Consider the following 461,373-nt stretch of genomic DNA (forward strand, 5'->3'; position numbering starts at 1 on the left):
TCCCCCAGAACCACCAGGCGATGGTTCCCTTGAGCTTGAAGCGCCCCATATCCACCACAGCAGCGCCTCTGCCAATGGTCGCAAGGTTGCCCTGATGCTTGTAACGGAACGGCATCGGTGGCGTTGTTCCTTCAATGCGGCTTTTGATTACCTTTGCGACATAGGCACCTTGCTGTTTGGCGGCAGGGGCAATGCCCGGAACCGGTCTGCCGTCTTTTCCTTCGACCCACGCCGTGTCGCCGATAACGAAGATATCGTCATGGCCGGGCACATTGAGATTGGATAGAACCTTCACACGTCCGGCGCGGTCGCTCTCGGCGTTCAGCCAGGTCGCCGCAGGAGAGGCGGCAACGCCCGCCGCCCAAATTGCCGTATGGCAAGGAATGAACTCTTCGCCGACAGTTACGCCGTCGGCGGTAATGTCCTTGACTGGAATTCCAAGTCGGACTTCAACCCCCAGTTTGTGGAGCGCTTTCAATGCATAATCGGAGAGGTTTTCGGGAAAAGCTGCCAGAATGCGCGGGCCTGCTTCTAGTAGCATAACGCGCGTTTGCCGCGTATCTATATTGCGAAATTCCGGCCATATGGTCTGCTTGGCCAGTTCCGCGATAATGCCTGCAAGTTCTACACCAGTTGGCCCGCCACCCACAATGCCAAATGTCAGCAACGCCCGCCGCTTTGCTTCGTCTGTTTCGCGCTCCGCACGCTCGAAAGCCAACAGCAGGCGACGGCGAATGGTGGTTGCATCTTCCAACGCCTTCAGTCCGGGCGCCAGTGCCTCCCATTGGTCGTTGCCGAAATAAGCGTGACGAGCTCCAGTGGCGAGCACAAGCATGTCGTAAGAAATTTCAGCGCCGTTTTCGAGTTTCACCTCGCTTCGTTCGGTATCAACATCTGTAACGGTACCCAGCAGAGTGGTTACTTCTTTGCGGTCGCGAAACAGATGGCGGATTGGCCAGGCAATCTCTGAGGTGGCGAGGATGGTGGTCGCAACCTGATAGAGAAGTGGTTGGAACAGATGGTGGTTGCGCTGATCGATCAGCGTTATTCGCATGTCGACATTTCTGAGGTCGTGGATCAATTGCAAACCACCGAACCCGGCACCGACAACAACGAGATGGGAAACACGCTTTTGGCTCATTATTTCAGCCTGCTTTCTGGGACAATCCACAAATCAGCGGCCCACTCCCAGCCGCACGGTGACCGTTCGACATCAATGTATGCCTGATACCACAATTTCCAGACCGTTTGTCTTGGAGGGACCGGACGTTTCCGAATGAGGCGGCCACAATCAAACCGATGACATAATAAGTAAGTTGCGACGAACTTCGTCGCCATTACCGTTCGTAAACTGATTCTCTATCATCGCATGGGTAGCCTCCCATATTGGTACGGCTGCGGCAAGAATAGCTTTTCCTTCTGGTGTAAGTTGCAATAGACGCTCCCGCTTGTCGCTGGGATTCACGATGATCTCCACCCAACCTTGCCGCTGCAACGGCTTCAAGGCCGCCGTCAAAGTGGTCTGATCCATCGCCAGGAGTTCGGCAACCGGCTTCATCGATGGCGGTGCCGGGCGGTTGAGCGACATCATCAGCGAGAATTGGCCGTTGGTCAGACCGACTGGACGCAGAGCATCGTCAAAGCGGCGGGCGAGGGCGCGTGCGGCGCGCTGAACATGCAAACAAAGGCATGTATCACGCACCAGAAGCGTTGTTTCAAAAGGAACATCATGGCTATTTGACATGGCTTATTAATATTGATATCAATGTAAATCGTCAAGCAACAACATTGAAATCTGTGCTGGGCTGGGAGCAAAAGCCGGAGGAGGGCTTGCACCATGAACAAGGTCGTATCCCGAGAAGCTTGGCTTGAGGCGCGACGCGCGCTTCTGGCACGTGAGAAAGAAGCAACCCATCTGCGTGACAAGGTCAATCTTGAGCGACAGGCTCTACCATGGGTAAAGGTCGACAAGGATTATACATTCGATACGCCTGCGGGTAGGAAAACGCTTTCTGATCTTTTCGATGGTCGCAGCCAGTTGCTCGTCTATCATTTCATGTTTGGACCAGATTGGGAGCAAGGCTGCACGGGTTGTTCGTTCCTCGCCGATAATTTTGATGGCACGGTGACGCATCTCAACAATCACGATGTCACGCTTGTTGCCGTTTCGCGCGGCCCCTTGGCGAAACTGGAAGCTTACAAGAAGCGGATGGGTTGGCACTTCCCATGGGTCTCGTCCGAGAGCAGTGATTTCAATTTCGATTATCACGTCTCTTTCACAAAGGACGAACTCGAAAACGATCGAGTGTTCTACAATTTCGACAAGCTGAGTGCGGAAGAGGCGTTCGATGAGTTGCCAGGTATGAGCGCTTTCTACAAGGACGGAAGCGGTGCTCTCTATCACACCTATTCCAGTTATGCCCGTGGCATCGAAGAATGGATCGGTACTCTGATGATCCTCGATCGTGCCCCCAAGGGGCGGAATGAAAATGGCACGATGCATTTTGTCAAACGGCATGACGAGTATGCAGCACAGGTTACCAAACACAGTTGCTGCGACTGAGCGTTCGATTGCAAGATAAATCCAAGGGAGTACTTTCAATGAAAAACGGTTCTTCTCCGTTCGTCTGGTACGAGCTTATGACAACGGATGCTGACAATGCAGCGGATTTTTATACGAAAGTCGTTGGGTGGTCGGCGAAAGACGCCGGTGTTCCAGGCGTAAAATATACACTGTTTGAAGTGCCCGGATGTATGATTGCAGGCATGATGTCCATAGCCGACATGCCAAAGGACGATTGCGACGGTCAACCCGGTTGGATCGGTTATGTCGGCGTGGCAAGTGCCGACGAATACGCTCTAAAAGTCGAGGCGGAAGGCGGCAAGGTTCTTAGGGCTGCGCAGGATATTCCAGACATCGGGCGGTTTGCGATTGTGTCGGACCCGCAGGGGGGAATCTTTGCACTTTTTGAGCCGAAAGATGACATGCCACCTCCGGCTGGCTTTGGTTCGCGCAAACCGGGACATCCGGGCTGGCACGAACTGTATGCGAAGGATTGCGAGACGGTATTCCCTTTTTACGAGAAAGTCTTCGGCTGGAAGCTCTCACGCAATTTCGACATGGGCCCTATGGGCAACTACAAGGTGTTCAGTGTCGATGGTGCAGATCACGGCGGTATCATGACAGCACCACCCGGTATTCCCGTGGGCTGGGGATTCTACTTTATGGTAGATGGCGTGAAGGATGCTGCCAGCAGGGTCAAGTCTCTCGGCGGCGCGGTTTTGCAAGAGCCAATGGAGGTACCCAATGGCGAATGGGTTGTTCAGTGCAAGGACCCGCAAGGCGTGAATATCTCGCTCGTCGCGCCAAAACCGTAGGATAGATTGTGCGTCCCGATTGACTGCCGCTACATTTGCGATGATTGGATGAAACACCCAAACGTATCGGCTGAAGATTGATTATGCACGACAGAAAGACGCGTCAGTCTCAACCGGCTAGAACGGTTTTTGCCGCAGATGTTGGCGGATCCTTCATGCGACTGGCGCGCTCAACCCATCCGGGACATATCGAGCCTCTTGAGAAACTGCCGACCCCGGCATCCAGTTGGGGCGCGTTTGGCGATGCATTGGCAACCGCATTACGAATGCATGCATCGGGCGAGGCAGGGCCCATTGCACTTTCCATCGCGGGACTGGTTGATCCAGATACAAGCACGGCGTTCTCGGCCAATATCCCTTGCATCACCGGTCACAGGCTTAGCCTCGAACTTGGTGAACGTTTGCAACGACGGGTGATCGCTGCAAATGATGCCGATTGCCTAGCGCTCGCCGAGGCAATCGAAGGGGTTGGAAAGGGGCATGGGATTGTCTTCTGTGCCGTGCTTGGCACAGGTGTAGGAGGCGGGCTTGTTGTCGACGGTCGATTGGTTCGCGGTAAGGCCGGCTTGACCGGCGAATGGGGGCATGGCCCGATCCTCAATACGTGTGTAGAAATAGACGGGCAAACAGTTTCAATTCCTCGCTTCGATTGCGGCTGCGGCCAACGCGGTTGCGTTGATACGATTGGTGGTGCACGCGGTATCGAAAAGTTGCATCAGTTTCTCAATGGTATTGATGCGAGCAGCCATGCGGTTCTGCAGGAATGGTCGGAAGGCAGACCGGAGGCGAGACGGACGGTCACCGCCTATCTTCAGTTGGTTGCCGATCCTCTTGCTGCGGTCATCAATATAACCGGTGCGTCGATCGTGCCAGTGGGCGGCGGCCTTTCTACAGCTTCCAATTTGATCGCGGCACTTGATCAGGCAGTGAGGACTCGAATCTTGCGGAAAACAGACGCACCGCTGATCATTCCAGGTGTGTTCAGCAGTGATGGGGGTTTGGTCGGGGCGGCCATATTGGGGCATAAGACGTGAGCGTTTTACTTGAGGTATGTGTTGATAGCGCAGTCGGACTGCGGTCGGCGATAGAAGGTGGTGCGGATCGTATTGAGCTTTGCTCTGCGCTGGAGTTGGGCGGCCTTAGCCCTTCGCCGGGGTTTATGGAGCTCGCCTCGAAAGCATCTATCCCGGTTTATGCAATGATCAGGCCGCATGCAGGCGGTTTCTGCTTTTCGGCAGAAGATGAAGCCGTAATGCTTTCCGATATACGCAGCGCCAGACGCGCTGGCCTGGCCGGTGTCGTTCTCGGCGCCTCGTTGAGCGACGGCTCTCTTGATGTTGCCATGTTGGAAAGACTTATGGCTGAAGCAAACGGGCTAGGAAAGACGCTTCATCGCGCATTCGATATGGTTCCCGATATGGATATTGCGCTGCAGAACGCAACGGTGCTCGGCTTTGAGCGGATTCTGACATCCGGTCTGTCTCAAACCGCCGAAGAAGGGCTGGATAATCTAGTACGGCTGGCCGGAAAGGCTGGCGAGAGCATTCGCATCATGCCCGGAAGTGGCGTCAACGCGGATAATGTGAGACGTATCGTGGAGGCAACCGGCGTGGCAGAAGTTCATGCTTCATGCAGTGTCCCGGTCGAAGAAAAGGACTCTTGTGTTATCGCCTTCGGTTTTGCCGCAGAGCGATCATTTCGGACATCGGTTCAGCGCGTGAGCGCATTGAAGGCTGCAATTGCATCCCTTTGAAACACACTTGTTCCAAATCTAAGTTATGCGTGAGCGCAAAATTCGCGTATCGGCCGGTGCTTCAAACGGAAATTCCTTATACATTTTAAGGTAACACTAAAACCCTATTGCTACTATCAAAGAGTTTAAGTAGAAGTGACATCGCATCAAGAGTTGGGGAGACGCCCAACGCCAACCTGCCTCTCCGGGCAAGGTGGTACTCTCTTTGAAGAGAGGATGTGGCCAAACCGGCAAGTATACGGATTAAGCCACTCGCGTCCTTCCCAACCTAAAATAGGACCGACGCGACATGCCAATTAAAATTCCTGATGATCTGCCAGCAACCAGTGTTCTCCAGGCTGAGGGTGTAATGGTCATGCGCGAAGCAGATGCCATTCGTCAGGATATTCGGCCCCTGAAGATCGGCCTTCTCAATCTGATGCCCAACAAGGTCACCACCGAGACCCAGATTGCGCGACTCCTCGGGGCCACTCCGCTGCAAGTGGAACTGACCCTTGTTCGCATTACCAACCATGTGGCGCGCCATACGCCAGCCGATCACATGCTGTCCTTCTACCAACCGTGGGAAGATGTGCAGGATCAACGTTTTGATGGTTTTGTTATCACCGGTGCTCCGGTTGAGCGCCTGGAGTTCGAGGAGGTTACCTATTGGGACGAAATGCAGCGCATCTTCAACTGGACGCAGACCAATGTGCATCGGACGCTGAACATATGCTGGGCTGCACAGGCCGCCGTCCATCATTTTCATGGCATGGGCAAATACGAACTGCCGGGTAAGGCGTCCGGCGTTTATAGTCAGCGCAATCTTGCACCGTCATCGCCATATCTGCGCGGATTTTCGGATGATTTCAAAATCCCGGTTTCGCGATGGACTGAGGTACGCAAGAGCGACATTCCGGTTGATAGCGGATTGAAGGTGTTGGTCGATAGTCCAGAGACCGGTCTCTGCCTGTTAGACGACCCGCATCACCGTTCGCTGCATATGTTTAATCATGTTGAGTACGATACCACATCGCTCGCGGATGAATATTTTCGCGATATCCAGGTTCAGCCCGACACGAAGGTTCCAGCGAACTATTTCCCGGAGGACGACGCGACACGACAGCCCGAAAACCGCTGGCGAAGCCACGCGCATCTTCTTTTTGGAAACTGGATCAACGAGATGTATCAGTCGACGCCTTACGACCTGGAAAATATCGGAAAGCGTTAAGAGCGCGAGACAGGGAAGGCGCGACCAGAATTTACCCGATTGATGGCAGGACTTGCAAAGACAAGTTTTCAACGCAAGCCCGCCCTTAGTAGTCCTAGGTGTTACGCCTTACCTGTTATGATCTACTCAAATGGACCTCTTGTCAGCCTTACGAGCGTTTAACTGGCAGCGCGCGCGAGCCATCTGTGCCAGTCGTCCTCGGAGCCGTGGAAAACGTTCAAGTCGATCTTGCCGTCAACGCCCTGTGACAGGCCAGATCCCGAATACTGCCAGAAGGTCCACGGGCGACCCGGATAGACCTTGGACGGATGCTGGGCGACGGCACGCAGCCAGAATGGATAGTTAGTAAAGGCACCTTTCAGATTGTCATCATAGAAATCAGGCGCGGTATAGATGATCGGTCTCTTGCCGTAGTGCTGTTCCAGCCGGTCCATGAAAACCTGCATCTTTTCGCGCACTTGCGCCGGAGAAGGTCGCCGCTTGCAGGAGGAATCGCCGTTCCATTCGACATCGATGACAGGTGGAAGGGCATCGGCTTCCTTGGGAACATTGCGAATGAACCAGTCGGCCTGCTGACTCGCCACGCGACACCAATAGAAAAAGTGGTATGCGCCGCGTTTGATGCCTGCGGCTTTCGCCGCGCGCCAGTTCTTCCGGAACATAGGATCGAGGTGATCGCCTCCGTCAGTTGCTTTGATATAGGCGAAATTTGCACCTTGCGTGCGCAGCTTCACCCAGTCGATATCCCCTTGCCAGCGGGAGACGTCCACGCCGTGCACGGCCAGTTTGCGTGGAGAAGAGCGTCCGAAATTAATCGGCTTTGCATCGCGGAAACGATGACTGTAGACTTTTGAGCGTTCCTGCGGTTTAAGGCGCACCGGTGGATAGGCCGCGACTTCCGGCTTCGGAATCGCGATGCGCTCTTGGGCGTCCTCTTGTGGTTTTGGTTGCGGCGTAATGGGAGCCGACGGCTCGGACTTGAATGGACCCGCATCAGGTATGGGGCCAGCCCAAGCGAGAACTTCTTCCTGCTCGACGGCCGGCATCGGTTGCGGTGTGCTTGCAATTTCGCTCAGAGGAGCCGGCGGAACCGGGCGCGCTACTGAACTCGTCGTCTCAGCCGAAGTCTTCGACTGCAGCATGATGCTGTCGATGCCGGAACTTGATGTGCAGCCTGTCAAAGTGGCGCAGGCAAGGGCGATGACTGATACAACTGAAGAACGCATGAGCACCCGTAACGCAAAACAAATGGGCTGCAACGCTCCTTGCGAGCTAATTGCTAACTAAAGCTTACCGGGAAATGCTGAATCCAAAGTTTACGAAATTACTAATGCGGCTACTCTAATCGGATTGTTTGAGAATTTTTATCAGTGCTGTTGCAGAATTCTCTAATCTGCTTTCTTCAAATCCTGAGAAGCCGAGGATAAGCCCTTGGCGTGGCTTCAGTTTCGTGTAGAGCGCTGATAATGGCTGCACCTCAATACCAGCTTCTGACAGGAGCGTGGCGAGGCGTGTATCGCTTTGTCCGTCTGGCAAAGCCAACAGCAATGATAAGCCCGCGGGAGGAGCCTCTATCCGAAAAAGGTTCGGCTCTCCGGGTGCAAGTGCGGTAATCAGTTTACGGCGCCGCGATGCGTGCAAGCGACGCATGCGTCTGATGTGTTGCGCAAAAGCTCCCGTTTCTATGAAACTGGCCAATGCTGGCTGAGCCAGCGGCGACGGTGCCGGGAACAAACTATGTCGCAGAGCTCTGAATAGAGCGGTCATATGTGATGGTACGATCAGGAAACCTAACCGCAGTAGCGGCGAGAAAACTTTGGAAAAGCTGCCAATATACAGAATCCGGTCTGGATCAAGTGACGTGAGCGCTGGCAGAGGTAGGCCAACATAACGATGCTCGCTGTCGTAATCGTCTTCGATGATTATCGCATCATTTTCTCTTGCCCAGGCAATCAGCTCCAGGCGGCGTCCCAAACTCATGGTTACGCCTGTCGGATGATGCCGTGCAGGTGTAACAAAAACACCGCGCGCATTATCGGCCTTGTTCCTGCCGGCGGAAACATCCAGGCCTGCACCATCAACGGGTACAGGAACGATTTCGAGGCCATTCACGCCGAGTATCTTGTGCGCCGGTGGATATCCCGGTTCTTCCATCCATAGCTTGTCACAAGGTCCGAACACCGCTTCCCGGATAAGACTAAGAGCGTCTGCGCTACCGCCGGTGATGATGATCTGTTCCGGTGACACAATCATACCGCGCCATTCGTGCAAATGGCGGGCCAGAGATGATCGCAGTGGATGAAAGCCGAATACATCGTCGCTGCTTAATAGATCGGGGGAAGGATTACGCCAGATGCGCCCGATCAGCCTGGCCCACTCGTTGTGCGGGAAATGATCGCTATCGAATACGCCAAGCCGAAACGCTTTCGCCTCTTCACGATCTAACCGAGGCTGGACCATCGCGTGAAGGGGCGGTTGGTCAACGGTCAGGCTGGTGTCGGGAAGTTCGGCGGTGACATGGGTTCCTGAACCCTGGCGTCCTTCCAGATAGCCTTCCGCGATCAATTGATCGAATGCCGCGAGAACGGTTGTTCGTGACAGGCCAAGTTCCAGAGACAACGCACGGGTAGACGGCAGCCTTGCGTCGGGCTTCAGGCGTCCAGCTAAAACCGCTTGTCTTATCTGCTCAACCAGTTGGGCGGTGAGCGAGACGTCGCTGGCCCGATCAATTCCGAACTCTGGAAGCGTATTGGAAATTGGCATTATCTTATTCGTGTAAGGTGGTTATTTTATAAATGCCACTATGCAGGCAGCTTGGCCGAAGATAAAGGAGAAAAACTGGCCATGACGATCCCCCCTACCGAACGTAGCCGTGTAAAGCGGTTGCATGAGCGCGGCGCCTATGATGCAGCCACGGTTCACGCAATCATCGACGCCCAACCTCTGGCACACGTGGCCTATATGTTCCACGGAGCGCCCTATGTCACGCCGACGCTTGTCTGGCGGGAGGGTAATTTCATTTACTGGCATGGGTCGTCCGCGAGCCGTATGCTAGAAAGCTGCAACGAGGCGGAAGTCTGCGTAAGCTTTACGTTGCTCGACGGGCTGGTTCTCGCCCGTTCCGCGTTTCATCATTCCTGCAACTATCGCTCAGTCATGGCTTTTGGGACCGCTCGTAAAGTTTCGGACATCGCGGCGAAGGAACATCACCTCCGTAGTTTCGTGAACGGCCTTTTTCCTGGTCGCTGGGAATGTTTGCGTCCGATGACGGCAAAGGAGCTGAAGGCCACCATGCTTCTGGAACTCGAACTGAGCGAAGCCTCGGCGAAGGTCCGTTCCGGTCCACCAAAGGACGACAACGCCGATTATGCGCTGCCAATCTGGGCTGGCGTCATTCCTATGACCATCCAGATGGGTGCGCCGGTAGATGACGGGTGTATTCTGCCGGGCGTTACTGCGCCTGACGCCATCATGCAGTTCGGTTATGTGCCAGCAGCGGCGGAATAGGTCGCGAACGGTTCAGGCGGGTCCGAGAAAGATATGCGTCTCGGACTTCGCTATCCCATCCATGGCACGGATGCCTGTTACGAGCCGGTGGAACTCGTTCATGTTGGGGACTTCGATCTCGGCGATCAGGTCCCAGGTTCCATTTGTAGTGTTCACTGCGGAAAAGCCGGGGTTCTTGCGTAGAGTAGCTATCACGCTTTTGATGTTTCGCCCGGTCAGTTCAATCATCATGATGCCGCGGATCATGTCACTGGAACCATGATCCTTCAAACGGACTGTAAAGCCAGCAATAACACCCGATGCAATCAGGCGTTCCATCCGGCTTTGAATTGTACCCCGCGCCACACCCAGGATACTGGCGAGAGTCGGAATAGATGCACGCGCATTGATACGCAGTTCCGATATTAATCGTTGATCCAGGTCATCCATCACCATACCGCCATCTGACGATTTCACCAGTTTGATTGCGTTTATCGCAGAAAACTGAATATTTCTATACAGAATTGACGTTTTCGTTGACCCTTTGCTCCGTTAGCGTGCTGAAAACAAACAAGCCGGATAAGCAGCAATGCAACTGGCAGGGGAACTTCGGAGGTGGATTGATGGAGTTGTGCTTTCTCCCGCTCCTGGATAACCAGGCGCATCAATCCTGCCTGTTCCGAAACGGTTTTCCCGAGAAATTGGCCGCCGCCCGTTGGGCGTCGAAGATCTGGAAAAGCGCGTCCATCTGGGCGCTCGGAACGGGCATCGCCCGTGATCGCGTTACGATTACTTAGGAGAAAACGAAATGAAAACCCTTCTGTCTTCACTCATTGCGGCTGGTGTCGGTGCGCTCATGCTACTCTCTCCCGCTCATGCGGACGACCTTGAAAAGGTCAAGCAGAGCGGTGAATTACGTATTGGTATGAGTGGCGTTTTCCCGCCATTCAGCTTTGTTGATGGCCAGAACCAGGTTGTTGGCTTTGACGTCGATATTGGCACCGAAATCGCCAAGCGCCTTGAGGTGAAACCAGTTGTCGTTACCACCGCTTTTGACGGAATCATTGCGGGGCTTCGCGCAGGCAAGTTCGATGTTGTCGTCGGCAGCATGAGCATTACGCCGGAACGAGAAAAGGCCGTCGATTTCGCTGGTCCTTACTATCGCGGTGGTCGTGGCATCTTCGTGACGGAAGCATCACCGGTCAAGTCCATGGACGAACTGAAGCAGGGCAAGACCATCGCCGTCACGCTTGGTGAAACCAGTGACAAGTGGGCGCGCGAGCAGGGCGGCTGGACGGTTCGCACCTATAAGGGCATTCCCGAACTGTTGCTTGAGCTCCGTTCTGGCCGCGTAGACGCCATCGCTTCGGATGACATTCCGATCCTGATCGCCATCAAGGAGAGCGGTGAAAAGGTTCGTCAGCTCGATACGCCGGAACTTCAGGGTACGGACAATGTAGGTATTGCTTTGCGCAAGGGTAATCCCGAGCTGAAGGCTGCGATCAACAAGGCTCTCGACGATATGAAAGCCGACGGCACCTACGAGAAAATCTCGACCAAGTGGATTGGCCGCGACATCCGCTAAGCGCATGAAACCCATGCCGGGACGGCTTTTAAATATGCGTCCCGGCAAAATGTCTTTCCGGCTGGTTTTCAGACAGGAAAGGGGAGATTATGAATTTCTCTTTGATGGCGGAGGTCTTTCCATATTTTCTGGAGGCCGCGCTGGTAACCGTAGAAATCTCGGCGCTTGCCATTCTCATCGGTTTGAGCGTCGGCGCGCTTGCCACATCGGCGAAACTGTCACGCTTCTGGCCGCTGCGCTTTATCGGAACTACCTATGTCAGCGTGTTTCGCGGCACACCCTGTCTGTTACAGCTTTTCGTTCTCTATTTCGGCGGACCGCAGATCGGCATCAATCTTGAGCCATTCGCAGCCGGCGCCATCGGGCTGGGGCTTAATATCGGCGCCTATTATGCCGAAGCCATGCGGGGCGCAATTCTGACGGTGGATGCCGGCCAGAACGAAGCTGCCCGTTCCATTGGCTTCAGTAACGGACAATCGATGCGCTTTGTGGTGTTACCACAAGCGGCCAGGCTCATGATCCGGTCGCTCGGTGTCAATACCGTCATGCTGATCAAGGGGTCTGCTCTGGTTTCCGCGATCTCTGTAGTCGAATTGACCTATACGGCGCAGCGTTTCATAGGCTCGACCTATCGTCCGTTTGAAATTTTCGGCATCGCCGCGGCCATCTACATGGTCCTCATTTATACCGTCGCACGCTTCGTCGATTTTCTCGAAGCTCGCTACGCACTCAAATAGGCGGTGGTATCATGCAACTCGATTTCTCAATCGTTCCGCCCTATACTGAGCTCCTGATGACCGGCGTCTGGTGGACGCTCATCATCGCCGTATCCTCGTCCATTGTCAGCTTCTTCGGTGGCATCGCATTTGCCTTGCTCGTTCTCTACGGCAACTGGCTGATACGCTATCCGGTCCGCTTTTTCATCTGGCTGTTCATGGGCACGCCGCTGCTTCTGCAACTGTTTCTGCTCTACTATGGTCTCTCGCAGATCGGCATCAACATTCCGGCCGTATGGACTGGCGTCATTGGCCTTGGCTTGCATTTCGCTGTTTATAATTCGGATATTTTCCGCACCGCCATACTGACTGTCGATCCGGGACAGAATGAAGGCGCCCGCTCGCTAGGCTTCGGCAATGGTCAGACGCTGCGCTACATCATTGTACCACAAGCTGTCCGCAACGCGCTGCCGCAGGTGGGAAACAATCTGATTGCGCTATTGAAAGATACGGCACTCGTGTCGGTGATCGGCATTACCGAGCTGGTGCATGCATCACAGCAAGCGATCAGTGAAACCTATAGCCCGTTTGAATTCTACATCACTGCTGCAGTGATCTTCTACATACTCAATCTCATCCTGGAAGCCGGATTGCACTGGATGGAAAAGAAAGTCGAGGCTTACCGATGAGTCATAGTAAACCCATGGTTGAAGTGCGCGACGTCCACAAGGCTTATGGCGCACTTGAGGTTCTCAAGGGCATCAATCTGTCGGTAGAACGTGGACAGATCATCGCCATTATTGGGCCTTCCGGTTCCGGTAAAAGTACATTGCTACGCTCCATCAACCATCTCGAAACGGTCAACTCAGGCCAGATTTTGTTAGACGGCGTTCAGGTAAATCAGCAGTTGCAAGGGCGTGCATTCGAGCGGCACATCAATGCTGTGCGCCAGCAGATGGGCATGGTTTTCCAGCACTTCAATCTGTTTCCGCATCTCAATGTCATGGAAAATATCACGCTCGGCCCCATCAAACTGAAGGGCAAGAGCAAGCATGAAGCACAGGAGCTGGCCGTTTCGCTTTTGAAAAAGGTGGGCCTTGCCGACAAGTCTGCCATGTACCCGTCACGTCTTTCAGGCGGGCAAAAACAACGTGTAGCCATTGCCCGCGCACTTGCGATGCAGCCGAAAGTCATGTTGTTCGACGAAGCGACTTCCGCGCTCGACCCTGAACTGGTCGAGGAAGTCAATCAGGTGATGAAGCAGCTCGCGCAGGAACATATGACCATGCTCATCGTGACCCATGAAATGCGCTTTGCCGCTGAAGTTTCCGATAAGGTGCTGTTCATGGACAAGGGCATCGTGGTCGAGGAAGGCAAGCCGGATGTGATCTTCAGTAATCCGGAAAACGAAAGAACGAGAGCGTTCCTGAGAAAGCATCTCAACCAGTAAGTCGACGTTTAGATCAGATTGTAGACCCGTCTGTGCCTTCTTCAGGGTACGGAAACGGGCGACTATTGAGCGAGGAAAGATCGTGGTATCCCCAAATGAATGGAACCCGACAGAACGGGTACGAGAACTCTCTTATCGCATGGTGAAATGGCCAAGCGAGACCGGAACGCCGGACGAGGCATCGTTCGGTCCGAAGCTTGCCGAGCTTTTGCGCGAGATTCCCTATTTCCAGAAAAATCCGGACGACATTGCTGTCATTGACAGCCATGGTTCACCGATGACCAAGAATGTCATCGCGGTCGTCCGTGGCGCAGGGCGTAGAACCCTGGCTCTGGCAGGGCATTTCGATGTGGTGGAAACTGCAAACTATCGCGACTTGAAACATCTGGCTTTTGAACCGGATGCTTTACTGGAGGCACTTCTAGCCGATCTTACCAGCCGTCCGCTTGCTCCGAACGAGGAAAAGGCGCTCGCCGACTTCCAGAGTGGGAATTACATTCCCGGACGCGGCATGCTCGACATGAAGAGCGGCGTTGCCGCTGGTATCGCCACACTGGAGCGTTTTTCGCAACAGCCGGATCGCGAGGGCAATCTGATCCTTTTTGCGACTCCCGACGAAGAGCGCGGTTCGCGAGGAATGCGCAGCCTTCGCGATGCCTTGCCTGAACTTGCCGGACGCTGGGGGCTGGATATCGTCGCCGGTATCAATCTGGATGCAACAAGCGACCAAGGCGACGGTGCGGAAGGTCGAGCCATCTATCGGGGTACGATAGGCAAACAGCTTCCCTTCGCCTTTGTGGTCGGACAGCCATCCCATGCGAGCTATCCGTTTGAAGGCGTCAGCGCACATCTTATCGCGTCCGAAATCATGCGGGCGGTGGAAGCCAATGCAGCTCTTTGCGATACGGCGGATGGCGAAATTTCGCCGCCTCCAATCTGCCTTGAAGCGCGGGATTTCCGCGGCGGCTATGAAGTCACAACGCCGGAAAGAACTTGGATCGCCTTCAACTGGCTTACCCATTCCGTTTCGCCAGATTCTTTGTTCCAGCGGTTCAAGGCGGTGGTCGGCGAGGCCCTCGATCGTGCGATCAAGCACTTTAATGTCGAGGCAGACCGTTTTGCAAAGCTGGTTGGCAGTGATGCAGATGCCAATCACAAGGGTCGGATTCTGACTACGGCTGAGTTGCGCGCCGAGGTCCGGCGTATCGGCAGCGATGCCGCACTCAAACGGATAGCCGCACTGGAAGCTGAACTTTCAAGCAGCGACAACCCGCTTCTTATTACACGAGAGCTCGTCAATGCCATGGTTGCAGAGGCACGTATTACAGGACCGACGGTCATTATCGGTTTCGGGAGCCTCGTCTATCCGCATGTTCATATGGGGGCAGAGACCGTTGAAGAGCAGCGTTTTGCCAAAGCCGTGGAAACCGCTCGTGTGGATATCGAACATCAGTTCGATACGACAATCCGGTATCGCGAAATCTTTGCCGGAATTTCAGACATGAGCTTCTTTGGTCACATTCCAGACGCGGCGGACAGCGAAGTCATCGCAGAGAACACGCCCGCCGCTCAGTTTATCGACTGTGCCAATCCACAGGCGCTTTCCTATCCGGTGGTGAATATCGGACCGTGGGGGCGGGAGTATCATCAGCGACTGGAGCGGGTCTATGCGCCCTATGCCTTCACGGTATTGCCACAGTTTCTCTACGGCATTGCCACGCGGTTCCTGAAGCCTTAGTAGCCCGCAAGTAGCGGCTCGATGTCCTTCAGATTGCCTGATTGACTGTGATAGCGATCATATGGAGGACATCGTCAGCGCTGCAGCCGCGGGAAAGGTCGTTTGCGGGTTTGGCGAGGCCCTGTAGTATAGGTCCGATGGCCTGTGCGCCCCCGATACGCTGGGCGATCTTGTAGCCGATATTGGCGGCTTCGAGATTGGGGAACACGAAGACATTGGCGTTGCCCTTCAGCGGAGAGTCCGGTGATTTGGCATGGCTGATCGCCTCCACGAACGCCGTGTCGAACTGCAATTCACCATCGATGCACAGATCGGGCTTCCGTTCACGCACCATCCGGGTTGCCTGAACGACCTTTGACACACGTTCATGGGCGGCGCTACCTCCGGTGGAGAAGGACAGCATGGCAACCGCTGCATCTTTCTCGGTCAGATGGCGGTATGAATCGGCCGACTGGATGGCGATATCGGCAAGCTGCGCGCAATCCGGTTCCACCACGAGACCGCAATCGGCAAAGACGAAAGCGCCTTTCTTTTGATGATGCGACTGGCACAACAGCATCAGGAAGAAGCTCGAGACAAGTGAAGCGCCTTCGGCCTTGCCGATGATCTGCAAGGCATGACGCACCACATCCGCTGTCGTTGCAACGGCACCGGCGACCGTCCCGTCCGCATCGCCCTCCCGCACCATCATGGCGGCAAAGCCGAGAGGTGACTTCACCATCGCTTCGGCCTGTTCTGTTGTCATGCCCTTGGCCTGACGCAGCTGATAGAGCTTCTGCGCGTAGTCCGCGCTTAGGTTAGACGTCTTTGGATCGATGATGGCAATCTTGGAGCCGTCGATCTGTCTGCCGATGATGCTTTCAGACCCCAGCAGTGTGATGCGGGCAATGGCTTCGTGCTCGGCTCGCAATGCCGCATCGATGATGCGCGGCTCTTCGCCTTCCGCCAGCACAATGTGACGTGGCCTTGACCGGGCTTTCTCAAAAATCGTTTCCAACGGCAGCATGGATATATGTTTCTCTGGAATGGCCGGGAGTCGTTCTCCCGGCCTGATCATTGACGGACTGGTTCAGACCGGCATTTGTTGGCGCATGTCGGCTTTGTCGATGCCAGCCACGACGACGGGCTTCTTCATCGCATCACGGCGGAAAGGTTCGCCCAGTTCCTGATTGAGCACGACTTCGATGAAGGTAGTCACCCCCTTGGCCTGTTCGTCGATTGCCGTCTGCAAGGCTTCGGTCAGCGCCTGCTGGCTATCGACAGTCACGCCCTTGAGGCCGCAGCCATCCGCCACCTTGGCGTAGCTCAGGTTCGGATTGAGCTCGGTGCCGACGAAGTTGTTATCGTACCACAGCGTCGTGTTGCGCTTTTCGGCACCCCACTGATAGTTGCGGAAGATGACCATGGTGATCGCAGGCCAACCCTTGCGACCGATGGAGGTCATCTCGTTCATGGAGATGCCGAACGCACCATCCCCGGCGAAGCCGACCACCGGCGTGTCGGGCTGACCGATCTTGGCGCCGACGATGGACGGGAAGCCGTAACCGCAGGGGCCGAACATGCCCGGCGCCAGATATTTGCGTCCGTGTTCGAAGCTTGGATAGGCATTGCCGATGGCACAATTATTGCCGATGTCGGTGGACATGATGGCGTTCTTCGGCATGCCTGCCTGAATGGCGCGCCATGCCTGTCGCGGCGACATGCGGTCCTTCTCGCGCTCTCTTGCTTCTGCGTTCCACTGTGTACCCGGATCGTCATCCTCGTGATCCATCGAGGAAAGCTGTTGCAGCCAGGCGGACTTGCGCTGATGGATGAGCTGCTTGCGCTCGTCGCGCCCGGCATTGCCGGCGTTGGCTCCAAGCTGGTCAAGGATTTGCTGCGCAACCTGTTTGGCGTCGCCGCAAATGCCGACGGAGATTTTCTTGGTGAGACCGATGCGGTCGGGATTGATGTCGATCTGAATGATCTTTGCGTCCTTCGGCCAGTAGTCGATGCCATAGCCGGGGAGCGTCGAGAACGGATTGAGGCGGGTGCCGAGCGCCAGAACCACATCAGCCTTGACGATCAATTCCATCGCGGCCTTGGAACCGTTATAGCCGAGCGGACCTGCGGCCAGCGGATGGCTACCAGGAAAGGCATCATTGTGCTGATAGCCGCAGCAGACCGGCGCATCAAGCCTTTCGGCAAGTGCGATGGCTTCTGGAATCGCGCCCCCGATGACGGCACCGGCCCCGTTGAGGATGACCGGGAATTTTGCTTCTGTCAGAAGCTTCGCGGCCTCGGAAATTGCCTCGCGCCCACCGCTGGGACGTTCCAGCCGCACGATTTGCGGCAGGTCTACATCGATAACCTGGGTCCAGAAATCGCGTGGAACGTTGATCTGTGCCGGTGCACAGCCGCGCCATGCCTTCTCGATCACCCGGTTCAGCACTTCGGGAATGCGGGTCGCATCGCGTACTTCTTCCTGATAGCAGACCATCTCCTCGAACAGCGCCATCTGGCCCACTTCCTGAAAGCCGCCCTGGCCGATGGTCTTGTTGGCCGCCTGCGGCGTAACCAGCAGCATCGGCGTGTGGTTCCAGTAGGCTGTCTTGATCGCGGTGACGAAGCCGGTCACGCCCGGACCGTTCTGGGCAATAGCCATGCCCATCTTGCCCGTCACACGCGTATAACCGTCGCAGATCAGCGCCGCATTCGTCTCATGGGCACAGTCCCAGAACGTAATCCCGGCCTTTGGAAACAAATCCGAAACCGGCATCATTGCTGAACCGATGATCCCGAATGCATGCTCTATGCCATGCATCTGCAAAACCTTAACAAACGCTTCTTCCGTCGTCATCTTCATGGCGCGTACCTTTCCTTGGAATTCAGAGAACTTCATCTTTCAGCGCATACCAGCGATACATTGCGCGCTGGCCTATGCGCCTGAATGGCGTCAGCATGCCGTAGCTCGGCAGTTCAGAGGTGAAGATCGGCAGGTCCAGTTCCTGTCCTTGACCGGCCATCAATTGAGCGACCCGGCGTCCGGCTTGCGCGGAATACATCACGCCGTTGCCGCCATAGCCCATGGCATAATAGATTTCCTGCTTCGGATCAGGACGATAGATACGGGGCATCATGTCATGACTGACATCGACCCATCCCCACCATGAATAATCGATCTTGATGCCTTTGAGGGCCGGGAACTTTCTGTAAAGGCCGGCCAGCAACAGATGATAGTGTTTCGGGTTTGGAGCGTCGGCCCCCGTAATGGCACTGCGGCTGCCAATCTGCATCCGCCCATCGGGCAGAAACCGATAATAGTGGCGAAGCGTGCGCGTGTCGGTCAGAGGAATACCGGTCCTCGGGCCACATGCTTCAAGTTCGTCCGGCGTTAGCGGTCGGGTCACCACAGAGTTCGACAGTATAGGCATTAGCCGATAACGGGTAAGAGGATGCAGGTCTGGAGAAGTGTATCCCGCTGTTGCAAAGCATACCTGTCGCGCCTTGACCGTACCGTTGGGCGTGTTGAGATGGAAAACATTCCCGTTCTTAAAGCAACTGAGAACCGGGCTTGCTGTGTGCACCTTTGCGCCGAGCTTTCGGGCAAGGCGCAGATAGCCGAAAGCGAGCTTTGCCGCGTGAATGCCAACGCCGTCCGGTTCGTACATCGCGCCGCAGGCTTCCTGATCCCGGATGAAATCACGGTGAATCTCGTCGCGGCCGACCATGCGGGTCCGGTAACCGAATACGTCGTTCAGCAGTCGCGATTCTTTCTCCAGCGAAGGAATGACTTTGTTGCGATGGGCGATGTACAGATGACCGCCATCCTGCGGATCACAATCGACTTCCGGTTCGGCAATGAGTGCGCGAAAAAGATCGAACCCTTCGGCAATCTCCTTATGCAACTTACGGGCGACGTCCACACCCCAGCGTTCGATCCATTGCGAACGCTTGAGTCGACCGGCTGAAATCTGTGCTTGACCGCCATTGCGAGTGCTGCATCCCCAGGCGACACCGTTTGCCTCCAGCACCACGGCTTTAACACCGTGATCTCGGGCGAGGTGGATCGCTGCCGAAAGACCAGTATAGCCTGAGCCGACGATAACGACATCGGCATCGACGTCGCCGCGAATAGGACCATCGTCTTCCGGCGCCGGTCCGGCGGTGCCGATCCAGTAGGTAGGGGCATAGTCGCGGCCTTGTCCGGGCGTCTTCGAAACCACCGGGTCATAGGCGGGGTCGAATGGCTGGGCGGCAGAGAAACAGTTGCGAGTGTGAGTATCCATATGTCGGTCCTCCAAATCACCGACGGACATTGTTGCGGCTTACGCCTTCAGCAAAGGCCGGCTCTTGCGGAATGCCTGCTTGCGGACGATCTTGCCGTCGCGCTGTGTGAAAAGATCGCATCCCTCGGCCTCGACGCGCGCGCCGTTGGCATCCGTTCCGCGAAAGGTCCATTCGGACACGGCACGGTCGCCGCTCACGAAGTGTCTGTGTCCATCCCACTTCACATCGGGCATGGCAGCCCAAACACCGGAGAAAGCCTTGGCGATGGCATCCTTGCCTTCGAGACGGGTGCCGTAAACTTCCTCGCCGCCGATGGTGTAGAACACGCAATCATCGGCGAAGAAGGCCATGATCGCGTCGATGTCATGCCGGTTGAAGGCGTCGAAGAGATCGGAAAAATGCTTTTCTGTAAGTTGTCCGGCGGACATGCGAATGCTCCTTGATACGTCTGAAATCTGCCCTGATTTCGGGCAAAGCTTCCCCGTGGCGCGGCAGAATTGCCGCGCGATTGATGTTGCAAATGAGATTTCGGTCGGGTCGGTTAAAGCGGTTGCAGCGCCATCAGATTTTGCCCTTCCATGGGATGAGGACCTTTTCCAGGTAACGGATCAAAAGGTCGAAGGCGAAAGCGAACACACCGATGACGATGATGCCCATGATGACTGTGTCGCTGGCCAGAAACTGTGCCGCGTTGAGCACCATGAAGCCAAGACCGCGATGCGCCGCCACCATTTCCGCCGCGACCAGTGTTGTCCAACCCACGCCGATCCCGATGCGCATGCCGGTGAAGATTTCAGGCATGGCCGCTTTCATGATGACTTGCGTTATCACTTGTGTCCGGGATGCGCCCATCGCATAGGCGGCATGGATTTGTTCCGTAGAGACCGAGCGCACTCCCGCTCTAGCCGCTATTGCCATTGGCGCGAAGATCGCGAGGAAGATGAGGAACACCTTCGGGAATTCGCCGATACCGAGCCAGATAATAATCAGGGGCAGATAGGCAAGCGGCGGTAGCGGTCGGTAAAACTCGATAATCGGGTCCAACACGCCACGAACGAAGCTGCTCATTCCCATCATGATACCGATGGGAATTGCCGTGATACAGGCAATCGCGAAGGCGCCCAATACGCGACCAAGGCTGGCAAGTGTATGTTCGGCAAGAGTGGAGTTTGCCACGCCGTCGGTCATGGCGACCATGAATTTTCCATAGACCGCGAAGGGGGAGGGAAGAAACAGCGGCTTGACCCAGCCCATTCCCGTCACGAGAAACCATAGCCCCAGCAATGTCAGCGCCGTCACAAGGCTGATGAAGCCGCTATTGCCGTCGCCGGGGGCGCCATAGATTTTACCGGGTTTGACTGGTCGTGCTCGAGTTAGGAACTCAAGCATGGACCAGTTCCGGGTTTCCTGATGCACGTTCATCGCCATAGATAATCCCCAGAATTGTCTCACGCATCTTGATGAAGTCGGGACTGGACTTGACGGCACGCGCGTCACCGCATTCCAGAAAGCGCCGGTTGAAATCCAGATCATAGGTGTGGGTGATCCGTCCGGGACGCGGCGACATGACGATCAGCCGCGAACCGAGGAACAACGCCTCTTCGACGCTGTGAGTGATGAAGAAGAACATTTTATTGGTCACTTGCCACACCCGCAGAAGCAATTCCTGAATTGTTTCGCGGGTGAGGGCATCGAGCGCTGCCATGGGCTCATCCATGAGCAGCATCGCCGGATCGCAGGTCAGTGCGCGGGCAATGCCGACACGCTGCTGCATACCACCGGAAAGCTGGTAGATTTTGTGATTGTGGAAATCCTGCAGGCCGACAAGGGCCAGATTCTTGCTGGCGCGCGCACGGCGTTCCGCCTTCGGCACGCCTTGGAGCTTGAGGCCGAACTCGGTGTTGTCGATTACGTTGAGCCAGGGAAGCAATGCGTGTTTCTGGAACACGACACCTCTCTCGGCACCGGGACCGCTCACCTGTCTTCCGCCCAGTGTAATTTCGCCAGATGACGGGATCATGAATCCCGCCATGAGATTGAGAAGTGTGGTCTTTCCGCAGCCGGACGCACCAAGCGCCACCACGAAATCACCGCTGTCGATGCGCAGATTGACGCCCTTCAGCGCAATCACGGCTTCTTCCACATAAAGACCGGGATAGGTCAGACTGACATTCGATACGTTCAAGGTTTCCATGACGTCACCTTTCGGAAACGAAGGAGCGGTTCCGGCATAAGCCAGAAGGCAAAACACTGCAGGAACCGTCTCGATTCAGCGGCTTGCCCAAGGCATTCCACTGGCGGAGGCGCTTGAATTACTTCACGTAATTACTTCGCGGCGGTTTCGGCGAAACTGCCATTTACGTTGCCGCTATAATCATCCAGAGCCTGGTCGAGCTGCTTTTGATCGACGAGGAATTTTGCGCTCTGTGTGATAGACTTGAGCGCCCCGCTGTCCTTGCCACCACCGAGCCATGTCGGGGACGCTTGTTCTTCCACTGTGGGGAAGGACAACAGCGCGAGTGCGCCGGGTATATCAGCGGCATTGCCGCCGATCAGCTTGACCATGCCTTTGACCTGTTCGGAGTCTGCGGTCCATTGGCTGCCATTCGCCTTGTAGTCGGCATAGGCATCTTTCAATACAGTAGTAAAGGCGGTCATGAATTTCGGATTTTCACTGGCGAAGCTCTTGTCCACGACAAGCCCGTCGAAGGTAGGGACGCTTTTCGCGCCGATTTCTTCGGAATTAGCAACTTCCTTGCCTGTCTTTAGGATTTCAGAAAGAGCAGGGGGCCAGACATAGGCCGCATCGATATCGCCGCGTTGCCATGCGGCAACAATCTGCGGCGGTGTCATGTTGAGGATCTCCGCGTCACGCGGATTGATCTTCCAGACATCTTTCATGCCCACGAGCAGATGGAAGTGCGAGGTCGAGACGAATGGCACACCGATCTTTTTGCCCTTGAGGTCTTCCGGCTTTTCTATGCCTGATCCTTCGCGCGCTACCAGTGCTTCCGATTTCCCGATATTATCGAGTATCCAGAAGAGTTGAAGGTCGACACCGCGTGTGGCGGCCGCCGCGATTCCTGTTGAACCGATAACGCCGATCGGCACGTTCCCGGACGCAAGTGCCGTTGAAATATCGCCGCCCGATGCGAACTGGCGCCAATCAATCTTGTATCCGGCCTCTTTGGCCGCTGCATCGAACTTTCCGTTGGCGATCGCCGTCAGAAACGGTCCGACGATCTGCTGATAGCCGACCACAACCGTAGTTTCGGCATAGGCCGCTGACGTGGATAGCGCTGCTACGGCCGAGAATAACACTGCACGCTTTATGCTATTGAAATAGTTCATGGAGTTCCCCTTCCATTTAAGAACCATGCCTGACTTAGTCACGACTGTTGGCGTTTTTCGCCAATCTGCAGTTCCAGCTACAAACGATAGCCGTATCCCTATATTTAGCTTATATCCAGTTGGGATAGTTATTAAGTCCAGTTAATAGTTCAGAAAAAGTGCAGCCACTCCTGCTAGGCGATTGTAGTGTCTCGTCAGCACTATTCCACGGAAGGAAGCAGAATGAAGAAATGCTATTGCGAAGTTTGAGCCGAAACAGAAAAAATAAAGCGATCCTGATGATAATCTTTGACTGAAAAGCGGAGTAGACTTTGGCTTCCGTTTCGCCAACAATATTCTTCATAGACAGCAGCAGATATGCGGGATTACAGTCGCAGATCCGTGAAACCGCAGTATCTGCAATTCTTTCGGGCGCAATGCTTCCTGGCTCTCGTATGCCATCGACCCGCAAGCTGGCCGATTATTTAAAAATCTCGCGCCTTACGGTAACTTTGGCGTACCAGGAGCTTGTATCTCAGGGGTATCTGGAAGCGCGTTCACGCAGTGGCTATCATGTTGCCACTACGCCGCCGATCAGCCATCCTGACAGTGATTTCTTACAGGCGCCGGATACTGCCGTTGACTGGTCTTCCAAGATGCGGCCTGGTTTCAACATTGCCAAGACTATCCGTAAACCGCTTGACTGGCGACGGTATCGCTACCCGTTTCTCTACGGCCAGATGGACCAGACCTTGTTCGATCTTGCCGCATGGCGCGATTGCGCCCGGCGCGCTCTGGCTCGGGAAGATTTCATCCTCATGGCGGGAGATTTTGCTGCCGCTGATGATGTGGAGCTCGTCAACTATATCCGTTCGCGCACACTGCCAAGCAGAGGAATACGAGCAGAACCGGATGAAATCCTGGTTACAGTCGGCGCACAGAACGCGCTTTGGATAATAAGCCATTTGCTTTTGACGCGAAACTCGCATGTCGTATGCGAGAATCCGGGCCATCCTGATATCAGCGCCACACTTCACCTGACAGGAGCGCGGGTGACGGCGCTCGACGTTGATGAAAGCGGCTTACCCCCGGAACTGTTGCCAGATGGGATTGATGCAGTTTTCGTTACGCCAAGTCACCAGTCTCCAACAGCCGCCACCATGCCGCGCGCGCGGCGTGTTGCTCTATTGGAGGCTGCGGCGAAACGCGACTTCGTCATTGTTGAAGATGATTACGAGTTTGAGATGAGCTTCCTACAGCCGCCGACACCGGCGCTGAAATCGCTCGACCAGTATGGTCGCGTTCTCTATGCAGGCAGCTTTTCCAAGTCGCTGTTTCCCGGGCTTCGGCTCGGTTATCTCGTCGCACCGGCACCTGTCATCCGCGAAGCGAGGGCGTTGCGTGCGCTTATGCTGCGTCATCCGCCAGGCCATCTACAGCGTACGGCCGCCTATTTTCTGGCGCTTGGTCACTATGATGCGGTTATTCATCGTATGAGGATTGAGTATCACAAACGTCATATCGTCATGATTGACGCCCTTAATCGTGAAGGAATGAAAATCGCTGGAAAATCTGCATTCGGAGGCACAGCATTCTGGATTGAGGGTCCAGAGGGCATGGATGCCGACAAGCTTGCACGTGACCTGCGCGAGGATGGTGTGTTGATCGAGTCAGGGGCACCGTTCTTCTGGAGCGATGGCCGGCCATGCCGCTATTTCCGCATTGCCTATTCTTCCATTCCGATCAATCGCATTGCGGAAGGTGTTGAGCTTCTGGCCAGAAGAATGCGGCAAGTCTCCGAGCTTCGGAACGATTGAGTTCAGCCCGCGTTCATGTGGATTGCGGTAACGGATTCGTGAAGTTGCCGGAATTTGTCCCAATTCGACAATTATCGCTGGCGACCCTACGGCGTTTTTGCCCGCGATTGTGAGGGTAAGACGCATATCAATTCTGCCTTCCAGAAGGAGACGGATTTATGTCTATTCGTTCAAAGCTTCTTGCCACAGTTGCCGTGCCGGTTCTGTCGGCCTCTATGTTTGCGCAACCCGTACTGGCAGATACGCTGACAGCTCCAATCCTGCTGGCTCAGGAAAATGGAGACCACCAGCCGTCCGATGAACAGTTGCAGCAGCAACAGCGCGAGGCTGAAGAACAGCTAAAGGCAGTGGAGGAAGAAGCACGTCGGGCTGAGGAACAGCAGCGTGCCGCCGAGGAAGAAAATCGCCGACAAGCCGAAGAGCAGAAAAAGGCTGCTCAGGAGGAGGTTCAGCGTCAGGCAGAAGAGGAAAAGCGCGCTGCGGAAATAGAGGCTCAGCGCCAGGCTGAAGAGCAACAGAAAGCCGCCGAACGCGAAGCGCAGAAACAGGCTGAAGAACAAGCTCGGCAGGCTGCCGAGCAGAAAAAGGCGGAGGAAGAGGCGCAGCGTCTCGCCGAAGAACAGAAGAGGGCTGATGAGGAGGCTGCTCGCAAGGCCCCTGAGCCGCAAGGGCAGACCGGGTCGGCCGAGCAACCGGTAAAGGAGACTCCAGCAGCAGAACCAGAAGCTAAACCCGAGCAACCTGCAGTCGAAAAGCCTGCTAAGGAGGCCCCGGCGCAGGAAGCGGAAACGCCAGCGGAGAAACCGACAGAGGCAACCCCGGTAGTACCGTCGCAGAAAGAAAGTGCGGAAGAATCCATTATTGAGCATCCTGAAGAAGCTCAACCGGGGGAACCGGAAGTGACTAAGGTGCCAAGAAATGAAACCCAGCCCGTGCAGCGGGTCGAAGAACCGCAATCACCTGAAAGCGAGCAAAATCCAGCACCGAAGATCGTCGATCAGCGGTCGACCGAAGAAAAGCAAAAGATTGCGAAAGACCCTGCCAAGACGGACGACACGGTTGTATTGCCAGTAGAAAATGGCGCCGCCATTCTCGACAGTGACAAGGATGCCGACAATTCCGGTGGAAACCAGTCGCGTGAAGAGCGTCGCAAGCAGCGCGAACAGCTGCGTTCCGCCGAGGAAAATGCACCAGCTCCCGCAAACGATGCGGCGGCACAGGTCGCTATTCCCGAGGAGGTAAAGGCCGCCTTGCCGCAGAAGATCGAGGCCAACCTGAAGGAAGAGGGCACTCGTATAGAGAAGGCGCCGGTCTTTGCCGTGCCGGAAACCACCAATATCATCAATAACTCGGTGGTGAACAATACAGTCATCAATAATACAACTGTCAATAACGCGACCAACAATGTCACGAACGTCAAAGTCATTGAGGAAGTGGATAATCGCGTCATTCTGGATGTGGGTGACCGCATCTTCGTGCGCGGTGATGATCGTCCAAGATTGCGTCGCGATGCGGAGCAGACTTTTTATGATGAACTACCGCGTGGACGCACCCGCGAAACCATTGTTCGTCCGGGCGGATATCGGATTGTCACAGTGTATGATCGTTACGGTGATATCCTGCAGCGTTCCCGTATCGACCGGGACGGTAATGAATATCTGATGATCTACGCGCCGGAATACGACGACAATCCACGCGCTTCGATTATCGATGTAGGCTATGAACTGCCCCCAATGCGCCTTACTGTTCCGGTGCGGGATTACATCATCGATGTTGCGGACGATCCTGATCGCGATTTCTATGATTTCCTTGCTATGCCCCCGGTCGAACGTGTGGAGCGCGTCTATACGATTGACGAGGTACGTCATTCTGCCCGTCTGCGCGATAAGGTACGCCGTATCGATCTAGATACGATTCATTTCGCGACGGGTAGTGCCGAAGTGTCGATGTCGCAAGCCAAAACGTTGCGTAAGGTTGCAACCGCCATGCAGAAAGTGCTGGCAAAGGACCCAGGCGAAACCTTCTTCATTGAAGGGCATACGGATGCAGTCGGTTCTGATCGTTCAAATCTGGTGCTATCCGACAAGCGCGCTGAATCCGTTGCGAGCCTTTTGACGGAAGTTTATGATATTCCCGCAGAAAATCTGGTCACACAGGGTTATGGCGAACGCTTCCTCAAAATTCGTACGCAAGCCGCAGAACAGGAAAATCGCCGCGTCACGATCCGTCGTGTAACCCCGCTTGTTCGCCCGGTGGCGCAACGTTGAACAAAAAACACCCGGATGCGGTCTTCGTATCCGGGTGTTCTCATTGAAATTAATATGATCAGGCGATCTTCGGTTGGTTTGCCATTACCTGTTCGAGCATCTGCTTGCTCATTGGACGCGGTTTGACGGCCTCAATCTGCACCATAAGTTCGGCAATTTTCTCCGCATCGAAGACACCGCACTCATAAATCTGGATGATTTCGCGCGCCATTTCGTCTTTGTGAGGAGAGGTGATCGGGCAGCGAGCCATAGCTTCGCACGACTTCATATAAGCCGTTTGCAGCACCTCCAACTCAGCGGGTTTGAAACGCCCGAAATAATAATCTCTCGAAAATGGCATTCTTTGCATTCCGCAGATAGCTTCCAGGAAGGTCATTCCATCCAGAAACCTATAAATACTTTTGATCGACTATACTAAAATATGGCCGATTGCGAAACTTTATACCTCATAATTGTTGATTTAATGTAAAATATTCCTCGTGCGACAATCAAGAAGAAATGCGTGACTGTCCTGCACTTGGGTGTGCGGCGTAACAGTGATATCTGCGGAGGCGCTTTCAGTATAAACTTGAGAAGTTTAGTGCCGCATATAGTTTTTAAGGCGATCTCGTTGCAAAAGCTGTTTCACACTTGTTAGAATTTTCTCTAGATGCGTGCGAGTTCCAGCTTGGCGGCTATTTCCGCAATCTTGTATGGGTCCTGTTCGCCCGACTCATATGTTCTTATGATCGCTCGTGCGAGCATCTCTTTGTCTGCGTGTGTTGTCGGACACCGATCCAGCAATGCACAGCAACGATTATAGGCAGCTTGAAGCGCCTGAAGATCGTGTGGTGCATATGTACCCTGATACTTGTTGCCGCGAAATGGCATGGGCACCTCCCCATCTTGCTGATTGAACTCCTAACTCTGGGAGAAAGCAACAGATCGTTTTATGATGGGACTTCTGACGCATCATGATGTTGCTTCTGGCTGTCCAGTTCAGCTTGGCCGTTGAATCGATGGATCATATGAATATCTTCCGGCTCGCGTTCAAAGAGTAGCGGATCAGGCTTCATTGTGACTTTCGCGCCCTGCTTCATATAAAACTCGATGGTCCGTCGGGTCGGCGTGGCGGAAATATAGAGACCTTCCGCTCCGGTTTCCTTCGCAATGGCCATGCTGCGTCTATATAGTTCGGCTGCAAGCCCCAATCCCCGGACGGCTTTCCCAACATGCATGAAGCCGAGCTGGTGCAGTTCGCGATAGGAGGCGACGGGACGCACATCTGTGACTGCGACCGCCACCAGGGCTTCATCGAGATAGGCACCCAGAAACACGCCACCATTATCGTAACAGTCGAACAGTATGGGCGTGTAGATTTGCGCTTCACCTTCCGGCCAGCCTCGCACATCATAGAATTGTGGCTCCAGCAGAAGCTGCTCTCCTTCGAGACGATACATTTCCTCGATGATCTCGCTGCGATCGATTTGCCAGATCTCAGTCAGTTCGTTTCGTTGGAGTGCGCGTATGATGATATTCGTTTGCTTTGGCGTCCGCACCATGACCGCTACCTTCGGAATGCAATTCTCATAACCAACTACTGTGTCGCCAGACTGAGCTCAAGGGAAGTGGATACGATCGACGCACATCCTCACGATCTTGTTGGCAATTTGTTAGACTGAACTTTTCATATTGCAAAAACTTGCGATAATTTTGACCAATATCAGGGCTACCTCTCGCCGTTTGTCTGCGGTACTGCTCAGTACAGGTGCGAGGAGTATTGGGGTGTGTGGGAGGCCAGAAGCCAACTTCAATCGGAAGAATTGGATCGGAACAGCGAATCGAGGGCGGAAAACTGCCTAAATTTTAGCAATTCCGCGCCAACTCGCCGATCTGCCCTTGCGGGAGCGGGGCCCGGGTTCTATCAGCATCAACAAAAAATGCAGTCTGAGGAATGTTTCGGGAGGTTGCTTGCCGGAACGTACACTTGCCCGATGCCGTCTGGTATTGCATCGGTGAAATGAGCGATGGAGCCAAGTTGAAAAACCATCACGATATCTGGGATATCGTCGACGCCAAGAGCGCCGCATATTTCGAACTGAGCGATACGGTTTGGGATAATCCTGAAACGAATTACGAAGAATATATATCGAGCGACGCACATGCTGCTATGCTCGAGGCCGAAGGGTTTCGCGTCGAACGTGGCATTGCTGGCTTGCCAACGGCTGTGATGGGCGAGGCTGGTGACGAAGGACCAGTCATCGCCATCCTTGGTGAATTCGACGCATTGCCGGGGTTAAGCCAGGTATCAGGACTGGCCGAAGAAAAGCCTGTCGTGGCTGGTGGTCACGGGCATGGCTGTGGCCACAACCTGTTGGGTGCGGGGTCGCTTCTCGCTGCTGCAGCGGTGAAGGATTATCTCGCCGCACAGGGCATCAAGGGCCGCGTGCGCTATTACGGCTGCCCGGCGGAAGAAGGTGGTTCTGCTAAGGGGTTTATGGTCCGAGAAGGGCTGTTCAGCGATGTGGACATCGCCTTTTGCTGGCATCCGGCGCCGTTTGCAGGTGTAAACGATCCGGTTTCGCTTGCCTGCAACGAAATCAATTTCCATTTCAGCGGCCGTGCAGCACATGCTTCGTCGGCGCCACATCTGGGGCGCAGTGCGCTGGACGCGGTTGAATTGATGAATGTGGGCGTAAATTATATGCGCGAGCATATGCCGTCGACGGCCCGCATTCATTACGCTGTTACCGATACGGGTGGCTTTGCGCCGAATGTTGTTCAGGCCAAGGCAACGGTTCGCTATCTCGTCCGCGCTCGCAGCCTGCCGGAAATGCAGACGCTTCTGGAACGCGTCAAAAAGATCGCTGAAGGCGCTGCGCTGATGAGTGAAACGACCGTCGTCAGCGAGATCGTGAGCGGCGATGCCGATCTGATCGGTAACACGACGCTCGAGCAGATGATGCAGCTTGAGCTCGAGCGGCTCGGGCCTCCAGACTTTGACGCGCAAGATCGCGAAACTGCAAGCCGCTTTCAGAAAACACTCTCAAAAGAGGATATTTCCGATGCTTTCCGTCGCTTCGGCGTCGAACCGAAGAACGGCTTAGCGCTTTGCGAAGATATCTATACGCCATACAAAGGCGACAACACGCTCGTCGGCTCGACGGATGTTGGCAGCGTGAGCTGGGTTGTTCCTACAGTGCAGATGCGGGGCGCGACCTGTGCGATCGGCACACCGCTCCACTCCTGGCAGATGGTGGCGCAGGGCAAGCTGCCAGCGGCGCATAAGGGCATGGCCCATGCCGCAAAAATCATGGGTAGCACAGCCATCGAGCTGTTCCGTAACCCGGAGCAGATCGAGAAAGCCAAGCAAGATCACGAAAAACGGCTTGACGGCGCCGTATTTGTCAATCCGATTCCAGATAGCGTTCAACCCGCTCTGCCCGAAACCGCAAAATGATGCGGACAGGCAGACAGATTCTGAAAATAAAAATGACATTCAATCCCCCAATTCCAACAGGGACTGACGCATCATGAAGCAGATGGGCTTTCTCGATATTTTGAGCTTCGGGCCGGACGGCTGGGGCTATGTGCTGATGATGGGTGCACTGGTGAGCGTAGCGCTCGCCGTTCTGGGCTTCCTTCTTGGCGCTGCCATTGGCGTTTTCGCTGCTTGGGCTAAGATTTCCGGCGGTCGCACGCTTCGGACTGTTGCCGATGGCTACACCACGATCATTCGCGGTATTCCGGATCTGCTCGTCATCTATCTGTTTTATTTCGGCGGCAGTGCAGCAGTCACAGCACTTGGAAAGTATTTCGGTGCGGAGGGATTCATCGGTTTTCCGGGCTTCCTGGCGGGCGTGCTGGCCATTGCCATCTCCTGTGGCGCACACCACACCGAAGTGTTCCGTGGTGCGTTCCGCGCCGTTTCCAAAGGTGAACTTGAAGCTGCCACTGCGTGCGGTATGGGGCAGATGTTGAAATTCCGCCGCATCATTGCACCGCTGGCGTTGCGACACGCATTGCCGGGCCTGGGCAATGTCTGGCAGGTTTCGCTCAAGGAATCTGCTCTGGTGTCCGTTGCAGGTGTTGTGGAGCTTCTCCGTCAGGCACAGATCGGCGCGGGTTCAACGGGCCTGCCTTTCAACTTCTTCCTCATTGCCGGTGCGCTTTACCTGTTGATTTCGTCGGTTTCCGGCGGACTTCTGCAACTGGCCGAGCGCCACTTCTCGCGCGGCGTCCGGAGGGCAAAATGAATCTTGAATTCTATTCCGATGCATTCTTCCAGATGCTGGGCGGTGTGCCGCTGACATTGAAGCTTGCCGCGTTCTCCATCGTGTTCGGCGCCATACTGGCTCTGCTATTCGCCATGATGCGGCTGTCGGGCGTCAAGGCGCTGGACTGGATCGCGCGCATCTACGTCTTCGTGTTCCGTGGAACACCGCTTCTGGTGCAGATATTCATCATCTACTACGGTCTCAGCCAGTTTCCGGCAATCCGCTATTCGTTCCTATGGCCGGTTCTCCGCGAGCCTTACTGGTGTGCGATCATCGCGCTGACTTTGAACAACGCCGCCTATGCGAGCGAAATTATCCGTGGCGGCTTGCTGTCGGTGCCGCATGGCCAGATCGAAGCCGCGAAAGCCTGCGGCATGTCGTCCTTTACCTGTTTCCGTCGCATCGTCATGCCGCTTGCGATCCGTCAGGCGCTGCCGGGTTACGGCAATGAGATGATATCGATGGTCAAGGCAACTTCGCTGGCCTCGATCATCACGCTCATGGAGGTGACGGGGATCGCGGCAAAGCTGATCGCCGAGAGCTATCGGGCCATAGAAATCTTCGTGATCGCCGGTGCGATCTACCTCGCAATCAACTTCGTTCTGACACGTGCGCTGATGTTCGCAGAATATAAACTTACCCCCTATCTGCGCCAGCCGGTCACCAAGCTTTCCTCCGAAGGACAAACATCGTGAGCAAAATTGTTTCCCCCAATGCACCGGTGGCGCTGAAAGTCGAAAACCTGCGCAAGAGTTTTGGTGCGAATGAAGTGCTGAAAGGCATTTCACTCGAAGCGCGTGAAGGCGAGGTCATTTCGATCCTCGGTTCGTCAGGCTCTGGCAAATCGACATTCCTGCGCTGTATTAATCTTTTGGAAACTCCAACGTCAGGCACTGTGACGGTTTCAGGCGAAACCATCCGCATGGCGAAGAATTCCAAGGGTGAAGCCTACCCGACGGACAAGAAGCAGGTTTCGCGTATTCGTTCGGAACTGGGCATGGTGTTCCAGAGCTTCAATCTGTGGTCGCACAAGACCATTCTGGAGAACATCATCGAAGCGCCAATCTACGTACAGGGACGTCCGCGCGCGGAAAGCGTGGCGGAAGCAGAAGCCTTACTGGCGAAGGTCGGCATTGCTGACAAGCGCGATTTCTATCCTGCCCACCTTTCCGGCGGACAGCAGCAACGCGCCGCTATTGCCCGTGCGTTGGCAATGAAACCAAAGGTCATGCTCTTCGACGAGCCGACTTCTGCACTCGATCCGGAACTGGTCGGTGAAGTGCTTCGCGTCATGCGCGGCCTTGCGGAAGAAGGGCGCACCATGCTGGTCGTGACCCACGAAATGGGCTTCGCGCGCGACGTCTCCAACCGCGTGGTGTTTTTCCATCAGGGGCTGGTGGAAGAAGACGGTGCGCCGGAAGACGTGTTCAGCAACTCGAAGTCGGAACGTTTCCGCAAATTCATCAGCCTCGAGAACGCTGCCTGAGTATAGAAATTCTGTGTTCCGGTGATTGCCGGACAGATACAACCGCAACAGGATAACTGCAATGAAGACTATCGGACTTTTTAAAGCCGTGTTCATTTCCGCGCTTGCTCTGACGAGCATCTCGGCCCATGCCGAGGAAAAGAAGTGGACGAAGATCACCATCGCCACGGAGGGCGCTTTCCGCCCTTACAATTTCACCAAGCCTGATGGCTCGCTGGATGGCTATGAAGTCGACCTCTACAAGGATCTCTGCGCTCGCATGAAGGTCGAGTGCACGATGGTCGCCCAGCCTTTCGACAGCATTATTCCCGCCCTTAACGCCGGCAAGTTCGATGCGATCATGGCCGGTCTTACAGCTACGCCGAAGCGTGAAGAAACCATCAGCTTCTCGGTCTCCTATGGCCTGACGCCGCAGACCTTCGCCACGCTGAAGGACAGCCCCTACGCCAAGCTGCCGCATACCGGCGAAACCCTTTATCTTGCCAAGGATGAAGCGGCTGCGCAGAAGGCGATCGATGAAGTATCGGCTGAAATCAAGGGTCGTACCGTCGGCGTCCAGACCGCTTCGCTTGGTTTGTCGCTGCTCGACAAGTACTTCAAGGACAATATCGACATCCGTGAATACAAGACCACGGAACAGCACGACCTCGATCTGAAGTCTGGCCGTGTCGACCTGGTCGTAGCTTCGCTTGCTTATCTCACGGACGCCGCCAAGAAGCCGGGCAATGAAGACATTGTCATGACTGGTCCTTTCTTCAAGGGTGGCATTCTGGGCCGTGGCGTTGCCGTCGGTCTCCGCAAGGATGATACCGAACTGAAAAAAATGTTCGACGCTGCCATTGAAGCCGCAAAGGCCGACGGCACGATCAAGCGCTTGTCGGAAAAGTGGTTCGGCTTCGACGTAACACCGTAATTTTCGAGTTACATCATATGCAAGACGCCGCCTTCGGGCGGCGTTTTCATTTGCGACGTGCAAACCTTCACATCAAACCGGTGAGCGCCTATAAGATCGCCAGAAATGTGCTGAGAGCCAAAAATTACTGTGAGGGTGTGATGGTAAAGATCGGTTTCGTGACTGTTTCCGACCGCGCAAGTCGCGGGGAATACGAAGACCTGAGTGGTCCTGCGATGGAAGCATGGTTGAAAGCCGCCATCGTTACGCCCTACGAAACAATCCGCCGCGTCATTCCCGATGGCATGGAATCGGTACGCGATACGCTTATTGATCTTTGCGACAATGAGGCCTGCGATCTAATCCTGACCACGGGAGGTACGGGACCGAGCCCGCGCGATGAAACACCGGAAGCCATGCAGGCTGTCCTGCACAAGGAATTACCCGGATTCGGGGAACTGATGCGTCGCGTCAGCCTTGAACAGACCCCGACTGCCATTCTGTCCCGCCAGACGGCTGGCAATCGCGGCAAGAGCTTCATCCTCAATCTTCCCGGCAAGCCAGCTTCAATTGCCATGACTTTGCAGGCAATTTTTCCGGCGGTGCCTTATTGTCTCGACCTCATCGGGGCGGGGCGTATCGACACCGATCCGGCAGTTGTAAAGGCCCATCGGCCCGGCTGAATTGTCGCTGATATTCTATTCGCGGGCGTAGTAGATCGCGGCGCGAAATATTTGTCGTGACGAAATTACGCAACCCAGCTTTGCGCATTTGCATAATTTCCATGCTTGCTTTTCGCTGTTCCCGGACGGAATATTAGGGAAAAGAAGGGGAATTAAGTGAAGCCATTTGATGAGATGCTCAACCATGGCGGGAATGTCCGCCAGCCATACGAATTTCTCAAGCAGTGGCTCGACCAACAGGACCCGCATAAACTTCTACAGAAAAGCGATGATGCCGAAAGTGTGTTCCGCAAGACGGGCATCACCTTTGCTGTCTATGGCGACCAGGAGGCGGGCGAGCGTCTCATACCTTTCGATATCATCCCGCGTATCATTTCAGGGCAGGAATGGCGGCGTCTATCGCAGGGGATCGAACAGCGCGTAATGGCGCTCAATGCCTTTCTCGACGACATTTACCATCGACAGGAAATCGTCAAGGCCGGACGCATCCCGAAAGAGCTGATTTCCAAGAATGAAGCCTTCTTGCCGGAGATGATCGGTTTTCGTCCGCCGGGCAACGTGTACACCCATATTATCGGCGTCGATATCGTACGCACCGCCGAAAACCAGTTCTATGTGCTTGAGGATAACGCCCGCACGCCATCAGGCGTTTCCTATATGTTGGAAAATCGCGAAACGATGATGCAGCTCTTTCCTGAGCTGTTTCAGAACGTCAAGGTTCGGCCGGTAGAGAATTATCCGCAATTGCTGCGCCAATCACTGGCAAGCGTTGCGCCTCCTGGCACGCAAGATGTACCGACCGTCGCAGTGCTGACGCCGGGCATCTATAATTCTGCCTATTTTGAACACGCCTTCCTTGCCGACCAGATGGGTGTCGAATTGGTTGAGGGAAGTGACCTCCGTGTTGTCGACGGACGTGTGGCGATGCGCACCACACAAGGCTATCGCGCTATTGATGTGCTCTACCGGCGTGTTGACGATGCGTTTCTCGATCCGCTGACATTCAGGCCAGATTCGACGCTCGGCGTGGCCGGCATCATGGATGTCTATCGGGCCGGGAATATCACAATTGCCAATGCACCTGGAACAGGCATCGCTGATGACAAGGCGATCTACTCCTATATGCCGGAAATCGTGGAGTTTTATACAGGTCGCAAAGCCATTCTGGAAAACGTGCCGACCTGGCGTTGTTCCGAGACGGAAAGCCTTGCTTATGTGCTTGATAATCTTGCCGATCTTGTCGTCAAGGAAGTGCATGGCTCCGGCGGTTATGGGATGCTGGTTGGACCGGCTTCGACAAAGGCCGAACGCGATGTATTCGCCGAGAAACTGAAGGCAAGGCCGCGCAATTATATCGCGCAACCCACACTGGCGCTTTCGACGACGCCCATCTTTACCAAAAGTGGGCTGGCGCCACGCCACGTCGATCTCCGCCCATTTGTTCTGGTTTCGGATCGCATCCGCATCACGCCTGGCGGGCTCACCCGCGTGGCATTGAAAGAGGGATCGCTTGTCGTGAATTCCAGCCAGGGAGGCGGAACCAAGGATACGTGGGTACTGGACGATTAAAACTGCATCAATTGGATTGACGCGCCGCAACTGACAAAAAGATCAGGACGCGAAAAAGGGGAATGATTTATGCTTCTTGGCCGTACGGCAAACGGACTTTACTGGATGTTCCGCTATATAGAGCGCGCCGAAAACATGGCACGCCTTGTCGATGCGGGGCTTCGCATGGCATTGACGAAAACCTCCGATGCGCCGGAGGAGTGGTACTCAGTCGCGGTTTCCGCAGGCGCGAGCCAGGGCTTTTCCAATAAATACGATGTTTATAACGCCGCCAACGTCGCGGATTTCCTGCTGCGCGATGCAGATAATCCATCGAGCGTGATGACATGTTTTGAAACCACGCGTTCCAACGCCCGCATGGTGCGGACGGCGCTGACACGCGAGGCGTGGGAAAGCGTCAACGAAGCCTGGATGTCGCTGAAAAAGACGCTGTGCAAACCGTTGAAGGAAAGTGACCTCCCGCAGATCCTCGATCAGATCAAGCGCGAAACAGCGCTCATTCGCGGCTCTTTCCATGGCACTATGCTGCGCAACGAAATCTTTGATTTTGCAAGCCTAGGTACTTTTATTGAACGCGCTGACAATACGGCGCGCATTCTGGATGTGAAATATTATGTCCTGCTGCCCGCGATATCCTATGTGGGAACCACGCTGGACAACTATCAATGGGAATCGATCCTGCGATCGGTCTCTGCGCATCGCTCCTACCGCTGGGTCTATGACGGTGACTATCGTCCGGCGCAGGTCGCGGACTATCTGATCCTTAACGGTCGCATGCCGCGCTCCCTTCATTACTGCTATCGCAGCATCGCCGAGCATCTGGATTATCTGTCGAAAGATTACGGCAATCGCGCCACTTGCCACGAGACAGCGGACCAAATCTATGCGAGCCTGCAAAATCAGGACATATCTGTGATCTTCGATATGGGCTTGCATGAATTCCTGACCGAATTCATCACTCGCAACAACCGGCTCGGCAACGAGATCGCCGAAACCTATAATTTCTATTGAGGTCTTTGCTTGCTGCTCAATATCCGGCACGTTTCGCATTATCGCTATGAACATCCGGTTCCCTATGCGGTGCAAAGGTTGCGGCTCCGGCCGCCTACGGTGCCGGGCCAAACGGTCAAGCACTGGGAGTTGAAAATCGAAGGCGGTGAGCCCGAGGTTTCCTATATAGACGGTTTTGGCAATAAGACCGATCTGGTCCAACACGCCCGCAATGTCAGCGAGATCATCGTAACCGCAAGCGGCAGTATCGATGTAGAAGACAGGGTAGGCGTGTTGGGGCCTGTCTATGGTTATGCACCTCTCTGGCTCTTTGAACGCGAGACCCCGCTGACCACACCCGGCGAGCGCATCAAGGCACTGGCGGCTGATCTCGCGACGGGGCAGGAACAGCTTGCCCTGATGCATGATCTCATGAACATCATACACAAAGCGGTCGCCTATGTGCCGGGAACGACAAGCGTTTCAACCGATGCCGAAAGCGCATTGGAAGCCGGGAAGGGCGTTTGTCAGGATCACACGCATATATTCCTGTCCACCGCCCGGCTGATCGGCATTCCTGCCCGATACGTATCCGGATATTTGATGATGGAAGGTATTGAGGAACAAACGGCAAGCCATGCCTGGGTTGAAGCCCATGTCGACGGCCTTGGATGGGTCGGCTTCGATGCCGCAAACAATATATGTCCGAATGACCGTTATGTACGGCTCGCAACCGGGCTCGATTATCGCGATGCAGCGCCGATTTCGGGAGTCCGCCTGGGCGGTACGGTTGAAAGCCTTGCGGTTCACATCAATGTAGGGCAGTGATCATTCTCGATAACGAATTGCCTGCCGGATATTGCCCATGACCTATTGCGTTGGAATGAAAATTGATCGTGGTCTTGTATTCATGTCCGATACGCGGACGAATGCCGGGCTCGACAATATTTCCGTTTTCTCGAAGATGCGAAGCTGGTCCAAGCCCGGCGAGCGCGTGATAGTTCTCCTCTCCGCGGGGAATCTTGCAACGACGCAGGCAGTCGCAAGCCTTCTCGAAGAACGCATGAAGGCTCCGGCTGACCGGCATCCGTCCGTTTTCGATGCACCTTCGATGTTTCAGGTTGCGCGTCTTGTTGGTGATACCGTCAAGGAAGTGATCCAGAATTCTGCCACCGGCGGGCAGAACGCCGATGCTTTCGGCGCTTCATTTATTCTCGGCGGGCAGATCAAGGGCGGACAACCGCGCCTTTTCTATATTTATCCCGAAGGCAACTTTATCGAAAGTTCAGCCGATACGCCTTTCTTCCAGATTGGAGAAAACAAGTATGGCAAGCCGATCCTCGTGCGCGCCTATCAGGAACAGATGAGTTTCGAAGAAGCGGTGAAGCTGCTGCTTGTCTCATTCGACTCAACGTTGAAAGCCAACCTGTCCGTTGGATTACCGCTCGATATGCAGGTTTATGAAGCGGACAGTTTCAAACCAGGTGCCAGTAAACGATTTTTGGCTACAGACCCTTATTATCAGACTGTATCTGAAAGCTGGTCGGAAGCATTGAAGGCCGCGCTGGAACAACTGCCGCCGTTCAGTTTCGGCGAAGAATAATGTCGTACGAAACCGCAGCTTATGAAAAAGCCGGAGAATAAATTCTCCGGCTATATTCGTTCTATATAATCAGATCATTAGAAGAAAACTTTGAAGCGGTCGGCATCGTCCATGAACGCCTTTTCCGGGAAAGGCTGCTCGTTCGAGCCAAACGGCATCTGCGCACGGAGCTTCCACGAAGCCGGAACGTCCCAGGCCTTGGCAACTTCCTGATCAATCAGCGGATTGTAGTGCTGAAGGCTGGCGCCGATGCCCGCATTGGCAAGCGCAGTCCATACCGAATGCTGTGCCATGCCGCCCGACTGTTCAGACCATACCGGGAAGTTGTCAGCATAAAGCGGGAAGTTTTCCTGAAGGCCCTTAACGACGCTCTGATCTTCATAGAACAGAACCGTTCCTGCACCGGCAGCGAAGCTATCAATCTTGGCTTCGGTCTGAGCGAAGGCGTCGGCAGGAACGATCTGGCGAAGCGTTTCCTTCACGATGTTCCAAAGCTTGTCGCTCTCGTCACCGAACAGGATCACAGCACGCGAACTCTGCGAGTTGAAGGAGGAAGGTGTGTGTTTGACCGCCTCACGGATCAACTCTGCGGTGTCCTCTTTCGACAGCGGAAGGGACTTGCCCAGAGCATATTGCGTACGGCGCTTCTTGATGGAATTCAGCAGGGAGTTGTTCATTATTCTGTCCTGTGTTTCAGCGGTCCAACAGGCTGTCCGGCTTGGGATTCTCTAGACAACCTCATGAATGATGTTGAGGGAGATATCGTTATTTTGGCTGTCGAAGCCAGCCCGTGTTCTTGAAACACACTGTCAACGGTACGTTGTTAGCCGGGTTGCACTGTTTACTTTTTACCATCGCGCCCCTACGCCAGTGGCGCTCCGCAGAGCTTACAAGCAGCGCAAACCCCCTGCTTTATGGGGTTTACAAGAGTGGTTGATTGTTGGAATCTAACTAAAATAGTATGATTTTAGATTGTTCGGTTGACGACGCTTATTTCACGCCGTCTTCGTGAAACGTGAAGAGGTCACGATAGTTTGAAGTCGTTTATTATCATTGGAGCCGGTGCAAGCGGCATCATTCTGGCCGCACAATTGCTTCGGCGTTCACCAGATTCGGTCGTGCGAATTCTGGAGCGTTCAGGTCGACTGGGGGCGGGAATTGCCTACGCGACGGAAAACCCGAGCCATCTTCTCAATGTCCGCGCCAGCAATATGAGCGCTTTTCCCGATCAATCGGATCATTTCGTAAATTGGTTACAGTCGAGCGGCGCTGCCGCCCCGGGTCATTTGTGGGAACCGCACAGTTTTGCACCACGCAAGCTCTATCGCATCTATCTTGAGCACCTGATTGCGCCTTACCTTTCCGGCGACGATACCCGTTTGAAGGTGGAAAAAACCGGCGTTATCGACGTGACACTGATAAACGGCAGGCCAACAGTGACGACCGAGAGGGGAGACACCTTCGCCGCCGACGCGGTGATCGTCGCAACGGGCAACGAAGCTGCTATCGGAAAATCTGGCGATCACGTTACGGAATACTGGTCGAGCAACGGCTATTTCGATGTTCCGGCAAATGCTTCAGTCGCTATATTCGGGACAGGCCTGTCAATGATCGACAGTGTCTTGTCGTTGCTCGATAGCGGCCATTGTTCGCAAATCTATGCGATTTCCCGCCGTGGCCTTTTGCCCGCGTCTCATGCGCCTGCACTAAGTTTTCCAATAGAGACCGACGATTTGCCTGTTTCACTGGGCCTTTCCACGCTCATGCAGCGCGTGCGTGCAATGATAATGGAAGCGGAAAGAGCCGGTTCCGGCTGGCGGGGGGTGATGGATGGTCTGCGTCCCCACACACAGCATATCTGGGCGGGGCTACCGACCTCACAGCGTCACAGCTTCCTCCGTCATCTGCGTCCCTGGTGGGATGTGCATCGGCATCGTATGGCACCGGCTGTCGCGGAGCGCATTGAAGCTGCGGTGCACAGTGGGCAACTTAAAGTCGCGGCGGGTCATCTGGTTTCGGTGCGCGACGAGGGTGAGGTTATAGAAATCAGCTATCGACCGCGGCGCAGTGAACAGGTCGAGAAACTGCAAGTATCGACCGTTATAGATTGTCGTGGCGGCAACCCGCGTTTCTCGACAACCCGAAATACGGCACTGATCGCTCTTATGGAGCGCGGCTTGGCCCGACCCGATAAACTCGATATCGGTTTCGACGTCACGCATGATCTTCAGGTTCTCAATGCGCGAGGAGAACCATCCGCTCCGCTTTTCGCTATCGGTCCGGTTACGAAAGGAGCGTTCTGGGAGGTTACCGCCGTACCGGATATTCGAGTTCAGGCTGAGCGGTTATCGGTTGCATTGCTTGATAAATTATAGATTTTTCGGCGAGGAGAATGATATGATGATTCAAATCTATACGATAAGCCATTGAAAGCTATTGCCATAATGTTCTGTGGCCGGTCATAATAAGGACATGGGAATATATGATTCCTGTCTGCGATTTGCCGAAGCGATTCTATCGGGGCCTTGAGCTGCGCCTGCTTCGGATTAACCTCGATCTCGGCTAGGAGGCCTATGGCGCATGATGATGGACGGCAGAATGCTCTTCCTGCTTGTCCTTCTACCATTTCTTGGCAGCGCCATAACCGGATTATTCAGGGGGGCGGATCGTAGCGGTTCGGCCTGGTTTACGGGTGCGATCGCTCTCGTTGCCTTTGTGGTGACCGCGAGCCTCTATCCCATCGTATCGGACGGCAAGGTGCTTCATGGCACTGTGGAATGGCTTCCGGCCTATGGTCTCAATGTCACCTTTCGGATGGATGGCTTTGCCTGGCTCTTTGCCATGCTCATTACAGGCATCGGCCTGCTGGTTGTCATTTATGCCCGTTACTATATGTCGCCCGAAGATCCGGTCCCGAGGTTCTTCTCGTTCCTTTTGTCGTTCATGGGGTCGATGCTCGGCGTGGTTCTGTCGGGCAATCTGATATTGCTCGCCGTGTTCTGGGAGCTGACCAGTATCTTTTCGTTCCTGCTGATCGGTTATTGGTATCACAATGCCAGTGCGCGTGATGGCGCCCGTATGGCGCTGACAGTGACGGGAATTGGCGGATTCTGTTTGCTGGCAGGCGTCCTGATCCTGGGCCACATCGTCGGAAGCTACGATCTCGACAAGGTTCTCGCAGCGGGCAACGTTGTTCGCACACACCCGCTTTACAGTGTGGCGTTGATCCTCATTCTGCTTGGTGCGTTCACGAAGAGCGCGCAGTTCCCATTCCATTTCTGGCTTCCCAATGCCATGGCAGCGCCGACGCCCGTATCGGCCTATCTGCATTCGGCAACCATGGTGAAGGCGGGCGTTTTCCTGCTCGCTCGCCTATGGCCTGTTCTCGCAGGCACGGAAGAGTGGTTCTGGATCGTTGGTTCGGCAGGCCTGATTACGCTTTTGATCGCGAGTTTCTTCGCGGTTTTCCAGCAGGACCTTAAAGGCCTTCTGGCCTATTCGACCATCAGTAACCTTGGTTTGATTACCGTCCTGCTTTCTCTTGGCAGCCCGCTTGCCGCCGTTGCCGCTATCTTCCACATGGTCAACCACGCGATTTTCAAGGCATCGCTTTTCATGGCTGCCGGTATCATCGACCATGAGACAGGCACGCGCGACATGCGCAGATTGAGCGGACTTTTGCGCCCGATGCCTTACACGGCGACGCTTGCTATGGTGGCGAGTGCATCCATGGCGGGTGTGCCACTGCTCAATGGCTTCATTTCCAAGGAAATGTTCTTTGCCGAAGCGGTGGAAACACATATGGCGTCGTGGCTCGACACGATCACGCCCTATGTGGCTACGATTGCTGGCATCTTCACCGTCGCTTATTCCGTGCGCTTCATCTATTCGACGTTCTTTGGTCCTCCGCCCCATGACCTGCCGCATGAGCCTCACGAGCCGCCGCACTGGATGCGCCGTCCCATCGAGCTTCTGGTGCTGCTTTGCCTGTTGATCGGCATAATTCCGGGTCTTTCCATCGGGCCGTTCCTGCATTCGGCTGTTCTGTCGGTATTGGGCAAGGCGACGCCTGAATACAGTCTTTCGGTCTGGCATGGCTTCAACTTACCGCTGATGATGAGTATCGTCGCCATGATCGGAGGCATCCTTCTGCACTGGATGCTGAAGAACTATCTCACCACCAGTGAGGACGGTCCGCCGCTTTTCAGACATTTGCAGGGCCAGCGCATTTTCGAGCGTGTTCTGGTGACCTTGTCATGGAACTGGGCGCGTAAAGCAGAAGCCTTCCTCAGTACGCGCCGTCTGCAGCCACAGCTCCGTATCGTGGTGGCGGTCGCTGTCCTTGCTGCCGCCTGGCCGATTTTCGCGTCCGGCCTGCAGTCCGGTTCGCTCGGCGCTCAACCGGTGGACCCGATCTTTGCCGGTCTCTGGATCCTTGGTGGAGCCTGCGCCATAGGTGCGGCCTATCAGGCAAAATATCACCGGCTGGCAGCGCTGATCCTTCTCGGCGGAGCCGGTCTCATCACCTGCATCACCTTCGTCTGGCTCTCCGCGCCCGATCTTGCCGTAACCCAGTTGCTGGTCGAGATCGTCACCACCGTTTTGCTGCTTCTCGGCCTTCGTTGGCTGCCGAAGCGCTGGGAGGATTCTGATCCGGTCCCGGTGCAAATTGGCGCGCGCATCCGTCGTTATCGCGACCTGTTGCTTGCAATCGGCAGCGGAGCAGGAGTAGCCCTAATTTCCTATGCGGTGATGACGCGAATATCGCCCAGCAGCATCGGCGACTATTTCCTAGAAAACGCCTATTCAGGCGGCGGCGGCAAGAATGTCGTGAACGTCATTCTGGTCGACTTCCGTGCTTTCGATACTTTTGGCGAAATCGCCGTTCTCGGTATTGTAGGACTTACAGTCTTTGCGCTCCTGCGTCGTTTCCGACCGGCGCCCGACACAACCGGATCGACTGCCCAACAGAAGATTCAGGATGCTTATGACGAGGCGGCCCCCGATCGCAAGGCAGGCGAAACGCTTGCCGATTATCTGGCAGTGCCCTCCGTCATCATGCAGTGGCTCTTCCCCGTCATTATTGTACTGGCGGTACATCTCTTCCTGCGCGGTCATGATCTACCGGGTGGCGGTTTTGCCGCCGGTATCACGCTCGCAATTGCATTTTTGCTGCAATATCTGGCCTCAGGCGCGCGCGTGGTTGAAGACCGTTTGCGCATTCTGCCCTTGCGCTGGATAGGGTTGGGTTTGCTGATCTCTGCGGCGACGGGCGCGGGTTCTTGGTTCTTCGGTTATCCGTTCCTCACCACTTTTTTCCAGTATACGGAAATACCGCATATCGGAAAAATGCCGACAGCCAGTGCCCTGCTGTTCGATCTTGGCGTCTTCAGCCTCGTGGTTGGCGCAACCGTCCTTGTTTTGATCGCTCTTGCGCACCAATCCCTCCGTAAACATCGGGTCGAAAAGCTCGCTGCAACGAAGGAGGAGAGCTGATGGAACTCGTTCTTGCTCTGGCAATCGGCGTGTTGATGGCATCCGGTGTGTGGCTCATCCTACGCCCGCGTACATTTCAGGTAGCGATCGGCCTGTCGTTGATTTCCTACGCCGTCAATCTCTTCATCTTCTCGATGGGACGCCTGCGCACGAATGCTGCGCCGGTGCTGGATAGCGGTGTCGACGTTCAGGCTGCACAATATACCGATCCGGTGCCACAAGCGCTCGTTCTGACCGCCATCGTTATCGGTTTCGCAATGACCGCACTTTTCCTTGTCGTGCTGCTCGCCTCGCGCGGGTTGACGCGTACGGACCACGTGGACGGCAAGGAGAACTGATGTTGGACTGGAAAACGCACCTCATCGTTGCTCCGATCGTTCTGCCACTTGTCACCGCAGCCGTCCTGCTGCTGTTCGACGAGCGCAAGCGCAAGCTCAAGATGGCCATCAATTCCATCTCTACCTTGGGCTTGATCGCGATTGCGATTACGCTTGCTGGCATGGCGAGCGACAAGGCGCCCGACGCTCTGGTTTACCTCATCGGCAACTGGCCCGCACCGTTCGGCATCGTGCTGGTTCTGGATCGTCTCGCGGCTCTTATGCTTATACTGGCCAGTTTGCTCGGTATGGCTTCTCTCAGTTTCGCGCTCGCGCATTGGTATAAGGCCAGCCCGCATTTCCATACGATTTTCCAGCTTTTGCTTATGGGGCTGAACGGCGCATTTCTGACTGGCGACCTGTTCAACCTCTTTGTGTTTTTTGAAGTCATGCTGGCTGCATCCTATGGCCTGGCGCTGCATGGCTCAGGTCCGGCGCGCGTAAAGGCCGGCATGCACTATATTGCCGTCAATCTCGTCGCTTCATCGCTGTTCCTGATCGGGGTCAGCCTGATCTATGGCGTGACCGGCACACTGAATATGGCCGATCTTGCGCAGAGAATTCCGCAGGTCGCTCTCGAAGATCGTATGCTACTTGAAGCGGGTGCCGCGGTTCTGGGCGTTGCATTCCTCGTCAAGGCAGGCATGTGGCCGCTCAATTTCTGGCTTGCGCCGACCTATACTGCGGCGGCCGCGCCTGTGGCCGCCGTCTTCGCCATCATGAGCAAGGTGGGAATCTATGTGCTTCTGCGGCTCTCGCCATTGATGTTCGGCATCGGTGCAGGTTCCTCCTATGGCTTCGGTAATGACTGGCTCTATTTCGGCGGAATGGTCACGCTTGCCTTTGGCCTTATCGGGGTCGTCGCGTCGCAGGCAATGGGACGTCTTGCCAGCTATAGTATCCTCGTGTCTTCCGGCACGTTGCTGGCTGCGATTGGCAGCGGCAATACGGCCATGACCGGCGCCGCACTGTTCTATATGGTCAGTTCCACCCTCACTATTGCAGCGTTTTTCCTGCTGATCGAACTAATCGAACGCGGACAGGATGCAGCTGCAAACGTTCTTGCCGTCACCATGGAAGCCTATGGCGACGAAGAGGAGGAAGAAGAAGAAGACGAGGTTGGGGCCGTACTGCCTGCAACCCTCGCGGTCCTCGGAACGTTCTTCGGAATCTGTGCGATATTGCTGATCGGCTTGCCCCCATTCTCCGGTTTCATCGCCAAGTTCCTGATCCTGGCAGCCGTTTTCAACGGTGATGGCCCGACCCCGCAACTCGCAACGCCTGTCAGCGCGTCAAGCTGGGCTTTGATCGCGCTCCTTTTGCTATCCGGTCTTTCAGCATTGATTGCGATGACACGTACCGGTATTCGCACGTTCTGGGCGTCGCTCGAAGGCAATGTGCCGCGTGTTCTGGTGCGGGAAGTGGTGCCGATTGCAGGACTTCTGGCAATCTGTCTGGTGCTGACTATCGCAGCCGGTCCGGCCATGCGCTATATGGATGAAACGGCCCGTTCGCTGCACAATCCAGCATCCTATATCAGCAGTGTCCTCAACGCGCCCCGCGCTGGCGCGCAAGCGGAGGAGGCGCAGTGAAGAGAGTCCTGCCTTACCCGCTTCTGTTCGCCTCGCTGCTCCTGTTCTGGTTGCTTTTGAACGGATTCACACGAGCACAGCTCCTGCTTGGTGCGATCATTGCGCTCGTGGCGTGTCTGGTCATGACAGCCCTGCAACCGCAGAAGAACCATATTCGTTCGATCCCGACGATGTTCGGGCTGTTCGGCACCATGAGCTATGACATCCTGCAATCCAACATCGCAGTGGCAGGTATCATATTGTCACGCAAGCGCAAGCGGCGTCCGGGCTTTGTGGTTATCCAGCTTGATCTGGAAAATCGAACAGCGCTTGCCGTCCTCGCCTGCATAATCACTGCGACGCCGGGCACGGCCTGGGTGGATTACAATGCTGCGCGACGCGAACTCACCATTCACGTGCTTGATCTGGAAGACGCGCAAGCGTGGCGGGACACGATCAAGGGAAGATATGAGCAGCGGCTCATCAAGATATTTGGAGCGGCAGATGCCGTGGAAGAGGAGAAATCCGCATGAGCGCAGTTATCATCTTCTGGTCTCTGCTCGCCGCTCAGCTGATGCTTCTCGGTGCGATGACTTGCGCGGTCTACAGGCTTCTGGTGGGACCGCGCGCGCAGGATCGCATTCTTGCGACTGACGCGCTTTACCTCAATGCGCTGCTTCTCCTGATCACGTTTGGCATACGCACGGGCAGTATCATCTATTTCGAGGCGGCGCTGATTATCGCTCTTCTTGGTTTCGTCGCAACCGTGGCACTGTCGAAATTCCTCATGCGCGGGGAGGTGATCGAATGATAAATGCAGGGGAACTCCCTCTATGGGCAGCTATTGTCATCGCTTTTTTTCTGGTCGCCGGTGCCTTCCTCACGTTGGTTGGATGCATAGGGCTTGTCCGTTTCAAAAGCTTTTATGAGCGCGTTCATGCCCCTACACTTGGCTCATCCTTCGGAGCCGGTGGCATCCTGATCGCGTCGATTATATTTTTCTCCATCTTGCAATCGAAGCCGATTCTGCATGAAGTGCTAATTGCCGTTTTTGTGGTTGTCACAACGCCGGTAACACTCATGCTGCTCAGCCGCGCCGTGATCCATCGCGACAGAACGCAGGACAGCAGGGAGCTGCCTTCATCTTCCGACCCGTGATAGGTCTGTAGGTAGTATGCTTTAGGGTGCGGAGAGGGCGGAAAGCCAGCATTTCCGCCGCACCAAATGGGGAACTTCGCTGTTTCATCATGGAGGCAGCGTCTGTCGCTTCCGGGCTGACCGGAGACCTGTTTTGGAGTTCGCTCCAAGACCGGCTATCCTGAGAACCGGAAACACTATCCGCCATTTGCCGAATCCTTGGGCTGACTGCCAACGACTGCGGAGCGGAAGCAGTGGCTTATCGTTGTTTTGGACATTTGGAGGAGTGTTCCGAAGCTGCGGCCAATTGTCCAATCGGGCCTTTGCCCGAGACAAGTGAATTGAAGGATCAGGCCAATTGAATTATCTGAATTTCAGTAATTTCTGAAAATTCAGAACTTACGGGAGAGAGAGTTTTGGAATTGTCGCCAATCGTTCAGTCGTTCGTGCTCCACTTCGGAGAAATGGGCAGCCGTTGGGGCATCAACCGCACCGTGGGGCAGATATATGCGCTGCTATATATATCGCCTGAGCCTCTTTGCGCTGACCAGATCGTCGATGCGCTCGGTGTATCGCGTTCAAATGTATCCATGGGCATTCGCGAGTTACAGGGCTGGAACCTGGTGCTCTTGAAACACATTCCCGGTGATCGTCGCGATTTCTTCACGACACCCGACGACGTGTGGCAGATTCTGCGTACGCTCGCCGAAGAGCGAAAGAAGCGCGAGATCGATCCGACACTGACCGTTTTGCGTGAAATCCTTATGGAGCAGCCGAAAAGTGACAGTGATCGTTATGCGCAGGAACGCATGACGGACATGTACGGCCTGATCGAAAGGCTGACCAACTGGTATGATGACGTCAAACGGCTCGACACCGACCGTTTGACCAGTCTTCTGGCGCTTGGCGCCAAAGTGACCCGCTTCCTTGAAACCACAGACAGAATTGTGGCGCTTGGGCGTGGGCGAACATCGGCCAAGAAGGAGCCTAGGCGAGAGTGACATCCGTTGTCCCCCAAACGGAAACAATGACGGCACAGAACGGAGAAGCGGCGGGCGAACAAAAAGGTTCGCGCCGCTCGCAGCGTCGTCCTGTTCCATCCTTGCTGAAGCGGGGGGCATATCTTCAGGCGTTGGCCGCACTTTTGTGGCTGCCGCAAGCGGGCATTCTCGCTTATGCCATCGGGCGACTGGCCGATACTGGTTTCGATAATTCCATCTATTATAGCGCTGTAAGCATCTTCGCGCTCGGCTGCTTGCGCAGTATTCTCGACAGTGCAGGTGCGGCAAACGCTTTCGATGCTGCCCGACAGGAACTTTCCCGTTTGCGAGCCGATGCTGTGTCAGCGCTTGCGCGGCGCTCACCGCTCGACATTACACGCCCGTCATCTGGCGAGGCGGCGAGCATTCTGGCCGAACAGGCGGAAATGGTCGTTGCCTATCTCTCGCGCTTCGTGCCCGTCCGCATTCGTGTCATGCTGGTTCCGTTAGCGATACTGATGGTCGTGCTCTGGTACTCTTGGGCCGCAGCGCTTGTCCTGATGGTGGCCGCACCGCTGATACCGATTTTCATGGCGTTGATCGGCTGGCGTGCCAAGGCCGCCAGTGAAAAACAACTCACTGCTCTTGGCGGCATGAATGGCTTTCTTCTCGACCGCCTGCGTGGACTTGCAACCATTAGAACATTCCATGCCGTGGACTCTACGGCGAACCGCTTGCGGGAAAATGCCGAGACCTTGCGCTCGAAGACTATGTCGGTCCTGCGCATAGCATTTCTCTCATCTGCCGTGCTTGAACTGTTTGCTGCCATCGGCGTCGCAATGGTTGCGGTCTATATTGGTTTTCATCTGCTGGGTCAGCTCAACTTCGGAGCGTGGGGCCACAAGCTGACCTTGGCGGAAGGACTGTTTGTCCTGCTTCTGTCTCCCGCTTTCTTTGAACCGTTGCGCGACCTTTCAGCCGTCTGGCACGACCGGGCGGCCGGCGAAGCCTCGATTGATGCGCTTGAAAAGCTCGCGAAACATTCGAGGTCGGTGGTCGGGAAGAGTGGAGGCCAAACAGTAGCTGTCGGCGCACCCGCAGTTACTCTACACAATATCGACTTCAGTTATGGGGCCGAAGCCAAGGTGCTCCACGAATTCAGCCTTGATGTTGCGGCCGGTGAACATGTGGCGTTGTTAGCGCCGAGTGGCTACGGAAAATCGACCATTCTGGCGCTTATTGCCGGACTGATCGCGCTGCAGGGGGGGCGGATAAAAATCGGCGATGTCGAACTCACTGACGAAACAGCAACCGCGCTTCGCGCGAGGATGAGCTGGATCGGCCAGAAGCCGCATATCTTTGCCGGTTCAGCCCGCCACAACATCACGCTGGGTCGAAAAGCCGAAATCGAAACCACGAAAGCCATCATCAACGACATGGCGCTTGGGCATGTTCTGGGCGTCACCGGCAATAGCCTGATAGGCGAAAACGGTGCCGGAATCTCGGGCGGGGAAGCCCTGCGACTTGCGCTTTCCCGGGCGGTAGTCGATCAGGCGGCAGACGTTATTCTGGCCGACGAACCCACGGCTCATCTGGATCAGGAAACGGCCAGATTCATTGCAGACAGCCTTCTCAAACTCGCAAAAGGCAAGACGCTGCTCGTCGCAACCCACGACGAAACCCTTGCAGGCAGAATGGATCGTATCATCCGTCTGGACGGCAGCGTGAGTACAGATCCGGACTGGCAGAGGAGGGCAGCGGAATGAACGGTTTCCGGTCGTTGCAGCCTATCTTGCGGCTTTTCTTCCAGACCAAGGGGGCTGCACTTCTTGCCGGCATCGCGACAGCGACAGCGACGGTCCTTGCCGGCATCGCTCTCCTCGGACTGTCGGGCTGGTTTATAACCGCAACGGCGATTGCGGGCTTGACCATCGCAACCGCGGTTGTGTTCGACGTGTTCGCACCTGCTGCCGGTATTCGTCTGCTGGCTATCCTGCGCACGGGCTCCCGCTATCTCGAGCGGCTTGTCACCCATGATGCAACGCTCGCGATCCTTGCTGCACTACGCGAAAAATTGTTCCGTAGCTGCGCACGTCCGACTGCGGCGAACGCCCTTCTGAAACGCCCTGCGCGTCTTCTGTTCCGCCTGACCGCTGACATTGATGCGCTCGATTCTCTTTATTTGCGTGTGTTGGTACCCGTCGGGGCAGCGCTTGCCACCGCACTTGTGGCCGGTATAGCGCTTGGCTTAATGAGCCTACTTTTCGGGCTGGGTGCAGCGTTTGTTTTGCTGGTCGCCGGCCTTTGTCTTCCGCTTTTTGCGGCTCGCCGGTCCGAAAAATCGATGCGCCGGCGTGCAAAAGGCACGGAGTCACTGCGCGCTCGCACTGTCGATCTGGTTGCCGGGCAGACTGAACTTCTAATGGCTGGACGTCTGGAAGACCAGAAGCTGGCCCTGGCCCGGGCAGATAGCTATGTTGCCGCTGCGGATCGCAAGCTTAATCGGATTGAGATTCTCACCGGCGCCGGTTTCGGCATCGTTCACGCTGGCTTGCTTGCAGGCGGCCTCGTCGTGGTTGGATCGTTGATGCAGTCAGGAACTATCGGTGCACCCGTCGCAGCGCTTGGAATGCTTATCCTGCTCGGCGCGATGGAGCCTTTTTCAGCCTTGCGGCGTGGCGCGATGGAACTCGGGCGCACGATACTCGCTGCAAAGCGGGTTGCTCCTCAGTTGCATGACAATGCCGAACTGGTTACGCCCGAGACGCCAGAGAATGGAGCCGCTGTACACCTGAAAGACGTGTCTGTACGTCACGACAGCGCCGACGGTTATGCTTTGAATAAGCTCGATCTCGATATTGTAGCAGGTGAAAAGGTTGCCATCGTCGGTACAAGCGGCGCAGGCAAGACAACCCTGTTCAATCTCCTTGCCGGAGAAATTCCGGCTGATCGGGGTCGTGTCGCAGTGTTGCCAGCCCGTCTTCTTACGCAGCGCACAGAGCTATTCCAGGATACCCTTCGCGGCAATCTCCTGCTGGCACGCGCCGATGCGAGCGATGCCGAACTGATAGATGCATTGCAAGCCGCAGGTCTTGGCGCGTTTATTGCTGAACTGCCTGCAGGGTTGGACGCAATGCTGGGCGAGGGCGGACTGGGACTTTCGGGCGGTCAGGCACGTCGTTTGGCGCTTGCGCGTCTTTTCCTGACCGATGTTCCGCTCTGGTTGCTGGATGAGCCAACCGAAGGCCTGGATGCTGCGACCGCACAGGATGTTCTGGACCGTCTGGAGATCAAGACGGGTTCACGCACCTTGCTGATCGCCACGCATATCCGTCGTGAGGCGCAAATTTGTGAACGGATCATTGTTTTAAATCAAGGCGCTCTAGTTGAGTCTGTAGGTAAGACTTCGCCGCGTTTTGGCGAAATCCTCAAGACGATGAGGTGAGTCGCGTGGGCATGGAGAATAATTTGAAGTCCGTGTCCATTTCTGGACGTATATTTGAAATTGAAGCGGATTGCCGGTTTTAAGAAGCCGCCGCGTTCAAAAGGGGGCCGCGCTGGCAGCGCTGCTCATAACACCAGGAGGGCCGGATTGCCGGCTTAAAGAGATGGAACTCGATATTGTCTCCCTGTCGCGGTTGCAGTTTGCAATCACGGCACTTTATCACTTCCTCTTCGTACCTCTGACCTTGGGTCTTTCCGTGCTGCTTGCCATCATGGAAACCGTTTACGTAATGACGGGGCGACTCATCTGGCGGCAGATGACGAAATTTTGGGGTACGCTTTTTGGCATCAACTTTGTCATGGGCGTCGCAACGGGGATCGTGATGGAATTCCAGTTCGGTATGAACTGGAGCTATTACAGTCATTATGTCGGTGACATATTCGGCGCACCGCTTGCCATCGAGGGACTGATGGCGTTCTTCCTTGAAGCGACCTTCGTGGGGCTGTTCTTTTTTGGCTGGGACCGCTTGTCCAAAGTTGGGCACCTCATGGCGACCTATGCTGTTGCGGCTGGATCGAACTTCTCGGCATTGTGGATTCTGATCGCCAATGGCTGGATGCAGAATCCGGTCGGATCGGCGTTCAATCCTGAAACCATGCGCATGGAAATTACCGATTTCTTCGCGGTTCTGATGAACCCGGTCGCGCAGGCCAAGTTCGTTCATACGGTTTCGGCCGGTTATGTCACGGCGTCTATTTTTGTTCTTGGTGTTTCAGCCTGGTATCTGCTGAAGGGTCGGTCGGTAGAGCTTGCCAAACGTTCCATGACGATTGCTGCATCCTTTGGTCTGGCCGCCTCGCTGTCCGTCGTCGTTCTAGGTGACGAAAGCGGCTATCTGGCCAATGAACACCAGAAGATGAAGATTGCGGCCATTGAAGCCATGTGGGAAACCGAACCGGCTCCGGCCTCGTTCACCGCCTTCGGCTTTCCAGACCAGGCGGCACGTGAAACTCACTTCGCAGTGCATATCCCTTGGGTCATGGGCCTGATTGGCACGCGGTCTCTCACGACACCCATTGAGGGGATCAATGATCTTGTCCAGAACGCCGAAACCCATATCCGCAACGGTATCCTCGCCTATGACGCCTTGCAGAAAATTCGCGCGGCTGGCGATACGAACGCCGTTCCGCAGGAAGTCAAGGACGTCTTTGCGGATAACAGCCAATGGATGGGCTACGCGCTTCTGCTGAAGCGTTATGTGGACGATCCACGCAATGCCACTGACGCGCAGATCACACAGGCCGCTAACGACACTGTTCCCGGCGTCTTGCCTCTGTTCTGGGCCTTCCGCATCATGGTCGGTATCGGTTTCTTCCTGATCCTTCTGACGGGCACATTCTTCGTGCTGTCGGCGCGTCGAAAACTCGACCGTTATCCGTTTCTGTTGCGGATTGCAGTGTTTGCGATACCGCTGCCATGGATCGCGGCTGAAATGGGCTGGATCGTTGCAGAGTTCGGTCGCCAGCCATGGGTGATCGAAGGCATATTGCCGACCGCAGTCGGAGTCTCCAATCTCGGAGCGTCCACAGTGCTGCTGACCATACTTGGTTTCGTGGCGATTTATACGGTTCTCTTCATCATCGAGATGGGCCTGATGATACGTGCCATCAAGGCTGGACCTGAACCCGACAGCAAGCCGGAAGCAATTCTCGCCCCGGCCAGCATTGCACCTGCGGAGTAAGGATCATGATACTCAGCGAATTGTTGGACTATGAAACCCTGCGCCTTATCTGGTGGGTGCTGCTCGGTGTGTTGCTGATCGGCTTTGCTGCGATGGACGGGTTCGACCTCGGTGTCGACATACTTATGCCTGTCATCGGCAAGACAGATGTCGAACGGCGCATCATCATCAACACGATCGGCCCGGTCTGGGAAGGCAATCAGGTGTGGCTGATCCTCGGGGGCGGAGCGATTTTCGCCGCCTGGCCGCCGCTCTATGCAGTGTCCTTCTCAGGCTTCTATCTGGCGATGTTTATCATCCTGTTCGCGCTCATCCTGCGCCCGGTCGGGTTCAAATATCGCTCCAAGCGGGACAGTGACGTATGGAGGAAAAGCTGGGACTGGGCGCTGTTCATCGGCGGTTTCGTTCCGGCCCTCATTTTCGGCGTTGCAGTCGGTAACGTCTTGCAAGGTGTTCCGTTCCGCCTCGCGGATGATCTTCAGATTTTCTATGAAGGCTCGTTCTTCGGTTTGCTCAATCCGTTTGCGCTGCTTTGCGGTGTGCTTTCGGTGACTATGCTCAGCATGCACGGCGCTTCGTGGCTTGTGTTGAAAACGACCGGCGCTGTCCAGGCGCGTGCGCGGTCCTATGGCAGCATTGCGGCTCTTCTGACTGTGGTGCTCTATGTGTTGGCTGGCGTCGTCAGCTGGTTCTGGGTTTCGGGCTATCGGATCACGAGCGCCATCGTGACTGATGGGCCGTCCAATCCGCTGCGCAAGACTGTCGAACTGGATCACGGTGCATGGTTCACCAACTATGCAAACTATCCGATCCTGCTGATCGCTCCGGCGCTTGGCATTTTGGGAGCGCTTGCGGTCTTCATAGCATTGCGTAGCCGTCGTGAACTGGCCCCGCTGCTGTTCGGAAAACTGTCGATCTTCGGCATCATTTCCTCGGTCGGCGTGTCGATGTTCCCGTTCATACTGCCATCGTCGCTCGATCCGCGTTCAAGCCTGACGGTTTGGGATTCGTCCTCCAGTCATACGACGCTGTTCATCATGCTGGTTGTGACGCTTATCTTCTTGCCGATTATCTTGGCCTACACATCCTGGGTCTACAAGGTTCTGTGGGGCAAGGTCGACAAGGACATGATCGAAGACGAAAGCAATCACGCTTATTAGAGCACTGTGCGATCTGATTGCATCAGATCGGCGCTCTGTAAGTTACATTTTAACGCGCATCTTATCCGAGAACTGGTTCACACTTTTCGGGATGCGCTTGTACCAACCGAGAAGGAAAGCGATATGTGGTATTTTTCCTGGTTGTTGGGGCTTCCGCTTGCTGCGGCTTTCGCTGTGCTCAACGCCATGTGGTATGAGCTGATGGACGACCGGGCGCGCAAGCGCTTGTCAGCAGATCCGACTGCGGATCTGGCTCGTGAAGGCAAAAAACATCATTGATCGATACACAGAAAACGGCCCGGAAACGGGCCGTTTTTTTCAGAGCAATTCTTTCAAGGCTGCGGTATTGTCAGCTCGGCCACAAAATCATAGGCATCACCGCGATAGAGCGACTTTGTAAACTCTACAACCCGGCCAGAAGGCAAATAGGACAGTCGCTCAATGGACAGGCCTGCATCGCCTTCCTTGACGCCCAAAATACGTGCGTCAGGGTCCTTGATATTGCAGGCGGCTATACGCTGCACGGCGCGAACGGGGCGAAATCCGGTGCGGCCCAGCTCAGCATAGAGGGACCCTTTCACCGCATCGGGATCGGGAAGGATTTCGCTTGAAATACTTGCCCGTTCGATCGCCAGTGGCATGTCACTGGCGATGCGCAGTCGACCAAGGCGCGCAACACGGGTTTCCGAGGAAACACCCAGTTTCATCATCTCTTCAGGTGACGGGTAGCAGAGGCCACGTTCCAGCCACCGGGATTGCGTGGTGATGCCCCGACGCGCCATATCCTCGGTGAACGAGGTCAGCATGGATAGCGACTGCTCCACGCGCTCGCTCGGGCGTACGACGAACGTTCCCGAGCCATGACGGCGCACGAGAAGTCCGGCCTTGACAAGGTCGTCCACTGCCTTGCGTACCGTCACACGGCTGATATTGGCATATTCCGCAATATCGCGCTCCGGCGGCAGGGCTTCGCCATCGACCAGTTGTCCGGCGCGGATCGCCGCCTCCAGCGACTGACGTAGCCGCATATAGAGCGGCCCACCGGAGGAAAGCGCGGACCCCTGAAGATTCTTGGACAGGAAAGCGCTAAAATTTCCACTCATTCGCGCGCCTTTCCTTTTTGTGGCCCATATCGTTTCAGAGCAAGCTGCAAGGCGCCGGCCAGAGCATCTGCGGCAGGCTTGACCAAAAGCTTCTGCTGATGTGGCGGCAGCCATTCTACATAAAGCGACGCCATGCCACCGAGCAGACTGATGCGTTCGGCCCCCTGTTTAATCAGTACATCAAGCGTTTCGCTGACATAGGCCGCCGAGCGTTCCAATAGCATCCTTGCTGTTTCGTCGCCCTCGCTTGCGTACTGGAAAATACGCGGAGCATATTTGCCGAAGTCACCGGGCTTCGCAGTCCATGCGAACTCGACCAGATTATCCGGATTGTTGTCGAACTCGTTCAAAAGGTCTGTCGTCAGGCGTGTGCGCGGATGAATGCCGTCATGTACGAGCAGACTTTCCTGCAACAGGCTTTGGCCGAGCCGAGCGCCGCTGCCGAGATCACTCAACGGAAAACCCCATCCACCGATCGAATGGATGCGACCATTTCGGCGCGTGATATAAGCGGTGCCCGTGCCGAGAATAGCGACGATGCCGTCCTGATCGCCGAGCGCGCCCTGTAGGGCGATCACACCATCGAATTCCACATTGGAGTGCGCGAAGGGCAGGCCGCGTTCTATCGGAGTGCCTGCGCCCTGGACATTGCCGCCTGCCAGACCAAGAACCGCATGGCTGGTAGTATAATGCGCCTTGTCTATTCCTGCATCGTCAAAAGCGTTGTCGATCGCCGCGATCACATTGATCAACGCCGTTTGCGGATCGGTGACGATATTGGCAGAGCCGCTGCGCCCTGAACCAAGAATCGCACCATCGCTACCCGCGACCAACGCGCGGCATCCCGTGCCTCCACCATCAACGCCTATGAAGAACTCAGTCATGAAAATACCTCCAACTTGAAGATACCAAAAAAATACCATTAACCAAGCAGATTTGTCGGCCTGTGTGAAATTTGAATAATTCCTTGATAAAATTTAAGAAAAATTGGCTACATCAATTTTTCTGCATCAAAGTTGTAAACTTCTCTGGACAATTGGTACGTTTTTGGCATTAATTTCAGCAGAAGGGGAGCGCAATGCCGCTGAGGGCGAGGGCCACGCGGATTTGGGATGGAGATCACTGGCGGGGTCCGGTACTTTTCCCCAACGCGAGGAGCGATCGTGCTGAAACGGTCTGGCGTACTTTCGCCTCTGTTGCGCATCCGCGCTCTAAAAACGGGAGAAGGTCAAATGGTTCGTAATACGTTGAAACTTATGCTGCTGGGTTCCACGCTTCTGGCGTCAGGGTCGGCTGCGCTCGCCGAAGACGTCACGCTGACGGTCGAAAGCTGGCGTAACGACGATCTGCAAATCTGGCAGGAAAAGATCATTCCGGCTTTTGAAGCCAAGAATCCTGGCATCAAGATCAATTTCGCGCCGAGCGCGCCGACCGAGTACAATGCGGCCCTTAATGCCAAGCTCGACGCTGGTTCGGGTGGCGATCTGATTTCCTGCCGTCCGTTCGATACCTCGCTCGAGCTTTTCAACAAGGGCAAGCTCTCCGATCTTACGGATCTCGAAGGCATGAAGAACTTCTCCGACGTCGCCAAGTCCGCATGGACGACCGACGACGGCTCGAAGACTTTCTGCGTGCCTATGGCTTCAGTTATTCACGGCTTCATCTACAATCAGGAAGCCTTCGACAAGCTCGGTCTCAAAGTGCCGGCCACGGAAGCCGAGTTCTTCGACGTTCTTGAGAAGATCAAGGCTGATGGCAACTACATTCCAATGGCTATGGGCACAAAGGATATGTGGGAAGCCGCAACCATGGGCTACCAGAATATCGGCCCAACCTACTGGAAGGGTGAAGAGGGGCGCAAGGCTCTGATTGCCGGCACCGAAAAGCTTACCGATCCGCAGTGGGTTGAGCCATTCAAGGTTCTCGCCAAGTGGAAAGACTATCTGGGCGACGGTTTTGAAGCGCAGACCTACCCGGACAGCCAGAACCTGTTCACGCTCGGACGTGCCGCTATCTATCCTGCTGGATCGTGGGAAATCGGCCTGTTTAACACGCAGGCTCAGTTCAAGATGGGCGCGTTCCCGCCACCGGTGAAGAATGCTGGCGACACGTGCTATATCTCAGACCACAACGATATCGGCCTCGGCCTCAACGCTGCAAGCAAGCACGCCGAACAGGCAAAAGTGTTCCTGAATTGGGTTGCTTCGCCGGAATTTGCGGAAATCTACGCCAATGCGCTGCCGGGCTTCTTCAGTCTGAACTCAACAGCCGTGAAGATGAGCGATCCGCTGGCGCAGGAATTCGTTTCCTGGCGCGAAAAGTGCAAGCCGACTATTCGCTCGACCTATCAGATTCTATCGCGTGGCACACCGAACCTCGAAAATGAAACCTGGGTTCAGTCGGCCAACGTCATCAATGGCACCGTAACGCCGGAAGACGCTGCGAAGAAGCTGCAGGAAGGTTTGGATAGCTGGTACAAGCCAGCCAAGTAAAAAGCGGTACGATATGGGCGGCGACCGCGGGGGCGCGCCGCCCATATCTTTTCATCTGACGCATCGGCACGAAGTTTTGTTATCGGTGCATTTCGTGTCAGGTTAAAAATGAAGTCAGCGGGCACGGACGGGAGATGTGCTTCTCTGGTTTGTGCGCATTCTCGAAATCGAGAACGCTGACCATTGGTTTACGCATTTCCAATCGTCCAGTTCACGCGTCTGCTGGAAATGCTTTTGAAGAGCGAACGCCTATATGAGCCAATCTGCCGACATGACAGGTATCGTACACAAGCGCCCAAGGCGTTGGCATATACTTGTTTTTCTTCTGCCATGTGTCCTGATCTATACAGCCGTGATGGTGCTGCCGCTGATCGAGACTTTGCGGCAAGCATTCTTCAATGTCGTCGACGGACAGCGCACTTTTGTGGGGTTTGCTAATTTTCAGGTACTTTTCGGTGACCCGAACTGGTCGCGTGATCTCTGGAATGCCTTGAAAAATAACGCCATATTTTTCTGCATTCATATGCTTGTTCAAAACCCGATCGGCATTCTGCTGGCAGCTATGCTGTCCCTGCCGAAACTGCGTTTTGCTGCCTTCTATCGCACGGCGATTTTCCTTCCAACGCTGCTTTCCTTCGTGATCGTCGGCTTTATCTGGAAGTTGATCCTGTCGCCTATCTGGGGTGTCGCTCCATGGATGATGGATATTGTCGGTCTGAAATGGTTGTTCGGTCCTTGGCTTGGCAAGGCAGATAAGGCTCTTGTCACCGTATCGCTGGTTTCGGTCTGGCAGTTCGTTGGCATCCCGATGATGCTGATCTATGCAGCCCTTCTGAACATTCCCGATGAAATTATTGAAGCCGCCGAATGCGACGGCATTACGGGCTGGAGCCAGTTCTTCAAGATCAAGCTGCCGTTAATTCTGCCATCCATCGGTCTGATCTCGGTTATGACATTTGTCGCCAATTTCAATGCGTTCGACCTCGTCTATTCGATGCAGGGCGCGCTTGCCGGGCCGGACAAGTCGACCGATATTCTGGGCACGTTCCTTTATCGTACCTTCTTCGGCTTCCAGCTACAGCTTGGCAATCCGTCCATGGGCGCAACAATTGCCGCCGTGATGTTCCTCATCATTCTGGCCGGTGTATCGCTGTACCTGTTCGGAATCCAGCGCCGCATGCGCCGCTATCAGTTCTGAGGACGAGACCATGTTGAAAGCACGCACATCGCCCATTCGCACCACACTCGTCCATGCGGCCCTGATCTTCTACATGCTGATCGCCGTGTTCCCGGTGGCGCTGACGCTGATCAACTCGTTCAAGGACCGCAACGCGATCTTCCGCACGCCCTTGCAATTTCCGACACCGGAAAGCTTTAGCCTCATCGGTTACGAAACGGTTCTGAAGCAGGGTTCTTTCCTGACCTACTTCCAGAACAGCACCATCGTGACGGTGGTGAGTATTTTCCTCGTGATCCTGTTCGGCGCGATGGCAGCCTTTGCGCTTGCCGAATACCGTTTCAAGGGCAACACCCTGATGGGCCTGTACCTCGCCATCGGCATCATGATCCCGATCCGGCTGGGAACTGTAGCATTGCTTCAGGGTATGGTGGCTGCCGGTCTGGTCAATACGTTGACGGCGCTGATCCTCGTCTATACCGCGCAGGGCCTGCCGCTCGCGATTTTCATCCTGTCCGAGTTCATGCGAACCGTGTCAGATGATTTGAAAAATGCCGGGCGAATAGACGGCATGTCAGAATATGCGATCTTCTTCAAGCTGGTGCTGCCGCTGATCCGGCCCGCCATGGCTACGGTCGCCGTCTTTACCATGATCCCGATCTGGAACGACCTCTGGTTCCCGCTGATCCTTGCGCCAAGTGAAGCCACCAAGACCGTGACGCTCGGTTCGCAGCTTTTCATTGGTCAGTTCGTCACCAACTGGAATGCCGTTCTGTCAGCCCTTTCGCTGGCGATGTTCCCGATCCTTGTTCTTTACGTCATCTTCTCGCGGCAGTTGATCCGCGGCATCACCGCGGGGGCTGTAAAATGAGTTCTTCAATGCAAAATCCTGTCCGTGTTCTTTCCGCCGGTCTCGGTAATATGGGCCGCAGCCATGCGCTAGCCTATCACCGCAATCCCGGCTTCGAGGTTGTCGGCCTCGTCAATCGCACCAAGGTTGTGGTGCCAGATGAACTGGCGGGTTACGAAATCCATCCTTCCTTCCATGAAGCATTGAAGGAGTTGAAGCCCGATCTTGCCTGCGTCGCCACTTATTCTGAAAGCCATGCGGAATATGCTATCGCGGCGCTGGAGCAGGGCGCACATGTGTTCGTAGAAAAGCCGTTGGCAACCACAGTTGAGGATGCGCGCCGGGTCATCGACTGCGCGCGGGCCAACGGGCGCAAGCTCGTCATCGGCTATATTCTGCGTCATCATCCTTCGTGGATGCGGCTTATCTCAGAGGCGCGTCAGCTTGGCGGGCCTTATGTATTCCGCATGAATCTCAATCAGCAGTCCAGCGGCGCAACCTGGGAAACGCACAAGAACCTGATGAACACCACATCGCCCATAGTCGATTGTGGCGTGCATTATGTGGACGTCATGTGCCAGATCACTGACGCCAATCCGGTGGAAGTGCGCGGCATGGGACTGCGTCTCTCCGACGAAATCAAACCAGATATGTATAATTACGGTCATCTTCAGGTGTTGTTCGATGACGGCACAGTCGGGTGGTATGAAGCAGGATGGGGGCCGATGATGTCGGAAACGGCTTTCTTCGTAAAGGATGTCATCTCACCAAATGGGTGTGTCTCGATCGTCATGAACGAGGCCGCGACCAAATCCGACGATGTGGACGCGCATACCAAGACATCGACTATCCGTGTTCACCGGGCCGAGCGTGGGGCAGACGGCAAGTTCCTGAAACCGGATACGGATCTCTCCATGGCCGACGAGCCAGGACATCAGGAATTGTGCGAACGCGAGCAGGCCTACATGCTGAAGGCCATTCGCGACGATATTGATCTCAACCGGCATATGGATGACGCACTGCAATCACTGCGCATCTGCCTCGCGGCAGATGAAAGCGTGCGCTCTGGCCAGCCTGTCAAACTGTAAGCCGTTAGGATTTAGAGCGGTTCCGGTTAAAACGGAATCGCGGAACCGCTCTATCTCTTTGTTCTAACACATTATCTTACGCAAAACCGCTTCGCACTTTTGCTGGAAATGCTCTAAAGGAATTTGTTACGTGGGATCGCTGCTGCTCAAATCGGTACACAAGCGCTACGGTGCACAGGAAGTTCTGAAAGACATCAATCTGGAGGTTCAGGACGGTGAGTTCGTCATTTTCGTTGGACCGTCCGGCTGCGGGAAGTCAACGCTGCTGCGCTCCATCGCGGGACTGGAGGACGTCTCCTCCGGTCAGGTCCTCATCAACGGAGATGACGTAACCGTCACTCCGCCGTCAAAGCGCGGTATCGCCATGGTTTTCCAATCCTATGCGCTGTATCCGCACCTCACGGTCAAGGACAATATGGGGCTTGGTCTCAAACAGGCAGGCACGCCCAAGGCCGAAATTGAAGAGCGGGTTTCCAAGGCTTCAACAATGCTGTCGCTCGAGCCTTATCTTGGTCGCCGTCCGGCTGAAATGTCCGGTGGCCAGCGCCAGCGTGTCGCCATCGGCCGCGCATTGGTGCGCGAACCCGAGCTTTTCCTGTTTGATGAACCGCTGTCGAACCTTGATGCAGCGCTTCGCGTTCAGACACGGCTTGAAATCGCCAAACTGCATCGTGAGCTCAAGGCGACTATGATCTACGTCACGCATGATCAGGTTGAGGCCATGACGCTTGCTGACCGCATCGTTGTTCTCAATGCCGGTCGCATTGAGCAGATCGGCTCGCCGATGGACCTCTATAACAAGCCCGACAATCTCTTCGTCGCCGGTTTTATCGGTTCGCCGCAGATGAATTTTGTTGATGGCGCCCGTATTGGAGACGCTGGAGCGAAGACCGTCGGCATCCGCCCCGAGCACATTTCTGTCAGCCGCGAGAGCGGCAAATGGAAAGGCAAGGTCATCCATGCCGAACATCTCGGCGCCGATACGATCCTTTATGTCGAAACCGAAGCTGCAGGTCTGATTACGGTGCGGCTCTTCGGCGAACACCACCACACTGAAGACGATATGATCCTTATCACACCAGATGAGAGCAAGCTCCATAGGTTCGATACGAATGGCAAAGCGATCCGCTGAACCGGCCATTTCGTAGCTTCCTGTCAAGCCGTACCCTCTTGGGTGCGGCTTTTCTTTTTGAGAATCGCATCGCCTATGGCTCCAACTCATGTTGGCGCACATGGACAAAACGCCTCATGTTAAACTTGTACGAAACAAAGCCGCGCTCGAAGAAGTCAGAACCGTACCATTGGGTACTGACTTATTGGTCAATCGAAAGTAATATTATTGCGGTATATGACGGCAAAACATTCCACTTAAAAGCCTATTTAAATCACGGGAATAAGCATGTTTCGCGCGGTGCATCTCGGGTTGTTTCAATGCTGCAGCGAACCGGTTTGGCAGAAAGGTGCCGGAGTAGTCGAAAAATAATCTTGCTTTATTTTTGAACCCGTACCACCCTGAAAGCGAATGGTGCTGCAGGAGGAAATCGGCGCCATGTCGCTTGGGAGGAACAAGGTCGGCAGGTGTGACCAACAGCGCCGCGCTAGGTTTCCGAAACGCACGGAACCAATCCATTATTCTCCCGTTCGACATTCTGTAATTTCCCGAGGCCCGTTGTGAGGCCAGTTTCGAGGATTACCCGCATGAGCGATGATGTCGTCCTGTCCCTGCATGTTCCCGAGCCTGAGTGGCGGCCCGGTGATGCACCGGATTTCTCCCATGTCAAAATTCCACGCGCGGGAAGCGTTCGAAGACCGGAAATCGATGAAAAGCCCGAAGTGATGCGCGATCTGGCTTTCAGCATCATTCGCGTTCTGAATCGCGAAGGCGAAGCGGTCGGTCCCTGGGCAGGCACCTTGAGCGATGATGAGCTGAAAGATGGACTTCGCCATATGATGATCCTGCGCGCCTACGATGCGCGCATGATGATGGCTCAGCGTCAGGGCAAGACTTCGTTCTATATGCAGCATCTGGGCGAAGAAGCGGTGAGCTGCGCGTTCCGAAAGGCTCTACGCAAGGGCGACATGAATTTCCCGACCTATCGTCAGGCCGGCCTGCTCATTGCAGATGATTATCCTCTCGTCACGATGATGAACCAGATTTTCTCCAACGAGCACGACCCGTTGAAAGGCCGCCAGCTTCCGGTGATGTACTCCTCGAAGGATCACGGCTTCTTCACCATTTCCGGTAATCTCGCGACGCAATATACGCAGGCTGTCGGCTGGGCTATGGCCTCTGCCATCAGCCACGACACGAAGATCGCTGCCGCATGGATCGGCGATGGTTCGACCGCCGAAAGCGATTTCCATGCAGCATTGGTCTTTGCTTCCACCTACAAGGCGCCGGTGGTGATGAATATCGTCAACAACCAGTGGGCCATTTCCACTTTCCAGGGCATTGCACGCGGCGGCTCCGGCACTTTCGCAGCGCGTGGCCACGGTTTCGGCATTCCGGCGTTGCGCGTTGACGGCAACGATTATCTGGCCGTTCATGCAGTTGCCAAATGGGCTGTGGAACGCGCCCGGCGCAATCTCGGCCCGACCATCGTGGAATATGTGACCTATCGTGCCGGCGGACATTCGACATCGGACGATCCGTCCGCCTATCGTCCTAAAGCCGAGAGCGATGCATGGCCGCTTGGCGACCCGATCCTGCGGCTGAAGAACCATCTTATCAAGCGCGGCGTCTGGTCGGATGAGCGTCATAAGCAGGCCGAAGCCGAGGTGATGGATCTCGTTGTTGCTGCACAGCGCGAAGCGGAAGCCATTGGTACGCTGCATGATGGTCGTAAGCCGTCAATGCGCGACATGTTTGAGGATGTCTATGCTGAAACACCACCGCATCTTATCCGCCAGCGTCAGGAAGCGGGGTTCTGATCTATGACGAAAATGACCATGATTGAGGCGATTCAGAACGCTCATGACATCGCCATGGAACGCGACAAAAATGTTGTCGTGTTTGGTGAGGATGTTGGGTATTTCGGCGGCGTTTTCCGCTGCACGGCTGGCTTGCAGAAGAAATACGGCAAGGAACGCTGCTTCGATGCACCAATCAGCGAACTCGGTATTGTTGGCACAGCGATCGGGATGGCCGCTTATGGTCTTCGCCCCTGCATCGAAGTGCAGTTTGCCGATTATGTTTATCCGGCCTATGACCAGATCGTTTCAGAGGCCGCGCGCCTTCGCTATCGTTCGGCGGGCGAGTTTACCTGTCCCATCGTCATCCGTATGCCTTCCGGTGGCGGCATTTATGGCGGCCAGACGCACAGCCAGAGCCCGGAAGCACTTTTTACGCATGTATCAGGACTGAAGACAGTCATGCCATCCACGCCAGCCGATGCCAAGGGGCTGTTGCTGGCTGCCATCGAGGACCCGGACCCTGTCATCATGTTCGAGCCGAAGCGCCTTTATAATGGGCCTTTTGACGGTCATCACGACCGTCCGGTGACATCCTGGAAGAAGCATGATCTGGGCGATGTGCCAGAAGGCTATTATACCGTGCCGCTTGGCAAGGCTGCCATTCGCAGAGAGGGCAGTGATGTGACTGTGCTCGCCTATGGCACCATGGTCCATGTGGCGCTTGCCGCCGCCGAGGAAACCGGCATTGATGCTGAGGTGATAGATCTTCGCACGCTGCTCCCACTCGATACGGATACCATTATGGCGTCAGTCAGGAAGACCGGGCGTTGTGTTGTCGTGCACGAGGCGACGCTGACCTGCGGTTATGGCGCAGAGCTTGCCGCGCTCGTCCAGCGTGACTGCTTCTATCATCTTGAAGCGCCCATCCTCCGCGTGACCGGTTGGGATACACCTTATCCGCATGCGCAGGAATGGGCTTATTTTCCCGGTCCTGATCGGGTGGGTCGCGCGCTTACATCCATCATGGAAGCTTAGGGGAGGGAACTATGGCGCATTTTACAATCAAGCTCCCTGATGTTGGTGAAGGTGTTGCCGAGGCCGAACTTGTCGAATGGCATGTAAAACTTGGCGATGTCGTGCGCGAGGATGATCTTCTTGCGGCTGTCATGACCGACAAGGCAACGGTGGAAATTCCATCGTCACGCGCCGGCAAGGTCATCGCCATCAATGGCGAAGTCGGCGAGAAGATCGCGGTCGGTTCCGAACTTGTCCGTCTGGAGATTGAGGGGGGGACGACAGAAGAACAGCCCGTCGAAAATGTTGAAGAAAATCCTGCTCTTGAAACTCCAGTACTGCTGCAAACGCCTGTCCCTCCAAAAGCTGCCCCCCCGCAGCGTGAGAGTGCAAGCCGCCCTTTTACCGGCGCTGGCCCGGTTCGTCAGGAAGGCGAAAAGCCGCTGGCAACCCCGTCCGTTAGATTGCGGGCCCGCGATGCAGGAGTCGATCTGCGCCGCGTTCGTGGAACGGGACCGGCTGGACGCATCACACATGAAGATCTCGACCTTTTTTTCCAGCAGGAAACAGGTGCGGCATCAACTCTCTCCGCTTACGCAGCCGATAGTTCGGTCAACGAGATCAAGGTCCTCGGCCTTCGGCGCAAGATTGCCGAACGCATGGCCGAGGCGAAGCGCCATATTCCGCATATTACAATCGTTGAGGAAGTCGACGTCAGCCAGATCGAGGAGTTGCGCACCAAGCTCAACCACGAGCAGAAAGAGGGACGTCCACGCCTCACGCTGTTGCCGTTCATCATCCGCGCGATAGTGAAAGCCGTGAAAGAACAGCCCGGTCTCAACGCGCATTTCGATGACGAGGCCGACATCATCCGCCAGTTCGGCGGTGTGCATATCGGCATCGCCACGCAGACGCCCAACGGCCTGATTGTGCCCGTGGTGCGCCATGCGGAAAGTATGAGTGTGTTCGCGGCAGCTTCGGAATTGTCGCGCGTGACCGAAGCAGCGCGCAACGGTACGGCGAAGCGGGAGGAACTGTCAGGTTCCACCATCACCATCACATCGCTTGGGCCGCTCGGTGCTATCGCCACGACACCGATCATAAACCGCCCGGAAGTGGCGATCGTCGGCATCAACAAGATCGCCATACGTCCGATGTGGGATGGTGCGCAGTTCGTAGCGCGCAAGATGATGAACCTGTCATGCAGTTTCGACCATCGGGTGATCGACGGCTGGGATGCGGCGGTCTTCGTGCAGAAGCTGAAAAGCCTGCTGGAGACGCCTGCCATGATTTTTGTAGAAGGCTGATCGAATGAGTGAGATTTCATGCAAACTCCTGATCATTGGTGGCGGTCCAGGCGGCTATGTCTGCGGCATCCGGGCAGGCCAGCTTGGCATCGATACGGTGCTGGTGGAAAAGACGCGGTTGGGCGGCACTTGCCTCAATGTCGGGTGCATTCCGTCAAAGGCGCTAATTCATGCCGCCGATGAGTTCCATCGCCTTTCCGTCTTTTCATCGAAGGGCGCACTCGGTATTTCGGCTCAGAACCCTGCTATTGATTTCGGCAAAACACTCGAATGGAAAGACGGCATTGTGAGCCGCCTCAACGGCGGTGTGGCAGGGCTCCTGAAACGGTCGCGCGTGCGTATGTTCCATGGACCTGCGCGCTTTCTCGACGGAAAAACCGTTTTTGTCGACACCGATACGGGCCGTCAGACCATCCATGCCGAAAATATCGTGATCGCCACGGGTTCGGCCCCGGTCGAAATTCAGGCGCTGCCGTTTGGCGGAAAAGTCATTTCGTCCACCGAAGCGCTGTCGCTGGAAAAAATCCCGGAAAAGTTTGCTATTGTTGGCGGCGGCTATATTGGGCTGGAGATTGGCACAGCCTTTGCCAAGCTGGGCGCAAAGGTCACTGTGGTGGAGGCAACCGACCGCATCCTGCCGCAGTATGATGCGGAACTGACACGTCCGGTTATGGCGCGCCTGAAGACGCTCGGCGTTGAAATCCTGACCAGCACTTCGGCCAAGGGGCTATCGAAGGATGAAGCCGGGCTGGACGTCCTGACTGCCGACGGAACCGCAAAAACAATCGAGGCCGACAAGATACTCGTCACCGTGGGCCGCAAGCCACAGACTGATGGCTGGGGCCTGAGCGAAATCCGTCTCGACATGGACGGACGTTTCATCCGCATCGATGAGCGTTGCCGCACTTCCATGCGTGGTGTCTATGCGATAGGCGATGTGACCGGCGAGCCGATGCTAGCCCATCGTGCCATGGCACAGGGCGAGATGGTGGCGGAAATTATCGCAGGTGGAAATCAGCTATGGGACAAACGCTGCATTCCCGCGGTCTGTTTCACCGATCCGGAGATCGTCACTGTCGGGCAGTCGCCGGACGAAGCGCGTCAAGCTGGTCATCAAATTCAGGTCGGCATCTTTCCGTTTCAAGCCAATGGCCGCGCCATGACGATTGAACGCGAAGACGGCATGATCCGTGTCGTTGCACGCGCGGATAATCACCTCATCCTCGGCATTCAGGCTGTAGGCTTTGGCATATCCGAGCTTTCGTCATCCTTCGCGCAGGCGGTCGAAATGGGCGCAAGGTTGGAAGACATTGCCGCCACCATCCACGCGCATCCGACAATGAGCGAAGGCTTTGCTGAAGCCTGCATGAAGGCGCTTGGCCATGCGTTACACGTTTGATGACTTGCGCTCGTGCCGCCAGACAAAAATGGCGGCACCGGCAACCATTGCAGCGAGCGCAAACCATGTGATTGCATAGGAAAGATGGCTGTTACGGAATTTCACGACCGTCAGCCCGCCAATGGGAAGTGCCCCTGCGTTGGCTGTTGCATCGGCATCGATGAAGTAAGGCGCAACCGCTCCAAGATTATCCTTCTGCGCAAAGGCTGCTACATCGCGCGAATTCCAGTCATTGCGTGCCGGATCGTTCGGGCGCAGGAAAAACCCATCCGGCTCTGGCATACGCAACAGGCCGGTTACAGTCGTTTCACCTGAAATCTGCTTTTCCTGACGTAATGATGGATCGCGCTTGTCACTTGGAACGAAGCCGCGATTGATGAAAGTCAGCGCGCCGTTCGGTGAACGCATCGGTGTCAGAACCCAATAGCCCGCACCGCGTTCGGTCAGCGCATGAACCAGCACTTCCTTGTCGTTTAGATAGGTTCCGGTAAGCGTCACATGACGGTACTCGTCGTCCTTCTGATTGACATTGGCCCAATCGTCAGGGCCGGGCGCTGCAACCGGCTCTGCGTGAACGCGCGCATCAACACGGGCGATGAGATCGAGTTTCCATTGAAGACGCTCGACCTGCCAAAATCCTAACCCCATGAAAAAAATAAAGAATAACACCCCTAGCACCGACATAAAACTAAGGAAAAACCGGGAAGAAGTTTTCCGAACTGTTTGTTCATTTTCGGGGGAGGGCATCATCTCGTCCTTCAATCACGGCAGCCAAAAGTGTCTGATGCAGAAACTGGCCTTCTATAGCAAAAATTTAATGGCAATAAAGGGTTGGACCACAAAAGCACGTGATCGCTAAATTTTAGCCGCAGGTAAGCCTGCGCATGCTGATGGGAAGGGAAGCGCGGAGACGCGAGGGGTGACAGCCGGGCAAATTCCGGTGGCATTTACGAACAGAGAAGCAGAGGATGCCGTGTTTTCTGCCGATCCATTCCTCTGAACTGAATGTCTCGGAAGATAAAATTACAGCGCCTGCCGCATCTCCGCTGAGTGCGTGGCGCCGGAAATTTTTTATTGCATCATCCTTATCAGGCAAGCTTGTGAATCTTGCGTCTGCGATGCGAGTAACCACCCTTCGACAGCCGCAAAACGTTGCAAACCTGTGTCCTGTCCTCCGACGGCTTCGGCATCTGTTCATGAATACGCCGTAAAATCTGTTGTGTAACTGTGCGTTCTTTATCGCTCGCGGCAGGACCGATAATAATGCTCTTCATCGATCATTCTCCCTATATTCTGGGCGCGAGACCGCCTCCGAGGCTATCTCGACCGATTATCAAGAATGTACGAATGAAGGAAGTATTAACCAATTTTTATGTCTTGACAAGCGCATTTGCGCAACAGTTTGCAACCTATTGCAAAGCATGAAGAAAAGCCGAGTCGCATGCACAATCCGGCTTCTTCAGGTTTCTGGTAATCAGTCGCGGTTGCCCGTCAGTATCTCACGCTTGCCAACATGATTGGCAGGGCCGACCAGACCGTCCTGCTCCATGCGCTCCACGAGCGAGGCGGCACGGTTATAGCCGATACCGAGGCGACGCTGGATGTAAGATGTGGAACACTTCTTATCACGCATCACGACCTTGATGGCCTGTTCATAGACGTCGTCGCCATCTTCCGAACCCATTGAAGTTGCGTCGAAAACGGCCGATTCAGGTGTCGCATCTTCTTCTTCCTCGTCTTCCGTGACAGTCGCGAGATAATCCGGGCGTCCCTGTTCCTTCAGGTGATTGACCACCTTTTCAACTTCTTCGTCGGAAACGAACGGGCCATGGACGCGAACAATACGTCCGCCGCCCGCCATGTGCAGCATATCGCCCTGACCGAGAAGCTGCTCCGCTCCCATTTCGCCAAGAATGGTACGGCTATCGATCTTCGAGGTGACCTGGAACGAAATACGGGTTGGGAAGTTCGCCTTGATCGTGCCGGTAATGACATCGACCGAAGGGCGCTGCGTAGCCATGATAAGATGGATACCAGCGGCGCGAGCCATCTGGGCAAGACGCTGCACAGCGCCTTCAATATCCTTGCCCGCGACCATCATCAGATCGGCCATTTCATCAATGATGACCACGATGTAAGGCATTGGCGTCAGGTCAAGCTCTTCCTGAATATAGGTGGGTTCGCCCGTTTCCTTGTCAAAGCCGGACTGTACCGTGCACATCACGGTTTCGCCCTTACCCTTTGCGGAGGCTGCGCGGGCGTTGAAGCCCTCGATGTTGCGCACGCCGAGCCGAGCCATCTTGCGATAGCGTTCTTCCATCTCGCGCACTGCCCATTTCAGGGCCACGACGGCCTTCTTGGGGTCGGTAACAACCGGGGTCAGCAGATGTGGAATACCGTCATAGATGGACAGTTCCAGCATCTTCGGATCGACCATGATCAGGCGGCATTCTTCCGGCTTGAACCGGTAGAGTAGCGAAAGGATCATCGTATTGATGGCAACAGACTTGCCTGATCCGGTAGTGCCCGCGACCAGCAGGTGGGGCATCTTTGCCAGCTCCGCAATGATCGGCTCGCCACCGATGCCTTTGCCGAGACAAAGCGGCAGGCGGTAGTTCGATGCCTCGAAGGTGCGGCTATCGATCATCTCACGCAGATACACCGTTTCACGATTAGCATTCGGCAGTTCGATACCAATGACGTTACGACCCGGTACAACGGCCACGCGAGCAGAAAGCGCCGACATGGAGCGGGCAATGTCGTCAGCCAGGCCGATGACACGCGAGGATTTCACGCCGGGTGCAGGTTCAAACTCGTAGAGCGTAACGACAGGACCGGGGCGGACATGAATGATTTCACCACGTACACCAAAATCTTCCAGAACGCTTTCCAAAAGCCCGGCGCTGCGCTCCAGCATTTCCTGCGTGATGACATTTCCGTCCTGTTCGGGCGGCATCTGCAAGAGATCGCGCGGCGGGAATTCATAAGTGCCGTGAATAACCGGTGCTTCGGCACGGGGGAGGGGCTGCGGTTGGTACAAGGCAATCGAAGGCGCTGTCTTGACCGGAGCAGGCTTTTCATTGGCTGGCTCTGGAGCCACCATTTCCTCGATAACATGCTCTTCCGCTTCTGCAACGGCGAGCACAACATCGTCTTCGGTGGCTTCGCCGACAACCTCGTGCGTAGCCTCATCTGGCGTCGCAACCGGCTGCACCGCGGGTGTTTCGACCTGAACGGCTGGGGCAGCAGGTTGTGGCGCAACCATTACAACCGCTTCGGGGACAGTCGGCACCTCTGCGACTGGCTGAACCTGGGCTACGGTAATGGCTTCCGGCTGCTTGTTCCATTCACGAATGCGGAATTGTGCCAGAATTGATTCAACGGTAGGCAGTGGCTTACGCGGTTCTGCCGGACGGGCAGAGACGGGAACCCCCAAAGGCACAAGCGTCGTATCGATGCCGCAACCCTCCCAGAATGCGAAATCTGAAAGATAGGTGAAAGCCGATGGACTGGCCGGATTCACAGCCTCGACCGAGACTGGAGCAATCTCCTGAACGGCTTCTGCGGGAGCGCTGATGACAGCAACGGGGACCGCAGGCATTGCAGGCGGCACCGGAGCAATTGGCGAACGCACCATACCTTGCGATACAGTTTTCTGGAGTTCAGCTACAGCCATAGGCTGCGCTTCCGCAACCTTCTCTACACTGATTGCAGGCGCAGCTTCGGCTGCATTTACCTGAGCGCGCTCGTTGATCCTTGGGAGTTCCTCGCCGCGACGGCGCAGAAGCTCGACTTCCGGGGTGCGCGTGAAGCGAACATTCTCACCGAGCGAGAAATGGATTTTCCAGGCATCGTCACTGACAGGATTTTGGCTTCCCGTCTGACCGCGAGGCTGCTTCGGGTCCTGAGCGTTCTCTGCGCCATTTCCTGTCGATTGGGGGAAATTTTCTCTCAAATTACGCATGATACCTGAACCATAGATACTGTCGCCTGAATGAACCCAAGTAATAAAAAATGAAGGTTAACAACCCCCTTCCGAAACCACCCCAAAGGCAGAAATTTCTCGCGTGTCATATATCATCCTGGAAGACAGGCCGACAATAATATCACCATCGGTTGTGTTCATAATGCTAATAAAATTAGATAATTAAAGTAATTACTTACATTAATTTATACGCATTGCAGCAATCAGGGGTGGTTTTCTCCGCCTGTTAGTTTTTGTGGTCGGCACCAGATGAGACTCGCATCCGAGACTCAATAGTTAGTCACGGGCCAGAGCCACCACCGGATCGAGTCTGGAGGCATTGCGGGCTGGAATAAAGCCGAACCCGATGCCGATCAAGCTGGAGCAAACAAGCGCAACCACGATGGATGTCGGTGAATAAATAAGCTGGAACATCGAACTGAACTGCGCAAACAAAAGCCCAAATCCAGCAGCGATGAGAACGCCGAGCACCCCGCCAATCATGCAGACCAGAATCGCCTCAATGAGAAACTGCTGTAGAATATCGCTTTGCCGCGCGCCGATGGCCATGCGTACACCGATTTCGTTGATTCTTTCAGAGACTGCGACCAGCATGATGTTCATCACTCCGATGCCGCCGACGAAAAGCGATATACCTGCAATGCTGGATACGAGAAGCGCGAGTGTCGCTGTGGTGGCCTGAATTGTTTTCTGCAAACTGTCGGTATTGAAGATGGAAAAGTCCTTCTCACCATGCCGTTTAGTTAGGAATGCCGTAATCAGCTTTTCAGCTTCCGACGGATCCATCGTATCAGCGACACGAACCACGATCATCTGCAATGAACGCGACCCCGTCATGCGTGTCTTCACTGTCGAATAGGGCAAGTAAGCTTCGAGTGTTTGAGCAGATCCCGGCCCTTGGTCTTCCGCCTTGACGACACCGACAATACGAACCGGTACATCTTTCAGAAGGATGATCTTGCCGATCACGGATCCGACCTCGTGTGGGAAAAGGGTCGTCTTGGCCGTTTCATCGATAACCGTGACCTGCGCCAGATCGTCAACATTGCGCTGATCGAAAAAGCGTCCTTCGAGCAGTTTGCTGTTACGAGTGGCAAAGTATTCCGCGCCGACACCATTCACCGACACACTGACTTCCTTGTCTCCGACGCGAATGGTAGAACTGGTTGTGTCAGACGGCGTGGCCGCGACGACATAGGGCAACTTTGCGATCTCCTCGGCATCACTCAGATTAAGTGTGGTAATCTGGGCTGCTTTGAGATCGCCAAATCCTCTGCCGGGACTGATATAAAGCGTATTTGTGCCAAGATCGCTGATCCGTTCCAGAATCTGCTGTTGCGACCCTTGTCCAAGCGCCACGACACAAACGACTGAAGCTGTGCCGATAATGATCCCCAGCATCGTCAGAAAAGTGCGCAACCGGTGTGCATTCATAGAACGAAGCGCCATAGCGAAAGCCTCGTTGAAGCGATCGCGGATTCCGGCGAGCCAACTTGGCCTGGTGCGCGGCTGTTCAACTGGCACGGAAGTCGCTGGCCGTTCAGTCTCCCTATTTGTCGTATCTGAGATGATTTCGCCATCGCGTATTTCGATGATGCGCTGCGCTCGCGCCGCAACCTGCCGGTCATGCGTGACGATAACAATCGTGCGTCCTTCGCGGTTCAGTTCCTGCAAGATGCCGAGAACTTCCTCGCCACTATGGCTATCGAGCGCACCCGTCGGTTCGTCCGCCAGAATGACTTCCGCATCGTTGATGAGCGCACGGGCGATGGATACACGCTGCTGCTGGCCACCGGAAAGCTGGCTCGGGCGGTGATGGGTGCGTTCCCCCATACCAAGCCGTTGAAGGATCATTTCGGCCCTGTCTCGCCGCTCCGCCTTTTTCTGGCCTGCATAAATCGCTGGAATCTCGACATTGCCGACAGCATCCAGCTCACCCAGCAGATGGTAGCGTTGAAAAATGAACCCGAAATGCTCGCGTCGCAGCTGCGCCAGTTCGTCGGCTTCAAGTTCCGACGTCGCACGACCGGAAATCAGATATTCGCCCTCTGACGGACGATCCAGACAGCCGAGAATATTCATCAGCGTGGATTTGCCCGAACCGGATGCACCGATGATCGCCACCATCTCGCCGCGCTTGATGGTCAGGTTCACATGTTTAAGAACCGTCGTGGATTCATCACCCGACGGATAGTGTCGGGAAACATCCTTGAGCGAGAGCAGCGGCGCATTATTCATTTCAGATACCGGCAGGGGATGGAGGGACGGACTGATTGTCGGTCACAACCCTGTCCCCTTCATTCAGGCCGGAACGGACTTCGCTGTTGATCTTGTCGGTAATGCCCGTTTCGACAGTTCGTTCTTCTATCTCATTGGTGCTTGTGACCACACGAACTGTATATTTTCCCGGCTCCTTGGTATCTTTGAGAGCTGTCACAGGGACGATCAACGCATTTTTTGCCTTAGCAAGCAGAATGTGCACCTCGGCTGTCATATAGGTCCTGAGCAGGCCATCTGGATTGGGAATGTTGAAAATGCCCTTGTAATAGACGGCCGAAGCGGTCGCTGCACTGGAAGAACTCGTGGCCGTCGTCGTGAAGCTCTTGTCGCTGACGATGGAATCCGGTGCGGGTTCTATCTTTTCAAGCTTTGCGTCATAACGCTTCAAATTCTGTCCTGATATGGTGAAATAAAGCGGCATTCCCTCGTGAACCTGTGTGATATCCGCCTCCGAAATGTCGGCCTCAACGGTCATCGTATCGAGCTGTCCAAGAATGGCGATTGTCGGTGCGCTCTGTTGTGCATTGACAGTCTGACCTTCCTGAACCACCGTCGCCAGGATCGTTCCATCAATAGGGGCGGTGATGCGGGTATAAGCGAGATTGGTCTCCGCGATCTGGACGTCAACTTTCGCTGCCGCGATTGCGGCTTCGCTGTTGGCGACCTGCGCTTCTTTCGACTTCACGGTGGCGATTGCCTTGTCATATTCCGCACGCGCCACGGCGTTTTTGCCGATCATCATCTGGTTTCGCGCCAAATCCTGACGGGCAAGTTCCAGATCGGCAAGATTCTGCGCGCGTGTGGCCTCGTTCTGACGAAGTGACGCCTGTGCCTTGTTCAGCTCGTTCTGCTGATTGGTGGAATCGATCAGCGCAACGACTTCTCCAGCCTTGATCTGTTGGCCCGGCTTCACCTTCAAAGAAAGAATACGACCAGTGGCCTGCGCGCCGATAGCAACCAGATTTTTCGGCCGTAACGTGCCCGTGGCAAGAACGGAACTTTCGATGTCACTGCGCCTGATTTCGGTCGTGGCGGGCAGGGGCTCTTCTTTCGTCAGGGAACGGACGACGAAATAACCCACAATCAGCAATGCGATGAGGACAGCCAGCCACAGGCGCCAGCGAAAGCGGCGTTTCGACTTGGGTTTCATAATGGTCTCTTGTCGGTTATCAGCGGAGGAAGCGCCGGCATCCTGACGATGCGCGGACCTGTATAGCCGTCAACGACTTCAGGCTTCGCAACATCAATGATGCCGTTCCAGCCGCCGCCCAGTGCTTTCTGCAGGGCAACATAATTCAAAACGAGGTCCGTGCGGGCCTGACTGAGATTGGTTTCTGCGCTGAGAAGGTCGCGCTGCGCGGTCAGCACATCCACGAAACTCTTGTTGCCCGCTCTGTATTGCTCCAGCGTCAGCTCGTTGATCTTCCGGCTGTTACCGACAATTTTCTGTAGTTGCGCGGTGCGCAGGCGGTTCTGGTTCAGCGATACGCTGGCATTCTCAACTTCGCTGAGCGCTGTCAAAATGGACTTTCTATAGGCGATGAACGATTGGTCGCGGACCGCACGCGCGGCATCCACATCTGCATTCAATTTTCCACCCTGGAAGATCGGGACGGTCAGACTGGGACCAAAAGCCCAACTGATCTTCGACAACTTTCCAAGATCGCCGAAATTGGCGCCGCCCGTATTGATGTTCCCTGTGAGGGAAACACTCGGATAGAGCAGGGCCTGCTTCTGGCCGACGCTGGCATTGGAGCTTGCATAATCACGCTCTGCTGCACGGACATCAGGGCGGCTGAGCAACAGACCAGCAGGCAAACCGGCCGAAACTTTGCGCGGGATCGTGGGAACCGGGCGCAACTTATCCAGAACAGTAGCCAATGCTGACGAAGACCGGCCCGTCAAAACGGACAACTGGTTCAGGTACTGGGCGTATTGAATTCGTAGTCCCGGAACCTGAGATTCAGTCGTGGCGGCTTGGGTCTCGGCGTTCAGAAGATCAACCTGAGAAATCTGCCCGGCCTCAAGCTGATTGCGCGTCAGCACTACGGTCTGCCTCTGGGAAGCTGCATTGCGCTGTGCGATGGCGATATTCGCCTGCGCACCGCGCAAGTTCGCATAATTGGTGGCGATGTCTCCGATCAGCGTAACGAGCGCTGCCCGCAATTGTTCATTTGCGGATTCGACACTGTAATAGGCGGCTTCGACACCGCGCTTGTTGCCGCCAAAAAGATCAAGCTCCCATGTCGTATCAAAGCCCATGCTCGAATGGTTGGACGCCATCAGATTGGGACCGTCTGAGCGCTTGTAGCTTCCCTGGCCATCCAGTTGAGGATAGAGCCCGCCGCCTGCCGAGGTGAAGTTGGCGCGAGCCTGCCGCACTTTGGCCTTCGCAGTCGCAACATCTGGGCTGCCTGCGATTCCATCCGCGATAAGTTGATCCAGAACCGGGTCTTTCAAGCTCTTCCACCAGTCGCCAAGTTGCGGCGCACGCCTGTCAGTATTGCTGTTCCACCCAGCAGGTGTCAGCACGTTCGGCTTCTGGTAGTCGGGACCTACGGTGACGCACGCCGCCAGCAATGGCAGGATACTTCCTAAAACAGTCAGGCGGACAAGCGGTGTCGTCAAAAAATTGGTCCTGAAATTCCGGTGCTGCTATCAAGTCAGTATTTGACCACCCCGAAAACGAGGCATCTTATACCTGCAACGGTTGTACCTGGGCATTCCAAACTCGTGGAGCATACCTTGGGTCGTACCGAGTCGCGGTTCGACAGCATATTGCCATCCATCGAATTCGAGCATCAGCGGATGAGCGAAGTCAATTGTGGCAATGCACAAGAAATATCAAGACTTGATGTGGAGCTTGTCGAGGGTCTGTTGTGGCTGACCCTTTTCGCGTTCAAGCCAGTCGGCAAGCGAATGTCGCTTTACGGCGCGTCCCCGCATGGGCTCAGCCATACACATTGAGTTGAGCACGGCTTCCTCAGTGGCTTCCACCGCTGCGCGAAACAATGTGTCGATACGGCTTTCGTTGAGCATTGCGATCTCGATTAAATCGCGCTCTTCGTCATGATCGAATGTCACAGCCGTTGAAAAGCCAACGGCAATATCGCCGCTGCCATGGCCCCAGAACGCGCCGAGACGCGCCAGCCCAGCGCCACAGCGGCGCGTTACGCGCTTGAGTTGGCGATGTTCCATCGGAACGTCGGTGGCAAGCACCAAAATGACCGATCCCTTTTCCGGCTGTGCTTCGGCCTTCGGTGAGGGTCTGCGTCCATCGGGAAGAACCAGATCACCAGCCCGACCGAAATTCGTCAGCGCCAGAACACCAAGATGACGGGGCTCACCATCAAGTTCGAATTGGCGTGAGGAGGTACCGATGCCACCCTTGAAGCCGAAGCAGCTCATGCCGGTGCCCGCACCGACATTGCCTTCGCCCACATTGGTTCCAGCAATCTTCAAGGCTTCCTGCGCGTCAGCTTCCGTGACCACCAAGGCTTGAATATCGTTGAGCGGACCGTCATTGCACTCCAGAACGACAGGATTGACGGTCGCTGTGGTCCGCCCGATATCGGGATTATTCGCAATCGCTTCGCGGATCAGTGCATTGGCGCAGGTTCCAACGCCAAACGTATTGGTGAGCAGGATCGGCGTTTCCAGCGTACCCAGTTCCTCGACCTGTACAAGGCCGGTACTCTTGCCAAAACCGTTGATGATATCGCAGGCCGCCAGCACCTTGCGGCGATACATGTTGCCGTCATGCGGAATGACTGCTGTCACGCCGGTATTTATGTCGCCGTTGCGTAAGGTGCGGTGCCCCACGCGCACGCCCGGCACATCCGTTATGGCGTTGTTCTCGCCTGGCTGCATGATGCCGCAAATGATGCCGTAGTCGCGTGCCTTGCCTGTCATGATCGCTATTCTGTCAAGAGGGGAACGGTCGTCACAGTTGATCGAACCCGATAGTTTATGGAAAGAACTCTTTCGTTGTAGAGGGCACGCTTTAATGGTGCCTCATGAATATCTTCTCTTACGTGATTGGCAACAGGCCGTCGATACAGTGGTCTGATTCCGACGTTTGCACCCCTCGGATATAAACGCTGAGCAAATGACAAAGTCAAAAAGACCACTATTAATCTACTGAATATAGTGGATTTTTCGAATTTGACGTTTGAAACGAGATTTCTATCGGACGGTTATCAAGCGCAAATTCAATCCACTAAAGTATCGGCTCCGCCCCCGTGCGCGCCATATCCATGTAAATCTCCTGCAAGCGACGGGTGATTGGTCCCGGCTTGCCCTCGGAGATCGCGTGATCCTGAATGCCGATAATCGGCGTCACGAAGCTTGATGCGCTCGTGAGAAATGCTTCCTTGGCGGCTTTGGCCTCATCGACCGTGAACAGGCGCTCCTCGATGCGAAGGTTCTGTTCTTCCGCGATCTTGATGACGGCGCGGCGCGTGCATCCAGGCAGGATGGCATGCGAATTTGGGCGGGTCACCAGCACATTCTCATTGGTGATGATGAACGCCGTCGATGAACCACCCTCGGTGACGAAGCCGTCTTCAACCAGCCAGACTTCGTGGTAACCCTTGCTTTTGGCCTGCTTCTTCGCCAGCACTTGTGCGAGAAGCATGACGGTTTTGATGTCACGACGCGCCCAGCGCGTGTCGGGTGCGACATCCACACGAACACCATTCTGGACCGATGGCGAATTGGCTAGCTTCTTGGCCTGCGTGAACATGACGAAATTCGGTTTGATGTCGTCAGCATAGACGAAATCGCGCTCGGCTTCGCCGCGCGTGACCTGCATATAGACGACGCCTTCACGGAGTTTGTTGCGCTTTATCAGCTCGATCTGTGCCGCGCGGATGGCATCGAGAGAAGCAGGTAATGGCATTCCGAGCTCCTTGACGGATCGCTCCAGACGCGCGAGGTGAAGCTCGTTATCGACAAGACGGCCATCAATCACAGCGCTGACTTCGTAAATCCCGTCACCAAAAAGAAAGCCGCGATCGAACACCGACACCTTCGCTTCGCTTTCAGCGACGAAAGCGCCGTTCAAATAAATTTCTCTGGCCAAAATACGTCCTCGGACATCTAAGTGATTGGTTGCGCGCATCCGGAAATTCCGCTTTTCCCGAACGGATGTGCGTTTAAAACGCTCTGCCGTGACGGTAGGGAAAAACCTTTGGAGCTGCCAATGCTATGTTTTGCAATCACTATGCAGAAATTGCATAAGGAGGAAGGCAGCCAGTGAGTAGGGCAGCAGGGACCGCAGACAAGGTCTCGTTCGTGCCGCTTCAAACAACCCGCTCACTTGGTATGCTGTCTGATTGTCCTTTGCCGGAAAGGCCCCGACCCAATGGAACTCAAATGGCTGGAAGACTTCATCGCGTTGGCAGCAACGTCGAGTTTCTCGCGTGCGGCTGATGCTCGTCATGTGACGCAATCCGCATTTTCCCGCCGCATCAAACAGCTTGAACTCTGGCTCGGTGTCACACTCGTCAATCGCGCGACTTTTCCTGCGGAGCTTACCCGCGAGGGACGAACCTTCCTGCCTGTCGCACAGGATGCGGTCCGCCAGTTCTACAATACACGCAAGGCACTGCAACCGAGCCGCGAGGTTCAAAACCCTGTCCTCACATTTTCAGCGCTGCACACGCTGACGGTCACATTCTTTCCAAACTGGCTGAAACAGATTGATAATGATGTCGGTGGCATTCGTTCTCTGCTCAGCCCGGATCGCGGCGGTTTCGAGGATAATATCGCGACGCTGACAGAAGGAGAGGTTCACTTCCTCCTGACCTATGCCCATAATTCGGTGCCGATCCTGATCGACCGCACCCAGTTTCCCTATATCGTGCTCGGTACGGAACGGCTGATGCCAGTCTCGCGCCCATCGCCGACGGGGCCAATCCTCGACCACGCCATCGCAAGCGGGGAGCCGCTGCCATATTTGAGCTATGGCGACTTTTCTTTCTTTGGTGTTGCCTTGTCGCAGAAATTTGCGGCTGGCACTGCCTTCAAGCGTCGGGTGGTTCACGAAAATACCATGTCGATCGGTCTGAAGGCCATGGCGCTTGCAGGTTGGGGCCTAGCCTGGTTGCCTGAAAGCCTCATCTATGATGAACTGCAACGCGGTGAACTCGTACCGGCTTCGGTCGACCCCTATTGGGATTTCACCGTCGAAGTCCGCATCTATCGTCATGATGCGGCGCTTCCGGCACATGCCGAAAGCTTCTGGGAATACTTGCTGGCAAAAGATCGGACAATATCCGAAAAGGGCGATTGACAGCGGCCTATCGTCGGCGCTGTAAAATGTAGCCTATCTTCAGCCGGTAGCAGGGGACATATCGCGGCATGAAAGTTACCATCGAACAGACGCTTGATCAGGCGGGTACGGGCGCATTTCAGCGTGGTCTTCTGGGTGTGTTCGGTCTTGTCTGGGCTGCCGACGCCATGCAGGTGCTCGCCGTCGGCTTTACCGGCGCTGCCATTGCAAAGACCTTCGGACTGACCATTCCACAGGCGTTGCAGACCGGCACCCTGTTTTTTCTCGGCATGTTGATTGGCGCAGCAGTGTTCGGCAGACTGGCCGATAAATATGGTCGCCGTCGCGTGCTTCTCATCACTGTCGCCTGCGATGCCGTTTTCGGACTACTCTCGGCATTCGCACCGAGTTTCGGCGTTTTGCTCGCCCTGCGCTTCATGACGGGGGTCGCTGTAGGCGGAACATTGCCGGTCGACTATGCGATGATGGCTGAATTTCTTCCCGCCAAAAATCGCGGGCGCTGGCTTGTCATGCTCGAAGGCTTCTGGGCAGTCGGCACCGTTATCATAGCTCTTGCTGCATGGGCCACCAGCCTTGCAGGCGTAGAGGATGCCTGGCGCTATATCTTCATCGTCACCGCTGCACCAGCTCTGATCGGTATCTGGCTACGTCTCTGGGTACCGGAATCTCCGATGCATCTGTTGAAGTCAGGACGCCAGGAAGAAGCGAAATCGGTCATGAACCGCGTGCTTCGCCGCAATGGCAAACCGGAGTTGCCGCCGAAGGCCCGGCTCGAAGCCCCCTTTATGGTGACGGGGGAAAAGCTTCTTTCGCCCAATCTGCGCCAGCGAACGCTGACGACGATGGCAATCTGGTTTCTCGTTTCGGTGTCCTATTACGGCATTTTCACCTGGATACCGGCAAAGCTCGCCGGTGACGGTTTCGGTTTCGTTCGCGGCTATGGTTTCCTCGTTGTCGTTGCGCTCGCACAACTACCGGGTTACGCGCTCGCGGCTTATGGCGTTGAAGCATGGGGACGAAAGAAGACGCTCATCACGTTCCTGTTCATCAGCGCCGCCGCATGCGCGCTGTTTACTGTTGCCAACAGTTCGGCGGTTGTCGGAGCATCCATTCTCATCATGAGTTTTGCTCTGCTTGGTACATGGGGCGCGCTTTACGCTTTCACGCCGGAGCTTTATCCGACAGGCTTGCGCGCAAGCGGGATGGGAGCGGCAGGGGCGATGGCTCGCCTTGGCGGCTTGCTCGCGCCATCCGCGCTGGCGCTCGTCATCAGCCAGAGCTTTTATCTTGCAGTGGCATTATTCGCAGGACTTCTGGCGCTGGCAGGCATCATCGCCTTTTTCATCGATGTGGAAACCCGACAGAAGGCTCTGAGCTAGGAAAAATAAGCCGGGAAGGCTCACATGGTTTCCCGGCTTGATCTGTTATAAAAAAGTGGCCACCACAAAATCGCCGCAAAAACAACAGTCGCTCACCACAATTGAAGGGCGGTTTCTGTCGCTTTTCCATGCCAAAAATCGCGTTTGGAGGCTGTCAGCGCGATTTTCTGAATGTCAGATTAAGGCGAAACGGACCCAGTTTTTCATGCTCGTCTCGCTTTAGGGCGAGTATACCGTGATAGAAGAGACGTGACGGCCCACCCCACACGACAACGTCACCGTGATGCAGAAGGTACTTTTTAATCGGATCGGTTCGCTTCAACCCGCCGAACTGGAAAGTCGCGGGCAGACCGAGCGACACCGAAACAATCGGATTCTTGAAATCCCGCTCGTCCTTATCCTGATGCAATGAAAGTTTCGCGCCCGGTTCATAACGATTGATGAGGCAGGCATCTGGCTCGAAATCAGAATAACCGGCTTCACGGGCAGCCGTTCGGGCAAGCGTGCTAAACACATCCGGCATCGCCGGCCAAGGCAGACCAGTCTCCGGGTCGTCTGCGCTGTAGCGATAGCCGGTACGGTCGGTGACCCATCCAAAATTCCCGCAATTCGTCATCGCAACCGACATGCGATACCCGCCGGGAGTGGTCATATGCCGAAAAGGTGCGACAGCGGAAACATCCGTCACAGCCTTCAGAACAGCATCATCTCCGGGAAGCGCGAAGGCACGCAGAAGAATGGCTCCGGGCGCCATAACTTCACGTGGTTCAATCTGGTCGAAAAGATCTCTCATGCTACCCTTTTAGCATGAGTTTGAAAGGGTGCCTCCCGAAACCTGCTTTCAAAGCTAAGCCAATTCGGGTTTTCAAAGTTTGAGCCGAATCAGCCCGGACAGCGACGTTTTTCCACGCTCTGAAAGCTCATCCCAAGAGGATAAACTTCACTTGATACGCACCTTCAAGAGAGACGTTACAAGACCAGAACCCACTTTTGTATATATATGTATAGACAACTTATAAAAAAGGTGGTCCTATAGTAGGGAGACCACAAAAAATTGCTAAACATTAGGGTCAGAACAAGTAGAAGTTCGGGCGACACTATTGTTTTGCCAAAGGTCCGCAGGGGAACATGATGCAGGTTTTATCGCTTTTCGACCTTAGCGGGCGTAAAGCGCTGGTTACCGGTGCAAGCCGGGGACTGGGACAGGCTATCGCCGAAGCACTTGCCTCGGCTGGTGCCGACGTTGCCATTACAGCGCGCAGGTCCGACGATCTCTCAGAAACGGCGTCCCGTATCGCTGCCCATGGCCGCGCTTCTGTAACTCTTTCGCTTGATGTGCGGGATGTTGCGGCCTGTGGCACCGCCGTCACCCAGGCGACGGAAGCGCTCGGTGGCCTTGATATTCTTGTCAACAATGCTGGTTACGAAGAAATCCGTCCCTCGCTTGATGTGGACGAGGCGCTGTGGGATCGTATCGTAGCGACCAATCTCAAAGGCGCATTCTTCTGTGCGCAAGCCGCTGCCCGCCACATGACGGAGAGCGGGAAAGGCGGGGCGATCATCAATCTGTGCTCGCTCACTTCCTATGTCGGCGTGCCGACCGCCGCGCCCTACGGCTCTTCCAAGTCTGGCCTCGTGGGCATGACCCATGCTCTGGCGACCGAATGGGCACCATCCGGCATCCGCGTCAACGGCATTGCGCCGGGCTATTTCCGCACGGCCATGACCGATGTGTTCTACGAGAATGAAGACTGGCAGAAGGCAATGCTGGGCAAAATTCCGCAGGGGCGTTTTGGTGTGATGGAAGATGTTGCAGGGGCCGTGGTATTTCTGGCAAGCGCCGCATCGTCCTATGTCACGGGGCAGGTTATCCCGATTGACGGCGGCTATCTCGCATCAATCTGATATTCTCAAGAGAAACATCAGCAGATTGCGAAATAGGATTGAAATAACTTCATAAAGCACCTTCCAGTGCTTTGACTGAAATGGGAAACAGCGATGAATACAACCGAAACCGGAACTGGCCGTAAAGTCTCCAACGGACCGGCTGCCGTATCGGTCAACAATGTCAGCATGATCTATAACGGCTTCCATGCCGTGCGTGCGGCATCTTTCGATCTCGCCAAGGGCCGTTTTCTGACCATTCTCGGGCCTTCGGGTTCTGGCAAGACGACGCTTCTCCGTCTCATTGCCGGCTTTCAAAGGCCAAGCATTGGTGAGATATTCATCAACGGCGAAGCTGTCAGCGCCGTGCCGCCGCACAAGCGCTCCATCGGCATGGTTTTCCAAAAACTGGCGCTTTTCCCGCATATGACGGCGGCTGAGAATGTCGCGTTTCCGCTAAAGATGCGCCGTTTCGATGCGCGCTCAATCCCCGAGCGGGTGGAGCGCTATCTCGATCTTGTTCGTCTGAACGGCCTCGGCGGGCGGCGTGTGCACGAGCTTTCCGGTGGCCAGCAGCAGCGTGTTGCTATCGCACGCGCCCTGGTTTTTGAACCAGACCTGCTTCTGCTCGACGAACCTCTGGCCGCACTCGATCGCAAGCTGCGCGAGGAAATGCAGCTTGAATTCCGCCGTATCCAGCGGGAGCTTGGGGTCACGACCATCAACGTCACCCACGATCAGCGCGAAGCGCTCGTCGTGTCTGACGAAATCATCGTCATGGATGGCGGGGAAATCCAGCAGATGGCGCGGCCATCTGAAACTTACCGCAACCCGTCCAATGCCTTTGTGGCGAATTTCATCGGCGTCACCAATTTCATTTCTGGCACGGCATCTTCGCTCGACGGCAATCTTGTGCGGGTCGATGCGGGAACGGCTCTGGTCGGCATGGTGGGCGATGGGGCCGGCGAGGGGCGCGGACCGGTTGCCGCCAACGCAAATGTCTCGTGCGCAATCCGCGCCGAACAGATCCGTATCGGCGGCAGCGCCGCAGCGCATGCAGAACTCGATACCGTGCTTGAAGGCATCGTTACGGATGCGATCTTCGAGGGCGAACGCATTGTCTATGAATTGCGGGTTCCTGCCTTGGGAAACGTGTTGATGCGCGTTTTCGACCACGACCCCATCGGCCACAGCCAGTTTGCAGAAGGCGAAACCGTGCATCTTGGCTGGAACGCCCGCGATCTCATCGTCTTTACCGCATGAACTAACACGTTACGGGGAAACTCCAGAGGAGAACAAAATGAGCAATCTGAAGAAGCCTTTTCTGATACTCGACCGCCGCCGCTTCCTGCAAAGCGCGGGCGCGATGGCCGCTACGGCGGGGACAACCTCGCTCGGCCTGTCGCGCGCATTTGCCGAAGAACCGGCAAAGCCGAAAGAACTGATCGTGCGCGCATGGGGCGGTAGCTGGGTTGATGCGCTTAAAGCTGGCGTGTCTGATCCGTTCACCGCCAAGACCGGTATCTCCATCCGTCACGACCTCACGGAAGACAACGAAATCCAGCCGAAGCTCTGGGCCGCCGTCGCGCAGAAGCGTACCCCGCCGATCCACGTCAACTGGGATACGACCACCAATGCGACGAAGTCGGCATTGCGCGGCGTGACGGAAGACCTGTCTGATCTGCCGAACCTCAAGAACACCACTGATCTTGCCAAGCCTGTGGGTCTCGACGGCTACCCCATCGTCAATACCTATGGTTATGTCTATGTGCTGGCCTATCGCCCGGAAGCATTCCCGGACGGTCCACCAAAATCGTGGAAGGCTATGCTCGACCCGAAGTTCAAGGGCCGCATTGCGCTTTATAACGATGGCATCGGCTTCCACTTCCCGGCACAGGTTGCCGGTGGCGGCAAGCTGGAAGACATTCCGGGCAACATGCAGCCCGCCTGGGATTTTATCACCAAAGTGAAGCAGCAGCAGCCACTCCTAGGCGAAGACCCGGATTTCACCACCTGGTTCCAGAAGGGCGAAATTGATCTGGCCTGCACAATTTCCACCAATGCACGTGAAGCCCAGAAGAACGGTGTCAAGATTGACTGGACCGTCCCGGAAGAGGGCGCAAAGTTCGACACCGATGGCCTTTGGATTCCAAAAGGCCTGCCCGAGAACGAGCTTTACTGGGCCAAGGAGTATATAAACTTCGCCCTCACCAAGGATGCGCAGCAGGTCTGGCTCGACGGTCTTGGTCTGCCGGGTGTCGTGCCGGGCCTGACGCCGCCCGCCGATCTGGTGAACGATCCGGCGTATCCGACCAAGGAAGAGGATTTCAAACACCTCATCCGCATTTCGGCAAAGGTGCAGGTGGAAAACGAGAGCGAATGGTTCTCGAAGTTCAAGGCCATCATGCAGGGCTGATCCGGCTCTACCACCAGAAGGGTCGCCCAAAAGGGCGATCCTTATGCCCGAAATAGCAAAACTCAGGAATTGAAACATGCGAGCGGCACGCACTGCCTATCCGGTTGTCTGGCGCATCATGGACGCGCTGGAAGCAATCGCAGCCTTTCTGTGGCCCGCGCGGTTCAATCGTGCCGTGCCTTATCTGATGCTGCTTCCGGCTCTTGTTCTGGTCGGACTGTTGGTGCTTGGCCTGATCCAGATCGCGGATACCAGCCTGCGAACGCTCGACACCTCGACATTCCTGATGTCAGACTATTACACAATCGCCAATTACAAGCGCGCGCTGACGGAAAGCCTCTTTGTGACCGTGGCTTGGCGCAGCTTGTTCGGTTCGCTTGTCGTGACCGCATTCACGCTCCTTCTGGCGTTTCCCTATGCATATCTCATGGTGCGCACACCGTCGGCTGCGTTGCGCAAATTCCTGCTGATCGCGCTGTTTCTGCCCTTCTTCATCGGTCAAGTCGTGCGCGCCTATGGCTGGCTCATCATTCTCGGCAATCAGGGCATGGTGAATGAGGCGCTCAGCCTCATCGGCATCGCGCCGATGCGGCTGCTTTATAACTATCCAGCCGTCCTGTTCGGTCTCATCCAGTATATGCTGCCATTCGCCGTGCTAATGCTTGCACCGGCGTTGACCGCCATCCCCGAAGAAATGGAAGCAGCCGCAAGTTCGCTTGGTGCAAACTGGTTGCGGACCTTCGCCCACGTTGTCCTGCCTATGGCCCGTCCGGGCTTGATCGGAGCGGGGCTGGTGGTGATGACGCTTTCGCTTACCGACTTTGCCGTACCAGCCATTCTGGGCGGCGGATCGCAGGATTTCATCGCCAATGCGATCTATGACCAGTTCTTCCGCACATCCGATCAAGGGCTCGGCGCGACACTCGCACTGCTTCTGGTTGGCGTCGGCTCCATCCTCGTCGGGATCGTGTTCACGCTGTTCGGGGCAGGCACGCTTGCCATGGGGAAGGCACGCAAATGACCTCGCCACTGTCGAAATCCATTGTCATATGGACATTCGTGATTGCCGTTCTGTTGCTTCTTTCCGCACCGACCATCGTGGTTCTTGGAGCTTCCTTCACCTCAGGCAACATGATCACTTTTCCGCCGGAAGGGTTTTCGCTGAAATGGTATCAGAAGATCGCGGGGACGAGCGACCTTTGGGATGCATTTCTGCGCTCACTTTATGTCTCCGTCATCTGCACCATTGTCGCCATTCCGGTCGGAACGCTCGCTGGCATAGCGCTGGCGAAATATGCAGTGCGGTTTGAAAAGACGATCCAGATTTATCTATTGCTGCCCTTCACCATTCCCCTGATCGGCTCGGGGATCGGTCTCATGCTGATCTTCGGTCAGGCGGGAATTCTGGGCCAACTCTGGCCGGTTGGGATTGCAGCCTGCGTCATAAATCTGCCCTTCATGATCTGGGCTGTGACGGCAAGCGCCGCCAATCTCGACGCAGATCTGGAACTTGCCGCCGCCAATTGCGGAGCGGGGCCAATCTCGACCTTCTTCTTTGTCACGCTACCGGTTGTCGTGCCGGGCGTCATCAGCGGCTCGCTTCTGATGTTTATTCTGGCGCTGAACGAATTTCTGGTGAGCCTGCTTCTTGTCGATGCGCGCATCGTGACACTGCCCGTGCAAATCTACAATTCGATCCGGTCCATCATCACCCCCGACCTTGCGGCTATCTCCGTCGTCTTTATCGCCTGTGCCGCTGCTGCCATCTTCCTGCTCGACCGGCTGGTCGGGCTCGACATCTTCCTCAAATCGAAATGACGGGTTGCGCCACCACCGCAACCAGTAAGGAGCCGATCATGTCCGAAGTTTCTTTTCACGAACTGGCAAAACTGGACGACGCCCAGCGCGCCGAACTTCTCAAGCGCTCGGAAACCGATCTGTCGGGCTTTATCGAGAAGGTGAAGCCGATCATCGAAGCCGTTCGCACCGAAGGCGACGCGGCGCTTGTCCGCTTTGCGCGCGATCTCGACAAGGCTGACGTCGATCCGGCCAATATCAAGGCTACGGAAGCCGAGTTCGATGCCGCTTTCGACAAGGTGGAAAAGGAGGTGATCGAGGCGATCCAGTTCGGTATCGACAATATCCGCCATTTCCATGAGGAGCAGAAGCCGGAGGCCATGTGGCTGAAGGAGATGCGTCCCGGCGCCTTTGCGGGCGATCGTTTCACGCCGATCCGCTCCGTCGCGCTCTATATTCCGCGCGGCAAGGGGGCGTTTCCGTCCGTCACCATGATGACCGCAGTTCCGGCTGTGGTTGCTGGCGTGCCGGAGCTTGCCATTGTCACTCCGCCGACGCCAGATGGCTCTGTCGATGCCGCGACACTTGTCGCTGCCCGCCTTGCCGGTGTGGAAACCGTCTACAAGGTCGGCGGCGCGCAGGCTGTCGCTGCGGTCGCGTACGGCACGGAAACGGTGAAACCGGCCCTTAAGATCGTCGGGCCGGGCAGCCCGTGGGTTGTAGCAGCCAAGCGCCTGCTTGGCGGCGTCATCGATCCGGGTCTGCCTGCTGGTCCTTCTGAAGCTGTCATTTTCGCTGATGATACGGTGAAGGGCGGTCTTGCCGCGCTCGACCTTTTGATTGAGGCGGAACATGGCCCGGACTCGTCAGCCTGGCTTGTCACGCACAGCCGCCGCGTCGCGGAAGAAGCACTGGCCGCATTGCCCGATCATTGGGCGCGCATGACCGAACAGCGTACCGGCTTCTCCAAAACCGTGCTTACAGGCAAATATGGCGGCATCGTCCTCACGTCCTCCGTGGAAGACAGCTACAGGTTCATCAACGACTACGCGCCGGAACATCTGGAGCTTCTTTCAACCGATCCGTTCGCGCATCTCGGCCATATAACTGAAGCTGCCGAAATCCTGATGGGACCGCATACACCGGTCGTCATCGGCAATTTCGGCCTTGGCCCGAACGCCGTGCTGCCAACCAGCCGCTGGGCGCGGACCTATGGCCCGCTTTCGGTAACGGATTTCGTCAAGCGTTCATCCATCGGTTATGTCACGGCCTCGGCCTATCCCGAATTTGCAAAGCACGCCCGCACACTAGCGCGCTATGAAGGCTTCTCCTCGCACGAGAATGCCGTGTCGGAAATCCGCAAGGATTATCTGTAAGGTCTGGAGGCACGGCGATGAGGGCTGTCAGGCTTTATGCGACGAAGGATTTGCGGGTCGAGACAATCGATCCTCCGATGAATCCCGAGCCGGGCTGGGTCCGGCTCAAGGTCTTGGCTGCGGGTATCTGCGGCTCTGATCTGCATAATTTCCTGACCGGCCAGTGGATCAGCCGTTCGCCTTCGGTTGCGGGCCATGAATTTGCAGGCATCGTGACCGAAGCCGGCGCCGACGTGACCGGTTTCAAACCCGGCGATACCGTCATCGCCGACTCCCGCTACTGGTGTGGTGAGTGTCCCGCCTGCAAAGACGGCAGGCATAATGTCTGTGATAGACTTGGTTTCATCGGCGAAGTCTGCGATGGCGGCTTTGCTGAGGAGACCGCCCTTCCGGCTCGGCTCCTTGTCCATTACGATCCGGCCATCAACCCGGCGGTCGCCGCCATGGGCGAGCCACTATCGGTGGCGCTGCACGCCATCCGCAGGCAGCGCATTCCGTCGGGCGAAGCCGTCCTCGTCGTTGGCTGCGGCCCGATTGGCGGGCTCGCAGCGCTTCTTCTCTCCCGCCTGCATGACGGTCCTGTGTTGGTCTGCGACCGCAATGACCAGCGTGCCAATCTTGTTTCAACCGTCACCGGCGCAATCAAGGTCCCTCTCGAAAAGACGGCTATTGAAGCGGCACTCAATGGCCAGCCAATCCGCTATGCTATCGATGCCACTGGCAATATCAGCGTCCTCAAGGCCACGCTTGACGTGCTTTCCGGCGGCGGTTCGCTGGCACTGGTCGGCATATCCCATGGCAAGATCGAGCTTGATCCGAACATTCTGGTTGAGCGGGAAATCAGCCTGATCGGCTGTCACGCCTATCAGAACGAACTGCATGAAATTGCAAAACTTCTGCCGGATCTTGAGGCGCCACTGTTACAGCTTGTCGACCGGGAAATCTCGCTCGATGAGGTTCCGGCCACCTATGCCCGACTGATAGCCGGTGAGGCGAACGGCTTGAAAACGATCATACGGACAGGGATGTGACCCATGGGTGCTGGCGACAAATCTGAACCCCATCATACCGCCGGCATCGAACTGCCCGAAACGGCGGGGCCACTCTATGAGAAAGTGAAGGCGCAGGTGCTGGATAATATCCGCTCCGGTCGCTGGCCGGGCAATCACCGCCTGCCTTCAGAGCATGAACTTGTAGATGCGCTCGGCATCTCCCGAATGACCGTCAACCGGGCCCTGCGGGAGCTGACCGATCAGGGCATACTAAAGCGTATTCAGGGCGTCGGCACTTTTGTTGCCCCTCCAAAGCCGGAAACGACGCTGATTGAAGTCGTAAATATCGCAAATGAAATCAAGGCGCGGGGCGGACTACACAGCGCCGAAGTCGTCAGCCTCGAAGTCATCGAGCCGACTCCCGCTCTGCTGAATGCGTTCGAGCTGCGCAAGAGCATTCCAATCGCCCATTCGCTGATCGTTCATCTCGAAAACGACATCCCGGTGCAGCTTGAGGAGCGGTTCGTCAATACAAGCCTTGTGCAGCACTACGAATTACAGGATTTTCGGGTGATCACAACTTACGACTATCTTCAAAAAAGCACCCCGATGACCGAGGTTGAGCAGGTCATTTCGGCAATTACGCCTGACGCGGAAACTGCCCATTTGCTGCGTCTCGACGAGGGCGCTGCCTGCGTGCTTCTGGATCGCAGGACATGGACCGGCGAAACGGTCGCGACTGTCAACAAGCTGACCTACGCCGGTAACCGCTACCGTCTAGGTAGCCGCTACAAGCCTGAAATATATCGATAATTCAATTCCCTAACTCGCGACCACATTGATCTTGTCCGGTGTTCTTAACCGACCGACTTGACATTTGCTGATTCTCGTAACATCTATTGTTACATGAAAAGAGACAGCAAACTATCAGGCGTCCTTCACGTCCTTCTTCACATGGCGGAACATAAGGGTCCGGTCACATCCGAGGTTCTTGCCAAAGCCATGACCACCAATCCGGTTGTCGTGAGGCGCGTCATGGGCGGGCTGCGCGAGCAGGGCTATGTTCGCTCAGAAAAGGGACATGGTGGCGGTTGGGAAATCGCCTGCGACCTCAACAAGGTTACCCTGCGTGACATTTACGAAGCCATCGGGGAGCCGGCGCTTCTCGCCATGGGCAACCGCACGGAAATGCCAGGCTGTCTGGTGGAGCAGGCAGTCAATGCTTCACTCAGCAAGGCATTTAGCGATGCCGAAAACCTTCTTCTGGAGCGTTTTGGCGAGGTCACGCTTGCCATGTTGAGCGCGGATTTTCATCAGCGCGCACTGGAGCGCGGCGTAACATTCGATCTGGAGAGCAATCATGCATCATGATGCAATTATTATCGGCGGAAGCTTCGCTGGTCTGTCGGCGGCAACCTATCTGGCACGCGGCAGACGGTCTGTCCACGTAATCGACGCGGGAAAGCCGCGCAACCGGTTCGCCGAACAATCGCATGGTTTCTTTGCGCAGGACGGCAGCAATCCGCGCTCTATGCTGGAAACGGCAAAAATGCAGGTCGAAGCCTATCCGACTGTGACATTCACGCAAGGAAAAGCCATTTCGGGCAGGGGCGAAATCGACAATTTCGCGATTGAACTCGATAGCGGAGATGTCGTTGAGGGACGCAGACTGATCCTTGCTTTCGGCATATCAGACGAACTGCCGGACATTCCCGGTCTTGCAGAGCGGTGGGGAAATTCTGTCATTCACTGCCCTTATTGCCACGGCTATGAATTCAGCGATCGCCAGCTTGGTGTTCTCAATCTATCGCCAATGTCGGTGCATCAGGCCATGTTGATCTCCGAATGGGGGCCGGCAACCTTCTTCATCAATGGCGGGCTGGTGCCGGATGCCGATACACTTGCAGAACTGCATCAGCGTGGCGTAAAAATCGAACACAGCCGGGTCAACGCATTGCGCGGCGAGGGGAGCGAGCTTTCGGAGGTCGAGCTTGAAGACGGAAGGCTGGTTCCAGTCAATGCACTTTACATCGGACCACGCAATCGCCTGAACAGCGGGATCGCCGACACGTTCGGCTGCACAATGGACGAACTGCCGCTCGGCAGAACGATAAAGACAGACGGGCTGCAGACGACAACGGTGTCAGGCATTTTTGCGGCAGGCGATATTACACGCGGTGCGCACAGCGTCGCTTGGTCGGTCGCTGATGGGGTTACGGCAGGAACTGCGGCGCATCGATCCCTAGTCTTCTAGAGCATTGTAAATAGTGCGCCGGAAGCCTCTATTTGGTTGTTTTTAAACATGTCTCTCGAAATGGATTTCTGTTTCGAGAGACATGTTCCAACTTTCTTTTTCCATCAAGTTTCCGGACCGGATCCACAAATCCGCTTCATCGCTCTTGCAGAAAGGTCAAACCGCTTCTGCAGTCCGCCCGTGAGGCAGCGGAAATAACTTGTCATATGCGATGTTGAACACGAAAGCATAAACCAAGTAGAAGACGACAATCGCTATATCCATCAGAAATGCGGTGATAAGCGAAATTCCGAGATACCAGGCAATGAACGGGATCAGAAGCACAATCAATCCGGCTTCAAAGAGGATCGCGTGAAGAACCCGGACAGCCATACCCTTGCTGACGCTTCCGGTGAAGCGCAGCATCGCCTTGTCAAAGCCAAGGTTGAACAGAAAGTTCCATATTGTTGCGGTAGTTGCCGAAACAACGCCGATTACGCCCATCTCTGCGGCCGGCTTGTCCAGAATGAAGGCGGAACCGGGTATGAAGATCGCCAGTCCGATGAGTTCAAACATCGTCGCGTGGCGGACACGGTCCATAAAACTGCGCATTTCCTTTAGTCCCTGTTGTTAATGCGCGTGCTTCTATCTTATTCTGGCAATAAGAAAAGTTAGATATTATCTGGATTTTAGATAGATGAGCATCGAACTGGAGCAACTCGAAGCCTTTGTGGCCTCTGCGGATCACGGTTCGTTTTCCGCTGCCGCGCGATACTTGCGTAAGGCGCAGTCTGCCGTAAGTGTGCTGGTTTCCGCATTGGAAGACGATCTCGATGTCAAACTGTTCAGCCGCGCATCCCGCAATCCCGTATTGACGGAGGCCGGTGGGAGGCTGTTGCCGGAAGCACGGTTATTGCTTGCTCGGCGGGAGCATCTGATTTCCGTCGCCAGGAATTTCGGCGATCATGTTGAAAGCCGTCTTGTGGTCGCAATCGACGAGCTTTATCCCGAACCGGCCATCGCAACATTGTTTGCAGCCTTTGCGCAGGAATTTCCGCATGTCGAGCTTGAGCTTACCTTTCCGCCCTCAACCGCGATAAGTGGGCTTGTGCTGGAAGGAAAGGCAGACCTCGGCGTCATGTGGCGTGCCGAGCAGATGCCGGACGAACTTGGCTTCCATACTATTGGCTGGGTGCCTCTGGTTCTCGTCTGCGGGCGGAAGCATCCATTGGCTCATGCTGCTGTCAGTTGGGAAGATTTGAGGTCATTTCGACAGATCATGGCCCGAAAGCACAGCGACACGGCTGAAAGCCGTCGTCTTCGGGTGGGTGCCGAGGTCTGGTGGGTGGAAAGCCATTGGGTCATCCTGCAAATCCTCACACAAGGGATCGGCTGGGCTTTCATTCCTCAACATATCTTGCAGGATTCGCCGCTGACGCCGGAACTCGTCATTCCGAAATTGCAGTTCGACGAAGGTGCGCATCCGGTCGCGCTGGAGCTGATCTGGAACAAGCGGCGGCGACAGGGCCCCGCCGCCCAATGGCTGCAGGAGCGCTTTGCCAAAAGTCGTTTTTGAACTTACGGCATTAAGGTGTGCAAAGGGCAGGAAATGACCCTGCCCGGAGCGATTTATACCTTTGCGGCTTCCACGAAACGCGGATCAAAGGTTTGCGCAAATGAGATATCTGCATTTGCCAGTTCTGGATCGAGGGCCTTGAGCATTTCAAACAGGCTCTTGAAGCCGTCTTCCGCAATCAGGCCCTTTTCGGAATACATAGCCCGGGACTTCTCGAAGCCGGTCTTGTAGAGCTCGCGATCGCCCAGCAGATACTCTTCCGGTACGGCATCCGCCACATCGTCGGCAGAAGCCTTGTGAATCCAATTTAGCGACTTGATGAAAGCATTGACGACCCGCTGCGTGGTAATCGGATTTGCATCAATGAAGCTCTGCTGCACATAAACGGTAGCAGCGGGATTCGTGCCTCCGAAAAGCTGGCGCGTGCCTTCTTCCGTGCGCGTATCCAGAAGCAGCGTGATGTCGCCATCCACTTCCAGCCGCGTGATGACCGGATCGAGATGGACGAGGGCGGCAATTTCACCCTTCTTGACGGCCGCAACCGCGCTCGCGCCACCGCCAACACCGATGATCGAAGCGGCATCTTCGGCAAGACCGTTCTTGATGAGCGCATATTGCAGCAAGAGCGACGTTGACGAACCGGGCGCCGTAACGCCGACATTCCGGCCCTTGAGATCGGCAATCGTCTTGATCTCACCGGCGAGATCCTTGCGCACGCCGATGCAGATGCCCGGAAAGCGGCCAAGCTCACAGACAGCCTTAATGTCCTGTCCTTTGTTCTGCATGCGAATGGTGTGTTCGTATGCGCCGGTAACCACATCGACAGAGCCGCCGATCAAGGCCTGCAAAGATTTTGCACCGCCGCCGAAATCATTAATGGTCGCCTTGATACCTTCTTCCTCGAAGAAGCCCTTGCGCTCGGCAATGGTGAGCGGAAGATAGTAAAAAAGCGGCTTTCCGCCGACACCGAACATAAGCTCCGGCTTTTCCGGCGTCGCGGACGCATCCTGCGCATAAGCAGGCAGACGCGAGGCAATACCTGCAAGCCCGAAGGCGGCGGCGCCCAGTAATATATCTCTACGCGTTGTCCTCATCGTTTCCTCCTTGAATCCTCTTAACCATTGTGTCCGGCAGCTTTCGGACGCCAGACGAGTAGGCGCGCTTCAACGATGGACACGCCCCAATCGATGACCAGCACGAATGCCGTCAACACCAGCATGCCCGCAAAGACGCCGGTGACGTCGAACACGCCTTCCGCCTGATGAATCAGGTAGCCGAGACCAGCCGACGAGCCGAGATATTCACCGACCACCGCACCGACGACGGCAAAGCCGACAGCCGTATGCAGGCTTGAAAACATCCACGACAGCGCCGATGGCAGATATACGTTGCGCAGAAGCTGGCGTTCGTTCATGCCGAGCATACGCGCATTCGCAAGCACGGTCTGGTTAACTTCCTTCACGCCCTGATAGACATTGAAGAAGACGATGAAAAAGACCAGTGATACGCCCAGCGCCACTTTCGACCAGATGCCGAGACCGAGCCACAGCGCGAAGATCGGCGCCAGAACGACGCGCGGCAGGGAATTGGCCGCTTTCACATAGGGGTCGAAGATTGCCGCGAGAAGGGGTTTGCGAGCAAACCAGAACCCGATCAGCACGCCGCCGATTGCACCGATGGCAAATGCCAGCATGGCTTCAAGCAGAGTGATGCCGAGATGATACCAGATGGTGCCTTCGGCAAACCATTTATAAATGCGCAGAGCCACATCACCCGGCGTGGCGAAGAAGAATTTTGCCTTGGCAGGATTGCCCAGAAGATGCGTGGCGGTGAAAAGGTGCCAAACCAGAACGACAGCAACAGCCACACTGAGTTGCGCCAGAAACAGTATAGGCTTTTTCATTTCTTTTCCCCACTCGTCTGCTGATAGCCTTTGAGCACCTCTTCCTTGAGCGCACTCCATATTTCGCGATGGATTTCGTGAAACTTGTCCTCGAGACGAATTTCGGAAATCTCGCGCGGACGGGCGAGGGGAATCTTGTATTCAGCCATGATGCGGGCACGCGGTCCGGCAGACATGATGACGACACGATCCGCCAGTGCGATTGCCTCTTCCAGATCGTGGGTTACGAACATGACGGCCTTCTTATCCTGTGACCAGAGATCAAGCAGGAGATCGCCCATGATGACGCGCGTCTGCGCATCAAGCGGACCAAAAGGTTCATCCATCAGCAGATATTTCGGATTGCGGATCAGCACCTGCGCGAGGCCGACGCGCTTGCGCTGTCCACCCGAAAGCATATGCGGATAGCGGTCGCCGAAGCTCGCAAGACCAACGCGACCGAGCCATTCACGTGCCTGTTCACGCGCCGCGGTCTTTGACGTGCCTGCAATCTCCAGACCGATGGAGACATTGTCCAGCACGGTCTTCCACGGCATCAGGGCATCCTGCTGGAAGAGATAGCCTGCCTTGCGATTAAGACCTTGCAGCCGCTGGCCGCTGATTTCGACAGTGCCGCTGGCGGGCACGAGAAGTCCCGCAACGGCATTGAGCAATGTGGACTTTCCGCAGCCCGTGGGACCGACAATCGCCACGAATTCGTTTTCAGCAACGTCAAGATTGCTTTCGGCGACAGCATCGAAGCGACCGCCATCGGCCAGCTTGAATGAAATCTGTACATCTTTGAGCGCAATTGCTGTCTTGCGTGTTTCTTCCGGTTGAATACGGCTTGGTTCGGCGCTCATCGCTCGTCACATCCGGTGAACTGTCGATGTGCTTTGCCATAACGGCTCATATTTCCGCTCCTTTTCGGGTCGCGCCTCATGAATGGAGAACAGACAGAATGCGTGACCTTATCCGTCTAAAGTGAGACGCAAAAACTTGCGATAGAATCCTTTCGTATAACGTCCCGGCAAGAACATGCAACGAAAAGCGAACCGCGCATTTCAAACTATCGACAAAAATAAGTCTATACGAAATATTATTGCGATCAGCCGCGCCAGGTCAGGAAACGTTTCTCGATCTGCCCGATGATGAAATTGACGATCAGCCCCATCACCGACAGGATTGTCACCCCGGCGAACAGCTTTTCAAGATCGTAGAGGGATCCGGCTTCAAGGATATAGGAGCCGACCCCGAACTGGGCACCGAGCATTTCCGCCGCGACCAGCAGAATGATGGCGATGGAGATCGACACCCGCAGCCCGGACAGGATCGCCGGAAAGGCGCCGGGCAGGACGATCTTGCGCACGATAGACCACCATCCGAGACCGAAACTCTGGCCCATGCGCACGAGCGAACGATCCACATTATCGACTGCGCCATACGTGGCGACGACGGTGGGCGTAAAGGTGCCGAAGGCAATGAGCATGTATTTCGACATTTCGTCGATGCCGAACCAGATGACGAAAAGCGGCAGCAATGCGATCTTGGGAATTGGGAAGAGGGCGGCGACGAGCGGCACAAGACCGGCGCGCACGTAGCTGAACAAGCCGATCATCACCCCGAGACTGACACCGACTGCGATGCCAAGGCTCGCACCAACGATAAGCCGCCGCAACGATGGAAGCAGATGCTGCCACAGAAGACCTGTCTGCCAGAGTTGGACGAAGGTTTCCAGCACGGCGGACGGGCGTGGCAATGTCAGATTGGATATGAAGCCGCTACGGGTTCCGATTTCTGCCAACGCCAGCAGCGCTACGAAAAGGATCAGGGCCATATGACGCACTGGCTGGGGCGCAAAGCCACCACCGCGGAAAGGAACCGGGCGTATATCCTGAGTGGACTGCTTCGTTTCTGCGATCTCAATCATTGATCAACTCCTGATCCGCCGCCTGCGCTTCCGCCCGCATCAGCTCCCAGAGCTGCTTCTGTTTTTCTTCCAGAACGGGGTCGCCAAGGTGACGTTCGGACAGAGGAGTATCGATATCGACAATTTCCCTGATCCGCCCCGGCCTTCGTGACAGCACCACAACCCGATGGCCCAGCCGCACAGCCTCATTTAGATTGTGCGTGACATAAACAGAGGTAAATGACTGGCGCGTCCAGAGCGCAATCAGATCGTCCATCAGCAATTCCCGTGTCTGGCTGTCTAGCGCTGACAAGGGTTCATCCATCAGCATGACGGCAGGACGCACTGACAAGGCACGCGCAATGGCCACGCGCTGGCGCATGCCGCCCGAAAGCTGCTTCGGTAATGCCTGCCTGAAATCCGAGAGCCGGGTACGCTCCAGAACATTGGTAACGATCCTGTCCATTTCGCCCCGGGCAAGACCGTGATCTTCCAGCACCAGCCTGATATTTCCTTCCACGGTGCGCCATGGCAGCAGCGCGAAGTGCTGGAAAACATAGGTGAGGGGATTGAGCGAATCCTTTGGCGGCGAGCCAACTTGCAGCACTTCGCCCGAGGACGGCTTTTCGAGACCGCCAAGAAAACGCAAAAGCGTGGACTTTCCGCAACCTGAAGGACCAATCAGGCAGAGAATCTGTCCTTGCGGGATGGTGAGCGATATATCTTTGAGAACTTCGACCGGACCATAAGAATGGCTGATATTTTTCAGTTGCAGATCCATTTCAACTCCAGTCGGGAAACCCAGTCCTCGGACAAGAACATCCCGGTTTGAAATGCCCGTCTTCGGCTATCGTGCCCGGCGAAGTGCGCCGGACACAGCATATGCTAGTGAATATTCAGATTCAGATCGTCTTGACGTAGGATGTGTCAAACAGCTTTTCTTGTGTGACGGCTTCCTTGACCATCCCTTCGGAACGGAACCAGTCAAGCTGCTCCACGCAACTGTTCAGCGATAGGGCCAATCCCTTGTTTATGCGCATCGCACCATCGATCAGGTTCTGCTTTGCGATCGGGAAGGGGCTATCGCTTTCGACATACTTGTGGACGATTTTTGCAATGTCGTCCCGTGCTGCATCGTCTGCCGTGTTATCAACAAAGGCTGCATTATAGTCGTCAATGGCCTTGGAATACGCTTTTACGAAAGCCTCCGTCATGGCGCGCTCATCGCTTGCATTCCTGGTAGAGGTGAACGCGGTCGTTACCTGATAGTCGGGTGCATAGTCGGAGACGAGACCGATCTGTTTCGCGGCCCCCTCGCGAATGAGCTTCTTGGCGATATTGGGCTGGATCGCCCAGGAATCGATCTGTCCGGTTGACAGAGCGCCGACAACGGCGCCGAGCTTCTGCAACGGACGAAGCTGGATTTCAGAAAGCGGGATATTGTTGGCCTTGGCTATCTTGTGGGCCATGAAATGGAATGACGATCCCGCCGTGGTAATGCCGAAACTGTGTCCCGCCAGCTTGGATGGCTCCGTCAATCCTCCTTCATAGGCCTTATTGGAAGCCAGGATGACGTTGCCGGTGATGCCTTTCTCTTCTGCTAGCGCGCCGCCGATAACCTTGATCGCGCCCTTGTCGGCCAGACTGATCAGACCGCCGCTCATCGCTGTAACGCCGAAATCGGCATCGCCGGATGCTATCGCAACAGCCATGGGCTGCGCGGCCTCAAAGAATTTCAGCTCGATATCGAGACCGGCGTCTTTGAAATAGCCACGCTCATGCGCGATATAGCTCGGCGCGTGGCTTGCCAGGTGGAGCACGGCCAGATTTCGTGTTGCAGCGCGGGCGGGAGAGCCAAAAGCAGCGCTGATGCCCAAAGCACCAATTCCCATCAATGTCTGACGGCGATTCAGGGTGAAATCCATTCTGGCTCCTCCGGTACAGTTGTCAGCCCAGCGCATTAGATTTCCCGCAAAGCCTAGCAAACAAAATTTCATTACGTCTCTGCCACAGAAAAATATGGAAGATTACTTTCGCATAAAGCGACGTGGCGGGATTTTCAATACGATAACGGCTGATCCTTGCCTCCAACGCTGTTGGACTGACACGGGTGTAGCGTTACGACGTTCAGACAACTCTTATTGAAGCCTACATAAATCACATAATATGTATTATGGAACCAAATACTATGAACTCGCCACCTCGCGATGGTTTGGCGCAAAACGCAGTGCACCAAGAAGATCGGCTGCTCGCAACCAGTATACTTTGGCAATGTGCTCTAGCCGCGGTTCAGAACACGAAGTGCGGACCGACACGGTTGTCATGAATGATCATTGCGCCCGGCGCACGGTCTCCGATGGAAGATAGCCGAAACGCTGGCGGTAATCGGCTGAGAATAGGCCCATATGGTTGAAAGCCCAGGTCATGGCGATGCGGGTAATATCGCCCGGCCCCGCATATCCGCGCGCCAGTTCCGCATGCACTTTGTCCAGTCGCATATTCTTGAACACGCCAAGTGGCGTGTTGCCCCGGACGCTGCGGAATGTACGATGCAAGGTGCGGGCGCTGGTGCCCGTCGCGTCGACAAGCTCCTGCAAGGTCAATTGCTTATCGAGGTTGTCGAGCATGAACTTTTCAGCTCGCTGAACATAGCTGGGTACCGCGCTTATCGCTGACCGTGTGCGAGGTTGGGTATCAAGCGCCGCCGCCAGCGACGCTACCAAGCTATCTTCCAGCCGCTCCGACAAACCGCCGTGAAAGAAGGCTTCCTTGTCTTTCTCGATCTCGTTCATGACGAACTGCGCCAGCTGATAGAAGGCATGGCCAACCGGAGTATCGAACGAGACGACCCGCTTTTTATGAGTGAACTGCTCGATGAACTCCTTCCCCCCCAGAATATCGATCTGAGTATCATTCAGGCTGAAGATCAGCATGCGCGTGGACGGATGGAACTCAAGGTCAATCGCCGAATGCGCGTCAACAAGCTGCGCATTCATGCCGGATTGATACAGCAGCCCGTCACCACGCCGGTCGCGCGAGACGAAGATTCCCTGCAACGGAACCTGCAACAAAGTCATGTCATTATGCGCTTCGACTTCGATGCGGGCATGTCCGCCGATGCGGATCGCCGTCAGACCGAACGGACGCATACGCCCGTGCGAAACTTCCGTTCGGTAAGTCCGGCTCGACTTCTGCGAGATGCGGCAGGGCCTGAGGAGACCCGACATGGTGTCCTGAAACGAATCGATGGACGGCGAAAGCCTGTGCATATAGCTCGTGGTCGGCATCATGATATTCCCCATATCTCATTTAGAGAGTATTTTATTTTAAGATTAAAATATCACGTCGTGACGAGAGCGCAAGCGTCACGAAAATTTTGCACGAAAACGAATTTCTGGCGGTTTCCTGTTAGGAATGGCGATTTGGTGATAGACAGCACCCTTCCCGCTTTTATCGTGGATACTAGGCGCCAAAGAGCAGCCGTGAAAAAGGGAACCGCGAATGAAAGCGATTATCGTCGGAGGAGGCATCGGGGGCCTCACGATGGCATTGATGCTGCACGCACGAGGTATTGATTGCCAGATTTTCGAAGCCGCACCGGAAGTTCGTGAGTTGGGCGTAGGTATCAATGTGCTTCCCCATGCTATCCGCGAACTGGCCGAGATTGGTCTTCTGCCTGCACTTGACGCTACCGGTATCCGCACCCGGGAGTTGATTTACGCGACAAGACAGGGCCAGGAAATCTGGCGCGAGCCGCGCGGCGTGGACGCGGGTTACGATGTGCCGCAATTCTCCATCCATCGCGGCTATTTACAGAAGCTGCTTTATGACACCGTAATGGATCGGATTGGACCGGAAGCCATCGTCACAAGTCAGCGCTGCGTGGGTTATTCCCAGAACGAAGGTTCCGCGACGGTTCATTTCGCGGATGATTCAAAGACAGTCTCGGCGACTGCTGACATTATTATTGGTGCTGACGGAATCCATTCCGTCATCCGGCATCAGATGTTCCCGAATGAAGCCGGCCTCAAATGGAATGGTGTCATGATGTGGCGCGGCGCTGTCGAAAGCGACCCGTTTCTTGACGGCCGCACCATGATAGTTGCTGGCGGCTTTACTTACAAGCTGGTGCTTTACCCGATAGCTAAGGGGGCCACTCCCGGCAAAATCCTCAACAACTGGGTTATCACTTATCGGCCAAGTGCCGACGGATCGCCCGCGCCAAAGCGTGAGGACTGGAGCCGTCGCGGCACGCATGAGGAACTCATGCCGCATGTTGAGAAATTCGGCATCAATGTCGTGGATCTTGCCGCACTCGTGCGAGCAACCGATACGTTCTTCGAATACCCCATGTGCGACCGCGACCCTGCCCGTTGGTGGACGGATGGTCGCGTGGCACTCATCGGCGACGCCGCACATCCAATGTATCCCGTGGGCTCGAACGGCGCCAGCCAGGCGATCATCGACGCTCGCACACTTGCAGATCACCTTGCTGCCGCTGAACACGGCCGGGCAGCACTGGCAGCTTATCAGGCTATCCGTTTGCCCGTTACCGCAGAAATCGTCCGGCTTAACCGGCTGGGCGGTCCTGAAGGCGTCATCGACGAAGTCGAACGCCGCGCTCCATCTGGCGTTGCCGATCTGGATGACGTCATTAGCTTTGCCGAACGCGAAGCGATTGTTCGCAGCTATGCCACAAAGGCTGGTTTTTCAACACAGCAAGTCAACCGGGGACTGACACGGGCATTCGCCTGAAACTTGCGTTTGAAATCAAGTGAAAGGGAATTAGAGTGACTGTTCTTCAAGCTGGCGTGACCAAATCCGGTTCCTCCGTGGATGGCGTTGTCTGGCACATTCTCGGTCAGACGTATGTGCCCAAGCATCTATGCGAAAGCTCCATGTCGTGGCATGCAACCTTCCCTCCCGGTACTTTCGTTCCGCCGCATATCCACACCACGCAGGAAGAATTCATCTACGTGCTGGAAGGACGATTCGACCTGCTTCTGGACGGCAGGGAAGCCGTTGCCGAAGCTGGCGATCTCGTTTGCCTGCCGCGCAATATATCGCACGGCATTTTCAACAAGACCGAGCAACCGGTGAAGTGCATTTTCTGGGTTTCGCCAACCGCAAAACTCTGGGATTTGTTCGTTCGCATCGACAATGTCAGTGATCCGGCTGAAATAGTTCGCATTGCACCGGCGCACGAGGTTGAATTTTTGCCGGCTCCAGCAGAATAATGCATCCTCCCGGCAGAGGTATGGGAGTACATCTGTCGGGCGTCAGAGCATTTCCAGCAAAAATGTGACGCGATTTTGTGCGGGATAATGCGAAAGAAGAATAAAACAAAGCAGAAATCTGCAATTGAGGTGGAACAATGAAAATTTCGACGAAAGCGGCCTTCGCGCTGCTCGCCGCGACCATGTTGAACGGGACAGCGCAGGCCGAAGAAGGCAAGATCAAGATCGGTTTGATTTATACGCTCAGCGGGCCAGCGGCCTTGCTGGGTGAGCAATCCCGTGATGGCTTTCTGCTTGCTATGGAGAAGCTTGGCAACAAGCTCGGCGGCCTCGATGCCGAAATTATCATTCAGGACGACGAGCAGAAACCAGATATCGGCGTCAACAAGGTCCAGCAGATGATCCAGCGCGACAAAGTGGATTTTGTCGTGGGACCAATCTTTTCAAACGTCCTCAACGCCATCGTCAAGCCAGCGACCGATTCCGGCGCGTTCCTGATCTCGACCAATGCAGGCACGTCCAACCTAGCCGGCAAGGACTGCAATGCCAATCTGTTCGTCACATCCTATCAGAACGACCAGATGCATGAAGTTTCCGGCAAGTATGCGGACAAACAAAACTACCAACGTGTTGTCCTGATCGCCCCGAACTATCAGGCGGGCAAGGACGCGCTGGCCGGTTTCAAGCATTCCTACAAAAACGAAGTCGCACAGGAAATCTACGTGCCGCTCGGCCAGCTCGACTATTCGGCAGAACTCGCGCAGATCGCAGCCGAACAGCCTGACGCCGTCTATGCATTCCTGCCCGGTGGCATGGGCGTGAACTTCGTTAAGCAATATCGCCAGGCCGGTCTTGAAGGTACGCCGTTCCTCTCCGCTTTCACAGTGGACGAGACCACCCTGCCCGCGCAGCAGGATGCGGCTGTCGGCTTCTTCGCCGGCTCCAACTGGGCGCCGAATCTCGATTCGCCTGCCGCCAAGGAATTCGCCACTGCCTATGAGGCCAAGTTCAAGCGCATCCCGGCAACCTATGCCGTGCAGGCTTATGACGCCGCCATGCTGATCGATGCTGCGGTCAAGCAGGTCAATGGCAATATCGCCGACAAGGAAGCCTTGCGGGCCGCAATGAAAGACGCCGAGTTTACCTCGCCGCGTGGTGACTTCAGCTTTGGCGACAACCACTTTCCGATCCAGAATTTCTATCTGACCAAAGTCGTCAAGCGAGACGACGGACAGTTCGCCACGTCCTACGTTGAAACGGTCTTCAACGATTACAAGGACAATTACGCAGCTGAATGCAAGATGTAATCCGGTCGAAGAAGGGAGCTCCGATGAGCTCAACCTTCTCAATTTCCAAGTCTGAAACAGTTCACGCCAGCCTGTCTGGCGCGAACTGGATTTCTGTACAACGAGTTCCGGACAGCCCCCATGTTCAATCTTTTTCTGCTGCAATCCCTTAACGGTATTCAGTTCGGCATCTTGCTCTTTCTCGTCGCCGCCGGTTTGACACTGATCTTCGGCGTCATGGATCTGATCAATCTGGCGCATGGCGTACTTTACATGGTTGGCGCCTATCTGACAGCGACCTTCACCGCCATGACCGGTAGTTTCTTTTACGGCATATTTATCGCGCTGCCCGTGACGCTCGTCATTGGCATCGTGCTCGAAGTATTGGTCTTTCGCCGATTATACGAACGCAGCCATCTCGATCAGGTTCTGGCGACGTTCGGGTTGATCCTGATCGTGAACGAACTGGTAAAAATCATCTGGGGTGCAGCTCCGCTCAGCGTACCAATGCCGGAAACGCTTTCCGGCTCCATCCAGCTTTTTGGAAATCTGCGCTATCCGGTTTATCGCCTGCTGATTATCGCGGCAGGTCTTCTGACGGCAGTAAGCCTTTATGTCCTCGTCAATCACACGCGCATCGGCATGTTATTGCGCGCCGGGGCGACCAACGGCGATATGGTTTCGGCTCTCGGCATCAATATCCGGCGCCTGTTCATGGTGGTTTTCGGACTTGGCGCAATGCTTGCCGGCTTCGCCGGCGGCATGATCTCCCCTATCCTTTCCGTCGATCCGGGCATGGGCGATTCTATCCTGATCCTCGCTTTCGTCGTCATTGTGATCGGTGGTGTCGGCTCCGTGCGCGGTGCCTTTGTTGCGGCTCTCGCCGTCGGTCTGGTCGATACACTTGGCCGTACATTCGGGCCGATGCTGCTCCGTAACCTGCTTGACCCGGCTGCCGCATCCCAGATGGGCCGTACGCTTGTGCCGATGCTCACCTATATCCTGATGGCAGCCGTGCTTTATTTCCGCCCGACAGGTCTCTTCCCGGCGCAGGGAGGCACGCGATGAGCGAGATTATCAATAACAGTTCCCGCGAGACCGCTCTCGCAGACAAGGTGAAAAGCCAACAGTCACTTTTACTGGGAGTAGGTCCATGGCTAGTCTTTGCCGCCTTTGCAACCGTTCCGCTTCTCGCATCCGTTCTGGATGACAGCTTTCTTCTCGTGATCGTGACCCGCATCATGATCTTCGCGCTAGCAGCACTTTCTCTCAATTTCATTATGGGCTACGGCGCGCTCGTTTCATTCGGCCATGCCGCTTATATCGGAATAGGCGCTTATGCGGTGGGCATCTTGTCGAGTTATGGGATCGATGACCTGATCCTCCAATTGATCGTGGCCATAGTCGTTGCTGCGCTCTTTGCACTCGTTACCGGCTATATCTCGCTGAGAACAAGCGGCGTCTATTTCATCATGATAACGTTGGCCTTCGGCCAAATGGCATTCTTTTTCATGGTTTCCCTGTCGGCCTTTGGCGGCGACGACGGAATGACGCTGTCCACCCGCTCGACACTGTTCGGCAATACTTTGCTTTCAAGCAATCTGATGCTGTTCTATTTCGTGCTGGCGGTTCTGGCCTGCGCGTTTTTCACTTTTCGCACGCTGGTGCAATCACGCTTCGGTCGCGTCCTGCGCGGAACGCGGGACAATCCAGTGCGCATGCGCGCCATCGGCTTCTCGCCTTTCTCGTTTCAGCTTACTGCCTATGTCATTGCCGGTGTGGCGGCAACCATTGCGGGTGTGCTGCTAGCCAATCAGATCCAGTTCGTTTCACCCGCTTTCATGAGCTGGCAGCGCTCAGGCGAGCTGATCATCATGGTGGTGCTGGGTGGCATGGGTACATTGATTGGCCCGGTCCTCGGTGCAACCGCCTTCATCCTGCTGGAAGAAGTGCTCGCTCATTTCTCCGAACACTGGAAACTCGGCCTTGGCCTTTTCCTTGTCCTCGTCGTGCTGTTCAGCCGCGACGGTATTGGCGGGCTGATCCGCAAGCTGCGTGGAGGTTCCGATGTCGGATGAGCTTCTTCAGGTCCGCGACTTGCATAAAAGCTTTGGTGCGCTCAAAGTCACCGACGGTATCAATCTTACCGTCAGACGCGGCGAAATTCACGCGCTGATCGGACCGAACGGTGCTGGAAAGACCACCTTGATACACCAGCTTTCGGGCAATCTCAAAAGCGACCGCGGTTCGGTCATCTTTGATGGTCGTGACATCTCTGATCTGACCATGCCCAGCCGTGTCCATTTGGGGCTTGCGCGGTCGTTTCAGATCACTTCGGTTCTGGAAGGCTTCAGCGTGCTTGAAAATGTCGCTCTGGCCGTCCAGGCGCGATCAGGCTCAAGCTTCCGTTTCTTTCAGGCTGCAAGAAAGGAAGTAGAGATCAACGAGCAAGCCATGGCAGCGCTTGCCCGTGTGCGGCTCGACGACCGCGCCGATCGCCAGGCCGGAGAGCTTTCACATGGCGAAAAGCGCCAGCTTGAGATCGCCATCGCGCTTGCCACGAAGGCGCAGATGCTGCTGCTTGACGAACCACTGGCTGGCACGAGCCACGAGGAGTCCGCTGTGCTGGTCGAGTTGATGCGTACATTGCGCCAGACCCATACGCTGGTTCTGATAGAGCACGACATGGATGCCGTTTTCTCGCTGGCCGATCAGGTGAGCGTCCTCGTCTACGGCCGCGTTATCGCGTCCGGAACACCCGACGCCGTGCGCTCCGATCCGGATGTGCGCGCCGCCTATCTCGGTGAAGAGGAGGCTGCATGATGCTGAAAGTCGAGGGACTACAGAACGCTTATGGCCAGTCTCGTATCCTCTTCGGCATAGACTTTGAAGTCGGTGCAGGTGAAGTCGTCACAATCCTCGGCAGGAACGGCATGGGCAAAACCACGACGATCAAGTCGATCTTCGGCTTACTGCCTCCCAAGGGGGGCAAGGTTTTCGTCAATGGGCATGATGTTACCGGAAAACCGCCCTTTGCGATTGCACGCGAGGGGCTCGGCCTGGTCCCCGAAGGCCGGCAGATATTTCCGACGTTGAGCGTCGAGGAAAACCTTTTGGCCACACGGCGATCGGACGCCCACTCGTCCAAATGGACGCTGGAGAGCATTTATCGGATGTTTCCGCGCCTGAAGGAACGGCGGCGCAACATGGGCAACCAGCTTTCCGGAGGGGAGCAGCAGATGCTGGCAGTCGGTCGCGCATTGATGACCAATCCGAAAATGGTCGTTCTGGACGAAGCGACCGAAGGCTTGTCTCCGCTCATGCGGGAAGAGATCTGGTCCTGTCTGCGCAACATCAAGGACGAAGGCGAAGCGATCCTCGTTATTGACAAGAACGTCGATGCGCTGGCGCGCTTCGCAGACCGTCACGTGGTTATTGAAAAGGGCCGCGTGGTGTGGAGCGGCGATAACGCTGCCCTCCTGAACACCCCGGACGTCAAGGAACGTTACTTGCACGTTTGACCCTTGGACAAACGTAAACTACTGGCATTGACAGGAGACGAGCATGCATCCCAGCGCTCATGTGGACACATTCGTTCTGGATAATCTCCCGGCTGCGGAACTTCTACCGGATATCATCAACCTCGAGACACTTGGCTACCAGGAACAGCTGAATGCCACCCACGAACTGGTGGATGTACATCTTGCAAACGGCAAAGGCGATCGCATTGCATTGCAGGCACCCGGCATACGCTGGACCTATAGCGAACTTGCCGCGATGATCAACAAGATCGCCAATGTGCTGACGGACAAACTCGGCATGAAAGCCGGCAATCGTGTGATGATCCGCTCCGGCAATAATCCGACAAAGATTGCGCTCTATCTGGCGATCATCAAGGCGGGCGGCGTTGTCGTCGCAACTATGCCGCTACTGCGCGCCAGAGAGCTGGTCCAAATTATCGACAAGGCTGAAATCAGCATTGCTTTTTGCGACAATGCCCTCATCAGTGAGATGCAGAGTGCAGTGGCGCAAACTGACTTCATCAAAACACTGGTAACTTGGGAGGACAATGCGGGTGGGGAACTTGGCGCAATGCTGGCCGATGCATCCGCTGACTTCGAGGCGGTTGCCACACGGGCCGACGATCCGTGCCTACTCGGCTTTACGTCCGGCACCACCGGCTTACCGAAAGCGACCATACATTTTCACCGCGATCTCCTGATTGTCTGCGATTGCTATGCACATCACATATTGAATGCGACAGAGGATGATATTTTCATCGGCTCGCCGCCGCTCGCTTTCACGTTCGGTCTTGGCGGGTTGGTCCTCTTTCCCTTCAGGATCGGTGCTTCGACCGTGCTGCCTGCAAAGACAGCACCGCACGATCTGGCGCTGGCTATCGGAGAATATAAACCGACTGTCTGTTTCACGGCGCCTACCGCTTATAGAGCGATGCTTTCAAAGATTGACCAGTACGATCTTTCTTCGCTGCGCAAATGCGTTTCAGCAGGGGAGGCTCTGCCCCTCCCCACTTTCGAAGCGTGGAAGCGTGCAACCGGTCTTTCCCTGGCAGACGGCATCGGCGCAACGGAAATGCTGCACATTTTCATATCCGCACCGGAAGAAGAAATTCGCCCCGGCGCGACGGGCAAGCCTATCCCCGGTTATGAAGCACGCGTCATTGATGACAATGGGCAGGAATGTGCACCTGGCACCCCCGGACGCCTGGCCGTTCGCGGGCCGCTCGGCTGCAAATATCTTGCCGACGCGCGCCAGGCCAAGTATGTCGAGAATGGCTGGAACATCACCGGTGATACCTATGTCATGGATGCGGACGGCTACTTCTGGTATCAGGCGCGCAATGACGACATGATCGTGTCCGCCGGATATAATATTGCCGGACCGGAGGTCGAGGCCAGCCTGCTCGCCCATCCCGCTGTGGCGGAATGCGGTGTGGTGGCAGCGCCCGATGACGAACGGGGCTGCATCGTCAAAGCCTATGTGGTACTGAACGAAGGCTATAACGGCGACGCGAGTTTGCAGGAAAGACTGCAAAGTCACGTCAAAAGCGAACTTGCCCCCTATAAGTACCCACGCCAAATATGCTGGGTTTCCAGCCTGCCCAAAACAGAATCCGGAAAATTGCAGCGATCTGCCCTGCGTGCGCAGGCGGCGACCGAGGCCCGCGCCTGACGTACAGCTTCACTCATGAAATACGCAGGAGACCTTAGTGCTTCACGACTACGATACTGCCTATGACAATATGAAGGCCATCAGCGATTCAGCCACCTATCCACCACGCTGGGCGGAGCGGGCATCCGGCTTTCGCGAGAGAATGCGCGATCAGGGACGCCTGATACCTGACATCGCCTATGCCGACGGCGCACGGAACCATTACGACCTCTTTCTGCCGGAAGGTACGGCAAAAGGCACGCTCGTCTATGTTCATGGCGGCTATTGGAAAGGGTTGAACAAAAGCTTCTGGTCGCATCTGGCCCAAGGCCCGCTTGAGCGCGGATATCGCGTCGCCATGCCGAGCTATACGCTATGTCCAGAAGTTCGTATTTCCGACATCACACTGGAAATCGGCCGCTTCCTCGACCATCTGGCACGGGAAGTGGATGGCGATATCGCCTTGACCGGCCACTCCGCGGGAGGGCATCTTGTCAGCCGCATGTCGTGCGAAAATGCGCCCATCGCTGCGACGACGGCGGAACGAGCAAAGCGTGTTCTTTCAATCAGCGGTCTGCATGATTTACGCCCCCTTCTCAGAACGGCGATGAACGACATTTTCTCTATGGACGAGGCAGAAGCTGTCGCGGAGAGCCCCGCCCTGCACCGCCCGCGTGCAGATATTGCCTTTTATTGCTGCGTCGGTGGCAATGAGCTGATGGAGTTCAGACGACAAAACGCCCTGCTGGAAAACATCTGGCATGGGTTGGGAATAAAAACCAGCTCCTGGGAGATCGATGGCATGCATCATTGCAATGTCATAGACACGCTATGCGATCCTGAAAGCCGCGCTGTCAATTTCCTCTGTCCTTAATAGCCAGAACAGCGAAATGCTGGATCAGATCATCTGCTTAATCTTTCACGCTGTGTGGCGCGAGTTCAGCTTTCGGACGAGGTGTCCCCTCCCTTATCCGATAACCGCAGCGGATGCGATTGCGAGGTCGAATCCGCCTTTTTTTCTGGCATCTTTCCACAACCGCTATTAACACCGATGAGAGCGTCGGGTTGCGCCTGATGCTTAGCGGCATCGGGCGCATGACTGTTGCAACCATGTAAAGCGCATCACGAAAAGTGTGAAACGGTTTTCGGTTAAGATGCGCGTTAAAACAAATGGATAGCGAGGGAATTCATGGAGGAACGCTTCTCAGGTACGGTTCTGGCCTCAGAGCACCAGAAGGAGAACCCCGCGCGTTCGCTGGGCGAGATCGGCTTGAACAGTTTTGCGCCATACCTGATGAACCGCCTGATGGCACGCTATAATGCAAACCTTGCGGAAGCACTTAAAGACCGCCAGATCACGACTGTCAAACTGCGAACGCTCGCCGTGTTGAGTGTTACGCCTTCGGCCACGATCAACGAGCTCGCGGTCTTCACCGTGACCGAACAATCTACGATGAGCCGCACGCTCGATTCACTTGAGGAGCAAGGTTATATTCGTCGCCAGGCGCGCGCCGAAGATATGCGCATCCGTGATATTTCGCTAACTGAAGAAGGCCGTACTATCTTCAACGAAGCATGGCCGGCCATGTATGATCTGCTACTACAATTGTTTGAAGGTATCGATGAAGACGAACACCGCGCCTTTGTCGGCACCTTGCAGAAAATGCTGCGTAATATCCGCAAGAACGAACTTTGACGGTTTGAACGACAACAAGCCGATCCGCTTTTAAGAACGGATCGGCATTCATCAATACATCAATCCGTCGGGCGTGACGGGATCAGCGCAGTTGCTACAGCCGCCAAAGCTGCAACGATGGCAAAGATGTAGAAATTCCATTGCGGCCCGACACTGAGGCTAGCGACCAGCCCACCCAGAAGCGGACCTGACAGCGCACCGATGCGCGAGAAACTCAGCGCCCAGCCTGTTCCAGCCGAGCGGATCGAGGAATCGAGCCGCTGGGCGAGAAAGCCTGTGAGGACCAGCGACGCGGACACGGTACCGAAGCCGGCAATCGCGACAAAAACATAATTCATCAGCAGTGAACCCTTGAAGGCAAGCGCCACGATGCCAAGTGCGCCCAGCGCATAGGAACAGGCGACCGTGCGTCGAACGCCGAAACGATCTGCCCATGTCCCCAATACAATACCGCCGATTGCAGAACTCAGGCTGAAGACCGCTAGAAACAGCAGGCTGTTACCCAGATCATAACCGTTCTTGCGCATGATCTGCGGCAACCATTGTGCGAGGCCATAGACCAGCAGCAGCCCCATGAACAATGCGATCCAGAAACAGGCTGTTTCAAATGCCTTTTTCGGGGAGAAAATTTCACTGAAAACAGTGCGCCAGCCGACCTCGCCCTGCTTGCGGACAATCGTGGCCGGAACGCTAACACCCATGCGCTGTGCCATTTTATGCGCCGCATCATGCTTGCCGCGCTGAACCAGCGATTCAACACTTTCCGGTAAAAGTGCGAGGAAGATCGGAATGAAAAGCAGCGGGATAGCTCCGATCAGGACGATGGTGCGCCAGCCATGATCTTCGAGGAAGCCACGACCACATAGAGCGGCGGCAAGCAATCCCATTGAATAGCCCGAATACATAAGACCGTAATTGAAGCTCTTCTTCTTCACTGGGGAATATTCCACAGTAAGCGCGGCTGCGACCGGAATGATGCCGCCAAGGCCTATCCCTGAGATGAAGCGGCTTAACCCGAATATGAAGGCCGTGGGCGCCATGGCGCTAACGATCATGCACAGCGAAAACAAGGTGATGCAGGCGATGAAGAGCGGCTTGCGTCCATGGAGTTCGCTCAGCGTGCCGACAATAATCCCACCGATCAGCATACCGATAACCGTGTAGCTGCCAATGGCGCCAAGCTCTATCGGCGTTAGTTGCCAGACCGGATCGACCGACAAGGCCGGAAGAATGGCCCCAATGACACCGACATCATAGCCTTCCGCGAAAATCGCGAGCCAACACAGGCTCACAACGAGTAGACTTTTGCCCGCAGATATCTCCCGTCCGGCTACAGCCGGCGCATCTATGCTCTGTGCTTGAGACATAGTCATTTCCCCTTTTTTTGAAACGGCGGCGTGCTTCCTCTTGCACGCCGAATCTTCATATCGAAGATGTGTGTTCAGGCAGCTCTGTGATGCCCCGACGCTCTTTGATCAGAGCGTCGCGATTGTTTTCAGCGCGCCGTCGAGCGCGATGCCTTGCTCATCCAGCAAGGCCGCTTGCCGCAGGCGCCGCAGCCAGGCCGCACCGTCGTCGCGCTCGGTCAGAGCAGGCAGGGCAGACAAGACGCGGTCGAATTTGGAAAGACCACGCGAATGCGTATCGGAATACCCCTTGACCAAGCGGCGGCAGGCGAGAACTTCAACAGCGAGATCGTAGTTGCGCGGCAGGGTGACAAGCGCCTGTTTCAGCCAGGCTTCACGATGTTCCGTCTCGCGCCGATAGCGTAGACTGCCGCGCCGGAAGCGACGCAATCCCGAAACGACATAGAGACCAGTAAACCAGAACAGCGTTCCTGTATTGGCTCTGCGCCCCTTGCTGAAGCGCTTGTCGAGCCAGGTAAAGAGCTTCGGCCGGCTTTCGATCCATGCGCCGATGCCGCTTGGTAATGTACCGCACACCTCTTCCATACGCGGATGCATATACTCGGTCGTATAGGCAATCTGACCTTTCTTAAGGCCGATCTCCTTGCGTATCCGCTCGAAGCGTGAGCCGCGCACCTTGATGTCGGCCACTCTAACCACATCGTCATAAGCCATTGCGATAGCGACATATTTTGCCGCCTGCACAGTAAATGCGTAACTCTGAACCGCCCCGCCATTATCAAGATCGGCGTTGAACAGGGCCGAACAGCGGGTCAGATATTCGTCCGCATAGGCTGGATCCTGAAAATCGGTCAATTTCTTAATGCCTGCAAAAAGCATCGAATGACATTCGCCCGGAAATTCACTGCGAATGCGGGTCAGCAGAGCATCCAGAACAGGATGATCAGCCTGTTCTGGCAAAGGGTCGAGTCGCTTTGCGGGCGTTGCCGCAAGCTTGTCATTTGCGCCGCCAAGCGCACGCTGAAAGGCTGCTTCAAAGGCTCTCAGACTTGCCTCAATGCCCTTGCCGCCAGATTTGATGGTCTCTTCAAAGGCAGCTTTCTCGAAAGGTAAAGCGCCGGAAGCTGCGAGCGCCCCGAACAAAGCCGATGACACCACGCTACCACTTTTCGTTGCCAGCGCTTCCATATCAAAAGCAATGGTCTTGCGCGCAGCAAAGGCTGTCGCATCCTCGACAACGACAGGATTGCCGGTGCCGTCGCCCGGCTTTTCCTTTTCACCCACTGCGAAGGAGCGATGGGTTGAGGTGATGAGCAAGGTCTTGTCCGGCGTCACGAGACCACGCAGCACCGAGCGCCCCGCTTCCATCAATTCGGCCGCAATGACGATGTCCACGTCACCCGGCGTAGGCATCAGCGACAAGATCGGATGGGCACCTTCTCGTGCACGCAGCAGCTCAAGATAATAGATCGTTGCACCGGTTCTCTGCGCGACGCCAGGCACAGAGGTTGTCTGCGCGATCCAGCCATTGGCTTCCGCCAGCGCGACGACCCAGTCAGCCAGAACGCCGCCGCCCTGACCTCCCATGGCAAGTATGGCAATCGATAGCGGCTTGTCCTGCGAAAGAACAGCGGACGGCGATGCAGGTAGTGTGGACATTGTGGACATGGCCTGAACCTCAATCCGCAAAGACGATGCGCGATGCCCGGCGGCGCTTTTGCAGCCAACCGATGACACTGGAGCGCAGATGATGCACAAACTTGTCCCAACTTGTCGGATTATGGATGATATCGGCGCGATAGAAGGACGGGCACAGAACCGCGGCTTCCGAAACCTCGCCGCAATTGCCGCAACCGACACAGGAATTGTCGATGGCCGCGACCGGGTCGTCCTTCAGCGGATCATCAGTGTGTTTCACCGAAAGCGACGGGCAACCCGACAGGCGGATGCAGGCGTGATCGCCGGTGCACACGTCCTCATCGACGCCGAAACGCTGCTTGATCATCCGCATGCCGTCCTTGACGGCCTTGGCGAATTGCGGCTTTACGCGGCGCTGCTTGTTGAGCATGCATTCCGACGACGCCACGATGATCTTTGGGCCTTTTTCTTCCGTCGTCAGCGCTTCCTTCAACGTGTCGCGCATCTTTGCAACATCATAGGTATGGTCGATCTGGCGAACCCAACCCGCACCGATCCCCTTGACTGCATCGACGATGGAATTGTTGGTCTGGCGACTCGGATTGAACGCTCTGGACGACATCAGATCCTGACCGCCCGTCGCCGACGAATAGTAATTATCGACCACGAGGATGACACCATCCTGCTTGTTGAAGACGGCATTGCCGACCGAAGTGGCAAGGCCGTTGTGCCAGAAACCGCCGTCGCCCATTACCGAAATCGAGCGTTTGCCAGCAGGTACATTGAATGCGGAAGCCGAAGCGGGACCAAGACCATACCCCATAGTCGTGCCGCCGAGATTGAATGGTGGCAAGATGGAAAAGAGATGGCAGCCAATATCTGCTGAAACGTGATGCTCGCCCAGCTCCTTTTCCACCAGCTTCATGGCAGCAAAGATCGGTCGTTCCGGGCAACCGGTACAGAAGCCGGCGGGACGCGGTGGCACCACTTCGGCCAGCGCCTTGACCCGCGCATCGGCCAGAACCTGTGATGGATCGGGCAGCGGCGGGCGATTGCCGAGCAACTGCGGCGCATGCGCATCGAGAAACGCCATCAGCCCCTTCAAAAGCACGGGCGTCGTGTACTCACCGCCCAGCGGCAACACATCCTTGCCAGACAGTTTTGTGTGGATATCGCGGCGGCGTAACAGTGTGTGCAGCGCCTGCTCGATATATTCGGGCGCCCCTTCTTCCAGCATCAGCACAGCTTTCTTACCGGCAACGAAAGCTATAACTTCGTCGTCTATCATCGGATAGGCGACATTCATCACATAGAGCGGGACGCGACTTGCGCCGTAGACATCCGCCAGCCCCATTTGCTGCAAGGCCCGCATGGCGCTGTTGTAGAGCCCGCCTTGCAAGATGATGCCAACATCGCCATCTTGTGGGCCGAAATATTCGTTGAGACGATTAGCCTTGATGAACTCCACGGCAGCGGGCCAGCGCTTTTCGAGCTTTTCCTTCTCGTGCAGAAAAGATGCTGGCGGCAGGACGATGCGGTTTACATCGCGTTTCGGGTTTTCCAACGCTTCGGCCAGCGTGTGGGCAGGTCGCTTGTTATCCTTCGCAACAAACTGACCGTGCACATGGCAACTACGAATTCCGACCTGCAACATCACCGGAGTGTTTGAAGCTTCCGACAGCTCAAAACCTTTTTCAACGGCTTCCACGATCGAGGGCAAACTTGGCCTTGGGGTCATAAGCCATATTTGCGATTTCATCGCATAGGCATGGCTTCGCTCCTGCATGATGGAGGAGCCTTCGCCATAATCTTCGCCAATGATAACCAACGCACCGCCGGTCACGCCACCCGAGGCAAGATTAGACAGGGCATCGGAGGCGACATTGGTGCCAGCCGTCGATTTCCAAGTGACCGCGCCGCGTACCGGATACATTACTGAGGCGGAAAGCATGGCAGCCGCTGCGGCTTCCGATGCAGACGATTCAAAATGGACGCCCAGATCTTCCATCACGTCCTTTGCATCCGCGAGAACGTCCATGAGATGGGAGATCGGCGAACCCTGATAGCCGCCGACATACGACACGCCCGACTGCAACAGCGCCTTGGTGATGGCAAGAATACCTTCGCCGCTGAAAGTATCGCCTGCGCCAAGCTTCAGATCCTCGACCTCGCGGGCAAATGAGCGCTCCGCCATGACAATTCCCCTTTTTCCGTTTGCCGGAATATCAATTCATTTGCATTAGCATATTTTCCATTTCTCAAATGTGTCAATAGCGCTTCTCATTGTGACAATAATTATTGCATTTGCATATTTAATCCCGGAAGCATTTTCCCACTTGCATGAATTGGGATCTGGACGGTTGGAATTTTTCTCTTGACGGGTCGAAACTCCCAATTATATTTTAAGCTTAAAATAATTAACCGGCGCCGCTCGGCAGCAAATCGGAAAGGGAACTCAACATGCGTATCGTGTGTATCGGAGGCGGCCCGGCTGGCCTTTATTTCGGCCTTCTGATGAAGAAGCTTCATCCAGAACATGATATTACTGTCGTGGAGCGGAACCGCCCCTATGACACGTTCGGCTGGGGCGTTGTGTTTTCCGACGCGACCATGGAATCCATGAAAGTCTGGGATCCGGAAAGTGCGGCTCAAATTCAGGACGCCTTCAATCATTGGGACGATATCGAGGTGTTGTTCAAAGGTACGCGCCAGCGCACCAGCGGTCATGGCTTTGTCGGCATCGGACGCAAGCGCCTGCTCAACATTCTTCAAGCGCGCTGCGAAGCGCTGGGCGTAAAACTTCAGTTTGAAACCGATGTGGAAAGCGATCTCGATTTCCCCGACGCTGATCTCATCATCGCTTCGGATGGTCTGAACTCGCGCATTCGCAATCGCTATGAGGATGTTTTTGAACCCGATCTGATCGTGCGCCCCAATCGGTATATCTGGCTTGGCACGGAAAAGCTGTTCGACGCTTTTACCTTCGATTTCCGCAAGACCGATCACGGCTGGTTCCAGGCGCATATCTATAAGTTCGACGACAAGACCTCGACCTTTATCATCGAAACCACCGAAGAAGCCTATCTGGCGCACGGACTGAACCAGATGGACCAGTCCGCATCCATAGAATTCTGCGAGAAGCTTTTTGCGGAAACATTGGAAGGTGCGCCGCTGATGACCAATGCGCGCCATATGCGCGGCTCGGCCTGGCTGAACTTCAACCGTCTGATTTGCGGGAAATGGAGTCATTTCAACGGCAATTCCCATGTCGTTCTGATGGGCGACGCGGCCCATACCGCGCATTTCGCCATCGGATCAGGCACCAAACTTGCCATTGATGACGCGATTGAGCTTGCCAATCAGTTCCAGAAACTCGGCCACGGTAAGGAGCGCATACCGGAAGTCCTGCATGCCTATGAGGAGATCCGCCGGGTCGATGTCGCACGCATTCAGAACGCAGCGCGCAACGCCATGGAATGGTTCGAGGTCGTCGGCCAACGTTATGCCGACACACTGGAGCCGGAACAGTTCATGTATTCCATGCTGACGCGCTCGCAACGCATCAGCCACGAAAATCTGCGCCTGCGCGACAAGAACTGGCTGGAAGGCTATGAGCGCTGGTTTGCTCGCAAACAGGGACTGAATGTGACGGACGATGAACGTTGCCTGCCACCGATGTTTACACCCTATACGCTGCGCGGCGTGATGCTAGCGAACCGCATCGTCGTATCACCAATGGCAATGTATTCCGCGACCGATGGTCTGATCGACGATTTCCATATGGTGCATCTGGGTAGCCGCGCTATGGGCGGCGCGGGACTGGTCTTTGCCGAAATGACCTGCGTGTCGCCTGATGCGCGGATTACGCCCGGCTGTCTCGGCATCTGGAACGATGCGCAGGCCGAGGGCTGGAAGCGCGTTGTAGATTTCATTCACGGCAACAGCAATGCGAAGGTTGGCATGCAGATCGGCCATGCCGGGCGTAAAGGTGCGACCAAGCTTGCATGGGAAGGGATCGACCAGCCGCTGGACGATGGTGCATGGCCGCTTCTGTCTGCTTCCGCCCTTCCCTATCTCAAGAACAGCCAGACGCCTAAGGCGATGGACCGCGCCGACATGGACCGGGTGAAAGCGGATTTTGTCGCCGCCACCAAACGCGCCGCAGAAGCGGGCGTCGATTGGCTGGAGCTGCACTGCGCGCATGGCTATCTTCTGTCGAGCTTCCTCTCGCCGCTCACCAACCGGCGCGAGGATGAATATGGCGGCACTTACGAAAACCGCGCGCGCTATCCGCTGGAAGTCTTCTACGCAATCCGCGAAGTCTGGCCGCAGGACAAACCGATCTCGGTTCGTCTTTCCTGTCACGACTGGTTTGAAGGCGGCAACACGCCGGAAGATGCGGCGATCTTTGCCGACATGTTCAAGGCTGCTGGCGCCGATCTGATCGACTGTTCGTCAGGACAGGTCTGGAAGGAAGAAAAGCCGGTTTATGGCCGTCTGTTCCAGACCCCGTTCTCCGATAAGATCCGCAACGAAATCCACATTCCGACGATTGCCGTCGGCGCGATTTCGGAAGCCGATCATGCCAATTCGATCATCGCGGCTGGGCGCGCCGATCTCTGCGCCGTGGCCCGACCGCATCTTGCCGACCCGTCCTGGGCATTGCATGAAGCGGCAAAAATCGGAATCAACTCGATCGCATGGCCGAAGCAATATCGCTCCGCCAAATATCAGTATGAAGCCAATCTCGCCCGCGCCGCAACTACGCCGCAAGGCGCGAAATAGAGCCGGCGAGAGAACGGGGAGATTGCGATGAACGATGCCGCTGTTGTCCTTGCCCTTTCCGGCAAGCATGCGCTGGTCACCGGCGCCGGTAGCGGCATCGGCGCCGCTATCGCCGTTGGCCTTGCGCGCGCCGGGGCGAATGTAACGCTTGCAGGCCGCCGTCGCGAACCGCTGGAAGCAACCGCCGCCCTTTTGGGCTGTCAGCAGTACTTCATTGCCGATGGTTTCGATGTGACCAACCGCGAAGCCATTGCAACCGGGCTGGACAGCGCGCGCGCCGCATTCGGGCCGGTCGGTATTCTCATTAATAATGCCGGGGAAGCGCCGAGCGCACCTTTCGAGAAAACGAGCTTCGATATGTGGAGCCGCGTCCTCGACATTGATCTGACCGGTGTTTTCAATGTGACGCAGGCAACCCTCGAAGATATTAAATCGGGCGGCACAGGCGGACGTATTATCAATATTGCGTCTACGGCGGGGCTGAGCGGCTACGCTTACGTCTCGGCCTACTGCGCCGCAAAGCACGGGGTCGTGGGGCTGACCAGAGCACTGGCGCTGGAATTGGCCCGCAAGGGCGTGACGGTCAATGCCGTTTGCCCCGGTTTTACCGATACGCCGATCATTTCCCGCTCGATTGCGGCCATTGTCGCCAAGACCGGACGGTCGGAGGAAGATGTTCTGGCAGAATTCGTCAAAGCGAACCCGCAGGGACGCCTGATACAGCCGGAAGAAGTGGCTGAAACCGTGCTGTGGCTCACATCGCCCGGCGCGCAATCGATAACTGGACAGGCGATTGCAATCGCCGGTGGGGAGGTAATGGCAGGATGACCGACGGCACGATTTCGATGGCCAGCAATCTGAAGCCCTTCAAGGATTATCAGGCCACGCATTTTCTATGGCAGACAAGCGAAGACGGTCGCGTTGCCACGCTGACCTTGAACCGCCCGGACAGGAAAAATCCGCTGACATTCGAAAGTTACGCCGAGCTGCGCGATCTGTTTCGCGATCTCGTCTACGCCTCCGACGTACGCACCATCGTGCTGACCGGCGCTGGCGGAAACTTCTCATCGGGCGGCGATGTGTTCGAAATCATCGAACCGCTGACCCATATGACTATGCCCGATCTTCTGGCATTCACACGCATGACCGGCGATGTCGTAAAGGCCATGCGCAGATGTCCGCAGCAGATCATTGCGGCCGTTGACGGCATTTGCGCAGGCGCAGGCGCTATTCTGGCCATGGCATCGGATTTGCGCATCGCGACGCCGGAAGCAAAGACAGCTTTCCTCTTTACCCGCGTCGGTCTCGCAGGCGCCGATATGGGCGCATGTGGCATTCTTCCGCGTTTGATCGGTCAGGGCCGCGCATCGGAACTGCTTTATACCGGACGCTTCATGAGCGCTGACGAAGGCGAACGCTGGGGCTTCTTCAACGCGCTGCACCCGCAGGGCGACCTCATCGGCAAGGCCGACGCGCTGGCGCGCAATATTGCCGACGGTCCATGGTTCGCGCATGGCATGACCAAGACCATGCTCAATCAGGAATGGGCAATGGGCATTGAAGAGCTGGTGGAATCGGAAGCGCAGGCGCAGGCGATCTGCATGGCGACGCAGGATTTCCGCCGTGCCTTCGAGGCTTTCGCTGCCAAGCAGAAGCCCGTTTTCGAGGGGAACTGACGATGGATAGTTCCGCAGCACTACCGCTGACGCGGGAGCATCTCGACTGGCCGTTTTTTGACAAAGCCCATGCCGATTGGGCCGCAAAACTGGATGCCTTTGCTAAAAGCCCGGCGCTGGCCGATGTCGATCACAGCAATACCGACAATGCCTGCCGTGTTTTGGTGAAGGCGCTCGGCCAAGCCGGTTTGCTGGAAGCAGCCGTCAGCCTGACGGGCGGCGAAGGGATCGATTCCCGCAAGCTCTGCATTGCCCGTGAGACACTGGCCTATCATGACGGTCTGGCCGATTTCGCTTTTGCCATGCAGGGCCTCGGCACCGGCGCGATCAGCCTCACCGCATCGGACGGACTCAAGCAGGCCGTGCTGCCGAAAGTGGCAAGCGGTGAATGGATTTCGGCCTTTGCCCTGTCGGAAAAACTGGCAGGGTCCGATGTGGCGGCGATGAGCTGCGCCGCCAAAGCTGATGGCGACCATTATGTGCTCGACGGTGAAAAGACCTGGATTTCCAATGGGGGCATCGCCGATGTCTACACCGTCTTTGCCCGCGCCGGCGAAGCGCCCGGCACGCGGGGCATTTCGGCCTTTGTCGTGTTAGCCACCGATCCCGGCTTTTCCATCGCGGAGCGCATCGATGTGATTGCGCCGCATCCGCTGGCGACGATCCGCTTCGACAACTGCCGTATCCCGGCCTCGCGCCGCCTCGGCGCGCCGGGCGAAGGCTTCAAGATCGCCATGCGCACGCTTGATATTTTCCGCGCATCGGTTGCCGCAGCAGCGCTTGGCTTTGCGCGTCGTGCAGCCAGCGAGGCGCTGTCTCATGCACGGTCGCGCCCAATGTTCGGCGGCGCATTGGCCGACTTGCAGCTAACGCAAGCCACACTTGGCGACATGGCGACCGATATCGACGCCGCAGCACTTTTGACCTATCGCGCAGCATGGCGGCGCGACGTTCAGAAACAGAACACCACCAAGGAAGCCGCCATGGCCAAGATGGTTGCGACGGAAAACGCCCAGCAAACCATCGACAAGGCGGTGCAGATGTTTGGCGGTCGCGGTGTGAAAAGCGGCGAAATCGTCGAGCGGCTTTATCGCGAGATACGCGCACTTCGCATCTATGAGGGCGCAACTGAAGTGCAGAAACTCATTATCGCGCGCGAACTGCTGAAGGCGAATTAACGTCTGCCCCCGTACGTATTTTCTGGAGACACAACATGCATAAGACACTGCAGCCGCAAGGCTGGGCCCGCCCCATCGGATATGCCAATGGCGTTGAAGCGCGTGGGCGCACCGTCTATATCGGCGGTCAGATCGGCTGGAACGAACAGCAACAGTTCGAGACCGACGATTTCGTCGAGCAGACCGAGCAGACATTGAAAAACATTGTCGCCATTCTGGCGGAAGCTGGCGGCAGGCCGGAGCATATCGCCTCCATGACCTGGTATTTCACCGACAAGGCTGAATATACCGCCAATCTGAAAGGCATCGGTCGCGCCTATCGTGATGTGATCGGCAAGCACTTCCCTGCCATGGCGGCGGTGCAGGTTGTCGCGCTGGTCGAAGACCGGGCCAAGATCGAAATACAGGCTTTTGCCGTTATACCGGACTGAGACCGCCATGGCCGATAGACGCGTATTCTCCCCCGCTGTGACAGGCACAGTTGTCGATGGCATTCTTGTTGTCACGGTCGATAACCCGCCGGTCAATGCCACCTCCGCCGAGGTGCGCAAAGGTTTTGCCGCAGCCATTCTCCATGCGTCAGAAGACGCGGCGATCCGCGCGACCGTGCTGAGCGGCGCTGGCAAGATATTCATCGGCGGGGCTGATATTCGCGAATTCGGCAAGCCGCCGGTCGAACCGACATTGCCGGATGTCATCACGCTCATCGAAAGCGCGGACAAGCCCGTGGTGGCTGCAATCAACGGTCCTGCTTTGGGCGGCGGACTGGAGGTTGCACTTGCCGCTCACGCGCGGATCGCATCGACCAGCGCATCCTTTGCCCTGCCGGAAGTCAAGCTCGGGATCGTGCCCGGCGCTGGCGGCACGCAGCGCCTGCCGCGATTGATCGGACCGCTGGCAGCGCTCGACATGATCGCCACCGGACGCCAGATCGCCCCGGACGAAGCGCAGCAATTGGGCCTCATTGACCAGATATCGGTCGGCGATCTTGTGGCCGACGCCATCGCGCTCGCCAATGCGCTGATCGGCAAGCCGGTGCGTCGGACCGGCGATCTGTCGGTTACCGCGCCCGATGCTACAGCCTTTGAACAAGCCAAGGCCAAAATCCTGAAAAAGGCACGCGGCGCTACGGCTCCCGGCGAAGCCGCGCGGCTGGTGCAGCTTTCCACAACGGCCTCTATTGCTGAAGGTCTGGACGAAGAACGCGCGACCTTCATCTGCCTGCGCGATAGCGAAGAGGCTGCCGCCTTGCGGCATCTGTTCTTTGCCGAACGCGCCGCTGGAAAAGTGGAAGGCATGGAGGCAAAGCCTCTGACGCTTTCCACTATCGGCATCGCCGGAACCGGCCTGATGGGATCGGGCATCGCCGTCGCCTGCCTTGCTGCTGGCTACAAGGTCATCGGCTATGAAACGACCGCGGAAGCCGCCGCCAAGGGCCATGCGCGGATCAGCGAAATGATCCAGAAGGCTGTCGATACCGGCAGGCTTTCCGCTGAGGCCGCTGACGCGCAACGCGCGAAGCTCTCCGTCAGCGCCGACATGTCCGCACTGGCCGATGCCGATCTCGTCATCGAAGCCGTCTTCGATGATTTCACCGTCAAGGCCTCGCTGTTCCGCGAGCTTGACGCATTGCTGCCTGCGACAACCATTCTGGCGACCAATACGAGCTATCTCAATCCGGATGAGCTGGCCGCCGTCACCAACCGCACCGACCGGGTGCTGGGGCTCCATTTCTTCTCGCCAGCCAATATCATGCGGCTTCTGGAAGTGGTGCGCTGCGTGGAAACGTCCGATGAGACGCTTGCAACCGGCATCGCTTTTGCCCGCAAGATCAGGAAGCTGCCCATCGTCACCGGTGTCTGCGAAGGCTTCATCGGCAACCGGATGTTTTCGGCCTATCGCACGGAAGCCGAGAAAATGCTGGCCGAAGGCGCCTATCCCGAAGATATCGATCGCGCCATGGAAGCCTATGGCTTTCCGATGGGGCTTTTCGCGGTTTACGACATGGCCGGGCTAGAAATTGCCTGGGCGCGGCGCAAGAGAGCGGCGACAAGCCGTGATCCCGAGCTTCCTTATTTCGATGTTGCCGACAAATTATGCGAAGGCGGGCGTTTCGGGCGCAAGGCCGGTCTCGGCTGGTATCGTTATACGGAGGACGGTATTCGGGTCAGCGACCCGGACGTCCATGCACTGATCGACGATTACCGCGCGCGCAACGCTATTGTTCCTCGTTGTTTCACCGACGAAGCGATCATGCAGCGCTTGCTCGCCGCAATGGCCAACGAAGGACAAAGCCTGCTTGAAGGGGGTATAGCGCGCCGTTCCGACGATATCGATCTCGTTCTGGTCAACGGCTACGGCTTCCCGTCGATCAAAGGCGGTCCCATGTTCGCGACACGTCATATTGGAGAAACCAGATGAGCGAAGCTTTCATTTGCGACTATATCCGCACCCCCATCGGACGTTTTGGTGGTGCGTTGTCCGGTGTTCGTACAGACGATCTTGCCGCTATTCCGTTGCAAGCTCTGGTCGAGCGTAATCCGGCTTTGGATTGTGAAGCGATTGACGACGTGATTTTCGGCTGCGCCAATCAGGCTGGTGAAGATAATCGCAATGTCGCGCGCATGGCGGCACTGCTTGCGGGTTTTCCCGTTACTGTCACCGGGACGACGATCAACAGACTTTGTGGTTCCGGGATGGACGCAATTTTGGCCGCCGCACGTGCCATCCGCGCAGGTGAAGCAGAGCTTATGATCGCAGGTGGTGTAGAAAGCATGAGCCGTGCGCCATTTGTTATGCCTAAAGCGGACAGCCCGTTCTCACGCCGGGCAGAAATCCACGATACGACCATTGGCTGGCGCTTCGTCAATCCGGTAATGAAAGCACAATACGGCATCGATTCCATGCCGGAGACCGGGGATCACGTAGCCATTGACTACACGGTCGCGCGCGCCGATCAGGATGAGTTTGCCTTGCGCAGCCAGAAGAAAGCCGCGAGGGCACAAAACAGCGGTCGGCTGGCGCAGGAAATAACGCCCGTTTCCATACCGCAGCGCAAGGACGATCCCGTGGTCGTCAGTGCTGACGAACATCCGCGTGAGACTACCCTTGATGCGTTGGCCAAACTGAAACCAATTAATCGGCTGGAAGGCGCTACCGTTACCGCCGGCAACGCCTCCGGGGTCAATGACGGAGCTGCAGCACTCATCGTCGCTTCGGAACCGGCTGCTCGAAAATTCGGTCTTACACCCATTGCTCGAATTCTCGGGGGGGCAACGGCAGGCGTTCCTCCGCGCATCATGGGCATAGGCCCGGCACCAGCATGTCAGAAACTGATGACACGGCTCGGAATGATGCAGGATCAGTTCGATATAATCGAACTGAATGAAGCCTTTGCCAGCCAGGGACTGGCCACGTTGCGTCTTCTCGGAATTGCCGATGACGACGTTCGCGTCAATCCGAACGGCGGTGCCATCGCTCTCGGGCATCCGCTCGGCATGTCCGGAGCGCGTATCACTGGCACGGCAGCGCTGGAATTGAAACTCGGCGGGGGGCGCTTTGCCCTGGCCACAATGTGCATCGGCGTTGGACAAGGTATCGCCATTGCTATTGAGCGGGTTTAGCGCCCATGGCGGTGATCTGCCGGTTTGAACGGCAGATCATCGGTTCTGTACCTTCCAGATTAAATGATGGCCAAATCTTGGCAGGCATCTCTTTTGAGAAGAAGATTATCTATAACGGATAGGCAATGCTATTCGTTACCGTCGTCAACAAGGTGATTACCTACCGACTTCTTGACGCGCTCTATATCTCTCAGCAGCGATGCGATTGTGTCGCGATCAACATCAGCCATCAGGTCCCGCAACCAGCTTTCATGGACCTGTGCCATTTTTGCGAAAGCCACCTGTCCAGTATCGGTCAATCGCGCAACGGTAACGCGCCTGTCCGCACCGGGTGTCTCACGGCGCACCAGTCCATCCGCTTCCAGTCGTTCAATCAAGCCGGTGATATTACCATTGGTCACCATGGTTCGGCGTGAGAGTTCCCCAAGTCGTAGCCCGCCTGGTTCCCGGTAAAGCTGAGCAAGAATGTCAAACTGTGGTAGCGTGACCCCAAATTCATTGCGTAGACGACGGCGGATTTCCTGTGAAAGCAGTCTAGTTGTTGCCAACATGCGCAGCCAGAGACGCAGTTCCAACTTTTCACCCTCGTCGACTTCAGTGACTATAAATTCGAGATCCATTACTGCTGCCCGGTGCATAGTGTTGCGCTGCAATCAAAGACAATTGCGCCAAGCAGCAGATATTTCAAGTCTAAATCAACCTGAGCTTTCCGCGCTCCGCTAAATATAGCCTCAGTCAGCGCGGCTCACTTATATTGCATCTTTATGCATATATAATTGTGCGACCTTGCGCTCCCCGGCACCGTTAAAGGACGCTTTAAAATTAAGCGTAATCGTCCAAAATTTGGATATATACGCGAGGGCTTGGCAAAAGAGATACTTGCAAGAGCATATTACCTGCCATAGGCTTCGAGCGAACGTCCGAAAGAGATCGGTTCATCAAGGACCGCACAATAATACCGGCGCCGACTCTGGACGAAATGGGGATTTCATGAGCGATACATCTGTTCTTTCAAGCCTTGCGTCCGGACTACTGTCTGGCGCTGTTAAGGTGGTCGACATCACCGCACCGCTCGGCCCGGATACGCCCGTCCTCTACCTTCCCCCGCAATTTGGCAAGAACACCCCTAACGTTAAAGTCCACACTATTAGCCAATACGATCCAGACGGTCCGTTCTGGGCCTGGAACTGGATAGAGCTCGGCGAACATACCGGCACCCATTTCGATGCCCCTTGCCACTGGATCACCGGCAAGGATCACTCCGACAACACCACCGATACCATCCCCCCACAGAACTTCGTTGCTCCCGTAAACGTAATTGATCGTTCCGCACAGGCCGATGCCGACGCCGATTACCTGCTGACAGTAGAAAGCATTAGGGAATGGGAAGCAGAGCATGGCGAGATTGAAGCCGGTTCATGGGTGCTTATGCGCACCGACTGGTACAAGCGCAATGGATCGACAGAAACCTTTCTGAATGCCGACGAAGACGGACCACATTCTCCAGGACCAACGGTCGAAGCAATAGAGTATCTTCTTTCCAAAGGTATTATAGGTTGGGGGCAGGAAACTGTTGGTACGGATGCAGGGTCGGCGGGAACGATGACCCCACCGTTCCCCGCACACAATCTTATGCACAAGGCAAACCGATACGGATTGGCGAGCCTGAGTAACCTTGACCAGTTACCTGCTAAGGGTGCGATCCTGATCGCAGCACCACTGAAATTCGTAAAGGGTACCGGCTCGCCAGTCCGTGCGCTCGCCCTAGTAATCGGGGAATAAAAGGTCCGTAACTAGAACGCATCCCGAAAAGCCAGGCAGTCTTCGGAATGTGTGGTGTGCCAAACGAGCGCTTTGCTTATGCAGCGCGCTCGATTGCCCCTTATTGCTTGAGAATGTGGCCGCGAACGCACGACAATTCATTGAAGCTCGCGGTTCCGGGCCTGCCTCATCACTCTGCAGCGTAAACAATTCACAGAATCCGCGCCGAAAGTCGCAAATGTAGCTTTCCGCGAATCGGACAGCTTTGCCCTCTATATCCAACTGACATTCAAACGTCGCAAATCACGGAAACTGCGGCCTTTTTCCAGCGCGCTCACCGGATGGTCCGCTCATGTAAACAGGATGAAAATCAACCATTCCGTACCAGAAAACAAGCACTGGAATCACTCAAGAAAACGTGAATAAATTAATTAAGTCAAAGTGTTGATAAGTTCTCTTGCAAGTAGCCTGCTTATCCATAAGATGCGGGACATTTCAAAAATTTCAAAGGAGGGGTTCCCAAATGTATCGTAAATTTCTACTGACAGGTGTGTGTCTTCTGGCGCTGGCAGGAGCAGCTTCAGCGGAAGTCGTCCTTAATCGTGGTAACGACACTGATCCGGCGACACTGGACCATCATCGCACCTCGACGGTGGCTGAAGGCAATGTCATGCGCGATTTGTATGACGGCCTGACAATTCAGAATGCAAACGGCGAAGCTGTGCCTGGCGTGGCGAAATCCTGGGATGTCTCTGAAGACGGTACAGTCTACACCTTCCATCTGCGCGATGACGCCAAATGGTCGAACGGCGATCCGGTCACCGCCGGTGACTTCCAGTTCACCTTCCGCCGCCTGATGGACCCGAAGACAGCCGCCGGTTATGCCAGCATGCTGTTCATCATCAAAAACGCCGAAGATATTGCCGGCGGCAAAAAGCCGACTGATCAGCTCGGCGTCGAAGTCGTCGATGACCATACGCTCAAGATCACGTTGAACGCCCCTGCTCCGTATTTCCTTGAGCTTCTGACCCACCAGACTGGTTTTCCGATGCACCAGAAAAGCGTCGAGGAAAATGGCGACAAGTTCACCACACCTGGCAAGATGGTGACGAACGGCGCCTATATGCTTGTAAGCTTCACCCCGAACGACAAGATCGTGATGAAGAAGAATCCGTATTATTACGAAGCGGATCAGGTGAAGATCGATACGGTCAACTGGATACCGTTCGAGGATCGGGCAAGCTGCATGCGCCGTTTTGAGGCGAAAGAAGTGCAGATCTGCTCCGACGTTCCAGCGGAGCAGATGGACTATGTGAAGAAGAACCTTTCCAAGGAATTCCGTATGGCGCCTTATCTCGGCGTCTATTATCTGCCGGTAAAGGGCAAAACGGCAGACAGCAAGCTGAAGGACCCGCGTGTCCGTCAGGCCATTTCCATGGCTATCGACCGTGATTTCATCGCGGATCAAGTCTGGCAGGGCACCATGCTGCCGGGCTATTCGATGGTTCCTCCAGGCATCGCCAATTATGTAAAGGACGCGCCGAAGCTGAACTACTCCGCCGATATGTTGGAGCGCGAAGACAAGGCTAAGGAACTGTTGAAGGAAGCTGGCGTCGAGCCGAACACACTTTCGATCGAACTGCTTTATAACACCTCGGAAAACAACAAGAACACGATGGCCGCCATTGCTGATCAGCTTGGCAATATCGGCATCAAGGCGTCGCTGAACGAAACCGAAGGGGCGACTTACTTTAACTACATGCGCGACGACGGTCCATTTGACATCGCCCGTGCAGGCTGGATCGGTGATTACAACGATCCGCAGAACTTCCTGTTCATCAGCCAGAGCAATGTGAGCTTCAACTACTCCAAGGTGAAGAACGCGGATTACGATGCGCTGATGGCGAAGGCGGAGAAAACCTTGGATCTCAACGAACGCGCCAAAACACTGGCAGAGGCCGAACAACTGAAGCTCGATGAGATGAGCAATATCCCAATCCTCTATTACTCGTCACGCGCGCTCGTTTCGGACAAGATCGACGGTTGGAACGACAACTTGATGGATAGCCACAAGACGCGCTGGCTCTCGTTTAAGCAATAAATTTTCAGCTTGGGCTGCGCTTATCAGCGTGGCCCTTTTTCTTCCGGTAATTCCCGGAAGGCCCTCTTTTGTCGGGGCTAACATTTCTGATAAGCATATAGGAGTTTTCACAATGGTTCGCTGCTTCCTGATGACAGGTATTTGCCTCATGGCGTTGAGCGGCGCTGCATCGGCAGAAACAGTGCTCAACCGGGGTAACGATACTGACCCTGCCACGCTGGACCAGCATCACACGACCACCGTTTCGGAAAACCGTGTCCTGCGCGACCTCTATGAAGGTTTACTCGCGCAGAATGAGAAGGGCGAAGCGGTCCCTGGTGCGGCTGCATCATGGAATATTTCCGAAGATGGCCTAACGTACACGTTCCATATGCGTGAAAATGCCAAATGGTCGAATGGTGATCCGGTCACTGCTGGCGATTTTGAATTTTCCTTCCGCCGCATCATGGACCCGAAGACGGCGGCGGGCTACGCGAGCGTCCTCTATGCCATCAAGAATGCCGAGGAGGTTGCCACCGGCAAGATGCCGGTCGAACAACTGGGTGTCAAAGCGCTTGATGACAAGACGCTTCAGATAACTCTCAAGAACCCTGCCCCTTATTTCCTTGAGCTTCTTACTCATCAGACCGGCTTCCCTGTCAACAAGAAGGCGGTCGAAAAATTCGGAGATAAGTTCACCTTACCCGGCAATATGGTGACCAATGGCGCCTATACGCTTGTCAGCTTTACGCCCAATGACAAGATTTCCATGAAGAAGAACCCGAACTATTGGGATGCGTCCAATGTAAAGATCGATGCGGTGAACTGGATACCGTTCGAGGATCGGGCAAGTTGCATGCGCCGCTTTGAGGCAAAGGAAGTCGACATCTGCTCAGATGTTCCTGCCGAGCAGATGGACTATGTGAAGAAGAACCTGACGAAAGAGTTCCGCCTCGCGCCCTATCTCGGTATCTACTACGTCGACATCAAAGGCGAGCCATCGAGCAAACTGCGCGACCCACGTGTGCGCCGGGCTATATCTATGGCCGTTGATCGTGAGTTTCTGGCCAATGAGGTCTGGCGCGGTGTGATGCTGCCAGCCAGCTCGATGGTGCCGCCAGGCATCGCGAATTACGTGAAGGACGCGCCGAAGCTGGATTTTGCCGATGAGGACGTACTGGATCGCGAAGACAAGGCAAAGGAACTGCTGGAGGAAGCAGGGGTCCAGCCGGGTAGCCTCTCGGTGACCCTGCGTTACAACACCTCTGAAAACCATAAAAACACGATGGCAGCGCTTGCCAATATGCTGGGTAATATCGGCATCAAGGCGACCCTCGATGAAGTCGAAGGGGCTACCTTCTACAACTACCTTCAGGAAAAGGGTATGTTTGACATCACCCGCGACGGCTGGATCGGAGACTACAACGATCCAAATTCGTTCCTGGAGCTTTATACCACCGGCAATTACTTCAATTATGCCGAATGGTCGAACAAGGATTACGACGCGCTTATGGCGAAATCTGCGACGACGACCAACCTCGCTGAACGCGCAACAATCCTCGCGGAAGCAGAGAAGATACTGCTCAGTGACAGCGCCGTCGTGCCGCTGATGTATTATTCGTCGACGGCTCTCGTTGCCGATCGCGTTCAGGGGTACGAAGATAACCTCATGAATTCGCACGGCACGCGCTGGCTATCCATAAAAAACTAAAACAAGAACTGAAACGCCCTCAGGGGTTGCCGGACCGTCACCAAACGGTCTGGCAAGGAAGGGACAAATATTATGCTGGGCTATACGCTCCGAAGATTGGGTAGTGCTATACCCACGATTTTCATCATCATCACGCTGACATTCTTTCTTATCCGGCTCGCGCCCGGTGGACCTTTCGACCTTGAAAGGCCGATTGATCCGCTGATCCTGGAGAACCTCAAGAAAGCCTATAATATGGATGCGCCGCTGTGGCAGCAGTATCTGATTTATCTGGGCAATCTTCTGCACGGCGATCTTGGACCCAGCTTCACGCGACGCGATTTCACCGTGAACGATCTTTTCGCTTCCGGCCTGCCGGTATCGATCATGCTCGGCACGCTCGGACTGACGCTTGCGGCAATTATCGGAACGTTTCTCGGCACATTGGCAGCACTGAAGCAGAATTCGACCATCGACTATTTCGTTGTCGCGCTGGCCACATTTGGGATCACTACGCCGAACTTCGTCGTGGCTCCTCTTCTCAGCCTTTTGTTTGGCGTCATCCTCGGCTGGGTTCCGGCGGGAGGCTGGTCGTCGGCCAACATAACCTACTGGATATTGCCGGTGCTGACACTCGCATTGCCGCAGGTCGGCGTCATTGCACGTCTTGTGCGCGGGGCGACGATTGAGGCATTGCGCGCCAATCACGTGCGCACCGCGCGCGCCTATGGCCTGCCATCGCGGGTCGTCGTTGGCGTACATGCCTTGCGCGCCGCGATGCTTCCTGCCGTTTCCTATCTCGGCCCGACGGCAGCAGCCCTTCTCACAGGTTCGGTGGTGGTCGAGACGATCTTCGGCATTCCCGGCATCGGTCGCTATTTCGTGCAGGGTGCGCTTAGCCGCGATTACACCCTCGTCATGGGAACCGTGGTTGTCATTTCGATCTTCGTCGTGGTGTTCAACCTGATTGTCGATCTTCTTTATGCATGGCTTGATCCGAGGGTTCGCTATGACTGATCTTACTGCACCGACGGAAACCGCCCGGCTGGAAATTCCAAGCCGCTCGCTCTGGCAGGATGCCTGGCTGCGCCTGCGCAAGAACAAGGCAGCCGTGGCAAGCGCCATCGTCCTTCTCCTGATGGCTTTTCTGGGCGTATTCGGCCCCATGTTGAGCCCGCACCCCTACGACAAAATCTATCCGCAGTTTGTGCGCGTGGCCCCGAGCCTTGAAGCCTATCCGCGTGCGGATACGGTCATGCCGGGCCTCGAACGTGAATTGGCCCGCGCGCGGCTGAAGGCTGCTGGCGAACCTGAACTGAATGGCAACAATGTCGTTGTCAACTTCTCCGCACAGCGCCCGACAGATGAGCGTGTGCTGCGTTATTTCCAACGCTCAGACCTGTTCAGCAATCCGAGGATCGACATCGCGTCGGATGGACTGTCAGGCAAGCTGACGCTCGACGTGACCCGCAATTACTTCTTGCTTGGCACCGACAATCTGGGCCGCGATCTGATGACGCGCATTTTCATCGGTGTCCGTATGTCGCTTGCCATCGGCCTGCTTGCCTCGGCAATGGCTTTGGTGTTGGGCGTGTCCTACGGTGCCGTCTCGGGCTATCTGGGCGGCCGCATTGACAATGTGATGATGCGACTGGTCGATATTCTCTATTCGCTGCCCTTCATCTTCTTCGTGATATTGATGCTCGTCTTCTTCGGGCGATCCATTTTCATCATCTTCATTGCTATCGGCGCGACGGAATGGCTGGATATGGCGCGCATCGTGCGCGGACAGACTTTGAGCCTCAAACGTCAGGAATTCGTGCAGGCAGCAGAAGCGCTTGGTGCGACACGAAGCGGCGTAATCACCCGCCATATTATTCCGAATGCGCTTGGCCCTGTCGTTGTTTTTGTGACGCTCCTGGTGCCGAAGGCAATCCTGCTTGAAAGTCTCCTCTCCTTCCTCGGTCTTGGCGTTCAGGATCCCCTCACCTCTCTTGGACTGCTGATTTCCGAAGGTTCCAACAACGTGAGTGGCGCAAGCTGGCAATTGATCTGGCCTGCCGCAACGCTGACCATTATCCTGTTTGCGCTGAACTTCCTTGGCGACGGCCTGCGCGACAGCCTTGACCCGAAGGATCGCTGAGATGACGAGTGAAAACATTCTGAGCGTGCGCGACCTGAAGGTCACTTTCGACACGCATGACGGACCGGTAGAGGCGGTGCGCGGCATCAACCTGGATGTCAAAGCTGGCGAAACTATCGCCATTGTCGGTGAATCCGGTTCCGGCAAGAGCCAAACCACCATGGCGATGATGGGGCTTCTGGCCCAGAACGGCAAGGCGACCGGGCAAGCGCTCTATCGTGGCCAGGATCTGATCGGCATGTCCGAAAAAAAGCTGAACAATATCCGCGGCGCAAAGATCACCATGATCTTTCAGGAGCCGATGACATCGCTCGACCCGCTATACCGCATCGGCGACCAGCTTGCCGAACCGCTTCGTTATCATCGCGGCATGAACAAGAAGCAGGCACGCCCGCGTATTCTTGAACTGCTCAAGCTGGTTGGCATCCCGGAACCGGAACGTCGCATCGACAGCTATCCCTATGAACTGTCGGGCGGGCAGCGCCAGCGTGTCATGATCGCCATGGCGCTCGCCAATGAGCCGGATATCCTGATCGCGGACGAACCGACAACCGCGCTCGATGTCACCATACAGGCTCAGATTCTTGACCTGCTGGCCGACCTCCAGAAGCGGCTTGGTATGGCTGTTGTTTTCATCACGCACGATCTTGGGATTGTGCGGCGCTTCGCCGACCGGGTCTATGTAATGCGATCTGGCGAAGTGGTGGAAGCCAACGAAACCGAAAAACTCTTCACGGCACCTGAGCACCCCTACACGAAGATGCTGCTCGACGCAGAGCCTGAGGGCGAAAAAGCCCCTCCCCTTGACGATGCGCCGGTGCTGGTTCGCGCTGACAATGTGAAGGTCAACTTCCTCATTAACAAGCCATGGCTAGGCGCTGCGAACTATCTTGCGGCCGTAAACAATGTCTCGCTGACACTGAAGGAAGGCCAGACCATCGGCATCGTGGGAGAATCCGGTTCCGGCAAGTCTACGCTCGGCCGTGCCATTCTGCGTCTTCTTCCATCGGAAGGCCGCATTGCCTATCTCGGCAAGGAACTGCCGACGGAACCGCAAGCCATGCGGCCAAAACGCCGGGAATTGCAACTCGTTTTTCAGGATCCGTTCGGCTCGCTAAGCCCGCGCATGACCGTGGGACGCATTATCACCGAGGGGCTTCTGATACACGAACCAAACCTTTCGGCGAAAGAGCGTGATCGCCGTGCACAGGAGGCCTTGCGGGAAGTTGGCATGGACCCGGCCATGCGCAACCGTTATCCGCACGAGTTTTCCGGTGGCCAGCGTCAGCGTATCGCCATTGCACGAACGATGATCCTGAAGCCGCGTGTTATTGTGCTTGATGAGCCGACAAGTGCGTTGGATCGTTCAGTGCAGAAGCAGATCGTTACGCTGTTGCGTGACCTCCAGAAGGATCACGGCCTGTCTTATCTCTTCATCAGCCACGACATGGCTGTCGTGCGTGCGGTCTCGGACTATGTGATCGTGATGAAGAACGGAAAGATCGTCGAACAGGGCGATACCGAACAGGTTTTCGATCATCCACGCGAGGACTATACCAAGGCGCTGATGGCGGCGGCACTCAGCGAAGAACGCTTCGGCACGTGACACCATGACCGGTTAGAAACGGGAGGGCCTGCTTTCAGGCCCTCCCGTGCGAAAAACCTCAGGCGACGCTGTGCAGTTCCGTACAGACCTTGTTACGGCCCAAATGCTTGGCGCGATAAAGCGCGGCATCCGCTCTGCGGAAGACCGTCTGGAAATCATCTTCTCCCAGTGTGCAGAATGCGATACCCGCACTGGTGGTCGTTGAGAACTCCCCCGTCGGGGTCTCGAAGGCAATAGCCGCAAACGTCTTGCGGATCGCGTCGGCCAGAGTGAGAACATCGCTATTATGTCTTTGCCTCAAGACCACGATGAACTCTTCGCCGCCGATACGAGAGATGAGAGCCGCGCCGTTAACATGACTCCGCAAAATGTTCGAGAAGCTGCCCAGCACCTGATCACCGATGATATGGCCATACGTATCATTGATAGATTTGAACGCATCAAGGTCGAAGATTACAATTGAATCGCCAACCTGCAGCTGGTTAGTGTTCAGCAGGTCGTAAAGTGCGCGCCGGTTCAGTAATCCGGTCAGACTGTCGGTACGCGCCTCATTGGCATGACGGCGCGCAATGCGCGACTGAGTGAAATTCAGCGACAGCGCACCTATGCCCGTAATACCTATGATAGCAGTGATGGCATTGATATCTTCGGCCCAATTACTCGGGATCGCAGTCATGACCCATTGTTGCTCATACAGGATGACGAACCCGCATAGAATGAACGAAATCGCTGTCAGAACATAAAGAACCATCATGCCAATGACCGGAACCGGCGCTTCCCGATAGACATGGAGATACTCCTTCGCTGTCAGCAAAAGCAACAGAGCCGACGTCAGGTTGAAGATCGCCGTGCCGATACCAGTCTGACCTGCCATTATAGGCAGAGTGGTTGCGCATACGACGGCAATCGCGAGAATGATCAGAAAGTTTCGATGTATCGGGCGTACAGAAATCTGGCGCGATCCGACGATCAGGAAGATGAAGCCGACGCTCTCCAGGCTGAAAGCGACAATTGAGGCCGTAGCCAGTGGCAAAGGCCCGGCGTAGTAAAGCACTGCCCCCGTGCCGAGAAGAAACATGCCAAGGCAGCCCCAAAACAAAAACCTGTCACGCGAGTTCTGATACCAGACACTCAGAATCGTAAGCCCGACCGCCAGAGAGCAGATGCCAGCTGCAAAAAACAAAGTGTTCTGGTCGTGCCCCAAAGCTGACTTCCCTCGCCGCGTGCCCGCATAAAGCCAATTGTAATTCAGCTTTTTTTAATAAGCGATAAGCAATTTGTTTATGCCGAACAAGGATCTGGCGATGTGACATCTCAACCGCAGAAGTTAGAAAATTTTAGTTCTGGCCACTTGAATGGTCGCCACCGCATACTAAATCGACGCCGTCACACTAACATTTTCGTTCGATCAAATGGAGGTTCTGATGAGCGACCGTTTGTTTGACAGTCCTGTGTTTGTTAAGGACGGCCTCTATCTCATTCGCGAAATTGCCTGCGTTGAAGATGCAATAGATTTTCTTTATGAATGGCCAGAGCATGACCGCGATGTCATATACGAAATGACATGGAAGGCATGCTGTGATGCGCACAATGGTCTCAAGCCTGTGAACGTTGCGCGCCACGCGGTAGCGGGCTTCGCTCTCAAGCGAAACATTCTCGAAGAGCCGCAAATGGCAATTCCATGGACATCGAACACTCAATCTGGCGGCGGTAGAGTTCCTGCATAGGAGCTCCCCTCATGCATTGGTATTTTATAATTGAGGGCACGATCCTTGCAGCTCTTTTAACGGTAACTGCTGCGCTGGTGTGGAAAAACCAGCGCAGGCGCTGAATAATGAAAGCAAGAACCCCGACACAAACGGGTCGGGGGTCTTGCTTTTCTGGACAATGCCCTGGGTAAATTGACCCAATAAAGCATCTCCGATGTTTCAGTTAATTCAGGAGATACTCTATCCTCCGATCTACATCATGCTGCCAGCGAAGCCATATCGATGACAAAACGGTAGCGCACGTCGCTCTTTAGAACGCGCTCATAGGCTTCATTGATTTCCTGGATATTGATCTTCTCGATTTCCGAAACAATGTTGTGCTGACCACAGAAGTCGAGCATTTCCTGCGTTTCCTTGATCGAACCGATCATCGATCCCGCAAGCGACTTGCGACCCGGAATGAGCGAGAATGCATGCACCGGCACCATGTGCTCTGGAGCACCCACGACGACCATCGTGCCATTGATCTTGAGCAGGGCAAGATAGGCGTTCCAGTCGATGGCCACACCCACAGTACAGATGATAAGGTCGAACGAGCCAGCCAGTTTTTCAAATGTGGTTGCGTCGCTGGTAGCATAATATTCGTGAGCGCCCAGCTTGAGACCGTCTTCCTTCTTTGAAAGCGACTGGCTCAGAACCGTCACATGCGCGCCCATAGCATTGGCGAGCTTGACGCCCATATGCCCCAGTCCGCCCATGCCGATGATCGCGATCCGTTTGCCGGGACCGGCATTCCAGTGGCGCAGCGGGGAGTACAACGTGATGCCTGCACAAAGCAACGGGGCAGCGGCATCGAGCGGAAGATTGTCGGGCATGGAAAGGACGTATCCTTCCTTGACGACGATGTGGTCGGAATATCCGCCCTGCGTCCGTGACTTTCCTTCAGCATCGAAGGTGTTGTAGGTCTGGATGAGACCGGGAAGATACTGTTCATTGTCGACATCCCGGCTGGCGCAGCCGACACAGGAATCCACGAAGCAGCCGACGCCGACCTTGTCGCCAACCTTGAATTTGGTAACCGCATCCCCGACAGCGGTGACGACACCTGCGATTTCGTGTCCCGGAACGATGGGATAAACAGCATTTTTCCATTCATTGCGGACGGTGTGGATGTCCGAATGGCAAACGCCACAATACTGGATCGAGATGACTACGTCATCCGCATTGGGCTCGCGCCGTTCGAAAGTGAACGGAACCAACGGCTCATCTGCATCAGTAGCAGCATAACCTCTTGCTATGGCCATGATAGACTCCATTTATTGGATAGGGAAGCATGCAGAATATGCCGGAAGCGAAGGCACAAGCGGTAGACCAATCCTGCAAGCTTCTTGCACAATCCTGCAAATTAGCCTGCTTCACGGTTGCGGATGCCGAGCAGCCTACGCAATAATTACTTTATAACAAAGCATCCAAAGCGGATTACATATGACGTCACCGACAGACACCTATAAGGAGCTGGCCGCTCTGGCTGAGCGTTTCACCGCGCAGGACGGCGAATACCGCACCCCGATCGAAGGTCTGTCCATCAGCAGGCGGACAACCCCGAGCATCCCCTGTCACAGCAGCTATCGACCCTGTCTCGCCATGGTGCTGCAAGGCGCAAAATCGTTGCGCCTTGGTTCCGAGACGATCAATTATACAAAGGGTGAGTATCTGGTGACATCGCTCGACCTCCCTGTCACATGGCGGGTGGTGGAAGCAAGTCAGGAAGCACCGCATCTATGTCTGGCGCTGGCCATCGACAGAGAGAAACTGACGGATATCATCGGGCGTGCGGATGTTCGCAGACATATAACGGCCGATGGGGATCAATGGGGGATCACCGTCAATGCTGCGCCTGCGGGATTGTTGGATGCGGCTCTGCGCCTGCTCCGCCTGCTCGAATCCCCCGAGGATATACCCGTGATGGCCCCCCTCATCGAACAGGAAATCCTTTATCGCCTTCTGACGGGTCCCGGCGGCGAGCGTCTGATCAACATCGCAACCGCCGATAGTCAGGCAAACCGGATCGCGCGGGCCATCGGGTGGCTTCGTCAGAATTTCGCAGCGCCATTGCGGATCGAACAGTTGGCCGAACACGTCAATATGAGCGCGTCGTCATTTCATCATCATTTCAAAGCGATTACGGCAATGACGCCGGTTCAGTACCAAAAGCAGTTGCGCTTGAACGAGGCGCGGAGGCTGATGTTGGTCGAACGGCTGGATGCCGGCACGGCTGGCCATCGCGTCGGCTATCAAAGCCCGTCGCAGTTCAGCCGCGAATATAGCCGCTTTTATGGAAATCCACCGATGCGCGACATCGAAGCGGCCTAGATCGCGCTGAATACTCTGGATGCATTGTCCGAAGCGATATCAACCTGCACTTTTGCTACCCGACGCGACAAGCATGAAGGCAGCGCTCTGAGGTCGGATCGCGTTACAACCGCAGAATACGGTTCACCAGACCGGAACCCGTTGCGGCGTTTTACGTTGAAAGCGATAGCCGGAAGTGACCATTATAGTGTCGTTGCGGTTTGCACACGACGGTAGTGAAGCGAAGGGATGCGAGAAAAATGAAGGCACGCACAGCGACTGTCGGTGATCTTGAAAGCGTTTTTCACGACCTTTCGAGGCGTATGGCAATTGAATATATCGCCGCCGGCAAAGATACCAAAGCCGCTTACGACAATCTGATGATGAACCTTCGTGAGGGCCGCGCACATGCTTTGCTGCAAAACGATAAAGTAGTCGCAATCATTGCATGGCGAGAGGTTGACGGCGCGACGGATACGCTTTTTGCAGCGAAGGAAGAATTCTTCAACAGAAATACGGTGCGCTTTTGCAAGCAGCATATCCGGCAGATTCAAGCTCTGGCAGGCGATCTGCCTGTCCACTCGCGAAGCTGGCTTGACCGTTCCGACATCGTGAAGTGGTTCAGGATCATCGGCTATGAAGAGAAGGGCTCCGATAACGGCGCCCGGCTTTTCGAATTGCCGGCCCGCCGCGACGGCATTACATCCGCTTGAGTTTCAAGGGTGAACGACACGGTCCTTCCCATATTAACATATTTCTGACGATTGGGCGCTATCTGGAAGTTGGTAGCCAACCGGGGGAAATCATGGCTTGGAAATTCATGCTTGCAACCGCCGTTCTCGCTATAACCCGAACGATGCCGAGAGCCTTCATCGCGCCCACGGGACCGGCTGTGATCTCTGATAATGCGATGGAGATGGAGCTCGCTCCCGCACCGATCAATCCCGAATGGGTATTGGAAGGTAATCCGCAGGCGCGTTCAAGCGAACAATCGGCAAGCCCGGACCGAGCCGCCTATACGGCCATCTGGGATTGCACCGCTGGCACCTTCCGCTGGTACTTCGGTTGGGATGAAACCGTTTACATTCTGGAAGGCGAAGTCCACGTCACCGATGCGGACGGCGGCACACGCACCTTGCGGGCTGGCGATGTTGCCTATTTCCGCGGCGGCACATGGGCAACTTGGAAGATTGACAATTATCTGCGAAAGGTCGCCTTCATGCGGCGTACGCTGCCAGCGCCCGCATCGTTCATCTACTGGGCAAGTGATGCGCTAAAGCGGCGACTGCGGCGCCGCAAGATCGGTGCGCTCAACTGATTACCAGTTTGTGATTGGGATGGGCGCCACATCCACGCCCATCAGATTGACGAACGATCCCATTTTTCAGTATAGATCAATGGTGGCTTTCGCCTCGCATGATGGGAATGGGGTTCTCCCGAAACTGCCGGCAATTGGCTGATGACTCCTGCTTGAATAGAAACAGGAAAAGGGTGCGTCTCTAGACCTCTCGAAGAGCGATATTCTATCAAACTTCCAGAAGTCGCCGACCAAATCTCTATCCATTACTGAAATGGACACAGAACAATGCAAGCAACCCTCATGGTGGCGCTCGGTGGAGCGATCGGAAGCGTCGCCCGATACTGGCTGGCCCTGTTGATGCTGCCGATCAGTCGCGAACTTCCCTGGGGCACCATTATCATCAATATTGTCGGCTCTTTTGCAATTTCGTTCTTTGGCGCACTGACGCTGGAACAGGGCCGCATACCTCTGCCCGAAATCTGGCGCCTCGCCTTTATGATCGGCGTGTGCGGCGGCTTTACGACTTTCTCATCGTTCAGCCTGCAGACGATGGATCTTCTGCGCACAGGGCAACCCGGCAAAGCATTGTTCAATATCGGCTTTTCGGTTGTGCTTTGCCTGATTGCTGTCTGGCTCGGACTGCTTGCCGCAGAACGTTTCAACGGCGGGATCGAGCAGGTCGCGCAGAATGTGATCGAAGAAGAAGCATCCTAAGCATCGCTAAATTATAAAGCCCTATTTCCACAAGCGGGTCGTAGATACTCGTATTTTTCTGTGAACCGTACGTTAGGTTTGGTCGATTGCTCCAATGCTCAGAAGCCATCATACGGGACGACCCGATTGGCACGCATGTCTTTTAAATAACGATCTGACATTAGCTTCTATAACTATAGCAACCGATACAATTCAATATAGATAAAAACCCCGAGAACATGAAGTAATTAAATTCATAGAATCGGTATCTGGATAATTAAGTATTTATATGATACTATGTGTATATATTGCATTTAAGGATTATTTGATATGGATTTTGACGCCTTCTCCATCATGCAGTATCTTTCATTGTTTGCATTAGTAATAGTGATAATGTTCATGATATTTATTGGAATTAATACAAATGGAACATTGTGAATTGTTGGAATGAGCAGCTTTTTCGAATCTCCGCTAATTGTCTGCGGTGATTTACGCTCGGCAGTTGCCCCGCTGATGCGTTGCTCCCATATCGGTCAGGAATGCGACGCCGATGAACTTCCATCGCGCTCAAGGAGAGGGAGTTCCGGGAAGATCAGCAAAGTGCAGCCGTCACGGCCTCAGCGATTGATCACGCCTTTTTATCCGTCACCACTGTAAAAATCATCAAGTCCACTATAATGGCGGAGGGGGTGGGATTCGAACCCACGGTACAGTCTCCTGCACGCCGGTTTTCAAGACCGGTGCCTTAAACCGCTCGGCCACCCCTCCAGACGATTGTTTTATTGTCCTCTTCCATATTCTGGAAAAGCGACGAACCGAAACAAGATATCGATTTGCGCCCAATCGCTCAGCGAGTGACTTCTTAGCAGTTTTTCTTGTGGCGTCAACGTGCACTGTTCCATTTGTCAGCATTCTGAACAACAGAGAACGAAACAAACATTCGATCGCGATCAAGAGCGTTTGATCCAGCCTCTCGGAATACAACTTTCAGTATGGTGGCTATGGCCGGTCGCTAGAAGCGCACTAACTTCTCATATGCGGCCTCTATTCCAGATTACCAATTCGGCCAGGCCAACACGGAGGAATCCCCATGCAGCACAAAATCCAGGAAGATATGGAAGTCATCGGCGCTGACGGTGTGCATGTCGGCACAGTCGACCGCATTGAAGACAACCGCATCAAGCTGAAGAAGACCGACAATTCAGGCCTGCACAGCAACCATCATCACTATATCGAACTCGGCTTTGTCGCCGATGTCGAAGGCGACAAGGTAAGGCTCTCTGCCAATGCCGATGTGGCCATAACATTGGAAGAAGAAGCTTCAGGCCGTCCGGTTGAACTCTGAGAGCGGCCCCAAAACCTGCGCGTAACATGGCAGCTCGCGCCCCGTGTTATGCGCGCCTCCTGCCCGCCTTTTTCTCATCGTCTTTCTGCATTGTTGCGGATTAGAACTTTCACCTGATATAAATTCATTGCGAAAATGCCGAAAGAAAGCGACCGGACTTGCCCTTTTCAATATTGCGGCCTAAACTTGAGTATAAAAATCAAAATAATAAGATGGGAAGCTATGAGTCTGGATTCCGTAAAAGCATTTTTTGCGACCAAAGCGCCTGAAATCGAAGTGATCGAACTGCCAACGAGCACCGCCACCGTTGTTCTCGCGGCAGAAGCGCACGGTGTAGAACCGGGACAGATCGCCAAGACACTGTCCTTTTCGGCCAAGGACCAGACGATACTTATTGTGACCCGTGGCGACGCGCGTATCGACAATCGCAAGTTCAAGGATCAGTTCGGAACCAAGCCACGCATGCTGGATGCGGAAACCGTTCTTGCCGAAACCAGTCATCCAGTCGGAGGCGTTTGTCCGTTCGGTCTGCCCAGCGCCCTGCCCGTTTACTGTGATGTATCGCTGAAAAGTTTCGAAGAAGTTGTACCTGCAGCAGGGGCCACGAACAGCGCCGTACGCATCGCTCCGCACAAAATGGCTGAGTTGGTCAGTGCTCAGTGGATAGATGTCTGCCAGTAGGCCGAGATGGACGTTTGTAGCCATCAGGTAGGAAATCGCAGTTAATTGATACCGTTGACAACTTTTCCCCTTTAAAGGTGAGAAAAGACTTCATATATTTTAAGAATGATTCTAAAGTGGGTTAAGATACGAGTGCCCGTTTTAGCGCATAATCCGATTGAGCCTTGAACCTTTCCGGATTGCAAATGCGACAAGACCAGAATTTTGGAGCAATTCCGTAACAGGGATGGGCCGTTTTCGGTTTGGAATTGCGAACTCAAGAATTGGAGTATCGCATCCTCTGGATTGAGGCATGCAAATGCTCCGGGACGTGCTGAAAGGAACAGTGATGCGTCTTACCCGCCAGACGAATTATGCCGTTCGTATGCTCATGTACTGCGCCGCCAATGACGGAAAGCTCAGCCGCATTCCAGAAATTGCGCGCGCCTACGGCGTTTCTGAGCTGTTTTTGTTTAAGATTCTGCAACCGCTCGTCGAGCACGGACTTGTTGAAACTGTACGTGGTCGCAACGGTGGCGTACGCCTCGGACGTGCGGCACAGGACATTTCGCTGTTCGATGTTGTGCGTGTGACCGAAGAAAACTTCGCGATGGCCGAGTGTTTTGAAAATGACGCCACCGAATGCCCGCTGGTCGACAGTTGCGCGCTGAATTCTGCGCTGCGTGAAGCGCTAAATGCCTTCTTCGGCGTGCTGATGAAGTACAGCATTGCAGACCTCGTCAAGGCGCGCCCGAATGTGCGGCATCTGCTTGGTCTCGATGAAATGGAAGAAGAGCGCGTGGCGAGCTGATAGTCCACCGCAATATTTGAACCGAAAAGGTCCGGCGTTAAGCCGGGCCTTTTTTATTCTGCGGCAGAGCGATAAGCAGACTGCGGCAATACGAAAGGGACACCCTTTTCCGGCGGAACCCCTACCCGCAACGTGCATTCATAGACACGTTCGAGCCGTTCGTCAGTCAGTGCTTCGCGCGGTGTGCCGATCACATCGAGCTTGCCCCTGTTCATGACCGCAATACGGTCGGCGAACATGGCAGTCAGGTTGAGATCATGCAGGATAGCGATCACCCCGCCGCCCCACGCCGCAAAGTCCTTCGCAATTTCCATCACCATGATTTGGTGACGGATATCGAGGCTTGAAATCGGCTCGTCCAGAAACAGATAGCGCGCCTTCCCATCCACCACCGGCTTCCAGACCTGACAAAGAACACGAGCAAGTTGGACCCGCTGCTGTTCTCCCCCGGAAAGCTCCTGATAAAGCCGACCGCCGAAACCTGCCAAGTCGACCCTTTGCAGAGCGAGATCAGGCAGGTGTTTCTCTTCATCGCGAGAAATGCCACTATAGCCACCAGTAAGACCGATTTTCACGATCTCACGAACAGTGAAGGGAAACGACAGGGCGCTTGCCTGTGGAAGCACCGCCCGGCGCGCTGCCATCTGCCAAGGCTTGATTTCAGCGAAGGACTGACCATCCAGATAGGCGGTTCCCTTGTAAGCGATGTCGCCGGAAAGGGCGCGTAACAGTGTGGTCTTGCCGGAACCATTCGGGCCGACGATCGCAGTCACCTGGCCCGGGTTCGCGGAAAAGGCGATGTCGCTGATGATGATCTTGCCCGACAGGCTCACACCCAATGCCTTTGTTTCAATCATGATAGCCTCACAGATCAAGCAAGCCGCGCTGGCGCAGCAATATCCAGAGGAAGAACGGCGCGCCGAAAAGCGCGGTGATGATGCCGATCGGTAATTCTGCCGGAGCCACAATCGTGCGGCTTACCGCATCCGCGAGAAGCAGAAGCGTAGCGCCCAAAAGAGCCGATGCTGGAAGGAGATAGCGGTGATCTGGGCCGATACTGAGGCGTAACATGTGCGGCACAACAATGCCGATAAAGCCGATCCCGCCGGCAACCGCCACCGTGGCACCGGTAGCCGCTGCCACGGTAATAATGGCTATGTTTTTGATGCGCTGTACCTGGATGCCAAGATGGCCAGCGGCAGCCTCACCGAGCGCCAGCGCGTTGAGGCCACGGGCAAGCAACGGCGAAACCACCAGAATAATAGCGATTACCGGCCCCGCAGCGCCAATCTTTGCCCAGGTAGAACCAGCAAGTGAACCAAGGCCCCAGAATGTCAGATCCCGCAACTGCCGGTCATCGGCCAGATAGATGAGCGCGCCAGTCGCCGCACCCGCCAAGGCGCCAAGCGCGATACCAGCGAGCAGCATGGTTGCAACGGAGGTGCGCCCGCGACGGGTCGCAACCCGATAGAGCAGCAAAGTGCTGGCGAGCCCACCCGTAAATGCGGCCAGAGGCAGCGCATAAACACCGAGAACCGCAATGACGGGTGCAAGAAAGGTACCCCCCAGCACAATCATTGATACAGCGCCAAGACCGGCGCCGGCAGACACGCCGACAAGCGCCGGATCTGCCAACGGATTGCGAAACAGACCCTGCATCACAGCCCCGGAGACGGCTAGACCTGCCCCAATAAGCATGCCCATGACGATACGCGGGAGACGGATTTCCATGATAATCAAATGATCGCGGCGAAAGGCATCCGCGCCTTCGGTTACACCCGAAGACATCAGAGCACGCAGAACCGACAATACCGACGCATCCGAAGCACCCGCTGTCAGGCTGAACAAAGTCGCAATGCATAAAGCAACTGCGAGCAATATGATGGCAAACCGTGCACGTGCCGCGCGGTCTCCCTTGTCACCATCTAAGGTGATGATTTCATTATCTGAATTGCACGCTGCAAAGCGCTGTTCTCGCGCTAAGCCACCTTGGCTGGTCATTTCAATTATTCCTTGCAATCGGGGTTGCGTGTTCTTCGAACAGGCAAACCCGATCATGTTATTGTGCTGAGGGAGCGCCGTAGAGTTTTGTCGACAGGTCGCGAATGGCAGCGCCTGTCCTCGGTCCAAATCCCAACAGGTAGGTTGCTTCCATTGATACGACATTCTTGTCGCGGCCAGCCGGCGTTGCAGCGATAACAGGATTCTTCAAAAGCGATTCCGGCGTCAATCCGTCCGCACCTGTATCCATTATAAGGATCATGTCCGGCGCGGCCTTTTCGATAGCTTCGTCGGTAAGCTGCTTGTATCCATGATACTCGGTGACAACATTCTGGCCACCGGCAAGCTCGATCATGCCATTGGCCGCAGTGCCTGCCCCCGATGCCATCATACGCCCGCCGGGAGCGGATAGCACGAAAAGCACTCGTTTGCGCGAACCGTGGGCGGCCGCTGCTTTTTCAGCGACGGAGATATCCCGCCAAACGTCAGCGGCGAGCGCCCTGGCCTTGTCTTCCAGACCGAGAGCCTTGCCCACGATCTCAATTTTCTTCGCGACGCTTTCGCCGGTATAGGTTTCCGGCACGACAATCATCGGTACCGATGCTTTTTTCAAAACATCGAGCATATCCTGCGGACCGCTGCCTTCGAGGAGCAGGATGCCGGTCGGGTTAACCGAGAGCACACCTTCCGGTGCAAGCTGGCGCATATAACCGATATCCGGCAGCTTCTTTACCGCGTCAGGATATACACTCGTCTGATCACGCGCGACGAGCATTTCTTCTGCACCAAGGGCGTAGACGATTTCCGTAAGGGAGCCGCCAACGGAAACAATGCGCGACGTATCATCGAAATGATCAACAGTATCAGCGTGAACGGCACCGGCAACCGCCATCGACAATACGATGGCAGCCAGTGCGGCTCCACGCCTGAAGCGTGAGGAAATGATCGACATTGTCCTCACCTTATGCAGCAGACGACTGCGGTAGGCGCGGAAGATTTTCCGCAATCATGCGCCAGTCGGCCAACTCTACTTCACCTTCATGGCGCTCGCCGAAGAACTGAACGATCAGTTCCCCTCTCGCATCGTAGGCTTCCAGCGATGTCACGTGACCGTCTTTTGTGGGCTTGCGCACAACCCAGACATCGGCAATGTGATCGACGCGCAGGTGCATATGGAACGTAGGGTCCAGTACGTTCAGCCACGGGCCCATCATTTTGATCTCGAGGATTGGACCCGTATGGATCTGGATGCAGCCGCGGCTGCCAACAAAGCACATGATCGGCAGCTTCTCCTGCACGGCCTGGTTCATCATGGCTTCGACAGAAGAGGTATCAACACGCCATGCGAAATTATGACCGGCAAGATGCACCGCCTGATGGCGATCCACACCGAAATCTTTCAGCAGACCGACAAACTGATGCACATCGGTGAGAGCGCCCCAACGTTCGCGGAATGCGTCGATATCAAGAAGCGATATGTCGGCCTTCGGCCCCTTTGGCGCAAGAGCGCTGGTCTCAATGAACGGTGACTGGTCTTCCAGCAGCAAATCGCTGACGAGCGCTTCGTAAGCTTCAACGTTGGAAGCCGGACGCAGATGAATCTTGAAGACCGCTTCGCCCGTGGCGTCAAAGAACTGCAGGCTGCGGCGCTTTGCTTCGCCGTCCTGCTTGGAAACCGCAAAACCGTGAACCCAATGCTTGGGAAAAATGCGAAGATCTATTTCCTTGCCCAGTGCCAGCGAGGCATGCGGTCCCCAGATCGTCTTTTCGAAAGGTCCGATCTTCTCATGGACAACACTCTCATTGCGCGTCAGCGCCATGATTTCACCGACGGCCCCAATACGGTTCAACAGCGTTTCGACATCGGCGCGAACACGCCTCGCCGAAATCGGCACCGCTGCATCTTGTCCGCAGTGTGCGGCTACAAAATCGGCTTCTGATATCCCGAGGCTCTGCGCAAAGTCACGTTCACGCATTTTTGGATTATCAGCCCGTGCCTTGAGAATCTGCTCTGGGGAGGGCTTGGAATGAGTCGTCATCTGTTGGTCGCCTACTTGTTTAGGATGAGCTTGCCTTGGCGGGTGATCTTAAGGCGATAGAGCGAGCCGCCATGCTCTATGCCCACTTCTCGGGAGCCGTCGAAGAGTTCGCGGCTGCCATAGGTTTTCAGTTGCGGCTCAAGCGCACCGTCACCAAACCTGGGTTTTATCTGAGCCGTACCAAACCCGCTTGAACCGCCGCTGAGCTGGCTTTCAGGAATACGATTCCCGGTTCTTTCGGAAACGGGTCCGCGCGGCAACCGAACCTGCATGTCGATATGGATTCGCCTGTTCATTTTCTCGCCTCAGCATCGACTTTCCACACGGTGATGACAGCAAATTTGTTTTGTTGACATCAATAGTCATGTTTATTAATCACTGCATTACTGGAATAATCGAGTCAAGTTTAAATCTTGCTTTTCCAGCGCAAGCCCGGAAGAAACTGTCTTCCCAGCCAGCACACGGCCTTCTCTCGAGGAGGAAGTCATAAACAATTGAATTTTTTGGTTTCTTCGTCATCCGCTGGGTCGACGAAGCGTGTCTGGGTCATGAAGGAAAAATTGGAAATGCGGGCGACTGGTGGGGTTCACAAATGGTCTTTTCTGTCAAGCACAGGGCTTGCTGTCATTCTGGCGGCAATGACGTCACAAGCTTTTGCGCAGGAACAGAAAGGCTCTGAAGAGGAAGCTGGCGTAGCGTTGAAGACGATCACCATTCGCCGGGCAGCAGATGCACAAGCGCTGACCGCCGTTGCGGCACCAGTCGGCAAGGTTGACCGCGAAGACATCAATCGCTTTGGCGGCGCGAAGCTTGATGACGTGTTGCGTGGCACGGCTGGTGTATTCACCCTTCAAAATGCTTCCAATCCGGGTGTCGCGGTCAATATTCGTGGTTTCGAAGGCTCTGGCCGCGTCAACATGATGATCGACGGCGTACCGCAGAGCTATCGCAACACCGCGCACGATGCGCAGGGCTATGCCTATATCGATCCGAACCTGTTATCTGAAATCGACGTGGCACGCGGCGCAGTGACAACCGAAGGCGGAACCGGTCTAGCAGGCAGCGTCAATTTCCGTACACTCGGCGTCGATGACGTCATTCTTGATGGTAAAGACAAGGGCGTTCTCGGTCGCGCTTCCTGGGGCAGCAATGGAACCGGTTTCTCTGAAATGCTGGCAGGTGCCGCCCGCGTCAGCTCCATCGGGATTGTTGCGGCAATCAGCCGTCACGATTCCAATGATTACAAAAACGGCGACGGCGTAACCGTGGAGAAGTCTGGCGAGGAACTGACGTCTGGCCTGTTCAAAGCCGAATTCGGTCTTGGTGAAGACCAGAAACTAACCCTTGGCGGTGTGCTCTACAACAACCATTATGGTACATATGCGAATGGTTACCGACCGGGAACATACACCATCTACGATATGTCTCTGCAGAACCGCACCTTCTTCGCACAGTATAATTATAACCCGTCCGACAACGATCTCATTGGTATCGATGTCAACCTCTACCGCAACAGCACCTTGCAGAACTGGGTGGACGGCAATGGCAGCTATGTTGGGCGTCAGATTTCAACCGATACTACGGGCTTGACCGCTTCTAACACATCACGCTTCACCTTTGGCGACGTAGCGGTTGCGTGGAAGAATGGCTTTGAAATTAATCGCGACAATGCGGGGGGGAACATTACCGGGGTCAACCCGACGGACGCCAACTCTAATCGTGGAGCGGTTTTCTCGGAAGCTACCTGGAATTATCAAGCCTTGCAGGTCGTCACCGGTCTTCGCTACGATTATTTCAAGCTTGAGAGCGAAGACAGTTCTATTTCTAACAGCGATGGTGAACTGAGCCCGAAAGTCACCGTAGCCTATAACGTGACTGACTGGCTGCAACCTTACATCACCTATGCGCATTCAATGCGTTCGCCAAGCCTGCAGGAAACATTCCTCGGTGGTGTGGCGCATGCGGGTACTACAGGTTTGCGCGGCAATCCGAATCTACGCCCTGAAAAGCAGCGTGGATGGGAATTCGGCGTCAACATCGCGCGCGACGGCATAATTACCGCGGAAGATGGCCTGCGTATCAAAGCCAACTACTACATGATGCGTGTTGAGGACTATATCACGGCATCGAGCACGAACAGCCAGTTCGTCAATGTCGATGGTACTTCCGATGTGAAAGGCTTCGAACTTGACGCGCGTTATGATGCCGGCTTCGCCTTTGGTGGCATTGCTTATACGCATTCCACCTCAGAACTCCCCGAACAGACGGCAGGGCTCGGTGCAAACCAATATCTGCCGGAAGATGTCGTAACGGTTACGGCCGGTGCGCGCTTCTTCGAACGCAAGCTGGAAAGCGGTCTGCGGGTCCAGCACGTTTCCAGCGGCAGAAGCATAACCGGAAATGATACCGATCCCTATACACTGGTCGACGTCTTTGCGAAGTACAAGTTCACCGATACGGTTGATCTTTCACTTCAGGTGCTCAATATCGCCGATAAGGAATATACCCCTGCCCTCAGCACCTATGGATCTGGTCGCGGACGTACGTTCCTCGTCTCGACACAGTTCCAGTTCTAAATATCTGAGTGGCCTTATCGCCTCTCATTCACGATTGTCACATGTTTGAAGGCCGACCAACCTGACCGCAGCGGCTTTCTAATACCGAGATGTGACACGGCGGGTGCAGCCGCTACCGCTGTACCCGCCGGAAGTTGTATAAAGTAGCCAATCCCAAACCTGATGGAAAAGGATGAGCAATGTTCATAGCCATGAATCGCTTCAAGGTTCGCGTCGGCAGCGAAGCCGACTTTGAAACCGTCTGGAAAAACCGTGACTCCAAATTGTCTGAACTTCCAGGTTTCGAAAGCTTTCACCTTTTGCGCGGTGCGACCAACGATGAGGAAGGCTACACGCTTTATGCTTCGCACACGGTCTGGCGCAATCGCGAAGATTTCGTCGCATGGACCAAGTCTGAACAGTTTCGTGATGCGCATCGCAATGCCGGAGGCAACAAACCGCTCTATCTCGGACCTCCTCAATTCGAAGGCTTCAGCTCCGTTCTTGCTTCCTGACACACAGCAGAAACGTCCATACACAAGGTGCGGCGAAATAGCGCATTCAGCCATGACAACGTCATTCATACGCTGTCATGGCAACTACGGAATACCGATTATCGTTTAAAGATGGGTAGTTAACTCATATTTAGAATGATTCTAACTTATTGATTTTTAGAACATTTCAAAAACATAAAAATTGACAGAACCGAGCTCAACCAGTCATAACCTGACTTAAATTGGCGGGTTTTATGAACGCCGCTAAGTAATGCCTTTAATGTTCGGGCCTTTAACCCTTGCAGTTGGAGGGACCATTGACCGGTTCAGTTCGGCCTCGCGCCAAAGATGAAGTTAATCCGCCAGATTTTCAAGCTGGCAGCACAGTTGAAAAGCACATTGAGCTGGTAAAATCCTTCCATTCTGCGCATTTCGTGTCCGATTTGCGCCTCGCAGACCTGGGAGATACTTTCTCATGCTAGTCTGTAGCTGCAACGTTATTACCGATAAAGACATCGAGGCTGTTGTTATAGAGCTTCTCGATGAGGATTGCTGGCAACTTATCGTTCCCGGTACCGTCTATAATGCCATGTCCAAGCGCGGCCGTTGCTGTGGCTGCTTCCCAAACGTCGTGGAAACGATCATAAGGGTGACTGAAGAGTATCATCTTCGTCACAACCAAATGGACGAAAACGTGGTCCAGTTCATGGATCGTGTACGTTCTTTACGCGACAAATTCGGGAGTTCATGGAATGAAAGGCGAACCAAAGGTCATCGAGCGGCTTAACGAGGCATTGTTTCTCGAGCTTGGCGCTGTGAACCAGTACTGGCTTCACTACCGCCTCCTCAACGACTGGGGTTTCACGCGTCTTGCAAAGAAGGAACGTGAAGAGTCCATCGAAGAAATGCATCATGCCGACAAGCTGATTGACCGCATTATTTTCCTCGAAGGCCACCCGAACCTGCAGACCGTGGCTCCGCTGCGCATCGGCCAGAACGTCAAGGAAGTCTTGGAAGCCGATCTTGCAGGAGAATACGACGCACGCGCTTCCTACAAGAAGTCCCGCGAAATCTGCGACGAGCTGGGCGACTACGTTTCCAAGCAGCTTTTCGATGAGCTTCTGGCGGATGAGGAAGGTCACATCGATTTCCTCGAAACCCAGCTCGACCTTCTCGCCAAGATTGGCGAAGAGCGTTATGGCCAGCTCAATGCGGCCCCAGCCGATCAGGCTGAGTAAGCCAATCACAGTAAACCAAATGAAGCCGGGGCTTGTGCTCCGGCTTTTTTTATCATCTCAACTTTACCGTTGCCCCTTTAACGTGATATTGCGCGCCCAATCTCCGATATTTGCAAGGTTCTCCCAATGAGCGCACCGCGCGTCAGTTTTGTTTCTCTTGGCTGCCCAAAAGCGCTGGTCGATTCCGAACGTATAATCACCAGCCTTCGCTCCGAGGGCTATGAAATTTCCCGCAAGCATGACGGTGCCGATTTGGTCATCGTCAATACTTGCGGTTTTCTCGATTCCGCACGTGATGAATCGCTGGATGCAATTGGCCTTGCTCTTAACGAAAACGGTAAGGTTATCGTGACCGGCTGCCTCGGTGCAGAACCCGATGTCATCCGGCAGCGTCATCCGAACGTGCTGGCGATCACTGGCCCCCAGGCTTATGAAAGCGTCATGAGCGCGGTGCACGAAGCAGTGCCTCCCGCACATGATCCGTTTGTTGACCTGGTGCCACCACAAGGGGTCAAGCTTACACCCCGCCACTACGCCTATCTCAAGATCTCCGAAGGCTGTTCAAACCGCTGCTCCTTCTGCATCATTCCGGCATTGCGCGGCGATCTGGTATCGCGCCCCATCGATCAAGTGCTGCGTGAGGCAGAAAAACTGGTCAATGCAGGCGTAAAGGAAATACTCGTCATCTCGCAGGATACGAGCGCCTACGGTCTCGATAACAAATATCAGGAAGCCATGTGGCAGGACCGCACAGTTCGCACCAAGTTTCTCGACCTCTCTCGTGAACTGGGTGACATGGGCGTGTGGGTGCGTATGCACTACGTATACCCATACCCGCATGTTGATGAAGTCATTCCATTGATGGCGGAAGGCAAGATTCTGCCTTATCTCGACATTCCTTTCCAGCACGCTTCACCGGCGGTTTTGAAGAACATGCGCCGTCCAGCTCATCAGGAAAAGACCTCGCGCCGTATTCAAGCATGGCGTGAAACCTGCCCGGATCTGGCGGTGCGATCCACGTTCATCGTCGGCTATCCTGGTGAAACGGAAGAAGATTTCCAGATGCTTCTCGACTGGCTCGATGAAGCCAAGATTGAGCGTGCCGGCTGCTTCAAATATGAGCCGGTCAAGGGGGCGAAAGCCAACGATCTGGGTCTTGAACAGGTTCCAGACGAAATCAAGGAAGCCCGCTGGCATCGTTTCATGGCCAAACAGCAGCAGATTTCGACCAATCTCCTCAAGAAAAAGGTCGGTAAACGCCTGCCAGTGATCATCGATGAAGCAAACGGCACGATAGGCAAGGGGCGCACGCGTTACGATGCCCCGGAAATCGACGGCAGTGTTCACATCCAGTCGCGTCGCCCCCTTCGTGTCGGCGACATCGTGACCGTGAAGATCGAGGCGAGCGATGCTTATGATCTGCACGGCATCGCGGTCTGATGACAGCCGAAGCTGACATATCGATCAGAGAAGCCGCCTTGGCTGACGTAGCGGCGATCGTCGCCATGCTCGCGGATGATGCACTCGGCGCGCAACGCGAGGACACAAGCTTCCCCTTGCGGGAATCCTATCAAAGCGCCTTTGCAGCAATCGATGCTGATCCCAATCAGCTTCTGGCTGTCGTTGAAGATGGTGACGAGATCATCGGCTGCATGCAAATTAGCTTCATACCCGGCCTGTCGCGGATGGGGATGTGGCGCGGACAGATCGAAAGCGTGCGGATAGCAAGCCACATTCGTGGCAGCGGAATAGGTCGCCAGATGATCGTGTGGGCAATCGAGCAATGCCGTGAACGCGGTTGTGGTCTCGTACAACTGACGACGGATAAGTCGCGTTCCGACGCACTGCGTTTCTATCAGTCGCTGGGTTTCACGGATAGTCACGAGGGACTTAAGCTATCGCTTTAATTGGCGATTTCAATATATTGTAACAAAAAGGGCGCCTTGAGCGCCCTTTTCTGTTTCAGTTTCAGTATGGAGAAACTTACTGCGGCAGCTTGTCGTCCACGCCAGCGACGTAGAAATTGAGGCCCAGCAGGGTCTTGTCGTCAGCCTGTTCGCCGTCCTTGAGCCAGACGGAGCCGTCCTGTTTCTTGATCGGGCCGGTGAAAGGCTTCAGTTCGCCCGACTTGATCTTGGCTTCAGTTTCTTCGGCCAACTTCTTCACGTCATCCGGCATATTGGTATAAGGCGCCATCTTCACGAGGCCTTCCTTCATACCCCACCAGATGTTCTGGCTTTTCCACGTGCCATCGAGAGCGGCCTTGGCGCGATCGATATAATACGGACCCCATTCGTCCACGACAGCGGTAAGCTGTGTGTCTGGCGCGAACTTGATCATGTCTGAAGCCTGACCGAAAGCCTTGATGCCACGATCATGTGCCACCTGAATGGCCGCAGTTGAATCGGTATGCTGGGTGATGATGTCTACGCCCTGATCAATCAGAGCCTTGGCTGCATCGGCTTCCTTGCCTGGATCGAACCAGGAATTGACCCAGATCACCTTAACCTTGAAGTCAGGATTGATCGACTGTGCGCCGAGCATGAATGCGTTGATACCCTGCACAACTTCCGGGACCGGCACGGATGCGATGTAACCGGCGACGCCCTTGGTCGACATCTTGGCAGCGATCACGCCCTGCACATAACGGCCTTCATAGAAGCGCGCATTGTAGGCGGACATGTTGTCAGCGGTTTTGTAGCCGGTCGCATGTTCAAACTTCACGTCCGGGAATTTCTTGGCAACCTTGAGAGTCGGGTCCATATAGCCGAACGAAGTTGTGAAGATCAGCTTGCTGCCAGCGCGTGCCAAACGTTCAATGGAGCGTTCGGCATCGGCGCCTTCTGGCACGCTTTCCAGAAAAGTAGTTTCGACCTTGTCACCAAGCGCCTCAACCAGTTCCTTGCGGGCCTGATCGTGCTGGTAAGTCCAGCCAAAATCGCCCGGAGGTCCGATATAGATGAAACCGATTTTGAGTTTTTCTTCGGCGTGCGCCGCACCGCCAAGCATAAAGCTGGCTGCAGTGGCAATCGCCATAAGCGTCTTTTTCATGTTCCCTACACTCCTTGTTTTACCACTATCCAAAATGAAACCCCCTGGGATGGCTTTCATTTAACCCTCAGCCGTTCTTCACCGGTCCGGCACAAACGGCTTGCCGAGCGACGCCGGCGTATTCATCATCGTAAGGCGTTTGTTGCGTGAGATGATCACCAGCACCACGATCGTCGCAAGATAAGGCAACGCGGACAGAAACTGCGATGGCAGGCCAAAACCAAGCGCCTGCGCATGGAGCTGACCAATGGTCACCGCGCCAAAGAGATAAGCGCCGATCAGCACCCGCCATGGCCGCCATGAGGCAAAAACCACAAGAGCAAGTGCAATCCAGCCGCGTCCCGCCGTCATATTCTCCACCCATTGCGGCACGTAAACCAGCGACAATTGCGCTCCGGCAAGACCTGCGCAAGCGCCGCCGAACAACACTGCAAGATAGCGGGTGCGCACCACATGCACGCCGAGCGCATGGGCCGAGCCATGGCTGTCGCCGATGGCACGCAAAGTCAGACCGGCGCGTGTGCCGAACAGAAACCAGGCCACGCCGACAACCAGCAGAATGGACAGATAGAATATCGGGTCCTGACCGAACAGGAAACGCCCGACAAACGGCAGATCCGTGAGATAGGGAATATAGATGGCTTCAAGCCGGACGCCGGGAAGCCCGACAAAGCTTTCGCCAAGCAAAGCCGATGCTCCGACGCCAAGAATCGTCAGCGCCAGCCCGGTGGCCACCTGGTTGGTAACAAGTATCAGTGTCAGAAAGCCGAAAACAGCAGAGAAAATCGCACCGACCAGAACGGCGGCAAACAAACCCAGCCAGGCCGAACCGGTCATCTGTGCAATGGCAAAGCCGGATACGGCTCCCATCAGCATCATGCCTTCGACACCGAGATTGAGCACGCCGGAGCGTTCCACGACAAGCTCGCCAATGGCTGCAATCAGGAGCGGCGTCGCCGCTGTTGCAATCGTGAGAAGAATAGCCTGCGTCAAATCCATCGGATCAGACCTTTCCCGCTTGGCGACCGGATGCGAAGCGAATGCGATAAAGGATAAGTGTATCGCAAGCGAGAACGAAGAACAGGATCATGCCTTGAAACACGCGCGCAGATTTTTCGGAAATGCCGATAGAAACCTGTGCGGCTTCACCGCCAAGATATGAAAGCGCCAGCACCAGACCGGCGGCTATCGCTCCAAGCGGATTGAGCCGCCCCAGAAACGCGACGATGATCGCCGTAAAACCGTAGCCCGGAGATATGACCGGACGAAGCTGGCCGATGGCACCGGAGGTCTCGGCGACGCCTGCGAGACCGGCAAGAGCACCGGAAACCGCAAAGACGAAGAACACCATCTTGCCTGCACTGAAACCCGCAAAACGCCCTGCCCTCGGACTTTGGCCGATCACTTTGACCTCGAAGCCCTTCAATGTTTGCTTGAGCAGGAACCAGACGACAACCGCCGCAACAAGCGCAAAAATAAAACCCCAATGCGCACGGCCGGATGCGCTCCAGATTTCAGGCAGAATAGCACTATCATTGAATTGACGGGTCTCCGGGAAGTTATAGCCTTCGGGGTTGCGCCACGGCCCGCGCACCAGCCAGTCGAGGAATAGCTGCGCAACGTAGACAAGCATGAGGCTGGTCAGGATTTCGTTCGTATTGAAACGTACTTTCAGCAAAGCCGGAATGGACGCATATAATGCGCCGCCAGCCATTCCCATCAGCATCATCAAGGGTAGCACCACCCATGACTGCAGATCGGGGAACATGACGGGCAGAATCGATCCCGTTATGGCACCGGCGATGAACTGTCCCTCGGCACCGATATTCCAGTTGTTGGACAGAAAACAGACGCACAGGCCGACCGCGATCAGGATCAGCGGCGCGGCTTTCACGAGCAATTCATGCCATGACCAGATGTCAAACAAAGGCTCGACAAAGAAGACGTACAGTGCATGCAATGGGTCCTTGCCCATCAGCGCGAAAGCTAATCCGCCGAAAATCAGCGTCAGCGACAGTGCGAGCAACGGCGACAAAGCACTGAAAAGTCTCGACGGCTGCGGGCGTTTGACGAGTTCGATCCGCATCATAAAGCCCCCGTCTCGCCAGATATACCACCCATCAGAAGCCCGATCTTTTCCAGTGTTACATCGGCAATTGGCATTGGCTCGGAAAGCAGGCCATGGTTCATCACGGCAATGCGGTCACTGATTTCAAGAAGTTCATCAAGGTCCTGACTGATAACGAGAACCGCGGAACCGGAACGCGCTAGATCGACAAGTGCCTGCCGGATGTGGGCTGCGGCACCAGCGTCGACGCCCCATGTTGGCTGGTTCACAACCATAACCAACGGTGAGCGGTCGAGCTCGCGCCCGATGATGAATTTCTGCAGGTTGCCTCCAGAAAGCGCAGATGCAGGCGGATTTTCAGCGCTCTTGCGCACGTCCATCCGTTCAATGATGCGTTTTGCGGCCAACTGAAGCGCACTCTCTGCTATCAGCTTGATCTTGCCGCCGCGCAGGAACATTTTCGCGTCGGTCTTGTATCGCGACAAAAACAGATTGTCGGTCAGCGTCATATTCGGAACAGCACCGTGACCGAGCCGCTCCTCGGGCACGAAGGCTGCCCCCATCATGCGCCTTTCAGTAATACCGGCCTTGCCTGCATCCTTTCCGCGAATACGCACATCCGATGGATTTGATTGCAGTACTTCACCGGAGACAGCTTCAAAAAATTCGCCCTGACCATTGCCAGCAACCCCGGCGATGCCAATCACTTCGCCAGCCATCACCGAAAGGGAAATATCCTTCAACGCCGTCGAAAATGGTCCGCGCGGCGGTTGAGAGAGTGACCTGATTTCAAAAAGCGCATCATTACCGACATCGATAGCCGCAATGGGGTTGCGCGCCACGACGTTGATGTCGTTACCGACCATCATGCGGGCAAGCGATGCGGCAGTTTCCTTACGCGGATCGCAATGCGCGACAACTTTGCCATGCCGCAGCACGGTTGCGCGATCACAGAGGCGCTTCACTTCCTCAAGACGATGACTGATGTAAAGGATCGACTTGCCTTCGGCTTTCAGGCGCTCCAGCGTTTCAAACAGCTTGTCAGCTTCCTGTGGCGTCAGAACCGACGTTGGCTCATCCAAGATAATAAGGTCGGGTTCCTGAAGCAGGCAGCGCACAATTTCAATACGCTGGCGTTCACCCACGGACAGATCACCAACATGGGCTTGCGGATCAACCGGAAGGCCATATGTCTTGCCAACTTCATGCGCACGCTTTGCAACATCTGAAAGCGCCAGCGAACGATCGAGCGACAAAGCGATATTCTCAGCGGCGGTCAGCGAGTCGAACAGCGAAAAATGCTGAAAAACCATGCCAATGCCGAGTTTTCTTGCCACAGCGGGTTCGTCTATTGCGACCGGCTGTCCTTTCCAGACAATGTCGCCTTCAAGAGGTTGCAGCGCACCGAACAGCATTTTCACAAAAGTGGATTTTCCAGCGCCGTTTTCACCCAAAAGCGCGTGAATTTCGCCGTGCCCGATGGTGAGATCGACACCATCGCAGGCCCGCAACTGGCCAAATACTTTCGTGAGCCGTCGGACATCCAGAAGAGGCCGGTCGGTTAAAGGCGCTATCATTGTTCCCCAATTGTATTTTTTTGCGACCTTATCCAGCAAGTCTGCTCTTGAAAAGCCTAAAAGCAAGCAGCAACGCACATATGCACATTGCTGCTATCGTCGACCTCATCACGGAAGCAGAATCGTGGTTCCAGTCGTCTTGCGAGCCTCCAGGTCCTCATGCGCTTTGCTCGCATCCTTGAGCGCATAGGTCTGATTGATCTCGATCTTGACCGCTCCACTTCCGACCACATCGAAAAGCTCTGCGGCCGTCTTTTCAAGGTCCACTCGCTTGGCAATATAATTGAACAGCGTGGGACGCGTGGCGAAGAGCGAGCCTTTTTGTGCCAGAATGCCGAGATCAAACGGAGGAATGACACCAGATGATTGACCAAAGCATGCAAACATGCCGAGCGGCTTCAGCACGTCCAACGATCCCATATAGGTATCGCGCCCAACGGAATCATAGACGACATCGACCCCCACTCCGTCGGTCAGTTCCTTCACCCTTTCAGCAAAGTCCTCAGTGCGGTAGTTGATGACATGGTCGTAGCCATGCTTTTTAGCCAGCGCGATCTTTTCTTCCGATCCCGCCGTACCGATAACGGTAGCGCCGAGATGTTTCGCCCATTGTCCAGCAATCAGCCCAACACCACCGGCAGCAGCATGAAACAGGATCGTCTGCCCCGGCTCAACCTTGAATGTACGCCGCAGAAGATATTGGGCCGTCATGCCCTTCAGCATCATGGAGGCGGCGGTTTTCAGATCGATATTATCCGGCACTTTCACCAGCCGGTCGGCTGGCAGAACGCGCTCGTCTGAATAGGACCCCGGCGTGGCCACATAGGCGACACGGTCACCGACACGGACATCCTCAACGCCTGGACCAACCGAAACAACCGTACCCGCGCCTTCGTTGCCGGGCGTGAAGGGCATCTGGGCCGCCTTGTAAAGTCCTGTGCGAAAATAGACGTCTATGAAATTGAGGCCAACGGCTTCGTGACGAACTTTCGCCTCGCCCGGGCCGGGTTCGCCTATCTCGATCCGTTCATACTTCATCACTTCCGGCCCACCAGTCTGATGGACGCGAATGGCATTGATCATCATGCATCTCCACTCTTCTTTGCAGCTGCAGCTTTCTCAGCCGCGATGACGGTGGCAGTTCGTCCCAATCCCGGGAAGAACTGCATGACAGCTCCGATGAAGTAGATGTAGAGGCCCGTCACGGATATGCCGACGCGTACCCATAACGGCGCGTCCAGAGTATAGTAAAGCGCTATCGCACCAAACGCACACCAGAGCAGGAAAACCGTCAGATTGAGCGGTCGCAAGCGCACAACGCGCACTGGATGCAGGAAGTTGATCGGGAGGAACGAAAGGATTGCCGACACGACAACAGTTGCGAAGGCAACCCACTCCCCCGGTTTGACGATGAACAGCGTAAAGACAACCATGTTCCAGACGACAGGGAAGCCCTTGAAGAAGTTCTCCTTCGTCTTCATGCCGGTATCGGCATAATAAATGGCACTCGAAACCACGATGATTGCACCGGAGGTGAATGACAGATACGTCCCCATAAAACCGCTTTGATAAAGCGCAAAGGCCGGTATCAGAACATAAGTGACATAGTCGATGATGTTGTCGAGAAGTTCGCCAGACCAGTTTGGCAGAATATATTTGACCTCAAGCTTGCGCGCGATGGGACCGTCAATGCCATCGACGAATAGCGCCAGTCCCAACCACCACCACATTGCCGTATAACGCCCGTCACTGGCCGCCACGATCGAAAGAAAGGCCAGAAACGAACCCGATGCAGTCAGAAGATGAACCGAAAACGCTTTGGCTTGCGGCGCGGTGACTTTCTTGGCTTTGAGTTTTCCGGTCAGTTTGGTTTTCACGCCGTCCGCCATTTCAATTTGTCGCCGCACATATCCCGCGCAGGATAACCCCCAAGGCAGCGAGTACATTTCATCAAACGGGGAACGCATACACCAAACAAACTAACGTCCCCAACCCTCAAGATCGTTGAATAGCTTCTCCCCTAGGAAAAGCCATGAACCTCGAGCAGCTTTCCCTGAAAGAACACAAAAGAGCAAGTAAGCTGCGAGGTAAATCCGCCATAATCCCACGGAAGAATGGTCTTTTGGCTGCACTTCGGTTTAAGTTGGGCCAAACACATCCGGCTGGAATCATCAGAGGATGCGACAAACCTAGCGAACGGTCACGAGGTCCGCATACCGGACCAAGGATGAAACACGATGAACGATCTTGTTGTGAACAAGCCTCTCACCGACATTGTCATTAGCGGCAGTGGTCCTGCCGGCATGATGGCTGCGCTTGCACTGGGCGCGAAAGGCTATCGCACTGTATTACTCGGACCGGAGACCGACAAGGGTGATAGCAGAACAACGGCGCTCATGATGCCTGCCATAAGATTACTGGAGGGACTGGGCGTTTGGTCGGATATCGAACCGGAAGCTGCAGCTCTTGCTTCCATGCGCATTATCGACGCGACACGACGGCTCGTGAGAAGTCCTGTCGTGACGTTCCGGGCCGGTGAAATTGACGAGATTGCATTCGGCTACAACATCCCAAACGCCGTCCTGAACAAGAAACTGGCGGAGGCCGTAGCACGCAATCCGAATATTCAGCGCATCAATGCATCCGTCATCGAATATCGTCACAATGGCGACCATGTGACCATCACACTTTCAGGCGGCGACACATTGCATACACGGCTGGTCGTGGCAGCGGATGGGCGCAATTCCATGGCACGTGAATCAGCAGGCATCCGCACACGCCGCTGGAGCTACCCGCAGACGGCAGTTGTGCTTTCCTTCTCGCATAGCGTCGATCATGAAAACATTTCGACGGAATTCCACACCGAAGAAGGCCCGTTCACTCAAGTGCCATTGAAAGGCAAACGCTCGAGCCTGGTATGGGTGGTCAATCCCGGTCGCGCCGAAGCGCTTCTCGCGCTTGACGAAATCACGCTGGCTCAGCGCATCGAGGAAATGATGCAATCGATGCTTGGCAAGATCAAACTCGAAATCAAGCCGCAGGCCTGGCCTCTTTCCGGCCTGGTGCCTCATGTTTTCGCCGCCAAACGCACCATCCTGATCGGTGAAGCCGCGCATGTATTTCCTCCGATTGGCGCACAAGGCCTCAATCTCGGTTCGCGCGATGTCGAAACGCTAGTCAAGGCCATCGAAAGCGATCCTGTCGATCCGGGGTCGGATCGGGTTATTCGCGCCTATGACCGCGCACGGCGCCCAGACATTCTCGCCCGTACCGGCTCGGTCGACGCGCTCAATCGTTCGCTTCTGTCCGGCATGCTTCCGGCGCAAATTGTGCGTGGAGTCGGGTTGGAAATGCTTCGCTCTTTTGCGCCACTGCGCGCATTCTTCATGCGTGAGGGCCTTCGACCTGGCAGCGGCTTCTCGCATTTGCTTCCGAAGCTGCCAAGCCTTCCACACCGGAGCGACGGAAAACATTCCAGCTAGTATAGCGCTCAGATTATCCGAAACATCAAACTGACAGAATTGCCGGTTCCCGCCGACTTTAATTTGTCATGCGGTGAACTACATAGTGTTGCATGGGTATGACACAGATAAAGCACGCGAAATTTCAAATCGGCCAGGTCGTCAAGCATCGGTTATTCCCCTTCCGCGGAATCATTTTCGACGTGGATCCTGAATTTGCGAATACGGAAGAATGGTACGAGTCCATTCCAGAGGAAGCACGCCCGCATCGCGACCAACCTTTCTATCATCTGCTGGCTGAAAATGCGGATTCCGAATATGTGGCTTATGTATCGGAGCAGAACCTTGTGCCGGATTTAAGCGGCGAGCCACTGCGCCACCCTCAGATCGCAGAAATGTTCGATCGGCTGGACAACGGTGCCTATCGCGTAAAATCGCAGCATTCGAACTAAGTTGAAGCTTTCTTTTAAAGTCATAACTCAAAATAAAAGGGACGCTCAAAGCGTCCCTTTTTCATAACACACAGGATAGACAACCTTCTTAGTTGGCTGCACCCTTTGCCTTATCCTGTTCAGCCTTCATCTTGGCTTCAAAGTCTTTTTGCTTCTTCTGGACAGCGTCCTGAAGTTCCTTCTGGCGCTCTTCCAGTTCCGACTGTTTGAGAGCCGGACCAGTCAGTGCGTTCGAGAATCCGGTGAGTGCAACCGGAATCGGGTTCGGCTTGTTCTGATAGTTGACCGAGGTCAGGGTCAGCTTGCCGCCCTTCTTAAGCGCATTGATGAGCTCGTCGGTCAATGGAGCTTCGGCGATACAACGATCAGGGAAGCAGATGCCATATTCAAGCTTAACCGGCTTGTTGTTGTCGATCTGGAGGCCGACACCTGCAGGAATCAGACGTCCGATAGGAACGGTAACCTGAAAGATCTTGCGGTTGATCTTGCCTTTGATCTCGATGAGGTTGACGGCGGTCAGGAGCTGGCCGGAATCCGCAGTGACGATGTTCTGCGTGTTGCAGATGTCATTGTCTTCCTGCTTGGAACAAACCTTGAACCAGCCCTGTGGCGGCTGCTGCGCCGATGCAGGCATCGTCGCGGAGGCAAGCAGGGCGAACGCGCCAGCAATGGCAGATGCGGCAGCGATTGTCTTCGTGCTGGACATGATCAACAGGTTCCTTTCAACGCTCTGATCTATAGTTCCCGTTCTGTATATAAAGTCAGCGATAGACCGTCACTGGTTTGAAAATGCGGCAACAGCGTGACCTTGGGGATTTTAGCCCCGTGCGGACCCTCGCGGACCCTAATCCGGAGCCGTGTTACAACGACTAGGGGTATGAATCCAGATGAGTTTCGACATTCCACGCCCGTAATCCGCGGAAATCTTTATTTTAGTCCTTACTGTCGCGCGACGGACACGCCCTAATTCCGCACTTAATGTACGATCATGCTAGTTTTCGGTTCCGAATCGACGCTTCCGGCGGCGACCATCAAACTTATTTACAATGGACGATTGAAGTTGAACGGATTGATTGCCTTTCTCCGCAACGTGGTTCTTGCGAGCCTTACCGGAGCTGTCGTCGGCGCGCTGCCGGCGCAGGCGATAGCCGAAGCACAGCCAGACTATGCGCTCTCCATGCATGGAGATGTGGCGTTGCCGGCTGACTTCACCCATTTCCCCTATGCTAATGCTGAAGCTCCGAAAGGCGGCGCACTCACAATGGGCGTTGTCGGCACTTTCGACAGTCTCAACCCATTTGTGCTGAAAAGCATGCGCACGACAGCACGCGGCCTCTTCGGGGATGTAGACCTCGGCAATCTGGTCTATGAAACGCTCATGCAGCGCTCGCGGGACGAACCATTTACACTATATGGCTTGCTTGCTGAAAAGGTTGCTGTCGATCCAGACCGCAAATGGGTGGAATTCACACTGAACCCGAAAGCAAAGTGGTCAGACGGTCAGCCGGTGACGGTGGACGACGTTCTCTTCACTTACGACATTCTGACGGAGAAGGGGCGCCCTCCCTACAACAACCGGATGAGTCGGATTGAAAAGATCGAAAAGACAGGGGAGCGCTCCGTTCGCTTCATTTTCAACGACAAATCGGACCGTGAATTCCCGATGCTGATCGCCTCATCGATGCCCGTGCTGCCGAAGCACGCGATTGATCGCGAAACCTTCGGTAATTCGTCCCTCAAACCGCCTGTCGGCAGCGGCCCCTATCTTGTTTCCGGCGTGCAGCCCGGCCAGCGTATCATCTACAAGCGTAACCCTGACTATTGGGGCAAAAATCTGCCATCGCAGCGCGGTCTGAACAACTTCGACACGTTGTCGATTGAATATTATCGAAACGAGACGTCCCTGTTTGAATCTTTCAAAAAGGGGCTGCTGGATATCTTCGTCGAAGCCAATCCCACTCGATGGGAAAAGCTTTATGATTTCCCGGCTGTGAAGCAGGGCCGCGTCATCAAGGACAGCTTTGAAAAAGGCACACCTGCCAACATGTTTGGCTTCGTGTTCAACACCCGCCGTCCAATTTTCGCCGACCGCCGCGTTCGGCAGGCTCTTGGGCTGTTGTTCGACTTCGAATGGGCGAATCGCAATCTGTTCGCCGATCAATACCGCCGCACACAGAGTTTCTGGGAAGGATCGGAGCTCTCTTCGGTTGGCAGGCCCGCTGACGAACGCGAAAGGCAGTTGCTGAAACCGTTCCCCGAAGCAGTTCGGGACGATGTCTTGAATGGTACATGGCACCCGCCCGTAACAGACGGCAGCGGTCATGATCGTACACCGGCAAAGAAAGCCTATAATCTCCTCACTGAAGCCGGTTTCCGGTTTGAAAACGGCCTCGCCGTCGATCCTTCAGGCACGCCGCTCAAATTCGAGATCATGACTCGCTCGCCCGATGAGGAAAAAGTCGCGCTGGCCTATAAGCGCAATCTCGCGCGATTGGGCATCGCAGTCGAAATACGCACTGTGGATGATGCTCAGTATCAGCAACGCCTGCAAACGTTTGATTATGACATGATTCTCGGAGCGTTGACTGGGTCGCTTTCGCCGGGCAACGAACAATGGATGCGCTGGGGAGCAGCTTCACGAGACGTTCAGGGAAGTTTCAATTATCCTGGCGTTGCCGATCCGGCTGTCGATGCGATGATTGAAGCACTGCTGGCAGCAAGAAGCCGTGCAGATTTCGTAAGCGCGGTTCGTGCGCTCGATCGTGTGCTCATTTCCGGGGATTTTTACATTCCGCTTTACCACCTGCCCTATCAATGGGTGGCGCGCTGGGATCGTATCGAACATCCGCAAAAGACTGCGCTCTATGGCTATCAACTGCCGACATGGTGGCGCGCAAAGCCATGACCTAGCTTAGCTTGTTTCAGTCTGATTGAACCGGATGGCAATAAGCTCTAACCATTTATATCAACGCGCACCTTACCCAAAAGCCGTTTCACACTTTTCGGGATGCGCTTTAACGTTGATGTAATTCGCCCTACATGCACCCAATATATGATGAATATTAAACCAGAGGCCAAGCCTCTGGTTCCCGGACGGAGACACTGCCATGGCCCCCAGCAAAATAACTATTGATGTCGTGTCCGATGTCGTCTGCCCATGGTGCTTTCTAGGGCGCAAGCGCCTCGAAGCAGCTCTTGCAATGGTGCCTGACGTGGAGGCGGAAGTGCGCTGGCGTCCCTTCCAGCTGGACCCCACCATGCCTCCACAAGGCAAGGATCGCCAAGCCTATATGCGAGAGAAATTCGGCGCAGGCGGGAAGATCGATGACATTCACAAGCAGCTAACCCAACTTGGCGAGGAAAATGGCATTATCTTTGATTTCGACGCCATCGCCCGTGCGCCAAATACTCTCGACCCGCATCGCGTCATTCATTGGGCCGCACAGGCTGCGCCTGATACACAAGACCGGATCGTCGGCATGTTGTTCTCACTCTATTTCGAGCAGGGGCAGGATATAGGTGATCACGAAGTGCTGGTCGATGCGGCGGCAAGTGTCGGCATGGATGCCGCGGTTGTGGCCCGGCTACTCCAAAGCGATGCCGACAAGGCGACAGTTCGAGAGGAAATCGACACAGCCAGCCGTATCGGTGTGCGCGGTGTGCCTTGCTTCATCATCGACCAGAAATATGCTGTCATGGGCGCGCAGAGCGCTGATGTACTAGCAGATGCCATCCGGCAGACGGCAGAAGGTTTTGAGCCGGGCATTACCGAAGATCGGTAATTAACCCGCCGCTATCTTCGCCAGCTGTGTCATGATGACCGCGGAACCATTGAGACGCTTTTCCGGCGTCGGCCAGTCGCGTATGAAGACGATGCTTTGATCCGGCCTGATCTTGGCCATGGAACCCTGCTCGCCAATCATTTTCACCAGTCCAACCGGATTTGCAAACGTCGCGTTGCGGAACTGGATAACCACACCCTTCGGACCGGCATCGAGCTTCTCGACATTCGCGCGGCGACAGAGCGCCTTTATGTAAACGATCTTGAGCAGATGTTGCACTTCGTCGGGCATAGGGCCGAAACGATCGATGAGTTCCGCCCCGAATGCATCGATATCTTCCGGCTCCTCCAGGTCAGCGAGACGGCGATAAAGGCCAAGACGCAATTGCAGATCGGGTACATAGCCTTCTGGAATCATCACAGCCGTACCGATCGCAATCTGCGGCGACCACTGGCTGTCTTCTACTTCACCAGTTCCCTTGAGCGTGGCCACGGCTTCCTCCAGCATCTGCTGGTAAAGCTCAAAACCGACTTCCTTAATATGGCCCGACTGTTCTTCGCCAAGCAAATTGCCTGCGCCGCGAATATCCATATCGTGGCTTGCAAGCTGGAAGCCTGCGCCCAATGTGTCAAGCGACTGCAGAACCTTGAGACGACGCTCCGCCATCTGCGTCAGCATCTTACCAGCCGGAAGTGTGAACAGCGCAAAGGCCCGTTGCTTGGAACGACCGACACGCCCGCGTAACTGGTAAAGCTGCGCTAGGCCAAACATATCGGCGCGGTGCACAATCATGGTGTTGGCCGTCGGAATATCGAGACCGGATTCCACGATGGTCGTGGACAGGAGTACATCATACTGGCCATCATAGAAGGCGTTCATAATGTCATCGAGTACACCCGGCGCCATCTGGCCATGAGCCACAGCCACTTTCAATTCAGGTACATGGGTTTTGAGGAACTCTTCGATTTCGCCAAGGTCAGAGATGCGTGGGCAAACATAGAAACTCTGGCCGCCGCGATAGCGTTCGCGCAAAAGCGTCTCGCGAATGACGAGCGGATCGAACGGAGAAACGAAGGTTCGCACCGCCATCCGGTCGACGGGAGGCGTGGTGATGAGCGACAGTTCCCGAACACCGGTAAGCGCAAGCTGCAACGTGCGCGGGATCGGCGTGGCAGACAATGTCAGCACATGCACGTCCGACTTCAGCTCTTTCAGCCGTTCCTTGTGCTTAACGCCGAAATGCTGCTCCTCATCAATGATGAGCAGACCAAGATTCTTGAACTTGATCGAGTTGCCGAGCAGCGCATGTGTGCCGACGACAATATCGACGGTCCCTTCCTCCAGTCCCTTCTTGGTCGCCGCAAGATCCTTCGTGCCGACGAGCCGCGAGGCATGGGCAACATTGATCGGCAAGCCATGGAAGCGCTTCGAGAAGGTCTTGAAATGCTGGCGCGATAGAAGCGTGGTTGGTACGACGACCGCCACCTGAACACCGCTCATCGCCGCGATGAAGGCAGCACGCAACGCCACTTCCGTTTTGCCGAATCCGACGTCACCGCAGATAAGGCGATCCATTGGCTTGCCGGCAGCTAGATCGTCCGCCACAGACTCGATCGCGGTAAGCTGATCGTCTGTTTCATCATAGGGGAAGCGAGCGGCAAACTCTGCATAGAGACCGTCCGGCGGCGTCATCACCGGCGCGCCGCGCATCTGGCGTTCGGCGGCGATCTGGATCAAATGGCCGGCAATCTCAAGCAGGCGTTTCTTGAGCTTGGCCTTGCGCATCTGCCATGCGCCGCCGCCAAGCTTGTCGAGAACCGCGTCCGAGCCTTCCGAACCATAACGCGACAGAAGTTCAATATTTTCAACCGGCAGGAACAGCCGGTCATCGCCCGCATAATGAATCTCCAGACAGTCGTGCGGAGCGCCTGCGGCAGTAATGGTCTTGAGACCGATGAAGCGACCGATACCGTGATCGACGTGGACAACGATGTCGCCAGCAGTCAGCGAGGCAACTTCGGAGATGAAATCCTGATCACGCTTGCGGCGCTTGGAACGGCGGATAAGACGATCGCCCAGAATATCCTGCTCGGCAACAATAACGAGATCGCCCGCGTCAAATCCACTCTCGACAGCAAGCACCGCCGCCGTGACTTTGTCACGCGACAGTGCCTTGACGGTAGAAAGCCGGTCAACCTGTTCGATTTTTTCCAGCCCGTGCTCGTCAAGAACCTGCAAAAGACGGTCGAGAGATCCTTCAGTCCATGCGGCGACAAGCACTTTCTTGCCAGATGCACGCAGTTCAGCAATATGTTTCACCACCGCTTCAAACAGGTTCACATCGGTGGCGGCGCGCTCCTCGGCAAAGCTGCGACCCTTGTGCACATCGGCATGGACAATCGCCCGCCCCGCTACATCCGGCGCGCCGAATGGCGTCAGGTCGATACGCAAGCCCCCGGCTTGGGCGTGCTTCTCGACTTCCGATGGAGTGAGATAAAGGGTTTCCGGCTTGACTGGCTTGTAAGGCACGGCATCACTGCCCGGCTCCTTGCCTTCCGCCTGTCTCAGGCGCGCCTCGTAATGATCGACAACCATGGTGTGGCGCTCAGTCAGCGCCTCATGAACCAGATGGTCGAACACTACAGGCATATTGCCCACATGATCAAATACAGTATCGAGCCTGTCGTAGAATAACGGCAACCAGTGTTCCATACCCGCAAAACGGCGGCCTTCGCTGATTGCCTGATAGAGAGCATCATCGCGCTGCGGTGCGCCGAACATCGCGACATAATTCTTGCGGAAACGGCTGATCATGTCCGGCGAGAGCGTGATTTCGCTCATTGGCTGAAGCACGAATTCCTTACGGGTGCCCGTTGTACGCTGCGAAGCCGGATCGAAAGCGCGGATCGATTCCAGTGTATCACCAAAGAAATCAAGCCGCAGCGGTTCCTCCGCTCCCGGCGCATAAAGATCGAGGATACCGCCACGAACCGCAAATTCACCAATGTCACGAACTGTGGAAACGCGCTCAAAGCCGTTACGCTCCAACCGGGATGCCAGATCGTTCATATCCAGTTGGTTGCCGGGACGTGCCGAAATCACCTGTTCGGCGATTGCCGCTTGCGGCGGCAGCTTTTGCAGAACGGCGTTGGCTGTCGTCAGAATGATCGCCGGATGCGGCCTCTTTCTAAGCTCAGACAGCGCATTGAGTGCCGCCAGCCGACGTGCAGACGCGTCAGCACCAGGCGACACGCGGTCATAAGGCAGGCAATCCCATGCAGGCAGATGCAGAACCGGCATATCCGGCGCGACGAAATTCAAAACCTGTTCCAGATCGGTAATGCGCTGCCCGTCGCGCACGATATACATAAGCGGCCCGCGTTCGCCGATCTCTTCCGCCAGACGAATAAGGCAGAACGCCTCGTAACCGTCAGCAACGCCGTCGATCACGATATTGCGATTTGCCGCGAGTACGCTGGAGGATTTGAGACCTAGTTTGTTGAAAACGGGCATGGGAACTTGAACTCAGAATTCTATGCGGTCGCGGAAAGCGACGATATCGCGGAACAGAGGCGTGTCATAGTCTGCCGGGATTGGGCTTTCACCCGTTACCCATTTGAGAAGATCACGGTCAAGCACTTCAAGAATATGCTCGAACTCATCAAGCTGCGGATCTGTGAAGCCGACGATATATTCATCCGCATATTGCCCAAGGATCAAATCCATCTCGCGCATACCGCGATGCCACGCGCGAAACAGAAGCTTGCGGCGCCGTACATCCAGATTTTCCGTCGCCAATGTGCTGCCAGTCATCCTCGGTAAGCTCCAATCATCCAAATTGCTGCTGCTATATAGCATCTGCGCCACAAACAGGAACCCGTTTATCCAACAGGAACAAAAAGAGCACAGAAAGATTGGGCATCGCCCTTGCACCGTGAGACGAAGCAGTTAATGCTCGCACTATGCGACCATCCATGCTCGATCCATTTTTTGCTTCCGTTCGTTCGCTTTCCGGCATTGGCCCGAAAGTTGCCGCACTGCTTGGAAAACTGCTGGGTACCGACATACCGGGCGCAGAACCCAAAGTAGGGCAACTTCTATTTCTAGCGCCGCACAGCGTGATCGACAGACGCAATCGACCCGGCATCGCGCTTGCGCAAGAAGGCGCAATCGTTACGCTGGAAGTCACCGTCGATCAACATCAGCCAGCACCACCTGGACGCGGTAATGTTCCACATCGCGTCTTCGCCCATGACGACACTGGCGAAATCGCTCTGACCTTTTTCCATGCCCAATTGCCATGGCTGCACAAAATGCTGCCCGAAGGCGAAACCGTCATTGTGTCTGGCAAAGTAGAATGGTTCAACGGCCGAGCGTCCATGGTCCACCCCGACTATATTGCGAGCCTGGAAGATGCGGCCAATCTGCCAATGGTCGAACCTGTCTACCCGCTGACTGAGGGCCTATCACCCAAGACACTGGCGCGCGCTGTCAAGGAAGCTTTGACCCGAGTGCCCCCGCTCCCGGAATGGATCGATCCGGCTTTGCTGGCACGCGAACGCTTTATTAGCTTCCAGCAATCGCTCAATACGCTTCATCTGCCTGAAGCCCCTTCGGACATCGCGCTTGAAAGCATATCAAGGCGTAGACTTGCTTATGACGAATTTCTGGCCGGTCAACTGGCGCTTGCGCTTGTCCGCGCGAAGACGCGCAGGCTTTCCGGTCGCCCTCTGGAGGGCACGGGACGTATCGTCACCGAGATTATACGGCACCTGCCCTATCGTTTAACCAAAGGTCAGGATGAGGCCGTTCGTGAAATTATAGCAGACCTGAAATCGCCAGAACGCATGTTGAGGCTTTTGCAGGGCGATGTCGGCTCCGGCAAGACTGTTGTTGGATTGCTTTCAATGGCGCATGCCGCAGAATCCGGGGGGCAGTCAGCACTCATGGCGCCGACGGAAGTTCTCGCCCGCCAGCATTTTGCGACCATCGCACCGCTTGCGGAGAAGGCAGGGTTGAAAGCAGCACTTCTGACCGGTCGTGAAAAGGGCCGCGATCGGAATGCTGTTCTTGAAGGATTGAAAAGCGGCGAAATCAACATCGTCATTGGCACGCACGCGCTTTTTCAGGAAAAGGTCGAATATCACGACCTCGTTCTGGTGATCATTGATGAGCAGCATCGTTTCGGCGTGCATCAGCGCCTGATGCTGACGGCCAAGGGTTCCGCACCTGATATGCTGGTCATGACGGCGACACCAATTCCGCGCACCCTAGTCCTCACTGCCTTTGGCGACATGGACGTGTCGAAACTGACCGAAAAACCTGCCGGACGCCAGTCCATTACTACAGCCATAATTCCGATGGAACGCATTGGCGAACTTGTCGAACGCATCCGAAAGGCAGTGGGAGAAGGACAGAAAATCTATTGGATTTGTCCACTCGTGGAGGAATCCGAAATCGTTGAACTGACTTCGGCAGAAGAACGTTTCGAAAGCCTCAAGCCTGTCTTCGGTGAGCGCATCGGCCTTATCCACGGCCGCATGAACGGGATGGAAAAAGACGAGGCCATGCGAGCATTCAAACAGGGGGAAACGCGAGTTTTGGTCGCGACTACCGTGATCGAAGTCGGCGTGGATGTCCCCGATGCCACGATCATCGTCATCGAGCATGCCGAACGGTTCGGTCTGTCCCAATTGCACCAGCTACGTGGTCGTGTGGGGCGCGGCGACAAACCATCGACCTGCCTGCTGCTTTACAAGGGCCCGCTGGGCGAAATTGCACAAGCCCGGTTGAAGGTCATGCGCGAGACGGAAGATGGTTTCCGTATTGCCGAAGAAGATCTGAAACTGCGTGGCGAAGGCGAACTGCTTGGTACGCGACAATCGGGAACGCCGGGTTTCCGTCTGGCTTCCATCGACGCCCACGGCGATCTCCTCGAAATCGCTCGTAAGGATGCGCGCTATATTCTGGCCAGCGATCCCGATCTTGAATCCGAACGCGGACAGGCGTTACGCATACTGCTCTATCTATTCGGACGTGACGAAGCCATCAGGCTTCTGAGAGCAGGATAGTAAAATGGCGACAATCTGCCGCCATTTCCATTAACTTATTAAGATATTTCTATAATGACCTGAATTTACTCAACAGTCACCGACTTAGCCAGGTTGCGGGGCTGATCAACATCCGTGCCCATGAGGATTGCGGTGTGATAAGCCAGCATCTGGATCGGTAGCGCGTAGACAAGCGGCGTGATGAACTCCGGCACGTCCGGCAGAACGATGGTTGCCATCGTGTCGATGCTGGCAGCCTCGGCACCCTTTTTGTCGGTAATGAGAATGATGCGCCCGCCGCGCGCTGCGACCTCCTGCATGTTGGAAACGGTCTTCTCATAGAGACGATCAGACGGCGCAATGACGATTACCGGCATGGTTTCATCGATCAGCGCAATCGGACCGTGCTTCAGCTCTCCAGCCGCATAACCTTCGGCATGGATATAGGAAATCTCCTTGAGCTTCAGCGCACCTTCCATGGCCAGCGGGAAAGAAGTTCCGCGACCGAGATAAAGCACATGGTTGACCTTGGCGAGCTCATGGCAGACTGCCGCGATCTGGTCTTCGAGTTTCAGCACCTGATTGATGAAACGCGGCGCCTCGGAAAGCTGGCGCACCAGTTCCTGTTCGCGCGCATCGTCAATCGTACCACGTGCCTTGGCGGCTGCAATGACCAGCGATGCCATAGCCGAAAGCTGGCAGGTGAAAGCCTTCGTAGAGGCAACGCCGATTTCGGGACCGGCGAGTGTCGGGAAAACAGCATCGGATTCGCGCGCAATGGTCGAGCCCGTTACATTGACGACAGCGGCGATCTTCAATCCTTGCGATTTGCAGTAGCGCAGCGAAGCCAGCGTATCAGCCGTTTCGCCCGACTGCGACACAAACATCGCCAGCGAATTCTTCGAGAGTGGCATTTCGCGATAACGGAATTCAGAAGCGATATCGCTGTCGACCGGCAGTCGCGCAATCTGCTCGAACCAGTATTTCCCGACGGATGCCGCATAATAGGCCGTACCGCAGGCAGAAATCGTCAGACGATCAATCTTGCTGAAATCGAGGCCAATGGCTTCCTGACGCACTTTGCCAGTGGTGAAATCGAGATAATTGGCAAGCGTGTGGGAAATCACTTCCGGCTGCTCAAACATCTCCTTTTGCATAAAGTGACGATGATTGCCCTTGGAAACGAGCATATTGGCCGTCTGCGTCTTCTGGATCGGACGCTCAACTTCGCTGTTGTTTTCGTCGTAAACAGTCACACCCTTGCGCGTCAGAACTGCCCAATCGCCATCTTCAAGATAGACGATAGTATCGGTGAACGGCGATAGTGCGATGGCGTCGGAACCAAGGAACATTTCACCTTCGCCATAACCAACGGCGAGCGGCGGCCCCTGACGAGCCCCGATCAAGAGCTCTTCGTCCCCTTCAAAAAGGAAGGCAAGCGCGAAGGCACCATGCAGCATCGGCAGGCTATCGCGCACGGCTTCAACCGGCGACTTGCCCTTTGCCAATTCACGGGTCACCAGATGGGCAACAGCTTCGGTATCGGTTTCCGTCTGGAACTTGTAGCCTTCCGCCTCAAGCATGCTGCGAAGCTCGGCGAAATTCTCGATGATGCCGTTATGAACGACCGCGAGACGGTCGGTAATGTGCGGATGCGCGTTGCGTTCCACAGGCTTACCGTGCGTGGCCCACCGGGTATGCCCGATACCGATGACCCCAGGAAGCGGCTCTCCGGCCAGGCGCTTTTCCAGATTGACCAGCTTGCCTTCGGCACGACGACGGTTGAGCTTGCCGTCCTGCAGTGTGGCAATACCGGCAGAATCGTAGCCGCGATACTCAAGCCGCTTCAGTGCATCCACAAGAAGCGGAGCGACTTCGGTATTTCCGATAATGCCGATAATTCCACACATAGGCTGCTCCAAAAACGACGTACAGGCGTGTTGCTTTGCGGTTTAAAGATTCTAACGTAGATCGGCAACCCAGGGGATCGCCGTTCGCTTGAACAATTGGGCGATTCACTTGGTAGAGGTTTTAGCCGCTTTGATGGCAGCATATTTCTCTCGCAGGATTTTCCCTCGCCCTTCTTTCGTTTCCTGTCGAGCGCGACCAAAGGCCAGCGCATCGGTAGGAACATCCTCGGTAATCGTGCTGCCCGATGCAACATAGGCGTTGTCACCAATTTCCACTGGCGCAACCAGAGAGCTGTTCGAGCCTATGAATGCATTTTCGCCGATTACCGTCCTATATTTGTTATAGCCATCGTAATTGCAGGTTATCGTGCCAGCACCGATGTTGCTGGAAGCGCCGACTGTCGCATCGCCAATATAGGTCAGGTGATTGATCTTAGCGCCTTTGTGCACTGTAGCATTCTTCACTTCGCAGAAATTGCCGACTTTGGTTTTCTCCCCGAGACTTGCGCCGGGACGCAAGCGCGCAAAGGGTCCAATCTCCGCCTTCGGGCCGATATCGGCACCTTCCAGATGTGAGAAGGAATGGATCAAGGCTCCTGTCGAAACACGAACACGAGGACCGAAGAACACGTTCGGTTCAACGATAACATCCGCCTCAATCAGCGTGTCGTGCGAAAAGAATACGGTTTCCGGAGCGATAAGCGTCACGCCTGCAAGCATCATCTCGCGGCGCTTGCGCTGCTGCCAGATACTTTCTGCTTCAGCCAGCTCCGCACGGTTGTTAATGCCGATGACATTATCGACCGGCACTTCGATTGCCGTAACGTTCATACCCTTGCCATGCGCGATGGCGACAATATCTGTGAGGTAGTATTCACCTTTGGCATTGTTGTTGCCTACCTCATCCAGAAGCACCAAAGCGTGTTGGCCGCGAACAGCCATCAGCCCACCATTGCAAAAACCAATCAGTTTTTGCGCCTCGGTCGCTTCTTTCTCCTCAACAATGGCGACAAGTTTGCCGCCTTCCTCGATCAAACGACCATAGCCCTGCGGGCTCTCCGGGCGAAAGCCGATAACAACAACATCCGCACCGTCGGACAGTCGTTCGCGGGCTTTTTGCAGAGACTGTGCCTCGATCAAAGGCGTGTCGCCGAAAACGATGAGCAGATCGTCATAGCCGCGTTCGATTGCTTCGCGCGCAGCGAGAACCGCATGCGCCGTCCCCAGACGTTCTCTCTGCTCGAAGGCCCAAACCGGACCTGCATTCTTTTCCACTGCAGCACGCACTTCATCGGCGCCGCGCCCGACAACCAGAGCAACATCGCTTTTGCCTGTGCCCTGTACTGCCTTGACCACGTGAGATACCAGCGGCAAGCCTGCCACCTGATGCAGTACTTTGGGCAGATTGGATTTCATGCGTGTGCCTTCGCCAGCGGCAAGTACGATGGAAAGGCAGGTACGGTCTGTCATTGTGTCGTCCAGAAAATAGAGATGATCTTCGCTCATAACACCAAAGCGTCTATGAAAACTTACAAGTTACCGGTCAACTTTTACCCCAAGCGCCCCAACGCCGGAAAATTTTCAAGCAGCCAGAACGAGAAGGATTGCATGCCGCCGGTCAGGAACAAAACCCCCGCTGCGACCAGAAGCGCGCCCATCGCCTTTTCGACCTTGCCGAGATGCACCCGGAAACGCGAAAGAAACCGCATGAATGCGCCAGAAAAAAGCGCCGCAATCAAAAACGGAATGCCAAGGCCAAGTGAATAGGTCGCCAACAATAGCGCACCTTCACCAACTGTGCTGCTTCCACCAGCCAGTGTCAGAATCGGTCCAAGCACCGGCCCTATACACGGCGTCCAGCCGAAGGCGAATGCCAGCCCCATAACATAGGCCCCGAGCGGGGATGCAGGAGCGTTGCGTGCTTGAAACCGCGCTTCGCGTGAAAGAAACGACAGGCGCAGGACGCCGAGGAAGTTCAGCCCCATCAATATGATAACGACACCTGCAACGATTGCGATCTCCTGCTGCCAAGCACGCAAAAACGCGCCTATGGAAGACGCTCCGGCACCCAGTGCCACAAAAACCGATGTGAAACCAAGAACAAAACAAACTGCCGCAAATGCTAGAGAACGCCGCGCGGAAGGCGTTACGCCGACGGTTACCCCCTTCTCTGCGCGGAAATCTTCAACACTGACACCCGCCATATAACACAGATAGGGCGGCACCAGCGGGAGGACGCAGGGAGACAGAAACGACAACGCACCGGCTCCAGCTGCCGTCATGTATGAAATATCGAGCACCAAAACCTCTTTCGATCTATCAAATCACTTGCAGTCTGGCCCGACCGCAGGCTTATATAGACCAAATTCTGATTTACTTTGAATATTTTCAATGCGGCATCTCGCTCAAACACAAGTTCGCCCAAAATCGAGATCATTGCGCGAATTACAGTAGATTGCTCCAACCGGACAGCGTTCTTATGAGTCCTATTGATGATGAATTGCCTTCAACACCATCTGCAACGTCGACAAGACATTCGGGTTGGTTCAAGCGCTACCAACATTTTCTGTTTCCGATAGCAGGCATCGCGATTGCGCTTCTGGCGATCTATGTGCTGGAAAACCTGCTCCAGCATACGTCTCGCGCGGATACGCTTGCAGCCTTCCACAACATTTCATGGAAGACTCTTGCCCTGGCTATGCTCTTCACGGCGCTGAGCTATGCAGCCGTCGCTCTCTATGATGTCGTGGCGGTGGATACGATAGCGCCAAATCAGATACCGCGCCGCATTGCCGCCGTGGCAGGCGCAGCCGGCTACGCAATCTCCAATGCGCTTGGTTTTTCCCTCCTTACCGGGGGTGCTCTGCGTTATCGCATCTACGCTGCTGAAGGCGTGAGCCTCGCCGACATAGGAAAGATCGTCGGAACATCCTGGTTCGCGATCTGGTTCGCGCTGATTATCATGGTCGGTACGGCACTTCTCATCGACCCGCAGGACGTTCCGTGGCTATCAGCCATCGATTCCCGTATAGATATTGTCGCTGGCATCGCCATTCTGGGTGGTATCGGCTGGCTGATCTACTGGCTGTCGCATGCACAGCGCAGCTTCACGATGGGTTCTTTCAGCCTGCGCCTACCGAACTCCAAAGGCGCGCTGACCCAGATATTTGCAGGGCTTGTGGATGTCGGTGCGGCAGCCGCTACGCTTTATGTCCTTATGCCTGCCGACGCCGTGCCAAGCTTTGCGGTTTTCTCGCTGGTTTATGTGATTGCCATCGTGCTGGGCATTGCCAGCCATGCTCCAGGCGGTCTTGGAGCTTTTGAGGCGACGATCATTGCCGGCTTTGAGCTTGGCGGCAAACCAGATGCCATTGCCGGCCTACTCGCGTATCGGCTTGTTTATACGATCATGCCGCTTGTTGTGGCGACAGCAGGCATTCTCATATGGGAGATCATGCGCCGCCGCCGCATGCTCGGCAAACAAGCGCGCTTCGCCAAACGTCTGGTAGAACCGCTTATCCCGAGCCTTTCTGCCAGCATCATCTTTCTTGGCGGCATCATTCTTCTAATTTCCGGTGCGACGCCGGACCTTCGTTACCGCGTAAAACTGCTGTCTGGCATCGTCCCCGAATCCCTCATGGAAATGTCCCATCTTGCCGCAAGCTTCGTTGGCGTCGCGCTGCTCATCGTGGCACGCGGCCTATCGAAGCGGCTGGCACGGGCTTGGGTGGCCGCACAGATCCTTCTCCTCAGCGGTGCTGCGTTTTCTCTGGCCAAGGGCCTCGACTGGGAAGAAGCGACCATTCTCTGCATCTTCGCCTTTACGCTCTGGGGGTTTCGGGATTCGTTCTATCGGCGACCGATTTTGGGACCGTTCTATTTGAGCTGGAACTGGATCGCGACCGTTGCTACCACCGTCCTTGTTTCCACGTGGCTCGGCTTCTTCGTCTACCGCCATGTGGAATATTCCAACGACCTCTGGTGGAATTTTGCATGGAACGGCAACGCTCCCCGCTTTCTGCGAGCGACCGTCCTTGTTTTTGCAGTGATTGCCGCGGCCGGCCTCTACTCACTCATCAACAGAGCTGGACACCGCAAGCGGAAGGCGGATTATTCCATACCCGATGCTGTTCCCGATCTAGTTGCTCAATGGCCGCACACCGACGCCGCTCTGGCGCTGCTGGGGGACAAGCAATTCCTTCTCGCCCCCGACAACAGCGCCTTCATCATGTATGCACAATCCGGTGGCAGCCTGATTGCGCTTGGGGAACCGATTGGCAACGAATTGACGGGCAAGGAACTTGCATGGTCATTTCATGCACTGGCTGACAAGCTTGCCTTGCGAACCGTATTCTATGGTGTCGGCCCACAAAGCCTGCCCCTGTTTCTGGACATGGGACTGGTCGCCTTGAAGCTTGGGGAAGTCGCTCGCGTTGACCTCACCAACTTCTCGCTCGACGGGCCACGTCGCCAGCCATTCCGCTACGCCGACCGCAAGATCGAAAAGGATGGCCTGACGTTTGAAATCATTCCGGCAGCCAATGTTCCTCCACTCATTCCTCGTTTACGCGAGATTTCTGACGCCTGGCTCGATTTCAAATCGGGCAGCGAAAAAGGATTCTCGCTCGGTTACTTCGATGACGAATATATGAAGCGTTTCGATGTGGCTGTTCTGAAAAGTAACGGTGAAATCGTAGCTTTCGCCAATATGTGGCGTGGTGCAGATAAGCACGAAATCACCGTTGATCTCATGCGCTATATGCCCAACGTCCATAAACTCCTTATGGACGCGCTGTTTGCAAAGTTGCTGATGGCCAGCAAGGAGGAAGGTTACAAGTGGTTCAATCTTGGTGCCGCCCCCCTTTCCGGCCTGAGCGGCAGCAGGCTGGCATCCCGTTGGAACCGTTTCGGTTCTTTCATCTACAAGCGTGGAGCCGACCTCTATCACTTTGACGGCCTTAAAGCCTTTAAGGAGAAATTCGACCCAGTCTGGACCCCTCATTACATGGTTTGCCCGGGCGGCCTCGAAACCCCCCGGGCTCTTCTTGATGCCACAACCCTTATCAATGGCAGCCCGCTGGAGTTTATCCGCAAATGACAAAAAGACGCATTCTCTTTACTGTTCTCGGGCTAATGCTAGTAGCTGCGGCGGGCATTTATGGCGCTATGCACACGGGTAAGATTGCAAGGCTCTGGACGAAAATCACCAATTCGGACGAGCCAGTTATCCATGCAAGCGCCGAAAGACTGTCCAATATTCCGGTCTATATGCCAAAGAGCGATCCAGTCGGCCTTGCGATCCTCCTAAGCGACGACGGTGGTATCGGTGATCGCGAAAAGGAATTCATGGATGCCATGCTTTCCCGAAACATGATTGTTCTGCCTGTCGAGCTTGGCCCATGGCGCGCCGCGCTCGATAAGGAGGACGGCGAGTGCAATTATCTCGACTCCGATTTCGAAGCCATTGCCAAGGAAGCCCTACGCGGGCTTGATCTGGGCGTCTATTTTCATCCCGTTGTAACAGGTATCGGACAGGGGGGTACCATCGCCTACGCCGCCGCCTCGGATTCACCGGATGCGACAATTGCTGGTGCTGTGTCGCTCGATCCTGTTCCCGCCAAGACCCGTTTACCCTCGTGCACGGAAGCAGCCGAGGCAATTAAAGCTCCCGATGGAGGCTTTACCTATGATTTCAATGCCGCAATCCCAGCCCCCACTCTTGTGATCGGCCCTGCCGGATCCCCGACCAACAATCCGGTTATTGCCCGTCAGGAAAATTTCGCCGTACTTCAATCAGCGCCCGAGTTTCCGGCACGTCTGAAAATGGCTGTCGACAATGTCGTCGCCATGGCGGATCAAGATGCCAAAAATGAAGCTTTGCCAATCGTAGACCTTCCAGCAAAGGGCGGGAAAGCGGAAATGATTGCGGTTTTCTATTCGGGCGATGGCGGCTGGCGCGACCTCGACAAATCTATCGGCGAATGGCTGCAGGCTCATGGCGTTCACGTCATTGGCGTGGATTCACTGCGCTATTTCTGGTCGGAGCGAACGCCGGAAGAAATAGCCAATGACACGACAGCTATCATCAAGAAGGCTGATCCGACCAACAAGCTGCCAGTTGTAGTCCTGGGCTATTCATTCGGTGCCGATACGTTCCCATTTTCGTGGAAATATCTCGCCCCTGCCATACAGGACCGGACAAAAATGATCGGACTTCTCGGTGTCGAGACGACGACGACATTTCAGGTATCTATTGAGGGTTGGCTTGGTATGGATGGCGACAAGGATGTTGTACCGGCCATCTCGACCATCCCGCTTGACCGGGTCGTTTGTGTTTACGGCGAAGAAGAAGACGATACCGCTTGTACTGCTGGCGAGTTGAAGGGCATGGAAGTCATGAAACTGACCGGCGGTCATCACTTTGATGAAAACTATGAGCCGATTGCCGCCAGCCTGCTTGAAAAGATGCGCGCCCGCGCGGGATTGCCACCACGGCCAGACAGTTGATAGCGAATCGTTCCCATAACCAGGAGGGCGCGAACGCACTTATGAGACCGCGCAAATAAGACCTTGCCCCGGGTTCAACGGGGCAAATCAATTAACCGCCCAAATGTCCGTCCGCCTCGGGAGGTCCGTCTCGGAAGTCGATCGAAACGCCAGCTCTGCGTGGATCGATTGCCTCCTAGGTGCGCCTCGAATCGATGTGCAGATGATTATAGCAATCTCCATCTCCTCGATCGGAACGCGAGACCATAATTCGCCGGAATTACTCGGTCTGCGGAGACTTTATTGAGGCGATCACAATAGGCGAAAACCTGTAAAAATGTCACGTTGTAAAATGGTAGATAAAATATTGATACTAACCGATTAATTTTGGTGAGCGCGCAGGGATTCGAACCCTGGACCTACTGATTAAAAGTCAGTTGCTCTACCGGCTGAGCTACGCGCTCCCAAGAGGAGCAAATCGCCCCCGGAAGTGCCGCGGAACATAAGGGTGGCTTACGGATTGGTCAACACCATAAAATGAGGTTTCTCCAACATAAATTCAAAAAAATCACTGGTACGGGGCACTCCCCGCCGCGTTGCGTTGCGGAACCAGTGTTTTTCAAGCTCTGAAGGCTGCTGAATATCCTTGATAGGACGGTGATTCCGAAACCCGGTAGCATGGACAATACTATCCAGCATTTGTTTCTCCATACCGGGATATTGCCGCCCGATCGTGCTACAGCTAGTTTCATTAGGATAACCGAACAGCACGGTGTTTCATGTCTCTGGCGACCAAGGCATTTTCTCATTTCCGACGTTCCTTATCCGGCGTAGGTATCGCACTCGGCACACTGTTCTTTGCAGCCGCGCTTACGCCAAGCCTAATTCCACGCACCTATGTCATGCAGGGAGTTCTTGGAGGCGTCGCTTTCGGAACAGGTTATGGCATTGGCGTATTGTGGCGCTGGCTGTGGCACTATCTTGAATTACCGGAACCCCGAAACCGGCTGCGTAACCGGGTCAATCTGATTGTTGGGGTCATCTGTCTGGCGGTCGCCATCGCAGCACTTTATTTTGCGGCTGGCTGGCAGAACTCGGTTCGTGCAGTCATGGATATGGAACCAGTGGCAAGCGCCTATCCAGCGAGCGTTTCCGCATTGGCTGTACTGACATTTCTGATTCTGCTGGTTCTGGCTCGCCTTCTCATTCGGCTGGGGAAACTGGTCTCCGCCAAGGTGCAGCTTGTCATGCCTCGCCGATTAGCCAATGTCCTGGGCGTCACGATCACCGTCATCCTTGTCTGGACAATCGCCAACGGCCTGCTCATCCAGTCCACCTTCAAGGTTCTGGATCGTTCATTTCACGAGTTTGACGCCCTGATCGAACCGGATCGCCCACAACCGACCGCGCCGAACAAGACTGGCAGTGCCGATTCGCTTTTGCATTGGGACGAACTTGGGCGAGCTGGACGTGAGTTCGTTTCCTCTGGACCTGATGCCGCCGATATTGCTGCCTTGACAGGTGAAAAAGCCATAGATCCGATACGGGTTTACGCAGGTCTGCAAGTAGCCGATACGCCTGAACAACGAGCCCAACTGGCACTTGAGGAACTGAAACGTCAACATGGTTTTGATCGTTCTGTCCTAGTCATCATAACTCCAACTGGCACGGGATGGGTAGATCCGGCAGCCATGGACGGACTGGAGTTTCTGCACAATGGCGATGTAGCCAGCGTCGCCATGCAATATTCTTATCTTTCCAGTCCATTGTCGTTGTTGTTTCAACCGGAGTACGGAGCTGAAGCGTCGCGAGCCCTTTTCATATCCATCTATAACCACTGGAAAGAACTGCCACGCGAGCATCGTCCTCGCCTTTATCTTTATGGATTGAGCCTCGGCGCCATGAACTCGGAAGTCTCCTCCGAGCTTTTTGAAATGCTCGACGATCCAATCAACGGCGCGTTGTGGAGCGGACCGCCCTTCCCGAGCCGGGACTGGAAAGCCATGACCAGACGAAGGAACCCGGGAACGCCTGAATGGCTGCCAGTATTTCGTGATGGTTCCTTTGCGCGCTTTATGAATCAGAACGGCGAAGCGCCAGGAAACGGAACACGCTGGGGGCCAATGCGAGTGGTTTATCTGCAATATGCCAGCGATCCGGTGACTTTCTTCGACAGCTTGTCATTCTATCGCCAGCCAGCCTGGATGCAGGCACCGCGCGGACCGGACGTTTCACCTGAGCTGCAATGGTATCCGGTTGTCACCATGCTGCAATTGGCACTCGACATGGCTTTTGGCACGACCACGCCGATAGGACATGGACATGTCTATGCTCCGGAACATTATGTCGATGCGTGGTTGGAAGTCACAGACGTGACCGGCTGGGACCCAGATGAGCTTCGTAAGCTCAAACGCTACTTGCGTCAGAAAATGGATGGAGACGACGTTGACGGTTACGAACAACGCGGTGGATAAGATGCGTTTCAAATCAGATAGTTGGAGTCATATTGCTCTTCGCGCCAGCTATCGGTGATCGAGTGCTTTCTGCGGCATTTGGGAAATGTTCAGATTGAGCACTGGAAGCGATCCGTTCGGCATTATTTGTTCTTGGCAACAAGCCGTCCCGTCTTTCCACGACCATATCGCTTTTTGATTCAGGCTCTAGGTCCAAAAAGACAAAGCCGCCCATAAAGGACGGCTTCATTGAGCTTTGACAAGTCTCCACTATCAATATGGCGAATAACACTGCTGACGTGGACCATTATACGGCTGAAATGTATTATCAGACGCCCGATAGGACCTATAACGATTATAACACCACCGGACATGCGCGTTGCTGTAACCGTAAGCAGGTGCGCGGTAGACTGGCGGCGGAGGCGGCGCGGCAATCGCACCGCCAATCATTGCTCCAGCGCCGAACGCGGCGAGCGGATACCACCAACCGTCATTATGGCGACGATAGCCATGGCGATGATAGCGGTGACCGCGATAGCCATTCCAATAGCCCGGTCCCGGGCGGTGAGGACGGCCATGCCAGCCCGGGTGATATCCAGGTCGGTGACCGCCCCAGTGCCCATGCCTCGGTCCGCGACGCCAGCGATCGTCACGGACCTGTTGAACGTTTTCATTGCTTGCCGCAGGCGCAGTGGGCATGACAGGTGCAGCCGAGACCGGCATCATGGCGCCGATCAGAAAGCTTGCACCGACAAGGCCAACCATCATTTTTTTGAAGGTGTTCATCCTGTGCTTCTCCATTTCAATGATGCCATCATTGCTTTCCGTTTATGAATGCCCGCTGAATACTACCGCAAAATTGCGTACGCACCTTATTTTCACCTTGCAGGCGCAACTGTTCCCGCTGCTGTTCAACGTAAGGCGCGATAATTCATCCTGGTTATTCCGTTATTTATGTTAGAAAATTAAGCGACAATCAGATAACTTGTCTGAAGCAGGGGGGCTTGTAAGCGTTCTCAGTCAGTGGGGGGTTGCATTGGCAACAAGAGTAAAGCCGTCCGTAAAAATGTTGGGAGCATGTTTCTCCCAGGAGGCGAATCCTTTCACGGCGGCAGTTGAACTGACGCCCTTGCCAATGCTGATCACAAATCCCCGTCTGCCGGACAATCCTATCATTTATGCAAACAAGGCTTTCCAGAATCTGACTGGCTACGAGGCTGATGAAATCATCGGGAAGAATTGCCGATTCCTTCAGGGACCTGACACAGATCCGAAGCATATCGAAGCTATCCACGCGGGACTGGAAGCGGAGCAGTCAGTCGACATCGATATTCTGAACTATAAGAAGTCAGGGGAAGCATTCTGGAACCGGCTTCATATTTCCCCGGTCAAAACCGACGCAGGTGAGCTTCATCACTTCGTTTCATCCCAGCTTGACGTGACGCTGGAACTTGGCAAACTCGTTGAACTTGAAAAAGAGCGCGAGACGCTCTCAATCGAAAAGCAACGCAGCAGTGATCAGTTGCAGTATATCGTTGAAGTTGCGAATGTGGGCTTCTGGACGCGAGATTATCATACCGGTCAAATCAACTGTTCGGCGGAGTATCGGCGCATTTTCGGACTGACACCGGATGAGCCAGTCAACTACGACAAGATAATCGATATGGTGGTGCTTGAAGATCGGATGACGCTGCTCCAGCGATCACAAGAGTCGTTTACAACCGGAAAATCTTTCCGGGTGGAATACCGCATCGCCAACAGGCTGGGTCAGGTACGCTGGGTTGAAACCCGCGCCAAAGCCCTGATGGGCAAATCGCCTACGCTTTTGGGCATTGTTATCGATGTCACCGAACGCAAGAAAGCCGAAGCGGACAAGGCACTCGTGACCCGCGAAATTTCACATCGCTTCAAGAACTCAATGGCGATGGTGCAATCAATTGCGAACCAGACGCTGCGCAATGCCACTGATCCACAAACGGCGGGCGAGCTGTTCAGCGAGCGGCTGCGTGCCCTGAGTCAGGCCCATGACATGCTGCTCAGGGAAAACTGGACGGGTACAACGATCAGCCAGATTTGCGAAACCGCCCTCGCCCCTTTCAACAGCACATTCGGCCATCGAATCCGAACCGGGGGTCCGGAACTCGTTGTGAGCGACCGTATAACGGTTTCTCTTTCGCTTGGCTTGTACGAACTCGCCACCAATGCCGTGAAATACGGCGCGCTTTCCAATGAGGATGGTACGATCCAATTTAGCTGGGATGTCGTTGAGCGGCCGGGCGAGCGGAAGTTTCATATGCGCTGGGTCGAAAGCGGAGGCCCGACAGTAGAACGCCCCAGCCGCCGTGGCTTCGGCCAGCGGCTGCTCTATTCCGTTCTTACAGGCGAACTAAAGGCCAAATGCGATATCAACTTCGCGCCAAGCGGATTGGTGATCGACGTGTTGGCCCCTATGACGCCGGACGTATTTCCGCAATTGGATAGTCTTTCCGATACACAAACTGAACCGGCTTAAAAAAGAGCAGCGGAACCGCTGCTCTTCTCCTTTTTAGTTGTGCGGGCCTCGACGACGCGGCTCAATGTAGATTCGGTCGTGATAACGGTCCCGATCCCGACGCCAGCGGCGATCACGGTCGCGTTCGCGATAGTAGCGTGGTGGATGGCGGTCCCACCCGTGACGATCATCCCGCCAGCGGCGATCAGTAACGCAACGACCGCTCGGCGTACGGACCATACCGCGACGGCAGCGATAATCGACCCGAATGCCAGAGCCTACACCGTCAACAGAAACAGACGGTACGATTGGAGCAAAGGAGGTGCCCGCCTCAGCAGAAGCGGTCACTGCGAAAAGGGCGAGCACCGCACTCAGTAACGTCAATCTCATTCGGGGTTCCTTTCCAGAGTTGACCAGCATGGGACTCTTGCCCCGTGGATAGGTAGGCTAATCAGCCATTTGGTAAAATCACTTAATCTTACGACGCTCTATCAATCTCGACCGTGCGTTACAAAGATGCCGCAGGAGCAATCCCTATGAATAAATACCAATTTTTTGGAGAGAATTTTTAAGGAAGTCGAGATAACAGAAGCCTGTTGAATTTGCACATAGTCCCTTCTAAGCAAGGGCAAACCGCAGAATATTCAATCCGCGAAGCCAATCCGGCATTAGTCCAGCACGACCGGGCGGAGCTTTGCGGCTATCGAAAGGGCAGGAACATGGGTTATTCGATCTCCGAACTCGACGCTGCATGGGGGTCGAAAACCGGACTGGGAACAACCCAGACAGAATGGGTCGAACTCGTCAGCAGCTTGCCTGAAGAACATTCTATCATTCTTCGTGATTTGATTGCCCGTCACCGCGAGCAGTTTGTCGGTGTGTTTTACGACCGCCTTATGAGCAATCGCGATGCGGCAGTTTTCCTGTCCCAGAAAATGGTGCAGGAACGCCTGCATAATTCGCTGAGCGACTGGTTGCAGAAGATGTTCCAGAAGACAGCCCGCGATGTTGACATTTTCATTCGCGAACAGCGCAAGGTGGGCGAAGTTCACGCCCGTATTGATGTGCCGATCCATGTCGTCATGCAGGGGGCACGCCTGCTCAAAAACGAAATCGTTCGTCAACTGGAGCTTGAGGTTGCTTCACGCGAGGTTCTGGCGCGCCTGATCGTGCATGTCAGCAATGCCATCGACATCGCGATTGAAATCATGAGCCAGGCTTTTGTAAAGGACGCCCGTGAAAGCGCCCAGACCGACGAAGCCTATCGGGCTTTTACATTAAGTCACGATTTTCCACTGGAACGCGAATCGCAACGCGCTGCGCTTATGGAATGGAGCCAGTCGATCCTCTTCAACCTCTATGGCAATCCCGACAGTCTGCTTCACACGCTCGCAAGCTCGGACTTCGGGTTGTGGTTGCAGCACAAAGCCGATCTTATGTTTTCCAATTCTGGCACGTTGGAGCACATCCGTCGGAATGTAGAACATATCGACCATGTGCTCCTTCCGGCAATCAATAGCGCTCGCAAAGATAACCCAACTGAACTCGCAGCCTCTTTGTCACTGTTCCAGACCAAGATAGGTGAAGTGAAGTTTTTGCTGTCCGAACTCTTTCAGGCGGCGGCGGCCATGGAAACGGGTCGTGATCCGCTGACACGCGCGCTCAATCGTCGTTTCATGCCGTCAATCTTGACCCGTGAAGTGCGCATGGCCTCCCAGAAGGCAATGGATTTAAGCGTATTGATGATCGACATTGATCACTTCAAGAACATCAACGACACATATGGGCACAGCAGCGGCGATGCCGTTCTGCAGCAGGTCGCGGAAGCAATCCTTTCGCTTTGCCGCCCGAGTGACTTCGTGTTCCGCTATGGTGGCGAGGAATTTCTGGTCGCCCTCGTAGAGGCAGACGAAAATAAGGCTTTTGCAATTGGCGAAGAACTGCGCAAGCAGATTGCATATCAGCCTTTGAACCTTCCCAATGGCGCACGTCGGTCTGTGACTTTGTCCATCGGTGTGGCTGCATTCAATGGTCATCCGGACTATAGCCATCTCGTCAATGCCGCAGACCGTGCCCTCTATCGGGCCAAGCAGGCAGGACGTAATCGCTGTGAAAAGGAAGTGCCGCTCGCGATTCATTGATCGGAGAGGCATTTTGACATCTGGCGGTTACGCTGCAAAACCGCCATATGCTGCCATCATGACTAATAATTCAGCTTTCCCCGTTATCGAGACAGCTTCTCAAAAACCGCGTGAGCGCAACGCGCTGGAGGCCCATTTCCTACCCGTCACCGCAGATGCCGCTCCTGTCGATTGGGTCGTTGCAGACGGTCTAACAGATTATGAAGCCGCGCTTGCTTACATGGAAGCCCGCGTCCAGGCGATCCGGGAAGGCACCGCCAATGAACTCGTGTGGCTGGTAGAGCATCCCCCGCTTTACACGGCGGGGACAAGCGCCAATGCAGACGATCTCCTGACCCCGGACAGCCTACCTGTCTTCAATACCGGACGCGGCGGAGAATATACCTATCACGGGCCAGGTCAGCGCGTCGCCTATGTGATGCTCGACCTGAAACGCCGCCGCGAGGATGTACGCGCCTTTGTGACGGCGCTCGAACAATGGATCATCGAGAGCCTCGCCGAGTTCAACATCAAAGGCGAACGGCGCGAGGACCGTGTCGGCGTGTGGGTTAGCCGACCTGAAAAGCCACGCCTTGCCAATGGTAGCATGTGTGAAGACAAGATTGCGGCTATCGGCATCCGTCTGCGGCGTTGGGTAAGCTTTCACGGCATAGCCATCAATGTGGAACCCGATCTCAGCCATTATTCCGGCATCGTTCCTTGCGGAATCTCCGAACATGGCGTCACAAGCCTAGTGGACCTAGGATTGCCTGTAACAATGGGCGATATGGACGTCGCTTTGGGAAAAGCGTTTGAGAGGGTCTTCGGCCCGCGTCAGCTCAGATAGCTCTGCCTTAAGTCATCGCGTCCGCTTTTACCCGGCGCTCGCGCATGAAAACATAGAAGCCTGATCCGACGATGATTGCGATACCGAGCCATTTCGATGGGGTCGGGAAATCACCGAATATGATGAGGCCCACCAGAACCGCATTGACGATTTCAAGATACTGGAACGGTGCCAACATTGATGCCGGTGCAAGCTTGAAAGCCTGTACCACCATAAGATGGCTTACGGTACCGATCGTTCCAAGAAACAGCAGAAGTAGCCAGGGCTGAATGCCTTGCGGCAGCCCGAAACTCAGGTCGTCAAGTTCCGCCGCAGTTCCAAATATCATAGCAATCCCGGCGAGCATCCACCCGCCGACACCTGCATAGAACTGCATTACCAGCGGGCTTTCTTTCGCACCATATTTGCGATTCAGGATCAAGTAGATCGCGAAAGTTACGGCTGTCGCCAGCGGTAGAAGCGAGACAGCTCCGAAAATCTCAAAACTCGGCTGAATTACGATCATCGTGCCCACGAGACCGATCCCAACAGCACTGAACCTCCTCCAGCCCACTTTTTCCTTTAGGAACACAGCTGAAAATAGTGTCAGAATAAGCGGCTCGGCAAAGAAGACAGCCATGGCATCTGCCAACGGCATATATTTGATCGCCGTGAAGAAACAGAGACCTCCGAACCCCATCAATGCCCCGCGGATGAGATTTCCGGCCAAATACTGGGTTCGCAGCGCAGCAAAACCACCAACTACGAGGAGGATAAAGAACATCAGCCAGCACTGAATGAAAAAGCGCATGAATGTGACAGTAGCCGGTGGCATATTGTCCACCATGGCAAGCCATTTGCCGATGGCATCCATCAACGGCAGCAAAAGCACCGAGAGTACCATGATCGCCATGCCCTTTACGTGCGCTTCCATGCCGCCTGTCGCGCTGCTCTGCATTTCAAACTCTCGGTATCTGCAATGTTCCCGCTATGGCTCTATGCGAACTACTGCAGCGTTTCCATCCAATTTGATCGGAATCGTCCCGCTTGTTTGACTTTCGACCGCTTTCTGGTGCAAGTTAGTTCCGTTCTGAACAAAACCCTTTGAAAAAGTCGTGCGAAAACGGAACGTAAGGCGAACTTTAGTCGCCTTTCGTGAGCGCGCATGGCATCATTCGAGTGATTCGCGAACAGTATTTTCCGGCCGATGACGATTAATCTCGACACAGGCCTCCTGAAATTAAGACAGAGAGCTTTTCGGAACAGATGGACGATAGCAACGATCTCTTCTCGAGAGTGGTCAACAATGCCCGAGAACGGGAACAGGGACGACAAGGTGAGAAACCGGGGTCGCCACAGCCCGTTGCACAGCCAGTGGCAGCGCCGTCGCTCTCTGTTCCAAAACCGGCAACGATCAAGGTTCCGCCTGTTTCATCGGCAGGTGACGACTATAACGCTTCATCTATCCGTGTTCTGGAAGGTCTGGAGCCGGTTCGCCTGCGTCCCGGCATGTATATTGGCGGCACGGACGAAAAGGCGCTGCACCACCTCTTCGCCGAGGTCATCGACAACTCGATGGACGAAGCGGTCGCAGGGCACGCCAATTTCATCGAAGTGAGCTTCGATGCCGACGGATTTGTAACGGTCTCGGACAATGGGCGCGGCATTCCTGTGGATGAGCATCCCCAGGTGCCCGGAAAGTCCACGCTCGAAGTCATAATGACCAAACTGCATGCGGGCGGCAAGTTCGACGGCAAGGCTTATGAAACTTCTGGTGGCTTGCATGGCGTCGGCGTTTCGGTGGTGAATGCCCTTTCCGATGTGTTGGAAGTGGAAGTCGCACGCAATCGCCGTCTTTATCGCCAGCGCTTCTCGCGCGGTATTCCACAAGGCGGACTGGAAGAGCTCGGTGAAGTGCACAATCGTCGCGGCACCCGCGTTCGCTTCCATCCAGACCCTGATATTTTCGGTAAGACGGCACAGTTTGATCCGCATCGTCTCTACCGCATGGCACGGTCCAAAGCCTATCTGTTCGGCGGCGTTGAAATTCGCTGGAACTGCGATCCTGCCCTCCTCGACCCCAAGAAAGAAACACCTGAAAAGGCCGTATTCCACTTCCCTGGTGGTTTGAAGGACTATCTAGAGGCATCGCTTGGCAAGGAACATCAGGTCACACGTGAGGTTTTCGCAGGAAAGACAGAAAAGCAAGGTGGCCACGGGGCCGTCGAATGGGCCGTTTCGTGGTTTGGTGGGGACGGGTTTGTCCACTCCTACTGCAACACCATCCCGACCGGTGACGGTGGTACGCATGAAGCGGGTTTGCGTATTGCTCTGACGCGCGGACTGAAAGCCTATGCGGAACTGACCAACAACAAGCGCGCTTCGATCATAACCACTGATGACGTGATGGTATCGGCTGCAGGAATGCTATCGGTGTTCATCCGTGAGCCGGAATTTGTAGGCCAAACCAAGGACAAACTTGCCACTGTCGAAGCGCAGCGCATCGTTGAGAATGCTATCCGTGATCCATTCGATCACTGGCTTACCGCATCTCCACAGGAAGCGTCCCGCCTTCTGGACTGGGTTATCGACCGTGCAGACGAGCGCTTGCGTCGCCGTCAGGAAAAGGAAACCGTCCGCAAAAGCGCAACACGCAAGCTGCGCCTGCCTGGCAAGCTTGCTGATTGCACGCAGAACGCAGCAGCCGGGGCGGAACTGTTCATCGTCGAAGGTGACTCGGCAGGTGGTTCAGCCAAACAGGCACGAAACCGTGCCAATCAGGCCATCTTGCCATTGCGCGGCAAGATTTTGAACGTTGCCAGCGCCGGACGCGAAAAACTGACGGCAAACCAGCAGATTGCCGATTTGGTTCAGGCGCTGGGCTGCGGTACGCGCAAGAACTATCGGGAAGACGATTTGCGCTACGACCGCGTTATTGTCATGACCGATGCGGACGTCGACGGTGCGCATATTGCGTCGTTGCTCATCACATTCTTCTATCAGGAAATGCCGGATTTAATTCGTAACGGTCATCTTTATCTGGCAGTGCCACCACTTTTCCGCTTGAGCCAGGGCGGAAAAGTCGCCTATGCGCGTGACGAAGCCCATAAGGACGAGCTTCTGCGCACCGTATTCACTGGGCGTGGTAAAGTGGAGATCGGTCGTTTCAAAGGCCTTGGCGAGATGCGCGCCGAACAGCTCAAGGAGACTACCATGGACCCGAAGAAGCGCACGCTTCTGCGTGTTCAGGTGGACGAAGAGTATGTCGATGAAACCCGCAACACCGTCGATGAACTGATGGGCACCAAGCCGGAAGCACGTTTCCGGTTTATCCAGGACCGTGCAGCTTTTGTCGAAGAGCTGGATATTTAGACCGTCTCTGATGAAACACGAAATCCTTTCAAAAATACAGAGTACATGAACGGCAATTTGCAAGCGCGATGCCGTTCATGTACATTATTAATGAAGCCAATCAAGCTATTGGCAAAACAAAGCTTCAGGCTTTCACATCGATCCCGAGCTTGGCTTCAATCTCGTCAATCGATTCCTTGACAAAGAACGTCTGATCGGTGCTCAACGTCACAATGCGTGTGCCCGTTCCATAGGTGTTATAGGAAAGAACGTGATTGAAATTCACGGCAAGCTTTTCGCCGTTCACTTCTGTTAGCATGATCCACATCGCTTGCCCTCCTCATGATTTCATATCTCTAAGGAAGGATAGGCGCGATGGACTATTCGGCAACGGTCGCGCTAAGATGAACCGTCAAAGCTCGGTGCGCATACGGACTTTCTCGACGGTTCTTCCAAAACTCTCCGACCATTCGTATCCCTGCCAGTCGATCTGGAAACCAGCTTTTATATAAAGGTTGATCGCAGGAAGATTATCCGCATGTGTGCCGATCAGCGCTTCAACAAAACCATCGAGCAGTATCTGGGCCATCACTGCACCAAGGAGTTGCCCGCCAATTCCCTGCCCGTGAAAGAGTGGATCGATCCATAAATCGGAAATGTAATTGGTTCGGGGGACTCGGGCGCTCCAGCCAGCCACAGCTCCCGCCTTTTCGGCAACCAGGACGCCGTCTGCATTCCCTTGGAGATCGCGCTGAAACTTGGCTTCCAGCGCCTTTTGTCTAGCGGCATTTAGTTCAATATCGCGCGCAGCTATCCGCCATGCTCTAACCGCTAATGCGGCCATATAAACAAATTCGCCGGGGAGAACCCGGCGAATAAGAAGATCGGCTTTTACCACCACTTTGCCGGAGTAAACCTTCCGGCGGCCTGTTCGATAGCGTGGGCTGCCTGAAACAGTGTCTCTTCCTCGAACGGGCGTCCGATCAACTGAAGGCCAAGCGGCAAGCCTCTGTCATTAATGCCAGCAGGCACGGCAATGCCCGGCAAGCCCGCCATGTTGACCGTTACCGTGAAGATGTCATTGAGGTACATCTTGACCGGATCATTGGCGAGCTCCTCATCGGCGAGACCAAAAGCAGCCGATGGCGTTGCTGGCGTCAGGATCGCGTGTACGCCCAAGGCGAATGCGTCTTCAAAATCCTTCTTGATCAGCGTACGCACCTTCTGTGCACGCAGATAATAGGCGTCGTAATAGCCTGCCGACAGAACATAGGTGCCGATCATGATGCGGCGCTTGACTTCCTTGCCGAAACCAGCCGCGCGGGTCTGCTCGTACATATCGGCAATGTCCTTGCCAGGTACACGCAGACCGTAACGCACGCCATCATAACGGGCGAGATTTGAAGAAGCTTCTGCCGGCGCCACAATATAATAAGCGGGCAGCGCATACTTCGTGTGTGGCAGCGAAATATCGACAATCTCAGCGCCGGCATCCTTCAGATATTGGATACCCTTCTGCCAAAGCCCCTCAATTTCGTCCGGCATACCATCAACGCGATATTCCTTCGGAATGCCTATTTTCATGCCTTTGAGCGACCTGCCGATAGCAGCCTCGTAATCCGGGACAGGCAGATCGACCGATGTCGTATCCTTGAGATCAAGCGAAGCCATTGATTTCAACAGGATTGCGGCGTCACGCACGTCGCGGGCAATCGGCCCAGCCTGATCAAGTGATGAAGCGAATGCAACCGTTCCCCAGCGCGATACACGACCGTAGGTCGGCTTAATGCCAACAGTGCCAGTGAACGCCGCTGGCTGACGGATCGAGCCGCCAGTATCAGTTGCAGTGGCACCGGCGCAAAGCTGCGCGGCAACAGCGGCGGCCGAACCGCCCGACGAACCGCCAGGCACCAAATCAGCGTTGGAGCCATTAGCACGCCATGGATTTTTGACCGAACCGTAATATGAGGTTTCGTTGGATGACCCCATCGCAAACTCATCCATGTTGAGCTTGCCGAGCATAACCGCCCCATCAGCCCACAAATTGGCCGTGACGGTCGATTCATATTCTGGCTTGAAACCATCCAAAATATGGGAGCAGGCCTGCGTATGTACGCCCTTGGTCGCAAAAAGATCCTTCACGCCAAGCGGAATGCCTTCCAGTGCGCCTGCTTCACCCTTGGCGATACGCTCATCCGAAACCTTGGCCATCGAACGCGCTTGATCGTGAGTCACTTTCACATAAGCGTTGATGGTTTCATTCGCGGAGTCGATAGCGGAAAGATAGGCGTCGGTGAGTTCAGTCGCGGTGATGGCTTTGGCCCTCAGCTTGTCGCGCGCCTCGGCAATGGTCAGTGCGGTCAGTTCGCTCATCGTCAAATCCTGTCAATGCGTCTCAACGAGACGCTTTTCAAAAAAGGCGCTGTATTCGGATTCCGGGTAGTCCAGAACCACACCGCAGCGCGTAAAACCTGAATTCTCATAAAGCCGCCATGCAGCTTCAAAACCAGGCCCCGTGCCGGTTTCGAGTACAAGACGGGAGATGCCCTTGGTCCTTGCCTCATCAACAATCGCATCCACCAGAACAGAACCAACGCGCTTTCCGCGTACTTCCGGAAGAGTGAACATGCGCTTCACTTCGCCGACGCCATCATCGTGCAGCTTCAAGGCACCGCAGCCGACGGCCTCGCCATCTTCATCGCGCGCCACGAAAACCACCATGTCTGGCCCAGCCATCTGCTCCACTGTCATTTTGAACTGGAACTCCGGTGGCGACAACGGCAGAAGATGCGCATTCAGGTCTTCGACCAATGCACGCACATCGTCCTGCAAGGGGGTCTCAATCGAAACCCGAACGGCCATGATCTACTCCACGACCTTGGGTACGACAAAGAAATTGTCTTCGGTAACGGGCGCGTTGGCGACCACTGCGGCAGCAATACCGCCGTCCGTTACCTCATCCTGGCGCATGCGCATTTTCATCGGCGTAACGGAAGTCATAGGCTCAATACCATCAACATTGACTTCATTCAGTTGCTCGACAAAGCCCAGAATAGCATTGAGTTCGCCAGTCATGCGTTCGGCATCGTCATCACTTACGGCAATTCGCGCCAGATGCGCGACGCGCTTGACGGTAGAAATATCGACGGACATCCTGTTCTCCGCAAATGCTAGATTGGGCGGCGAACCGCCACCCTAAAGAGTTTTCCTACCGGCTATAACGGCGCGATTGTTGAAGCGCAACATTTCTTGCGCTCAAGAGCCCTCTAGAAATTGTGAACCGTCCCTGCCGGGGCCACCAGGACTTTGGTTTCCCGGTGATCGGCCATTCCAGCCACGAACTTGTCCGCCGTCTGGTCGATGATCGGAAACGAAGCGTAATGGCATGGCAGCACAGTTTTGAAGTTGAAATAGCGTTGGCAGGCAAGAGCGGCGACCGCGCCTCCCATCGTGAAGCGATCGCCGATGGGAACGATGCCAATCTCAGGTCGATGAAGCTCATTGATAAGCCCCATGTCAGAGAAGATATCCGTGTCACCCATGTGATAGAGCGTTGGTGCATCCTCGAAATGGAATATCAGGCCATTCGGATTGCCAAGTGCCTGCGAAACACCGTTCTCCGTCAGCATTGCCGAGGAGTGGAGTGCATTGACGAAGGTAACAGTGAACCCATCATGCGCCAACGTGCCACCCGTATTGCCGGGATCGAGCTTTTCCACGCCCTGACTACCAAGCCAGCTCGCGAGATCGGCATTGGCAACGACTGTCGCGCCATGCTCCTTGGCGATCGCCACTGTATCACCAACATGGACGCCATGACCGTGGGTGAGCGCAATATGGGTTACGCCCTTGGTCGCTTGCTTGAAATCGACGCCTTTAGCACCGGGATTTCCGTTCAGAAACGGATCGATGAGAATAACGGCCTTTGCCGTTTCAACGCGGAAAGCGGCATGGCCAAGCCAGGTAAGTTTCATCAAGTCTCTCCTCAATCTCTGTTTCTGTCTCGATTTCCGGTTTGCGAACAGATATGACGCCGATAAAGTCGAAGGCAATATGAAACCACTTCAAAATCCGATGAGGACCAATGGCTGTCGTTGAAATCGAGGAAATTCCGGCGCTGCTCCAGCCCGGGCAGACGATTGCCGGACTGGACCTGGGAACCAAGACCATCGGCCTCGCGGTGTCGGATCTTGGTCTTTCCTTTGCGCATCCGCGCCCTGTTATCAAAAGGGCGAAATTTTCCCTCGACGCACAGGTGCTTCTGAAGGCGCTTGATGGGGACAAAGTCGGCGTTATAGTTATCGGTTTACCTATGAACATGGACGGAACATCTGGTCCCCGCGTTCAGGCTACGCGGGCATTTGTTCGCACCATGCAGCCTTTGACTGACCTGCCCTTCGTTTTCTGGGATGAGCGCCTGTCCACTGTCGCTGCTGAACGGGCGTTGATCGGCATGGATGTCTCACGCGGCAAACGGGCAGAACGTATCGATTCGGCTGCGGCATCCTTCATTCTTCAAGGTGCGCTCGACCGCCTGCGTAGCATCAGGCAGTCGGCACCCGACGACTACGACGCCGGATAAAGCTGATCGAGAATCCGCTCGGCATTATGGCGAGCATCCAGCATGCCATAGGTCGAACGCCACTGGCCCCCAAGACGAGTCTCGATGAACGCATCAGCCACGTCGTCCGCCCCGAGCTGGCGCAATTCTGCCGCTGCTGCCGCATAGGCTAACTGCTCTGTCAGGAGGCGTGCAACGCCCGGATCGGTTTCGGTGAGTTGCAATGCAGCACGCAGCACATCGAGTGTACCCTGTCCGCGCGGACCAAGTTGCCCGCCGATCCACTCCAGCACCTCATCGAAAAGCCCCGGAGCGCGTGAAAGCACGCGCGCCACATCCAGCGCCATAACATTGCCTGATCCTTCCCAGATCGCATTGACCGGCGCTTCGCGGTAGGCACGCGCAAGATTGCCGTCTTCGATGTAACCGTTGCCGCCAAGACACTCCATTGCTTCATAGAGTAATGCAGGTGCGATCTTGCAAACCCAGTACTTCACCACCGGCGTCATGCAGCGGGCAAAAGCAGCCTCGGCACGATCGCTTGCAGCCATATCGAAAGCACGTGCCAGCCGCATGGAAAGCGCAGTCGCACCTGCAACATCGAGCGCCATGTCGGCAAGAACGCGCTGCATCAATGGCTGCTCGACAAGAGCCTTGCCGAATACCTGACGATGACGGCTGTGATGCACGGCTTCGGCTAGGCCTGAACGCATTAGTCCGGCCGATGCTACAGCGCAATCGAGCCGTGTCAGAGTGACCATATCCATGATCGTTTTGACGCCCTCACCAGGGTTTCCGATCAGATGGCCAATCGCACCGTCGAATTCAACTTCCGACGACGCATTAGACTTGTTGCCGAGCTTGTCTTTGAGGCGTTGGAAAAAGAACCCGTTCCCGCTCCCCTGCGAAGTGAGACGCGGCAGCAGAATGCAGGAAAGACCGTCTTCGGCCTGCGCAAGCGTCAGAAAAGCATCTGACATCGGAGCGGACATAAACCACTTGTGACCGGTAATAGTATAGGTTCCATCGTCATTTCGTGTCGCGCGCGTCGTATTGGCGCGCACATCAGTTCCACCCTGTTTTTCGGTCATGCCCATGCCAAGTGTGATGCCCTGCTTGGCAAAAGCCGGTTTCTGCGAAAAATCGTACTTCCGCGTAAGGATGATCGGCGACCATTCCTTATAGACTTCTGGCGACGCCATAATCGCGGCTAGCGAAGCGCTTGTCATGGTGAGCGGGCAGAGATGCCCCGCCTCAAGCTGCGCAGTCAGAAAAAAGCGCGATGCACGTGCCTGATGACGACGGCCGCTTTCGAGTGGGGTACCTTCCCAGATGGAGCAATGCAGGCCCGCAGCAATGGAACGGCGCATGAGCGCATGATAGGCTGGATGATATTCGACAAGGTCGATACGGTTGCCCTGCCGGTCATGCGTACGTAGTTTCGGCAGTTCGGTATTGGCGAGACGCGCAAGGTCGTGTGCTTCAGCCGACAATACAAAACGGCCCGTATGTTCCAGATCGGCATGCAGCTCCTTCGGAAAATGCGCCGCAATCTGCATAAGAAGCGGATCGCTCAAATAGGCATTGTTGCCCGTCATGGGCGGTGTCTGGTTGGTAACATCGTGCGTTTTCAAAAGCTCATTCCGTATTGTGCGATTCAACTTAATTTATGTTTCTTGCACTTCATTTGCTAAGATTTTGCCATCCTGAACTCGATTTGTCGTCAGGACTGCATCGGTTTTTCTTGGTGAATCGCCCGAAGCCATTATAAGGACGGTTGCGAGACCTGCCTCAAGGTCCTATACGGATGACTTGCCATGACAAATCAAACGGTCCCTCCGCTTTTCCCTCACCGCCACCTGCTGGGCATCAAGGGGCTTTCGCCCCTGGACATTCTTTGCCTTCTTGATCTCGCCGATCAGGAAATCGCTGTTTCAAGACAGCCGGAGAAGAAAAAGTCCGTGCTACGTGGTCGCACGCAAATAAATCTTTTCTTCGAAGCATCGACGCGAACCCAATCGTCGTTCGAGCTGGCCGGAAAACGGCTTGGCGCCGACGTCATGAATATGTCGGTCGGTAACTCATCGGTCAAGAAAGGCGAAACGCTCATCGATACGGCGATGACGCTGAATGCCATGCAACCGGATATATTGGTCATCCGTCATGCTTCGGCAGGCGCCGCTGCCCTCCTCGCACAGAAAGTCGGCTGTTCGGTGGTCAATGCCGGTGACGGTGCGCACGAACATCCCACCCAGGCACTTCTCGATGCGCTAACCATCCGCCGCGCCAAAGGTCAGATCGAGAACCTGATCGTGGCCATTTGTGGCGATGTACTGCATTCCCGTGTGGCACGCTCCAACATTCTTCTTCTCAACGCGCTCGGCGCGCGGGTACGTGTCGTCGCGCCGTCAACACTACTGCCTTCCGGCATAGCCGACATGAGCGTCGAAGTCTTCAATTCAATGGAAGAGGGCTTGAAAGATGCTGATGTCGTCATGATGCTGCGCCTTCAGCGAGAACGTATGGCTGGGTCTTTCGTGCCGTCGGTACGCGAATATTTCCGCTTCTACGGCCTCGACAAGCAGAAGCTGAGAGTCGCCAAGCCAGACGCTCTCGTTATGCATCCGGGGCCAATGAATCGCGGCGTCGAGATCGCATCCGACGTAGCCGACGGGCCGCAGAGCGTGATCCAGCAACAGGTGGAAATGGGAGTTGCAGTGCGCATGGCCGTGATGGAAGCCCTACTCGATCCGCGCCGTAACCCTAGCAACGGAGAAGCAGCATGAGCGCGATCCTGTTTGAAAACGCGCGCATCATTGATCCGTCTCGCGGCCTTGATGAGATTGGCAGTGTGCTGATCAGCGATGATAAGATTGTTGCCGCCGGAGCGGATGTTCGCAATCAGGGCGCACCGGAAGGGGCGCAAACCATCGATCTGGATGGCAAAGCAGTGTTGCCCGGTCTCGTGGATGCACGCGTCTTTGTCGGTGAACCTGGTGCTGAGCATAGAGAAACCATTGCTTCGGCAAGCCGCGCGGCGGCCGCTGGCGGTGTAACTTCCATCATTATGATGCCCGACACTGATCCGGTCATCGACGATGTAGCTCTGGTCGAGTTCGTCAAACGCACGGCGCGTGACACCGCTGTCGTCAATGTGCACCCAGCAGCGGCCATCACCAAAGGCCTACATGGCGAGGAAATGACCGAAATCGGACTTCTGCGGGATGCTGGTGCAGTCGCCTTTACGGAAGGAAGACAGACAATCGCCAATACGCAGCTCATGCGGCGCGCGTTGACCTATGCCCGCGATTTCGATGCAGTCATCGCCTGCGAAACACGCGATCCCTATCTTGGTGCAACCGGAGTAATGAACGAAGGCCTGTTTGCAAGCTGGCTTGGTCTTTCAGGCAGTCCGCGTGAAGCCGAGGTGATCCCGCTGGAACGAGATCTTCGTCTCGCGGCGCTGACGAAAAGCAATTATCACGCCGCACAGCTTTCCTGCGAAATGTCGGCGGAAGCAGTACGCCGCTCCAAGGACCTCGGCGCCAAGGTGACGGCGGGTGTATCGATCAATCATTTGTCACTCAATGAAAACGACATTGGAGAATTCCGCACCTTCTTCCGTCTGTCTCCGCCGTTGCGTAGCGAGCAGGACCGCCTTGCTATGGTTGAAGCCCTAAAAAACGGCACTATTGATATCGTCGTTTCCGCTCACGACCCGCAGGATGTTGACACCAAGCGCCTACCCTTCTCGGACGCTGAAGCCGGTGCCATCGGTCTTGAAACATTGCTGGGTGCCGCACTTCGTCTCTATCATAATGACAGCATTCCGCTATTGCGGCTGGTTGAAGTACTTTCGACAGCTCCGGCACGTATTTTCGGCCTTGATGCCGGTACGCTTAAACCAGGTGCCAAGGCAGATATCGCAATTGTCGATCTGGACGAGCCCTGGATCGTGCGTGAAGAAAATCTGCACTCACTTTCCAAAAACAGTTGCTTCGAAAGTGCGCGTCTTCAGGGTCGCGTCGTCAACACCTTAGTAGCTGGCAAGACAGTTTACTCAGCTTGAAAAACACCGCATAACCCGGAACAATCATACAAAGGTTCCGGACAGGCGGAATCGAGAAACAAGGGGACATTCATGGCCGAAACCGGGTTCCTTAGCTTGGCGCTCATAGGAGCGCTCGTCTTCGGCTATTTTCTTGGCTCTATTCCGTTTGGTTTGATACTAACCCGGTGCGCTGGGCTGGGCGATGTTCGCTCCATCGGTTCGGGCAACATCGGCGCAACGAATGTGCTGCGCACCGGTAACAAGAAGCTTGCTGCGGCAACGCTGATTTTTGACATGCTCAAAGGCACTGTCGCCGTTCTTGTCGCTTCACGCTATGGGACGGATGCTGCCATTGGCGCTGGCTTCGGTGCTTTCATTGGCCACCTCTTTCCGGTATGGATCGGCTTCAAGGGCGGCAAGGGCGTCGCTACCTATCTTGGCGTTCTCATCGGTCTTGCGTGGCCCGGTGCGCTGGTCTTCGCTGCCGTCTGGATCGTAACGGCACTCCTGACTCGCTATTCTTCCCTCGCAGCACTCATCGCCAGCATCGTTGTTCCCATCGCGCTTTATTCGAGGGGCTATGCCGCAATTGCAATCCTCTTTGTGATCATGACGGTCATCGTTATCGTTAAACACAAGGCCAATATTTCGCGCCTCTTGAACGGAACCGAAAGCAAGATTGGAGCCAAGAGATGAAGGAAAGCGCGAATTCGAAAACTGGAATTCGCCTCTCTGATCGCCAACGGCTCAATTGGCTGCGCCTCATCCGTACTGACAATATCGGTCCTGTCACGTTTCGCGACCTGATTCTGTTTTGCGGCTCCGCCTCAAGCGCGATAGAAATGCTGCCTGATCTCAACATCAGGGGCGGTAGTAGCCGCCCGATCCGCATCTCGTCCATGGACGATGCCGAACGCGAACTTGAAGCCATTGAGCGTGCCGGTGCCCACCTGGTTGGTATGGGCGAGCCGGATTATCCTCAGCAGCTTAAAAACTGCGAAGCCCCACCTCCTTTGGTTATAATTAAGGGAAACACAGCTGTTTTCAGTAAGCCGCCCGTTGCCATTGTGGGTTCGCGCAATGCTTCGGTGATTGGTGCGCGTTTTACGGAGCGCTTGGCACAGGACCTGGGCGAATCTGGATTTGCAGTTGTCTCTGGGCTTGCCCGCGGCATTGATGCCGCAGCGCACCGTGCAAGCCTGAAAACAGGCACCGTAGCAGTACTCGCAGGCGGACTTGACCGCCCCTATCCATCGGAAAATCTCCCTCTTTATCGCGACATACCGGAACAGGGCGGCGCACTTATAAGCGAAATGCCGATGGGCGCAGAGCCACGCTCGCGTGATTTTCCGCGCCGCAATCGGATCATTGCAGGCTTGTCGCTGGGGCTGATCGTCGTCGAGGCAGCCGAGCGTTCCGGCTCGCTTATCAGTGCGCGCATGGCCGGGGACATGGGACGCAACGTATTCGCCGTTCCAGGCTCACCGCTTGACCCTCGTGCGCGCGGCACGAACCTCCTTCTGAAACAAGGTGCGACACTGGTTACCGAAGCAAACGACGTAATCGAAGCACTCCGGCCTCTAGTTGGTTCAAGCGCCTATCAGGTGGATATCCCAACGCAACCCGATCTTCTAACTCCAGCTTTGGAGGAACCGGAATCGTTGCAGCCAATCGCCACGGAAAAGCAAAGGGACATTATCATCAATGCGCTCGGTCCTGTGCCGACGGACATCGACACGCTGGTTCGTCACACAGGTATGGATACCGGAGCCATCCATCTCATTTTGCTGGAACTGGACCTGGCCGGACGGCTACATCGATATCCAGGTAATCAGGTCGCTCTGGCCCCCCAAGAATAGTCATACTAAGTGTTGGGTACATTCTGAAGGGCTTCTCGGGCCTCGACATGTGCCATCTCAATCATATACGCCAGCAACACACAATCCGTACTTCTCGCCATCAGATTAAGCTGCTCGAGCATCTGCTCAATATATGTTATTGTCTCCAAGCGAGTCGCTTGTTTCAAACTCTCACCGTCCTCCATCTCTGGAAAACTTCCCGTATCGTCCATAACTATCTCCTCGTGAGATAAACTGATTTCTCTGTATCTTATGCTACTATTGGTTTCATACAACTTAACAGCAATCCTGGGTTGTATTTCGTTATTTTTGTCGTCCTGCTCTTGACCAAACGCTGCCTGCTGTTCATGTGATGGCAACGAATTACTCGCGGAGAGGAGATATTTTTCTCCATGGGGCGCGAACCTGGGCTGCTTTAAATGAACGTCGTCGTTGTCGAATCGCCTGCCAAGGCTAAAACCATCAATAAGTATCTGGGCTCGAACTATAAGGTTCTGGCCTCATTTGGTCATGTGCGAGACCTGCCAGCCAAAGATGGCTCGGTTCGCCCTGATGAAGACTTTGCGATGTCGTGGGAGGTGGATAGCAACTCCTCCAAACGTCTTGCCGATATTGTCAAAGCGCTAAAAGACAGCGATGGCATCATTCTCGCAACTGACCCGGATCGCGAGGGTGAAGCCATTTCATGGCATGTACTTGAAGTGCTCAATCAGAAAAAGGCGCTCAAGGGAAAGACGGTCAAGCGTGTGGCTTTCAATGCCATAACCAAGAAGGCTGTTCTGGATGCCATTGCCAATCCGCGTGACATCGATGAACCATTGGTCGATGCTTATCTGGCGCGTCGTGCGTTGGACTATCTCGTCGGCTTCACGCTCTCTCCTGTTCTATGGCGCAAACTGCCAGGTGCCCGTTCTGCTGGTCGCGTTCAATCTGTGGCGCTTCGTCTCGTGGCGGATCGCGAGGCCGAGATCGAACGGTTCATCCGTGAAGAATACTGGAACATTGCCGCGCTGTTGAAGACACCACGCAGTGACAGTTTCACCGCTCGCCTCACTGCGATTGACGGCAAGAAGCTCGGCAAGCTCGACATCAAGAACAGCGAACAGGCAACCGCTATTCGCACCATGCTGGAAGGCGCAAGCTTCAAGGCGCTTTCGGTCGAAGCAAAGCCGACCAAGCGCAATCCGGGACCGCCTTTCACCACATCAACCTTGCAGCAGGCTGCATCCGGCCAACTTGGTTTCTCTGCCTCGCGCACCATGCAGGTAGCGCAGCGGCTTTATGAGGGTGTCGATATTGGTGGCGAGACTGCAGGTCTGATCACCTATATGCGTACTGATGGCGTGCAGATGGCTCCAGAAGCGATCAATGCAGCCCGCGACGCTATCGGCAAAAGCTTTGGCGCAAAATATGTGCCGGAAAAGCCGCGTTATTATTCCAGCAAAGCCAAGAACGCACAGGAAGCGCACGAAGCCATCCGCCCGACCGATTTCTCGCGTCACCCGAAGGACGTGCGCCGCTACCTCGATGACGATCAGGCGCGTCTCTACGAGCTGATCTGGAAGCGCGCCATTGCAAGCCAGATGCAAGCTGCGGATATCGAACGCACCACCGTTGACATTGAAGCGATCAACGGCTCGCGCTCCGCTTTGCTGCGTGCCAATGGTTCGGTCACGAAATTCGATGGCTTCCTCGCCGCCTATATGGATCATCGCGAAGAAGAAGACGACGATGAGGATAGTGCAAAACTGCCGGAAATTCGTTCTGGTGAGGCCTTAGCGCGCGAGAAGATCGATGCGACCCAGCATTCGACTGAACCACCACCTCGCTATTCGGAAGCTTCGCTTATCAAGAAGATGGAAGAACTCGGCATAGGCCGTCCTTCGACCTATGCCGCGACGCTGGCCACCTTGCGCGATCGCGAGTACATCACGATAGACAAGCGCAAGCTCATTCCTGAACCCAAGGGTCGTCTGGTTACAGCCTTTCTCGAAAACTTCTTCGAGCGTTATGTGGAATATGATTTCACCGCAGATCTTGAGGAAAAGCTTGATCTTATTTCAGACGGCAAGCTTTCCTGGAAAGATGTTCTGCGCGATTTTTGGCGCGACTTCTCCGGTAATGTCGACGACATAAAGGAACTCCGCGTCACCAATGTTCTCGACGCACTGAACGAAGAACTCGCTCCACTGGTTTTCCCGGCACGTGAAGACGGCAGTGATCCGCGTTCGTGCCCGACTTGCGGCATAGGAACGCTTTCGTTAAAGCTTGGAAAATACGGCGCATTCGTCGGCTGTTCCAACTATCCAGAATGCAAGTATACGCGCCAGCTCGGCGGTGATGGCAAAGGTGATTCCGCTGCGGCAGACGAACCAAAGTCTTTCGGAAAAGACCCATTCACCGGTGAAGAAATCACCGCACGAACCGGTCGTTTCGGTCCCTATGTTCAACGCGGCGAAGGCAAGGAAGCAAAGCGCGCCAGCCTCCCGAAAGGTTGGACCATCGATACGCTCGACCACGAGAAGGCCGTCGCGCTTTTGTCTCTGCCGCGTGACATCGGTCAGCATCCAGAAACGGGTAAGATGATCTCCGCCGGCATCGGTCGCTATGGGCCCTATGTCAGCCATGACGGGACATTCGCCAATCTGGAGAATGCCGAAGAAGTCTTTTCCGTTGGCCTTAATCGCGCCGTGTCCGTTCTGGCCGACAAACAGTCGAAGGGCGGCGGTCGTGGCCGCTCCACACCGGCTGCTTTGGCGACGCTTGGCGACCATCCCGAAGGCGGTTCAATCACTGTTCGCGACGGTCGCTATGGGCCTTATGTCAACTGGGGCAAGGTCAACGCCACTTTGCCGAAGGGCAAGGACCCGGCAAGCATCACCCTGGAAGAAGCACTGCAGCTGATTACAGAAAAGGCTGGTTCTTCCAAGAGCAAGAAAGCCCCTGCCCGCAAGGCTCCGGCCAGCACGGAAAAGAAAGCTGCTGCAAAGAAGCCTGCGGCAAAAAAGGCACCAGCAAAGGCCAAGTCGACAGCCAAGCCGAAAGCCAAATCCAAGGCCGGGGCGGTAGAGGAGTAGCAATTGGCACGCCGTTTTTCCAAATCCGATTCCGGTCGATCCGCACGGACCGAACGGCGTGCAGCCAAAGCAAAATCTGCCGACGGAAGGAGCGATTCCAAAGCGTTCCTGCCGACCCGCGAAGAAGTTCTCAAATATATTGAGGAGAACCCCGATCGGGCAGGCAAGCGCGAGTTGGCGAAGGCATTTAACATCAAGGGGGATGCGCGGGTCTACTTGAAAGACCTCCTGCGCGAACTCTCGGACGAAGGTCTGGTTGAAAAACGTGCTCGCAGATTGTCTCGTCCCGGCGCATTGCCTGCTGTTAGCGTGCTTGATATCACCGGGCGCGACGAGGATGGCGGTTTGTTGGCACGTCCGTCGGAATGGGATGAAGCTGGTCACGGCAAGCCACCCCTCGTCCTGATCCGCCGCACCAGGCTGAACAAGGCCTCCGAAGGCGGTCCCGCAGTCGGGGTGGGTGACCGCGTTCTCGCTAAAATATTCCGCAACGATGATCATGACGGACCGGATTATACCGCCCGCGTGATGAAGCGTCTCGAGCACCGCACAGATGCCGTTCTGGGCGTTGTACGCAAGCTCGCCAATGGTGAATGGCGTCTCGACCCGGTAAACCGAAAGCAGCCGGAAGTGCAGCTCGACCCGACACAACTCAATAACGCCGAAGCCGGTGATCTTGTTGAGGTCGATTTGATCTCCTCACGCCGTCAAGGATTGCCGCGCGGCAAAGTTCGACAAGTCGTCGGATCTATCGACAGCGAGAAAGCCCTGTCGATGATTGCCATTCACGAGCATGAGATTCCGCATGTTTTCCCGGCAGAAGCGTTGAGCGAGGCAGAAGCAGCCCAACCTGCGACGATGGAAAGACGCGAAGACTGGCGTGGCATCCCCCTTCTGACCATTGATCCTGCAGATGCCAAGGATCACGACGATGCCGTCTACGCCGAGCCGGACAAGGATCCCGAGAATCCGGGCGGCCAGATTGTCGTTGTCGCTATTGCGGACGTCGCGGCCTACGTCCGGCCAGATTCTGCGCTGGATCGGGAAGCGCAAAAACGCGGCAACTCTGTCTATTTCCCGGACAGGGTCGTGCCGATGCTTCCCGAACGGATTTCAAACAATCTCTGTTCACTCCGCGAACTGGAAGATCGCCCCGCACTTGCCGTCCGCATGGTTTTTAGTTCTGATGGGCGTAAGAAGTCGCACAAATTCCATCGCATCATGATGAAATCGGCCGCTAAACTCAGCTATTTGCAAGCGCAAGCTGCCATAGACGGCGCGCCGGACGATAAGACTGCCCCGATTCTCGATGACATATTGAAACCGCTATGGAACGCCTATGCCGTGCTGAAGCGGGGGCGCGACGCCCGCGAACCGCTGGAACTGGACCTGCCGGAAAAGAAGATACTCCTCACGCCCGAAGGGACGGTGGATAAGGTCGTCGTTCCGGAACGTCTCGATGCACACAAGCTCATTGAAGAGTTTATGATACAAGCGAACGTTGCTGCCGCTGAAACATTGGAAGCGCGCCGCCAACCGTTGATTTTCCGCATTCACGATGCACCCGCGCTCGCCAAGCAGGAAACCCTGCGTGAATTCCTGCGCACGCTTGATCTGAACCTTGCCAAGGGTGCGGAACTGCGCCCCGCTCAATTCAACCGGATTCTTGAGGCCGTTGAAGGCTCTGATCATCAAGAACTGGTCAATCAAGTCGTGCTGCGCACGCAGAGTCAGGCGGAATATAGTCCTGACAATATTGGGCATTTCGGTCTGCATTTGCACCGCTATGCACATTTCACCTCACCGATCCGCCGTTACGCCGACCTCATCGTTCATCGCGCCCTGATCAAGACACTGGACCTTGGCAGTGATGGCCTGACAACGGATGAGGAAGCGCAGCTCGAAGAAATCTCCGCACTCATCTCCTCTACAGAACGTCGCGCCATGCTGGCTGAGCGTGAAACCGTTGATCGTCTCATTGCACATTTTCTCGCTGCGCATCTTGGAGATGAGTATGAGGGTCGAGTTACGGGCGTCACGCGGGCAGGTCTTTTCGTGAACCTTGCGACATATGGCGCGGATGGACTGGTACCCATTTCAACTTTGGGTCATGAATACTATTTATATGACGAAGCGAACCATGCGATTGCCGGTGAACGGAGCGGCAAAGGCTTCCGGCTTGGCGATACAGTGACGGTTCGGCTCGTGGAAGCGCTACCCGTTGCGGGCGCGCTTCGTTTTGAGATGGTTTCGGAACCGCATCCTCTGCCGATGGCGACCCGCTCGCATCATAAGGCAAGCCGGATGATGCGTGGGCGAAGGGGTAAACCCGCGGGTATTCCGCGTCAGAAGAGAAGAGGTCGCTGATGAGTACGCTAGAGGCCAATTCCGGGCGAGATGTGCAGGTTTTCGGCGGAGAAAGCGCCAAGACTACCCACCCGAAGCGCCCGTTGGGTGAAGCGATGTGGCGCGGTTTTCGCGGACGTTGCCCGCATTGCGGTGAAGGAAAGCTTTTTCGGTCGTTTGTGAAGCCAGTGGCGCAGTGCTCCATATGTGGTGAAGACTACACGGAACAACGTGCCGACGACCTCCCTGCATATCTCACCATTCTAATCGTAGGACATGTGGTGGTAGGCGCTTTCATGGGTGTAGAAGCAACCACCAACTTGCCACTCTGGGCTCATATGGCCATCTGGGCCCCACTGACTGTGATCATGTCGCTGCTTCTGCTTCAACCTTTGAAAGGCGCGACCATCGGCCTGCAATGGGCACTCTACATGCATGGCTTCGGAAGCAAGGGCGACGGTGAGTACGGCGACGTGACCTGAAGGTCATCATGACCGCCATGGTTCGCCCCCCATCTTCTTCAGCCAGAACAGCGAAAGCTTTGCGGCCATATGATGCCGCATCGCTTTTGCTGGTTGACAGGTCAGGCAGCAAGCCTCGAATTCTCATGGGCAGACGCCACGCCAGCCTTGTGTTCATGCCGGGAAAATTTGTTTTTCCCGGTGGTCGGGCGGATCCAATAGACGGTGCTATCGCGGCAACTGCGGAACTGAACGAAAATGATGTTGCAAAACTACTCGCCGGAATGGGGTCTCGTGCATCGTTGCGCCGCGCCCGCGCACTCGGCCTGTGTGCAGTTCGTGAAACTTTTGAAGAGACCGGTCTACGAATCGGGCAAACCACCTCGGGGCCCATCGCTTTGCCCATGCATCGCGATTGGTCAGCCTTCCTCGATAACGGCATGATGCCTGCCTTGGATAGCTTGCGTTATTTTGCCCGCGCAGTAACACCGCCGGACAATGTTCGCCGTTTCGATACTCGGTTTTTTATCGTATTTCGCGATCAGGTACCGGAGCTAGACGGGCAGTCACTCGTTCCCAGTGGGGAACTGGAAGATCTGGACTGGGTTTCCATCGATCAAATCGATAAACTCGACGTTGCCCATATAACTCAGGCGATCCTGAAAGAAGCTCGCGTGCTTCTGTCGAATACCAAACCTGAACTGCCTCCCACGTTACCAGTGGTGCAATATAGCAAGCGGCATGGCCGCTTCGTTCGCGAAGTGATCTGAAACCAATGAATGAAGAGATCCAACCCGCCGATCTTGCCCCGCAAGAACCATGCGGCAGGCCGGTGGAAGGCCAGATGCACTGGCGCTCGCTTGCTGCAGCGATAGCCACGATCAGCGCGGTTGGCGCAGCAATCGGCTTAGGTATTCCACTCCTAAGCGTTCTTCTGGAAAGTCGTGGTCATTCCGCGAGTCTTATCGGTGCAAATACGGCGGTCGCAGGCCTGGCATCCATAGTTGCCGCTCCGCTGGCCGCGCCCATCGCTGCAAGACTTGGTGTGGTCAAGGCGATATTCCTTATGCTCATTATCGGAAGCGGAGCCTTTCTTGGCTTCCACTTCTTTCAACCGCTGTGGGCTTGGTTTGCGCTACGCATTGTCCTGCATTTTGCACTGACGGTGCTTTTCGTTCTGTCCGAATACTGGATCAATGCCTCAGCGCCGCCTGAAAGGCGCGGGCTGGTGCTCGGAATCTATTCCACCTCGCTTTCATTGGGCTTCGCACTCGGACCGTGGCTGTTCTCCAAGATCGGCAGCACTGGGGGACTGCCATTCTATGTCGGCTTCATCATTATTATGATCGCCCTCATCCCGGTTGCATTCGCATGGCGCGACAGCCCGGACTTCGAGGAAGGCGAACACGTCCCCTTCCTGCCCTTTATCTTTGCCGTTCCAACCGCGACCATGGCTGTCTTTGTGTTTGGCGCGGTGGAAACTGGTGGCTTCGCCCTCTTTCCAGTCTTCGGAGCACGTATCGGTTATCCAGAAGCCGACGCAGCGCTTCTGCTTACGATGATAGGTCTCGGCAATGTACTCATGCAGATTCCATTAGGCCTCGTCAGCGATCGCGTTTCGGACCGCCGCAAACTTCTGCTCTTCTGTGCAGCAACCGGCCTGATCGGTATGATCGCCCTGCCGTATCTCATGCAGCACTGGTATCTCATGGCGACTATTCTGTTTCTCTGGGGCGGTGTTGTCGCCGGGCTGTATACGATCGGTCTCGCGCATCTCGGCTCTGAACTGACGGGGCGCGAGCTGGCATCCGCCAATGCCGCGTTTGTATTCTGTTATGCCATTGGCATGCTTGCAGGACCGCAGGCCGTAGGCGTCGGCATGGACATGCTGGGACCAAAGGGATTCCCGATGACTCTTGGCGTGTTTTTTGCCGCATATGCACTCTTTGCAGCGGGAAGGCTGCTTTTGAGGAAGAAGCGGGCTTGACTTTTCGCCGCCAATACGTAGTGTCGCGCCAAATTTCCGCTGCCGGATGAGATTACCGGAATCGCTGGAGGTTTCCATCCATTGAGCATGATCCCGAAGATTGGGAACCGGTTTTCGGCAAGATCATGCTCCGGCAAAGATACAGAGCAGGTAATTCGATATGGCCAAGGCTACGACGATCAAGATCAAGCTTTTGTCGACCGCTGACACCGGCTTCTTCTACGTAACGAAGAAGAACAGCCGCACGATGACGGAAAAGATGACAAAGACCAAGTACGACCCGATTGCGCGCAAGCACGTCGAGTTCAAGGAAACGAAGATCAAGTAATTTGTTTCCCGTCGTCATTGACAAGACGATTGAATAAAAAGCCGTCTCCTAGGAGATGGCTTTTTTATTTCTAACTTGCGCCCAATCTTCAGGCTGCTGACGAGACAATACAATTACGGCCACCTTTCTTCGCCTGATAGAGTGCCGCATCCGTCCTGGAGAAAAGCGCGTCGGCACTGTCCCCTAACAGCCTCAGGCTCGCAATCCCAATGCTGATGGTCATACTGATCTTGTAGTTGCCGTTGGCGACCGCGAATGGCGTATCTGATACCGCAATCCGTATTCGCTCAGCAACAGCCCTCGCAGCTTCTACATCGCTGTCTGGAAGCACGACAACAAATTCCTCTCCGCCATAGCGGCACATGAGGTCCATCCCGCGGATATTCTTGCGCAGGCGCGTTGCAAACTCACGAAGAACATCGTCACCGGCATCATGCCCGTATTGATCATTGATCCGTTTGAAGTGGTCAAAGTCCAGCATTATGACAGACAAGGGCCTCTCGCGCGCCACGGCGCGGGTCAGCAAGACAGGCATATGCGTATCGAGATAGCGGCGATTGTGCAGCCCCGTGAGACTATCTGTCACCGCCATGGTGATCGTGCGGTTCAGGCTCTGTCGCAAGAGATCATTATAGCACTTCCGTTTGATCTGGGTTCGCAGGCGCGCAAACAGCTCCAGTTTCTCAAGCGGGCGCATCAAATAATCATTTACACCAAGCTCCAGTGCGCGCACCACGAGCGCACCCTCATCTTCCCTCACAACCAGGATGATCGGCACCAGCCTTGTGCGGTCTATGATCCGCAACTGCGAGCAAAGACGAAGCGGATCATAGTAAGTAAAATTCGCTGAAACGACGATGCTGTCATAATCCGTATCTATTGCCCGGATTAAAGCGGTGTTGGCATCACTGGCGACATCGACACGATAGGTCTCACCAAGAATGACACGAAGTCGCGCCGCTGCGAGCTCATCTTCGTCTACAATCAGAATGCGAGCCACTTCGTCCTTGTCTGCATAATTCCCGCCCATTTTGCTTGCCAGCAGCGTTTCCACCTCTGCATCAGCAACTGTGCCCGTCCGCTGGAAAAGCTCGTCAGAGACCAATTTCAGCCGCGCCAGGCTTTTCACGCGCGACAGCAACTGAAGATCATTGACCGGTTTCGATAGGAAGTCGTCAGCCCCCGCTTCAAGGCCGCGAATCTTGTCCTCAGCGCTATCAAGCGACGTCACCATCACGACAGGAATATGCGATGTGCGCGGGTCATCCTTCAAGCGGCGGCATACTTCAAACCCGTCCATCTCCGGCATCAGTATGTCGAGCAGCACAACGTCAATCTGTCCGCCAAGACAAAGCTCAATGGCTTCAGGACCACTATAAGCCGTCACAACCTCATAATATTCAGAGAGGAGCCTTGCCTCGAGGAGCTTTACATTGGAATCCACATCGTCAACGACGAGAATTCGTGCAGTCATGATGCCCCTCGCCCTAGTTTCCGCTACGCGTCGCCCAAATAGGATTTAATTGTTTCGATAAAGCGAGGCACCGATATCGGCTTGGAGATATAGGCTTCACACCCACCTTGCCGAATGCGTTCCTCGTCCCCCTTCATGGCAAATGCCGTTACAGCAATAACCGGAATGTGCCGTAACTCGTCGTCATCCTTGAGCCATTTCGTGACTTCCAATCCCGACACTTCAGGAAGCTGTATATCCATGAGAATCAAATCAGGCCGATGTTCGCGCGCAAGGTCGAGTGCCTCGAGCCCACTTCTCGTCCGAATAGTCTCATATCCACTCGCTTCGATAAGATCACGAAACAACTTCATATTGAGTTCGTTGTCTTCGACGATCATTACGCTTTTCGGCATCGAAAATTCCTTGGTCTTATTCCCTGCAACAACCCGACATATACTCGACTCTTTATCCGCCAGAAAAACCCCACTTCTTAAACTTCGGCTAGTTTAACCTCATTTCATTGATGAAAGGCAAATAATTGCGTTGTTCCTCAGTTAAGCGACCGTTACACATTCAGCAAAGCAACAGAAGAAGCGGAGAAACCATATGAAAGCGCTGATGAGCCAAGCGGATGCGGAAGCTATCGCTATCGATGCGTTGGCATGGCTGGCGCAAGACAAGGACCTCCTGCCCCGCTTCCTCGCTTTGACGGGCATCGAAGCCGGGGCGATCCGACAAGCAGCACGTGAGCCGGGCTTCCTTGCCGGTGTATTACAGTTTTTCCTGGGCCATGAACCGACATTGCTGCGCTACTGCGAGGAAGCTGGTCGTGATCCAGCAACAATTGACAAAGCCCTGTCATGTTTGCCTGGCGGGCTGAACCAGCACCTCTAGCGAAGACCTCAATGGGCCATTTAAAAGCCCGGCAGAGCCGGGCGTTAGAGTCGTCATTCAACCGCAGGATTTGCAGCAGGAACCTCGGCTTCGTGCGAAACCGACAACACGTTCAACTCGTGCTGCTTGCCGTCGCGTGCTGTCCAGGAAATCGACTGGCCGGGTGCGAGCCCGATCAGCGCAGTGCCGATCGGCGTCAGAATTGAAATCTTGCCCTGCGCGATATCTGCTTCGCCCGGATATACCAGCGTCACCCGGCGCTCCTGACCGTCATTAGAGCGAAACTCCACGGTAGAGCCCATGTGGATTACGTTCTGAGGCAAGCGTTTTGCAGGAACGACTTTCGCGCGGTCGAGTTCAATCATCAACTCCTCGGCGATCTCCTCGAGACGTTCCGAAACGTTGCTGGCCAGGCCCATCAGACGCTCATAGTCTATTTCGCTGACAACGATATTGGGCTTCTTGCGATTCTTTCCGCTCATGGCGAGTGCTCACTGCTGTTGAAACATAATTAGTCTCCGTGCGTTCTGCACGAAGCTGTTCACATTGATTTTTGGTGAAAGCGCTTACTTATTTGAAATCCGCTTTCAGACAAGCGGCATACCGTCCCCCGGAGTTCCCCTGCGCTAGGCAGAACTCGAGGGTAGCAATCCCGTGATCGGATAAACCCGATGAAATATGGATGCAAAGCGGTTGTTCATATTACTAAACTTGGTGATATTCTAGGCAATGTCAAGGGCAAGACCTAACAGGGTCATATATCCCCATGGCGCTTCGACCTTTCGATGCTATAAATGGATGTTCCTTTTATGTTCATCAATTGGTTCGTCCCTATGGCTGCCACGACTGCCCCCAACACCCCGGAAAAAGGTGTCTGCCGCGATTGCCTTGCGCCGCAGAGGTCGGAAACAAGCAGGCGCTGCCATGCATGTGGAAGCCCTCGCCTTCTCCGCCATAAGGAGCTTTATAAGCTCTCACTGGCGCATATTGATTGTGATGCATTTTACGCCTCAGTCGAAAAGCGGGATAATCCAGAGCTACGCGACAAACCACTCATCATCGGTGGCGGAAAGCGCGGCGTGGTTTCGACAGCCTGCTACCTTGCCCGAATTCATGGCGTACGCTCTGCCATGCCTATGTTCAAGGCACTGGAAGCATGTCCCGATGCCGTTGTCGTCAAACCTAACATGGAAAAATATGTTGGCGTTGGGCGTGAGGTGCGGCAGATGATGCGTGACCTGACCCCACAAGTAGAGCCTCTTTCCATTGACGAAGCTTTTCTGGACTTGAGCGGCACAGAGCGCCTGCATAAGGCGCCACCCGCAATCGTTCTCGCAAGCTTCGCCAAACGCGTAGAGGATGAAATAGGCATCTCTGCGTCGATCGGACTGTCCTATTGCAAATTCCTAGCCAAGGTTGCGTCCGATATCGAAAAGCCACGCGGTTTTTCCGTTATTGGGGAGGCAGAAGCCTTGAGTTTTCTGCGGGACCGATCCGTCCGCACGATCTGGGGGGTAGGCAAGGCTTTTGCGGCCAAACTGGAAAGCGACGGCATCAGATCGATTGGCCAACTTCAAACGATGGAGGAAGGGGAACTCATGAAGGCCTACGGCACCATGGGTCAGCGCCTTTATCGTCTCTCCCGAGGGCAAGACAGCAGGAAGGTCGAGCCAGATCACGACATGAAAAGTGTATCAGCGGAAACAACCTTCAATAACGACCTGTCGGACGCTGACGATCTCGTGCCTGTCCTTCGCGCACTCGCCGAGAAGGTCTCGCGACGGCTCAAATCGGGCGAGATAGCCGGACGCACCATCGTTTTGAAACTGAAGACCCACGATTTCAAGTTACGCACTCGTAATCGTCAGCTTTCCAATCCGACCCAGCTTGCAGACAGAATCTTCCGCCACGGATTACAGCTTCTCGAAAAAGAACTGGACGGAACGCGATTTCGCTTGCTGGGAATCGGGGTTAGCGAACTGTCCTCGAGTGATCGTGCTGATCCGCCAGATCTCGTAGACACCCATGCCACCAAACGCGCAGTAGCCGAGAATGCTGTCGACAAACTGCGAAACAAATTTGGGTTAAGTGCTGTCGAAACCGGTTACACTTTCACCAAAGGCAATCTCGCACGCCCGCAAATGCCACCAGATCAAGATGACCAGTACTGAATTTACAAAGCGCGAAGAAACCTTTGTAGAAATTTTCTACATTTGCTTCTAACCGCTTGACGAGACCCGTATGTATGAATATTGGAACGGCCAAGGGTTGCCAAAATTGATTTGGCATCTGCCCTACGGAAGGCCTCGTGGCGGAGTGGTTACGCAGAGGACTGCAAATCCTTGCACCCCGGTTCGATTCCGGGCGAGGCCTCCACTAGAAAATAAATAGCATCCTGAATTAAAGTACGTTGTTTTTAAGGTGCGCAATCAGTGCCCCCGGCGTTCGGCGATACCTATTGGGGGAGTGTCAATCCGCTTCCGCTTTCACCCTCCCTTTGTCTAGGATCGCGAGGAAACTCTCACAAAAGGGGGAGTGCGTTGCACGAAGAAACTTGGGCCGGAGAAAATCTGTCTCATGGAGACACACGAAATGCCGTTTCACATACAACTCATGTGCAATCGCATGAGAATCTAAGATACTAGCAAAAATGAAGATGAATTCATCGCGAAACTAATTTCGCCAAAAGACAACTACTTACAAGAAGTAGCTGGCTCCCCGGGCCGGATTCGAACCAGCGACCAACCGGTTAACAGCCGGTTGCTCTACCGCTGAGCTACCGGGGAACAGGTGCTCGTTGCGTCAGCGAGGTGGCGTATAGCAAAAGGATTTCACGTTTGCAAAGGGCTAAATCCATTTTTTTTCATCTTTTTGCATTATGCCTTCGAAACCCTATATTCTCTGGGACGTTTTACTCCTGTCAATTATAACTTATCAGCCTAAGAGATACCCTGTGAGCGACGAATACGCCGAAATGCCCGCAAAAAAAGCCATTGTGATTCTTGGCCGGCGGATCCCGATCCCTCAATCGGTCGCGATGCGGCGTGTACTTGGAGGAACACTCGTTGTCGGCGGCTCATTGGGCTTCCTTCCGATTCTCGGCTTCTGGATGCTCCCACTCGGCCTGATCGTCCTTTCCCACGATTCTCATCGTGTCCGTCGCTGGCGCCGCAAAAGCGAAATACACATCTGGCGCAGATGGGTGAGGCGGAAACCCTCCGCCCCATCGAACTGATCAATTTCCGGCCGGATGCCCATCTCAAATCAACTCCAACAAAAGCCGTTGCGTCGAAGCAGACCGAACGCCAAGAAATTGTTACTTTGAAAGCACGATAACTCTATTTACGGAGTTCTCCCGGGGTTAGATTTCTATGCTTTCGCAATGCTGTCGTTAGATGGCTCTGACTGGAAAAATTCAAACTACGCGCAATCTCGCTTATTGGCTTGGATGTTTTTCTGAGAAGCCGTTCGGCCTCATCAAGCCTTAGTTCCATCAGATACTGATGCGGCGTTTGCCCGAAGCTATTTCGAAAACATGTCGAAAAGTGCCCTGCTGAGATCCCCACCAGCGCGGCCATATCTGGAACGGAAAGCGCTTTATGGAAGTTGCGCTCGAGATAATCTTCTATCTGTTGGCAGGCTGATTTGCTGAGCCCGGCTTTATTGTGGTTGGCAATGTGATCGCTCAAAGCACCGCGCGCCAGTGTGCGGGTCAGAACCAAACTGAGAGCGGCTAGGTAAGGTCTGTCCAGCCCGCCACGCAGGCAGATTTCATCCCATATGAGATGTGATAGTGAAATACACTCTTTGCATGAAAATCTAGCGACGTTTCCAGTGTCATTGATTTCACAGAAGCGGGGATTCAGACAAAACGATTCCAGAAGAAGCTGCTCCTCGGGCTGTATAATTATGATTTCAATCGATTCCGGCCAATCGATTGATAAGTCCACGGAAGCGGGAATAATGAAAACAGTTCCAGCCGGACAACTGGATTGCTCGGACATGTGTACGGAAGAATACCATCTTAAGTTGCGAATCTGCTCACGCAGAACAAGGATAGTCGTGTCTGCTCCGTAATAAATAGCTTGCCCAACTTGTGTAACGGCACACGTCAATGTGCTGTTGCTTGAAATCGCTCGCACTTGCCGGGCAGTCCTTCCATCGGTCGCTGCGCTTGAAATAATCGAATTTGAATCAACCACTAAGCCCACCTTCGCCTTTATTGTTCACTACGGCAATTGAGATTAAGAACACGTAATTCACCGATGGAACGCACCCACCCGCCCTGTTGTGCACCCATAGCGATTGCACGCTTTCAAGAACTTGGATCTCCATCTGAATGCAATCTATACGTGTATAATAACTTTGCAATCGGAATCTCGTGAACGCTGACGACTTTAATGCAAATGACTTGCAATAGCGCTTGCGTATAATTTACCGATGGGTTATGCAATTGCAACTGATTGGCAACAAGGATTTAAACATGCTGCGCCGCACTTTACGAACAACTGCGCTCAGCTTCTTGAGCGGAGCTCTTCTCTGGATCAATCCAAGCGCCGCGCTTGCAGAAAAATTCAAGGCAGTGACGACATTTACCGTTATCGCTGATATTGCGCAGAATATTGCTGGCGATGTTGCAACGGTTGAGTCAATCACCAAACCAGGCGCCGAGATCCACAACTATCAGCCTACTCCCGGCGATCTGATCAAAGCGCAAGATGCGAAGCTAATCCTCTGGAACGGCCTTGGGCTGGAACTGTGGTTCGAAAAATTCTTCTCGCGTCTCAAAGGCGTACCGAGTGCAATTGTCTCTAACGGTGTCGAACCAATCGACATTAGCGAAGGGCCGTATAGCGGCAAGCCGAACCCGCACGCATGGATGTCGCCAAATGCGGCTCTAATCTATGTTGATAATATACGCGATGCTTTCGTTAAAAACGACCCCGTAAACGCTGATGTTTATAAAGCCAATGCCGAGGCTTATAAGGCAAAAATTGGGGCCACCATCGATCCCATCCGAGCTGAAATGATGGCGATTCCCGAGGGGAAGCGCTGGCTTGTTTCCAGTGAAGGCGCATTTTCCTATCTTGCACGGGATTTTGGCCTGAAGGAGCTTTATCTCTGGCCAATCAATGCCGACCAGCAGGGTACTCCTCAGCAGGTGCGAAAAGTGATTGATGCAGTACGCGAAAACAACATTACGGCAGTCTTCTCTGAAAGCACTGTCTCCCCTGCTCCGGCCGAACAGGTCGCGCGCGAAACCGGCGCGAAATATGCCGGTGTTCTCTATGTCGATTCACTTTCAGAACCGGACGGCCCCGTACCGACCTATATCGACCTTTTGAAGGTCACTTCAGGTACGATCGCGGAAGGACTCAAACAATGAATGCCCCGATAGATCTTCATGCAGATATCTCCGCCGCGCTGAACAACAGCGCGGCGGATGGTATCAACGTGAGGGAGGCAACCGTAACATACCGCAACGGTCATACGGCTCTGCACGATGCAAGTTTCGTAATCCCAACCGGAACGATTACAGCGCTTGTCGGCATCAACGGGTCCGGCAAGTCCACCCTATTCAAAGCGATCATGGGGTTCGTGAAACTCGCCAAGGGTGAAATATCCATTCTCGGTATGCCAGTTGGAGTCGCGCTCAAAAAGAACCTCGTGGCTTATGTCCCGCAAAGCGAGGACGTTGACTGGAACTTTCCGGTTCTCGTCGAAGATGTGGTCATGATGGGCCGATATGGACATATGGGCATGATGCGTATACCGCGACGCTCCGATAAAGAAGCCGTAGAGAAAGCGCTGGCTCGCGTGAATATGCTTGACTTTCGCCAGCGGCAAATCGGTGAACTTTCGGGTGGACAAAAGAAGCGGGTGTTTCTTGCGCGGGCACTCGCGCAAGACGGACGTGTTATCCTTCTGGATGAGCCTTTTACCGGTGTAGATGTGAAGACCGAGGAAGCGATCATCACGCTGCTTCGCAGTTTGCGCAATGAGGGTCGCGTGATGTTGGTTTCGACCCACAATCTCGGCAGCGTCCCTGATTTCTGCGACCGAACGGTTTTGTTGAAACGCACGGTTCTCGACTACGGACGGACTGCTGAAGTGTTCACGCAGGCGAATCTCGAAAAGACCTTTGGCGGCGTTTTGCGCCATCTCGTATTAGGTGAGACCGATCATCCAGGGCGGGCTGCGGTCAGCGTCATCACTGACGATGAACGCCCTTTCATTGTTTATGAGAACCAGGATCCCACAACTAGCAATCGGAGCAAGGAACAATGACCCTGCTTCTTGAGCCATTCAGTTACAGCTACATGCTGAATGCGATGTGGGTTTCGGCATTGGTGGGCGGAGTCTGCGCCTTTCTTTCGGCATATCTCATGCTGAAAGGCTGGTCGCTCATCGGCGACGCCCTTTCACATTCCATCGTTCCAGGCGTAGCAGGCGCCTATATGCTCGGGCTACCCTTCTCCATCGGCGCGTTTTTTTCGGGTGGTCTCGCGGCAGCGGCGATGCTTTTTCTCAACCAGCGTACAAAACTAAAGGAAGATGCAATCATCGGCCTGATCTTCTCATCATTCTTCGGGCTTGGTCTCTTCATGATCTCGCTGAAGCCGACAGCGGTAAACATTCAAACGATAGTTCTCGGTAATATTCTCGCCATCACACCAGAAGACACACTGCAGCTGGCAATCATCGGCTTTGTGTCCCTGTCGCTACTTTTCTTGAAGTGGAAAGACCTGATGGTGGTGTTTTTCGATGAAAGCCATGCGCGTTCGATCGGTCTCAAGCCCAATGCGCTGAAGATCATGTTCTTCACCTTGCTATCGGCATCGACGGTCGCCGCCATGCAAACGGTAGGTGCCTTTCTCGTCATCTGCATGGTGGTGACGCCCGGCGCAACGGCATATCTGATGACGGATCGCTTCTCGCGGCTGCTCTGGATCGCCGTGGCCATTGGATCCTTTACGAGTTTCACAGGAGCCTATGTAAGCTATTTTCTGGACGGTGCGACGGGAGGCATCATCGTTGTCCTCCAGACACTGGTTTTCCTCAGCGTATTCTTGTTTGCTCCAAAACACGGATTACTGGCCGCGCGTCGCAAAGCGGCACTAGCGCTTAAGGAGATTCAGTAATGCCGATCCTTGAAATGCTGACATCCCCGTTTCAGTTCGAGTTCATGCGCTATGCACTGGTCATTTCTGTGCTCATTGCGATCCCGACGGCGTTGCTCTCATGTTTTCTGGTCCTCAAAGGCTGGTCATTGATGGGTGACGCGATAAGCCACGCCGTTCTCCCGGGGGTCGTTGTCGCCTACATCATCGGAATACCTTTCGGTATCGGAGCATTTGTAGCAGGTATGACCTGTGCTCTGGCTACCGGTTACCTCACAGAAAACAGCCGTATCAAGCAGGATACGGTGATGGGCATCGTGTTCTCCGGCATGTTCGGCCTTGGTCTCGTTCTGTATGTTTCGATCCGCTCGACAGTACATCTCGATCATATCCTGTTCGGCGACATGCTTGGAATAACGTTGTCCGACCTGATCGAAACGGCCGTGATCGCTGCACTGACCGCCGGCGTTATTGTCATCAAGTGGCGCGATTTCCTGCTGCACGCTTTCGATCCGGCGCAAGCCAGAGTCGTCGGTCTACCGGTCCGCCTCCTGCACTATGGTTTGCTTTGCCTCCTTTCGCTGACGATTGTAGGTGTTTTGAAAGCAGTAGGGATCATTCTTGCCATCGCCATGTTGATTGCGCCTGGGGCAATTGCGTTTTTGCTCACCCGCAAATTCAGCGCCATGATGCTGATCGCCGTGACAATAGCGGTCACCGCATCTTTCTTCGGCGTCTACCTGTCTTTTTTCATCGACAGTGCGCCTGCTCCAACAATCGTTCTGCTGATGACCGTGATGTTCCTCGCGGCGTTCATCTACTCCTCCCAGCGAAACGTCAAATTCGAAGAGCGCGCAGAAAAAGTTTGATTGGAATCTGCTAACAAGCTGGATCTGTACACTCTCCGTCAAACCCGCTTGCGTGCGACGTGGACAGCTTTGCAAAGCTGTCCACGTCTTCGCCTTCGTGTCATACAACTGTTATGAAATCTCGCTAAACAGCCTTCAAGCGATGTTCCAAATTGGAAATCGAAGCTGTTTTTCCGCACAAATACACTTTTGTAGCTTGTCGAGGTTGCTTAAAGATGCTTCAATCCGCTTTGCACGGCTGTGCAGATAATAGAAAGCCAGTAGGCGATCCTGGGGAGGAGGCGCTTATGCCAGCGTTTTTGGAGGTAGCGGATGCGCGCGTTCGCTATGGCAATAATGAAGTTCTCAAAGGTGTAAACTTATCTGTCAAGAAGGGCGAGTTCGTTGCGCTTCTGGGCTCTTCCGGTTGCGGCAAGACAACATTGTTACGCGCGATTGCGGGCTTCAATCTGCCATCCAACGGTGCAATCCGCGTTGATGGTATAGATGTCACCAAGCTCCCTCCGGACAAACGCGGCATGGCGCTTGTCTTTCAGTCCTACGCGCTCTGGCCGCATATGACTGTCGCGCAGAATATGGGTTATGGCTTGCGTATTCGTGGCGCCTCGAAAGAGATCATTAAGCGGAAAATCGAAGAAGTTGCGCGCCTGCTTGGACTGGACACTTTACTGGAGCGCAAACCCGCCGCCCTTTCCGGCGGACAGCGTCAGCGTGTCGCCCTGGGGCGGGCTCTCGCCATTCAGCCTGATATTCTGCTTCTTGACGAGCCACTCTCCAATCTGGATGCGCGCATCAGACTATCGGTTCGCCATGAGATCAGCGCTTTGCAGCGCCGCCTCGGCATCACGGCAGTTCACGTGACGCACGACCGGGAAGAAGCCATGGTTATGGCAGACCGCATAGTGATCCTCAACAATGGTGAAATCGCCCAAGCCGGAGCTCCGGAAGAGGTTTACAACCACCCGGCATCGGACTTCGTAGCGGCATTTATGGGCGCAGAAAATCTGATCGAAGTGCAAATTCAGATGAAGGCTGACCGCATCGAGATTGCCGCAGGAGCCAATAACAAAGCGAGCAGAATTTCGGCAGGACGCCGAAATCTGTCCGATGGCCTGGCATCGGCACGTTTCCGCAGCGAAGCCGCACGTCTCACCAAGTCAGGAGCCGTTGGGAATTCCACCTCTCCCGAATTAACGCTCCACGGTACGGTCGAGCAGACCAGTTATCCCGGCGGCCTTTGGAGGCACATGATCCGCGTCGGGGAGAGACACATCATGGTCGATGCTCCGGAAAGCCATCAGCCCGGAACCAATGTAGAAATCCGCATACCCGAGCATGCCCTATTTTTATTCGACAAATAGTCAGGCACCGGCGGCCTTCGCGCCAAAACTTTATAGTACGTTGCTAAGCTGAGGAAGACGAGAAAGTGGAATATGGCATACCGTCAAATATACTGATGCACAGCTGTGCATAACAAGCTCGATCTTTGTCGTACACAAACGCAGGAAAGCCCATTCAAATTCTTTATCTCCGGGCAATCTCGTCCGTTGGCGCCACAGTTCCCGATAAACACCACTGATGCTTCGCATCTGCCTTCAACCATAAGACCGGAAACTCCGGTTTCAGACAGGAGTCCTTTTCATGAGAACTATCCTGAACGCGGCAATGGCGATCGGCCTTACCGTTGTACCAGCTGCTGCCGATGAATTGACCGTGATTACGGCAGGCGATCAGAACATGGTCGACTATATCAATCAGTATCTCGGACCGTTGTTTGAGAAAGAGAACCCAGGAACAACTGTTCGTGTTGTCGGAACAGGTCCCGGCGATGCCGGTTCGCAAAAGATTCTCGAGCGTTTCGAGGCCCAATCCAAGGCTGGCGTAGAGAAATGGGACACCGACGTCGCAGTGGTCCACGAGAAATTTGTCGGACCAATGGTAACGGCAAGGTTTCTTGAGAACTATCGTGGTAAAATTGATAGCGGCAAGCTAGTGACACGCGACAATGCGAAAATGGCCCTCGGCACTAATGTCGATGGTTACGTCATGCCGATGTTCAACAGCCAAACCGCACTTGCGTACAACCCTGCTCTCGTTGCCAATCCGCCGAAAAGCTATGATGAGCTTGTCGCATGGGCTAAAGAAAACCCAAAGCAGTTCGGCTATAACGGCATCAAGGGCGGAGCATCGGGTGTAAGCTTCGTCATGGGCTGGATTTACGCTTATGGCGGCGACGCGAACAAGCTGATGAAAGGTCCATTCGAAGAGAGCGAAGCAAAGAACTGGGATAAGGCATTTGCCTCGCTCAAGGATTTCACTAAGAACGCCACCCTCACCCCGGGCAATGCAGGCACACTCGACATGTTGAGCCGCGGTGAAATCGCGATGGGACCGGTCTGGGTAGACATGTTCTACTCTTGGAAAGCGAACGGACAACTCCCGCCGGAAATGAAACTTGTTCTGCCGGCTCCCGGTATGCCTGGTCAGCCGATGCATTATGTGATCCCGGAAAAGAGCGCGCACAAGGGAATTGCCGAGAAGTTTGTTGCACTGGCGACGAGCCCGAAAGTACAGGCCGAAGGTATTGTGAAGCGCTTCAACTGGTATCCGGGCATTGATGCCGACCATGTCAAGGCAGAGCTTGACGGCGACACCTGGAACAAGCTCTTCACCGATATTTCGCCGGACGACCTTGCGAAATATGGCAAACCCTTCCCGATCGCACCTTATAACAGCGCGATTCTGGAAGCTTATGAGCGTCAGGTCGGCAACTAAGTTCGACGAACTTATGGCTATCGGAGCGCTTTGGCAGATTTGTTTCATTTTGAGCGCATCGAACGCACGGCATCACAAGCGCGCATCCCGAAGGGTATAAATCGGCTTTCGGGATGTGCATCTACACAGGCTACTGGAGCGCCGAGCTTATCCGATCCGATCAAACCGCGCAGCGTGTCCGACACGCATCCCACCTTAATGAGGTTTCGAATGTCGCATCGACTGACGGGTATTCTTCTTGTCGCGCCTGCGCTGGCAATCGTACTATTGCTGTTTATTGTACCACTTTTCGGAGCTATTATCGGAGCGTTCTCCGTCTCAGGTGAATGGGGAACCGGCAACTTCACCAAAGCATTCGAACTTTATTCCAGCGACATCATCTTCACTTTTATCATCGTCGCGCTGTCGTCGTTGCTGATCGCTTTATTGTCTATAACCATCGGCGGCTATCTGACACTTGGTTCCAACCCGCGCGCTGTTACTGTGCTGCGCTGGCTTTATCGATGGCCACTTTTCATCCCCTTCATCGTCGTCGGCCAGATACTTCGCACCTTTCTTGCCAAGAACGGACTGATGAACAGCCTGTTCATTGAAAGCGGTATGCTCACGCCCCTTCAGGCCATGAGCTTCCTTGACTGGCGTGGAATTGTCATTGCATTCGTCTGGAAACAGACACCGTTTGTCACGCTTCTATTGGCAGGTGCCATGGCATCCATTGATCGTAGCACTATCGAATCCGCTCGCAATCTTGGCGCCGGACGGCTGCGCATTCTCATTGAGATCGTTCTCCCTCAAGTGCGCCAGACATTGCTCGTTGGTCTGATACTGAGCTTCGTCACCATGATGTCCGTTTTGTCCGTGCCTTTGATGATAAACGCCCAATCACCGACAATGATTACGGCAAACATAGCATTCCGTATCAACGCTTACGGGGATTACGGCGTTGCAAATGCGCTGGGTACGATCTCCCTTCTCATGACGAGCTTCGTCGCCTGGGTTTACCTTCGCCAGACCATGAAGGAACAAGGCCAATGAACAACACTATCGATTGGCGCTGGATACCCCGCGGCATACTGCTTGGCCTGCTCGCTTTCGCGATTTTCGGACCACTCGCCAACCTATTTCTTTGGGCTGTAGCCGAGCGTTGGTATTTCCCACACACATTGCCGCTTCAGTATGGATTTTCATTCTGGGCTAATGTCTTTTCGCCTCGCGGCAATGCACTCTCATCACTGGGCACAAGCGTCCTTATTGCGGGACTTACAGTAACAGCTTCACTGGGCCTGGCTATTCCCGCCGGTTATGCTCTCGCACGGTTGAAACTGCCGTTTCGCGGGTTCATCCTGCTGACGCTGCTGATCCCGCAGGCTTTTCCAAACCTACCCATATACGTAAACATCGCGCAGATGTTCTACTCCTTCGGCCTGAATGGCACGATCACCGGTGTCGTTTTGGTACATGTGACCCACGGTCTGGTCTATGCAGTATGGATTGCCACAGCAGCGTTTTCAGCAATTGATCGCGAGCTTGAAGAGGCGGCCCGTTCAATGGGTGCCTCCGCTCTTAAAACATTCTTCGACATCACCTTGCCAATAGCCGCACCCGGTCTGCTTGCAAGCGCGATCTTCGTCTTTCTTGAATCGCTTGATGAGTTCACTGGAACTTACTTCGTTGGCGCTCCTGATATTTCCACTCTTCCCCTCCTGCTTTATACCGCGGGCTCCGGCGGCAATTATCAAATCGCGTCGATTAGCGCATTGATATTGTTGGTACCATCAATTGCCTTCATGTTCGTTGTAGAACGCTTCCTCAGGGCCGATGTCCTTTCAAAAGTAGGGCGATAAAATGTCTGATAAAGAAACGCAGCGCGAACCGGACAACATGGATAGCCAGCCACGGTTCATCAGCGCTCATGAAGTTGCGCTTGAGGCAGGTGTGTCACGCTCCGCGGTATCACGTACCTTTACGCCGGGTGCCAGCGTCTCACCGACGACACGCGAAAAAGTGCTGAAAGCCGCCGAAAAACTGGGTTATCAAGTCAACGACCTTGCACGTGGCCTCCTTGCCAACCGCAGTCGCATCGTCGGAATGATTGCCGCAGACCCGGAGAGCCCGTTTCGCTCCCGTCAGATCGCAGCGCTTTCCCGTCGGCTTACAGCACGTGGCAGTGTGCCGGTGTTGATCCCGACCGGTCAACACGGAGAAAATCTATCGGCGGCACACGAAACGCTGCTGCGTTATCGTGCTGAAGCGACGGTGGTACTTTCCGGTATGCCCTCTTCGTCATTTGTTGAACTGGCACAGCGAAATGGCCAGACCCTCATTCTCGTCGGGCGGGCCGAAGAGGGGGCAGATCATATTCACATCAACAATCGACTTGCGGCAGAAACAGCCGTCGAAATTTTTGCAGCGCGGGGCATGAGAAAGCTTGGCCTTATCACATCGAATGTCGGCAGCCTCAATCTGGTTGAACGTGAGGAGGCCTTCATTGCCAAAGGCAAGAGCCTTGGATTGAGCGTCAGTGTACAGCGCGGGGACCTGACCGATTATGAAGGCGGCTACAGCGCTGCGTCCTTACTACTCGGGGAGCGAGAGCGCGTCCAAGGCGTGTTCTGCGTGAACGATCTTATGGCTTTCGGTCTGATAGATTGTGCACGCGACGTCTTCAATCTCTCCATTCCCGACGATGTTTCGGTTATCGGCTTCGACAACGTCACGGAAGCGCGCTGGGGCGCCTATCGGCTAACAACATTCGATCAGAATGCGGAACGCCTTTCTGCCAAAATCATCCGCCTGCTTGATGAGAGACAGGCTGTGCCAAATGCACCGCCCCAGACAATTGTCCTCGAACTACCGCTCATTCTAAGGAGCAGCGTCAGGCCACTTAAAAATGAACGCGTCTCTCGGGAGACGCCAAATCAATGACATTCCACTCCATCTGGTTGCGACCCGCACGCGATGACCTCAAATTTCTTGAAGCTATCGTTGCAGAACTGGCAGTTCAATTTGCTTCACCCCTCTTTGAACCACACGCAACACTTGTACCCGATATGAATCGCTCGGCAGACGAACTGCTGCCACTGGCACTCAGCCTTGCAATCGGTCGGAAACCTTTGGATGTTCTTGTTGAGGATGTGACTGGAACAGCGGCCTATTTCCGCTCTTTCTACGCCGTTCTGCAGAAAACTCCTGCACTGTTGGCGCTGAAGCGGGATTCACTCGGTATATCCGGAGAGAAAGACATCTCGACTTTCCTTCCGCATGTTTCGCTTGCCTACGGCGTTGCCGATAAGGCCTCGCGTGAAACAGAGATGGCTCGCGTGGCAAAGTCGATTACAGGTCGCAATCTGCGATTTGATCGAATGGTAATCGTCAGCTCATCAAGCGAGACACCGATCGATCAATGGATCGTCAAACATGAAATCTATCTCGCTGGATAGGGAAAGCCCGCAGATCAGCGGGCCTCTATCATGCACGTCACTGACGAAGAGCGCGTTTCACTCCGCCCGGAGTGTACGCTAAAGTGGACGTGGATACTGTCGGTAAACCTTCTCGATGTCAGCCAGAACATCTTCCGCCAGCTTGATCTGATGGGCCGCGATATCGGTCTTCAACTGATCGACAGTCGTGGCACCGATGATGGCCGAAGTCATAAACGGACGTGTCAATGTAAAGGCAATCGCCATCTGCGCAATATCTAGACCGTGCTTCTTCGCAACATCGATATAGGCGCGAATTGCGGGCTCGGAGTGAACATTATTCCGCCAGATGCCACCTTCGGAAATGGCTGCGCGTGAACCGACAGGCACCTTGCCGCCCAAATATTTTCCGGTCAGCACACCCGCTGCAAGCGTCGAATAGGCAAGCAGTCCGACGCCTTCGCAGAGCGCTAACTCTGCCATGTCAAAATCGAACTGGCGTTGCAGAAGACTATATTCATTCTGGATCGAGGCGACGCGCGGCAGATTATGCTGTGCCGCCAGTTGAAGCCACTGCATCGTTCCCCAGGCTGTCTCATTGGAGAGACCGATATGCCTGATCTTTCCATCGCGAACCATGTCTGCGAGCCCGAGTAAAACGTCGTGCATCTGGTGGGTTTCGGCCTCTCCATCAGTCTTGGACGGGTCGAAGCTCCAGCTTTGGCCAAAATGGTAATGCGCACGCATCGGCCAATGGACCTGATAGAGGTCGATATAGTCTGTCTGAAGCCGTTTCAGGCTATTTTCCACCGCATCACGAACACTTGTTCGGTTTGGTCTCGCGCCGTCGCGAATCCACTTTTGTCGACCACCGCCGGCAATTTTGCTCGCCAGCACAAACTTTTCACGTTTTCCAGATTTCTTAAACCAGCTCCCAATGTAAGCTTCTGTCTTGCCATAGCTTTCCGGGCTCATCGGTATGGCATATCCCTCGGCGGTATCAATGAAGTTGATACCGGCATCAAGAGCGATGTCGAGCTGCTCATGGGCATCGGATTCAGTATTCTGTACGCCCCAGGTCATGGTGCCGAGGCAAATTTCAGTGACAGTAAGGCCGGTACGGCCTAAAGGCTTCATTTTCACAAGAGTTTTCCGGATCGATTGTTCGCTACAGCGCGATATGAAATTGGGACCGATTGATAGCCCCGCTTCACCATGCCTGACAAGCCTGTCACGATAGTTTTAGATCAGACTATAAAAATCGCTCGACCGTGTACGGTTTCGGATCAGTAAAAGGCTCTTCTCCGACCAGCATCTCGGCAAGCAAACGCCCTGTCGCAGGTCCAAGCGTCAAACCATGATGGGCATGACCGAAATTGAACCAGAGTCCCTTGTGTTTTGGAGCAACCCCAATTACGGGACGCATATCCGGCAAGCAAGGGCGCAATCCAAGCCATGGCGTCGTTTCGATGGCGTCTCCCAACTGGGGTACAAGTTTCCGCGCTACTTTCTCGTCCATCTTGAGCTGTATACGATTGGGCGGGGCCTGAGGCGATGCGAACTCTATGCCTGTTGACAGCCGCACACCTTGCACCATGGGGGCAAGAACATAGCCTGCTTCTTCGTCCACCACAGTATGACCGAGCCGAGAGCCGTCCTTCATGGTGAAGTGCAGATGATGACCGCGTTTGATGCCAAGCGGAATTGGATAACCGAATTTTCTGAAGATGAGCCCGGATTGCGGGCCCAGCGCGACCACAATGTCACGCGCATGGACAATACCCTCATCCGTCGTCACCTGCCAGCCGCGCTCATTCTGAGCCAAGGTCGCCGCATCTCCGTGAACGAAAACGCCACCTTTCCTGCAAAACAGATCAGCATAGGCTTTAACCAGCCCGCCAGGGTTCACAACGGTCTTGGGGTCGAGCCAATGAATGCCACCGGCCACATCGCCAAGCGATGCCTCGCGCTGGCGCAATGCTGCTGAATCGAGAATATCATAGGACAGTTTAAAGCGTTGCAGATCGGGTAACCGGCGCACCGCTGCGTCGAACGCCGAAGATGTTCGGAACACTTCTATCCATCCTTGGGACCGGATCAACCGCTTGCTGCCCGACTGATCCACCAAAGTATCATGCTCGCGGACACTCGCTTCAATCAGAGGCAACATGGCATTCGTGGCAATCTTTAACCGTTCTGGCGAAGATTCCCGCCAATACTGAAAAAGCCAGCGAGCCATCTTTGGTATGTAAAACGGATTGTAGCGAACGTCTGAGCGACGGTTCATGCCGTAGCGGACAAGCGTCCAGAAGCCTTGCGGGAAGGAATAGGGAATGACACTAGACCGCTCAATCAGACCAGCGTTGCCGAAACTGGTGCCGCTACCGGGGGCGCTTTTGTCAATCAGGCAGACTGAACGCCCCCGCGCTTGCAGATGTAGTGACGTGGACACGCCAACAATTCCCGCGCCCAGAACGATGACATCTTGTTGCTGAATCGGCATTTCTGGCATCCACAAAAACCAATGAATAAACGCGCCGACTACAGCCGGCGCGTCGTTGCTCACAGCAAAAAGCTGCGTCTTTTACATGCAATCAGTAGATATCGAAGTCGAAATATTTCTTGACGATCGTGGCATAAGTTCCATCGTCGCGAATTTTCTTGATTGCCGCATTGAACTGTTCCCTCAAATCGTTATCGTCTTGGCGGATCGCAATCCCGGTATCCGTCTGCGTGCCGGGAATATCCCCGATAAGCTTGCAACAATCCGCACCGTCTCCCTTAATCCAGTCGGATATCGGGAATTTGTCGGAAACAACAGCATCAAGACGTCCGTTTTTCAGGTCCGCATTGGCTTCATCGGCGGTTGGATAAAGCTTCACGTCGGCACCAGCCTTGCCATAGACATCTTCCGCATAATTACCCTGCGTGGTCGATCCCTGAGCTCCCACCGACTTCCCCTTGAATGCTTCGGCATCCAGAGATGTGATTGGACTATCCTTCGACACGGCGACTGAAAGTGGCGTGGAATAATACTTATCGGTGAAGGCAACTTCCTTCTTACGCTCTTCCGTGATGCTCATCGACGCGATGACCGCATCGAACTTGTTCGACTTTAGGCCGGGAATCATCCCATCCCAGTCGTTGGCAACAATCGTGCACTTAGCATCCATTGCCTTGCACAGAGCATTGGCAATCTCGACATCAAGCCCCTGAAGCGAGCCATCCGCCGCAACGAAGTTGAAAGGAGGATAGGCACCTTCTGTGGCGATGCGGATTTCTTTCCATTCTTTCGCCTGCACGGGCAAGGCAGCGATTACAGATGCAATGCCCGCAAATAGGATTGTTTTCAACATAACTGTTCCCCTTATTGCTTTGTTATCGTTGTAGTAGGCAGGGACCTCCCCGCCAGTTGCGGCGCCTCATTTTATGCGCATACCGTGACTGAAGCACCGGACGCCTTCCTCCGCAAGAAGGTTTTAAAGGCGCCCGGAGCGTAATTTGTCACATCAATAGATGTCGAAGTCGAAATATTTCTTGCGGATCGTTTCATACGTGCCGTCGTCACGAATTTTCTTAATCGCAGCGTTGAACTGTTCACGCAGATCATCGTCGCCCTTGCGCAGGGCAACAGCGATCTTCGTTTCAGAGCCCGGGATGTCACCGAGGAACTTACAGCAGTCCGCGCCCTGCTTTTTCAACCAATCGGCGGCGAGGAATTTGTCGGCAGCGATTGCGTCCAGACGGCCGCTTTCGAGATCGGCATTTGCTTCGTCTGCAGTTGGATAAAGCTTCACATCTGCGCCTGCCTTACCGTAGACATCATCGGCGTAGTTGCCCTGCGTCGTACCGGCCTGTGCCCCAACTGTCTTTCCGTCGAATGCCGACGGGTCAAGCGAGGTAATATCCGTATCCTTTGGCACGACAACCGCAAGCGGGGTTGTGTAATAGCGCTCGGTGAAGGCAACCTGCTTTTCGCGTTCTTCGGTAATGGCCATCGAAGCGATGACCGCGTCGAACTTATTAGCCTGCAGGCCCGGAATCATGCCGTCCCAATCATTGGCTACAATCGTACACTTGGCTTCCATAGCTTGGCAAAGTGCATTGGCGATATCAAGATCGAAACCTTCAAGCTTGCCGTCTGGAGACATGTAGTTGAACGGAGGATATGCGCCTTCACTGGCGATGCGGATTTCTTTCCATTCCTTTGCCTGAACCGGCAAAGCGAGAAAGACAGAGGCTAGACCGGCGAGTACAACTGATTTCAACATGACTTTCCTACTTCTTCAAAGCGCGCCCCGAAAATATGAAGCGGTTTCGGACACGATACGCGGATAGATACACACCAAGCAGATGAACGCATATCCGCCAGTTTGGATCCGGAAATGCGCTTAATTCCGATCCCATTCAATTGCAACTTTGGCAGGACTTGCCGAATACCAAAATGCAAAACGAGGCCTGCCGCGCACAAACGCAACAGGCCTCGCATTCATACAGCAGGAGCGATCAAGCGACCATGCGGGCGCAATGATCTTCCTGTGCATAGGCCTTGCCAAAGCGGTTCGCGAGGAACGCTTCCAAGGTAATGTCTTCCTGACGAATGAAGCCCTGCTGTGGAAGATCGCCCTTTGCCAGCATGTCGAGCACGGCGCAGATTGCAGAAGCTGTGGTGATCTGGATGCCCGAGCGAATGATTTTGCCAACCGGAGCGGCATAAACCTTGTTCGCGTAGGTTTCCTGAACCAGGCGGCCATTCTTGGTACCCGAGACGGTCACAAAAATCACCACGACGTCCTGAAGGGTCGTCGGCAGCGCATTTTCGAAGATGTCCTTAAGCACTTCACGGCGATGGCGCAGGCCGAGATCGTTGAGGAGCGCCTTCATCAGCGCAACGTGGCCCGGATAGCGGATGGTGCGGTAGTTGAGTGTGCGAACCTTGCCTTCCAGCGTTTCACAGAGCGTGCCGAGACCACCAGAAGTATTGAAAGCTTCATAGGTAACGCCATCAAGCGAGAATTCTTCGCGTTCTTCGAGAGCTGGAACTTCGGTTAGCTCGCCATTCACGATAGCCTCGCATGGCTCAATATACTCGTTGATGACGCCATCGGTGCTCCAGGTCAGATTGTAGTTCAGAGCATTCGAAGGATACTGCGGCAGGGCACCAACGCGCATGCGAACACTGTCGAGCTTGTCGAAACGCTTTGCCAGATCATAGGCAACGATAGAAATGAAGCCAGGAGCCAGACCACACTGTGGAATGAAGGCTGCTTTGGCATCCTTCGCCAGTTCCTTGACGCGACGTGTGCTGGCAACATCTTCGGTCAGGTCGAGATAGTGGACGCCTGCCTTGGCAGCAGCTTCGGCGATACGGGTCGTCAAATGGAATGGAGCGGCGCTCAATACGGCAAACTTGCCGGTCAAAACAGCTTCAAGCGCCTTGGCATCTTCGATATCGAGCGCCTGCGTCTTAACTTCAGCACCTGCTTCCAGTGCATCAAGCTGTGCCTGAGAGCGGTCGACAACGGTAACAGCATACTCGCCCGTGGAGGCGAGAAGATCGGCAATGGTGCCGCCGATTTTGCCTGCACCGACAACAACGATCTCTTTCATGTAACTTTCCCCTTGGAATGCAATTCGGATATGCAAGAATCGCATAGTTTCATGCAAAAAGAAGCATACAAACCGACGATATGACGTTGTTTGTTTACGCATATTGACGTATCTAATATGCATTATGACGACAGAAGCTGATCTCACCCTCATTGCACTGCTCCGTGAAAATGCCCGTGCCTCGACAGCCGATCTCGCACGGCGCCTAGGAGTGTCCCGAACCACCGTCCAAAGTCGCATTGAAAAGCTTGAAAAACGTGGAGTTATCGAGGGCTATACGGTACGAATCGCACCTGAATTCGAGCGTGATCTGGTCCGCGCCCATGTGCTGGTGACAGCATTGCCCAAGCTGGCACCAAAAGTTGAAACAGCCCTGCGCAGCATGATGACCGTTCGTTCGCTCCATTCTGTTAGCGGCCATTTCGATATGATCGTCGTTGTGGAAGCCCCTTCAATACAGGAACTTGACGCCATTTTGGATCGCATAGGCGCGCTGGAAGGCGTCGAACGCACGATGTCATCCATCATTCTTTCGACGCGGATCGACCGTTAAGGAACCCATGCGGTGTACAGGGCTATTGCATCCGTCAGGTAGAGACCGTCCCGCTCATGCGCTTGCGGCGGAAGAGCATCGCTGCAACGCCTAAAAGCACCGTGCCGACAATAAACAGAAAAGCAGCCGCAGCGATAGCCGGGCTTATATTTTCCCGAATAGTCGAAAACATCTGGCGCGCCAGAGTTCGCTGATTGGGACCTGCCACAAACAGGGTCAGCACAACCTCGTCCAACGAAGTGGCAAACGCCAGCACCGCGCCTGATGCGATGCCGGGCATAGCGAGCGGAAGCGTGATTTTTCTGAAGACCGTTACCGGCGATGCGCCAAGACTTTCAGCCGCCAGTTCTACACGTCGGTCGATACCTGCCAGCGCGCCCATAACACTCACCAGAACAAAAGGTATCGAAATCACGGTATGTGCAACAATCACACCGAGATAGGAATTGGCTATTCCGAGCCGGACGAACAATAACTGCATACCAACGCCCATAACCACGGCAGGAACAACCATGGGCAAGAGGAACAGAGTTTTGATCGAGCCGGAGAGAAACAGAACCCTGCTGCGCAAGCCAAGTGCAGCCATGGTGCCCAGCACCGTTGCCAGAATCGTCGTTCCCGAGCCGATAATCAAGCTGTTGACGATTGCGCGCCGCCAGACATCCGCCGTGGCGAGCTCGTCAAACCAGCGCATTGACCAGTCAGGCACCGGATAGGTCAGGAAGACGCTGGATGTAAAAGCAAGTGGAAGAATTGCGAACAAAGGCGCGATCAAGAAGACCACCGCCGCCATACCGAAGAGGATTTTAACGAAGCGTCCCATGGTCAGGCTCTCCGCCGCTCTTCAGCGGTGAGCTGTCCGTAAACGGTATAGAGTACGAGACAGGCAACGAGCAGCACGAGCCCCAATGCGCCAGCCATACCCCAGTTGGCCGAACCGGTAGCATAATAGGCGATGATCGAGCTTATCATCTGGTCACTCGGCCCACCAATCAACGCCGGAGTGATATAATAACCAATCGCACTCATGAAAACGAGCAGCATGCCGGACAGGATGCCGCGCATACTCAGTGGCAGTAATACTCGCAAGAAAGCTCTCCATGGCGGTGCGCCAAGAGAAGCAGCGGCAGGCATCAAATTGCCTGGGATCGATACGAGCACACTATAAATTGGAAGCACCATGAACGGCAAAAGCACATGGGTCATAGCTATCACCACCCCTGCCCTGTTGAAGATCAGGGAGAAAGGCGCATCGGTGATGCCGAGCCAGATCAATGTATCGTTGATGAGGCCCTTGTCTTGCAGGAGAATGAACCAGGCAGCGGTCCGGACTAGCAAGGATGTCCACAACGGCAGCAAAACAGCAGCTAAAAGCGCGTTTCGGACCCAACCTTCAGACGAGGCAAGCAACACAGCATAAGGATAACCAATCACTGCACAGGCCAATGTCACCAACGCGGCGATCCAGAATGTACGGAGCATAATCGCCCGGTTGGCTGATGTGCCGGGCGCCATAGAAACAATCTCGCCTGACGCATCGCGTTCCATGTCCAAGGCGGCAAGCAGGTTGCGATCTGTTGTCGGAGAAAGCGCATTCGCAATTGCTTGCCAGAACTCCGGTCGGCTCCATCGCTTGTCTATCGTTTCAATATCCGGGACTGAATCGCTTTTTTCAATGGCTGACAGTGTTTTGCTCATCAGGGTCCGAAAACCCGATTGGGCGCTGTTCAAACGGCGAACCATATCGCCTACGGCTTGCTGATCGGTTGAAGCCTTCAGATCTGCAACCAAAGCCTGTTTCATTTCTGGTGATGGGGCCGATTGTCCATCCCACAGACTGACAGCTTCTGCAGTCTGTGGGAGAACACGCAGAACCGCTGTATCAGACACGGCCTGCTTTATCATCACCCCAAGCGGCCACAGGAAAAACAAGGCTATGAAAACGAACAAAGGCGCGATCAGAAACATCGCTCGGACAGTTTTGCCGGACAGAACCGTCATGCTGCGATAGTCCAGCAGTCAGCAGCATTGAACCCAGCCACGACATCCGTTCCGGGTGCCCATTCACGCGCTTTTCTGTCCAGACGCACAATGAAACCATAAGCGCCGCCATCAAGCTGGATACGCAGATGATCCCCTTGATAAACGCTGTCGGTCACGCATGTCTTGAGAAGATTGTCCGCGCAGCTTTCACTACCCAGCTCAATGCGCTCAGGCCGGATGGATAAGAGAACTTTCTGTCCTGTCACCAGCGTTCCTTTTGACGATGCGGTTAAGGTGCCGCCATCCTTCAGGCGAATAATGGCGCTGGTACCCGCCACACGCTCGACTGTCCCTTCAGCGAGATTGGTTTCACCTATGAATTCGGCGACAAACCGCGTCTGCGGCTCGTCATAGATTGCGCGCGGCGTGCCAATCTGTTCGATTTTCCCTTTGTTGAAAACGGCGATCCGGTCCGACATGGTCAGCGCTTCACTTTGGTCATGTGTGACGAAGACAATCGTGAGCCCTAACCGGCCGTGCAACTCCCGGATGTCGAGCTGCATCTGCTCACGCAACTGCTTGTCGAGCGCGCCGAGCGGTTCGTCCATCAAGACTACACCCGGTTCGAAAACCAGTGCACGGGCAAGCGCCACGCGCTGTTGTTGCCCGCCAGAGAGCTGTGATGGCTTGCGTTCACGCATGGTGGACAGCTGCACCATATCGAGCACCTTATCGACCAGCTTGCCAATCTCCGCTTTGCCAAGACCTCGCATCTGAAGCGGAAAGGCGACATTCTCGCCAACTGTCATATGCGGAAACAGAGCATAGTTCTGAAAGACCACCCCCATATTGCGTTTATATGAAGGCACCGTATTGATTGCCCTGCCATCAACGTAAATCGCTCCACTGCTTGGACTTTCAAAGCCGGCAAGCATCATCAAAAGCGTCGTCTTGCCTGAACCGGAAGGACCAAGCAGACTGACGAATTCACCGCGATCAATATCGAGGTTCAAATCATCTATAACTCTGAAATCACCATAGAATTTGCTGATATTCTTGAAGCGGATGCGGCAGTCCGTCAATGAAACACTCCACCTTCCGGAAACAGGGAAGACCCCGCCGATACTGCGCCGGCAGAGCCACGACTGTATATTTACTTAGCCAGCCAAGCGTTAAAACGCTTCGTCAACTCTTCAGAATTATCGATCCAGAAATCAACGTCAAGCGGAAGAGCGTCTTTCAGATTGGCTTCCGCTGTTGGAAGATCCGATGCAAATTCCGCAGGCACCTTGCTTGCAGCTTCCTTGTTCGGCAAACCGTAAGCGACATATTTCGGCAATTTCACCTGATTGTCGGGCTGACTGGCAAAAGCAATGAAATCCTGTCCCGCATCCTTGTTCTCGGCATCTTTCAGGATCACCCAGCTATCGACAGCATAAATACTGCCCGGCCAGACCACCCTGAAGTTCTTGCCTTCACTCCTGTTTATGCCCGTTATGCGTCCATTGTAGGCCGACGCCATCACGACTTCGTCCGACGCCAAGAACTGTAAAGGTTGTGCCCCCGCTTCCCACCAGACGATGTTCGGCTTCAATTCATCGAGCTTTTTGAACGCGCGATCAACGCCATCCGGGGTTGAAAGCACATCGTAGACCTCATCCTTGCCCACCCCATCGGCGAGGAGTGCGAACTCAAGCGTATACTTCGCGCCCTTACGCAACGAGCGTTTGCCCGGGAATTTCTCCACATCCCAGAAATCGGCCCAGGATTGCGGGCCGTCTTTCAGTTTGTCCGCATTGTAAGCGATGGCTGTCGACCACACGATCGCCCCTACGCCGCAATCATGGACCGCGCTGTCGAGGAACTTGTCCTTGCCACCAACTTTGTCCCAATCGATCTTCTCGTAGAGACCGTCTGCACAGCCGAGAGCTAGTTCTTCGGCTTCTACTTGCACGACATCCCAGTTGGGTTTACCTGCTTTAACCTTAGCCTGAATGACACCGTAACCGCCGTCCCAAGATTCATCCAGCAAAGGTTTGCCGGTCTTCTCGGAAAAAGGCTTGAAATAAATTTCACGCTGGGCGTCCTGATAGTTCCCACCCCAGGAAACGACCGTCAGGTCTCGGGCGGCAGCGGAGCCGGAATAAAGTGCAGTTGCGAGGAGTCCACCCATCAGGGCTAGGCGCGCAATTTTCATCGACATATTCCCCATTCTGGTTCGACGGGTTGTTCCCGCCGTTGCTGTAATGAGGCCATGCTAACTTGATCAGTAATCGTGAGCAACATTGTAGTCGCCCGAGAATACAAAAGTCGTATCCGCCCTGTCGAAAGGAACAAATCCGGGCGAGGGTCCCCCAGATCTGCCCCACGCCGATGCACATCGTTGCAAGAGCGTACTTGCCGCCATTAAAGGAGAGTTCGAGCGCCGCTGCGTACCCGCAGTGCGCGCCCTAGACATGCCAAGCGGATGTCCAAGTGCTATCGAGCCGCCATTCGGGTTGACACGATCGTCGTCGCCGGCAATTCCAAGATTACGCGATACTGCCAGACCTTATGATGCATGATTGAGCACGATAAAGTCGAAGACAACCTCTTCGTTGGCTTGAAGAACCCTATGAGATGTTTCCCACTTAAAAGAACTTCGCAGCATTCTCGACGCGGGCCCAGAAGGGTGACATGACTATCTTCCCGTCGAACAACGCATTCAGAGCCCGCTCGCTTCGGTCGATCACGTCATCATATTGGAATGCGGGTGTATCGCATGGTCCGACATGTCAGCAGTGCTTGCGAAGAACCAGGAGATCGTAGAAGAACTGCTGGGTGTCAACGGCATGCACTAATCAGTTGCCAACGAACTCGAACTTGTCCACATCTACAAGGCCCCTGTCGGTAATCTTGAGATGCGGGATCACAGGCAAGGCGATGAAGGCCAGTTGCAAAAATGGTTCTTCCAGAACCGAGCCCAGTTCTTCGGCGGCGTGACGCAGAACACGAAGCTGATCGCGGACTGTTTCGTATGGCTCAGCGCTCATTAATCCGGCAATGGGCAAAGGCATTTCTGCCAACACCTCACCGTCTCGCACGACAACAAAACCACCTTCAATCTCGCCCAGTCGGTTGGTCGCCATAGCAATATCTTCGTCTGACGTGCCAACCACACAGATATTATGGCTGTCATGACTTACGGTTGAGGCGATTGCACCCGATTTCAAACCAAAGCCGTGCACAAATCCGGTAGCGATATTTCCATTCTTGCCGTGACGTTCGACGACAGCGATCTTAACGACATCGTTCTCAAAATCCGGCTCAACACCGTTCGGGCCAACCTTGAGGTCGAATTCGAGACTATCTGTAATAATCTTACCGGGAATTATACCAATCGCGCGGGTCTTGCCGCTGTTGGAATGAGAGCGAAAACTGGATGCGGTTACTTTGGGTGCCTTAACGCTATTGCGCCCGACGGGAGCAACCGGCTTGCGAGTGGCGAACAAGTCTTCTGAGACCACCCTGCCCGCAGACAATACCATCTGGGCATGACAGCCTTCAAGACTATCCACCACGACAAGGTCGGCCCGTTGGCCCGGCGCGATCAGACCACGATCGAAAAGACCGAAAGCACGTGCTGCGGAAATGCTCGCAGCCCGGTAAATGGCAATCGGCTCCACACCACCTGCAATAGCCGTCCGGATGAGGTAATCGAGATGGCCCTGATCAGCTATATCGAGCGGATTACGGTCGTCAGTGCATAACGCCAAAAACGGAGCGTGGCGCTCGGTAATGATCGGCATGAGCGCTTTAAGATCCTTGGAAACCGACCCTTCGCGCACCAGCACATGCATTCCTTTGCGCATCTTCTCGAGTGCTTCTTCGGCACTTGTCGCCTCATGTTCGGTACGAATACCTGCGGAAATATACCCGTTCAGGTCGAACCCGCGCAGAAGTGGTGCATGCCCATCAATATGCCGCCCTTGAAACGCCTTGAGCTTCGCCATGCATTCGGGATCTTTTGCCAAAACACCGGGAAAATTCATGAACTCCGCAAGACCGATTACTTTGGGATGGTCGACAAAAGGCAAGAGATGATCGATCAGAAGCTCGGCACCAGAAGTCTCCATATGGGTCGCGGGTACGCAGCTCGAAAGCTGTACGCGAATATCCATGATCGTTTCCAAAGCACTATCGAGAAAAAACTCGATGCCTTCAATACCCAGCACGTTTGCAATCTCGTGTGGGTCGCAAATGACTGTAGTCACGCCCTGCGGCAACACACAACGATCAAACTCGTGCGGCGTCACGTGTGAAGATTCTATGTGAAGATGCGTATCGATGAATCCCGGCACGACGATCCGTCCGGCAATGTCGATTTCATGTTTGCCCCGATAGTCGCCCAATGTTCCGACAATCCTGTCATCGCAGATTGCGATGTCACTTTCGACAAGTTCACCAGTCACGAGATCGAAAAAACGGCCCCCCTTCAGCACGATGTCGGCGGGCTCCCGACCCATGCCTTGATCGATCATCCGTTCCAGCATCACGTTACCTCACATTTCCGGAATCATTTGTCGAAAGTTACCACAATGCAAGACGCGGCGGTAAGGTCACCCTTCCGCCGCGTTCTCAACTCTCTGATGCTCAGATTAACGGACGTACTCAATCGTCCTGGCTCGGCTGAGAACCAACTCGACACGATTGTCTTCAAGGCTGTGCAGGCAGACACGCTTGGTCCATGGACCGTCGTGCAACGTGAACAGGGCACGCCCTTGACCAAGATCTTCCAATGGCATGGCCCGGCGCGTCGGTCCTACACCCATAATGAGGTGGCCATCCTTGATATCAAAACTGGCGCCATAGGGGGATGCCTGCCAATGGCCGTCGAGTTCCCGGCAAATTGGCTTCACTGTGACCGGCTTCAATCGGCGCGGCACGTATCCGATCTCGCCTTCCAATTCCGTACCGGTCCAACGAAGCTGAACCGGTGAAGACGGAGAAAGGGATGAGAACCAGCCACTACCGACATCATAAAGCGTGTCTTCGCAATCCAGCCAGTTGGCTATACCGTTACGCATTTCCAGCCAGAACGGCCCGCTCTCGGTCACATAAATCCCGTCTGGGATCGTGCAGTTGGTCTCCGGCAACGGCAATCCGTTAAGAGCGGCCATGCAATCGCGCGCCATCTTATAGGTGTTGGCGTCTTCACGGTTTGAAACAACAATCATACCGGTTTTCGAGACCGGATCGAGCAAAAAATAGCTCTTGTAGCCCGGGTGCGAGCCACCATGTCCGACAAAACGCTTGCCGGCTACTTCGTTCCACCGCAATCCAAGCCCGTAACCGGATACGCGTCCGTCCGCGAGATGGCGATCGGCTGACAACTTATCGAGTATGCCATTGAACGCGCCTTCACCATTAACGAGTGCTTGCGCCCATTTCGTCAGCGCCATACCACTGCCAGTCAGACTGCCGGAAGCCGAAATGTGCAGGCCAGCGGAGCTGAGTTGCCATTTTTCGCCAGCCTTCCAGTAACCCGGCACCAGATCTGCGACCGGGTCATTCCAAACGTCTGGAGCTTCCATGAAAATATCGAGAGGCGCTGCAATATCCGATTTCACGAAGTCATTGAAGCGAAACCCCTTCCGTTCCAATGCAGCTTCCACCAGACGATAGCCAGTGTTGGAATAGGAAATCTCTGACCCCGCATCAAAATTGAGACGGTTGAGAGAAGCAAGGAATTCCAGAAGCTGATCAGCTTCTGTTTCCGTGTAAACGGACAGCCCCAGAAGTGTGAGACATTCCCGCGTGTCAGGCAGACCACCAGTCATGTCGAGTGCACGACCGACGGTGACATCGGCGAGTGGACTTTGCAGCTCAGGCAGATGATCGCCAAGCCTATCCTCGAGGCCGATAATATCGCTGTGCTTGAGAACCATCGCACAAAACGCATGTTTCGTGACCGATGCGTAGCGAACAACAGTATTCGCGGTGAATGGTACGCCCGTAGCAAGACTCTCAAGCCCGCTCGCATAAGCAAACTTTACACCATCTGCGCCGAAACCGATGATAACGCCGCCTGGCTCATTCTTAGCCCACGTTCTCGAAAAGACTTTCGCGGCGAGGGAAGCCGCATTCCAGTCAGCATGCGTTGACATGAAAACTCCGTCAGGCAGGTTCTTCCAGATTGACGCTTAGAGCGCGCAATTCTGTGGTATGCGGATGCGTTGTCCGCCCAGCGCGCAAATCCTCGGCGCTAAGCTGTTCCACCATCTCGCCGTGCTGCATCACCCCCACCTGCGGACAGAGATGCGCTATCACAGCGAGATTGTGGCTCACCAGCACATAAGTGAGATTCTTTTCCGCGCGCAAGTCCCCGAGAAGATTGAGAATTTCGGCTTGCACTGAAACATCAAGGGCCGAGGTAGGTTCGTCAAGCAGGAGAACTTCCGGTTCAGCAATCAGCGCTCGAGCAATTGCCACACGCTGTCGCTGCCCGCCAGAAAGCTGGTGTGGAAACCGAAATCGCGCAGCTTTAGGCAAGGCAACTTCGTCAAGAACCTTTTCAATACGCTTGTCTATATCGCCGATACCGTGGACCAGCAGAAGCTCGCTCAGGATACGATCGATGGTCTGTCGAGGATGCAGTGAACCAAAGGGATCCTGGAACACCATCTGCACCTGACGGTAGAAGGTGGTTGCGCGCTTCGGGGCTACGTCCTTGCCATCAAATGCGATGCGACCACTCCAATGTTCGTTGAGACCAGCCATTGCGCGCAAGATAGTAGATTTGCCGGAGCCGCTTTCACCCACAATGCCGAAGCTCCCGCCCTTCTCAACGTGGAAGGATACACCCTTGACGACTTCACGCTCGTTGAAGCTGATGCGGAGTTGATCAATTACAATCATGAGTTCAGCCAGCTTTCTTCACGATTGAGAACCGGCAATCGTTCACGGGGATGCATAAGCGACGGAATGCAATTGAGAAGTCCCTTCGTATAGGGATGCTCGGCACGCACAAGCTCGGAAGCTTTCAGCTCCTCCATGATTCGGCCCATATACATGACCATCACGCGGTCGCAGAAATGCGACACGAGTGGGAGATCGTGGCTGATGAGAAGAAGCCCCATTCCGCGTTTGGAAACCAGATCGTCGATCAGGCGAAGAATTTCCGCCTGCACAGTGGCATCTAGCGCTGATGTCGGTTCATCAGCTATCAGTAGTTCAGGATCTGGCGCCAGCATCATGGCGATCATGACACGCTGGCCCATGCCTCCAGATACTTCGTGCGGGTAAAGCTTGGCCACTTCGCGCGGATTGCGGATCATGACCTGATCGAGAAGATCAACCGCAGCGTCCATCGCCTGACGTTTACTACCGCCTTTGTGGGTACGCCACGCTTCAGCTACCTGTACGCCAATGGTTTTGACCGGATTAAGCGAATATTTGGGGTCCTGTAGAATAAAGCCAGCCCGCTTGCCGCGTATCTGACGCATACCGCGTTCAGTGGCTGACAGAATGTCTATGCCATCGAAGGAAAGCTTATCGGCCTTTACTTCTGCGATCGGCGGCAGCAATTTCATGAGAGCTCGGGCGGTCAAAGATTTGCCCGAGCCGCTTTCGCCGACGATCCCGAGTTTTTCACGACCAAGCTGAAGTGAAATACCGCGCACAGCATCGAAACGGCTAGTGCGCGTTTCAAAACTGATCCGTAGATTCTTAATATCAACCAGCATCTTTTCTCTCAATTCTGCTTCGGGTCGAGCACGTCGCGCAGACCGTCACCGAGAAAATTGAAGGCCAACGATACGAGGAAGATCGCAATGCCGGGAATGGTGGCAACCCACCATTGTTCGAAAATGAAGCGCTTGGCAGTGGCAATCATCGCACCCCATTCAGGCGATGGCGGTTGCGCGCCCATTCCCAGAAAGCCAAGGCTTGCAGCGGTGATGATGATCGAGCTCATGTCGAGCGTAATACGCACAATGACGCTCGGTACACAAAGCGGCATGATGTGACGCAGAATGATACGGAAAGGCGATGCACCAGTCAGCTTGGCTGCTGCGATAAAATCGCTCTTGCGCAGGGTCATGGTTTCCGCACGAGCCAGACGTGCATAGGGTGGCCAGGCGGTCAAAGCGATTGCAAGCACAGCGCTTTCGACACCTGGCTTCAGCGCAGCCACAAAGGCAAGGGCAAGGATCAATCGCGGAAATGCAAGAAAGACATCCGTGACACGCATCAGCGCCGTATCGACAATACCGCCGAAATAACCCGCTATGCAACCGATGAAGAGTCCGATTGGCGCAACGAGAATGACGACGGCGATAACCATTCCAAGGGTTACGCGACCCCCGTAAAGAATACGCGATAGAATATCGCGGCCAAGTTCGTCGGTCCCAAACCAATGCGTGGAAGTTGGAGCAGAAAGACGATTACCGAGATCCTGAACGCTCGGATCGTATGGCGCCAGAAACGGTGCGGCCAGCGAAAGAACGACGAAAGCGACGATGATAAAAAGACCAATCATCGCGAGCGGATTGGCACGCAGGTTTACCCAGATGCGATACCGCCGGCCCCAATTGGCTTGCAAGCGAGAGGCGGGAGATTCATCCAGCGCCCAGTTATGAAAATTGGCAAAAATCATCGGACACGCGGATCCAGAATTTTATAGAGGATATCGGCGAGTAGATTAAGGCCGACATAGATGACGCCGATGAGCAGTGTCGCCCCAACGACAGGATTCATATCCGCATTCATCAGCGATACTGTCAGATACTGGCCAAGGCCGGGCCAGCTAAAGACGGTCTCTGTAACAACAGCACCTTCCAGTAGACCTGCATATGTAAGCGCCAAAACTGTTACAAGCTGCACGGCAACGGTCGGAAAGGCGTGTTTCCAGATGACCGAGGTGAGTGACAAGCCTTTCGCTCGTGCCGTAATCACGAATTCACCCTTCAGCGCGTCGAGCATGAAAGCGCGGGTCATACGCGTGATGTAAGCCATACTGAAATAGGCAAGGATCAATACCGGCTGTATCATGTGATAGATGGCATCCCGGAATGCATCCCAGTCACCCTCAATGAGGCTGTCCATCGTTAGCAAGCCGGTAACATGTGGGATCATACCCTCATAAATTATATCCTGCCGTCCAGGTCCCGGTGCTATATCGAGCGTCGCATAGAAGACGAGCAGCGATATCAATGCCAGCATGAAAACCGGAACGGAGTGACCCGCAAGACAGAGCACGCGGATCGTCTGGTCTACGACTGAACCCTGCCGGACGGCGGCCCATACACCCAGCGGAATACCAATCAGCGCGGCAACAAGGAGCGCCGCCGTTGCTAGTTCCAATGTTGCTGGGAAATAGCGGGCGATGTCCTGTGTCACCGGATTGCGGGTCAGGATCGAATTGCCGAAATCACCGTGCAGCACTTGTCCTACATAGTGCACGAACTGGACCACAAGTGGCTGATCCAGACCCATCTCTGCGCGGACACGCTGGATAACAGCCTCCGGTGCGTTGTCGCCAACTGCAGCAATGACAGGATCGACGGGCATAACGCGACCGATCATGAAAGTAATAACCATAAGTCCGAACAGCGTGATCAACACGCTGCTCAGGATACTGGTCAGGTTCTTGAGGCTTTTCTTCACGCCTTGGCGATCCCAGCATAGGAATGAGAATCCGACAGGACGCCGAGACGCATTCCAGTAACCTCCTTGCGGCAGGCGGCTGTTGTAACGGTCTGAAGCATCACGATAAACGGACTGTCATTCATAAACTCGCGCTGCAAATTCTCGTAAAGCTCAATGCGCTTTGCCGGATCGCGCTCATCGCGAGCTGCAATGGACTTCTTCGCGAAATACTCGTTCTGATACGACGAACGCCAAGCGAAGGGCTTTGTAGCTGCGTTGTCTGAATTGTCTGGATTGTTGCAGAACACATCAGCATTGGTATTCGGATCAAAGTAATCAGAACCCCAAGCGGTCAGCGCTATTTCGTGCTCCCGGGCACGCATTTTGGTGAGAACCTGACGGTTTTCTGCAGCTAGCAGTTCAACCTTGATTCCGATTTCAGCGAGGTTTGCCTGGATAGCCTGCGCAATATCGGGCCAAGGCTGAGCCGAATAGTGATCCATCTTGATGGTAAAGCCGTTGGCAAGACCAGCTTCCTGCATCAGCTTCTTAGCCTGCTCCAAATCCTTCTGGAACGGAGTGTCGTTAACCGCGCCAGGAAAGCCCTCTGGAATGATGGTCTGGTGAACTTTGTGCGTCAGCGGAACAATGTTCCTTTGTATCCCTTGATAGTCGATAGCCCACTTGATTGCCTGCCAGAGCTTCGGATTGGTGAGATTTTCAATCTTCTGGTTGAGAGACATCAGGCCTATACCGGCAATCGCTTTCGTCACGAGTTCGAAATCACCATTGCCCTGCAAAACACGCAACTGCTCGGACGTAAGATTGCGAGCAATATCAACGTCCCCCTTTTGGAGCATGAGAAGCTGCGAGGACGGGTCCGCAACGTGACGCAAAAGGATGCGCTTCACGTTGCCCTTGTATGCGCCATGCGGATTAACGTTCAGCATAATGCTTTCGCTCGGCTTCCAGGAAACAAGAACCCATTCACCCGAACCGGCGCTGTTCTTCTGGAGCCAGCCGTTACCGAGATCGTCACCGGAGGCATTCTCCAGAACGGTCTTCCTTTCCACAATGCTGGCGACACTGGCCGATAGGCAATACAACAAGAACGGCAGCGATGTCGATTGTTCGACAGTCAGCGTCAGCGTCGACGGGTCCGTGGCGACGATGCTCTTCTCCGCATTATCAGGTGTGAAACCGAACTGGCTGATGATGAAAGCCGGGCCTTTGTTCATCTTGATTGCACGCCGCAATGAGAAGGCAGCATCCTCAGCGGTGACCTGTGCGCCGCTCGCAAATTTTGCGTTCGGATCGATCTTGAAGGTGAAAATCTTGCCATCGGCGTCAGCTTCCCAGGATACCGCTATGCCGCCTTCCACCTGGTCGGGATTGGAAAGGCTTGGGTGCACCAGGCGCTGATATATGTTGTTGCAGATTTCACTACCAACAGCTTCAAAGCTCTCATGCGGATCAAGACTGGTCATATTGTCAAGTTGCTGGGCCACAACGAGAATGTCCTGACGTCCAGCCCCGATGGCCGGCAAAATGCTGGTGTAGGACAAGAATGGAACGGCAGCTGCGCCCGCCATAAAACCGCGTCTTGAAATCATTAAGAGCTCCTCATGCAACGCTTTCTGAAAGCGCCCTAACATCGGGCGCAATCTAACCAACGTTCTATCTCTGGATACATTTTTCAGCCTTCCGCTATCACGTCAGCGAAGCCAGGTGCCAATGCAGAATTTTGCACTCCCTATGCAGAGTTTGCATGAGGACAAACTAAAAGAGATATATCGCATCGAAGAACCACCGTTAATGCAGGCTCGTCATATCAAGTGACCGAAATCGCATTTGCAATTCTTCTCGCTTGGGTCCATCACCCCTCAAATCCTGAAATTGATTTCAAGAGGCTTCCCCATGGCGACAGAACATATGATACCCGTTTTCGATGGTCACAACGACGTGCTGTTGCGTCTATGGTCATCAGAGGCTTCCGCACCGGAAAGGCGCTTTCTTGAAGGCGAGAAAGTCGGGCATATTGACCTTCCACGCGCAAAGAAGGGCGGACTGGGCGGCGGTCTTTGCGCGGTATATGTGCCATCGCCTTCACGAGAACTCGACGCAAACGGCAATCTGGCAACGCCAAGCCAAATCGATGCAATGAAGGCAACGCTCGCTATGTCGGCTATCCTGCTGAAGATTGAACGAGCATCAGAAGGCAAAGTCCGTATCTGCCGAACAGCTGCCGATATTCGCGATGCCTTTGCCAAGGGCATTTTCGCTTCCGTCTATCATATCGAAGGTGTCGAGGCCTTTAGCGAAGACCTTGACGGCCTTTATGTTTTACATGAGGCAGGGCTGAGAACCCTCGGACCTGTCTGGAGCCGGCCGAATATCTTTGCCCACGGCATACCCTTCCGGTTTCCGGCGTCACCCGATATCGGTCCCGGCCTCACAGATCATGGTAAAGCGCTCATTCGCGCCTGTAACAAACTCAAAGTCATGGTCGACCTTTCCCACATGAACGAGAAAGGATTTTGGGATATTGCGGCGATTTCGGATGCGCCACTCGTGGCTTCGCATTCAAATGCTCACGCGCTTTGCCAGCAAAGTCGCAACCTGACCGACAAGCAACTTGATGCCATTCGCGATACTGGCGGCCTCGTCGGGCTTAACTTCGGCGTTTCATTCCTGCGTAAAGACGGAAAACGCGATCCTAATACAGATCTGAGCGAACTCATTCGCCATGCTGACTACATCGTTGACCGCATTGGGATCGATCACCTGGCTCTGGGTTCCGATTTTGACGGCACCACGATTTCTTCTACGCTCCGCGATGTCGGGGATCTACAGCTCGTCATAGAGGCTTTCCGTAAACACGGTTATGACGATGCCTCCATCGTCAAGTTGGCCCACGCGAACTGGATCAATGTGCTCGAGCGGACGTGGGGCTCCTAAAGGACAAATGGAAAACGATCTCACCCTTCTAGGGCGAGATCGAAAACGTGGTGGTGAATATGACCATCAAACATTTCCAGGAGACCCTTGGTGGCCTCCCGACTTTCATATCGCACCAGCGACGAAAGTGCTGCCGTCAAGGCGTCCTTACTGTCGTACACCGTCCAAAGCACCATTGGATAGGCTGGCGCACCGTCGTCCCGCTCGACAGCGTATAAAACACGCACTTCCCTGACACCGGGAAAGTCGAGCCACATAGGCATCAGAATATCGGCGACATAAGCTTTGAACGCATTTTCGCGTCCTGCATGAATAGCGCCTTCAAAAAAGGCCTGTCTGACAATCATGAAATAACTCAGTTTACCTTGGTAGGTGGGCTTTCGCCGGAAAAATATGCTGCAAGATTGGTGAGCACCAGTTCGCCCATTGCGACACGTGTTTCAACCGTTGCACTCCCCTGATGAGGCATCAGCACCGTATTTGGCGCGCTTAGAAAGTCTCCCCGGATCGTCGGTTCATTGACGAAGACATCGAGGCCTGCCCCAGCGATAGTTCCTTCATTCAAAGCAACCAGAAGCGCGTCCTCATCAACCACGCTGCCCCGGGCCACATTGACCAGATAGCCCCTGCTTCCAAGCGCCGCGAGAACATCCGCGTTGACGATGCCGGCTGTCGCTGCATTGGCAGCCACACAAACCGCGAGCACATCACTCTCCCGCGCTAGTTCCACTGGCGTCGCATGCGCAATCCAGCTCGTGCCAGCGACGGCTGAGCGGTTCCAATAATGTACTTCCATGCCGAATGCTTCTGCCCGCCGTGCAAACGACTTTCCTATCTGGCCAAGCCCCAGAATGCCGACCCGCTTACCCTTGGGGCTTACCCCGAGAGGAAATCCCTCGCGACGAGACCATTTGCCTTCCCGCACGAATTGGTCGCCCGTAACAACATGGCGCATAACCGCCAGCATGAGGGCGATGCCTGTATCGGCAACATCATCGGCCAGAACGCCCGGCGTGGTAGTGACGTGCACGTTCCGGTCCCGCGCGAAGCCAAGGTCGACCTTATCCGTCCCGACACCATTGATGGCGATCAGGCCGAGCGATTGCAGACGCTCAATCCATTCATTGGAAAGCCCCGTCCCGCCACCGGTAACAACGGCGCGAATAGTGCCGAGGCTCGCGTCAATGGCCGCCTTGTCTTCCGACTTGTATAGCCGAAGCACTTGGTATGTCGCGTCCAATCGTTCTTCGATCAACGGCATCATCGGCTCGATAAGAAGAACTTCGCTCGCCACATCAAACTCCGCTACTAAACTATTGGGGATAATCAGGAAATCTGACCTATGAACGCCTTCGTGCGCTCATGCTTCGGATAGCCGAAAAACTCCTCCGGCTCCGCCATTTCGAGGATTTGTCCCTGATCCATGAAGATGACGCGGTCTGCCACCTGTCGCGCAAAGCCCATTTCATGGGTAACGCAGAGCATGGTCATACCTTCCTTGGCAAGATCGATCATGGTGTCGAGAACTTCCTTCACCATTTCGGGATCGAGCGCCGAAGTCGGCTCGTCGAAAAGCATGATCTTGGGATTCATGCAAAGCGCACGAGCAATCGCTACACGCTGTTGCTGGCCGCCGGATAGCTGTGCCGGATATTTATCCGCTTGCTCAGGAATACGGACACGCTTGAGATATCTACGCGCTGTGTTTTCAGCTTCGGCCTTGGAAACACCTCGCACTTTTATCGGAGCCAGAGTGCAATTCTCAAGAACCGTCATGTGTGGAAAAAGGTTGAACTGCTGGAAAACCATGCCCGTTTCCTGCCGCACGATATCCACGTTCTTTCCGCCGGCCGTTAGATCGTGACCATCAACAATGATGCGTCCATCCTGAATGGTCTCAAGCTGATTTATGCACCGGATAAGGGTCGACTTTCCCGAGCCAGACGGGCCGCAGATAACGATGCGTTCACCGCGAGCGACATTCAGATCGATATCTCTGAGAGCGTGATAAGTGCCGTACCACTTATTCACCCCCTGCATGAGAACTGCAGGATCGGAGGCATCCTGGTGCGACGGGTTTGTCTTTCCCTGAGCCATCTGGTTCATGTCGAAAACTCACTTCGTGGGCTGGACCGTCATGCCCGTCGGATAGACAGGCATGACAGAATTCGCGAACTTACTTTGCCTGAGAAACAAAATCCGGTAGCGGCGTACCAAGCCACTTCTCGTGAATTTTGTTCAATTCGCCATCGCTCTTCGCTTTTTCGATGAATTTGTTGACGAATTCGAGCATTTCAGTCGAACCTTTGCGAACAGCGATACCCTGCACCTGCTGACTGAGCTGAATCTTCTGCTCATAACGACCCGGTGCAGCCTTTTCGATCTCGGCAGCAACGACGTTTGAAAGCCCGATCAAATCGACCTGTCCAGAAAGCAACGCCTGCACAGCGCTCGCGTCATCGTCGAAGCGTCGTATATTGGTATCCTGTGGAGCAATCTTGGTCACTGCCGTGTCTTGTGTCGAAGCACGTGCAACGCCGATGGTCTTGCCAGAAAGGTCTTCTGGCTTGCTAACAGCGGTATCCTTCGGTCCAAACACGCCAATCGAAATGCCGGCATAGGGCTGCGAAAAGTCTACGCTCTTGGCCCGCTCCTCGGTAATGCCCAATGAGGCAACCAGAACGTCAACCTGCCCGCTCTGTAGATAAGGAATACGGTTAGGACCGGTAACGGGCACAATCTGAGCTTCAACGTCCAGTTCCTTCGCCAGCAACTTCGCCACATCCGCGTCATAACCATCCGGCTCGTTGCTGGTATTCATGATGCCAAACGGCGGAAAATCGACCAGCATGCCGATCTGGATTTTCCCGGCAGATTTAATGCCGTCTACGGTCTGCGCGATTGCAGCCGACGCGAAAGCGGTTGCCAGAGCACCCGCACCAATCAAGGCCATTGCCAGACGTCTGGTGATAGTCATGTGGATTCCTTCCCTGTTAAGTGCCGATCTCCTCACCGACACTGTTTCATTGCTTTTTCGCCGCGTTTCCCATCGCGATATCGTTTCACATTTACCGAGCAGTAGCGCGAGAAAGCCTTGCTTCCATGCGGCGCGCCAAAATGGATAGCGGCCAGCACAAGACAAAATAGACAGCCGCTACCGTGCCAAACACCATAAACGGGCTGAACGTTGCGTTGTTGATGATCTGCCCCTGTCGCGTCAGTTCTGTAAAACCGATGATCGCGGTGAGCGAAGTGCCTTTGATGAGCTGGACCAGAAAGCCCACCGTTGGCGCAACGGAAATGCGTGCTGCTTGCGGCAAGATTACGTAGCGCATGCGATTATAGTAACGTAGCCCGAGCGCTGTGGCGGCTTCTCGTTGGCCGGGTGGTACAGCATCAATACAGCCACGCCAGATTTCTCCGAGAAAAGCGCTCGCATGCAATGTAAGTGCAATGGTAGCGGCAATCCATGGATTGATACCCAAACCGAAAATGTTAAGACCGAAAAATACAAGGAACAGCTGCATCAGAAGTGGCGTACCCTGAAACAGCCGGATGAAACCGAGTGCGACGTAACGCGGCACACGAGCGCCCGAAACACGCATCAGTGCAACAAGCAGTCCCCCGATGCCACCGCCAACAAAGGCAATAGCTGAAAGAGCGATGGTCCATTGCGCCGCATAGACGATAATGAGAAATTCGTTCCAGCCGAAAGGTCTGATCATGGCCTGCTCCTATCGGCTCAACGGGTATTTGAACGCCACTTTCTCGATCAGCGTAAAGATCGCCGAAAATCCGATAGACATGACGAGGTACATGAGCGTGATTACAATATAGACCTCGAAGCTCGCAAAGGTCGCTGATTGAAGATCGTTTCCGGCAGCTGCAAGCTCATTGGCAGAAATCACCGAGACAACACTCGACGTCAGCATCAGATAGATGAACTGGCTGGTGAGCGACGGGTAGACAGTCCGCAAAGCCGGTTTCATAACGATATAGCGGAAGATTTGCAGCTTGGAGAGACCGAGCGCGGTTCCGGCTTCCACCTGACCTTTATGAATGGATTCAATGCCAGCGCGAATAATCTCTGTACCATAGGCGCCGAAATTCACCACCAATGCAAGAAGTGCGGCGTTGTTGGGCGACAGGCGTAACCCGGCAGACGGCAAGCCAAAAAAGATGAAGAAAATCTGCACCAGAAAAGGTGTATTGCGGATGATTTCAATATAAGCGTCGATAATGAAGCGGACCGGCTTGGGGCCAGACGTTTTACTCACGGCGCAAATAATCGAGACAATCAAACCGAGCACCATAGCAGCACAGGAAAGCTCAATCGTCTGCCATGCACCGACAAGCAGCTTGTCCATCGACGCGAAAACGGGCGCGAAGTTGAAATTGTACAATGCTGAACCTCCCGGTACACGAATTATGCCGACATTCCTCCCGACGGCAATAATTTTAGATCGATCTAAATGTGTTTAGGCTCACTCGTCAATCACTAATTGGGACTACACGGCAGATGCTTTCGCAGGCCCGCACGACTGTCTGACCTGTAAGTATGTTTCGCTGACGATCCGCTGTGCCGGCCTTTCCAAGTTTGCCAAGCGAGAAAGAAGTAGTCGAGCGGCGTTTTGGCCAACAGCAACAGGGCGGGTTGACACGGAACTCAATCGCGGCCGCGTCGCTTCAGCATCGCTTACGTCATCGAAGCCTATCAAAGAAAAATCGTCGCCTATCTTTCGCCGGCAGTCGTAAAGGCCCGCTGAAAGGCCCAGCGCGATCACGTCATTGAAACAGATTGCCGCTGTCGGCTCCCGACCTTCCTGGAAAAGTACAGGAGCTGCTTTGGCAATTTCCGGCATTGTATGTGCGAAGCGAACAATCATCCCAGGATCAAGCCCTTGCTTTTGCATCGCATCGCGAAACCCCTCGACACGTTCGCGATATGCTGAATGAACCGGACCATGTACAGCAAATGCGATTGTCCTATGCCCCAGTTTGGCAAGATGGTTGACCGCCTGCCGCATACCACCTGCATAATCAACACCCGCATAGTCAATTCGGTCCGTGACATGGCGCAACACCTGCACTACAGGCAAGCCCCAGTCCGCGATCTGTTCGATGACTTCCGGTGTGGTTTCTGCAGTTGGTGAAATGATCACGCCATCAACACCATGTTCGCGCATGCGCTGCATGAGAGTGCTTTGATTGGCAAAGTTCTCATGACTGTTCGCGAGAAGAACCACCAGTCCCGCTTCACCTACGACACTGTCTATTCCTGAAAGTAACTCGCCGTAAAACGGATTGCCAAGAGTCGGTACGATTACCCCGACCGTGTTCGACCGCTCTGCCCGGAGACTGGCCGCACCCATATTGTATACATAGCCCAGCTCCTGAAGGGCTTTCTCGACTTTTTCACGTGTCGCCGCTCCCACCAACGGGCTTTTGCGAATGACGAGGGAAGCCGTCGCGCGTGATACATTGGCGTAGCGTGCCACATCCAAAAGCGTAACGCGACTTTTCCTGCGATCATCACTCGGCATAACTTCACCTGTCGGTAAGTTGGGTGTCCGATCCGGCTAAGGGCAAAACTCAATAGAACCGTTGGCCAGATTCGAAAAGCATATATCAGTTCAGTCTGGCGCATTGGTCAATCCGCCGACAGCAAACTCGTGATCGTCCGCGGGGTTGGCATTTTTGCAGCATTCATGATGTCTTAATTATACACATGTTCTCCCATGATTATCACTTCCCTTTCGCTTATTTTCATTCTTGGCGCTTTCGTTTTCGTATTTATTCTGCCATTGGAAGAATCGAAGGTTGATCCTTTGAGAAAAATTGCATTCATATAAGTGCAATGAATATAACGCAGATGTCGGAACTCTGAGCCCCTTACCAAAGAGCTCAGCTGTTCACGCAATCTCACACTTGAGGAGGAAACATGCTTATCCGTCTGATTACAACTTCGGCGCTGACGAGTGCCCTCGCCCTCACCATCGGTTCGCAGGCATTGGCCCAGACGGAACTGGCCTGGTGGCACGGTATGACCGGTGCTAACAACGAAATGGTTAATGAGCTCTCGAAGGAGTTCAACGAAAGCCAGAGCGAATACAAGGTGGTTCCCGTTTATAAGGGAACTTATCCCGAAACGTTGAACGCCGGCATCGCCGCGTTCCGCTCCAAGACCCCCCCAGCGATCATCCAGGTCTTCGACGCTGGCAGTGGCGTGATGATGGCTGCCGAAGGCGCCGTCGTTCCTGCCGCCGAAGTGCTCGAGAAAGGCGGCTACAAGTTCGACAAGTCGCAGTATCTACCGGGCATCGTGGCTTATTACTCCAAGCCAGACGGCACAATGCTGTCCTTCCCGTACAACTCCTCATCGCCGATCCTTTATTACAACAAGGACGCCTTCAAGAAGGCTGGCCTTGATGAGAACACTCCGCCGAAGACTTGGCCGGAACTTTTCGAAGCCGCCAAGAAGATCAAGTCCAGCGGCGCGGCACCGTGCGGTTTCACCTCCACGTGGCTCACCTGGATTCAGACAGAGAACTTTGCCGCCTGGAACAATGTTCCCTACGGCACAAATGAAAACGGCCTAGGCGGCACCGACGTCAAGCTTGAAATCAATTCTCCGCTTTACGTCCAGCATTTCCAATCGATCGCTGATCTCGCGAAAGACGGTACGTTCCGTTACGGTGGCCGCACATCGGAAGCCAAGCAGCTTTTCACTTCTGGTGAATGTGCAATGCTGACTGAATCCTCCGGTGGTCTTGGCGACGTTGTTAAGTCGGGCATTAACTATGGCATCGGCCAGTTGCCTTATTATGAAGGCCATGGTCCGCAAAATACGATTCCGGGCGGCGCATCCCTTTGGGTCTTCGCTGGCCTTAGTGACGAGCAGTACAAGGGCGTTGCGGAATTTTTCAACTTTCTCTCGCAGACCAAGATTCAGATCAAGTTGCACCAAAAGTCCGGCTACCTGCCTGTAACACTGGCTGCATACGACGAAACCAAGAAGTCGGATTTCTATGAGAAGAATCCGGGCCGCGAAACACCTATTCTTCAAATGATGGGCAAGGCACCGACTGAAAACTCGAAAGGCGTTCGCCTCGTCAACCTGCCGCAAGTACGCGATATTCTGAACGAAGAATTCGAAGCTATGCTCGGAGGCAAGCAGGACGCGAAAACTGCGCTTGAAAACGCCGTCAAGCGTGCCAACGACGCTATTGCAGCAGCCCAGTAATCGATCACATTGACACAACGCCGCCCACCTCCATGGCGGGCGGCCTTGTCATCCCACGAGGACACTCCCCGTGCAGAAAGTCACCTTTCCAAATAAAATCTTGCCTTACTTCCTGCTAGCCCCGCAGATCGTTCTGACTGTGGTGTTTTTCTTCTGGCCAGCCAGTCAGGCAATTTATCAGTCCTTCATGCGTGAAGACGCATTTGGGCTCAAGTCCACCTTCGTGGGACTGGCAAACTTCACAACCGTTCTTGCCGACCCTAACTATCTACACTCATTCAAAGTGACGATCGTCTTCAATGTCCTAACCGCATTGCTTGCTATGGGTGCAGCACTGTTGCTTGCGACGGCAGCGGATCGCGTTATCCGTGGCAAGACGTTCTATCGTACGCTTCTGATCTGGCCCTATGCAGTAGCGCCCGCCGTAGCTGGTATGTTGTGGCTCTTCATGTTCAACCCGGCGATGGGCACTTTTGCCTATATTCTGCGCGGTAATGATATTGCCTGGGACCCGCTACTTGACGGCGATCAGGCCATGGGCCTTGTAGTAGTAGCAGCCGCATGGAAACAGATCTCGTATAATTTCCTTTTCTTTGTTGCAGGACTACAGGCAATTCCTAAATCGTTGATCGAAGCTGCAGCCATTGACGGCGCCCGTGGATCGAGGCGGTTCTGGTCGATCATTTTCCCACTGCTTGCACCGACTTCTTTCTTCCTGCTGGTGGTAAACACTGTTTACGCTTTCTTCGATACATTCGGTATCATCCACGCCGTTACCGGCGGCGGGCCGGCAAAAGCCACCGAAACGCTGGTTTACAAGGTTTACAATGACGGCTTCGTCAATCTCAACCTGGGCTCATCTTCGGCGCAATCGGTTATCCTGATGGCAATCGTTATTGCCTTAACTGCGTTCCAGTTCCGCTTCGTCGAGAAGCGCGTGCATTATTCGTGAGTGAGGCGACAATGATAGAAAAACGCCCAATCTCAAATCTTATTGGCCACCTGATCCTAATCCTAGGCATAATCATCGTCGCCTTTCCGATCTACTATACCTTTGTCGCTTCAACGATGACGTCGACGCAGATCATTCGCCCGCCGATCACGTTGTTTCCCGGCGACCATTTCGTGGAAAACTACGGCGATGCCATCTTCGGCGGGGTAGAGCGAGTTGTCGGTGTTAGTCTCGAGCGACTTCTTTGGAACTCCTTTGTGGTCGCCATGGCCATCGCTGTTGGCAAGATCATTATTTCCTTCATGTCGGCTTTCGCGATTGTCTTTTTCCGCTTTCCGTTCCGCATGTTCTTCTTCTGGATGATCTTCATAACGTTGATGCTGCCGGTGGAGGTCCGTATTCTGCCGACCTACAAAGTGATTGTGGATCTCGGCTTAATCGACACCTACGCGGGACTTACGCTACCGTTGATGGCCTCTGCGACAGCAACGTTTCTGTTTCGTCAGTTTTTCCTCACTATTCCCGGTGAACTGGTTGAAGCAGCGCGCATCGACAACGCCGGGCCATTCCGTTTCATGCGGGATATCCTGCTTCCCCTGTCAAAGACGAATATTGCAGCGCTTTTCGTCATTCTCTTCATTTACGGATGGACCCAGTATCTTTGGCCCCTGCTCGTTACCAATGACGCCAAGATGAACACTATCATCATTGGCCTGCGCCGCATGGTGGATTGGGCCGATGCGTCCACTCCCTGGAACTACGTCATGGTAACCGCCATTCTGGCCATCATCCCGCCGATCCTCGTTGTGGTATTGATGCAGCGCTGGTTCGTCAAAGGTCTCGTTGAAACGGAAAAGTAATGAGCAAAATCGTTCTTGATAATGTCCGCAAGAGCTACGGCGGCAATGTCGAAGTCATCAAAGGTGTTTCGCTAGAGATAAACGACGGCGAATTTGTAGTACTGGTTGGACCTTCGGGCTGCGGTAAGTCCACTCTTCTGCGCATGATCGCCGGTCTCGAAGGCATTACGTCCGGCACGGTATCCATTGGCGAACGTGTCGTTAACGATGTTGAACCTGCTGAACGCGATATCGCCATGGTGTTCCAGAATTATGCGCTTTACCCGCATATGACGGTTCGCGAGAATCTCGCCTACGGCTTGAAGAATCGCAAAACTCCGAAGGACGAAATCGAACGCCGGATCGCCAAAGCCGCCAAAGCACTCGAGATCGAACCTTTTCTTGAGCGTAAACCGCGTCAGCTTTCCGGCGGTCAGCGCCAACGCGTTGCAATGGGACGTGCCATCGTTCGCGAGCCGGCAGCCTTCCTCTTCGATGAACCGCTTTCCAATCTGGATGCGAAACTGCGTGTTCAAATGCGTGTTGAGATCAAACGCCTCCAACGCTCGCTGGGCACTACGAGTGTTTACGTGACACACGATCAAATGGAAGCCATGACCATGGCGGACCGTCTCGTCGTATTGAATGCCGGTCATATCGAGCAGGTGGGAACACCAATCGATCTCTATGAAAAGCCAGCATCCACGTTCGTTGCGACGTTCATCGGTTCCCCGTCGATGAACTTGCTGCAAAGCAAGGAGTCGACGGGCTGGACTACTGGTAGCGGGTTGAAAGCACCTATGGGTAGCTTCACCATCGGCGTTCGTCCCGAAGACATCCGTATTCTAGAGGACGGAGATCCAGATGCCGACGGCTTCAATGCAACTGTCCGCATTGAAGCTGTCGAACTCGTCGGTGCGGAAAGCTATATCCACGCTGCGTTGCCAAACGGTAAGCCCCTTATTTTCCGTATTGCAGGGCGCTCTGCACATAATATCGACGAAACTGTCAGGGTCGGTTCACTTGCGGGAAATGTGCATGTTTTCGGCAGCGACGGTAAGCGTATAAATGATTGACACAGAAGCGGGTTGCATCCCGTATGGAACGCAACCCGCTATAATAATCGATTTCTGTTTCGGAATTTATCGGCTACACAGTGGTGGAATATTTTTCCGTCCGTGAGGAAATTCCAATAAATGACGCATCAGCAGATACTCTCCTTCACGGTAATCATACTCATGATGGGAGCGTTTATCTGGGGCAAGCTTCGTTATGATGTGGTGGCACTCTGTGCGCTGCTTTTGGCAATAGCAGTTGGTGTCGTCCCTTTCGATCAGGCTTTCACGGGCTTCAGCGATGATATTGTCATCATCGTTGGAAGTGCATTGGTGGTGAGTGCAGGCGTCGCACGTTCCGGCCTTATGCAAGCTGCTGTCCAACGTTTCCTCCCGGAAATGAACAGCGTTAGACTACAGCTCGTCGTTCTTGTGGCGGTCGTTACCGTTCTCTCCGCCTTTGTGAAGAACGTTGGTGCATTGGCAATCATGATTCCCGTCGCGTTCCAGTTCGCACGCCGCTCCAATGTTTCCCCTTCGACCTTTCTCATGCCAATGGCGTTCGGCGCGCTGCTCGGGGGCTTAATGACCCAAGTGGGCACTTCGCCCAATATCGTCGTTTCTCGCATACGCGGCGAGATGGTCGGTGAACCTTTCACAATGTTCGACTTTACCCCCGTCGGTGCCGTGCTGTCGGTCGTAGGGCTCATCTATCTGGCGCTCTTTTACTGGCTGGTTCCACAGCGCACTCGCGAAAACGTATCGCTGGATGATGCAATCAAGATCAAGAATTACGCTTCAGAAGCGCGCATCACGAAAACTTCAACGATGACCGGCAAACGGGTGACTGATCTCATAAAGGCAGCCGAAGGCGAAGCGATGGTGACTTCCATCATACGCAACGATCAGCGGTTGACGCCGCTTCCCGATACGGTGCTGAACGAGGGAGATGTCGTCCTTCTCGAAGGCGACCCGAAGGCGCTCGATGCGATTATAAGCGCCGGAAAACTTGCATTATCCGAAAACCGCAACCCTTCCGAGACCAGCGGCTCCACCAACATTGAGGTCGTGGAAGCTGTTATTGGCAAGAACTCTCGCCTCATTGGACTGACGGCTCAGAGACTTGCCCTTTTCGCACGCTACGACCTCAACTTGCTGGCGGTCAGCAGGCCGGGTGAACGTATCAGCGAACGTCTCAGCGAGGTCATTCTGCGATTCGGAGATGTCATCGTACTGCAAGGGAGGCAGGCAAATCTATCCACCTTTCTGCCGGAGTTCGAGCTGCTGCCACTCGCTCGTCGCAAGCTGATGCTCGGCAGTGTCAGGCGCGGATTGATCCCACTCGCTATTCTGATTGCTGCAATCGGGGCAACAGCTTTAAGCCTTGTGCCTGTGGCGGTCGCTTTCTTTGCCGCTGCTGTTGCTATGCTATTATTCAAGGTGATCCCTCTCAACGAGGTTTATGACGAAATCGATGGCCCTATTCTGGTCATGCTTGCTGCACTTATCCCGGTTTCAGACGCACTGAGAACGACCGGCGGCACGGATCTTATAGCAGAAGGGCTTGCCACAATTGGCCATCAATTGCCGCCAGCAGGCGCACTGGCGCTCATTCTTGTAGCCGCGATGATGGTGACACCATTTCTTAACAATGCCGCGACAGTGCTTGTTATGGCTCCCATTGCAACGAGCTTTGCTTCCGGGCTTGGCTTCAAGCCTGAGGCCTTCTTGATGGCCGTTGCTATCGGCGCGGGTTGCGACTTCCTCACGCCGATTGGCCATCAGTGCAATACGCTGGTCATGGGCCCCGGTGGATACAAATTCAGCGACTACCCGCGTCTGGGATTTCCGCTATCGATCATCATTGCAATTGTAACAGTCCCAACACTGATGTTTTTCTGGCCACTCAAGTAATTCTAAAGCTCAACTGAGCGTATCCACGCTAGACTGTCAGAGACAATTTTTTCCACTGTGTCGGCAACATCTGCGCGGTAGACGAGAGGTTCTCCAACAGGGCTTTCGAGAGTGGCAATCTGGCTTTCCAGCATCGTTACCGGCATGAAATGCCCGGTGCGATGTCCCATATGTTCGTGCAAAACTTCAAAACTGCCATCCAGAAAGATGAACATCACCGGCGCACTGGCAGCCGAGCGGAGGCGATCGCGATAGCTTTTCTTTAATGCGGAGCAGGAAACGATGATTCCATCGTTCGCAGCGGCAAGTCGCTCACCGATTTTATCGAGCCATGGCCAGCGATCCTCGTCCTGCAACGGTACTCCTGCTGACATCTTATCAACATTGGACTTCGGATGCAGAGAGTCCCCTTCGAGAAACGGGAGAGCCAGTGCATCAGCGATCTTCTCCCCCACCGTCGACTTCCCGGAGCCGGAAACGCCCATCACAATAATACGCAGCATCAATTCCTCATACGCTTGCAGTCATGCCGCCATCGACATGCAGAACCTGACCATTGACGAAAGTAGAAGCCTCGCTGCTCAAGAAAACTGCGGCACCGACCAGCTCTTCCACTTCTCCCCAACGACCAGCCGGTGTTCTTTTTTCCAGCCATGCCGTAAATTCGGGATTATCAACCAATGCCTGATTCAGTGGCGTCTTGAAATAGCCGGGAGCAATCGCATTGATCTGCAAACCATGTTGGGCCCAATCAGTGGCCATACCGCGCGTCAGGTTACGGATAGCTCCCTTTGTCGCCGTATAAGGTGCTATGGAAGGTCGCGCCAGCTCACTTTGAACCGAAGCAATGTTGATTATCTTGCCATATCCCCGCGGGATCATATGGCGAGCAACGGCCTGCCCGACGTAAAAAGCGCTGGAAACGTTGGTTTCCAGCAGCTGCTGCCATTTCTCGATCGGAAAATCCTCGAGCGCGGTGCGGTACTGCATTCCCGCATTGTTGACCAAAATATCGAGCGGACCGATTTCTTTTTCGATTAAATCGATAGCAGCTCGGGCTTCTTCGGCGTCCGTCACGTCAAACGTGGAAGCAAAAACCCTATGCCCCTCTTCTTCCAATCGGGTGACCGCCGCATCTACCTTGTTTCGATCACGACCGTTGATGATTACCTTAGCCCCATGTTCTGCAAGCCCTCGCGCCAATGCAAAGCCGATGCCCTGGCTGGAACCGGTGATCAGAGCTATTCGCCCTTGCAGACTGAAAAGTTCGAAGGACGCAGCCATTAGAAAGTTTCCAGTTTGAGACCAATGCGGCGTGCTGCCTCCACAATGTGGTGGCGCATCACGTCTCGCGCTCGCACAGGATCACGTGAATGAATGGCATCCCTGATTGCGGTGTGCTCATCAATTGTGATTTCGACAATCTGTTCAAGTACCGCTCGTGCGCGTGCTGCGTTGATTGCTTGATTGATCCGCTCAGCAATGAAACCGAGAACCAAAGGAAAATATTCGTTATGCGTTGCCGAAGCGAGTGCGCGGTGAAATGCCAGATCGGCGGCGATACCGGTATCTGTCCATTTTTTGGAGCCGCTCATTTCCGCGAGAGCCTCGTTAAGTTGCCTCATATCATGTTCATCATGATGCACTGCAGCGAGTCCAGCGGCTTCTATCTCCAACGCCATGCGCAACTGGAACAGGCTGCGGAAACTGTCTCTATTGGCTAGCGTTTCAGGCTCTATGCGAAGAGCATGCCTCCGGTCAGGTTCTGTTACGAAAGCCCCGACCCCCTGTCGCGTTTCAACCAAGCCCTCATTGCGCAACTGGGCAATCGCTTCACGTACAACCGATCGGCTGACGCCGAAGCTTTGTGCGAGATTATGTTCCGTCGGCAGCTTCTGCCCCGGAACAAGGCTACCTTCACTGATCTGCCGTGTAATTTCGGAGGCGATGCGTCCAGGAAGCTGCTCATTACGCCTGATTTCACCAAACAAAATGATAAAGTCTCCCTGATTGCCCTTGTAATGGGTGTGTAGTCAGCCTTTTGAAGAGTCAAGCGAAAGCTGGCAGCCTGGGTTCATGATATTGTTCGGGTCGATGACTTGTTTGATACCTTCAAGTAGTTTTCGTCGTGCAGGATCAATGCGCTTCTCGAAATCATCACGTTTGAGGCGACCAATTCCATGCTCGGCACTGATACTGCCCGCATAACGATCGAGAACAGCATTGATCGTTTCCTTGGCAAGCTTGATCTTCTTGTCTTTCACCACAATATCGAGATTGCTTTCAGGAATAACGTTGAGATGCACATTCCCATCGCCGACATGCCCATAAGAAACGGAGAGACAATCTGGAAGAACCTTGGCCAGTTCCCTTTCTGCTTCATCGACGAATGATGCAAGCTTTGAAAGCGGGACCGATATATCCGTGCGCAAGTGCTTGCCCCGCAGCGCTTGCCCCTCGTTCATGGCTTCACGGAATGTCCAGAGATTTTGACCTTGCGCATGAGAGGACGCGATTGTTCCGTCGAGAACAAGGCCATCTTCCATTGCGTTGGCGAGGAACTGTTCCATCAAGGACAGTATATCAACCAGCCCTGAACCCGAGACTTCCATCAAGACATAGGCCGGATATTGTCCAAGTGGCATGGCGAGCTCTGGCATCGCCTCTTGCGCCAACGTAAAAGCTACCGGCGGCATGAATTCAAACGCTGACATCAAGTCACAGCATTGCAAGCGCGCGCGCCGATAGAGAGCAATCGCATCATCAAGCGAATTGAGTCCAAGCAGGGCGGTTTCCACCTTTTCCGGTAAAGGCAAAAGTTTGATTGCTACACCGGTAACCACCCCAAGAATGCCTTCGGCGCCGACAAATAGCTGTTTCAGGTCAATTCCACGATTGTCTTTCCTCAATGTCGAAAGACTATTGAATATAGCGCCGTCTGGCAGAACGACCTCTAGTCCCAGCACCAACTCGCGGGTCATACCATAACGCAACACGTTCACACCGCCTGCGTTGGTGCTAACGTTTCCACCGATACGACAACTTCCCTGCGCACCAAGTGCCAAGGGGAAAAACATACCTTCGGCAGCCAGTTTATCTTTCAGATCGGAGAGAATGCAACCGGCATCCACAATCGCAGAAAAATCATCCGGATCGACCTTTCGGATCCGGTTCATTCGCTCAAGGCTTAAAATGACAAGATTATCCTGGCCATCAGGCACACCGCCTTGCACAAGACCAGTGTTTCCGCCTTGCGGAATGATGGATAACCCCAACAAAGCACAGGCTTTAACCGCAGCAGAAACCTCCTCCGTCGAACGCGGACGGATGACGGCTACCGCTATATTCTCTATGTCTCCCGGCCAGTCACGACAATAACCAAGGGTGTCCTTTTGCTCGACAATAACCAGATCGTCACCCAAAAGAGCAACGAGATCTGCCTGCTTCTTTCCGGCCACGCCCTCCGACCCAAACATAGTATCCTCTTGGCTTTACCGACCTGCAATTTTCTGTCTCAGTTGTGCGACAGCTTTAAAATGCGACGAGTTTTTCCATTCCATTCCTATGGCAACAGAGAAAGCTGTTTCCAATCTCTACATATAAGGTTATCAGACAACCCTACAACATAAATCTGGTGGGAGACCGGATAAGTGTCCGAATGATAGCCAAAGCCAAATTTTCGGATAAGGTTGGCTGCAAGGGACGGAGGAGGCCTTTTAAATGCATATCGCAATCATCGGTGCTGCAGGCATGATCGGACGCAAGCTAGCGCAGCGTCTTTCTAATGATGGCCATCTAGGGGGAAATCCCGTTGAAAAGCTTACGCTTATCGATATTGTTGCAGCAGAATCGCCAAGTGGCTTTGCAGGATCCGTAGATATTCTCGCAGCCGATATATCCACTATGGCAACCGCTCAGAAGATCATTTCAGAACGTCCCGACACCATCTTCCACCTGGCGGCGATCGTGTCCGGTGAAGCGGAGATCGACTTCGATAAAGGATATCGAATCAATCTTGATGGCACTCGACATCTGTTCGATGCCATCAGGCTTGCGCATACTGCCGACGGTTATAAGCCCCGCGTGGTTTTCACATCATCAATTGCCGTTTTTGGCACACCGCTCCCCTACCCGATCCCCGATGAATTTCACACAACACCGTTGACGAGTTACGGCACACAGAAGGCAATTGGTGAACTTCTGCTATCCGACTACACCCGGCGCGGCTTCTTCGATGGGTTAGGGATTCGCCTGCCCACGATTTGCATACGACCCGGCAAACCGAATAAAGCCGCATCAGGCTTTTTCTCCAACATTCTACGCGAACCGCTCTCAGGACAGGAAGCAGTCTTACCTGTATCTGAAGATGTCAGGCATTGGCATGCTTCGCCGCGCTCGGCTGTCGGCTTTCTTATTCACGGGGCCACCATTGATACAGAAGCGGTTGGGGCGCGTCGCAATCTATCCATGCCAGGTCTCAGTGCCACCGTGGGCGAGCAGATTGAAGCATTGCGTCGCGTTGCCGGGGAAAAAGCTGTCCGCCTGATCCGACGTGAGCCGGACGAACTGATCATGCGTATGGTTGCAGGCTGGGCTCCTGGTTTCGATGCAAAACGGGCACAGACCCTTGGCTTCACCGCAGAAACATCTTTTGATGAGATCATTCGCGTTCACATTGAAGATGAGATGGGAGGCAAGATTTGACACGCAAAATCGCTTTTCTTGGAACCGGCCTGATGGGCGCACCAATGGCCGGACGGCTTCTGGAAGCGGGCTTTGATGTAACAGTCTGGAATCGGAACAGCATCAAGTCTGCACCTCTTGCTGAAAAAGGTGCCACACTCGCTCAAGCTGTCACCGAGGCCGCAGAGAACGCGGATGTGGTCATAACGATGTTGACCGACGGTCCGGCAGTACGCAACGTTCTTTTCGATCAAGGAGTCGCCGCCGCCTTGAGAAAAGGCAGTACTGTCATTGACATGAGTTCAATCTCGCCAGACTTCGCACGCGAGCATGCCGAGAGTTTACAGACCATTGGGGTTAATCATATTGATGCTCCAGTCTCCGGTGGAGTAATAGGTGCGCAGGAAGGCACGCTTGCAATCATGGCTGGCGGAGATGAAGCGATCATCGCAGGCCTCGCCGATGTGTTCAAACCGATGGGGCGCCTCACCCGCGTCGGCCCGTCAGGTGCCGGTCAGCTAGCAAAACTTGCCAATCAGCAAATTGTGGCTGTGACGATCGGAGCGATAGCGGAGGCAATGATTCTGGTCGAAAAGGGCGGCGGGTCGCGCGCCGCGTTTCGGGATGCTATCCGCGGTGGTTTCTGTGAAAGCCGAATTCTCGAACTGCATGGCAAGCGAATGATTGAGCGCAATTTTGAGCCGGGCGGCACATCGCGCATCCAACTGAAAGATCTCGATTCCATTCTCAAGACGGCTGACGATTTGTCTTTGAGCTTGCCACTCACCGAAACCGTACACGAAGCCTTTGCCGCTTTCGTGGAGGACGGGGGCGGCGAGAAGGATCATAGCGCCCTGCTCCTGCATCTCGAAAAACTCAATGACGGTCGAAAAAGCTAGTTCGCAGGGAACAAGCTGCATTCGGAGGTGCAATGAAGATCAACTCCATCGAAACCATTCGCATCGCAGAGCGGCCAAACCTGTTGTGGATGGAAGTTCATACGGATGAAGGAATTAGCGGACTCGGCGAAACCTTTTTTATGTCCGAGACTGTCGACGCTTATCTGCACGAATATTTTGCACCCGCTACAGATAGATTTGCTGGCTTCTGATCTTGTGGGCTATCTCGGGTTCCGTTCGACATGGCGGCGGAAAAGACGCGCGGGCAATATATTTCTCAGTCTGGTCTGAAGGCCGCTTTGCAGCCTTTCGAGAAAATCCGAGCAGCTGTCGGTGACCGCATGGACATCATGGTTGAATTCCAATCCATGTGGCAAACTTCTACCGGCCATGCAGATTGCGCGATAACTCACGCCGTTCAAAACCTTCTGGCATGAGGATCCGATCAAAATAGATAGTATTGGAAGCCTCAGACGTTATGCAGAAGCAAGCACTGCGCCGATCTGTGTCTCAGAGATCTTGGGAAACCGCTGGGCGTTTCGCGATCTTCTTGAAACCGGTGTGGCTGACGTTGTCATGCTCGATTTGAGCTGGTGTGGGATCTCTCAGAAGCCTGCAAAATTGCAGCCATGGCGGAAGCTTGGCACTTACCGATCATACCGCTGGTCCAGTCGTCCTTTGTGCTTCCACGCACCTGTCACTGATCAGGCGTAGAAAAACAGATCGATCTAATTTTTGATGCGGTTGCGACCTGAAGGCTGGACTCAGCTTCAGACTGCTAATAATAATAGTATTATTGTTGTCAGACATCCTGACAACATATGACCTGTGGGAAGTGGTCATTTACCGGGAGGATATCTGTGCACGACAAGCGTGAACTGACAGCAACGACGATTTTGCCTGACGATAGCCATTCGGCGGTTTTGATAGGCCGTGTGTGGTTAAAAGCCGAAAATGGCCCCTGTCCAGTATTAGTGAAAAGCGGTCATGTGCACGATCTCTCCAGCCTGTCTGCAACGGTTTCTGGCCTTCTCGAACGTGATTCGCTGATTAACGAATTGGGGAATACGAAAAGCTTTCCAAACATCGGCTCTGTTGATGATTTTCTTTCCGGCGAACGCGGGGAGTTACTTGCTCCTATCGATTTGCAATCCATAAAAGCGGCAGGCGTGACCTTTGCTGACAGCATGCTTGAACGGGTGATCGAAGAACAGGCAAAAGGTGACCCATCTCGCGCCCGCGAGATTCGCGAACGTCTCGCACCTGTGATCGGCGACAACTTGCGCGGTGTCGTGGCAGGTTCCGAAAAAGCGGCTGGCGTCAAAGCCCTTCTTCAGGAAATGGGGCTTTGGTCCCAATATCTGGAAGTTGGCATTGGACCTGATGCAGAGATTTTCACTAAGTCCCAGCCAATGTCCGCTGTCGGTTGCGGTGCGACCGTCGGTATTCTGCCGATTTCACAATGGAACAATCCTGAACCCGAAGTGGTTCTGGTTGTCGCTTCGGATGGACGCATTGTCGGCGCGACTCTAGGGAACGACGTCAATCTCAGGGACATCGAAGGACGGTCGGCTCTCCTGCTTGGCAAAGCCAAGGATAACAATGCTTCCTGCGCCATAGGCCCCTTCATTCGCCTGTTTGATGGCGAGTTTACCATGGATGTATTGCGCAAGCTCAAGCTGTCGTTGACTGTCAATGGAGTTGACGGCTTCGAGATGACCGGCGAAAGCCAGATGGAAGCAATAAGCCGCGATCCTGAAAATCTCGCTTCGCAGATGATGAACCGCAATCATCAGTATCCTGATGGCGCGGTGTTGTTCCTCGGAACAATGTTCGCGCCAGTCAAAGACCGTCGCGGTGCTGGACAAGGTTTCACGCACGAAGTCGGTGACCGCGTGGAGATATCGACTCCCAAGCTTGGACGGCTCATCAACTGGGTCGACCGTACTGACAAATGTCCAGAATGGACATTTGGCATAAGGGCACTGATCCAAAACCTACAAGCGCGCGGTTTGCTCGATAAAGTCTGAAGGCGGATAGATGACGAAAGCGATAGACTTCTTTTACAAGATACTCGGCGCCATTCTCGTCTTCCTCCTTGCCGGCATGGCAATCATGGTGTTCGTCAATGTAGTTCTGCGCTATGCTGTAAATTCTGGACTAACTGTGTCTGAAGAACTTGCGCGTTATTTTTTTGTCTGGGTGTCGTTTCTCGGAGCGGTACTTACGTTTCGTGAGAACAGCCAGTTGGGCATTGAAACGCTCGTTGCCCGTTTCGGACGGCAGGGTCGCGTTATCTGCATGGCGACCGGCTATATGATCATCATGTTATGCTCGAGCATTTTCTTCTGGGGGACTTGGAAGCAGTTCGACATCAATGCCAGTATGGTTGCACCAGTCACCGGCCTCTCAATGATTTGGGTTTACGGCGTCGGCCTTTTTACGGGCGGCGCAATGTTCATCATCGCCGCCGAACGTTTCCTTCGGGCCATCACCGGTCGCTTGACCGATGAGGAAATAGCCACCTTTGCGGGTGAACATTCACTCGACCACCTGACGGAGTAGGTGATATGACGCTTGTAGTATTTGTCGGCTCCCTCCTCAGCGCCATGGCGATCGGTGTTCCGATCGCCTTTTCACTCATGTTCTGTGGTGTCGTTCTCATGTGGTACATGGGGATGTTCAACACGCAAATCATCGCTCAGAACATGATTGCCGGTGTCGATTCCTTTACGCTTCTGGCAATCCCCTTCTTCATCCTGGCGGGCGAACTGATGAATTCAGGCGGCCTTTCCCGCCGCATTATTGATTTTGCCATAGCTTGTGTCGGTCATATCCGAGGCGGTCTTGGTGTGGTTGCCATTCTCGCGGCAATCATCATGGCCAGCGTATCAGGTTCGGCTGCGGCCGATACAGCGGCGCTTGCAACGATCCTTATACCCATGATGGCTAAAGCTGGCTATAACGTCCCCCGCTCAGCCGGTTTAATGGCGGCGGGCGGTATTATCGCACCAGTTATCCCACCATCAATGGCAATGATCGTATTCGGCGTTGCCGCCAATGTGTCCATAACGCAGCTTTTCATGGCTGGTATCGTGCCGGGTCTGATGATGGGTACTGCCCTGCTTTTCACCTGGCAGGCCGTCGTCCGAAAAGACAACCTCAAAGTGCTGCCTAAGAAGTCGGGTAAAGAACGACTGCAGGCAACCGGCCGGGCATTATGGGCACTTGGCATGCCTATTATCATCCTCGGCGGCATCCGCATGGGTGTCATGACGCCAACGGAAGCAGCAGTCGTAGCCGCAGCCTATGCCCTTTTTATCGGTATGTTCGTCTATCGCGAACTGAGGTTTATCGATCTTTACGGTGTGTTTCTACGGGCTGCCAAGACAACCTCTGTCATCATGTTTCTCGTGGCCTCGGCACTGGTTTCATCGTGGCTGATAACGGCAGCAAACATTCCGGCGGAGATTAGCGGCTACATCGCACCGTTGATAGACAGCCCGAAACTGCTGATGCTCGCTATTATGATCCTGGTGCTGATCGTCGGAACTGCGCTGGACCTTACACCGACGATCCTCATCCTGACGCCTGTTCTGATGCCGATCATCAAGCAGGCTGGCATCGACCCGGCATATTTCGGGGTTTTGTTCATAATGAACACCAGTATTGGATTGATCACTCCGCCTGTCGGCGTGGTGCTGAATGTGGTCAGCGGTGTCTCAAAGGTGCCACTTGGTAAAGTAATCGCAGGCGTCAATCCATTTTTATTTTCGCAGGTTTTCGTATTGTTGTTGCTGGTTCTATTTCCAAGTCTCGTACTGGTGCCCATGAATTGGCTTCATTAGATTTAACATCAACTCTGGGAGGAGAAGAGTTCAATGAAAAAACTGATTATGCTGGCGACTACCGCTCTCATGGCGGGAGCGCTTACCGTACCCGCATTCGCCGAATTTCAAGAGCGTAATATTCGCGTTTCGAACGGCATTAACGAAGATCACCCCGTTGGGAATGGCGTTAAGGCAATGAATGAGTGCCTTGCCGAAAAGTCCGGCGGAAAAATGAAGATAACCGCATTCTGGGGCGGAGCACTTGGAGGGGATTTACAGGCAACGCAGGCTCTGCGCTCCGGCGTGCAGGAAGGCGTGGTTACCTCGTCTTCACCGCTCGTCGGAATCGTTCCCGCACTCGGGGTCTTCGACTTGCCGTTTCTCTTCGCCAGTGACGAAGAAGCCGATGCTATCGTTGACGGCCCGTTTGGTAAAATGATGGACGAAAAGCTCGCTGCTGTCGGCCTCGTCAACCTTGCCTATTGGGAGAACGGGTTCCGAAATCTTTCAAATTCGAAGCGCCCGGTAAACAAGTGGGAAGACTTCAGCGGCATGAAGGTCCGCGTAATGCAAAATAACATCTTCCTCGATACATTCCAGAATTTTGGTGCCAATGCCACTCCGATGGCGTTCGGCGAAGTCTTCTCGGCGCTGGAAACGAAGGCAATTGACGCACAAGAAAACCCCTACGTTACGATCGACACTTCAAAATTCTATGAAGTGCAAAAATATGTAACGGAAACAAAACACGCCTACACGCCGTTTCTGTTTCTCTATTCCAAGCCGATCTTCGACACATACTCACCGGAAGAACAAGCTGCCTTGCGTGAATGCGCCGTTGTCGGTCGCGACGTTGAACGCAAAGTTATTCGCGAACTAAACCAGAAGTCGCTCGAGAAGATCAAGGAAGCAGGTCTGGAAGTGAACACGCTTTCGCCGGAAGAGCATGCCCGCATGCTCGAGAAATCCCAGCCGATCTATGCCAAGTACAAGTCGCAGATTGGTGATGATGTTATTGACGCAGTACAGAAACAGCTCACTGAAATCCGCAAATAGAATTCTTGGGCTCTGGAATACAGGCCGCGCTCAGCGCGGCCTGTATCATTATATTCAAGCCGCCTTCAAACGATTGTTAACTCGTTCAGCGAGCTTGCGGGCACGTGCAAGACTCTCGGCTTGTTCCGTACTGAAGCGATCCTCTCCGATTTCCATGATCAGAAATGTATCGGGCAGGAGAATCAGCTCATCGAAGATATCTTCCCATGGAATATCGCCCCATCCGATCGGCAGATGCAGATCACCAATACCGAGTGCTGTTGCTTCAGCGGGATGATAAAACTTGTTCATTGTGTAAGGACGACCAAAACTGTCATGGACGTGCAAATGCCCGGTTACAGGTGCCATGGCGCGAATCTGCTGACGCCAATCGAGACCCAGACGCGTACATTCGATATAGGCGTGACTGAAGTCGATCAGCCCGCAGACGGAGGTTTGATTGATCGCAGTAATCGTTTTGGCGACTTCCGCCGGTGTTTGGCGATATTCATCATCGCTCACTGCAAAGATATTCTCCAGTGCGATACGGACACCATATGTCTTTGCAAGCTCCGCCATTTCGGCAAGCGCATCTCGTTCCAACTTGTTGAGATCAGGAATACGAGAAAGCGCCGGCATGGGAGCATGGCCTGAGTGATGAACCAGAATTTCAGCTCCGACGCGGTTGCATAGTTCCAGCATCGCCCGAACAACAGCCTTTTGATAATCCAGGTGCTCGCGGTCCATGAAATTGGAAACAATCTGTCCGTGGACACTGTAGCGGGTATCAAACTGCCTAGTGATAGTGACGAGACGATCCACGCGGTGCGGGATGAGACGACCGCCTGAGATGATTTCCTCGCCATATAACGATAGTTCTACAGCTTCTGAACCGAGTTCGACGATGTTACGAATTGCGCCCTCAAGCGTGCTGAAGTTACCGTCACCCGTCGGGGTACAGAAACCAATCGCTGATATTGTTTGGTCAGAGGTCATGAAGCTCGTCCTGTCAGATATGAAAAATGCGCGAGCCGGGTATCCGATCTCGCGCATCTCCTCTGGCACGCGCCCATTTCAGGCATATGACCATAAGAAAAACGATCTCTCTTCAATTGAGAGGAATAGCGTTTCCATCTTTGCCTGCCTGATACGTACCGGACAATTCGTCATATTGGGCAAGAATGGCATCTAGCCTTTTACCCAGGCGTTGGCGATCCGCTTCCGGTAGGGATGCAACCATCTTCGGAATCGAATGGCTATGCCAGAAGACGTTATCACGATTGTAGCCCCCAGGTTCGAGCGTGAAGACCTCCTTGAGTATCTTCAAATCGTGGGGGATCGAGAAAGCGTCCCGTGAATCCTCGTGGCTGAACAGGTAGTAAAAGTTATCAAAACCACTCCATGTAATGGCCGAAAGACACATAGAACAAGGTTCATGAGTGGAAAGAAAGACCATGTCCTTCGTGTCCGGACGTTCGCTTACTGGCATTTCGTAAAAGCGCTTCAAGGTGTGCACTTCACCGTGCCAGAGTGGATTTTCTGTCTCGTTATTGGTTTCCGCAAGAACAAGAGATAGATCAGACTTGCGCAACAAAGCTGCACCAAAGACCTTGTTGCCCTCCGCAACGCCTCGTTCGGTCAGCGGAATGACATTCTGCTCAATAACGTCGATAAGCCTTTCAAGCAGTTTGAGATCATCTGTTTGCACAGTTCTATTCCTCCCGATCTTGCAGAAAAGCGCCGGACTGTTTCAGCCCGGCGCATCTATTGTCACTCAGCAAAGAATGCGAAGCGGATGACAAAGAGTGCCGCAACCAGCCAAGTAGCCAAGTGTATATCACGCGCCTTACCGGTGAAGGCCTTAAGCACGACATAGCTGATGAAACCGAACGCCAGGCCATTTGCGATGGAATAGGTGAACGGGATCGCCAAGGCCGTCAGTGCAGCAGGTGCAGCTTCCGTTACATCCTGCCATTCGATTTCGGTCAGTTCACGCATCATCAAGCAAGCAACGTAGATCAGTGCGGGTGCCGTCGCATATGCCGGAACAGAACCGGCGAGTGGGGAGATGAACAAGGCTGTAAGGAACAGTAGTGCAACAACCAACGCCGTCAGACCTGTGCGACCGCCGGCCTGAACGCCCGAGGCGCTTTCAACATAAGCAGTTGTAGACGACGTGCCGAGAAGCGAACCGCCCAGAATAGCAGTACTATCCGCAAAAAGGGCGCGTCCGAGACGGTTTGGCTTACCTGGTTCTATCAGGCCGCCGCGCTTTGCCACGCCAATCAGGGTGCCGGTGGCGTCAAAAACTTCAACCAGCACGAAGACCAGAATGACGTGCAGAATACCGGTATGCAAGGCCCCCATTACATCAAGCTGAAGAAAGGTTGGCGCAAGGCTCGGAGGAGCAGAAAAAACACCACCGAACTGGCTTATGCCGAGAGCAATCGATGCCAAGGTGATGACAAGGATGCCAATAAGGATCGATCCACGAACCTTCAAGGCATCCAAAACAGCGATTATGAAGAAGCCGGCAATCGCGAGTAGCGGACCAGCTTTGGTCAGATCGCCAAGTCCAACCAAGGTTGCCTGATTGCCAACAACAACTCCAGCGCTCTTTAAGCCGATTAGGGCAAGGAACATACCGATACCTGCAGCAATCGCGCTACGCAGGGAATGCGGAATACCTTCGACCAACCAGCGACGTACACCTGTCACCGTTAAAATCAGGAAGATAATGCCGGAAATGAAAACGGCGCCAAGCGCCTGCTGCCAGGAAAAGCCCATCGCCCCAACAACTGTGAAGGCGAAGAATGCATTAAGGCCCATGCCTGGCGCCATGCCAATAGGCCAGTTTGCAACAAGCGCCATAATGATCGAGCCGAGAGCTGCCGCAAGGCAGGTGGCAACGAAAACGGCGTTTCGATCCATACCCGTAGTGGACAGAATGTCCGGGTTTACGAAGATGATATAAGACATCGTCAGGAAGGTCGTCACGCCGGCAATGATTTCCGTTCTCGCCGTAGTGCCGTGTTCCTGTAACTTGAACAGCTTTTCGAGCATCGTCCCTCCAAGGCAATCGCCCGTCAATTGGCTCCTCAGTTCGCGTGAAATTGCGATGCGCAACATGTTACGCTTCGTACTATATCGATCTGAGGCAACCATGCGATTGCCATAATGTTAGTTGCGGCTACAGATTTGCAGTCCGACATGTTCCCCATACACCCATCATGGTCAAAAGCACAGTTCTGCCGTGTGAATGCCAGTTTGTTGACATGATTTAGTGTGGACTGATATCGCGCCACACGCCAGTCACTCATTTAAGGGAAATATTTGAAACAGATTCAAAAAAGATCGTTTACGAGAGAGGCTTGATAATTCTAGCTGACTGTTCGAAATGAACTTTGTAACAGCAAAGCGGTACCGTACATACCAAGCGCAAAAAACGTATGCGCAACAAGATTCAATAGACGTACATTGCGCGCATTCGGCAGTTTGGATGCTGCCCAACCAATTCCCAAGCCGGGTTGTAAAAGAAACCACCCTGCAGATACCGTCAGTATGCCAAAAATCCAAACTGGAAAGAAGACAGGATCAGAAAACCATTCCTCGCCGCCATAGATAGCGAAAATGATACCGTAAAGGACACCGACCACATAGTGCCCAATCCAGCCAAGCACTACTTCGTGCTTATAGGACCTGGCATCGGCAATGTCATCGTGGAAGATTTGCCCATGGCGCAGATGCCAAAACCAGCGACCGACCAATCCCCAATTTGGGCGTGCCTGCCCTGGCATTGCGGCCACTATCAAGGCCCACAGGTCCATTGCAACTGTCGCGCCGATTCCAATCAGGATTCCATTCCAGATAATATCCATGATGTATCCGCTTTGCGTCATCGGGCGGCCAGATAAGCCTGCCACCGCCCGATGCGCAAGAGCTAGATTGCGTGCACTCCTGCATTCCACGCAATACTTACTGGCAATGACTTAGCACAACAAATAGCATGCATAGGCAATAGAAATTGCTATGAAATAAGAGTGATGAACATAGGCGAGCCACCCGCATCTACAACGGAAAGACCGCATCCTCATCACTTGCCCCCGCAAAAACAAGTTGGCTGAAAATCGGGAGGACGACAATAGTGATCTGTCCCAAAATAGTACGGAATACGTCTCATTCCAGGGGACGGGGAAGTGGGGTGAGAATGAGGCGCAGCCGGGTTTCGAGCTGCTATCCAAGTGCATAACACTATAGCTTTAGTGCGGAATCTGAAATCTCAGATCAAAGAACTTTTTTATATTAGATATATAAAAAAAGCGTCGGGACTGGAGACCGACGCTTTATTATTTTATTCGATTTTCACTTACGGGGCGATGCTTCACGAGACACGCCATAAGTTATTACTTACCGAAAACGGCGCTCTGAATCTGCGAACGCGAAACACCGATATCGGCAAGAAGATGGTCGTCCATTGCACCAAGCTCACGGATAGCGCGGCGGCGAGATACGAACTGCTGTACTTTCTGACGAATGTTCATTTGCTTTCTCCTCGTTTGGATGATTATTAGATAGGCGTTTGCCTAAATTTCCACCACAGATATGATTGCAAATGTGGCATGCGTTTTTGCTTGAGCTTATAGCCTTGAAAAGGTCGAATTTACTTTCCTACCAAGCAATTGCCCGTTTCTAGACTTAAATGCGGAATTTGAGAAATGTCTTTTGCCAATAGGCTTCTAATCGATTAAGGGAGCGGAAAGAACGAAATCCTCCCCCGTTTCTTTACGGACATCGTCATGCTTTACGGTATTTTTCTTGCGTTTGCATCCTATGCAGCGTTCGCTGTGAGCGACGCCTGTGTCAAGTTTCTTGATGGCACGCTGTCACCATATGAAATTGCATTCTTCGGCGCTGCACTCGGCCTACTCGCTATTCCTTTTACAAAGAAAGCTGATGATGCCTGGCTCGATATGTTTCGCACGACGAACATCAAGATGTGGCTATTGCGAACCGTAACCGCCGCCGTGGGTACGATAGGCAGTGTTACAGCATTCACACATCTCTCGATGGCAGAAGCCTTTGCACTCATTTTCCTGCTCCCAGCCTATGTGACAATACTTTCAGTGCTATTCCTGAAAGAACAGGTTGGCTGGCGACGATGGTCTGCAGTCCTCATCGGCTTTATCGGGGTTCTGGTTGTACTCCGTCCGGGATTCAGGGAGCTCTCAATCGGTCATTTGGGAGCGCTTGCTGCTGGTATGGGTGGCGCCATGAGCATCATCATCTTCCGAGTCATGGGGAAGCACGAAAAGCGAATATCGCTCTATACAAGTGGGCTTATAGGCCCCATCGTCATCTGCGGAGTTTTGATGACTCCGTCCTATGAAGCGCCAAATGCGGAGCAATGGGTTTATCTCGCGGGCTACGGCCTGCTCGCAGCCCTCGCTAATATCCTGCTGATGCTCGCAGCTCAACGCGCTCCAGCAAGTGCGATAGCCTCGCCACAATATAGCCAAATGATCTGGGCGATCCTTTTTGGATACTTCGTTTTCCACGATCACATAGACGTACCTATGCTAATTGGTATTGTTCTCATTACTATTTCGGGGCTCTTCACCTTCATCCGCGAAAGGCAACGCGGCGTTGAGGGGCCTCCGGCTGTTGTCACATCGGAACCAACTCCGGCGCTTGTAGAAGATAGATCGGAACAATCCTGAAGGCGAACAGTGACAAGTTAACGCTTGTCTCCAACGTTGGCTGCTCCTACGATGTGGATAGTCTGTCCAAGATCGATGAAATAACGCTTCAAACAGAAGCGCTTAGGGTAGCGATCTGTTTCAATTCATATCGAGACGCACCAAGCATTTTTCCGATAACGATCTTTGTTTGAATGCGCGCCGACGCGGGCAGAAACACGAGAAACATACTGTCAGAGGACTAGGAAATGACCGATAATCGGGCGATGTGGACCTATTACAAGGGTGAATGGCGTGAGGGAGATGTTCGCATTCTCGGTGCGGCCTCACAAGCGACTTGGCTTGGTTCGCTGGTTTTTGACGGTGCGCGCTTGTTTGAAGGTGTTACACCCGATCTCGATCGTCACTCTGCACGTGCCAACGATTCAGCCCGTGCTCTTGGATTGGAACCGACGCTCTCTGCCAATGATATCGAGGCACTAGCACGCGAAGGTCTGAAAAAATTCGCGCCAGGAACGGATGTGTACATCCGCCCCATGTACTGGGCAGAAGAAGGTGACGCCACTACTGTTGCACCGCTTGCATCGTCGACGGATTTTGCGCTCTGCCTCGAAGCGATACCCATGGTCGAGCCGAAGGGTTTTACCATCACCACTACATCCTTCCGTCGGCCATATCTAGAAGTAATGCCGGTCAACGCCAAGGCTGCTTGCCTTTATCCAAACAATGCACGCATGCTGCGTGAGGCAAAAGCAAAAGGCTTTAACAACGCACTGGTGACCGACGTTGTCGGCAACGTTGCTGAGACGGCCACATCAAACGTTTTCATGGTGCGCGGCGGCGAGGTTTTCACACCTGTTCCCAATGGCACATTCCTCAACGGTATCACGCGCCAGCGTGTCATCAGTTTGCTCCGTACAGCGGGCATCTCTGTTCATGAAACAACATTGAAGATTGAAGACTTCCGTCAGGCGGACGAAATCTTCTCTTCCGGCAATATGAGTAAAGTCGTGCCAATTATCGGTTTCGATGATCGTAAACTGGAATTTGGACCGCTGACCAAACGCGCTCGTGCCCTTTATTGGGAGTGGGCTCACGCCTGATATCCAAACAAAGCATCTCCGGTCCAACGGCTGGAGATGCTTTCTCGCCGCCCGCTATAATACCGACATCACCATTACATGATCGCACATCCCCCCCTTTTTCTCGCAATTGCAGTCATTGCGGCATTTCTTGTCGGGCTTTCGAAAGGCGGCTTGCCATCGGTCGGCACACTTGCCGTTCCCCTGATGGCGTTGGTCATATCGCCAATCACTGCTGCCGCGCTCTTGCTTCCAATCTATGTTATCAGCGATATGTTCGGCCTATATCTTTATCGCCATCACTTTTCAGCACGAAACCTGGCGATCTTGACACCGGCGGCGATCCTTGGTGTGGGCATTGGCTGGATGTTCAGTGCATATCTGTCGCCCACTTTCATCGGAATGCTGGTTGGATTGGTTGGCATTCTATTCTGTCTCAATGCGTGGTTCGGTGCACTCTATCGGAAGACGGCCCGAAAGGCAGACGTTCCCGGCGGCGTCTTCTGGGGTGTGCTTACCGGCCTTACCAGTTTCGTCTCTCATTCCGGCGCTCCACCGTTTCAGATGTACGTGCTGCCGCAACACCTTCCAAAACTGGTTTTTGCTGGCACATCGACTATTCTTTTTGCCATCGTCAACGCCATAAAGCTCGTGCCGTACTGGCAGTTGCAGCAGTTTTCCAATCTCGACACATCGCTCGGCTTCTGGCTCGTTCCTGCCGCCGTAATTGGTACCTTTGTTGGTGCAAAGCTGACCCGAACCATGCCCGACGGTCCATTTTTTCTGCTTGTGCAGCTTACCTTGTTCGGGCTTTCCATAAAGCTGATTGCGGGCTGGATGGTGCCTTTCCTCCTCGGTTGATTACGTCTGGTCGCCGCTTGCAGCAATTCATCCCTTCGGTCACGATGCTTATTCCAAGGATGCGCAGGTTATGGCTATCCACAACGCCTGACCCTATGTCGGTGATCGTCTCACACGCGCGGGTGCCACTGCATGCTCTGCTAGACCCCACCAACAGCCCACTTATTGCCGTCAAGCTCCATATTCTGACGCGCATAACGCTTGGCAGCTTGCATACCGATCTGGACGCCCAGGTGCTTAATGCAGCGGGGGAAGCTGCCGGTTTTGGCGGCGGCGGCTATCACGGGTACAATGCGCTTGAAGGAACATTTTTGGGCGGCTGCATCTTTTCGGGACGAACGGCCGGTCGTGCAGTTGCTGCTGCGATATGACCCCAATTCCTGACAGCCGTGAAGTTTGCATCGGCTTTCGCCCAAGGCAGTCCATATATGAGTTTTTTATTTTTCAGAGACCATCCCACTCTCGAAACCCTACGCGGTGCAGCAACATAATGCGCCTGTAAGAAACAGGGAGCCCCTTACGGGCAATTAGGCATGATTATGGATTTCGCCGTCCTGGCAACTGGCATCGGGTTTTTCACGCTGCTGTTCGGCTACCTGCGTATCTGCGAAAGGCTTTAAGGCACCGTCATGATGATCGAATACGTCGCAGGCGCTTTGGTCGCTGTCTTCATAGCCGCTTATCTCCTCTACGCGCTCATACGACCGGAACGGTTCTAGGCCGACCTTCGGCCAAGCCCGCTTAACCGGCAGCCTTTCAGGCCTTGGAAAAGACCATGACACTCAATGGATGGATTCAGATCCTCGCTTTTTGCGGGATCATCATTTTGCTCGTCAAACCGCTCGGCGGTTACATGACGCGCGTTTTCAGCGGTGAACGGACGTTTCTTTCACCCATACTCGCCCCGGTCGAACGTGGGCTTTACCGTCTCGCAGGCACGAGCGAGCGAGAAGAGCAGCATTGGACGACCTACACTGCGTCACTCCTGCTATTCAATCTGGCCGGTTTTCTGCTGCTTTATACGCTACAGCGGTTTCAGGGCAACCTGCCCTTCAACCCGATGGGCTTGAGCAGCGTTCCGGCGGATCTTGCCTTCAACACTGCCGCCAGCTTTGTTACCAACACCAACTGGCAGAACTATGGTGGCGAAAGCACCATGTCCTACCTGACGCAGATGGCTGGACTGACAGTGCAGAATTTCGTTTCGGCAGCAACAGGAGTTGCGATCGCCATAGCGCTCATTCGTGCGTTCTCGCGTAAGTCTATGAAGACGCTTGGAAGTTTCTGGGTCGATCTTACGCGCTGCACGCTTTACGTCCTTTTGCCTTTGTGCATTCTCCTCACTCTAGCTTTTGTCAGCCTCGGCGTGCCGCAAACAATTGGCGCTTATGCCGAAGCAACAACACTGGAAGGTGCAAGACAGGTAATTGCACTTGGACCAGTTGCTTCACAGCTTGCCATCAAGATGCTTGGCACCAATGGCGGCGGCTTCTTCAATGCCAATTCCGCGCATCCCTTCGAAAACCCCAACGCCATCTCCAACATGATTCAGATGGTTGCAATTTTCGCTATCGGCGCGGCTCTCACCAATGTCTTCGGGCGAATGGTCGGCAATGAACGTCAGGGGTGGGCGATTTTTGCTGCTATGGGCACACTGTTCGTTGCAGGTGTTGCTATCTGCTACTGGGCCGAAGCGGCAGGCAATCCCCTCATACATGCACTTGGCATTGATGGCGGCAACATGGAGGGAAAGGAAACACGCTTCGGCATTGCAATGTCTGCGCTTTTCGCCGTCGTTACAACAGCGGCGTCATGCGGTGCGGTGATCACCATGCATGACAGCATGACGGCGCTGGGCGGAATGATCCCCATGCTCAACATGATGCTGGGAGAGATTATCATCGGCGGTGTAGGCGCAGGCTTCTACGGTATCGTTCTGTTCGTCGTCGTTGCAATTTTCGTAGCTGGCCTGATGGTTGGACGCACTCCCGAATATCTGGGCAAGAAGATCGAGGCAAAAGAAGTGAAAATGGCCGTACTCGCTGTTCTCTGTCTTCCTCTCTCAATCCTGGGCTTTACGGCAGCTTCTTCTGTTCTTCCGACAGGTCTAGCATCTATCGCAAACCCCGGCCCGCATGGTTTTTCGGAAATCCTCTACGCTTACACATCCGGTACGGCGAACAACGGTTCGGCCTTTGGCGGTCTGTCAGGCAATACACCCTGGTACAATATCACTATCGGTCTTGCCATGCTGATGGGCCGTTTTCTGGTGATCATTCCTGCCATGGCGATCGCTGGTTCGCTTGTCGCCAAGAAAACGGCGCCGCAATCTGCGGGCACCTTCCCTACAACCGGTCCACTTTTTGTGGGGCTGTTGATCGGCGTCATCCTTGTGGTAGGTGGCTTGATCTTCTTTCCGGCGCTGGCACTTGGTCCCATTGCTGAACACCTCGCGATGATCAAGGGGCAGATGTTCTGATGCTGAAGCCTTCAAGCTGCATTCTCTCGATTCTTCTGGCAACGACCGTCCTTTTTCTTGCGGTTCAGCTTGTCGGCTTGATCTGAGCTTCTCCGAACGGAAACGTAATTTTACTGGAGCCTCTGTTATGAGCCAGTCCAAATCCACGAGCATTCTCGATGCCCGCATTCTTTTACCTGCCATTGGCGATGCCTTTCGCAAGCTCAACCCAAAGAGCCTTGCACGCAATCCGGTAATGTTTGTGGTTGCCGTCGTTTCACTACTTACAACATTGTTGCTTCTGAAAGACGCGGCCACGGGCAATCCAAATGTAGGTTTTTCATTCCAGATCGTCCTATGGCTGTGGTTCACAGTTCTGTTTGCGAATTTTGCCGAGGCCGTCGCAGAAGGCCGCGGCAAAGCACAGGCGGATTCATTGCGCCGGACGCGAACGGAAACGCAAGCCAAACTTCTGGATAGTTCCGAAGGCCCCAACTGGAAAACCGTGCCAGGAACGAGCCTGAAAGTCGGCGATATCGTTCTGGTGGAAGCCCATGACATCATTCCCTCAGACGGAGAAGTCATCGAAGGGGTGGCCTCCGTCAACGAAGCCGCCATCACAGGGGAATCAGCGCCCGTCATCCGCGAGTCCGGCGGCGACCGCTCTGCTGTTACAGGTGGCACACAAGTCTTGTCCGACTGGATCAAGGTTCGTATCACAGCCGCGCAAGGCTCCACCTTCATCGACAAGATGATTAGTCTCGTCGAGGGTGCCGAGCGCAAGAAAACACCGAATGAGATCGCTCTCAATATTCTACTTGCAGGCATGACACTGATATTTGTTCTTGCCGTTGTTACGATCCCAAGCTTTGCCACCTATGCAGGCGGCTATATCCCCGTCACGGTGCTGGTTGCACTCTTCGTCACGCTGATCCCGACCACAATCGGCGCTTTGCTTTCAGCTATAGGCATTGCAGGCATGGACCGCCTGGTGCGCTTCAACGTGCTCGCCATGTCCGGTCGGGCGGTGGAAGCCGCGGGCGACGTCGACACACTGCTTCTCGACAAAACCGGAACGATCACACTCGGTAATCGTCAGGCAACTGCTTTTGTCCCCGTCAGCGGCGTAACCGAGCAAATGCTCGCCGATGCTGCACAACTGGCCTCGCTTGCCGACGAAACGCCGGAAGGCCGTTCCATCGTCGTTCTAGCCAAGGAAAAGTATGGTTTGCGGGGTCGCGATATGCAGGGGCTTCAGGCACATTTTGTACCGTTCACGGCACAGAGCCGCATGAGCGGAGTCGATGTTGAAGGCTGCGTCATTCGCAAAGGTGCAGTCGATGCAGTGCTTGCCTATGTGGGACAGGGCAAGCGCACTGACGAAAGGAAGCTGTCGGAGTTGCAATCAATCGCTGACACAATCGCCAAGGCTGGTGGCACACCGCTTGCTGTTGCCAAGGACGGGCTTCTTCTCGGGGTCGTGCACCTGAAAGACATCGTCAAAGGTGGCATCCATGAACGCTTCGCGGAACTGCGCCGGATGGGCATCCGTACGGTCATGATTACCGGCGACAATCCGATGACAGCGGCGGCGATCGCCGCTGAAGCCGGTGTGGACGACTTCCTTGCCCAAGCGACCCCAGAAAACAAACTGTCGCTCATTCGTGAGGAACAAGCCAAGGGTAAACTCGTTGCAATGTGCGGCGACGGCACCAATGACGCGCCCGCCCTTGCCCAAGCCGATGTGGGGGTGGCAATGAACACCGGCACGGTAGCCGCGCGTGAAGCCGGCAATATGGTCGATCTCGACAGCGATCCCACAAAACTCATCGAGATAGTTGAAATAGGCAAGCAATTGCTGATGACGCGTGGAGCGTTGACCACATTCTCCATCGCCAACGACATCGCAAAGTACTTTGCAATTATTCCGGCGATGTTTCTGGCCTTTTATCCCCAGCTTGGTGCACTCAATATCATGGGTCTGGCTACGCCACAGAGCGCCATCCTGTCGGCCATCATTTTCAACGCGTTGATTATCGTGGCGCTAATCCCGCTATCGTTGAAAGGCGTAACCTACAAGCCCGTCGGCGCGGGCGCCCTGCTTTCACGCAATCTTCTGATCTACGGCCTCGGCGGCGTCATCGTACCATTCATCGGCATCAAGGCCATCGATATGGCCATTACCGCACTTGGCCTCGCATAAGGATTAGCAAAAATGCTGAAACAACTTCGTCCAGCACTTGTCATGATTGTGTCGCTTACCGTCATCACGGGCTTACTCTACCCGCTCGGCATGACGGGTATCGCCCAGGCGATTTTTCCGGGCAAAGCCAGTGGGAGCCTTATCGAAAGAGACGGCTCGATTATCGGCTCAGAATTGATCGGACAACGTTTCACTGGTGACCGCTATTTTCACGGCCGCCCGTCCGCCGCAGGACAAAACGGTTATGATGCCGCAAGTTCTGGCGGCTCCAATCTCGGTCCAACCAACCCAAAACTGATTGAACGGATGAAAGCAGACGCGGCTGCTCTGTTGCAAGACGAAAACTCTGTGCCACCCCCGATTGACCTTGTGACAACATCTGCAAGCGGTCTCGATCCACATATTTCGCCGGAAGCAGCTTTTTATCAGGTGCCTCGCGTTGCGAAAGCGCGCGGCATTGATGAGGCAGCATTGCGTGGAATTGTCGAGAAACAGGTTGAAGCCCGTAAACTCGGGTTCCTCGGTGAACCGGTAGTCAATGTTTTGAAGCTCAATCTTATTCTGGACAGAACAGGTACCAAGTAGAATAAACTGGCGGCGGCATGATTTGCCGCCCCTTTCCTTCCAGGAGCTATTACTTGACATCGGAACCATTTCGCTTCGGCGAGAACAGACCCTCCCCCGATGCTTTGCTGGAACAGGCGGAACGCGAGACGCGTGGCCGCCTGAAAATATTTCTCGGTGCTGCGCCAGGTGTCGGCAAGACCTATGAAATGCTGATGTCTGGCCGCGCGCGCAAAGCCGATGGAACGGATGTCGTCATCGGCGTCGTGGAAACACATGGGCGAGCGGAAACCGAAGCCCTGACTGAAGGGCTTGACATTGTTCCCCGTGCACACGTGACCTATCGCGGTCATGAACTTGATGAGATGGATATCGACGCCGTTTTGGATCGAAGGCCGCAACTGGTTCTTGTGGATGAACTGGCACACACCAACGCACCGGGCAGCCGGCATCCCAAGCGGTATCAGGATGTGGAAGAAATCCTGTCACGTGGGATAGATGTCTATACCACGCTCAATATCCAGCACGTGGAAAGCCTTAACGATGTCGTGGCACAAATCACCCGCATCCGAGTACGTGAAACCGTGCCCGATAGTATCATTGATCGTGCCGATGACATCGAATTGATTGATCTCACGCCGAATGATCTCATCAAGAGGCTCAATGAAGGAAAGATTTATCTTCCGAAAACTGCAAAGCGAGCGATCCGCAACTATTTTTCTCCAGGAAATCTGACTGCTCTGCGCGAATTGGCACTACGCCGTACGGCCCAGCGTGTAGATGAACAACTGCTCAGCCATATGCGGGCCCACGCCATTGAAGGCCCCTGGGCAGCAGGCGACCGTATATTGGTTGCCATCGATGATCGACCCGCCAGTATATCACTGGTTCGTTATGCGCGTCGGCTCGCGGACCGTCTTCGTGCGCCTTGGGCAGCAATTCATATTGAAACCGCACATTCTGCTAGACTTACCGAAGAAGCAAAAGACAGGCTTGCCACCACATTAAGACTTGCGGAACAGCTTGGCGGGGAAACAATCATTATCCCGGGCCAATCTGTAGCCGAAGATATTGTTCGCTACGCTTCAACCCACAACTTCACCCAGATCGTTGCCGGAAAGTCCATAAAGTCGCGCTGGCGTGAGACGGTTGAAGGATCCATTGCGCGCGAGCTTGTCCGGCTTTCCGGCGCAATCGATATTCACATAACAGCAGGTGTCAAATACGAAAACGGAGGCCCCAGCCGCGAGGTTAACACCGCCAAGCAGAAAAGGAAGCTCGAGTTCCGACCCTATCTGAGTGGTGTGGCCATGACTGGCGCGGCGCTTATCGCGGGATTGCTACTCGACCAGTTTCTGGACGTCCGCAGCATAGCTCTGGTGTTTGTCGTCGGTGTCCTCGGCGTCGCTGTCACCCTCGGTCTTTGGCCAGCGCTTTTCGCGTCCATACTGAGTGCTTTGGCCTATAACTTCTTCTTTCTTTCTCCCCTCTACACGCTCTCCATCGCCGATCCCGAAAGCGTCGTCGCGCTGATTTTTTTTCTGTTTGTGAGTTTTATTGCCAGTAATCTGGCGAGCCGCGTTCAACGGCAAGCCGCAGCCGCGCGACAACGCGCGCGTATGACGGAAGACCTGTATCTTTTCAGCAAAAAGCTGGCGGGAACCGGATCACTCGATGACGTCCTATGGGCCACCGCATTCCAGATCGCATCGATGCTCAAGGTCCGCGTCGTGATCCTGCTGCCTGAAGGAAACAACATTGCGGTCAGGGGCGCGTATCCGCCCGATGACACCCTGGATGATGCTGATATCGCTGCCGCACACTGGACTTGGGAACACGACCTTCCCGCAGGGCGTGGAGCTAATACGTTGCCGGGCGCCAAGCGGCTCTATCTGCCTCTCAAAACCGCACGAACATCCGTGGGTGTCATCGGGCTCGACAATGATCGCATGGGGCCTATCCTTACGCCTGAACAGCAACGCCTCTTCGAAGCGTTGGCAGATCAGGCTGCTATTGCCATCGAACGTGTTCAGCTTGTCGGTGATGTTGAACGCGCCAAGCTTGCAGCTGAAGCCGACAAGCTACGTTCGGCCCTGCTCACCTCAATCTCGCATGATCTGAAGACCCCGCTGGCCGCAATTCTTGGTGCAGCCACAACATTGCGTGATTATTCCAACTCACTGCCAGATGCCGACCGGTTCGATCTGGTCGCAACCATGGTGGATCAATCGGAACGTTTGAACCGCTTCATCGCCAACCTCCTTGATATGACAAAGATCGAAGCCGGTGCAATGAAGCCCAATCTGTCGCTTCATTATGTTGGCGACCTCATCGGGGCTGCACTCAATCGCGCAGCCAAGATCCTGATCCATCATCAGGTCAACATTGCTGTTCCAGCTGATTTGCCTATGGTGCAGCTTGATCCCGTTCTGTTTGAGCAGGTCTTGTTCAATTTGCTCGACAATGCAGCCAAATATGCCCCTGACAACACACCGATTACGATAAAGGCCCATGCTGGGCCTTCTCTTATAACGCTGGAAATCAGTGATCGGGGTCCAGGTATTCCGCCGGACGATCTGGAACGTGTATTCGATACATTCTATCGTGTGCGTAAGGGTGACCATGTGCAAGCTGGGACCGGACTGGGGCTTTCAATCGCTCGCGGCTTCATCGAAGCGATGGGAGGTTCTATTCGGGCAGGCAATCGGCATGAAGGCACCGGTGCCGCCTTTACAATTACTTTGCCCATTGCGGCTGATGAAGTTGACAGAAACACATGACCGAGCCGAAATTGAAAGTTCTTGTTGTCGACGATGAACCCGCTATCCGCAAACTACTGCGGGTTGGACTGATGACGGAAGGCTATACCGTCGTCGAGGCGGTGAATGGCAGCGAAGCTGATACGCTAGTTGCAACGGAAAGGCCTGATATCGTGCTTCTTGATCTGGGTCTTCCTGATACTGACGGGCATGCTCTGCTGCAACGTTGGAGGGAAACTGGCATAACGTTGCCCATTCTCATCCTCTCAAGCCGGACCGATGAGGCTGGAATCGTCCGCGCTCTTGAAGAAGGAGCTGATGATTACATTCCAAAACCTTTCGGTATGAAGGAACTTGCTGCGCGTCTGCGGGTGGCGCTACGCCACAGGCTGCAACAGCAGGGAGAAAAGCCGCTTTTCCAATGCAACGGGCTCACGGTCGATCTTGTACGCCGCATTGTAAAACTCAATGGCGAAGAAGTTAAATTGTCGCCGAAGGAATACGACATCCTTCGCCTTCTCGTACAGCACGCCGGGAAAGTGCTGACGCACCATTTCATTCTCAGCCAGGTATGGGGCCCTGCGGCTGACGTTCAATATCTTCGTATCTACGTCCGTCAGCTACGACAGAAGATTGAAAAATCCCCAGACCAGCCACATTATATTCTAACCGAAACAGGCGTTGGCTACAGACTGCGCGAAGCTGATCCGGTTACCTGAGTAAGCCGGAACCAAGCCCTTGCAAAAGCGTTGTTTGCCAAACAACCAAGATGACGGAGGCGAGCGTGGTCGAGCTGGTCAACAATATCGAGAATGTGGAATTTATAATTGCCAAAGCTCGGGAATATGATGTTCAGGTTCCCGCGACTGATGAAGAATCAGGTTCCAACGCCAGCGACGACAATGAAGTTGATATTCTTGATGCCTCGCTGGCCAATCCCACCCGCAAGGAACTTTTTGCGGCTATTCGCTCCCTGAATATCGATGAGCGACAGGAATTACTGGCGCTAATGTGGGTTGGTCGCGGCGACTTCAGCGCTGATGAATGGGACGAAGCCCTCTCAACCGCCGCCGATCGCGACAATGGCCGGGAAGCCAAATATCTTATAGGCACACCACTTCTGGGAGATTACCTGGAAGAAGGACTGGTCGCCTTGGGCTTTGACGTCGAAGCCTACGACAATGAATAAGAAAAATTGATGTTTCAATGCGTCCTTCTGTTTTGACGCCGCCATGTCGGAGCATTAGTGTCAAACAAAAATCGGGGGTGGCTTATTGCGCTGGCCCTGAAGATTAAGCGCGGCGGAGGATGGCACAATGCTTCAGAAAAACCTCGATCAGAAAACGAACTTCTATATTGATGGAGCCTGGCGCGCGCCGATAGAAGCCAAGACCATTGAGGTCATTAATCCCGCTAACGAAAAGCCTTTTGCTGTCATCTCAGCTGGTACTTCGAAGGATATCGATCTAGCGGTCGCAGCCGCTCGCAAGGCTTTCCCTTCCTGGAGCGAGACGCCAGCAGAAGAACGTATCGGCTATATCCGAAGGCTAGTGGAAATTTACGAAAGCCGTCTGGAAGAAATGGCTAAGGCAATTTCACTCGAAATGGGCGCGCCAATCACGCTTGCACGGGAATCGCAGGCCACAGCGGGCCTCTCGCATGCCAAGGCGTTCATCGCGGCGTTCGAGAACTTCGAATTCGAAGAGGTTCTTTCTCCAAAACATCCGAACCAGATTGTCGTGCGTGAACCGATCGGCGTTTGCGGCCTCATTACCCCATGGAACTGGCCAATGAACCAGATCGCGCTGAAAGTTATTCCTGCACTTGCTGTTGGCTGCACCGTCGTCCTGAAACCGTCCGAGATCGCGCCAATGTCGGCCATGTTGTTTGCGGAATTTGTTGATCAGGCAGGATTCCCGAAAGGCGTTTTCAATCTGGTCAATGGAGAAGGCAATGTCGTTGGCGAAGCATTGTCGCAGCATCCAGATGTCGACATGATGTCCTTTACCGGTTCGACCCGCGCAGGAGCAGCGGTTTCGCGGGCAGCAGCAGCAACAGTTAAGCGCGTTTCGCTGGAGCTTGGCGGCAAGTCACCGAACATCGTGTTCGCCGATACCGATCTGGAGAAGACCATCGCGCGCAGTCTTGCACATTGCTTCGAGAATACCGGCCAATCCTGCAATGCGCCGACACGCATGCTTGTGGAACGCTCAGTCTACGACAAGGCGGTTGAGCTCGCCAAGAAGGTAACTGACGATACGAAGGTTGGCGACCCATCAGAAGAAGGGGATCATATCGGTCCGCTTTCCTCTTCGATCCAGTTCGAGAAGGTTCAGCAACTGATCCAGAAAGGCATCGATGAAGGTGCGCGGCTTGTAGCAGGCGGAACCGGGCGTCCCGAAGGGTTTACCGAAGGTGATTTCGTCAAGCCGACCGTCTTTGCCGACGTGACCAATGACATGACGATTGCCCGTGAAGAAATCTTCGGACCGGTACTTGCAATGATCCCGTTCGATACCGAAGAAGAAGCAATCGCGATTGCCAATGACACGCCATATGGACTGGCAGCTTATATTCAGACCGGTAATCCAGAACGCGCAAAACGTGTGGCGCGCAAATTGCGCGCTGGCATGGTGCAGATCAACGGCACATCGCGCGCACCTGGCAGCCCATTTGGTGGCTATAAACAATCGGGCAATGGGCGTGAAGGCGGCAAGTGGGGTCTGGAAGACTTCATGGAAGTAAAACTTATCAGCGGATGATCCGCAAACGAAGACAAGCAAAAAGCGCCGTTTAGAGGCGCTTTTTGATTTTCCACTTGAAATTCAAACTTCCTCGATAACACGAATACGCTGGCCGCCGCCAATATCGATGAACTGCGTCGGTGGCGGCACTTCATGAACATCATGTGTCCCGAAGCTTTCAGGATAAAATCCATATCCTTGAGGAGCTTTAGGCGGGTTTTGATCATCAATCAAACGGCCACCGGTCAGCTCCGTCATTGGATCGGGAATAGCCGAAATCAGTCGCCGCGTGTAAGGATGGGTTGGATTTGAGAATATCCGATCCCACGGACCGCTTTCAACAATCTGGCCGAAGTACATCACCGCCACACGATCACTCATGTGCTCAACGACGCTCAAATCATGGCTGATCATAATGTAGGAAAGACCAAGGCGCTCCTTCAGCTCCAGCAGCAGATTGATGATCTGGGCCCGGATTGAAACATCAAGCGCCGATACAGGCTCATCAAGCACGATAACTTTCGGATTAAGCAGCAATGCCCGCGCAATTCCAATACGCTGGCGTTGTCCGCCCGAAAACTCGTGCGGAAAGCGCTTTGCTTGCTCTGGTTTCAAACCGACGAGACGCAAAATTTCTTCGATACGGCCCTCCACTTCGCTGCGCGATCTCACACCGTGAAGTCGTAAAGGCGCGGCCAGTGATGTGAAGACTGTCTGCCTCGGATTGAGTGAAGCGAACGGATCCTGAAAGACCATCTGGGCCATTTTCGCCCGTTCCAGTCGCGAGGGTTCCTCTTTACCGGTGATCGGGCGTCCTTCGAAATATATCTGCCCACTCGTTGGCTTCTGCAATCCAACGATGGAAAGCGCCAGTGTGGACTTACCACAACCAGACTCTCCCACAATCGAAAGGCATTCACCCTTGTTGAGAGTCAGGCTGAGATTGTTTACGGCGCGCAGCAATTGTTTGGAGCGACTGAAAATGCCTCCGCTCACCGGGAAGTAAACGCAGATATTATCGATGCGGACCAATGGCTCTGCCAATTTGGTTGAATGCATGTCATTCATGATGGAAACACCTCACCACACCGGCGTCCTCAAGTGACGTCCGGCCGGGCTTTTGTGCACGACACACATCGGTCGCGCGCATACAACGCGGCTCAAACCTGCAGCCTTCTGGAAAAGCGGAAATTGATGGCACGACGCCTTCGATTTCTTGCAGCCGCAGCTGGCCATCTTTCTGGCGCGAGCCAAGCTGCGGTAGAGAAGCCAGCAGACCATGCGTATAAGGATGCGCCGGATGATGAAACAGTCCCGCTGTGATGCGTTCTTCAACCAGATGCCCTGCATACATCACACCGACACGACGGCACATTTTTGCGATTACACCCAGATCGTGACTGATCATGAGAACGGAAGTCCCTCGCGCTGAGCAGAGTTCCTGCATCAAACGCAGAATTTCTGCCTGAACCGTCACATCGAGCGCGGTCGTAGGTTCATCAGCAATCAGCAGATCGGGGTTGCACGCAAGTGCAATTGCGATCATCACGCGCTGGCGCATACCCCCCGACATCTGATGCGGATAGTTCTTCACACGTTGCTCCGGCGCAGGAACCTGAACACTGGCAAGCGATTCAACAGCCTTGCGCTCCGCCTCATGCCAAGTAGCGCCTTGGTGCAGCACAAACATTTCTGCAATCTGCCGACCTACTGGCGACAGCGGATTGAGGGCCGTCATCGGCTCCTGAAAGATCATCGCTATACGGTTGCCGCGCAGCTTGCGCATTTCGCGCGACGAGATGGACCGCAGATCCTGCCCTTTAAAGCGGATCGCTCCTCCGGTTATCGACAGCGGCTTGCGCAGAAGCCCTATCATCGACAGTGCAGTGATGCTCTTTCCGCAACCGGACTCTCCAACCAGACCGAATGTCTCGCCAGCTTCGATGGTGAACGATACGTCTTCGACGACATTATGTTTGCTCGAGCCGGAGACGATATCGATCCGAAGGTTCTCTACCTCAAGAAGTGCTTGTTCACTCATACCTTGCGCGTCCTCATATGCGGATCGAGCGAGTCACGAAGACCGTCACCGAACAGATTGAGCCCAAGTACCGTGAAAAAGATGGCCAGACCGGGAAACACTGCAGCCCAAGGCGCGTTCACGATCAGCTCGCGCGCATCGGTGAGCATGTTGCCCCAGCTTGGATCTGGTGGACTGATACCGAGACCAAGATAGGAAAGTGCTGCTTCTGCGAGAATTGCATCGCCCATTCCGAGTGTGCCAATCACGAGAATAGGCCCGATCATATTGGGCACGATCTGCGTGATCATGATGCGTACATCGCTGTAACCAAGCATCTTAGCCGCCTGAATATAGCCCTGTTTTTTGAGCGACAGTGTGGAACTCCGCGCAATTCGACAAGTCCATGACCAGTTTGTCAAACCAAGTGCGAGCAGAAGGCTCGGCAAACCAGGCCCCAAGACAGCCATGATCGCCAAAGCGAAGATCAGTGACGGGATTGCCAGCATGAGATTGGTGAGGCCGTTGACGAAATCGTCCCACCATCCGCCGAAATAACCGGCAGAAATGCCAAAACACAGACCGATAACTGTGTTGATGCACTGAGAGACAACGCCAACGGTCAAAGACACTTGTGCGCCATAGAGAATGCGCGAATAAACATCGCGACCTTGAGCATCAGTTCCGAACCAGAATTGTGCGTCTGGCGGCAATTCGGCATTCATCAGATCGGCATCAAGAACCGGATTATAGTGTGTCAGCAGTGGCGCGAAGACAGCCGCAGCCACAATTACAATGCACACGAAACCGCCGAATACGAAATTAAAACGCATCTTCATGGGCTTACTCGTGGCTTATGCGCGGGTCGATAACCGCGTAAAGAATGTCAACGATCGTATTGATAACCAGGAACCACAACACGATTACGAGAATTGCCCCCTGCACCACAGGAATGTCGCGCAAAGAGACACTATCGATCAGCAAGGAGCCGAGACCCGGCCATGAGAAAAGCTTCTCTACCACTACGGCCTGCCCCATCATCGACCCGAACTGTAGGCCGATTGTCGTGATAATCAGCACCAGCGCATTGCGCATGACATGCCATTTCACCAACCGAAAGCTACTCATTCCTTTAGAGCGGGCGGTACGTATGAAGTCAGCCCCCATCACTTCCAGGACAGCTGCGCGCGTTGTTCTTGCAAGCAGCGCCAGAGGCGCAACGCCCAAGGTCAAGGCTGGAAGGATGATGTTTCTTATACCACCCTCGCCATAACCAAAACTCGGGAGCCATCCGAGTGTCAGTGCAAAGAGATACATGGCCAGCAGGCCCAGCCAGAACTGTGGCAGCGAAAGTCCCGATACGGCCCCTATCATCGTCACGCTATCGAGAATGCTTCCCGGTTTCAGTGCGGCGATAAATCCGAGTGGTACCCCTATCAGGATTGCGAACCCCATAGCCGCAAAAGCAAGCTTCAGCGTGGGCCACATGCGCTCCTGAATAAGTGAGACAACCGGCTGCCTTGATCGATAGGACGTACCGAGATCAAACTGTGCCAGTTGAACCAGATAATTGCCAAAACGCACATGGACAGGCTTGTCGAGGCCGAATTCCTGAGTAATCTTTTCGACCATCTTCGGATCGTTCATGCCCTTGCCATTGGCAATCAGACCTGAAGCGATGCTGCCTGGAACGACGCTGAAAATGACAAAAATCAGTAGTGACACAGCGACAACCGTCGGTATCATCTGCAAGACGCGCCGGAGAATGAAATAGAGCAAATGGTCCTCCTTTCGGATCAGCGTTGACTACGCTGGAGCAAAGGGGATCCGTGGCCCGCACAAAATCGCGCGGGCCGATCCAGATCAGCTGAAGTTAGCGACCGGATGGAACAGTCTCGTCCACCCACAGCTTTTCATAGGATTGAACTGCAAGCTCCGCCGAGTTCGGCTGCAGGCCATGCAACCATGGCTGATGTGCCATAACAGCCTTATTGTAGTTGAAGAACCACACCGGCGCTTCTTCCTGCAACAGGTTATTGGCCTTCTTCAGAAGTTCATTCTTCTCTTCTTCGGTTTTCGCCACCTTTGCCTCATCGACAATCTTGTCGAATTCCGCATTGGAGAACTTCTGGTAATTACAGGCTGATTGTGGGGTTGTTGAATAGAAGCACTGCATCGCGGTCAGGGCATCCGGTCCGCTTTCGAGGGACCACATATAGGCCTGGAAATTGCCAGCCGGAACCACGTCTGCGAGCACCGACGCTTCCACCGGCTTCGCCTTGACCTTGATACCGACTTTAGCAAGCATTGGAATGATCGCCTGAACGATGGTCAAACCCCAGCTCTCGTTCTGCGTTGCAGTCAACTCAAACTCGAAACCGTCAGGATACCCTGCTTCAACAAGCAAAGCTTTCGCTTTTTCAGGATCATACGGATAAGGCTTCGCATCCTTGTCGAAGGCTGGCGATGAGTTTGGAAGCCACCCAACAGCACGATAAGCCTTGTCTTTGACGAGGCGCTTGATAATGAGATCGCTGTCGATGGCGTAATTGATTGCCTGACGAACGCGCTTGTCCTGGAATGGCTTGAAATCGGGATTGAAGCCAACGGCGCGCGTATATACCTCGGCTACCTCGACCATATTCTTCGCGAGTTCCGGATCAGCGAGATAGGCCGTATACTGGGCGGGCCCGAGCACGGCGACGTCAATTTCCTTGTTGCGGAACGCGACGTCGCGTGCGGCTGCATCCCCCATAATCATGATGTTGATCTTGTCGGCGTAAGGTTTGCCCTTCTCATAATACTTGTCCCACTTTTCAACCGTCAGGCGAGATCCGGGGACATATTCGGCAAATTTATACGGTCCGAGGCCGATCGGGTGACGCTGAAACTCTTCGCTGTCGCCCTCACCTGCCGGGTAAATGGCTGTGTTATTGCGCATGAACTGGAAGCCTGGATCAATCGGCTGCTTCAGCGTGATTTCAAGCGTATGATCATCAATCTTCTTTAGGCCGGAAATTTCCTCGGCCTTGCCCTGCGTATACTCCTCGGCCCCTTTGATCTCCGCTATGTAGCGTGCCGGCGGGAATGCCTTTTCCGGGTCCATTATCCGAGTATAGCTCCAGATAATGTCGTCTGTCGTCAGAGGTTTTCCGTTATGAAAAAAAGCATCCTGACGAAGCTTGTAAGTATAGACGAGTCTGTCGTCGGAAACAGTCACATCGGTGGCAAGACCAAGTACCGGCTTGTTGAGATCAGCATCCCAATCATACAGTGTGCGATGAATAGCTTTGGCGTAGAACTCGTCCTGCGTAGCGGGCGAAGCCTGAATGTCGAGCGTCGAAAAGCTGTCTCCATAAGGTGCGACAAAATTGACGACACCTCCCGCACGCGGCTCGTCAGCAGCATAAGTTGCCGTTCCAGCCAATAGAGTTGCGGACAGTGCCGCCAGCAAAGCAAATTTTCTCATGTTGTTCCCCTTCATAACTGTCATTCTTGCGATTCATATGAACCGTTAGTCGGGCAGCAACGCCTGAACTTCGCTGCCCGAAATTGCCCCGAAGCGTTTACGCTTCAATTCTTTTTATAGCTCCCATAAAGCGGGAATTTTGCTTCATGACCGCTCGAATACGACCTGACCGTCGCGCATCGTAAGAACACAATGCGTTTCGTTGAGAATCTCTTCCGGCTTCGCGGTAAGCATGTTGCGCGAGAACACCGCAATATCAGCGACCTGTCCCGGGATGAGCTTGCCCTTCACATTCTCAAGCTTCTGAGAGAACGCGCCGAACTCCGTGTAGACCTGCAAGGCCTCTTCAATAGTCACACATTCGCGAGCATCCATCACCGTTCCCTTGCCGGTTTCGCGCGTCAACATTGAATAGATGTTCGGATAGGGATTTGGATGGCATACTGGTGCATCGCTGCCGGTTGCGGGCTTGAAGCCCAAATCCTTCCACGTCTTCAGCGGATAGCTTGAAATTGCGCGCTCTTCGCCAAGAACGGAAATATAAGAATCACCGAAATCGTAGATGAAAACCTGTTGTGGGCAAGGATAGATGCCAGCCTTTTTCATCCGGTCGTGCTGTTCCGGCGTTGAGAAGCCGCAATGTTCGATACGATGACGGCGATCTGGATCGGGATAAGCAGCGAGCGCCTTTTCATACGCGGTGATCAACTGGCCGATGGCTGCATCGCCGATAGCGTGGCACGCTAACTGATAGCCCTTTTTATGCGCATCCAGCACTAGAGATTCCAGCTCCGCATCCGGCAAAATCTGGACACCAATATTGTTATCATCGCCGAGATAAGGTTTGCTCATCCAAGCCGTTCGTCCGCCTGCAGAGCCGTCGAGAAAAATCTTCACGGCTCCCACCGTCAGCATGTCATCACCAACACCCGACACGAGACCAGCTTTATAGCATTCCTCAACGATAGACGGTCCGGGGTCACCGAGAAGTACGAGCCAGGTACGTACTGGCAAACGCTTGTCCAGCTTGGCAAGATTATATGCACGGATTTCGTCGAAACCCGCAACCTGACCGACAGCTGCATCCATGACGCTGGTGATACCATAGGAAAGAAGCATATTACCCCCAGCTTCAATGGCCTCAACCATCTCTTCTGTCGTTGGCTTGGGAATGGCCTTGCGGACAGCCCCTTGCGCATTTTCTGCAACCATTCCAGTTAGAGCACCATTCTTCTGCTCAATCAGTCCGCCGTCTGGTACAGGCGAGTTTTCATCGACACCCGCCATTTCAAAGGCTTTCGAGTTGAAGATCGATACGTGGCCACAAGCACGTACAAGCATAACGGGATGGTTTGGAGCAACCGCATCAAGTTCCGACTTGTGTGGGTGGCGACCGACATCAAGCTTGGTCTGATCATAACCGCGTGCCTTTATCCACGTCCCAGGAGGGGCGGATGCAGCCTTGTCGCGAATGGCATCAAGCAGGCTTTGCAAGGTTGGTGCCGCTTGCGGCGTCGCGTCGATCCACTTGAGTGTCAGCCCGACGGAAACAAGATGCAGATGGGCATCGTTCAATCCCGGCGTAGCGAAGCGTCCTCTCAAATCGATCAAACGTGTATTATCGCCCTTCAAAGACCAGATTTGGTCCTTCGTACCCGTAGCAAGAACTTTGCCTTGCCAGATTGCCAGGGCTTCAACCGTACCCTCTTCGTATCCACACCAGATTGTACCATTATAAACAATGGTATCGGCACACAATTCGGGCATTACAGGCATTTCAGCGGTCCCCTCCCTAGTCACGCTATACGCATTTATAGGGGGAGATTTCCATTGATGACTAGACCGATCAAGCCGTGAATTTGCTAAATTTAGAGAGGCAAATTGTTCAAAATGACAACTTTACGGTCAATTTGCCGAAATTTTCGGAAAGTCGGCGTAATGTTTTCTTGGCAAATCGCCAAAATCTGACACCGATTTGACAGCCCACATCGCCGCCCTGTCAGCAATCACAGCTTCAAAAATCTCCGCCATCTGGCAAAATACGGGCGGCCTCAATCACTAGAGGGTCGCCTGCCCCGAACACGCGGATCAATAGCATACCCCCGACCCGTTCCTTGGCGACTTGGGCAACCAGCGCAACTTGGCCGTCAACGGATGGGTTAAACAAGGCCCACAACCACACGAGCATGACATCGGCTCGCAGGTATATATTGGTGGCAGATGACGTAATTTTAAATTCTCTAGTTACAGCGACTTCCGCTTTATTCTGCGGCCCGACTATGGCGATTGCGCCAAAGTTCCTCAGCTCTCTCAAAGAACTGCGTATGGCTTTGGTTTTCCGCGGAGGCCGCCGTCATCATCGCCACGGCCGCCGTCGCGACGATTGTGTTTTCAGCACGTTTATCCACGGCCGCGCCGGACCAGACGCCATACCAATATTCGAATGAGCTGAAGCTGGAATGCTTGTCGCCGCTCTCTTTGGAAAGCGTGGGCAGCAACAAATCCGCTTCCCGACCGTCAAGCAACCGATAGATCGTATGGGTTCTATTTGGAACCAGCTCGGCAACATCGCGGCTGGTTGAAACAACTGAAATTGACGGCGTCCCAAGGAGGGCGCCCGTATCGCGGTGCAATTCGCGATAGGTGGACTGGGTAACACCTAGGAATGTCGCTCTGAGGTTCAACGGGTTGAGAAGATGAACGAGACTGTTCATTGAGGAGCGCGACTCGAACAAAGGGTAGAGCGCCAGCAGCGAATAGATCTGTGGAGCGAAACCAGCTATCGGCATGAAGCAGATACCGTGTGCCCTCAATGCGCTTTCCGCGAGCGAATGCGATGTTGCTATCGGCAGATTGATAGCTTCCGCCGCCAATTCAAGTTTGCCCGAGACTTCACCTGTGCCGCAATTGCCGTGCATAACAACGGGATAGCCAGCTCTTGCGACGAGCAAGGCCGAAAGCATAAACCACGGGGACTGCATGGAGTTCGGTGACAGATAGGCTGGCCAATCCAACGCAGGTATGTTGAATGCTCTGTCCACGGAATAAATACGTCTCGCTGCGCGCACCATGCCCGCTAGTTCCGGAGCAGTTTCCCCGCGATAATGAATGAGACGAAGCAACGCGCTGATCTGCATCGGATCTGCGTTGCCTTTGAAAATCGTTGTGAATGCATCTTCGGCTTCGGACATTTCGAGAGGACGGGTATGCCCAACCTTCCGCCCGACTGCTGCAATGTATTTTGCTAGCCTCCTAACCGGATCGTTCTCACCCTGAATATTCGCGAACTGCACAGCAAGCTGTTCCGGCGTGGGATGGTTTTCAAGTTCCACGACCTTACGAATACCGAGCGGAGGTGGCGCCATAATAGAGCTCCGCTTCCATCCGTGGTATTCGCTACAGCTCGATTTCGGCAGTTCAGTCAGATCTAGGTTCAACAGCGTTTCGGCTTCATTCGCCAAGCGCCGCAGACGGCCACGCAAGGCTTCTGCTTTCGGCGTGGCTACCATGCTTCGCCCCGAACGAACCAGAATGGGATCATTGAACTTCTCCCGAATCTGACCGAGCACTCGGCTCATAGCCGCAATGCTCATGCCCATCTGCTTGGCAGCACCGCCAACGCTGCCTTCCACAAGAAGTGCATCAAACGCGATCAGCAAGCGCAGTTGCCCCAAACGAAGGCTTTCATTCTCGCCTTTCCCCGCTTGCTGCGGCATCTTCGGCTGCTTGCCCGACATCGCTTTATTGCCCGTTCATTTGCTGTTTTTGAAATTTAGAATGCTTATAAAACATGACGATTGACGTCACCTTACTGCCATACATAAGGAGAGTTGAAAACTCAACTTTAAACGGTGACGAAAATGACCAGCTTGTTTCGGGGATTGTGGGCCAACGGTACACAAAACAGGCGCTTGGCCAGCAAATTGCCAATTTATCGGGCGATCCTTGCGGGGACCTGTCTTTCCACAGTACTGCTTTTGAGCGAAACAATTGCGATTGCGCAAACCGCAACCAACCCTACACAAGAAGCAGCTTCAGATGAAGTCAGCGCCGATAAAAGAAAGTCGTCACCAGAAACAGGCCCTGAAACAAGCGCTGATAGCACCGTCAAGCTTAACCAGATCGTTGTCACTGCAACCGGATTCGAACAGAATATCACCGACGCTCCTGCGAGTATCACTGTGGTTCCCGGCGAGGAGTTGGAAAAAGGCGCCTATCGCGACCTGACCGACGCTTTGAAAGATGTTCAAGGCGTAGCCGTTACGGGCTCTGCCGCCGAACGCGATATCTATATTCGCGGCCTTCCCGGTTCGTACACATTGCTGCTCGTTGACGGGAAACGTCAGAGTACCCGTGATGCCCGCACCAACGGCAACTCTGGCTTTGAACAGAGCTTCTTGCCTCCTGCGAATGCAATCGAACGGATCGAAGTTATCCGTGGCCCCATGTCTTCGCTCTACGGATCGGATGCCATGGGCGGGGTCATCAATGTGATAACCAAGAAAGTATCAGATACCTGGAGCGGTTCTTTCTCTATCGACGGCACAATTCAGCAGCATTCCAAATACGGAAACTCGTTGCAGGGTTCTTATTACATGACCGGGCCGTTGGTTCCGAACCTTGTCGGCGTCCAGATTTGGGGACGCGGTCTCAAGCGTCAGGAAGACAGTATCGTCAGCGGTACACCTGAACAGAAAGATATTGATATCACCGGGCGTGTTACAATCACACCAAATGAAGACCACGATATAATGCTCGAATTGGGTAAGACCCGCCTTCGCCGCGAGTCGAACGTCGGCAACACGGCGGCATCGGGTTCGGATTCCTACAACTATAACGACCGCGATCATTGGTCGATTAGCCATACAGGACGCTGGGGGCCAACAACATCGGAATTCTCATTCCAGCAGGAATGGGCGGAGCGTACCAATTTCAACTGGGACAACAAGACAAAGAGCTACGTGGAAAACCTGCGCTCACCTCATATCCGCAATTCCGTGCTCGATGGTAAGTTCACGACGCCGTTCGAATTCTATGGGAATCATACACTTGTCACCGGTGGGCAATTCATGCAGTCGGTGCTGACCGACCAAAATCCGGGGCGGCGTACAGGCTTGGATGAAGAGTTTAGCGTTCGCCAGTGGGCGCTCTTCGCCGAAGACGAATGGTGGCTCACGCCAGACTTTGCCCTGACGGGTGGCCTGCGCATGGATGACCACGAAATTTATGGCTCACATTTCAGCCCCCGGGGTTATGCCGTTTGGCACGCGACCGAACAACTGACCTTCAAGGGCGGTATCTCCACTGGATTCCGCGCGCCAGAACTCCGGAGCGTCGCACCGGGCTATGCTTATACAACAGGCGGCTCGGGATGCTCGTACGGGCCGAATGGAACCTGTGGTGTGATCATCGGCGATCCAAATCTACAGCCTGAAAAAAGCACAAGTTATGAAGCCAGTGTTCTTTGGGACAATCAGTCCGGGCTTCGTCTTGGCGCGACCTACTTCTATACAGATTTCAAGGACAAGATCAGCAATGCGTTGGTGACAGACACCAATGGCAATCCTGTTCGCTGGAGCGAAGATCCAAACTATCGTCTCTGGTATAGCTTCAACATCGACGAAGCCGTCATGCAAGGCGTGGAGTTGACCTTCAATTGGGAAGCGACTGATAAAATTACCCTACGCGGCAACTATACCTATACCGACTCAGAACAACAGACCGGCGACTATAGGGGCCTGCCTCTGGCGCGTACGCCAAAGCACATGGCCAGCCTACGCGCTGACTGGATAACGCCGGTTGAAGGCTTGAATGCTTGGGCTGCCGGCAATTACCACGGCGAAGAAACAAATGCTGGCGCGCGCATCGGGACGGCCGGTGAACCTATCTACAGAAACGGAAAGGTGGTTGCACGGAAGTACAAGCCCTATGCGACCTTCGATATCGGCGGTTCGTATGACTTCAGCGAGAATGTCACTTTGAATGCTGCCGTCTACAACGTCTTCGACAAAAAAGTAGATGTTGATGATTTCAATACGGTTGTCGATGGCCGTCGTCTTTGGGTCGGCATGACCTCCCGCTTCTAGGATCGCAACAACAAGCCGCCTGCCAGCGATGGCGGGCGACTATTCCCTGAATGGATGCTCCTATGAGCGCACTGTCTATTAACTTGAAAAAGGCGCACCTGATGATGGCAGGGATACTTGCTGCTTCTGCCGTACGGGCGGCTGAGCCGGTTACCGCCTCCTTCGATATGGAAGCGAACGGCATCGCCTATCGCATTTTTACCGCTGAACCGAAAAAGGCCGCGCCCGAAGGCGGATATCCTGTCGTGTATATGGTCGACGGCAATCGCATGTTGCCGATCGCGGCAAAACTCATGGCAGAAAATTCCGCACTAAAGGCTGTATTCGTGGGCATAGGTTATCCAACGGAAAGTCAGGAAGAAATTGTTCGCCTGCGATATTTCGATCTTACACCGCCAACGCCTGATAATCTGATCCCAGTTCACTTCAACGTGCCGAGGACCGGAGGACGAGATGCTTTCTTCGATTTCATCACCAAACAGGTAAAGCCCGAAATCGAAAAACGTTTCAACGTCGACAAAAACCGGCAGGCCCTGTTCGGCCATTCTCTGGGCGGATTATTCACGCTTTACGCCCTCTTCAACCACACGGACTCGTTCCACGTCTACGGCGCAGCAGATCCGTCAATCTGGTGGAATAATCGCTCGATTCTATCAGATAAAGATCGGTTCATCAGGCGCTTCAAGGCTTCGCCTCGCCCAATCCGTCTACTTGTGGAAACCTCCGGTAAGCGAGGAAGCCGCCCCGGTCAGACCGAGCAGGACAGTGAACGGCTGAAAAAACTGCGTGGCGGACCTTCTGGTTTAGATGTGTTCAAAGAGCTTTCAGAGCTGCCTCAAATGGATGCTGCCTTTCATCATTTCGAAAATGAAACCCATGGGTCGATGATTCCGTTCGCCGTGGAAGACAGCCTCAATTTCATCCTGCTCGCCCACCCCAAGGCGAGAAACAACTGAATTGTATCTTTCGGCCTTCGACGAAAAGATACCTGCCTATAAAACACAGGATTAATGAAAGGATCGAACACCATGCTGAATATCGCTCAGAAGGCTGCACGTCTTTGCGGTGCCGCCATCGTGGTGCTGGGCATCGCTGCCACTGCAAATGCTGCTGATCTTACCATCAAGCACGCGCAAGGTGAGACAGCGGTACCAGCCTCACCCACACGGGTTTTGGTTTTTGATCTCGGCACTCTCGACAATTTGGATCGCCTTGGTGTCAAGGTAACGGGTGTTCCAAGCGGCATAGCGTTCCCTGAATATCTAAAAAAATATCAGAGCGACGATTATGTGAAAATTGGCACATTGTTCGAACCGGACTACGAAGCCGTCAATGCGGCGGAGCCGGATTTGATCATCGTGGCGGGGCGCTCGGCCGCGAAATATGCAGAGCTGGCGAAGATAGCACCCACGATCGATCTGACGACCGACGCTAAGAACTTCATTGGGGATACGGAAGCCAACGTCGAAAAACTTGGCCAGATTTTTGGAAAGACAACAGAAGCGAAAGCAGAGGCCGAGAAGCTTGATGCCGCAATCGTTGCACTTAAAGAAAAGGCCGCCAAAAAGGGCACCGGCCTTCTGATCCTCACGTCCGGCGGCAAGATCAGTGCTTATGGCCCAGGATCACGCTTCGGCGTCCTGCACGATAGCTTCGGAGTCAAACCCGTAGCAGCCAACCTTTCAATCGGCAATCATGGCCAACCTGTCAGCTCTGAGTTCATCCTCGAAACCAATCCCGACTGGTTATTCGTCATCGACCGCGATGCCGCCATTGGACGTGAAGGCAATTCAGCCAAGCAAGTGCTCGACAACGAACTCGTGCGTCGGACCAACGCCTGGAAACAGGATCAGATTGTCTATCTGAATGCTCAGAACTGGTATCTGATCGGCGGTGGCCTCGGCGCGCTTCACAGCACGATTGATCAGCTTTCGCAGGCTTTCGACAAAGCGAATTAACGGCTTTCCAAACCCAATCCGGTCGGGCCACCCAACTGTGGCCCGAATTCGCGATCAGGCAACAGAACAGGAAATGAGCGTGAAGGGACTTGCAGCAGCCATAGCACTTGTTGCCTTACTGGCTGTCATCAGTTTGTTTATCGGCGTCATCGATGTCTCGCTGGGCACACTTTTCGGAGCCGGAAGCAGCTACCGCGCGACCGAAGTTCTGCTCGCCAGCCGCATTCCACGTACGCTTGCAATTATTCTGGCAGGCATGTCCATGGCCGTTTCTGGCATGATTATGCAAATTCTTACACGCAACCGTTTCGTGGAGCCATCAACGGCGGGTACCGTGGAATCTGCAAGTCTTGGCATACTACTGGTAATATTATTTGCTCCTGAAGCGCCCGTGATTGCCAAGATGCTGGTTGCTTCCGTCACAGCGCTTGCTGGAACTGCTCTATTCCTGCGCATCCTCCGCGCCATTCCGTTGCGATCCGTTCTCGTAGTGCCACTGGTCGGCATCATGCTCGGCGGCGTCATTAGTGCCACAGCAACGTTCATTGCCTACCGGTTCGATCTCTTGCAATCGCTCAATTCCTGGACAACAGGTGACTTCTCTGGTGTCCTTCGTGGACGCTACGAACTCCTATGGCTTGCCTTCTTTCTTACCATTATCGCCTACGTCGCTGCCGACCGCTTTACAGTCGCGGGACTAGGAGAGGATTTTACGACCAATCTAGGCCTCAATTACCGCCGTGTGATTACACTTGGCCTTGTCATTGTTTCTATGGTCAGTGCATCAGTCGTGGTGACTGTTGGCATAATACCTTTCCTCGGACTTATCGTCCCAAACGTTGTCAGCATGCTCATCGGCGACAATATGCGGCGTGCAGTGCCATGGGTGGCAGTGCTCGGCGCCGGACTCGTACTGGCCTGTGACATTGTGGGGCGGTTGGTTCGTTTTCCATACGAAATCCCGATAGGCACGATGATGGGCGTCGTAGGAAGTGCGCTCTTCCTCTATCTGCTGCTACGGCGGGGTTCACGCCTTGCTTAAGCGTCCTATTCTGGTTCTCTTGCTACTTTGCGCGCTCACTGTTCTTACGGCGGTGGCATTCATGACCGTCGGCGCAAAAGGAAGCTGGTCTTTCATACTGTCCTTCCGCGGCACCAAGCTTGCAGCCATGATACTGGTCGCATACTCGATTGCAGTTTCAACGGTTCTGTTCCAGACCGTCACGAACAACCGTATCCTGACCCCTTCGATCATGGGGTTTGATGCGCTCTATATCCTGATACAGACGCTGGTGGTCTTCTTTTCCGGTGCCGTTCAAATCGGCTGGCTGGGGCCGAATGTCAGGTTTCTGTCTGAAACCGCTATCATGGTGGTTTTTGCCGGGACGCTCTACTACTGGCTGTTTTCGGGAGCGACGCGAAGCCTGCATCTCGTAATGCTTGTCGGTATTGTCTGCGGTGTCTTCTTCCGCAGCATTTCCAATCTGATGCAGCGGATGCTTGATCCAAACCTCTTCGCTGTTCTGCAAAATCGTTTATTCGCCAGCTTCAATACCATCAATAGTGACATTCTGATTATGTCAGCCGTCATCGTTGCTGCAATTTCGCTTTACGGTCTACGCTTCGTCTATGTTTATGATGTCCTATCACTTGGCAGAGAGCCGGCAATAAATCTGGGTCTCGATCATCGGCGCATCGTCCGCAAGATCCTGTTCATGGTGACCGTGCTGGTTTCCGTGTCCACCGCACTGGTTGGTCCTATTACTTTTTTTGGTCTTCTGGTGGCCAATCTGGCATACATGCTGGCCGGTTCGGCAAAACACCGGTTTATCCTACCAACAGCCATATTGCTTGCCGTCCTCTGCATCGTCGGCGGACAGACCATTCTTGAACGTATCTTTTCGTTCAACACTGCGCTCAGCGTCATCATCGAGTTTCTGGGCGGCCTTATCTTCATTCTCCTTCTCGTCAGGGGGCATGCGCGTTGATAGAAATCAGCAAAGTCAACAAATCCTACAACGACACGCTTGTCGTCGATGATGTAACCCTGAAACTGCCAGCTCGCGGCATAACCTCGATCATCGGGCCAAATGGCGCAGGAAAATCGACGCTACTGTCAATGGTGAGCCGTCTCATGCCGATGGATAGCGGCCGCGTGACCGTGGACGGGCTCGACGTTTCGAGCACATCCGGTGACGTGCTGGCAAAACGTCTTTCGATCCTGCGACAGGAGAATGCAATCAGTTCGCGCCTGACCGTGCGCGACCTCGTAATCTTTGGCCGTTACCCCTACTCCAAGGGCCGTCCGAACGAAGAGGATTGCAAGCATGTCGAACAGGCCATCCGCTATCTTGGCCTTGAAGGTCTAAGCGAACGCTTTCTGGATGAGCTTTCCGGCGGGCAGCGCCAGCGAGCATTCGTAGCAATGGTGCTTTGCCAGGATACTGATTATGTGCTGCTGGACGAACCGCTTAACAATCTTGATATGAAGCATTCTGCTTCAATGATGAAGCTGTTGCGGCGAGCCGCAGACGAACTTGGAAAAACTGTGGTTCTCGTATTGCACGACATCAATTTTGCATCATGCTATTCTGACCATATAGTCGCCATGCGTTACGGCAAAGTTGTACATCAGGGAAGCCCTGAAGAACTGATCCGCCCGAAAATTCTCTCAGACATCTACGAGATGGAGATAGCCGTGGAAATCATCGGTGGCAAACGCATCGGCGTCTATTACCTTTAGAGCGCAGATCGGATTGGGTGAGATCTGCGCTCTAACTTCTCCTATTTTAAGCATAATCGATCCTCGTTTCACGCCGGTCGAATTATGCTTTAAGCAACAGCATCCGGGGGAAACAATGCTTGCAAGGCATCATATGATGCCAGCACGGTTTCCATTTGTGCCGTGTGTCCCTTAACGAAGGCATCCCCATAAACCGTCTCGTCCGGATATTCGGTGATCAGCGTCAGCGGCACGGTGTGCCGGTCATCAACGCCGACCAGACACGGAAACCCGTTGACAATGCGGAAACCGGTTTCGCCCGCATGTTGCTCGAACAGACTGATCTGGGCGTTGTTACAAGCGACCAATCCATCAATAGAAGCCAGATGCTTTGTCACATGATCTATTAGATGTTCAGCTTCTTTTTCCCACGAAGCGTGGTGGCGAATAATCAGGAAAAAGCCCTTCGGCAGCGTCCACATAGCAAAGGAACGTGGCACGTAGCCGGATAGCGGTCGCGTCCATTCATGCGAAGGATAACCATGCAGGTTGACATGCAGCTTCGCATCCGTCCGCCTTTCTGCTTCGACCCGAATGGATTTTTCATAAAGCCGCTCACCCTTACGATATTCGAGATCGTCACCCAGCGCCGTATAGCGAGCAGCGTGATGCATATGATGCGGCTGAAGTACGCAAAGCCGTTTGTGTATCTCGTATCCGTCAGGATTTTCCTGTGGTGAGATCGTGAAATGTGCGCCTTCGCGCTCGGCAAGCCTACTGGCCGCACGCAACGCGCCGACAACGCCCGTCGTTTCATTGGCGTGCTGACCGGCACTGATCATCATCGCCGCATCACTGCCCTTACGATAAGTTGCGCGTACTGTTCTGCCTGAACGGGTCTTTGCCTCGAATGGCTCGCCACCCAGTCTAGCGATTTCACGGCGAATCTGATCGGCAGAAAGCGGCGCTTGCGCCGTCTCTAGGACCTGCTCCGCCGTCAATGCATCATCGGTGGAAAGTGGCCGCGTTTCCACTCTGACCGATGGTTCGGCATCGCAAAAGCGGACCTCCGGCACGATCTGGCCCGGCTGCAAGCCGCGATCGCCAACCGGGCGACCGGACTTTTTCTGAAAGACTTCGAGCAGCGAGAAATAAATATCCTCGTGCATGGCTTCGGTGAGGCTCAGCGTTTCTTCATCGTAGGGCAAGCGACGGTCGGTTATCGGCAGGCTGACCGCAATGTTCAGCTCATCGAAATAGGGTTCGCCGCGCTTCCAGTCATGGAGCGCGACGCTTGAGATCGTGTCATGAAACAGCTTTTCATAGGAAGTTTCGTAGCGCGTGCTTTCTGTCTCACCGTCCTGCGCAACGGTCAGCCAGCCGGTCGGCGACACCAGCGTTTCGCCGATGAAATCCACATGCACGCGGTTTGGCGCAAAAACCCTGTGCTTCTCGCTTTGGCCATCGGCAAAAACCAGTTCGACTTCATAATGAAAATCGTCTTTGCCCGAAGGCGAGAAATCTATCTCCACCTCCGGCAGAAGCGCCGATAAGGGATAGGTCTCAAGAAGGAACCGGTTCTGCACGCAGGCGTCATGGCGTGGATAGCGGACCGCAGCCGACTTCAGCGCCGAGCCATCCACTTCTTCCAGAAAGAAATGCAGGAGCGGCTTATAAGCCGAGCGCAGTCGCGCCTCGACGCCCGCGGCGCGCAGCTTCGTTTCGGCCGCGAACCGGCTCGGCTGATCATCGAACAGCCAGGCCTCCGCCTTCGCGCCGCGCATTTGCGGCTTCAGCAAATAATCTACAAGCGCATGAACAGTACGCGGGTAGGTTTTCTCAAAAAGCACACTCATCGGGAAGTCCTGCCGGTCGGGTCGAGACTGTCACGCAACCAGTCGCCAAGGAGATTGAGGCCGAGCACAGTGAAGAGAATAGCGAGCCCCGGAAATATGCTCACCCACCATGCGGTCTGGAGATAAGTGCGACCGTCAGCCAGCATGCCGCCCCAGCTTGGAATGGTGGGATCCACACCGAGACCCAGGAAGGTCAGGCTCGATTCCAGCAGGATATTGTTGGCGACGTTGAGCGTCATCAGCACGATGACCGGACCGAGCAAGTTCGGCAACAGGTGCTGGTAGATGATGCGCCAGTCTTTCACGCCAATGGCACGCGCTGACAGGATGAACTCCCGCTCGCGCAGCGAAAGCACCGAGCCGCGTACCAGTCGCGCATATTGCACGCATTGCGAGACGATCAGCAGAATAATGGTATTAAACAGACCGCCACCCAGAATGGCCATGACCGTGATGGCAAGCAGGATAAACGGCATAGCAAGTTGCACATCGACAAAGCGCATCAACGCCATGTCCCAAAAGCCGCGATAATAGCCAGCGACAAGCCCCATGATCGTGCCGATAACCACGGAGCCTATCACTGAAACGAAACCAACAAACAGTGAAATCTTGCCGCCGGTGATGACCCGCGCCAGCACATCGCGCCCCAGCGGATCGGTGCCAAAAATATGGGCCGGATTGACGAATGGCGGCGTCAGCCGCGCCAGAAGATCAATCTTGTTTGCGCCGCCCGGAAACAGATAGCCGGAGAAAATCACGGCCAGACAGATGCAGCCAGTCAGCACGACGCCGATAATGAATTCAAGGCTCGCAAAACGCGAAAACAGAACGGATGAGGTCTTGGTTGCCATGTGTCCTACTCCGTGCGGATACGCGGATCGACAAGGCCATAGGCGATGTCCACGAGAAGATTGACGCCGATGATCAACATGGAAAGGATCGCGATGGTGGCCTGCAAGACAGGATAATCGCGCCCGGCCACAGCGTCGAAAGCAAGCGTGCCCATGCCCGGCCAGTTGAACACACGTTCAACCACGACGATGCCGCCGAGAAGCCCGCCAAACTGAAGGCCAAGATAGGTGATCAGCGGAATGGCGCAATTGCGCAGCGCATGCTTGTAGAGAACCTTGTTTTCGCTCAGCCCCTTGGCGCGCGCCACCATGATATATTGCGATTGCAGCGTCTCCAGCATTGATGTGCGCACAAGACGGACATTCGTCGCGGTCAAAATAATACCCATGGTGAGCGCTGGCATGATGAAGCTTGCAATGCCGTTCATGCCGCTTGGCGGCAGCCATTGCAGCGAGATGCCGAAGAGCAGCACCAGCATGGTGGCGAGCCAGAAATTCGGAAACGACAAGCCCACCAGCGAGCAGATGCGGATGAGCTGGTCAGCCCATTTTCCACGCGACACGGCAGCCTTGATGCCAAGCGGAACGGAAATAACAATGGAAACGAACAGGGAGGCGAAGGCCAGCATCAGCGTAGCAGGTAGAGCACCGGCCACGAGTGTGGAAACCGGCGTACCGCCGAGGAAACTGCGCCCCATATCCATCGTGAAGAGCCCCTTGAGGAACTGCCAGTACTGAACGAAGAATGGCTGATTGAGACCGAGGCCTTCGCGGATGCGTACCAGGTCAGCTTCGGTAATACTGCCTGCGCCTTGCGTCAGCATCAACGCCGGATCGCCTGTCAGGCGGACCGCGAAGGCGACAAGCAGCGTCATCGCGACAAGCACGAACAACGCCTGCAAAATTCGTTTGATCAAAAATCCGGCCACCAGTGCGCCTCCAAAATGCTACGGCAAGCCGAATTTGACCGGCTTGCCGTATTGTCATTCCTGCTTACTCGACAGTCACGTCCGTGAGACGCAAACGGCTATCGGGAACCGGCACGAAGTTCTTCACGCGCTTGTTGACGCCGAAGATTGCTTTGAGATTGTAAAGCGGCATTTCAAGAGCCCGGTCGGCAGCATAATGCGCAATTTCCTGAAGAAGCTTTTCACGCTGGCCGCGGTCAAGGACCGAGCGCTGTGCTTCCAGCATCTTGTCAAGCTTCTCGTCCTTGTCGTAGGGATTCCACTTCTCGCCAGAATGGTACATTGAGTAAGCGGTATTGTCGTAGTCGAGAGTCCAACCACCCCAGGACTGCTGGAACATTGCACCAGTCTTGCCCTGCGGAATGATGTCATTCAGCAGAACGTTAGTGTCGTAAGGCTTGATCGTTGCGTTGATACCAACCATTTGCAGGAAGCTGGCAACTGCCTGCGCCACTTCATTGAAACTCGCATCCTGACCGCGCACGTCAATCTGAACATTTGCGCCGGGCTGCACACCCGCCTCTTCGAGCAGCTTCTTGGCCCCTTCGGGATCGTAAGGCACGGGCTTCATATTCGGGTCGAAGCCGAAGGACAGCGAACCCTGGAAGCTGGCAATCGCTTCCGCCTGACCGGCCAGAATGGACTGGATAATCGCATCGCGATCCACAGCCATAATCAGCGCCTTGCGCACGCGTTCATCCTTGGTGATTCCGTCTGCCGTATTGAAGCGCAAAGCATAGACCGTCGGGCCAGCCGTAGTGACCAATTGCAGCTTCGGATCGCTTTCAATAGTAGGAATCATGCCGATTGGAATAGTCGGTGGGATGACCAGATCAACCCGACCAGCCTGAAGTTCGGCAACTGCGGTCGAAGGCTCGGTGATGAAGCGATATTCGAGTTCTGACAGCTCAGGCGCACCACCCCAATGGTCGGCAAAAGCCTCAAGCTTGATGTTCACCTTAGGCTCATAAGAGACGAACTTGAACGGTCCAGTGCCAACCGGATGCATGTTGAAGTAATCGTCCCCCTTTTCCTTGATGTATTTCGGCGGAACGATCATGCCACCATAACCGGCCAGTTTGGTGATCAGAACCGGGTCTGGCGCCTTCAGGTGAAAATCGACTGTCTTGTCATCAATGATTTCCACCTTGTCGATGGCGATATAGTTGGAACGCTGCGGACCTTTCGCTCCTTCGTCACCGAGCAGACGCTCAAAGGTGAACTTGACGGATTCTGCATTAAATGGCTCACCGTTTTGGAACTTGACGTTCTCACGTAGATGGAAGCGAATGCGCTTGCCTTCATCCAACTCTTCCCACGAGGTCGCGAGCGCCGGAACGATCTTGAGGTCCGGTCCGCGATAAACAAGACCGTCGAATATATTGGTGGCGACAGAAGCCCAGTTGACGAGGAACGTATCAATCGGGTCCCAGCTGCCTGGATCCTGTGGCGACGAAACGGTCAACTTTCCGGCAGCAAAGACCGGAGCAGATGCAAACACTGCCGCCGAAAGAGCGGAAGCCATGAGAACGGCTTTAAGTGTTTTCCTTATCATTTTTTTCCCCTTTGGGTTTCTGTTGAACTTTATGCGTCAGGCGGTTTCGGCCACGAGATGCCCGGCTGCAACCTGGCGATGACGGTAGATCGGAGGTTTATCGTCGATCCGGCGTGTTGTGCTCGGAATTTCACCTTCCAGAACAGACCGGTTGGTACGCGCAGTCGGATCGGCAATCGGTACAGCCGAGAGAAGCCGCTTCGTGTAGTCGTGTGACGGCGTTTCAAAAACCTGCTGACGCGAGCCGATTTCCATGATCTGGCCAAGATATAGAACAGCGACGCGGTGGCTCATCTTCTCTACGACCGCCATGTCATGACTGATGAAGAGATAAGCCAGATTCTGCTCTTTCTGCAGGTCCATGAACAGGTTGATAACCTGTGCCTGAATGGAAACATCCAGCGCCGACAGCGCTTCATCTGCGATAATCAGCTTCGGTTTGGAGGCAAGTGCGCGCGCAATGCAAACGCGCTGGCGCTGGCCGCCGGAAAACTCGTGCGGATAACGCCTGGCGTGTTCTGGAGCGAGGCCAACCCGCTCCAGCAATTCCGCCACGCGTGCGTTGATCGCCTTGTCATTATCGAGAAGACCGTGCGTGCGAATCGGCTCTGCAATGGAGAAGCCGACTGTCTTGCGCGGATCGAGCGATGCAAACGGGTCCTGGAAAATATACTGCACTTCGCGCCGCATCGCGTAGCGTTCAGCGACGCTCATGGCCGAATAGGCCTTACCGTTGAAGCGGATATCGCCGGAAAGCGGCGCCTGCAATTGCTGGATGGTGCGCCCGATGGTCGATTTGCCCGAACCGGATTCACCGACCAAAGCAAGCGTTTCGCCGGGATAAATATCGAAGGCAACCTTCGACACCGCGTTGCAGACATGGGTGACCTTGCCGAACAGATTTTTCCTGATCGGAAAACGCACATAAAGATCATCCACGGAAAGCAACGGCTTGTCGCCATAGCGTGCCGTGTCCTGAATGCGCTCCTCACCCGTCAGAACAGGCACGCCGTCCTGCATGGACATGACCGGCATGCGTTTTGGAAAAGCTTCACCCGTCATGCTGCCAAGTTTTGGCACCGCCGATAATAACGTCTTCGTATAGGGATGCTCCGGCTGTGAGAAAATCTGCCCGACTGGGCCTTCCTCAACCTTCTTGCCCTTCCACATGACCACGACGTCGTCGGCCATTTCCGCAACCACGCCCATATCGTGCGTGATAAAAATTACAGCCATTTCAAGTTCTTGCTGCAATTCTCTAATAATATGCAATATCTGGGCCTGAATGGTCACGTCGAGTGCAGTTGTCGGCTCATCGGCGATCAACAGTTTCGGGCGGCAGGCAAGCGCCATCGCGATCATGACGCGCTGGCGCATACCGCCGGAAAGCTGGTGCGGATAACGCTTCAACAGCCCTTCCGCGTCCGGCAGCCGCACCATTTCGAGAAGCCGCTTCCCCTCAATAAGTGCCGCCTGCTGGCTCATGTCTTCATGCAGCATCAGCACTTCGGAAATTTGGTTACCGATGGTGAATACAGGATTGAGCGAGGTCATAGGCTCCTGGAAGATCATAGCGATCTCTTTGCCGCGAATTCCCCGCATTGTCTTCTGATCAGCCTTTAGCAGATCGTGTTCGCCGAACAAAATGCGGCCGGACGGGAAATTTGCGCCGCTCATATCGGCAAGCCGCATAATGGAAAGTGACGTGATTGACTTACCCGAACCAGATTCTCCCACCACAGCCAGCGTGCGGCCAGGACACACCGAGAAACTGAGGTCGTCAACGACGCGGCTCGCGCCAAACTCGACACTGAGGCCATCGACGATCAGGAGAGGTTTTGAAACTGGTTCGCTCAATTCGGTTCCGTTCAAACTTCCAACTCACTTATAATGTAATGGCAGATCGTGTGGCTTGATTGAATGCGCCAGACATGAAGCGCAACAGGGCAGCCATTTCAGAAAGCGCTTCTTCCGACGGGCGTGCATTGGCAGTGGAAACAACCAGAAGCCGCTCGCGAATTTGCGCATAGCGCGCGCAAGCCTCGGCCCCTTTGGTCGTAATCTTTACTGTCTTTTCCTTCGCCACCTTCCCCGTGGTCAAAAGTCCAGCCTTTTCCAGCTTGCGGATAGCGTAAGTGGCGATGTGCGTATCTTCGATGTCGAGAACAAGGCAGATATCGGCGAGCTTCTTCTCCCGACCGCGATGGCGGATCGAATGCAGAATCAGAACTTCAATGGGGGAAAGCCCAGGCAATCCCGCCGCGGCCATGCAGCGAACCATCCAACGCGAAAATGCGTGCGACGCCAGAATGAGACCATATTCAACCTCGGACATGCCGGGGGAACCGCCTTCAGCGAGATGTGCAGACGATACAATGGGGCCTATTGAGGTAACTGGACGCAAATGTTTCGGCAACGCGACTTCTTCGAAACCGGTTTCGCGAAACTCGGAAGATGTCGTTAATGTTTCTTCGCCGCCTCTTTTATTCCCCATTCTTGCCGCTCCCTCTTTTATGTGTATTTTATGTCACCATCTTATCGACATTTTGTCAATAAAATGAAAGTATGAAATCCTGAAAAGATTTCAAAATGCACCAATTGTGTTGTGTGAGGGAGCCAGCAATGAGCGGAACGGGGCGCGGAGTATGGGACTTCTGGATCGACCGCGGCGGCACGTTTACGGACGTCATTGGACGTGATCCACAGGGGCAGCTCCATGCACGCAAGGTTCTCTCCGAAAACCCGTCTGCCTATCAGGACGCTGCCGTTCACGGCATTCGCCTGCATCTGGGTCTGAAGACTGGTGAACAGGTTCCCGCTGGAGTCATTGGGGAAGTCCGCATGGGCACGACGGTCGCTACAAATGCGCTTCTTGAGCGCAAAGGCGAACGGGTGGCGCTGGTCACCACCAAGGGCTTCCGGGACGCCCTCCGCATCGGTTATCAGGAACGCAAAAACATCTTCGCGACCGAGATCGTGAAGCCGGAAGCGCTTTACGAGAAGGTGATCGAACTGAACGAACGCGTTCAGGCAGACGGCACGGTCGAAACCGAGCTCGCACCCGCCGAGGCCAAAGCCGCGTTGGTTGCATTAAAAGAACAAGGCTACAAATCCATCGCCATTGCCCTCATGCACGCTTATAAGTTTCCAGCACATGAGGCTGAAATTGCTCGCATTGCGCGCGCTCTCAATTTCGAGCAGGTTTCGGTCAGCCATGAGGTCTCACCACTGATCAAGCTGGTTGGGCGCGGCGATACCACCGTCGTTGACGCTTATCTTTCGCCGGTTCTCCGTCGTTATGTTGCGCAGGTATCCAAGGAACTGGACGTTGAACGTACAGGCGCGCGCGTCATGTTTATGATGTCATCTGGTGGCCTCACCGCAGCCGATCTTTTTCAGGGCAAAGACGCAATACTCTCTGGGCCGGCGGGCGGCGTCGTCGGCCTCGCCCGTACTGGAGAAACGGCTGGCTTTCCTAAAGTCATCGGCTTCGACATGGGGGGCACCTCCACTGACGTCGCGCATTTCGATGGCGAATATGAACGCGCTTTCGAAACCGAAGTTGCCGGTGTGCGTGTACGCGCGCCTATGATGCTGATCCATACCGTTGCCGCAGGCGGCGGATCGATTCTGCATTATGATGCCGGACGTTTCCGCGTCGGCCCGGATTCGGCAGGCGCCAATCCCGGCCCGGCCTGCTATCGCAACGGCGGCCCGCTCGCCGTTACCGATGCCAATGTCATGCTGGGCAAGCTGTTGCCGGAATTTTTCCCACCGATCTTCGGTCCCGAACAGAACCAAACGCTTGATGTGGAACGGGTGCGTGAACTCTTCACCGCGCTCGCAGACGAAATCGGCGATGGCCGTACGCCGGAAGCAGTTGCCGACGGCTTCGTCCGCATCGCTGTGGCCAATATGGTTGAGGCCATCAAGAAAATTTCGGTACAGCGCGGTTATGATGTGACACGCTATGCACTCAATTGTTTCGGCGGCGCAGGCGGCCAGCATGCCTGCCTCGTGGCGGATGCACTTGGTATGAAGAATATTCTTCTCCATCCTATGTCCGGTCTGCTTTCGGCCTACGGTATGGGTTTGGCCGATATTCGTGCCACGCGACAGAAGGCACTGGGCGTACCGCTTAACAGCGCCGCTCCGGCAGCGCTCAAAGCCCTGGGCGAAGAACTGGCGCAGGAATGTGCCGTTGAGCTCGCAGCGCAGGGCATCGAACAGGCTGCAGTCCATAGTCATCTTCGTGCCCATATTCGCTATGCCGGCACCGATACAGTGCTTTCCATTGAAGCAACCTTCCCTTCCGAAGACAACGCGGATCGTTTGCGTACCGAGTTTGAAACCGCGCACAAGTGCCGCTTCGGCTTTATCGCTGAGAACAAAGCTCTGGTCATCGATGCGGTTGAAGTTGAAGCCATCGGCGGCGGTGCGGGCAAGACAGAAATGAGCCAGCTCGTTGAGAACAATCTTGAGGCGGGAACCGTACGACGCTCCCGCTTCTTCTCGCAAGGTGAGTTTCATGATGCTGGTATTGTCCTTCGCGAACATATCCAACGCGGCCAAACAGTTACCGGCCCGGCAATCATTATTGAGCAGAACCAAACCATCGTCATCGAAGATGGTTGGCAGGCGCGTCTTACTGCGCACGATCATGTGGTACTGACACGCATCAAGGCGCTCCCCTCCCGCACGGCTATCGGCACGGAAGCCGATCCGGTCATGCTCGAGATCTTCAACAATCTCTTCATGTCCATTGCCGAACAAATGGGTGTAACGCTTCAGAACACTGCCTATTCTGTGAACATCAAGGAACGTCTCGACTTCTCTTGCGCGGTTTTCGATGCAGCCGGCAATCTCGTCGCCAACGCACCGCATATGCCCGTGCATCTTGGTTCCATGGATGCATCAGTCGCCACCGCTATCCGCGAGAATAGCGATATCAAGCCGGGCGATGTGTTCCTCATCAACGCTCCGTATAACGGCGGCACCCACCTGCCAGACCTCACCGTATGCACACCAGTTTTCGATGACGAAAATCGTGAAATCCGCTTCTGGGTCGCGAGCCGCGGACACCATGCGGATATTGGCGGCATCGCGCCAGGCTCCATGTCACCACTTGCGGTCAACATAGAGCAGGAAGGCGTCTATATCGACAATTTCAAGCTGATGGATCGCGGCACGTTCCGCGAAGACGCACTCGCTAATCTGCTGACCGGCGCGACCTATCCCGTTCGCAATCTGACGCAGAACGTCAACGACCTGAAGGCGCAGATCGCCGCCAATGAAAAGGGCGTGGCAGAGCTGAAGAAGATGATTGGTCTTTTTGGCGAAGATGTCGTGAAAGCCTATATGGGCCATGTTCAGGACAATGCGGACGAAAGCGTGCGCCGCGTACTCGACAAGCTGCCGGACGGTCATTTCACCTATGAGATGGACCAAGGCTGTCAAATCGAAGTTCGTATCACCATTGACAAGGAAAAGCGCGAGGCAACTGTCGATTTCACTGGCACTTCTGAACAGCGTTCCGACAATTTCAATGCACCGGAACCTGTCACCCGTGCGGCAGTACTCTATGCTTTCCGCGTGCTGGTCGAAGGCGATATTCCGATGAACGCGGGCTGCCTGCGACCAATCAAGATCATTGTGCCGGAAGGCTCCATGCTTTCACCACGCTACCCGGCGGCCGTTGTGGCAGGCAATGTCGAGGTTAGTCAGGCTGTGACCAATTGCCTGTTTGGCGCCACCAAGGCGATGGCTGCAGCGCAGGGCACCATGAACAATCTGACCTTCGGCAACGAGGAGTATCAGTATTACGAAACCATCTGTTCTGGCGCACCCGCTGGTCCCGGTTTCAACGGCGCCGATGCAGTACACACGCATATGACCAACTCGCGCCTGACTGACCCGGAAATTCTGGAAACCCGGTTCCCTGTTTTGCTGGAGGACTTCCATATACGAGAAGGCTCGGGCGGTAAGGGCAAGTGGAACGCGGGCGATGGTACCAAGCGTACGATCCGCGCACTGAAGACACTCGAATTCGCCATTCTTTCTGGCCATCGTCGCGTGTCCCCCTTTGGGCTCGACGGCGGTGAAGCCGGTCAGACTGGCCACAACGAAGTGCGTCGCAACGATGGTTCGGTGGAGGTGCTGGGGAATTGCGACCAAACCATTCTGCAAGCAGGCGAAGCCTTCACTGTTATCACTCCAACTGGCGGTGGATATGGCAAACCTGAATAACCAGGTATTATCATATGAAGACGCCGCCCCAAGGGCGGCGTTTTGCTTCTCACATTCAGCATCCCGAACAATGCTTTCAACCATGCACGGTGGCATTTCCTACGCTTGGTTTGAAAAACGCAGCAGATAGAATACAATACCAGCCATTCACTGGAATTTAGAAAAAATCTCTCAATTGAGGGGATTTGCGACCCGGTTTCGACGCATCATTAGAATTAATTTTCTGCGATCAATAGGATATCAACCAGATCACGGATACCAAGATGAAACTCGCTCAGATTATCGCTACCGCAGGCATTATTCAAGCAACCCTCTTTACCAGTGCAATGGCTGGAGAAAATCTCGACGCCATAAAATCGGCCGGCGTTCTGAAAATTGGCACCGAAGGCACCTATGCGCCGTTTACCTATCACGACAAGGACAACAAGCTTGTCGGCTTCGATGTGGAAATTGGCGAGGCCGTTGCCGCCAAGCTCGGTGTAAAACCGGAATTCGTGGAAGGCAAATGGGATGGCCTTATCGCAGGTCTTGACGCCAAGCGTTATGATGCCGTTATTAATCAGGTCGGCATTACCGAAGAACGCCAGAAGAAGTTCAACTTCTCCAATCCCTATATCGTTTCGAAGGTCGTTCTTATCGTCGATGAGAAAAACGACACGATCAAGGACTTCGCCGACCTTAAGGGCAAGAAGTCTGCTCAATCGCTGACCAGCAACTATGGCAAGCTTGCGAAGGAAGCTGGTGCCGAGATCGTCGCTACTGACGGGTTCGACCAGTCGATCCAGCTCGTCCTGACGGGTCGAGCCGATGCAACGCTCAATGACAGCCTTTCTTTCCTCGACTTCAAAAAGCAACAGCCGAAGGCTCCGGTCAAGATTGTTGCCGAGAAGGAAAATGCAGATGCTTCGGGCATCATTGTCCGTAAAGGCGACGATGATTTCGTAGCAGCCATAAACAAGGCTCTTGATGAGATCAAGGCTGACGGCACCTATGATAAGATTTCACAGAAATATTTCGGTCAGGACGTCTCCAAGTAAGTGCCGTACCCGGTTCGTGCACGAAGCCGGAAGCTACTTCCGGCTTCGCTTTATTGTGATAGTGGAAAACAATTCCAAAGACATGAATGCCAGACTGTATAAGATACGAGCGATTAACGTCATTTCAGTCTGACTTCCAGCTATTGATGAGGAGCCGAAAAACGTGCCCGATTGGCTTCAGCTAATGGTGGAATCTCTGCCTACCCTTCTATGGGCCGGTTTGACCTTCACTATTCCCCTCACACTTTTTTCCTTTGCTTTCGGACTGACATTGGGACTATTGACCGCACTTGTGCGTTTGTTTGCACCGCTTTGGCTTTCGTCCGTCGCCCGCTTTTATGTTTGGATATTTCGCGGTACACCGCTCCTCGTACAGTTGTTCGTGATTTTTTACGGATTGCCAAGCGCAGGCATTTACCTCGACGCATTTCCTGCGGCAGTAATCGGGTTCACGCTCAGCGTCGGCGCATACAGTTCCGAGATAATTCGGGCAGTCATATCCGCTGTCCCAAAAGGTCAGTGGGAAGCAGCCTACTCCATTGGAATGAGCTGGCGTCAAGCGCTTGCGCGCACTGTCCTGCCACAAGCGACGCGGACAGCCGTGCCGCCGCTGTCCAACTCTTTCATTTCTCTAGTGAAGGACACATCGCTTGCAGCCGCGATCACAGTGCCTGAACTTTTCCAGTCAGCCCAACGTATCGTCGCAACTACTTACGAACCTCTCATCCTCTATATCGAAGCAGCCCTGATCTATCTGGTAATGAGTTCCGTTCTCTCGACCTTGCAAGTGCGCCTTGAACGGCGCTTCGGACGCTACGGCGGTTCACTGGAGACAAACGCATGATCGAGCTTCGGCACATCGTAAAGCGCTTCGACGACGCTATCATACTCAGCGATATCAACGTTGCGATCGCAGAGGGTACCGTAACTGCTCTGGTTGGGCCGTCTGGAGGCGGCAAGAGTACGTTGTTGCGATGCATAAATCTGCTTGAGATTCCCACATCAGGCACTCTTGTTTTGGGCGGACAGAGCCTCAACTTCGAGCCTGACCAGAAGCCTAGCTGGCAAGCGATCCAGTCAATCCGCCGCCAGACAGGCATGGTATTTCAGAACTTCCAGCTTTTTCCGCATCAAACAGCGATCCAAAATGTGATGGAAGGCCTTGTTACAGTTCTAAAATGGCCGAAGAACAAAGCAAAAGAACGTGCGATGGAACTGCTAACGAAAGTGGGGATGGCACATAAAGCAGATGCCTGGCCGTCGACACTCTCTGGCGGGCAGCAGCAGCGTATCGCGATTGCGCGTGCACTGGCTCCGTCACCGCGAGTACTCTTATGCGATGAGCCTACATCCGCGCTTGACCCTGAACTTGCATCTGAAGTGGTTGATGTTTTGAGCAAGCTTGCCAAGGAAGGCACGACCATGGTGATCGCCACGCATGATCTGCGGCTCGCATCCAAGATTGCAAAGAATGTCGTCTTTCTCGAGTCGGGCAATATCGTCGAAACTGGCACTGCACACGAGATTTTTGTACAGCCCAAGCAAGGGCGCACAAAGCAATTCGTTGCGACAATCAATGCGGCACATACTTACGACATCTAGACCCGGACATGTCGACGCCGTAAGGGCTTTCGCCACCAGCGAAAGCCCTCGGGCGCGCCGTTGCCTCAAATTTCTTAGGTGCATTCAAAATTTTCGGCGGCTCTTAGCAGCCTGCCCCTTGGTAAAACAGAAAACCACTGTTACATTATGCATAACGTAGAAATTGAAGCGCCTTGCTTGCGTCCTGACAGGTTCGCGCGGCGCCATAAGGACAAAAACCTTGAAGAACCCCGACGAGCGCACCGCCGAAATGGTGCACCAAGGGGCGTCTGGCGGACAATCGGGCCACTCGCAAACCCGGAATCCGTCTGATAACGGCAAGCGCAGATCGCGAAAAAAAGCCGTTACAGATATCGGTAATGCCCGCAGTGCATCCGATTCAGGACGCTCAGTATCGCAAAACGAGACCGAAGGCACGAATTCGCAGAGCCAGCGCAAACGTTCGCGTCGGCGTCGGCGTGGCAAGTCAGTACCCGGCATCGAGTCTTCCGCCCCCAAGCCCACCACGACTGAAGCAGAAAACAACCAGTCGCGATTCCCCGGAAAAATTTCGAATCGTCGTCGCCGCGCGCGCAAGAAGAAGCAGGCACGGCAGCAGAGCGGGCAAACACCTCCCGCAGTCGAAACAACAGCAAAGGCTCAGCTCAACGTTCCGCGCGCTGATAGCCCACATGCTTCGGCTCAGAACAAGCGTAAGAGCGGCAGCGGCTCGGCATTCAGGGCCATTAACGGTGCACAATCCGAAAAGAGTGATGCTCCGCTTTATGCAGCTTTGGACCTTGGCACGAATAATTGCCGTTTGCTGGTAGCGTCTCCGACGAGACCAGGCCAATTCCGCGTTGTAGATGCCTTTTCGCGCATCGTACGGTTGGGAGAAGGTTTGAGTGCTACTGGCCGACTTAGCGACAATGCGATGGATCGCGCTGTCGAAGCATTGAAGATTTGCCGTGATAAGCTGGCGGGCAAAAAAATCAGAGGTTCGCGACTGATAGCCACAGAAGCCTGCCGTTCGGCCTCGAATGGCGAAGCATTTTTAGCAAGAGTGCTAGCGGAAACCGGCCTTGAGCTGGAGATCGTAGATCGGCAGACGGAAGCCCGGCTTGCCGTCTCAGGCTGCGGAACGCTGGTTACCCGCGAGACGGATGCTGTCGTGCTGTTCGATATTGGCGGCGGCTCTTCTGAAATTGCACTCATTGATGTTTCCCGCCGCCGGTCTCCGCGGCTGGCAGAACATATCATGGCCTGGACATCTCTGCCAGTTGGAGTTGTGACATTGGCGGAACGCTTCGGCGGACGTATCGTGACGCAGGAAAGCTTCGATTCGATGGTTTCCCATGTAACAGATCTGCTTGCGCAATTTGCTGAGCGTCAGTGTCTTGGAAGTCTTACCGCAAGCCCGCGGTTCCATTTGCTGGGCACCTCGGGAACGGTGACCACGCTGGCGGGGATTCATCTTGGTCTAGATCGTTACGATCGACGTAGGGTCGATGGTATGTGGATGGGAGCCGACGACGTGACGCAGATGACCAACCGTCTTTTATCGTGGGACTTCGACGCGCGGGTAGCAAACCCCTGCATTGGTGCAGACCGTGCCGATCTGGTACTGGCGGGCTGTGCTATCCTTGATGCGATACGCAAGGTATGGCCCAGCGAAAAGCTACTCGTTGCAGATCGTGGTCTGCGTGAAGGCATTTTGACCGAACTGATGTCGCGTGACGGCGCATGGCGTCACAATCGCGCGACAGGCGCTAGAAACAGGCACTGACAATGAGCAAGGCAGGCGGAAGCAAAGGCGGAGTAAAAACTGGCGGTCGCGGTGGCGCGGGTTCCAGCAATCTTCAGGTACGCGTGAAGAAGAAAGCAGGCACGATCAAGGAATCGTCTCGCCGCTGGCTTCAGCGTCACCTTAACGACCCTTACGTTCATAAATCCAAACAGGACGGATACCGTTCGCGCGCAGCTTATAAGCTCATTGAAATCAATGATCGTTATGATCTGCTCAAGAAGGGCCAGAAAATCATTGATCTTGGTGCTGCGCCAGGCGGCTGGTCGCAGATCGCCGCCAAGATCGTGGGGTCAACCGACGAGAACCCGCATGTTGTGGGTATTGACTATCTACATGTCGATCCCCTGCCCGGTGTTATCCTCCTGGAGATGGACTTCCTTGATGATGAGGCTCCGCAAAAGCTGATGGACGCGCTCGGCGACAAACCGGATCTCGTCATTTCAGATATGGCCGCACCAACCACCGGTCATCGCCGTACTGACCACTTGCGTACCGTGCATCTTTGCGAAGTGGCTGCTGATTTTGCTATTTCGGTTCTGAAGCCAGGCGGACATTTTCTCACCAAGACTTTTCAGGGCGGCACCGAAAATGAACTCCTAGCACTGCTCAAACAGAAATTCCGCTCAGTGCATCATGTAAAGCCGCCAGCATCCCGCGCCGAATCCGTCGAGCTGTATCTGCTCGCCCGCGATTTTAAAGGCTAGCGTCTATTTTCCAGCAACGGCGCGCGCATCTTCGACAGTTTCGCGCTGCTTGTTGTGGTGTTTATCGACAGTCGGCGCAGCAAGTTCCTTGCCCGCATTCGGTGCAAGCTGTGCAAGCCAGAGGCAAGCCATTGCAGAAATCGCAGCAACTACAAAGAAACCGATATGGAAATCCACCAGTTCAAGATGAGCCCCGCGCAGCGACGAACTGATTTCCAAGATACCGCCTGCCAGTGCTACGCCGATAGCAATGGAAACCTGTTGAGCAACAGCAGTAATAGGTGTTGCCTGGCTTGTCTTCTCACCCGGTATTTCGGCGAAAGCCAATGCGTTGACACCGGTGAAGAACAATGAACGCGCAAAACCTCCCACCAGCAAAAAGCCGATGATGATCCAATAAGGAGTTGTCGGCGTGAACAGACCATTCATGGCAATGAAGCAGGCTGAGATCAAAGAGCCCACAATCAAAGTGGGCCGGAACCCAAAACGGACAAAAATACGCTTTGCTCCGAATTTCATGCTGATAGCGCCAATTGCCGACACAAAGGTTATCATACCGGACTGAAACGGTGTCAGACCGAAACCAAGCTGGAACATTAAAGGCAACAGGAACGGAGTCGCGCCAATCCCGAACCGGAAAATACTTCCACCAATAACGGCAGAACGAAATACGTGGTTATCGAAAAGCTTGAGATTCAGCAGAGGATCATCAACCCTTTTCGCGTGCTGAAGATAGAGAACCGTACATACAGTTCCGATTGCAAGAGTTGTAAAGCCAACCACAGGCGGTAGGGCTGGCAGACTGACGACGGACAACCCGAAGACAACGCCCGACATTGCTATTCCAGACAGAAAGAAACCAATCCAGTCGAGGCGCTTTACGATACGCTCGTCTGTATCGGGCAGAAACCGTGTCGCAAACCAGATACCGAGGAACCCGATTGGCACGTTAATCAAGAATATCCAATGCCAAGTCAGAAAGGTTGTGATGAAACCGCCAACAAGCGGACCGATCAGAGGACCGACCATAGCCGGGACCGTCAGCCAAGCCATGGCTGAAACGAGCTCACTGCGCGGGGTTGAACGAATAAGCACGAGACGGCCAACGGGCGTCATCATCGCACCACCCATGCCTTGCAAAAAACGTGCAACAACAAAAGCACTCAATGAATTCGACGCAGCACAGGCGACAGAGCCAACCACGAATACGGCTATTGCGGCCCGGAAGACATTTTTGGCACCGAAGCGATCCGCCATCCAGCCACTGACAGGAATGAAAACCGCGAGCGCCACAAGATAGGCCGTTAGCGCCAGTTTAAGGGCAATGGGGCTTGTGCCGATCTCGGCAGCGATAGCGGGAAGCGAAGTCGAGATGACATTCGAATCCATCTGCTCCATGAAAAGGGCAATGGCCAATACAAGGGGAATGATGCGATTCACAGTGATATTCCGAAACAACGGATATGAAAGAGCCGGTGGATCCTATGTAGCGCCAAACCAAGTATTGCTAGTCGGAACAGTGTCACATTGCGGTGAATGTGCGATAAAATCATCTATTTCTAGTAGCTTGTGAAACAGCGGCCTACCCGCCGCTAGGAAAAACTCGCTTCTCACGCCAGATTTCAGTCGTTCACATTTGCGTAAATCGGGGTTGCGCTTCCCGTAACAGCTTGTTACATTTCGTTACAGTTTCACGAAGCTTCGAACCGGGTGGGGGGCCGCTCCGGTTCAAGGAGGTAGGAAATGAATGATATTACAAGAACCGCCATCATCTACGGGATGATGATCATTTCACTCAACACTGCGCTGGCAGTCGGCCTTCTGGGGCTTGATTTCCTGCGTTAAAGTGCGCCCTAGATAGACTTTTTGCCCTCCAGGCAGATATGAGAAAGAGCGCTTCCAATAATAATTGGAAGCGCTCTTTTCGTTTCAGGCGGCCATGCGATCAGAGGATCCTTCCCTCGCTGCTGGGATCAAAGAAAACCGATTTATCGAGGTTGAATGCAAGCCGGGCTGGCTGTCCTGCGGTGATGCGAGCATCTGCACGCAGGCGCGCCACGACATGCTTGCCGCTCAGACGTGTGACGGCAAATGTGTCCGACCCCGCTGGCTCGACAACATCAATCATACAATCGCCTTCCACGATCGCATTGGCATTACGATCGGCCCCGTCCAAATCGGTGAGTGCTTCCGGGCGAATACCGAAGACAATATCCTTGCCTTCATACGCACCTAACCCTTCAGGCGCCACCTTCAATGCTAGTTTCAGCGGCTCAGCTTCGACGCGCTCAAGTTGAATTGCATAGCCCGCTCCGTTCTTTTCGACCCGGGCAGTCAGCAGATTCATTGCCGGTGATCCCATGAAGTCAGCGACAAACATGTTGGCCGGATTGTTGTAAATTTCGGCTGGCGTTCCGAATTGTTGCAAAACTCCGTCTTTCAAAACGGCGATCTTGGTTGCCAGCGTCATCGCCTCGATCTGGTCATGCGTTACATAAACGATAGTGGTTTTCATTCGGCTGTGTAGCCGTTTAATCTCGGTGCGCATGTCGACACGCAGCTTGGCATCAAGATTGGAGAGCGGTTCGTCAAACAGAAAGACCTGAGGATTCCGCACCAGCGCGCGCCCCATCGCCACTCGTTGGCGCTGACCACCGGAAAGCTGGCTTGGCTTACGGTCCAGTAAGTGGCCAATCTGCAGAATATCGGCTACTTCCTGAATAGCCTTGTCGCGTTCCGCCTTCGGGACCTTACGAATTTCCATTCCGAAAGCGATATTCCCGGCAACCGTCATGTTCGGATAGAGCGCATAGGACTGGAAGACCATTGCGATATCTCGCTGAGACGGATGAAGGCCGGAAACCGACTTGCCGTTGATGGCAATGTCGCCAGAGGTGATCGGCTCAAGCCCGGCGATAGTGTTCAACAACGTCGATTTACCACAACCCGACGGGCCAACCAGAACGAGAAAGCCCCCCTCGTCGATTTCGATATTGATATCCTTCAAAACCGAAACATTGCCGTAGGACTTGTAGAGATCAGCTATTTTTAGAAAAGACATGTGCAACTTATCCCTTAACGGCACCTGACATCAGACCACGCACGAAATAGCGACCGGACACGATGTAAACGATTAGCGTCGGCAGAGCTGCCAGAATGGCTGCTGCGAAGTGGACATTGTACTCTTTGACGCCTGTGGAAGAAGAAACCAGATTGTTGAGCGCCACCGTCATCGGTGTTGAATTCGCGCCCGAGAAGGAAGCGCCGAACAGAAAGTCGTTCCAGATATTGGTGAACTGCCAGATCACGGACACAACTATGATCGGCCCTGACGATGGCAGCAAAATACGCCAGAATATTTGGAAGAAGCTTGCTCCGTCGATCTGTGCAGCCCGAACCAGTTCCGTCGGGAAGGCTTCATAATAATTGCGGAAATAGAGTGTCGTGAATCCTATGCCGTAAACCACGTGCACGAGGATCAGCCCCCAGATCGTGCCGGCAATCCCCAGAAAACCAAGAACGCGCGCCATTGGAATGAGTACGATCTGGAACGGAATAAAGCACGACAGAAGCAACAGACCGAAAAAGATGTTTGACCCACGGAAACGCCATTTGGTCAGCACATACCCATTCAGCGCGCCGACAATGGTCGAGATTACAACAGCCGGAACGACCATCAGGATCGAGTTGATGAAGAACGGCTTCAATCCAGTAGGCTGCACCCCGATTTGTGCTGTCGACCAAGCAGACAGCCATGGTTCGATGGTCCATTGCTGCGGCAAGTTCACCATGCCGCCCTGACGGATTTCTTCAAGCGGCTTGAAGGAGTTGACCAGCATCACGTAGAGCGGCAGCAGATAATAGAATGCGAAGAGTAGCAGCGCAGTGTAGATCAGCGCGCGCGTCAGCTTTCCACTGTTGATGGCATTGTCTTGCGACTGGGCGCTCATGATCGCGACCCTCCGCGAATTTCAGAGTAAAGATAAGGGATAATGATCGAGAAGATCATTGCCAGCATGATGATTGCAGATGATGCGCCGATGCCCATCTGGTTGCGTGTAAACGTGTAGGAATACATGAACGTCGCAGGCAATTCCGTAGCCTGACCCGGCCCACCGCCAGTCAGCGCAATAACCAGATCATATGCTTTGATCGCCAGATGAGCCAGAACCACGAAAGCGGACAGGAACACCGGACGCATCAACGGAATAATGATGCGGCGATAGATGGTCCCCGTGGATGCTCCATCAATCTGGGCAGCCTTGATGATTTCATTATCCACGCCGCGCAATCCTGCGAGGAACATGGCCATCACAAAACCGGAAGATTGCCATACGGCAGCAATCACCAGACAGTAAATTGCCATCGTATTGCTCTTGATCCAGTTGAAGGAGAAACTCTCCCAACCCCATAAATGCATTGTGTTTTCGAGACCAATGCCTGGATCGAGAAACCACTTCCACGCCGTTCCGGTAACAATGAAAGACAGCGCCATCGGATAGAGATAGATCGGGCGCAGAATGCCTTCACCACGGATCTTCTGGTCAAGGAGGATTGCGAGAAATAGTCCGATAACCGAACAGATTATAATGTAGAGCGACGCAAAAATTGCCAGATTGGTGATCGCGCGCCACCAGTGCGGCAGAGCCCAAAGTTTGGTGTAGTTCGTGAGACCGACGAAACCATAAGATGGTAACATTCGACTATTCGTTAGCGATAAAACACCCGTATAGACGATGAACCCGTAGACGAACACGAGAACTATCAGAAAGCTCGGTCCCAGAACCAACTTTGGCACCAGTTCCTGTAGTCGGCTGTTACGCTGCATATTTGCATCACCCTGTTCACGCCGCCGGTTGCTACGCCAATTATCAGGCGAAGGGGCCGGACATCAGTTTGATTGGCAATCCGGTGCTACTGTACTACGACGAGCCGGATGCACTTAATACCTTCAGCCTGCTGCAATTTCCGATGGAAACATGCAGACCGAAATCATGCAATTGATGTTTTGATTCTGGCCGTTGCCGCCAGCACTTTCAAATCCGCGTTCCATATCCAGAACGCCCGGAGTAAAAAGCGTCCGGGAAAAATCCCGGACGCCTCGTGCTATTACTTGGCAGCTTCGACAGCCGACACGAGTTCCTTCACAGCGTCCTCCGAAGAAAGCTGGCCATTGAACTGACGTGTTACGACGTCGTAAATTGCATTTTTGACTGAAGCCGGGTTGGCATAGCCATGGGCCATGGAGCCCAGCATCGTGCCCTTCTCGCTCGCTTCCTTTTCATCGGCGATGGCCTTCTTGCCGCAAGCATCAAAGTTAGTGTCTGGAACGTCAGTCCGAGCCGGAGCGGAGCCCTTCACCACATTGAACGCCGACTGGAATGTCGGGCTTTCAATCGCCGATGCCATTTCAAGCTGTGCGGGAACCTTGTCTTCCGAGACCTTGAACATAGCAAACATATCGGAATTGAAGGTGATAGCGCCCTGTGTACCCGGATAGCGCATGCAGACAAAATCTTCACCTGGCTTCTTTCCGGCCTTGATGAATTCGCCCTTCGCCCAATCGCCCATGAACTGAATGCCAGCTTTGCCTTCAATGACCATTGCGGAAGCGAGATTCCAGTCGCGACCAGAGAAATTGTCATCAACGTAGGATCGCAGTTTCGTCATACGGTCGAAAGCTTGCTTCATCGTATCGCTGCCGAGCGTTTCAGGGTCGAGATCGATAAAAGCTTTCTTGTAAAAGTCAGCGCCAAAAGACAGGACGACCGCATCAAAAATTGTCGCGTCCTGCCAAGGCTGGCCGCCATGAGCGATCGGGGTGATGCCCTGTTCCTTGAACTTATCGAGCAAAGCGATCAATTCATCCCAATTGGTAGGCTCCTTGCCGCCAGCCTTGTCGAGTGCTGCCTTGTTGATCCACATCCAGTTGGTGGAGTGAACATTGACTGGAGCAGCAATCCAGTGGCCGTCATACTTGGCAAACTCCTGCAAGGGAGCCGGAATAACCTTTTCCCAACCTTCCATGTTAGCGACTTCATCCAGGTTGCCAAGGGCACCTTGTTCCGCCCAGTCGCGAATGTCGAAGCCAAGCATTTGCACTGCTGTCGGCGCATTGCCCGCCGTAACGCGCGCGCGCAAAACCGTCATAGCTTCTGTACCGCCGCCACCAGCGACCGGCATATCGGTCCAGCTAATACCCTTCTTTTCAAGGTCCTTCTTGAGAACATCAAGCGCGGCAGCTTCACCGCCTGCGGTCCACCAGTGCAGCACTTCAACATTCTGCTTGTCCTGTGCATTGGCAACCGGTGCCATTCCAGCAAGCAGAGCACAAGCGGTCGCCCCCATCGCTGCGAGATTTAAAAATTTTTGCATGTCTACCTCCCGTAGAAACAAACGAAACTAGAACCGTCGGATATCCGGACAAGATATTACTCCCGCACGGCGATCCGTCCCTTCATTCCCATCTGCACATTCTCAGCACAGACCCGGAACCGGCTGCTCCACACAGCCGCCCCTCCTATTCACTGCCGCAATACGATGCGAAAGCTCCCGCTTTCACCTGTGTTCGGCCAATCGTCACGGCGTTTCCTGAAAGTTGCATTCCACTCTTACGCCGCTTCATCTCAATTGACAACGTTGTCTTTTATGGACCTACACTATCCGTATGACAAGATGTGGCCTTAGCATAGGCTCAAACCCTGCCTGGGTGTCAATATCCTAAGATAGATAAAACCTGTGAATTTAATCGATTTAGATCGACTATCGCATCTCTGTCGAGATAAGCAACTATAAATCAAATACTTATCACATCCGACGCGATACGTTCTGCATCTTAATTCCTATTGGACTACGCCCTGAATGTTCAAAATAGTTTTAGAATCTACCTACAAGACCAAGCCTAATATTCTACGTAAATTCAGAAACCACTTGGGCTTCGGAGGAAACCGCGTCGGTAGGAAGGCAGCGTTCTATGCCGGGCATTTTCGATGAGGTCACACCCGCATCGCAGTTGGCTGTCAGGAGCTCAACAGTGACGGGGAGACCGAGAAATCGGAAGCCCCAGTCACCGTTTGCCATCAGCATTAAATAGACCAGCTTAAACGTTATGAAAAATAGCAGAGCAAGAAATAACCAGCACTGCGATATTCGCTCAATAGAGTAAACGGGCGCGGATAGTTCCGGGAATTTCCCGAATGGCCTGCAACACTGTTTCGCTGGCCTCACCAACGCCATCTGCTTCCATCACAAGATAACCTACTTCGCCGTCGGTTTGCAGAAACTGACTGGCGATGTTGATGTCATGCGTGGAAAAAACATTAACGAGGCTGTTGAGGATTCCCGGACGGTTTTCATGCACGTGCATGAAGCGTGTGCCCGTGGGGCGCGGCGGCAGTTGGACTTGTGGGAAATTGACAGCGCCAAGCGTGGAACCGACATCTGAATATTCGACCAGCTTTCTGGTGACTTCCAAACCGATCCGTTCCTGCGCTTCTTCTGTCGATCCACCGATATGCGGCGTTAAAATGACATTTTCTAGGCCCTGAATCGGGGAAACGAACCTGTCGTTATTGGAAGCCGGCTCAACTGGGAAGACGTCGATAGCAGCACCTGCAAGATGACCTTCCTGTAGAACCCTCGCCAAGGCCTCCAGATCGACAACCGTACCGCGTGCATTATTGATAAGGAAGGCTCCCTTCTTCATCTTGCGCAGTTTCGCTTCAGTAATCAGCTTAGAAGTCGATTTGTTGGATGGCACGTGCAGGCTCACGACATCCGAAATCCTCAGCAACTCGTCGAGATTCGCGGTCGGTTTGACATTGCCGTATTGCAGCTTGTCGGACGTATCGAAATAGCGCACGGTCATGCCGAGGCTTTCGGCCAGATTGCCGACCTGGGACCCGATATTGCCATAACCGATGATGCCCAGCGTCTTACCGCGCACTTCGCGGCTACCGGTCGCCGTCTTGTCCCAACCGCCGGCATGAGCGGATACGGAGCGTGGGAAAATCCGGCGCATCAGCATAATGATCTCGCCGATAACCAGTTCTGCGACTGAACGGGTATTTGAAAATGGCGCATTGAAGACCGGAATGCCGCGCTTGCGTGCAGCTTTCAGCTCAACTTGATTGGTCCCAACCGAAAAACACCCGACAGCAATCAGACGGTTAGCCGTGGCAAAAATCTCCTCAGTCAACTGTGTCCGCGAACGAATGCCGACGATATGCGCCGACGAAATCGCTTCCATCAAATCGACTTTGTCTAACGCCTTCGGCAGATGCGTGACATTGGTGTAACCGGAAGCTTTGAAGTAGTCGACGGCTGTTTGGTTGATGCCTTCCAGTAGAAGAACATTGATGCGGTCGCGTGCGAGAGAGAGACGTTCAGTCATTTTGGGGATTTCCAGGCTGTGACAGCAGATAGTCGGTTTACGACATGAATGAACGCAAAGCCGTCGTCAACAGGATAGGCTGAAAGATTTTACCCCAATTGCGGATTCTCTAAGAAAGTTAACCCAGCAGCATCTTTTCAGAAGCTCTAACGGGCCTATCTGAGTACTATAGCAAATAGCCGATACTGGCCATTCGAAACAAAGATGCGCTGAATCATAGAAACCGGAGGAATCTTCTCGATGAGTGAAACTCTTACCCTTGATACGCATGAAGCCATTCGGGACTGGGTGGCCGCTCGCAATGGAAATCCGGTATTTGTCAGCACGTCAGCGGATCCTGATGCAGCGCCGGTCCTGCGAATTGTATTCGAGCCGGAATTCGTTGCTGATGTCGAACGGCCATTGGATGCTGGCGGTCTGGAAGTCGTGGAATGGGAAGACTGGTTCCGAGTATTCGACCAGAAAAAACTGGTGATGATTGTAGCTCAATCGAAACCAGGGAAACTCGACAACTTCTACCAAATCCTCTCGGCCTGATTGCCAATCAAACAATTGCTTGATGCCTGTCAGGAGACTGACATCAAGTCAGTCTCCGAAATATACCATTCAGTTCTTCAACTTATTGCCGATGGTTTCAGCAACCAGAGCAAGCGAAATGGCTCCCGCGTCGGGATGACCGATACTCTTTTCCGCCAGAGGTCTAGCCCGACCGAGTTTCGGAGCGAGTGGCGCTGTCGCTTCGGCCGCGGCCTTTGCTGCCTCAGCCGCTATATTCCAAGAATCGACCAGCGACTTACCAGATAGAAACGCGCTTTCGAGCGTTTCTATAAACGGAACAAACGCATCCACCAATGTCTTGTCGCCGGGTTTCGCGCGGCCAAGAGTTGTGACGGCATCGAGCGCGCGCCTGCCGCCGCGAACAACTGCACCATCATTAATGTTGCCATTATCGCCCAACTCTACGCTCCATGAACGCAATAGAAGCCCCCACAGAGCTCCAGATGTTCCTCCGGCCCGATCTGCCCAGGCATCGCCGGCAACAGCTAGTACGCTTGCGGTCCCTGCCCCAGCCTTGACGGCCAGATCAGCCGCATCCTTTGCAGCTGTCGAGCCTCGTCGCATGCCCTGCCCGTGATCGCCGTCGCCGGCGAAGGCATCAATGCGCCCCAGTTCTTCTTCAGCCTCGGCCAATACATCGGCAACGGCGTGCAATATACCCTGAATGCAAACGCCGCCAGCGCGCCCGGCTTCATCCGCTTGAGCATAATCGTGGACCGCATCCTCATCGGCAGTGATATCGTCTGCAGGCACAACTGCAATCGCTTCGCCCCGACGCAGAACCGGAGTATCGCAAGCTGCCGTCCAGTAGCGCTCGAGTTCATCATCGAGCCAGAGGAGTGTCAGCGAACAACCTTGCATGTCGAGGCTAGTGACAAACTCGCCCGCTTCCGGTGCGATGACATTGAGGCCGGCTTTTTCCAGCAGCGCCGCAATCGCCGTCCACAGGACAAACAGTTCTTCATATTTTGTCGCGCCAAGGCCATTTAGGATAACGCCAACTTTCCGTATGCCTTCAGGGCGTTCTGCCAGAAGTTGCTTCACCAGCAGACTTGCCAGATCGGAGGCGGGCAAAATCGACTCTTCCTTGATCCCCGGTTCGCCGTGGATACCGAGACCAAGCGCCATTTGACCTTCCGGTACGGTAAAGAGCGGTCGCGGAGCACCTGGCAAGGTGCAGCCTTTGAAGGCAACACCGAAGGAAACGGTGTTAGCGTTGGCATAACGAGCAAGGCGTTCGACTTCATCCAGTGACAAGCCGGCTTCAGCAGCCGCACCGGCAATCTTGAATACGACCAGATCACCGGCAATTCCGCGCCGCTTCTCATGCATATCTGCGGGAGCGCTGGCCACATCGTCGGTAACGGGCACGATGCGAACATCGATACCTTCAGCACGCAGACGTTCCGCGGCAACGCCGAAATTAAGAACATCCCCGGCGTAATTACCGAAGCCTAACAGAATGCCGCCGCCTTTATGCGCCTGCCGACAGACACGTGCCACCGCCGCCGTTGAAGGAGAAGCAAATACGTCACCAGCAACCGCCGCATCTGCAAGGCCTGGTCCAACATATCCGGCAAATGCAGGGTAGTGGCCTGAGCCGCCCCCAACCACCACTGCGACCTTACCTTCAGGCACCTTTGTGGAACGAACCACGCCGCCCTGCACGTGGCGAACATAGCGTTTATAGATACTGGCAAACCCCGCAAGAGCGGTTGGGGCAAATTCCTCCGGTGCGTCGAAAATCGTCGTCATTGAAACCGTCCTTGATCTGGTTCATTAGCCGCGTGGTAGGATGCGGCGCAGGTAGTCGCGATTTGTAGCCGAAACGGAAAGCCCGTCGCCGCCATAATGTTCACACAAGAACGGACTGGCAAATCCATAATCCAGCGCCATTCTGATTGCTGCACGATAATTAATGATCCCGCTTTCCAGAGGAGCAGGGTGTGTAACAATGACACCCGAGGTTGGGTCCTCTATACGGGTGTAGTTCTTAACGTGCCAAAACTTTGCATAGGGCGCCACCTTCTCCATCATCCTTTGCCAGTGCTCAACCGGACGGTGCAGACGAATGAGATTGCCCAGATCGGCATTGATCCCAACATTATCAAGGCCGACTTCCTCGACAAAACGAACCGCACTGTCTGCGGTGCCAAGGTAAGTATCTTCATACATTTCAAGCGACAGCTCTATACCAAGCTCTTCTGCATGACGACCGAGTTCGCGAATTCGCTCGACAGCCTTGTTCCAAACAGCAGGATCGTCCGGGTTTTTCGCACCGTCAACCGTCCAGAACCATAATGCCTGTTTCTGCGCTTCCGTCAGCGGCTCAAAAAGCCCAAAGGAAACATAGCTCGCACCAACTTCCTTTGCCGTATCGATCACCCTGTGCCCATAGGCCAGATATTCGTCGCCATGTCGCGCATCAATCACGCTGCGCCGCGAAGTAGAAATCGCCGGAATAGAAAAGCCGAGCAATTTGATGACTGCTGTAAACTCACTGAGACGGGTGGGGGATAAATCCGCCAGTCGCAACCAACTGTCCGTGGGATCGAGTTCGGTAAACCCTGCATCCGCAACATCAGATAAAGTGCTGCCCCATTCTTCCGCCGACTGGTCCTGCACCGAACTGCCATCCGGCAGCATATTGGGATACTGGATCATTGCTGCAGCAATTGGCCAGGTTTCGCGTGTCCATTTGGAAGTGGTCTGTTTCAATTCACATTCCTGCTCTTTTGCGTAATCCATAGAAATCAGGCCGTATTGCCGCTACGGGAAGGAACTTCAGATTTCCGGCCACGCAGTTTACCAATGCCCCAGAAGATGGCTGGTGAAACGAGCAGAACGACACCGAGCGTCATCAGCGACGCAACTAGGCCGTTCGACCAGAATATAGAAAGCTCGCCGCCGGACATCATCATCGACTGACGAAATGCATCCTCTGCCTTGTCTCCAAGAACCATGGCAAGAACCAATGGTGCCAGCGGATAGTCGAGCTTCTTGAAGATATAGCCGAGCATACCGAACGCAATCACCAGCCAGACGTCGGTTATCGAGTTGGCGACCTGATAAGCGCCTGAGAAAATAACCGCAACAATGATCGGACCGATGATCGAGAACGGTACACGCAGAATCGATGCGTAGAGCGGTACGGTCGCAATCACCAGTATGACGGCAACAATGTTGCCGAGATACATGGACGCAATCAGACCCCAGACAAAATCCGGGCGATCCGTGAACAATGTCGGCCCGGGAGTGAGGCCCCAGATCATCAGGCCGCCCATCATCACAGCAGCGGTAGCCGAACCAGGCACACCAAGTGCCAGCATGGGTAGAAGCGCCGATGTGCCAGCAGAATGGTCGGCAGTTTCAGGTGCCACGATTCCACGTGGGTCCCCCTTGCCGAACTTCGATTTATCGCGGGCAGAGCGGCGAGCCACGCCATAGCTCATAAAGGATGCAGCCGTTGGCCCGGCTGGCGTTATGCCCATCCAGATACCGATCAATGTTGATCGTGCAAGCGTAAACCAGTAGCGCGGCATTTCCAGAAGCGTACGCCCAATCTCACCGAGACGCACCCGTGCCTTGATGCCATCAAAGCGTAGCCCCTCCTCCGTCGTCAGCAACAGTTCGCCGATTCCGAACAGGCCCATCACGGCAATCAGAAAGGAAATACCTTTGATGAGTTCCGGTATTTCGAATGTCAGGCGCAAATTGCCGGAGATCGTGTCCATGCCCACCGAAGCAAAGGCAAACCCGATCATCATGGAAACGAGTGTCTTGAAGGGCGATTGAGCGCCCATCGATATGAAGCTGGCAAAAGCCAGAAAATAGACAGCGAAATATTCAGGCGATGAAAACCGCAGGGCGAAATTGGCGACCCAGCTCGAAAGCAGTGTAATCATCACCACGCCAGCCAGTGCTCCGATACCAGCCGAAACGAATGCCAGCGTCAGGGCGCGGCTCGCATGTCCGGCCTTCGCCATCGGATATCCATCGAAAGTGGTGGCAACAGAAGAAGGCTCACCTGGAATATTGAACAGAATGGATGTGGTCGATCCGCCGAACAATGCCCCCCAATACATGCAGGAGAGCAGAATAATCGCGGAGATGGGGTCCATCGTAAATGTCAATGGCAAAAGCAGGGAAACGCCATTGGGCGCGCCCAATCCCGGCAGGACACCCACCAGAATTCCAAGCGTCACACCCAGTATCATCAGCAGAACATGATTGAAACTGAGTATGTGGGCAAAGCCATCCATCAAGAGACTGAAGTTTTCCATGTCTTTCCTCCAAAGACATCGGACTTTCCGGTATCAATAAATGCCGAAGAAAGCCTCGACCGGGCCTTTAAGGAGCGGAACCTTGAAGCCGATTTCAAAAATGACGAAAAAGAAGAGGGAGACAGCAATGCCGGCTGGCAACGAAGCCCACCACGTGTAACGTCCCTGAAACATCATTGCTCCAGCGATGTATAATGCCGTACCAACATAAAGCCCCAGAACCGTCGATATGGCAGCGAAGGCAACCAGTGGCAAGGCAAAACCGAGAACCGATTTCAGCCGGGAGAATTCGACAATGACTTCCCCGCTACCGCGATGTTTTATAAATGCCACCGCGAAATTGAACGCACTTCCGAACATGATCAGCAGTCCGATATAGAACGGAAAGTAACCTGCATCCGGCCCCATTTCCGTCCAACCTGTACCGGCCTGTTGTGAACCATAACAAACCGCCGCTCCCAGCGCTCCTGTCACGAGAGCAACGGCCGCCTCTATGACAAAGCGGGAAACTCCACCCTCACCTTTTTCACTCATGGTATGAGCTCCTTCGATGAATAATGCAGACGCCAACGACGCCTGCATGAATGCACAAGACGTCAGTTGGCAAGCCAGCCTTCACGCTTCAGTACAGCCGTTACCGCCGTTTCATCGTTCTTGATAAAGGATGTGAGTTCATTACCGCTCATATAGGCAGCAGATTGGGAACTATCGGCAAGATACTTCGCCCATTCCGGTGTCTCGGAAACCTTCTTGAGCACTCCGGTATAATAATCGACAACGTCCTGATCTACGCCTGCCGGAAGCCATACGGTGCGTGGCATGGAGTAATTTTCGATTGCGATCCCAGCTTCCTTGCATGTCGGGATGTCGCTCCAACCCATATCACCAGCAACCTTGCCGTCGCCCTTGAGCTTTTGCCCCTTGAAGACGCAAAGCGGCTTCACCATGCCTGCCTGCCATTGCCCAAGATTCTCACTCGGATTGTTGACGTTGGCCGCGATGTGTGCGCCAGCGAGCTGGACAGCAGCTTCACCACCGCTTTTGAACGGGATATAGCCGAGTTTCGCGCCCGTGGCATCATTGATCATGGACGTCAGAATCTGATCTACATCCTTGGACTGGCTGCCACCCACCTTCATACCCGCATCATCTTTCGCCTTAGCGATGAACTCTGCGGCTGTTTTGAAGTCGGATTTTCCACTGACCCAAAGAATAAACTCATCCGACGCCAGCGCCGAGACTGGAACCAGATCCGCCGATTTATAGGGGACCTTGGCGCGAACCGGCAAAAGGTAAGCGTTGTTCGTGCCAAAAGCCAGCTTATATGGATCGCCCTTATAGCCCGCAGTATACACGAAGCCTTCAGCTCCGCCGGCGTTGCCCTTGTTTGTGACGACGATTGGTGCACTCATCAGGTCATACTTACCGATGATCGACTGGATCGTACGTGCGAAAATATCCGTACCGCCACCGGGCCCGGCCGTCACTACGAACTCTACGGGTCGCGTCGGCTCGAATGCCAGAGCAGATGACGTAACTATTGCCACTCCTGCTGTCATGCATGCAATGTGCAAAAACTTCTTCATGGTCTATCCTCCCAGTTAAGCGGCATGGGCCTCCTCCCATGCCGATAGTGTCAAAAATGCTGAAAATCAGGCCGCGTCTGAAAGTGTAGCTGCTCTTTTGGCCATTCGTGCCGCGAGCAGGATCGCTTCGCGCGTGGCCCCTACGTCAGCGATACCCTTCCCGGCAATATCGTAAGCGGTGCCATGGGCGGGAGTGCAAAGCGGGAACGGCAATCCGCCCATCATTGTTACCCCTTTATCGAAGCCCATCAGCTTCATCGCGATCTGCCCCTGATCGTGATACATGGTCAGCACCGCGTGAAAGCCGTCCTTCAGGGCCCGCAGGAACACCGTATCCGCCGGGAACGGGCCGTCGACGTCAAACCCTTTGACCCTCGCCGCCCTTACTGCGGGTTCTATGATGTCGATTTCTTCCATGCCAAAGCTGCCACCATCACCGGCATGTGGATTGAGTCCCGCCACCGCAATCCTTGGATTGTCGTATCCTGCCTTCTTCAGGCATATCCAAGCTAACTCAAGCTCAGCAAGAATTCCCTCAACGGTCAAAGCCGAAGCTACATCCTTGAGCGGAATATGCGACGTCACACGTGCATTCCAGACCTTCTCCAGCACATTGAACTCGCGAACCTTACCCGAGAAATTCAACACATCGGCAACAAAGCGGATTTCGTCGTCGTAACCCGGATAGGCAAATCGCATCGCCTGCTTGTTGAACGGCGTGAAACAGACAGCCTTTGCGTGTCCAGCATCGGCAAACTTTAACGCAATACGAAAGTTTTGCGTTGCGAAGGTCCCCCCAACCAATGTGGCTTCACTACGGACAACATCCTTCGGATCGAGATTCTTCAAATCAACGAAGACATGCTTGTCGACCGACATGCTAAATGCATTTTCGAAAGTGGCATCCTGCAGATCAAGCTTAACCCCCGCGATATGTGCTCCTTCGTCGAGAATGCGGCGATCACCGAAGACGATGATATGCGCCTCTTTTTGGACATCCGGCAAAGCAAGCAAACGCGCTGTCAGCTCAGGACTGACGCCAGCCGGATCCCCCATCGCAAGTGCAATTACGCTTGGTTCAGAGCCGGTACCGGTCATTAGAGTCCTCCTCGTCTGCATTCTGTATGCAGCATGCATATGATAGCTTATCGTAACGCGCAAGTATTTTGTATTCTGTATGCAGTCTTTTATATTGACGATTGAGAGCAGGCCAGCCATCCTCACCTAAAATGTAGAGGAGAGGATTCGAGCTCACTCTTTGAGAAAAAGGCCGATGAACGAAATTCAAAAACCCGATCACGCCGCAGACGGCTCACAAGCGTTCCGGCGCACAGCTTTGCACGATATGCTTGTCAACCATCTGCGCGACATGATTATTGAAGGGCAGCTGGAACCTGGCACCCGTCTGCATGAGGGTCAACTCGGAGAGCAACTGGGTGTGTCTCGGACACCGCTGCGTGAGGCTATCAAGTATCTGGCCAGTGAGGGACTGGTGGAGCTTGTTCCAAGCCGCGGCGCTGTTGTGAAACGGTTTAGTGCATCTGATGTCAGAGACATGCTCACCGTTCTGCGTACGCTTGAGGAACTTGCTGGTAAACTCGCCTGCGAGCTTGCTAGCGATCAGGAAATCGCCCTGGTTCGTTCGCTGCACGATGAAATGATCGAGCGCTACAAGCATGCTGACCGACTGCAATATTACAAACTGAACCAGCAGATTCACCTCGCCATCGTTCGTCTTGCCAAGAACGCCACGCTGACAGACATTCACCAGATGCTGCAGACACGATTAAAGCGAATTCGTTTCATCGCCCATGAGGGCGCCGAGAAATGGGCGGCAGCGGTATCCGAGCACGAAGAAATGATCGAGGCTCTGGAAGCCCGCGACCCGGCCCGGCTGTCCGAAGTACTCGGTCGGCATTTGACCAAGGCATGGGAGCGCGTACGCGACTCAATGTGATTGCTTTCAGACATTTAATTTTGTCTGTCCGCTCTATAGAACAGATCACTGTTTGATAGACAAAGTCCGCTGGTGTCTACTTCTATCGACCGCGGCACAGATGAGGCTAGTGACCGCGGCATCATACAGTCTACCCTCCGCATGGCATCAAGCAACTGGAGGCCATGCGGAGGGTCTTCCCTGCGCCTTCTCCGGCATTATATGATTTAGAGAATCGTTCCAACGCCGCCCTGCAACGCTATTACGGCTACAAACTCAGGAATTCTAACTCACCCGTGAGGACGCCACCCACGCACAGTAATGACGTGTGAACCTAGACTAACTATCGAAATGTATCAGCCCGATTTGACTGACTGGTCCCGCTTGGTGTGCTTTCAAGTTCCCTAGGAAGAGGCGCGCTTGAGCAACGCAGATGCATCTCGCGAACGAACGCCTTTCGTCGTTTCTCATCGTTCTCTTTTATTGCCGCCGCGATACCCAAGCCATATGGACCAATGAGAAGTCCAGGGGCAAGATCGGAAACTTTTGTTTCTCTGGCCTCATAGTTAACAGCCTCGGCACGAATTTCTTCACACGGCAACGACTGCCACTTAACATCACGTGTTGAAAGCGAAGCTGCATAATTCTGCGGAGATGTTGTGCATCCAAGCAAAAGCACTGACAGCAGGCAAACAACCCCTACTCCGAAACGCACCACTACCATTCTGTTCCGTTTCTCTCTACTACAAGCTTCACCTGTGCAAACCACCGCTCTAATCTGAACTGTTTTTATTGCCTGTGAGTATTGCATCTGCGGCCAGCCCACCTGCCATCCGGTATTCATCTGACCATTCTTCGTCATCAAATAAGCAAAGTGCTATTGTTGCGCATCGCTGCCTCTCCCGGAGGAGAGCCAGCGCGATCATATCAACAGGTTCATTTTTCTTCGATTCGGAGATTTCTAGCCACAAACTTCTGGCCGCGTCTTCGAGATCACGAGGAAATTCCATGCCGTTCGCCTCGTCACGTCGTTAAGGACACAATATTTTCAGCTCGTCGATTCACAAGCTCTTATCCGCTATTTCTATGGTTTCACAAATCGGCACGGCAGGCACTTCTCAACAATGCCACATTAAACGAAACTTTCTTTCGACAACGTCGTTTAAGGACAATGCCAATCCGTACGGATACAAATACTAATGGCCGATTTTAAGAAGAGCGAGGTAAGGCTTGAAGCCGGATTTATTCTTTAAGAGCATACTGGCTTTGTGCGCGGCTTTCCTTGTGGCTGCCATCATCGTCAGACTTTATCACGAGTATCACGACATTGATCCAACTTGGGGCAATATACGTTCGGGTGTGCACCCGGGCTGGGACACACCGGAGAATTAGTTTCTAGAAGCTTCAGAAACCCTGCTTGCCCTGTAAGTCGGGCTTCCTGGGGCTGCAGCATCCACGTCAATGTGGATGTTTCTGATTTCGATGGACGGTTGCCCGACCGGAAAATCAACGATTTGTCCTGTATCGGGATTTTGCAAATCGGTTGCGGTATAACCGCGGATCTCGAAACGCATTCTGCCGTCGACAAGGCCCAAATAAACGATATCAAAAATCGTGCCGGACTCAGTAGGTTCATACTCATCAGGATTTGGCGTCTCCAAACCTTTAGCGTAGTCGCGTGGAGGGACAATAGGACTTCCACTCAGAATGAACTGCGTCTGTCCGAAGGTGCCTGTTGCTGGTGCAGGATGATGCGACGTCTCAGCGATCTCCATTGAAACCTCTGCGCCCCACGCTTCTTGCGCATGCAGGTCTGTAGAAAAAATCAGAGTACAGGATGCCGCCGAGAATATTGCGGGCACCGAATTGTACTCGCAAGCATAGTCATCGGCTGCTCCTTTTCCTGATAGCAAGTCAACGGGGTTGTTTTGACCTAAACGCGTTACGCATGCAATCCTGCATATTGAGTGTTTTTTCTATAGAACACATGCCGATGATTATCACGATTTTATGACTGCAATCATCAATACTTTAAGTTAGGGTCTATGCGTAAGGTTACCTGAAATCTCGATAGCGAGGCACTCATGTCAGTTGAAGCCAAGTCCGTTCGCATTATCCGGACAGTCGTTGAAACACTGCGTCCTCAGTTCAACGTCGAGTTATGGGATGGTACTCGCTTCGGTGCGTTCGATGGTCCGTCACTGGTAATCAATGACCCGACGATTGTTCGTCAGCTGCTCATTAAGCCCAACTACGATTCCCTGATCGATATCTGGACATCCGGTCGTGTCGATATCCGCAATGGCACCATCTTCGATCTCGCCAAAGCAAAAACCGACGGGAGTGTGAAGAACAGGTTGAAAGAGCTGCCAAAGTGGCAACTACTGAAGGATCTTCCAGCTCTTCTGTTCGCCGGAAAAGTCGATGCTCGCCCCGCCCTCAACGGCAAACAGCCTTTCGTTAGCGGGTCGAGCAAGGAAGCGATTACCCATCATTACGACGTATCCAACGAATTCTACCGTTTATTTCTCGATGAAAGGATGGTTTATACTTGCGGTTACTTTACCGACTGGGCCAACGATATCAATCAGGCTCAAAGCGACAAGCTGGAACTCATCTGCCGTAAACTGCGTTTGAAGTCCGGGGATCGCCTTCTGGATATAGGCTGTGGCTGGGGTGCGCTGCTGATCTATGCAGCGCAGAACTTTGGTGTTGTGGGCACCGGTGTTTCTCTGTCAGATGCGCAAACTGCGCTGGCCCGCGAAAAGATAAAACAGGCAGGACTTGAAGACAGGATTACCATCCACGTCAAATCCTATACAGAACTAGACGGTCAGTTCGACAAGATTTCTTCTGTGGGAATGTTCGAGCATGTCGGAATCGCCAACTACGACAGCTATTTCAGTGCTGTGAATCGGCTTCTACGCCCCGGTGGGCTTTACATGCACCACGCAATCACACGGCGCATGAAGAAAGACAAGAAATCATTCAAACGTAAAAGCGCAGAGCATAAGGCGCTAGTGAAGTATATCTTCCCCGGTGGAGAACTCGATCATCTTGGAATGACCATAGAGAACCTAGAACGGTACGGTTTTGAGGTTCACGATGTCGAAAATCTACGGGAACATTATGGTCGCACTTGCCAGGTATGGTGTGAAAGACTTTATTCCAACTTCAACGAAGCCGTTTCAGAAGTCGGTTATCCGAAAGCGCGCCTCTGGCTGCTTTATCTTGCGGGATGTTCGCTGGCCTTTGAGAGAGGTACTGTCCAAATCAACCAAACGGTGGCGTCTAAACGCAAACGTGGCATTTCCGCTGCGCCGCAGACGAGAGCGGATATCTATGCCAGTTTCGGTGAACCTAGAAACGAATAAAGGCTGTTACGGCAGATAACTCGCCGTTAGCACAACCATCGTGTCAGAAAAAGCACCACCGTACCTGCCCAACCACAATCCGATAGTCCTACGTCCAACCTGCTGTGATTATCCGATTTCACGTATGTGGCGGTCTGGCAAGGTTTCGCTTTGAGCCAGCCTGCCCCGCTTTGGTACGCTTCGGTCGAGAACGGCAGCAAGATTTGTAATCGATACGTGATTGCAATATCTTGCTGCCCTTTGTCATTTTATGCTTCGGGTGAATAACCGAACGTTACAGCCGGATTTTCAGCTGTCTCCACCCAGATACTCTTTGCTTGAGTATAAGACATCAATGCATCCTTGCCGCTGGAGCGGCCGTAGCCGCTGCGTCCGAAACCGCCAAACGGCGACATGACCGAAATGGTTTTATAACCATTGATCCAGAAGGTTCCGGCCCGCACCTTCGCTGCCACACGATGCGCCCTCGCGACATTCTCAGTCCAGACCGCCCCGGCAAGTCCGTAGGGATTATCATTGGCGAGAGCAATTGCTTCTGCCTCGTCATCGAAAGGCATAACCGCAACAACCGGACCGAACACCTCCTCTCTGGCTATCGTCATTGCCGGGTCAACTCGATCAAGGATCGTCGGCGCATAGTAATAACCCCCCGTTTCCTCTAGTGCTTCGGGTTTCTTTCCACCTGCCGCAAGCACCGCACCTTCGGCCACACCATCCCTAACCATCTGATCAATCTTCGTCCATTGACGCGAATTGTTGATCGGTCCGATATGCGAATTATCGTCATAAGGATCGCCAACAACGATGCGATTGGCAGCGTCAACGTAGCGTTCCACAAACTCCTTATGGATGGACCGGTGAACCAGCAAGCGTGACCCGGAAACGCAACTCTGCCCCGCTCCGCTGAAGATAGCTGACTGCGCGCCGATGATCGCGCGATCTATATTGGCATCGGGGAATACAATGTTGCCAGACTTTCCACCAAGCTCCAGAATGCACGGGACCACATTCTTTGCAGCAGTCGCCGCGATTGTTGATCCGGCCTGTGCCGACCCGACAAAAACGATCAAACCCGTATGCGGATGGGAAACGACAGCCTGTCCGGCAGTGGGACCACGCCCGGCAATCACGTTTACCAGTCCGCGCGGCGCACCGCCCTGCTCACACATCAGTCCAAGGATAAGGGTAGAAAGCGGCGTCAGCTCAGAAGGTTTGATGACAACGCCATTTCCAGCGCAGATTGCGGGTGCGATCTGCCATCCACCCGTAAAAAGCGGTGCGTTCCACGGCGTAATTTGGGCAACGACGCCGATCGGTTCATGTCGGGTATAGTTAAGATGACTGCTTGGTACGGGAATGACATCGCCATACAGCTTGTCGCACCAGCCAGCATAATACTCGAACATCTCTGCAACCCGGACCGCTTCACCGCGAATGTCGCGGATGGGACGACCGGCGGAACGACTTTCGATTTCAGCGATCAACGCTGCGTTTTCACGGATACGCCTGGCGATCTCGTTCATCACGCGCCCACGGGCTGATGCTGTCAGTGCCATCCACTCTTTCTGAGCCTGAACAGCACTATCCATCGCTGCATCGACAATCGAACTATCGGCATCCTTGAACGAGGCAAAAACCCTACCAGTCGCCGGGTCCGTCAGGTTCTGTTCTTCACCGTTTCCTGCGACTATCTCGCCATTCACAAAACTGCCGATTTCCCGCTTAGGAAAGAAGTTCTCAAGAATTTCAAAAATGCGCCCGGCTCGTTCTTTGGCATCAAGGGATTGATTCATCATCTGGCTCCTAATTTGACGAAACGGGCAGGAAGGCGCCCATTCGGGTGAAGTCGTCACTATCCTTGAGATATTCCGATTCAGCCCAAAGTTTTGCCACAACCGATGTCAGCGGATTGTCCACGCCTGTGCGTTCAGCCATTTCCTGTGCTAGGCGTACATCCTTACGCATCAAACCCATCGAGAAGCCGCTGTCGAAACGATCATTCATTATCCAGGTTGGAAAATGAACTTCGCTGATCACGGATTTACCGGAAGCCGCATTCAGAACACGGAGCGCGGATTCAGGGCTTATTCCAGCGGCATGTGCAAGTTTCAGGGCTTCGCCGGTGGTCACCATATGGGCAGCGGCCAGCAAATTGTTGACGAGCTTCGCAACATTGCCGGCACCGCTGGGTCCCACATGCAAGGCCTTGGCAGCAATCGCTTCGATAACAGTTTGCGCCAAGGCAAGATCCGCGTCATTGCCCCCGATCATCATCGTAAGTTTACCAGATGCAGCTCCAGCCGGACCACCACTTACGGGGGCGTCGAGGAAACCATGCCCGACCGAAGCGAGTCTCTGCGCGAGCGAACGGCTCACGTCCGGTTCGGAGGTGGACGTATCGATAATGACGATGCGTCTGTGTTCACTCTTCAACTGATGGATATGCGCACTGACTACATTCTCGACGTCTTGAGCAGTCGGAAGCGAGAAAACCAGAAATTCTGATTGCTCAAAAAGCATGTCGAGCGTGTCTGCAGGCATCACATTTGCCGCCTCGGCAAGGGCCTTGCGCTCCACGGAAAGATCGTATCCCAGCGTAACAAACCCTTTTGCCACAAGGGTCTGTGCCATACCCAGCCCCATACTACCAAGGCCGACCACACCGACTACCGGCTTCTCCGGTTGCGCCATTCCACATCTCCATTGTCCGCCGATCAACCCCAAGGCCCATCGCTTGATTAATGGGAAAAAACTCGCACCAAAGACGCCGGACGCATAGCCGGTTTGGAGACAACGTTGCGTCCCGTCATAAGCAACAGTCGCTAAAGCGAACTATCGAAACGCTGCCATATTGTTGGCGAGAAATCCGCTCAGCCGCTCCACTGAAAGCGGCAACCGACGCCGGGCACGTACCATCAAATGTGCACTTGCCTCAGCCAGAAGCGGATCTGACAACTCACGTATAGCGACAGCCCCGCGAGCCAATTCGGTGGAGACTGCAAAGCGGGGCAAAAACGTTATGCCAAGTCCGGCAATCACGAAGCGTCTCAAAACATCAATTGAGGTCGTTTCAACGACGGGGGAAATCGCAAAACCGCGATCAGCGGCAACACGTGTAACTAAACGGGTAATACCATGGCCAGGTCCGAGCAACGCATTGGGCAGACCCGAGCAGTCGGCCAGTTCCAGCCGGTCTTTGGCCAACAGGGGATGCTCCGGTGACGCAACCAAACAGAGCGGCTGTTTGGAGATTGCAAGCGAGCGAACCCGGACATCAACCAGCGGATTATATGCAATGCCGATATCGGCATCCCCGTTCGCAATCCCGTCCAAAACGCTCTCAGTGCCGCCGAGTTGCATATCGTACTGCACATCGGGATAGACCTTTACGAATGAACCAAGCCCATATTGCAAAACGTCGGCGAGAAATCCTTCGCCGCAAAGAATGCGGACACGCTTTTGTTGCACTCCCTTGAGAAAACCAAGTTGTTCGGTAAGCAGGCTATGCTCTTCCAACACCCGCCTCGTATGCTCCAGAACCAGTTCGCCAGCTTCAGTCAAAGCCACACCGCGCGCATTTCGTTCAAAAAGAGACAAGCCAATCTTGCGCTCAGTTTCCGCGATTTGGCGGCTCACAACGGAAGGTGCAACATGCACGTGTTCGGCAGCACCTCGAATCGAGCCAATTCGAGCCACCGCCATGAACATTCGCAATTCTTTCGCATCTAGCGTTTCCATGGCACTATGTCGCTCAGTTGGCATCAAGGAATCAAAGTGAAGGAGAATAGCATCAATCCGATGCCAGCTCACTTGTGACAAGTTTGATCCAGAAATTGGCACCTATTGGCAAAAGGGCATCATTGAAATCATAAAAGGGCGAATGCAAGCCCGGATTGGCTCCGTCTCTACGGCTGCCAAGCCAAAAATAACAACCCGGCTTCTCCTGTAGCATGAAAGCGAAATCTTCGGCGGCCATGCTTGGAGCTACATCCAGAACGCTGAGACCAACATCGTTCGAAACGGCCAGTTCACGGATTTTGCGGGCGTTGGCAGGCGTATTGATCGTGGACGGATAGCGTTTTTCGTAATCAACGCGTGCCGTACAGCCAAAACCCTCGGCAATTGAAGTAGTAAGCTCATGCATCCGGCGTGCGATCATCTCCCCGACATCGGGCAGAAACCAGCGGGTGGTTCCGCGGATGATAATGTTCTCTGGAATGACATTCCAGGCGTCTCCGCCGTGCATCTGTGTCACAGAAACTACAGCGGATTCCAGCGGCGAGACATTGCGACTGGCAATAGTTTGCAATGCTGTGACCAATTGCGCGGCGGCGACCACCGGATCAGCACCTTCATGGGGCATCGCTCCGTGCGCCCCCTCGCCAATCAGTTCGATCTCAAACGTCCCGAAAGCCGCCATCATCGCATCATTCCGAGCGACACAGGTTCCAACATCAAGCGCAGGCCAATTGTGGAGGCCATAAACCGCATCGACGGGAAAATCCGTAAACAGCCCTTCGCGTACCATTTCGCGACCACCGCCTTCGTTTTCTTCAGCCGGCTGGAAAATGAAGTTTACAGTTCCGTCAAACTCAAGCTTGCTGACAGCTTTGGCTGCAGCGAGGGCCATGGATACGTGCCCATCATGACCGCAAGCGTGCATTTTGCCCAAGTTCTCTGAAGCATAGTCCACACCGCTTTTTTCGACGATTGGCAAGGCATCCATATCTGCCCGGATACCGATCGCGCGTTTCGATGTTCCCCGCTTCAAGCTGCCAATCACGCCCGTTCCGGCAAAACCGGTGCGAACGCGGAAACCCCAAAGCTGAAGCTTTTCCGCTATAAAGGCGGCGGTACGGCTTTCCTCGAACGCAAGTTCGGGGTACCGATGCAAATGATGGCGCCAGGCCGTCGCTTCCGCCACATCGGCTTCGCTGAGAACACCACACATTATATCAGTCTCCCTAAGTATTCATGGCAGGCTCGGAGTCGAACCTGCCATGAGTCAAATTAACCTGTAATTCGCAGTGTCAGATCAGCGACGACCACCGAACCAAGGTATGTGCCAATCATCACGCAAATAGCGATGATGACAATTTTCCATCCAGAGCGGCGGGCAATCTCAAATTCGTTGCGAGTCAACGCCAGCCCTCCATAGGCAAGCGCCGGCGTTGCGAGCGCAAGAAAATTCAATTCTCCGACTTTCGCCAGAACATAATCAGCGCCAGGGACGCCGGGGATGGTGATGAGAATGGCGATGAGCGAAACCCAAGCTACACTCGGTAAGTAAAAAGGCATATAGCGAGCCAATATCAAGCCGCCGATAGATGCAGCGTAAAGCAGCGCCATGCCGGGCAGCGCTTGGGTCGGCGTTACATTCGTTCCTACCCAGTTCGCAACTAACCCGAGAAAGCAAGCAATAACTAGGAGCAAGGCATTCTCAACAATATCGATCTTGCGTTCGTCAGTTGTATTGACTGATAAGGTCAAGTTATCGACTGCATTCTTCAGTGAATTGGAAGTCATCACTCTCTCCCTTACGCGGCGTTGCGATATTCTTCGGGGCGGCACTTTTTATAGAGCCATTCCGTAAGCGGCAACGCTACAAAAAGGCCAACATATAGTCCCGTAGCATAGGTGAGGATATTGCTCGCAGCAGCCAAGGCCAGAATGAGATCTTTCTTCTCCGGCAAAACGCTAACCAGTCCGCCTGTGCAGGCAGCGAGCATACTGCCCGAACCAACTCCGCATGACATTGCCAACGCACGAAAGTCAAAAATGCCCAGACTGTTGACCAGCGGTGGCATTAAGGCAAAAATGAACGTACCAATCAGCGTTCCGGTAGCGTAAACTCCCATCACGCCCGCGCCTTCCGGGCTATCCAGACCGTATTTGTCGGCGATAAGCGCGAGGTTAGGCTCGCGATCAATAGAATAAGTCGCCCCAATGGTTTCCCGTCCCATGCGCAGCAGGAACACGGCGATCGGAAAAGCGACCGCGATCGTGCCAAGATTGCCCATCTCTTGCAAAATCAAAGCAGGTCCAGCGGCTATAATATTCTCGATTTGAGGACCAACCGTCGTGCCGAACTTGGCAATGAAAGGCATAATAGCGATAGTTATCATGGTACCTGAAAGCTTGACGGAATCAGACTTCAGAACCCTCCCCGTCGCCTTTAAGATGTTCGGGTTCAGAATAACGCCAAGAGCAAATGCGTACAGCATCGGCAAGAAAATCACAGCGCCTATTCCAATAGATATTTTCTGAATGCCAATCAGTTCCGAAATACAGATGATTGCTAATACAAAGGCATGCAACCAGATATGGCGCATCGCAAATACATTGTTCCCCTTCACGCGAGCCTCCTTTTTCTTCTTCAAAAGCTTTATGTCTCAGTATGATGAGTTTAGATTCAAGTACCAGCCTCAGTGAGAGGAACACAGCGTTGCACCTGCGACAACACGTAACGTCAGTGAGTACATGTCAATCAAGCTGCACGACTGAATTTTCGTTCGTCGCCGGAATGGTCGAGCTGCGCTCCGTAAACAAAGAAATGGTTTGGGACAAGTCGGCCGCCCGCTCATATGCTCAGGCAAGGCTTTCAACCGGCTATGGTCCACAGAATCTGAGGCCATTACATCGCGGACAACGGACACTAGCGCTTGGATGCGCCATATCATGGGCATAGCGGTGTTTATGGCATGCTCGGTGTCCCGTTACTCGGACAGCTCCTAAAACCTATATTCTATATTCTATATTCCTGTTTGGTAGTTCGCCTTGCGCCACGTATGACGTCGCATTGCAGAAGCACAGCCGTTTGGGCAGTAACCATAGAAGCGAGCGAAAGCGATTGGATTGTTCGATGCCGAAAGCTAACAGCCAGTCATTCGCCGCAGCAGATTTGCGTTTGTTCATATCCTAGGCAAGCAACGAAGTCAGATCATGCGAGTATTCGTTAAGCTCGCGAAGGTCGAGCTGAGTTTCCACATGATTGATATGATGCGCCATCAGACTGGCCGCGCTCAGCACATTCTTTTGTACTATCGCATCCACGATCTGATCATGTTCATCCGATCCGCAATTGAAGCAATTAGCCTTGCGATAAACTGCGGTTATAAGGGACGTCCGCGACACCAGATCACGCATCATCGTGTATAGAAAATCCGAGGATGCCAGTTCGGCCAACAAAAGATGAAACCCACCGGAAAGCTTGATAATATCCGTCGTGATATTTCGTGCGTAGGCGTCCCGCTCTTTGGCGATATGATCGCTGAGCCGCTTAAAATCGGTTTGCGTTGCAGATCGACACAGCCGCTCCACGACGCAGCGTTCAACCGTGCCCCGTACAAAGAACACATCGCGAGCTTCTGCAATTGTGGGCTTGCAGACAAACGCACCGCGATTAGGAAGAATATCGACAAGGCCTTCCCGTTGGAGGACGACCAGCGCCTGCCGAATTCGAGCACGGCTGACATCGAAAATCTCAGCCATCTGCTCTTCCTTGAGCTGCACGCCCGGACGCAGACGTCGCTCCGCGATCGATAGCCAGACTTTCTCGACAATCTGCTGCGTTGCTGCTCCCCTCTGTTCTACCATACACCTTTCCCCATCGTCACCACCCCCAGTGCAACCCCGAGAAGTGAACCATAGCAACACTAGAAGGCAACAATATTGTCAACAATTATCACGATTCACACTTCTTGAATGATCGTCCTGTTTCTGATCGCACTCTTGAGGCGAGGATAATCATAGCTGTTGACCTTGGAGGTCTTATACCCAGCACCGACAAGGGCTTCTGCCATTTTTACAGCAGCCGTCACTCCATCGATTACCGGCACTCCGGTCGCTTCCTTAAGACGGTCACATAATGATGACATTCCAGCGCAACCAAGCACAATCGCTTCTGCTCCGTCCTCAGCCTTCGAGCGTTCAATCTCTCTCAGTAACAGCTGTTCGGCTCTATACGAATCTTCTTCCAGCGCCAGCACCGGAAGATCTATCGCACGCACCTTGCGGCAGTGCCGTTCGGCACCGTAATCACTCACAAGATCTTCGATGATAGCAACCGAGCGCGGAAGCGTCGTGATCACCGAAAAACGGCGACTGATGGTCATTGCCACCTGTATCGCGGCCTGACAAATTCCGATGACGGGACCTTTAGCCACTTCGCGTGCCGCATGCAAACCGGGATCATCAAAGCAAGCTATGACGTATGCATCCACACCCAGAGCCTCGGCCCTTCGAATTTCTTTCAATAAACCAGGCACGGCCAGCGCTTCATCCGCACCACCTTCGATACTGACCGGCGTGTCGGTCGGATTCGCAGCAGATATACGCGTATGATCATGCTTGACCAGCAGAGCACTCTCCAACGCTTGCGCCGTCATGGACGCCGTGGAATTAGGATTGATGAGATGAATATGCATAATGGTATTCTCTGCTGCCTAGCCTTTAACCTACTGTTTCGGCTTCTTAAAATCCCCGATAGGCGGAGCTTTCAAAACGAACTGGCGGTCTGATGTCACATAATTGTCAGCGTGAAGCCGGGCTATAGGCTGATACGAATCAGAGTTCACGTAGTGGCCCTCTGCATCGAGGCAGTTGCGACGTACATGCATCTGTACCACTTCGCCCAGAACCAGAGTCCGGTTGGGGTAGTCGATCAAACGCTCAACCCGGCACTCGAAAACGCATGGTGCCTCCTCAGGATAAGAGACATCGATCTTGCGACACCGAATGGGACTCAATCCTGCAACTTCGAGTTCGTCCACCTCGCTGTCGAAACCAAGCCCGCAAATCAGCATTTGTTGAGACAGAGCCATATCCACCATGCTGATAGCAAACTCGCCGGAACGACGTATGTTCACCATGGTGTCTTTCTGCTCCCCTGTCAGACGCGGTTGAATACCCAAAACCACAATAGCCGGATCATGAGAGAACACGTTAAAAAAGCTCATCGGCGCAGCATTGTTATGCCCCGCTTCCGATCGCGTTGTCACAAGCGCAATCGGACGCGGACCGATGAAGTTGGTCAGCAGTCTGTAGCGGCTTTGCGGTTCAATGGCCTCAAAATCAAATTCCATGGGCAGCTCAGTTTTGACAGTAATTTTACCTACAATAATCTTTCATATTGTCGACAATACTGCAAGCAATTAAATCGTCGAGTTGACTTTTTCACGCGTATAGCGATTGTCTGCATCAACAAGGAGAAATCACTTATGAACGCACCCGCTGCAATGTCAGTCGATCAGATAGTTGAAAGGGTTTGGCTTTCGATCGCTGAACGGCGATTGCGTCCTGGCGTACAACTCAAAGAAGAGCAGATGGCGTCGATTTTTCATGTCAGCCGCGCTCGTATCCGTCAGGCTCTGATCGTCCTTGAACGCGACGGCCTTGTGACGATCATCCCCAATCGTGGCGCCTTTGTCAGCAAGCCATCCGTGGAAGAGGCGAGAGACGTGTTTTTTGTTCGACAGGCGGTAGAGCGTTGCATTGTAGAACGGCTCTGCGCTTCGACGCTGAAGGAGAGTGTGAAGAGGCTTCGCGATCACGTGAACAAAGAGCGGGTTGCAAACGCCGAAGACAGCACAACAGACATCATTAAACTTTCCGGCGGCTTCCACCTTTTGCTGGCGGAGCTCACCGGTTCCGATTTTCTGTTCACGACTATGCGAGACCTTATTGCTCGTAGCTCGCTCATCACCGCCGTTTATCGAAACACTGCGCGCTTCAATTGTGGGCCCGACGAACATGCTGAAATCGTGGAAGCCATTTCTGCGAAAAATGCGCAGAAGGCCGTGCATCTTATGGCGCATCATCTGGAACATGTAGAATCCGAACTGGACTTGAGCGAGATACGCGATCTTTCGCATGATCTGCGCGCTGCATTGGGATAAGTGAAGGAAGCCAGATACCCGCTCCTTCGCTGGTGTTCCTTTTCAAACATCCGTTTCAACCAGATGACAGGCGACGCGTGTGCGGTTTGGCAATAGCTGCATTGGCGGCACCTCACGCGAGCAACGCTCGATGGCAAATGGGCAGCGGGGATGAAAGGTGCAGCCCGAAGGCGGTTTAAGTGGACTTGGCACCTCGCCACCGGCGGGTTCGCGGTTGCGGTTGGGTACTTCGATATTCGGGATCGTTTCCAATAGAAGCTGCGTATATGGATGACGCGGCCTGGCAAAGAGCTCTTCCGTGTCCCCCTCTTCCACAATCCGCCCCAGATACATCACTGCGATACGGTCCGACATGTGTCGAACGACGCTCAAGTCATGACTGATGAACAGATAGGTCAGGCCCAGCTCATCCTGGAGCCGGCGCATCAGATTTAAAACTTGCGCTTGAACGGATACGTCAAGTGCAGAGGTGGGTTCGTCGCACACAAGAAACTCAGGTTCGCTTGCGAGCGCGCGGGCAATTGAAATGCGCTGACGTTGTCCGCCCGAGAACTCGTGCGGGAACTTCTCGCCGTCCGACGGGGAAAGTCCAACGGTACGCAGAAGCTCTTCGACACGCTCCCTCACTTCAGCCGCACTATTACGCAGCTTCAGTTCACGCAACGGTTCTGCGATGATGTTCTTCACTCGCCAGCGCGGATTGAGCGAGGCGTACGGGTCCTGGAAAATCATCTGCGCTGACAAGGGAGCGCCACTTTTGCCAGGCGCAAAGCGCATTTCGCCGCTTGTCGCATGGTGCAGGCCGGTGACAAGTCGCGCCACAGTGGATTTCCCGCAGCCGCTTTCGCCTACTATGCTGAGGCAACCACCCGCCGGCACGGTAAAGCTGATACTATTCACAGCCTGCAAGTATTGCTTGGGCTTGCGCTCCACCACCCGGTTCAGCCAGGGAGCGGACACATCAAAAGTTTTGACAAGTCGGTCGACAGTCAAGGCGGGGGCTTTTTCCAAAGGTTTTATCATGCGGTGCCTCCTGCATTCAGCCAGCATGCACTAGCGGACTGATCGGAAAGTATGAGTTCCGGGCGTTCGCGCAGACAGCGAGGCCCAGCTGCTTTGCAGCGGGGGTTGAAGGCGCAACCATCGGGTATAGCGTCGAGGCGTGGCATAGAGCCATCGATCTGGTTGAGCTTCTCAATCCGCGCACCAAGCGAAGGGATCGAAGACATCAGTCCTTGCGTATAGGGGTGAAGCGGCCGGTGGAGCACCTGCTCCACCGGTCCGATTTCGATCAACCGCCCGGCGTACATGACCGCAATTCGGTCGGCAGCTTCAGCAATCACACCCATATCGTGGGTAACAAGCATGACAGCGGTCTGCTTTTCCTTGCACAGCTTACGCAGGAGCGAAATGATCTGCGCCTGGATCGACACGTCGAGTGCAGTGGTTGGCTCATCGGCGATGATCAGCTTTGGTGACGCTGCAAGCGCGAGCGCGATCACCACGCGCTGGCGCATACCGCCCGAAAACTGATGAGGATACTGGTTGACTCGTTCTTCTGGCGAAGGAATGCCCACATCCCGCAACAGTTGCACAGCAAGGGCACGTGCGTCGGCGCGACCAAGACCGAGATGCCGTCGAATGGTTTCTACGAGCTGCGCTCCCACGGTGAATAGCGGATTTAGCGAAGTGAGCGGATCCTGGAAAATAGCTCCGATTTCGCGTCCGCGAATTTTCTCCATAGCGCGATCATCAAGCGTATCGATCCGTTGCTTACCGAGCCAGACTTCGCCGCCCGCAATATGGCCGGGCGCCTCAAGCAGCCCCTGAATGGCAAGGCCGGTCATGGACTTGCCCGCGCCGGATTCACCGACAACGCCCAAAATCTCACCCGGAAGGATCGACAAGCTGACATCCGACAGCGCGGTCACCGTTCCGTGACGCCCCGGAAATTCCACACGCAGGTTGCGCACCTCAACGACTGGTTCCTGTATCTCAACCATTTGCGTTTCCCTCTGTCGGCCCTTCTATCGGATAGCTAGGCGGAAAGATTTCAGCGACCGGAGGATTATTCCAGCTCCGCTCGGGATATTTGGCGATCAACCCGTTATATTGCGCCTGCGCCTGATCGCGGGCCTTTTGCATGTCGAAGCCGGCCAAGTGGCGGTTCAGCATGGAAACGCGACCGTCAACGAAAACGGCTTCAGTGATCTTGCCTGACCCACCGGTGACGATTGTGGTAATCGGATCGATGGATGGAGCCATGAAGACATCATCGAGACGGAAAACCGCAATATCGGCCCGAGCACCCGGCGACAGATGGCCGAGATCGGAACGCCCCAGCGCCTTTGCGCCACCGATCGTCGCTGCGTCGAAAAGATCGGCTGCACGCAAGTGGTCCGGCACACCATCGGCGACACGACCGGTGATTAGGCCGACCAGCAAGTTCATCAGCATGTCAGGAGGCGTCGTATCCGTACCCATGGCAATGTTGATCCCGCGCCTGCGGCAGTCGGAGATCGATTTCAGGATTGAACCGCCTCGACCTGAGACCAACGGGCAATGGATAATGGATACACCGTTCTCGGCATAGAGACGAAGGTCTTCATCGGTAGCGTTGGTGGCGTGTGGCGCAATCAGACGATCACTCAGCAGGCCATTTTTGGCAAGCCAGACCGGCGCGGTGGAACCGTGCAGCATACGCACCGTATCGACCTCCATTGCCCCTTGCGCCATATGAAGGCGAAATTTGCAATCGAGGTCGCGCGCTGCAGCATCGGTGCGCCGGATCAGCTCGAGCGTTGAGGTTTCGACGCGATCCGGCGCCAGCATGCCGCGTACCAGATCACCATGACGACCATTCTGGCGCTCGATATAAGCGATCGCGTCCTTCAGTCCCTGAAAGCCCCGCTCCTCGTCAAATACAGGCACCATCTTGCCCGGTGCTTCCAGCACCATACCGCCTGAACGGTAGGCGGGGCTGAGATATACACGCAAACCAAGATCGCCTGCGGCTTCGGCGGCTGCATCGAACTCGGCGACCGTTTCCCCCCATTCGCGGTAGAACAGCGAGGCAATCGGAGCGGCAGTGGTGATACCGTTCAACAATAGCTGACCGAAAGCAAAACGCTTCTGAAAGGCCAATTCATCCTGCGTGTACATCTCGTATGGCCCTGCATCCACGTAGGAGCGCGGCCATACGCGACCCTTCGCCCAGCCGGGATGATGATCAATGCCAAGGATTGTCGTATCGAGGTCTGAAAGCGCATCGAGATCGATCAACCCAGGACTGATCAGTGCATTGCCGAAATCAATGCGACGGGCCACTTCACCAGCGAAATCGTGTCCGACATACAGAATCTCGCCATTCTCGAATACGACCTCGCCGTTCTTCAGAAGCCGGTGACCACCATCTTTGTGTCCTATTACCCAGCTGGCTGTGACAAGTGTGCGTCCATCCGGTCGACGACCAAGTGGAAGGACTTCCAGTGCTGTGTTCATCACGGCACCTCCACCACAGCAATACCCTGACGGGCCGTGACACGACCGCCCTTGACAACAAGCGGACGCGGGGCAACATCCACAACCGCATGAGCCAATGTCTCACCAGTCAGAAGGGTGAAATCGGCATCACAGCCAACATCCAGTCCGTAATTTTCAAGACGCATGACGTCTGCGCCGCCCTGAGAGACGATATGCAGAACATGCTCAAGATCATGATCCGAGCGCACGCCGTTTTTCATGCCGATGATCTTCGCACGGTCGAGCATGTCCGGCTGGCCCCATGGCCCCCAAGTATCACGGATGCCGTCGCAACCACCGCCAACGCGAACGCCTGCGTCCTTGAGCCGCTTGATTGATGGCACAGTGGCCGACGGCGCACCGGTGGTCAGGATGGCAACATCTAGAATAGCGAGCTGTTCGATCAGCTGACCGACACGCAGGTAGTCATTCATGCCAAGTGCAAAAGCGTGGCTGATCGCTACCTTGCCTTCCATTCCATTAACGCGAATACGCTCGAAAATAAGTTCCATCGTAAATGCACCGAGGTCACCCGTTTCGTGTAGATGGATGTCAATCGGCACACCATGCTTGGTTGCAAGAGCGAATAGAGTATCGAGCTGTCCCTTAGGGTCACGATCTATGCCACACGGATCAATCCCGCCTAGAACTTCGCAGCCCTGCCGGAGCGCCTCATCGAGCAGCTCCTTCGTGCCCGGCATGACCATAAGGCCCGATTGTGGGAAGGCCACGATTTCAATATCGATGATGCCCTTCAGCTTCTCGCGCGTTTCCCACAAGCCTTCAACCAGAGACAGGCCGTGGGTCGGATCAATATCCACGTGACTGCGGATATGCGTGCTGCCATGCGCGACCAGACCGATGGCGTGGCGCATCGACTGGCGATGCGGATCAATGCCGATTTCGAGCCGATGCTCGCGTTCGAAATCGATGCGCTCGCGCAGGATCGCAGCGCGATTGTTGGCATGCCAGGGCATGCCCCAGGTGGTCTTGTCGAGATGAGTGTGCGCATCAATCAACCCTGGTGCAACAATGGCGTTGCCGCCATCTTCTACAGCCATATCCGGCTCTGCATCGAACTGTCCGAAACCAGCAATCTTTCCGTCCCTGATCAGGATATCACAAGTTTTACCTGCCATCGGTCGGACGTTGCGGAGCAAAAGATTGTTCATGAAAGTCACCTCAGTTTCGGATTGAGAGCATCGCGCAGCCAGTCGCCTAGCATGTTGACGGCAACGACCAGCAGACAGAGTTGAATGACAGGGAAAAGCACGATCCACCATGAACCGGAGAAGAGGAATTGATTGCCGATGCGGATCAAGGTTCCGAGAGATGGCTGGCTTGGGGGCATGCCGATACCGAGGAAGGAAAGTGTTGCTTCAGTAAGGATGGCCATGCCGAAGTTGAGCGTCGCCGCGACCATGATCGGCGTCAATGTGTTGGGAAGAATGTGCTTGGCCATGATGCGCCGCGCCGGCACACCGATCAACCGCGCCGCCGACACGTAATCCTTGCCGGTCTCGACAATAGCTTGCGCGCGCACTGTTCGAGCATATTGAACCCATGCTGAAAGCGCGATCGCCAGAATAAGAACTGCGGAAGCGCCAATCTCGCGCAGGCTGACGGGCAGCATCTGCCGCACGACCGTGGAAACCAGAATGGCGACCAGAATGGTCGGGATCGAAAGAGTGATATCGCCGAAACGCATCAGCAGGTTGTCGATGAAGCCACCGAAATAACCTGAAACCAGTCCCGCGCTCATACCGATCACAAGTGAGAGGATCACCGAAGCAATACCGATGACGATTGAAATGCGCGTACCATACAGAATGGCGGACAACATATCTCGCCCCTGGGTATCCGTGCCGAGAAGATATGGCCATTCACCGCCCTCTTCCCATACCGGTGGCAGTTCCGCCTTCCACATATCGAGCGCCGCACCGTCGTATGGATTCTGTGGCGCGATCAACGGTGCGAAAAGAGCCGTGAGGATCAGGATCGCAAGAAGCGCGGCACTGAACATCGCCGTCTTGCTATGCGTGAAAGACCACCAGAGATCGCTTGAACGGATGCGCTGGGAAAGCGACCGCCGCACGACTGAGATGGCTTGTGACGTTTGAGTGCTCATCGATAGACTCCCCCGTTGGATCAGCGAGCAGTGCGCAAGCGGGGATCAATTACCGCATAGGCAATATCCACCAGTGTGTTGAGCACAACGAAGATGAAGGAAATGATGCAGAGATATGCCGCCATCACCGGAATATCGAGAAAGGTGACAGCCTGAATGAACAACATGCCCATACCCGGCCACTGGAAAACAGTCTCGGTGATCAGTGCGAAGGCAATCAACGAACCGACATTCATGGCTGTCATGGTCACGACGGGCATCAGACAATTGCGCAGAGCATGCCTGAAGTAGATGCGCCAGCGCGGAATGCCGCGAGCGCGGGCAAATTTCACATAATCCGAACGCAGAACTTCGAGCATTTCGGCGCGCACAAGCCGCATGACCAGAGTGACTTGATAAAGCGAAAGCGCAATGGACGGCAGTAGAATTGCAGCACGCCCCGAAGGGGTCAGTAGTCCTGTAGACCACCACCCAAGCTGGACCACGTCACCACGCCCAAATGCGGGAAGCCACCCAAGTGATACCGAAAAGACAAGGATCAATAGAATACCAACCACGAAGCTCGGCAGCGAAACGCCAACAATCGAGAGGAACTGTAGGCCTTCTGTATACCATCTGCCTCGCTTGATCGCGGTCAGCACACCCAATGGCAAACCGATCAGCAGCGAGATGAGGGTGGCGACGAGAACAAGTTCAAGTGTTGCAGGAAAACGTTCCCCGATGAGGCTCAACACGTCCTGGCCGTTGCGATAGGAAATACCAAAATTGCCTTGCGCCGCATTGACCACGAAACGAGTATATTGCGTCATGAGACCATCGTTAAGCCCAAGGCGCTCGCGTAGATTGTCACGATCAGCCTGTGTCATCTGCTCGTTGGCCATCATCTCGACAGGGTCGCCCGCCAGCCGGAAAATCAGAAAGGCGAGCAAAGCAACGGCCAACATCACCATGACAGCGTTTGCCAGGCGCTTAATGATAAAAACCAGCATAGAAATCCCTCGTTAACCACAGGGCGTTCCGGGGAAGTGAAGTCCCCCGGAGCCTTATGATTGAATTATTGTGCGAATTGCGTCAGCCAGTGACGCGGCTTGTTGTCCGGCAATTGCACGATCTTGTCGATCTTCTTCGACATGACCCACGCCATTGGTTGTTGATGCAGCGGCAGCATTACAATTTCGTCCTTCACCATCTTCAGCGCTTCTGTCTGCAACGCGAGGCGCTTGGTGCGGTCCATCTCTGTCGATGCCTGCACGATAAGCTTGTCGATCTCCGGATAACTCCAGCCGCCCCAGTTGAATACACCGGCATTGGCTGTCTTGGTCTCGATCATCTGAAGAAGGATGGAATAACTGTCTAGCATCGGCTCGGTCGCCCAGCCGATCAGATAGACGTCGGCCTTGCCACCTGTTCGTTTCGGGGCTTGCGCGGCGGTCGGTGCGATGTCGAGCTGCGGCTTGAAGCCCCCGCGGCTCAACATATTTACCAAACCTTGGCAAAGCTCTTCCTCATTCACGTAAGCGTCAGTCGTGCACACCAGTGTGAACGGAAAGTCGCTGGCGCCAGCTTCTGCAAGAAGCTTTTTCGATAGCTCGGGATCATATTTGAGCGTGGTGTCCAGCTCTGGCGTGTAGCCTGGGATTTCCGGCGCAACAACCGCGCCCGCCGTGCGCGACTTGCCCCGCATGATACGCTTCTGGATCAGCTCGCGGTCAAGCGCATGGGCAAAAGCCTGACGCACACGCAGATCGTTGAACTTGTTCTCTGAACCATTGGCTAGTTGTGATTTCCGGTTGAAGCCAATCATTACAGTCCGCAGGTCCGTACGTTCCAGCACATTGAGGTCCGGCTGGGCCTGCAAGCGCGGAATATCCTGTGAAGGCGCGTTCTCAGTAAAGTTGATTTCGCCCGAAAGCAGCGCCGCCACGCGCGTGGCGGCCGAGGTAATGGGCGTAAACTCAATCCGATCAATATTGGACTGAGACTTATCCCACCAAGCCGGGTTTTTCAGGAGAATGGTTTTGGAATCCGGTACTCGACTTTCGAGCTTGAACGGCCCAGTACCGTTTGTGTTGTAGGTTGCGTAGCCCTCGATTTTCGCACCAACATCCGTTGGCTTTTCCGAATTATTGTTTTTCAACCATCCGGCATCGAAAATATGAATGTTTGTGAGATCGTTAAGAAGCAGCGGATAGGGACCGCTCAGCTCTATATCTACGGTGTAATCGTCAATTTTCTTGGAGGACTTGTAAGCAGGAAGGTTTCCACGCAGCGGCGAGACTGGATCGCTTACGCGCTTCAAAGAAGCGAGCACGTCATCGGCATTGAACTCGGCGCCGTCATGAAATTTTACGCCCTTGCGCAAATGAAAACGCCATATCGAATCAGAAACAATCTCCCAGGATTCAGCAAGCGCCGGTTCGATTTTCAACTCTGCGTCGTAACGAACCAAACCTTCATAGACATGATTGAGGAATGACAGTGTATAGCTGTCGCCGTACGAATACGGATCGAGCGAATAGATATCACGCGATGCACCCCATTTCAGCGTTTCGGCATGACCTGACAACGTCAGGCTCGCCAGCATAGTGGCCGCAAGGCCCAGTTTTCTTAACATTAATTTGCTCCGCTTCTGGAAATCTGCGCCCCTTTTTGGGGTCTCTTTTCATTCACTGCACGATCATCGCTCACAGGATGATTTCGTCCGTTCGCACCCTTACGGCACGCTTCAAGTTGCGTTTGATAAACTCCCCATAAACTGGCCCCGCCTTTTCAGCTTTCTTTTTGGCCACAAGGATACTCTATGTCGATAAGTCAAAAGTTGTCAACGCGATTGTTGACAATATTGATGAATTTACGCGTCTGATATGTCGACAAAGATTTCAATGTTATTTTCATATTCAAATGGGATAGCGGGGTGAACATATCTCGTCACCGCCGCGGACGCCGCCAAATGCTATCCTAGGACTTCGCGATCAGGCCATCGTATTGACGCTGCACCTGCTGCCGCGAGCATCCAGGCATCCACTCCTCCTGCACTAGGGAAAAAGATGCTTGGGAAAGTGGATTTGTATTGAGAGATTTCCCTGTCGTCTCGAAAAAAGCGTCTCACCGAGATGAGACGCTCTCCTGTTCCAGTTTTAGGTAATGGTCTATCTATTTAGTCATCATCGTATGCCAGTGGCGCGGCTTGTTATCGGCGCGAAAATCCACACTTTCAACCTTATCGAGCATGCCCCATGCAATGGGCTGCTGGTGGAGCGGAATCAGGATCGCCTTATCCTTGGCGATCTTCAGCGCTTCTTCCTCCAACGCTAGGCGCTTCGCCGTGTCTGGCTCCTCGGCGGCTTTTTTCACCAAGTCGTCGAGTTCAGGATAGGACCAGCCACCATAGTTGGAAACACCGGTCGAGCCGCTACGTGTCGAAAGAACTTGAGAAAGCAACGAATAGGCATCGAGGGTTGGCTCATTGGCCCAGCTCAGATTAAACATGTCGGCTTTGCCGTTGGTACGCTTTGGCTGCTGCACGGCACGCGGGCCCATATCGATAGTTGGCTCGAAACCGGCACGCTTTAGCATGTTTGAAATGCCAGAGCAGATGTCTTCCTCGTTAATGCTCTCGTCATTCATGCAAAGATAGGTAAAAGCCAGCCCCTTCTGCCCCGCTTCTACCAACAGCTGTTGTGCGAGCTTGGGATCGGCGGGCTGATAGACGTCGAGGGACTCGGCGTAGCCAGCGATTTCTGGAGCTATAAGAGAGCCGGAAGGTCTTGCCAGACCGCGCATGATTTTCTTGTTGATGAGGTTGCGATCAATACTCGCTTCCACAGCTTGACGAACGCGAACATCGAGGAAAGGGTTTGGGCGCCCGTCTTCAAGTTTTTCCTTGCCATTGAAACCGATGAAAACCGTACGCAGTTCGGTGCGCTTGTTCACTTTGATGCCTGGCGAGGATTCCAGCCGCGGCAAATCCTGGATAGGGGCGGAGTCAACCAGATCTATTTCGCCTGAAAGCAATGCCGCGACACGGGTTGCAGCAGAAGATATTGGAACATATTCTATGCGGTCGAGATTATGCTTCTTCTCATCCCACCACTGGTCGTTGACCACGAGGACGGTTTTCGAATCCGGAACGCGGCTGTCCAGTTTGAACGGGCCCGTGCCGTTGGTATTGTGGGTGGCATAATTCTCGGTTTTGGAGGCGATATCGGTCGGCTTTTCGGCATTGTTGTCTTTGAGCCACTGTGCATTGAACATGAAGATATTGGTCATATCGTTCAGGAACAATGCCGTTGGTGCCGAAACTGCGATATCGACCGTGAAATCGTCAACTTTCTTGACACCTACATAAAGCGGAATGTTGCCGCGCAAAGGCGAGGTCGGATCCGACACACGGTTCATTGAGGCAACGACATCATCGGCAGTGAAATCGGCACCATTGTGGAATTTTACCCCTCGACGCAGGGTAAAACGCCAGTATTTATTGTCAACAAGCTTCCACTCGGTTGCAAGAGCCGGTTCAATTTCAAAATTCGGACCGTAGCGAACCAGTCCTTCATAAATATGGTTCAAAAATGCCAGATTGGACGTGGAAGGAACGGAATCCGGATCAAGAGAGTAAATATCCGCGCGGCTGCCCCAACGCAATGTCGCAGCATCTGCCGACGAAACCGCGAGTGGAGCAGCGATTGCCGCTGCGGCCAGTGCTGATACGAGAAACTTATTAAGACGCGTCATGCTCTTCCCTTCATGAATACCAATAGTGTCCGTCGCCTAGACTTCCCCGAAGTATCGTGATCGGCTTTATTATTGTCAACGATATTGTTGGCAATTATAAGTTATAACATCAACAGTATGAAACGGCTTTCGAAGGACGCGCCGGAATCGAACTATAAGGGGAATATGAATGGATGGGTTCTTGCTGCTTCACGGAACGATTATAACGGTTGACAGCGGTCGGAGAATTATCGACGACGGTGGTCTGGTGGTCGAAAAGGACAGGATCGCTGAAATAGGTACCGCGGAAGAACTCCAGCCCCGACACGTTGGAAAAAAAGTAATAGACTGTACGGGAAAACTGATTATTCCGGGACTAATTGACGCTCATGGGCACGCTGGCCATGCCTTGATCCGCAGTATCGCCGCAGACACTAATTCGTTGTGGATGCGGATCGTCACCCCGACTTACTATCACTATGCAACACGCGACTACTGGTATGCGGATGGGCTTGTCTCCGGTCTCGAAAGACTATGTGCTGGTGTAACGACCTCTGCCAGCATCATCACCTCCATGCCGCGCAGCGACGACCCAGTCTTCGCAATCAATCATGCCCGCGCCTATTCGGAGCTCGGCTTACGGGAGATCATCTGCGTGGGCCCTGCCGGTCTACCATGGCCGCAATCGGTCACACGCTGGGAAAGTGGCAAGCCGAAACGGCGCAGTGTTTCCTTCGAGGAAATGATTGAGGGTGCCGAAGCCGTTATCGAAAAACTGAACGGAACTGCCAGCGGACGCATAAAGGTCTTTCTTACACCATTCACGATTGTGCCCTCGGTTGAGCCATCGAATGCCTCAACGCCAGATTTCGCCGTAAACCTGACCGAGGACGACCGGATGCAGGCAAGGCGCATTCGCGAAACCGCGCGCAAATGGGGCGTACGTATTCACTCCGATGCCTTTGCCGGACAGATTCGCATGGCTTGGCAGGATAAGGACAACGCCCTTCTGGGGCCCGACGTACACCTACAGCATTGCTGGGGCATTTCACATGAAGAGATCGACATTCTTGCCGAGACCGGCACGTATGTCACCCATGCTCCACCCGGGCGCTCGACGCCGATCATGCAAATGATGGCCCGCGGCGTGCCGGTCGCCATTACTTCGGATGGCGCAGCTCCCAGCCGCCATTTCGACATGCTGCAGATCGCACGGGTTGCCCAGTCGACACAGCATGTTCTGCACAACCACGACCGCTATCTTCTCCCACCAGGCAAAGTCTTCGAAATGATCACCATCGATGCGGCCCGCGCAATTGGCATGGAGCACGAGATTGGGTCTCTTGAGAAGGGTAAGAAAGCCGATATCGCTATCATCGATATGCGTAAACCCCATCTGACACCCAACTGGATGCCGGTTCACCGTCTCATTCATCAGGTATTGGGAAGCGATGTGGATACCGTGATCGTGGATGGCAAAGTTCTCATGGAGGGTGGCAAGGTGCTGACCGCTGATATGCATGCAGCGCTGGCTTTCGGTGAAGCGGAAGCACGCGCGCTGGTGACGCGGGCTGGCTTACAGAACCATATGCATGATCCCGCCTGGGGCCAACTGCAGCGCACCTTTCGCGAACCGGTAAACCTGCCCTCGTCACCGGAGGAGGTTCTATAGCCTTAGCCTATTCTGCAAGGGTTGCAATCGGCGCATCAGCTAGAGACAGTACTGCCGATGGCACTGCTACAATCATCGCTGTGGAAGTGGTCGTTGGATTTTTTGGCGAGATCTCTGACCGCAATCATATCTCGAGATGATTGCGGTCAGAAAGCGACAGTTCCGGTCCAGCTCACACACATAACCCGATGATGCCGAGATAATGGTTGTTCGTGGAATGTCGAAGCAATGATGCGATAGAGGAAGGCTTTTCTATCGCATCATTGCGGCCACGTTGCCACCATCGACAGTCATTACGGCACCGGTGGAGGTACGCGCTCGCACAAGATACAGAACCGCTTCGGCAACGTCGCCAGCGGAGACTTCCCGCTTCAACAAATTGCCTCGCATATAAATTTCTGGCGTCACTCCACGCGCGCGTGCCCGCTCTTCCACCATTTCATTAGTCATCAAGCCGGTGCGTATCCTATCGGGATTAACGGCGTTTACGGTGATGCCTTCAGCGGCGTATTCCAGAGAATACTGGCGCATCAACGCCATCAAAGCTGCCTTAGATGTACCGTAGGGACCGAAGTCGGGTCCAGGATTTACAGCCTGTTTGCTCACGTTGAAAACGATCGCGCCGCCAGTGCCTTGCTTCTGCATGATCTTTACCGCGGCCCGCGAAACATAATGATGACTCCAGAAATTCAAGTTGAACGCGGACTTAAAGATGTCGTCATCAACGGATATCAAAGCACCTTGGAAAGCCGCTCCTACATTGGAAACCAATATATCGACCCCTCCAAATTCCTCCGCGATCTGAGCGAGTGCATCATCCGCAGCGGCGGGATCGGTCAGGTCGCATGAAACGGCGAAGCCGCCCAGGCGCTTCGCTTCAGCCGCAACGCGCTTCCCGTCGACGTCGATCAGCGCCAGTTCCGCACCCTGGCTTTTCAATTGCTCTGCAATGGCCAGGCCAAGGCCGCTCGCCCCACCTGTCACCGCGGCCACCTGCCGCGTCAGCGGTTTTTCCATCAGTTTGGTTAGTTTTGCCTGCTCCAGCGACCAATACTCGATATCAAACAAATCTTCCTCTGTCAGAGCCACAAACTCGTCGATCCCTTCCGCGCCGCGAATAACTTCGATCGTCGCCTCGGCGACATCCGCACAGATACGAGCAGATTTCTGGGTGTTTCCAGCCGCGAAAAGCCCAATACCCTCAACATAAAACACGCGTGGCATCGGATCGAGCATCTTCTTGCAGGCACCAGCGCGCGCATTATTGCGCTCGAAATAGGCCTTGTAGTCTGCCGCATAGGCAGCCACAGCCTCTTTTACACTGATAGCCCAACCGTCCAGAGTATCGGCTTCCGGCTTTGGCAGTGCCACGCCAAAGCGCTTGATATGAATGACATGTTCGGGCGTCGCATTCCCTCGCCGCACCAAATCCCCGATGTTGGGTGCCCCGCAGAAATCAAGAATATCGTTATTAACGCGATGCTCGAGAATGAAGCGGCGCGGCCTTCCCTCTTCCGTTCCAGGTAGTGCGATCGCTCCACGCAATATCGGCGCGACTTCCGCAACCGAGGCCAACGCTTTGGCAGATAGTGCGGCGCTCGCCTTTCCGAATGGATGCGACTTGCCTTGGGCAATGCGCTTTTCGGCACGATCAATAGCAGCGATCATGTTCTCATAGGCTTCCCGCGGGTCCTCCGACCAAGTAAAAATCCCATGCTTCAGTAATATCATCCCGGGGGCATCGGGCCGTTCTGAGAATGCCTTCTGGCATGCCTTCGACAGATCGAATCCAGGCATGACGTAAGGCACGATTATCATCTCTGGAAAAAGTTCGCGGATGATCTCTTCGCCACGCGGCTGATTGGTAAGCGACACGATTGCGTTCGCATGGGTGTGGTCCACATGCTTGAACGGCAGGATCGCGTGAAGAATGGCTTCTACCGATGGGTTGGGGGCCACTGGGTCGAGCAACAGGCGACGTTGTAGCATGACCATATTGTCATCCGACAAGGTTTCGTAATTCACCATGGCCTTCAACGGCTCCAGACGCAGAGCAGGAAGACCCGCAGGCTCGATCTGGCCCATATCCCAGCCGCTGCCCTTGACGCAGAGTACTGGAACTTCGCTACCATCATGATCGATCAGCGTCGTCTTCACCGATGTATTGCCCCCGCCATGCAGGACCAGCTTTGGTTCGGAACCCAGGAGACGCGTTGTATAGGTGCGGATCGCAACATCGCGGTTTACGCCTTCCTTTTCATACGCGCCGACAACCCTGTCGAATTCCGCCTGTGACCAACTTGATTTCATCTGTCATTCCCTTGGTTGCTGGCCTGCGCATTGGATCGCAGACACAAAGGTGCCCTCATGGAAACCCGGATATTTTCCATGAGGCAACAAAGACTTGCGGAGATTCCTCTTCCGACAATATACAATTGACACAAAGCTCTGACATTAGTCAATTCGCTTGATTGTCGTGTTGATCGAAAGGCTTTTCTGTGCAACTCAGACACAATAGAGATTCACAGGAAACGAGTATGACATCGGGCGCTCAAACACCGTCTACGCATACCATCCCGGCCGAGTTCGATGATGCCGTCGTCTGGGCGGCGTGGCTCTACTATGAGAACCAGCTCACTCAGAACGAAGTTGCGCAGATGATTGGGGTTTCACGCGCCACCATCGTCAACTACCTGCAGGAGGCCCGGCAAAGAGGTGTTGTGCGTATTTTGATGAATCCTGAAATCGCTACACGCACTCATATCGCCCGCAAACTGGCTGCACGGTTCAAACTATCAGAAGCACTCGTTGTTCCATCGGAAAAGTCATTCACGACAGAATCGCGCTTGAAAGCGCTGGGCGCCGGCGGCGCGCGTTTAATGGAACGGCTGATGAGACCTGGCGAAATCGTCTGTGTGTCGTGGGGACGTACCGTACTCGCTGTCGCCGACGCAATTTCTTTACCACAACCAATTGACGGATTGACCGTCGTGCAGGTTACCGGTTCTTCCATTGGAAAAAGGGAATTTTCTGCCGAGCTTTGCACGTCGATCATGGCACGTAACATAGGGGCCACCAGCATCAACATGCTGGCTCCTGCCGTGCTTAGCACGCCTGGTCTACGTGATGCGCTGATGGGCGAACCCGTACTCCGGCGACAGTTCGAACTGATAGGCCAAGCCAGCATGATCGTGTTCGGTGTCGGTGGCCTTGCCGCCGAAAGCACGATGCGTATCGCCGATGTGACCAGCGATGAAGAAATCGATGCTTATGCCCGCGAAGGGGCGACAGCCGTTCTGATCTGCCGCTTCCTTGATCGCGACGGAAATCAGATTGTTCGCGAACTTGACCGGCGGATCATCGGCATCGAACTGGATGAACTGAGTGGTGTGCCCAAAAGGCTCTGCGTGGCGGGAGGCGCGCAGAAAGTGGAAGCTATCCGCGCGGTTCTTTTGGGTGGCTACGCCACGCATCTGGTTACCGACATGGACGCTGCCGAGCGGTTGCTCGCTGATTAGAAGGCGGAGAGGTTCTCGACCTACCCGCCTTCCATGGCATTATTGCCGGGCAGGCACCGTATTCATGAACGCAAGCGTCTCGTCAAAGGAGCGAATACCTGCATCCGAGCCGAGACCCGTTGCGACCAGCGCAGCAGACGCCTGAGCGAAGTTCAGGGCCGTTTTCAAATCCATCTTACGATGCAAGGCCGCAATGAAACCAGCGTCGAAAGCATCACCACACCCGGTCGTGTCAACGACCTCGATCTGGAAAGCCGGCTGCCACACGATCTCGCCCGATGCATCCATGAAACAGACACCATCGCCGCCCAGCGTGAAAACGCAATGCTTCACGCCGCGATCGAGAAAGAAAGCTCCTGCACCTTCGACGTTCTCCGCCCCAGAAATCTGCTTCGCCTCATCAATGGAGGGCATGAAATAATCGATATGCGGGAAAAGCGGAGCGATCAGTTCAAGCGTTTCTTCATTCGCGCCGAGAAGGTCGAAGGTTGTCGTTCTTCCTCGGGCTTTAGCTTCGGCAAGAAGCTTTCGACTCGGCTCACCGTCAAGCTTGGCTAGAAGTCCTGTCCCCCCCAGATGGATAATCGGCGGCTCCAACACTGCATCCAGGGCGCTGTCGGCAATCTCAAAATGATCCGAGGCCCCGCGCGCATGCAAGGCTGGGCGATCACCGTTGCGGCGGATATTCAGGATCGTAGACGATGTCGGCACGCCCTCCAGACGCTGCATCTGTGCCGTATCGACACCAAACCTTTGCAGCGTCGCAATAACGAAATCGGCCTTCTCATCGTCACCAACAGCTCCGACTGCCAAACAGTTCAAACCGAGCTTTGCCAGATCGACCACTGTACCACCGGCGGTACCTGCGACGGTCAACCGAATCTCATCGATAAATTCAACGTTTCCGCCTGGCGGAATTGCATCGACCGGCCGACCGAGTACGTCAAGAATATAGAGCCCAATGACCGATACGTCATGTGACATGAAGAACCTCCCAGAATATGCATAAGATCGCACCATGCAGGCTTAGCAAGGCACGGCCTATTTGGTTTCAACTGCGATTGCTCAAGGCGAAAATCGTACCGGCGAGCAGGATAAAAATGCCGACAATGGCGAGTTGCACAGTGCTTGGAATGCCCACGAAAATCAGCACATTGCTTACAAGTGTAATCAGAAGCACGCCCAGAAGCGTCCCGATCACCGAGCCTGAACCGCCTGTGATCCGTGCCCCACCCAATACGACAGCGGCGATGATTTCGAGCTCCATACCGGCAAGGTCAAAGGGATTGGCGAGGCGGTTGCTCGAGACGTGAACAACACCCGCGATACCAGCCAGAAGACCCGCATAGGCAAAGACGAAAATACGCACGCGAAAGAGATTGATGCCAAGGCGCTCCGCAATACCAGGATTACCACCAACGGCGAAGATCGCCCGCCCCATCAATGTGCGTTCGAGAATGAACCATGTCACCAGAGCCACAGCGACCAGGATCAGAACAGTCGCCGGCAGAACGGAAACGACACCATTTGATGCGTGATGGGTAAGCAGTGATGCCTTACCGAAAGCATCCATCGCCACCGGAATATTCATGAACAGTGCGGTTCCCACGAAAGTCAGCAAAAAGCTGCGGATCACATATTGTGTTCCGATGGTAACGATCAGCGATGGCGCTTGCAGTTTCTGAACAAGCAGGCCGTTCAGAGCCCCTATAGACGCCCCGCCCAACGCCGCAAGGAACAGAATGATCGTCATCGGCATTTCGGGGAACCAGTTCGTGACCAGCATGGTAAGGGCATACATCACGAAGGCCGCGATCGCAGTGAACGAAACGTCGATACCGCCTGAAGCCAGCACGACCAGAACCCCCATGGCGAAAAGCCCACGCACAACGGAAGCGCGCAGAATATCCACGATATTGCTCATCTGAAGAAAGTCGGGATTGGCGCCTATAACCAACAGACAAGTCACAATAATCAGAAGCAGCGTAAATATCTCGGGCCGACGCCCCAACAAATCCCATAAGCGCGAACCAATGCCGCTTCTGCCCTTATCCGCAATGCCGACAGATACGATCTCGGTCATTGTGGCACCTCCTTCGACGGGCTGGCCATGGATTGGTAAATGGCATCTTCAGTCAGCCCATCGGCGGCATGCGCCGCTACGATACGGCCCTGCCGCAGGACGAGAATACGGTCGCAGTTTTGCAAGAGTTCCGGCAGATCATCACTGATGATGATGACGCCCATACCCTCGTCGGCCAGACGCTGGATGATACGAAAAATTGTATCTTTCGAACCGATGTCGACTCCAACGGTCGGTCCATGCAGGATCAGAAGCTGCGGGTTGATGGTCAGCCAACGACCAATAAGGACGCGTTGCTGATTGCCGCCCGAAAGGGACTGCACCGGTATTGTGACATCCGGAGCCACGATTTGCAGATCGGCAACACTTTGCTCGGCCACACATCGCGCCCGCCGCGCACTGATAACACCCAGCGCGTTGCGCAAGCGGTCCAGAATCGGCAGGGTGATGTTGTCCTGTATGGGCTTTTCGAGGAAAAGGCCTTCCGTCAGTCGGTCTTCAGGCACATAACCAATGCCGTACTCAATGGCTTGAGCAGTCGATTGCGGTGCGATCTCCTGCCCGTTCAGACGTACCCTGCCCGCCGCTGCTGGTTTGACGCCAGCAAGCGCAAGCGCGAGCTCATTGCGACCGGAATCTAGTAGCCCCGTGACCCCCAGAATTTCGCCTTTTCTCAGGGTAAGCGAAACACCATGCAATGCTTTGCCATCACTCAGCTTTTCAGCTTCTAGCAAGATTTCGCCCAGTTTCGGATCGGTACGATAGCGGGTTTCGCTGATTTCACGGCCCGTCATCCAATGACTGAACTCCGCCTTGCTGTGCCTGGCGACGTCAAGCTCGGCAACCTTGAGCCCGTCGCGCATGATGATGGCGCGTCCGCCAAGCGACTTGCATTCATCCAGCTTGTGCGTAACGAACAGGATTGCAACGCCCTTGCTGCGAAGGCGCTCGACCACATGCAACAGGTTTTCAACTTCCTGCCGTGTCAAGGATGTCGTCGGCTCGTCCATAATGACGAGACGTGCCTCGGAAGCCACCGCGCGCGCAATGGCGATAAGCTGGCGGGTCGCCAATGGCAGCGTGTCGGTTCGACGCGCAAGAAAAGCATTGTCGGTAGGCAAATGGACTTCGGCCAGCGCACGGCGCGCAGTTTCGTTCAACTGGGAAATGTTCAGCAGGCGGGAAAGACGCCCCGAGGCTGCGACGAGCTGTTCGGTAAATGCTACATTCTCCGCCACGGAGAGATTGGGAAGAAGCGACAGATCCTGATAAACGGTTTCAATCCCGGCGCGTAGCGCTCCGATGGCGCCGAGATCGCCGGCTCGTGCGCTAGTTAACTCGCCATCGATCACTATCTGCCCCCCGTCGGCGGGCTGTGCACCTGAGAGAATTTTTATCAACGTGCTCTTGCCGCAACCGTTTTCCCCCATCAGGTGGTAGATTTGTCCGGCCTCAATCGTCAGGCTGACATCTTTCAGTGCTTTCACGCCGCCAAAGGATTTTCTAACGTTTCTAACCTCGATAAACGGTGGCGCGGTCTGTGTCGTTGTAACGGTGGCAACCATAGCGAATTCCTGAAACTCCCGGATAGTTCTTTCGGGGCCGCTGTGGTGTAGGCGGCCCCGGTAGTCAGCTTTGGCGCGTTTTTTATGCGATCAGAACGGGAAGTTTTTGTAGTTGGACTTATCCGCATCAACCCAGGCCTGACCCTGAATTATAATACCCTTGCCAGGCCCCTTGATGACGGTCATCTTCTCGTAACCCGGCACGCCCAGGTTCATGCCATCCTCGATCTCCTCACCCTTCAGCACGAGATCTGCGACTTTGTTCATGAGGTAGCCGGCGTCCTTCGGGTCCCAGAAGAAGATCTGGTCGACGGCACCGCTTTCGAGATACGGACCGGTATCCTTCGGCAGACCCAGACCATACACACAGGTCTTGTCCTGCAGCCCGGCTTCCTCGACAGCACGCCCGATGCCAATCACATCAATCGCGGATGATCCTTGGAACCCCTTGATATCGGGATACTTGCGGAGAATTTCCTTGGCCTTTTCGTAGGCGCGGTTGGCGTCGTTGAATGACTCGTTCTTCTCAGCCACAAGCTCCATGTCAGGGTATTGCTTGGCATTCTCTGCACCGGCATCGACCCACTGGTTATGCGTAAGGCTGCCAAGCGATCCAACGAACGACGTCCATTTGCCGGACTTGCCCATGCATTCGGCCAGCTTTTCATTGATGCGCGCGCCGAATGCCTTGTTGTCGAAGGCTTCGATATCGACATCAGCATTCGCCAGACTGTCGCCCTCATGGGTAATGACCTTGATGCCGCGCTGGGAAGCGCGCCGCAGAACACCTTCAAGCGCAGATGGGTCCATCGGTACGACTGCAATCGCCGAAACATTCTTGGCGACAAGATCTTCGATGATGCGGGTCTGCTGGGCGGCATCTGCCTTTGCCGGACCGACCTGGCTGGTACTCACATTGGTGTTGTCCTTGCCATAAGCATCAACACCTTCATTCATGCGGGTAAACCAGTTTTCACCGGTAACCTTGACCACCGTCACAATGGTTGGCTTGTCTTGGGCAAAGGCAGCCCCTGCCATGACCGTACCCGCAAGCATCGTGCCAGCTATCAGTTTTGAAAACATGCTCATATGACTCCTCCATTAATATAAGCAGATTGTTTTTTGGTTTCCCGTCGGCGGCTTTCATCCCAAAGCCGCCGACTTTGTCTCTATTGTCGTCTTGGTCGCAACCAGTAGCCCAAGTGCATGCGTGCCGATGCGAGAAGCGCAAGCAGCAAAACGCCCCAGGCAAGGTCGCGGAAAAAATTCGAAATGTTCAAGAAATTGAAGAGGCTCGACAGGATTTGGAGAGCCATCGCAGCCAGAAGCACACAGATGACTTTGCCATATCCGCCCTCAGGCTTGACGCCCCCCAAAACGGCAATCAGGATCGCAATCAGTACGTAAGAGCCACCGTAGTCCCATTTAACCGAAGAGTTGCGTGCTGCGATGATGATCCCAGCCACCGAAGCAAGCAGCCCACACAAGGTATAGGTGATCAGAAGCATGCGCCTCTCGTTGATGCCACCGTAGCGGGCTGCCTTGGCATTACTGCCGAGCAGCATCAGTTTCACGCCGAAAGGCGTATATTTCAGTAGAAAGGACAGCGCAAAGGCGATCACGAGAAATAGAGCGAAGCACACCGGAATGCCCAGCACGGGCATATTGCCAAAATTATCAAGGGGCTCGATAAAACCCATACTGACAGCGGAACCGTTGGTCAGAAAGACTGCAATGCCGGTAAACAGAAGCTGGGTTCCAAGCGTCGCAATCAGCGGCGTCAGACGGGCATAGGCGATAACGACCCCGTTGATGATGCCGCCGATAAACCCCATAACAAGCGCCAGACCGGCGAACACCCACGAAAACAGCAAAGGCGCATCAGCAGCAGGAATGTATTGGCGCGTGAGTAGGAATGCGACGATGCCGGAAAGATTTGCCAGCGCTATACCTGAGAGATCGATACCGCCATTCCCGGAAATCATGGCCAGCATGACACCCAAGGCGAGAAGCCCCAACTCGGGAACCTGCGAAGCCATTGATTGCAGATTATAGCTGTCCATGAAATTTGAACCAGCCAGAAAGCCGCCCGCTGTCAGAACGGCGACGTTGATCAACGCCAGAAACAGCGTCTGTCGATCCAGGCTATTCGATGACACGTCCATCCTCCCGCTATCGAAGCACATCTTTCTTCAAATCCTGTCACCTCCAGACAGTTTTACGATTTGAAGTTCAGTTCTATTTTTTACATTTGTCAGATGCCCCTGTCTCTTGTCAATGCCTTTCCTTGATCACCAAATCTTCTCAAAGCGGAATGTTCGTTGACCGCGCCATCGCTCGGCAGCACCACCTGTTGGAGCCAACTGTGGTGCGAGGCCGCGCAAACCTTTTGAATGGAACCTCCGTTATTGTGTCCCCGTCTTCATCGCCCATGAGGAGATGGGCTGCCTTCCGACGGTCGTCGCGGCGTAGCAGGAAACTTCTTCATTTTTAGAATAGCTGGCGCGGCTTGTGATCGTGGCATGTCGCTTGCGGCTTGCTAGACGGTGACCCGTAAGGCCAATCGGCGCACCTTTATGATGGGCGTCGCGCTGGAACCGTGTTCACTCCCCAGACCGGACGCCACAATTTCGAAATCAGAGCTGAAGAAGTGGAGACTGGCATGAGCATTCATCTGGAACGCGGCGTTAACCGAGAGATATGATGCCTGGCGATGCGATCATCGATCACATCATGGATCGGATCTTCGGTGAGATGAATGCCTCTCCGGTGACAGGGTGAAGGTGCTGGTAAATCCGTTCGGTTCAACGCCCCTGATGGAACTCGCCATACTGTTCAGACGCGTCGGGCAAAGACTGAGTGCCAAACAAATAGCAATCCAAGCCAACTGGGTCGGCCATTACTGTACATCGCTAAATATGAACGGAGCATACATATCTGTCATGCATCTCGATCAGGAACTGTCCGATCTATTGTCTCACCCCTGTGATACGGCTTTTCTTCGGATCGGCTAATTAATGCCGCTCCAGCGGTTTAATGAGTTCCAGATGATCTGGGAGGTAAAAATGCAGGAAACTACAGTGCGTCGTCATAGCCAAATGTTTCAGCTCATCGCGTTTTCGACGAAAGAGGAAAAAGAACGGCTTTCCGATCTAGGCAGAGCAATCGATGCGTGAGCACACGGTCTGAGCAGTGAAGACATGTGGACCGAAATACTCGCGACTGCCGAAAAGGGCTCAGATTCAACTCGCTCTATGGTCGCGAGGCATGGGCGTGCGGCACGATTAGGTGAACGGTCGCTCGGACATGTCGATCCTGGTGCCTCTTCAGTTGTCATCATCCTGCGTCCCATGCGCGATAGCTTCACCGAACTCCGTTGATGGATGAAGAAGGCCGAGGTAGATAGTGGCAAACAAGCTCAGAATGACGCCGTCGCAAGGTGAGAGAAGTGAGCAGCAGAATCGTGAAACCTACCCACTCAAAAACAGCAAACCAAGACCCCATAACTCAATAATCATATTACAAATCAATTGGTTATCAACACACCATTCCAAGATCATCTAAAGGGGCGGCACCGTATCGAGTATCGAACATGGCATCAGATTTTGGTCGTATCTTGTATCATGCTTTAGAAGCGTCGTGCTCGGCGATGAAAACCTTAACCGCCAAGAATACAAGAAGCCCGCAGTTATGCGGGCTTATATCTGTCATATTGCTCGTTAATATCAGCAAATAGCGAACGCGGGTCACTCCCACTCGAATATTTTTTTATCCCTAAGCAACTGATATAACTTCGAAAAATAAATTCAGCGGCCGAGTATGCCGTGTAAGGTACCGTCAAAAACCTAGCCTTTTGATTTTGCTGAGTTTTCAGGAACCAACCTAGCTGAAAAAATTCTGTGAACTATCGGCATCTATCGACCGTCTCGCAGTGAGGCGCCGACCTCAAACTCCGAAGCCTTTTCTCTCGATAGAGTACCGTCAAAATCAGCGAAATCAATGCAGCCAGCACTATCCTTGATCGCTGAGGAGGCCTGCCTCCTCTTATGTTCAAGAACAGGCTAACCCAAAATCGGGGACAACTCAGGTTGCACGTCATCACCCCCCAGTCGGCCGTCCGCCGACGGTCCCAAATGTCCCAGACACCTATTCTTACCTATAGGCACCTTGGCCAAATCACTACTCCGCCGTTGGCCGCACTATACCGTTGCTCGGGTTTGTTCAGACCGCCGCTCGGTTGAAATATTGGCAGCGCAGTCGAATGACTCGACCATAGCAGCGGCATGCGTTAGGTTGCGGATGTCACCAGGTGCGAGATTATGGCCCTCTTGCTTGAGACGTTCACTCCAAGACATAGCCTTGATCTCACCGGCTGACATATGGTCGGCGATTGGCCCAACTGACCCTACATCTTCCAGCCGACACAGCACCACGCAATCCCAAGAGATGGAATTAGCTCTCTTGTGAAGCCCGCCACTGCTGTCGCCATACATCGGCCAAATCCGGACTGGGCGGATGTTTGACACGGCCAGTGCAGAAGCAAGCGACTGCCAACCTCGCCCATCAAGGTTCTGGTAGGTGAAAACGATTCTGGCGGCAGGTTTGCAGGTCCGCCGAACCTCGACGAGTGCCTCTGCGAGGCTGTTACCAAAAGTCTCCGCGGCGTCGAGCCCGTTGCCGGGTTTAGCGAGTTGTCCCGTAGGAAAGCCCTTGAGGTGCTCCGGGCCGACAATTCCGAGTTTGACCATCCATGGCACAAAGAAGTGCCCTAGTTCCGAATATGCGATGTAGTTGAAGTACGGAGGATCGGTAAGGACAAGGTCGACCGACGCGTCAGCAATATGGGAAAGGTCGCGTGCGTCCTGACAACGAACGTCCCAACTGCCCTGCTCAAACCATCTCACTGCACGTGGTCCGTCGGTGATTGTGGGCTCTGTATCCTCACGCATCGCCTTTGCAGCCCGCTGCACGGCCCTTACGGCGTTAGGGAACGTACCCCTGCCGTTTTTCTCAAGCCAAGGATTGAGTTCCACAGGCCTCGCAATGTGACGGTAGGCGCGGATGGAGAACAGCCCGGTCAGACGACGCCAGCCACCAGCATATGCGCACAGCATATTGTTGGTCGTGAGGTGATCGGAAAACGCGATCTTCATGGCCTCACCAACCATACCGTCAAGTCTGCCAATCTCCCGCGCCAGTAGGCCCAAGTGTAACTTTTGTCTCGCACCGAACAGGTCGCCGTAGTCCTCGTAGCCGTACTGGACGAGGCGATTGTCGCTTCGCCGTTCTTTGGGAATTGGCCCTGGTGCCAAAAAATCGGGGTCGCGCCGCAGCTCTGCCTGCAACCTAACTTGTGCCGCCTCATAGACGGCAATATCCTTCGCGTTCGCCGCGCGGATCCGCCTATGGGTATTGGGGTACCTTTTCTCAACGCCAGCGGGAATGGTTTCAACGGCGAAAAGACGGAACCGGGGAGACCTGCCGGTGAATTTGGCAGTATCTATCAGCCGATCCCGTTGACCGCAGCACGGACAGATGGCAGTGCCACGATCCAACCGGCCCGAGGTCGGCATGGTCTTCTGTCCACACGCGCAAACATGCCTTTTCCGGGTCATTGTGCGCTCTGTAACCTCTCCGCAATCATCGCAGATGATCCATTCGCGCTTGGCGTCGTCATTCCAGGCGAGGCGGAAGCTCGGATGAGCGTCAAACGTGTGATTACAACTAGAGCAAGTGTGTTGCTGGACCCAAAAGGCGTGTAGAAGTGTCTCCTGCTGTCCCTGTGCATTGGTCGCTTTGTAGTAAGGGGCCAGTTCTGATCCGACTGCCTCCTTAAGTGCGTCGAGCGTCGAAGTTAGGTCGGGAAGTTTGCTGAGCCGCCCCTGGAAGTTCGATACCACAGCGGCTACGGGCTCGATATCAGTGCCGTTTATGTCAGCGCCCAATCGCGATGCTTCTAGAAGCATCACGCCACCACCCATAAAAGGGTCAAGAACAGAAAGTCCCTCGCAGCTCGCCTCGTCGTAGTAGGCTGACCAGAAGTTCCTATCGGAAGGGGTTGCTGCGGCAACAGCGAGGGACCTAGCTGTGGCCGCGAGCCGGCGAGCGAACCACTTGTGAGACTGGTATGCCGGCCGCGGGCGTACGCCCTCCCGTTTCGCGATCTGCGCAATCTCTCCTACTGGTAGGATACCGGCATCCAGCAATGACTGTTTTGGCAGAGTCGTCATCGCACTCTCAACTCACACTCACCGAGATCCTCGAGCCCCGGCATCGAGAATACCGTTCCGGTACGCAAGAAACCATACACTAGGTGCTTCAGAAGCCGCGAATCTCTTAGCGCCTTGATGTCCTTGGGAAGATAGTCTGCCAGGCGACGACTAAGGACCACGACCATCTTGGCTTTAGCGCGGGAAACGATAACGTTGAAGCGATTAATATTATAAAGGAAATCCTCCTCGCTGGCGATCTGATCGCCGTCGCCGAGACCAAAGGAGGCGAACATCGCCACCTTCTCTTGCCCCTGAAAGCGCTCGACGGTGTCCACCGAGCGGAAAAGCTCCTCAGCAGTCTCCGCATCAGGTTGCAGCGCCAACATAAGTGACTCTATGACTGCGGACTGCTGTGCCCGGTGGGGTGTGACGATACCGACGCCCTTCTTGAAGAAAGTCGTACCAACAAGAGGTTGGCCCGTTTCTGGATCAATCAGTCGTCCATACAATCCGGCGACGAGGGAGGCGACGAGCTTAGCTTCACCGTCATTGCGCTGGCTGCTGTACATGTCAGAATGGATCACGGCAGCGAGCGGGTGGTTTGGATCGAGTATCGCCGCAATCTGATCCGACCAAGGAAGCTCTGGGGGTACCGAGGCCGGTCGAGCGATTGGGACGGGCGTGGAAAGCAGCATCTGCTGATCGGGGAATTTCGACGTCAGGCCGGGATACCCGGCTATTGAGACGAACTCGATGATCTCTCTGTTTGATCGATAGCTGACATCTAGCATTGTGGGCGCGATGCAGCGGGAACTGCCATCCGGATTGGTCTGACCTTGCCGATATTTGCAGAAGAAATCATAGATCGAGCCGACAACATTTTCGGCACCGATCGGTGGATCAATTGGGTGAATGGGTGCCATCTGTAGGTCGTCGCCAACCACGGTCACGTTAGCACCTTCAGCCAAGACGCTGAACGCTACGGAAGCATGAGCGACGTCCATCTGCGACGCTTCGTCGATCAACAAATAGTCGATGAAGGACTGAGGATCGTCCTTGTCGCGCAGCCGGCTCAGCTTGCCCAGTTGCTGGGCCGTTGCTCCGATTATGGTCGTACCGCCATTTTCGAGCCGAGACAGTAGTTCCTGTGCACTGACTTCCCGGACCTCGGTCGCGATGACAAACTCGCGAAGGATCGGATCTATTCCGACCTCGGAAGTGTCCGGTGACTTCAGTCGAGCAAACAGGATGTCTTGTCCTATAAGCCGTTCGGGCAACTTACGCATTACATTGTCGACGGCAACCCAGGTAGGGCCGGTGATAGCAATGCGGATACTTCGCCCCTCGCTGCGGGCCTGGGCGATCAGTGCCACAAGCAATGCTGCCGATGTCTCGCTCTTTCCAGTGCCGGGAGGCCCCCAAAGCAAGCTTAGCCGCCGTGTCAGGCCATTTTTGATCGCCGTCACCTGAGACGGATTTTTTCTGACCAGTGCCGGAAGCGTGCCGAGACCGACATTGACGTCCTTTTCGACAGGACGCGCAAGAATGTCCGCCTGCCAGATGAATGGGACGGCTGCATTGCCGGTTTCCTTGATACGAGGTGCCGCGCGCCCGGAGCGTATGACCCGCCTTGCATCGATGAGCGGGTCGTCAATGGAAATCTGGGGCACACCGATCGTGCTCAGAGCTGGCCGCAACCGAGGTCCAACGAAATAATCAATGTGAAGCGGATCGATAATGCCATATTGTACCTTTCCTGCGTCCACCTCAAACGTCAGGTCGAAAATTCCGTAATGGACCATGCGGTGAAGGATTTCATCGGCAGCGACAACCACCACACGACGGACGCGGTCGAACCTGATTATCGAGATCTTGCAGGCTTTCCGTAACTTCTGGCGGAGACGCCAGTCGGGAATATGTTGTCTCATGTTCGGGAAGGTGTTTGCCAGCTTGGCGAGCGTCCAATGCTGCATGTGCAGACTGTCTTCGGGCATTAAAGACAGATTGAACTCCCCCTCCTTGACTTTGGCTTCAGTAGACCGTTCCGACATTTCGAAAACCCACACGGTATCATCCGAGACCAAGTCGCCAAGTCGTTGTCGCTGCAATTCCTGTTTTCTGGCGTCGTCTTCGAGGCGCCGAACAAGTCGGACGCTCTGGAAACGCGCCTCCCGCTCAAACGGCGGCGTAGCCATTAGCAGATCAACCTCTAATGTCTGGGCCGCATCCATCAATCGAGCGTGCTGGTAGATGACCTGCAAGTCTTGAGCTACCGCAGACAGCCTGTCGCCGCCTCCAAACACCCGGTCTATTGAGGGGGCTTCGGCGGTCAGCTTGGTATCGTCGGCTTTTTCTAAGTCGTATCGGAGCCGGTTCACCACCGACAACGTCGCACCGAGGCGCTGGCGCACAACACGACGAAGCTCTTCCTGGAAGTCATCCGGTGTCTGGTCCTTAAACGGGCTCTTATTCCCGGCCCATACCTCATGACCGCGCTCGGAGGGAATCTGATCCGAGAGCGGATCGGCGAAGAATGGATGCTGTCGATAGTCGAAGACCTTTCGGTCAGCTGCCACGGGTATGCGGTAGGCATTGGCGATGAAGCCTTGACTGTAGTGGTATGGTATGTCGGCAGCGAGCAATCGCACCATTTCGCTGACGATAGTTATTGGCGAGTTCCGCTCGACGTTTTCGGCCTCCTGCACTACCTCTTCGGGCGGAAATATCCAGGCCATTGGTGAGAGGTCAGCCCCCCGCTTGTTCTTGTCCACGGGCGCGCTTCGGATCAACTCGAGATGACGCCCCATCATCCGGCAGAGTTGCTCGAAATTGAGCATGTCCCATAAGTAAAACTGGATTGAGGGCTTGTACTTGGCTTCGCCGGCGATCTCGTTCCGAGCGTTAGCTACCTGGTCGCGGAAGTCGAGTACCTTGTCGCGAAGGCGAGTGAGGAAATCAAGGAAAACCTCACCTTCGGCGCGGACGGTCTTGTCAGATACCAGTCGCGCTTGGTCCCAGCGCTCGAACTGGCCATCTACAAGTACCTTGCCCCCTGCCGTCCGCACCACTTCCCCGGTTTTCGGATCGCGCCTGACCGACTTCGGGATAAAGGCTTCGATCTGGCAACCCAGAGCGAAACTGATCCCTGTTGAGACATCAAAGTCCGCCGAAAGGGCAACACGAACATCGCTGAAGCGTGGCATGATCGCCGAAGTACCCGTGCGGTCAGGCAGCCGCGCTTCCCCATGATTTTGAAGAGCACTAGCTCTCGCTTGAACTATATGTCGCGTCGCTCTTAGATTCTGGTGCGATTCGAACACGCGGCTGCCCGGCGATAGGTTTGCCAAGTCATCGATCTTCTTGACGTCAGCGGATGAAAGCTTTCCGCTCGCGCCTTCCGAGAGGCCCGCGATACGGCTCAAGTGCTTCTCCCGCTCCGCCGTCGGCGAACAGTACCTTTGGTCGATGCTATCGAGTTCCTTGCCCGATCGAGTCCAAGGCAAGCCGAGATAGTCGCAGCCAATGCAACGGCTGCTGATATGCAGCGGCAGATCTCGCCAGTCGCTCAGGGAGATCACCTCGCGAAGGTCATGGGCTAAAAAGCGAACGACACGACCGAGCACGACCTCAGCTGGCATTTCTTCGAGATCCGTCTTGAATCGCTCATAGTATGCTGTCCTGTCCCGAACCAGTGAGCCGCGCCTAAGTTCTTCTGCTTCGAGTTGGCGAATGGCTGAACCCTCATGCGAACCAGGCCAAATAGCCGCGTCGGCCAGCACCACAAAATGGTCGGTGCGCTGGTTATCAATCAGCCATCCAGCAAGGGTCATGCCATAGTAGGCTAGCTCGGCGAAATGGGCAGGAGATGGCTGTTCGGAAAGCTTGATGTCGATGATCCGCAAACCGATCCGAAGGTCTTCCGGGCCTATTTCGACAACTCTGCCACCTGCATCAACAATACGCCTGGAACTCCCTGTCGGCGCCATCGATAAAAGAATGTCAGGTCGGTTCGAGCCGAAACTCAATGATACTTCCTGCCCGCCCGAAACTAGATCTGTGAGGCTGTGCTCCGCAACAAAGCTATCCGAGACCTCATACAAGACTTCGAATGCAAAATGCCCAGGTGTTCGTAAATGCTCCAGCGCTGTTTCAAGCGGAAGGTCTTCGAATGCTTGCTCCTCCTCTCGCACATACGCCTTTGGAGAGCCATGTCGGACAGCATCGGTCCCGAAAATGTCGGTGATCGTAAAGTAACACTCGCGCTCGTAGGTTCGCCCTTGGTCGGCAATAAGCTGCAACCCTGGGCGACCTGTGTCCTTTTCTGGGGCATCCGCATGCCGACGCGCATCGGCTCCAGCATATAGATCGAGGCGAAGCCGACGGCGACATTCGCCACGTATATATTTGGAGATTGCCCCTTTTGATAAGCGATACACCGGCTTCCCCTCTCAAGCGGCTATGGTATAAGAATAAAGTCCCTGCTGGTAACGTTCAAGGCAACCCCAGGAAACGTTGACGCACCAAATTCTTCTTGTGCTAGCTGGAGTGCTGGTCAAGACAACCTCCGCGTTCGAATCTCTTTGATTACTCTCGACATCAACATATTGTGCTGTGATCCATGAGTATAGGCGGCAAAATCGCATAATCGGCGGCGATATGGCGGCCGGAAGGCGATGAAATCGAGAATTACGTCGACTCCATAGCCCTCTAGATTGAGGCGCGAGCGAATAGCTTCGATGGGGTGGGAGCCCGTCAAGCATGCTCTAGGCTGCTGCATCGGGACAGCGGCCTGTCATCTGGCTTACGGCCCTCGTCGCCAACACAACTATATTTGTCGCAGGGAGGCTAGCTGAGCAGCAGCCAAAGTTAGATTGCCGATGTTCTGTGCTACGAGCTCAGTAGGTAGTTTCGTTGCGGAAATGTTCTGTCTTCTCTATACAGCAACAGAGACAGTGAATTCCACACAGATGATTGGTTCACCATCATTTCCGGTTTCGCGAGGGGCGAATGGAGCATGTGTTTGTAGCCGATACGAATCTCTTCTTCGAGTGCATGCGCCTAGAAGAGCTTCCTTGGTCTGACCTGGCCGTAGACCCGGTTGTTATCGCATTGACCAAACCGGTTTTGGCGGAGATCGACAAGCACAAGAATGGTGGCGGCAGAACGCGCAAGCGGGCAATCGAGATTTCGGGGCGCATACGTGGAATGCTTGCGGCTCTTCCGCCGGAAATCGTTATTCAGGAAGCCACACCACGCGTCCTACTCCGGCTGATGCCCATCGTCCAGCCCGCCCCCGAACTCGCCAGCTCACTTGACTACGGCATCAATGACGACCGGATCGTCGGTACTGTCGCCACCCTTTCGAAGGATGAAACATTCGCCTCCGTCAAGTTGCTCACAGATGACAGTGTTGCGGCATCCACCGCACAGGGTCTTGGGGTTTCCTTCTTTCTGATCCCAGAGAGTTGGAAGCGACCGCCGGAACAGACAACCGAAGCAAAGCGCATCAGGGAGCTGGAAAAAGAAATATCGATCTATAGATCGCAGGAGCCTGTCATTAGCATCGCGAACGCCTCAGACAAGGCAGCTTCTGCTAATGTGGTTCGCCGAGTCGCTTTGGCACTTGAGCCCACCGAAATTGACCGACTGATCGACAAACTAAAAGTGTGTCACCCCCCAACGGAGGATTTCGCTGCTCCGAAACCCGAGATTCAGGCCGATGGAACCGAAATTTCCTACGAGGCGCCGGATGCTGAAGCGATCGGGAAATACTCTTCGGAAGCCTACCCAAAATGGATCGACGCCTGCCGCTCAATCTTTGAATCGCTGCATAAGGGCCGCGTCGAACCCGAGGCCAAAGTGGCTCTAACATTTGGGGTTGCCAACGGTGGAACGCGACCGGCCTTGAAGATGCGCGTGTCGTTTGAGGCTGTCGGCAACATCGATTTGAGACGTGACGCAGATGATTCAGTTGATCACGAGGATCGAAATGACGACGACGGGCAACCCGAACTTCCTCCGATTCCTAGGCTGCCCGCACCGCCTATTGCGCCAGCGGTTCGACGCATCGTGAAACGGTCGCCTTCTGCGGCGAAAGGCGTTGACATCGCTACACTGAGAATGCCCGGCAGTGGTCTGAGGATCTCTGAGCTGGAGAAGGCTTCGCGCGGAGTGATGAGCGGTCTCGGTCCCCAAATGGCGGCAATGCGTAGCGCCCAGTCGATGTTTGACAACCTTCACGCCAGAGGAGCGCTCGCTGACCTAGCGCGTGGCATAGGGCCAATGTCGGACTTCATGAAAATGGCAGAGGAGCATGACCGCCTGCATAGATCGCTTATTCAACCCACCGGCATTGCTAGGCCAACATATATCGATGACCCAGCTTTCCGTATGCCGTTGATGCCGGAGAAGCACGATCCGGAGGGATTTTACTACGATCGGTGGCCAAAAGGGAAGCCGACCAAGCGTGGCGCTCTGACTTGTGATCTGTTCCGCCATCAGCGCGGAGAGGAGTTTTTCGAGATCGAGGTACTGTTTCCTGACGATGGAGACGTCACTGGCGCAGTGCGGTGTACAGTCGAAGCCGAAAACCTCACTAAACCGGTGGAGCTCCTGATCCCTCTCAGCAGAAAGATTGAAGCCTACAATCTCATGGTGATCGCGGATGAGATGGTCGAACACTGCGGCCGCTAGATAGCCCCTTATCTTCTCTAGTTGCTGAACGGGCTTCGGCAGCAACACGCCTACAGTCAATCAGGCCATTCGGAGTTTGTCGGCTAGAATTTGTGTACTTGAGTAGCCTGACAAGCTCATTCACCTCCGAGGCGCTCCTGTACTTCTGTCACGAAGCGCGACGGGTTGTGCTGCCCATACATGAGATGGATCTCATATCGCGCACGCGTGAAGCCGACATAGAAGAGGCGTCGGGCCTCACGGACGTCGTTCTCGCCGGCATTATTACGCGGCAATCGGCCTTCCTCCGCGCCGAACATGATCACCACATCGAATTCGCGCCCCTTGGCGCTATGTAGCGTCGAAAGATTGAGACGATCGAGGCCACTCCCGATTCCAGCGAACTCACCTAACGGAAAATCATCGACATCGCCAGCTGGACCGATACGCGCGAGAAAGTCGGTTAGTGTGCCATATTCATCAGCGAGTGATCGGGCGAGATCGACTCGCGGACGGATGATGTCTTCGCGCAGTGCGGCCAGCCAGTCGTGGAGGCTGAGCGTCTCGTCCCGCCAATCCCATAATGCTGCGGTGAGGTCACGCTGGAAGGTAAGCCGCTCATCCTCATCTGTTATGGTTTCATGGAATAGCCTGGTCCCTTCGCTTACTACACGAGACAGCCGAGGTATGCCTGATCGCCACCCCCCGCAGCACCACACTGCGCATTGCTCCAGCCATCGCATCAACCTGCTGCCGCGCGGATACAGCGCGTTGCCATCGGTCCGTATGACGGAATAGCCATATTCTGCAGCCGCATTTGCGACTTCATCACCGAGGAACGCCGCAGAATACAGCACAGCGATCTCGCCGAGATTGGTGTCGGGCCGACGCTCGCGGATCTCCGGGATCAACTCCTCGACAAGATATCGTGCGTGCCCGGTATAGCCCCCAGTGCAGGGGTGAAAATAGATCGTTCCTTCGTGGGCACCGTCGGGCGCCTTGTAGCCTCGGTTCTCTCCGAGCGCATATTCGGACGCACTGACGATCCGCGAGCCGCAGCGATAGTTGAGACCTAGTCGCACCGTCTCGACATCATCGCGCGCGGAAAGACGTCGCAGCAACTCTGGAGTTGCGCCGGTAAAGCCATAGATCGACTGATCAACGTCGCCGACCGCGAACAATCTCATGCCCGCGCTGAAGCAGAGGCCCATGACCATACCGTGCAACGCACGGCCCAAGTCCTGATACTCGTCGACGGCTAGGATTGGATATTTAGCCACCATCGCTGTTCTAAGCCACTTGTTGGCGGCAAGGGCGCGCACCGCGAGGAGCGGCATGTCGTCAAAATCTATCAGCTGGCGTGCGCGAAGTTCGGCTTCGTACGTCTCGACGAGTTCGGTAAGCTGCGGATCGAGAGTTCTCCACTCCGGCAGCTCGCGATTAAGGAACCGTCGCCGATGACGGCCGAGCCTCATGTCCCAGTTCTGGAGGTTCTCCGGTCCACCTATGACTTTCGCATGAGCGGCGGCCAATGCGGCTCGACTCTGCTGCCGTGTCGCTACCGTGAATTCATCGGGTAGGCCCAGCCCGGCCACTTTGGCGTAAGGCAGCAGAATTTGTGTGAGAGAAAATGAGTGAACGGTTCCGATAAACACGCGTCCGCCCGGTGCGACGCCGAGCGTTTCCAAGCGGCTTTCGAGCTCGCGTGCACATTCGTTATTGTAGGTGATACAAGCAATACCGCGTGGCTCGTCCACATCCTCGCTGAGCATTCTGGCGAGTTTGACCGTCAGCGTCTTGGTTTTGCCACTGCCAGGCCCAGCCAGCAACACGCAATGCCCGGTCGATTCATAAGCTTGCCATTGCTTCTCATTGGGACGCAGGTCTTCGGCCGCCTTGAGATAGAGAGCCCGGTTAGACGAGATCGATGACATGATTGATCGCATCCGCAATATAGTCGGGTACGAGCTTTCCGGCTGCGCGCGTTGCCAATCTTTGCGCGAAGCGGCCCTTGCCCATCTGCTCGATCATATTGAGCAGTTCGTTAGCATCGAAATCCTTCGGCTTCGCTTTCCACGCGTTGAGGATCGCCTTACGCTCAGCACTAAAGTTGTGCTCGTGGAGGGTCTCTATCATCTCTTGGGCATAGTCGCCTTCGAACAATTCAGTTTCCAGCGTGCTCCAATTCACGAAAATGCCGAACTTTCGAATTTCAGCGAATGTCTCGCCCCAGGTTTCTTTGTCTTTGATCGATTTGATAACCGCGTTAGTGTCGTCACCGCCAGCGGCCACGTCAATGATCCGAACGAGCTTGAGCGCCCGATTGTAGGCGCGAGGTTTCTCGTCGACTTCATCATAATCGGTGATGACAGAGAACGGGATACCCAGAGCACAGAGCAGCTTCACATAGGGAAGGAAGTTGGTCCCGGAGACCGAGCACACTGACACGCCATGCTCGTCGAGCGAGATGTCCATATTCTTAGCAAAAGCCGGGATCAGAAACCGCTCCGCGTCACCTTCGACGAGGATAACGCCGCGTGCGAAGACCATCTCCGCGCGAGTGACATCGAGATATCGTTCGAGATCTTCGGTGTCGGCTTTGGTGAAGCCGGCTTCGGCAGTCGAATATCCCTTCGTTCCCTCCTCCACGTGCGACCGAAGAAGCAGGAGAGACCCTAGCGGCGCGACACTTGCAATATGCGGCGAGTGGGTGGTCAAAATGACCGAAAGCGGCCCGGTAGCCTCCCCGTCATCATTGTCATCGACACCGTGTTCGCCATCAACGATCGTCTCAAACAGATGCTTATAGACTAGGCGCTGGAGGTGTGGATGGAGGTGCGCCTCTGGCTCCTCGATCGCGAGCAATGACTGGTCGCGCTTGTTGGCAGTTATCAATCGCTGAAGATCAAGCAGTTTGAGCGTGAGAAAGATGAGATTTGCCGAACCTAGGCTGGCGTCGGCAACGCCGCGCCGCCCCTCATCTATAAGAAGCCGGATCTGACGATTGATCCGCGTGGCGTCGGTCGCGCTGAATCCAAGTGAGGGATGCACATCCTGCTTCGACCCCGCCATTGCCACAAACAGCTCTGTGATGCTGGCTTCGAGCTCCTTCACCTCGTTGAAGTCAATCGCCGCAGCGCTTGCCTCCGCGATCTTGTCTCCGATTTCTTTGAGCGCTTCCTTGTCGATGCCGATGAACGCATCCTCTACGAGCGGACGAAGTGGCGACCGGCGCCAAGCGGCAAGATCCCCCTCGGCGTCCCGAAGCGCCGGCAAAAGATCCATTGTGATGCGGCGCCGAAGATCGTGGCCAAAGCGCTTAGCTTCATCCTCACCGCCGAAGCAGACGAATGAGAAATCGTCGTCACTAGCAGGGGCGTGATCGAGGCCAGGCTGAGCACGCAGTTGATAGGTAAGGCGGACTGTCTCCGGGTCGTAATCGAGGCGGTAGTCGGTCAGCACCGCCAGGACATCGAGGTCTTGCTCGAAATCCTTGATCTCCACCGCGATGGTGATGGTCGTCTCGGCGGTTATCTCCTCCAGCCCATCCCAAAAGTCGGCGAGACTGAGCTGCCGGCCGCTATCGGGCAGTGAAGGGTCGAAGATCAAGCGTAGCCCAAAGAGCAGATTGCTCTTTCCGACGCGGTTTTCGCCGACAATGACAATGTTACCGCCAAGCGCGACATCAAGGTCGCGGAAGTTGCGGAAGTTCTCAATCCTGATTCGCGACAGATACATAATGCCCCCTCCTACCATCCCATATCATAATTGATCACATTCCAGCACGACAAAGGCTGTCTAGATCGCCCCCGATCTTGTCATCCCCAGTCGTCATACGAATGGCAGCTTTATGAAACCTGCAAGCGGTCATCGAATGTGCGAGATGGCGTCTTAAGCGCCATCGCCGCTGGCAAGATATATCGGGCTATAGCATAGAATCGGCAGTTTCTATCTCCCCCCCGTGAGATGCGGAAATATCACGCTATAGAGAGTCGTCGGCAGGGCTGGCAGCCCGAAGCCGGCGAAACGGAGAACTACACCTGCACTATAGCCCTCCAAAATCCTGCTGGATAGCACAGAGGGCGAATGGCAACCCCGCTGGAACCCATCATTTCCAGACTATCGCGCAATATAAGCTATAGGTTTTTCCTTCCGCCAACTTATGGTAGTGTTTTGGTGGGCCTTGGGGGCTATCATGGGAAAAGCACGACCATTTTCTATTTATCTTCTGAAAGAAGATTTCGACCCGACGAATTCTCTGAGCGAAGATCACGATCTTGAAGCAGCCGAAGCAACCGACCTGCCAGAAGGTGCGGCGCTTTACATCCTCGACGCCGATCCGAAACCTCCATGGTGGAGAGGTTATTTCGGCGTCACAGAACCTCTCATCCAGCAATTCAAAGGCGCACTCGTCTTCCTTCCAGTCGGTGGCCGCTGGTTTGCTCTATCTTTCGGGCAGGTTTTCCATCATCTGAGTGACGCCGCCTATGAATACGATTTTGGCCTGAGGGTAACGCTGAATAGCGTCGATCCAAACGAATTGAAGAGTGCTGACATGGTCGCACCTGGGGTGGCGCGCCGAAAAAGAACACAGGTGCCGGTTTCGACCGAACTGACCTATCTCGATTTCGATGGAAATAGCGAAATCATCAAGAGTCTCACCGGTAGGGTGAAGGAGGAATATAAGGAGCTGTTCAAGAACGCGACTGGCTCGGTATCGCTCAAAGTAAGTCTCAACCTCGAACCCGGCGAACTACCGGGTATATGCGAGACTTTGCTCACCCTCTATAGTTCAGAAAATTATAAGACCGCATTTCCTAACATACAGAATATATCACCGGTCAACGACCCAATCAAAATCACCGAACTTGATTATTTGCTGTTAGCTTCCCTGAGGGCGAAGGACGGTAAAGCCACGCTGACGATCCCTGACATCATCGATTATCGGGATAATACGTGTTGCGTCTTCCAAGGCAACGGACAGACCAGCGATGTCTTCCCGGATATTTCGCTGGAGGAATTCTACCAATTCCTCGGACAAGACTATGATCTTGCCGGAATGACGTTTGAGAGCTTCAAAAATTTCCGAATGATTTTGACGGATGTCGATGGGGCAGCCGGCCGCAGCTATAGCGTCTATCGATCTCTGATTTACGATGGAGAGCCCGAGGGAGAGGGACTCGTCTACCATTTATGTGAAGGAAAATGGTATCGCGTCGAAAAAAGCTACATTGATCGGTCGAAGCCTCACGCCGGACGCCGGAGCCGACTGATCCCGCCGCCCGCGTCAATCAGGCAAACGCCGCCGCCCGCATCCAACCCGTCCGTGACGGCTTCATCAATTCCATGCAGGTCTATCCCTTCACTCAAGGCGCGCTCTATCAGGTCTACACCGCCGTCGGTCAGATCACCGATATCGCGCTGCAGCCCGGCGAAACCCTCGTTGGCTCCGGCCCGGTCGCCGCCGGCGATACCGTCCGCTGGATCATCGGCGACACCGAAAGCGGCACAGGCGCGACCAAGCAGATCCATATCCTGGTGAAGCCCACGCGCACGGAGCTGATGACCAATCTCGTCATCAATACCAGCCTGCGCACCTATCATATGGAGTTGCGCTCGACCGAGAAGACCTACATGGCTTCGGTCTCCTGGCAGTATCCGCAGGACCAACTCATCGCGCTGCGTCGCCAGAATACGGAGGCGCAGGCCGTACAGCCCGTCGCCAGTGGCGTCGATCTGTCCCGCGTCAATTTCCGATACCAGGTGACGGGCGATCGCGCGCCGTGGCGGCCGCTACGCGCCTTCGACGACGGCAAACAGGTCTTCATCGAATTCCCGCGCGGCATCGGTCAGGGCGAGATGCCGCCGCTCTTCGTCGTCGGCCCCGAAGGCGACACGTCCGAGCTGGTTAACTACCGGGTGCGCGGCAACTACATGGTCATCGACCGGCTGTTCGCCGCCGCCGAGCTACGCTTCGGCGCAGCCAAGAACCAGAAGCGCGTGCGCATCTCCCGGACTGACGGGAGGCCTGCGTCGTGAACGAGATCGATCCCGATAAGGAGGAAGGCCGCAAGTCCGGGCTGGAACCCCAGCCGGAGTCCGACGATGATGCCCGGCCGTTGATCGGAGAACCGGCCGCGCCGATGCGGCTGCGTCCGGAGCCGCCGCGCGTCACCCGGCTCTCGCGCAAAGTGCTGGCTGGTCTCGGTCTGGTCGCCAGTGTTGGTATCGGTGGCGCGCTGATCTATGCGCTTCAGGTGCAGCATGACGGCCGGTCGAACGAGGAGCTGTATTCGACCGACAACCGGCCGACACCCGATGGCCTAAACACGCTTCCGAAGGACTATACCGGCCCGGTCCTCGGCCCACCGCTGCCAGGCGATCTCGGCCGCCCGATCCTCGATGCGCAGAACCGCGGCCAGCCTGTGACGTCGTCACGGATCGGCACCCCCGCCGCGCAGCCCGGCCTCAGCGCCGAGGAACAGCGCCGATTGCAGGAGTTGGAGGCCGCTAGGACCGCGCGCCTCTTCACTTCGACCGAGACGCGCAACATGGCCTCGCCCGCCACCACGACAACAACCACAACGACGCCCTTGCCGGATCTGACCAGTCTCGGCCTCGCGCCGCAGCCAGCGACGCCCTCGGCGCAGGATCGGCAGCTCGCCTTCCTCAACCAGACGCCCGACAAACGCACCGTGTCGACCGATCGCGTCGCCGCTCCGGCATCGGCAAACACCCTTCAGGCCGGCGCGGTGATTTCCGCCGCGCTCATCACCGGCATTCGTTCCGACCTGCCCGGCCAGATCACGGCGCAGGTGACGGAGAACATCTATGACAGCCCGACCGGGCGCATCCTGCTCATCCCTCAGGGCACGCGCGTCATCGGTCAGTATGACAATGGCATCGGTTTCGGCCAGCGCCGCATCCTGCTCGTCTGGAACCGGCTGATTTTCCCGAACGGCCGTTCGATCGTGCTGGAACGCCAGCCAGGCGCAGACACGCAAGGCTATGCCGGCTTGGAGGATGGTGTCGATTATCACTGGGGCGAACTGTTCAAGGCTGCCGCGCTCTCGACGCTGCTCAGCATCGGTTCGCAGGCCAGTTCGTCGAACGAGGAAAGCGAGATCGTCCGTGCCCTGCGCCAGGGCGCTGGCGACAGCATCAACCAGACCGGACAGCAGATAGTCAGCCGCCAGCTCAACATCGCGCCGACATTGACGATCCGTCCGGGCTTCCCCGTCCGCGTGATCGTCACGCACGATCTCGTACTTGAACCCTATAGAGGCTGACCATGACGAAGTTGAAACTTGGTCCGATCGCTGATGACAAGCCGGTCAAAGTCACGGTGGAACTGCCTGCGAGTCTCCATCGCGACCTCGCCGCCTATGCCGAAATTCTCGGCAGGGAGGGAGGGCATACGCCCGCCGATCCCGTCCGCTTGATCGTGCCCATGCTGGAACGGTTCATTGCGACAGACCGAGGTTTTGCGAAGGCCAAGCGCCAACGTTCGTCTGCCTAGAGATTCTTGATTTCGATAGATGCTTGGCCAAGCTCAACAACCTGCGAAAAGCTGGATTGTCGTTCCGAGGAGACCATACCGCACAAAATGGCAGACGTTCTCCTTCGATAGGGCGGTAGGCAACACCAGGAAAACAGGCAGCTGTCGTGGATTCGCTTGTAACCGTGAGTCCGCGGCCGAATGCCACCAAGGGTAAAAGATTATCTCGCCCTACACATTGGGGCTCGATTTGCGGATGATGTCCCAGTTCGGCCAATCGCATCACGAGAAAATCGTGAATTTCCTGACCTGGCGGCGCGTCACTGACAATAAACGTTGAATCAGCCAGATCAGTCCATTTTACTTCGGTTTTGGCAGTCAAGTGATGATGCTCGGGCAAAGCGACAAACACCTTCTCCGACCACAACTCTGCGGAGTCGTAATCCGGACGTTTGGAAGTTCCAGTTAAAAAGGCTACGTCAATTTCAAGGCGGCGGATAGCTGATAGGTGATCCGCGGGGCTGCCATCAATGAAGTCCATCCGAACCTGAATGTGATTGGTTCCATATGCTTGGAACAAGTCTGCAAGAAATCCCGATGCCAGCGAAGAAAATATGCCGATCCTTACCGATCCCAGGTCGCCTCGCGCGATGACTTGGATATCTCTAGTTCCCTCCGTCAAGGTTCTGAGAGCCTTACGGGCAGCAGGAAGAAAGCGTTCACCAGCTACGGTAAGAGCTACGCCGGAGCTGTGGCGGTGAAAGAGCGAAGCGCCGATTTGATCCTCGAGATTACGAATTCGTCTACTGACGGAAGACTCCTGCACCGATAAGGATAGCGCCGCTTTGCGGAAGCTCCCTTCCTCCGTTGCGGCAACAAAGTATCGTAGGTGACGTAGCGCGATGGCATTCGGCATCTGTGTCAAGGAGGGGGAAAGGGGTACTTCACACACAACTCGCTCCTTTCAGGCCCTGCGTCTACACACAATACAACCACCTATTTGGGGTTAGCGTGCGACGGCGAATCCCGGCGGTCCATCATGCAAATGAGCGTTTGCTGACCAATTGCCACAAGCGTTCGGCCATCCGCAGAGTCGGCAAATACTTCCAATTGACAGATTGTGAGCGTCTTTCCGGCCTTGATCACTTTCCCTAGTGCTTCGAGTTTATCGCCTAGAGCCGGGTTCAGCAGATTGATCTTGAATTCCACGGTGAGAACCGAGCTGAACTCTGGGAAAAGCGTAAAAGCGGCATAGCCGCCGGCAGAATCCGCGATCGCGGAAGTTCCTCCTGCATGGAAATAACCGTGCTGCTGCGAAAGCTCAGGCCGGAAAGGCATCTGGACAGATACCAATCCCTGGCGAATTTCGGACAGTGTCGCGCCCAAATGGCTCATCAGCCCCTGGCGACGAAAGCTGTCACGAACCCGCTGCTCAACGCTCGCGTCTACCGCACTGCCAATAGCCGTTTTCATGACACCTCCGGAGCAATGACCCTGGATGCCAAAACTACCGGGAGGTGGCGACATACTGGAGTGAAATGCCCTGACAGGATGCTGAGAAAAACTCAGGTTCTTTCCGCCCACCATCGTCTTTGAAAGCTCTACTGGAGAGGGAAACTTGCGAGAATTTCGACTGGCGGGAACTGCACAAGCTCGATCGCCGTAATATGACCGTCGTGATGGTCGAAATTGCGCATCGCCGCTTCCAAAGCCTTCTCCGGCTTTCCTTTGAGCGTTGCGACCGTGACATGAGGTACCCAACTACCAGCCAAATGATGTTCGTGTATTTGCGGCCCTCGAACGGCTTCCACAATATTCTCATGAAGCGCAAGGAGCGATTGAGTTACGACAGGTGCCAGAAAAACATAGGATGGGGTCCCTGAAAATATTCCAAAGTGACTCATTTTTATTTTGAGCCGGCCTATATTTTGGCAAGCTGCGGCGAGTTGCTGAGTCATGGGATCAACGCGTTCACCGTCCTCTATCACTGCCAAGGTTATGTGTGGTGGATAGTCCAGCTGCTTTTCTGCGTTCGGAGCCCGAACGAGGAGATCGTACCTTAACCGGTCTATTGTCTTGGAAAGGTGATCGTCCAATCGTGCAGCTATCGCCAATGGCATGGGTCCATCTGGTCCTTGAAAGCGCTGGAAATTCATTGTGTTCCCGACATCGTGCATTTGGTTGGCCGGCAAGCGAGAGAGAAAGGCTCATCTTTGCATGATGAATTCTCAGCAGCGTCTCTCTCCATTCAATGACAGGTATGTATGGCCATTTTTCAGTATCGAGATGGCCTGCAAACGGATCTCTGGATGGAAACCGCAACACTTACCGGCCTTGCACTTTATGCTTTCGTGATGACGATCACGCCGGGGCCGAACAACCTGATGCTCACCACATCAGGCCTTGTCTTTGGCATGGCACGAACATGGCCACATATTCTCGGAATTCCTTTTGGTGTTGCCGTTCAATTGATGTCGGTCGGAGCTGGCCTTGGGGCTGTCTTTGCGCTTGAGCCCCGTATCCAGATTTTTTTGAAAATTATCGGCACGGCTTACCTGCTCTGGCTTGCTTACAAACTCTGGCGTGCCGCCGAGATGCCCGATGCCTCTTTGGCAAAGCCGGTTTCTTTTTTCCAGGCTGCCGCATTCCAGTTCGTAAACCCTAAGGCCTGGCTGATTGCGGTAACCGTCATCGCGGCCTTTATTTCTCCAGATAACGGCTATCTGATCCAGCTTGTCTTTGCCTCAGCGATTTTCACCGTTGTCGGCATTCCATGCTTGGCTGTCTGGGCGGCCTTCGGGGCTGGACTGCGACAAGTGCTTCACGATCCATCGAAACTTCTTCTCATAAATCGCAGCATGTCCGCGCTCGCGGCACTGACAGCAGGATTGTTTTGGCTATGAATTTTCTTTCACGCAAAGAGCTTGAAAATCACGCAACGACATGGATCGAAGCATGGAACCGCCACGACGTCGATGCGGTGATCGCGCCATTTTCCAAGTCGGTGGTGTTCGTTAGCCCGAGGGCGGCGATCGTGACCGGGGACGCAACGGTGCGAGGCCGAGATGCACTTTATGACTACTGGACGAAAGCCGTCGCCGCCGTTCCCGACCTGAAATTTAGACTTGAATCCATCGCCTGTGACGAGAACGCACAAACCGTTCTGGTCCACTACGTGTCGCATGCCGGTGGAAAGACACTCCGAGCATGCGAACTCATGCGGTTCGAGAATGGACTGCAAGTTTATGGCGAGGCGTTTTATGGCGCGGATGTTTCGGAGTTGTCGCAATGAGACCCGTCGAACCTTCAAGCGAGAATTTCTATCGTTGGGGAAACGGGTGTTCGGGCTGGCGCCTGCTCGACCTCGAGCACCTTCAGGTAAGGCAGGAAACAATGCCGCCGGCGACGGCTGAAGAGCCCCATGTACATCGTGAGGCGCATCAATTCTTTTATGTGCTGGATGGGCAAATGACGATCCTCACCCCCATCGGCGTCACGCTCATTGGTCCGAGTCAAGGCGTCCATGTACCGGCCGGGCAGCCGCACTGGGTCAGAAACGACGACGTTTCCGATCTTATATTCCTGCTCTCATCCAGCCCGAGCACATCCGGTGACCGCTACCCCTCCGACCCAATGGATTGGGGAGCTTGAACTTGGATCGACGGCCATCATCACGCAAAATTGCCGCCGGTGGTCAGGCCGCGCGATCAGGGACGCCGTAAAACGGTCAGCAGCCCCATTTCGATCTGACCTTCGCTGTATTCGTGCACAACCTCGCCTTGTTCAAGAAGCTCGAAGCCTGAGCACTCGGCCGTCGCCTCGATATAGGCGGAGCCGTGGGAAAAACAGCCTGCGCTGGCAAGCTCCGGGTTGATGCAGGGGCCGAAACCGAGAGGGTCCAGTTTGTCATTGGGATAGACCGTGAAGGCAAACAGCCCTCCGGGATCCAGTATATCGGCGACGCTTGGGAAGATTGCGGCCAGATCTCCGAAATGAATCAGGACGGCCGCAGCCGCGACCGCATCGAACCGAAGCGCGGTGGCGGAGAGAAACGACGCCAGATCGTCGCGGACAAGCGTGTCGTAAAGCGATTTTTGTCTTGCGACTGACAGCATCGCCTCGGACAGATCAATGCCCGCCAGATGCGCGGCCCGATCTCGCAGCAGGCCACCGACCAGTCCGGTTCCGCATCCTATGTCGAGGATCCGGTTGCCGTGTCGGGGCAACAGCCGGGCGAGCGCGTCGCCGACATGGCGATGCGCCAGATAACCGTCCGCCCGATCCCAATCGCGCGCCCTGAATGAATAGAGTTGGTCGAGCTGCGCCGCGGAAGCCCTTGAGGGGACCGGCCCCCTGTTCATCTGCGCCAAACGCATGCGGGCGCCATCGACGTCGTCCGGATTTCCGCCCAGATATCTCTCCAGATGGGCGGTGGCCTCTTCATGATCGCCGGCATCGGCCAGCAGATCTCCGAGCAGGAAGCGGGCGCCGGCATGGCCGGGCGCGTGTGACAGGCACCGGCGCAGGGGCTCGATTGCCGAGCCTCTGTTGCCCGTATCGGTCAATGCGACAGCCAGGTTGTAGAGAGCGTCCGGATAGGTCGGGCGACAGGCGACGGCGTTCTCGAACGCGGCGATCGCTTCCGGCAATCTGCCGTGCTTCCGCAACGCAATGCCGAGATTATTCCGGGCCGTCGCGTCGTCGGGTTGAAATTTGGTCACGGCTGTCAGCGTTTCGATTGCCGCCGCAAGCTTGCCTTGCGCCATTTCGATCAGGCCGAGAAGGTGCATCGCGTCGACTGGCGGCGGGTTTTGCGCGCAGATGTTGCGGCAGATGCTTTCGGCCTCGTGGAGACGCCTAGCGCCATACGCCTCCAGCGCAAGGCTCAGATCAAAGGTGGCGGTGGCATGGGTCAGGGGGGTGGTTCTCGCCATTGGCAGCCCTCAGTGTGCCAGCTCGATCTCATAGGTCGCCATCGGCCTCAGCGTCGCCACGCGGTCATAAAGGTGCCGAGCAGCCGCGTTATCCTCGACCGTTTCCCAGTAGAGACGCCGCCAGCCCTCCTGTCCGCCCAGAACCTTCAGATGCCCGATGAGCCTCGTTGCGATGCCCCGGCCCCTGTGCAGGGGAGAAACCCAAAGGTCTTCGAGATAACAGACGAGACGGAGCGAGAAGGTGTGGGGATGGAGAATTGTGTGCGCCAACCCGACTGGTTCCCCGGCCTGAAACGCGAGCCAGGCATTCATCGGTGAGGAAGGATCGAGTACGCGCTGCCACAGCCCGGCGATGACCGCCTCGTCCATGTCCGCGGCGCCGAAATGCGCGCAGTTTTCTGCCCAGAGTTTTTCCCAGCCGCTTCTGTCTATGTGGCTCGCAGCCTTGATCGTTATCGTCATCTCATTGCCCCGGGCGTTGCTTCATCGAGCAGATGGCCGGGCGCGTCGCACGGGATTTCCCCTTCGCGCAGCCAATCAAGCGCGAGCGGCCAGAGGCTGTCCCTGAACCGGTCATGGAAGAAGGCGAAATGTCCGATGGAGGATACGCCAATGTCGGCCGGGGCAATGCGCCAATGGTGCCGGTGGCTGGACGTGAAATAGGCGAGCAGCCGGTTGAGGGCCGCTGGCGTGCCGTGCGGATCGTCTTCAAGGCCAATCGCGAGTATGGGCGCCGTCACCTTGGCAAAGCGTCTTTGCAGGATTACAAATTCCCGCTCCCCACCGACGAAAAGATCCTGCCGCACGGTGTGCTCGAACCGGGCCTTCATCCGGCTCCAGTCCCGGACCACGCCCGCTGGCGTGTCCTCCATCCAGCCAAGCCGTTTGGCCGGAAAATAGCCGAACATCCTTGTCAGCAGCGGCATGACGATGTGCCACTTAATATACATGCGCCGGCGTTCGGCCTTGCCGTAATCCCGCCAATAGGCGAATTGGGATCCGACGGTAAGAATACGTCCGATCCGCCGGTTCGACGGCGCAAGCCCGATGGCAAAGCCGCCGATCGAATGCCCGACGACATGGATTTCCCGCCCCGGAAAACTGCGTTCAGCGTATGCGAGCGCTGCCTCCAGATCGTGCGCACCCCAATCCACCCAGTCGGCACGGAATCCGCGCAAGGATTTCGGTTGGGATTCGCCGATCCCCCGGTAATCGAAGGTGAGCACGTCGAACCCGTTGAGAAACAAGTAGTCGGCGAAGCGCGAGTAGTAGCGGCACTTTACAGACGTCGCGGCGCTGATGATCACGATCGGACGCACGGCCGCAACACCGCTGTGTCGCCATAGAAACCCGCCGAGAAGCCGGCCATCATCCGTTTCCAGGCGCACAGGCAAGGCCTGGCCTGCCACCTCCCGGACGCCAGCGATTTCTGTCTCATGTCCGGGGTTGATCACGCTCGCGCCCCTCGATTGTTGCTTTCAGGTATCTGTTTTTTCTTCGCCAGAATGGAGATTGTCGAATGAGCATCCCTCCATATGGCGTGAGAAGCACTCATTTGTTTTCGTTCTCTATTGCAGGCTCATTTGGCGAAAAGCTTGAAATCAGTCAGGGAAAGTCGATGCATCCAATCGTTCGCCTTCGAGAACTGCCGCTTCAGACACAATCGCATGGTGGGGCCTATGAAGCGCACATGGCTGCCGTCGCGGCGCCGTTTGGCGCTAAGCGACTTGGCGCTCGCTACATTGAAATACCCCCGGGCAAGAAGGCTTGGCCTTTTCATTGCCACCACGCAAATGACGAGCTCTTTGTCATTCTGGCGGGGGCCGGCGTGCTGCGATATGGCGAGGAAGAACATGACGTAAGCGCTGGTGATGTCGTCGTTTGCCCCGCCGGTGGTGTCGAAACAGCTCATCAACTGCGGGCAGCAGGTTCCGATCCGCTGCGCTATCTGGCGATCAGCACAATGAATGAGCCAGACGTTCTGGAATATCCCGATAGTGGCAAGGTGGCGGTTTTCGCGGGATCCGCGCCGGGTGGTGAAAAAGCAGCCCGAAGCCTGGAACTAACCGTGAAGAAAAATGCTGCTGTCGGATATTGGGAGGGGGAGGAATGAAGCGGAGTCAGAACAAGAGAAGTGCACTTTTCGCCATACCTACGAGTTGGATGCAGACACTTCTCATTGCGGCCGCTTTGTTGCCGACATCAGCGCTCGCAATGGAAATGACGAGTTCGTCCTTCGAGAATGGAGGAATAATACCTCTGCGCCATGCGCTTAACAGTTTGGGTTGCGAAGGGCAGAATATTTCTCCTGCTTTGCAATGGCGTGACGCTCCTCCAGAAACGAAGAGCTTCGCTGTCACAATGTTCGATCCGGACGCGCCTACAGAAAGCGGTTGGTGGCACTGGATTCTCGTAAACATCCCCGCGGATGTCACCAGCTTGCCGGAGCGATCCCAACCCAGAGAAGCGCTCTCGACAAACACCGACTTTGGCATCTCCGGGTATCGTGGCCCATGCCCACCAGTTGGTGCCCAGCCGCATCGTTACGTGGTTACGGTGTATGCGCTTGATGTCAGCACACTGCCATTGGCGGTTACCTCTTCTGGCGCAATGGCCAGTTACATGATCAATAGCCACGTGCTCGCGAAAGCAAGCATTGCCGGTTATTTTGGACGCTGAGACAATAACCGTTTGAAAAAGGCTGAAGACAGACCGGTGGCGGACTCGCAAGGCGCAACGGCAGGACGTCTGGTCATTCGCCAGCTTTCCAGCCAAGACACGGCGCATCTGGCGCCGCTCCTTAACGCTTATCGCGCAGAGATGTACCCCGCCTCAGAGACAGAGAACCTCCGTCAGGACGCTGCCACCGCCTTGCTGTCGAGCCAGACGGCCGAGGTGATAGGCGGTTTCCTGGACGGCAAACTGTCGGCATTCGCCGTTTTCTTCGATCTGCCGGAAGCAATTTCAAACGGACGCGCCGGACAGCTCGACGACCTCTACGTGGCTGCTGGCGCTCGCGGCCAGCGTCTGGCGCAAGAAATGGTCCAGGCGGTAGCATTGATCGGCAGAGCGCGCGGTTGGGTTCATCTGAGATGGCTTGTGCCAGAGGACAATGCAGCTGCGCTTCGGACCTATGAGCGCTTTGCCAAAGCAGCATCCTGGAAAAGCTACGTGTTGTGGTTGGGCGATGGCGGCTCTTGGTGAGGCAGAGCATCCTCAATCTCCTAGTCACCAGGTTTGCGAGCATCCACCTCATCGGGGCCGTTCGTTTTCACCCCTGCTGAAGGGTCATGATCTTCGCGACAGATAGAACGCCATGGCGGCCGAACTTGCGCCGAAAACACATGTGCCGGTCCAACCCCAGGCGGCATACGCAGCGCCTCCAACGCCGGCGCCGACCGCCCCCCCAGCGAGCATGGTCGCCATGAACACCGTGTTAAGCCGGCTGCGGGCGGTCGGGTCGAGTGCATAGACACGCGTCTGGTTCGCAACCTGCGAGGACTGTACGGCAAGGTCCATAACTAGGATACCGGTTACCAAGCTGATGAGGGAACCTTGCCAAAGCCCGAAGACGATGAAAGCGAGCGTGACGAGGCCAGCGCCAACTGACACGACGACGGCGGGTCCGCGTCGATCCGTAAAGCCCCCGGCAACTGGCGCGGCAAGCGCTCCGCAGACTCCGACAAGCGCCAGAAGGCCAACCGCCGTGCCACCAAGCTGATAAGGCGGTTCGGATAGTAACAGCGCGAGATTCGACCAGAAGCCGATAAAGGCTGCGAAAATCAGGAATTGCACTGCGACTGCTTGTCGGAGAACACCATGCGTTCGGAGAAGCGTCCATAAGGAACCAAGCAGCCGCAGATAGCTCAAGTCAGTTGTTGGCGGCACACGAGGCAGCCAGAGCGCAAGTGCCACCCCAATTACCGTCATCATTGCCGCCGAGAACCAGAATACGAAAGGCCAACCCCAAAGGTCCGAGATTGTGCCACTCACCGTGCGGGCAAGCAGGATGCCGATCAATATGCCGCCCGTCACTTTGCCAAGAATGCGTCCACGCTCGGAAGGTGGGGCAAGATGCACAGCGAGTGGAACAATCTGCTGCGTGACGGTGGTGAATAATCCGACAGCGAGACTGGCGACCGCCAGCCACACAAAACTTGGAGACAAGGCCGCACCAATCAACGCCATCACCAACACAACGAAAGTACGGAGAATGAGAGATTTGCGCTCCAGCCGGTCTCCGAGTGGGGCGAGAAGCAACACGCCGAAGGCATTACCTGCCTGGGTGAGAACCGGCACGATGGCAGCAGTGCCCGCGGCCAGCCCAAAATCTGCCGTCAGATGACCGAGGAATGCCTGATTATAGTAACTGTTGGCGACGGTCGCACCCGCGCTGACCGCGAGAAGGCGGACCAGTGCAGCGGACAAATGTTCAGATAGGGAGCTATTCGGTTTCATAGCAGCCGCTGGCCCGGATGTACTCGATCAGGGTGCGTTCCAGATTTCTGCCCCCAAGTGTAGCAATGTTCGGCATGACAATACGCCGGGTGGTTTTATGTCTGTCTTTACAGAAGGAAGTGATTGGCTGGCGGTTTGGATCAGACCGGAACTCAGCCTTCCGATAGTCCACATTGACGAGGAGAGGTCCTGACCACAGCAGCGTTGGTGTTGAGATATCGACGTCTTTCCAAGGTAAGGGCTTGTCGCCAAAATACCGCCCGACGATGAGGCCGTTGGCCTTAAAAACATACATCGGGCCACGGCTCCGGCGGCACCAGAACACCCCAAGCAGGAGCACCAGCGTCACTGCTATAAAAAAAGCTGTGGGGATGGCTCCCGTTGCAAACTGTGAAAGTGAATTGGCTTTGAAAGAGGCGATGGACATGCTGATCGCACCCAACAGAAACGGCAGCGTAAAGAAAAGAAGCAGCGCCGCCCGCCAATAGGACAAGTAGATCGGAAAATCAGGAAGATGCGTGGCGTTGGCGGGTTCCTCCGGTGCCATTATCGTGTCTCTCGCTCCGCTGGTCGGCATGTCTTTGCGGCCTCTGCCAGCATCCAGGTCCTGACATTCCTGATGCGGCGGTCGCGCTCAAGGGCCGGCGGATAGCAGAGGTAATAGCCTGCGTTTGCCGGCACTTGGTGCGGCATGATCGGGCCGAGCCTTTCGGCGGCTATGTCGCATGCGGCAATTTCGATGCCCGCAAAGGTAATTCCTGCGCCGTCGATCGCGGCCTTGAGGCCAAGGCCCGAAGAGTCGACGATTGTGACTGCCGCAGGTCGGGTCGGCCCGCCCGGGAGCGTTTCGTTCCAACGCTGGAAGTCCTCGCGCCGATGCTGGGACAGAAACAGGTTGGTTTGCGAGATGGCTTGGCGAATATCGATTTCGTCATTCGTTTGCCAGTCATCCGGACGGCCAAGCAACGTCACATTTTCGTCGAACAAGCGCTCGGAGAGAACACCAGCCCATTGCCCAGAACCATGGCGCACAGCAGCATCTGCAACGCCGGCGCCAAGATCGACGGCGGTTTGGGTCGTCGAGATCAAAAGTTCGAAGCCGGACCGCGCAAATGGATAGGACGCCATCCGTGGCGACAGCCAATGAACCGCGAATGTCGGCAGCATGGACAGGCGCAGGGGACCAAGCTTGCGCTCCTGCTTCACTGTGGCAACGGCCTGAATGATCCGCGTGAAGCCGACGGTGAGATCCGGAGACAACAGGCGTCCGGTCTCCGTCAGTTCAAGGCGCGGTCCGACGCGGCGCATCAGTTCCACCCCGAGCAGATCCTCGAGGATCCGGAGTTGATGACTGACGGCGGAGGGCGTCACGCCGATTTCCTCGGCCGCATCCTTGATCGACATGTGGCGTGCGGCGGCCTCGAAAGCGCGCAGGGCATTCAGCGGCACGGACAATCGCATCGTTTCGGTCATGGCGCGCTCGCTCTCGTATTTTCCGTCCTCGCCGGATGCCGCCGTTCTCCTCCTGCACTTGGCATCGAACAACGAAATCTCAGCTTTCTCTGAGGATTGCTCACTCGCCAGGCACGGATGTTGGGTGACAATGGGGTGTCTTTCAAAGGGGCCAAATTGCTATGAGTGACGTGCTTGCTTTCGATGATCGCGATGGCCTGATCTGGCTCGATGGAGCACTCGTTCCCTGGAACGAAGCCCGGCTCCATGTCATGACCCATTCGCTGCATGCCGGCGGGGCCGTGTTCGAAGGAATTCGGGCCTATGACGGAGGTATATTCCTGTCCAACGCGCATTTCTCCCGCTTCCAGCGTTCTGCCGAGATCGTCGGGTACACGCTTCCCTATTCTAGCCTTGAGCTCGTCAAAGCATGTGAAGCCGTTCTCTGGGCAAACGAATTGAAGGATGCCTATATCCGTCCCATTGCCTGGCGCGGCAGCGAGAGCGTTACGGTGGCCGCCCGCCACGCCACTATCCACGTTGCGATTGCCGCCTGGGATTGGCCGACGCCGGCCGCCGAGGGAAGGAGCACGACGGGTATTCGCCTTCAGCTCTCCTCCTGGAGGCGTCCGCGTGCCGATACGGCGCCGACGGCCTCCAAATGTTCCGGCCTCTACATGATCGGCACGCTCGCGCGGCATACCGCAAATGACGAGGGTTTCGACGATGCCCTGCTGCTCGACGTCGACGGAGATGTTGCCGAAACGACCGCGACAAACATCATATTGGTCGAGGGTCGCAAGCTCGTGTCCCCGGTGGCAGACTGTTTTCTCGACAGTATCACCAAACGCCATGTCTTCGCTCTCGCGCAGAAGGCTGGTCTGGAACTCGAAGAGCGAAAAGTCTCGCTGAAGCAGTTGTGCGCGGCCGATGAAGTCTTCGTTGTCGGCACTTCGATCGAGATCCAGCCCGTCGTCGAACTCAAGGGGCCAGCGATTGGAGCCCAGTGGAGCGTTGGCCCGCTTACCCAAAGCCTCATCGACAACTTTCAGAACTCGGTTCGCCAAAAATGTCCCGCATAGGCGGACACCCTTGCCCAAAGGGCCGGGTTTCGATGCTTTCTCCATGTCGTTCTTCTCGGAGCAAAAGATTTTTCGTGATTGCCAATAGTATTTGATGTTACACTTTTCGTAAAATGCAAAAGCGTAACATGACACTATCGGGCTGCTCACATGCGTCTACAATCACCCTGGCAACCTCGCCTTACTGGTGACATGGACTCTCCATGCGATCGGCTCGTCGCCGCCGTGTCGGAGGACATCGCAGCCGGGCGATTGGAGGTTGGAGACAGGCTTCCGGCCCACCGCGATCTTGCCTGGCGTCTCGGCATCGGCCTTGGCACGGTGACGAAGGCCTACGGAATCCTGGAGCGGCGCGGTCTGCTGCGCTCGGTCAAGGGACGGGGCACGTTCGTGGCCGTTACCGAAGCCCGCAGAGGTGACGTCATCGATCTTTCGCGCAACGCGCCGCCCACCGTCATCAGCGAGAGGCTTCTGTCCCGATCTCTCAACGCGATCGCCAAGCGTATCGACGCGGATGTTTTCAATACCTATCCGCCCGTAACAGGGCATCAGAGGTTCCGCCAAGAAATGGCGCGCTGGTTTCGCCGTCTCGGTCTGGACGCCGATCCTTCCTGCCTGCTTCTGACCAATGGTGCGCAGCACGCGCTGTCCGTCAGCCTCTCCACGCTCTGCGGTCCCGGCGGTACGCTCTATGTGGAGGAACAGACCTATCCCGGCTTGATCAACGTTGCGCGTCATCTTGGCGTGAAGCTCGCACCAGTCGCTATGGATGAGGAAGGCATGCTGCCGGATCAGCTTGAACGGGAGCTCGCGACAAGTCGCGGCAACGCGGCAGTCTATCTCACGCCGACGATGCAGAACCCGACCACGAGTTCGATGAGCAAAGCGAGAAGGAGCGCGATCGCGCAAATCTGCCGTAAGTCAGGCATCTTCGTGATCGAGGACGACGTTTATGCCCTTGCGCCCGACCCGGACTATCCGCCGATCGCGAGCCTTGCGCCTGAGCATGTCTTTTATATCAACAGCCTTTCGAAAACCCTCAACCCGGCCTTGCGGATCGGCGGTCTCGTGGCTCCGCGGGCGTGGCTGGAACGCGCGGAAGCAGCGATGCATGCCAGCGGGCTGATGGTCAGCCCGCTGAGTTGCTCGGTCATGGAACAATGGCTTCTCGATGGAACGGCCGATGCCATCAGCACGGCTATACAGGAAGAAGCCATTCGCCGCCGCGCGATGGCAATGGACTTGTTGGGGCACGCTGTACGCCAGCCTGTCCATGTCGGTTATCATCTGTGGGTTCCGCTAGGCCATTCCGATGCCGAGGCACTCGATACTGCGGCGAAGGCGCTGGGCATTCTGGTTACGCCGCCATCTTCAACCTCCGCGAATGGCAATAGCTCCGGAATCCGTCTTTGTATCGGCGCGCCAGCCTCTGAGGATCTTGAGCAGGCGCTTCCCGCGATCAGGCGCATAGTCGATCGCTTCAGGATCGAGACCGGCGCAGGGACGGCCAGAAATACCAGATCACTGCCGCCACTACGATAAGACCACCTGTGATCGCCGATTTCCCCGGATCTTCGGCGAAGGCCAACCAAACCCAAAGCGGACCGAGAACCACATCCAGAAGTGCGATCAAAGCCGACTCCGACGAAGCGACATGGCGTCCGCCCGCAAGAAATAACAGGAATGCGAGCGCGGTCGTGAGAAAAGCCAGCATGAATATTAATCCGAGCGCACCGCCCCCCGGAAGCTGGCCGGATGAGAATGGGAATGCCGCAATCGCACACAACGCTGCCCCGGCGGCATTCACGTGAATGATATTCAGGGCTCGATTACGACGTGTGACGATGAGAAGCGCCCCGAAGCTCAACGTCATTGCGAAGGCCAGCAAATTACCCTTGATATCGCTCGCGCCCAGTGACGTACCGGCAACGAGCACGATCCCGATCATAGATACCGTGCTCGCCATCAACAGGCGTCGCGAGGCCGCTTCACGACCGACCGCGAAAGCCAATGCGGCTGTCACGAAGGGAAGTGTCGCGTAGATGATCAAAACGTTTGCGACCGTCGTCATCGTGAGGGCGGCGACATAGCAGAACATTGCGGTGGCGGAGAAGCAGGCGGCCAGGCAGAAGCGCCAGTCGAAACGCACCGCTTCCGCCGGCCTTGCGATGGCGATGGCAACAAGGCAAAGGCAGGCGAAGAGAGAACGCCACAGGATCAGATCCCAAAGCCCAAGATCAATTGCGCGTACGAACAGGCCAGCAAGGCTCCAGAGCACGGTTCCTGCGCCAACCAGTATCAGACCGTAGACGCGCCGTTCCCCACTCTGTTCCTCTGACCGCCGCATCTCAGAAATAGAACCAGGTCAGGCCAAACCCGACGGCAATGACGATGCCGTGCAGGATGGTCGGATTGATCCAGCGAGCGAAGCGCGCACCGAGATAGCCGCGCGCAATTGCGCCTGTGAGAATCGCGAATGCGGGCCCCCAGGCTATGATCCCTGTGGCAATGAAAACTGCGACCGCGAGACTTGAGACGATTGTTGCCAGTGCATTTTTTACCGCGTTGGCCTCGTTCACATCGCTAAGCCCGATCAACGTCAGAACGGCCATGAGCAGGATACCGAGGCCCGCACCGAAATATCCGCCATAGATTGCGACGAGCAGATCCGTCGCAAAGATGACTGGCCTCGGCAGCATTCCGGGGCTGTCCCTTCTTAGCCAGGAGCGTAGCCTGGGACCGAGTGCAAACAGGATCGTCGCGACAAGCAAAAGCCATGGTATAAGCTGGCGGAATATTGCATTCCCAGTGATCGAAAGAAGTGACGCGCCGATAAGGGAACCGAGAACGAAAGCAGGCGCACTGGATTTCAGTCGCCCTGCATTCCGGCGCAATTCCTCCCGATAACCGAACAGGCTGGTCGCATGTCCAGGCCAGATCGAAATCGCACTTGTGGCATTGGCGACAACCGGAGGAACGCCAGCCGCAAGGAGCGCCGGAAAAGTGAAGAAAGTGCCACCCCCGGCGACTGCATTGCAGACTCCGCCAACAAGACCGGCGGCGGCCAAAAGGGCCGTGGTATTCATATCCATACCTGATCAACCCCGCTCTTCGAAAGCCAGCCGGACACCGAAGGCGATCAGGACCGAGCCAGTCACTCCATCGACGCCACGCTTGAATAGCGAACTATGGAAAACGCGCGTGAATGGCCGCGTCGCCGCCGTGATGGCCGCGAACCAGATGAGCCCCATGAGCGCATGAATGGCCGCCAGGGCCATGCTGAACATGACAACCGGGACATCCTGTGGAATGAACTGCGGCAGGAAGCTGACGTAAAACACGCCGACTTTCGGATTGAGAAGATTGGTCATCAGACCGCGCCAGAACCAGTTGGCATTTTTATGGGCCGATTGGCCTGCCGGCACGCTGTGAAGCACCCCTCCCTCCTCGACGCTTCTGCGGATTGCGCTCCGGATCATCCGCGCGCCCAGCCAGATGATGTAGCCAGCGCCGAGATATTGAAGAAGCCGGTAGCCGACTTCCGATACGGTGAGAACGGCTCCGAGACCCGCGGAAGCCAACAGTCCCCATGCCAGAACACCGGTTACGACCCCGGCGCCAGCCTGCATGGCCTGCTTGCCGCCCTCAACAGTGGCAGTGCGCAAGACCATGGCCGTGTCCAGCCCAGGCGTAATTGTCAAAAGAGCGGCGGCGATCGAAAACGCGGCAACGGCGGAAAAGGCATCCATGTCAGGACCTCAGGCCAGCGCAGAATGCACCGAAGAGCATCCGCCCCTGGTCCCAGATACCGAGGCCGCTTGCGCCATTGATATGGCCGCACGGGCCAATCTCGATGCAACCGGCACCCCATTCCTCAGCGCGTGCCTTCACATAGTCCGGGGTGGCATAGGGATCGTTGGCGCTTGCGACGATGAGGGCCGGGAACGGCAGACGATGACGTGGCGGACTTGCGAAGCTGACCGCTGCTGCCGGGAATGCAGCGGAAGCAGGATCAGGGACTGCGACCAGAAAAGCACCCATAACCCGGCCAGCGACCATCTCTGCCGCGTGCGCGACGAGCAGGCAGGCCAGACTGTGCGCGACGAGAAGAGGCGGCGATGGTGAATTGTCGATTTGCCGTTCCAGCGCCTCTTGCCAGTCTGCAAGATGGGGCTTCTCCCAGTCGGAAGGATGGAACCGGGTAAAGCGAGGATCTGACGCCTCCCAATGCGTTTGCCAGTGGGTTTCACCGGAACCGCCGATACCTGGCAATGTGATGAATGAGGTCATTCCGTCGCCCTTCTATTGTCGGGAAAGATCCATCGAAGGCTCGTAACTGCGGTCAGGAACATCCTTCGTGATCGCCTGCCCGCAAATCACGGCCTGACGCACGCCGTCGTAGGTCAGGACCGGGCTCCCGTGCAGGCTCCAGCCCAGGTTGAGGGCCTCAGTAATGCGGTGGCAGAAGGCAGCGTCATCGACGCCGGTCAGCAGACGATAAGCTCTCATCGTGCGGGTTCCCAATTTCCTGCTCGAAATCATAAGCGTCTTCGGGAAGCGCTAAACTGAAGTCATCTCAGCCGATCCGCAGTATTTCTCATTTCGCCATTTCTTGGACCGGCGAGCAGTGCGTAGTACGCAAAGGACATGAACGAGATATCCGACGGCTCCGTAAGGGTTACGGCGCTACGCCTTTTGGAAGAGGATCCACTCCTTGCCGCTTCCCGACGGGATTGGCCGGAGGCGGCCGGCGCTCTTGGTTGGCGATGGGAGACATTCGTCGACGAGGAGCTCATCAATCCATTTTGCGGCAGCCCGACAGATCAAGAACTCGACGCCTGCACACGGTGCCTGTTACGATTCGGTCGCCTGAGTTTTCTTTCCTCGGACGCCGAGCCATTCCGCTCGGCCGGCCACCAATTGCTGGAGACTGGTAGTCGACCCGATTTATTAGGCCGTATGCGCAAGATGCTGCTCAAAGAGCGGCTTTGGCTTGTCTCGGCGGATCATGAAGTTGCGATGAGAGAGGCGTATTTTGCCTACGGGCGATGGGACTTCGGGCACCAGCCCATGCTGGTGATGGACAGGGGCACCAAACCCGCCCCAGATGAAGCTGATTTTCTTGTGGGTCTCCTCGCAGGCGACGAACGAAGGTTGCGGAGAAGGCCGCGCGGCATGTTCGCCTGGGTCGCGCCCTTGGTGGATGGCGTCGGCATCCTCATCGCTCCCGCCAGAATCGGGGACCAAGAAAGTCTTGCACGGGATTTCATGGCGGATCACTACACGTGAGGAACGTCTTTCCCAAGACCGGACAAAAGTTCAGCGATCAAGCAGGTCGCTCGCCCGAGCCGACAGGGGGCACCCATGCTCTGCAAGCCGTTTGATCGCGTCGCGTGCGATATCGCTGTTGCCCGTGTTGCCGACGAAGCTCGACAGAGAATCCGAAAATTCCAATACGATATTGGCCGTCCCGACAGTTTGTCGGTAGTCCACACGGGAAACCACGTCATAGGGTTTCCTACGCCTCCGGATTACACGGCACTCGATATGGTCGGCGTGCAAAATAAGCGTTGGCTTCAGGTCACTCGATGACCAGCAAATCCAGGGTACGCCCCGCCAGCCCGAAAATGCAGCAACCAACGGAATGTTCGCGACCTCTCCTGCGGTCTCGATCCTGCTGTGCCTCACCACCGACAGGCGGTTCTTGATGGTGAGAAACAACGTCAGCCAGCCGACACCGATAAGCAGGACAATGGCGAAAATGAAAATCGTTGCTTCCGCTTTGCTCATCCGAGCTGGCCTGCCGTTTTGTACCTCGGAGGCAAGGCGCATTCTGCGGGACGCATCTTCCAGCCGATCATCTCAATAATCGTAGTTTTCATATTCGCGGGTACTCAGTTCATCGTCCGGAATGAATTCTTCTTCATCTAGGGTGAAAGCCACCCAAGCCCGCATATGGAGTGTGAACAACGGCTCGTCTGCCGCCCTGGCAAGGGCAAGAGCGGCGCTGCGAGCCTCTCCGATCGACCAACCCGTACTGTTGAGGGTCAACCAGGCTTCCTTTAGACGACCGCTCTTAAGGTACTCTCCGAAAACTTCGTTCAGCGGCGCATTCGCGACAAGCCAAGGCGGTGGTTGAGATGCCCCATTTCTCAGCCCCGATCGCCCGTGCTCACTGAGCTCGAAATAGGCGACATCATTTGGATTGTCGTCAGATAAACCGGACAGGCTGATCGCCGACGGCGCAGCCCGTCGTGCGCCGATGCCAATGGGCACGCGTCCAGTATACGCGGCGAGTTTGTCCAGCTTTTCCGGATCGTCACCGAATTCAATTGTGTGAGCGTCTATTTCAGCAAATTGACGACCCGAAATCCCGGCAGCCTTGCTGAATGCCGCTATTTCTTCTGCCTCGTCGCAACCATCCGTATAAACGAGCGCACGGACCAACAGCCAGTTCGCAAATTGCTCATCGTCAAGAGCGACTTCCTCCAGCAGGAATTGGTCCTCCGGCCCCGCGCAGACATAGCGTCGGATATCGTCCGGCTCGTCACAGAACCAGCGCATCCAGATCCCTTCATATTCCGGCAGGCTACCATTCGAGGTGATGGGAATTAGAGCGGGCGGGCAACCATAGTATTCGGCAGGCTGACCGATCAGAAAGGTTTCCTTAAGATATGATCCAAGCCGGTATTTTCGCAACCAATTCGGAACGCCGAATTCTTCGAGCAGCACGTCGTATCGATCAAACATGTCTTTCGTCCTCCAACGACTGTATCCGCACGTAGTGAGCGATGACTGCTGTTTGAACTGAGAAATTCTCAAATGATCTCCTTAATTTCTCACTAGTAAAAGGGTCGGAACAGGCATGAGCCTCTCGACGACTTCTGGCGTTGTCATGTGTCTGAACATAGAGCGGCGCGAGTCGTCGATTGCGACGTTTCTTCAACGGACCCCATGTGAAAGGCACGCAATGAGATTGGTTCAACACGCTTGGAGATTTACGGCTCCCTTGGTTGCCGCATTCTGTGTTTTCGCTGCATTGGCGGAGGCCCAGGATCGTCAGCTTACTAGGTCGGATGGAAGCGTTCTAGACTGGTCGATCGAGCGTCCGTCGGGTGACGCAGAAGTTCCAATCATGATCTTCATGCAGGGATCGGGTTGCGCGCCGGTCAGCGCCAGCACCGGAATCGCGCTGGCCCGCGCGGTTTTCGATGGTTTCGCCGCCGTGACCCTCGAGAAATATGGGGTATCGCCCGCCGGCGACCCGAAGGCCTGCTCTGAAGCCTTCTATCGCCACAGCACCAATAGCCAACGCGCCGAAGACTATCTGCTTGTCGTGGAAGAACTCGACGACATTGCGTGGTGGGATGGCCGGCTGTTCGTATTTGGCGGTTCTGAAGGGGCAGAGGTGGCGGCACGCTTTATCGCCGCCCATCCTGTCGATGCTGCGATCCTGATGTCGCTCGGTGGCGGGCGCACCTTTGGAGAAGATGTCCGGGAGGTCATGCTCGACGACATGAAACGCTCGGGCGTACCGGCGGAGCAACTGCCTGATATCGATCTGGCGTTTCAGAATATCCGCGAAAACCCTAAAAGCGCAGAGATCTGGGGCGGATCGAGCTTTGTCTATTGGGCCGACAGTATCGATCGCCGCGCCGCAGACTTCATGATGGAAAGCGATGCCCCCATGCTTCTCATTCAAGGGGGCGCCGACCGGTCCGTGCCGGTCGCCTCCTCGCGCCTGGCCGTCGCGCTCCTTGAGCAGAGCGGCAAGTGCAACCTCACCTATTGGGAAGAGGCGGGGCTCGACCATGGCATGGTCGACGGAACGGGGACAAGCCAGCTGGCGGACATACTGGAGCTGTCCAGGCACTGGCTTCTGACGCGCACCGGCCGGACTTCGGCATGCCCGTGATGCGAATGGAAAAGTTCCTTTTTACGGTACCGCAAGCGTCAGAAGTTCACGGCGGAACTCTGGTTCGCTCAACACCACTTCGCCGGCGCCGAGGGCACGGGCGTGGTCCAGCGCGCGCGATGTGAGGCGCTGGGCTGACTCGACGCTTTGCGTCAGGGGCAATCCGCGCGCGAGCCCCGCGACGATCAGCCCGGCGCACAGATCGCCCGTTCCCGGCAGCGCAACCGGCAGGTGCTCCACAGGATGACGGCTTGCGCCGGCGGCTCCGAGTATCACGCTTTCAATGTGGCCGGCGGCCGTATCGTCGAGCGCGCAGCCCGTGGCGATCAGATGGGCTTCGGACGCGATGCGGAGAAAGGCTCGCGCGGCTTTGAGGTCCGCCATGGACGCGACCGGCTGCCCGGTCAGCCAGCTCAGTTCAAACGGGTTCGGCGTCGCGATATCGGCCATCGGCAGCAGACGGTCGCGCATGACGTCGGCGATCGCCTCCGGCACATAGAGGCCGGGGCCGGTATCGCCCATCACGGGGTCGCAGACGTAAGTGAGGCGCGGATTGACGGCCTTGGCCTCGGCCACGAAATCCGCGACCATCAGCGCCACATCGAGCGAGCCGATATAGCCTGTCAGGATGAAATCCGCGCGTTGCGGCAGGCCGCGCTCGCGTGCGCCCTGCAACAGATCCGAGAAGAATTCCGGCGGCAGAGCCCGGCCCCGCAACGGCGGATAGTCGGGCGTGTTGGAGAAGATGACCGTCGGGATCGCCGCCACCTCCAGCCCAGCCGCGAGCATCGGAAACACGGCCGCGGAATTGCCGACATGGCCGAACACGACCTGGCTCTGGATCGATATCACGAAGGGAGGAGGGGTCATGCCGTACCGTCCAGTCTGTTGCGCCAGTCTTCCACCCGGCGGCTTTCCAGCCGCCGGACCGCATATTTCCGCCAGCCTTCGGCGAGCACGTCAAGCTCCGCCATGCCGGCGAGTTCCTCGAGGTTCAGCCGGTCGACATAAAGCGCATGCCAGAGTCGGTGGAGCGTCCAGTCCGGCGCGACGCGGTCGACACGCTCGAGCCGGTCCCCCGTCTTCACGAGTCCGTCTTCCAGCACGCGATAATACCAGCCTGTGCGGCCGGTCTGCTGCACGCGGCGGGCCATGTCGCGCACCTCGAAGCGATGATTGAGTTTCCAGCAGGGCTGCCGCCCCTGCGAGACCTGCAGGAGTGCAGTGCCCAGCCGGAAAACATCCCCCACTGCGACGGTGTTTTCGGTCGGGCCCAATGCCGAGATGTTCTCGCCAAATCCGCCGGGAACGGCAAGCGCGGGCAGATCGCCGAGTTCTTCACGCCAGAGCGGATAATGATCCAGCGGGTAATGATGCACGGCCTTTTCGACGCCGCCATGCACCCGCCGGTCCGCCTGCTCGTCGCCTTCGAACCCTTCCGGGCCGAGCCGAAGCGGTCTGTCTACCATCGTCTTCATGATGCCGCTTTGCGCGTCGCTGCCCGGCAGCGGTCTGGCGCGCCCGGTCAGAAGGGTGATCACGGTCATGCCGGCAAGTCCTTCAGCCATGCCCGGAGCATGGATTGGCCGGCATGCCTCAGTGCCGGACCATGCGCGATGGCGTCGCGGCGCAGGCTGGCCGGTTCGATGCCGGCCTCAGCCAGTTCCACGCTGTGGCCAATGAGCCAGCGCTCAAAGGCGGGCAGTTCGCCTGCTTCGGGGTGGAATTGCAGCCCCAGAACGGTTGGGCCCATGGCAAAGGCCTGCGTTGCCGAGGCCGCCGTTCCTGCGAGAGTATCCGCTCCATCCGGGATATCGAAGGCTTCGCCGTGCCAGTGGAGAACGGGCACATCCCGCAGGTGACGAAGCGGGCTGTTGATGCCTGCCTCCGTCAGCGTCAGGGCGGAAAAGCCGATTTCCTTGCGCGGCATCGGGGCGACCTTCGCGCCGAACGCCGCGGCCATGAGCTGCGCGCCAAGGCAGATGCCGAGTGTCGGGCGGCGGGCGGCCAGGCGCGGGGCCAGCCAGTCGCGCTCTGTCTTCATGCAGGGATAGGCTTGCGTGTCATTCACCCCGATCGGGCCGCCGAGCACCACCACGAGATCGGGACCGAGCGGATCCGGCAAGGCATCGATGCCAGCTTCGGCTTGGTTGAGCCGGTAGCCTTCTTCCTCAAGCACCGGGCCGAAGTTGCCAAGGTCCTCGAAAGCGAGATGGCGCAGGATCAGGGCGGATTTCGTCATGGGGACCTCTTGCGTTTTTCCACGTGTCTCGCGAATATCCGGCCTGTGTGAAAGAGCCAGTTTCGTAAATTTGGGTAGGCCGGTTGTCATGGCATCGGAACCGCTAGCGCTGGATATCGAGAAGGAGCCTTCCGGCCCGCTGTTTCTGGCGATTGCCGACGCGATCACCCGCGATATCATGCGTGGCCGCCTGAAGCCCGGCGTTCGCCTGCCGGGGACGCGGGCGCTGGCGCGCGAGCTCGGCGTTCACCGCAACACGGTCGACGCCGCCTACCAGGAGCTCATGACGCAGGGCTGGCTCCATGCCGAACCGGCGCGTGGCACATTCGTCGCCGAGGATCTGCCCGACAGCATGGCGGAGCCGGTTTCCGTGACCGTGCCCCCTGAGCCCGCAACCGTCCGCCCGCGTCTCGCCTTCAGCGATGGTGCTCCCGATCCGAGGCTGGTGCCGGACAAGGCGCTGGCGCGCGCCTTCCGCCGTGCATTGCTGTCGCCGGCCTTCCGCAGCGGCGCGGATTATGGCGATGCCCGGGGCACGCCGGTCCTGCGTCACGCGCTGTCGTCCTATCTCGCCACGGACCGGGGCGTGGTCGCCGATCCGGCGCGGCTGCTGATCACGCGCGGCAGCCAGATGGCGCTGTTCCTGGCAGCCAAGGCGGCGGTGAAGCCCGGTCAGGCGATTGCCGTGGAGGAACCCGGCTACCCGCTGGCCTGGGAGGCCTTCCGGGCCGCGGGCGCCGCCGTCCGGGGCGTTCCCGTCGATGCGGGCGGGCTGTCGGTCGCGGCGCTTGAGGCGGCGATTGAACGCGATCCGCGCATCGCGGCGATCTATGTCACGCCCCATCATCAGTATCCGACCACGGTCACCATGGGCGCGGCGCGGCGGCTGCAGCTTCTGGACACCGTCGAGCGTCACGGCATCACGCTGATCGAGGATGACTACGATCACGAGTACCGCTTCGAGGGGCGCCCGGTCCTGCCGCTTGCGGCCCGAGCCCCGGCAGGCCTGCCGCTGATCTATGTGGGCTCGCTCTCCAAACTGCTCTCGCCCGGTATTCGCCTCGGCTATGCCATGGCCCCGGAGCCGCTGCTGACCCGCATGGCGGCCGCCCGTGCGGCCATCGACCGGCAGGGCGACGCGCCGCTCGAGGCCGCGCTGGCAGACCTGATCCGCGACGGCGATCTCGGCCGCCATGCGCGGAAGGCCCGTCGCATCTATCGGGCCCGGCGCGATGTCCTGGCGTCGGCGCTGTCGGCGCATCTGGGCGGGCGGATCTTCTTCGATCGGCCAGCGGGCGGGCTGGCGCTGTGGCTGCACTGCGAGAATGTCTCCGCCGACACCTGGGCGGAGCGGGCCGGCGCGGCCGGGCTTGCGCTGCTGCCCGGAACGCGTTTCGCCCTTGATCGCGTAGCGCCGCAAGCCCTTCGTCTCGGCTATGCGGCGCTCGACGAGGGGCAGATTGCCCGGGCGGTGGATATCCTCGCCCGAAGCCTGCCCGATTGAGCTACTCGGCCGCCATGGCGGAGCCTTGCGGCCTGGCGGGCGCCACATGCATCCCGAGCCGTTGCAACAGGTCGTGGTCCTTCCAGGCCGCGGGGTTGCCGGTCGTCAGCAACTGATCGCCAACGAAAATGGAATTCGCGCCGGCAAGGAAGCAGAGCGCCTGCAACTCGTCGCTCATCCCCGTGCGTCCGGCGGAAAGCCGCACCACGGAGGCCGGCGTCAGGATGCGGGCGAGCGCCACGAGACGGACGAGCGCGAACGGATCGACCGGGCTTGCGGTTTCCTGCACCGGCACGCCCTCGACCGGGTTCCACAGGTTGACCGGCACGCTGTCGGGATGGGCTGGCAGGGTCGCGAGCGTCACCAGCATGGCGATGCGATCCTCTTCCGTTTCGCCCATGCCGACGATCCCGCCGCAACAGACCCTGATGCCACCCTTGCGAACATGCTCGACCGTCTCCAGCCGATCCGCCATCGTCCGCGTGGTGGCGATCTCGCGGTAATAGTCCGGCGAGGTATCGATATTGTGGTTGTAGAAATCGAGCCCGGCCGCCTTCAGCCGCGCCACCTGATCCGGTTTCAGCATGCCGAGCGTCATGCAGGTTTCGAGCCCGAGTTCCGAGACTCCCTGCACCATGGCGCAGAGCTTGTCCATGTCGCGGTCCTTGGGGCTGCGCCAGGCAGCCCCCATGCAGAAGCGCTGCGCGCCCGCATCCCTCGCGCGCCGGGCGGCTGCCAGCACATCGTCGGTCGCCATCAACTTCGTCGCCTTGACGCCGGTCCGGTGGTGGGCCGATTGCGAGCAATAGCCGCAATCCTCGGGGCAGCCGCCGGTCTTGATGCTGAGGAGGCTCGCCGTCTCGATCGCGGTCGGATCGAAATGGGCGCAATGCAGGGTCTGTGCCCGGTGGATCAGGTCGGGAAACGGAAGGGCATGGATCGCCCGCGCCTCGTCCATGGTCCAGTCGGTTCTGATCTTGGCGCCGGTCATGCCGCGCGACCCTTGAGGCGGCCGAGGCCGGTGATCAGGGAGACCGCCAGCGCGATCTTGATCAGATCGCCGAGGATGAACGGGGCTAGACCAGCGGCGATCAGGCCGGAGGCCGGCACGAACAATGCGAGCCATGCCAGGCCGAAGGCATAGACCACGGCGAGACCGGCGAGCATCGCCAGCGCCAGCCACATCGGGCTATTTCCTCCGGCCAGCCTGCCGATCACGAGGGTCGAGAGCAGGTAGCCGATGAGATAGCCGCCGGTCGGCCCCGCCATGTAGGCAAGTCCGATCCCGCGCTCCGGCGAGCCGGAAAATACCGGCAGGCCCATCGCCCCGGCGGCGAGATAGGCGGCCATGGCTGCAAAGCCGAGACGGGGACCGAGCGCCGCGGCCAGAAAGAACACCGCGAGCGTGTGCAGTGTCATCGGTACTGGCCAGAACGGTATCTGCACCTTGGCGCCGATCGTGATCAGCACCGCGCCACAAAGCGTGAGGGCTGCACCGCGCCAGAGCGATGCCGGGCGGGTCAGGGAGGGGATGAGCAAGGCCATGAGGCTGTTCTCCGAAGATAGGTTTCGACACTATCTATAATTCCGGAGACATCTTCACGCGTTCAATACAGATTATAGATAATCATCCAGGAATCTCATAAGTCTCTCTGATATCGGCATTTTTTGATGTCGGCTTGCGCTTGCCGATCCAGCCGACATGGCGTGCCAGGGTCGAACAGGCAAATTCGGTCTGGCCCTTCCGCAGGGCATCGAGGATGGCACGGTGGTCGTGATCTGTGCGCGCCTCCCAGTCGCTGCGCCATGCGGCGAACAGGAAGCGTGCGCTCGCCGCCTGCAGGTCGTCGATCGTGTGCAGCAGGCGCGGCATGTGGCACGGCGCCAGGATCAGATGATGAAATCTGCGGTTCGCGGCCTCCCAGTCCCGGACATTGCCTGCGCGATCGCCATGCCGGGTAACCTCTTCCGCCTCATCGAGAATCGCTCGTGTCAGGTTTGGCGCGGCGTGGCGCAAGGCGAGCGATTCGAGGCTCGCCCGCATCTCGGCGACCTCGCGCAATTCGGCGATATCGAACTCGGTGACACGAAACCCCCGCCAGGGCTCGCTCTCCGCCAGCCCCTGCTTTTGCAATGCGCGAAATGCCTCGCGCACCGGCACGTGGCTGGTGCCGAACTCCGCCGCGACATGATCCTGCCGCAACCGTGCGCCGGGCCGTATCGCGCCCGATATGATCCGATCCGCGAGAATGCGCGCAATCCGGTCGGAAATGGTTTCATCGGTCTCTTTGGTCATGCATTATAGATAATCGACGTCACATATGAAGTCGACGTTAGTAGCTCGAATTGGACCTAGGGTGCGGCGAGCGACGAACTGGCTTCGGTTTGTTGAGGCGCAAGCATTCGACCGTAATCATCGGCCGCGCTATCGGGCACCTTTATGTGCTCTATCCCAACACCAACGGCTAAAGTCGCCCATTTTGGCGGCAAGCAACCCCAAGAGAAGGCCCGGTCCCGATCACTGTTCCGACCTCAGCACGTTGACAGCAGCACTAAGGTCGACTTATACGAAGACTTGTATCGGAGCGCATACCAGCGTGGGCAGCTAATTTTGAGCTGCTTTTCGTCGATATACTCACAAACATTTCTGAGCCGATCCAGATAGGATATTGATCCATCTGGCCTTGTCGCGAGATCCCTCTCTCGGCCTCTCCTCCCGTCCATTCATCCCGCCCAAACGCGATCGCGATCGCGAAGACGTATTTTTGTCTGAAACAGCTTCAAAGAGAGCAGAAGATCAATGGTAAATACATCAGAAAAGACGTCGGAAAGCTCCAACCAGCATAGACCCTTTCTCGCTATCCTAGCCTTGGCGGTTTTTTTCGTAGGCGCAAGCGAGTTCATGCTTTCGGCGATGCTTGGACCGCTAGCTGAGGCATTCCGCACGTCTCCGGCTCGTGCCTCGTGGCTAATCTCCGGCTACGCCTTCACTTACGCTTTGGCGGCTCCTATTCTGGGATATCTTTCAGACCGTATCGACCGTGTTCGTTTCCTACTCTTTGCTCTTCTGGCCTTTGCTATCGATGGAATAGGAATTGCATTTTCGCCGACTATCGAAATTGCAATGGTTCTTAGAGTCTTCGGTGGGCTAGCGTCTGCTGTAATCATTCCAACGGCGTTCGCCCTGGTTTCCGAAATCGTCCCCAGGGAAAGGCAGGCTGGTGCGATGGGCCTTGTCATGCTTGGAATGACGTTCGGCATTGCGCTGGGTCCAGCCCTCGCAGGCGTGCTCACCGAGTGGGCTGGTTGGCGACTGCCCTTTCTCACGAGCGCAAGCGGATGCGTTTTGGCGTTCATTATCGGTTCCAGAACGACCCCCGGTAATTATTCACCCTCATTCGCCAGAACTACAGTGCATTTTCATTGGATGAAGAAATGGAATGTAATGCGACCGCTGATAGCCAAGGGTGCCTGGAATGGAACAGGCGTGGCCGCTTTCCTACTCTCGGGGGAGATGCTCAAGCAACGCTACAACTTGAACACAGCAGAAATTGGCGTCACGGTTACTGCGTTTGGTTTCGGTTTAGGCATCGGAAATCTGTCTGCGGGCTGGATACGCCGCTTATGCGGCCGAGAAGAAATATCACTCATCGCGATAACTGCATTACTTGCGCTGTCGATCGCAGCCTTCACCACAGTCCCTCTCCCTTTCATCGGGGCCGTAACTTGCCTAGTCCTATGGGGATTTGCACTCGGCGCCGGCGCGCCAAGCAGTACAACGATATTGGCGGAGCGATCTGGGCATAGCAAAGGTATGGTACTTGCTTTTGCTGAAACGCTCAATAACGTGACAATTTTTGCAGTGCTCCCCGCAGCAATACGTTCAATCGATCGCGGTGACAATATTTCCCTCATATTGGTGTTGGGTACGGGCCTTTTTGTTGGAATAATTCTGACGTTGATTGATGGCTGCCTTTCGCGACCGGTCTCGGCCGAACAATCAAAGCCCCCCGACCTTTCGGGAAGGAATTGATTGAGCATCATTCGATCGAGGAGATGGCTGGGAACGTGACAGGCGGGCTGCAGGCCTGCGTGGACGGTTACGGGAGGCGTGTCTTCCAAGGCCAATCCGATTTGCACGACATAGCGCGATATTACCGCACAAGCGCCTGCAAGGACTTTTCACATTCAGCTTCTATCGCTTTCTATGGTTCTCATGATGATCGGAGGACATGGAATGAATACCCCAAATTTTCGTCGAACGATTCGGCGCCAGCAGCTACGTGAGATGGTCCCCCTGGCTGACAGCACCATTTATGAAATGGAGCAGCGTGGCGAGTTTCCCCGCCGGTTTGCGCTCTCTCCGCGTTGCATCGTTTGGGACTTGGCCGAGGTCGAGGCTTGGCTGATGGCACGGCGGGCTGCGCCGATCCGGCGCGCCCGACACCCCGATGTCACCAAGCGTAAAACCCGCCCCATCAAAGGGCAGGATCAAGCTCCATCAGGGGCATAGCTTGCGGCAAAAGCGTGGGAGCGTACTTACGACCGTCGATCCAGGCATCCACAGTATCCGCCCACTGCTGCATCATATGCCGGCGCTGCACTTCATACTCAGCCTTGTTATAGACGCCGCGCGATGAGCGGCCATCCTCGTGCGCCAAGCACTTTTCGATCCAATCGCTGTTAAAGCCCAATTCGTTTAGCAGCGTCGACCCGGTGCGCCGCAGATCGTGTACGGTGAACGGCTCCAGCGGCAACCCCTCCTTCTTGGCCTGTGCGACGACAGCGTAGGTGATACGGTTAAAGGTCGCGCGGGACATGGGAGCATCAGCGTCGTACCGGGACGGCAGAAGATATCGGGAGTTGCTGGAGCAGGTTTTGAGCGCGATCATGATGTCCAATGTCTGTCGGCACAGGTAGACGTTGTGCGGCTTCGACCGCTTCATGCGTTCCTTTGGTATCGTCCAGACAGCGTTGTCGAAATCGATCTCGTCCCACACCGCGTCCTGCAGCTCGCTCTTTCGGACCATGGTCAGGAGGAAGAGCTTCATACCGAGGCGGATCGTTGGCAGCGTCGCGACATGCTCGAGTTGCTTGAGCATGATGCGGATCTCGGCGGGCGACAATGCGCGGTCTTTCGGCGTAAAGGTGGCGATTGAGGCCGGACCGACGTCATCGGCCGGATTGACGACCTTCTCGCCGTGCAGAATGGCATAGCTGTAGATCTGCTTCAGGATATCCCGCACATGGATAGCCGTTGCAGGCGCACCTCGTTCGACGATCTTGCCGCAGTGGGCACGCAGGTCATCAGGTGTGATCTCCGTCAGAAGACGATTGCGCCAGACGGGCATCAATTCGCGTTCGAAGATGGAGCGCCGCATCGCGCGCGTGCTGTCGGCCATGGTTGCGTTCGTCAGCCACTTCTCGCCGAACTGACCGAAGCTCTTCGCTTCCTTGATCCGGCGCTTCTCCCGCTGCTTCTCAATGGCAGGAGACCGCCCCTCGGCAATTGCGCGCCGTGCGTCGATGCATAGCTCGCGAGCTCTGGCGAGCGATATTCCGTCACGGGCATACCTACCGAGATAGACGGTCTCTCGCCTGCCGTTCAGCCGATAGTCGAGCCTGAACGAGATGGCGCCCGACGGTGCAACGCGCACATACATGCCGTCACGATCAGATACCTTGTACATTTTGGCTTTTGGTTTCAAGCACTTGAGTGCTGCATCGGTCAACATTTCGGGCCTCCTTGCGGAAAAGTACCGTCACGCGGTTTTTGGAGGCCGTCAGCGTCGAAAACGCTTTTAATTCAGCGTCTTATATCAAAAAAAGTACCGTCACGAGCCTCATTGCTCCTGACGGTACTTTCGTTTTTCCGTTTGATCAATGGGGGCGAGGCCCGTCAGCGAGGCTGCCAAACGCGATCTATGCCCACCGATAGATGTCGATAGGCATAGAAGGAATTTATTTTTATTTTCAGTTAGTTAGATCGCATTTCAGCGCGAAATAGGCGGCGTTCGGATGGGTCTGAATCATTCCCACTCGATTGTGCCGGGCGGCTTTGAAGTCACGTCATAGACGACGCGATTGATGCCACGGACCTCGTTTATGATGCGGGTTGCCGCATTTCCCAAGAAGTTCATGTCATAATGATAGAAATCGGCCGTCATACCGTCCACCGACGTGACAGCGCGAAGGGCACAGACGAATTCATAGGTACGGCCATCACCCATCACGCCAACAGTCTGAACGGGCAACAAAACAGCAAAAGCCTGCCAGATTGCATCGTAGAGGCCAGCTTTGCGGATTTCATCCAGATAGATCGCGTCGGCTTCGCGCAGGATCTCTAGTTTCTCGCGCGTAATGCCACCCGGGCAGCGGATAGCGAGGCCAGGTCCGGGAAACGGATGACGACCGATGAAGCTGTCCGGTAGGCCGAGTTCCTTGCCGAGCAAGCGTACTTCGTCCTTAAACAGTTCACGCAATGGTTCGACAAGCTGCATCTTCATGCGCTCCGGCAAACCACCAACGTTATGGTGCGATTTGATTGTGACCGAAGGACCACCGGTAAACGAGACACTTTCGATCACGTCTGGATAGAGGGTGCCCTGCACAAGGAAATCCGCACCGCCGAGCTTCTTGGCTTCTTCCTCGAACACCTCGATAAAAAGGCGGCCAATCGTCTTACGCTTCTTTTCGGGATCGGTTTCACCTTCCAGCTCACCGATGAAACGATCAGCAGCATCAACGAGAATGAGCGGCAGATTGTAGTGTTCGCGGAACATTTCTACGACCTGCTGCGCTTCATTTTTGCGCATCAACCCGTGGTCAACGAGAATACAGGTCAACTGATCGCCAACAGCTTCATGCGCCAGAAGCGCCGCAACTGATGAATCCACGCCGCCTGAAAGTGCACAGATAACCTTGCCGCTTCCGACCTGCTTACGGATTGCTTCCACCGCCTGTTCGCGATAAGCGCCCATCGTCCAGCCTGGCATTACGCCGACAATACGATGAACAAAGTTCTGAAGAAGCTTCGCACCATCTGGTGTGTGTACGACTTCGGGATGGAATTGAACGCCGTAATATTTGCGCTTTTCGTCAGCAATGGCTGCAAAAGGTGCGTTTGGTGACGTGCCAATAATAGTGAAGCCTTCGGGTAGCGATGTAACGCGGTCGCCATGGCTCATCCAGACCTGATGGCGGGTACCCTTAGCCCAGATTCCTTCAAATAGGGGGCTATCTTCCTGCACATCCAGAAAAGCACGACCGAATTCGCGATCATGGCCACTTTCGACCTTACCACCTAACTGGGCGCACATCGTCTGTTCGCCGTAGCAGATGCCAAGGACAGGAATTCCTTCTTCGAAAACCGCCTGCGGTGCACGCGGTGACCCAATATCAGTCGTCGAATGAGGGCTACCTGAAAGGATAACACCTTTCGGCTTCAGCCGCTGGAAAGCCTCTTCTGCGGATTGGAAAGGCACGATTTCACAATAGACGTTGGCTTCGCGCACGCGACGCGCAATCAGCTGCGTAACCTGGCTGCCAAAGTCGATGATTAAGATTGTGTCGGGATGTGCTGTGGTGCTCATGTGCAGCATCTATTTAAAAAGTGACCGGGATGCAATGGCTATATGGATTATAGACGTCATGCTCAACAAGTGCCTTGTCAAAAATCGACCTATCCTGACATAGCATTGTCAGGAGCCGACAGGAGGCCGTCCACGATTGCGCACTCCAAACGTTCTACCGCCTGGGCCAGCTTTTCATCTATAATGTGTAAATATTGGGTCCAGTCGCCGACATGCTGCAACTCGCTTGTGCCATCGGAGACACCACGAAGCCCAACAAGCGGAACTCCTACAAGCTGACATGCGCGCAGACAGGCATAGGTTTCCATATCGACCATATCAGCATCAATCGTCGCATAGGCTTTTCCAGAAACGATATTGGCACCAGTTGAGAGCGATGCTGCACGAATTTCCGGCACAGAGATAGGTAGCGCGATCACTTTGGGAAGATCAAGAAACGGCGTTGCACCCTTTTCAAACCCCAACGGAGAAGCATCCATATCGCGATAAGACACGGAAGATATCTGAAACACTTCCGCCTGCGGTAAGCTGGCTGAGCCTGCGGAGCCAAGCGAAATCACCAGATCGGGCTTTTCTCCCGCCAGCATCAGCTCTGCAAGAGCATATGCAAGATTTGCAGCCGCCTCTACCGGTCCTACCCCGATCATGACGGGCGTGAAGAGATTCGCCAGATGACGCCCATATTCGGCATCTACAGCCATAGCGTAGAGCAGACGCTTTCCGGCGACAGTTTTTATCATCCTTGTAGGCCCTTTCTGTCCTGCACGACCATCATCGTTCCGGTCATGGTTGCAATCAAGCGTACTTCCGTGTCGGTAACCGCAAATGCCAGCCCATCACTCACCATGATTGTACGACCGGGTTTGGTGACCTCACCGCGAAAGAGAAACCGCTCTCCCTTGCCCGGAGCAAGTAGATTCACTTTGAATTCGATGGTCAGTACCGCAGCATCGGAAGGCATCAGTGTAAGTGCCGCATAGCCGCAGGCAGAATCGAGCGCAGCAGAAATCATACCTGCATGCAAAATACCATGCTGTTGCGTCAGCTCCTCACGAAACGGCATTTCGACTTCAACGATACCCGGTTCACACCGTGTCAGTTCAGCACCAATCAACTTCATGGCCGCTTGCCGACCAAAACTCTCTTCGACACGCTCTTTGAAATCCGGTTCCGCTATGCGGTGGGCTGACATTTCGTTCCCCGTTCTATTTTGATCTTTGCAGAATGCTCACATAAAAACCATCAGTGCCAGTGGACAGAGGCGAAAATACCGCGCCGTGCGATGAGAATATCGGCTTCATCTCACCGGCATCGACAACAATTGTGTCCCACAAAGTTTGTGGCGCAACTTCTGTGAAATCAGCATTCCCTATAAGAAACTGCGCGACCTGCCGCGTATTTTCTTCCGCAAATAGAGAACAGGTAACATAGGCAAGCCGCCCACCCGGCTTCACGTAATGCTTGGCGGATTCCAGCACTTGCCTCTGATCCTGAACGCGCCGCTCAAGCTGCTGATCGTTCAGCCGCCACTTCGCATCCGGGCGGCGGCGCCAGGTACCAGAACCCGTGCAAGGCGCATCAGTCAGCACGAGGTCCATCTGTCCCGCGAGCGGATCTAGTGCATCGAGATTTCCATGGACTTGTGTATTGCGCACTCCCGCGCGCTTCAGTCGCTCATGCATCGGCGACAATCGGGCACGCTCCGCATCATATGCGTGGATTTGGCCGCTGTTTTGCATTGCAGCAGCCAGAGCCAATGTCTTGCCACCAGCCCCAGCGCAATAGTCCAGCACCTGTTGGCCTGGCATCGCACCGGCAAAGAGTGCCGCAAGCTGTGACCCCAAATCCTGAACCTCGAACCAGCCGTCGAGAAAAGCCTGCTCACCCTGCACATTCGGGTGGCGTCCGAGCGCTTCAATCGGCGGGATACGCAGCGCTTGCGCAAGGAACGGCGCAGGTGCTGCACCAGCTTTTTCAAGCGCTGCGAGCGTTTTTTCTGGCGTTGCCTTCAGACTGTTCACACGAAGGTCGACTGGTGGTCGCGTTGCCAACGCCCTGCCTTCCTCCACCCAGCGCTCGCCGAAAAGTTCCTCCAGCGACGATGTGCACCATTCCGGGACATCCGCCTGAATATGAGCAGGAGCTGCGGCAATGTCCCTGCTTTCCCAAGCTACACGACGCGGCTGCTCCAACGTTTCGGGCGCAAATTTATCTCCATCAAGAACAGCGTCGATGGCCGCAATATCCATGCCGCCATCGGCTAATAGCGCACCGAAAGCCAGAGCGCGTGCGTCATCGGCATCCATTCGCCACCCGATGGACAGTTTGCGGCGCAACGCATCATAGACGATGTTGCCGATCACAGCACGATCGCCCGCACCAGCGAAACGATGGGCAGTGCCCCAATCCTTCAGCACATCAGAAGCAGGACGCGTACCCGCTTCAATCTGATGCAATACCTCAATAGCCGCCTGCAGGCGTCCGCCAAGCCGCATTGTGTCTCCTTCTCGAATGCCTGCTCGGGCATAACCTTCCTTGCAGGGAAAAGGCAATCTGCAAATCAAAACAAAAAGCCGGAGCTCACCGCTCCGGCTTTTCTTCCATCTTATAAAGACCGGCTATTCAGCCGCTGTTGCCTCTTCACCCGTGGCAATTGTGTTGGCTTCATAACCATGAGCCTCCTTCAACGCTTTGCGTACACCGGCTTCATAGTCGGGGTGGATCAGCTTGAAATGACCGAGTTGACGCTCGACGATGAAGCCTGGCACTCCACCCATCGCCGCAGCAATATTGGAAAACAGGCGCTGCTTCTGTCCGTCATCAAACAGATTGAACAGGGCACGCGGCTGCGAGTAGTCGTCATTGCCTACTCGATGATCATAACGAGCAGCATCGCCTGAAATACGCAGCGGGGGCTCTTTGGCAGAGGGCTGCTCGACGGGGCCATTAAACGAATTCGGCTCATAGTAAGCATCTGGATTACCGGTCTTGATACCACCATAGACATTCATCTGACCATCGCGGTGATAGTGATGAACAGGGCATTTTGGTTGATTGACGGGAATGCTTTCGTAATGGGTGCCAAGGCGATGACGATGCGCATCCGCATAAGAGAAGATACGCGCCTGCAGCATCTTGTCAGGCGAATAGCTGATGCCCGGCACGATATTCGACGGCGAGAAAGCCGCGTTCTCAATCTCGGTGAAGTAGTTTTCCGGGTTCCGGTTCAGCTCCATGATACCGATATCAATCGGCGGATAGTCCGCATGCGGCCAGACCTTGGTAAGGTCGAACGGGTTATACGGCGTATTGTCAGCGTCGAGTTCCGGCATGATCTGCACCTGAACCTTCCATTTCGGGAAATCGCCCTTGTCTATGGAAGTAAACAGATCCTCCTGCGTGGATTCTCGCGTGCGACCAATCACGCCCTCAGCTTCAGCATTGGTCCAGTGTTTGTGGCCCTGCATGGTCTTGAAGTGGAACTTGACCCAATAGCGCTCACCGGCATCATTCCAGAACGAATAGGTATGAGAACCATATCCGTTGATATGGCGCACATCGGTCGGTAAACCACGATCAGACATCAAAATCGTGACCTGATGCAGACTTTCCGGCGAGAGCGACCAGAAATCCCACATGGCCGTCGCAGAACGCAGGTTCGTCTTGGGATGGCGCTTCTGGGTGTGGATGAAATCCGGGAACTTTACTGGGTCACGCACGAAGAACACAGGGGTGTTGTTGCCGACCAAATCCCAGTTGCCTTCCTCGGTATAGAACTTGAGAGCAAATCCGCGCACATCGCGCTCGGCATCAGCCGCACCCTGTTCACCGGCGACGGTTGAAAAACGCGCCAGCATCGGCGTTTTGGCACCCGGCTGCAAAGCCTTGGCTTTGGTGTACTTTGAAATATCGCCAGTGATTGTCAGCGTACCATAAGCGCCCCAGCCCTTGGCATGGACCGCACGTTCTGGAATACGTTCGCGGTTTTGATGGCTCAACTTTTCAATGAGCTGGTAGTCCTGCATTAAAAGCGGACCACGCTCGCCGGCGCTTAGGGAATTCTGATTGTCCGGTATCGGAGCGCCTGCACTTGTCGTCATAATTGGGCGATCTGTCATGGGAATTCCCTCCTGAAAAGCCAACATTGGAATGCGACTAGCCTCGCTAGAAGCCTGGCACAGTTCGTCCGTGTCACGCAGTGGCTAGGTAACTCACCCAGATTAGACCTATTCCAATCATAATCTCCAATTGCTTTTTCGATTATTTTCGATAATTTTTTCCTATCATGTTTACAGTACGTCAAATGCGCTACTTCGAAGCGCTAGCCACCACACTGCATTTCCGCAAAGCAGCTCAGTTGGCACATGTGTCACAGCCCGCGCTTTCAGCTCAGATCGCAGAAATGGAGGCCGTTGCAGGCGCACCACTCTTTGAGCGCTCTCAGCGACAGGTCATAATGACGGAGCTCGGCAAGCAACTCTATCCGGGCATCAAGACCGTGTTGCGTGAACTCCACGCACTTGAGGAAATTGCTGCGCAAAGCCGGGGGGTGCTGCAAACACGGCTACGGCTGGGGATCATCCCAACCGTAGCACCCTATTTGGTTCCGGTTCTCATCCCGCTTTTGCGCGAACGGCATCCGTCATTTCACCTCCAGTTGCGAGAGAATGTAACGGCCAAACTTCTTGATGAACTGCTTGCGGGTGAAATCGACGCGATTGTCGCTGCCCATCCCATCGATGACGAACGGCTTGCCCAAAGAAAACTGTTCGATGATCGCTTTCTGATAGCGACCTCGACCAATGATCAAACGGTTCTGGCTTCACCGATGACGCAGGACAACGTCGCTCTCGACCGTTTACTTCTGTTGGAAGAAGGGCATTGCATGCGGGATCAAGCGTTGGCCGTTTGTTCGTTACCTTCGCAACGCCAGCTTGTGAAATATGGCGCCACTAGCATGACAACCCTTTTGCAAATGGTGAGCCATGGCATGGGGCTTACTCTCATTCCCGAAATCGCGGTGCGGGCGGAAGCACGCAGCAATCATATGCGCATTGTGCCATTTGACGGCGACCAACCGAAAAGAGAGATTGCTCTTTTTTGGAGAAGACAGAGCATGCGTCGAGGGGATTTTCAAGCACTCGGCGACTGCATCATAGAAAGCGCCAGTGGGCTTTTCATCAGCCGCAAAGAACTAAACGTTCTCGCAAACTGAAAAGGCGGCTTTTAGCCGCCTTTTCAAGAATACGTCGAACCTGATCTCACATACCGCCCGGATAGTTCGGGCTTTCACGGGTGATGGCGACACCATGCGAATGACTTTCGCGCAGGCCAGCATTGGAAATGCGTACAAAGGTCGCCTTCTCGCGGAATTCTTCCAGCGTCTTTGCGCCGACATAACCCATGGAGGCGCGCAAGCCGCCTGCAAGCTGGTGCAGAACTGCCGAAATCGGCCCCTTATAAGCGACCTGGCCTTCGATCCCTTCTGGTACGAGCTTCAGCTCATCGCGTACTTCCGCCTGGAAGTAACGGTCCGCCGAGCCGCGCGCCATGGCACCAACGGAGCCCATACCGCGATAAGCTTTAAACGAGCGGCCCTGATGCAGATAGACTTCACCGGGGCTTTCTTCCGTACCGGCCAGCAGAGAACCGGCCATTGCTGCAACGGCTCCGGCTGCCAGCGCCTTGGCGAAATCGCCCGAGAACTTGATACCGCCATCAGCGATGACAGGGATGTTCTGCTTCTGCGCAGCTTCAACGGCGGACATAATAGCTGAAAGTTGCGGAACGCCAACACCGGCCACGATACGCGTCGTGCAGATTGAACCCGGTCCGATACCCACCTTGACCGCATCCGCTCCGGCATCAATCAGCGCCTGCGTACCAGCAGTCGTCGCCACATTGCCTGCGAGAATAGCAACGTTCGGATAAACCTTCTTGATACGAGCCACAGCATCAAGAACGCGCTGCGAATGGCCATGCGCCGTATCGACGACCAGAAGATCGACGCCTGCCTCGATCAGGCGTTCAGCGCGCTCATAGCCGTCTTCACCGACGCTCGTAGCGGCGGCGGCCCGCAGACGTCCCTGAGCATCCTTGGCGGCGTTCGGGTTAAGCTGTGACTTTTCGATGTCCTTGACGGTAACGAGACCGACACAACGGCCCTGATCGTCGACAACGAGAAGTTTTTCAATGCGATGAGCGTGTAAGAGGCGCTTTGCTTCGTCCTGGCTGACATTCTCGCGAACCGTAACAAGGTTCTCACGAGTCATGAGTTCGTGGATTTTCTGCTTGGGATCAGAAGCAAAACGAACGTCGCGATTGGTTAGGATACCGACAAGGCGCCCCGGGCCTTTGGTGGCATTCTCAACGACCGGAATGCCGGAAATTCCATGTGCCTTCATCAATGCCTGAGCGTCAGCAAGCGTGGCATCCGGCCCGATGGTGACCGGGTTTACGACCATACCGGATTCGAACTTCTTGACCTGACGGACTTCTTCCGCCTGACGTTCCGGCGTCAGATTGCGGTGAATGACACCGATACCACCAGCCTGTGCCATTGCAATGGCTAGGCGAGATTCGGTTACCGTGTCCATGGCAGCAGAAAGAAGGGGAAGGTTAAGCTCGATATCCTTCGCAATGCGCGTGCGCAGATCAACCTGCCCTGGCATGACTTCGGAATGGCCCGGCTGCAGCAGCACATCGTCGAATGTAAGAGCGAGAGCGCCAGTGGGCGATTCCACGATTTTAGCCATTGCCAATTCCTTTGCCGATTTTATCGAATGAGAAAAGCCACCTCTCCGGAATAAGTCCGGGAGCAGCGACACATCTGGTTTGCTAGGTTGAATTGGCACTGGCTGGTAACACGGTTATGACCAAATGGAAAGCCTTTTGCTGATAAGTTTCAGTTACCGATAAGGATTTGCGTGATAAATCTCTGCTCATCGAAATTGGGCAGCAGCAAATTTGCAGAGGCAAAGTGAGAAAACTCTCTAGACGCGTTCCGCTTGTCAGGCGGTCAAAAGCTATGTGGATGTCACCTAACGTTTGGAAACCACGGCTGGTTTTCTGGTGCGGCGCACTGGCGATCGGTCTTATCAGCGTCGGCTTTGCAGAAGCCGCTGACATAGCGCAGGATTGGTTCAAGACTCTAACGAGTGGAAATAGCTGGCGCGCTTGGCTTCCTATGCTTCTCACACCGCTCGGATTTATGGCGTGTTCCTGGATCGCCCTCTCCTGGTTCCCGAACTCAGGCGGAAGTGGCATCCCACAGGCAATTGCTGCACGCCACTTGCACGATCATGAAGATCGAACACTGCTCCTCTCGCTCAAAACCGCCATCGGCAAAATCGTTCTTACTCTCGCCGGGCTTTTTTGCGGCGCCTCGATCGGACGCGAGGGGCCGACTGTGCAGATCGGCGCATCCATTATGATGCAGTCCGCCCGTTTCGGGGGCATGGAACAGGCACGCGGCCTGATCCTTGCAGGATCTGCGGCAGGCATCGCCGCAGCATTCAATACGCCTCTCGCAGGCGTTGTCTTTGCGATTGAAGAGATGGGGCGCGCCTATGCCGCCCGGACCAACGGCCTTATACTGTCCGCTGTCATTCTCGCCGGCCTTGCCTCGCTTGGCCTTGTTGGAAACTATAATTACTTCGGGCTAACCACCGTTACGGCGTCGACTGGCAAGGATTGGGTTCTTGTGGTTGCGTGCGGTGTAATCGGCGGTGCATTCGGGGCTGCTTTCAGTGCGCTCGCGCTTGAACTGGGCCGCCGTGTGCGACGTCGTGTGCAAAAAGCGCCTCTTCGCAATACGGTGCTTTTCGCAGGAATTTGCGGCCTCCTTGTTGCAATCATCGGTATCGCTTCCGACGGATCGACCTTCGGTGCAGGCTACGATCAGGCGCGGAGTGCTGTCGAAGGGCTGGCTCTTCCACCTCTCTATTTTATAGCGAAGTTTCTCGCCGGACTCCTCTCCATGATTTCGGGTATACCAGGCGGGATTTTTGCGCCGTCTTTATCCGTCGGCGCGGGCCTGGGCAGCACAATCGGCCTTGTTCTTGGAACCAGCGCCAGCCTTGCTGCCGTTCTAGGTATGGCAGGATACTTTGCCGGTGTCGTGCAAGCCCCAATGACTGCATTCGTCATCATTCTGGAAATGACCGGTAATCATAACAATGTCATTCCACTCATGTGCGCTTCAATGCTGGGCTACGGCACCGCGCGGCTTATTTCTCACGAGCCGCTCTATCATGCTCTGTCACGTGACTATGTGGCCGATATTTTGCGCCAGCGTCGCGCGCGCGAAAAGAATACGCTCTCTCAATAGAGCGAAAATGGAGGAGAAAACTGTTCATGGATCGCAGAACATTTGCCAAGTCGCTTGCGGGACTTGGGGCAATGCCCTTTGTGGTCAATGCCGCATCGGCAGCTACTGAGGGAGGAGCAAAAATGCTGGAACTTATGGGTGGAAGCATCACGGATGTACCCGGAATTAAACTGGGACACCATACGCTGACAAAACGCCCGACCGGTTGCACTGTCCTTCTTTGCGAAGAAGGCGCTTCTGCGGGCGTCGACGTGCGTGGTTCAGCCCCGGGTACGCGCGAAACCGATCTGCTCGATCCGATAAATTACGTGCAACAGGTTCAGGCCATACTGCTTTCCGGCGGCAGTGCCTATGGTCTGGCTGCCGCAACCGGCGTCATGCGTTATCTTGAAGAAAATAATCTCGGCTTCAAGATCGGCAAAGGCGTCGTTCCGATTGTACCGGCAGCAATCCTGATGGATCTCAGTGTGGGAGATTTTTCAGTGCGCCCAGATGAGGAGGCCGGTTATCTCGCATGCAAGGCTGCGAAGGCTGAAGCTTCTGGAGAAGGCAATATTGGTGCTGGTGCTGGCGCGACTGTCGGCAAGATGTTCGGTATGGATTATGCGATGAAAGGCGGGCTCGGCACAGCCAGCTACAAGGTGCCCGGCACCGAAATCGTGGTTGGCGCAATTGTTGCCGTCAATGCTGTCGGCGACGTCTATGTGCCGAACTCGCGTCAAATTCTGGCTGGCGCACGGGCAGAAGACGGCAAAGGCTTCCGCGATACGATGTCCGCCATCATGCAGGGCCATGGTGTAGTAGAATCCGGTGGAGCCAACACAACGATCGGCGCAATAGCGACCAACGTCCCATTCGACAAAGCGCAACTGAAAAAGATTGCGGGCATGGCGCATGATGGTTTTGCACGCACTATCAACCCTATCCATACGATGTGGGACGGCGACACGATCTTTGCGCTGTCCACAGGCAAGGCAAAGAACGTGGATGCCGATGTAACTGCGATAGGAGCGATTGCAGCGACTGTTATAGCAGACGCCGTTGCACGTGCAGTTGTCAATGCAGACAGCCTTAAGGAGTTGAATTTGCCTGCATATAAGGATTATGCTTTATAAGATGCTAATTATTTTTCCGGTATTCTGCATTTCGGAGCGCCGCCGGATCACAAAAGGCGGCATGGTTGGGCTGTAGAAGCTTGTTCTTTACTGAAGCGAATCCTTCTATAGTCCAACTATGCCAATTCGACACTTAAGCGAAACCATCATCAATCAGATTGCGGCAGGTGAAGTCATTGAACGCCCTGCCAGCGTTATCAAGGAACTTGTCGAGAATGCCATCGACGCGGGCGCAACACGTATCGAGGTCGTGACAGGCGGCGGCGGCAAGACCTTGTTGCGTGTGACCGATAATGGTTCCGGGATTCCGGTCGATGAGCTGCCATTGGCGGTTTCCCGCCACTGCACCTCCAAGCTTTCGGACGATGTACACGATATTCGCGCACTTGGGTTTCGTGGGGAAGCCCTGCCATCCATCGGGTCGGTCGCAAAACTGACCCTCAAATCACGTCCGCAGGACGCTGACTCCGGTTTCGAAATTTCGGTCTCCGGTGGACATCTCGAGGGTCCCCGCCCCTCGGCATTGAACCGCGGAACAATTGCCGAAGTCCGCGATCTTTTTTTCGCGACACCTGCCCGTCTGAAATTCATGAAGACGGATCGCGCGGAAGCTTCAGCGATAACCGATGTCGTCAAGCGAATCGCGATTGCCTTCCCACATGTCCGCTTTTCGCTCGCGGGTACCGACAGGGCACCGCTGGAACTGGCGGCAACCGGTAGTGGCGCAGAAGCAACGCTTGAGCGCATCAATCAGGTGCTCGGAAAGGAATTCGGCGAGAACGCGCTTGCCATCGATGCCGAGCGCGACGGCGTGCGAGTGGCCGGATTCGTTGGCATCCCCTCCCATAATCGCGGCAATGCCCTGCATCAGTTCGCCTATGTAAACGGGCGCCCGGTGCGTGACAAACAGCTATTCGGTGCATTGCGCGGAGCCTATGCAGATGTCATGGCTCGTGACCGTCATCCGGTCGCCGTATTGTTCCTGACGCTGGACCCGTCGCTGGTTGACGTCAATGTGCACCCTGCCAAAGCTGATGTACGCTTCCGCGATCCCGGTCTTGTACGCGGATTGATTGTCGGCGCTATCAAACAGGCCTTGGCGCAGTCCGGTATTCGGCCTGCAACCAGCGGTGCCGAGGCCATGCTGCAAGCGTTCCGCGCAGAAGGGTTCCAGCCGTCCTCGCCATCATTCACAGCGCGCCCGTCTTCTGGTTATGCGCCCGGGAACTGGCACCCCGCACCTTCGGCTCCCCGAAGCGAATGGTCACCGCAGACAGCGCATCCGGCGCATCGGCCGCTGGCCTTTGGAGCGCCCCCCTCCTTTCAGGAAAGTGAACAGGCGACGCTCGCCGCCGTCAATGTGCTTGCTGCCGATGTACGGGCGACGCTTGACGAAGCGCCAGTGGAACTCCAGCAGAAGCCACTTGGTGCCGCCCGTGCACAAATCCACGCGAACTATATCGTATCGCAGACAGAAGACAGTCTCGTGATCGTAGACCAACATGCGGCTCATGAACGCCTTGTCTACGAGGCACTGAAAGACGCCCTTAATTCACGACCAATTCCGGGACAGATGCTACTTATCCCTGAGATCGTGGATCTGCCGGAAGAGGACGCCGAGCGACTTGCAACCCACGCAGAAACACTTTCACGTTTTGGCCTTGGCCTTGAGCAATTCGGGCCGGGTGCCATTGCTGTGCGTGAAACGCCCGCCATGCTCGGAGAGATGAACGTGCAGCAGCTGATCCGCGATCTTTCGGATGAGATTGCGGAACACGATACATCTGATGGATTGAAAGCTATGCTCAACCATGTGGCCGCAACCATGGCCTGTCATGGTTCCGTACGCTCGGGGCGACGGTTGAAGCCTGAAGAAATGAATGCACTCCTGCGTGAAATGGAAGCCACACCCGGCTCAGGCACCTGCAATCACGGTCGCCCAACCTATATCGAATTGAAACTGACAGATATCGAACGGCTTTTTGGTCGGCGATGACAGAATTACGACTAAGCAAGATGCGGTACTGCTGGACGCAGCGCACGCCGCTTGCTAGAGTTGGCCGTAAAGGTTTTAGACACATGAATAAGTTTGAATCACCTCGTTCCTCCGAAGCTGTTCTGCGTTATCTTGACGGCGACTATGAGATTGTCAGGCATGGGGCCTATGTCGCGTGCGCGGTGACGGGTGCGCCTATCCCACTTGATGAACTCAAATATTGGAGTGTCTCGCGGCAAGAACCCTATGCGACGGGGCTGATTTCTTTTGAACGTGAGTTGGAGTTCAATCCTGAACTGCGTAGCCGTAAGAAGCCTTAAAATTAGCTCATAGCACGGCTTTTGAAACGCTCGGTGACCGTATCCAGAATATGGTCAAGCGCATCGTTGCGGTCGAATTTAAGGTTAACATCGAGGACCGCGAGTTTGACCAGAAAGTCGGCAGGAACACCAATCATTGTTGCCAGACGCACCTGATCTTTCGCCGTTGTAATCAATCCCAGCCCCTGACGGCGCGCTGTGTCAGTCAGGTTACGAATATCATCCGCGTCAAAACTGTGATGGTCCGGGAACGAGCACGTTTCCACAATCTCGCCGCCCGCTTCCCCTACGCTTGCATAGAATTTTTCGGGGTTACCGATACCCGCAAATGCAAGCCAGCGCTTACCCGCTACTGCTGTGGTCGAAGACGGTTCAAGGTGCGCTTCATATATCGGTCGACCTGCCCGCGCCGCCTGCCGAATAACGAAATCAGCGCCATCGCCCTTGCCGATACGTAGCAAAGCATCAGTCTTACGCATCTGGTCTGTCAACGGGGCGCGCAGAGGGCCTGCCGGTATGACCTTACCATTGCCGATACCACGCGCCGCATCTACCACCAGCAACGAAAAATCGGCGAAAAGCCGCGCACTCTGGAAACCGTCATCCATGATGATGAAATCGCAACCGAGCATCTGTAAATGCCGTGCTGCCTTCAGCCGATCAGGGCAGAGCGCTACTGAGGCATGGCGCGCCAGCAAAAGCGGTTCGTCTCCGACATACCGAGCGCTGTCATGAGCGGCATCGACAATGTGTAGCCCTTTGTAGGCACCGCCATAACCGCGCGAGACAATTCCGGGGTTTAGACCTCGCGCTCTTGCACCATTAGCGAAAGCGATGGCAGTAGGCGTTTTTCCCGCCCCACCTACGGTGAAATTGCCAATACAAAGGACCGGCAGAGAAATTTTAGGTGGTTCCGCTTTCAAAAGCCGACGCCCCGCCACCACGCCATAGAGCCAGGCAGCAGGCGCCAAAGACAAAGCGCGCCAATCAGGCTTTTCCCACCAGAAAGGCGGCGCTTCACTGACCATGCTCAGAGACCACCCGGCTGATAGGCATCCTCATTGCGATTGCCAGGTAACTGTGCCTGCAGGACCAACGGCTGAATAAACGGCTCGAGTGCGACAAGCGTACGATCCAGTGCGCCACGCATGTCCCTTACCGTGCTTGCCCCGGCATTGATCATGGCACGAAGATGCTGAGGGTTGTTGAACAGGAAATTAATCGCTCCTGCGAGCATATTGCGGTCTTTCACAATGCGTGCGCCACCATTCTTGATAAGGCGCTGAAAGGACTCACGGAAATTCTGAACATTCCGCCCCGTTAGCACTGCGGTCCCCATCATCGCCGGCTCCAGCGGGTTGTGTCCGCCTTCCTTGGTCAATGAATTGCCAATAAACGCTATTTCAGTCAGTTGGAGATAAAGCCCCATCTCCCCAATAGTGTCGCCCAGCAGGATATCGGTATCGGCTTCAACCGGCTCATTGGCGCTGCGACGCGCAACCTTCAGCCCTTTTTCAACCAACATCGCCTCAATGGCAGGAGCGCGATCTGGATGGCGTGGAACAATAATCGTGATGAGATGCGGATAGCGTACTTTCAGCATCTGATGAACTTCTGCTGTGATCGCTTCTTCGCCATCATGGGTGGAAATGGCGGCCCATGTCCGCCGTCCACCGATTTGGCGTTGCAATGCGGCCAGTGCCTGCGGGTCCGCCGGTGGAGGATTCGTGTCGACCTTGAGATTACCCGAAACACTGACCGGTCGCGCGCCCAGCGTCCGAAAGCGATCCGCGTCGAGCTCCGACTGCGCAACCACATAGGCGAAATTTTCAAAGAGCGCCTCGGCTAAAGCCGGTCTCTTCTGCCAAGCAGCGAAGGAACGATCAGACATGCGACCATTGACGAGAACCTGCGGCGTATGGCGCTTGCCAAGGGAGAGCACTGTTGCAGGCCAAACTTCGGACTCACAACCGATGGCAAGATCAGGCTTCCAGTGGTTGAGAAACTTGTTGACCGCCGGTTGTAAATCCAACGGCGCATATTGATGGATAACCTTTTTACCCAACTGATCCGCGACGACTTTTGCCGACGTTACGGTACCCGTTGTCAGCACAATATGGATGCCCGTTGCGGCAATCCGCTCAATCAAAGGGGTGATTGCGACGGTTTCACCAACGCTTGCTGCGTGAGCCCAAATAACTGGCCCCTGCGGACGTGCGATAGCAGATTTACCGTAGCGCTCGCCGCGACGCATGCGCTCTTCCTTGCCCCGAGACGCACGATAAGCGATGTAAGGCCCCATAAATGGATAGGCCGCAGAGCCAAGTGCGCGGTAGACAGACAGCATATTGCGCGCCCAGCGTTCGCTCATTTCGCTTTCTCCAGCGCGGCATAGGCCCTGGCGGTCGCGTCGTTGAGTTGGCGCGTTAGCTCCATGCGTTTTTCTTCCAATTGCGTTTCATCGGCATCCACGTCGACCCACACATTGTCGCCGCGCACAATAATCGAACGCCCGAAAGGCAGCGGAATCGCCGTCTTGTCCCAGGACTTTTCCAAAACATGGTTCCGCGAGAAAGCATAAGCAACCGGTATTATCGGACGACCAGACAATTTCGCCAATAAAATGATGCCTTCTCCCGCTTCACGTGCTTTGCCGTGAGCAATATCTGCAATGATCGAAGCCGACTGGCCTTTCTTTAGCGCATTCTTCAGCGTCAGAAGCGCGCGTGCCCCGCCCTTCTCAGGCTTGGAACGAGAACCTCGTCCCCCGGAACCGCGCACCGTCAACAATCCGAGTTTTTCAGCAACACGGGCGTTCAACTCCGCGTCAGCACTTCTCGAAAACATGGCAACAAGTTCAATTCCCTTCGGGCAGATGAAGGGCCCCATGAGATGTTGTCCATGCCAGAATGTCACGATGAACGGGTCATCCTTGCCAACCAACGCTTGCGGGTCAGCCGATTCTTTCAAACGTGAATTAGTGAGGTAGACGAACTTCAAATAGCTAGTAATCAGCCATACCAGCATAGCTTTAAACACTGCAGACCGGGCCAGAGGCCCGCGAATGCGCCGCCATAGGCGTTTCGCGAACCCTTGCTTCTTATGCCCAGTGGTCTGACCCGGGCTATCTCCGCTTTGCATACGACATTGACCGGGAGCAGGCAAACTGCTCAGTCCGCTTTCAGCGTTACGCCTTCGGGGTCGAGCAACCGATGTAGGTGCACGATAAAATAGCGCATATGTGCATTGTCGACGGTTTGCTGGGCCTTAGACTTCCACGCCGTCTTGGCCGACTCGTAATCCGGGTAGATGCCAACGATATCGAGGTTTTCAAGATCGCGGAACTCAACGGTACCGAGTTTCTTCAACTCACCACCAAATACCAGATGAAGAAGCTGCTTTTTGTCGCCTTCGACACTCATGACAATTATCCCTGAACAAATTTGGTTCGCGGCATGATTAACCCAAGGGTCAGCCCACGACAACACTCAACATTTCTTGCAGAAGGCCCCCACTGGCGGCAACGAGAGCGCCATGGCTCAACGTAGGACCACCATATGTGATTGGTAGGGCATGACTTGTCAGAATTGCCCCGCCCGACTCACTCAGAATCAGATCCGCTGCTGCCAGATCCCAATCATTCGAATTTGGCCGAATGAAGGTACCCGCTATATCTCCGCGCGCCACCATCGCAATACGATAAGCGAGAGAGGGGACATAGGGATGAATTTTTGTACGATGCCGCCAGCTTTCCGGCAGAGCCATTACCATGTTGCGGGCTGATGCGATAGTGACCTCTTCACCCGCCGCTGGTAGCCTAACACGGATGGTGGAACCATTTTGCGAAGCGCCTATGCCTTTCCCTGCCTCGATAAGTTCCTTACGTGCCGGACATTCCAGAACACCAGCCAGAGGGCGGCCATTTTCAACAATGGCTACGCTAATGCACCATTGATCCTGTCCAGCGATATATGCACGGGTGCCGTCAATCGGATCGACAACGAAAGCACGGTTGCGTTTCACGAATGCACGTTCATCTGTGGTCTCTTCAGATATCCAGCCGTATTCCGGCCGGGCTTTCAAAAGGACATCTTTCAGATAGTGGTCAACCGCCAAATCCGCTTCACTGACAGGTGAGGTACCGTCCTTCAGCCAAACTTCTGGAGAACGGCCGAAATAGCGCATTGCAATGCGCCCCGCTTCACGCGCGGCATCACGTATAAGCGCCAGTTCTCCGACAATCTCATGAGGCTTTTCAGTTTCCGGCAAGAGTCATGCCTTCGATTGCAAGTGTCGGTGCTGACATTCCAAAATTTCTGTCAAGATCGGATGCCGGTGTCATGTTGAGGAACATGTCCTTGAGGTTCGACGCAATTGTAACTTCGCTAACGGGGTAGGCGAGTTCGCCATTCTCGATCCAGAAACCCGACGCACCGCGGCTATACTGGCCCGTGATCATGTCAACGCCCTGCCCGAACACTTCCGTTACATAAAAACCTGTTCCAATCGCACGGATGATTTCTTCTGGTGACTGTAAACCGGGCTCGATGGCAAAGTTGGTCGACGCAGGCGAAACGCCAGAGCCAGAACGAACGCCGCGGCCATTGCCCTGCAAGCCAAGTTCACGGGCGCTCGATCCAGAAAGCAGCCAATGTTTGAGAACGCCGTCCTCAACCATCATCAAAGGCTTCCCCTCAATCCCTTCACCATCGAACGGACGTGAAGAAGAACCACGCAAACGCAATGGATTATCGGTAACGCTTACGCCCTGCTTGAGAACCTGCTTACCGAGATTGTCGCGAAGAAAACTTGTCTTGCGCGCAACCGAAGAGCCGTTAATGGCACTTGCAAGGTGTCCCGCAATACCACGCGCGAGACGAGGATCGAAGATAACAGTAACCGGTCCAGTTTTTGCTTGGCGCGCACCCAACCTTCGCACAGCGCGTTCACCAGCGCGACGTCCAATTTCATCAGGCGTATCGAGATCGGAAAAATGCAGTCGCGAACTGAAATCATAGTCGCGCTCCATTTTCGTCCCCTCACCTGCGATCGCAGAAACCGACCGTCCAAAGCGCGTGGCAGCGTAATGGCCCGAAAACCCTGTGGACGTGACCAATACCAAACCGCCCAAACTGCGCGACGCGCCAGCCCCGCCTGAATTCGTTACACCTTTGATGGCAAGCGCCGCTGCTTCGGTCGCAAGGGCATCTTCCGTCAAACGTTCGGAATCGATCTCTGTTGAATCGTAGAGATCAAGATCACGAGGAGAAACCACAAGCAGCGACGGATCAGCCAGTTGTTCATAAGGATCTTCCGGCGCAACACGCGCCATAGCAACAGCCCGCTCAGCAAGCAGATCAGGGTCGGCGCCCGCATTGGCCGAAACACTCGCAATGCGACGTCCCACAAAAACGCGTAGAGCGAAATCGTCACTTTCCGACGATTCGGTTCCCTCAACCTTACCCAGCCTCACCGACACGCTAACAGACCGCGCACGCATCACGACTGCGTCAGCCTGATCAGCACCTGCACGCTTGGCTGCAGCCACGAGAGCGGCTGCCCGATCGACAAGTTTCTCCGCCGAATTATCTGAAATCATTATATATTCCGAGTTTCCGAAGCTTATCACCATTCAATTTCACACTACAACTTGAAGCGGGATCGAAACGGGACTTGCTAAAAATATCGTCAAATTGTTCGACATCGGGCTGATTACAGCCATATCTTGTTTCTATATTGCTGAAATCCAAGGGCTTCAAGGCAAGTCCTACTACATTTCTCCAAATTCCAAGAGCTTGGCATGGTTGCAACTGGCGGAAGTCTCTACCTACAGTGTCTGATGATTTTGGGCGGTGCGATTATCGCTGCGCCGCTGTTCAAGCGATTGGGGCTTGGTACAGTCCTCGGTTATCTTGCGGCAGGCATCACGATTGGACCTGTCGCTCGTCTGATTGCTGACGGAGAAGAGTTTCTGCACTTTTCCGAGCTCGGTGTTGTATTTCTTCTCTTTATTATCGGACTTGAACTGAAGCCCTCGAGACTTTGGGCGTTACGCCAATCGATTTTCGGTCTTGGCACCGCTCAAGTCCTTCTTTGCGGAGCGGCTCTGACTACCCTTGGCATCTATTTTGCGGGTCTCAGCCCTGAAGCAGGCATAGTCATCGGCTTCGGTCTCGCGCTTTCGTCCACGGCATTTGCCATGCAAGTTTTGGGGGATCATGCCGAAACAAACCAGAAACACGGCCAGCGTGCCTTTTCGATTCTGCTGTTCCAGGATCTGGCTATCGTACCAATTCTTGCTATCATTCCGGCGCTTTCGCCAAACGAACCGTCACAGGCGAGCGCTGGCTTCCATCTCGCCACAGCTATAGCAGCAATTGCGGCGCTGGTGATCTCAGGACGCTATCTCATCAATCCGATGTTTCGCATTATCGCCAACACAGGCGCCCGCGAAGTGATGATTGCAGCGGCACTCTTTGTGGTGCTCGGATCAGCCGGTTTACTTCAGGCCGCAGGCCTTTCGATGGCGATGGGTGCGTTCATTGCAGGCGTATTGCTTGCAGAATCTTCCTATCGACACGAGCTTGAAGCCGACATCGAACCTTTTCGCGGTATTTTCCTTGGATTGTTCTTTGTCGCGGTTGGCTTGTCGCTGAACCTGACGGTTATCCTACAATACTGGAAGATAATCGTTCTGGCAGTACCCATCTTCATGGCAACCAAGATAGCCATCATTTATCTGCTGTGCCGCGTTTTCCGGTCCGGTCATAACGATGCGGTGCGGATTGCTTTTCTTCTGCCGCAAGGCGGCGAATTTGCTTTCGTTCTTTTCTCGGCGGCTTCGGCGGCCTCGGTAATCTCAAGTGCTCTCGCTTCAGAGCTTGTAGCTGCCGTTACCATATCCATGGCCCTCACGCCGCTTTCCGTAGCGATAGGGTCGAAGCTGCTCATCAAAGACAAAACTATTGATGTCATTGAAGAAAACTATGAAGGTGCAGGCTCTGATGTATTGATGATCGGCTTTTCACGATACGGCCAGATTGCATCGCAGATTCTTCTTGCCGGTGGTATCGACGTAACCGTGATTGACAGTTCTCCCAATCGTGTTCGTGCGGCGGGAAAATTTGGCTTCCGCATTTATTTCGGCGACGGTACCCGCAAGGACGTCCTGGAAGCCGCTGGAATTCGACAAGCAAAGATTGTCGCCATCTGTACCCACAAGAAGGAAACGACAAACCACATTGTCAATCTGATACAGTCCGAGTATCCGGACGTGCGTTTATTCGTTCGTTCATATGATCGCGAACATACATTGCAATTGCGCGCTCAGGGGGTCGAGTATGAACTACGTGAAACGTTCGAATCCGGTTTGCTTTTCGGACAGCGGACGCTCGAAGGCCTGGGCATAGCCGAAACGCAAGCTTACGAAATTCGTGAAGACGTTCGTCAGCGCGATGAAGACCGTCTCCACGTACAGGCTTCAGAAGGAATAATGGCAGGCCGTCATCTGCTCTTCAACAAACCGGTCACACCAGAACCTCTGGTCAAACCCACCCGCGAAGGTCAACGTATCGACAAAGGCGATGATGATTTCGTATCCGCCTCTTCGTCGACCGACACAGCAGCCACGCCGGTTCCGGCGGAATAGCAATTCTACAAAGAAGCCGATAAATTCAGGTCGAAAGAGTTGAATTTATCGGCACCACTTTTCCCTCGATCGCCAGTTCGATTGCGTTTTTCAGTTCATCGCGAACGCTGGCACTTTGTGACAGGATTTGCTCGAACTTCAGGAAATCGAGAAGCCCGATCCGTTCTACGTTGGGGCGAATGAAAATGTGCGGGGGGCGAATGCGAAATTTATTTTCGATGATGGAGCACATGGTCAGCTGGTTGGCGCCGATTACCGCCTCAAACGTTGTTGGCATGTAATCGTCTGCTCCGACGGGGGCGCCAACAACGTCTATACCGATAACAATCTCGGCTTCATCGAACAGCAGATCAAAGGGAACTGGGTTGAACAAGCCGCCATCGACCAGAATACGGCCATCCCTACGCACCGGGGCAAAAACTGGCGGTATAGCGCAGGACGCCGCAATTGCCGAATGGAGATCACCGTCGCGAATATGGATTTCCCGAGCAGCGTGAAAATCTGCCGCCGTAATGCTCATGGGAATTTCCAGCTCTTCCACATTCGCTGGTAAGCTGGCAGGCAGAAAGACGTCCAGCACCTTCTCGATGTTGAACTGGCTGACGCGCAGGCCTCCCTTTAGTAATTCTGCCCAACGTGCGGGCCGGGTTTGCCACATACGCTTTGCGACTTCAGAGCGGCGATTGAAAATAGCCGCCATATATTCGCGGATTTCCCTGCCCGGCATGCCGCTGGCCATCCCGGCTCCGATGATCGAGCCTATCGAAGAGCCAGCAATTGCAACCGGCTTGATTCCAAGCTCATCAAGCACCTCGACGATATGGATATGAGAAATGCCCCGTGCCCCGCCCCCGCCGAAAGCGACGGCAATCCGCGGTGATGACGACACTGCCTCTTCCAATTTAACACCTTTTAGCTTTGGGCCGGACCGAAAATCAATATTGCCGGTTCTGCTTCAAGCAGCTTCTTGGCAATAGCTTTGACCTGATCCAGCGTCACAGCATCAATCAACTCCGAGCGCTTGTCGATATAGTCACTCGGAAGTTCCGCTTCCTGCAAGCTGACGAGAGTTTCTGCGATTGCAACAGACGAGTCCAAATTGTTGACGGCATAAGACCCCTTGAGGAAGCTTTTAGCAGCAGCAAGCTCTTGTTCCGTTGGTCCGTCGGCAGCCATTGCGGCAACTTGTTCACGGATGATCTTCAGGGATTCCTGCGCCTTATCTGGACGGGTCGCAGTCGAAATCATAAGTGCTGAAACGTGATCACGCATGACCATGGATGATGAGACCGAGTATGCAAGACCACGCTTTTCGCGCACTTCGGCATAGAGCCGCGAGGTAAAGCCACCACCCAGAATATGGTTCATCAAATAGGCTGCAAAGAATTCGGGATCTTTACGCTGAATAGCCGGATAGACAAAGCTGATCGAGGTTTGCGGCATATCGAAATTGAGGCTGGTCGTGGTGCCGAGTGCCAGTCTGGCATCCGGTACAGGAACCAGTTCGGCCATGGCAGGCAGATCACCGAACACCTTGTCCAGCAATACACCAAGATCCTTCGCATTGATGTACCCCACCACGCCAATGGTGAGACGGTCACGCGCAAAGTTCTTACGGTGAAAGTTTACCAGATCGTCACGCGTGATCGATTGCAGCGACTTCACCGTGCCGTCATCGGGACGCGCATAAGGGTGGTTGCCGTAAAGAACTTCGGCGAACTTGCGTGACGCAATCGTCGATGGGCTGCGTTGCGAAGCTTCGATACTAGCAGCCACCTGCTGGCGAATTCGGTCGATTGCATCCTGGTCGAAGCGAGGCTTGTTGACGGCAAGAGCAAGCAAGTTCGTCACTGCGTCGCGATTTTCCGCGAGCATGCGAATACCGCCCGAAACGGAATCCTGTGTTGCAGAAAAACTCATTTCCGCGCCCAAATTGTCGATCTTCTCCTGAAACGCGTCTGATTTCAGGTCGCCTGCGCCCTCATCGAACAGCCCAGTCATCAGGTTAGCTAACCCTTCCTTACCTGTAGGGTCCTGTGACGTGCCTCCTTTGAAGGAGAACCGCATGGAAATAAGCGGAACTGAACGGTCTTCTACCAGCCAAGCATGAATACCCTTTGGCGAAACAACTTCCTGAATTTCGATTGCGTGCGCCGGCAAGGCGCACATGATCAACAATGTGATGGATGTCGCAAGAGCGCCTACGGCAGAGCGGACATAGCGAAAGCCGCAAAAATGTTTTAGGTTCAGCATCAGAATGTTCTTCACTGGATCGCTCCTCCCGCACCATTGCCATCGGCGCCTTGTGCTGATGCGCCTGGATTCTCGCGAGCACTTTCCGGCTCAACGTCAGGTGGGAGCAGATAGCTGGTTACCGATTGGTCTTTGACGAGATAACGTTTCGCCACGTCCTTGATCTGATCCACGGTGATACCCTTGATGACTTCCGGCCATTTCTGGATATCTTCGACCGTCTGTCCAACGGACAGCGATGAGCCGTAAATCCGGGACATCCCTGTCTGGCTGTCGCGTGCAAAAATAACCGCTTTCAGGAAACGATTGCGAGCTTGATCGAGCTCGGTCTGGCTGACGCCATCCTTGATGATCCGCGCAACTTCGGCATCAACGGCTTTTTCTACATCTCCAAGCGTCGCGCCATTGCGTGGCGCGCCATAAACAGAAAATGTACCGTCATCAAGAGCATCACCGTCATAGCTCGCGCCCGTATTGGCCGCTATGCCCTGCTTGACGATCAATTCCTGATAAAGGCGCGAACGAAGCGAGCCGCCAAGAATTTCGCTTAGCAGGTCGAGAGCCGGGGCGTCCCCCGCCTTCACATTCGGAAACCGCTTTTCATTCGCATAAGATGGAACGAGCCAGGACACACGGAATGATGGCGTGCTTACGCGCTCATCGTGCAGCGTCACGACGCGGGCAGCATGCTTTGCGGGCTCCTGCGGGCGCTCACGCGGCAAAACTTCGGCACGTTTCGGCACATTTGCCCATGTTTTAAGGGTTAGGTCGCGCACGCGTTCCGGTGTAACGTCGCCTGCTATGACGAGCGTGGCGTTATTCGGTGTGTAATATTGCTGATAAAAGTCGATGGCGTTCTTGAGACTTAGCTTTTCCATTTCCTGCTGCCAGCCGATAACAGGCTTGCGATAAGGATGGTTATAGAAAAGAACAGCGTCAGTGTTCTCCATCAGCATCGACGCCGGATTGGAATCGACTCGCATGCGGCGCTCTTCCAAAATAACGTCTCGTTCAGTTTTCACTGCCTCTTCATTGAGTACCAGATTTTCCATCCGGTCCGACTCGAACTGCATCACCATTTCGAGAGCCTCGGGAGATACCCGCTGGAAGTAGGCTGTGTAGTCATAAGATGTGAAGGCGTTTTCTTGCCCGCCAATGGAGGCTACTTTAGCCGAAAACTCACCAGCTGGATGGTTCTTCGTCCCCTTGAACATGAGATGTTCAAGGAAATGCGCGATACCAGAAACCCCAGGCGCCTCATCCGCCGAGCCCACATGGTACCAGATCATCTGGGTCACCACAGGTGCACGATGATCGGGGATGACGACCACTTCCAAACCATTCGACAATTTGAAGTGGCTGACCCCGTCCGACTGAATAATTTCTGGAAGCGTTGCTCGTTCAGCGGCTGGCTGCGATTCAATGGCCGTGGCGGGCTGGCTTTCCGCTCGGACAGCGCCACTTGCCAGTGGTAAAGCCAACACAAAACCCAAGGTGGTAGACAACAACAAACGCCGGAGTGAGGGGTTATTCACCAAGCGACCTCTCCAATCGGTTTCATTTTCGCCCAGTCGTTCCGGGCGATATGTTATATTTTATGCGAACGGAACCGCCCGCTAATTCAAACAGCGGCTTTCAACTGGATCAGCCGAATAATCGTACCCCCATAGTTGCGCTCTTCCAGTACGACGAAACGTTCATCAAGTTGAAGCGCCGCCTCGGCATCTTCTTCAAGCACCAAAAGTGCGTCAGGATTAAGCCAACCGCCTTGAAGGGCAGATAAAAAGGCCTTCTCCCCCATTCGCCGTCCATAGGGCGGGTCAGCAAATACCAGATCGAATGGCTCCATAGTGCCGACAATGCCTAACTGGCAGGCGTCACGCCGCAAAATCTTGGTATGCCCTTGAAGACTGAAAGCCTCGATATTCTGGCGTAACAATCCCCGTCCTTCTGCGGTTTCTTCCACGAAGGTCGCGTAGCGCGCACCGCGCGACAAAGCTTCCAGACCGAGCGCGCCAGTTCCGGCAAACAGGTCGAGGACGCGTACCCCCTCTACCTTGTCGGGGAAATTATGTGCGAGAATGTTGAACAGACTTTCACGCGTACGGTCGGTGGTGGGACGAATAGTATTGGTCGAAGGTGTTACGAGCGCACGCCCCCGGAACTTACCGCCGACGATCCGCACCGCCACCTCCAGTTCTGCCCCCGCCTGACTTGCCGCCTCCCGGCTTTCCACCTGGTTTACCACCCGGCTTGTTTCCCGGTCCCCGACGCGGGCCATCGTTAGGGCGCTCATCAGAACGACGGGACTTACCACCCGGCCCACTGCCGCGCGGGCCTGAACGCATATCGCGATCGGATGCACCAAAACGGCCTTCACTGCGTGGCCCGCCTGGTTTACCGGATTTACGTTCCTGAAAGCCCCCCTTACCGTGCTCTACAGTCCTTCCTTCAACGTCGCGCAATTCCGCACGCTCGCGCTTGCCAGGACGACGCTCCTTACGCCCGTCTTCACGTGGCTCGCGGCGCTCAGGACGCCCCGCTTCAGACCGCGTTCCTTCCGAGCGTTTTTCGTAGCGACGTCCGCCCCCGTCAGCGCGCCCCTGTTCCTCATCGTCGGCCCGACGTGGTCGCATTTGCAGATCGCCACTAAACTTTGCCGAGCGATGCGGGACCTGATGCTCTACACGCGCGGGCTTTGCAGACGCCTTTTCGCCCTTGGGACGCGCACCGGGAGCCATCCAAACATTGGCGTTTCCACGCCGGCGCGGCTCTACCTTTTCTGTCTTGTCTTCTCGCGTGCGACGGCGCTCGGGACGGCTGGAAATCCATTCGCGCTCACGCGGCACGCGGCGTGTTTCGCTTCCCGGCTCCGGTTGGCCTTCTTCCATCTCACGACGGGTGCGCCCCTGCACGGCGACGTTGGAAAACTCGTTGAGAACGGGAGCATCAAAATCTGCGCCCGATTCCTCAATCAGCTTGTCACCCAACTGATCCCGGAGAATACGACCCTTGATTTCGCGGACAGCACCTTCTTCAAGATCGCCAAGCTGGAAAGGGCCAAATGAAACACGGATAAGTCGTCCGACAGTAAGCCCCAGTGCACCGAGAATGTTCTTTACTTCGCGGTTCTTGCCTTCACGCAAACCGATGGAAATCCAAACGTTCGCACCCTGCACACGCTCAAGTTCTGCTTCAATGCTGCCGTAGAACACACCATCAACCGCTATGCCGTTCTTCAGCTCATCCAACTGCGGCTGAGTGACCTTGCCGTGAGCACGGACACGATAGCGGCGCAGCCATCCAGTGGACGGCAACTCCAGAACACGCGACAACCCACCATCGTTGGTCAGAAGCAGAAGTCCTTCCGTATTAATATCGAGCCGACCAACCGAAAGTACACGCGGCATTTCGGCAGGCAAGGCCTCGAAAACCGTGGGGCGACCTTCAGGATCGCGATTTGTCGTCACCAAGCCGGCTGGCTTATGATACAGCCAGAGACGGGTACGCTCGGTCTGCTTCAATGGCTTGCCATCGACCGTGATAATATCAGTACGCTTGACATTGACTGCCGGACTTTCCAACACCTTGCCATTCACAGCAATACGGCCTGCCGCAATCATCGTCTCTGCTTCACGACGTGAAGCTATGCCTGCGCGCGCCAGACGCTTGGCTATACGCTCACTCGTGTCTTCCTGCGCCTCAGTACTGCGCGGTCCAAATTTTCTTGGCTTGTCAGGCTCGCCGCCATCACGACGCGGACGGCTGCCCCGGTCTTTATCGCGATCTGCCCTACCGGGGCGATCAGAACGCCCTCCTCGGCCATAGGGACGTTTGCCGTCCTTGTTGTCGTCATCTGTACTCATCTGTTTTGGCCTTTCAGCAGCGCTGCCGTGTCACCTTACACCTACATTGATAGGCAAGGGACAGCCGGAAACAGGAACGCTGTATAAATCCGTTCGCAAATCGGTTTCGATTTCGAGAAATATGCAGTAACAAATCGTGCCATGGCTTGCGAGCGAAATTTCCGAAAGAGTGCATGAAATGGAACAGGCATGAAAAAGAGTGCCGAAGCCCTGAGCCAAAGCCTGGCTACCCCTATGGAGATCGCACTTGAAGAAGCGCGAGCTGCAGGCGTGCGGGGAGAGGTTCCGATTGGCGCAGTCATCGTGAATAAGGGTACAGTCATTGCGCGAGCAGGCAACCGCACACGTGAACTCAATGATGTGACGGCCCATGCTGAAGTGCTTGCAATTCGCATTGCTGGCGAAGCTCTACAAACCGAACGTCTGATCGACTGCGATCTCTATGTGACGCTGGAACCATGCGCGATGTGCGCAGCCGCCATTTCTTTTGCCCGCATCCGCCGTCTGTATTATGGAGCTTCCGATCCGAAAGGAGGAGGCGTGGAGCACGGGCCGCGCTTTTATACGCAGCTCACCTGCCATCATGTACCGGAGATTTATGCGGGACTCTCCGAGAGAGAGGCACAGGAAATCTTACGGAATTTTTTCCGCGACAAGCGTTAGTTTCTGTTCAAAGCCCTGTGTCCAGTCATATAGCGTAGCGTATCATCCCGCAGCGCGAAATGATGGACAAGCGCCATCAAAACATGTCCAGCGATAGCCGCGAGTAGTACCCACCCTAATAAACCGTGCAATTCGTTGCCGGGAGCAGTCAGCGCAGCATTCTGCACACCAGTTTGCTCGAAAATCCGAATACCTAGAAACGAGAAACCTCGTCCACTGCCATAAGTGCGCAATAGAGCCAAAGCTGGAACTGTAAACATCAATCCATAGATGACGAGATGCCCGAGTGTCGCCAGTTTGCCGACATGACCTGACTTATGCGGGCGTCGCCTTGAGTTCAGCAATCCCCATATCCCGCGCACCAACACCAACACCAGAAGCGCAAAGCCCAGTTGATGATGAGCCGCCCAGAAGATATCATAAATTGCTGTGTCTTTAGCCACTACGCGCAAGATTGCGGATATAAACTGCCAAAGAAACAAGAGGGCCATCAGCCAGTGAAGAAATCTACTGATCCGGCCATATCCTGAGATCGTATCCCAGATCGTGTTCGTGCTATTCATCAAATCAAACCTTACATCCCGACTTGGCATGATACGATCTGCATAAAACATGTCTTTGATTGAAATCAAAAATATGTCAGAATCGCCAACATTAAAAATATTTAATATTTCATAGAAAATCTAATATTATAAAAATTCACATAAAACAGAAATATAAAAAAGCCGCAGAAAATACTACGGCTTATTCTAAATTATATTCAATCAAAAGACCATCAGTTCCATGGTAGATAATCACGCCAGCCCTTTGACTTGCCCGCAGCTTTCTTGCGCTCGCGTTCCTTCTGCGCCTCGTCTGTGCCCAATTCACCGGCTGCTGCGGTAGATGCTGGTTCACGATAAGTAAGCGGCGGCTCACTCAAATAACGACGTGTCGTTGAGGAACCCTGAACCTGCTGCTGGCGTGCAGCTTTATAGGCAGCAACCTTCGCCGGATCGAATGTGGGAGTACGAGATTCATAGTCTTCGCGACGACTGTTACCACGAGGCAAAGCTACCTGAATGTTGGATGCCACCGGGCCGTCCTGCACAACCGGCGACACAAAGTTCGGATCGTCGCGGTTCGCGGTAATCTCGTCTCGTAGACGTTTACGGCGCTGTTCTGGTGATTCCGGCCAGTTTGGATCGTTGGAACTGGCGAGACTTTGCTGAGGAGCAGGCAACTTGCCCTTGTCCCCAGGAGCCGGGCGAACCAGATCAGGTCGCGGCTTGTAGTCAATCCGCTCTTTCTTGTTCTTGCCTTGTCCGAAGCTCGCCATATTCGACACATCGTCAAGGAGCTGGGCCCCTGCGGTCTTGTCAGTTCCATAGGTCGGCGAAGAAACGCAGCCAGATAGCGCAACGCCCGCTATCGCTGTCATAAGTACCAGAACTCGTCCTTCAATCTTCATTAGCGCCACTTCTTTTACGCTTGCCGATTTTATCTTCACCAAAATTTGCTCACGCAAGCCCTGACTTAAGAAACCGGCAACTCCAAGGCAGATATCGAAATTATCTGAGGAATGCCTTTTACATGAGTGCAACCCATGCGGCAATCCGATGTTAACCGCTATCTCACCATGTCCGAAACGAGGTTTGCAACCCTGTTTCCGCTCAAAACGCCCCCGGCAAGGTAACGCCGAGGGCAAATCCTTTGAATTCAATCAGACATCCAGCTTGCCGAGCGCCTTGAGTTCACGAAGCGCAACGGCATCTCGCGCCGAGACCTCAGGGAACTCAGGATCAGAACCCACGTCCGTTGTATACCGCCATGAACGAGCGCACTTCTCACCTTCGGCGCGTGCAGGCACAACAGCCACGCCCTTCACATCACCGAGTGTGAAAGCGTTTTCCGGTGCTGCAGCATCACTCAAAGATATGCCACTGGTGATGCATATTTCTGCGAAATCGAGGCCGTCGAGCGAATCGGTCAAGCTCTTGTCGGAAATATAGACGACGGGAGCGGCTTCCAGCGATGACCCAATACGCTTGTCCGCACGCTCCAGTTCGAGAGCACCGGTCACGACACGGCGAACTGCGCGAACCTTGCGCCACTTTTCGGCCAGCACATCATCCCGCCATTCCGCTGGCGCCGGGCGGAACTGCTCGGCGTGAACGGAAACCGCCTGCGGATAACGATCAAGCCAAGCTTCTTCCATGGTGAAAGGCAACATTGGTGCCAACCAGGTCGTCACTCGGTCGAAGATTTCGCGCACGGTTTGAAGCGCAGCCTTGCGCCGAATGCTCGACGGAGCATCACAGTAGAGCGCATCCTTGCGGATGTCGAAATAGAAAGCCGAAAGTTCGACATTCATGAAATCGATGAGTGTACGGGCAATCCGCTTGAAATCGAATGCATCGTATCCAGACCGCACAACTTCCTCCAGTTCCGTCAGCCGATGCAGCATCAGGCGCTCAAGTTCCGGCAGATCAGCATGAGCGACATTCTCGCCCTCGTCATGGGCAAGGGTACCCAACATCCAGCGGATCGTATTGCGCAATTTGCGATAGGCATCAATATTGGTCTGGATAATGCTCTTGCCGAGGCGCTGGTCCTCCCAGTAATCGGTGGTCATAACCCAAAGACGCAGAATATCCGCGCCAGATTCCTTGATAACATCCTGCGGCGTCACGGTGTTGCCGAGTGATTTCGACATCTTCTTGCCGTGTTCGTCCATGGTGAACCCATGGGTCACAACAGCATTATATGGCGCACGGCCACGTGTACCGCAACTTTCCAGCAACGACGAATGGAACCAGCCACGATGCTGGTCGGAGCCCTCCAGGTAGACGTCCGCTGGCCATTTCATATCCGGGCGGTCTTCCAGCGTGAATGTGTGAGTCGAGCCAGAATCGAACCAGACGTCCAGAATGTCGCGTACCTGCGTCCAACCTTCATTGGCGCGGCTTCCCAGGAAACGTTCACGGGCACCTTCTGCAAACCAAGCATCTGCGCCCTCTACCTCAAAGGCATCGAGGATACGTTTGTTAACTGCATCGTCCTGAAGAATATTGCCTTCTTCATCTACGAAAACGCAGATTGGCACACCCCAGGCGCGCTGGCGCGACAAAACCCAGTCCGGGCGGCCTTCGATCATAGAACGCAGGCGCGTCTGTCCGGCTGCCGGTACGAAACGCGTATCGTCGATCGCCTTCAATGCGCGCGACCGCAAGGTCGTACCGTCACCGAGGTTCTTGTCCATATAAACGAACCACTGCGGCGTGTTACGGAAGATGATCTGCTTCTTCGAGCGCCACGAATGCGGATAGGAGTGCTTCAGGCGGCCGCGCGCGAACAGTTTGTCGCGTGCAATCAACTGATCCATGACGGATTTGTTGGCGTCACCCTTCTTGCCGTTATCATCGATGACGCGTGCAGCCCCCCCTTCACGATCAGGACCGAAGCCTGGCGCATCTTTGGTGTAGAAACCGCCATCATCAACGGGGAATGGGATCGCCACATCAATACCGCGCGCTTCCAGCTCGCGGACATTATTCATCCATGCTTCAAAGTCTTCGCGACCATGGCTTGGAGCAGTGTGTACAAAACCCGTCCCGGCATCGTCAGTGACATGATCGCCATCGAGCATCGGCACAACGAATTCATAACCGCCGCCAAAGCCCTTGAGGGGGTGCTCGAGAACGGCTTTGCCCAGTTCGTCAGCCGCAACACCACGGAGACGCCTGAACTCCAGCTTCGCCTTGGCAAAACTTTCTTCGGCTAACTTGTCGGCGAAAATAAGCTTTTCGCCGGGGCGCGGCCCGAAATCATTTTCAGCTTCTGTGACTTCATAAAGACCATAGTCTATACGCGACGAATAAGACACCGCGCGGTTGCCGGGAATGGTCCAGGGTGTAGTTGTCCAGATCACTACCGCGCTACCGGAGAGATCGCTTTGTCCGGCAACTGGAAACTTCACCCAAATCATATCCGACTCGACGTCGTGATACTCGACTTCGGCTTCAGCCAGCGCTGTGCGTTCCACGACGGACCACATTACCGGCTTTGAGCCACGATAAAGCTGCCCCGAGGCCGCAAATTTCAGAAGCTCGCCAGCGATGCGCGACTCCGCGTGGAAATTCATCGTGGTGTACGGATTCTCAAAATCGCCAAGAATTGCAAGCCGCTTGAATTCTTCGGTCTGAACCTTGATCCAACTGGAAGCAAACTCGCGGCATTCACGGCGAAATTCGTTGATCGGAACCTCGTCTTTATTCTTGCCTGCGGCGCGATATTTTTCCTCGATCTTCCACTCGATCGGCAGACCGTGGCAATCCCAGCCCGGAACGTAATTCGAATTGTATCCGCGCATCTGGAAAGAGCGCGTAATGACGTCCTTGAGGATTTTGTTCAGCGCATGGCCAATATGGATATTGCCGTTAGCATAGGGCGGGCCGTCATGCAGCACATAAAGCGGGCGGTCCTTGGCCTGTTCACGCAGCCTCTTATAGAGGTTCATGCTCTCCCAACGCTCGACGAACAATGGTTCGCGTTGCGGCAGGCCAGCACGCATCGGAAATTCGGTTTGCGGAAGATAAAGTGTTTTGGAGTAATCGATTTTAGTCGTCTCAGTCATGAGGATACTTGCCTGTGAAGCCCCGGCCAGAGATGGCGGGCATGTGGATCAAAGAAACAGGGGGACTGTAAAGCACAGCCGGTCGCTCCCGGACCTCCGCGCCAGATATTGCCTGGCAAAGCAGCCATTCAGGCAAAGCGGGAGGCCGGGCCAATAATTCGTATGGCCGTCATGAGCCGATAATCCGTCATCATGGAGACGCTTGTAGCAATGAGCTTCGCAGGAATAAAGGGGCCAGACGGGCAAAGAAGCAATAAAACTGCATCCCTGCCCTGAAAAGGTTCACATTGATGCCGCTGAGATCAATCCAGCGAGAAATCGAAACGGTAAGTTGCAGAAACGCCAATCATGAATTGGTTCGGAGATCCACGTTCCTTGACGATGCTTGAACCTCTCGCCGGCCCTTGCAACCGACTATATTCACCGAACAGGCTGGTATCGATCTTTTCGGTCGCCTTCCAAGTGATGGCACCGCCAACGCCCGCTGACTTGAAGCCCCCGCCCGGATTGTATTCTGACAGACCGGATGCAGCCGCCTCGTCGGAATCAACGCCGAAATAAGTCTTGAAGTAATCCTTTGAGGCAAAGGTGGCTCGCGGACCACCCGAAACGCGAACCGTCGGCGTAACATCGTAGAACGCATCGGCCGCAATATCGGCTACGACGCCCTTATGTGCATGGATGCCTTGACGCACTTCGCCCCGCACACGCAGCCAGTCGGTTGGATAAGCGTCAACGAATGCACCGGCTTCACCACCAAATTTTGTATCTTTCAAACCATGGATATTGTCATCCCGCTTGAACAACAGCTTACCGGCGAATCCAACGCGGAAGCGATCATTGTCGATGAGAGCGAAAGATACGTTGTCATTCCTCGACGAAAAGCGCGTAGCCTGCCCTTGTCGGCCTAGCGAGATCAACGGTTGAGCAGAGAAGCGATACTTGTTTGAGCCTTCGAACTTCGGAGCTACGAGACCAGCCGCACCGACCTTGAGATACCAATCGCCAGACCAAAAATGCTTGCGGACAGGCGGCACCGTTTCCGCCGCATAAATATCGGCTTGTTGTACATCTGCGGAGAAAGCGAGCGAACCACCCGTCAGGGATGCGGCACCTGCAACGAGCGCCAGAGGAACAATACGTGCCACATTAAACTCCAACAAAAAGAGCCCCAACAAGTTTTGAGGCATTTATCTCTTTTTGTCGAGAATAAGTAAAATTTGATTTAAATCTTAAGTGGAAAGCGAAACCGGAACTTCGCCTCGCTCGAAGGAAAGCAAGCGATCGAGTTCCGACAATGGCTTCGCACTCGCCAGCAGGGCTCGCGCTTCTGCATCATCGTGCTTCATCTGCTCGATAAGCGCTTCAAGGCCTTCAAACTTGATCTCACCGCGTAGAAAGCCAAAGAAAGATACGCACGCCGTTTCACCATAAAGATCGCCGGAAAAATCAAACAGAAAGGTTTCAAGAAGAGGTGCACCGTCACTATCGACAGTCGGGCGACGACCGAAACTTGCAACCCCGTCATGGAGTTCCCCGTTCTGGCGTCTGAACCTGACAGCGTAGATTCCATGTTTCAAGCCTGCCTGCCCGTCAATTTTCATGTTGGCAGTCGGAAATCCAAGCGTTCGCCCCAGCTTCTTGCCATGAATGACTTCTCCGCACGCCATGTAACGATAACCAAGAAGGCCAGATGCTTGAACCACGTCACCTTCGCAAAGCAGATTTCTTATACGGGTTGATGAAACAAGATTGTCACCTTCATCTGTGAAGGCGTCCACCAACGTAACCGTGAAGCCCGCATTTTCACCGGCCTTTTGAAGAAACTCTGGCGTCCCACGCCTTCCTTTACCGAAATGAAAATCATACCCGGTGACCACACAGTTGGCTTGTAATCGCTCAACCAAAATGTGCTCTACGAAATCTTCAGCCGAGCGGGATGAAAACTCACTGGTAAAGGGTTGCTCAACAACAGCATCAAATCCCATCAGACGCAGTATTTCTGCCTTTTTCGCCGCTGCAGTCAAACGATCAATCGGCGCGTCTGGTTTGAAAAAGCTGCGTGGATGCGGTTCAAAAGTCAGAACCACCGCCGGCAGGTCGCGCTTTCCGGCGATCTCCAGCGCACGTTCAAGTACTGCCTGGTGGCCACGGTGGACACCATCGAAATTCCCGATTGCCACCACACAATTCCGCAGGCCTTCCGGCAAGGAATCCATTCCAGAAATGCGCTGAAAGCTGGGTTTGCTCATCTTAGTCTGGGCTTCGATTGTTCGTAACGAGATTACTGAGGTTCAAACAAGAGCAGTAAGCGCTGCAACTGGTCTGTTTCCGTGCTTCTGGAGAAACGCCTCCATTCGGTCAATGTCAACCGTACCGCCGTCGGTATAGTCTGCGGCATGAACTCCGCCGGAGATATAAAGTACGTCAAGCCCGAAGTTGGCAGCGCCTTTCACATCAGTCAGAACCCCATCACCGATGCCAAGAATGCGACTTTTCTCGACTTTCTCGCCTCGAATCTCGTCGGCAAACCGCAATGCTGCCTCGTAAATCGGGCGATGCGGCTTTCCAGCTATCAGAGTACGCCCGCCGAGCTGGCCATACTCGCGGGCAAGGGCGCCCGCACACCAGATAAGGCGCGTGCCACGCTCAACCATAATATCTGGATTGGCGCAGATGAATGGAAGATTGCGTGAGCGCAACCGGGCCAGCAATTCCTTATAGTCGTCCGGTGTTTCGCTTTCATCATCATATAGCCCTGTGCAGACAACACCCGAAGCTTCAAATTCTTCGACCAATTCAACATCAAGGCCGTCATAGATTGTCAGCTCGCGTTCACAGCCAATATGAAATACCTTGCGTGGGCCTTCCGCGATCAGATCGCGGGTTACATCGCCTGATGTGACTACACGATCATAAGTATCGACGGGAACGCCGAGACCGAGCATCTGCTTCTCCACATCTGGATGTGGCCTTGGAGAATTTGTCACAAGAATGACCGTAACACCTTTAGCCCGCGCGCGCTTCAGCGCCTCAATTGCAGCCGGATAGGCAGTCACGCCGTTGTGCACCACACCCCATACATCGCAGAAGAGCACATCGTACTGGTCGGTCAGATCGTCGAGGCGTTCGAGCTGCTTCATGGTTTCCTCTTGATAATTCATCTGTAAGGCGAGAACCGCTATAGAGTGTATGAAAACTGCCAAAGGCAGCCAGCGATCCATCTAACGCAGCCAGCCACTTCTGTCACGGCCTTTGGCCTGAATATCCGATCCGCAGAGCGCGTCCAATTATCCCATAGCCGATTTCATCGATCATTTACCGTGCTTTGTGACCGACTGTTAGAAAGATGCTGATAGGAGCCGATACAACTTTTCATTTTATGTGTCATAGACACAACCGTCGGCGAGGGCCAAATTGAAAAACTGGATCACGCAGGCCCTCAGGCTTCCTAAATATTTGCGTCAATCCTTCAGCACGATCTTCATCGATGACGAGCGTGGCAACTTCGCAATGATTACGGCGGTGGTGCTGGTACCGCTGCTTCTCGCTGGCATGGTAGCAGTTGACACAGCAAATCTCATGCGTGTGCGGAACAATGTACAGGCTTCACTTGACGCAGCGGCACTAGCCGTCGGCAAGAAGTTTTCTACCGGCGCTCCACAATCCGACATGCAAGTCTACGGAGCACAGATATTCAACGCGAATCTCACTGCGTTGAGCGTCAATGCCGTTCAGTTTCAGGTAGATTTTCCAGAAAGCAGGGAAAAGGAGCAGCAAATACAAGCAACTGCCAAATTCACATATAAATCTCTTTTTGGCGTCATTGCATCTCGCCTGCTGGGTTCAAAACAAAACGACTGGGACAACAAAGCTTATGCACTAAAATCTTCTGTAAGACTCAAAAACACCATTGAAGTATCGTTGGTCCTCGATAACTCCGGCTCAATGGATTACTACGGAAGCGGCTCTAATAAAAAACGCATGGACTTGCTCAAGGATGCGGCCAAGCAATTGGTAGAGACCATGGCCGCCCAATCCTCCATCATTACGCAGGTCGAAAGGCCCGTGCAGTTTTCTCTGGTTCCATTCGCAGGTTCCGTCAATGTCGGTCCGCAATATTTAAATGCACCATGGATGGATACCACAGGGTTGAATAAGATCAGCTTCGAGAACTTCGACCTGCCCATTACAATCGATAACCAACGCAAGATCATTGAAGACCCGGTCGGAAGTAAACGTTTTTACAAATCCGGCTCGGGGTGGGGACCCGATGATGGAAAGCCTTTTTCCCGCACTGTTCTTTATAATGACATTTCAGCCAGAGACTCTACATCTTGGCTAAAATGGGCAGGATGTATTGAAGCTCGCAGTGGCAAATATGCACTGAATGTTTCTCCACCCGTGACCAGCAATCCAGCAACCATGTTCGTGCCAATGTTTGCGCCCAGCGAATACTACAACAGTGGCCGCGATCGCGGACTAAACTATTGGTGGGCAGAAACTTCGCCCGGCAAAGATTATCTGAAACTTCAGCGCGATGTCACCAAGTACTACCTCAAATCTCGAATCGAACGCCCTGAGGGTGGCGGACCGAATTATAGCTGCACCACCTCTCCACTAACGCTGCTTACCGATGTTTCCCGCGACGAAGGAAAAAAAGCGATCCTGAGCGCAATTGACGCCATGAAGTCAAGCGGTGGCACGAACGTGCCTGAAGGGTTGGCATGGGGATGGCGAACGATTGCTCACGCTGCCCCCTTCAGCGAGGGGCGGCCCGAAAGCGAACGGGGAAACGACAAAGTCGTGATCGTTCTGACCGACGGCGCAAACACTTATTATACTTATAAATCTCTTCTGGGAAGCAACGGCTCGGATCGCGCTGACAACCAATCCTATTATTCAGCCTATGGCTATACTCGTGAAGTTCCTGCTGAATATGGACGTACACGCCTATTTCAGGAGACGAGTGTCAGTGTGTCGCAAGACAACGCGGTCTATGGCAAAGCCATGAATGCTAAATTCGACACTCTCTGCAACAACGCAAAGACTGCAAATGTCATCATCATGACAGTGGCACTTGATCTCAGCACTAGCAAAAGCGATGAGAAAGCGCAGATCGATCTTCTTAAATCCTGCTCTTCCAACTCGCGTGTTCGCACGGAAGGCGGCAAACCCGCAAAACTTTTCTGGAACTCCACAGGTGGAAATCTTGCGGAAACCTTCCGGCAAATCGGCGATGAATTGTCAAACTTGCGCCTTGTCGATTGATATCCCCAATCACGTCCCCATATGCAGGGGTAGCCATGCCCTGTCACCACTTGGCTGTCCGTTGGCAAGGATGGTGGAAATTAACCATCATTTGACTGTCAATTTTCTCAGGCAATCTTGACAAGTCGAAGTCCCGCTTCTATCTCAGAGCCACGTTAGCACTCTCGTACGATGAGTGCTAACAAGCGCGGATCGGATCGATCCGTTAACAGGGTTCAACGTCTATAACACCAAGGGTTATACCATGGCTGATATCAAGTTCCGCCCGCTTCATGACCGCGTCGTCGTTCGTCGCGTTGAATCGGAAGCCAAGACCGCTGGCGGCATCATCATCCCTGACACCGCCAAGGAAAAGCCGCAGGAAGGCGAAATCGTCGCTGTTGGCGCTGGCGCTCGCGACGAAGCTGGTAAGCTGATCGCTCTGGAGGTGAAGGCTGGCGACAAGGTTCTGTTCGGCAAGTGGTCGGGCACCGAAGTCAAGATCGGCGGCGAAGATCTGCTGATCATGAAGGAATCCGACATTCTGGGTATCGTTGGCTGATCAGCCAAAAGCATTTCGCCTTTATCCAAGAAATCCAATTCACCATAATCTGACCGGGATATTCCCAGGAGAGTACAATGGCTGCAAAAGACGTAAAATTCGGCCGCACTGCGCGCGAAAAGATGCTGCGCGGCGTCGATATCCTCGCTGACGCTGTTAAGGTAACGCTCGGCCCTAAGGGTCGTAACGTTGTTATCGACAAGTCCTTCGGCGCTCCACGCATCACCAAGGACGGCGTATCGGTCGCCAAGGAAATCGAACTCGAAGACAAGTTCGAAAACATGGGCGCACAGATGCTGCGCGAAGTGGCTTCCAAGACCAACGACACTGCTGGTGACGGCACCACCACTGCGACCGTTCTCGGTCAGGCCATCGTTCAGGAAGGTGCCAAGGCTGTTGCTGCCGGCATGAACCCGATGGACCTCAAGCGCGGTATCGACCTCGCAGTTGCTGAAGTTGTTGCTGAATTGCTCAAGAAGGCAAAGAAGATCAACACTTCAGAAGAAGTTGCGCAGGTCGGCACGATCTCCGCTAACGGCGAAGCTGAAATCGGCAAGATGATCGCTGAGGCGATGCAGAAGGTCGGCAATGAAGGCGTGATCACGGTTGAAGAAGCCAAGACCGCTGAAACCGAGCTCGAAGTCGTTGAAGGCATGCAGTTCGACCGCGGCTACCTGTCGCCATACTTCGTCACCAACCCTGACAAGATGGTTGCTGATCTCGAAGACGCATATATTCTTCTGCACGAAAAGAAGCTCTCGAACCTTCAGGCTCTTCTGCCGGTTCTCGAAGCTGTCGTTCAGACTTCAAAGCCGCTCGTCATCATCGCCGAAGACGTCGAAGGCGAGGCTCTTGCAACCCTCGTTGTCAACAAGCTGCGTGGCGGCCTGAAGATTGCTGCTGTTAAGGCTCCTGGCTTCGGTGATCGCCGCAAGGCAATGCTCGAAGACATCGCGATCCTCACAGGTGGTCAGGTTATTTCCGAAGATCTCGGCATCAAGCTCGAAAGCGTTACGCTCGACATGCTCGGCCGCGCCAAGAAGGTGTCGATCACCAAGGAAAACACCACCATCGTTGATGGCGCTGGCAAAAAGGCAGAGATCGACGCTCGCGTTGGCCAGATCAAGCAGCAGATCGAAGAAACCACTTCCGACTACGATCGTGAAAAGCTGCAGGAACGTCTTGCTAAGCTTGCTGGCGGCGTAGCAGTTATCCGCGTTGGCGGTGCAACGGAAGTTGAAGTGAAGGAAAAGAAGGATCGCGTTGACGACGCCCTGAACGCAACCCGCGCTGCGGTTGAAGAAGGTATCGTTGCTGGCGGTGGTACCGCTCTGCTTCGCGCTTCGGCCAAGATTGCAGCAAAGGGCATCAATGCCGATCAGGAAGCTGGTATCAACATCGTTCGTCGCGCTTTGCAAGCTCCAGCTCGTCAGATCACGACCAATGCTGGTGAAGAAGCTTCGGTTATCGTTGGCAAGATTCTTGAAAACGCCTCTGAAACCTATGGCTACAACACTGCCAATGGCGAATTCGGCGACCTGATCAAGGCTGGCGTTGTCGACCCAGTCAAGGTTGTCCGCACCGCGCTGCAGAACGCAGCATCGGTTGCCGGCCTGCTGATCACCACGGAAGCAATGATTGCTGAACTGCCTAAGAAGGATGCAGCTCCGGCTGGCATGCCTGGCGGCATGGGCGGAATGGGTGGAATGGACTTCTAAAAGTCCAGCATCTCACATCGATGAAAATGCGAGAAAGGCGGCTCAAGGCCGCCTTTCTTTTTACGTTGCGTAACCGTCAGTGATTTATGAAAAATTTACTCTGCTCGTGCTTTAGCATAGTTAGTTCTTTGTTTTAGAAACTTCTGATTGACTTATCGCGGTCAGTCATGATCAATCCCGACTGACATAGAGATGGACTTCCTGTTTGCACCCGCACTTTGGAAGTCCTGTCTCAGGCAACAGGAAAGGCAGGCTTCGGCCTGTCTTTCCACTTGCGCGCCCAACAATCCGCCCTCATTTCGCAGCATTGATCTGTGCTTTCTAACGCCAATGCAAACATAGCGGGCAAGAGCAACCAGCATTTCTTCCGATGTGCGCAATGGCGACACCCGACCGTACTGCGCGGCTCGACGCCTACATGAATTACTGGGCTGGCTTAGGAAGCTGATCGGCGGAACAGGACTCTTAAGTGACCACGGGCCGCCTAAACGTTAGAGTTCAGGCTTGCCGCTTGCATAGTATGCCCTATGATTATCCGCAGTCACAATAAAATGGATGATCAGATGCATAAGGAGCTTCCTATCGCCACAGCCCCCAAAGATGGGCGCAAGATAACAGTTGTCTGGACCGACGAAGACGATCAGCGCAACGAGTCAATTGCACAGTATAGAACACTGGCTCAATTGCAGGCCGG

At 54.8% G+C, this 461,373-nt stretch carries 409 protein-coding genes, 4 tRNA genes, 8 pseudogenes and 2 riboswitches (2 of these 423 only partly in view); of the genes and pseudogenes, 210 read left to right on the forward strand and 211 right to left on the reverse strand.

Annotated elements, in window-relative coordinates:
* Positions 1-1,141 carry the 5' portion of an NAD(P)/FAD-dependent oxidoreductase gene (locus FJQ48_RS05525; RefSeq protein WP_139974202.1) on the reverse strand. Its footprint begins 128 nt before the window's first position, so the window shows 1,141 of its 1,269 coding nt (coding positions 1-1,141); it begins with the start codon at positions 1,139-1,141; its stop codon lies beyond the left edge, outside the window.
* Positions 1,142-1,291: 150 nt separating this feature from the next.
* Positions 1,292-1,744, reverse strand: coding sequence for a MarR family winged helix-turn-helix transcriptional regulator (locus tag FJQ48_RS05530; RefSeq protein ID WP_139974203.1), 453 nt, complete (start codon positions 1,742-1,744; stop codon positions 1,292-1,294).
* Positions 1,745-1,837: 93 nt separating this feature from the next.
* Here FJQ48_RS05530 and FJQ48_RS05535 point away from each other — a divergent pair, with 93 nt between their 5' ends.
* From FJQ48_RS05535 to metA, 5 genes are all read left to right on the forward strand, one after another.
* Positions 1,838-2,563 (forward strand): thioredoxin family protein, encoded by a 726-nt coding sequence (locus tag FJQ48_RS05535; RefSeq protein ID WP_139974204.1) that lies wholly within the window; start codon positions 1,838-1,840, stop codon positions 2,561-2,563.
* 38 nt (positions 2,564-2,601) lie between these two features.
* Positions 2,602-3,378 (forward strand): VOC family protein, encoded by a 777-nt coding sequence (locus tag FJQ48_RS05540; protein ID WP_139974205.1) that lies wholly within the window; start codon positions 2,602-2,604, stop codon positions 3,376-3,378.
* Between the two features lie 83 nt (positions 3,379-3,461).
* Complete coding sequence (locus FJQ48_RS05545; RefSeq protein WP_139974206.1) at positions 3,462-4,412, forward strand: ROK family protein; 951 nt, start codon at positions 3,462-3,464, stop codon at positions 4,410-4,412.
* On the forward strand, positions 4,409-5,131 hold the full coding sequence (locus FJQ48_RS05550; protein ID WP_139974207.1) for a copper homeostasis protein CutC: 723 nt from the start codon (positions 4,409-4,411) through the stop codon (positions 5,129-5,131). The genes FJQ48_RS05545 and FJQ48_RS05550 overlap by 4 nt, the downstream gene beginning before the upstream one ends.
* 138 nt (positions 5,132-5,269) lie before the next feature.
* Positions 5,270-5,379, forward strand: a riboswitch (SAM-I-IV-variant riboswitch).
* Between the two features lie 41 nt (positions 5,380-5,420).
* Entirely contained in the window at positions 5,421-6,341 is a 921-nt protein-coding gene (metA, locus tag FJQ48_RS05555; RefSeq protein ID WP_139974208.1) for a homoserine O-succinyltransferase, read from the forward strand.
* A 158-nt stretch (positions 6,342-6,499) separates the two neighbouring features.
* Here the strand turns inward: metA and FJQ48_RS05565 are convergent, their stop codons facing one another.
* Positions 6,500-7,567 (reverse strand): GH25 family lysozyme, encoded by a 1,068-nt coding sequence (locus tag FJQ48_RS05565; protein ID WP_139974209.1) that lies wholly within the window; start codon positions 7,565-7,567, stop codon positions 6,500-6,502.
* Between the two features lie 115 nt (positions 7,568-7,682).
* On the reverse strand, positions 7,683-9,104 hold the full coding sequence (locus tag FJQ48_RS05570) for a PLP-dependent aminotransferase family protein (protein WP_139974210.1): 1,422 nt from the start codon (positions 9,102-9,104) through the stop codon (positions 7,683-7,685).
* Between the two features lie 81 nt (positions 9,105-9,185).
* On the opposite strand from FJQ48_RS05570, the gene FJQ48_RS05575 reads away from it, so the two are divergent.
* Positions 9,186-9,848, forward strand: a complete 663-nt coding sequence (locus tag FJQ48_RS05575; protein ID WP_139974211.1) for a pyridoxamine 5'-phosphate oxidase family protein — start codon at positions 9,186-9,188, stop codon at positions 9,846-9,848.
* A 12-nt stretch (positions 9,849-9,860) separates the two neighbouring features.
* Here the strand turns inward: FJQ48_RS05575 and FJQ48_RS05580 are convergent, their stop codons facing one another.
* Positions 9,861-10,277 carry an Lrp/AsnC family transcriptional regulator gene (locus FJQ48_RS05580; protein ID WP_139974607.1) on the reverse strand — a complete coding sequence of 139 codons (417 nt, stop codon included), beginning with the start codon at positions 10,275-10,277 and terminating at the stop codon, positions 9,861-9,863.
* 358 nt (positions 10,278-10,635) lie between these two features.
* Here FJQ48_RS05580 and FJQ48_RS05585 point away from each other — a divergent pair, with 358 nt between their 5' ends.
* From FJQ48_RS05585 to FJQ48_RS05605, 5 genes are all read left to right on the forward strand, one after another.
* Positions 10,636-11,412, forward strand: coding sequence for an ABC transporter substrate-binding protein (locus FJQ48_RS05585; protein ID WP_139974212.1), 777 nt, complete (start codon positions 10,636-10,638; stop codon positions 11,410-11,412).
* An 89-nt stretch (positions 11,413-11,501) separates the two neighbouring features.
* The gene (locus tag FJQ48_RS05590) at positions 11,502-12,149 is read left to right on the forward strand and encodes an amino acid ABC transporter permease (protein ID WP_139974213.1); all 648 of its coding nucleotides are present in this window, start codon (positions 11,502-11,504) and stop codon (positions 12,147-12,149) included.
* A gap of 11 nt (positions 12,150-12,160) precedes the next feature.
* Positions 12,161-12,817, forward strand: a complete 657-nt coding sequence (locus FJQ48_RS05595) for an amino acid ABC transporter permease (protein WP_139974214.1) — start codon at positions 12,161-12,163, stop codon at positions 12,815-12,817.
* A complete protein-coding gene (locus tag FJQ48_RS05600; protein ID WP_139974215.1) occupies positions 12,814-13,578 on the forward strand; it encodes an amino acid ABC transporter ATP-binding protein in 765 nt (254 codons plus the stop codon). The genes FJQ48_RS05595 and FJQ48_RS05600 overlap by 4 nt, the downstream gene beginning before the upstream one ends.
* 139 nt (positions 13,579-13,717) lie before the next feature.
* On the forward strand, positions 13,718-15,316 hold the full coding sequence (locus tag FJQ48_RS05605; protein ID WP_139974608.1) for a M20/M25/M40 family metallo-hydrolase: 1,599 nt from the start codon (positions 13,718-13,720) through the stop codon (positions 15,314-15,316).
* A gap of 28 nt (positions 15,317-15,344) precedes the next feature.
* Here FJQ48_RS05605 and pta read toward each other — a convergent pair whose 3' ends face one another.
* The 7 genes from pta to tauA all read right to left on the reverse strand — a co-directional run bounded on the left by pta (position 15,345) and on the right by tauA (position 22,936).
* Complete coding sequence (pta, locus tag FJQ48_RS05610) at positions 15,345-16,322, reverse strand: phosphate acetyltransferase (RefSeq protein WP_139974216.1); 978 nt, start codon at positions 16,320-16,322, stop codon at positions 15,345-15,347.
* A 63-nt stretch (positions 16,323-16,385) separates the two neighbouring features.
* Positions 16,386-18,161 (reverse strand): sulfoacetaldehyde acetyltransferase, encoded by a 1,776-nt coding sequence (gene xsc, locus FJQ48_RS05615; protein ID WP_139974217.1) that lies wholly within the window; start codon positions 18,159-18,161, stop codon positions 16,386-16,388.
* A gap of 22 nt (positions 18,162-18,183) precedes the next feature.
* Positions 18,184-19,584 (reverse strand): FAD-binding oxidoreductase, encoded by a 1,401-nt coding sequence (locus FJQ48_RS05620; RefSeq protein WP_139974218.1) that lies wholly within the window; start codon positions 19,582-19,584, stop codon positions 18,184-18,186.
* Between the two features lie 39 nt (positions 19,585-19,623).
* Positions 19,624-20,013, reverse strand: a complete 390-nt coding sequence (locus FJQ48_RS05625) for a nuclear transport factor 2 family protein (protein ID WP_139974219.1) — start codon at positions 20,011-20,013, stop codon at positions 19,624-19,626.
* A gap of 133 nt (positions 20,014-20,146) precedes the next feature.
* Complete coding sequence (locus FJQ48_RS05630; RefSeq protein WP_139974220.1) at positions 20,147-20,974, reverse strand: ABC transporter permease subunit; 828 nt, start codon at positions 20,972-20,974, stop codon at positions 20,147-20,149.
* Positions 20,967-21,779, reverse strand: coding sequence for a taurine ABC transporter ATP-binding protein (locus tag FJQ48_RS05635; protein ID WP_139974221.1), 813 nt, complete (start codon positions 21,777-21,779; stop codon positions 20,967-20,969). Before FJQ48_RS05635 ends, FJQ48_RS05630 begins: the two co-directional genes overlap by 8 nt.
* A gap of 131 nt (positions 21,780-21,910) precedes the next feature.
* Entirely contained in the window at positions 21,911-22,936 is a 1,026-nt protein-coding gene (tauA, locus tag FJQ48_RS05640) for a taurine ABC transporter substrate-binding protein (protein ID WP_139974222.1), read from the reverse strand.
* 311 nt (positions 22,937-23,247) lie between these two features.
* On the opposite strand from tauA, the gene FJQ48_RS05645 reads away from it, so the two are divergent.
* Together FJQ48_RS05645 and FJQ48_RS05650 are read left to right on the forward strand one after the other, a co-directional pair.
* Complete coding sequence (locus FJQ48_RS05645) at positions 23,248-24,732, forward strand: PLP-dependent aminotransferase family protein (RefSeq protein ID WP_139974223.1); 1,485 nt, start codon at positions 23,248-23,250, stop codon at positions 24,730-24,732.
* Positions 24,733-24,890: 158 nt separating this feature from the next.
* Entirely contained in the window at positions 24,891-26,999 is a 2,109-nt protein-coding gene (locus FJQ48_RS05650; protein ID WP_139974224.1) for an OmpA family protein, read from the forward strand.
* A gap of 58 nt (positions 27,000-27,057) precedes the next feature.
* Here FJQ48_RS05650 and FJQ48_RS05655 read toward each other — a convergent pair whose 3' ends face one another.
* From FJQ48_RS05655 to FJQ48_RS05665, 3 genes are all read right to left on the reverse strand, one after another.
* A complete protein-coding gene (locus tag FJQ48_RS05655; RefSeq protein WP_139974225.1) occupies positions 27,058-27,339 on the reverse strand; it encodes a hypothetical protein in 282 nt (93 codons plus the stop codon).
* 305 nt (positions 27,340-27,644) lie between these two features.
* On the reverse strand, positions 27,645-27,869 hold the full coding sequence (locus FJQ48_RS05660; protein ID WP_139974226.1) for a hypothetical protein: 225 nt from the start codon (positions 27,867-27,869) through the stop codon (positions 27,645-27,647).
* A 59-nt stretch (positions 27,870-27,928) separates the two neighbouring features.
* Entirely contained in the window at positions 27,929-28,540 is a 612-nt protein-coding gene (locus FJQ48_RS05665; protein WP_139974227.1) for a GNAT family N-acetyltransferase, read from the reverse strand.
* Positions 28,541-28,998: 458 nt separating this feature from the next.
* Between FJQ48_RS05665 and FJQ48_RS05670 the strand changes: the two genes are divergently transcribed.
* The 10 genes from FJQ48_RS05670 (at position 28,999) to FJQ48_RS05715 (ending at position 38,478) form a co-directional block, all read left to right on the forward strand.
* The gene (locus FJQ48_RS05670; protein ID WP_139974609.1) at positions 28,999-30,438 is read left to right on the forward strand and encodes a M20 family metallopeptidase; all 1,440 of its coding nucleotides are present in this window, start codon (positions 28,999-29,001) and stop codon (positions 30,436-30,438) included.
* Between the two features lie 73 nt (positions 30,439-30,511).
* Entirely contained in the window at positions 30,512-31,234 is a 723-nt protein-coding gene (locus tag FJQ48_RS05675; protein ID WP_139974228.1) for an ABC transporter permease subunit, read from the forward strand.
* Positions 31,231-31,950, forward strand: a complete 720-nt coding sequence (locus tag FJQ48_RS05680; RefSeq protein ID WP_139974229.1) for an ABC transporter permease — start codon at positions 31,231-31,233, stop codon at positions 31,948-31,950. The genes FJQ48_RS05675 and FJQ48_RS05680 overlap by 4 nt, the downstream gene beginning before the upstream one ends.
* Positions 31,947-32,741 (forward strand): ATP-binding cassette domain-containing protein, encoded by a 795-nt coding sequence (locus FJQ48_RS05685; RefSeq protein WP_139974230.1) that lies wholly within the window; start codon positions 31,947-31,949, stop codon positions 32,739-32,741. The genes FJQ48_RS05680 and FJQ48_RS05685 overlap by 4 nt, the downstream gene beginning before the upstream one ends.
* Positions 32,742-32,802: 61 nt before the next feature.
* Positions 32,803-33,654: a transporter substrate-binding domain-containing protein gene (locus FJQ48_RS05690; protein WP_139974231.1), complete on the forward strand. Its 852-nt coding sequence runs from the start codon at positions 32,803-32,805 to the stop codon at positions 33,652-33,654.
* 140 nt (positions 33,655-33,794) lie between these two features.
* Positions 33,795-34,316 carry a molybdopterin adenylyltransferase gene (mog, locus tag FJQ48_RS05695; RefSeq protein ID WP_139974232.1) on the forward strand — a complete coding sequence of 174 codons (522 nt, stop codon included), beginning with the start codon at positions 33,795-33,797 and terminating at the stop codon, positions 34,314-34,316.
* A 156-nt stretch (positions 34,317-34,472) separates the two neighbouring features.
* Positions 34,473-35,885 (forward strand): circularly permuted type 2 ATP-grasp protein, encoded by a 1,413-nt coding sequence (locus FJQ48_RS05700; protein ID WP_139974233.1) that lies wholly within the window; start codon positions 34,473-34,475, stop codon positions 35,883-35,885.
* Between the two features lie 69 nt (positions 35,886-35,954).
* Positions 35,955-36,896 (forward strand): alpha-E domain-containing protein, encoded by a 942-nt coding sequence (locus FJQ48_RS05705; RefSeq protein WP_139974234.1) that lies wholly within the window; start codon positions 35,955-35,957, stop codon positions 36,894-36,896.
* A 9-nt stretch (positions 36,897-36,905) separates the two neighbouring features.
* A complete protein-coding gene (locus FJQ48_RS05710) occupies positions 36,906-37,703 on the forward strand; it encodes a transglutaminase family protein (protein WP_139974235.1) in 798 nt (265 codons plus the stop codon).
* Between the two features lie 37 nt (positions 37,704-37,740).
* Positions 37,741-38,478, forward strand: a complete 738-nt coding sequence (locus tag FJQ48_RS05715) for a proteasome-type protease (protein WP_139974236.1) — start codon at positions 37,741-37,743, stop codon at positions 38,476-38,478.
* 77 nt (positions 38,479-38,555) lie between these two features.
* Here the strand turns inward: FJQ48_RS05715 and FJQ48_RS05720 are convergent, their stop codons facing one another.
* A complete protein-coding gene (locus tag FJQ48_RS05720; protein WP_139974237.1) occupies positions 38,556-39,155 on the reverse strand; it encodes a nitroreductase family protein in 600 nt (199 codons plus the stop codon).
* Between the two features lie 357 nt (positions 39,156-39,512).
* On the opposite strand from FJQ48_RS05720, the gene FJQ48_RS05725 reads away from it, so the two are divergent.
* The 13 genes from FJQ48_RS05725 to cydX all read left to right on the forward strand — a co-directional run bounded on the left by FJQ48_RS05725 (position 39,513) and on the right by cydX (position 54,664).
* The gene (locus FJQ48_RS05725; RefSeq protein WP_139974238.1) at positions 39,513-40,853 is read left to right on the forward strand and encodes an FAD/NAD(P)-binding protein; all 1,341 of its coding nucleotides are present in this window, start codon (positions 39,513-39,515) and stop codon (positions 40,851-40,853) included.
* 205 nt (positions 40,854-41,058) lie between these two features.
* Entirely contained in the window at positions 41,059-43,974 is a 2,916-nt protein-coding gene (locus FJQ48_RS05730; protein WP_139974239.1) for a monovalent cation/H+ antiporter subunit A, read from the forward strand.
* Positions 43,974-44,312, forward strand: coding sequence for a Na+/H+ antiporter subunit C (locus FJQ48_RS05735; RefSeq protein ID WP_010658730.1), 339 nt, complete (start codon positions 43,974-43,976; stop codon positions 44,310-44,312). Before FJQ48_RS05730 ends, FJQ48_RS05735 begins: the two co-directional genes overlap by 1 nt.
* Positions 44,313-44,314: 2 nt before the next feature.
* Positions 44,315-45,943 carry a monovalent cation/H+ antiporter subunit D gene (locus tag FJQ48_RS05740; protein ID WP_139974610.1) on the forward strand — a complete coding sequence of 543 codons (1,629 nt, stop codon included), beginning with the start codon at positions 44,315-44,317 and terminating at the stop codon, positions 45,941-45,943.
* On the forward strand, positions 45,940-46,455 hold the full coding sequence (locus FJQ48_RS05745; protein ID WP_139974240.1) for a Na+/H+ antiporter subunit E: 516 nt from the start codon (positions 45,940-45,942) through the stop codon (positions 46,453-46,455). Before FJQ48_RS05740 ends, FJQ48_RS05745 begins: the two co-directional genes overlap by 4 nt.
* Positions 46,452-46,733: a K+/H+ antiporter subunit F gene (locus FJQ48_RS05750; protein ID WP_139974241.1), complete on the forward strand. Its 282-nt coding sequence runs from the start codon at positions 46,452-46,454 to the stop codon at positions 46,731-46,733. The genes FJQ48_RS05745 and FJQ48_RS05750 overlap by 4 nt, the downstream gene beginning before the upstream one ends.
* The gene (mnhG, locus tag FJQ48_RS05755) at positions 46,730-47,080 is read left to right on the forward strand and encodes a monovalent cation/H(+) antiporter subunit G (protein ID WP_139974242.1); all 351 of its coding nucleotides are present in this window, start codon (positions 46,730-46,732) and stop codon (positions 47,078-47,080) included. The genes FJQ48_RS05750 and mnhG overlap by 4 nt, the downstream gene beginning before the upstream one ends.
* Positions 47,081-47,475: 395 nt before the next feature.
* Positions 47,476-48,060 carry a GbsR/MarR family transcriptional regulator gene (locus FJQ48_RS05760; protein WP_180350135.1) on the forward strand — a complete coding sequence of 195 codons (585 nt, stop codon included), beginning with the start codon at positions 47,476-47,478 and terminating at the stop codon, positions 48,058-48,060.
* A complete protein-coding gene (gene cydD / locus FJQ48_RS05765) occupies positions 48,057-49,805 on the forward strand; it encodes a thiol reductant ABC exporter subunit CydD (RefSeq protein WP_139974243.1) in 1,749 nt (582 codons plus the stop codon). The genes FJQ48_RS05760 and cydD overlap by 4 nt, the downstream gene beginning before the upstream one ends.
* A complete protein-coding gene (cydC, locus tag FJQ48_RS05770) occupies positions 49,802-51,484 on the forward strand; it encodes a thiol reductant ABC exporter subunit CydC (RefSeq protein WP_139974244.1) in 1,683 nt (560 codons plus the stop codon). The genes cydD and cydC overlap by 4 nt, the downstream gene beginning before the upstream one ends.
* Positions 51,485-51,647: 163 nt before the next feature.
* The gene (locus FJQ48_RS05775) at positions 51,648-53,225 is read left to right on the forward strand and encodes a cytochrome ubiquinol oxidase subunit I (RefSeq protein WP_139974245.1); all 1,578 of its coding nucleotides are present in this window, start codon (positions 51,648-51,650) and stop codon (positions 53,223-53,225) included.
* A gap of 5 nt (positions 53,226-53,230) precedes the next feature.
* On the forward strand, positions 53,231-54,385 hold the full coding sequence (cydB, locus tag FJQ48_RS05780) for a cytochrome d ubiquinol oxidase subunit II (protein WP_139974246.1): 1,155 nt from the start codon (positions 53,231-53,233) through the stop codon (positions 54,383-54,385).
* Positions 54,386-54,508: 123 nt separating this feature from the next.
* A complete protein-coding gene (cydX, locus tag FJQ48_RS05785; protein WP_104754527.1) occupies positions 54,509-54,664 on the forward strand; it encodes a cytochrome bd-I oxidase subunit CydX in 156 nt (51 codons plus the stop codon).
* A gap of 53 nt (positions 54,665-54,717) precedes the next feature.
* Here the strand turns inward: cydX and FJQ48_RS05790 are convergent, their stop codons facing one another.
* Both FJQ48_RS05790 and FJQ48_RS05795 read right to left on the reverse strand, forming a co-directional pair.
* On the reverse strand, positions 54,718-55,488 hold the full coding sequence (locus FJQ48_RS05790; RefSeq protein WP_139974247.1) for a GntR family transcriptional regulator: 771 nt from the start codon (positions 55,486-55,488) through the stop codon (positions 54,718-54,720).
* Positions 55,485-56,372 (reverse strand): N-acetylglucosamine kinase, encoded by an 888-nt coding sequence (locus FJQ48_RS05795; protein WP_139974248.1) that lies wholly within the window; start codon positions 56,370-56,372, stop codon positions 55,485-55,487. The genes FJQ48_RS05790 and FJQ48_RS05795 overlap by 4 nt, the downstream gene beginning before the upstream one ends.
* Positions 56,373-56,720: 348 nt before the next feature.
* On the opposite strand from FJQ48_RS05795, the gene FJQ48_RS05800 reads away from it, so the two are divergent.
* The 9 genes from FJQ48_RS05800 (at position 56,721) to lpdA (ending at position 67,728) form a co-directional block, all read left to right on the forward strand.
* The gene (locus tag FJQ48_RS05800) at positions 56,721-57,980 is read left to right on the forward strand and encodes an ABC transporter substrate-binding protein (RefSeq protein ID WP_139974249.1); all 1,260 of its coding nucleotides are present in this window, start codon (positions 56,721-56,723) and stop codon (positions 57,978-57,980) included.
* A 253-nt stretch (positions 57,981-58,233) separates the two neighbouring features.
* On the forward strand, positions 58,234-59,178 hold the full coding sequence (locus tag FJQ48_RS05805; protein ID WP_139974250.1) for a sugar ABC transporter permease: 945 nt from the start codon (positions 58,234-58,236) through the stop codon (positions 59,176-59,178).
* A 10-nt stretch (positions 59,179-59,188) separates the two neighbouring features.
* Positions 59,189-60,028, forward strand: coding sequence for a carbohydrate ABC transporter permease (locus FJQ48_RS05810; protein WP_139974251.1), 840 nt, complete (start codon positions 59,189-59,191; stop codon positions 60,026-60,028).
* Complete coding sequence (locus FJQ48_RS05815) at positions 60,025-61,095, forward strand: Gfo/Idh/MocA family oxidoreductase (protein ID WP_139974252.1); 1,071 nt, start codon at positions 60,025-60,027, stop codon at positions 61,093-61,095. The genes FJQ48_RS05810 and FJQ48_RS05815 overlap by 4 nt, the downstream gene beginning before the upstream one ends.
* A 130-nt stretch (positions 61,096-61,225) precedes the next feature.
* Entirely contained in the window at positions 61,226-62,227 is a 1,002-nt protein-coding gene (locus FJQ48_RS05820; RefSeq protein ID WP_139974253.1) for an ABC transporter ATP-binding protein, read from the forward strand.
* 566 nt (positions 62,228-62,793) lie between these two features.
* Positions 62,794-64,026 carry a 3-methyl-2-oxobutanoate dehydrogenase (2-methylpropanoyl-transferring) subunit alpha gene (locus tag FJQ48_RS05825; protein ID WP_139974254.1) on the forward strand — a complete coding sequence of 411 codons (1,233 nt, stop codon included), beginning with the start codon at positions 62,794-62,796 and terminating at the stop codon, positions 64,024-64,026.
* Positions 64,027-64,029: 3 nt separating this feature from the next.
* Positions 64,030-65,043, forward strand: a complete 1,014-nt coding sequence (locus FJQ48_RS05830; protein ID WP_139974255.1) for an alpha-ketoacid dehydrogenase subunit beta — start codon at positions 64,030-64,032, stop codon at positions 65,041-65,043.
* Positions 65,044-65,054: 11 nt separating this feature from the next.
* On the forward strand, positions 65,055-66,329 hold the full coding sequence (locus FJQ48_RS05835) for a dihydrolipoamide acetyltransferase family protein (RefSeq protein ID WP_139974256.1): 1,275 nt from the start codon (positions 65,055-65,057) through the stop codon (positions 66,327-66,329).
* 4 nt (positions 66,330-66,333) lie between these two features.
* The gene (gene lpdA / locus FJQ48_RS05840; protein WP_139974257.1) at positions 66,334-67,728 is read left to right on the forward strand and encodes a dihydrolipoyl dehydrogenase; all 1,395 of its coding nucleotides are present in this window, start codon (positions 66,334-66,336) and stop codon (positions 67,726-67,728) included.
* On the opposite strand, the gene FJQ48_RS05845 is transcribed toward lpdA, so the two are convergent.
* The 8 genes from FJQ48_RS05845 to FJQ48_RS05880 all read right to left on the reverse strand — a co-directional run bounded on the left by FJQ48_RS05845 (position 67,717) and on the right by FJQ48_RS05880 (position 79,076).
* Complete coding sequence (locus FJQ48_RS05845; RefSeq protein WP_139974258.1) at positions 67,717-68,478, reverse strand: SURF1 family protein; 762 nt, start codon at positions 68,476-68,478, stop codon at positions 67,717-67,719. The genes lpdA and FJQ48_RS05845 overlap by 12 nt on opposite strands.
* A 338-nt stretch (positions 68,479-68,816) precedes the next feature.
* Positions 68,817-69,002 (reverse strand): hypothetical protein, encoded by a 186-nt coding sequence (locus FJQ48_RS05850; RefSeq protein WP_139974259.1) that lies wholly within the window; start codon positions 69,000-69,002, stop codon positions 68,817-68,819.
* 200 nt (positions 69,003-69,202) lie between these two features.
* Complete coding sequence (locus FJQ48_RS05855) at positions 69,203-71,692, reverse strand: DNA translocase FtsK (protein WP_139974260.1); 2,490 nt, start codon at positions 71,690-71,692, stop codon at positions 69,203-69,205.
* A gap of 297 nt (positions 71,693-71,989) precedes the next feature.
* Positions 71,990-73,951 (reverse strand): MacB family efflux pump subunit, encoded by a 1,962-nt coding sequence (locus tag FJQ48_RS05860; RefSeq protein ID WP_139974261.1) that lies wholly within the window; start codon positions 73,949-73,951, stop codon positions 71,990-71,992.
* Between the two features lies 1 nt (position 73,952).
* Positions 73,953-75,143, reverse strand: coding sequence for an efflux RND transporter periplasmic adaptor subunit (locus FJQ48_RS05865; RefSeq protein ID WP_139974262.1), 1,191 nt, complete (start codon positions 75,141-75,143; stop codon positions 73,953-73,955).
* Positions 75,140-76,621: an efflux transporter outer membrane subunit gene (locus tag FJQ48_RS05870; RefSeq protein ID WP_139974263.1), complete on the reverse strand. Its 1,482-nt coding sequence runs from the start codon at positions 76,619-76,621 to the stop codon at positions 75,140-75,142. The genes FJQ48_RS05865 and FJQ48_RS05870 overlap by 4 nt, the downstream gene beginning before the upstream one ends.
* Positions 76,622-76,837: 216 nt before the next feature.
* Complete coding sequence (locus FJQ48_RS05875) at positions 76,838-77,905, reverse strand: P1 family peptidase (protein ID WP_139974264.1); 1,068 nt, start codon at positions 77,903-77,905, stop codon at positions 76,838-76,840.
* Positions 77,906-78,212: 307 nt separating this feature from the next.
* Positions 78,213-79,076 carry a D-amino-acid transaminase gene (locus FJQ48_RS05880; RefSeq protein ID WP_247870300.1) on the reverse strand — a complete coding sequence of 288 codons (864 nt, stop codon included), beginning with the start codon at positions 79,074-79,076 and terminating at the stop codon, positions 78,213-78,215.
* Between the two features lie 282 nt (positions 79,077-79,358).
* Between FJQ48_RS05880 and FJQ48_RS05885 the strand changes: the two genes are divergently transcribed.
* Both FJQ48_RS05885 and FJQ48_RS05890 read left to right on the forward strand, forming a co-directional pair.
* On the forward strand, positions 79,359-80,288 hold the full coding sequence (locus FJQ48_RS05885) for a LysR family transcriptional regulator (protein ID WP_139974266.1): 930 nt from the start codon (positions 79,359-79,361) through the stop codon (positions 80,286-80,288).
* A 68-nt stretch (positions 80,289-80,356) separates the two neighbouring features.
* Positions 80,357-81,667, forward strand: coding sequence for an MFS transporter (locus FJQ48_RS05890; RefSeq protein ID WP_139974267.1), 1,311 nt, complete (start codon positions 80,357-80,359; stop codon positions 81,665-81,667).
* A 154-nt stretch (positions 81,668-81,821) separates the two neighbouring features.
* On the opposite strand, the gene alkB is transcribed toward FJQ48_RS05890, so the two are convergent.
* Positions 81,822-82,460, reverse strand: coding sequence for a DNA oxidative demethylase AlkB (gene alkB, locus FJQ48_RS05895; RefSeq protein ID WP_139974268.1), 639 nt, complete (start codon positions 82,458-82,460; stop codon positions 81,822-81,824).
* A gap of 338 nt (positions 82,461-82,798) precedes the next feature.
* Between alkB and FJQ48_RS05900 the strand changes: the two genes are divergently transcribed.
* The 10 genes from FJQ48_RS05900 (at position 82,799) to FJQ48_RS05945 (ending at position 92,386) form a co-directional block, all read left to right on the forward strand.
* Entirely contained in the window at positions 82,799-83,572 is a 774-nt protein-coding gene (locus FJQ48_RS05900; RefSeq protein WP_139974612.1) for a glucose 1-dehydrogenase, read from the forward strand.
* 93 nt (positions 83,573-83,665) lie between these two features.
* Positions 83,666-84,814, forward strand: a complete 1,149-nt coding sequence (locus tag FJQ48_RS05905; protein ID WP_139974269.1) for an ABC transporter ATP-binding protein — start codon at positions 83,666-83,668, stop codon at positions 84,812-84,814.
* Between the two features lie 37 nt (positions 84,815-84,851).
* The gene (locus FJQ48_RS05910; RefSeq protein WP_139974270.1) at positions 84,852-85,967 is read left to right on the forward strand and encodes a PotD/PotF family extracellular solute-binding protein; all 1,116 of its coding nucleotides are present in this window, start codon (positions 84,852-84,854) and stop codon (positions 85,965-85,967) included.
* 76 nt (positions 85,968-86,043) lie between these two features.
* Positions 86,044-86,988 (forward strand): ABC transporter permease, encoded by a 945-nt coding sequence (locus FJQ48_RS05915; RefSeq protein WP_139974271.1) that lies wholly within the window; start codon positions 86,044-86,046, stop codon positions 86,986-86,988.
* The gene (locus FJQ48_RS05920; RefSeq protein WP_139974272.1) at positions 86,985-87,785 is read left to right on the forward strand and encodes an ABC transporter permease; all 801 of its coding nucleotides are present in this window, start codon (positions 86,985-86,987) and stop codon (positions 87,783-87,785) included. The genes FJQ48_RS05915 and FJQ48_RS05920 overlap by 4 nt, the downstream gene beginning before the upstream one ends.
* Positions 87,786-87,823: 38 nt before the next feature.
* Positions 87,824-89,140, forward strand: a complete 1,317-nt coding sequence (gene hisD, locus FJQ48_RS05925) for a histidinol dehydrogenase (RefSeq protein WP_139974273.1) — start codon at positions 87,824-87,826, stop codon at positions 89,138-89,140.
* A 17-nt stretch (positions 89,141-89,157) separates the two neighbouring features.
* The gene (locus FJQ48_RS05930; RefSeq protein WP_139974274.1) at positions 89,158-90,171 is read left to right on the forward strand and encodes an alcohol dehydrogenase catalytic domain-containing protein; all 1,014 of its coding nucleotides are present in this window, start codon (positions 89,158-89,160) and stop codon (positions 90,169-90,171) included.
* A 3-nt stretch (positions 90,172-90,174) separates the two neighbouring features.
* Positions 90,175-90,945 (forward strand): histidine utilization repressor, encoded by a 771-nt coding sequence (gene hutC / locus FJQ48_RS05935; protein ID WP_139974275.1) that lies wholly within the window; start codon positions 90,175-90,177, stop codon positions 90,943-90,945.
* 93 nt (positions 90,946-91,038) lie between these two features.
* Positions 91,039-91,503 (forward strand): Rrf2 family transcriptional regulator, encoded by a 465-nt coding sequence (locus FJQ48_RS05940; protein ID WP_061345324.1) that lies wholly within the window; start codon positions 91,039-91,041, stop codon positions 91,501-91,503.
* Positions 91,493-92,386 (forward strand): NAD(P)/FAD-dependent oxidoreductase, encoded by an 894-nt coding sequence (locus tag FJQ48_RS05945; protein WP_139974276.1) that lies wholly within the window; start codon positions 91,493-91,495, stop codon positions 92,384-92,386. Before FJQ48_RS05940 ends, FJQ48_RS05945 begins: the two co-directional genes overlap by 11 nt.
* 156 nt (positions 92,387-92,542) lie before the next feature.
* Here the strand turns inward: FJQ48_RS05945 and FJQ48_RS05950 are convergent, their stop codons facing one another.
* Positions 92,543-92,977 carry a PACE efflux transporter gene (locus FJQ48_RS05950; protein WP_139974277.1) on the reverse strand — a complete coding sequence of 145 codons (435 nt, stop codon included), beginning with the start codon at positions 92,975-92,977 and terminating at the stop codon, positions 92,543-92,545.
* Between the two features lie 85 nt (positions 92,978-93,062).
* Here FJQ48_RS05950 and FJQ48_RS05955 point away from each other — a divergent pair, with 85 nt between their 5' ends.
* Complete coding sequence (locus FJQ48_RS05955) at positions 93,063-93,941, forward strand: LysR family transcriptional regulator (RefSeq protein ID WP_139974278.1); 879 nt, start codon at positions 93,063-93,065, stop codon at positions 93,939-93,941.
* Positions 93,942-93,994: 53 nt separating this feature from the next.
* Here FJQ48_RS05955 and FJQ48_RS05960 read toward each other — a convergent pair whose 3' ends face one another.
* The 7 genes from FJQ48_RS05960 to FJQ48_RS05995 form a co-directional block, all read right to left on the reverse strand.
* Positions 93,995-95,035 carry an ABC transporter substrate-binding protein gene (locus FJQ48_RS05960; RefSeq protein WP_139974279.1) on the reverse strand — a complete coding sequence of 347 codons (1,041 nt, stop codon included), beginning with the start codon at positions 95,033-95,035 and terminating at the stop codon, positions 93,995-93,997.
* Between the two features lie 20 nt (positions 95,036-95,055).
* The gene (locus tag FJQ48_RS05965; RefSeq protein ID WP_139974280.1) at positions 95,056-95,844 is read right to left on the reverse strand and encodes an ABC transporter permease; all 789 of its coding nucleotides are present in this window, start codon (positions 95,842-95,844) and stop codon (positions 95,056-95,058) included.
* Positions 95,841-96,686 carry an ABC transporter ATP-binding protein gene (locus FJQ48_RS05970; protein ID WP_139974281.1) on the reverse strand — a complete coding sequence of 282 codons (846 nt, stop codon included), beginning with the start codon at positions 96,684-96,686 and terminating at the stop codon, positions 95,841-95,843. The genes FJQ48_RS05965 and FJQ48_RS05970 overlap by 4 nt, the downstream gene beginning before the upstream one ends.
* Before the next feature lie 245 nt (positions 96,687-96,931).
* A complete protein-coding gene (locus FJQ48_RS05980) occupies positions 96,932-97,750 on the reverse strand; it encodes an ABC transporter permease (protein WP_180350152.1) in 819 nt (272 codons plus the stop codon).
* A complete protein-coding gene (locus FJQ48_RS05985; protein WP_139974283.1) occupies positions 97,746-98,513 on the reverse strand; it encodes an ABC transporter ATP-binding protein in 768 nt (255 codons plus the stop codon). Before FJQ48_RS05985 ends, FJQ48_RS05980 begins: the two co-directional genes overlap by 5 nt.
* A 121-nt stretch (positions 98,514-98,634) precedes the next feature.
* Positions 98,635-99,657 carry an ABC transporter substrate-binding protein gene (locus FJQ48_RS05990; RefSeq protein ID WP_139974284.1) on the reverse strand — a complete coding sequence of 341 codons (1,023 nt, stop codon included), beginning with the start codon at positions 99,655-99,657 and terminating at the stop codon, positions 98,635-98,637.
* Positions 99,658-100,062: 405 nt separating this feature from the next.
* A complete protein-coding gene (locus FJQ48_RS05995) occupies positions 100,063-101,022 on the reverse strand; it encodes an AraC family transcriptional regulator (RefSeq protein ID WP_247870301.1) in 960 nt (319 codons plus the stop codon).
* 211 nt (positions 101,023-101,233) lie between these two features.
* On the opposite strand from FJQ48_RS05995, the gene FJQ48_RS06000 reads away from it, so the two are divergent.
* The 10 genes from FJQ48_RS06000 (at position 101,234) to FJQ48_RS06045 (ending at position 111,123) form a co-directional block, all read left to right on the forward strand.
* Positions 101,234-102,487 carry a flavin-dependent oxidoreductase gene (locus FJQ48_RS06000; protein WP_139974285.1) on the forward strand — a complete coding sequence of 418 codons (1,254 nt, stop codon included), beginning with the start codon at positions 101,234-101,236 and terminating at the stop codon, positions 102,485-102,487.
* Between the two features lie 35 nt (positions 102,488-102,522).
* Positions 102,523-102,969 (forward strand): cupin domain-containing protein, encoded by a 447-nt coding sequence (locus FJQ48_RS06005; RefSeq protein WP_139974286.1) that lies wholly within the window; start codon positions 102,523-102,525, stop codon positions 102,967-102,969.
* Positions 102,970-103,106: 137 nt separating this feature from the next.
* Positions 103,107-104,276 (forward strand): ABC transporter substrate-binding protein, encoded by a 1,170-nt coding sequence (locus FJQ48_RS06010; protein WP_139974287.1) that lies wholly within the window; start codon positions 103,107-103,109, stop codon positions 104,274-104,276.
* A 120-nt stretch (positions 104,277-104,396) separates the two neighbouring features.
* The gene (locus FJQ48_RS06015; RefSeq protein ID WP_139974288.1) at positions 104,397-105,323 is read left to right on the forward strand and encodes a branched-chain amino acid ABC transporter permease; all 927 of its coding nucleotides are present in this window, start codon (positions 104,397-104,399) and stop codon (positions 105,321-105,323) included.
* Positions 105,320-106,333: a branched-chain amino acid ABC transporter permease gene (locus tag FJQ48_RS06020; protein ID WP_139974289.1), complete on the forward strand. Its 1,014-nt coding sequence runs from the start codon at positions 105,320-105,322 to the stop codon at positions 106,331-106,333. Before FJQ48_RS06015 ends, FJQ48_RS06020 begins: the two co-directional genes overlap by 4 nt.
* Positions 106,323-107,078 carry an ABC transporter ATP-binding protein gene (locus tag FJQ48_RS06025; protein WP_139974290.1) on the forward strand — a complete coding sequence of 252 codons (756 nt, stop codon included), beginning with the start codon at positions 106,323-106,325 and terminating at the stop codon, positions 107,076-107,078. The genes FJQ48_RS06020 and FJQ48_RS06025 overlap by 11 nt, the downstream gene beginning before the upstream one ends.
* Entirely contained in the window at positions 107,078-107,776 is a 699-nt protein-coding gene (locus FJQ48_RS06030; RefSeq protein ID WP_139974614.1) for an ABC transporter ATP-binding protein, read from the forward strand. The genes FJQ48_RS06025 and FJQ48_RS06030 overlap by 1 nt, the downstream gene beginning before the upstream one ends.
* 43 nt (positions 107,777-107,819) lie before the next feature.
* Complete coding sequence (locus FJQ48_RS06035) at positions 107,820-109,448, forward strand: benzoate-CoA ligase family protein (RefSeq protein WP_139974291.1); 1,629 nt, start codon at positions 107,820-107,822, stop codon at positions 109,446-109,448.
* Positions 109,449-109,485: 37 nt separating this feature from the next.
* The gene (locus FJQ48_RS06040; RefSeq protein ID WP_139974292.1) at positions 109,486-110,301 is read left to right on the forward strand and encodes an alpha/beta hydrolase; all 816 of its coding nucleotides are present in this window, start codon (positions 109,486-109,488) and stop codon (positions 110,299-110,301) included.
* Between the two features lie 315 nt (positions 110,302-110,616).
* Entirely contained in the window at positions 110,617-111,123 is a 507-nt protein-coding gene (locus FJQ48_RS06045) for a MarR family transcriptional regulator (RefSeq protein WP_139974293.1), read from the forward strand.
* A 59-nt stretch (positions 111,124-111,182) separates the two neighbouring features.
* On the opposite strand, the gene FJQ48_RS06050 is transcribed toward FJQ48_RS06045, so the two are convergent.
* The 3 genes from FJQ48_RS06050 to FJQ48_RS06060 form a co-directional block, all read right to left on the reverse strand.
* Positions 111,183-112,490 (reverse strand): MFS transporter, encoded by a 1,308-nt coding sequence (locus FJQ48_RS06050; protein ID WP_139974294.1) that lies wholly within the window; start codon positions 112,488-112,490, stop codon positions 111,183-111,185.
* A 108-nt stretch (positions 112,491-112,598) separates the two neighbouring features.
* On the reverse strand, positions 112,599-114,149 hold the full coding sequence (locus FJQ48_RS06055; RefSeq protein WP_139974615.1) for an indolepyruvate oxidoreductase subunit beta family protein: 1,551 nt from the start codon (positions 114,147-114,149) through the stop codon (positions 112,599-112,601).
* Between the two features lie 19 nt (positions 114,150-114,168).
* Positions 114,169-116,322: an indolepyruvate ferredoxin oxidoreductase subunit alpha gene (locus FJQ48_RS06060; protein ID WP_139974295.1), complete on the reverse strand. Its 2,154-nt coding sequence runs from the start codon at positions 116,320-116,322 to the stop codon at positions 114,169-114,171.
* 266 nt (positions 116,323-116,588) lie between these two features.
* Here FJQ48_RS06060 and FJQ48_RS06065 point away from each other — a divergent pair, with 266 nt between their 5' ends.
* The 7 genes from FJQ48_RS06065 to pcaF are packed head-to-tail and all read left to right on the forward strand — an operon-like array spanning position 116,589 to position 125,390.
* Positions 116,589-118,913: a bifunctional salicylyl-CoA 5-hydroxylase/oxidoreductase gene (locus FJQ48_RS06065; protein ID WP_139974296.1), complete on the forward strand. Its 2,325-nt coding sequence runs from the start codon at positions 116,589-116,591 to the stop codon at positions 118,911-118,913.
* Positions 118,914-118,940: 27 nt separating this feature from the next.
* On the forward strand, positions 118,941-119,741 hold the full coding sequence (locus tag FJQ48_RS06070) for an SDR family NAD(P)-dependent oxidoreductase (protein WP_139974297.1): 801 nt from the start codon (positions 118,941-118,943) through the stop codon (positions 119,739-119,741).
* Positions 119,738-120,589, forward strand: coding sequence for an enoyl-CoA hydratase family protein (locus tag FJQ48_RS06075; protein ID WP_139974298.1), 852 nt, complete (start codon positions 119,738-119,740; stop codon positions 120,587-120,589). Before FJQ48_RS06070 ends, FJQ48_RS06075 begins: the two co-directional genes overlap by 4 nt.
* A 2-nt stretch (positions 120,590-120,591) precedes the next feature.
* Entirely contained in the window at positions 120,592-121,767 is a 1,176-nt protein-coding gene (locus FJQ48_RS06080) for an acyl-CoA dehydrogenase family protein (RefSeq protein ID WP_139974299.1), read from the forward strand.
* Between the two features lie 35 nt (positions 121,768-121,802).
* On the forward strand, positions 121,803-122,198 hold the full coding sequence (locus FJQ48_RS06085; protein ID WP_010659199.1) for a RidA family protein: 396 nt from the start codon (positions 121,803-121,805) through the stop codon (positions 122,196-122,198).
* A 7-nt stretch (positions 122,199-122,205) separates the two neighbouring features.
* Positions 122,206-124,188 carry a 3-hydroxyacyl-CoA dehydrogenase NAD-binding domain-containing protein gene (locus FJQ48_RS06090; protein ID WP_139974300.1) on the forward strand — a complete coding sequence of 661 codons (1,983 nt, stop codon included), beginning with the start codon at positions 122,206-122,208 and terminating at the stop codon, positions 124,186-124,188.
* Positions 124,185-125,390, forward strand: a complete 1,206-nt coding sequence (gene pcaF / locus FJQ48_RS06095; protein ID WP_139974301.1) for a 3-oxoadipyl-CoA thiolase — start codon at positions 124,185-124,187, stop codon at positions 125,388-125,390. Before FJQ48_RS06090 ends, pcaF begins: the two co-directional genes overlap by 4 nt.
* A 128-nt stretch (positions 125,391-125,518) precedes the next feature.
* Here pcaF and FJQ48_RS06100 read toward each other — a convergent pair whose 3' ends face one another.
* Positions 125,519-126,010 (reverse strand): MarR family transcriptional regulator, encoded by a 492-nt coding sequence (locus FJQ48_RS06100; RefSeq protein ID WP_139974302.1) that lies wholly within the window; start codon positions 126,008-126,010, stop codon positions 125,519-125,521.
* Positions 126,011-126,380: 370 nt separating this feature from the next.
* Between FJQ48_RS06100 and FJQ48_RS06105 the strand changes: the two genes are divergently transcribed.
* The 6 genes from FJQ48_RS06105 (at position 126,381) to FJQ48_RS06130 (ending at position 134,670) form a co-directional block, all read left to right on the forward strand.
* A complete protein-coding gene (locus tag FJQ48_RS06105) occupies positions 126,381-127,172 on the forward strand; it encodes a cyclase family protein (RefSeq protein WP_139974303.1) in 792 nt (263 codons plus the stop codon).
* A gap of 502 nt (positions 127,173-127,674) precedes the next feature.
* Positions 127,675-129,252, forward strand: coding sequence for a peptide ABC transporter substrate-binding protein (locus tag FJQ48_RS06110; RefSeq protein ID WP_139974304.1), 1,578 nt, complete (start codon positions 127,675-127,677; stop codon positions 129,250-129,252).
* Positions 129,253-129,364: 112 nt separating this feature from the next.
* Positions 129,365-130,942, forward strand: coding sequence for a peptide ABC transporter substrate-binding protein (locus tag FJQ48_RS06115; RefSeq protein WP_139974305.1), 1,578 nt, complete (start codon positions 129,365-129,367; stop codon positions 130,940-130,942).
* A gap of 72 nt (positions 130,943-131,014) precedes the next feature.
* Complete coding sequence (locus FJQ48_RS06120) at positions 131,015-131,938, forward strand: ABC transporter permease subunit (protein WP_139974306.1); 924 nt, start codon at positions 131,015-131,017, stop codon at positions 131,936-131,938.
* Complete coding sequence (locus tag FJQ48_RS06125; RefSeq protein ID WP_139974307.1) at positions 131,931-133,064, forward strand: ABC transporter permease subunit; 1,134 nt, start codon at positions 131,931-131,933, stop codon at positions 133,062-133,064. Before FJQ48_RS06120 ends, FJQ48_RS06125 begins: the two co-directional genes overlap by 8 nt.
* Position 133,065: 1 nt before the next feature.
* The gene (locus FJQ48_RS06130; RefSeq protein WP_139974308.1) at positions 133,066-134,670 is read left to right on the forward strand and encodes an ABC transporter ATP-binding protein; all 1,605 of its coding nucleotides are present in this window, start codon (positions 133,066-133,068) and stop codon (positions 134,668-134,670) included.
* Between the two features lie 58 nt (positions 134,671-134,728).
* Here FJQ48_RS06130 and FJQ48_RS06135 read toward each other — a convergent pair whose 3' ends face one another.
* On the reverse strand, positions 134,729-135,874 hold the full coding sequence (locus FJQ48_RS06135) for a GGDEF domain-containing protein (protein WP_139974309.1): 1,146 nt from the start codon (positions 135,872-135,874) through the stop codon (positions 134,729-134,731).
* Between the two features lie 220 nt (positions 135,875-136,094).
* Between FJQ48_RS06135 and FJQ48_RS06140 the strand changes: the two genes are divergently transcribed.
* On the forward strand, positions 136,095-136,397 hold the full coding sequence (locus FJQ48_RS06140; RefSeq protein ID WP_139974310.1) for a DUF982 domain-containing protein: 303 nt from the start codon (positions 136,095-136,097) through the stop codon (positions 136,395-136,397).
* 239 nt (positions 136,398-136,636) lie between these two features.
* On the opposite strand, the gene FJQ48_RS06145 is transcribed toward FJQ48_RS06140, so the two are convergent.
* The gene (locus tag FJQ48_RS06145) at positions 136,637-137,683 is read right to left on the reverse strand and encodes an NAD(P)-dependent alcohol dehydrogenase (protein WP_139974311.1); all 1,047 of its coding nucleotides are present in this window, start codon (positions 137,681-137,683) and stop codon (positions 136,637-136,639) included.
* Between the two features lie 181 nt (positions 137,684-137,864).
* Between FJQ48_RS06145 and FJQ48_RS06150 the strand changes: the two genes are divergently transcribed.
* The 4 genes from FJQ48_RS06150 (at position 137,865) to crcB (ending at position 140,745) form a co-directional block, all read left to right on the forward strand.
* A complete protein-coding gene (locus FJQ48_RS06150) occupies positions 137,865-138,752 on the forward strand; it encodes an AraC family transcriptional regulator (protein ID WP_139974312.1) in 888 nt (295 codons plus the stop codon).
* Positions 138,753-138,991: 239 nt separating this feature from the next.
* The gene (locus FJQ48_RS06155) at positions 138,992-139,444 is read left to right on the forward strand and encodes a hypothetical protein (protein ID WP_139974313.1); all 453 of its coding nucleotides are present in this window, start codon (positions 138,992-138,994) and stop codon (positions 139,442-139,444) included.
* Positions 139,445-139,536: 92 nt separating this feature from the next.
* On the forward strand, positions 139,537-140,049 hold the full coding sequence (locus FJQ48_RS06160) for a cupin domain-containing protein (protein WP_139974314.1): 513 nt from the start codon (positions 139,537-139,539) through the stop codon (positions 140,047-140,049).
* A gap of 94 nt (positions 140,050-140,143) precedes the next feature.
* A riboswitch (Fluoride riboswitch) is annotated at positions 140,144-140,207 on the forward strand.
* Between the two features lie 109 nt (positions 140,208-140,316).
* Positions 140,317-140,745 carry a fluoride efflux transporter CrcB gene (crcB, locus tag FJQ48_RS06165; RefSeq protein WP_139974315.1) on the forward strand — a complete coding sequence of 143 codons (429 nt, stop codon included), beginning with the start codon at positions 140,317-140,319 and terminating at the stop codon, positions 140,743-140,745.
* Between the two features lie 657 nt (positions 140,746-141,402).
* On the opposite strand, the gene FJQ48_RS06170 is transcribed toward crcB, so the two are convergent.
* Positions 141,403-141,492 (reverse strand) — tRNA-Ser (locus FJQ48_RS06170).
* A gap of 322 nt (positions 141,493-141,814) precedes the next feature.
* On the opposite strand from FJQ48_RS06170, the gene FJQ48_RS06175 reads away from it, so the two are divergent.
* From FJQ48_RS06175 to rirA, 3 genes are all read left to right on the forward strand, one after another.
* Positions 141,815-142,069, forward strand: a complete 255-nt coding sequence (locus FJQ48_RS06175; RefSeq protein ID WP_139974316.1) for a DUF2171 domain-containing protein — start codon at positions 141,815-141,817, stop codon at positions 142,067-142,069.
* Between the two features lie 222 nt (positions 142,070-142,291).
* Positions 142,292-142,750: a YbaK/EbsC family protein gene (locus FJQ48_RS06180; RefSeq protein ID WP_139974317.1), complete on the forward strand. Its 459-nt coding sequence runs from the start codon at positions 142,292-142,294 to the stop codon at positions 142,748-142,750.
* 328 nt (positions 142,751-143,078) lie between these two features.
* Positions 143,079-143,540 carry an iron-responsive transcriptional regulator RirA gene (rirA, locus tag FJQ48_RS06185; RefSeq protein ID WP_061345356.1) on the forward strand — a complete coding sequence of 154 codons (462 nt, stop codon included), beginning with the start codon at positions 143,079-143,081 and terminating at the stop codon, positions 143,538-143,540.
* A 53-nt stretch (positions 143,541-143,593) separates the two neighbouring features.
* On the opposite strand, the gene FJQ48_RS06190 is transcribed toward rirA, so the two are convergent.
* Genes FJQ48_RS06190 through FJQ48_RS06210 form a run of 5 tightly spaced genes read right to left on the reverse strand, consistent with a single transcriptional unit; the run spans position 143,594 to position 147,876 of the window.
* Positions 143,594-144,397, reverse strand: coding sequence for a heme ABC transporter ATP-binding protein (locus tag FJQ48_RS06190; RefSeq protein WP_139974318.1), 804 nt, complete (start codon positions 144,395-144,397; stop codon positions 143,594-143,596).
* A 7-nt stretch (positions 144,398-144,404) separates the two neighbouring features.
* The gene (locus FJQ48_RS06195) at positions 144,405-145,541 is read right to left on the reverse strand and encodes an iron ABC transporter permease (RefSeq protein ID WP_139974319.1); all 1,137 of its coding nucleotides are present in this window, start codon (positions 145,539-145,541) and stop codon (positions 144,405-144,407) included.
* Positions 145,542-145,599: 58 nt separating this feature from the next.
* Positions 145,600-146,493: an ABC transporter substrate-binding protein gene (locus tag FJQ48_RS06200; protein WP_139974320.1), complete on the reverse strand. Its 894-nt coding sequence runs from the start codon at positions 146,491-146,493 to the stop codon at positions 145,600-145,602.
* A 10-nt stretch (positions 146,494-146,503) separates the two neighbouring features.
* A complete protein-coding gene (locus FJQ48_RS06205; protein ID WP_139974321.1) occupies positions 146,504-147,580 on the reverse strand; it encodes a ChuX/HutX family heme-like substrate-binding protein in 1,077 nt (358 codons plus the stop codon).
* Between the two features lie 11 nt (positions 147,581-147,591).
* Positions 147,592-147,876 carry a hemin uptake protein HemP gene (locus FJQ48_RS06210; RefSeq protein ID WP_139974322.1) on the reverse strand — a complete coding sequence of 95 codons (285 nt, stop codon included), beginning with the start codon at positions 147,874-147,876 and terminating at the stop codon, positions 147,592-147,594.
* Between the two features lie 252 nt (positions 147,877-148,128).
* On the opposite strand from FJQ48_RS06210, the gene FJQ48_RS06215 reads away from it, so the two are divergent.
* The 6 genes from FJQ48_RS06215 (at position 148,129) to FJQ48_RS06240 (ending at position 153,774) form a co-directional block, all read left to right on the forward strand.
* Positions 148,129-150,156 (forward strand): TonB-dependent receptor, encoded by a 2,028-nt coding sequence (locus FJQ48_RS06215; RefSeq protein ID WP_139974323.1) that lies wholly within the window; start codon positions 148,129-148,131, stop codon positions 150,154-150,156.
* A gap of 179 nt (positions 150,157-150,335) precedes the next feature.
* On the forward strand, positions 150,336-150,650 hold the full coding sequence (locus FJQ48_RS06220) for an antibiotic biosynthesis monooxygenase (protein WP_139974324.1): 315 nt from the start codon (positions 150,336-150,338) through the stop codon (positions 150,648-150,650).
* A 454-nt stretch (positions 150,651-151,104) separates the two neighbouring features.
* Entirely contained in the window at positions 151,105-151,416 is a 312-nt protein-coding gene (locus tag FJQ48_RS06225) for a (2Fe-2S)-binding protein (protein ID WP_139974325.1), read from the forward strand.
* Positions 151,382-151,867, forward strand: coding sequence for a bacterioferritin (bfr, locus tag FJQ48_RS06230; RefSeq protein ID WP_010658824.1), 486 nt, complete (start codon positions 151,382-151,384; stop codon positions 151,865-151,867). Before FJQ48_RS06225 ends, bfr begins: the two co-directional genes overlap by 35 nt.
* 126 nt (positions 151,868-151,993) lie before the next feature.
* Complete coding sequence (gene rimO / locus FJQ48_RS06235) at positions 151,994-153,307, forward strand: 30S ribosomal protein S12 methylthiotransferase RimO (protein ID WP_139974326.1); 1,314 nt, start codon at positions 151,994-151,996, stop codon at positions 153,305-153,307.
* The gene (locus tag FJQ48_RS06240) at positions 153,307-153,774 is read left to right on the forward strand and encodes a GNAT family N-acetyltransferase (RefSeq protein WP_139974327.1); all 468 of its coding nucleotides are present in this window, start codon (positions 153,307-153,309) and stop codon (positions 153,772-153,774) included. The genes rimO and FJQ48_RS06240 overlap by 1 nt, the downstream gene beginning before the upstream one ends.
* A 76-nt stretch (positions 153,775-153,850) precedes the next feature.
* Here FJQ48_RS06240 and FJQ48_RS06245 read toward each other — a convergent pair whose 3' ends face one another.
* The 6 genes from FJQ48_RS06245 to pcsA form a co-directional block, all read right to left on the reverse strand.
* Entirely contained in the window at positions 153,851-154,918 is a 1,068-nt protein-coding gene (locus tag FJQ48_RS06245) for a BMP family ABC transporter substrate-binding protein (RefSeq protein ID WP_139974328.1), read from the reverse strand.
* Positions 154,919-154,996: 78 nt separating this feature from the next.
* A complete protein-coding gene (locus FJQ48_RS06250) occupies positions 154,997-155,917 on the reverse strand; it encodes an ABC transporter permease (protein WP_139974329.1) in 921 nt (306 codons plus the stop codon).
* A gap of 4 nt (positions 155,918-155,921) precedes the next feature.
* Complete coding sequence (locus tag FJQ48_RS06255) at positions 155,922-157,004, reverse strand: ABC transporter permease (RefSeq protein ID WP_139974616.1); 1,083 nt, start codon at positions 157,002-157,004, stop codon at positions 155,922-155,924.
* The gene (locus tag FJQ48_RS06260; protein ID WP_139974330.1) at positions 157,004-158,563 is read right to left on the reverse strand and encodes an ABC transporter ATP-binding protein; all 1,560 of its coding nucleotides are present in this window, start codon (positions 158,561-158,563) and stop codon (positions 157,004-157,006) included. The genes FJQ48_RS06255 and FJQ48_RS06260 overlap by 1 nt, the downstream gene beginning before the upstream one ends.
* A gap of 108 nt (positions 158,564-158,671) precedes the next feature.
* Entirely contained in the window at positions 158,672-159,646 is a 975-nt protein-coding gene (locus FJQ48_RS06265) for a quinone oxidoreductase (RefSeq protein ID WP_139974617.1), read from the reverse strand.
* Positions 159,646-160,452 (reverse strand): phosphatidylcholine synthase, encoded by an 807-nt coding sequence (pcsA, locus tag FJQ48_RS06270; protein WP_139974331.1) that lies wholly within the window; start codon positions 160,450-160,452, stop codon positions 159,646-159,648. The genes FJQ48_RS06265 and pcsA overlap by 1 nt, the downstream gene beginning before the upstream one ends.
* Positions 160,453-160,800: 348 nt before the next feature.
* Here pcsA and FJQ48_RS06275 point away from each other — a divergent pair, with 348 nt between their 5' ends.
* Both FJQ48_RS06275 and hspQ read left to right on the forward strand, forming a co-directional pair.
* Positions 160,801-162,045, forward strand: a complete 1,245-nt coding sequence (locus FJQ48_RS06275; protein WP_139974332.1) for a UbiH/UbiF family hydroxylase — start codon at positions 160,801-160,803, stop codon at positions 162,043-162,045.
* 92 nt (positions 162,046-162,137) lie between these two features.
* Positions 162,138-162,476, forward strand: a complete 339-nt coding sequence (hspQ, locus tag FJQ48_RS06280; RefSeq protein WP_139974333.1) for a heat shock protein HspQ — start codon at positions 162,138-162,140, stop codon at positions 162,474-162,476.
* An 88-nt stretch (positions 162,477-162,564) separates the two neighbouring features.
* Here the strand turns inward: hspQ and FJQ48_RS06285 are convergent, their stop codons facing one another.
* A complete protein-coding gene (locus FJQ48_RS06285) occupies positions 162,565-163,182 on the reverse strand; it encodes an invasion associated locus B family protein (protein ID WP_139974334.1) in 618 nt (205 codons plus the stop codon).
* A gap of 471 nt (positions 163,183-163,653) precedes the next feature.
* Here FJQ48_RS06285 and FJQ48_RS06290 point away from each other — a divergent pair, with 471 nt between their 5' ends.
* Positions 163,654-165,381 (forward strand): extracellular solute-binding protein, encoded by a 1,728-nt coding sequence (locus tag FJQ48_RS06290; protein ID WP_247870324.1) that lies wholly within the window; start codon positions 163,654-163,656, stop codon positions 165,379-165,381.
* A gap of 202 nt (positions 165,382-165,583) precedes the next feature.
* On the forward strand, positions 165,584-166,258 hold the full coding sequence (locus FJQ48_RS06295) for a DsbA family protein (protein WP_139974335.1): 675 nt from the start codon (positions 165,584-165,586) through the stop codon (positions 166,256-166,258).
* Here the strand turns inward: FJQ48_RS06295 and mfd are convergent, their stop codons facing one another.
* Positions 166,259-169,771 (reverse strand): transcription-repair coupling factor, encoded by a 3,513-nt coding sequence (mfd, locus tag FJQ48_RS06300; protein ID WP_139974336.1) that lies wholly within the window; start codon positions 169,769-169,771, stop codon positions 166,259-166,261. It lies immediately after the preceding gene.
* A gap of 12 nt (positions 169,772-169,783) precedes the next feature.
* A complete protein-coding gene (locus tag FJQ48_RS06305) occupies positions 169,784-170,071 on the reverse strand; it encodes a succinate dehydrogenase assembly factor 2 (RefSeq protein ID WP_061345376.1) in 288 nt (95 codons plus the stop codon).
* Between the two features lie 149 nt (positions 170,072-170,220).
* Between FJQ48_RS06305 and recG the strand changes: the two genes are divergently transcribed.
* Positions 170,221-172,329 (forward strand): ATP-dependent DNA helicase RecG, encoded by a 2,109-nt coding sequence (recG, locus tag FJQ48_RS06310; RefSeq protein WP_139974337.1) that lies wholly within the window; start codon positions 170,221-170,223, stop codon positions 172,327-172,329.
* Between the two features lie 65 nt (positions 172,330-172,394).
* Here the strand turns inward: recG and glmS are convergent, their stop codons facing one another.
* The 3 genes from glmS to FJQ48_RS06325 form a co-directional block, all read right to left on the reverse strand.
* Positions 172,395-174,218 (reverse strand): glutamine--fructose-6-phosphate transaminase (isomerizing), encoded by a 1,824-nt coding sequence (glmS, locus tag FJQ48_RS06315; RefSeq protein WP_139974338.1) that lies wholly within the window; start codon positions 174,216-174,218, stop codon positions 172,395-172,397.
* A 105-nt stretch (positions 174,219-174,323) separates the two neighbouring features.
* Complete coding sequence (glmU, locus tag FJQ48_RS06320; RefSeq protein ID WP_139974339.1) at positions 174,324-175,688, reverse strand: bifunctional UDP-N-acetylglucosamine diphosphorylase/glucosamine-1-phosphate N-acetyltransferase GlmU; 1,365 nt, start codon at positions 175,686-175,688, stop codon at positions 174,324-174,326.
* Positions 175,689-175,768: 80 nt separating this feature from the next.
* The gene (locus tag FJQ48_RS06325) at positions 175,769-176,518 is read right to left on the reverse strand and encodes a cytochrome c biogenesis CcdA family protein (RefSeq protein ID WP_139974340.1); all 750 of its coding nucleotides are present in this window, start codon (positions 176,516-176,518) and stop codon (positions 175,769-175,771) included.
* A 179-nt stretch (positions 176,519-176,697) separates the two neighbouring features.
* On the opposite strand from FJQ48_RS06325, the gene mprF reads away from it, so the two are divergent.
* On the forward strand, positions 176,698-179,316 hold the full coding sequence (gene mprF, locus FJQ48_RS06330; protein WP_180350137.1) for a bifunctional lysylphosphatidylglycerol flippase/synthetase MprF: 2,619 nt from the start codon (positions 176,698-176,700) through the stop codon (positions 179,314-179,316).
* The gene (locus FJQ48_RS06335) at positions 179,313-180,725 is read left to right on the forward strand and encodes a virulence factor family protein (protein ID WP_180350138.1); all 1,413 of its coding nucleotides are present in this window, start codon (positions 179,313-179,315) and stop codon (positions 180,723-180,725) included. Before mprF ends, FJQ48_RS06335 begins: the two co-directional genes overlap by 4 nt.
* A gap of 367 nt (positions 180,726-181,092) precedes the next feature.
* Here FJQ48_RS06335 and FJQ48_RS06340 read toward each other — a convergent pair.
* Positions 181,093-181,168, reverse strand: a tRNA-Lys gene (locus FJQ48_RS06340).
* 49 nt (positions 181,169-181,217) lie between these two features.
* A complete protein-coding gene (locus tag FJQ48_RS06345) occupies positions 181,218-181,403 on the reverse strand; it encodes a hypothetical protein (protein ID WP_139974342.1) in 186 nt (61 codons plus the stop codon).
* Positions 181,404-181,483: 80 nt separating this feature from the next.
* Here FJQ48_RS06345 and FJQ48_RS06350 point away from each other — a divergent pair, with 80 nt between their 5' ends.
* Complete coding sequence (locus FJQ48_RS06350) at positions 181,484-183,178, forward strand: alpha/beta-hydrolase family protein (RefSeq protein ID WP_139974343.1); 1,695 nt, start codon at positions 181,484-181,486, stop codon at positions 183,176-183,178.
* A 252-nt stretch (positions 183,179-183,430) separates the two neighbouring features.
* On the opposite strand, the gene FJQ48_RS06355 is transcribed toward FJQ48_RS06350, so the two are convergent.
* On the reverse strand, positions 183,431-183,943 hold the full coding sequence (locus tag FJQ48_RS06355; RefSeq protein WP_139974344.1) for a BA14K family protein: 513 nt from the start codon (positions 183,941-183,943) through the stop codon (positions 183,431-183,433).
* A 280-nt stretch (positions 183,944-184,223) separates the two neighbouring features.
* Between FJQ48_RS06355 and FJQ48_RS06360 the strand changes: the two genes are divergently transcribed.
* Positions 184,224-185,669, forward strand: a complete 1,446-nt coding sequence (locus FJQ48_RS06360) for an HWE histidine kinase domain-containing protein (RefSeq protein WP_139974620.1) — start codon at positions 184,224-184,226, stop codon at positions 185,667-185,669.
* Between the two features lie 33 nt (positions 185,670-185,702).
* On the opposite strand, the gene FJQ48_RS06365 is transcribed toward FJQ48_RS06360, so the two are convergent.
* Positions 185,703-186,038: a hypothetical protein gene (locus FJQ48_RS06365; protein ID WP_139974345.1), complete on the reverse strand. Its 336-nt coding sequence runs from the start codon at positions 186,036-186,038 to the stop codon at positions 185,703-185,705.
* A gap of 329 nt (positions 186,039-186,367) precedes the next feature.
* Between FJQ48_RS06365 and FJQ48_RS06370 the strand changes: the two genes are divergently transcribed.
* Together FJQ48_RS06370 and lipB are read left to right on the forward strand one after the other, a co-directional pair.
* A complete protein-coding gene (locus tag FJQ48_RS06370) occupies positions 186,368-187,789 on the forward strand; it encodes a GGDEF domain-containing protein (RefSeq protein ID WP_139974346.1) in 1,422 nt (473 codons plus the stop codon).
* A 58-nt stretch (positions 187,790-187,847) separates the two neighbouring features.
* Positions 187,848-188,615 (forward strand): lipoyl(octanoyl) transferase LipB, encoded by a 768-nt coding sequence (gene lipB, locus FJQ48_RS06375; protein ID WP_139974347.1) that lies wholly within the window; start codon positions 187,848-187,850, stop codon positions 188,613-188,615.
* Between the two features lie 7 nt (positions 188,616-188,622).
* Here lipB and FJQ48_RS06380 read toward each other — a convergent pair whose 3' ends face one another.
* On the reverse strand, positions 188,623-189,552 hold the full coding sequence (locus FJQ48_RS06380) for an EamA family transporter (protein ID WP_139974348.1): 930 nt from the start codon (positions 189,550-189,552) through the stop codon (positions 188,623-188,625).
* 308 nt (positions 189,553-189,860) lie between these two features.
* On the opposite strand from FJQ48_RS06380, the gene parE reads away from it, so the two are divergent.
* Positions 189,861-191,966 carry a DNA topoisomerase IV subunit B gene (gene parE, locus FJQ48_RS06385; RefSeq protein ID WP_139974349.1) on the forward strand — a complete coding sequence of 702 codons (2,106 nt, stop codon included), beginning with the start codon at positions 189,861-189,863 and terminating at the stop codon, positions 191,964-191,966.
* Positions 191,967-192,090: 124 nt separating this feature from the next.
* Here parE and FJQ48_RS06390 read toward each other — a convergent pair whose 3' ends face one another.
* The 6 genes from FJQ48_RS06390 to FJQ48_RS06415 all read right to left on the reverse strand — a co-directional run bounded on the left by FJQ48_RS06390 (position 192,091) and on the right by FJQ48_RS06415 (position 195,919).
* The gene (locus FJQ48_RS06390) at positions 192,091-192,273 is read right to left on the reverse strand and encodes a flagellar FlbD family protein (protein ID WP_139974350.1); all 183 of its coding nucleotides are present in this window, start codon (positions 192,271-192,273) and stop codon (positions 192,091-192,093) included.
* Positions 192,274-192,357: 84 nt separating this feature from the next.
* The gene (locus FJQ48_RS06395) at positions 192,358-192,789 is read right to left on the reverse strand and encodes a GNAT family N-acetyltransferase (RefSeq protein WP_180350139.1); all 432 of its coding nucleotides are present in this window, start codon (positions 192,787-192,789) and stop codon (positions 192,358-192,360) included.
* A gap of 47 nt (positions 192,790-192,836) precedes the next feature.
* Positions 192,837-194,318 carry an Asp-tRNA(Asn)/Glu-tRNA(Gln) amidotransferase subunit GatA gene (gene gatA / locus FJQ48_RS06400; RefSeq protein WP_139974352.1) on the reverse strand — a complete coding sequence of 494 codons (1,482 nt, stop codon included), beginning with the start codon at positions 194,316-194,318 and terminating at the stop codon, positions 192,837-192,839.
* Positions 194,319-194,330: 12 nt separating this feature from the next.
* Positions 194,331-194,807, reverse strand: coding sequence for a GNAT family N-acetyltransferase (locus FJQ48_RS06405; RefSeq protein WP_139974353.1), 477 nt, complete (start codon positions 194,805-194,807; stop codon positions 194,331-194,333).
* A gap of 3 nt (positions 194,808-194,810) precedes the next feature.
* The gene (gene gatC / locus FJQ48_RS06410; protein ID WP_139974354.1) at positions 194,811-195,098 is read right to left on the reverse strand and encodes an Asp-tRNA(Asn)/Glu-tRNA(Gln) amidotransferase subunit GatC; all 288 of its coding nucleotides are present in this window, start codon (positions 195,096-195,098) and stop codon (positions 194,811-194,813) included.
* Positions 195,099-195,211: 113 nt separating this feature from the next.
* On the reverse strand, positions 195,212-195,919 hold the full coding sequence (locus FJQ48_RS06415; protein ID WP_139974355.1) for a metal-dependent hydrolase: 708 nt from the start codon (positions 195,917-195,919) through the stop codon (positions 195,212-195,214).
* 110 nt (positions 195,920-196,029) lie between these two features.
* Here FJQ48_RS06415 and ruvX point away from each other — a divergent pair, with 110 nt between their 5' ends.
* Positions 196,030-196,527 (forward strand): Holliday junction resolvase RuvX, encoded by a 498-nt coding sequence (ruvX, locus tag FJQ48_RS06420; protein ID WP_139974356.1) that lies wholly within the window; start codon positions 196,030-196,032, stop codon positions 196,525-196,527.
* Here the strand turns inward: ruvX and FJQ48_RS06425 are convergent.
* Complete coding sequence (locus tag FJQ48_RS06425; RefSeq protein ID WP_139974357.1) at positions 196,512-198,140, reverse strand: acyl-CoA dehydrogenase family protein; 1,629 nt, start codon at positions 198,138-198,140, stop codon at positions 196,512-196,514. The two genes, ruvX and FJQ48_RS06425, sit on opposite strands and share 16 nt — an antisense overlap.
* 183 nt (positions 198,141-198,323) lie before the next feature.
* Here FJQ48_RS06425 and FJQ48_RS06430 point away from each other — a divergent pair, with 183 nt between their 5' ends.
* The 4 genes from FJQ48_RS06430 to dprA all read left to right on the forward strand — a co-directional run bounded on the left by FJQ48_RS06430 (position 198,324) and on the right by dprA (position 202,416).
* Positions 198,324-199,292 carry an aspartate carbamoyltransferase catalytic subunit gene (locus tag FJQ48_RS06430; RefSeq protein ID WP_139974358.1) on the forward strand — a complete coding sequence of 323 codons (969 nt, stop codon included), beginning with the start codon at positions 198,324-198,326 and terminating at the stop codon, positions 199,290-199,292.
* Complete coding sequence (locus tag FJQ48_RS06435; protein ID WP_139974359.1) at positions 199,289-200,575, forward strand: dihydroorotase; 1,287 nt, start codon at positions 199,289-199,291, stop codon at positions 200,573-200,575. Before FJQ48_RS06430 ends, FJQ48_RS06435 begins: the two co-directional genes overlap by 4 nt.
* Before the next feature lie 72 nt (positions 200,576-200,647).
* Entirely contained in the window at positions 200,648-201,253 is a 606-nt protein-coding gene (gene plsY, locus FJQ48_RS06440; protein ID WP_139974360.1) for a glycerol-3-phosphate 1-O-acyltransferase PlsY, read from the forward strand.
* Positions 201,250-202,416, forward strand: coding sequence for a DNA-processing protein DprA (gene dprA, locus FJQ48_RS06445; protein WP_139974361.1), 1,167 nt, complete (start codon positions 201,250-201,252; stop codon positions 202,414-202,416). Before plsY ends, dprA begins: the two co-directional genes overlap by 4 nt.
* A gap of 5 nt (positions 202,417-202,421) precedes the next feature.
* Here dprA and FJQ48_RS06450 read toward each other — a convergent pair whose 3' ends face one another.
* A complete protein-coding gene (locus FJQ48_RS06450; protein WP_139974362.1) occupies positions 202,422-202,628 on the reverse strand; it encodes a hypothetical protein in 207 nt (68 codons plus the stop codon).
* 207 nt (positions 202,629-202,835) lie between these two features.
* On the opposite strand from FJQ48_RS06450, the gene topA reads away from it, so the two are divergent.
* The 6 genes from topA (at position 202,836) to rpmG (ending at position 210,615) form a co-directional block, all read left to right on the forward strand.
* Entirely contained in the window at positions 202,836-205,493 is a 2,658-nt protein-coding gene (gene topA, locus FJQ48_RS06455; RefSeq protein WP_139974363.1) for a type I DNA topoisomerase, read from the forward strand.
* Between the two features lie 3 nt (positions 205,494-205,496).
* On the forward strand, positions 205,497-207,860 hold the full coding sequence (rnr, locus tag FJQ48_RS06460; RefSeq protein ID WP_139974364.1) for a ribonuclease R: 2,364 nt from the start codon (positions 205,497-205,499) through the stop codon (positions 207,858-207,860).
* Positions 207,860-208,321, forward strand: a complete 462-nt coding sequence (locus FJQ48_RS06465; RefSeq protein ID WP_139974365.1) for a DUF983 domain-containing protein — start codon at positions 207,860-207,862, stop codon at positions 208,319-208,321. Before rnr ends, FJQ48_RS06465 begins: the two co-directional genes overlap by 1 nt.
* Before the next feature lie 8 nt (positions 208,322-208,329).
* Positions 208,330-209,070, forward strand: coding sequence for an NUDIX hydrolase (locus FJQ48_RS06470; RefSeq protein ID WP_139974366.1), 741 nt, complete (start codon positions 208,330-208,332; stop codon positions 209,068-209,070).
* A gap of 74 nt (positions 209,071-209,144) precedes the next feature.
* Positions 209,145-210,287, forward strand: a complete 1,143-nt coding sequence (locus tag FJQ48_RS06475; protein ID WP_139974621.1) for an MFS transporter — start codon at positions 209,145-209,147, stop codon at positions 210,285-210,287.
* A 160-nt stretch (positions 210,288-210,447) separates the two neighbouring features.
* Positions 210,448-210,615, forward strand: a complete 168-nt coding sequence (gene rpmG / locus FJQ48_RS06480) for a 50S ribosomal protein L33 (RefSeq protein ID WP_002966024.1) — start codon at positions 210,448-210,450, stop codon at positions 210,613-210,615.
* Positions 210,616-210,703: 88 nt separating this feature from the next.
* Here rpmG and FJQ48_RS06485 read toward each other — a convergent pair whose 3' ends face one another.
* A complete protein-coding gene (locus FJQ48_RS06485; RefSeq protein WP_139974367.1) occupies positions 210,704-212,089 on the reverse strand; it encodes a PleD family two-component system response regulator in 1,386 nt (461 codons plus the stop codon).
* A 23-nt stretch (positions 212,090-212,112) separates the two neighbouring features.
* Positions 212,113-212,484 carry a response regulator gene (locus FJQ48_RS06490; RefSeq protein ID WP_139974368.1) on the reverse strand — a complete coding sequence of 124 codons (372 nt, stop codon included), beginning with the start codon at positions 212,482-212,484 and terminating at the stop codon, positions 212,113-212,115.
* A 193-nt stretch (positions 212,485-212,677) separates the two neighbouring features.
* Here FJQ48_RS06490 and FJQ48_RS06495 point away from each other — a divergent pair, with 193 nt between their 5' ends.
* Positions 212,678-212,965 carry a DUF3572 domain-containing protein gene (locus FJQ48_RS06495; protein ID WP_139974369.1) on the forward strand — a complete coding sequence of 96 codons (288 nt, stop codon included), beginning with the start codon at positions 212,678-212,680 and terminating at the stop codon, positions 212,963-212,965.
* A 53-nt stretch (positions 212,966-213,018) separates the two neighbouring features.
* Here FJQ48_RS06495 and rnk read toward each other — a convergent pair whose 3' ends face one another.
* Complete coding sequence (gene rnk, locus FJQ48_RS06500) at positions 213,019-213,447, reverse strand: nucleoside diphosphate kinase regulator (protein ID WP_139974370.1); 429 nt, start codon at positions 213,445-213,447, stop codon at positions 213,019-213,021.
* A gap of 351 nt (positions 213,448-213,798) precedes the next feature.
* Here rnk and FJQ48_RS06505 point away from each other — a divergent pair, with 351 nt between their 5' ends.
* Together FJQ48_RS06505 and FJQ48_RS06510 are read left to right on the forward strand one after the other, a co-directional pair.
* The gene (locus FJQ48_RS06505; protein WP_139974622.1) at positions 213,799-215,136 is read left to right on the forward strand and encodes a DNA polymerase IV; all 1,338 of its coding nucleotides are present in this window, start codon (positions 213,799-213,801) and stop codon (positions 215,134-215,136) included.
* A 131-nt stretch (positions 215,137-215,267) separates the two neighbouring features.
* A tRNA-Cys gene (locus tag FJQ48_RS06510) sits at positions 215,268-215,341 on the forward strand.
* 335 nt (positions 215,342-215,676) lie between these two features.
* Here the strand turns inward: FJQ48_RS06510 and FJQ48_RS06515 are convergent.
* Positions 215,677-215,751: transfer RNA gene (locus tag FJQ48_RS06515), tRNA-Asn, on the reverse strand.
* Between the two features lie 167 nt (positions 215,752-215,918).
* Here FJQ48_RS06515 and FJQ48_RS06520 point away from each other — a divergent pair.
* Positions 215,919-216,200 (forward strand): hypothetical protein, encoded by a 282-nt coding sequence (locus tag FJQ48_RS06520; protein ID WP_139974371.1) that lies wholly within the window; start codon positions 215,919-215,921, stop codon positions 216,198-216,200.
* A 103-nt stretch (positions 216,201-216,303) separates the two neighbouring features.
* Here the strand turns inward: FJQ48_RS06520 and FJQ48_RS06525 are convergent, their stop codons facing one another.
* On the reverse strand, positions 216,304-217,167 hold the full coding sequence (locus tag FJQ48_RS06525; RefSeq protein WP_247870302.1) for an AraC family transcriptional regulator: 864 nt from the start codon (positions 217,165-217,167) through the stop codon (positions 216,304-216,306).
* 281 nt (positions 217,168-217,448) lie between these two features.
* On the opposite strand from FJQ48_RS06525, the gene FJQ48_RS06530 reads away from it, so the two are divergent.
* The 10 genes from FJQ48_RS06530 to FJQ48_RS06575 all read left to right on the forward strand — a co-directional run bounded on the left by FJQ48_RS06530 (position 217,449) and on the right by FJQ48_RS06575 (position 227,170).
* Complete coding sequence (locus tag FJQ48_RS06530; protein WP_139974372.1) at positions 217,449-218,351, forward strand: metal ABC transporter substrate-binding protein; 903 nt, start codon at positions 217,449-217,451, stop codon at positions 218,349-218,351.
* Positions 218,348-219,253 (forward strand): manganese/iron ABC transporter ATP-binding protein, encoded by a 906-nt coding sequence (locus FJQ48_RS06535; protein ID WP_139974373.1) that lies wholly within the window; start codon positions 218,348-218,350, stop codon positions 219,251-219,253. Before FJQ48_RS06530 ends, FJQ48_RS06535 begins: the two co-directional genes overlap by 4 nt.
* Positions 219,250-220,107: a metal ABC transporter permease gene (locus FJQ48_RS06540; protein ID WP_139974374.1), complete on the forward strand. Its 858-nt coding sequence runs from the start codon at positions 219,250-219,252 to the stop codon at positions 220,105-220,107. Before FJQ48_RS06535 ends, FJQ48_RS06540 begins: the two co-directional genes overlap by 4 nt.
* Positions 220,107-220,955: a metal ABC transporter permease gene (locus FJQ48_RS06545; RefSeq protein ID WP_139974375.1), complete on the forward strand. Its 849-nt coding sequence runs from the start codon at positions 220,107-220,109 to the stop codon at positions 220,953-220,955. Before FJQ48_RS06540 ends, FJQ48_RS06545 begins: the two co-directional genes overlap by 1 nt.
* A 287-nt stretch (positions 220,956-221,242) precedes the next feature.
* Entirely contained in the window at positions 221,243-222,316 is a 1,074-nt protein-coding gene (locus tag FJQ48_RS06550) for an ABC transporter ATP-binding protein (RefSeq protein ID WP_139974376.1), read from the forward strand.
* A gap of 280 nt (positions 222,317-222,596) precedes the next feature.
* Complete coding sequence (locus FJQ48_RS06555) at positions 222,597-223,730, forward strand: extracellular solute-binding protein (protein ID WP_180350140.1); 1,134 nt, start codon at positions 222,597-222,599, stop codon at positions 223,728-223,730.
* A 210-nt stretch (positions 223,731-223,940) separates the two neighbouring features.
* Positions 223,941-224,765, forward strand: a complete 825-nt coding sequence (locus FJQ48_RS06560; protein ID WP_139974377.1) for an ABC transporter permease subunit — start codon at positions 223,941-223,943, stop codon at positions 224,763-224,765.
* Positions 224,762-225,574 (forward strand): ABC transporter permease subunit, encoded by an 813-nt coding sequence (locus tag FJQ48_RS06565; protein ID WP_139974378.1) that lies wholly within the window; start codon positions 224,762-224,764, stop codon positions 225,572-225,574. The genes FJQ48_RS06560 and FJQ48_RS06565 overlap by 4 nt, the downstream gene beginning before the upstream one ends.
* Before the next feature lies 1 nt (position 225,575).
* Positions 225,576-226,655, forward strand: a complete 1,080-nt coding sequence (locus FJQ48_RS06570; RefSeq protein WP_139974379.1) for a LacI family DNA-binding transcriptional regulator — start codon at positions 225,576-225,578, stop codon at positions 226,653-226,655.
* Positions 226,652-227,170, forward strand: coding sequence for a haloacid dehalogenase (locus tag FJQ48_RS06575; protein WP_139974380.1), 519 nt, complete (start codon positions 226,652-226,654; stop codon positions 227,168-227,170). The genes FJQ48_RS06570 and FJQ48_RS06575 overlap by 4 nt, the downstream gene beginning before the upstream one ends.
* A gap of 78 nt (positions 227,171-227,248) precedes the next feature.
* Here FJQ48_RS06575 and FJQ48_RS06580 read toward each other — a convergent pair whose 3' ends face one another.
* From FJQ48_RS06580 to FJQ48_RS06600, 5 genes are all read right to left on the reverse strand, one after another.
* Positions 227,249-228,286, reverse strand: a complete 1,038-nt coding sequence (locus tag FJQ48_RS06580; protein WP_139974381.1) for an aldo/keto reductase — start codon at positions 228,284-228,286, stop codon at positions 227,249-227,251.
* 115 nt (positions 228,287-228,401) lie between these two features.
* A complete protein-coding gene (locus tag FJQ48_RS06585) occupies positions 228,402-229,652 on the reverse strand; it encodes an FAD-binding oxidoreductase (RefSeq protein WP_139974382.1) in 1,251 nt (416 codons plus the stop codon).
* A 91-nt stretch (positions 229,653-229,743) separates the two neighbouring features.
* Entirely contained in the window at positions 229,744-230,505 is a 762-nt protein-coding gene (locus FJQ48_RS06590) for an ABC transporter substrate-binding protein (protein ID WP_139974383.1), read from the reverse strand.
* A gap of 153 nt (positions 230,506-230,658) precedes the next feature.
* Positions 230,659-231,420, reverse strand: coding sequence for an ABC transporter substrate-binding protein (locus FJQ48_RS06595; protein WP_139974384.1), 762 nt, complete (start codon positions 231,418-231,420; stop codon positions 230,659-230,661).
* A 235-nt stretch (positions 231,421-231,655) separates the two neighbouring features.
* Positions 231,656-232,759 (reverse strand): saccharopine dehydrogenase family protein, encoded by a 1,104-nt coding sequence (locus tag FJQ48_RS06600; protein ID WP_139974385.1) that lies wholly within the window; start codon positions 232,757-232,759, stop codon positions 231,656-231,658.
* Positions 232,760-232,883: 124 nt separating this feature from the next.
* On the opposite strand from FJQ48_RS06600, the gene FJQ48_RS06605 reads away from it, so the two are divergent.
* Positions 232,884-233,312 (forward strand): Lrp/AsnC family transcriptional regulator, encoded by a 429-nt coding sequence (locus FJQ48_RS06605; RefSeq protein ID WP_247870303.1) that lies wholly within the window; start codon positions 232,884-232,886, stop codon positions 233,310-233,312.
* Between the two features lie 34 nt (positions 233,313-233,346).
* On the opposite strand, the gene FJQ48_RS06610 is transcribed toward FJQ48_RS06605, so the two are convergent.
* The 5 genes and pseudogenes from FJQ48_RS06610 to FJQ48_RS06630 form a co-directional block, all read right to left on the reverse strand.
* Complete coding sequence (locus tag FJQ48_RS06610; RefSeq protein WP_139974387.1) at positions 233,347-234,135, reverse strand: ABC transporter permease; 789 nt, start codon at positions 234,133-234,135, stop codon at positions 233,347-233,349.
* A gap of 2 nt (positions 234,136-234,137) precedes the next feature.
* Positions 234,138-235,313, reverse strand: coding sequence for an ABC transporter permease (locus FJQ48_RS06615; RefSeq protein ID WP_139974388.1), 1,176 nt, complete (start codon positions 235,311-235,313; stop codon positions 234,138-234,140).
* The gene (locus FJQ48_RS06620; protein ID WP_139974389.1) at positions 235,310-236,377 is read right to left on the reverse strand and encodes an ABC transporter ATP-binding protein; all 1,068 of its coding nucleotides are present in this window, start codon (positions 236,375-236,377) and stop codon (positions 235,310-235,312) included. Before FJQ48_RS06620 ends, FJQ48_RS06615 begins: the two co-directional genes overlap by 4 nt.
* A 71-nt stretch (positions 236,378-236,448) precedes the next feature.
* Positions 236,449-237,492, reverse strand: a complete 1,044-nt coding sequence (locus tag FJQ48_RS06625) for an ABC transporter substrate-binding protein (protein ID WP_139974390.1) — start codon at positions 237,490-237,492, stop codon at positions 236,449-236,451.
* 163 nt (positions 237,493-237,655) lie between these two features.
* Positions 237,656-237,879, reverse strand: a pseudogene (locus FJQ48_RS06630) (3-oxoadipyl-CoA thiolase); the annotation flags it as partial.
* Between the two features lie 2 nt (positions 237,880-237,881).
* Between FJQ48_RS06630 and FJQ48_RS22660 the strand changes: the two are divergent.
* Positions 237,882-238,135, forward strand: a pseudogene (locus tag FJQ48_RS22660) (ABC transporter ATP-binding protein); the annotation flags it as partial.
* Here FJQ48_RS22660 and ade read toward each other — a convergent pair.
* The 7 genes from ade to FJQ48_RS06665 form a co-directional block, all read right to left on the reverse strand.
* Positions 238,136-239,827 carry an adenine deaminase gene (ade, locus tag FJQ48_RS06635; RefSeq protein ID WP_139974625.1) on the reverse strand — a complete coding sequence of 564 codons (1,692 nt, stop codon included), beginning with the start codon at positions 239,825-239,827 and terminating at the stop codon, positions 238,136-238,138.
* 105 nt (positions 239,828-239,932) lie between these two features.
* Positions 239,933-241,441: a serine hydrolase domain-containing protein gene (locus FJQ48_RS06640; RefSeq protein WP_139974391.1), complete on the reverse strand. Its 1,509-nt coding sequence runs from the start codon at positions 241,439-241,441 to the stop codon at positions 239,933-239,935.
* A gap of 10 nt (positions 241,442-241,451) precedes the next feature.
* On the reverse strand, positions 241,452-242,192 hold the full coding sequence (locus tag FJQ48_RS06645; RefSeq protein WP_139974392.1) for an ABC transporter ATP-binding protein: 741 nt from the start codon (positions 242,190-242,192) through the stop codon (positions 241,452-241,454).
* A complete protein-coding gene (locus tag FJQ48_RS06650; protein WP_139974393.1) occupies positions 242,189-243,019 on the reverse strand; it encodes an ABC transporter ATP-binding protein in 831 nt (276 codons plus the stop codon). The genes FJQ48_RS06645 and FJQ48_RS06650 overlap by 4 nt, the downstream gene beginning before the upstream one ends.
* A gap of 8 nt (positions 243,020-243,027) precedes the next feature.
* Positions 243,028-243,930, reverse strand: a complete 903-nt coding sequence (gene nikC / locus FJQ48_RS06655) for a nickel transporter permease (protein ID WP_139974394.1) — start codon at positions 243,928-243,930, stop codon at positions 243,028-243,030.
* Complete coding sequence (locus FJQ48_RS06660) at positions 243,927-244,940, reverse strand: ABC transporter permease (protein WP_139974395.1); 1,014 nt, start codon at positions 244,938-244,940, stop codon at positions 243,927-243,929. Before FJQ48_RS06660 ends, nikC begins: the two co-directional genes overlap by 4 nt.
* Positions 244,937-246,535, reverse strand: coding sequence for an ABC transporter substrate-binding protein (locus tag FJQ48_RS06665; RefSeq protein WP_139974396.1), 1,599 nt, complete (start codon positions 246,533-246,535; stop codon positions 244,937-244,939). Before FJQ48_RS06665 ends, FJQ48_RS06660 begins: the two co-directional genes overlap by 4 nt.
* A gap of 304 nt (positions 246,536-246,839) precedes the next feature.
* Here FJQ48_RS06665 and FJQ48_RS06670 point away from each other — a divergent pair, with 304 nt between their 5' ends.
* Entirely contained in the window at positions 246,840-247,880 is a 1,041-nt protein-coding gene (locus FJQ48_RS06670) for a dipeptidase (protein ID WP_139974397.1), read from the forward strand.
* A 20-nt stretch (positions 247,881-247,900) separates the two neighbouring features.
* On the opposite strand, the gene FJQ48_RS06675 is transcribed toward FJQ48_RS06670, so the two are convergent.
* From FJQ48_RS06675 to FJQ48_RS06705, 7 genes are all read right to left on the reverse strand, one after another.
* On the reverse strand, positions 247,901-248,227 hold the full coding sequence (locus FJQ48_RS06675; protein WP_139974398.1) for a hypothetical protein: 327 nt from the start codon (positions 248,225-248,227) through the stop codon (positions 247,901-247,903).
* A gap of 8 nt (positions 248,228-248,235) precedes the next feature.
* Positions 248,236-249,174 (reverse strand): 2-hydroxyacid dehydrogenase, encoded by a 939-nt coding sequence (locus tag FJQ48_RS06680; RefSeq protein ID WP_180350141.1) that lies wholly within the window; start codon positions 249,172-249,174, stop codon positions 248,236-248,238.
* Between the two features lie 32 nt (positions 249,175-249,206).
* Complete coding sequence (locus FJQ48_RS06685) at positions 249,207-249,986, reverse strand: amino acid ABC transporter ATP-binding protein (RefSeq protein ID WP_139974399.1); 780 nt, start codon at positions 249,984-249,986, stop codon at positions 249,207-249,209.
* Between the two features lie 70 nt (positions 249,987-250,056).
* On the reverse strand, positions 250,057-250,857 hold the full coding sequence (locus FJQ48_RS06690) for a transporter substrate-binding domain-containing protein (protein ID WP_139974400.1): 801 nt from the start codon (positions 250,855-250,857) through the stop codon (positions 250,057-250,059).
* A gap of 91 nt (positions 250,858-250,948) precedes the next feature.
* Positions 250,949-251,605 carry an amino acid ABC transporter permease gene (locus FJQ48_RS06695; protein ID WP_139974401.1) on the reverse strand — a complete coding sequence of 219 codons (657 nt, stop codon included), beginning with the start codon at positions 251,603-251,605 and terminating at the stop codon, positions 250,949-250,951.
* Positions 251,606-251,614: 9 nt separating this feature from the next.
* Positions 251,615-252,283, reverse strand: a complete 669-nt coding sequence (locus FJQ48_RS06700; protein ID WP_139974402.1) for an amino acid ABC transporter permease — start codon at positions 252,281-252,283, stop codon at positions 251,615-251,617.
* 105 nt (positions 252,284-252,388) lie between these two features.
* Positions 252,389-253,423: a LacI family DNA-binding transcriptional regulator gene (locus FJQ48_RS06705; protein ID WP_139974403.1), complete on the reverse strand. Its 1,035-nt coding sequence runs from the start codon at positions 253,421-253,423 to the stop codon at positions 252,389-252,391.
* Between the two features lie 398 nt (positions 253,424-253,821).
* Between FJQ48_RS06705 and ugpB the strand changes: the two genes are divergently transcribed.
* The 5 genes from ugpB to FJQ48_RS06730 all read left to right on the forward strand — a co-directional run bounded on the left by ugpB (position 253,822) and on the right by FJQ48_RS06730 (position 259,883).
* Complete coding sequence (gene ugpB, locus FJQ48_RS06710) at positions 253,822-255,123, forward strand: sn-glycerol-3-phosphate ABC transporter substrate-binding protein UgpB (RefSeq protein WP_180350142.1); 1,302 nt, start codon at positions 253,822-253,824, stop codon at positions 255,121-255,123.
* A 70-nt stretch (positions 255,124-255,193) separates the two neighbouring features.
* Positions 255,194-256,075 (forward strand): sn-glycerol-3-phosphate ABC transporter permease UgpA, encoded by an 882-nt coding sequence (ugpA, locus tag FJQ48_RS06715; protein WP_139974404.1) that lies wholly within the window; start codon positions 255,194-255,196, stop codon positions 256,073-256,075.
* Between the two features lie 11 nt (positions 256,076-256,086).
* Entirely contained in the window at positions 256,087-256,935 is an 849-nt protein-coding gene (gene ugpE, locus FJQ48_RS06720; RefSeq protein WP_139974405.1) for a sn-glycerol-3-phosphate ABC transporter permease UgpE, read from the forward strand.
* Positions 256,935-257,990 (forward strand): sn-glycerol-3-phosphate import ATP-binding protein UgpC, encoded by a 1,056-nt coding sequence (locus FJQ48_RS06725; RefSeq protein WP_139974406.1) that lies wholly within the window; start codon positions 256,935-256,937, stop codon positions 257,988-257,990. The genes ugpE and FJQ48_RS06725 overlap by 1 nt, the downstream gene beginning before the upstream one ends.
* 120 nt (positions 257,991-258,110) lie before the next feature.
* Positions 258,111-259,883 (forward strand): SLC13 family permease, encoded by a 1,773-nt coding sequence (locus FJQ48_RS06730; protein WP_139974407.1) that lies wholly within the window; start codon positions 258,111-258,113, stop codon positions 259,881-259,883.
* A gap of 2 nt (positions 259,884-259,885) precedes the next feature.
* Here the strand turns inward: FJQ48_RS06730 and FJQ48_RS06735 are convergent, their stop codons facing one another.
* The 4 genes from FJQ48_RS06735 to FJQ48_RS06750 are packed head-to-tail and all read right to left on the reverse strand — an operon-like array spanning position 259,886 to position 263,359.
* On the reverse strand, positions 259,886-260,386 hold the full coding sequence (locus FJQ48_RS06735) for a gluconokinase (protein WP_139974408.1): 501 nt from the start codon (positions 260,384-260,386) through the stop codon (positions 259,886-259,888).
* 7 nt (positions 260,387-260,393) lie between these two features.
* Positions 260,394-261,167 (reverse strand): SDR family oxidoreductase, encoded by a 774-nt coding sequence (locus FJQ48_RS06740; protein ID WP_139974409.1) that lies wholly within the window; start codon positions 261,165-261,167, stop codon positions 260,394-260,396.
* Entirely contained in the window at positions 261,167-261,874 is a 708-nt protein-coding gene (locus FJQ48_RS06745) for a FadR/GntR family transcriptional regulator (RefSeq protein WP_139974410.1), read from the reverse strand. The genes FJQ48_RS06740 and FJQ48_RS06745 overlap by 1 nt, the downstream gene beginning before the upstream one ends.
* 42 nt (positions 261,875-261,916) lie before the next feature.
* Positions 261,917-263,359 (reverse strand): FAD-binding oxidoreductase, encoded by a 1,443-nt coding sequence (locus FJQ48_RS06750; RefSeq protein WP_139974411.1) that lies wholly within the window; start codon positions 263,357-263,359, stop codon positions 261,917-261,919.
* A gap of 244 nt (positions 263,360-263,603) precedes the next feature.
* On the opposite strand from FJQ48_RS06750, the gene denD reads away from it, so the two are divergent.
* The 7 genes and pseudogenes from denD (at position 263,604) to FJQ48_RS06785 (ending at position 270,351) form a co-directional block, all read left to right on the forward strand.
* Positions 263,604-264,587 (forward strand): D-erythronate dehydrogenase, encoded by a 984-nt coding sequence (denD, locus tag FJQ48_RS06755; protein ID WP_139974412.1) that lies wholly within the window; start codon positions 263,604-263,606, stop codon positions 264,585-264,587.
* Positions 264,584-265,465 carry an NAD(P)-dependent oxidoreductase gene (locus tag FJQ48_RS06760; RefSeq protein WP_139974413.1) on the forward strand — a complete coding sequence of 294 codons (882 nt, stop codon included), beginning with the start codon at positions 264,584-264,586 and terminating at the stop codon, positions 265,463-265,465. Before denD ends, FJQ48_RS06760 begins: the two co-directional genes overlap by 4 nt.
* A gap of 32 nt (positions 265,466-265,497) precedes the next feature.
* Positions 265,498-266,168 (forward strand): annotated as a pseudogene (locus FJQ48_RS06765) (enolase C-terminal domain-like protein); the annotation flags it as partial.
* A 157-nt stretch (positions 266,169-266,325) separates the two neighbouring features.
* Complete coding sequence (locus FJQ48_RS06770; RefSeq protein WP_139974414.1) at positions 266,326-267,495, forward strand: fumarylacetoacetate hydrolase family protein; 1,170 nt, start codon at positions 266,326-266,328, stop codon at positions 267,493-267,495.
* A gap of 10 nt (positions 267,496-267,505) precedes the next feature.
* Positions 267,506-268,030: a TRAP transporter small permease gene (locus FJQ48_RS06775; RefSeq protein ID WP_139974415.1), complete on the forward strand. Its 525-nt coding sequence runs from the start codon at positions 267,506-267,508 to the stop codon at positions 268,028-268,030.
* 5 nt (positions 268,031-268,035) lie between these two features.
* Positions 268,036-269,313 carry a TRAP transporter large permease subunit gene (locus FJQ48_RS06780; RefSeq protein ID WP_139974416.1) on the forward strand — a complete coding sequence of 426 codons (1,278 nt, stop codon included), beginning with the start codon at positions 268,036-268,038 and terminating at the stop codon, positions 269,311-269,313.
* A 33-nt stretch (positions 269,314-269,346) separates the two neighbouring features.
* Entirely contained in the window at positions 269,347-270,351 is a 1,005-nt protein-coding gene (locus tag FJQ48_RS06785) for a TRAP transporter substrate-binding protein (protein WP_139974417.1), read from the forward strand.
* 54 nt (positions 270,352-270,405) lie between these two features.
* Here the strand turns inward: FJQ48_RS06785 and FJQ48_RS06790 are convergent, their stop codons facing one another.
* The 5 genes from FJQ48_RS06790 to FJQ48_RS06810 form a co-directional block, all read right to left on the reverse strand.
* Positions 270,406-271,326, reverse strand: a complete 921-nt coding sequence (locus FJQ48_RS06790; protein ID WP_139974418.1) for a sugar phosphate isomerase/epimerase — start codon at positions 271,324-271,326, stop codon at positions 270,406-270,408.
* A gap of 112 nt (positions 271,327-271,438) precedes the next feature.
* The gene (locus tag FJQ48_RS06795) at positions 271,439-272,038 is read right to left on the reverse strand and encodes a nucleoside deaminase (RefSeq protein ID WP_139974419.1); all 600 of its coding nucleotides are present in this window, start codon (positions 272,036-272,038) and stop codon (positions 271,439-271,441) included.
* Between the two features lie 62 nt (positions 272,039-272,100).
* Complete coding sequence (locus tag FJQ48_RS06800) at positions 272,101-273,393, reverse strand: NCS2 family permease (protein ID WP_139974628.1); 1,293 nt, start codon at positions 273,391-273,393, stop codon at positions 272,101-272,103.
* A gap of 317 nt (positions 273,394-273,710) precedes the next feature.
* Complete coding sequence (locus FJQ48_RS06805) at positions 273,711-274,211, reverse strand: DUF2938 domain-containing protein (protein ID WP_180350154.1); 501 nt, start codon at positions 274,209-274,211, stop codon at positions 273,711-273,713.
* Positions 274,212-274,733: 522 nt separating this feature from the next.
* A complete protein-coding gene (locus FJQ48_RS06810; protein ID WP_006471330.1) occupies positions 274,734-274,871 on the reverse strand; it encodes a DUF1127 domain-containing protein in 138 nt (45 codons plus the stop codon).
* Positions 274,872-275,126: 255 nt separating this feature from the next.
* Here FJQ48_RS06810 and FJQ48_RS06820 point away from each other — a divergent pair, with 255 nt between their 5' ends.
* From FJQ48_RS06820 to FJQ48_RS06875, 12 genes and pseudogenes are all read left to right on the forward strand, one after another.
* Positions 275,127-276,047, forward strand: a complete 921-nt coding sequence (locus FJQ48_RS06820) for a DMT family transporter (protein ID WP_139974421.1) — start codon at positions 275,127-275,129, stop codon at positions 276,045-276,047.
* Positions 276,048-276,274: 227 nt separating this feature from the next.
* A complete protein-coding gene (locus FJQ48_RS06825) occupies positions 276,275-277,129 on the forward strand; it encodes a branched-chain amino acid aminotransferase (protein ID WP_139974422.1) in 855 nt (284 codons plus the stop codon).
* Positions 277,130-277,207: 78 nt separating this feature from the next.
* Positions 277,208-277,969, forward strand: coding sequence for a sulfite exporter TauE/SafE family protein (locus FJQ48_RS06830; RefSeq protein ID WP_139974423.1), 762 nt, complete (start codon positions 277,208-277,210; stop codon positions 277,967-277,969).
* A 49-nt stretch (positions 277,970-278,018) separates the two neighbouring features.
* Positions 278,019-278,340 (forward strand): annotated as a pseudogene (locus FJQ48_RS06835) (FAD-binding protein); the annotation flags it as partial.
* Between the two features lie 261 nt (positions 278,341-278,601).
* Positions 278,602-278,688, forward strand: a complete 87-nt coding sequence (gene kdpF / locus FJQ48_RS06840; RefSeq protein ID WP_247870327.1) for a K(+)-transporting ATPase subunit F — start codon at positions 278,602-278,604, stop codon at positions 278,686-278,688.
* Between the two features lie 56 nt (positions 278,689-278,744).
* Positions 278,745-280,448 (forward strand): potassium-transporting ATPase subunit KdpA, encoded by a 1,704-nt coding sequence (gene kdpA / locus FJQ48_RS06845; RefSeq protein WP_139974425.1) that lies wholly within the window; start codon positions 278,745-278,747, stop codon positions 280,446-280,448.
* Positions 280,449-280,575: 127 nt separating this feature from the next.
* Entirely contained in the window at positions 280,576-282,630 is a 2,055-nt protein-coding gene (gene kdpB, locus FJQ48_RS06850; protein WP_139974426.1) for a potassium-transporting ATPase subunit KdpB, read from the forward strand.
* Between the two features lie 12 nt (positions 282,631-282,642).
* Positions 282,643-283,215 carry a potassium-transporting ATPase subunit KdpC gene (kdpC, locus tag FJQ48_RS06855; protein ID WP_139974427.1) on the forward strand — a complete coding sequence of 191 codons (573 nt, stop codon included), beginning with the start codon at positions 282,643-282,645 and terminating at the stop codon, positions 283,213-283,215.
* A gap of 53 nt (positions 283,216-283,268) precedes the next feature.
* Complete coding sequence (locus FJQ48_RS06860) at positions 283,269-285,974, forward strand: sensor histidine kinase KdpD (protein WP_139974428.1); 2,706 nt, start codon at positions 283,269-283,271, stop codon at positions 285,972-285,974.
* Positions 285,971-286,672 carry a response regulator transcription factor gene (locus FJQ48_RS06865; RefSeq protein WP_139974429.1) on the forward strand — a complete coding sequence of 234 codons (702 nt, stop codon included), beginning with the start codon at positions 285,971-285,973 and terminating at the stop codon, positions 286,670-286,672. The genes FJQ48_RS06860 and FJQ48_RS06865 overlap by 4 nt, the downstream gene beginning before the upstream one ends.
* A 65-nt stretch (positions 286,673-286,737) precedes the next feature.
* Positions 286,738-287,142 carry a DUF3775 domain-containing protein gene (locus FJQ48_RS06870; RefSeq protein WP_139974430.1) on the forward strand — a complete coding sequence of 135 codons (405 nt, stop codon included), beginning with the start codon at positions 286,738-286,740 and terminating at the stop codon, positions 287,140-287,142.
* A 127-nt stretch (positions 287,143-287,269) separates the two neighbouring features.
* Positions 287,270-288,715, forward strand: a complete 1,446-nt coding sequence (locus tag FJQ48_RS06875) for an aldehyde dehydrogenase family protein (protein WP_139974431.1) — start codon at positions 287,270-287,272, stop codon at positions 288,713-288,715.
* A 63-nt stretch (positions 288,716-288,778) separates the two neighbouring features.
* Here FJQ48_RS06875 and FJQ48_RS06880 read toward each other — a convergent pair whose 3' ends face one another.
* The 8 genes from FJQ48_RS06880 to FJQ48_RS06910 all read right to left on the reverse strand — a co-directional run bounded on the left by FJQ48_RS06880 (position 288,779) and on the right by FJQ48_RS06910 (position 297,923).
* On the reverse strand, positions 288,779-289,765 hold the full coding sequence (locus FJQ48_RS06880; protein ID WP_139974432.1) for an ATP-binding cassette domain-containing protein: 987 nt from the start codon (positions 289,763-289,765) through the stop codon (positions 288,779-288,781).
* Positions 289,758-290,738, reverse strand: a complete 981-nt coding sequence (locus tag FJQ48_RS06885; protein WP_139974433.1) for an ABC transporter ATP-binding protein — start codon at positions 290,736-290,738, stop codon at positions 289,758-289,760. Before FJQ48_RS06885 ends, FJQ48_RS06880 begins: the two co-directional genes overlap by 8 nt.
* Positions 290,735-291,556: an ABC transporter permease gene (locus FJQ48_RS06890; protein WP_139974434.1), complete on the reverse strand. Its 822-nt coding sequence runs from the start codon at positions 291,554-291,556 to the stop codon at positions 290,735-290,737. The genes FJQ48_RS06885 and FJQ48_RS06890 overlap by 4 nt, the downstream gene beginning before the upstream one ends.
* A gap of 4 nt (positions 291,557-291,560) precedes the next feature.
* Positions 291,561-292,496, reverse strand: a complete 936-nt coding sequence (locus FJQ48_RS06895) for an ABC transporter permease (protein ID WP_139974435.1) — start codon at positions 292,494-292,496, stop codon at positions 291,561-291,563.
* A gap of 94 nt (positions 292,497-292,590) precedes the next feature.
* The gene (locus tag FJQ48_RS06900) at positions 292,591-294,186 is read right to left on the reverse strand and encodes an ABC transporter substrate-binding protein (protein WP_139974436.1); all 1,596 of its coding nucleotides are present in this window, start codon (positions 294,184-294,186) and stop codon (positions 292,591-292,593) included.
* 144 nt (positions 294,187-294,330) lie between these two features.
* Complete coding sequence (locus tag FJQ48_RS06905) at positions 294,331-295,962, reverse strand: amidohydrolase (protein WP_139974437.1); 1,632 nt, start codon at positions 295,960-295,962, stop codon at positions 294,331-294,333.
* A 238-nt stretch (positions 295,963-296,200) separates the two neighbouring features.
* Positions 296,201-296,374 (reverse strand): hypothetical protein, encoded by a 174-nt coding sequence (locus tag FJQ48_RS22550; RefSeq protein WP_210236247.1) that lies wholly within the window; start codon positions 296,372-296,374, stop codon positions 296,201-296,203.
* Positions 296,375-296,447: 73 nt separating this feature from the next.
* Entirely contained in the window at positions 296,448-297,923 is a 1,476-nt protein-coding gene (locus tag FJQ48_RS06910) for a glycosyl transferase family protein (protein ID WP_139974438.1), read from the reverse strand.
* A gap of 123 nt (positions 297,924-298,046) precedes the next feature.
* On the opposite strand from FJQ48_RS06910, the gene FJQ48_RS06915 reads away from it, so the two are divergent.
* From FJQ48_RS06915 to FJQ48_RS06940, 6 genes are all read left to right on the forward strand, one after another.
* Entirely contained in the window at positions 298,047-300,272 is a 2,226-nt protein-coding gene (locus FJQ48_RS06915) for a TonB-dependent receptor (RefSeq protein WP_139974439.1), read from the forward strand.
* A 62-nt stretch (positions 300,273-300,334) separates the two neighbouring features.
* Positions 300,335-301,228, forward strand: a complete 894-nt coding sequence (locus FJQ48_RS06920) for an alpha/beta hydrolase-fold protein (protein WP_139974440.1) — start codon at positions 300,335-300,337, stop codon at positions 301,226-301,228.
* Positions 301,229-301,300: 72 nt separating this feature from the next.
* A complete protein-coding gene (locus FJQ48_RS06925; RefSeq protein WP_180350143.1) occupies positions 301,301-302,230 on the forward strand; it encodes a siderophore ABC transporter substrate-binding protein in 930 nt (309 codons plus the stop codon).
* A gap of 79 nt (positions 302,231-302,309) precedes the next feature.
* Positions 302,310-303,272 carry an ABC transporter permease gene (locus tag FJQ48_RS06930; protein ID WP_139974442.1) on the forward strand — a complete coding sequence of 321 codons (963 nt, stop codon included), beginning with the start codon at positions 302,310-302,312 and terminating at the stop codon, positions 303,270-303,272.
* Positions 303,265-304,218, forward strand: a complete 954-nt coding sequence (locus tag FJQ48_RS06935) for an iron chelate uptake ABC transporter family permease subunit (RefSeq protein WP_139974443.1) — start codon at positions 303,265-303,267, stop codon at positions 304,216-304,218. The genes FJQ48_RS06930 and FJQ48_RS06935 overlap by 8 nt, the downstream gene beginning before the upstream one ends.
* Positions 304,215-304,973 (forward strand): ABC transporter ATP-binding protein, encoded by a 759-nt coding sequence (locus FJQ48_RS06940; RefSeq protein WP_139974444.1) that lies wholly within the window; start codon positions 304,215-304,217, stop codon positions 304,971-304,973. The genes FJQ48_RS06935 and FJQ48_RS06940 overlap by 4 nt, the downstream gene beginning before the upstream one ends.
* Positions 304,974-305,062: 89 nt before the next feature.
* Here FJQ48_RS06940 and FJQ48_RS06945 read toward each other — a convergent pair whose 3' ends face one another.
* From FJQ48_RS06945 to FJQ48_RS06970, 6 genes are all read right to left on the reverse strand, one after another.
* Complete coding sequence (locus FJQ48_RS06945) at positions 305,063-306,808, reverse strand: peptidase M14 (RefSeq protein WP_139974445.1); 1,746 nt, start codon at positions 306,806-306,808, stop codon at positions 305,063-305,065.
* Positions 306,805-307,659, reverse strand: coding sequence for an ABC transporter permease (locus FJQ48_RS06950; protein ID WP_139974446.1), 855 nt, complete (start codon positions 307,657-307,659; stop codon positions 306,805-306,807). The genes FJQ48_RS06945 and FJQ48_RS06950 overlap by 4 nt, the downstream gene beginning before the upstream one ends.
* A 5-nt stretch (positions 307,660-307,664) precedes the next feature.
* The gene (locus tag FJQ48_RS06955; protein ID WP_139974447.1) at positions 307,665-308,588 is read right to left on the reverse strand and encodes an ABC transporter permease; all 924 of its coding nucleotides are present in this window, start codon (positions 308,586-308,588) and stop codon (positions 307,665-307,667) included.
* A gap of 64 nt (positions 308,589-308,652) precedes the next feature.
* On the reverse strand, positions 308,653-310,182 hold the full coding sequence (locus tag FJQ48_RS06960) for an ABC transporter substrate-binding protein (protein WP_139974448.1): 1,530 nt from the start codon (positions 310,180-310,182) through the stop codon (positions 308,653-308,655).
* Positions 310,183-310,218: 36 nt separating this feature from the next.
* Complete coding sequence (locus FJQ48_RS06965) at positions 310,219-312,054, reverse strand: ABC transporter ATP-binding protein (protein WP_139974449.1); 1,836 nt, start codon at positions 312,052-312,054, stop codon at positions 310,219-310,221.
* Positions 312,055-312,067: 13 nt separating this feature from the next.
* On the reverse strand, positions 312,068-312,676 hold the full coding sequence (locus FJQ48_RS06970; protein WP_180350144.1) for a winged helix DNA-binding protein: 609 nt from the start codon (positions 312,674-312,676) through the stop codon (positions 312,068-312,070).
* Positions 312,677-312,804: 128 nt separating this feature from the next.
* Here FJQ48_RS06970 and FJQ48_RS06975 point away from each other — a divergent pair, with 128 nt between their 5' ends.
* The 6 genes from FJQ48_RS06975 to FJQ48_RS07000 all read left to right on the forward strand — a co-directional run bounded on the left by FJQ48_RS06975 (position 312,805) and on the right by FJQ48_RS07000 (position 321,557).
* A complete protein-coding gene (locus FJQ48_RS06975) occupies positions 312,805-316,428 on the forward strand; it encodes a hydantoinase B/oxoprolinase family protein (protein WP_139974450.1) in 3,624 nt (1,207 codons plus the stop codon).
* A gap of 263 nt (positions 316,429-316,691) precedes the next feature.
* On the forward strand, positions 316,692-317,465 hold the full coding sequence (locus FJQ48_RS06980; RefSeq protein WP_139974451.1) for an amino acid ABC transporter substrate-binding protein: 774 nt from the start codon (positions 316,692-316,694) through the stop codon (positions 317,463-317,465).
* A 163-nt stretch (positions 317,466-317,628) separates the two neighbouring features.
* Positions 317,629-318,309, forward strand: coding sequence for an ABC transporter permease subunit (locus tag FJQ48_RS06985; RefSeq protein WP_139974452.1), 681 nt, complete (start codon positions 317,629-317,631; stop codon positions 318,307-318,309).
* Complete coding sequence (locus FJQ48_RS06990; RefSeq protein ID WP_139974453.1) at positions 318,306-319,067, forward strand: amino acid ABC transporter ATP-binding protein; 762 nt, start codon at positions 318,306-318,308, stop codon at positions 319,065-319,067. The genes FJQ48_RS06985 and FJQ48_RS06990 overlap by 4 nt, the downstream gene beginning before the upstream one ends.
* Before the next feature lie 220 nt (positions 319,068-319,287).
* The gene (locus FJQ48_RS06995; protein WP_139974454.1) at positions 319,288-320,832 is read left to right on the forward strand and encodes a Ppx/GppA phosphatase family protein; all 1,545 of its coding nucleotides are present in this window, start codon (positions 319,288-319,290) and stop codon (positions 320,830-320,832) included.
* 2 nt (positions 320,833-320,834) lie between these two features.
* Entirely contained in the window at positions 320,835-321,557 is a 723-nt protein-coding gene (locus FJQ48_RS07000; protein ID WP_139974455.1) for an RlmE family RNA methyltransferase, read from the forward strand.
* 3 nt (positions 321,558-321,560) lie between these two features.
* On the opposite strand, the gene FJQ48_RS07005 is transcribed toward FJQ48_RS07000, so the two are convergent.
* The 6 genes from FJQ48_RS07005 to serA all read right to left on the reverse strand — a co-directional run bounded on the left by FJQ48_RS07005 (position 321,561) and on the right by serA (position 329,949).
* On the reverse strand, positions 321,561-322,997 hold the full coding sequence (locus FJQ48_RS07005) for an MDR family MFS transporter (RefSeq protein WP_139974456.1): 1,437 nt from the start codon (positions 322,995-322,997) through the stop codon (positions 321,561-321,563).
* Between the two features lie 505 nt (positions 322,998-323,502).
* A complete protein-coding gene (gene ugpC, locus FJQ48_RS07010) occupies positions 323,503-324,618 on the reverse strand; it encodes a sn-glycerol-3-phosphate ABC transporter ATP-binding protein UgpC (RefSeq protein WP_139974457.1) in 1,116 nt (371 codons plus the stop codon).
* Between the two features lie 7 nt (positions 324,619-324,625).
* Positions 324,626-325,507, reverse strand: a complete 882-nt coding sequence (locus tag FJQ48_RS07015; RefSeq protein ID WP_139974458.1) for a carbohydrate ABC transporter permease — start codon at positions 325,505-325,507, stop codon at positions 324,626-324,628.
* The gene (locus tag FJQ48_RS07020) at positions 325,504-326,385 is read right to left on the reverse strand and encodes a sugar ABC transporter permease (RefSeq protein WP_139974459.1); all 882 of its coding nucleotides are present in this window, start codon (positions 326,383-326,385) and stop codon (positions 325,504-325,506) included. The genes FJQ48_RS07015 and FJQ48_RS07020 overlap by 4 nt, the downstream gene beginning before the upstream one ends.
* 281 nt (positions 326,386-326,666) lie before the next feature.
* Positions 326,667-327,932 (reverse strand): ABC transporter substrate-binding protein, encoded by a 1,266-nt coding sequence (locus FJQ48_RS07025; RefSeq protein WP_139974460.1) that lies wholly within the window; start codon positions 327,930-327,932, stop codon positions 326,667-326,669.
* Positions 327,933-328,710: 778 nt separating this feature from the next.
* Positions 328,711-329,949 carry a phosphoglycerate dehydrogenase gene (serA, locus tag FJQ48_RS07030; RefSeq protein WP_139974461.1) on the reverse strand — a complete coding sequence of 413 codons (1,239 nt, stop codon included), beginning with the start codon at positions 329,947-329,949 and terminating at the stop codon, positions 328,711-328,713.
* 240 nt (positions 329,950-330,189) lie between these two features.
* Here serA and FJQ48_RS07035 point away from each other — a divergent pair, with 240 nt between their 5' ends.
* Positions 330,190-330,486 carry a hypothetical protein gene (locus tag FJQ48_RS07035; RefSeq protein ID WP_139974462.1) on the forward strand — a complete coding sequence of 99 codons (297 nt, stop codon included), beginning with the start codon at positions 330,190-330,192 and terminating at the stop codon, positions 330,484-330,486.
* 69 nt (positions 330,487-330,555) lie between these two features.
* Here FJQ48_RS07035 and FJQ48_RS07040 read toward each other — a convergent pair whose 3' ends face one another.
* From FJQ48_RS07040 to FJQ48_RS07065, 6 genes are all read right to left on the reverse strand, one after another.
* Entirely contained in the window at positions 330,556-332,262 is a 1,707-nt protein-coding gene (locus tag FJQ48_RS07040; protein ID WP_139974463.1) for a dihydroxyacetone kinase family protein, read from the reverse strand.
* 24 nt (positions 332,263-332,286) lie between these two features.
* On the reverse strand, positions 332,287-333,255 hold the full coding sequence (locus tag FJQ48_RS07045) for a sugar phosphate isomerase/epimerase family protein (protein WP_139974464.1): 969 nt from the start codon (positions 333,253-333,255) through the stop codon (positions 332,287-332,289).
* A 5-nt stretch (positions 333,256-333,260) separates the two neighbouring features.
* Positions 333,261-334,790, reverse strand: coding sequence for a tripartite tricarboxylate transporter permease (locus tag FJQ48_RS07050; RefSeq protein WP_139974465.1), 1,530 nt, complete (start codon positions 334,788-334,790; stop codon positions 333,261-333,263).
* Between the two features lie 33 nt (positions 334,791-334,823).
* Positions 334,824-335,324, reverse strand: a complete 501-nt coding sequence (locus tag FJQ48_RS07055; protein WP_139974466.1) for a tripartite tricarboxylate transporter TctB family protein — start codon at positions 335,322-335,324, stop codon at positions 334,824-334,826.
* A gap of 62 nt (positions 335,325-335,386) precedes the next feature.
* Positions 335,387-336,349 (reverse strand): tripartite tricarboxylate transporter substrate binding protein, encoded by a 963-nt coding sequence (locus FJQ48_RS07060; protein WP_247870328.1) that lies wholly within the window; start codon positions 336,347-336,349, stop codon positions 335,387-335,389.
* A gap of 93 nt (positions 336,350-336,442) precedes the next feature.
* Positions 336,443-337,474, reverse strand: a complete 1,032-nt coding sequence (locus tag FJQ48_RS07065) for a 4-hydroxythreonine-4-phosphate dehydrogenase PdxA (protein WP_139974468.1) — start codon at positions 337,472-337,474, stop codon at positions 336,443-336,445.
* A gap of 175 nt (positions 337,475-337,649) precedes the next feature.
* On the opposite strand from FJQ48_RS07065, the gene FJQ48_RS07070 reads away from it, so the two are divergent.
* Entirely contained in the window at positions 337,650-338,333 is a 684-nt protein-coding gene (locus FJQ48_RS07070) for a GntR family transcriptional regulator (RefSeq protein WP_139974469.1), read from the forward strand.
* A 752-nt stretch (positions 338,334-339,085) separates the two neighbouring features.
* Here the strand turns inward: FJQ48_RS07070 and FJQ48_RS07080 are convergent.
* Both FJQ48_RS07080 and FJQ48_RS07085 read right to left on the reverse strand, forming a co-directional pair.
* Positions 339,086-339,322 (reverse strand): hypothetical protein, encoded by a 237-nt coding sequence (locus FJQ48_RS07080; RefSeq protein WP_139974471.1) that lies wholly within the window; start codon positions 339,320-339,322, stop codon positions 339,086-339,088.
* A 378-nt stretch (positions 339,323-339,700) separates the two neighbouring features.
* A complete protein-coding gene (locus tag FJQ48_RS07085) occupies positions 339,701-340,087 on the reverse strand; it encodes a hypothetical protein (protein WP_247870305.1) in 387 nt (128 codons plus the stop codon).
* A 309-nt stretch (positions 340,088-340,396) separates the two neighbouring features.
* Between FJQ48_RS07085 and FJQ48_RS07090 the strand changes: the two genes are divergently transcribed.
* Positions 340,397-341,686 (forward strand): cyclopropane-fatty-acyl-phospholipid synthase family protein, encoded by a 1,290-nt coding sequence (locus FJQ48_RS07090; RefSeq protein WP_139974473.1) that lies wholly within the window; start codon positions 340,397-340,399, stop codon positions 341,684-341,686.
* A 248-nt stretch (positions 341,687-341,934) separates the two neighbouring features.
* On the opposite strand, the gene FJQ48_RS07095 is transcribed toward FJQ48_RS07090, so the two are convergent.
* The 9 genes from FJQ48_RS07095 to FJQ48_RS07135 all read right to left on the reverse strand — a co-directional run bounded on the left by FJQ48_RS07095 (position 341,935) and on the right by FJQ48_RS07135 (position 350,769).
* The gene (locus FJQ48_RS07095; protein ID WP_139974631.1) at positions 341,935-343,479 is read right to left on the reverse strand and encodes an aldehyde dehydrogenase family protein; all 1,545 of its coding nucleotides are present in this window, start codon (positions 343,477-343,479) and stop codon (positions 341,935-341,937) included.
* A gap of 10 nt (positions 343,480-343,489) precedes the next feature.
* Positions 343,490-344,377: an NAD(P)-dependent oxidoreductase gene (locus tag FJQ48_RS07100; RefSeq protein WP_139974474.1), complete on the reverse strand. Its 888-nt coding sequence runs from the start codon at positions 344,375-344,377 to the stop codon at positions 343,490-343,492.
* 141 nt (positions 344,378-344,518) lie between these two features.
* Positions 344,519-345,424 (reverse strand): LysR family transcriptional regulator, encoded by a 906-nt coding sequence (locus FJQ48_RS07105; RefSeq protein ID WP_139974475.1) that lies wholly within the window; start codon positions 345,422-345,424, stop codon positions 344,519-344,521.
* 52 nt (positions 345,425-345,476) lie between these two features.
* Complete coding sequence (locus FJQ48_RS07110; protein ID WP_139974476.1) at positions 345,477-346,637, reverse strand: M20 aminoacylase family protein; 1,161 nt, start codon at positions 346,635-346,637, stop codon at positions 345,477-345,479.
* 59 nt (positions 346,638-346,696) lie between these two features.
* On the reverse strand, positions 346,697-347,212 hold the full coding sequence (locus tag FJQ48_RS07115) for a hypothetical protein (protein WP_139974477.1): 516 nt from the start codon (positions 347,210-347,212) through the stop codon (positions 346,697-346,699).
* A gap of 11 nt (positions 347,213-347,223) precedes the next feature.
* Positions 347,224-348,066, reverse strand: a complete 843-nt coding sequence (locus FJQ48_RS07120; protein WP_139974478.1) for a DUF3100 domain-containing protein — start codon at positions 348,064-348,066, stop codon at positions 347,224-347,226.
* A gap of 538 nt (positions 348,067-348,604) precedes the next feature.
* On the reverse strand, positions 348,605-349,282 hold the full coding sequence (locus FJQ48_RS07125) for a GntR family transcriptional regulator (RefSeq protein WP_139974479.1): 678 nt from the start codon (positions 349,280-349,282) through the stop codon (positions 348,605-348,607).
* A 95-nt stretch (positions 349,283-349,377) separates the two neighbouring features.
* Positions 349,378-350,112, reverse strand: coding sequence for an aspartate/glutamate racemase family protein (locus FJQ48_RS07130; RefSeq protein WP_139974480.1), 735 nt, complete (start codon positions 350,110-350,112; stop codon positions 349,378-349,380).
* Between the two features lie 30 nt (positions 350,113-350,142).
* The gene (locus FJQ48_RS07135; protein WP_139974481.1) at positions 350,143-350,769 is read right to left on the reverse strand and encodes a flavin reductase family protein; all 627 of its coding nucleotides are present in this window, start codon (positions 350,767-350,769) and stop codon (positions 350,143-350,145) included.
* Between the two features lie 135 nt (positions 350,770-350,904).
* Between FJQ48_RS07135 and FJQ48_RS07140 the strand changes: the two genes are divergently transcribed.
* On the forward strand, positions 350,905-351,582 hold the full coding sequence (locus FJQ48_RS07140) for a GntR family transcriptional regulator (RefSeq protein ID WP_139974482.1): 678 nt from the start codon (positions 350,905-350,907) through the stop codon (positions 351,580-351,582).
* 42 nt (positions 351,583-351,624) lie between these two features.
* Here the strand turns inward: FJQ48_RS07140 and FJQ48_RS07145 are convergent, their stop codons facing one another.
* From FJQ48_RS07145 to FJQ48_RS07180, 8 genes are all read right to left on the reverse strand, one after another.
* Positions 351,625-352,605: an oligopeptide/dipeptide ABC transporter ATP-binding protein gene (locus tag FJQ48_RS07145; RefSeq protein WP_139974483.1), complete on the reverse strand. Its 981-nt coding sequence runs from the start codon at positions 352,603-352,605 to the stop codon at positions 351,625-351,627.
* Positions 352,602-353,585 (reverse strand): ABC transporter ATP-binding protein, encoded by a 984-nt coding sequence (locus tag FJQ48_RS07150; RefSeq protein ID WP_139974484.1) that lies wholly within the window; start codon positions 353,583-353,585, stop codon positions 352,602-352,604. Before FJQ48_RS07150 ends, FJQ48_RS07145 begins: the two co-directional genes overlap by 4 nt.
* The gene (locus FJQ48_RS07155; RefSeq protein WP_139974485.1) at positions 353,578-355,083 is read right to left on the reverse strand and encodes an amidohydrolase family protein; all 1,506 of its coding nucleotides are present in this window, start codon (positions 355,081-355,083) and stop codon (positions 353,578-353,580) included. Before FJQ48_RS07155 ends, FJQ48_RS07150 begins: the two co-directional genes overlap by 8 nt.
* The gene (locus FJQ48_RS07160; protein WP_139974486.1) at positions 355,083-356,276 is read right to left on the reverse strand and encodes an amidohydrolase family protein; all 1,194 of its coding nucleotides are present in this window, start codon (positions 356,274-356,276) and stop codon (positions 355,083-355,085) included. Before FJQ48_RS07160 ends, FJQ48_RS07155 begins: the two co-directional genes overlap by 1 nt.
* Before the next feature lie 5 nt (positions 356,277-356,281).
* Positions 356,282-357,232, reverse strand: a complete 951-nt coding sequence (locus FJQ48_RS07165) for an ABC transporter permease (RefSeq protein ID WP_139974487.1) — start codon at positions 357,230-357,232, stop codon at positions 356,282-356,284.
* Positions 357,233-357,252: 20 nt separating this feature from the next.
* Entirely contained in the window at positions 357,253-358,221 is a 969-nt protein-coding gene (locus FJQ48_RS07170) for an ABC transporter permease (protein ID WP_139974488.1), read from the reverse strand.
* Between the two features lie 65 nt (positions 358,222-358,286).
* Positions 358,287-359,846, reverse strand: coding sequence for an ABC transporter substrate-binding protein (locus tag FJQ48_RS07175; protein ID WP_139974489.1), 1,560 nt, complete (start codon positions 359,844-359,846; stop codon positions 358,287-358,289).
* A gap of 539 nt (positions 359,847-360,385) precedes the next feature.
* The gene (locus FJQ48_RS07180) at positions 360,386-361,966 is read right to left on the reverse strand and encodes an ABC transporter substrate-binding protein (RefSeq protein ID WP_139974490.1); all 1,581 of its coding nucleotides are present in this window, start codon (positions 361,964-361,966) and stop codon (positions 360,386-360,388) included.
* A 169-nt stretch (positions 361,967-362,135) separates the two neighbouring features.
* On the opposite strand from FJQ48_RS07180, the gene FJQ48_RS07185 reads away from it, so the two are divergent.
* Positions 362,136-363,617 carry an amidohydrolase family protein gene (locus FJQ48_RS07185; protein WP_139974491.1) on the forward strand — a complete coding sequence of 494 codons (1,482 nt, stop codon included), beginning with the start codon at positions 362,136-362,138 and terminating at the stop codon, positions 363,615-363,617.
* Positions 363,618-363,869: 252 nt separating this feature from the next.
* Here FJQ48_RS07185 and FJQ48_RS07190 read toward each other — a convergent pair whose 3' ends face one another.
* Positions 363,870-365,927, reverse strand: a complete 2,058-nt coding sequence (locus FJQ48_RS07190) for a bifunctional aldolase/short-chain dehydrogenase (protein WP_139974492.1) — start codon at positions 365,925-365,927, stop codon at positions 363,870-363,872.
* A gap of 227 nt (positions 365,928-366,154) precedes the next feature.
* Here FJQ48_RS07190 and FJQ48_RS07195 point away from each other — a divergent pair, with 227 nt between their 5' ends.
* The gene (locus FJQ48_RS07195) at positions 366,155-367,135 is read left to right on the forward strand and encodes a sugar-binding transcriptional regulator (RefSeq protein ID WP_139974493.1); all 981 of its coding nucleotides are present in this window, start codon (positions 366,155-366,157) and stop codon (positions 367,133-367,135) included.
* A 39-nt stretch (positions 367,136-367,174) separates the two neighbouring features.
* Here FJQ48_RS07195 and FJQ48_RS07200 read toward each other — a convergent pair whose 3' ends face one another.
* The 5 genes from FJQ48_RS07200 to FJQ48_RS07220 form a co-directional block, all read right to left on the reverse strand.
* Positions 367,175-368,119 (reverse strand): sugar kinase, encoded by a 945-nt coding sequence (locus FJQ48_RS07200; RefSeq protein ID WP_139974494.1) that lies wholly within the window; start codon positions 368,117-368,119, stop codon positions 367,175-367,177.
* Positions 368,120-368,186: 67 nt separating this feature from the next.
* Positions 368,187-369,218 carry an ABC transporter permease gene (locus FJQ48_RS07205; protein ID WP_139974495.1) on the reverse strand — a complete coding sequence of 344 codons (1,032 nt, stop codon included), beginning with the start codon at positions 369,216-369,218 and terminating at the stop codon, positions 368,187-368,189.
* Positions 369,215-370,783, reverse strand: coding sequence for a sugar ABC transporter ATP-binding protein (locus FJQ48_RS07210; RefSeq protein ID WP_139974496.1), 1,569 nt, complete (start codon positions 370,781-370,783; stop codon positions 369,215-369,217). Before FJQ48_RS07210 ends, FJQ48_RS07205 begins: the two co-directional genes overlap by 4 nt.
* Positions 370,784-370,873: 90 nt before the next feature.
* Positions 370,874-371,872: an autoinducer 2 ABC transporter substrate-binding protein gene (locus FJQ48_RS07215; protein WP_139974497.1), complete on the reverse strand. Its 999-nt coding sequence runs from the start codon at positions 371,870-371,872 to the stop codon at positions 370,874-370,876.
* A gap of 80 nt (positions 371,873-371,952) precedes the next feature.
* A complete protein-coding gene (locus FJQ48_RS07220) occupies positions 371,953-372,948 on the reverse strand; it encodes an ABC transporter permease (protein ID WP_247870307.1) in 996 nt (331 codons plus the stop codon).
* 288 nt (positions 372,949-373,236) lie between these two features.
* Between FJQ48_RS07220 and FJQ48_RS07225 the strand changes: the two are divergent.
* Together FJQ48_RS07225 and FJQ48_RS22670 are read left to right on the forward strand one after the other, a co-directional pair.
* Positions 373,237-373,797 (forward strand): annotated as a pseudogene (locus FJQ48_RS07225) (dihydroxyacetone kinase subunit DhaK); the annotation flags it as partial.
* Between the two features lie 51 nt (positions 373,798-373,848).
* Positions 373,849-374,163, forward strand: a pseudogene (locus FJQ48_RS22670) (DAK2 domain-containing protein).
* A gap of 819 nt (positions 374,164-374,982) precedes the next feature.
* Here the strand turns inward: FJQ48_RS22670 and FJQ48_RS07235 are convergent.
* A complete protein-coding gene (locus tag FJQ48_RS07235) occupies positions 374,983-376,095 on the reverse strand; it encodes a hypothetical protein (protein WP_139974500.1) in 1,113 nt (370 codons plus the stop codon).
* 93 nt (positions 376,096-376,188) lie between these two features.
* Between FJQ48_RS07235 and FJQ48_RS07240 the strand changes: the two genes are divergently transcribed.
* Entirely contained in the window at positions 376,189-376,545 is a 357-nt protein-coding gene (locus FJQ48_RS07240) for a hypothetical protein (protein ID WP_139974501.1), read from the forward strand.
* 464 nt (positions 376,546-377,009) lie between these two features.
* Here the strand turns inward: FJQ48_RS07240 and FJQ48_RS07245 are convergent, their stop codons facing one another.
* Entirely contained in the window at positions 377,010-381,020 is a 4,011-nt protein-coding gene (locus FJQ48_RS07245) for a DEAD/DEAH box helicase (RefSeq protein ID WP_139974502.1), read from the reverse strand.
* 183 nt (positions 381,021-381,203) lie between these two features.
* Between FJQ48_RS07245 and FJQ48_RS22315 the strand changes: the two genes are divergently transcribed.
* Positions 381,204-381,359, forward strand: coding sequence for a hypothetical protein (locus FJQ48_RS22315; RefSeq protein ID WP_180350146.1), 156 nt, complete (start codon positions 381,204-381,206; stop codon positions 381,357-381,359).
* A gap of 643 nt (positions 381,360-382,002) precedes the next feature.
* Complete coding sequence (locus tag FJQ48_RS07250) at positions 382,003-383,688, forward strand: PIN domain-containing protein (RefSeq protein ID WP_139974503.1); 1,686 nt, start codon at positions 382,003-382,005, stop codon at positions 383,686-383,688.
* A gap of 116 nt (positions 383,689-383,804) precedes the next feature.
* Here the strand turns inward: FJQ48_RS07250 and FJQ48_RS07255 are convergent, their stop codons facing one another.
* Both FJQ48_RS07255 and FJQ48_RS07260 read right to left on the reverse strand, forming a co-directional pair.
* Positions 383,805-385,601 carry an ATP-dependent helicase gene (locus FJQ48_RS07255; RefSeq protein ID WP_139974504.1) on the reverse strand — a complete coding sequence of 599 codons (1,797 nt, stop codon included), beginning with the start codon at positions 385,599-385,601 and terminating at the stop codon, positions 383,805-383,807.
* Positions 385,582-387,405, reverse strand: a complete 1,824-nt coding sequence (locus FJQ48_RS07260; RefSeq protein WP_139974505.1) for an AAA family ATPase — start codon at positions 387,403-387,405, stop codon at positions 385,582-385,584. The genes FJQ48_RS07255 and FJQ48_RS07260 overlap by 20 nt, the downstream gene beginning before the upstream one ends.
* Positions 387,406-387,862: 457 nt before the next feature.
* Between FJQ48_RS07260 and FJQ48_RS07265 the strand changes: the two are divergent.
* The 4 genes and pseudogenes from FJQ48_RS07265 to FJQ48_RS07280 form a co-directional block, all read left to right on the forward strand.
* Positions 387,863-388,849, forward strand: a pseudogene (locus FJQ48_RS07265) (DUF6119 family protein); the annotation flags it as partial.
* Between the two features lie 59 nt (positions 388,850-388,908).
* Positions 388,909-389,706 (forward strand): annotated as a pseudogene (trbG, locus tag FJQ48_RS07270) (P-type conjugative transfer protein TrbG); the annotation flags it as partial.
* A gap of 5 nt (positions 389,707-389,711) precedes the next feature.
* Complete coding sequence (locus FJQ48_RS07275; RefSeq protein WP_247870329.1) at positions 389,712-390,956, forward strand: TrbI/VirB10 family protein; 1,245 nt, start codon at positions 389,712-389,714, stop codon at positions 390,954-390,956.
* Between the two features lie 2 nt (positions 390,957-390,958).
* Positions 390,959-391,186 carry a DUF2274 domain-containing protein gene (locus FJQ48_RS07280; RefSeq protein WP_139974506.1) on the forward strand — a complete coding sequence of 76 codons (228 nt, stop codon included), beginning with the start codon at positions 390,959-390,961 and terminating at the stop codon, positions 391,184-391,186.
* Here the strand turns inward: FJQ48_RS07280 and FJQ48_RS07285 are convergent.
* The 3 genes from FJQ48_RS07285 to FJQ48_RS07295 all read right to left on the reverse strand — a co-directional run bounded on the left by FJQ48_RS07285 (position 391,131) and on the right by FJQ48_RS07295 (position 393,321).
* Positions 391,131-392,117, reverse strand: a complete 987-nt coding sequence (locus FJQ48_RS07285; RefSeq protein ID WP_247870308.1) for a LysR family transcriptional regulator — start codon at positions 392,115-392,117, stop codon at positions 391,131-391,133. The two genes, FJQ48_RS07280 and FJQ48_RS07285, sit on opposite strands and share 56 nt — an antisense overlap.
* Before the next feature lie 44 nt (positions 392,118-392,161).
* The gene (locus FJQ48_RS07290) at positions 392,162-392,638 is read right to left on the reverse strand and encodes a PaaI family thioesterase (protein WP_139974507.1); all 477 of its coding nucleotides are present in this window, start codon (positions 392,636-392,638) and stop codon (positions 392,162-392,164) included.
* Positions 392,639-392,766: 128 nt separating this feature from the next.
* Positions 392,767-393,321, reverse strand: coding sequence for a 2'-5' RNA ligase family protein (locus FJQ48_RS07295; protein ID WP_180350148.1), 555 nt, complete (start codon positions 393,319-393,321; stop codon positions 392,767-392,769).
* 108 nt (positions 393,322-393,429) lie between these two features.
* Between FJQ48_RS07295 and FJQ48_RS07300 the strand changes: the two genes are divergently transcribed.
* Genes FJQ48_RS07300 through FJQ48_RS07310 form a run of 3 tightly spaced genes read left to right on the forward strand, consistent with a single transcriptional unit; the run spans position 393,430 to position 394,816 of the window.
* Positions 393,430-394,068, forward strand: coding sequence for a LysE family translocator (locus FJQ48_RS07300; RefSeq protein ID WP_234187005.1), 639 nt, complete (start codon positions 393,430-393,432; stop codon positions 394,066-394,068).
* The gene (locus FJQ48_RS07305; protein WP_139974509.1) at positions 394,065-394,457 is read left to right on the forward strand and encodes a nuclear transport factor 2 family protein; all 393 of its coding nucleotides are present in this window, start codon (positions 394,065-394,067) and stop codon (positions 394,455-394,457) included. Before FJQ48_RS07300 ends, FJQ48_RS07305 begins: the two co-directional genes overlap by 4 nt.
* Positions 394,454-394,816, forward strand: coding sequence for a cupin domain-containing protein (locus FJQ48_RS07310; protein WP_139974510.1), 363 nt, complete (start codon positions 394,454-394,456; stop codon positions 394,814-394,816). Before FJQ48_RS07305 ends, FJQ48_RS07310 begins: the two co-directional genes overlap by 4 nt.
* Before the next feature lie 56 nt (positions 394,817-394,872).
* On the opposite strand, the gene FJQ48_RS07315 is transcribed toward FJQ48_RS07310, so the two are convergent.
* Genes FJQ48_RS07315 through FJQ48_RS07325 form a run of 3 tightly spaced genes read right to left on the reverse strand, consistent with a single transcriptional unit; the run spans position 394,873 to position 397,553 of the window.
* Positions 394,873-396,099: a tetratricopeptide repeat protein gene (locus FJQ48_RS07315; RefSeq protein WP_139974511.1), complete on the reverse strand. Its 1,227-nt coding sequence runs from the start codon at positions 396,097-396,099 to the stop codon at positions 394,873-394,875.
* A 9-nt stretch (positions 396,100-396,108) separates the two neighbouring features.
* Positions 396,109-396,561, reverse strand: coding sequence for a GNAT family N-acetyltransferase (locus tag FJQ48_RS07320; RefSeq protein ID WP_139974512.1), 453 nt, complete (start codon positions 396,559-396,561; stop codon positions 396,109-396,111).
* Positions 396,558-397,553 carry an alpha/beta fold hydrolase gene (locus FJQ48_RS07325; protein WP_247870309.1) on the reverse strand — a complete coding sequence of 332 codons (996 nt, stop codon included), beginning with the start codon at positions 397,551-397,553 and terminating at the stop codon, positions 396,558-396,560. The genes FJQ48_RS07320 and FJQ48_RS07325 overlap by 4 nt, the downstream gene beginning before the upstream one ends.
* Positions 397,554-397,618: 65 nt before the next feature.
* On the opposite strand from FJQ48_RS07325, the gene FJQ48_RS07330 reads away from it, so the two are divergent.
* From FJQ48_RS07330 to FJQ48_RS07340, 3 genes are read left to right on the forward strand one after another with little or no spacing between them, the layout of a single operon-like run.
* Positions 397,619-398,212: a cupin domain-containing protein gene (locus tag FJQ48_RS07330; protein WP_247870310.1), complete on the forward strand. Its 594-nt coding sequence runs from the start codon at positions 397,619-397,621 to the stop codon at positions 398,210-398,212.
* Positions 398,209-398,778 (forward strand): YbhB/YbcL family Raf kinase inhibitor-like protein, encoded by a 570-nt coding sequence (locus tag FJQ48_RS07335; protein WP_247870311.1) that lies wholly within the window; start codon positions 398,209-398,211, stop codon positions 398,776-398,778. Before FJQ48_RS07330 ends, FJQ48_RS07335 begins: the two co-directional genes overlap by 4 nt.
* A 36-nt stretch (positions 398,779-398,814) precedes the next feature.
* Positions 398,815-399,303, forward strand: coding sequence for a GNAT family N-acetyltransferase (locus FJQ48_RS07340; protein ID WP_247870312.1), 489 nt, complete (start codon positions 398,815-398,817; stop codon positions 399,301-399,303).
* Between the two features lie 84 nt (positions 399,304-399,387).
* Here the strand turns inward: FJQ48_RS07340 and FJQ48_RS07345 are convergent, their stop codons facing one another.
* From FJQ48_RS07345 to FJQ48_RS07355, 3 genes are read right to left on the reverse strand one after another with little or no spacing between them, the layout of a single operon-like run.
* The gene (locus FJQ48_RS07345) at positions 399,388-400,557 is read right to left on the reverse strand and encodes an MFS transporter (RefSeq protein ID WP_139974513.1); all 1,170 of its coding nucleotides are present in this window, start codon (positions 400,555-400,557) and stop codon (positions 399,388-399,390) included.
* Positions 400,544-401,104, reverse strand: coding sequence for a hypothetical protein (locus FJQ48_RS07350; RefSeq protein WP_139974514.1), 561 nt, complete (start codon positions 401,102-401,104; stop codon positions 400,544-400,546). The genes FJQ48_RS07345 and FJQ48_RS07350 overlap by 14 nt, the downstream gene beginning before the upstream one ends.
* Complete coding sequence (locus FJQ48_RS07355) at positions 401,104-402,030, reverse strand: LysR substrate-binding domain-containing protein (protein WP_247870313.1); 927 nt, start codon at positions 402,028-402,030, stop codon at positions 401,104-401,106. Before FJQ48_RS07355 ends, FJQ48_RS07350 begins: the two co-directional genes overlap by 1 nt.
* Positions 402,031-402,191: 161 nt before the next feature.
* On the opposite strand from FJQ48_RS07355, the gene FJQ48_RS07360 reads away from it, so the two are divergent.
* Together FJQ48_RS07360 and FJQ48_RS07365 are read left to right on the forward strand one after the other, a co-directional pair.
* Positions 402,192-403,091 carry a branched-chain amino acid transaminase gene (locus FJQ48_RS07360; RefSeq protein ID WP_139974515.1) on the forward strand — a complete coding sequence of 300 codons (900 nt, stop codon included), beginning with the start codon at positions 402,192-402,194 and terminating at the stop codon, positions 403,089-403,091.
* 192 nt (positions 403,092-403,283) lie between these two features.
* Positions 403,284-404,633, forward strand: a complete 1,350-nt coding sequence (locus tag FJQ48_RS07365) for a PLP-dependent aminotransferase family protein (RefSeq protein ID WP_247870314.1) — start codon at positions 403,284-403,286, stop codon at positions 404,631-404,633.
* Here FJQ48_RS07365 and FJQ48_RS07370 read toward each other — a convergent pair.
* Genes FJQ48_RS07370 through FJQ48_RS07390 form a run of 5 tightly spaced genes read right to left on the reverse strand, consistent with a single transcriptional unit; the run spans position 404,572 to position 407,600 of the window.
* Entirely contained in the window at positions 404,572-405,438 is an 867-nt protein-coding gene (locus FJQ48_RS07370) for a DMT family transporter (protein WP_139974517.1), read from the reverse strand. The two genes, FJQ48_RS07365 and FJQ48_RS07370, sit on opposite strands and share 62 nt — an antisense overlap.
* Before the next feature lies 1 nt (position 405,439).
* A complete protein-coding gene (locus tag FJQ48_RS07375; RefSeq protein ID WP_247870315.1) occupies positions 405,440-406,177 on the reverse strand; it encodes a sulfite exporter TauE/SafE family protein in 738 nt (245 codons plus the stop codon).
* 12 nt (positions 406,178-406,189) lie between these two features.
* The gene (locus tag FJQ48_RS07380; RefSeq protein ID WP_139974519.1) at positions 406,190-406,840 is read right to left on the reverse strand and encodes a LysE family translocator; all 651 of its coding nucleotides are present in this window, start codon (positions 406,838-406,840) and stop codon (positions 406,190-406,192) included.
* A gap of 1 nt (position 406,841) precedes the next feature.
* Positions 406,842-407,381 carry an alpha/beta fold hydrolase gene (locus FJQ48_RS07385; protein WP_139974520.1) on the reverse strand — a complete coding sequence of 180 codons (540 nt, stop codon included), beginning with the start codon at positions 407,379-407,381 and terminating at the stop codon, positions 406,842-406,844.
* Between the two features lie 12 nt (positions 407,382-407,393).
* On the reverse strand, positions 407,394-407,600 hold the full coding sequence (locus FJQ48_RS07390) for a DUF1737 domain-containing protein (protein ID WP_139974521.1): 207 nt from the start codon (positions 407,598-407,600) through the stop codon (positions 407,394-407,396).
* Positions 407,601-407,738: 138 nt separating this feature from the next.
* Between FJQ48_RS07390 and FJQ48_RS07395 the strand changes: the two genes are divergently transcribed.
* On the forward strand, positions 407,739-408,380 hold the full coding sequence (locus FJQ48_RS07395) for a hypothetical protein (RefSeq protein ID WP_139974522.1): 642 nt from the start codon (positions 407,739-407,741) through the stop codon (positions 408,378-408,380).
* A 30-nt stretch (positions 408,381-408,410) separates the two neighbouring features.
* Here the strand turns inward: FJQ48_RS07395 and FJQ48_RS07400 are convergent, their stop codons facing one another.
* Both FJQ48_RS07400 and FJQ48_RS22555 read right to left on the reverse strand, forming a co-directional pair.
* Complete coding sequence (locus FJQ48_RS07400; RefSeq protein WP_210236248.1) at positions 408,411-408,881, reverse strand: hypothetical protein; 471 nt, start codon at positions 408,879-408,881, stop codon at positions 408,411-408,413.
* A 72-nt stretch (positions 408,882-408,953) separates the two neighbouring features.
* Positions 408,954-409,913, reverse strand: a complete 960-nt coding sequence (locus tag FJQ48_RS22555; protein WP_210236249.1) for a hypothetical protein — start codon at positions 409,911-409,913, stop codon at positions 408,954-408,956.
* A gap of 148 nt (positions 409,914-410,061) precedes the next feature.
* Between FJQ48_RS22555 and FJQ48_RS07410 the strand changes: the two genes are divergently transcribed.
* Positions 410,062-411,006, forward strand: a complete 945-nt coding sequence (locus tag FJQ48_RS07410; protein WP_139974523.1) for a hypothetical protein — start codon at positions 410,062-410,064, stop codon at positions 411,004-411,006.
* A 21-nt stretch (positions 411,007-411,027) separates the two neighbouring features.
* Here FJQ48_RS07410 and pdxY read toward each other — a convergent pair whose 3' ends face one another.
* The 3 genes from pdxY to FJQ48_RS07425 are packed head-to-tail and all read right to left on the reverse strand — an operon-like array spanning position 411,028 to position 413,338.
* Positions 411,028-411,876, reverse strand: a complete 849-nt coding sequence (gene pdxY, locus FJQ48_RS07415; RefSeq protein ID WP_139974524.1) for a pyridoxal kinase — start codon at positions 411,874-411,876, stop codon at positions 411,028-411,030.
* A complete protein-coding gene (locus tag FJQ48_RS07420; RefSeq protein ID WP_139974525.1) occupies positions 411,873-412,553 on the reverse strand; it encodes an MOSC domain-containing protein in 681 nt (226 codons plus the stop codon). The genes pdxY and FJQ48_RS07420 overlap by 4 nt, the downstream gene beginning before the upstream one ends.
* Positions 412,550-413,338 carry a glutamine amidotransferase gene (locus FJQ48_RS07425; protein WP_247870316.1) on the reverse strand — a complete coding sequence of 263 codons (789 nt, stop codon included), beginning with the start codon at positions 413,336-413,338 and terminating at the stop codon, positions 412,550-412,552. Before FJQ48_RS07425 ends, FJQ48_RS07420 begins: the two co-directional genes overlap by 4 nt.
* Here FJQ48_RS07425 and FJQ48_RS07430 point away from each other — a divergent pair.
* Entirely contained in the window at positions 413,337-414,752 is a 1,416-nt protein-coding gene (locus FJQ48_RS07430; RefSeq protein ID WP_139974526.1) for a PLP-dependent aminotransferase family protein, read from the forward strand. The genes FJQ48_RS07425 and FJQ48_RS07430 overlap by 2 nt on opposite strands.
* A gap of 1 nt (position 414,753) precedes the next feature.
* Here the strand turns inward: FJQ48_RS07430 and bioB are convergent, their stop codons facing one another.
* The 3 genes from bioB to FJQ48_RS07445 form a co-directional block, all read right to left on the reverse strand.
* Positions 414,754-415,743: a biotin synthase BioB gene (gene bioB, locus FJQ48_RS07435; RefSeq protein ID WP_139974527.1), complete on the reverse strand. Its 990-nt coding sequence runs from the start codon at positions 415,741-415,743 to the stop codon at positions 414,754-414,756.
* On the reverse strand, positions 415,740-416,297 hold the full coding sequence (locus FJQ48_RS07440; protein WP_139974528.1) for a biotin transporter BioY: 558 nt from the start codon (positions 416,295-416,297) through the stop codon (positions 415,740-415,742). Before FJQ48_RS07440 ends, bioB begins: the two co-directional genes overlap by 4 nt.
* A gap of 82 nt (positions 416,298-416,379) precedes the next feature.
* Positions 416,380-417,048: a GntR family transcriptional regulator gene (locus tag FJQ48_RS07445; RefSeq protein WP_139974529.1), complete on the reverse strand. Its 669-nt coding sequence runs from the start codon at positions 417,046-417,048 to the stop codon at positions 416,380-416,382.
* Positions 417,049-417,552: 504 nt separating this feature from the next.
* On the opposite strand from FJQ48_RS07445, the gene FJQ48_RS07450 reads away from it, so the two are divergent.
* A complete protein-coding gene (locus FJQ48_RS07450; RefSeq protein ID WP_139974530.1) occupies positions 417,553-418,785 on the forward strand; it encodes an MFS transporter in 1,233 nt (410 codons plus the stop codon).
* 204 nt (positions 418,786-418,989) lie between these two features.
* Complete coding sequence (locus FJQ48_RS07455; RefSeq protein WP_139974531.1) at positions 418,990-419,265, forward strand: AlpA family phage regulatory protein; 276 nt, start codon at positions 418,990-418,992, stop codon at positions 419,263-419,265.
* On the opposite strand, the gene FJQ48_RS07460 is transcribed toward FJQ48_RS07455, so the two are convergent.
* The 6 genes from FJQ48_RS07460 to katA form a co-directional block, all read right to left on the reverse strand.
* Positions 419,231-420,487 (reverse strand): tyrosine-type recombinase/integrase, encoded by a 1,257-nt coding sequence (locus tag FJQ48_RS07460; RefSeq protein WP_139974532.1) that lies wholly within the window; start codon positions 420,485-420,487, stop codon positions 419,231-419,233. The two genes, FJQ48_RS07455 and FJQ48_RS07460, sit on opposite strands and share 35 nt — an antisense overlap.
* A gap of 294 nt (positions 420,488-420,781) precedes the next feature.
* On the reverse strand, positions 420,782-422,344 hold the full coding sequence (gene guaA / locus FJQ48_RS07465; protein ID WP_139974533.1) for a glutamine-hydrolyzing GMP synthase: 1,563 nt from the start codon (positions 422,342-422,344) through the stop codon (positions 420,782-420,784).
* Positions 422,345-422,433: 89 nt separating this feature from the next.
* Entirely contained in the window at positions 422,434-423,084 is a 651-nt protein-coding gene (locus tag FJQ48_RS07470; RefSeq protein ID WP_139974534.1) for a 5'-methylthioadenosine/S-adenosylhomocysteine nucleosidase, read from the reverse strand.
* The gene (locus tag FJQ48_RS07475; RefSeq protein ID WP_139974535.1) at positions 423,081-423,536 is read right to left on the reverse strand and encodes a PaaI family thioesterase; all 456 of its coding nucleotides are present in this window, start codon (positions 423,534-423,536) and stop codon (positions 423,081-423,083) included. The genes FJQ48_RS07470 and FJQ48_RS07475 overlap by 4 nt, the downstream gene beginning before the upstream one ends.
* Before the next feature lie 13 nt (positions 423,537-423,549).
* Positions 423,550-424,839, reverse strand: a complete 1,290-nt coding sequence (locus tag FJQ48_RS07480) for an RsmB/NOP family class I SAM-dependent RNA methyltransferase (RefSeq protein ID WP_139974536.1) — start codon at positions 424,837-424,839, stop codon at positions 423,550-423,552.
* Positions 424,840-424,962: 123 nt separating this feature from the next.
* On the reverse strand, positions 424,963-426,462 hold the full coding sequence (gene katA / locus FJQ48_RS07485; protein ID WP_139974537.1) for a catalase KatA: 1,500 nt from the start codon (positions 426,460-426,462) through the stop codon (positions 424,963-424,965).
* Positions 426,463-426,629: 167 nt separating this feature from the next.
* On the opposite strand from katA, the gene FJQ48_RS07490 reads away from it, so the two are divergent.
* The gene (locus tag FJQ48_RS07490) at positions 426,630-427,559 is read left to right on the forward strand and encodes a hydrogen peroxide-inducible genes activator (RefSeq protein WP_139974538.1); all 930 of its coding nucleotides are present in this window, start codon (positions 426,630-426,632) and stop codon (positions 427,557-427,559) included.
* 46 nt (positions 427,560-427,605) lie between these two features.
* Here FJQ48_RS07490 and guaB read toward each other — a convergent pair whose 3' ends face one another.
* Complete coding sequence (gene guaB / locus FJQ48_RS07495) at positions 427,606-429,099, reverse strand: IMP dehydrogenase (RefSeq protein WP_139974539.1); 1,494 nt, start codon at positions 429,097-429,099, stop codon at positions 427,606-427,608.
* Positions 429,100-429,323: 224 nt separating this feature from the next.
* On the opposite strand from guaB, the gene FJQ48_RS07500 reads away from it, so the two are divergent.
* The 4 genes from FJQ48_RS07500 to FJQ48_RS07515 all read left to right on the forward strand — a co-directional run bounded on the left by FJQ48_RS07500 (position 429,324) and on the right by FJQ48_RS07515 (position 434,104).
* Complete coding sequence (locus FJQ48_RS07500) at positions 429,324-430,673, forward strand: chloride channel protein (RefSeq protein ID WP_139974540.1); 1,350 nt, start codon at positions 429,324-429,326, stop codon at positions 430,671-430,673.
* A gap of 26 nt (positions 430,674-430,699) precedes the next feature.
* Positions 430,700-431,788, forward strand: coding sequence for a P1 family peptidase (locus FJQ48_RS07505; RefSeq protein WP_139974541.1), 1,089 nt, complete (start codon positions 430,700-430,702; stop codon positions 431,786-431,788).
* 118 nt (positions 431,789-431,906) lie between these two features.
* The gene (mutL, locus tag FJQ48_RS07510; protein ID WP_139974542.1) at positions 431,907-433,784 is read left to right on the forward strand and encodes a DNA mismatch repair endonuclease MutL; all 1,878 of its coding nucleotides are present in this window, start codon (positions 431,907-431,909) and stop codon (positions 433,782-433,784) included.
* An 83-nt stretch (positions 433,785-433,867) separates the two neighbouring features.
* Positions 433,868-434,104, forward strand: a complete 237-nt coding sequence (locus FJQ48_RS07515) for a DUF2093 domain-containing protein (protein WP_139974543.1) — start codon at positions 433,868-433,870, stop codon at positions 434,102-434,104.
* A 2-nt stretch (positions 434,105-434,106) separates the two neighbouring features.
* On the opposite strand, the gene lpxK is transcribed toward FJQ48_RS07515, so the two are convergent.
* The 6 genes from lpxK to FJQ48_RS07545 are packed head-to-tail and all read right to left on the reverse strand — an operon-like array spanning position 434,107 to position 439,703.
* Positions 434,107-435,132, reverse strand: coding sequence for a tetraacyldisaccharide 4'-kinase (gene lpxK, locus FJQ48_RS07520; RefSeq protein ID WP_139974544.1), 1,026 nt, complete (start codon positions 435,130-435,132; stop codon positions 434,107-434,109).
* A 2-nt stretch (positions 435,133-435,134) separates the two neighbouring features.
* On the reverse strand, positions 435,135-436,475 hold the full coding sequence (waaA, locus tag FJQ48_RS07525; protein WP_139974545.1) for a lipid IV(A) 3-deoxy-D-manno-octulosonic acid transferase: 1,341 nt from the start codon (positions 436,473-436,475) through the stop codon (positions 435,135-435,137).
* Positions 436,472-437,245 (reverse strand): lysophospholipid acyltransferase family protein, encoded by a 774-nt coding sequence (locus tag FJQ48_RS07530; protein ID WP_139974546.1) that lies wholly within the window; start codon positions 437,243-437,245, stop codon positions 436,472-436,474. The genes waaA and FJQ48_RS07530 overlap by 4 nt, the downstream gene beginning before the upstream one ends.
* Before the next feature lie 29 nt (positions 437,246-437,274).
* Positions 437,275-437,526 carry a DUF4170 domain-containing protein gene (locus FJQ48_RS07535; protein WP_006472753.1) on the reverse strand — a complete coding sequence of 84 codons (252 nt, stop codon included), beginning with the start codon at positions 437,524-437,526 and terminating at the stop codon, positions 437,275-437,277.
* 49 nt (positions 437,527-437,575) lie between these two features.
* Entirely contained in the window at positions 437,576-438,373 is a 798-nt protein-coding gene (locus FJQ48_RS07540) for a 3'(2'),5'-bisphosphate nucleotidase CysQ (RefSeq protein ID WP_139974547.1), read from the reverse strand.
* Positions 438,360-439,703 carry a TldD/PmbA family protein gene (locus FJQ48_RS07545; protein WP_139974548.1) on the reverse strand — a complete coding sequence of 448 codons (1,344 nt, stop codon included), beginning with the start codon at positions 439,701-439,703 and terminating at the stop codon, positions 438,360-438,362. The genes FJQ48_RS07540 and FJQ48_RS07545 overlap by 14 nt, the downstream gene beginning before the upstream one ends.
* Before the next feature lie 201 nt (positions 439,704-439,904).
* On the opposite strand from FJQ48_RS07545, the gene FJQ48_RS07550 reads away from it, so the two are divergent.
* Positions 439,905-441,752, forward strand: a complete 1,848-nt coding sequence (locus tag FJQ48_RS07550) for a monovalent cation:proton antiporter-2 (CPA2) family protein (RefSeq protein WP_139974549.1) — start codon at positions 439,905-439,907, stop codon at positions 441,750-441,752.
* 25 nt (positions 441,753-441,777) lie between these two features.
* Here FJQ48_RS07550 and FJQ48_RS07555 read toward each other — a convergent pair whose 3' ends face one another.
* From FJQ48_RS07555 to FJQ48_RS07575, 5 genes are all read right to left on the reverse strand, one after another.
* Positions 441,778-442,653 carry a patatin-like phospholipase family protein gene (locus tag FJQ48_RS07555; protein WP_139974550.1) on the reverse strand — a complete coding sequence of 292 codons (876 nt, stop codon included), beginning with the start codon at positions 442,651-442,653 and terminating at the stop codon, positions 441,778-441,780.
* 11 nt (positions 442,654-442,664) lie between these two features.
* A complete protein-coding gene (locus tag FJQ48_RS07560) occupies positions 442,665-444,005 on the reverse strand; it encodes a pitrilysin family protein (protein ID WP_180350155.1) in 1,341 nt (446 codons plus the stop codon).
* Between the two features lie 11 nt (positions 444,006-444,016).
* Entirely contained in the window at positions 444,017-445,540 is a 1,524-nt protein-coding gene (locus FJQ48_RS07565) for a pitrilysin family protein (protein ID WP_139974552.1), read from the reverse strand.
* A gap of 86 nt (positions 445,541-445,626) precedes the next feature.
* On the reverse strand, positions 445,627-446,190 hold the full coding sequence (rsmD, locus tag FJQ48_RS07570) for a 16S rRNA (guanine(966)-N(2))-methyltransferase RsmD (RefSeq protein WP_139974642.1): 564 nt from the start codon (positions 446,188-446,190) through the stop codon (positions 445,627-445,629).
* Positions 446,171-447,871, reverse strand: a complete 1,701-nt coding sequence (locus FJQ48_RS07575) for a pseudouridine synthase (RefSeq protein ID WP_139974553.1) — start codon at positions 447,869-447,871, stop codon at positions 446,171-446,173. The genes rsmD and FJQ48_RS07575 overlap by 20 nt, the downstream gene beginning before the upstream one ends.
* A 189-nt stretch (positions 447,872-448,060) precedes the next feature.
* On the opposite strand from FJQ48_RS07575, the gene FJQ48_RS07580 reads away from it, so the two are divergent.
* A complete protein-coding gene (locus tag FJQ48_RS07580) occupies positions 448,061-448,534 on the forward strand; it encodes a nucleoside deaminase (RefSeq protein WP_139974554.1) in 474 nt (157 codons plus the stop codon).
* Here FJQ48_RS07580 and FJQ48_RS07585 read toward each other — a convergent pair.
* The 6 genes from FJQ48_RS07585 to FJQ48_RS07610 all read right to left on the reverse strand — a co-directional run bounded on the left by FJQ48_RS07585 (position 448,531) and on the right by FJQ48_RS07610 (position 456,292).
* The gene (locus tag FJQ48_RS07585; RefSeq protein ID WP_139974555.1) at positions 448,531-449,097 is read right to left on the reverse strand and encodes a cytochrome b; all 567 of its coding nucleotides are present in this window, start codon (positions 449,095-449,097) and stop codon (positions 448,531-448,533) included. The two genes, FJQ48_RS07580 and FJQ48_RS07585, sit on opposite strands and share 4 nt — an antisense overlap.
* Positions 449,098-449,309: 212 nt before the next feature.
* Positions 449,310-449,984: a hypothetical protein gene (locus tag FJQ48_RS07590; protein ID WP_139974556.1), complete on the reverse strand. Its 675-nt coding sequence runs from the start codon at positions 449,982-449,984 to the stop codon at positions 449,310-449,312.
* A 252-nt stretch (positions 449,985-450,236) separates the two neighbouring features.
* Entirely contained in the window at positions 450,237-453,149 is a 2,913-nt protein-coding gene (gene ileS, locus FJQ48_RS07595; RefSeq protein ID WP_139974557.1) for an isoleucine--tRNA ligase, read from the reverse strand.
* A gap of 302 nt (positions 453,150-453,451) precedes the next feature.
* A complete protein-coding gene (locus tag FJQ48_RS07600) occupies positions 453,452-454,297 on the reverse strand; it encodes a MipA/OmpV family protein (RefSeq protein ID WP_247870317.1) in 846 nt (281 codons plus the stop codon).
* An 84-nt stretch (positions 454,298-454,381) separates the two neighbouring features.
* Positions 454,382-455,401 carry a bifunctional riboflavin kinase/FAD synthetase gene (locus tag FJQ48_RS07605; protein ID WP_139974559.1) on the reverse strand — a complete coding sequence of 340 codons (1,020 nt, stop codon included), beginning with the start codon at positions 455,399-455,401 and terminating at the stop codon, positions 454,382-454,384.
* A gap of 42 nt (positions 455,402-455,443) precedes the next feature.
* On the reverse strand, positions 455,444-456,292 hold the full coding sequence (locus FJQ48_RS07610) for a TIGR01459 family HAD-type hydrolase (RefSeq protein WP_139974560.1): 849 nt from the start codon (positions 456,290-456,292) through the stop codon (positions 455,444-455,446).
* Positions 456,293-456,566: 274 nt separating this feature from the next.
* Here FJQ48_RS07610 and FJQ48_RS07615 point away from each other — a divergent pair, with 274 nt between their 5' ends.
* The 4 genes from FJQ48_RS07615 to FJQ48_RS07630 all read left to right on the forward strand — a co-directional run.
* Positions 456,567-458,420, forward strand: a complete 1,854-nt coding sequence (locus tag FJQ48_RS07615; RefSeq protein WP_247870318.1) for a pilus assembly protein TadG-related protein — start codon at positions 456,567-456,569, stop codon at positions 458,418-458,420.
* A gap of 244 nt (positions 458,421-458,664) precedes the next feature.
* Positions 458,665-458,961 carry a co-chaperone GroES gene (gene groES / locus FJQ48_RS07620; RefSeq protein WP_006472506.1) on the forward strand — a complete coding sequence of 99 codons (297 nt, stop codon included), beginning with the start codon at positions 458,665-458,667 and terminating at the stop codon, positions 458,959-458,961.
* 77 nt (positions 458,962-459,038) lie between these two features.
* Complete coding sequence (gene groL / locus FJQ48_RS07625) at positions 459,039-460,679, forward strand: chaperonin GroEL (RefSeq protein ID WP_139974561.1); 1,641 nt, start codon at positions 459,039-459,041, stop codon at positions 460,677-460,679.
* A gap of 563 nt (positions 460,680-461,242) precedes the next feature.
* Positions 461,243-461,373, forward strand: partial view of a hypothetical protein gene (locus tag FJQ48_RS07630; protein WP_139974562.1) — the 5' portion only. The gene runs 127 nt beyond the window's last position; the window shows 131 of its 258 coding nt (coding positions 1-131); its start codon is at positions 461,243-461,245; its stop codon lies beyond the right edge, outside the window.

Origin of the sequence: Ochrobactrum sp. CGA5 (genome assembly GCF_006345815.1) — a bacterium.
Taxonomy (GTDB): Bacteria; Pseudomonadota; Alphaproteobacteria; order Rhizobiales; family Rhizobiaceae; genus Brucella.

Bases quoted from the DNA above. Each gene is read 5' to 3' on its own strand.
- FJQ48_RS06475 (WP_139974621.1), top strand. From the start codon at position 209,145: ATGCACTGGCGCTCGCTTGCTGCAGCGATAGCCACGATCAGCGCGGTT.
- FJQ48_RS05940 (WP_061345324.1), top strand. From the start codon at position 91,039: ATGAAAAGAGACAGCAAACTATCAGGCGTCCTTCACGTCCTTCTTCAC.
- FJQ48_RS07450 (WP_139974530.1), top strand. From the start codon at position 417,553: ATGGTAAATACATCAGAAAAGACGTCGGAAAGCTCCAACCAGCATAGA.
- FJQ48_RS06395 (WP_180350139.1), bottom strand. From the start codon at position 192,789: ATGGCCGCATTAGCGGTTAGAGCATGGCGGATAGCTGCGCGCGATATT.
- groES (WP_006472506.1), top strand. From the start codon at position 458,665: ATGGCTGATATCAAGTTCCGCCCGCTTCATGACCGCGTCGTCGTTCGT.
- FJQ48_RS06070 (WP_139974297.1), top strand. From the start codon at position 118,941: ATGAACGATGCCGCTGTTGTCCTTGCCCTTTCCGGCAAGCATGCGCTG.
- FJQ48_RS06705 (WP_139974403.1), bottom strand. From the start codon at position 253,423: ATGCCGAGTGATGATCGCAGGAAAAGTCGCGTTACGCTTTTGGATGTG.
- FJQ48_RS07145 (WP_139974483.1), bottom strand. From the start codon at position 352,605: ATGATAAAACCTTTGGAAAAAGCCCCCGCCTTGACTGTCGACCGACTT.
- FJQ48_RS05680 (WP_139974229.1), top strand. From the start codon at position 31,231: ATGAATCTTGAATTCTATTCCGATGCATTCTTCCAGATGCTGGGCGGT.
- FJQ48_RS06255 (WP_139974616.1), bottom strand. From the start codon at position 157,004: ATGCGGATCGAACTCGTCAAACGCCCGCAGCCGTCGAGACTTTTCAGT.
- FJQ48_RS06000 (WP_139974285.1), top strand. From the start codon at position 101,234: ATGAAAGCGATTATCGTCGGAGGAGGCATCGGGGGCCTCACGATGGCA.
- FJQ48_RS05735 (WP_010658730.1), top strand. From the start codon at position 43,974: ATGGAACTCGTTCTTGCTCTGGCAATCGGCGTGTTGATGGCATCCGGT.
- FJQ48_RS05835 (WP_139974256.1), top strand. From the start codon at position 65,055: ATGGCGCATTTTACAATCAAGCTCCCTGATGTTGGTGAAGGTGTTGCC.
- FJQ48_RS05630 (WP_139974220.1), bottom strand. From the start codon at position 20,974: ATGCTTGAGTTCCTAACTCGAGCACGACCAGTCAAACCCGGTAAAATC.
- glmS (WP_139974338.1), bottom strand. From the start codon at position 174,218: ATGTGTGGAATTATCGGCATTATCGGAAATACCGAAGTCGCTCCGCTT.
- rimO (WP_139974326.1), top strand. From the start codon at position 151,994: ATGAGCGCACCGCGCGTCAGTTTTGTTTCTCTTGGCTGCCCAAAAGCG.
- serA (WP_139974461.1), bottom strand. From the start codon at position 329,949: ATGACTGAACGTCTCTCTCTCGCACGCGACCGCATCAATGTTCTTCTA.
- FJQ48_RS07515 (WP_139974543.1), top strand. From the start codon at position 433,868: ATGAATAAGTTTGAATCACCTCGTTCCTCCGAAGCTGTTCTGCGTTAT.
- FJQ48_RS06825 (WP_139974422.1), top strand. From the start codon at position 276,275: ATGACCGATAATCGGGCGATGTGGACCTATTACAAGGGTGAATGGCGT.
- FJQ48_RS06865 (WP_139974429.1), top strand. From the start codon at position 285,971: ATGACCGAGCCGAAATTGAAAGTTCTTGTTGTCGACGATGAACCCGCT.
- FJQ48_RS05815 (WP_139974252.1), top strand. From the start codon at position 60,025: ATGAGTTCTTCAATGCAAAATCCTGTCCGTGTTCTTTCCGCCGGTCTC.
- cydX (WP_104754527.1), top strand. From the start codon at position 54,509: ATGTGGTATTTTTCCTGGTTGTTGGGGCTTCCGCTTGCTGCGGCTTTC.
- FJQ48_RS07380 (WP_139974519.1), bottom strand. From the start codon at position 406,840: ATGGATGCCTTTTCCGCCGTTGCCGCGTTTTCGATCGCCGCCGCTCTT.
- FJQ48_RS07155 (WP_139974485.1), bottom strand. From the start codon at position 355,083: ATGAACACAGCACTGGAAGTCCTTCCACTTGGTCGTCGACCGGATGGA.
- pta (WP_139974216.1), bottom strand. From the start codon at position 16,322: ATGCTGCCGTTGGAAACGATTTTTGAGAAAGCCCGGTCAAGGCCACGT.
- FJQ48_RS05535 (WP_139974204.1), top strand. From the start codon at position 1,838: ATGAACAAGGTCGTATCCCGAGAAGCTTGGCTTGAGGCGCGACGCGCG.
- FJQ48_RS05810 (WP_139974251.1), top strand. From the start codon at position 59,189: ATGTTGAAAGCACGCACATCGCCCATTCGCACCACACTCGTCCATGCG.
- FJQ48_RS06200 (WP_139974320.1), bottom strand. From the start codon at position 146,493: ATGTCGATCATTTCCTCACGCTTCAGGCGTGGAGCCGCACTGGCTGCC.
- FJQ48_RS07315 (WP_139974511.1), bottom strand. From the start codon at position 396,099: ATGGCGAGAACCACCCCCCTGACCCATGCCACCGCCACCTTTGATCTG.
- FJQ48_RS07020 (WP_139974459.1), bottom strand. From the start codon at position 326,385: ATGCAGCGTAACAGCCGACTACAGGAACTGGTGCCAAAGTTGGTTCTG.
- FJQ48_RS07060 (WP_247870328.1), bottom strand. From the start codon at position 336,349: ATGACAGCAGGAGTGGCAATAGTTACGTCATCTGCTCTGGCATTCGAG.
- FJQ48_RS06245 (WP_139974328.1), bottom strand. From the start codon at position 154,918: ATGAAAAAGACGCTTATGGCGATTGCCACTGCAGCCAGCTTTATGCTT.
- FJQ48_RS07535 (WP_006472753.1), bottom strand. From the start codon at position 437,526: ATGAGTGTCGAAGGCGACAAAAAGCAGCTTCTTCATCTGGTATTTGGT.
- FJQ48_RS05585 (WP_139974212.1), top strand. From the start codon at position 10,636: ATGAAAACCCTTCTGTCTTCACTCATTGCGGCTGGTGTCGGTGCGCTC.
- glmU (WP_139974339.1), bottom strand. From the start codon at position 175,688: ATGACAGACCGTACCTGCCTTTCCATCGTACTTGCCGCTGGCGAAGGC.
- FJQ48_RS06545 (WP_139974375.1), top strand. From the start codon at position 220,107: ATGCCGATCCTTGAAATGCTGACATCCCCGTTTCAGTTCGAGTTCATG.
- FJQ48_RS07350 (WP_139974514.1), bottom strand. From the start codon at position 401,104: ATGGCACCGGAGGAACCCGCCAACGCCACGCATCTTCCTGATTTTCCG.
- FJQ48_RS05690 (WP_139974231.1), top strand. From the start codon at position 32,803: ATGAAGACTATCGGACTTTTTAAAGCCGTGTTCATTTCCGCGCTTGCT.
- FJQ48_RS06640 (WP_139974391.1), bottom strand. From the start codon at position 241,441: ATGTCAACGCATGCTGACTGGAATGCGGCTTCCCTCGCCGCGAAAGTC.
- FJQ48_RS05570 (WP_139974210.1), bottom strand. From the start codon at position 9,104: ATGCCAATTTCCAATACGCTTCCAGAGTTCGGAATTGATCGGGCCAGC.
- alkB (WP_139974268.1), bottom strand. From the start codon at position 82,460: ATGAGAGATCTTTTCGACCAGATTGAACCACGTGAAGTTATGGCGCCC.
- FJQ48_RS07050 (WP_139974465.1), bottom strand. From the start codon at position 334,790: ATGGAAAACTTCAGTCTCTTGATGGATGGCTTTGCCCACATACTCAGT.
- FJQ48_RS07375 (WP_247870315.1), bottom strand. From the start codon at position 406,177: ATGAATACCACGGCCCTTTTGGCCGCCGCCGGTCTTGTTGGCGGAGTC.
- FJQ48_RS07150 (WP_139974484.1), bottom strand. From the start codon at position 353,585: ATGGTTGAGATACAGGAACCAGTCGTTGAGGTGCGCAACCTGCGTGTG.
- bfr (WP_010658824.1), top strand. From the start codon at position 151,382: ATGAAAGGCGAACCAAAGGTCATCGAGCGGCTTAACGAGGCATTGTTT.
- FJQ48_RS07390 (WP_139974521.1), bottom strand. From the start codon at position 407,600: ATGAGAGCTTATCGTCTGCTGACCGGCGTCGATGACGCTGCCTTCTGC.
- FJQ48_RS05955 (WP_139974278.1), top strand. From the start codon at position 93,063: ATGAGCATCGAACTGGAGCAACTCGAAGCCTTTGTGGCCTCTGCGGAT.
- FJQ48_RS07355 (WP_247870313.1), bottom strand. From the start codon at position 402,030: ATGACCGAAACGATGCGATTGTCCGTGCCGCTGAATGCCCTGCGCGCT.
- FJQ48_RS06035 (WP_139974291.1), top strand. From the start codon at position 107,820: ATGCATCCCAGCGCTCATGTGGACACATTCGTTCTGGATAATCTCCCG.
- FJQ48_RS07165 (WP_139974487.1), bottom strand. From the start codon at position 357,232: ATGAGCACTCAAACGTCACAAGCCATCTCAGTCGTGCGGCGGTCGCTT.
- FJQ48_RS22550 (WP_210236247.1), bottom strand. From the start codon at position 296,374: ATGCTCGTGTGGTTGTGGGCCTTGTTTAACCCATCCGTTGACGGCCAA.
- FJQ48_RS06570 (WP_139974379.1), top strand. From the start codon at position 225,576: ATGTCTGATAAAGAAACGCAGCGCGAACCGGACAACATGGATAGCCAG.
- FJQ48_RS05970 (WP_139974281.1), bottom strand. From the start codon at position 96,686: ATGAGCGCCGAACCAAGCCGTATTCAACCGGAAGAAACACGCAAGACA.
- FJQ48_RS06285 (WP_139974334.1), bottom strand. From the start codon at position 163,182: ATGTCCAGCACGAAGACAATCGCTGCCGCATCTGCCATTGCTGGCGCG.
- FJQ48_RS05930 (WP_139974274.1), top strand. From the start codon at position 89,158: ATGAGGGCTGTCAGGCTTTATGCGACGAAGGATTTGCGGGTCGAGACA.
- FJQ48_RS06875 (WP_139974431.1), top strand. From the start codon at position 287,270: ATGCTTCAGAAAAACCTCGATCAGAAAACGAACTTCTATATTGATGGA.
- FJQ48_RS06085 (WP_010659199.1), top strand. From the start codon at position 121,803: ATGCATAAGACACTGCAGCCGCAAGGCTGGGCCCGCCCCATCGGATAT.
- FJQ48_RS06220 (WP_139974324.1), top strand. From the start codon at position 150,336: ATGTTCATAGCCATGAATCGCTTCAAGGTTCGCGTCGGCAGCGAAGCC.
- FJQ48_RS06605 (WP_247870303.1), top strand. From the start codon at position 232,884: ATGACGACAGAAGCTGATCTCACCCTCATTGCACTGCTCCGTGAAAAT.
- FJQ48_RS07370 (WP_139974517.1), bottom strand. From the start codon at position 405,438: ATGCGGCGGTCAGAGGAACAGAGTGGGGAACGGCGCGTCTACGGTCTG.
- FJQ48_RS07105 (WP_139974475.1), bottom strand. From the start codon at position 345,424: ATGGAAACGCTAGATGCGAAAGAATTGCGAATGTTCATGGCGGTGGCT.
- FJQ48_RS06665 (WP_139974396.1), bottom strand. From the start codon at position 246,535: ATGATTTCAAGACGCGGTTTTATGGCGGGCGCAGCTGCCGTTCCATTC.
- FJQ48_RS05965 (WP_139974280.1), bottom strand. From the start codon at position 95,844: ATGAAAAAGCCTATACTGTTTCTGGCGCAACTCAGTGTGGCTGTTGCT.
- FJQ48_RS07110 (WP_139974476.1), bottom strand. From the start codon at position 346,637: ATGTGTGGTGTTCTCAGCGAAGCCGATGTGGCGGAAGCGACGGCCTGG.
- FJQ48_RS06365 (WP_139974345.1), bottom strand. From the start codon at position 186,038: ATGAGATTGACGTTACTGAGTGCGGTGCTCGCCCTTTTCGCAGTGACC.
- FJQ48_RS07320 (WP_139974512.1), bottom strand. From the start codon at position 396,561: ATGACGATAACGATCAAGGCTGCGAGCCACATAGACAGAAGCGGCTGG.
- FJQ48_RS05660 (WP_139974226.1), bottom strand. From the start codon at position 27,869: ATGCCATTTCGCGGCAACAAGTATCAGGGTACATATGCACCACACGAT.
- FJQ48_RS06685 (WP_139974399.1), bottom strand. From the start codon at position 249,986: ATGAACCAGATGGCTCAGGGAAAGACAAACCCGTCGCACCAGGATGCC.
- tauA (WP_139974222.1), bottom strand. From the start codon at position 22,936: ATGAACTATTTCAATAGCATAAAGCGTGCAGTGTTATTCTCGGCCGTA.
- FJQ48_RS06355 (WP_139974344.1), bottom strand. From the start codon at position 183,943: ATGAACACCTTCAAAAAAATGATGGTTGGCCTTGTCGGTGCAAGCTTT.
- guaA (WP_139974533.1), bottom strand. From the start codon at position 422,344: ATGAGCACCACAGCACATCCCGACACAATCTTAATCATCGACTTTGGC.
- FJQ48_RS07545 (WP_139974548.1), bottom strand. From the start codon at position 439,703: ATGATTTCAGATAATTCGGCGGAGAAACTTGTCGATCGGGCAGCCGCT.
- mog (WP_139974232.1), top strand. From the start codon at position 33,795: ATGGTAAAGATCGGTTTCGTGACTGTTTCCGACCGCGCAAGTCGCGGG.
- FJQ48_RS07065 (WP_139974468.1), bottom strand. From the start codon at position 337,474: ATGACCGGTACCGGCTCTGAACCAAGCGTAATTGCACTTGCGATGGGG.
- FJQ48_RS06695 (WP_139974401.1), bottom strand. From the start codon at position 251,605: ATGATCAGACCTTTCGGCTGGAACGAATTTCTCATTATCGTCTATGCG.
- FJQ48_RS06435 (WP_139974359.1), top strand. From the start codon at position 199,289: ATGAGCGCGATCCTGTTTGAAAACGCGCGCATCATTGATCCGTCTCGC.
- FJQ48_RS07395 (WP_139974522.1), top strand. From the start codon at position 407,739: ATGAACGAGATATCCGACGGCTCCGTAAGGGTTACGGCGCTACGCCTT.
- FJQ48_RS06290 (WP_247870324.1), top strand. From the start codon at position 163,654: ATGCATGGAGATGTGGCGTTGCCGGCTGACTTCACCCATTTCCCCTAT.
- FJQ48_RS07550 (WP_139974549.1), top strand. From the start codon at position 439,905: ATGGTTGCAACTGGCGGAAGTCTCTACCTACAGTGTCTGATGATTTTG.
- cydB (WP_139974246.1), top strand. From the start codon at position 53,231: ATGATACTCAGCGAATTGTTGGACTATGAAACCCTGCGCCTTATCTGG.
- FJQ48_RS07425 (WP_247870316.1), bottom strand. From the start codon at position 413,338: ATGACAACCGGCCTACCCAAATTTACGAAACTGGCTCTTTCACACAGG.
- FJQ48_RS06615 (WP_139974388.1), bottom strand. From the start codon at position 235,313: ATGACGGTTCTGTCCGGCAAAACTGTCCGAGCGATGTTTCTGATCGCG.
- FJQ48_RS05800 (WP_139974249.1), top strand. From the start codon at position 56,721: ATGGTTCGTAATACGTTGAAACTTATGCTGCTGGGTTCCACGCTTCTG.
- FJQ48_RS05805 (WP_139974250.1), top strand. From the start codon at position 58,234: ATGAGCCAATCTGCCGACATGACAGGTATCGTACACAAGCGCCCAAGG.
- FJQ48_RS07305 (WP_139974509.1), top strand. From the start codon at position 394,065: ATGAATTTTCTTTCACGCAAAGAGCTTGAAAATCACGCAACGACATGG.
- FJQ48_RS07475 (WP_139974535.1), bottom strand. From the start codon at position 423,536: ATGTCAGCCCACCGCATAGCGGAACCGGATTTCAAAGAGCGTGTCGAA.
- FJQ48_RS06900 (WP_139974436.1), bottom strand. From the start codon at position 294,186: ATGAGAAAATTTGCTTTGCTGGCGGCACTGTCCGCAACTCTATTGGCT.
- FJQ48_RS06295 (WP_139974335.1), top strand. From the start codon at position 165,584: ATGGCCCCCAGCAAAATAACTATTGATGTCGTGTCCGATGTCGTCTGC.
- FJQ48_RS06490 (WP_139974368.1), bottom strand. From the start codon at position 212,484: ATGCCGAAAAGCGTAATGATCGTCGAAGACAACGAACTCAATATGAAG.
- FJQ48_RS05675 (WP_139974228.1), top strand. From the start codon at position 30,512: ATGAAGCAGATGGGCTTTCTCGATATTTTGAGCTTCGGGCCGGACGGC.
- FJQ48_RS05905 (WP_139974269.1), top strand. From the start codon at position 83,666: ATGAATACAACCGAAACCGGAACTGGCCGTAAAGTCTCCAACGGACCG.
- FJQ48_RS06205 (WP_139974321.1), bottom strand. From the start codon at position 147,580: ATGACGACTCATTCCAAGCCCTCCCCAGAGCAGATTCTCAAGGCACGG.
- FJQ48_RS05910 (WP_139974270.1), top strand. From the start codon at position 84,852: ATGAGCAATCTGAAGAAGCCTTTTCTGATACTCGACCGCCGCCGCTTC.
- metA (WP_139974208.1), top strand. From the start codon at position 5,421: ATGCCAATTAAAATTCCTGATGATCTGCCAGCAACCAGTGTTCTCCAG.
- FJQ48_RS06820 (WP_139974421.1), top strand. From the start codon at position 275,127: ATGCTTTACGGTATTTTTCTTGCGTTTGCATCCTATGCAGCGTTCGCT.
- FJQ48_RS07035 (WP_139974462.1), top strand. From the start codon at position 330,190: ATGAGTGAAACTCTTACCCTTGATACGCATGAAGCCATTCGGGACTGG.
- ugpB (WP_180350142.1), top strand. From the start codon at position 253,822: ATGCTTATCCGTCTGATTACAACTTCGGCGCTGACGAGTGCCCTCGCC.
- FJQ48_RS06485 (WP_139974367.1), bottom strand. From the start codon at position 212,089: ATGACTGCACGAATTCTCGTCGTTGACGATGTGGATTCCAATGTAAAG.
- groL (WP_139974561.1), top strand. From the start codon at position 459,039: ATGGCTGCAAAAGACGTAAAATTCGGCCGCACTGCGCGCGAAAAGATG.
- FJQ48_RS07210 (WP_139974496.1), bottom strand. From the start codon at position 370,783: ATGGTTGCCACCGTTACAACGACACAGACCGCGCCACCGTTTATCGAG.
- FJQ48_RS07135 (WP_139974481.1), bottom strand. From the start codon at position 350,769: ATGGAATTTGATTTTGAGGCCATTGAACCGCAAAGCCGCTACAGACTG.
- lpdA (WP_139974257.1), top strand. From the start codon at position 66,334: ATGAGTGAGATTTCATGCAAACTCCTGATCATTGGTGGCGGTCCAGGC.
- FJQ48_RS05960 (WP_139974279.1), bottom strand. From the start codon at position 95,035: ATGAGGACAACGCGTAGAGATATATTACTGGGCGCCGCCGCCTTCGGG.
- FJQ48_RS07335 (WP_247870311.1), top strand. From the start codon at position 398,209: ATGAAGCGGAGTCAGAACAAGAGAAGTGCACTTTTCGCCATACCTACG.
- FJQ48_RS05575 (WP_139974211.1), top strand. From the start codon at position 9,186: ATGACGATCCCCCCTACCGAACGTAGCCGTGTAAAGCGGTTGCATGAG.
- FJQ48_RS06750 (WP_139974411.1), bottom strand. From the start codon at position 263,359: ATGTTTGGGTCGGAGGGCGTGGCCGGAAAGAAGCAGGCAGATCTCGTT.
- FJQ48_RS06535 (WP_139974373.1), top strand. From the start codon at position 218,348: ATGAATGCCCCGATAGATCTTCATGCAGATATCTCCGCCGCGCTGAAC.
- FJQ48_RS06590 (WP_139974383.1), bottom strand. From the start codon at position 230,505: ATGTTGAAAACAATCCTATTTGCGGGCATTGCATCTGTAATCGCTGCC.
- FJQ48_RS06350 (WP_139974343.1), top strand. From the start codon at position 181,484: ATGTCTCTGGCGACCAAGGCATTTTCTCATTTCCGACGTTCCTTATCC.
- gatA (WP_139974352.1), bottom strand. From the start codon at position 194,318: ATGAGCGAACTGACCGCACTGACCATTGCCGAGGCGCGCGACAAGCTG.
- FJQ48_RS07190 (WP_139974492.1), bottom strand. From the start codon at position 365,927: ATGAAATCAAGTTGGTCACAGGCGGAATTCGACAGGGTTGTCGGCGCG.
- FJQ48_RS07300 (WP_234187005.1), top strand. From the start codon at position 393,430: ATGGCCATTTTTCAGTATCGAGATGGCCTGCAAACGGATCTCTGGATG.
- FJQ48_RS06625 (WP_139974390.1), bottom strand. From the start codon at position 237,492: ATGAAAATTGCGCGCCTAGCCCTGATGGGTGGACTCCTCGCAACTGCA.
- FJQ48_RS05995 (WP_247870301.1), bottom strand. From the start codon at position 101,022: ATGATGCCGACCACGAGCTATATGCACAGGCTTTCGCCGTCCATCGAT.
- FJQ48_RS07220 (WP_247870307.1), bottom strand. From the start codon at position 372,948: ATGGACGTGTCATCGAATAGCCTGGATCGACAGACGCTGTTTCTGGCG.
- FJQ48_RS07410 (WP_139974523.1), top strand. From the start codon at position 410,062: ATGAGATTGGTTCAACACGCTTGGAGATTTACGGCTCCCTTGGTTGCC.
- FJQ48_RS06305 (WP_061345376.1), bottom strand. From the start codon at position 170,071: ATGACTGGCAGCACATTGGCGACGGAAAATCTGGATGTACGGCGCCGC.
- FJQ48_RS06780 (WP_139974416.1), top strand. From the start codon at position 268,036: ATGACGCTTGTAGTATTTGTCGGCTCCCTCCTCAGCGCCATGGCGATC.
- FJQ48_RS06530 (WP_139974372.1), top strand. From the start codon at position 217,449: ATGCTGCGCCGCACTTTACGAACAACTGCGCTCAGCTTCTTGAGCGGA.
- FJQ48_RS06555 (WP_180350140.1), top strand. From the start codon at position 222,597: ATGAGAACTATCCTGAACGCGGCAATGGCGATCGGCCTTACCGTTGTA.
- cydC (WP_139974244.1), top strand. From the start codon at position 49,802: ATGAACGGTTTCCGGTCGTTGCAGCCTATCTTGCGGCTTTTCTTCCAG.
- FJQ48_RS07180 (WP_139974490.1), bottom strand. From the start codon at position 361,966: ATGACGCGTCTTAATAAGTTTCTCGTATCAGCACTGGCCGCAGCGGCA.
- FJQ48_RS07505 (WP_139974541.1), top strand. From the start codon at position 430,700: ATGGATCGCAGAACATTTGCCAAGTCGCTTGCGGGACTTGGGGCAATG.
- nikC (WP_139974394.1), bottom strand. From the start codon at position 243,930: ATGATTTTTGCCAATTTTCATAACTGGGCGCTGGATGAATCTCCCGCC.
- FJQ48_RS07590 (WP_139974556.1), bottom strand. From the start codon at position 449,984: ATGAAGATTGAAGGACGAGTTCTGGTACTTATGACAGCGATAGCGGGC.
- FJQ48_RS07015 (WP_139974458.1), bottom strand. From the start codon at position 325,507: ATGAGCGCCCAGTCGCAAGACAATGCCATCAACAGTGGAAAGCTGACG.
- FJQ48_RS05620 (WP_139974218.1), bottom strand. From the start codon at position 19,584: ATGGATACTCACACTCGCAACTGTTTCTCTGCCGCCCAGCCATTCGAC.
- FJQ48_RS07250 (WP_139974503.1), top strand. From the start codon at position 382,003: ATGGAGCATGTGTTTGTAGCCGATACGAATCTCTTCTTCGAGTGCATG.
- FJQ48_RS07140 (WP_139974482.1), top strand. From the start codon at position 350,905: ATGAACGCACCCGCTGCAATGTCAGTCGATCAGATAGTTGAAAGGGTT.
- FJQ48_RS06975 (WP_139974450.1), top strand. From the start codon at position 312,805: ATGAGCGGAACGGGGCGCGGAGTATGGGACTTCTGGATCGACCGCGGC.
- FJQ48_RS06020 (WP_139974289.1), top strand. From the start codon at position 105,320: ATGAGCGAGATTATCAATAACAGTTCCCGCGAGACCGCTCTCGCAGAC.
- FJQ48_RS05530 (WP_139974203.1), bottom strand. From the start codon at position 1,744: ATGTCAAATAGCCATGATGTTCCTTTTGAAACAACGCTTCTGGTGCGT.
- kdpC (WP_139974427.1), top strand. From the start codon at position 282,643: ATGCTGAAACAACTTCGTCCAGCACTTGTCATGATTGTGTCGCTTACC.
- FJQ48_RS06830 (WP_139974423.1), top strand. From the start codon at position 277,208: ATGATCGCACATCCCCCCCTTTTTCTCGCAATTGCAGTCATTGCGGCA.
- FJQ48_RS06565 (WP_139974378.1), top strand. From the start codon at position 224,762: ATGAACAACACTATCGATTGGCGCTGGATACCCCGCGGCATACTGCTT.
- FJQ48_RS06025 (WP_139974290.1), top strand. From the start codon at position 106,323: ATGTCGGATGAGCTTCTTCAGGTCCGCGACTTGCATAAAAGCTTTGGT.
- FJQ48_RS22315 (WP_180350146.1), top strand. From the start codon at position 381,204: ATGTCGGACAGCATCGGTCCCGAAAATGTCGGTGATCGTAAAGTAACA.
- hutC (WP_139974275.1), top strand. From the start codon at position 90,175: ATGGGTGCTGGCGACAAATCTGAACCCCATCATACCGCCGGCATCGAA.
- FJQ48_RS07070 (WP_139974469.1), top strand. From the start codon at position 337,650: ATGAACGAAATTCAAAAACCCGATCACGCCGCAGACGGCTCACAAGCG.
- FJQ48_RS05950 (WP_139974277.1), bottom strand. From the start codon at position 92,977: ATGCGCAGTTTTATGGACCGTGTCCGCCACGCGACGATGTTTGAACTC.
- waaA (WP_139974545.1), bottom strand. From the start codon at position 436,475: ATGAGCGAACGCTGGGCGCGCAATATGCTGTCTGTCTACCGCGCACTT.
- FJQ48_RS07255 (WP_139974504.1), bottom strand. From the start codon at position 385,601: ATGTCATCGATCTCGTCTAACCGGGCTCTCTATCTCAAGGCGGCCGAA.
- FJQ48_RS06970 (WP_180350144.1), bottom strand. From the start codon at position 312,676: ATGGGGAATAAAAGAGGCGGCGAAGAAACATTAACGACATCTTCCGAG.
- FJQ48_RS06265 (WP_139974617.1), bottom strand. From the start codon at position 159,646: ATGATCAATGCCATTCGCGTCCATCAGACTGGTGGGCCGGAAGTGATG.
- gatC (WP_139974354.1), bottom strand. From the start codon at position 195,098: ATGTCCGTCGATATTTCTACCGTCAAGCGCGTCGCGCATCTGGCGCGA.
- FJQ48_RS05655 (WP_139974225.1), bottom strand. From the start codon at position 27,339: ATGCCATTTTCGAGAGATTATTATTTCGGGCGTTTCAAACCCGCTGAG.
- FJQ48_RS06050 (WP_139974294.1), bottom strand. From the start codon at position 112,490: ATGTCTCAAGCACAGAGCATAGATGCGCCGGCTGTAGCCGGACGGGAG.
- topA (WP_139974363.1), top strand. From the start codon at position 202,836: ATGAACGTCGTCGTTGTCGAATCGCCTGCCAAGGCTAAAACCATCAAT.
- FJQ48_RS06430 (WP_139974358.1), top strand. From the start codon at position 198,324: ATGACAAATCAAACGGTCCCTCCGCTTTTCCCTCACCGCCACCTGCTG.
- parE (WP_139974349.1), top strand. From the start codon at position 189,861: ATGGACGATAGCAACGATCTCTTCTCGAGAGTGGTCAACAATGCCCGA.
- FJQ48_RS06260 (WP_139974330.1), bottom strand. From the start codon at position 158,563: ATGATAGCGCCTTTAACCGACCGGCCTCTTCTGGATGTCCGACGGCTC.
- FJQ48_RS07460 (WP_139974532.1), bottom strand. From the start codon at position 420,487: ATGTTGACCGATGCAGCACTCAAGTGCTTGAAACCAAAAGCCAAAATG.
- FJQ48_RS07080 (WP_139974471.1), bottom strand. From the start codon at position 339,322: ATGGAATTTCCTCGTGATCTCGAAGACGCGGCCAGAAGTTTGTGGCTA.
- FJQ48_RS06250 (WP_139974329.1), bottom strand. From the start codon at position 155,917: ATGGATTTGACGCAGGCTATTCTTCTCACGATTGCAACAGCGGCGACG.
- FJQ48_RS05990 (WP_139974284.1), bottom strand. From the start codon at position 99,657: ATGGATTTCACCCTGAATCGCCGTCAGACATTGATGGGAATTGGTGCT.
- rpmG (WP_002966024.1), top strand. From the start codon at position 210,448: ATGGCCAAGGCTACGACGATCAAGATCAAGCTTTTGTCGACCGCTGAC.
- ade (WP_139974625.1), bottom strand. From the start codon at position 239,827: ATGCTGGAACGGATGATCGATCAAGGCATGGGTCGGGAGCCCGCCGAC.
- kdpA (WP_139974425.1), top strand. From the start codon at position 278,745: ATGACACTCAATGGATGGATTCAGATCCTCGCTTTTTGCGGGATCATC.
- FJQ48_RS06585 (WP_139974382.1), bottom strand. From the start codon at position 229,652: ATGCCGATTCAGCAACAAGATGTCATCGTTCTGGGCGCGGGAATTGTT.
- FJQ48_RS06075 (WP_139974298.1), top strand. From the start codon at position 119,738: ATGACCGACGGCACGATTTCGATGGCCAGCAATCTGAAGCCCTTCAAG.
- FJQ48_RS06105 (WP_139974303.1), top strand. From the start codon at position 126,381: ATGAGCGATACATCTGTTCTTTCAAGCCTTGCGTCCGGACTACTGTCT.
- FJQ48_RS07045 (WP_139974464.1), bottom strand. From the start codon at position 333,255: ATGGATTACGCAAAAGAGCAGGAATGTGAATTGAAACAGACCACTTCC.
- FJQ48_RS07330 (WP_247870310.1), top strand. From the start codon at position 397,619: ATGAGCATCCCTCCATATGGCGTGAGAAGCACTCATTTGTTTTCGTTC.
- rirA (WP_061345356.1), top strand. From the start codon at position 143,079: ATGCGTCTTACCCGCCAGACGAATTATGCCGTTCGTATGCTCATGTAC.
- FJQ48_RS07085 (WP_247870305.1), bottom strand. From the start codon at position 340,087: ATGGAGATCGCTGAGACGTCGCATCATCCTGCACCAGCAACAGGCACC.
- bioB (WP_139974527.1), bottom strand. From the start codon at position 415,743: ATGACCGGCGCCAAGATCAGAACCGACTGGACCATGGACGAGGCGCGG.
- FJQ48_RS05705 (WP_139974234.1), top strand. From the start codon at position 35,955: ATGCTTCTTGGCCGTACGGCAAACGGACTTTACTGGATGTTCCGCTAT.
- FJQ48_RS06610 (WP_139974387.1), bottom strand. From the start codon at position 234,135: ATGGGACGCTTCGTTAAAATCCTCTTCGGTATGGCGGCGGTGGTCTTC.
- FJQ48_RS06140 (WP_139974310.1), top strand. From the start codon at position 136,095: ATGAGCGACCGTTTGTTTGACAGTCCTGTGTTTGTTAAGGACGGCCTC.
- FJQ48_RS06650 (WP_139974393.1), bottom strand. From the start codon at position 243,019: ATGCTGGTTGATATTAAGAATCTACGGATCAGTTTTGAAACGCGCACT.
- FJQ48_RS06465 (WP_139974365.1), top strand. From the start codon at position 207,860: ATGAGTACGCTAGAGGCCAATTCCGGGCGAGATGTGCAGGTTTTCGGC.
- FJQ48_RS07025 (WP_139974460.1), bottom strand. From the start codon at position 327,932: ATGCAAAAATTTTTAAATCTCGCAGCGATGGGGGCGACCGCTTGTGCT.
- FJQ48_RS06160 (WP_139974314.1), top strand. From the start codon at position 139,537: ATGGCTTGGAAATTCATGCTTGCAACCGCCGTTCTCGCTATAACCCGA.
- FJQ48_RS05595 (WP_139974214.1), top strand. From the start codon at position 12,161: ATGCAACTCGATTTCTCAATCGTTCCGCCCTATACTGAGCTCCTGATG.
- FJQ48_RS07040 (WP_139974463.1), bottom strand. From the start codon at position 332,262: ATGACGACGATTTTCGACGCACCGGAGGAATTTGCCCCAACCGCTCTT.
- FJQ48_RS05540 (WP_139974205.1), top strand. From the start codon at position 2,602: ATGAAAAACGGTTCTTCTCCGTTCGTCTGGTACGAGCTTATGACAACG.
- FJQ48_RS05855 (WP_139974260.1), bottom strand. From the start codon at position 71,692: ATGCGTAATTTGAGAGAAAATTTCCCCCAATCGACAGGAAATGGCGCA.
- FJQ48_RS06360 (WP_139974620.1), top strand. From the start codon at position 184,224: ATGTTGGGAGCATGTTTCTCCCAGGAGGCGAATCCTTTCACGGCGGCA.
- FJQ48_RS06575 (WP_139974380.1), top strand. From the start codon at position 226,652: ATGACATTCCACTCCATCTGGTTGCGACCCGCACGCGATGACCTCAAA.
- kdpF (WP_247870327.1), top strand. From the start codon at position 278,602: ATGATCGAATACGTCGCAGGCGCTTTGGTCGCTGTCTTCATAGCCGCT.
- FJQ48_RS07310 (WP_139974510.1), top strand. From the start codon at position 394,454: ATGAGACCCGTCGAACCTTCAAGCGAGAATTTCTATCGTTGGGGAAAC.
- FJQ48_RS05920 (WP_139974272.1), top strand. From the start codon at position 86,985: ATGACCTCGCCACTGTCGAAATCCATTGTCATATGGACATTCGTGATT.
- FJQ48_RS06920 (WP_139974440.1), top strand. From the start codon at position 300,335: ATGAGCGCACTGTCTATTAACTTGAAAAAGGCGCACCTGATGATGGCA.
- FJQ48_RS07345 (WP_139974513.1), bottom strand. From the start codon at position 400,557: ATGAAACCGAATAGCTCCCTATCTGAACATTTGTCCGCTGCACTGGTC.
- FJQ48_RS05715 (WP_139974236.1), top strand. From the start codon at position 37,741: ATGACCTATTGCGTTGGAATGAAAATTGATCGTGGTCTTGTATTCATG.
- FJQ48_RS06215 (WP_139974323.1), top strand. From the start codon at position 148,129: ATGAAGGAAAAATTGGAAATGCGGGCGACTGGTGGGGTTCACAAATGG.
- FJQ48_RS07095 (WP_139974631.1), bottom strand. From the start codon at position 343,479: ATGAATCAATCCCTTGATGCCAAAGAACGAGCCGGGCGCATTTTTGAA.
- FJQ48_RS06015 (WP_139974288.1), top strand. From the start codon at position 104,397: ATGTTCAATCTTTTTCTGCTGCAATCCCTTAACGGTATTCAGTTCGGC.
- FJQ48_RS06190 (WP_139974318.1), bottom strand. From the start codon at position 144,397: ATGATTGAAACAAAGGCATTGGGTGTGAGCCTGTCGGGCAAGATCATC.
- FJQ48_RS07215 (WP_139974497.1), bottom strand. From the start codon at position 371,872: ATGAGCATGTTTTCAAAACTGATAGCTGGCACGATGCTTGCGGGTACG.
- FJQ48_RS07175 (WP_139974489.1), bottom strand. From the start codon at position 359,846: ATGTTAAGAAAACTGGGCCTTGCGGCCACTATGCTGGCGAGCCTGACG.
- mnhG (WP_139974242.1), top strand. From the start codon at position 46,730: ATGATAAATGCAGGGGAACTCCCTCTATGGGCAGCTATTGTCATCGCT.
- FJQ48_RS05580 (WP_139974607.1), bottom strand. From the start codon at position 10,277: ATGGATGACCTGGATCAACGATTAATATCGGAACTGCGTATCAATGCG.
- pcaF (WP_139974301.1), top strand. From the start codon at position 124,185: ATGAGCGAAGCTTTCATTTGCGACTATATCCGCACCCCCATCGGACGT.
- FJQ48_RS07240 (WP_139974501.1), top strand. From the start codon at position 376,189: ATGGGTATTGGGGTACCTTTTCTCAACGCCAGCGGGAATGGTTTCAAC.
- FJQ48_RS05830 (WP_139974255.1), top strand. From the start codon at position 64,030: ATGACGAAAATGACCATGATTGAGGCGATTCAGAACGCTCATGACATC.
- FJQ48_RS07385 (WP_139974520.1), bottom strand. From the start codon at position 407,381: ATGACCTCATTCATCACATTGCCAGGTATCGGCGGTTCCGGTGAAACC.
- FJQ48_RS06735 (WP_139974408.1), bottom strand. From the start codon at position 260,386: ATGCTGCGTATTATTGTGATGGGCGTTTCCGGCTCCGGGAAGTCGACG.
- FJQ48_RS05565 (WP_139974209.1), bottom strand. From the start codon at position 7,567: ATGCGTTCTTCAGTTGTATCAGTCATCGCCCTTGCCTGCGCCACTTTG.
- FJQ48_RS05845 (WP_139974258.1), bottom strand. From the start codon at position 68,478: ATGATGCCCTCCCCCGAAAATGAACAAACAGTTCGGAAAACTTCTTCC.
- FJQ48_RS06090 (WP_139974300.1), top strand. From the start codon at position 122,206: ATGGCCGATAGACGCGTATTCTCCCCCGCTGTGACAGGCACAGTTGTC.
- FJQ48_RS06880 (WP_139974432.1), bottom strand. From the start codon at position 289,765: ATGAATGACATGCATTCAACCAAATTGGCAGAGCCATTGGTCCGCATC.
- FJQ48_RS07185 (WP_139974491.1), top strand. From the start codon at position 362,136: ATGGATGGGTTCTTGCTGCTTCACGGAACGATTATAACGGTTGACAGC.
- FJQ48_RS05985 (WP_139974283.1), bottom strand. From the start codon at position 98,513: ATGGATCTGCAACTGAAAAATATCAGCCATTCTTATGGTCCGGTCGAA.
- FJQ48_RS07090 (WP_139974473.1), top strand. From the start codon at position 340,397: ATGTCAGTTGAAGCCAAGTCCGTTCGCATTATCCGGACAGTCGTTGAA.
- FJQ48_RS07400 (WP_210236248.1), bottom strand. From the start codon at position 408,881: ATGAGCAAAGCGGAAGCAACGATTTTCATTTTCGCCATTGTCCTGCTT.
- kdpB (WP_139974426.1), top strand. From the start codon at position 280,576: ATGAGCCAGTCCAAATCCACGAGCATTCTCGATGCCCGCATTCTTTTA.
- FJQ48_RS06725 (WP_139974406.1), top strand. From the start codon at position 256,935: ATGAGCAAAATCGTTCTTGATAATGTCCGCAAGAGCTACGGCGGCAAT.
- FJQ48_RS06800 (WP_139974628.1), bottom strand. From the start codon at position 273,393: ATGCTCGAAAAGCTGTTCAAGTTACAGGAACACGGCACTACGGCGAGA.
- FJQ48_RS05635 (WP_139974221.1), bottom strand. From the start codon at position 21,779: ATGGAAACCTTGAACGTATCGAATGTCAGTCTGACCTATCCCGGTCTT.
- FJQ48_RS06790 (WP_139974418.1), bottom strand. From the start codon at position 271,326: ATGACCTCTGACCAAACAATATCAGCGATTGGTTTCTGTACCCCGACG.
- FJQ48_RS06645 (WP_139974392.1), bottom strand. From the start codon at position 242,192: ATGATTGTAATTGATCAACTCCGCATCAGCTTCAACGAGCGTGAAGTC.
- FJQ48_RS05665 (WP_139974227.1), bottom strand. From the start codon at position 28,540: ATGGTGCGGACGCCAAAGCAAACGAATATCATCATACGCGCACTCCAA.
- plsY (WP_139974360.1), top strand. From the start codon at position 200,648: ATGGCCGAAACCGGGTTCCTTAGCTTGGCGCTCATAGGAGCGCTCGTC.
- FJQ48_RS07290 (WP_139974507.1), bottom strand. From the start codon at position 392,638: ATGAAAACGGCTATTGGCAGTGCGGTAGACGCGAGCGTTGAGCAGCGG.
- FJQ48_RS06080 (WP_139974299.1), top strand. From the start codon at position 120,592: ATGGATAGTTCCGCAGCACTACCGCTGACGCGGGAGCATCTCGACTGG.
- ugpC (WP_139974457.1), bottom strand. From the start codon at position 324,618: ATGTCTTTTCTAAAAATAGCTGATCTCTACAAGTCCTACGGCAATGTT.
- FJQ48_RS07295 (WP_180350148.1), bottom strand. From the start codon at position 393,321: ATGAATTTCCAGCGCTTTCAAGGACCAGATGGACCCATGCCATTGGCG.
- FJQ48_RS05670 (WP_139974609.1), top strand. From the start codon at position 28,999: ATGAGCGATGGAGCCAAGTTGAAAAACCATCACGATATCTGGGATATC.
- FJQ48_RS07360 (WP_139974515.1), top strand. From the start codon at position 402,192: ATGAGTGACGTGCTTGCTTTCGATGATCGCGATGGCCTGATCTGGCTC.
- xsc (WP_139974217.1), bottom strand. From the start codon at position 18,161: ATGAAGATGACGACGGAAGAAGCGTTTGTTAAGGTTTTGCAGATGCAT.
- FJQ48_RS06120 (WP_139974306.1), top strand. From the start codon at position 131,015: ATGCTGGGCTATACGCTCCGAAGATTGGGTAGTGCTATACCCACGATT.
- ugpE (WP_139974405.1), top strand. From the start codon at position 256,087: ATGATAGAAAAACGCCCAATCTCAAATCTTATTGGCCACCTGATCCTA.
- lipB (WP_139974347.1), top strand. From the start codon at position 187,848: ATGACTAATAATTCAGCTTTCCCCGTTATCGAGACAGCTTCTCAAAAA.
- crcB (WP_139974315.1), top strand. From the start codon at position 140,317: ATGCAAGCAACCCTCATGGTGGCGCTCGGTGGAGCGATCGGAAGCGTC.
- FJQ48_RS06195 (WP_139974319.1), bottom strand. From the start codon at position 145,541: ATGACCAGCCAAGGTGGCTTAGCGCGAGAACAGCGCTTTGCAGCGTGC.
- FJQ48_RS06225 (WP_139974325.1), top strand. From the start codon at position 151,105: ATGCTAGTCTGTAGCTGCAACGTTATTACCGATAAAGACATCGAGGCT.
- FJQ48_RS06405 (WP_139974353.1), bottom strand. From the start codon at position 194,807: ATGGCCGTTCGGGTTTCGATTGAGACCCCCTTGCAGGACGATGTGCGT.
- FJQ48_RS06540 (WP_139974374.1), top strand. From the start codon at position 219,250: ATGACCCTGCTTCTTGAGCCATTCAGTTACAGCTACATGCTGAATGCG.
- FJQ48_RS06925 (WP_180350143.1), top strand. From the start codon at position 301,301: ATGCTGAATATCGCTCAGAAGGCTGCACGTCTTTGCGGTGCCGCCATC.
- FJQ48_RS07195 (WP_139974493.1), top strand. From the start codon at position 366,155: ATGACATCGGGCGCTCAAACACCGTCTACGCATACCATCCCGGCCGAG.
- FJQ48_RS05650 (WP_139974224.1), top strand. From the start codon at position 24,891: ATGTCTATTCGTTCAAAGCTTCTTGCCACAGTTGCCGTGCCGGTTCTG.
- FJQ48_RS07365 (WP_247870314.1), top strand. From the start codon at position 403,284: ATGGACTCTCCATGCGATCGGCTCGTCGCCGCCGTGTCGGAGGACATC.
- FJQ48_RS05545 (WP_139974206.1), top strand. From the start codon at position 3,462: ATGCACGACAGAAAGACGCGTCAGTCTCAACCGGCTAGAACGGTTTTT.
- FJQ48_RS06240 (WP_139974327.1), top strand. From the start codon at position 153,307: ATGACAGCCGAAGCTGACATATCGATCAGAGAAGCCGCCTTGGCTGAC.
- FJQ48_RS06775 (WP_139974415.1), top strand. From the start codon at position 267,506: ATGACGAAAGCGATAGACTTCTTTTACAAGATACTCGGCGCCATTCTC.
- pdxY (WP_139974524.1), bottom strand. From the start codon at position 411,876: ATGACCCCTCCTCCCTTCGTGATATCGATCCAGAGCCAGGTCGTGTTC.
- FJQ48_RS06950 (WP_139974446.1), bottom strand. From the start codon at position 307,659: ATGGCAACCAAGACCTCATCCGTTCTGTTTTCGCGTTTTGCGAGCCTT.
- FJQ48_RS05915 (WP_139974271.1), top strand. From the start codon at position 86,044: ATGCGAGCGGCACGCACTGCCTATCCGGTTGTCTGGCGCATCATGGAC.
- FJQ48_RS06960 (WP_139974448.1), bottom strand. From the start codon at position 310,182: ATGATAAGGAAAACACTTAAAGCCGTTCTCATGGCTTCCGCTCTTTCG.
- mutL (WP_139974542.1), top strand. From the start codon at position 431,907: ATGCCAATTCGACACTTAAGCGAAACCATCATCAATCAGATTGCGGCA.
- FJQ48_RS06670 (WP_139974397.1), top strand. From the start codon at position 246,840: ATGGCGACAGAACATATGATACCCGTTTTCGATGGTCACAACGACGTG.
- FJQ48_RS06675 (WP_139974398.1), bottom strand. From the start codon at position 248,227: ATGATTGTCAGACAGGCCTTTTTTGAAGGCGCTATTCATGCAGGACGC.
- FJQ48_RS07125 (WP_139974479.1), bottom strand. From the start codon at position 349,282: ATGGTAGAACAGAGGGGAGCAGCAACGCAGCAGATTGTCGAGAAAGTC.
- FJQ48_RS07445 (WP_139974529.1), bottom strand. From the start codon at position 417,048: ATGACCAAAGAGACCGATGAAACCATTTCCGACCGGATTGCGCGCATT.
- FJQ48_RS07440 (WP_139974528.1), bottom strand. From the start codon at position 416,297: ATGGCCTTGCTCATCCCCTCCCTGACCCGCCCGGCATCGCTCTGGCGC.
- FJQ48_RS06110 (WP_139974304.1), top strand. From the start codon at position 127,675: ATGTATCGTAAATTTCTACTGACAGGTGTGTGTCTTCTGGCGCTGGCA.
- FJQ48_RS06390 (WP_139974350.1), bottom strand. From the start codon at position 192,273: ATGTGGATCATGCTAACAGAAGTGAACGGCGAAAAGCTTGCCGTGAAT.
- FJQ48_RS07000 (WP_139974455.1), top strand. From the start codon at position 320,835: ATGAGCAAGGCAGGCGGAAGCAAAGGCGGAGTAAAAACTGGCGGTCGC.
- FJQ48_RS05590 (WP_139974213.1), top strand. From the start codon at position 11,502: ATGAATTTCTCTTTGATGGCGGAGGTCTTTCCATATTTTCTGGAGGCC.
- FJQ48_RS06810 (WP_006471330.1), bottom strand. From the start codon at position 274,871: ATGAACATTCGTCAGAAAGTACAGCAGTTCGTATCTCGCCGCCGCGCT.
- FJQ48_RS07160 (WP_139974486.1), bottom strand. From the start codon at position 356,276: ATGAACAATCTTTTGCTCCGCAACGTCCGACCGATGGCAGGTAAAACT.
- FJQ48_RS07490 (WP_139974538.1), top strand. From the start codon at position 426,630: ATGTTTACAGTACGTCAAATGCGCTACTTCGAAGCGCTAGCCACCACA.
- FJQ48_RS05825 (WP_139974254.1), top strand. From the start codon at position 62,794: ATGAGCGATGATGTCGTCCTGTCCCTGCATGTTCCCGAGCCTGAGTGG.
- FJQ48_RS07560 (WP_180350155.1), bottom strand. From the start codon at position 444,005: ATGCTGAACCTAAAACATTTTTGCGGCTTTCGCTATGTCCGCTCTGCC.
- FJQ48_RS06175 (WP_139974316.1), top strand. From the start codon at position 141,815: ATGCAGCACAAAATCCAGGAAGATATGGAAGTCATCGGCGCTGACGGT.
- FJQ48_RS07585 (WP_139974555.1), bottom strand. From the start codon at position 449,097: ATGAATAGCACGAACACGATCTGGGATACGATCTCAGGATATGGCCGG.
- FJQ48_RS06125 (WP_139974307.1), top strand. From the start codon at position 131,931: ATGACTGATCTTACTGCACCGACGGAAACCGCCCGGCTGGAAATTCCA.
- FJQ48_RS06690 (WP_139974400.1), bottom strand. From the start codon at position 250,857: ATGACTATCACCAGACGTCTGGCAATGGCCTTGATTGGTGCGGGTGCT.
- FJQ48_RS06010 (WP_139974287.1), top strand. From the start codon at position 103,107: ATGAAAATTTCGACGAAAGCGGCCTTCGCGCTGCTCGCCGCGACCATG.
- guaB (WP_139974539.1), bottom strand. From the start codon at position 429,099: ATGGCTAAAATCGTGGAATCGCCCACTGGCGCTCTCGCTCTTACATTC.
- FJQ48_RS06150 (WP_139974312.1), top strand. From the start codon at position 137,865: ATGACGTCACCGACAGACACCTATAAGGAGCTGGCCGCTCTGGCTGAG.
- mfd (WP_139974336.1), bottom strand. From the start codon at position 169,771: ATGCCCGTTTTCAACAAACTAGGTCTCAAATCCTCCAGCGTACTCGCG.
- FJQ48_RS06495 (WP_139974369.1), top strand. From the start codon at position 212,678: ATGAAAGCGCTGATGAGCCAAGCGGATGCGGAAGCTATCGCTATCGAT.
- FJQ48_RS06990 (WP_139974453.1), top strand. From the start codon at position 318,306: ATGATCGAGCTTCGGCACATCGTAAAGCGCTTCGACGACGCTATCATA.
- FJQ48_RS06100 (WP_139974302.1), bottom strand. From the start codon at position 126,010: ATGGATCTCGAATTTATAGTCACTGAAGTCGACGAGGGTGAAAAGTTG.
- FJQ48_RS06550 (WP_139974376.1), top strand. From the start codon at position 221,243: ATGCCAGCGTTTTTGGAGGTAGCGGATGCGCGCGTTCGCTATGGCAAT.
- pcsA (WP_139974331.1), bottom strand. From the start codon at position 160,452: ATGGCGGACGGCGTGAAAACCAAACTGACCGGAAAACTCAAAGCCAAG.
- FJQ48_RS06380 (WP_139974348.1), bottom strand. From the start codon at position 189,552: ATGCAGAGCAGCGCGACAGGCGGCATGGAAGCGCACGTAAAGGGCATG.
- FJQ48_RS07420 (WP_139974525.1), bottom strand. From the start codon at position 412,553: ATGACCGTGATCACCCTTCTGACCGGGCGCGCCAGACCGCTGCCGGGC.
- FJQ48_RS05720 (WP_139974237.1), bottom strand. From the start codon at position 39,155: ATGAACAACTCCCTGCTGAATTCCATCAAGAAGCGCCGTACGCAATAT.
- FJQ48_RS05875 (WP_139974264.1), bottom strand. From the start codon at position 77,905: ATGACAGGCAAGGCACGCGACTACGGCATCATTTGCGGCATCATGCAG.
- FJQ48_RS06595 (WP_139974384.1), bottom strand. From the start codon at position 231,420: ATGTTGAAATCAGTTGTACTCGCCGGTCTAGCCTCTGTCTTTCTCGCT.
- FJQ48_RS06275 (WP_139974332.1), top strand. From the start codon at position 160,801: ATGAACGATCTTGTTGTGAACAAGCCTCTCACCGACATTGTCATTAGC.
- FJQ48_RS06345 (WP_139974342.1), bottom strand. From the start codon at position 181,403: ATGCTGGATAGTATTGTCCATGCTACCGGGTTTCGGAATCACCGTCCT.
- FJQ48_RS05625 (WP_139974219.1), bottom strand. From the start codon at position 20,013: ATGTCCGCCGGACAACTTACAGAAAAGCATTTTTCCGATCTCTTCGAC.
- FJQ48_RS07280 (WP_139974506.1), top strand. From the start codon at position 390,959: ATGACGAAGTTGAAACTTGGTCCGATCGCTGATGACAAGCCGGTCAAA.
- FJQ48_RS06785 (WP_139974417.1), top strand. From the start codon at position 269,347: ATGAAAAAACTGATTATGCTGGCGACTACCGCTCTCATGGCGGGAGCG.
- FJQ48_RS06145 (WP_139974311.1), bottom strand. From the start codon at position 137,683: ATGGCCATAGCAAGAGGTTATGCTGCTACTGATGCAGATGAGCCGTTG.
- FJQ48_RS07130 (WP_139974480.1), bottom strand. From the start codon at position 350,112: ATGCATATTCATCTCATCAATCCTAATTCCACGGCGTCCATGACGGCG.
- FJQ48_RS06130 (WP_139974308.1), top strand. From the start codon at position 133,066: ATGACGAGTGAAAACATTCTGAGCGTGCGCGACCTGAAGGTCACTTTC.
- katA (WP_139974537.1), bottom strand. From the start codon at position 426,462: ATGACAGATCGCCCAATTATGACGACAAGTGCAGGCGCTCCGATACCG.
- FJQ48_RS06910 (WP_139974438.1), bottom strand. From the start codon at position 297,923: ATGTCGGGCAAGCAGCCGAAGATGCCGCAGCAAGCGGGGAAAGGCGAG.
- lpxK (WP_139974544.1), bottom strand. From the start codon at position 435,132: ATGGTCAGTGAAGCGCCGCCTTTCTGGTGGGAAAAGCCTGATTGGCGC.
- FJQ48_RS06335 (WP_180350138.1), top strand. From the start codon at position 179,313: ATGACAAAAAGACGCATTCTCTTTACTGTTCTCGGGCTAATGCTAGTA.
- FJQ48_RS07100 (WP_139974474.1), bottom strand. From the start codon at position 344,377: ATGGCGCAACCGGAGAAGCCGGTAGTCGGTGTGGTCGGCCTTGGTAGT.
- FJQ48_RS07610 (WP_139974560.1), bottom strand. From the start codon at position 456,292: ATGAAGCAGCTCGAACGCCTCGACGATCTGACCGACCAGTACGATGTG.
- FJQ48_RS05730 (WP_139974239.1), top strand. From the start codon at position 41,059: ATGATGATGGACGGCAGAATGCTCTTCCTGCTTGTCCTTCTACCATTT.
- FJQ48_RS05600 (WP_139974215.1), top strand. From the start codon at position 12,814: ATGAGTCATAGTAAACCCATGGTTGAAGTGCGCGACGTCCACAAGGCT.
- FJQ48_RS07115 (WP_139974477.1), bottom strand. From the start codon at position 347,212: ATGACTTCCAATTCACTGAAGAATGCAGTCGATAACTTGACCTTATCA.
- FJQ48_RS06470 (WP_139974366.1), top strand. From the start codon at position 208,330: ATGACCGCCATGGTTCGCCCCCCATCTTCTTCAGCCAGAACAGCGAAA.
- FJQ48_RS07055 (WP_139974466.1), bottom strand. From the start codon at position 335,324: ATGAGTGAAAAAGGTGAGGGTGGAGTTTCCCGCTTTGTCATAGAGGCG.
- FJQ48_RS06885 (WP_139974433.1), bottom strand. From the start codon at position 290,738: ATGAGTGAACAAGCACTTCTTGAGGTAGAGAACCTTCGGATCGATATC.
- FJQ48_RS07530 (WP_139974546.1), bottom strand. From the start codon at position 437,245: ATGCAAAGCGGAGATAGCCCGGGTCAGACCACTGGGCATAAGAAGCAA.
- FJQ48_RS05790 (WP_139974247.1), bottom strand. From the start codon at position 55,488: ATGAGTGGAAATTTTAGCGCTTTCCTGTCCAAGAATCTTCAGGGGTCC.
- FJQ48_RS06065 (WP_139974296.1), top strand. From the start codon at position 116,589: ATGCGTATCGTGTGTATCGGAGGCGGCCCGGCTGGCCTTTATTTCGGC.
- FJQ48_RS07205 (WP_139974495.1), bottom strand. From the start codon at position 369,218: ATGACCGAGATCGTATCTGTCGGCATTGCGGATAAGGGCAGAAGCGGC.
- FJQ48_RS07605 (WP_139974559.1), bottom strand. From the start codon at position 455,401: ATGAGCAAACCCAGCTTTCAGCGCATTTCTGGAATGGATTCCTTGCCG.
- denD (WP_139974412.1), top strand. From the start codon at position 263,604: ATGCATATCGCAATCATCGGTGCTGCAGGCATGATCGGACGCAAGCTA.
- FJQ48_RS05775 (WP_139974245.1), top strand. From the start codon at position 51,648: ATGGAACTCGATATTGTCTCCCTGTCGCGGTTGCAGTTTGCAATCACG.
- FJQ48_RS07455 (WP_139974531.1), top strand. From the start codon at position 418,990: ATGAATACCCCAAATTTTCGTCGAACGATTCGGCGCCAGCAGCTACGT.
- recG (WP_139974337.1), top strand. From the start codon at position 170,221: ATGCGACCATCCATGCTCGATCCATTTTTTGCTTCCGTTCGTTCGCTT.
- FJQ48_RS05865 (WP_139974262.1), bottom strand. From the start codon at position 75,143: ATGAAACCCAAGTCGAAACGCCGCTTTCGCTGGCGCCTGTGGCTGGCT.
- rnk (WP_139974370.1), bottom strand. From the start codon at position 213,447: ATGAGCGGAAAGAATCGCAAGAAGCCCAATATCGTTGTCAGCGAAATA.
- ruvX (WP_139974356.1), top strand. From the start codon at position 196,030: ATGGCTGTCGTTGAAATCGAGGAAATTCCGGCGCTGCTCCAGCCCGGG.
- hspQ (WP_139974333.1), top strand. From the start codon at position 162,138: ATGGGTATGACACAGATAAAGCACGCGAAATTTCAAATCGGCCAGGTC.
- FJQ48_RS06740 (WP_139974409.1), bottom strand. From the start codon at position 261,167: ATGGCTGCGTCCTTCGAACTTTTCAGTCTGCAAGGGCGAATAGCTCTG.
- FJQ48_RS06905 (WP_139974437.1), bottom strand. From the start codon at position 295,962: ATGCCTGTAATGCCCGAATTGTGTGCCGATACCATTGTTTATAATGGT.
- FJQ48_RS06180 (WP_139974317.1), top strand. From the start codon at position 142,292: ATGAGTCTGGATTCCGTAAAAGCATTTTTTGCGACCAAAGCGCCTGAA.
- mprF (WP_180350137.1), top strand. From the start codon at position 176,698: ATGAGTCCTATTGATGATGAATTGCCTTCAACACCATCTGCAACGTCG.
- FJQ48_RS06450 (WP_139974362.1), bottom strand. From the start codon at position 202,628: ATGGACGATACGGGAAGTTTTCCAGAGATGGAGGACGGTGAGAGTTTG.
- FJQ48_RS06600 (WP_139974385.1), bottom strand. From the start codon at position 232,759: ATGAAAGAGATCGTTGTTGTCGGTGCAGGCAAAATCGGCGGCACCATT.
- FJQ48_RS06505 (WP_139974622.1), top strand. From the start codon at position 213,799: ATGGCTGCCACGACTGCCCCCAACACCCCGGAAAAAGGTGTCTGCCGC.
- FJQ48_RS05890 (WP_139974267.1), top strand. From the start codon at position 80,357: ATGAAAGTTACCATCGAACAGACGCTTGATCAGGCGGGTACGGGCGCA.
- FJQ48_RS06580 (WP_139974381.1), bottom strand. From the start codon at position 228,286: ATGAAGCCTTTAGGCCGTACCGGCCTTACTGTCACTGAAATTTGCCTC.
- FJQ48_RS05750 (WP_139974241.1), top strand. From the start codon at position 46,452: ATGAGCGCAGTTATCATCTTCTGGTCTCTGCTCGCCGCTCAGCTGATG.
- FJQ48_RS06055 (WP_139974615.1), bottom strand. From the start codon at position 114,149: ATGTCCACACTACCTGCATCGCCGTCCGCTGTTCTTTCGCAGGACAAG.
- FJQ48_RS06060 (WP_139974295.1), bottom strand. From the start codon at position 116,322: ATGGCGGAGCGCTCATTTGCCCGCGAGGTCGAGGATCTGAAGCTTGGC.
- FJQ48_RS07260 (WP_139974505.1), bottom strand. From the start codon at position 387,405: ATGTATCTGTCGCGAATCAGGATTGAGAACTTCCGCAACTTCCGCGAC.
- FJQ48_RS06210 (WP_139974322.1), bottom strand. From the start codon at position 147,876: ATGAACAGGCGAATCCATATCGACATGCAGGTTCGGTTGCCGCGCGGA.
- FJQ48_RS07575 (WP_139974553.1), bottom strand. From the start codon at position 447,871: ATGAGTACAGATGACGACAACAAGGACGGCAAACGTCCCTATGGCCGA.
- FJQ48_RS06560 (WP_139974377.1), top strand. From the start codon at position 223,941: ATGTCGCATCGACTGACGGGTATTCTTCTTGTCGCGCCTGCGCTGGCA.
- FJQ48_RS06415 (WP_139974355.1), bottom strand. From the start codon at position 195,919: ATGAAACTTACCTGGCTTGGCCATGCCGCTTTCCGCGTTGAAACGGCA.
- FJQ48_RS06030 (WP_139974614.1), top strand. From the start codon at position 107,078: ATGCTGAAAGTCGAGGGACTACAGAACGCTTATGGCCAGTCTCGTATC.
- FJQ48_RS05885 (WP_139974266.1), top strand. From the start codon at position 79,359: ATGGAACTCAAATGGCTGGAAGACTTCATCGCGTTGGCAGCAACGTCG.
- FJQ48_RS05850 (WP_139974259.1), bottom strand. From the start codon at position 69,002: ATGAAGAGCATTATTATCGGTCCTGCCGCGAGCGATAAAGAACGCACA.
- FJQ48_RS05860 (WP_139974261.1), bottom strand. From the start codon at position 73,951: ATGAATAATGCGCCGCTGCTCTCGCTCAAGGATGTTTCCCGACACTAT.
- FJQ48_RS07580 (WP_139974554.1), top strand. From the start codon at position 448,061: ATGAAAAAGAGTGCCGAAGCCCTGAGCCAAAGCCTGGCTACCCCTATG.
- FJQ48_RS07470 (WP_139974534.1), bottom strand. From the start codon at position 423,084: ATGATAAAAACTGTCGCCGGAAAGCGTCTGCTCTACGCTATGGCTGTA.
- FJQ48_RS07200 (WP_139974494.1), bottom strand. From the start codon at position 368,119: ATGTCACATGACGTATCGGTCATTGGGCTCTATATTCTTGACGTACTC.
- FJQ48_RS06155 (WP_139974313.1), top strand. From the start codon at position 138,992: ATGAAGGCACGCACAGCGACTGTCGGTGATCTTGAAAGCGTTTTTCAC.
- FJQ48_RS06890 (WP_139974434.1), bottom strand. From the start codon at position 291,556: ATGAAGATGCGTTTTAATTTCGTATTCGGCGGTTTCGTGTGCATTGTA.
- FJQ48_RS06945 (WP_139974445.1), bottom strand. From the start codon at position 306,808: ATGAGTGTGCTTTTTGAGAAAACCTACCCGCGTACTGTTCATGCGCTT.
- FJQ48_RS07430 (WP_139974526.1), top strand. From the start codon at position 413,337: ATGGCATCGGAACCGCTAGCGCTGGATATCGAGAAGGAGCCTTCCGGC.
- dprA (WP_139974361.1), top strand. From the start codon at position 201,250: ATGAAGGAAAGCGCGAATTCGAAAACTGGAATTCGCCTCTCTGATCGC.
- FJQ48_RS05795 (WP_139974248.1), bottom strand. From the start codon at position 56,372: ATGACTGAGTTCTTCATAGGCGTTGATGGTGGAGGCACGGGATGCCGC.
- FJQ48_RS07170 (WP_139974488.1), bottom strand. From the start codon at position 358,221: ATGCTGGTTTTTATCATTAAGCGCCTGGCAAACGCTGTCATGGTGATG.
- FJQ48_RS05945 (WP_139974276.1), top strand. From the start codon at position 91,493: ATGCATCATGATGCAATTATTATCGGCGGAAGCTTCGCTGGTCTGTCG.
- ileS (WP_139974557.1), bottom strand. From the start codon at position 453,149: ATGACTGAGACGACTAAAATCGATTACTCCAAAACACTTTATCTTCCG.
- FJQ48_RS06980 (WP_139974451.1), top strand. From the start codon at position 316,692: ATGAAACTCGCTCAGATTATCGCTACCGCAGGCATTATTCAAGCAACC.
- FJQ48_RS05605 (WP_139974608.1), top strand. From the start codon at position 13,718: ATGGTGAAATGGCCAAGCGAGACCGGAACGCCGGACGAGGCATCGTTC.
- FJQ48_RS05900 (WP_139974612.1), top strand. From the start codon at position 82,799: ATGCAGGTTTTATCGCTTTTCGACCTTAGCGGGCGTAAAGCGCTGGTT.
- hisD (WP_139974273.1), top strand. From the start codon at position 87,824: ATGTCCGAAGTTTCTTTTCACGAACTGGCAAAACTGGACGACGCCCAG.
- FJQ48_RS06915 (WP_139974439.1), top strand. From the start codon at position 298,047: ATGACCAGCTTGTTTCGGGGATTGTGGGCCAACGGTACACAAAACAGG.
- FJQ48_RS07480 (WP_139974536.1), bottom strand. From the start codon at position 424,839: ATGCGGCTTGGCGGACGCCTGCAGGCGGCTATTGAGGTATTGCATCAG.
- FJQ48_RS06115 (WP_139974305.1), top strand. From the start codon at position 129,365: ATGGTTCGCTGCTTCCTGATGACAGGTATTTGCCTCATGGCGTTGAGC.
- FJQ48_RS06730 (WP_139974407.1), top strand. From the start codon at position 258,111: ATGACGCATCAGCAGATACTCTCCTTCACGGTAATCATACTCATGATG.
- FJQ48_RS06045 (WP_139974293.1), top strand. From the start codon at position 110,617: ATGGAGGAACGCTTCTCAGGTACGGTTCTGGCCTCAGAGCACCAGAAG.
- FJQ48_RS06370 (WP_139974346.1), top strand. From the start codon at position 186,368: ATGGGTTATTCGATCTCCGAACTCGACGCTGCATGGGGGTCGAAAACC.